General features: G+C 69.3%; 342 protein-coding genes, 5 tRNA genes, 1 other RNA gene, 3 pseudogenes and 1 riboswitch. Of the genes and pseudogenes, 117 read left to right on the forward strand and 234 right to left on the reverse strand.

What is annotated here, in order from left to right; genetic code table 11:
• Positions 1 to 218: 218 nt before the first annotated feature.
• A complete protein-coding gene (locus Afe05nite_RS07835; RefSeq protein ID WP_239117638.1) occupies positions 219 to 1226 on the forward strand; it encodes an LCP family protein in 1008 nt (335 codons plus the stop codon).
• A 10-nt stretch (positions 1227 to 1236) separates the two neighbouring features.
• Here Afe05nite_RS07835 and Afe05nite_RS07840 read toward each other — a convergent pair whose 3' ends face one another.
• Entirely contained in the window at positions 1237 to 1761 is a 525-nt protein-coding gene (locus Afe05nite_RS07840; RefSeq protein ID WP_203816321.1) for a hypothetical protein, read from the reverse strand.
• 44 nt (positions 1762 to 1805) lie between these two features.
• Complete coding sequence (locus tag Afe05nite_RS07845) at positions 1806 to 2195, reverse strand: helix-turn-helix domain-containing protein (RefSeq protein WP_203816322.1); 390 nt, start codon at positions 2193 to 2195, stop codon at positions 1806 to 1808.
• A gap of 978 nt (positions 2196 to 3173) precedes the next feature.
• Between Afe05nite_RS07845 and Afe05nite_RS07850 the strand changes: the two genes are divergently transcribed.
• Positions 3174 to 3827, forward strand: coding sequence for an aggregation-promoting factor C-terminal-like domain-containing protein (locus Afe05nite_RS07850; protein ID WP_438867771.1), 654 nt, complete (start codon positions 3174 to 3176; stop codon positions 3825 to 3827).
• A 9-nt stretch (positions 3828 to 3836) separates the two neighbouring features.
• On the opposite strand, the gene Afe05nite_RS07855 is transcribed toward Afe05nite_RS07850, so the two are convergent.
• From Afe05nite_RS07855 to Afe05nite_RS07870, 4 genes are all read right to left on the reverse strand, one after another.
• Positions 3837 to 4427: a LytR C-terminal domain-containing protein gene (locus Afe05nite_RS07855; protein WP_203816324.1), complete on the reverse strand. Its 591-nt coding sequence runs from the start codon at positions 4425 to 4427 to the stop codon at positions 3837 to 3839.
• Positions 4408 to 4926, reverse strand: coding sequence for a SigE family RNA polymerase sigma factor (locus tag Afe05nite_RS07860; protein WP_203816325.1), 519 nt, complete (start codon positions 4924 to 4926; stop codon positions 4408 to 4410). Before Afe05nite_RS07860 ends, Afe05nite_RS07855 begins: the two co-directional genes overlap by 20 nt.
• An 85-nt stretch (positions 4927 to 5011) precedes the next feature.
• Positions 5012 to 5950, reverse strand: a complete 939-nt coding sequence (locus Afe05nite_RS07865; protein WP_203816326.1) for a hypothetical protein — start codon at positions 5948 to 5950, stop codon at positions 5012 to 5014.
• Positions 5951 to 6024: 74 nt separating this feature from the next.
• On the reverse strand, positions 6025 to 6873 hold the full coding sequence (locus Afe05nite_RS07870; RefSeq protein WP_239117639.1) for a zinc-binding dehydrogenase: 849 nt from the start codon (positions 6871 to 6873) through the stop codon (positions 6025 to 6027).
• A gap of 289 nt (positions 6874 to 7162) precedes the next feature.
• Here Afe05nite_RS07870 and Afe05nite_RS07875 point away from each other — a divergent pair, with 289 nt between their 5' ends.
• Entirely contained in the window at positions 7163 to 7930 is a 768-nt protein-coding gene (locus Afe05nite_RS07875) for a helix-turn-helix transcriptional regulator (protein ID WP_203816328.1), read from the forward strand.
• Between the two features lie 4 nt (positions 7931 to 7934).
• Here Afe05nite_RS07875 and Afe05nite_RS07880 read toward each other — a convergent pair whose 3' ends face one another.
• The 3 genes from Afe05nite_RS07880 to Afe05nite_RS07890 form a co-directional block, all read right to left on the reverse strand.
• Complete coding sequence (locus Afe05nite_RS07880) at positions 7935 to 8330, reverse strand: VOC family protein (protein ID WP_203816329.1); 396 nt, start codon at positions 8328 to 8330, stop codon at positions 7935 to 7937.
• A 58-nt stretch (positions 8331 to 8388) separates the two neighbouring features.
• Positions 8389 to 8706 (reverse strand): ArsR/SmtB family transcription factor, encoded by a 318-nt coding sequence (locus tag Afe05nite_RS07885; protein ID WP_203816330.1) that lies wholly within the window; start codon positions 8704 to 8706, stop codon positions 8389 to 8391.
• Between the two features lie 103 nt (positions 8707 to 8809).
• Complete coding sequence (locus Afe05nite_RS07890; protein WP_203816331.1) at positions 8810 to 9487, reverse strand: NADPH-dependent F420 reductase; 678 nt, start codon at positions 9485 to 9487, stop codon at positions 8810 to 8812.
• An 89-nt stretch (positions 9488 to 9576) separates the two neighbouring features.
• Here Afe05nite_RS07890 and Afe05nite_RS07895 point away from each other — a divergent pair, with 89 nt between their 5' ends.
• Entirely contained in the window at positions 9577 to 9888 is a 312-nt protein-coding gene (locus Afe05nite_RS07895; protein ID WP_203816332.1) for a type II toxin-antitoxin system VapC family toxin, read from the forward strand.
• Between the two features lie 128 nt (positions 9889 to 10016).
• Here Afe05nite_RS07895 and Afe05nite_RS07900 read toward each other — a convergent pair whose 3' ends face one another.
• The 4 genes from Afe05nite_RS07900 to Afe05nite_RS44900 all read right to left on the reverse strand — a co-directional run bounded on the left by Afe05nite_RS07900 (position 10017) and on the right by Afe05nite_RS44900 (position 16316).
• Positions 10017 to 10955 (reverse strand): helix-turn-helix domain-containing protein, encoded by a 939-nt coding sequence (locus Afe05nite_RS07900; protein WP_239117640.1) that lies wholly within the window; start codon positions 10953 to 10955, stop codon positions 10017 to 10019.
• A 710-nt stretch (positions 10956 to 11665) separates the two neighbouring features.
• On the reverse strand, positions 11666 to 13039 hold the full coding sequence (locus Afe05nite_RS07905) for a hypothetical protein (protein WP_203816333.1): 1374 nt from the start codon (positions 13037 to 13039) through the stop codon (positions 11666 to 11668).
• An 82-nt stretch (positions 13040 to 13121) separates the two neighbouring features.
• On the reverse strand, positions 13122 to 15233 hold the full coding sequence (locus Afe05nite_RS07910; RefSeq protein WP_203816334.1) for a helicase HerA domain-containing protein: 2112 nt from the start codon (positions 15231 to 15233) through the stop codon (positions 13122 to 13124).
• A 63-nt stretch (positions 15234 to 15296) separates the two neighbouring features.
• Positions 15297 to 16316 (reverse strand): DNA adenine methylase, encoded by a 1020-nt coding sequence (locus tag Afe05nite_RS44900; protein ID WP_369077022.1) that lies wholly within the window; start codon positions 16314 to 16316, stop codon positions 15297 to 15299.
• Between the two features lie 27 nt (positions 16317 to 16343).
• Between Afe05nite_RS44900 and Afe05nite_RS07920 the strand changes: the two genes are divergently transcribed.
• The 3 genes from Afe05nite_RS07920 to Afe05nite_RS07930 all read left to right on the forward strand — a co-directional run bounded on the left by Afe05nite_RS07920 (position 16344) and on the right by Afe05nite_RS07930 (position 19069).
• Positions 16344 to 16490: a hypothetical protein gene (locus Afe05nite_RS07920; protein WP_203816336.1), complete on the forward strand. Its 147-nt coding sequence runs from the start codon at positions 16344 to 16346 to the stop codon at positions 16488 to 16490.
• Positions 16491 to 16692: 202 nt separating this feature from the next.
• The gene (locus Afe05nite_RS07925; RefSeq protein ID WP_203816337.1) at positions 16693 to 18234 is read left to right on the forward strand and encodes an AAA family ATPase; all 1542 of its coding nucleotides are present in this window, start codon (positions 16693 to 16695) and stop codon (positions 18232 to 18234) included.
• Position 18235: 1 nt separating this feature from the next.
• Complete coding sequence (locus Afe05nite_RS07930) at positions 18236 to 19069, forward strand: HNH endonuclease (protein ID WP_203816338.1); 834 nt, start codon at positions 18236 to 18238, stop codon at positions 19067 to 19069.
• A 629-nt stretch (positions 19070 to 19698) separates the two neighbouring features.
• Here the strand turns inward: Afe05nite_RS07930 and Afe05nite_RS07935 are convergent.
• Positions 19699 to 20442: an XRE family transcriptional regulator gene (locus tag Afe05nite_RS07935; RefSeq protein WP_203816608.1), complete on the reverse strand. Its 744-nt coding sequence runs from the start codon at positions 20440 to 20442 to the stop codon at positions 19699 to 19701.
• A gap of 138 nt (positions 20443 to 20580) precedes the next feature.
• Here Afe05nite_RS07935 and Afe05nite_RS07940 point away from each other — a divergent pair, with 138 nt between their 5' ends.
• Both Afe05nite_RS07940 and Afe05nite_RS07945 read left to right on the forward strand, forming a co-directional pair.
• Positions 20581 to 20790, forward strand: a complete 210-nt coding sequence (locus Afe05nite_RS07940) for a hypothetical protein (protein ID WP_203816339.1) — start codon at positions 20581 to 20583, stop codon at positions 20788 to 20790.
• Positions 20791 to 20814: 24 nt separating this feature from the next.
• Positions 20815 to 21363, forward strand: a complete 549-nt coding sequence (locus tag Afe05nite_RS07945) for an HD domain-containing protein (protein ID WP_203816340.1) — start codon at positions 20815 to 20817, stop codon at positions 21361 to 21363.
• 2 nt (positions 21364 to 21365) lie between these two features.
• Here Afe05nite_RS07945 and Afe05nite_RS07950 read toward each other — a convergent pair whose 3' ends face one another.
• From Afe05nite_RS07950 to Afe05nite_RS07960, 3 genes are read right to left on the reverse strand one after another with little or no spacing between them, the layout of a single operon-like run.
• Positions 21366 to 21818, reverse strand: coding sequence for a hypothetical protein (locus tag Afe05nite_RS07950; protein ID WP_203816341.1), 453 nt, complete (start codon positions 21816 to 21818; stop codon positions 21366 to 21368).
• Positions 21811 to 22287 carry an NUDIX hydrolase gene (locus Afe05nite_RS07955; RefSeq protein ID WP_203816342.1) on the reverse strand — a complete coding sequence of 159 codons (477 nt, stop codon included), beginning with the start codon at positions 22285 to 22287 and terminating at the stop codon, positions 21811 to 21813. The genes Afe05nite_RS07950 and Afe05nite_RS07955 overlap by 8 nt, the downstream gene beginning before the upstream one ends.
• Positions 22288 to 22294: 7 nt before the next feature.
• The gene (locus Afe05nite_RS07960) at positions 22295 to 23026 is read right to left on the reverse strand and encodes a helix-turn-helix domain-containing protein (RefSeq protein WP_203816343.1); all 732 of its coding nucleotides are present in this window, start codon (positions 23024 to 23026) and stop codon (positions 22295 to 22297) included.
• Between the two features lie 152 nt (positions 23027 to 23178).
• Between Afe05nite_RS07960 and Afe05nite_RS07965 the strand changes: the two genes are divergently transcribed.
• The 5 genes and pseudogenes from Afe05nite_RS07965 to Afe05nite_RS44905 form a co-directional block, all read left to right on the forward strand.
• Positions 23179 to 23373 carry a hypothetical protein gene (locus Afe05nite_RS07965; protein WP_203816344.1) on the forward strand — a complete coding sequence of 65 codons (195 nt, stop codon included), beginning with the start codon at positions 23179 to 23181 and terminating at the stop codon, positions 23371 to 23373.
• Entirely contained in the window at positions 23370 to 23564 is a 195-nt protein-coding gene (locus Afe05nite_RS07970; protein ID WP_203816345.1) for a hypothetical protein, read from the forward strand. Before Afe05nite_RS07965 ends, Afe05nite_RS07970 begins: the two co-directional genes overlap by 4 nt.
• A 20-nt stretch (positions 23565 to 23584) precedes the next feature.
• On the forward strand, positions 23585 to 23905 hold the full coding sequence (locus Afe05nite_RS07975) for a hypothetical protein (protein ID WP_203816346.1): 321 nt from the start codon (positions 23585 to 23587) through the stop codon (positions 23903 to 23905).
• Positions 23906 to 24279: 374 nt separating this feature from the next.
• Positions 24280 to 25629: an FtsK/SpoIIIE domain-containing protein gene (locus tag Afe05nite_RS07980; RefSeq protein ID WP_239117641.1), complete on the forward strand. Its 1350-nt coding sequence runs from the start codon at positions 24280 to 24282 to the stop codon at positions 25627 to 25629.
• 387 nt (positions 25630 to 26016) lie between these two features.
• A pseudogene (locus Afe05nite_RS44905) lies at positions 26017 to 27054 on the forward strand (recombinase family protein); the annotation flags it as partial.
• 544 nt (positions 27055 to 27598) lie between these two features.
• Here the strand turns inward: Afe05nite_RS44905 and ssrA are convergent.
• From ssrA to Afe05nite_RS08030, 8 genes are all read right to left on the reverse strand, one after another.
• Positions 27599 to 27973, reverse strand: a transfer-messenger RNA (tmRNA) gene (gene ssrA, locus Afe05nite_RS07995).
• Positions 27974 to 27995: 22 nt separating this feature from the next.
• On the reverse strand, positions 27996 to 28652 hold the full coding sequence (locus Afe05nite_RS08000; RefSeq protein WP_203816348.1) for a cellulose binding domain-containing protein: 657 nt from the start codon (positions 28650 to 28652) through the stop codon (positions 27996 to 27998).
• A 46-nt stretch (positions 28653 to 28698) separates the two neighbouring features.
• A complete protein-coding gene (gene smpB / locus Afe05nite_RS08005; RefSeq protein WP_203816349.1) occupies positions 28699 to 29175 on the reverse strand; it encodes an SsrA-binding protein SmpB in 477 nt (158 codons plus the stop codon).
• A gap of 34 nt (positions 29176 to 29209) precedes the next feature.
• Positions 29210 to 30388 carry a peptidoglycan DD-metalloendopeptidase family protein gene (locus tag Afe05nite_RS08010; protein ID WP_203816350.1) on the reverse strand — a complete coding sequence of 393 codons (1179 nt, stop codon included), beginning with the start codon at positions 30386 to 30388 and terminating at the stop codon, positions 29210 to 29212.
• Between the two features lie 173 nt (positions 30389 to 30561).
• Positions 30562 to 31437: a permease-like cell division protein FtsX gene (gene ftsX / locus Afe05nite_RS08015; RefSeq protein WP_203816351.1), complete on the reverse strand. Its 876-nt coding sequence runs from the start codon at positions 31435 to 31437 to the stop codon at positions 30562 to 30564.
• 65 nt (positions 31438 to 31502) lie between these two features.
• Positions 31503 to 32183, reverse strand: a complete 681-nt coding sequence (gene ftsE / locus Afe05nite_RS08020; protein WP_203816352.1) for a cell division ATP-binding protein FtsE — start codon at positions 32181 to 32183, stop codon at positions 31503 to 31505.
• A 143-nt stretch (positions 32184 to 32326) separates the two neighbouring features.
• Positions 32327 to 33439, reverse strand: a complete 1113-nt coding sequence (gene prfB / locus Afe05nite_RS08025) for a peptide chain release factor 2 (RefSeq protein WP_203816353.1) — start codon at positions 33437 to 33439, stop codon at positions 32327 to 32329.
• Positions 33440 to 33496: 57 nt separating this feature from the next.
• Complete coding sequence (locus Afe05nite_RS08030; protein ID WP_203816354.1) at positions 33497 to 34012, reverse strand: PadR family transcriptional regulator; 516 nt, start codon at positions 34010 to 34012, stop codon at positions 33497 to 33499.
• A 365-nt stretch (positions 34013 to 34377) separates the two neighbouring features.
• Between Afe05nite_RS08030 and Afe05nite_RS08035 the strand changes: the two genes are divergently transcribed.
• Positions 34378 to 35301 carry a hypothetical protein gene (locus Afe05nite_RS08035; protein ID WP_203816355.1) on the forward strand — a complete coding sequence of 308 codons (924 nt, stop codon included), beginning with the start codon at positions 34378 to 34380 and terminating at the stop codon, positions 35299 to 35301.
• Here Afe05nite_RS08035 and Afe05nite_RS08040 read toward each other — a convergent pair.
• Positions 35298 to 35759, reverse strand: coding sequence for a DUF6912 family protein (locus Afe05nite_RS08040; protein ID WP_203816609.1), 462 nt, complete (start codon positions 35757 to 35759; stop codon positions 35298 to 35300). The genes Afe05nite_RS08035 and Afe05nite_RS08040 overlap by 4 nt on opposite strands.
• Before the next feature lie 159 nt (positions 35760 to 35918).
• Positions 35919 to 36350 (reverse strand): rhodanese-like domain-containing protein, encoded by a 432-nt coding sequence (locus tag Afe05nite_RS08045; RefSeq protein WP_203816356.1) that lies wholly within the window; start codon positions 36348 to 36350, stop codon positions 35919 to 35921.
• Between the two features lie 93 nt (positions 36351 to 36443).
• On the opposite strand from Afe05nite_RS08045, the gene Afe05nite_RS08050 reads away from it, so the two are divergent.
• The gene (locus tag Afe05nite_RS08050; protein ID WP_239117643.1) at positions 36444 to 36944 is read left to right on the forward strand and encodes an Lrp/AsnC family transcriptional regulator; all 501 of its coding nucleotides are present in this window, start codon (positions 36444 to 36446) and stop codon (positions 36942 to 36944) included.
• Here the strand turns inward: Afe05nite_RS08050 and Afe05nite_RS08055 are convergent.
• The 3 genes from Afe05nite_RS08055 to secA all read right to left on the reverse strand — a co-directional run bounded on the left by Afe05nite_RS08055 (position 36941) and on the right by secA (position 40895).
• Positions 36941 to 37471: an Rv3235 family protein gene (locus Afe05nite_RS08055; protein ID WP_203816357.1), complete on the reverse strand. Its 531-nt coding sequence runs from the start codon at positions 37469 to 37471 to the stop codon at positions 36941 to 36943. The genes Afe05nite_RS08050 and Afe05nite_RS08055 overlap by 4 nt on opposite strands.
• A gap of 193 nt (positions 37472 to 37664) precedes the next feature.
• On the reverse strand, positions 37665 to 37892 hold the full coding sequence (locus tag Afe05nite_RS08060; RefSeq protein WP_203816358.1) for a helix-turn-helix transcriptional regulator: 228 nt from the start codon (positions 37890 to 37892) through the stop codon (positions 37665 to 37667).
• Positions 37893 to 37994: 102 nt separating this feature from the next.
• Positions 37995 to 40895, reverse strand: a complete 2901-nt coding sequence (secA, locus tag Afe05nite_RS08065) for a preprotein translocase subunit SecA (RefSeq protein ID WP_203816359.1) — start codon at positions 40893 to 40895, stop codon at positions 37995 to 37997.
• A 173-nt stretch (positions 40896 to 41068) separates the two neighbouring features.
• Between secA and Afe05nite_RS08070 the strand changes: the two genes are divergently transcribed.
• The gene (locus tag Afe05nite_RS08070; protein ID WP_239117644.1) at positions 41069 to 42205 is read left to right on the forward strand and encodes a GNAT family N-acetyltransferase; all 1137 of its coding nucleotides are present in this window, start codon (positions 41069 to 41071) and stop codon (positions 42203 to 42205) included.
• A gap of 31 nt (positions 42206 to 42236) precedes the next feature.
• Here Afe05nite_RS08070 and hpf read toward each other — a convergent pair whose 3' ends face one another.
• The 15 genes from hpf to Afe05nite_RS08145 form a co-directional block, all read right to left on the reverse strand.
• Entirely contained in the window at positions 42237 to 42857 is a 621-nt protein-coding gene (hpf, locus tag Afe05nite_RS08075; RefSeq protein ID WP_203816360.1) for a ribosome hibernation-promoting factor, HPF/YfiA family, read from the reverse strand.
• A 245-nt stretch (positions 42858 to 43102) separates the two neighbouring features.
• Positions 43103 to 43885, reverse strand: coding sequence for a ComF family protein (locus tag Afe05nite_RS08080; RefSeq protein WP_438867781.1), 783 nt, complete (start codon positions 43883 to 43885; stop codon positions 43103 to 43105).
• A gap of 5 nt (positions 43886 to 43890) precedes the next feature.
• Entirely contained in the window at positions 43891 to 45696 is a 1806-nt protein-coding gene (locus Afe05nite_RS08085) for an LpqB family beta-propeller domain-containing protein (RefSeq protein ID WP_203816361.1), read from the reverse strand.
• The gene (gene mtrB, locus Afe05nite_RS08090) at positions 45693 to 47279 is read right to left on the reverse strand and encodes an MtrAB system histidine kinase MtrB (protein WP_438867782.1); all 1587 of its coding nucleotides are present in this window, start codon (positions 47277 to 47279) and stop codon (positions 45693 to 45695) included. Before mtrB ends, Afe05nite_RS08085 begins: the two co-directional genes overlap by 4 nt.
• Before the next feature lie 104 nt (positions 47280 to 47383).
• Positions 47384 to 48073 carry an MtrAB system response regulator MtrA gene (gene mtrA / locus Afe05nite_RS08095; RefSeq protein ID WP_203816362.1) on the reverse strand — a complete coding sequence of 230 codons (690 nt, stop codon included), beginning with the start codon at positions 48071 to 48073 and terminating at the stop codon, positions 47384 to 47386.
• 66 nt (positions 48074 to 48139) lie between these two features.
• Positions 48140 to 49396 carry an iron uptake transporter deferrochelatase/peroxidase subunit gene (efeB, locus tag Afe05nite_RS08100; RefSeq protein WP_203816363.1) on the reverse strand — a complete coding sequence of 419 codons (1257 nt, stop codon included), beginning with the start codon at positions 49394 to 49396 and terminating at the stop codon, positions 48140 to 48142.
• A 6-nt stretch (positions 49397 to 49402) separates the two neighbouring features.
• The gene (gene efeO, locus Afe05nite_RS08105) at positions 49403 to 50527 is read right to left on the reverse strand and encodes an iron uptake system protein EfeO (RefSeq protein ID WP_203816364.1); all 1125 of its coding nucleotides are present in this window, start codon (positions 50525 to 50527) and stop codon (positions 49403 to 49405) included.
• A 10-nt stretch (positions 50528 to 50537) separates the two neighbouring features.
• Positions 50538 to 51371, reverse strand: coding sequence for an iron uptake transporter permease EfeU (gene efeU, locus Afe05nite_RS08110; protein ID WP_203816365.1), 834 nt, complete (start codon positions 51369 to 51371; stop codon positions 50538 to 50540).
• A gap of 156 nt (positions 51372 to 51527) precedes the next feature.
• Positions 51528 to 51725, reverse strand: coding sequence for a DUF397 domain-containing protein (locus Afe05nite_RS08115; RefSeq protein WP_203816366.1), 198 nt, complete (start codon positions 51723 to 51725; stop codon positions 51528 to 51530).
• Between the two features lie 40 nt (positions 51726 to 51765).
• Complete coding sequence (locus Afe05nite_RS08120) at positions 51766 to 52626, reverse strand: helix-turn-helix domain-containing protein (RefSeq protein WP_203816367.1); 861 nt, start codon at positions 52624 to 52626, stop codon at positions 51766 to 51768.
• A 1174-nt stretch (positions 52627 to 53800) separates the two neighbouring features.
• Positions 53801 to 54940 carry a mannose-6-phosphate isomerase, class I gene (manA, locus tag Afe05nite_RS08125; protein ID WP_438867784.1) on the reverse strand — a complete coding sequence of 380 codons (1140 nt, stop codon included), beginning with the start codon at positions 54938 to 54940 and terminating at the stop codon, positions 53801 to 53803.
• Positions 54937 to 55902 carry a cation diffusion facilitator family transporter gene (locus Afe05nite_RS08130; protein ID WP_203816368.1) on the reverse strand — a complete coding sequence of 322 codons (966 nt, stop codon included), beginning with the start codon at positions 55900 to 55902 and terminating at the stop codon, positions 54937 to 54939. The genes manA and Afe05nite_RS08130 overlap by 4 nt, the downstream gene beginning before the upstream one ends.
• The gene (locus Afe05nite_RS08135) at positions 55899 to 57125 is read right to left on the reverse strand and encodes an SIS domain-containing protein (RefSeq protein ID WP_203816369.1); all 1227 of its coding nucleotides are present in this window, start codon (positions 57123 to 57125) and stop codon (positions 55899 to 55901) included. The genes Afe05nite_RS08130 and Afe05nite_RS08135 overlap by 4 nt, the downstream gene beginning before the upstream one ends.
• A complete protein-coding gene (locus Afe05nite_RS08140; protein ID WP_203816370.1) occupies positions 57125 to 57307 on the reverse strand; it encodes a Trm112 family protein in 183 nt (60 codons plus the stop codon). The genes Afe05nite_RS08135 and Afe05nite_RS08140 overlap by 1 nt, the downstream gene beginning before the upstream one ends.
• Before the next feature lie 44 nt (positions 57308 to 57351).
• A complete protein-coding gene (locus tag Afe05nite_RS08145) occupies positions 57352 to 58731 on the reverse strand; it encodes a phosphomannomutase/phosphoglucomutase (RefSeq protein ID WP_203816371.1) in 1380 nt (459 codons plus the stop codon).
• A gap of 142 nt (positions 58732 to 58873) precedes the next feature.
• On the opposite strand from Afe05nite_RS08145, the gene Afe05nite_RS08150 reads away from it, so the two are divergent.
• From Afe05nite_RS08150 to Afe05nite_RS08160, 3 genes are read left to right on the forward strand one after another with little or no spacing between them, the layout of a single operon-like run.
• Positions 58874 to 60154 carry a GAF domain-containing protein gene (locus tag Afe05nite_RS08150; RefSeq protein ID WP_203816372.1) on the forward strand — a complete coding sequence of 427 codons (1281 nt, stop codon included), beginning with the start codon at positions 58874 to 58876 and terminating at the stop codon, positions 60152 to 60154.
• Positions 60155 to 60195: 41 nt separating this feature from the next.
• Complete coding sequence (gene adh, locus Afe05nite_RS08155; protein ID WP_203816373.1) at positions 60196 to 61719, forward strand: aldehyde dehydrogenase; 1524 nt, start codon at positions 60196 to 60198, stop codon at positions 61717 to 61719.
• Positions 61720 to 61722: 3 nt separating this feature from the next.
• Entirely contained in the window at positions 61723 to 62094 is a 372-nt protein-coding gene (locus tag Afe05nite_RS08160; RefSeq protein ID WP_203816374.1) for a DUF779 domain-containing protein, read from the forward strand.
• Here the strand turns inward: Afe05nite_RS08160 and Afe05nite_RS08165 are convergent.
• Positions 62091 to 62612, reverse strand: coding sequence for a GNAT family N-acetyltransferase (locus Afe05nite_RS08165; RefSeq protein WP_203816375.1), 522 nt, complete (start codon positions 62610 to 62612; stop codon positions 62091 to 62093). The genes Afe05nite_RS08160 and Afe05nite_RS08165 overlap by 4 nt on opposite strands.
• Before the next feature lie 213 nt (positions 62613 to 62825).
• Between Afe05nite_RS08165 and Afe05nite_RS08170 the strand changes: the two genes are divergently transcribed.
• Entirely contained in the window at positions 62826 to 63689 is an 864-nt protein-coding gene (locus Afe05nite_RS08170; RefSeq protein ID WP_203816376.1) for a polysaccharide deacetylase family protein, read from the forward strand.
• Between the two features lie 7 nt (positions 63690 to 63696).
• Here Afe05nite_RS08170 and Afe05nite_RS08175 read toward each other — a convergent pair whose 3' ends face one another.
• Positions 63697 to 64062, reverse strand: a complete 366-nt coding sequence (locus Afe05nite_RS08175; protein ID WP_203816377.1) for a DUF3499 domain-containing protein — start codon at positions 64060 to 64062, stop codon at positions 63697 to 63699.
• Positions 64063 to 64271: 209 nt separating this feature from the next.
• On the opposite strand from Afe05nite_RS08175, the gene Afe05nite_RS08180 reads away from it, so the two are divergent.
• Complete coding sequence (locus Afe05nite_RS08180; RefSeq protein ID WP_438867789.1) at positions 64272 to 64739, forward strand: metallopeptidase family protein; 468 nt, start codon at positions 64272 to 64274, stop codon at positions 64737 to 64739.
• Here the strand turns inward: Afe05nite_RS08180 and Afe05nite_RS08185 are convergent.
• The 3 genes from Afe05nite_RS08185 to Afe05nite_RS08195 all read right to left on the reverse strand — a co-directional run bounded on the left by Afe05nite_RS08185 (position 64736) and on the right by Afe05nite_RS08195 (position 68973).
• A complete protein-coding gene (locus tag Afe05nite_RS08185) occupies positions 64736 to 64993 on the reverse strand; it encodes a WhiB family transcriptional regulator (RefSeq protein WP_014688021.1) in 258 nt (85 codons plus the stop codon). The two genes, Afe05nite_RS08180 and Afe05nite_RS08185, sit on opposite strands and share 4 nt — an antisense overlap.
• Positions 64994 to 65337: 344 nt before the next feature.
• Positions 65338 to 67848 carry a bifunctional FO biosynthesis protein CofGH gene (locus Afe05nite_RS08190; protein ID WP_203816378.1) on the reverse strand — a complete coding sequence of 837 codons (2511 nt, stop codon included), beginning with the start codon at positions 67846 to 67848 and terminating at the stop codon, positions 65338 to 65340.
• Positions 67849 to 67941: 93 nt separating this feature from the next.
• The gene (locus Afe05nite_RS08195; RefSeq protein WP_203816379.1) at positions 67942 to 68973 is read right to left on the reverse strand and encodes a hypothetical protein; all 1032 of its coding nucleotides are present in this window, start codon (positions 68971 to 68973) and stop codon (positions 67942 to 67944) included.
• Positions 68974 to 69068: 95 nt separating this feature from the next.
• Between Afe05nite_RS08195 and cofD the strand changes: the two genes are divergently transcribed.
• The 3 genes from cofD to Afe05nite_RS08210 all read left to right on the forward strand — a co-directional run bounded on the left by cofD (position 69069) and on the right by Afe05nite_RS08210 (position 71739).
• On the forward strand, positions 69069 to 70025 hold the full coding sequence (cofD, locus tag Afe05nite_RS08200) for a 2-phospho-L-lactate transferase (RefSeq protein ID WP_203816380.1): 957 nt from the start codon (positions 69069 to 69071) through the stop codon (positions 70023 to 70025).
• Entirely contained in the window at positions 70022 to 71083 is a 1062-nt protein-coding gene (locus Afe05nite_RS08205) for a coenzyme F420-0:L-glutamate ligase (RefSeq protein ID WP_203816381.1), read from the forward strand. The genes cofD and Afe05nite_RS08205 overlap by 4 nt, the downstream gene beginning before the upstream one ends.
• A 107-nt stretch (positions 71084 to 71190) precedes the next feature.
• Positions 71191 to 71739 carry an NUDIX hydrolase gene (locus tag Afe05nite_RS08210; protein WP_203816616.1) on the forward strand — a complete coding sequence of 183 codons (549 nt, stop codon included), beginning with the start codon at positions 71191 to 71193 and terminating at the stop codon, positions 71737 to 71739.
• Positions 71740 to 71742: 3 nt separating this feature from the next.
• Here Afe05nite_RS08210 and Afe05nite_RS08215 read toward each other — a convergent pair whose 3' ends face one another.
• The gene (locus Afe05nite_RS08215) at positions 71743 to 74190 is read right to left on the reverse strand and encodes a hypothetical protein (RefSeq protein ID WP_203816382.1); all 2448 of its coding nucleotides are present in this window, start codon (positions 74188 to 74190) and stop codon (positions 71743 to 71745) included.
• Positions 74191 to 74427: 237 nt separating this feature from the next.
• Here Afe05nite_RS08215 and Afe05nite_RS08220 point away from each other — a divergent pair, with 237 nt between their 5' ends.
• Positions 74428 to 76368, forward strand: coding sequence for an acetoacetate--CoA ligase (locus tag Afe05nite_RS08220; RefSeq protein ID WP_203816383.1), 1941 nt, complete (start codon positions 74428 to 74430; stop codon positions 76366 to 76368).
• A 23-nt stretch (positions 76369 to 76391) separates the two neighbouring features.
• Here the strand turns inward: Afe05nite_RS08220 and Afe05nite_RS08225 are convergent, their stop codons facing one another.
• Positions 76392 to 77117, reverse strand: a complete 726-nt coding sequence (locus Afe05nite_RS08225; protein WP_203816384.1) for a TIGR03089 family protein — start codon at positions 77115 to 77117, stop codon at positions 76392 to 76394.
• Between the two features lie 160 nt (positions 77118 to 77277).
• Here Afe05nite_RS08225 and Afe05nite_RS08230 point away from each other — a divergent pair, with 160 nt between their 5' ends.
• From Afe05nite_RS08230 to lexA, 3 genes are all read left to right on the forward strand, one after another.
• Complete coding sequence (locus Afe05nite_RS08230; protein WP_203816385.1) at positions 77278 to 78426, forward strand: glycosyltransferase family 4 protein; 1149 nt, start codon at positions 77278 to 77280, stop codon at positions 78424 to 78426.
• A gap of 17 nt (positions 78427 to 78443) precedes the next feature.
• On the forward strand, positions 78444 to 79559 hold the full coding sequence (locus Afe05nite_RS08235) for a mannose-1-phosphate guanylyltransferase (RefSeq protein WP_203816386.1): 1116 nt from the start codon (positions 78444 to 78446) through the stop codon (positions 79557 to 79559).
• 68 nt (positions 79560 to 79627) lie between these two features.
• Entirely contained in the window at positions 79628 to 80284 is a 657-nt protein-coding gene (gene lexA / locus Afe05nite_RS08240) for a transcriptional repressor LexA (RefSeq protein ID WP_203816387.1), read from the forward strand.
• 54 nt (positions 80285 to 80338) lie between these two features.
• Here lexA and Afe05nite_RS08245 read toward each other — a convergent pair whose 3' ends face one another.
• The 7 genes from Afe05nite_RS08245 to Afe05nite_RS08275 form a co-directional block, all read right to left on the reverse strand.
• Positions 80339 to 80788, reverse strand: a complete 450-nt coding sequence (locus Afe05nite_RS08245) for a SitI3 family protein (RefSeq protein ID WP_203816388.1) — start codon at positions 80786 to 80788, stop codon at positions 80339 to 80341.
• Entirely contained in the window at positions 80778 to 81194 is a 417-nt protein-coding gene (locus Afe05nite_RS08250; RefSeq protein WP_239117645.1) for a CdiA C-terminal domain-containing protein, read from the reverse strand. The genes Afe05nite_RS08245 and Afe05nite_RS08250 overlap by 11 nt, the downstream gene beginning before the upstream one ends.
• Before the next feature lie 250 nt (positions 81195 to 81444).
• Entirely contained in the window at positions 81445 to 82140 is a 696-nt protein-coding gene (locus Afe05nite_RS08255; RefSeq protein WP_203816390.1) for a WXG100 family type VII secretion target, read from the reverse strand.
• On the reverse strand, positions 82140 to 82451 hold the full coding sequence (locus tag Afe05nite_RS08260) for a hypothetical protein (RefSeq protein WP_203816391.1): 312 nt from the start codon (positions 82449 to 82451) through the stop codon (positions 82140 to 82142). The genes Afe05nite_RS08255 and Afe05nite_RS08260 overlap by 1 nt, the downstream gene beginning before the upstream one ends.
• Positions 82444 to 82833: a YbaB/EbfC family nucleoid-associated protein gene (locus Afe05nite_RS08265; protein WP_239117646.1), complete on the reverse strand. Its 390-nt coding sequence runs from the start codon at positions 82831 to 82833 to the stop codon at positions 82444 to 82446. Before Afe05nite_RS08265 ends, Afe05nite_RS08260 begins: the two co-directional genes overlap by 8 nt.
• A 9-nt stretch (positions 82834 to 82842) precedes the next feature.
• Positions 82843 to 84504, reverse strand: a complete 1662-nt coding sequence (locus tag Afe05nite_RS08270; RefSeq protein WP_203816392.1) for a putative bifunctional diguanylate cyclase/phosphodiesterase — start codon at positions 84502 to 84504, stop codon at positions 82843 to 82845.
• Between the two features lie 192 nt (positions 84505 to 84696).
• Positions 84697 to 85512, reverse strand: coding sequence for an SAM-dependent methyltransferase (locus tag Afe05nite_RS08275; protein WP_203816393.1), 816 nt, complete (start codon positions 85510 to 85512; stop codon positions 84697 to 84699).
• Between the two features lie 73 nt (positions 85513 to 85585).
• On the opposite strand from Afe05nite_RS08275, the gene Afe05nite_RS08280 reads away from it, so the two are divergent.
• Both Afe05nite_RS08280 and Afe05nite_RS08285 read left to right on the forward strand, forming a co-directional pair.
• A complete protein-coding gene (locus tag Afe05nite_RS08280; RefSeq protein ID WP_203816394.1) occupies positions 85586 to 86776 on the forward strand; it encodes an oxygenase MpaB family protein in 1191 nt (396 codons plus the stop codon).
• Between the two features lie 31 nt (positions 86777 to 86807).
• Positions 86808 to 88361 (forward strand): histidine kinase N-terminal 7TM domain-containing diguanylate cyclase, encoded by a 1554-nt coding sequence (locus tag Afe05nite_RS08285; RefSeq protein WP_203816395.1) that lies wholly within the window; start codon positions 86808 to 86810, stop codon positions 88359 to 88361.
• A 26-nt stretch (positions 88362 to 88387) separates the two neighbouring features.
• Here the strand turns inward: Afe05nite_RS08285 and Afe05nite_RS08290 are convergent, their stop codons facing one another.
• Positions 88388 to 88768, reverse strand: a complete 381-nt coding sequence (locus Afe05nite_RS08290; RefSeq protein ID WP_203816396.1) for a hypothetical protein — start codon at positions 88766 to 88768, stop codon at positions 88388 to 88390.
• Positions 88769 to 88904: 136 nt separating this feature from the next.
• On the opposite strand from Afe05nite_RS08290, the gene Afe05nite_RS08295 reads away from it, so the two are divergent.
• Entirely contained in the window at positions 88905 to 89228 is a 324-nt protein-coding gene (locus Afe05nite_RS08295) for a hypothetical protein (RefSeq protein ID WP_203816397.1), read from the forward strand.
• Positions 89229 to 89282: 54 nt separating this feature from the next.
• Here the strand turns inward: Afe05nite_RS08295 and Afe05nite_RS08300 are convergent, their stop codons facing one another.
• From Afe05nite_RS08300 to Afe05nite_RS08310, 3 genes are read right to left on the reverse strand one after another with little or no spacing between them, the layout of a single operon-like run.
• The gene (locus tag Afe05nite_RS08300) at positions 89283 to 91589 is read right to left on the reverse strand and encodes a hypothetical protein (RefSeq protein ID WP_203816398.1); all 2307 of its coding nucleotides are present in this window, start codon (positions 91587 to 91589) and stop codon (positions 89283 to 89285) included.
• The gene (locus tag Afe05nite_RS08305) at positions 91586 to 92566 is read right to left on the reverse strand and encodes a glycosyltransferase family 2 protein (protein ID WP_239117647.1); all 981 of its coding nucleotides are present in this window, start codon (positions 92564 to 92566) and stop codon (positions 91586 to 91588) included. Before Afe05nite_RS08305 ends, Afe05nite_RS08300 begins: the two co-directional genes overlap by 4 nt.
• A gap of 52 nt (positions 92567 to 92618) precedes the next feature.
• Complete coding sequence (locus tag Afe05nite_RS08310) at positions 92619 to 93791, reverse strand: acyltransferase family protein (RefSeq protein ID WP_203816399.1); 1173 nt, start codon at positions 93789 to 93791, stop codon at positions 92619 to 92621.
• A 372-nt stretch (positions 93792 to 94163) separates the two neighbouring features.
• Here Afe05nite_RS08310 and Afe05nite_RS08315 point away from each other — a divergent pair, with 372 nt between their 5' ends.
• The gene (locus tag Afe05nite_RS08315) at positions 94164 to 94388 is read left to right on the forward strand and encodes a hypothetical protein (protein WP_203816400.1); all 225 of its coding nucleotides are present in this window, start codon (positions 94164 to 94166) and stop codon (positions 94386 to 94388) included.
• Positions 94385 to 94513 (forward strand): hypothetical protein, encoded by a 129-nt coding sequence (locus Afe05nite_RS44910; RefSeq protein WP_203816401.1) that lies wholly within the window; start codon positions 94385 to 94387, stop codon positions 94511 to 94513. Before Afe05nite_RS08315 ends, Afe05nite_RS44910 begins: the two co-directional genes overlap by 4 nt.
• Before the next feature lie 78 nt (positions 94514 to 94591).
• Here Afe05nite_RS44910 and Afe05nite_RS08325 read toward each other — a convergent pair whose 3' ends face one another.
• Positions 94592 to 95746, reverse strand: a complete 1155-nt coding sequence (locus Afe05nite_RS08325) for an acyl-CoA dehydrogenase family protein (RefSeq protein ID WP_203816402.1) — start codon at positions 95744 to 95746, stop codon at positions 94592 to 94594.
• Positions 95747 to 95835: 89 nt separating this feature from the next.
• On the opposite strand from Afe05nite_RS08325, the gene Afe05nite_RS08330 reads away from it, so the two are divergent.
• From Afe05nite_RS08330 to Afe05nite_RS08340, 3 genes and pseudogenes are all read left to right on the forward strand, one after another.
• Positions 95836 to 97203: a UDP-glucose dehydrogenase family protein gene (locus tag Afe05nite_RS08330; protein WP_239117648.1), complete on the forward strand. Its 1368-nt coding sequence runs from the start codon at positions 95836 to 95838 to the stop codon at positions 97201 to 97203.
• 161 nt (positions 97204 to 97364) lie between these two features.
• A complete protein-coding gene (locus Afe05nite_RS08335; RefSeq protein WP_203816403.1) occupies positions 97365 to 102695 on the forward strand; it encodes an SCO7613 C-terminal domain-containing membrane protein in 5331 nt (1776 codons plus the stop codon).
• A gap of 69 nt (positions 102696 to 102764) precedes the next feature.
• Positions 102765 to 102968 (forward strand): annotated as a pseudogene (locus tag Afe05nite_RS08340) (DUF1963 domain-containing protein); the annotation flags it as partial.
• Here Afe05nite_RS08340 and Afe05nite_RS08345 read toward each other — a convergent pair.
• Genes Afe05nite_RS08345 through Afe05nite_RS08360 form a run of 4 tightly spaced genes read right to left on the reverse strand, consistent with a single transcriptional unit; the run spans position 102949 to position 107029 of the window.
• Entirely contained in the window at positions 102949 to 103341 is a 393-nt protein-coding gene (locus Afe05nite_RS08345) for a glutaredoxin domain-containing protein (RefSeq protein WP_239117649.1), read from the reverse strand. The pseudogene Afe05nite_RS08340 and the gene Afe05nite_RS08345 overlap by 20 nt on opposite strands.
• Positions 103342 to 103368: 27 nt before the next feature.
• Positions 103369 to 103866 (reverse strand): 5-(carboxyamino)imidazole ribonucleotide mutase, encoded by a 498-nt coding sequence (purE, locus tag Afe05nite_RS08350; RefSeq protein ID WP_203816405.1) that lies wholly within the window; start codon positions 103864 to 103866, stop codon positions 103369 to 103371.
• On the reverse strand, positions 103867 to 105009 hold the full coding sequence (locus Afe05nite_RS08355) for a 5-(carboxyamino)imidazole ribonucleotide synthase (RefSeq protein ID WP_203816406.1): 1143 nt from the start codon (positions 105007 to 105009) through the stop codon (positions 103867 to 103869).
• A gap of 28 nt (positions 105010 to 105037) precedes the next feature.
• On the reverse strand, positions 105038 to 107029 hold the full coding sequence (locus Afe05nite_RS08360) for a thioredoxin domain-containing protein (protein WP_203816407.1): 1992 nt from the start codon (positions 107027 to 107029) through the stop codon (positions 105038 to 105040).
• A gap of 129 nt (positions 107030 to 107158) precedes the next feature.
• Between Afe05nite_RS08360 and Afe05nite_RS08365 the strand changes: the two genes are divergently transcribed.
• Positions 107159 to 107584: a restriction system modified-DNA reader domain-containing protein gene (locus Afe05nite_RS08365; RefSeq protein ID WP_203816408.1), complete on the forward strand. Its 426-nt coding sequence runs from the start codon at positions 107159 to 107161 to the stop codon at positions 107582 to 107584.
• Positions 107585 to 107742: 158 nt separating this feature from the next.
• Here the strand turns inward: Afe05nite_RS08365 and Afe05nite_RS08370 are convergent, their stop codons facing one another.
• The 5 genes from Afe05nite_RS08370 to mca form a co-directional block, all read right to left on the reverse strand.
• Positions 107743 to 108927, reverse strand: a complete 1185-nt coding sequence (locus Afe05nite_RS08370) for an MFS transporter (protein ID WP_203816409.1) — start codon at positions 108925 to 108927, stop codon at positions 107743 to 107745.
• Entirely contained in the window at positions 108924 to 109499 is a 576-nt protein-coding gene (locus tag Afe05nite_RS08375) for a winged helix-turn-helix domain-containing protein (protein ID WP_203816410.1), read from the reverse strand. The genes Afe05nite_RS08370 and Afe05nite_RS08375 overlap by 4 nt, the downstream gene beginning before the upstream one ends.
• Before the next feature lie 69 nt (positions 109500 to 109568).
• The gene (locus Afe05nite_RS08380) at positions 109569 to 112112 is read right to left on the reverse strand and encodes a putative bifunctional diguanylate cyclase/phosphodiesterase (RefSeq protein WP_438867803.1); all 2544 of its coding nucleotides are present in this window, start codon (positions 112110 to 112112) and stop codon (positions 109569 to 109571) included.
• 249 nt (positions 112113 to 112361) lie between these two features.
• Complete coding sequence (locus Afe05nite_RS08385; RefSeq protein ID WP_239117677.1) at positions 112362 to 112655, reverse strand: hypothetical protein; 294 nt, start codon at positions 112653 to 112655, stop codon at positions 112362 to 112364.
• 56 nt (positions 112656 to 112711) lie between these two features.
• On the reverse strand, positions 112712 to 113599 hold the full coding sequence (mca, locus tag Afe05nite_RS08390; RefSeq protein WP_203816412.1) for a mycothiol conjugate amidase Mca: 888 nt from the start codon (positions 113597 to 113599) through the stop codon (positions 112712 to 112714).
• A 109-nt stretch (positions 113600 to 113708) separates the two neighbouring features.
• Here mca and Afe05nite_RS08395 point away from each other — a divergent pair, with 109 nt between their 5' ends.
• Positions 113709 to 114128: a DUF4307 domain-containing protein gene (locus Afe05nite_RS08395; protein ID WP_239117651.1), complete on the forward strand. Its 420-nt coding sequence runs from the start codon at positions 113709 to 113711 to the stop codon at positions 114126 to 114128.
• 187 nt (positions 114129 to 114315) lie between these two features.
• A complete protein-coding gene (gene greA, locus Afe05nite_RS08400; protein ID WP_203816414.1) occupies positions 114316 to 114810 on the forward strand; it encodes a transcription elongation factor GreA in 495 nt (164 codons plus the stop codon).
• A gap of 19 nt (positions 114811 to 114829) precedes the next feature.
• On the opposite strand, the gene ilvA is transcribed toward greA, so the two are convergent.
• Genes ilvA through Afe05nite_RS08415 form a run of 3 tightly spaced genes read right to left on the reverse strand, consistent with a single transcriptional unit; the run spans position 114830 to position 118601 of the window.
• Positions 114830 to 116050 carry a threonine ammonia-lyase gene (gene ilvA / locus Afe05nite_RS08405; RefSeq protein WP_203816415.1) on the reverse strand — a complete coding sequence of 407 codons (1221 nt, stop codon included), beginning with the start codon at positions 116048 to 116050 and terminating at the stop codon, positions 114830 to 114832.
• Between the two features lie 21 nt (positions 116051 to 116071).
• A complete protein-coding gene (locus Afe05nite_RS08410) occupies positions 116072 to 117430 on the reverse strand; it encodes an amidase (protein WP_203816416.1) in 1359 nt (452 codons plus the stop codon).
• A 19-nt stretch (positions 117431 to 117449) separates the two neighbouring features.
• Positions 117450 to 118601 carry a cystathionine gamma-synthase gene (locus Afe05nite_RS08415; protein WP_203816417.1) on the reverse strand — a complete coding sequence of 384 codons (1152 nt, stop codon included), beginning with the start codon at positions 118599 to 118601 and terminating at the stop codon, positions 117450 to 117452.
• A gap of 24 nt (positions 118602 to 118625) precedes the next feature.
• Between Afe05nite_RS08415 and Afe05nite_RS08420 the strand changes: the two genes are divergently transcribed.
• From Afe05nite_RS08420 to Afe05nite_RS08460, 9 genes are all read left to right on the forward strand, one after another.
• The gene (locus tag Afe05nite_RS08420; protein WP_203816418.1) at positions 118626 to 119039 is read left to right on the forward strand and encodes an HIT family protein; all 414 of its coding nucleotides are present in this window, start codon (positions 118626 to 118628) and stop codon (positions 119037 to 119039) included.
• 48 nt (positions 119040 to 119087) lie between these two features.
• Positions 119088 to 119747 (forward strand): peptide-methionine (S)-S-oxide reductase MsrA, encoded by a 660-nt coding sequence (gene msrA, locus Afe05nite_RS08425; protein WP_203816621.1) that lies wholly within the window; start codon positions 119088 to 119090, stop codon positions 119745 to 119747.
• A gap of 73 nt (positions 119748 to 119820) precedes the next feature.
• On the forward strand, positions 119821 to 120144 hold the full coding sequence (locus Afe05nite_RS08430) for a hypothetical protein (RefSeq protein WP_239117652.1): 324 nt from the start codon (positions 119821 to 119823) through the stop codon (positions 120142 to 120144).
• A gap of 10 nt (positions 120145 to 120154) precedes the next feature.
• Positions 120155 to 120808, forward strand: coding sequence for a nucleotidyl transferase AbiEii/AbiGii toxin family protein (locus Afe05nite_RS08435; RefSeq protein WP_203816419.1), 654 nt, complete (start codon positions 120155 to 120157; stop codon positions 120806 to 120808).
• A 732-nt stretch (positions 120809 to 121540) separates the two neighbouring features.
• Entirely contained in the window at positions 121541 to 121858 is a 318-nt protein-coding gene (locus tag Afe05nite_RS08440; RefSeq protein WP_203816420.1) for a hypothetical protein, read from the forward strand.
• A 313-nt stretch (positions 121859 to 122171) separates the two neighbouring features.
• Positions 122172 to 123608 carry a CYTH and CHAD domain-containing protein gene (locus tag Afe05nite_RS08445; RefSeq protein WP_203816421.1) on the forward strand — a complete coding sequence of 479 codons (1437 nt, stop codon included), beginning with the start codon at positions 122172 to 122174 and terminating at the stop codon, positions 123606 to 123608.
• Between the two features lie 31 nt (positions 123609 to 123639).
• A complete protein-coding gene (gene ppk2 / locus Afe05nite_RS08450; protein WP_203816422.1) occupies positions 123640 to 124590 on the forward strand; it encodes a polyphosphate kinase 2 in 951 nt (316 codons plus the stop codon).
• A gap of 282 nt (positions 124591 to 124872) precedes the next feature.
• The gene (locus Afe05nite_RS08455; RefSeq protein ID WP_203816423.1) at positions 124873 to 125769 is read left to right on the forward strand and encodes a ribonuclease Z; all 897 of its coding nucleotides are present in this window, start codon (positions 124873 to 124875) and stop codon (positions 125767 to 125769) included.
• A 9-nt stretch (positions 125770 to 125778) separates the two neighbouring features.
• A complete protein-coding gene (locus tag Afe05nite_RS08460; protein WP_203816424.1) occupies positions 125779 to 126321 on the forward strand; it encodes a GNAT family N-acetyltransferase in 543 nt (180 codons plus the stop codon).
• Between the two features lie 99 nt (positions 126322 to 126420).
• On the opposite strand, the gene Afe05nite_RS08465 is transcribed toward Afe05nite_RS08460, so the two are convergent.
• Positions 126421 to 128607 (reverse strand): tetratricopeptide repeat protein, encoded by a 2187-nt coding sequence (locus Afe05nite_RS08465; protein WP_203816425.1) that lies wholly within the window; start codon positions 128605 to 128607, stop codon positions 126421 to 126423.
• Between the two features lie 353 nt (positions 128608 to 128960).
• The gene (locus Afe05nite_RS08470; RefSeq protein ID WP_203816426.1) at positions 128961 to 129260 is read right to left on the reverse strand and encodes a hypothetical protein; all 300 of its coding nucleotides are present in this window, start codon (positions 129258 to 129260) and stop codon (positions 128961 to 128963) included.
• A 162-nt stretch (positions 129261 to 129422) separates the two neighbouring features.
• On the opposite strand from Afe05nite_RS08470, the gene Afe05nite_RS08475 reads away from it, so the two are divergent.
• Entirely contained in the window at positions 129423 to 130367 is a 945-nt protein-coding gene (locus tag Afe05nite_RS08475) for a S1C family serine protease (RefSeq protein WP_203816427.1), read from the forward strand.
• A gap of 276 nt (positions 130368 to 130643) precedes the next feature.
• Here Afe05nite_RS08475 and Afe05nite_RS08480 read toward each other — a convergent pair whose 3' ends face one another.
• Both Afe05nite_RS08480 and Afe05nite_RS08485 read right to left on the reverse strand, forming a co-directional pair.
• On the reverse strand, positions 130644 to 132002 hold the full coding sequence (locus tag Afe05nite_RS08480; RefSeq protein WP_203816428.1) for a cystathionine beta-synthase: 1359 nt from the start codon (positions 132000 to 132002) through the stop codon (positions 130644 to 130646).
• A 3-nt stretch (positions 132003 to 132005) separates the two neighbouring features.
• On the reverse strand, positions 132006 to 132350 hold the full coding sequence (locus tag Afe05nite_RS08485) for a YkvA family protein (protein ID WP_203816429.1): 345 nt from the start codon (positions 132348 to 132350) through the stop codon (positions 132006 to 132008).
• Positions 132351 to 132454: 104 nt separating this feature from the next.
• Here Afe05nite_RS08485 and Afe05nite_RS08490 point away from each other — a divergent pair, with 104 nt between their 5' ends.
• The 3 genes from Afe05nite_RS08490 (at position 132455) to Afe05nite_RS08500 (ending at position 135643) form a co-directional block, all read left to right on the forward strand.
• Positions 132455 to 133519, forward strand: coding sequence for an SGNH/GDSL hydrolase family protein (locus Afe05nite_RS08490; protein ID WP_239117654.1), 1065 nt, complete (start codon positions 132455 to 132457; stop codon positions 133517 to 133519).
• Between the two features lie 19 nt (positions 133520 to 133538).
• Entirely contained in the window at positions 133539 to 134327 is a 789-nt protein-coding gene (locus tag Afe05nite_RS08495) for an SGNH/GDSL hydrolase family protein (protein ID WP_203816431.1), read from the forward strand.
• 71 nt (positions 134328 to 134398) lie between these two features.
• Positions 134399 to 135643 carry an acetyl-CoA C-acetyltransferase gene (locus tag Afe05nite_RS08500; RefSeq protein ID WP_203816432.1) on the forward strand — a complete coding sequence of 415 codons (1245 nt, stop codon included), beginning with the start codon at positions 134399 to 134401 and terminating at the stop codon, positions 135641 to 135643.
• Between the two features lie 50 nt (positions 135644 to 135693).
• On the opposite strand, the gene Afe05nite_RS08505 is transcribed toward Afe05nite_RS08500, so the two are convergent.
• The 3 genes from Afe05nite_RS08505 to Afe05nite_RS08515 all read right to left on the reverse strand — a co-directional run bounded on the left by Afe05nite_RS08505 (position 135694) and on the right by Afe05nite_RS08515 (position 138294).
• Positions 135694 to 135981, reverse strand: coding sequence for a hypothetical protein (locus Afe05nite_RS08505; RefSeq protein WP_203816433.1), 288 nt, complete (start codon positions 135979 to 135981; stop codon positions 135694 to 135696).
• A gap of 73 nt (positions 135982 to 136054) precedes the next feature.
• Positions 136055 to 136846 carry a Bax inhibitor-1/YccA family protein gene (locus Afe05nite_RS08510; protein WP_203816434.1) on the reverse strand — a complete coding sequence of 264 codons (792 nt, stop codon included), beginning with the start codon at positions 136844 to 136846 and terminating at the stop codon, positions 136055 to 136057.
• 56 nt (positions 136847 to 136902) lie between these two features.
• Entirely contained in the window at positions 136903 to 138294 is a 1392-nt protein-coding gene (locus Afe05nite_RS08515; protein WP_203816435.1) for an Hsp70 family protein, read from the reverse strand.
• 119 nt (positions 138295 to 138413) lie between these two features.
• On the opposite strand from Afe05nite_RS08515, the gene Afe05nite_RS08520 reads away from it, so the two are divergent.
• From Afe05nite_RS08520 to Afe05nite_RS08535, 4 genes are read left to right on the forward strand one after another with little or no spacing between them, the layout of a single operon-like run.
• Positions 138414 to 139004, forward strand: coding sequence for a histidine kinase (locus Afe05nite_RS08520; protein ID WP_203816436.1), 591 nt, complete (start codon positions 138414 to 138416; stop codon positions 139002 to 139004).
• The gene (locus tag Afe05nite_RS08525; RefSeq protein WP_203816437.1) at positions 138995 to 139660 is read left to right on the forward strand and encodes a response regulator transcription factor; all 666 of its coding nucleotides are present in this window, start codon (positions 138995 to 138997) and stop codon (positions 139658 to 139660) included. The genes Afe05nite_RS08520 and Afe05nite_RS08525 overlap by 10 nt, the downstream gene beginning before the upstream one ends.
• The gene (locus tag Afe05nite_RS08530) at positions 139653 to 140939 is read left to right on the forward strand and encodes a sensor histidine kinase (RefSeq protein ID WP_203816438.1); all 1287 of its coding nucleotides are present in this window, start codon (positions 139653 to 139655) and stop codon (positions 140937 to 140939) included. Before Afe05nite_RS08525 ends, Afe05nite_RS08530 begins: the two co-directional genes overlap by 8 nt.
• Positions 140936 to 142861: a sensor histidine kinase gene (locus tag Afe05nite_RS08535; protein ID WP_203816439.1), complete on the forward strand. Its 1926-nt coding sequence runs from the start codon at positions 140936 to 140938 to the stop codon at positions 142859 to 142861. The genes Afe05nite_RS08530 and Afe05nite_RS08535 overlap by 4 nt, the downstream gene beginning before the upstream one ends.
• On the opposite strand, the gene Afe05nite_RS08540 is transcribed toward Afe05nite_RS08535, so the two are convergent.
• From Afe05nite_RS08540 to eno, 17 genes are all read right to left on the reverse strand, one after another.
• Positions 142848 to 143966, reverse strand: coding sequence for a hypothetical protein (locus Afe05nite_RS08540; RefSeq protein ID WP_203816440.1), 1119 nt, complete (start codon positions 143964 to 143966; stop codon positions 142848 to 142850). The two genes, Afe05nite_RS08535 and Afe05nite_RS08540, sit on opposite strands and share 14 nt — an antisense overlap.
• A gap of 73 nt (positions 143967 to 144039) precedes the next feature.
• Positions 144040 to 144360, reverse strand: coding sequence for a hypothetical protein (locus Afe05nite_RS08545; protein ID WP_203816441.1), 321 nt, complete (start codon positions 144358 to 144360; stop codon positions 144040 to 144042).
• Between the two features lie 181 nt (positions 144361 to 144541).
• Positions 144542 to 144624 (reverse strand) — tRNA-Leu (locus Afe05nite_RS08550).
• A 59-nt stretch (positions 144625 to 144683) separates the two neighbouring features.
• Positions 144684 to 146033: an NAD(P)/FAD-dependent oxidoreductase gene (locus tag Afe05nite_RS08555; RefSeq protein WP_203816442.1), complete on the reverse strand. Its 1350-nt coding sequence runs from the start codon at positions 146031 to 146033 to the stop codon at positions 144684 to 144686.
• Positions 146034 to 146131: 98 nt separating this feature from the next.
• Positions 146132 to 146683, reverse strand: coding sequence for a hypothetical protein (locus tag Afe05nite_RS08560; protein ID WP_239117655.1), 552 nt, complete (start codon positions 146681 to 146683; stop codon positions 146132 to 146134).
• Positions 146684 to 146694: 11 nt separating this feature from the next.
• The gene (locus Afe05nite_RS08565) at positions 146695 to 148056 is read right to left on the reverse strand and encodes a DUF58 domain-containing protein (RefSeq protein ID WP_203816444.1); all 1362 of its coding nucleotides are present in this window, start codon (positions 148054 to 148056) and stop codon (positions 146695 to 146697) included.
• Entirely contained in the window at positions 148049 to 149041 is a 993-nt protein-coding gene (locus tag Afe05nite_RS08570; protein ID WP_203816445.1) for an AAA family ATPase, read from the reverse strand. The genes Afe05nite_RS08565 and Afe05nite_RS08570 overlap by 8 nt, the downstream gene beginning before the upstream one ends.
• A complete protein-coding gene (locus Afe05nite_RS08575) occupies positions 149038 to 149613 on the reverse strand; it encodes a hypothetical protein (protein WP_203816446.1) in 576 nt (191 codons plus the stop codon). Before Afe05nite_RS08575 ends, Afe05nite_RS08570 begins: the two co-directional genes overlap by 4 nt.
• The gene (locus Afe05nite_RS08580) at positions 149610 to 150305 is read right to left on the reverse strand and encodes a DUF4129 domain-containing protein (RefSeq protein ID WP_203816447.1); all 696 of its coding nucleotides are present in this window, start codon (positions 150303 to 150305) and stop codon (positions 149610 to 149612) included. The genes Afe05nite_RS08575 and Afe05nite_RS08580 overlap by 4 nt, the downstream gene beginning before the upstream one ends.
• Before the next feature lie 43 nt (positions 150306 to 150348).
• A complete protein-coding gene (locus Afe05nite_RS08585; protein WP_203816448.1) occupies positions 150349 to 151086 on the reverse strand; it encodes a uracil-DNA glycosylase in 738 nt (245 codons plus the stop codon).
• Positions 151087 to 151136: 50 nt separating this feature from the next.
• Positions 151137 to 152111 carry an HAAS signaling domain-containing protein gene (locus Afe05nite_RS08590; protein ID WP_203816449.1) on the reverse strand — a complete coding sequence of 325 codons (975 nt, stop codon included), beginning with the start codon at positions 152109 to 152111 and terminating at the stop codon, positions 151137 to 151139.
• On the reverse strand, positions 152108 to 152437 hold the full coding sequence (locus tag Afe05nite_RS08595) for a PadR family transcriptional regulator (RefSeq protein ID WP_203816450.1): 330 nt from the start codon (positions 152435 to 152437) through the stop codon (positions 152108 to 152110). Before Afe05nite_RS08595 ends, Afe05nite_RS08590 begins: the two co-directional genes overlap by 4 nt.
• A 59-nt stretch (positions 152438 to 152496) precedes the next feature.
• Positions 152497 to 153402, reverse strand: coding sequence for a Ppx/GppA phosphatase family protein (locus Afe05nite_RS08600; RefSeq protein ID WP_203816451.1), 906 nt, complete (start codon positions 153400 to 153402; stop codon positions 152497 to 152499).
• Positions 153399 to 153893: an amino-acid N-acetyltransferase gene (locus tag Afe05nite_RS08605; RefSeq protein WP_203816452.1), complete on the reverse strand. Its 495-nt coding sequence runs from the start codon at positions 153891 to 153893 to the stop codon at positions 153399 to 153401. The genes Afe05nite_RS08600 and Afe05nite_RS08605 overlap by 4 nt, the downstream gene beginning before the upstream one ends.
• On the reverse strand, positions 153894 to 154397 hold the full coding sequence (locus Afe05nite_RS08610) for a DUF501 domain-containing protein (RefSeq protein ID WP_203816453.1): 504 nt from the start codon (positions 154395 to 154397) through the stop codon (positions 153894 to 153896).
• 1 nt (position 154398) lies between these two features.
• The gene (locus Afe05nite_RS08615) at positions 154399 to 154956 is read right to left on the reverse strand and encodes an FtsB family cell division protein (RefSeq protein ID WP_203816454.1); all 558 of its coding nucleotides are present in this window, start codon (positions 154954 to 154956) and stop codon (positions 154399 to 154401) included.
• A gap of 80 nt (positions 154957 to 155036) precedes the next feature.
• Positions 155037 to 156320: a phosphopyruvate hydratase gene (gene eno / locus Afe05nite_RS08620; RefSeq protein WP_203816455.1), complete on the reverse strand. Its 1284-nt coding sequence runs from the start codon at positions 156318 to 156320 to the stop codon at positions 155037 to 155039.
• A gap of 164 nt (positions 156321 to 156484) precedes the next feature.
• Between eno and Afe05nite_RS08625 the strand changes: the two genes are divergently transcribed.
• Together Afe05nite_RS08625 and Afe05nite_RS08630 are read left to right on the forward strand one after the other, a co-directional pair.
• Complete coding sequence (locus tag Afe05nite_RS08625; protein ID WP_203816456.1) at positions 156485 to 157114, forward strand: hypothetical protein; 630 nt, start codon at positions 156485 to 156487, stop codon at positions 157112 to 157114.
• A gap of 55 nt (positions 157115 to 157169) precedes the next feature.
• Positions 157170 to 157817 carry a hypothetical protein gene (locus Afe05nite_RS08630; protein WP_203816457.1) on the forward strand — a complete coding sequence of 216 codons (648 nt, stop codon included), beginning with the start codon at positions 157170 to 157172 and terminating at the stop codon, positions 157815 to 157817.
• Here the strand turns inward: Afe05nite_RS08630 and Afe05nite_RS08635 are convergent.
• Genes Afe05nite_RS08635 through mfd form a run of 5 tightly spaced genes read right to left on the reverse strand, consistent with a single transcriptional unit; the run spans position 157802 to position 165663 of the window.
• Positions 157802 to 158614, reverse strand: a complete 813-nt coding sequence (locus Afe05nite_RS08635) for a DUF1206 domain-containing protein (RefSeq protein ID WP_203816458.1) — start codon at positions 158612 to 158614, stop codon at positions 157802 to 157804. The two genes, Afe05nite_RS08630 and Afe05nite_RS08635, sit on opposite strands and share 16 nt — an antisense overlap.
• A gap of 41 nt (positions 158615 to 158655) precedes the next feature.
• Positions 158656 to 160272 carry a DUF885 domain-containing protein gene (locus Afe05nite_RS08640; protein ID WP_203816459.1) on the reverse strand — a complete coding sequence of 539 codons (1617 nt, stop codon included), beginning with the start codon at positions 160270 to 160272 and terminating at the stop codon, positions 158656 to 158658.
• Between the two features lie 9 nt (positions 160273 to 160281).
• On the reverse strand, positions 160282 to 161247 hold the full coding sequence (locus Afe05nite_RS08645) for a nucleoside triphosphate pyrophosphohydrolase (RefSeq protein WP_203816460.1): 966 nt from the start codon (positions 161245 to 161247) through the stop codon (positions 160282 to 160284).
• 1 nt (position 161248) lies between these two features.
• On the reverse strand, positions 161249 to 161977 hold the full coding sequence (locus Afe05nite_RS08650) for a hypothetical protein (RefSeq protein ID WP_203816461.1): 729 nt from the start codon (positions 161975 to 161977) through the stop codon (positions 161249 to 161251).
• 56 nt (positions 161978 to 162033) lie between these two features.
• Positions 162034 to 165663 carry a transcription-repair coupling factor gene (gene mfd, locus Afe05nite_RS08655; RefSeq protein WP_203816462.1) on the reverse strand — a complete coding sequence of 1210 codons (3630 nt, stop codon included), beginning with the start codon at positions 165661 to 165663 and terminating at the stop codon, positions 162034 to 162036.
• 184 nt (positions 165664 to 165847) lie between these two features.
• Between mfd and Afe05nite_RS08660 the strand changes: the two genes are divergently transcribed.
• From Afe05nite_RS08660 to Afe05nite_RS08685, 6 genes are all read left to right on the forward strand, one after another.
• Positions 165848 to 167647 carry an enoyl-CoA hydratase-related protein gene (locus tag Afe05nite_RS08660; protein WP_203816463.1) on the forward strand — a complete coding sequence of 600 codons (1800 nt, stop codon included), beginning with the start codon at positions 165848 to 165850 and terminating at the stop codon, positions 167645 to 167647.
• 130 nt (positions 167648 to 167777) lie between these two features.
• A complete protein-coding gene (ppc, locus tag Afe05nite_RS08665; protein WP_203816464.1) occupies positions 167778 to 170579 on the forward strand; it encodes a phosphoenolpyruvate carboxylase in 2802 nt (933 codons plus the stop codon).
• A gap of 256 nt (positions 170580 to 170835) precedes the next feature.
• The gene (locus Afe05nite_RS08670) at positions 170836 to 171750 is read left to right on the forward strand and encodes an ABC transporter ATP-binding protein (RefSeq protein WP_203816465.1); all 915 of its coding nucleotides are present in this window, start codon (positions 170836 to 170838) and stop codon (positions 171748 to 171750) included.
• Positions 171743 to 172606, forward strand: coding sequence for an ABC transporter permease (locus Afe05nite_RS08675; RefSeq protein ID WP_203816466.1), 864 nt, complete (start codon positions 171743 to 171745; stop codon positions 172604 to 172606). Before Afe05nite_RS08670 ends, Afe05nite_RS08675 begins: the two co-directional genes overlap by 8 nt.
• A gap of 55 nt (positions 172607 to 172661) precedes the next feature.
• The gene (locus tag Afe05nite_RS08680) at positions 172662 to 173573 is read left to right on the forward strand and encodes an ABC transporter ATP-binding protein (RefSeq protein WP_203816467.1); all 912 of its coding nucleotides are present in this window, start codon (positions 172662 to 172664) and stop codon (positions 173571 to 173573) included.
• Positions 173573 to 174283: an ABC transporter permease gene (locus Afe05nite_RS08685; protein ID WP_203816468.1), complete on the forward strand. Its 711-nt coding sequence runs from the start codon at positions 173573 to 173575 to the stop codon at positions 174281 to 174283. The genes Afe05nite_RS08680 and Afe05nite_RS08685 overlap by 1 nt, the downstream gene beginning before the upstream one ends.
• 307 nt (positions 174284 to 174590) lie before the next feature.
• Here Afe05nite_RS08685 and Afe05nite_RS08690 read toward each other — a convergent pair whose 3' ends face one another.
• Positions 174591 to 175058: an NUDIX domain-containing protein gene (locus tag Afe05nite_RS08690; protein WP_239117656.1), complete on the reverse strand. Its 468-nt coding sequence runs from the start codon at positions 175056 to 175058 to the stop codon at positions 174591 to 174593.
• Positions 175059 to 175068: 10 nt separating this feature from the next.
• On the reverse strand, positions 175069 to 176400 hold the full coding sequence (locus Afe05nite_RS08695; protein WP_203816469.1) for a glycosyl hydrolase: 1332 nt from the start codon (positions 176398 to 176400) through the stop codon (positions 175069 to 175071).
• A gap of 156 nt (positions 176401 to 176556) precedes the next feature.
• Here Afe05nite_RS08695 and cysC point away from each other — a divergent pair, with 156 nt between their 5' ends.
• The 8 genes from cysC to Afe05nite_RS08735 all read left to right on the forward strand — a co-directional run bounded on the left by cysC (position 176557) and on the right by Afe05nite_RS08735 (position 186775).
• The gene (gene cysC, locus Afe05nite_RS08700) at positions 176557 to 178065 is read left to right on the forward strand and encodes an adenylyl-sulfate kinase (protein WP_239117657.1); all 1509 of its coding nucleotides are present in this window, start codon (positions 176557 to 176559) and stop codon (positions 178063 to 178065) included.
• A gap of 93 nt (positions 178066 to 178158) precedes the next feature.
• Positions 178159 to 179997, forward strand: a complete 1839-nt coding sequence (locus tag Afe05nite_RS08705; protein WP_203816471.1) for a Wzz/FepE/Etk N-terminal domain-containing protein — start codon at positions 178159 to 178161, stop codon at positions 179995 to 179997.
• Entirely contained in the window at positions 179994 to 181397 is a 1404-nt protein-coding gene (locus tag Afe05nite_RS08710) for a hypothetical protein (protein ID WP_239117658.1), read from the forward strand. Before Afe05nite_RS08705 ends, Afe05nite_RS08710 begins: the two co-directional genes overlap by 4 nt.
• Complete coding sequence (locus tag Afe05nite_RS08715) at positions 181394 to 182623, forward strand: hypothetical protein (RefSeq protein WP_203816472.1); 1230 nt, start codon at positions 181394 to 181396, stop codon at positions 182621 to 182623. Before Afe05nite_RS08710 ends, Afe05nite_RS08715 begins: the two co-directional genes overlap by 4 nt.
• Positions 182624 to 182628: 5 nt before the next feature.
• A complete protein-coding gene (locus tag Afe05nite_RS08720) occupies positions 182629 to 183507 on the forward strand; it encodes a sulfotransferase family protein (protein WP_203816473.1) in 879 nt (292 codons plus the stop codon).
• Positions 183504 to 185045, forward strand: coding sequence for a lipopolysaccharide biosynthesis protein (locus Afe05nite_RS08725; protein ID WP_239117659.1), 1542 nt, complete (start codon positions 183504 to 183506; stop codon positions 185043 to 185045). Before Afe05nite_RS08720 ends, Afe05nite_RS08725 begins: the two co-directional genes overlap by 4 nt.
• Before the next feature lie 10 nt (positions 185046 to 185055).
• The gene (locus tag Afe05nite_RS08730) at positions 185056 to 185790 is read left to right on the forward strand and encodes a methyltransferase domain-containing protein (protein ID WP_203816474.1); all 735 of its coding nucleotides are present in this window, start codon (positions 185056 to 185058) and stop codon (positions 185788 to 185790) included.
• Positions 185783 to 186775 carry a glycoside hydrolase family 26 protein gene (locus Afe05nite_RS08735; protein WP_203816475.1) on the forward strand — a complete coding sequence of 331 codons (993 nt, stop codon included), beginning with the start codon at positions 185783 to 185785 and terminating at the stop codon, positions 186773 to 186775. The genes Afe05nite_RS08730 and Afe05nite_RS08735 overlap by 8 nt, the downstream gene beginning before the upstream one ends.
• On the opposite strand, the gene Afe05nite_RS08740 is transcribed toward Afe05nite_RS08735, so the two are convergent.
• Entirely contained in the window at positions 186765 to 187136 is a 372-nt protein-coding gene (locus Afe05nite_RS08740; RefSeq protein ID WP_203816476.1) for a VOC family protein, read from the reverse strand. The genes Afe05nite_RS08735 and Afe05nite_RS08740 overlap by 11 nt on opposite strands.
• A gap of 19 nt (positions 187137 to 187155) precedes the next feature.
• On the reverse strand, positions 187156 to 187938 hold the full coding sequence (locus Afe05nite_RS08745) for a WecB/TagA/CpsF family glycosyltransferase (protein WP_203816477.1): 783 nt from the start codon (positions 187936 to 187938) through the stop codon (positions 187156 to 187158).
• 62 nt (positions 187939 to 188000) lie between these two features.
• Between Afe05nite_RS08745 and Afe05nite_RS08750 the strand changes: the two genes are divergently transcribed.
• The 5 genes from Afe05nite_RS08750 to Afe05nite_RS08770 all read left to right on the forward strand — a co-directional run bounded on the left by Afe05nite_RS08750 (position 188001) and on the right by Afe05nite_RS08770 (position 192436).
• Positions 188001 to 188933, forward strand: coding sequence for a sulfotransferase family protein (locus Afe05nite_RS08750; RefSeq protein WP_203816478.1), 933 nt, complete (start codon positions 188001 to 188003; stop codon positions 188931 to 188933).
• On the forward strand, positions 188930 to 189844 hold the full coding sequence (locus Afe05nite_RS08755) for a glycosyltransferase family A protein (RefSeq protein ID WP_203816479.1): 915 nt from the start codon (positions 188930 to 188932) through the stop codon (positions 189842 to 189844). Before Afe05nite_RS08750 ends, Afe05nite_RS08755 begins: the two co-directional genes overlap by 4 nt.
• 142 nt (positions 189845 to 189986) lie before the next feature.
• Positions 189987 to 190763 carry a DeoR/GlpR family DNA-binding transcription regulator gene (locus Afe05nite_RS08760; protein ID WP_203816626.1) on the forward strand — a complete coding sequence of 259 codons (777 nt, stop codon included), beginning with the start codon at positions 189987 to 189989 and terminating at the stop codon, positions 190761 to 190763.
• Entirely contained in the window at positions 190760 to 191848 is a 1089-nt protein-coding gene (galT, locus tag Afe05nite_RS08765) for a galactose-1-phosphate uridylyltransferase (RefSeq protein ID WP_203816480.1), read from the forward strand. Before Afe05nite_RS08760 ends, galT begins: the two co-directional genes overlap by 4 nt.
• A 54-nt stretch (positions 191849 to 191902) precedes the next feature.
• On the forward strand, positions 191903 to 192436 hold the full coding sequence (locus Afe05nite_RS08770) for a DinB family protein (protein ID WP_203816481.1): 534 nt from the start codon (positions 191903 to 191905) through the stop codon (positions 192434 to 192436).
• A gap of 351 nt (positions 192437 to 192787) precedes the next feature.
• On the opposite strand, the gene Afe05nite_RS08775 is transcribed toward Afe05nite_RS08770, so the two are convergent.
• Positions 192788 to 194002, reverse strand: coding sequence for an NADP-dependent isocitrate dehydrogenase (locus Afe05nite_RS08775; protein ID WP_203816482.1), 1215 nt, complete (start codon positions 194000 to 194002; stop codon positions 192788 to 192790).
• Positions 194003 to 194195: 193 nt separating this feature from the next.
• On the opposite strand from Afe05nite_RS08775, the gene Afe05nite_RS08780 reads away from it, so the two are divergent.
• On the forward strand, positions 194196 to 194996 hold the full coding sequence (locus Afe05nite_RS08780; RefSeq protein WP_239117660.1) for an MBL fold metallo-hydrolase: 801 nt from the start codon (positions 194196 to 194198) through the stop codon (positions 194994 to 194996).
• A 46-nt stretch (positions 194997 to 195042) separates the two neighbouring features.
• On the opposite strand, the gene mdh is transcribed toward Afe05nite_RS08780, so the two are convergent.
• From mdh to icmB, 9 genes are all read right to left on the reverse strand, one after another.
• Positions 195043 to 195993 (reverse strand): malate dehydrogenase, encoded by a 951-nt coding sequence (gene mdh, locus Afe05nite_RS08785; protein WP_203816484.1) that lies wholly within the window; start codon positions 195991 to 195993, stop codon positions 195043 to 195045.
• A gap of 78 nt (positions 195994 to 196071) precedes the next feature.
• A complete protein-coding gene (locus Afe05nite_RS08790; protein ID WP_203816485.1) occupies positions 196072 to 196941 on the reverse strand; it encodes a bifunctional methylenetetrahydrofolate dehydrogenase/methenyltetrahydrofolate cyclohydrolase in 870 nt (289 codons plus the stop codon).
• 9 nt (positions 196942 to 196950) lie between these two features.
• Positions 196951 to 197550 (reverse strand): pentapeptide repeat-containing protein, encoded by a 600-nt coding sequence (locus Afe05nite_RS44495; RefSeq protein WP_203816486.1) that lies wholly within the window; start codon positions 197548 to 197550, stop codon positions 196951 to 196953.
• Positions 197551 to 197589: 39 nt separating this feature from the next.
• Complete coding sequence (purH, locus tag Afe05nite_RS08800) at positions 197590 to 199149, reverse strand: bifunctional phosphoribosylaminoimidazolecarboxamide formyltransferase/IMP cyclohydrolase (RefSeq protein ID WP_203816487.1); 1560 nt, start codon at positions 199147 to 199149, stop codon at positions 197590 to 197592.
• Positions 199146 to 199763 (reverse strand): phosphoribosylglycinamide formyltransferase, encoded by a 618-nt coding sequence (purN, locus tag Afe05nite_RS08805; protein WP_203816488.1) that lies wholly within the window; start codon positions 199761 to 199763, stop codon positions 199146 to 199148. The genes purH and purN overlap by 4 nt, the downstream gene beginning before the upstream one ends.
• A 78-nt stretch (positions 199764 to 199841) precedes the next feature.
• Positions 199842 to 201287 (reverse strand): cell division protein PerM, encoded by a 1446-nt coding sequence (locus Afe05nite_RS08810; RefSeq protein ID WP_203816489.1) that lies wholly within the window; start codon positions 201285 to 201287, stop codon positions 199842 to 199844.
• 113 nt (positions 201288 to 201400) lie between these two features.
• On the reverse strand, positions 201401 to 202282 hold the full coding sequence (gene sucD, locus Afe05nite_RS08815; protein ID WP_203816490.1) for a succinate--CoA ligase subunit alpha: 882 nt from the start codon (positions 202280 to 202282) through the stop codon (positions 201401 to 201403).
• Between the two features lie 5 nt (positions 202283 to 202287).
• Positions 202288 to 203466 (reverse strand): ADP-forming succinate--CoA ligase subunit beta, encoded by a 1179-nt coding sequence (sucC, locus tag Afe05nite_RS08820; RefSeq protein ID WP_203816491.1) that lies wholly within the window; start codon positions 203464 to 203466, stop codon positions 202288 to 202290.
• A gap of 468 nt (positions 203467 to 203934) precedes the next feature.
• Positions 203935 to 204339: a coenzyme B12-dependent isobutyryl CoA mutase small subunit gene (icmB, locus tag Afe05nite_RS08825; protein ID WP_203816492.1), complete on the reverse strand. Its 405-nt coding sequence runs from the start codon at positions 204337 to 204339 to the stop codon at positions 203935 to 203937.
• A gap of 392 nt (positions 204340 to 204731) precedes the next feature.
• Here icmB and Afe05nite_RS08830 point away from each other — a divergent pair, with 392 nt between their 5' ends.
• Complete coding sequence (locus tag Afe05nite_RS08830; RefSeq protein ID WP_203816493.1) at positions 204732 to 205469, forward strand: M23 family metallopeptidase; 738 nt, start codon at positions 204732 to 204734, stop codon at positions 205467 to 205469.
• Between the two features lie 90 nt (positions 205470 to 205559).
• Complete coding sequence (locus Afe05nite_RS08835; RefSeq protein WP_239117661.1) at positions 205560 to 206423, forward strand: M23 family metallopeptidase; 864 nt, start codon at positions 205560 to 205562, stop codon at positions 206421 to 206423.
• 1 nt (position 206424) lies between these two features.
• Here the strand turns inward: Afe05nite_RS08835 and pcrA are convergent, their stop codons facing one another.
• Positions 206425 to 208806, reverse strand: coding sequence for a DNA helicase PcrA (gene pcrA, locus Afe05nite_RS08840; protein ID WP_438867828.1), 2382 nt, complete (start codon positions 208804 to 208806; stop codon positions 206425 to 206427).
• Between the two features lie 198 nt (positions 208807 to 209004).
• Here pcrA and Afe05nite_RS08845 point away from each other — a divergent pair, with 198 nt between their 5' ends.
• From Afe05nite_RS08845 to Afe05nite_RS08855, 3 genes are all read left to right on the forward strand, one after another.
• A complete protein-coding gene (locus Afe05nite_RS08845; protein ID WP_203816494.1) occupies positions 209005 to 210198 on the forward strand; it encodes a gluzincin family metallopeptidase in 1194 nt (397 codons plus the stop codon).
• Positions 210199 to 210306: 108 nt separating this feature from the next.
• Positions 210307 to 212139 carry a bifunctional metallophosphatase/5'-nucleotidase gene (locus Afe05nite_RS08850; RefSeq protein WP_203816495.1) on the forward strand — a complete coding sequence of 611 codons (1833 nt, stop codon included), beginning with the start codon at positions 210307 to 210309 and terminating at the stop codon, positions 212137 to 212139.
• A gap of 240 nt (positions 212140 to 212379) precedes the next feature.
• Positions 212380 to 212670 carry a chorismate mutase gene (locus tag Afe05nite_RS08855; protein WP_203816496.1) on the forward strand — a complete coding sequence of 97 codons (291 nt, stop codon included), beginning with the start codon at positions 212380 to 212382 and terminating at the stop codon, positions 212668 to 212670.
• A gap of 515 nt (positions 212671 to 213185) precedes the next feature.
• On the opposite strand, the gene Afe05nite_RS08860 is transcribed toward Afe05nite_RS08855, so the two are convergent.
• From Afe05nite_RS08860 to Afe05nite_RS08890, 7 genes are all read right to left on the reverse strand, one after another.
• The gene (locus tag Afe05nite_RS08860) at positions 213186 to 214193 is read right to left on the reverse strand and encodes an ABC transporter ATP-binding protein (protein WP_203816497.1); all 1008 of its coding nucleotides are present in this window, start codon (positions 214191 to 214193) and stop codon (positions 213186 to 213188) included.
• Positions 214186 to 215205, reverse strand: a complete 1020-nt coding sequence (locus Afe05nite_RS08865; protein ID WP_203816498.1) for an ABC transporter ATP-binding protein — start codon at positions 215203 to 215205, stop codon at positions 214186 to 214188. The genes Afe05nite_RS08860 and Afe05nite_RS08865 overlap by 8 nt, the downstream gene beginning before the upstream one ends.
• On the reverse strand, positions 215202 to 216110 hold the full coding sequence (locus Afe05nite_RS08870; protein ID WP_203816499.1) for an ABC transporter permease: 909 nt from the start codon (positions 216108 to 216110) through the stop codon (positions 215202 to 215204). Before Afe05nite_RS08870 ends, Afe05nite_RS08865 begins: the two co-directional genes overlap by 4 nt.
• Entirely contained in the window at positions 216103 to 217029 is a 927-nt protein-coding gene (locus Afe05nite_RS08875; protein ID WP_203816500.1) for an ABC transporter permease, read from the reverse strand. Before Afe05nite_RS08875 ends, Afe05nite_RS08870 begins: the two co-directional genes overlap by 8 nt.
• 87 nt (positions 217030 to 217116) lie before the next feature.
• A complete protein-coding gene (locus Afe05nite_RS08880; RefSeq protein ID WP_239117663.1) occupies positions 217117 to 218751 on the reverse strand; it encodes a peptide ABC transporter substrate-binding protein in 1635 nt (544 codons plus the stop codon).
• 213 nt (positions 218752 to 218964) lie between these two features.
• A complete protein-coding gene (locus tag Afe05nite_RS08885; protein WP_203816501.1) occupies positions 218965 to 219627 on the reverse strand; it encodes a response regulator in 663 nt (220 codons plus the stop codon).
• 2 nt (positions 219628 to 219629) lie between these two features.
• Positions 219630 to 220898: an ATP-binding protein gene (locus Afe05nite_RS08890; RefSeq protein WP_203816630.1), complete on the reverse strand. Its 1269-nt coding sequence runs from the start codon at positions 220896 to 220898 to the stop codon at positions 219630 to 219632.
• Between the two features lie 153 nt (positions 220899 to 221051).
• On the opposite strand from Afe05nite_RS08890, the gene Afe05nite_RS08895 reads away from it, so the two are divergent.
• The 3 genes from Afe05nite_RS08895 to Afe05nite_RS08905 all read left to right on the forward strand — a co-directional run bounded on the left by Afe05nite_RS08895 (position 221052) and on the right by Afe05nite_RS08905 (position 224064).
• A complete protein-coding gene (locus Afe05nite_RS08895; RefSeq protein WP_203816502.1) occupies positions 221052 to 222422 on the forward strand; it encodes a PspC domain-containing protein in 1371 nt (456 codons plus the stop codon).
• A complete protein-coding gene (locus tag Afe05nite_RS08900; RefSeq protein ID WP_203816503.1) occupies positions 222419 to 222757 on the forward strand; it encodes a hypothetical protein in 339 nt (112 codons plus the stop codon). Before Afe05nite_RS08895 ends, Afe05nite_RS08900 begins: the two co-directional genes overlap by 4 nt.
• A 62-nt stretch (positions 222758 to 222819) precedes the next feature.
• The gene (locus Afe05nite_RS08905) at positions 222820 to 224064 is read left to right on the forward strand and encodes a phosphatidylserine decarboxylase (protein ID WP_203816504.1); all 1245 of its coding nucleotides are present in this window, start codon (positions 222820 to 222822) and stop codon (positions 224062 to 224064) included.
• A 95-nt stretch (positions 224065 to 224159) separates the two neighbouring features.
• Here the strand turns inward: Afe05nite_RS08905 and Afe05nite_RS08910 are convergent, their stop codons facing one another.
• The 3 genes from Afe05nite_RS08910 to Afe05nite_RS08920 form a co-directional block, all read right to left on the reverse strand.
• Positions 224160 to 224933 carry a CDP-alcohol phosphatidyltransferase family protein gene (locus Afe05nite_RS08910; RefSeq protein ID WP_438867866.1) on the reverse strand — a complete coding sequence of 258 codons (774 nt, stop codon included), beginning with the start codon at positions 224931 to 224933 and terminating at the stop codon, positions 224160 to 224162.
• A 367-nt stretch (positions 224934 to 225300) separates the two neighbouring features.
• Complete coding sequence (locus tag Afe05nite_RS08915; protein WP_203816506.1) at positions 225301 to 226194, reverse strand: NUDIX domain-containing protein; 894 nt, start codon at positions 226192 to 226194, stop codon at positions 225301 to 225303.
• A gap of 4 nt (positions 226195 to 226198) precedes the next feature.
• A complete protein-coding gene (locus tag Afe05nite_RS08920) occupies positions 226199 to 227149 on the reverse strand; it encodes an NUDIX hydrolase (protein ID WP_203816507.1) in 951 nt (316 codons plus the stop codon).
• A gap of 228 nt (positions 227150 to 227377) precedes the next feature.
• Here Afe05nite_RS08920 and Afe05nite_RS08925 point away from each other — a divergent pair, with 228 nt between their 5' ends.
• A complete protein-coding gene (locus Afe05nite_RS08925; RefSeq protein WP_203816508.1) occupies positions 227378 to 227635 on the forward strand; it encodes a PspC domain-containing protein in 258 nt (85 codons plus the stop codon).
• 120 nt (positions 227636 to 227755) lie between these two features.
• Here the strand turns inward: Afe05nite_RS08925 and guaA are convergent, their stop codons facing one another.
• The 3 genes from guaA to Afe05nite_RS08940 all read right to left on the reverse strand — a co-directional run bounded on the left by guaA (position 227756) and on the right by Afe05nite_RS08940 (position 232606).
• On the reverse strand, positions 227756 to 229303 hold the full coding sequence (gene guaA, locus Afe05nite_RS08930; RefSeq protein ID WP_203816509.1) for a glutamine-hydrolyzing GMP synthase: 1548 nt from the start codon (positions 229301 to 229303) through the stop codon (positions 227756 to 227758).
• 47 nt (positions 229304 to 229350) lie between these two features.
• Positions 229351 to 230730, reverse strand: a complete 1380-nt coding sequence (locus Afe05nite_RS08935; RefSeq protein WP_203816510.1) for a S8 family serine peptidase — start codon at positions 230728 to 230730, stop codon at positions 229351 to 229353.
• A gap of 103 nt (positions 230731 to 230833) precedes the next feature.
• Positions 230834 to 232606 carry a S8 family serine peptidase gene (locus Afe05nite_RS08940; RefSeq protein WP_203816511.1) on the reverse strand — a complete coding sequence of 591 codons (1773 nt, stop codon included), beginning with the start codon at positions 232604 to 232606 and terminating at the stop codon, positions 230834 to 230836.
• A 130-nt stretch (positions 232607 to 232736) separates the two neighbouring features.
• Between Afe05nite_RS08940 and Afe05nite_RS08945 the strand changes: the two genes are divergently transcribed.
• Positions 232737 to 233837 (forward strand): LCP family protein, encoded by a 1101-nt coding sequence (locus tag Afe05nite_RS08945; RefSeq protein WP_239117664.1) that lies wholly within the window; start codon positions 232737 to 232739, stop codon positions 233835 to 233837.
• Here Afe05nite_RS08945 and Afe05nite_RS08950 read toward each other — a convergent pair.
• From Afe05nite_RS08950 to guaB, 3 genes are read right to left on the reverse strand one after another with little or no spacing between them, the layout of a single operon-like run.
• Positions 233827 to 235224 carry a M1 family metallopeptidase gene (locus Afe05nite_RS08950; RefSeq protein WP_203816512.1) on the reverse strand — a complete coding sequence of 466 codons (1398 nt, stop codon included), beginning with the start codon at positions 235222 to 235224 and terminating at the stop codon, positions 233827 to 233829. The genes Afe05nite_RS08945 and Afe05nite_RS08950 overlap by 11 nt on opposite strands.
• Complete coding sequence (locus tag Afe05nite_RS08955) at positions 235221 to 236339, reverse strand: GuaB3 family IMP dehydrogenase-related protein (RefSeq protein WP_203816513.1); 1119 nt, start codon at positions 236337 to 236339, stop codon at positions 235221 to 235223. The genes Afe05nite_RS08950 and Afe05nite_RS08955 overlap by 4 nt, the downstream gene beginning before the upstream one ends.
• 13 nt (positions 236340 to 236352) lie before the next feature.
• Positions 236353 to 237840 carry an IMP dehydrogenase gene (gene guaB / locus Afe05nite_RS08960; RefSeq protein WP_203816514.1) on the reverse strand — a complete coding sequence of 496 codons (1488 nt, stop codon included), beginning with the start codon at positions 237838 to 237840 and terminating at the stop codon, positions 236353 to 236355.
• 123 nt (positions 237841 to 237963) lie between these two features.
• Between guaB and Afe05nite_RS08965 the strand changes: the two genes are divergently transcribed.
• Positions 237964 to 238383, forward strand: coding sequence for a DUF5319 domain-containing protein (locus Afe05nite_RS08965; protein WP_438867837.1), 420 nt, complete (start codon positions 237964 to 237966; stop codon positions 238381 to 238383).
• A gap of 72 nt (positions 238384 to 238455) precedes the next feature.
• On the opposite strand, the gene Afe05nite_RS08970 is transcribed toward Afe05nite_RS08965, so the two are convergent.
• A complete protein-coding gene (locus tag Afe05nite_RS08970) occupies positions 238456 to 239304 on the reverse strand; it encodes a response regulator transcription factor (protein ID WP_203816516.1) in 849 nt (282 codons plus the stop codon).
• A 235-nt stretch (positions 239305 to 239539) separates the two neighbouring features.
• Here Afe05nite_RS08970 and Afe05nite_RS08975 point away from each other — a divergent pair, with 235 nt between their 5' ends.
• Positions 239540 to 239929 (forward strand): WhiB family transcriptional regulator, encoded by a 390-nt coding sequence (locus Afe05nite_RS08975; RefSeq protein ID WP_203816517.1) that lies wholly within the window; start codon positions 239540 to 239542, stop codon positions 239927 to 239929.
• A 159-nt stretch (positions 239930 to 240088) separates the two neighbouring features.
• On the opposite strand, the gene Afe05nite_RS08980 is transcribed toward Afe05nite_RS08975, so the two are convergent.
• From Afe05nite_RS08980 to groES, 5 genes are all read right to left on the reverse strand, one after another.
• Positions 240089 to 241699, reverse strand: coding sequence for a molybdopterin-dependent oxidoreductase (locus Afe05nite_RS08980; RefSeq protein ID WP_203816518.1), 1611 nt, complete (start codon positions 241697 to 241699; stop codon positions 240089 to 240091).
• 56 nt (positions 241700 to 241755) lie between these two features.
• Positions 241756 to 243441 carry an insulinase family protein gene (locus Afe05nite_RS08985; RefSeq protein WP_203816519.1) on the reverse strand — a complete coding sequence of 562 codons (1686 nt, stop codon included), beginning with the start codon at positions 243439 to 243441 and terminating at the stop codon, positions 241756 to 241758.
• A complete protein-coding gene (locus Afe05nite_RS08990; RefSeq protein ID WP_203816520.1) occupies positions 243438 to 244385 on the reverse strand; it encodes a hypothetical protein in 948 nt (315 codons plus the stop codon). The genes Afe05nite_RS08985 and Afe05nite_RS08990 overlap by 4 nt, the downstream gene beginning before the upstream one ends.
• A gap of 125 nt (positions 244386 to 244510) precedes the next feature.
• Complete coding sequence (gene groL, locus Afe05nite_RS08995) at positions 244511 to 246157, reverse strand: chaperonin GroEL (RefSeq protein WP_203816521.1); 1647 nt, start codon at positions 246155 to 246157, stop codon at positions 244511 to 244513.
• Between the two features lie 71 nt (positions 246158 to 246228).
• The gene (groES, locus tag Afe05nite_RS09000; RefSeq protein ID WP_034215116.1) at positions 246229 to 246537 is read right to left on the reverse strand and encodes a co-chaperone GroES; all 309 of its coding nucleotides are present in this window, start codon (positions 246535 to 246537) and stop codon (positions 246229 to 246231) included.
• A gap of 226 nt (positions 246538 to 246763) precedes the next feature.
• Here groES and Afe05nite_RS09005 point away from each other — a divergent pair, with 226 nt between their 5' ends.
• The 6 genes from Afe05nite_RS09005 (at position 246764) to Afe05nite_RS09030 (ending at position 253422) form a co-directional block, all read left to right on the forward strand.
• Entirely contained in the window at positions 246764 to 247933 is a 1170-nt protein-coding gene (locus Afe05nite_RS09005; RefSeq protein ID WP_239117680.1) for a THUMP-like domain-containing protein, read from the forward strand.
• A gap of 93 nt (positions 247934 to 248026) precedes the next feature.
• Positions 248027 to 248512 (forward strand): Cys-tRNA(Pro) deacylase, encoded by a 486-nt coding sequence (gene ybaK, locus Afe05nite_RS09010; RefSeq protein ID WP_203816522.1) that lies wholly within the window; start codon positions 248027 to 248029, stop codon positions 248510 to 248512.
• Positions 248513 to 248885: 373 nt separating this feature from the next.
• Positions 248886 to 249986, forward strand: coding sequence for a sugar ABC transporter substrate-binding protein (locus tag Afe05nite_RS09015; RefSeq protein WP_203816523.1), 1101 nt, complete (start codon positions 248886 to 248888; stop codon positions 249984 to 249986).
• 157 nt (positions 249987 to 250143) lie between these two features.
• Positions 250144 to 250959 carry an ATP-binding cassette domain-containing protein gene (locus Afe05nite_RS09020; RefSeq protein WP_203816524.1) on the forward strand — a complete coding sequence of 272 codons (816 nt, stop codon included), beginning with the start codon at positions 250144 to 250146 and terminating at the stop codon, positions 250957 to 250959.
• Positions 250956 to 252212, forward strand: coding sequence for a sugar ABC transporter permease (locus Afe05nite_RS09025; RefSeq protein ID WP_203816525.1), 1257 nt, complete (start codon positions 250956 to 250958; stop codon positions 252210 to 252212). Before Afe05nite_RS09020 ends, Afe05nite_RS09025 begins: the two co-directional genes overlap by 4 nt.
• 31 nt (positions 252213 to 252243) lie before the next feature.
• A complete protein-coding gene (locus Afe05nite_RS09030) occupies positions 252244 to 253422 on the forward strand; it encodes an ROK family transcriptional regulator (protein WP_203816526.1) in 1179 nt (392 codons plus the stop codon).
• Here the strand turns inward: Afe05nite_RS09030 and Afe05nite_RS09035 are convergent.
• The 14 genes from Afe05nite_RS09035 to Afe05nite_RS09100 all read right to left on the reverse strand — a co-directional run bounded on the left by Afe05nite_RS09035 (position 253415) and on the right by Afe05nite_RS09100 (position 265855).
• A complete protein-coding gene (locus Afe05nite_RS09035) occupies positions 253415 to 254089 on the reverse strand; it encodes a HEAT repeat domain-containing protein (protein ID WP_203816527.1) in 675 nt (224 codons plus the stop codon). The genes Afe05nite_RS09030 and Afe05nite_RS09035 overlap by 8 nt on opposite strands.
• A 9-nt stretch (positions 254090 to 254098) precedes the next feature.
• Positions 254099 to 254644, reverse strand: coding sequence for an NUDIX domain-containing protein (locus Afe05nite_RS09040; RefSeq protein ID WP_275407454.1), 546 nt, complete (start codon positions 254642 to 254644; stop codon positions 254099 to 254101).
• 9 nt (positions 254645 to 254653) lie between these two features.
• Complete coding sequence (locus tag Afe05nite_RS09045; RefSeq protein ID WP_203816528.1) at positions 254654 to 256417, reverse strand: ABC transporter ATP-binding protein; 1764 nt, start codon at positions 256415 to 256417, stop codon at positions 254654 to 254656.
• Positions 256414 to 258093 (reverse strand): ABC transporter ATP-binding protein, encoded by a 1680-nt coding sequence (locus Afe05nite_RS09050; RefSeq protein WP_203816529.1) that lies wholly within the window; start codon positions 258091 to 258093, stop codon positions 256414 to 256416. The genes Afe05nite_RS09045 and Afe05nite_RS09050 overlap by 4 nt, the downstream gene beginning before the upstream one ends.
• A gap of 48 nt (positions 258094 to 258141) precedes the next feature.
• Positions 258142 to 258396, reverse strand: coding sequence for a hypothetical protein (locus Afe05nite_RS09055; RefSeq protein ID WP_203816634.1), 255 nt, complete (start codon positions 258394 to 258396; stop codon positions 258142 to 258144).
• A 9-nt stretch (positions 258397 to 258405) separates the two neighbouring features.
• Positions 258406 to 259458, reverse strand: a complete 1053-nt coding sequence (gene tsaD / locus Afe05nite_RS09060; protein ID WP_203816530.1) for a tRNA (adenosine(37)-N6)-threonylcarbamoyltransferase complex transferase subunit TsaD — start codon at positions 259456 to 259458, stop codon at positions 258406 to 258408.
• A complete protein-coding gene (gene rimI, locus Afe05nite_RS09065; RefSeq protein ID WP_239117665.1) occupies positions 259451 to 259882 on the reverse strand; it encodes a ribosomal protein S18-alanine N-acetyltransferase in 432 nt (143 codons plus the stop codon). The genes tsaD and rimI overlap by 8 nt, the downstream gene beginning before the upstream one ends.
• The gene (tsaB, locus tag Afe05nite_RS09070) at positions 259882 to 260538 is read right to left on the reverse strand and encodes a tRNA (adenosine(37)-N6)-threonylcarbamoyltransferase complex dimerization subunit type 1 TsaB (RefSeq protein WP_203816531.1); all 657 of its coding nucleotides are present in this window, start codon (positions 260536 to 260538) and stop codon (positions 259882 to 259884) included. The genes rimI and tsaB overlap by 1 nt, the downstream gene beginning before the upstream one ends.
• A gap of 1 nt (position 260539) precedes the next feature.
• Positions 260540 to 261223 (reverse strand): uracil-DNA glycosylase, encoded by a 684-nt coding sequence (locus Afe05nite_RS09075; protein ID WP_203816532.1) that lies wholly within the window; start codon positions 261221 to 261223, stop codon positions 260540 to 260542.
• Positions 261220 to 261678: a tRNA (adenosine(37)-N6)-threonylcarbamoyltransferase complex ATPase subunit type 1 TsaE gene (tsaE, locus tag Afe05nite_RS09080; RefSeq protein ID WP_203816533.1), complete on the reverse strand. Its 459-nt coding sequence runs from the start codon at positions 261676 to 261678 to the stop codon at positions 261220 to 261222. Before tsaE ends, Afe05nite_RS09075 begins: the two co-directional genes overlap by 4 nt.
• Positions 261675 to 262736, reverse strand: a complete 1062-nt coding sequence (locus Afe05nite_RS09085) for an alpha/beta fold hydrolase (RefSeq protein WP_203816534.1) — start codon at positions 262734 to 262736, stop codon at positions 261675 to 261677. The genes tsaE and Afe05nite_RS09085 overlap by 4 nt, the downstream gene beginning before the upstream one ends.
• On the reverse strand, positions 262733 to 263860 hold the full coding sequence (alr, locus tag Afe05nite_RS09090) for an alanine racemase (protein ID WP_203816535.1): 1128 nt from the start codon (positions 263858 to 263860) through the stop codon (positions 262733 to 262735). The genes Afe05nite_RS09085 and alr overlap by 4 nt, the downstream gene beginning before the upstream one ends.
• Before the next feature lie 96 nt (positions 263861 to 263956).
• Positions 263957 to 265405, reverse strand: coding sequence for an NAD(P)H-hydrate dehydratase (locus tag Afe05nite_RS09095; protein WP_203816536.1), 1449 nt, complete (start codon positions 265403 to 265405; stop codon positions 263957 to 263959).
• A gap of 81 nt (positions 265406 to 265486) precedes the next feature.
• Entirely contained in the window at positions 265487 to 265855 is a 369-nt protein-coding gene (locus Afe05nite_RS09100; protein ID WP_203816537.1) for a holo-ACP synthase, read from the reverse strand.
• Between the two features lie 204 nt (positions 265856 to 266059).
• Between Afe05nite_RS09100 and Afe05nite_RS09105 the strand changes: the two genes are divergently transcribed.
• Positions 266060 to 266347 (forward strand): hypothetical protein, encoded by a 288-nt coding sequence (locus tag Afe05nite_RS09105; RefSeq protein WP_203816538.1) that lies wholly within the window; start codon positions 266060 to 266062, stop codon positions 266345 to 266347.
• Positions 266344 to 267930 (forward strand): alpha/beta hydrolase, encoded by a 1587-nt coding sequence (locus Afe05nite_RS09110; RefSeq protein WP_203816539.1) that lies wholly within the window; start codon positions 266344 to 266346, stop codon positions 267928 to 267930. Before Afe05nite_RS09105 ends, Afe05nite_RS09110 begins: the two co-directional genes overlap by 4 nt.
• A 311-nt stretch (positions 267931 to 268241) precedes the next feature.
• On the opposite strand, the gene glmS is transcribed toward Afe05nite_RS09110, so the two are convergent.
• Positions 268242 to 270125 (reverse strand): glutamine--fructose-6-phosphate transaminase (isomerizing), encoded by a 1884-nt coding sequence (gene glmS / locus Afe05nite_RS09115; protein WP_203816540.1) that lies wholly within the window; start codon positions 270123 to 270125, stop codon positions 268242 to 268244.
• Positions 270126 to 270274: 149 nt separating this feature from the next.
• On the opposite strand from glmS, the gene Afe05nite_RS09120 reads away from it, so the two are divergent.
• Both Afe05nite_RS09120 and Afe05nite_RS09125 read left to right on the forward strand, forming a co-directional pair.
• Entirely contained in the window at positions 270275 to 271183 is a 909-nt protein-coding gene (locus tag Afe05nite_RS09120; protein ID WP_203816541.1) for an MmpS family transport accessory protein, read from the forward strand.
• 1 nt (position 271184) lies between these two features.
• Positions 271185 to 272357: a pyridoxal phosphate-dependent aminotransferase gene (locus tag Afe05nite_RS09125; RefSeq protein WP_203816542.1), complete on the forward strand. Its 1173-nt coding sequence runs from the start codon at positions 271185 to 271187 to the stop codon at positions 272355 to 272357.
• Here Afe05nite_RS09125 and glmM read toward each other — a convergent pair.
• The 3 genes from glmM to rplM form a co-directional block, all read right to left on the reverse strand.
• Complete coding sequence (gene glmM, locus Afe05nite_RS09130) at positions 272354 to 273694, reverse strand: phosphoglucosamine mutase (protein ID WP_203816543.1); 1341 nt, start codon at positions 273692 to 273694, stop codon at positions 272354 to 272356. The genes Afe05nite_RS09125 and glmM overlap by 4 nt on opposite strands.
• Positions 273695 to 273784: 90 nt before the next feature.
• Positions 273785 to 274282: a 30S ribosomal protein S9 gene (gene rpsI / locus Afe05nite_RS09135; RefSeq protein ID WP_239117666.1), complete on the reverse strand. Its 498-nt coding sequence runs from the start codon at positions 274280 to 274282 to the stop codon at positions 273785 to 273787.
• A gap of 20 nt (positions 274283 to 274302) precedes the next feature.
• Complete coding sequence (rplM, locus tag Afe05nite_RS09140; protein WP_203816544.1) at positions 274303 to 274746, reverse strand: 50S ribosomal protein L13; 444 nt, start codon at positions 274744 to 274746, stop codon at positions 274303 to 274305.
• 571 nt (positions 274747 to 275317) lie between these two features.
• On the opposite strand from rplM, the gene Afe05nite_RS09145 reads away from it, so the two are divergent.
• Complete coding sequence (locus tag Afe05nite_RS09145; RefSeq protein WP_203816545.1) at positions 275318 to 276463, forward strand: uroporphyrinogen-III synthase; 1146 nt, start codon at positions 275318 to 275320, stop codon at positions 276461 to 276463.
• Here the strand turns inward: Afe05nite_RS09145 and Afe05nite_RS09150 are convergent.
• From Afe05nite_RS09150 to Afe05nite_RS09165, 4 genes are read right to left on the reverse strand one after another with little or no spacing between them, the layout of a single operon-like run.
• Complete coding sequence (locus Afe05nite_RS09150; protein WP_203816546.1) at positions 276460 to 277080, reverse strand: GTP-binding protein; 621 nt, start codon at positions 277078 to 277080, stop codon at positions 276460 to 276462. The two genes, Afe05nite_RS09145 and Afe05nite_RS09150, sit on opposite strands and share 4 nt — an antisense overlap.
• Positions 277061 to 277423 carry a DUF742 domain-containing protein gene (locus tag Afe05nite_RS09155; protein ID WP_203816547.1) on the reverse strand — a complete coding sequence of 121 codons (363 nt, stop codon included), beginning with the start codon at positions 277421 to 277423 and terminating at the stop codon, positions 277061 to 277063. Before Afe05nite_RS09155 ends, Afe05nite_RS09150 begins: the two co-directional genes overlap by 20 nt.
• Positions 277424 to 277455: 32 nt before the next feature.
• Positions 277456 to 277863 (reverse strand): roadblock/LC7 domain-containing protein, encoded by a 408-nt coding sequence (locus tag Afe05nite_RS09160; protein ID WP_203816548.1) that lies wholly within the window; start codon positions 277861 to 277863, stop codon positions 277456 to 277458.
• Positions 277860 to 280895 (reverse strand): sensor histidine kinase, encoded by a 3036-nt coding sequence (locus Afe05nite_RS09165; RefSeq protein WP_203816549.1) that lies wholly within the window; start codon positions 280893 to 280895, stop codon positions 277860 to 277862. The genes Afe05nite_RS09160 and Afe05nite_RS09165 overlap by 4 nt, the downstream gene beginning before the upstream one ends.
• Positions 280896 to 281307: 412 nt before the next feature.
• Between Afe05nite_RS09165 and Afe05nite_RS09170 the strand changes: the two genes are divergently transcribed.
• Together Afe05nite_RS09170 and Afe05nite_RS09175 are read left to right on the forward strand one after the other, a co-directional pair.
• Entirely contained in the window at positions 281308 to 282471 is a 1164-nt protein-coding gene (locus Afe05nite_RS09170) for an ABC transporter substrate-binding protein (RefSeq protein WP_438867848.1), read from the forward strand.
• Positions 282472 to 282579: 108 nt separating this feature from the next.
• Positions 282580 to 283740, forward strand: a complete 1161-nt coding sequence (locus tag Afe05nite_RS09175) for a hypothetical protein (protein ID WP_203816551.1) — start codon at positions 282580 to 282582, stop codon at positions 283738 to 283740.
• Here Afe05nite_RS09175 and thiC read toward each other — a convergent pair.
• The 9 genes and pseudogenes from thiC to Afe05nite_RS09220 form a co-directional block, all read right to left on the reverse strand.
• A complete protein-coding gene (gene thiC / locus Afe05nite_RS09180; RefSeq protein ID WP_203816552.1) occupies positions 283718 to 285265 on the reverse strand; it encodes a phosphomethylpyrimidine synthase ThiC in 1548 nt (515 codons plus the stop codon). The two genes, Afe05nite_RS09175 and thiC, sit on opposite strands and share 23 nt — an antisense overlap.
• A gap of 72 nt (positions 285266 to 285337) precedes the next feature.
• Positions 285338 to 286135 (reverse strand): bifunctional hydroxymethylpyrimidine kinase/phosphomethylpyrimidine kinase, encoded by a 798-nt coding sequence (gene thiD / locus Afe05nite_RS09185; RefSeq protein ID WP_239117668.1) that lies wholly within the window; start codon positions 286133 to 286135, stop codon positions 285338 to 285340.
• On the reverse strand, positions 286132 to 286728 hold the full coding sequence (locus tag Afe05nite_RS09190) for a thiamine phosphate synthase (RefSeq protein WP_203816553.1): 597 nt from the start codon (positions 286726 to 286728) through the stop codon (positions 286132 to 286134). Before Afe05nite_RS09190 ends, thiD begins: the two co-directional genes overlap by 4 nt.
• Positions 286722 to 287465, reverse strand: coding sequence for a thiazole synthase (locus Afe05nite_RS09195; RefSeq protein ID WP_203816554.1), 744 nt, complete (start codon positions 287463 to 287465; stop codon positions 286722 to 286724). Before Afe05nite_RS09195 ends, Afe05nite_RS09190 begins: the two co-directional genes overlap by 7 nt.
• A 2-nt stretch (positions 287466 to 287467) precedes the next feature.
• The gene (thiS, locus tag Afe05nite_RS09200; protein ID WP_203816555.1) at positions 287468 to 287671 is read right to left on the reverse strand and encodes a sulfur carrier protein ThiS; all 204 of its coding nucleotides are present in this window, start codon (positions 287669 to 287671) and stop codon (positions 287468 to 287470) included.
• Entirely contained in the window at positions 287671 to 288675 is a 1005-nt protein-coding gene (gene thiO / locus Afe05nite_RS09205) for a glycine oxidase ThiO (RefSeq protein ID WP_203816556.1), read from the reverse strand. Before thiO ends, thiS begins: the two co-directional genes overlap by 1 nt.
• Positions 288676 to 288803: 128 nt before the next feature.
• Positions 288804 to 289406 (reverse strand): annotated as a pseudogene (locus tag Afe05nite_RS09210) (thiamine phosphate synthase); the annotation flags it as partial.
• Positions 289375 to 289486, reverse strand: a riboswitch (TPP riboswitch). It overlaps the preceding pseudogene by 32 nt.
• 35 nt (positions 289487 to 289521) lie before the next feature.
• Positions 289522 to 291168 carry an ABC-F family ATP-binding cassette domain-containing protein gene (locus Afe05nite_RS09215; RefSeq protein WP_203816558.1) on the reverse strand — a complete coding sequence of 549 codons (1647 nt, stop codon included), beginning with the start codon at positions 291166 to 291168 and terminating at the stop codon, positions 289522 to 289524.
• A 33-nt stretch (positions 291169 to 291201) separates the two neighbouring features.
• The gene (locus Afe05nite_RS09220) at positions 291202 to 291816 is read right to left on the reverse strand and encodes a class I SAM-dependent methyltransferase (RefSeq protein ID WP_203816559.1); all 615 of its coding nucleotides are present in this window, start codon (positions 291814 to 291816) and stop codon (positions 291202 to 291204) included.
• A gap of 96 nt (positions 291817 to 291912) precedes the next feature.
• Here Afe05nite_RS09220 and Afe05nite_RS09225 point away from each other — a divergent pair, with 96 nt between their 5' ends.
• Complete coding sequence (locus Afe05nite_RS09225) at positions 291913 to 292734, forward strand: hypothetical protein (protein ID WP_203816560.1); 822 nt, start codon at positions 291913 to 291915, stop codon at positions 292732 to 292734.
• Between the two features lie 9 nt (positions 292735 to 292743).
• Here Afe05nite_RS09225 and truA read toward each other — a convergent pair whose 3' ends face one another.
• The 56 genes from truA to Afe05nite_RS09505 all read right to left on the reverse strand — a co-directional run bounded on the left by truA (position 292744) and on the right by Afe05nite_RS09505 (position 334958).
• Positions 292744 to 293559 carry a tRNA pseudouridine(38-40) synthase TruA gene (gene truA / locus Afe05nite_RS09230; RefSeq protein ID WP_203816561.1) on the reverse strand — a complete coding sequence of 272 codons (816 nt, stop codon included), beginning with the start codon at positions 293557 to 293559 and terminating at the stop codon, positions 292744 to 292746.
• Between the two features lie 127 nt (positions 293560 to 293686).
• A complete protein-coding gene (gene rplQ, locus Afe05nite_RS09235) occupies positions 293687 to 294268 on the reverse strand; it encodes a 50S ribosomal protein L17 (protein ID WP_203816562.1) in 582 nt (193 codons plus the stop codon).
• A 76-nt stretch (positions 294269 to 294344) separates the two neighbouring features.
• Positions 294345 to 295367 (reverse strand): DNA-directed RNA polymerase subunit alpha, encoded by a 1023-nt coding sequence (locus tag Afe05nite_RS09240; RefSeq protein ID WP_203816563.1) that lies wholly within the window; start codon positions 295365 to 295367, stop codon positions 294345 to 294347.
• 96 nt (positions 295368 to 295463) lie between these two features.
• A complete protein-coding gene (gene rpsD / locus Afe05nite_RS09245; protein WP_203816564.1) occupies positions 295464 to 296090 on the reverse strand; it encodes a 30S ribosomal protein S4 in 627 nt (208 codons plus the stop codon).
• A gap of 16 nt (positions 296091 to 296106) precedes the next feature.
• Positions 296107 to 296514, reverse strand: coding sequence for a 30S ribosomal protein S11 (gene rpsK / locus Afe05nite_RS09250; protein ID WP_014440747.1), 408 nt, complete (start codon positions 296512 to 296514; stop codon positions 296107 to 296109).
• A 17-nt stretch (positions 296515 to 296531) separates the two neighbouring features.
• Positions 296532 to 296912, reverse strand: coding sequence for a 30S ribosomal protein S13 (gene rpsM, locus Afe05nite_RS09255; protein WP_203816565.1), 381 nt, complete (start codon positions 296910 to 296912; stop codon positions 296532 to 296534).
• Between the two features lie 154 nt (positions 296913 to 297066).
• On the reverse strand, positions 297067 to 297183 hold the full coding sequence (gene rpmJ, locus Afe05nite_RS09260) for a 50S ribosomal protein L36 (protein ID WP_015619018.1): 117 nt from the start codon (positions 297181 to 297183) through the stop codon (positions 297067 to 297069).
• 45 nt (positions 297184 to 297228) lie between these two features.
• Positions 297229 to 297450 (reverse strand): translation initiation factor IF-1, encoded by a 222-nt coding sequence (gene infA, locus Afe05nite_RS09265; RefSeq protein ID WP_007073013.1) that lies wholly within the window; start codon positions 297448 to 297450, stop codon positions 297229 to 297231.
• A gap of 234 nt (positions 297451 to 297684) precedes the next feature.
• The gene (locus Afe05nite_RS09270) at positions 297685 to 298326 is read right to left on the reverse strand and encodes a DUF1707 SHOCT-like domain-containing protein (protein ID WP_239117669.1); all 642 of its coding nucleotides are present in this window, start codon (positions 298324 to 298326) and stop codon (positions 297685 to 297687) included.
• Positions 298327 to 298340: 14 nt separating this feature from the next.
• Entirely contained in the window at positions 298341 to 298811 is a 471-nt protein-coding gene (locus tag Afe05nite_RS09275) for a DUF1707 SHOCT-like domain-containing protein (protein WP_239117670.1), read from the reverse strand.
• A gap of 43 nt (positions 298812 to 298854) precedes the next feature.
• Positions 298855 to 299688 carry a type I methionyl aminopeptidase gene (gene map / locus Afe05nite_RS09280; RefSeq protein ID WP_203816566.1) on the reverse strand — a complete coding sequence of 278 codons (834 nt, stop codon included), beginning with the start codon at positions 299686 to 299688 and terminating at the stop codon, positions 298855 to 298857.
• Between the two features lies 1 nt (position 299689).
• Complete coding sequence (locus Afe05nite_RS09285) at positions 299690 to 300343, reverse strand: adenylate kinase (protein WP_020513606.1); 654 nt, start codon at positions 300341 to 300343, stop codon at positions 299690 to 299692.
• 68 nt (positions 300344 to 300411) lie between these two features.
• Complete coding sequence (gene secY, locus Afe05nite_RS09290) at positions 300412 to 301758, reverse strand: preprotein translocase subunit SecY (RefSeq protein ID WP_203816567.1); 1347 nt, start codon at positions 301756 to 301758, stop codon at positions 300412 to 300414.
• 243 nt (positions 301759 to 302001) lie between these two features.
• Positions 302002 to 302445, reverse strand: coding sequence for a 50S ribosomal protein L15 (gene rplO / locus Afe05nite_RS09295; protein WP_203816568.1), 444 nt, complete (start codon positions 302443 to 302445; stop codon positions 302002 to 302004).
• The gene (gene rpmD, locus Afe05nite_RS09300) at positions 302445 to 302627 is read right to left on the reverse strand and encodes a 50S ribosomal protein L30 (RefSeq protein ID WP_023358201.1); all 183 of its coding nucleotides are present in this window, start codon (positions 302625 to 302627) and stop codon (positions 302445 to 302447) included. The genes rplO and rpmD overlap by 1 nt, the downstream gene beginning before the upstream one ends.
• The gene (gene rpsE, locus Afe05nite_RS09305) at positions 302627 to 303250 is read right to left on the reverse strand and encodes a 30S ribosomal protein S5 (RefSeq protein ID WP_203816569.1); all 624 of its coding nucleotides are present in this window, start codon (positions 303248 to 303250) and stop codon (positions 302627 to 302629) included. The genes rpmD and rpsE overlap by 1 nt, the downstream gene beginning before the upstream one ends.
• 13 nt (positions 303251 to 303263) lie before the next feature.
• Entirely contained in the window at positions 303264 to 303659 is a 396-nt protein-coding gene (gene rplR / locus Afe05nite_RS09310; RefSeq protein WP_275407455.1) for a 50S ribosomal protein L18, read from the reverse strand.
• The gene (gene rplF, locus Afe05nite_RS09315) at positions 303656 to 304195 is read right to left on the reverse strand and encodes a 50S ribosomal protein L6 (protein WP_203816570.1); all 540 of its coding nucleotides are present in this window, start codon (positions 304193 to 304195) and stop codon (positions 303656 to 303658) included. The genes rplR and rplF overlap by 4 nt, the downstream gene beginning before the upstream one ends.
• Positions 304196 to 304209: 14 nt before the next feature.
• Positions 304210 to 304617 carry a 30S ribosomal protein S8 gene (rpsH, locus tag Afe05nite_RS09320; protein ID WP_203816571.1) on the reverse strand — a complete coding sequence of 136 codons (408 nt, stop codon included), beginning with the start codon at positions 304615 to 304617 and terminating at the stop codon, positions 304210 to 304212.
• A gap of 73 nt (positions 304618 to 304690) precedes the next feature.
• A complete protein-coding gene (locus Afe05nite_RS09325; protein WP_020513598.1) occupies positions 304691 to 304876 on the reverse strand; it encodes a type Z 30S ribosomal protein S14 in 186 nt (61 codons plus the stop codon).
• A gap of 2 nt (positions 304877 to 304878) precedes the next feature.
• Positions 304879 to 305448 (reverse strand): 50S ribosomal protein L5, encoded by a 570-nt coding sequence (gene rplE / locus Afe05nite_RS09330; RefSeq protein ID WP_203816572.1) that lies wholly within the window; start codon positions 305446 to 305448, stop codon positions 304879 to 304881.
• The gene (gene rplX, locus Afe05nite_RS09335) at positions 305448 to 305768 is read right to left on the reverse strand and encodes a 50S ribosomal protein L24 (RefSeq protein WP_203730306.1); all 321 of its coding nucleotides are present in this window, start codon (positions 305766 to 305768) and stop codon (positions 305448 to 305450) included. Before rplX ends, rplE begins: the two co-directional genes overlap by 1 nt.
• Complete coding sequence (gene rplN, locus Afe05nite_RS09340; RefSeq protein WP_023358185.1) at positions 305765 to 306133, reverse strand: 50S ribosomal protein L14; 369 nt, start codon at positions 306131 to 306133, stop codon at positions 305765 to 305767. Before rplN ends, rplX begins: the two co-directional genes overlap by 4 nt.
• A 92-nt stretch (positions 306134 to 306225) precedes the next feature.
• Positions 306226 to 306501: a 30S ribosomal protein S17 gene (rpsQ, locus tag Afe05nite_RS09345; RefSeq protein ID WP_203816573.1), complete on the reverse strand. Its 276-nt coding sequence runs from the start codon at positions 306499 to 306501 to the stop codon at positions 306226 to 306228.
• Positions 306498 to 306731 (reverse strand): 50S ribosomal protein L29, encoded by a 234-nt coding sequence (gene rpmC, locus Afe05nite_RS09350; RefSeq protein ID WP_203730178.1) that lies wholly within the window; start codon positions 306729 to 306731, stop codon positions 306498 to 306500. The genes rpsQ and rpmC overlap by 4 nt, the downstream gene beginning before the upstream one ends.
• On the reverse strand, positions 306731 to 307156 hold the full coding sequence (gene rplP / locus Afe05nite_RS09355; RefSeq protein WP_203816574.1) for a 50S ribosomal protein L16: 426 nt from the start codon (positions 307154 to 307156) through the stop codon (positions 306731 to 306733). Before rplP ends, rpmC begins: the two co-directional genes overlap by 1 nt.
• Before the next feature lie 3 nt (positions 307157 to 307159).
• Positions 307160 to 308017: a 30S ribosomal protein S3 gene (rpsC, locus tag Afe05nite_RS09360; RefSeq protein ID WP_203816575.1), complete on the reverse strand. Its 858-nt coding sequence runs from the start codon at positions 308015 to 308017 to the stop codon at positions 307160 to 307162.
• Positions 308017 to 308484 (reverse strand): 50S ribosomal protein L22, encoded by a 468-nt coding sequence (rplV, locus tag Afe05nite_RS09365; protein WP_203816576.1) that lies wholly within the window; start codon positions 308482 to 308484, stop codon positions 308017 to 308019. The genes rpsC and rplV overlap by 1 nt, the downstream gene beginning before the upstream one ends.
• Before the next feature lie 32 nt (positions 308485 to 308516).
• On the reverse strand, positions 308517 to 308798 hold the full coding sequence (gene rpsS / locus Afe05nite_RS09370; RefSeq protein ID WP_014687760.1) for a 30S ribosomal protein S19: 282 nt from the start codon (positions 308796 to 308798) through the stop codon (positions 308517 to 308519).
• 15 nt (positions 308799 to 308813) lie between these two features.
• On the reverse strand, positions 308814 to 309653 hold the full coding sequence (gene rplB, locus Afe05nite_RS09375) for a 50S ribosomal protein L2 (protein ID WP_203816577.1): 840 nt from the start codon (positions 309651 to 309653) through the stop codon (positions 308814 to 308816).
• Positions 309654 to 309667: 14 nt separating this feature from the next.
• Positions 309668 to 309970, reverse strand: a complete 303-nt coding sequence (rplW, locus tag Afe05nite_RS09380; protein WP_203816578.1) for a 50S ribosomal protein L23 — start codon at positions 309968 to 309970, stop codon at positions 309668 to 309670.
• Positions 309967 to 310617: a 50S ribosomal protein L4 gene (gene rplD, locus Afe05nite_RS09385; protein ID WP_203816579.1), complete on the reverse strand. Its 651-nt coding sequence runs from the start codon at positions 310615 to 310617 to the stop codon at positions 309967 to 309969. The genes rplW and rplD overlap by 4 nt, the downstream gene beginning before the upstream one ends.
• Positions 310614 to 311264 (reverse strand): 50S ribosomal protein L3, encoded by a 651-nt coding sequence (gene rplC, locus Afe05nite_RS09390; protein ID WP_203816580.1) that lies wholly within the window; start codon positions 311262 to 311264, stop codon positions 310614 to 310616. Before rplC ends, rplD begins: the two co-directional genes overlap by 4 nt.
• Positions 311265 to 311276: 12 nt before the next feature.
• A complete protein-coding gene (rpsJ, locus tag Afe05nite_RS09395; RefSeq protein WP_007073037.1) occupies positions 311277 to 311585 on the reverse strand; it encodes a 30S ribosomal protein S10 in 309 nt (102 codons plus the stop codon).
• Positions 311586 to 311909: 324 nt separating this feature from the next.
• A complete protein-coding gene (tuf, locus tag Afe05nite_RS09400; protein WP_203816581.1) occupies positions 311910 to 313103 on the reverse strand; it encodes an elongation factor Tu in 1194 nt (397 codons plus the stop codon).
• 291 nt (positions 313104 to 313394) lie between these two features.
• Positions 313395 to 315491: an elongation factor G gene (fusA, locus tag Afe05nite_RS09405; RefSeq protein ID WP_203816582.1), complete on the reverse strand. Its 2097-nt coding sequence runs from the start codon at positions 315489 to 315491 to the stop codon at positions 313395 to 313397.
• Between the two features lie 87 nt (positions 315492 to 315578).
• Positions 315579 to 316049 carry a 30S ribosomal protein S7 gene (gene rpsG / locus Afe05nite_RS09410; protein ID WP_127499794.1) on the reverse strand — a complete coding sequence of 157 codons (471 nt, stop codon included), beginning with the start codon at positions 316047 to 316049 and terminating at the stop codon, positions 315579 to 315581.
• A gap of 1 nt (position 316050) precedes the next feature.
• Entirely contained in the window at positions 316051 to 316425 is a 375-nt protein-coding gene (rpsL, locus tag Afe05nite_RS09415) for a 30S ribosomal protein S12 (protein WP_014440718.1), read from the reverse strand.
• Positions 316426 to 316908: 483 nt separating this feature from the next.
• The gene (locus Afe05nite_RS09420) at positions 316909 to 317358 is read right to left on the reverse strand and encodes a DUF4190 domain-containing protein (protein ID WP_203816583.1); all 450 of its coding nucleotides are present in this window, start codon (positions 317356 to 317358) and stop codon (positions 316909 to 316911) included.
• 28 nt (positions 317359 to 317386) lie between these two features.
• Positions 317387 to 317701, reverse strand: a complete 315-nt coding sequence (locus Afe05nite_RS09425) for a hypothetical protein (protein ID WP_203816641.1) — start codon at positions 317699 to 317701, stop codon at positions 317387 to 317389.
• A 101-nt stretch (positions 317702 to 317802) separates the two neighbouring features.
• Positions 317803 to 321693 carry a DNA-directed RNA polymerase subunit beta' gene (locus tag Afe05nite_RS09430; RefSeq protein ID WP_203816584.1) on the reverse strand — a complete coding sequence of 1297 codons (3891 nt, stop codon included), beginning with the start codon at positions 321691 to 321693 and terminating at the stop codon, positions 317803 to 317805.
• A 91-nt stretch (positions 321694 to 321784) separates the two neighbouring features.
• Positions 321785 to 325225, reverse strand: a complete 3441-nt coding sequence (rpoB, locus tag Afe05nite_RS09435; protein ID WP_203816585.1) for a DNA-directed RNA polymerase subunit beta — start codon at positions 325223 to 325225, stop codon at positions 321785 to 321787.
• 580 nt (positions 325226 to 325805) lie between these two features.
• Positions 325806 to 326189 (reverse strand): 50S ribosomal protein L7/L12, encoded by a 384-nt coding sequence (rplL, locus tag Afe05nite_RS09440; RefSeq protein WP_203816586.1) that lies wholly within the window; start codon positions 326187 to 326189, stop codon positions 325806 to 325808.
• Positions 326190 to 326246: 57 nt separating this feature from the next.
• On the reverse strand, positions 326247 to 326795 hold the full coding sequence (rplJ, locus tag Afe05nite_RS09445; protein WP_203816587.1) for a 50S ribosomal protein L10: 549 nt from the start codon (positions 326793 to 326795) through the stop codon (positions 326247 to 326249).
• A gap of 404 nt (positions 326796 to 327199) precedes the next feature.
• Positions 327200 to 327898: a hypothetical protein gene (locus Afe05nite_RS09450; protein WP_203816588.1), complete on the reverse strand. Its 699-nt coding sequence runs from the start codon at positions 327896 to 327898 to the stop codon at positions 327200 to 327202.
• Complete coding sequence (locus Afe05nite_RS09455) at positions 327895 to 328695, reverse strand: ATP-binding cassette domain-containing protein (protein WP_203816589.1); 801 nt, start codon at positions 328693 to 328695, stop codon at positions 327895 to 327897. The genes Afe05nite_RS09450 and Afe05nite_RS09455 overlap by 4 nt, the downstream gene beginning before the upstream one ends.
• 67 nt (positions 328696 to 328762) lie before the next feature.
• A complete protein-coding gene (gene rplA / locus Afe05nite_RS09460) occupies positions 328763 to 329473 on the reverse strand; it encodes a 50S ribosomal protein L1 (protein WP_203816590.1) in 711 nt (236 codons plus the stop codon).
• A gap of 67 nt (positions 329474 to 329540) precedes the next feature.
• A complete protein-coding gene (gene nusG / locus Afe05nite_RS09465) occupies positions 329541 to 330254 on the reverse strand; it encodes a transcription termination/antitermination protein NusG (protein ID WP_203816591.1) in 714 nt (237 codons plus the stop codon).
• 24 nt (positions 330255 to 330278) lie between these two features.
• Positions 330279 to 330659, reverse strand: coding sequence for a preprotein translocase subunit SecE (secE, locus tag Afe05nite_RS09470; protein WP_203816592.1), 381 nt, complete (start codon positions 330657 to 330659; stop codon positions 330279 to 330281).
• A gap of 104 nt (positions 330660 to 330763) precedes the next feature.
• Positions 330764 to 330836: transfer RNA gene (locus tag Afe05nite_RS09475), tRNA-Trp, on the reverse strand.
• A gap of 111 nt (positions 330837 to 330947) precedes the next feature.
• Positions 330948 to 331337, reverse strand: a complete 390-nt coding sequence (locus tag Afe05nite_RS09480) for a MaoC/PaaZ C-terminal domain-containing protein (protein ID WP_203816593.1) — start codon at positions 331335 to 331337, stop codon at positions 330948 to 330950.
• The gene (locus Afe05nite_RS09485; RefSeq protein WP_203816594.1) at positions 331334 to 331792 is read right to left on the reverse strand and encodes a MaoC family dehydratase N-terminal domain-containing protein; all 459 of its coding nucleotides are present in this window, start codon (positions 331790 to 331792) and stop codon (positions 331334 to 331336) included. Before Afe05nite_RS09485 ends, Afe05nite_RS09480 begins: the two co-directional genes overlap by 4 nt.
• An 83-nt stretch (positions 331793 to 331875) precedes the next feature.
• Complete coding sequence (rpmG, locus tag Afe05nite_RS09490) at positions 331876 to 332043, reverse strand: 50S ribosomal protein L33 (RefSeq protein WP_184953737.1); 168 nt, start codon at positions 332041 to 332043, stop codon at positions 331876 to 331878.
• A 104-nt stretch (positions 332044 to 332147) separates the two neighbouring features.
• Positions 332148 to 332220: transfer RNA gene (locus tag Afe05nite_RS09495), tRNA-Met, on the reverse strand.
• Between the two features lie 47 nt (positions 332221 to 332267).
• Positions 332268 to 332340 (reverse strand) — tRNA-Thr (locus tag Afe05nite_RS09500).
• Between the two features lie 89 nt (positions 332341 to 332429).
• Positions 332430 to 334958 carry a putative bifunctional diguanylate cyclase/phosphodiesterase gene (locus Afe05nite_RS09505; protein WP_203816595.1) on the reverse strand — a complete coding sequence of 843 codons (2529 nt, stop codon included), beginning with the start codon at positions 334956 to 334958 and terminating at the stop codon, positions 332430 to 332432.
• 462 nt (positions 334959 to 335420) lie between these two features.
• Here Afe05nite_RS09505 and Afe05nite_RS09510 point away from each other — a divergent pair, with 462 nt between their 5' ends.
• Positions 335421 to 335753: a hypothetical protein gene (locus tag Afe05nite_RS09510; protein WP_203816596.1), complete on the forward strand. Its 333-nt coding sequence runs from the start codon at positions 335421 to 335423 to the stop codon at positions 335751 to 335753.
• Between the two features lie 7 nt (positions 335754 to 335760).
• On the opposite strand, the gene Afe05nite_RS09515 is transcribed toward Afe05nite_RS09510, so the two are convergent.
• From Afe05nite_RS09515 to Afe05nite_RS09530, 4 genes are read right to left on the reverse strand one after another with little or no spacing between them, the layout of a single operon-like run.
• Positions 335761 to 336564, reverse strand: a complete 804-nt coding sequence (locus tag Afe05nite_RS09515; RefSeq protein WP_239117671.1) for a sulfurtransferase — start codon at positions 336562 to 336564, stop codon at positions 335761 to 335763.
• A 9-nt stretch (positions 336565 to 336573) separates the two neighbouring features.
• The gene (locus Afe05nite_RS09520) at positions 336574 to 337206 is read right to left on the reverse strand and encodes a LysE family translocator (RefSeq protein ID WP_239117672.1); all 633 of its coding nucleotides are present in this window, start codon (positions 337204 to 337206) and stop codon (positions 336574 to 336576) included.
• Between the two features lie 23 nt (positions 337207 to 337229).
• Positions 337230 to 337538: a hypothetical protein gene (locus tag Afe05nite_RS09525; protein ID WP_203816597.1), complete on the reverse strand. Its 309-nt coding sequence runs from the start codon at positions 337536 to 337538 to the stop codon at positions 337230 to 337232.
• A 30-nt stretch (positions 337539 to 337568) separates the two neighbouring features.
• Complete coding sequence (locus Afe05nite_RS09530) at positions 337569 to 338063, reverse strand: YajQ family cyclic di-GMP-binding protein (RefSeq protein ID WP_203816598.1); 495 nt, start codon at positions 338061 to 338063, stop codon at positions 337569 to 337571.
• 147 nt (positions 338064 to 338210) lie between these two features.
• Between Afe05nite_RS09530 and Afe05nite_RS09535 the strand changes: the two genes are divergently transcribed.
• The 6 genes from Afe05nite_RS09535 (at position 338211) to Afe05nite_RS09560 (ending at position 342610) form a co-directional block, all read left to right on the forward strand.
• Positions 338211 to 338291: transfer RNA gene (locus Afe05nite_RS09535), tRNA-Tyr, on the forward strand.
• Between the two features lie 241 nt (positions 338292 to 338532).
• On the forward strand, positions 338533 to 339018 hold the full coding sequence (locus Afe05nite_RS09540; protein ID WP_203816599.1) for a DUF4265 domain-containing protein: 486 nt from the start codon (positions 338533 to 338535) through the stop codon (positions 339016 to 339018).
• Positions 339019 to 339134: 116 nt separating this feature from the next.
• On the forward strand, positions 339135 to 339692 hold the full coding sequence (locus Afe05nite_RS09545) for a Uma2 family endonuclease (protein WP_203816644.1): 558 nt from the start codon (positions 339135 to 339137) through the stop codon (positions 339690 to 339692).
• Between the two features lie 500 nt (positions 339693 to 340192).
• Positions 340193 to 340624, forward strand: a complete 432-nt coding sequence (locus Afe05nite_RS09550; protein ID WP_203816600.1) for a DUF4365 domain-containing protein — start codon at positions 340193 to 340195, stop codon at positions 340622 to 340624.
• 93 nt (positions 340625 to 340717) lie between these two features.
• Positions 340718 to 341866, forward strand: a complete 1149-nt coding sequence (locus tag Afe05nite_RS09555; protein ID WP_203816601.1) for a hypothetical protein — start codon at positions 340718 to 340720, stop codon at positions 341864 to 341866.
• Between the two features lie 192 nt (positions 341867 to 342058).
• Positions 342059 to 342610 carry a DUF6414 family protein gene (locus tag Afe05nite_RS09560; RefSeq protein ID WP_203816602.1) on the forward strand — a complete coding sequence of 184 codons (552 nt, stop codon included), beginning with the start codon at positions 342059 to 342061 and terminating at the stop codon, positions 342608 to 342610.
• Positions 342611 to 342950: 340 nt separating this feature from the next.
• Here Afe05nite_RS09560 and Afe05nite_RS09565 read toward each other — a convergent pair whose 3' ends face one another.
• The gene (locus Afe05nite_RS09565; protein ID WP_203816645.1) at positions 342951 to 343970 is read right to left on the reverse strand and encodes an aminoglycoside phosphotransferase family protein; all 1020 of its coding nucleotides are present in this window, start codon (positions 343968 to 343970) and stop codon (positions 342951 to 342953) included.
• Here Afe05nite_RS09565 and Afe05nite_RS09570 point away from each other — a divergent pair.
• The 5 genes from Afe05nite_RS09570 to Afe05nite_RS09590 form a co-directional block, all read left to right on the forward strand.
• Positions 343917 to 344498, forward strand: coding sequence for a tyrosine-type recombinase/integrase (locus Afe05nite_RS09570; protein WP_275407457.1), 582 nt, complete (start codon positions 343917 to 343919; stop codon positions 344496 to 344498). The two genes, Afe05nite_RS09565 and Afe05nite_RS09570, sit on opposite strands and share 54 nt — an antisense overlap.
• Before the next feature lie 816 nt (positions 344499 to 345314).
• Positions 345315 to 345974 (forward strand): hypothetical protein, encoded by a 660-nt coding sequence (locus tag Afe05nite_RS09575; RefSeq protein ID WP_203816603.1) that lies wholly within the window; start codon positions 345315 to 345317, stop codon positions 345972 to 345974.
• Complete coding sequence (locus tag Afe05nite_RS09580) at positions 345971 to 346282, forward strand: hypothetical protein (protein ID WP_203816604.1); 312 nt, start codon at positions 345971 to 345973, stop codon at positions 346280 to 346282. The genes Afe05nite_RS09575 and Afe05nite_RS09580 overlap by 4 nt, the downstream gene beginning before the upstream one ends.
• Positions 346283 to 346828: 546 nt before the next feature.
• Positions 346829 to 347311 (forward strand): chromosome partitioning protein, encoded by a 483-nt coding sequence (locus Afe05nite_RS09585; RefSeq protein WP_203816605.1) that lies wholly within the window; start codon positions 346829 to 346831, stop codon positions 347309 to 347311.
• Positions 347312 to 347343: 32 nt separating this feature from the next.
• Positions 347344 to 349235 (forward strand): P-loop domain-containing protein (locus tag Afe05nite_RS09590; RefSeq protein ID WP_438867862.1); only part of this gene is annotated, 1892 nt, incomplete at its 3' end.

Genomic DNA, 349235 nt, shown 5'->3' on the forward strand with positions numbered 1-349235 from the left:
GGAAACCCCACGTTGCGAGGGCTGGGCTGGGGGCTCGCTTGCGGGCGAGAGGGCGAGCCTCTGAACTCCTGGGCATCGCGTACGGCGGGCGGCGGCTGGGTAACTGGGCGGCAACCGGGGATGGGCTCACGGGACGACTAAGTCGGCCGATAGGTCTGGGGAGAAGTTCTCCCTGGGCAGAGGCGGTGTGAGTGGTTCGCTGGGTGAAAGCGTCGCTGGTGACCCTCACTGTCCTTGCCGCCCTCGCGGGTGCCGGTTTGGGCGCCTCCGTGCTCTATGCGGAGCATGTCGGCGGTCAGGTCGGGCGCGACGACGTGCTCGGGCAGGCGTCGGCGCTTCCGCGGATCACCAAGGGCTCCGAGTACGTGGTGATCACCGGGCCGTCCACGCAACCTGTCCCGGGCGTGCGCGCCGCGGAGAACTACCTGGTCCTCGGGGTCGACACGCGTGCCGGCTGGACGCAGGGCCAGTCCCGCAGCGACACGATCATGTTGGTGCACGTGGACGGCGATCGCCGGCACGCCGGCGTCGTGTCGTTCCCGCGTGACTCGTACGTCTACATACCGCCGGTCCCCGGCCATTGGGCCGGCGGCAAAACAAAGATCAACGCGGCCTACGCGTGGGGTGGTGCACCCCTGATGACCCAGGTGGTGAGCCACCTGACGGGGGTGAACATCGACCACGTCGTACGCGTCGACTTCGCCGCCATCCGCAAGATCACCGACATTGTCGGCGGGGTGGACGTGACCGTTCGCAAGACCGTGCGGGACGGCCGGACCGGCTACACGTTCAGGGCCGGCGTCAACCACCTCGACGGCAAGAAGGCCGAGATCTACGTACGCCAGCGGTACGGCCTCGCCGACGGCGACTTCGACCGGGTCCGCCGGCAGCAGCAGTACCTGCACGCGCTCACCGGCAAGGTGCTGTCGATGGGTGTGCTCACCAACCCCATCCGCCTCAACGAGTTGCTGTCCGAGGTGGCCAAGTCACTTGTCGTGGACGAGAACCTCGACCTCACCAGCACCGTCCGCCGACTGTCTCATCTCCGACAGGACGACCTGAGCTTCACCACGATCCCGAACACCGGCTTCGTGCACACGCCGGCCGGTACCGCCAACCGCCTGGACGTCGAAGGCTGCCGCGCCCTGTTCCTGGCTCTGCGCACCGACAAGATGACCGAATACTTCCGCACCCACAAGGGTTATCGGGCCATCACCGGCGCCTGACCCGCGGGGATCAACGCGGGGGTGGGTTGCGGCGTAGCGCGCGCACCTTGGCCTCGGGTGGCTCGGCGGCGGCCGTACGCATGCCGTTGAGATAGCCGTCGGTTTCCCGGCGTTCGCCGAACTCGGTTGTCAGGTCGGCCAGGCGGTCGGTCAGTGCGCTCAGGTCGCGCTCGCGGTCGGCGGCGATCTCCGTGCGCAGGCCGGCCAGCAGGTCACCGAGCTCGCCGGGCGGCGTGGGTGGCTGGGTGGCCCGGATCTGGCGCAGCACCTGATCGCGGGCGAACACCACGAGCACCGCGAGCCACGAGAGCACGAACAGTCCGGTCACGACCGAGATGACGGCGAGCGGCCGCAGGTCGGGCGGCGGGGGCGGCATCCCGTTCGGGCCGGGCCCCGGGGCCTGCCCCGACGGCATCGAGGCGAACAGGGTCACGACCAGCGCGCCGGTGGCCGCCGTGGCGATGATGATCGCGACCACGAGCAGCTTGCTGGTCTGTAAATTGAACACGCCTGCCACATGCGACCGTTCGGCCATGGTTGGAGGCTAGTGACCGAAGGCCGTTAACGCGAATGCGGTTGTCACCCGGACTTGCGACGGCGGAGCAGCCTCCGATATGGATCAAGCATCCGGTCGAGGACCGTTTCCAGCGCCTCCCGGTCGGCCCGCGGGATGGGCGAGTCGTCGGCGAGGAGCCGACCAAGCTCGTGGACCAGCGGATGGGCGGCGGGCGCGGCCGGGGCCGGACCGCTGAGCCGGTCGGGATAGGCGGCCAGCACCAGCTCGTTGATGCTGCGGCCGAGCACCGGGGCGATCCGCTCGATCGACTTGATGGTGGGCCGCTGCTCCTCGCTCAGCCAGCGCAGCACCACCGACGGGTCGGTGCCGACGGCGCGCGCGAAGTGGGTCGGCGTCGGGAAGCGGGCGGCGAGGATCGCTTCCTTCAGGTAGACGCCGAATCCGGTGGGCATCGGCAAAGCATAGGTGCGGATCGGGTACGCGACCCTCGCCGTTTCGAAGGATTGGCTCCGGCACCAAGCGCTGCTACCTTCATTGTCTCGATAACCAATGACCCGGGTGAGAGGTCGTGGGCAACGTGATTCGCGCGATGGTCCTGGTGGGCATCGCCGCGTGCGTGGCAGCGGCGGCGCTGATGCTCCTGCGCGTCCGATCCCGACAGCGACACCCGGCACCGGCTGCGTCGGGTGCTTCCGTGGCGGCGGAAGCACCCGACGCGGCATTCCCGCCGCCCCGGCCCCGCTACGACAACAGCGGCCGGCAGAACTACCGGCGAATCCGGGCTCAGTCCTTCTTGACCGACCGCTTGTGACCCTTCGCTTACCGGGCGAACACCGCTGGGCCGATTCGATCGGCCAACACCGCGCTTGCCGCCTACCGGCGAGGTCACCGCGACCCGGAACGACTTGATCTCCCGGCCCGGATGACCGACCAGGATCGTCGGGTTGTCGCGTCCGGCCTTCAGCAGCTCCGTGTCTCCCGGGTCCTCGCGAGGCCCGCAGGTCGGCGGCCAACTGCGCGACCGATGCCTGTGTCCGCGTCGCGGGATTCGGCGCGGTCTCGGGCGCGGCAGCATCCGTGGCCCGCAGCGTGCCCAGCTGCTCGGCCCGCGATTCGTTGTCGCCGGTCTTCACCTCGACGAGAGCGGTCCATTGACGCCGCCCGCGGCTCACCCGGATCAGGCCGTCGGGGAAGAACTTGCCGTCACCGAGATGGCACAGCGCGGTGACCTTCCGTGTGAAAGACCACCGTGGACAGTCGTTTCGGGGTCGTCTGGGTAACGGTCGGGCGGCTGTCGGTAACGGGTCCGGCGGGCCGTCGCGAATCGGGGCGGTGGCGTTTACCATTAGCGGCCGCATCATCTCCGACCCCCGACGAAGGGTTGCTTTGTGAATCGGGCTTTGAGCCGCATCGGCGTACGCTCCGTTTCCGTGGCATTGCTCGTCGCGGGCGTGGCCGGTGGCGCTTACCTGGGCAAGGATCACGAGGCGCAGCGCTTCTCCAACCGGGCGACGCTGGACGTGGCGCAGGTCGACGCGGACGACATGAATCTGTTGAAGCAGCGCCAGCGGGAGCATGTGGCGGCGCGGGCGTGGCAGCGGCAGGCCGAGGGTGACGCGGCGGTCAAGGCGGCGTCGGAGGCCCGGACCGCGGCGACCAAGGCCCACGACCTCGAGACGAAGATAGCCGCGGTGAAGAAGGCGGCCGCGGACCGGAAGAAGGCCGAGCAGAACGGCGGGCCGGTCCCCTATTCCGGGCCGATCCCGTCGAGCTGCAACGAGTACAGCGGGAGCCGCAAGATCGGGTGCGCCCTGACGCTCGAAGCCGGCTTCGGGCTCGACCAGTTCCCCTGCCTGGACAAGCTGTTCAAGAAGGAAAGCGGCTGGAACTACCGGGCCGAGAATCGCGGTTCCGGAGCGTACGGGATTCCGCAGGCCCTGCCCGGCAAGAAGATGGCCTCGAAGGGCGCCGACTGGAAGACCAATCCGGCGACGCAGATCAAGTGGGGCCTCAGCTACATCAAGGGCAAGTACGACACCCCGTGCAAGGCCTGGGCCTATTCGGAACGAGAGAACTCGTACTGACGGCCGGGTTCAGCATCCCGGCGGAGCGGACGGTCGGCCGACGGTCGCCAGGTTCTGGTTGATCTCCGTGGGGCTGGCCAGGCGGGTGAAGGCAGGCCCGAGCACCAGGTCGACGGTCGCGTCGGGGCGGCCCGGTTCGAACTGCATGCCGGCTTCGCCGACCACTTCGGCGCGTACGAGAGCGGCCGCACCGATCGCCGCGGGACCGTAACGCAGGACGGCTACGCCGACCGGCTGGGCGCTGGTCGCGCCGCGCAGCACCTTGAACTCGCGCGTCCGCAACCCGGAGACGGTGGCATCCACCAGTCCCGCCGGCGCCCCGCCGTCGAGCACCCGGATCTGAACCGCACCCGGCGACCCCGGCAGGGCGAGTACGCAGGACAGGGCCGGAAGGTCGGCGGTCGGTGCCACGGTCGGGTGCGGCCAGGCGAACGCGACACCTGTCGTCGCTACCACGGCGGCGCCGGCGGCGGTCATGGCCGCCAGCTGCCGGTTCCGGCGGCTGCGACCACGGGCCCGGACGGCGGCCGCCGGCAGCACCCGTAGGTCGCGTACGTCGTTCTCCAGGTCACGCAGCCGGTTACGTACGGAATGGGGCATTGCTTTCCTCCTGAAGGTCTTCCTCGAGCAGACGGGCGAGGGCGGTTCGCGCTCGGGACAGCCGGGCCTTGACCGTCCCCTCCGGGGCGCCGACCGTGCGGGCGATGTCATGGACACTCATGTCGAGCAGGTAGTGCAGTGCGACGACCTGCCGCTGGGCCGCCGGCAGTCGTTGCAACGCGTGGACCACCGCGACCCGGTCCGGCGACGGACCGCCGGTCATCGCCTCCGGTGGCCCCAGCCGGGCCCGAGCCGCGAGCCACCGCCGCAGCCCACGCCACCGGTTGACCATCAGCCGCCACGCCACCGACCGGACCCACGCCTCGGGATCGTCGTAGCCGGACACCTTGGGCCAGTGCTGCCAGGCCCGCGCGAACGCCTCCTGCGCCAGGTCCTGGGCCTCGGCCCGGTCGCCGCAGGCGGCGTAGAGGTAGAGCACGACACGCCGGACCGCGCCGACGTAGAAGCCGTCGAAGTCGGCACTGTCGTCGCCCGCCATGTTCCCGCTCTCTCTCGGTGCCCGCACACCTGAAGACACACCGCACCGGCCCGTCCGGTTACCCAGTGGCGAGAACTTTCGCCGATCAGGCCTTGCCCACGCGGCGCCGCAGCCAGACGAGCCCGGCCGCGGTGAGCAGAGCGCCGACGCTGAGGTCGTAACGACCGCCGAGCCCGACGAGCAGGTCCAGCAGGACGAAGAAGCCGACCACTCCCGTCACGACCGCCAGGCCGTCGGCGCCGAGCGCATCTGTGGTCGCCCATCGGCGCACCGCCAGGAACCCGCCGAGGAGCGGGACCAGCGTGCCGGCGACGCCGATCGCCCAGGCGAGACCGGTGACCGGAAGCGTGTAGACGAGCACGAAGTGGGCGGCGGTGCAGACGAACGCCAGCGAGCCCAGCAACCGCGGCCGGGGGCGGCCCGACCGGGGGCGGCCCGACCGCCGGACGACGTGCGGCCGGCCCGACAGCCACGCACCCAGAACGAACAACACCCCGACGGCCACCGCGGCGAGGATCGGGCCGGGCGGCGGATGCACATACTGGTCGTACGTCACGAACAGGACTGTCAACATCGCCGCACCGGCAACGGGCAGAGTCCACGGGCGGGTCCAGGGTCGCTCCCGATCGCCCGGGAACAGCCACGTGACGATCAGGACCGACGCGCACACGCTCACAGCCGCGTGGAAGGCGGTCAGGTGAGTGGCCAGGAGCACGCTGACGTCCCACACCCGCGAGTAGTCGCCGACCCCGGCCGTCCGGGCGTAACTGCGGTCGAACCAGAACCGGTCGACGAGCGCCTCTTCGAACACCCCGTAGGCGGCGCCGAGCAGGATCAGTCCGGGCAAGCCGAGCCGCCACCGGTAGGCGACCTCGCGACACAGCAGCGCCCCGCAGCCGTACAGCGCGACGAAAAGCAGCAGATTCCACGGCACCAGCAGTTCGAGCGGCGAGGTCGCGGTCGACAGCACCTCACCCATGAACGGCGACACGACGAGCAGCGCTACCACCGGACGCCATGCCATGACTAACCAAACCACGGCGGCGCAATCACCGGACCACCGAGTCGGGCTGCCCGCGGCCGAGCAGGGAACTTCGATCAGGGAACGAGGGCCACGAAGTCGAGGCCGGTGGTGCGTTCCGCCAGGTCGAGGGCGGCCGCGGGGTCGTCCAGGCCGACCGTCAGCGGCTCGAGCACGGACAGGTCCAGCAGGCCGGCGCGGATCAGGTTCCACACGGTGGTCACCGTCGCGTCGTCGGCCATCCAGGAGCCGCGCAGGGTGAGCCGGCGGTGCATCAGGTCGCCGTACGGAATGGCGAGTTCCTGCCGGACGCCGCCGATGAGCACCAGCGTGCCGCGCCCCCGCAGGCTGTCGTAGGCGGCCATGGTCGCGTCCGCCGTCAGGGTGGCACCGAGTGCGTCCAGCGCCACATCGACCGGGCCGATCCCCGCCGCGTCCCGGGTGCGGTCGCCGGTCAGCCGGTGGGTGCGCACGCGCGGGCCGAGCGCGGCCAGCCGGTCGAGCGCCGCGGCGTTGCGGCCCACCGCGGTGACCGTCGCGGCGCCCTCGGCGAGTGCCGTCAACACCGCCGCGCCACCCAGTTGGCCGGTCGCACCGAGCACCGCGACGTCACGGCCGGCCAGCGGGCCCGCCGCGTGCAGGCCGGCGGCGGCGAGGCACAGCCACGGCAGGAACGACAGGCGGGCGAGGTCCGGATAGTTCTCCGCCCCGGCCAGCTTGACGACCGTCTCCTTGGCGCAGAGAGCCTTCTCCGCGAAGACGCCGTCGCGCCACACGGTGCGCATCCGAGCCGTACGCTCGCTGCCCGCGCCGGAGCCGCCCAGGCCCACCCAGCCCACCAGGATCTCGTCGCCGTCACCCGCGTCGAGCAGCGCGGTGTCCACCACGACGTCGCCCGGCGCCACATGGAACACATCAGGCGCCACCGCGATCACCCGGGCGACGCAGGCCGGACCGAGAGTGAGCGGAACCGGAAGACTGCCCCGGTTACCCCTGACAACCACCTTCGTGTACGCCGGTAGATGGGCGGCGAGCACCTCCACAAGTACGCCACCGCCGGTCAACGTCGGTGACGGAACCTCACTGAGGCGTACGTCATCGCTCTCTGAAGCAACAGTCCAAGCTCGCATGAGGCAAGCCTTGCCGGGTTTTAAGCTGGTATCCAGAGCCGCTTTATTCTGGTACCAGTCCTTCTAGTACTGGCGGGAGTTCTCCGTGAGCAACGAGCTGGGCACCTTCCTCCGCAGCCGCCGAGAGCGGGTGAACCCGACCGACGTGGGCCTGCCGGCCACCGGGCGCCGGCGCACCCCTGGCCTGCGCCGCGAGGAACTGGCCCTGCTGGCCGGCATCAGCGCGACCTGGCTCACCTACCTCGAACAGGGCCGTGACGTGCGCCCCTCGGACCAGGTGCTCGACGCCCTGGCCCGCACGTTGCGGCTGACCGCCGCCGAACAGGAACACCTGCGTCGCCTGGCCACCGGCGACCCGACACGCGAGCCGGACGCCCCGGAAACAGCCGCCCCCGAGGTCGCCGGCATCCCGGCCCTCCTCGGCGACAACCCGGCTTACGTCACCGGCATCTGTTACGACGTTCTCGCCGTCAACGAGGCCGCAGCCGAGCTGTTCCGCGGCATGACCCCCGGCGGTAACGTCGTACGCTGGATCTTCACCGACCCGGCCGCCCGGGAGATCCTGATCGACTGGGAGCCGGAGGCCCGCCACATCCTGGCCCGCCTGCGCGCCATCGCGGGCCGGCATGCCGGCCACCCCCGCGTGACCCGCCTGGTGGCCGAACTGTCCGAGGCCAGCCCTGAGGTCCGCACGTGGTGGCCGCAGTACGACATCCAGTTCAGCCATGCGGGCCGCAAGCGCCTACGGCATCCCCGGCTGGGCGCCGTCACCGTGCCCCACGCCGCCTTCCACGTCGCCGAACACCCCGAGCAGACGCTGGTGATCTACCACCTGCCGCCCGGCACGCCCTAGCTGCTCAGTCGTCCCCCGGCTCGCCGGCGATCTTGGCAAGATCCCAGGTGGACAGGCAGAACGGGTGGCCGGCCGGATCGGCGTAGACGAAGCAGTGGTCGGAGTTCGGCTGGAAGTCGAAGCGGGTGGCGCCGGCGGCGAGGACCCGCGCCTCGGCGGCTACCAGGTCGTCGACGAAGAAGTCGAGGTGCATCTGCATCGGTACGGCGCCGTCCGGCCACACCGGGGGGCGGAAGTCGTCGACCTGCTGAAAGCCGATGGCCGTGCCGGGTCCGGTGACGGACGCCCAGCGCGAGTCTCCGCGCACCACGCCGCCGGTGATGACGGCGTAGAACCTGGCCAACGCGACAGCGTCCGGCGCGTTGACCGTGACACCGCTGAACCTGATCGTGTCGGACATCAGTGGAGCCCACCCTGCTTGTCACGCGTCTCGTCCAACGGCCGCATACTCCCGATCTTCACTTCCGCTCCTTCTTTCCGCGGGCGATCTCCGTGTGCAGGGCGTCCAGTCGATTCCGCCAGAGCGCGCGGTACGGCTCCAACCACTGATCCACCTCGACCAACGCCTCCGGCCGGAGGGAGTAGACGCGACGCTGGGCGTCCTGACGCACGTCGACCAGACCGACCTCCCGCAGCACCCGCAGGTGCCGGGACACCCCCGGCCGGGCGATGGGAAGGGCCTCCGCGAGCTGGCCGGCCGTCGCCGGTCGATGGCGGAGGAGCTCGAGCATCGTGCGCCGGCTCGGGTCGGCCAGTGCTTGCAGAACGGCATCCATGATGCCGATGAGCGTAACCAGATGGGTACGTAACAGCAAGGGTACATAGCCCGGGGCCTCCGGGGGGCACTGAGCCCCGAAGGCGAAGGCCCCGGTCCGGACGTCAGGCCGCGGTGGGCTTCGCCGCGGCGAGTGCTTCGCGTACGACCTGCGCGTTTGCCGGCGTACCGGGGGCTACCCCGTAGGTGCCGTAGGGCGTCACGTAGACCGGGGTGTCGCGCTGAGTACGCCAGTTCTCAGCGAGCGGGCCCGCGTCCACCGTGTCGAAGCCGAGACTGTCGAACAGCTCGGTGACCGCCTGCTTGGCGGCCGCGTCGTCACCGGCGATCGGCAGCGCCGACCGGTCCGCGCTGCCCGCCGGCCGCGCCTGGGACTGCAGGTGGCCGTACCAGATGTTGTTGAAGCCCTTCACCACGCGGGCGCTCGGCAGGTGCTTCTGCAGCAGCTCCCCGGTGGTGCTGGAACCGTTCTCCAGTTCGTCGATGACACCGTCGCGGTCCGGGTAGTAGTTGTTGGTGTCGATGACCACCTTGCCGGCCAGCGGCTCCACCGGAACCTCCCGGTACGCCCGCAGCGGCACAGTCACCACCACGATGTCACCGGCCGCGGCCGCCTCCGCGGGGGTCGCGGCACGTGCCTTCTCCCCCAGCTCGGACACCAGGTCCTGCAGGGTCTGCGGGCCGCGGGAGTTGCTCAGCACCACGTCGTGACCGGCGGCAACCGCCAGCCGCGCCACGGTGCTGCCGATGTTGCCACTGCCGATAAGTCCAATAGTCGTCATATCTGGCGAAACCTCGGCACTCCCCCCACCGATTCCGGCCGACCGCCCACCGTGACAGGCGGCACAGGCCCTCGGCGATCTTGCAGCGGGTGCGAGTTGGTCATTCGAGCCGACAGACGGAGTACGCGCTCGACGTCTACGTCAGCGCCGCACCGAGATGGGAGGTTGCGATCAAGCAGGCAATCGGCAAACTCGAACCTGAGGACCTCCCCGAGCGCGTCCGCGACAGCGGCTTCCGCCACCTGGACATCACGTCCGCCCACGGCATCGCAGCGGCCCGCCTCCCGCAGATTGGCTTCGTTCGCGAGTTTGGGCGCCAGATGTTCGCGACTTTCGGCGCCACTTTGCCGGCGCCGATCGCCGCAATGTTCGCGAGAACCGGCACCACTCGCGGATCGTGACCACCCGTTGGCGGCAGCGATCCCTCAGAATCCCGCTCACGCTGCGTACAAGCGATCATGAAACCACCCTGAGCGTGGATGCGCGGATCAATCGACGAGCGCGCATCCGTTGCACAGGTCAGCGTCGATCACGGCTCGGAGTGGTGTTGGAGAGCCTCGGTGAACCAGGTGAAGATCGGGGCGAGCGAGGTCGTGGTGGGCGAGCCGTTGATAGTGGTGATCAGGTGCCAGTACCGCTCCACCCGTGGATCATTGGCAATGGCCAGTCGGGTCGAGAGTTTGGTGCGGTACGCGCCGCTGTCGGTGGCCCCGAACGTATCCGCGTACCGAGCGACCAGCTCGGCAACCACCGGCGCAGCCTGTGCTGACGCCGGCTGAACCCCGTCGGCGATCGCCGCCGCAACACGCTCGGCGACGTGGACGGTCAGCTCGTGATGCAGCCCTGTCTGGTCACCGTCGGCGCGTTCGGCCGCCTGGTATTCGGCCATCCGCCGGACACTGGCTCTGAAGTCGTTGTCCTGTACCAGCTCCGCCAGCTCGATCCAGCACTCGACCTGCTCGGCGGTCGGGTCGTCCGGCAGGTCCGGCACCGCCGAACGCAGCAGCTCCACCAGTTGCGGGTTGGCGTCGATGCCGCCGTATGTGCTGTCGACGAAGTCATGAATGAGTCGGTGACGTTCGGCCTCGGACAGTTGCACGATGCGGTGCATAAGTTCCATCTCCTCAGGGCTGGAGTTCCTTTTTGCCACCACACGAAGGACCGCTCGGCGCAGTCGAAGTAGCCGGATCTGCAGGTCAAGAGCCTCGGCGTGGGCGGCTGCGGCCTGCGACACGGTGATCTCGTCGGCGAGTATCCGCAGGATGCTGGCCAGATCGACACCGAGTTCGCGCAATGTGCGGATGAGTTCAAGACGAGCAACGGCGGCCACGTCATAACGGCGATGGTTGGCGGAACTACGGTGTGTGGGTGGCAGAACGCCGGCATCGGAGTAGAACCTGATCGTGCGTACCGACAGACCGGTCCGCCGAGCCAGGTCCCCGATCGAGTACAGCGTCCCGTGATCCACGCCGACAAGCCTCCAGCCTCCACCAGGTGGAGATACAACTCCGCCGATCATCTTGATCCGGCAGCGAAGACAGAAACGGCCTCGCCGACGCAGCCGCGACGTGGATTTCACCGATGCGCGCGAGCGGGTCTCGCTGAGGGTGGAGCCCAAACTCGCGAACAAAACCACGCAGATCCACCGCGACCCGTTCGACCGAATGCTGATCGCCCAGGCAAAAGCGGAACACCTGGCGCTGGTCACCCGCAACACCCAGATCGCAAAGTACGACCTCGAAATCCTGCCGGGCCGACACGGCATTTCGGGGCACACAGCGCCAGCGCAGCCTGGCCAACGTCGGCGGCGCGGACCTCCACGCGCTGGGCTGGTCATCCTGGCCTGGACCGGTTCGCGCCAGCAGGTGAGTCCGGCGGTGCCCCGTTCACATCAACTACTGCACGTCAGCTTGCTGATCGGTCAGGGTTGTGGCTCTCACCGCTGCGGGCGGACCGAACACAAGCACCGACCGCAACGGTCGCGCCGTGGGGTTTCAGGGGGCTCGGCCCCCGGAGCAGACATGACGAGGGGCCGCGGTCCGCGCTTTCCGCGGACACACGGCCCCTGTACCTCGTGGACCTACTGTCGGCTTACTCGAACTCGACGATGCTTCCCGAGCAGGCGCAAACCATCAGAAACTGCCTTCAACGCTCGCCGGCGCGGTGAGGCGCCAAAGCCTAGACCTTGGGGCGCGAGAACTGAAAACGACTCACGCTCACACTATCTTGCGGCATGCCTAGGTTCTGTTGAGCTAGGAGCGTGAGCACACTCTTCCCCGTACCCAATGGAAGCGAAGACGCCGAGTGTGCCAAAGCTACCGGAATCACAGCATCCGGGTACAGTCGCGTTTGCAAGCTATCCAACGACTCAAGCGTTGCCCGAAGAGTTGGGTACGACTCCCACGACTCCGAAGCTTGACGAGCAAATCCGCTGGCCCCATCGAACGATGGTTTCTCATACGGCGGGCCACCTGGGACTCTTGGGACAGTCACGACGAGCACTTCACCCGTCGTCGTTCTGTACAGGAAGCGACGACCATAAAACTCATCTTTGCCGTAGAAGTGATCCTCAGGCTGGTTAACTATGTGTCGGTTAACGTAGGGAGTATCAAGCATCATCACATGCCCGGGCAATATTGCCTCACGTATAGCGTGGGCATGGTCGACGAATCGGCCCGTCTTTTCTATGCCAACAAGTAGAGGCGGCGCAAGATCCTCGCGCTCCAGGCCAGCACAGAGCTGCTCCCAGTAGGAAGAGAACTGAGATTTCATCGGGGCGATCGGGCCATAGACGGCCAATGGGCCATCGGTTATGAATAGCCCATTTGACAAGCTCTTGCGACTTGTGCGATAAAAACCATCAAGATAAGAAACGAGCAGTAACCGTTCTGAAATATTCATCGCCCGGGTCAGGGTTAGGACATTCGACGAATCCTCAGCGAACTCCTCGTATATGCGTAACACGTCCGTAACATAAAGAGGCGAGCCGCAAAGCGGCTCATTGCAGTGCGAGCCTTCAATATCTACGAAGTTCCCGACGCCGATCCCTGCTGAACCACAAACTGGACACTTGCTCAGCTTGATTGAGCTCGCAGGCGATCCGGGTGCTCCATGAATGGTGAGCAGCGCGTCCGTAAGGGAAAAAGGCGGCCCGAAATCAGTAATGCGCGAGGAGGCAAAAGCACGTTCAAGCTCAATTCTCAGGCTTCCGCTACCGCTCGCTCCGCCTACGAACACATTTGATCCGGGGAGCACACTGTTTACGGTCTGCGTGACTTGCGCCCTTTCCAACTCTCTTACGTCGAGCAACCCATCGTTCGCAGCACCAAGAAACCTCAATATATCGACGTAAACGCCTGCAATTTGAAAAAACCCAACACGAATGGAGGGATAGCCCGCCTTCGCTTCGACCTCTTGGCTCGAACCATCGAACGCCAGCGCAAACGCCGGAGCGGGTCGCCGTTCAAGCGGTAGGTCTGAAACGGCAACACACCGAGCCGTGATTTCGCTTTCGTCCGGATCAGCCAAGGAAGGGATATCCCAGTTCTTCAACGCATCAGCGACAGCGGGGCTCAAAACAATCGGCACATGGCCAAGGCGAGACGCCCGTTCTTGTGAGTATGACATTCTGACCTCACGCGTTCAGTTCTATTGGCTGAAGGCCGGCAGCCACCCGAGCACGATTGATCATGCCATGATCAAATTTCGCGATCTGGACGGGAACGATATATTTGCCCGAGAACGTCTTCACTCTGGCGTAACCGCGATCCTCTGAACGACGAAGGTCGTCAGCAAAGACGGCGAAGTCGTAGTAGTGCGAAAGCTCACGGGTTTCAACGTCCGAGTTCAGGTGTGCAACTATCCAATTCGAGGTATTCGAAAGAATCCGCTTGTCCACGCTTGTGACCTCCTGCGTGGCGTAGACAAGGCCGATTTCATACTTAGCAGCCTCCTTCGCGAGCCGAACCCAAGGATCATTTTGGACAGAAGACTTCCCAGCTTTTTCACGATCGAAGAGGTTGTGAGCTTCCTCGACAACAATTTGGATCGGAACGTTCAACTCGTTTGCCCGAAAGCGGCGGTTTGCGTTCTCGATTAGCCTAAAAACGAGTCGCTCCGAAATGATTTTCACGACTTGATCGGACCCAACGGACAAGTCTGCGATGACCAGTCTGCCCTCGACCAGGTCATCCCACACGCGGTCGGCAAGATCGCCCTCACTATTCGGGTCGTGGAAGTCAACAAGAGTGCGAATCCTGTTTAGTACCGCGGTGCCTACAGTAGCGTCATAAACAGCCAAAATAGCCATGAAAGGATCGCAGTTCTGCCATGATCCAAGATCAAGGCCGACATAGCGTTCCGGGATACGGCCGCTTACAATCTCCCCGATACGTAATGAAAGCCAGGCAACGACTTGACGAGCAGCTGCTGGCGAATCGACCGCATACAACCCCTGCCGCTGGTTAACCGGTCGCAGGAGGTCCGGCAAATCCGCGGTTAATAATCCTCGGATATTGGAATTCATCTTGAATATCGTGGAGAAACCGGTGCGAGGCGCCTGGAAGCCAGCTTTGGACAACAACGCATAAAATGCAAGCTTTCCGCGCTGAGCGTCTGAAACTGCGTTCCAGTACTCCCCCTCGCCCGCCGGCCCGTTAGCGTAATCTGCACGCTCAGGATCCAATACCGCCGCAGTCTTAAAAGCGTTAGCGTAAGAGCTCCCCATATCTGCTAGGGAATCTTGAATCAAACCCCAGACCGTAGGGAACTCATTGGTGTCGTAAAAACTCACGCCAAGCGGAAATTCTTGCGGCTCTGCTGGGTCGGGGCTCATTTTGTAGATTCGTACAAGGTCTGCGCCTTGCCCGAGCAGCCTCAGGCCGGTCTTGTCTTGATCATTGACGTTCGCATACTCGCCCTGAGGGTCAAAAACGAGCTGACCAATCTTTGTGTGCGTTCGAGCAGCGTACTCGAACACTGCGGTGCATATGGTCTTGTTGGTATTCGATTTACCGACACGCGTCATGCCCAAGACTGCTGTCTTCTTCGAAATGAAGTCAGTGACCCTGACTTGTACCGGGACGCTGTCCATCACTGCCGCAGTCGCGCGTCGCCGCGTGGACGAGAAACGCACCACTCCGAGATTTATCAGCCTCGGATTAACGTCTCGGAGAATCTCATCTTCAGTCTGCCGTGGATATGACGCGATGAATGACAACGCTTCAGGCGAAGGGGCATATACGAAGTAGCGCGCTCCCGCATAGACATTGTCGAGATCAGCGCCCCACTGAACAAACGGACGTCGCCCGACCATGTCACTGTAAAATGTTCCTAGTACTTCACAATCGAACGCCGACAGCTGAATCTGGCTCGACGTAAGGTTGTCGACAACGTCGTCTGGTCGCTTGTCCCTGACGTCCGCATCACGGATAGCGGCCAGTCGAGTGGCTACCAATTCTGCCTCGTTGGGCAACCGCGCGGTACCCCGCACCCTCAAGAGGATAATTTCATCCTCATCGAGCGGCGCATTTGTCTCTCGAGTGGGAACGGTCGCCGCTGCCAACAGAAAGCTGTTCTTAGCAACCCCACCTACGGAGTGCTTCACAAAGTCGTCAGTGATGACCGTAGCGCTCTTGTAGTCAAGCTGATAGATACCTCCCAGCCGTCTAGGCCCACTCAGTAACTGCGTGAGTGGATCAGCGCCGGCAGTCGCGGCGCCAGCAATTCCAGAAAGCTGGCTCGTCATGGGACGTCTCCTCGGGAGGGCACCAAGTGGAGTGTGAAGAGATTTGGTGGCACTGGTCGCGTGTCAACTGGAGCGAGAAAGCTCTCGGTAGGTATCAGACTCTGGGATGGTTTCCAAGTTCGTCACGAGAAGCTCGTCTTTTGTGCTGCGTCGCTCGGATCCCGCGGCCGTGTACCGCTGCGAGACATGAAGCACCGAGAACTTCTCTTCGGGTAGGTACAGGTCGCGGATATCCTGATGATCGTCGTAGGAAAGTAGCCACGCAAATTTGGCCTCTGTACGAAGGTAGGTCGCTAGCTTCCGATGATCACGAGCTGCGAAGGCCCACGGATATAGCCACTCGGCCTTGTCAACGTATGGGGGGTCAACATATACCAGCGTTTCTCGGCTCGACAGCATTGGGAAGCGCGATTTAGTTCTCTCTAGGCTCGTTTTCCAATCAGCTTCCCAGACGTCGATCAAGCGCCCTGACGCGGCAAGGTCAGCTACGCCTCTGATCCGACGCACTAAGCCATCCAGTCCAAACCGACAGTCGATCTTGTACGCTGAAAGTTGGCTTCTGCCGCCAATCGGTCCTGCACGCCCATGGAGAATTCCAGAAAACGTAGTCCGATTTAGAAATATGCATTTTAGCGCTTTGTCACGACGATGAGTTGGAGTTAGCTCACGCCACCAGTCCCACCGGTCGACTGTAACAGACTCTTGACCAAGTGCCTCAATCAGCCATTCGGAGTCAAAGGCGGCCGTTTTCCAAAATGCAGCTACAAGCGGATCGAAGTCTGCCAGGATCCCGTGCGGTACCTGCCCGGTCCCCAAAAGGCGTAAGGTCATGCTAGCCCCTCCGCAGAAAGGCTCTACTATCAACTTTGGCCGGGGGACATTCGCTCGGACGATCAACTCCATGATCGGGACGAGTTGCCGCTTGGCGCCCGGATACCTGAGCGGGCTCACCACGGAGTGTTGAAACAGGCGTTCGTCCGAGACTGCCGCAGGAGTGCCTAGCACGGTTGCGGCTGGCCACGAACGACGCCTCGGTCGATTCACCCGGTGTGGCGGTTCCTGTCGACCCACGTACTCAACCACCTCGAAGCTCCCGCGTAGTCTGACCGCATGAGCATAGTGGACATCGGGAAGCCGATCGCTAAAGAGTTGGTCGCGTTCCTCACCGATAGTCGGGGGCTTGCATCAACTGATGCGCCGGCGCCTTCGGTGACGACCACTCATGATGCTTCGATGTCGCCTCCGCTGGACGGTTGAGGACGATTTGCCCGGATTAGCAACGAACTAGGCAGTAATCTTGGAAGCGTCACTCGGGCCGAGATCGCGGTATAAGGTGAGATAAATAGACTTGCCCGCTCGGTCGGGCGACGGTCACAACTAGAAGTAGAGGTCGGCAAGGCCAGCTGACTGCCAGATTGAAAGGGCCTGTGGCATACCTTTCTAGTGATTGGAGGTCGCCGTGGAATTTATCTTGATGGAGCGGGGAAAGGTGAAACCCGCGGCGAGGCGTTACCCTTTCGCGAATCTAGTTAGGGACAACTGGGACGATCAGGGCTATCAGACATCATTTTTTCTTGAGGTCCATACCGAAGACAGGCGTACGATCCAAGTCGGAGTGGTGAAAATTCTTCGGCTTGATCAGCGTGAGGGGCCAACCGAGGTCCCACGTTACTTCGAGGGTTCACTTAGCGACCAATATTGTTCTTTAGGTCAGAACCTAGCTTACTATGAGACACTGCGTGCGCTCGGGCCGAACATATATCAACCCGTTCTGCGCGGGCTTCGAGATGTTGTATATCAGCCTGAAGTTAGGACAGCATTTTCACAGCATCCAGGGTTTTCTGCTTCGCTAGTATTGAGAGGAAGTTCGGCTAGGGCGCTGGAAGATGCCGTTGATCTTTTCCAACGGACTGGCGAACCATCACCCGAGGGTGCAGGCCGGATCCTTTCCCTGAGTTTCAGATCGAATGTAGGGGGCTCCGAATTTGATATTCCCCTACGCTTCAACGATACAGATCTTCTTCCATCCAGGATTAATGCCGTAATCGGCTACAACGGTACTGGAAAGACACAGCTGCTAGCCAATCTGGCCATGGTTGCTCACGCCGACTTCGCGCTGAGAGCAGATCCGATTTTTTCTCGGAGATTTGGAACATTCGTCGAAAACACCGATGTCCCATTTGGCTCGGTCATTTCCGTGTCTTACAGTGCATTCGACACTTTTGAAGTGCCCGGGAGGACGGCGCAGGACCGCGAGTACATCCGACGCTCTGGCGACGTACGCGGATACTCCTACTGCGGGCTTCGTAGCTTCGATCACGATGAGCCTGAACCTCATCGGCTCAAGGGAATTGCAGAAATTTCTCGTGAATTCGCAGAGACCTTGTCACGCGTCAGCACGGGACCTAGTAGGGAAATTGTCGACGACGCCCTCGAGTGCGTTGCTCAAGACGCGTCCTTCCAGCGGCTTGGTTTCACTCCTGAGCAAGTTCATCAGTCAGACTTCGTACTTGACATATTTCCCAGCCTAAGCACAGGCCATAAAATCGTTCTTAATATTATTGTTCAGCTTTCGGCGCATCTTCAACGCCGTTCGTTAGTTTTGATCGATGAGCCCGAGAGCCACCTTCATCCTCCGCTGCTTGCAGCGCTGCTCCGCAGCATAAGCATCCTTCTCGAACGCCGAGATTCGTTTGCTGTTGTCGCCACTCATGCACCCGTCGTGATTCAAGAGATACCGAAGAAGTATGTTCGGGTTTTGCGCCGCTTCGAATCTGTCACCCTGGTAGAAGATCCTGAGATTGAGACATTCGGCGAGAATGTTGGAATCTTGACCCGTCAAGTGTTCAACCTCGATAGCTCAGCGACAGATTACCAAGGCGTTTTAAGAAGTTTGGCGGAGAACTTCACACTGGCCGAAATCGAAAGCCTATTCGATGCGGGTCTCAGCGTGCAGGCTCGGAGCTATGTCGTGAGCATCCAGAAGGCGCGCAGAGGTTAGGATGTATCGCCTGCCCATGCCGCCGAGAGACGACGAGAAGACTTTCTCTGAAATTTGCCTGTCCCGCCGAAATCCGACTCGTTCTCTTCTTGCCGGCGTTACTGCCTCGATCTTTACGCAATACCGTCAATATACGCTCGCTAAAGGCATCGCGTCTCTATTAACTGCGCAGAAGTACAGTACCGAGGTTCGGGAAGCACTGCTTTCTAACTATGACCAGCTTTCCTCAGGGCGTTCTTACGCTATCCTGAGGGCTGAGTTGTTAAGTCTCGCACACGCTGGACGGTGCCCCATGTGTGATGGCGCACCAGTTGCAACCCTGGACCATTACCTCCCGAAGTCGGTATTTCCGGAATTCAGCGTTCTGCCGAAGAACCTTGTCCCGGTGTGCTATCGGTGCAACCATCTAAAGCAAGACACGATCGACGAAAGCGGGCGAAGATTTCTCCACTCCTACTTTGAAGACCCACCATCGGAGACACTTCTCACGGCTGAGGTTTCGGTTGAGGAGTCCGTGGCTATCACCTTCCACGCTTCCTACTTCGGGCATGCGCCCTCGGCAGCCGCCAATTATTGCTTTCAATTCGAGAGACTCCGACTTGCTGAATACTTTCAGTTGGAGTCGGTCGCCGAGCTCTGCGACCGAAGTTTGGCAATGAGCGACTACTACGGCGATGAGCGAGACGGCAACGCAGTCCGCGAATATCTTGAACGCGAGGCTGGCAGCAATCGCTCGCGTCACGGTGCCAACCATTGGAAGGCCGCGTTGTTCTTGGCAGCCAGTAGGTCGGCTGCCTTCTGTAACGGCGGCTTCCTGCACCTCCTGCAGGAATAGCCAATTGGTCCGAGGACCTCTACGCGCTGTTCTAATGGCACACTAAGTCAGAAGTCTCCTGGTCGATGCCGGCCCAACCGCTGCATGGCCCGAAACAGGATTTTGGGCATCTGGTGACGGCTAGAAGTACTGGGACGTCCGCGTAGACGCGGTCCATCGCTGACGTTCAGTTCGGCAGTCTTCCACCTAGCCGGTTTCTAGAGATCTACGCCTTGGGACACCGGCGACGTAACTCCCGGCCGTCCGAGATCCGCTCCGGGCGGCTGGGATGTTACCGACTCTACCGAGGACTTCAGACGCAAGAGAGAGCCGCCGAAAGACGGAGACGAACGGAGCGAACGCATGGCCAGTCATGATGTCCAGACAAGAACTGCCGCTCTGCCTAATGCGGCAAGCGAGAGTTCCGATGGCGGGCTTCGGGTGCTGGTCAAGGTGCGCCACACCCCGGAAAGCTGCCGGGACGTCTTAGCGCAAGCCGAGGAGTCGCTATATGACCATCTCGTCGTCACGCCCGGAGGGCTTTGCGTCGGATGTTCAGAGCCTGAGCCGTGCCGTGCTCGGTATACGGCACTTGCCGTGTTCAGCAGTTACGGCATTCTGCCACGTCGGCGAGCGGGCGTAGCAGGCGTCTACGTGGCTGGCGGCACTGGCAGCTTTGACGGCTTCGCTGCGGCCCAGACACGCTCAAACGAGGCCATGTGAGTCGAGACCATGCCCTCGTCACCAACACGCTTGAGGAAGAGCACAGGCGCCTGGGCGGCCGGCCGACCGTAGATGTGAGAGTTGAGGAGCATCTCGTCGTCGGCGCGATAAGTCGAGTTGTAGAGCACGGTGTCGTGGAGCCGTAGCGCGATGCCGGGCTCTTCGTCGAGCGGTTGAAGGCTGACGAGCGCTGTACGGATGCGCGCGCTCATGCCGGCGCCGATGCGCTCCTCGATGCCGCGGCTGGCGATGTGCTCGCCGTCCGGATCGCCGAGAGCGATGCGCACACGTACGCCGGCCTCGGCCTTCTGCCGCAGCAAGGTCAGCGCTGAGACGTCCTCGGCCAGGAAGTTCGCGCTGTAGACCAGGATGTCGATCTCGTGCTCGGCCCGGCCGAGCAACCGTGACCAAGAGTCGGATGGCACGGCCGATCGGTGCGGGTAGATGATCCGAATCTCGTCGGCTGCGGCCAAGGGCTCGACCGGGCGCGGCAGGCTCGGCCACAGGTCGTGAGCCGTCCATCCCGTCAGGCTGACCAGAGCGTCGCGGTGACGCGGGTACGGGATGCGACCACTGCTAATCCAACGCTGCACGGTCTTCGGGTCGACGGATAGCTGGGCGGCGACGTCAACGATGTCGAGGCTGGCGCCGCTTAACGCTCGGGCGAGCATGTGGTTCACGCGTCCGCTCCCATCGCCGGGTGAACACCCCATTCTAGCCAAGAAGTCCCTAGACGTCCCGACCCGTAGTTCAGCGTCCGTCACTTGCAGTGAACACTTAGCGGAACCAAAGGGAATGGACGGAACACGATGGAGAGCGACGCAGAAGCGGCAAGATCGTCGGCCGACCGGCTGGCGCTGGCCCTGGAGCACGCAGGGTTTGACGTCGGCCAGGAGTTCCCGGCCTTGAGCGACGCCATCGGTCACCGCGGAACCGCGGTCGTGCGAATTGGGGACGTCCTACCAGCGGTCGCCGACCGGCTCGCTGCGGCCTTGCGGGGTGACTACGGCGACAGGTGACAACCCCGCCATTAGGCTCGCTATGTGGATCAAGTCGAGGATGCCCGCGGCCTTGCGCATCAGTTGCTGGCTGATTCGATCCCTCGCCGCTGGTCCCACAGCCAGGGCGTCGGGCACAAGGCCGAGTCAGTCGCGGCCCTGGTCGGTGGCGACGGGCCAGCCCTGGTCGCCGCCTCTTGGCTTCACGACGTGGGGTACTCACCGGACCTTGTCGTGACCGGCATGCACCAACTTGATGGGGCTCGCTACCTGCGCGATGTCGCCCGCGTCGATGATCTGATTTGCCGACTGGTCGCTCACCATTCGTGCGCATTCATCGAGGCCAGGAACCGCGGGCTCGGCGACCGACTCGCGGACGAGTTCGCACCGGTCGAGGGCATGCTCTCCGACGCCATCACGTACGCGGACATGACCACCACACCCGACGGCGTGCCGGTTGAAGTAGAGCAGCGTCTCGCCGAGATCCTGGATCGCTACGGGCCTGATCATCTGGTGGCCAGGTCGATCAGCGAGGCAGGGCCGCTGATCATTGGATCGGTGCAGAGGATTAAGGCAGCGCTGGCCGAGGACTGACCTCACTCCGCGCGGGAAAGTGCGCCCTGCTCGTCACGGCTCCACCGGCGGCCGGCGCTGTCCAGGAATTCGATCTGTACGGGCTCAGGCTCGACGTACGACCGAACCCACTCCCCCGGTGCCGCTCGCTGGACAGTCCGGCCCGGCGGAACGAGGCCGACGAACTCTGACCGAGGTTCTTCGCCGTCGCGAGCGGGAAGCGGCAGCTCCACCTCGTAGATGGGCATCGCGCTCGCGTTATGGATGTGAAACAACAGCTCGCGACCGCCTTCGAGCTTGTGGGTCATCTCGACCCACGCGCTGATCTGCTCGGCCTGCGAACGCCGCTCATCCTCAGCGCGGTCGGCTTCGCGCCTGTGTTCACGACGCAGGAGCAGGAATCCGAGAGCGAAAGCACCGACCGTACCGACCGCGGAGAAGACGTCCGCGAAGGCGCTGAGCCAGTTGCTATCCAAGGTGAATGTCGAGCGGCGAGGTGAGGTACTGGTCGATCCGCATGCGCATCGATCGATCCATCGGCAGCGCGCTGATCTCGGCCGGCGGAACCCACCTAACTTCGGTCGACTCGTCGCTCGTCGTCGGTGCTCCGCCGACGGGCCGCGCGGTGAACACGACCGAGAACTCCTGCCGAGCCTCGTTATTGCTGGTGTAGAGGATGACGTGGTTCGGGTCGGTGTAGATGCCGACCAACCCGGTCACCTCCACGTCGATGCCGGTTTCCTCGACTGTTTCCCGTACGGCCGTTTCCGGTAGCGACTCGCCGAGGTCCATGCCGCCGCCTGGGAGGGCCCAGTTGTCGTTGTCGGAGCGGCGTATCAGCAGGATCGCGCCCTCGTCGTTGACCACGACGACGTTCGCCGAGGGGACGACGCTGTTGGCTTTGGGTGCCTCAGGGTCGTTGTAGTAGTCGATGCGTCGTCCCACGTCGTCCTCACTCCAGCGGTGTCGCGGCGTCCCACACGTGCTCGAAGCTGTCCACGTACGTCGAGACCATCGTCGCCCCGGCGACGCGCCGCAGGTGGAAGACCGGCGCCTCGGACGCGGGGAAGCTGTAGATGTGCGTGTTGACCAGTAGCTGCTCATCAGCCCGGTAGATCGAGTTGTAGAGCACGGTGCTGTGCAGCCGACACTCGACGCCTTCGAGACTGAGCAGGGGTCGGTACATGACGATGGCGTTCTTGATTTTCGCGGCAAGGCTCTCGATGCCCTCGTCCGCATTGCGTTGCGCCACGACCTCGGATTCCGGGTCGCCGAGCAGGATGCGGACTCGCGCGCCATCTTCGGCCTTATTGCGGAAGATCCGTCGTACGCCAGCATCTTCGGACAAGAAGAGCCCGCTGTAGACCAGGACCCCGATCTCCGACTCGGCATTGTCGAAGAAGTTGCGCCACAGCTCGGACGGCACGGTCCAGCGGTGCGGATAAATGTTGATGATCTCGCTCTCGCTGGCGCTAGCGACCTGGCCGGCGTCGAGGGCTTCGGGCCAGAGGTACACCTCGTCGACGCCGAGATGAGCAGCAGCCGCGTACCGATGACGCCGGTACGGCATCCGTCCGCTGATCCAGCGCTCGATGCTCTTCGGATCAACTTTGATCGCTTCCGCGAGCCCAGCGGGGGTGATTCCCCGTTGCAACATCGCGGAGCGTAGCCGCTCGTTCGGCATCGTCTCCCCATATAGGACGTCCATCAGCTTGCCCACCCTAGGGTAGACATCCCGAACACGTCCAGCCATGACCTGATCACGTCCCGTCGCCTGGTCGCACTCTCATTGGCGTCGATGCGGAACACGCATCGCCGAACGAGAGGAGATCAGCAATGGAGATCCAACACTTCACGAACGAGGCCCCGATCTGCCCGTGCGGCGCCCAGCTCGGGACTAACAACTCGACGCTCTGCCGCAAGTGCGCGGCCCGGAACCGCTGGATCCGCCGGCACCGGGCGCGCGGCAGCCACAACGGCGCCGACAAGGGCATCCGTACGCGCCGCAACCGCAAGGATCGTGGCGCATGACGATCGCCGTCTCCGCCGTAATCCTGCTCGGCGTGATCGTCTTCCTGCTCTGGCGTTACGCCCGTCTGCCGCTCTGGCAGGCAGCGATCTGCGCGGCCTTCGGCTACTACCTGGCCTCGTCATCGATCGGACCCACGATCGGCAACGCACTCCGCGCCCTGGCCCGATTCATCGCCGGATTGACCCTCTGAAAGGAGGCATCACCACACCCATGACCACCGAATCGCGCACACCGCGCCCGACCATCGACCAGGAGGCCGTCACTGCCCACCTCCGCGCCGCTCGACGCCGAGGGACGTATTCGGACCTATGGACCGTCGTCGGCGACGTCCCTGTCCTACTCGCCGAGGTCGACCGCCTCGCCCGACTCCTCAGCCGCACCCGATGGGACTTCGCCAACCTGCTCGCCGGCGCCCAAGCGACCCTCACCGCCGACCAAGACGGCGATCCCGACCCGCTTGCGTACCTCCGCGACGAGGTTGCCCAGCACCGCGCCTGGGTGCCGCCCGACGATGGCGAACTCGTCGAATGAGGGCGTACGGACGCCGGCACCGCCGCTGGAGCCGCCGAAATCCGCAACCGCTTCTGCTCGTCCCCGACGAATCGCTATTAGCCGCTGGCCTCGCCGCGATCGGTCGGGCTCTGTTCCGGTACCGCTCAGGACTAGCACCGTTCGCCGCCGGACTCGCCCTCGCGATGGTCGGGCTCTTCCTCCATCACACACATCGCGAGCTGTGGCCGGCAGTCGCGGTCGTGGCGGCAACCGCGGCGCTGGTCGCCGGCCTTCGCATCCGACGCACGGCTGAACGCGCTTACGCAGCAAGCACAACGGCCGTTGCGGGAAGCTGGCTCGCCACGGCAACCGCGGTTGGGCCCGGCGCCAAGCCTCTACCGACCATTCTTTGGGTGGCCGTCGAGGTGCTCGGCATTCCGTGGTGGGCACACCGCCGCCGTCGAGCACGTGTCCGCGTCGATCGGGTCATTCATGCATGGCCCGATCTGGCGGAAACAATCGGGCTCGACGGATCGCGCATCATGTCGGCCGTCGTTGATACCTGGGGCTGGCGCGGACGTGTGAAGCTCCGGCCGGGCCAGAGCGTCGCTGACGTTGTCGCTCGCGTCCCGGCCATCGAGTCAGCCCTAGGAACGCGGCCGGGCGCCGTCCGAGTCGAGCAGGATCCGGCGCACGCTGGCCGCTGCACGATGCGCGTCCTGGCTGTCGACCCACACGCCGGCGCGATCCCATGGCCGGGACCCACCGCACGTTCACTGGCCGACCCGATCGACATCGGCGTCTTCGAGGATGCGACAACCGTCCAGGTACCTCTGCTCCGCCGACATGCCCTGATCGGCGGCACGACCGACTCGGGCAAGAGCGGCGTCCTGAACGTCATCCTCGGCAACCTCGTTGCCTGCCCCGATGTCGTCCTGTGGGGCATCGACCTCAAGGGCGGCATGGAACTCCGCCCCTGGGTATCGTGCCTCGCCCGTCTGGCCACCACACCCGACGAAGCAAACCGAATGCTCTCGGACGCCGTCGCCATCCTCGAAACTCGGGCGCACGCGGCCAGCCAGGACAACACTCGGGTTTGGGAGCCCACCTCGCAATCACCAGCGCTGGTCATCGTCATCGACGAGTACGCCGAACTCGCCGACACTGCACCAGATGCCGTCGGGCATGCCGAATCCGTCGCCCGACGAGGGCGCGCGGTCGCCGTCGACCTACTGACCGCCACGCAACGCCCAACCCAGAGAGCCATGGGAGGCGGAGCGATCCGCTCCCAGATGAGCGTTCGCGTCTGCCTACGAGTGCGGGAACGCCGAGACGTGGAACTCATCCTTGACAAAGGGATGCTCTCGGCCGGCTGGCACGCCCACACGCTCGATGCCCCGGGCAAGTTCTACCTGTTGGCCGACGGACACAACCAGCCTCGCCGCGCCCGCGCGTATCTCGTTACCGATGAACACGTACGCGAGACCGCCGCCCAGTACGCCAGCACACGGCCCGATCTCGATGCGCTGTCTCAGGCCGCGGCCGACCAACCGTCGAGAGCCCTTGAACCGCCGCCGAATCAGGCGAGCGACCCGGAACAGGCCCTCCGCACTGCACTCGACCAAGCACCCGATGAAGGGCTCTCCATTGCCGAACTCATCGACACCACCGGTATGAGACGCACCTGGGTCTATGACCGGCTACAAGCACTCGCCGCCGCCGGCACCGCCCGGCAAGTGTCACGCGGGCGCTGGCACGCCTAACCCTGATCGTCCGCGCGGACGTCCGTCCGCTCGCGCGCGTCTGCGCCTATCAACGCGCGGACGGACGACGGACGGACGATCGCGCGGACAGAGCCGGAAGGAGGCGAACCATCAGCACCGACGAGAGGAGAAATCGCAGCATACGAACGTGCGAGCAGCCGAAAACCGGAAAAGCGCAGCTCAAGACGTCCCAAGACGTCCCCGCCGACGGAAGGCGCAAACAGCCAACGGTGGCGGGACATCAGCCACGATCGAAAGAATCGGCCAGCGAAGCGCGAGCGGCCCGGAGACGCGAGGTCGCCATCAACGAAGAACTTCTCGCCCGCGCCCTGGCCATGATCGCGGACGATCTCGCCCGGGAGGCGAGCGCTCGGGAAGGGGTACCCGATGACTGAGACCCGGAAGCGTGCCTTCATCTATCTGCGCGTCTCGTCGGTCGGTCAGGTCAACACCGACTACGACCCGGAAGGCATCTCGCTCCCGGCACAGCGTTCCGCGATTCAGCGTCGCGCCCGGGAACTCGACGCGGACATCGTGGCCGAGTTCGTGGAGCCCGGCCGTTCCGCGACCACGGTCGACGGCCGACCGGTCTTCCAAGAGATGATGGCCCGGCTCAAGGCCAAGCCTGACATCGACTACGTGATCGTCTACGCCCGCTCGCGGCTACACCGCAACAGCATCGACGCCGCCATCACGAAACGCGATCTCCGCAGCGCGGGCGTCATCCTGATCTCGATCATGGATTACACCGAGGACAGCGCCATCAGTGATCTGGTCGCGACCGTGCTCGACGGCGTGAACGAGTACCAGTCGCGCGCTTCCGGCGCCGACATCGCCTACAAGATGGGCCAGAAGATCGTCCGAGGCGGCTCGGTCGGCCGGGCACCAATCGGCTACCTCAACGTCCGTAAGACATTCGAGGGTCGGGAGGTCCGCACGGTCGCCGTCGACCCGGTACGCGGCCCACTCGTCCGAACGGCATTCGAGCTGTACGCGAGTGGCACCCACGGCTTCCACTCGCTTATCCAGACTCTCACCGACGCTGGCCTCCGCACCAAGCGCTTCCCCGCCGGCACTCCGATCTCTATCAACTCTCTGGGGAACCTTCTCCGCGACCGCTACTACCTCGGCCTCGTCGAGTACCGAGGCCAGGAGTACCAAGGGCGGCACGAGCCACTGGTCACCCCGGAGACGTTCGACCTCGTGCAACAGATGTTGGAGTCACGGCGCGCGGGTGGCGTCCGCGAGCGCACGCACAACCACTACCTGAAGGGCGCTGTCTGGTGCGCCCGCTGCCACCGTCGTCTCATGGTCATGCGCGGCAAGAGCAAGACCGGCGACCTGCATTTCTACTACTTCTGCCGAGGCCGACAACTGCACTCCTGCGATCTCCCTTACCTTCCGATCGCCAAGACCGAGGAAGCCGTGCTCGACAACTACGGAACGGTCGCGCTGCCCGCCGATCTCCGGAAGCGGATCACGGACCTAATCGAAGAGGCGATGATCGGGTCGGCCGAGGCGCAGGCGGAGGTCAAAGCACGAGTCACGACGCGCCTCCGAGAGCTGAACAAGAAGGAAGACCAGCTCCTCGACCTGATCGGCGATCCCGATTGGCCTCAAGACAAGATCGCCGCCCGGCTCAGGGACATCCGAGACGAGCGGAACAGGCTCTCCCGCCAGCTCGACGACGACCAGGCCGACAGGCTCGACGCGGCCCGCGAAACCCTGATGTACCTACTCGGCCTACTGGAAGACCCGCGAGAGCTATACCGGCAAGCGGGCAAGCGCGCCCGCCGCGTACTGAATGAGGCGTTCTTCGCGAAGCAGTACCTCGACACCGACGACAGCGGCCCGTACGTCGCCTCCGACGACCTCGCCGAGCTAATCGAACCGCTGGTCAACCACGCCAGGAACGAAAGCGGCGCCGCCCATCTGGGCGGCGCCGCTGCGGGTTCAAGTAAGAACCCTCTCGTGGAGGTGCCGGGAATCGAACCCGGGTCCTTCGCTGTTTTGTCAGGGCTTCTCCGAGCGCAGCTCACTATGCCTCTACTCGCCCCTACCGATCATGTGAGCAAGTCGGTATGACGGGGCCAGTCGTGTTTGATCTCGTCGCGCGGTCCTCACGACTGGAACCGGTTGACCAACCTCCTAGCTGATGCCGGTGATCTGGGACGGAGGTACTCCCAGTCCGACAGACTTGCTACTCGCCTCAGGCGGCGAGAGCGAAGTCAGCGCGATTGGTATCGGCGCTTATAAGTTTCCGACGACCGATTCTCGAGACGACGTCGGCTTCCTCGGCTCGCTTCCCCTGTCTCCACGTACGAAGTCGAAACCAGTCACCCCCCAGTCAATGCAACTCACGAATCTTAGCTCATCCCGCACGTTCCGCCCACGACGGAGCACCCGCTGGGCCGGGCACTTCCGCCGCCGTTCTTGCTGACCTGGAAACCGAAGGTGACGGTCGCGCCGGGCTGGAGTGGGCCGCCGACGAACTTCATGGTGGTCCCGGACTGGGTGCCGCCCGCGTTCCACGTGCCGGTCAGGCGGGCGCCGGTCATGCCGTTGTTGCTGACTGTCACGGTGAAGGACTGGGCGGTGCGGCCGTTGTTCCGCACTCGAACGGCCGCCACGTAGCCCTGTTCCCAGCTGGCCGGAACGTTCAGCGTCGCGGCAAGGTCGGCGCCGGCGGGCGGCGGCGGGGCCTTCCTGGTGGCCGGGCGGGTGGTCTTCGTCTCGGTCGGCCGGGCCGAGTTCTCAGTCGGCCGGGGCGAGACCGAGCGTGCCGGGGAGGCGGAGGTGCGGCGGGGCGTCGGGGCCGTGGAGGGCGTCCAGGACGGTGCGGCCGAGGACGGTGCCGGCACCGCCGAGGGCACCGGCAGCGCGACCGCGGGCTGACGCGACGCCTCGGCCGGTCCGACGGCTCGGACGGCGACCCAGACGACGAGCATGACCAGGACGGCGGCGGCCGCGCTCAGGACCAACTGGGCGGGGCCGAGGGGGCGCGCGGAGTGCTTCGGCGGCACGGGGCATCACTCCGGGAGATCGAGGGGCGCCCGGGAGCGTACCTGGTCAGGCCATTCCTTTGATACGTCGGCCCATGGCCCGGTTGATTTCCTTCTGGGCGTCCCGGGTGGCGAGGTCCTGCCGCTTGTCGAAGCTCTTCTTACCGCGGGCCAACGCGATCTCGACCTTCGCGTACCCGTTGTGGAAGTAGACCTGGAGCGGGACCAGCGTGGTGCCGTCGTCGCGCAGCTTGCCCTGGATCTTGCGGATCTCGTCCCGGTGCAGCAGCAGTTTGCGGATGCGCCGGGGCTCGTGGTTGGTCCACGTGCCCTGGGTGTATTCCGGGATGTGCAGGGCGTGCAGGAAGATCTCGCCGTTGCTTTCGTGCCCGAACGCGTCGACGAGCGAGGCCCGGCCCGCCCGCAGCGACTTGACCTCGGTGCCGGTCAACGCCAAGCCGGCCTCGTAGGTGTCGAGGATCGCGTAGTCGTGACGGGCTTTGCGGTTGGAGGCGACGACCTTCCGCCCCTGTTCGCGTGGCATGAGCTCCCCAAAAAGACAAATTCTACTAGGGGGATCAGCAGAGGCAGGACGGCAGGTAGCGGAGCGGATTTTTCGGTACGCCGTCGAAGCGCGTCTCGAAGTGCAGGTGGTAGCCGGTGGACGCGCCGGTGCTGCCGACCCGCCCGATCACCTGGCCGCGTCGGACGTACTCGCCGACGTGCACGAGGATCCGCGACTGGTGGCCGTAGCAGGTCTGGAACCCGACCCCGGCGAGCTTGCCGTGGCTGATGCAGGTGTAGTTGCCGTACCCGTTGCTCCAGCCGGCCCGGATGACGTTCCCGGCCGCGGCGGCGTGGATGGGGGTACCGCCGGGTGCCGCGAGGTCGGTGCCGGCGTGGAGCTGCCAGACCCGGTAGTACGGGTCGTAACGGTTGCCGAAGTCGCTGGTCTTCCACCCGCGTACGGGCATGAACAGTCGCCCGCCCGCGTAGCGCCCGGGGTTGCCGGACTTCGCCGAGAAGCCGCGCAGTGCCGTGCGGATGCGCTGTTCCTCGGCGAGCGCGGCCCGGTAGCGGGCCAGCACGGTGATCCGCTCGGCGTTGGCGGCCCGGACGGCGGCCAGCCGGACGGCGGTGAGCTGCCCGAGCGCCCGCTGCGCCTGGGAGGCCGCGACCTGGGCGTCCTTGGCCGCGGTGAGTTTGCCCCGGGCGACCGCTTCGGCCGCTTCGGCCTCGCGTTTGGCCAGCCCGGCCCGGTCCTGCGCGGTGCGCGCGCGGGCCCGGGTGTGGATGAGCCGGTCGACGTCCTGCTGCTGGGTGCGCATGAGCTGGTCGACCATGCTGAGCCGGTCCATGATGTCGGCCGGTCCGGTGCCGTCGACGAGCACGTTGATCCGCGAGAACTGGCTGCCCATGTAGCTGGCCTGGGCGATCTGGTCGACGCGCGCGCGGGCCTCGGTGAAGTCGCCCTGCGCCTTGTCGAAGGCGCCGGCCACCTTGGCGTAGGCGAGGCGGGCGGCCTCGGCCCGGCGACCGGCGGTGTTGGCGGCGGCGATGGCCGCGGCCACGGCGCCGCGGGAGAGGGCTACGCGCTGGCGCGCGGTGGGCATCGCCCGGGTGGCGACTTCGAGGCGGAGGGCGGCGGTTCGGGCTCGCTCGGTGGCGTTTTCCAGTACGGCCTCGGCCCGGGCCACCTCACGGGAGGCGGTTCCGGAGTTGCCGGTGTCCGCTTGCGCGCCGGCCGGGGCTGCCACCAGGCTGACAAGGCACGCACACACAGCCAGAAGGGGCGATAGGCGACTATGTCGGCATTTGGACCACACAGCGACCCACCGTACCCGCAGGAACCGCCACCCAAGGTCCAAATCGCCCAACGGCCGCGTTCCCAGCGGGAACGCGGCCGTTGTCGTGAGTCAGCGAACGAGCGTCAGACCTTGAGGTAGAAGCGCAGCGTGACCCATGCGGTGACGGCACTGACCACCGCACCGACGCCGGCGAGCAGCGGCAGCATCAGGAAGACGTTGCTGTTGTGCACCGGGGTCAGGATCGTCGTCAACGCCTGCAGCTTGTGGTCGAGCAGCACGACCTTGCCGAGGAAGAGCACGCCGAAGCCGATGACCGAGCCGACCACGCCGGCGACCACCGCCTCCAGCACGAACGGTGCCTGGATGAACCAGTTGGAGGCACCCACCAGCTTCATCACCGCGACTTCTCGGCGCTTGCTGTAGGCCGCCACCTGGATCGTGTTACCGACCAGCAGCAGCGCCGCGACCGCCATGAAGGCCGCCACCCCCAGCGAGCCGACCTGGAAGCCGTTGAAGATGTTGAACACCTTGTCGAGCAGCGTGCGCTGGTCGATGACGTCCTGGATGCCCGCCATGCCCTGCATCTGGTCGGCGAAGGTCTTGTACTTCTCCGGGTCCTTCAGCTTGACCCGGAACGACTCGGGGAGGCTGTCCGGGCCGACCGACTTCACGAAGTCGGGCGAGTCGGCCCACAGCTCCTGGAAGCGCTTGAACGCCTCCTCGCGGGTCTCGTACGTCTTGTTCGACACGAGCGGGTTGGAGGAGATCGCCGTGTCGATGGCGGTCCGCTGCGCGTCGGTCACGTCCGTGCGCAGGAAGATCGAGACCTCGATCTCACCGTAGTAGTAGCTCTTCATCTGGTCGACCTGCATGTAAAGCAACACGCTGGCGCCGAGCATGAACAGTGAGACCGACATGGTGATGACCATGGCGATCGTCATGGTGACGTTTCGCCACAGGCCCACCAGGACCTCGTTGAGGACGTACTTAAACCGCATCGGGGGGTTCCTTCCGGGACTCCGCGTCGTGCCAGTTCAGGGTTGGGGACAGGACGGAGCCGGGCTCAGCCGTAGACGCCGCGGGCCTGGTCACGAACGATGCGGCCGCTCTCGATCTCGATGACCCGGCGGCGCATCTGGTTGACGATGTTGGAGTCGTGCGTGACCATCACGACCGTCGTGCCGGTCCGGTTGATCCGGTCCAGCAACCGCATGATCTCGATCGAGGTGTCCGGGTCGAGGTTGCCCGTGGGCTCGTCGGCCAGCAGGATCAGCGGCCGGTTGACGAACGCCCGAGCCACCGCGACTCGCTGCTGCTCACCACCGGACAGCTCGTGCGGGTAGCGGTGCTCCTTGCCGCCCAGGCCGACCAGCTCCAGCACCTCGGGCACGACCCGGCGGGCCACCGCCTTGGTCTTGCCGATCACCTCGAGGGCGAACGCGACATTCTCGTACGCGGTGCGGTTGGGCAGGAGGCGGAAGTCCTGGAAGACGCAACCGATCGAGCGGCGGAAGTGGGGAACCTTCCAGGACCGCAGGGTGGTCACGTCCTTGGCGTTCACCACCACCTTGCCGCGGGTCGGAGCAACCTCGTGCAGGAGGAGCTTGATGATCGTCGACTTGCCGGAACCGGAGGGGCCGATGAAGAAGACGAACTCACCCTTCTCAATGCCCACGCTCACGTCGTCCAGCGACGGGCGAGACGCCTTGGGGTACGTCTTCGTCACGTTCTCGAGCTGAATCACGGGATCGGAGTCTACGCGGTGTAACGAAATCGCCAACCCCGGCGGGTGCGTCAATCTGCATCCGCCCCGCCGGAACAGGCATTCCGGCCCCGGACGCCTGACCGAACGTTCAGACGCCGTCGCCCTGCGTGGTGGATCTTACCTCAGCTTTCCGTCTTGCCGGTCTTGCGCCAACGGATCCCGGCCTCGATGAACTGGTCCAACTCGCCGTCGAACACCGAGGACGGGTTTCCGGTCTCGAACTCGGTGCGCAGATCCTTCACCATTTGATAAGGGTGCAGAACGTACGACCGCATCTGGTCGCCCCACGAGCCGGTGGTGTCCTGCTTGAGGCCGGCCATCTTGGCCTCCTCCTCCTGGCGCTTGCGCTCGAGGAGGCGGGCCTGCAGAACGCGCATCGCCGACGCCTTGTTCTGCAACTGCGACTTCTCGTTCTGACACGTCACCACGATGCCGGTCGGGATGTGGGTGAGCCGCACCGCCGAGTCGGTGGTGTTGACGCTCTGCCCGCCGGGCCCGGAGGAGCGGTAGACGTCGACGCGGATCTCGTTCTCCGGGATGTCGATGTGGTCGGTCTGCGCCACCACCGGCATCACCTCGACGCCCGCGAAGCTGGTCTGCCGCCGGCCCTGGTTGTCGAACGGGCTGATCCGCACCAGACGGTGGGTGCCCGACTCGACACTGAGCGTGCCGTACGCGTAGGGCACCTTGACCGCGAACGTGGCCGACTTGAGGCCGGCCTCCTCCGCATAGGAGGTGTCGTAGACCTCGGTCGGGTAGCCGTGCCGCTCGGCCCAGCGCAGGTACATCCGCATCAGCATCTCGGCGAAGTCGGCCGCGTCCACCCCGCCGGCGCCGGCCCGGATGGCCACCAGCGCCTCGCGGGAGTCGTACTCACCGGAGAGGAGGGTGCGGACCTCCATCTCCTCGATGGCCTTGGCGAGCGAGGTGAGCTCGTCACCGACCTCGGCGACCGAGCCGGCATCCCCCTCGGCCTCGGCCATCTCGAGGAGCAGGGTCGCGTCGTCGAGCCGGCCGCGCAGCTTCTCCATCCGGGCGATCTCCCCGGAAATGTATGACAGCCGGCTGTTGACCTCCTGCGCCCGCGCCTGGTCGTCCCACAGGTCGGGGGCGGAGGCCTGCTCTTCGAGCTCGGCCTTGTCACGCCGCAGCTTGTCGACGTCCAGGACGTTCTCGATGTTGCGCAGGGTCGCGTCTAACGCCTTGAGTTGCTCGGGAAAGTCGGCAGCGGTCACGACACCCAAGACTACGCCGCCCGGCCAGTGATCGGCCGGGCGGTCCGAACGGGCGCATCAATTCGACGGTGCGGTCTTCAACCAGGTCAGCGCGGCCTTGTGGTAGGCGACGGCGAATTCGAGGGCGGCTGAGCCGTACGCGTCACCGTTCTTCTTCGCCTCCTTCGCCTGCTCCTTGGCCATGGCCATGGCCTCCGAGTGGTACTCGGAGGCACCGGTGTACAGCTCCTTGAGCTGTCCGCCACTGTGCTGTTCGCCGAAGGCGACGCGCAGGGCGACCGGGTTGCGCAGAGCGTCCCGGCCGGGGGCCTCGGCGAGCCAGCGGCTGAAGGCGCGCTTGCCGGCGGCGGTGATGGCATAGGGCTGGCTGGAACGGGGGCCGGGCTTGCCGAGCCGTACGAATCCCATGTCGGCGAGGACCGGCAGTTCGCGGTAAACCTGGCTCCGCGTCATCGACCAGTAGGGCCCGAGGCGGCGTTCGGCAGCCGCCATGAGCTGTCCGCCGGTCATCGGCCCCTCGTGTAGCAGGCCGAGCAGCGCGGCAGCCGTGGGATTGATTTGAGTGTCGGGCATGCCTTCTAAGCTGCCACTTTGTCGCCGCCACGTCCAGGATTTCGCCCGATCCGTCCATTTTGCGTCTCCACAAACGACTGTCCCGCACAGACAGTCCGACCACGAGGGTCGAGACGGCGCGTTTAACCGGCGAGGAGCGGTCTGACCAGCTAAAATGGTCCTAGCAAACCGGTCAGACGGCGATGCCGGGCAGCAACCGGGCGAAAACGCATGGATCGGGCTCCCGAAACGCGCAAAGCGGATGCTTGACCCATTTGGGGATGGTGCCCCGGCGTCGGTCCGGCCGGCCGGCCCGGGAATGTCCTCGAACGACTCGCCCCGAGCGCCCGACCGCCACCCGGGGCCCGCCGCGTACCCTGAGCCCCATGAGTGCCCAGGACACGACACCGGACGCCGAGCGCCCGTCGTCGAACAGCCTCCTGCTCGCGCTCGCCGCGCTGATCTGGATGGCCGCCATGCTCTGGTCGGCCCGCGCCTCGATCACCGGCCGGGCCGACGCCGAGATGGAGGTCACCTCGACGGCCTACGCCCTGCCGGGTGCGGTCTCGGCCGCGCTCGTCGCCGGTGCGGCGGCCGCCCTCGCGGTGACCACCCGCTGGCGCACGCTCGGCACCACCATGCGCTTCGCGGTCGCCACCGGGGTCGGGCTCGTTCTCGGCCTGGCCGGCGCGGTCCCGATCGTCACGATCAACACCGAGGGCTGGATCTACGCGGTCGTCGGCGGCACCGTCGCGGCGGCGGCCACCATCGGCGGGGCGCTCGCCGGCTTCCGCCGCTCCCGGGTGCTCGGCGCCGTCTGCTGGGCGGCGATCGGCGTGTTCCTCGTCGGCTTCGTGCTCAACGTCTTCCAGGACGAGGTGCTCGGCGTCCTCGGATCCGGCAACACCCAGGCGTCCCGGGCCGGCGCGGCCCAGTGGTTCACCTTCTGCCAGTCGCTTCTTTCCGGCCTGGCGGCCGGCTTCATCGCGTACGGGGTGCTGCGACGGTCCCGGCGCCACGCCGACGGTCCCGAGCTCCCCTGGCCGTTCTACGCGCTCGCCGGGGCCGGCCCCGGTCTGCTGCTGGTCGTCGGCGAGGGGCTCACCCGCACCGCCGGATCGCGGGTGCTCGACCTGGCCGGCAAGGTGAGCGAGCTGGAACTGGCCGTGCAGCAGATGCTGAGCGGCGCCCGCTTCAACAGCGCGCTGATCGTGCTGTTCGTCGGGGCGATCAGCGCGACGATCGCGATCGGCCGGACGATCCGCCCGGTCCCGGCCGACGAGGAGCCGGCCCCCGCGACCGTCGACTAGGCCAGATCGTCCAGCTCGGAGACCGCGTACCACTCGAGCTCGTGGTCCTCGGCGCCATCCACGATGAACTGGGCGTCCGGGTCACCGGCCAGCGCCTCCTCGACCACTTCGGCGGCCGCACCCACCTGCTCGGCCGCGTCCGGGCCGTCGAGGTGGACCGACGCCACCTCCTTGAGCGACACCGACTGCGGCAGCCGGACCGTGCTGGAGCCCAGCTCGACGTCCTCGCGCACCAGCGCGTCGGCGGCCACGTCGGCCGAGACGACCACCCGTCGCCGCGGTGCCGCCGGGTCGTGCCTCAGCAGCCGCAGCGCGGCCTGGGCGGCCCGGGTGAACGCGACGTACTCCAGCTCCTCCTCGTCCCCCTCCGCGTACCACTCGCGGAGCGCCGGGGTGACCGCGTGCGCCTCCGTCGGCCCGGCGCCGAGCTGCCCGGAGGAGCGCATGGCCGCGAGCATCGGCACGGTGGCCGGCACGTAGACCCGGACCAGATCGGTGATCGGCACTTCTCCTCCTGCGGTATGGACCGTCCCCGTAGTACACCGCCGTGACGGCCCGGGGAAGGCCCATTCCACCAGTCGTGTCCGGATCGTGGCGCAGGGGGTCCGCGCCGCCGCTCAGCAACCGCACACGGGCCCGCCAGGCATGCCGGTGGGCGCGGTGAGCGGGTCGGCGGCCGCCGAGATCTCACCCTGCGGGGTACGCACGGGGAAGCCCTCCCGGATCCAGTACTCGACGCCTCCGATCATCTCCTTCACCTCGAACCCGGCAAGCGCGAAGGCCAGCGCCGCCCGGGTCGCCCCGTCGCAGCCCGGACCCCAGCAGTAGGTCACCACCGGCACGGCCGGGTCGAACAGCTCGCCGGCCCGCGCGGCGATCTCGGCGGTGGGCAGGTGCCGAGCGCCCGGGATGTGGCCCTGGTCCCAGGCGGCCCTGCTGCGCGAGTCGACAAGCACGAAGCCGGGCTCGTCGGAGGCGAGGGCCTTGGCCACGTCGGACACGTCGGTCTGGAACTCGAGCTTGGCCGTGAAGAACGCGATGGCAGTCATGCCGAGAACGCTAAGACCTAAGGCGGACGCCAGACAGAGCACTTCGACGGCACCGAGGTTAGATCGCCGGGGAAATCCCGGTAGATTGTCCTCATGGCCATGGAGTTCACGCCCGATGCCACCGACTGGCGCCTGCTCGCCGAGTTGCAGCGCGACGGCCGAGCCTCCTATGCCGAGCTGGCGCGGGCGGTGTCGATGTCGGCCAGCGCCGTCACCGAACGGGTCCGCCGCCTGGAGGAGGCCGGGGTGATCGCCGGTTACCGGGCCGTGGTCGATCCCGAACGGGTGGGCCTGGGCGTGCTGGCCTTCGTCCGCCTTCGCTATCCCACCGGCAACTACCGGCCGTTCCATGCGCTGCTCGACTCGACCCCCGAGATCATCGAGGCCCACCACGTCACCGGGGAGGACTGCTTCGTCCTGAAGGTGCTGGCCCGCTCGATGCGTCACCTGGAAGAGGTGACCGGCCGCATCTCGGGTCTGGGGTCGGTGACGACAAGCGTCGTCTATTCGAGCCCGCTCTCCGGCCGGGCCGTGCCGGAGCCGAGGCCCGGAACGCCCACCGCCTCCATTGCCATGGGCGCCCCGGGGGTCTAGATCAGCCGCAGGATCGTCGCCGACCACGCCTGCTGGTGAAGCTCGAGACGCAGGGCCAGCGCCCAGGTGCGATCGCCGGCCACCAGGGCCACCGCGGCCTCGACCGCCCCGGGGCGGGGCTCGCACAGCCGCAGCCGGATGACCGCCACCGGAGACACCCGCCGGGTCGGCCGCCGACCGGGCTTGACCGCGGCCTTGCGCACGTCACTCACCCGCCGTGCCGCGGCCAGGCCCTGCGCCACCACGCCGGCCGCCTCCTCGGGGCGGGACAGGTGACGCAGATGAGCGGGTGGCCGGTGACCGTTGAGCACCTCGACGCACATGCGCACGAAGCGGTTGACCGCCAGCTTGGCCTCGGGCGAGGCACCGGACACGACCGCGGGCGGGCCCGGTGACCGGGGCGCCGACGGGGGTGCCGACGGCCGTGCGGGCGACGACGGAGCCGGCCAGTCGAAGGCCAGTTGATGAGCGGTGGCCCAGACGGCGGGCTCGATCTCGTCGTCGAACGGAGGCTCGCAAAGTGGCACCCGGCGGAGGCTGATCGAAGGGCGCGGGCCCCGTGGCGCGATCTCGACCGTTCGTCTCATCGGAACACCGCCAATCGCTGCGTTTGCTTACGTTTGCCTGTGACAGCGATTGTTGCTGGTGCAGCGACGGAGGGTCAACGGCGCGATGTGAGTGCTCGACCGATGCGAGAAGAGGCGCAAACCGGGCGGCGGTTCAGTCGGCCTCCCGCTCGACAAGCGGATTGCCGCGGACCCACTCGGCCGTCTCCGCATACTTCTGCTCGATGTATTGCTCGAGCTTGGCGCGCTCGACCCGCCACTGGCCCCGGCCGCCGACCTTGATCGCGGGCAGCTCGCCGCTGCGGACCATGTGATAGACCTGCGAGTCCGAGACGTTGAGCTCGGCGGCCACGTCGGACAGCAGCAGAAACCGGGGCTCCACCCTGATCCCCCTCCTTGCTTGCGATCGGGTCAGTTTGCCACCGCTCACCGAAACACAAAACGGCCCGCCGGCAGATGCCGACGGGCCGTTCCGGAAAAACGATCAGGCAGTTGCGCTCGGCGCGCCGTGGCAGCGCTTGTACTTCTTGCCCGAACCGCAGTAGCAGGGCGCGTTGCGCGACGGACCGTTCGATTCGGTCTGGCCGCCCGACCGCGCGGACCGGGACGCGGTGGTGTGCGCGGGCGACGGCGGCACCGGCGAGTCGCCGACCCCGATGCCCAGCGCGGGTGCCTGCTGCTGCTGGATGACCGGAGCACCGGCGCCGGCCTCACCGTCGATCGCGGGCGCGGTGTATTGCAGGTTCCGCGGACGGCCGGGGCCACCCAGACCCTTCGCGCGCACCTCGACCCGGTCGGCGTCGGTGGTGTTGTCGTCGTCGCCGGTCGGCATCAGCATCGCCTTGCTCGGGTCGACGACGACCGACGGCGCCTCCTCGACCTGGACCTCGAGGTTGAAGACGAAGCCGACCGCCTCCTCCTTGATGCCCTCCATCATCTGGTTGAACATGTCGAAGCCCTCGCGCTGGTATTCCACGACTGGGTCGCGCTGCGCGTAGGCCCGGAGGCTGATGCCCTCCTGGAGGTAGTCCATCTCGTAGAGGTGCTCGCGCCACTTGCGGTCGATCACCGCGAGCAGCACCTGGCGCTCGAGCTCCCGGACCGCCTCGGCGCCCAGCTCCTCCTCGCGGGAGGCGTACGCCTCGGCGGCGTCGTCCTGCAGCTGCTGGGTCAGGAACTCCTGGTCGATGGAGGTGCGCTCGCCGCCGGACTCCTCGACGATGTCCTCGATCGTGAGCTTGACCGGGTAGAGGCGACGCAGGTTGGTCCAGAGCTGATCGAGGTCCCAGTCCTCGGCGTAGCCGTCGGACGTGGCCGCCACGACGTAGTCACTGACCACGTCGGCGATCATGTGCTGGACCTGCTCGTGCATGTCCTCGCCGTCGAGCACGCGCTTGCGCTCGGCGTAGATGACCTGGCGCTGCTTGTTGAGCACCTCGTCGTACTTGAGGACGTTCTTGCGGATCTCGGCGTTCTGGCCCTCGATCTGGGTCTGCGCGCTGCGGATCTGCCGGGTCACCATCTTGGACTCGATCGGCACGTCCTCGGGGATGTTGAAGCGCTCCATGACCGCTTCGACCGCACCCGCCCGGAACCGCTTCATCAGGTCGTCCTGCAGCGACAGGTAGAACCGGGACTCGCCCGGGTCGCCCTGCCGGCCGGAGCGGCCGCGCAGCTGGTTGTCGATGCGGCGGCTGTCGTGCCGCTCGGTGCCGAGCACGTAGAGACCACCGGCGGCGGTGACCTCGGCCGCCTCCGTCTCGCAGGCTTCCTTCCACGTGGGCAGGACCTCTTCGAGGGCCTTCGCGTATTCCTCCGGGCTCTCGGCCGGGTCGAGCCCGCGCTGGGCCAGCTCGGTCGCCGCCAGGAACTCGGGGTTGCCGCCGAGCAGGATGTCGGTGCCACGGCCGGCCATGTTGGTCGCCACCGTGACGCCGCCCTTGCGGCCGGCCTGCGCGATGATCGTGGCTTCCTGGGCGTGGAACTTCGCGTTGAGCACCGCGTGCGGGATGCCGCGGCGACGCAGCAACGTCGAGAGGATCTCGGAGTTCTCCACCGAGACCGTGCCGACGAGGACCGGCTGGCCGGTGGCGTGCCGCTCGGCGATGTCCTCGATGACCGCGTCGAACTTGGCCTTCTCGGTCTTGTAGATGACGTCCGGGTGGTCGATGCGGATCATCGGCCGGTGCGTCGGGATCGACACGACGCCGACGTTGTAGACCTTGTTGAACTCGCCGGCCTCGGTCTGCGCCGTACCGGTCATGCCGCCCAGCTTGCCGTACAGCCGGAAGTAGTTCTGCAGGGTGATCGTCGCCAGGGTCTGGTTCTCCTGCTTGACCTCGACGCCCTCCTTGGCCTCGATGGCCTGGTGCATGCCCTCGTTGTAGCGGCGGCCGTGCAGGATGCGACCGGTGAACTCGTCGACGATGAGGACTTCGCCACCCTCGTTGACGATGTAGTCCTTGTCGCGCTTGTACAGCTCCTTGGCCTTGATGGCGTTGTTCAGGTAGCCGACGAGCGGGGTGTTCACCGACTCGTAGAGGTTGTCGATGCCGAGGCGGTCCTCGACCCGCGACACGCCGCGCTCGGTCACCGCGATGGTGCGCTTGGCCTCGTCGACCTCGTAGTCGCCCTCGCCGTCCTTGCCGCGCTCGAGGCGCTTGACGATGGCGGCGAACTCGCCGTACCACCGGGCGGAGTGCTCGGCCGGGCCGGAGATGATCAGCGGGGTGCGGGCCTCGTCGATCAGGATCGAGTCGACCTCGTCGACGATCGCGAAGTTGTGGCCGCGCTGCACCAGCTCGTCCTTCGACCACGCCATGTTGTCGCGCAGGTAGTCGAAGCCGAACTCGTTGTTGGTGCCGTACGTGATGTCGCACAGGTAGGCGGCACGGTGCTCGACCGAGGGCCGGTTGGGCAGGATCACCCCGACCGTGAGACCGAGGAAGACGTGCACCCGGCCGACCCACTCGGCGTCCCGCTGAGCCAGGTAGTCGTTGACCGTGATGATGTGCACGCCCTTGCCGCTCAACGCGTTGAGGTAGGCCGGGAACACACCGGTCAGGGTCTTGCCCTCACCGGTCTTCATCTCCGGGATGTTCCCGAAGTGCAGCGCCGCACCGCCCATCAGCTGCACGTCGTAGGCGCGCTGGCCGAGCACCCGCTTCGCGCCCTCGCGGGCCACGGCGAACGCCTCGGGCAGCAGCGAGTCGAGCGACTCGCCGTCCTCGACCCGCTCTTTGAACTGCTGGGTGCACTCACGCAGTTCATCGTCGGTGAGGTCGACGTAATCTTCCTCGATCGAGTTGACCGCGTCCGCGATCGCCTTGAGCCGGCGCACCATGCGGCCTTCGCCGGCACGTAGGACCTTTTCCAATATCGACACGGGTCAGCGCTCCCCTAGACAGTTTGCTCGACCATCGTAGGCACCCTCTGGCGGAACCTGTGACCCGAGCCTCCGGTTAACCGCACAAGAGGTGCGAAACGGGGCATCAAGTTCGCTCAGAGCGAAGTGATTCCGGCAGGATCACTCCCAGAACAGCACCCTCAGGAGGCAATTTGAGCATCATCGCAGGCATCGACGGCAAGGGCGTGCGCCTACGGTCATTTCGCTCGGATGATGTCGAAGCGGTCGCGGCGGGCTACGACGATCCGCTGTGCTTCCGATTCCTGCCACCACTGCCCGCACCGTTCACCCTCGCGCATGCCGAAAGGTTTCTCGCCGAGGGCGTGAGCTCCATCTTCGCCGAGGGCGGAGCGGTCTTCGCGATCGCCGACCCGCAGACCGACGAGCTGCTCGGCGGCATCGGTTTCGACAAGGTGGTGCCGAGCCGCGGCCAGGCGGAGATCGGTTACTGGGTCGGTCCCTGGGCGCGCGGACGCGGCGTGGCGACCGCCGCCGTGCGGGCGCTGAGCACCCATGCCCTCGACACCGGTCTCGCCCGCCTCGAACTGCTCACCCATTGGGACAACACGATGAGCCAGCGTGTCGCGCTGGCGGCGGGGTTCCGACGGGAGGGAGCACGCCGTGCGGTACTGCCCGACCGCGACGGCGGACGCGCCGATCTGATCGCGTTCGCCCGGCTCGCGAGCGACTCCGGGCAGGCCCTCCCGCGCCTGCTGCCCGACCTGCCCGGCGGCGAGCTGACCGACGGCGTCGTGCGGCTGCGTCCGCTCGGCCCCGGCGACGCCGACTTCACGCTGCACCTGCGCGGCCTGCCCGAGGTCTGGCAGACGAGCGTGCCGCCGCAGGAGCCGAGCGCCCACGAGATCAGGCAGCGCTGCGAGCGGGCCGAAGCGCAGTGGCTGGCCGGCACCCGGGCCGAGCTGGTCATCACCGACGCCGCCAGCGGGGCGCCGGCCGGTGAGATCGCGCTGTTCTACCAGGAGCCGGTGACCGGCCAGGCCATGATCGGCTACAGCATGCTGCCCAGCTTCCGCGGACGCGGCTTCGCCACCCGGGCAGCCCAGCTGATCGCGCTGTGGGCGTTCGCGGAGACCGACGTCCACCGGCTCGTCGCCGGGACCCTGCCGGAGAATGTCGGCTCGCAGCGAGTGCTCGAGAAGGCCGGCTTCCGCCGCGAGGCGTACCTCAGATCGCGTCTGCCCGGTCCGGGCGGGACCCGCGTGGACGACGTCGAGTTCGTTCTCCTCGCCGAGGACCTCCTGGCCGAAGGTCCCCGGCTTGATGGCTGAGGCGGAGTCAGCGGAAGCCCGTGAGCGGAGGCTAGACGCTGGTCTCCAGCGACAAGATGCCGTAGTCATAGCCGCGGCGCCGGTAGACGACGCTCGGGCGACCGCTGTCCTTGTCGAGGAAGAGGTAGAAGTCGTGGCCGACGAGCTCCATCTGGAAGAGGGCGTCGTCGACGGTCATCGGCTCGGCGGGGTGTTCCTTCTCCCGCACGATGCGCCACGGCTGATCTTCCGGATGCTCGGCGAGCGCGGTGGCGACCGATGACGACTCCCCGGCCGGCTGGGCGGCGGTGAGATCGGTGGGCAGGCCGGCGGTGGCGGCCGCGACCGAGACGGGCGTGTGCCGTCCGCGGTGGACCCGGCGCCGGTCGGCCGAGCGGCGCAACCGTCCGTCGAGTTTGGCGATGGCGAGGTCCAGGGCCGCGTAGAAGTCCTTTGCGCAGGCCTCGGCCCGGACGACCGGGCCCCTGGTCATGACGGTGATCTCGACACGCTGGCAGTTGTCGGACTGGCGTGGATTGCGTTCGTGGAACAGTTCCACGTCAGCTCGGATCAGCTTCTGGTCGTACCGTTCGACCTTGCTCAGCTTGTCGGCGACGTGTTCCCGATAGTGTTCGGGAACCTCTACGTTGCGGCCCTTGACGACAATGTCCACTCGTGACCTCCCCCAACGTTTGTTCTGCGGGCGCCCCTTGTTCGACGGGAGCCGGGGGCGCCGAAATGCGCGCTGCTGTGGTGGTTGCGGAAACGCCGGATCTCAGCTTTTCAGCTCACGCGGCGTGACCGATCGCGAATGTGACGACTCCTTTCCGGTGGCGCTGATGCGGGCTCTCCCGGCGGCTGGATAAGCGGTCTCGCTTACCCTCGTCACCAAGACGCTAACGTGCAGATGCTCCCGCGTCACCCCTCGTTTCGGATACCTGATCCCTGACCTTTGGCCCTTTCGGTACCGCCTGGCAGGAATGCGGGGAAACTCCCTCGGGATGCTCTGCGCAGTCGCGTGGCGGCGAGCACCGCAGCGCCCGTGACCTGCATGTCTGCCTCCCTGAGGCGACGCGTCACCGCAGCCAGCGTGGCCCCGGTCGTGACGATGTCGTCCACCACCACAAGGGTGCCTCCCGGCGGCGTCGCGCGTCGGCGAAACCCGATCAGAGCGGTCCGGATTCGCAGCGAACTCTCAGCGGCAATCCGCCGTTCGGCGGCGGAAAGTGACGCAGAGTCAGGTCTTGGCAACGCTCGTAGTGGGCGGACCGCGGAAGCGTCCCAACCGGCCCCGCGCAGCCGGCGCACCGCCTGTCCGGCGAGGCGTGCCATGTGGTCGCCGCCCCGCTCGCGCATCGCGACCGCGGTCGACGGCACGGTCAGCAGAGTGACCGGCCGGCCGCGTGGCGCCAGCTCGGCCACCGCCGCGGCGAGCAGCATTCCCAGGGGCCGGGCGAGCCGGTGCCGGCCACGTTCCTTGTACGCGAGCAGAGCACCCCGCAACGGCCCCTGATATGCCCCGACAGCCACGCAACGGGGCAGGCCGGGCGGCGGTGGGGTCGGGGCCGTACGGAACGGGCGCAGCGCCTCCAGGAGCGTCACGCAGCCACCACACATGCCGTAACGCATCGGCACCCGCTCGACGGCACACCCGGCACAGGGCGCGGGCAGCACGAGATCGGCCAGGTCGGCGAGCAGCACGCGGCTCAGTCCAGGAAGAACGGGGCCTTCGGCACCAGGCCGGGCTGCGCGGTGACCGGCGGCCCGGCCAGGTTGGCCGTGGTGATCTTGACCGGGTCACCGAGCACGTCCCAGGCGTCCCCGGCCGTCTCGTACGACTCGAAAACCGTGTTCTCCTTGCCCGAGAGCGGGTTCGACGGGTACGCCACGAGGGAGGTGATCGCCTCCTTGCCGATGTCGGCGAGCCGGGAGTAGGTCAGCGCCCCGTCCACCGTCACGTCCAGCACCGCGGACCGCCCGTCGGCCCGGGTGCCGGCCACCGCCAGATAGGCCTCGCTGCTCCACGCGACCGCGGCGATGGTGCTGAAGTTGGGTGGCAGCAGTTGCTCCGGCGTGCTCATGGTCAGCGAGTCGCCGCCGGTGTCCAGCACCGTGCGATAGAGCTTCCCGCCGGCCACGAACGCGACCCGATGGCCGTCCGGCGCCACCGAGATCGACGAGATCGGCCCCGGCTCGCTCTGCAGCTCGACCGGCTTGGCCTTGCCGTTGATGCCGAAGCTGTAGAGCTTCCCGCCGCCGGTGATCAGGCCGACCGCGCCACCGGGATCGTTGTCCGGGGTCACCGCCCAGGTCGGCCGGCCGAACTCGCCGGTGATGCCGTCGACGTTGTTCAGGTCGGTCTGCTGGCCGGTGCGGGCCGCTGCCACCTGCAGTTTGCGGGTCCCGCCGGCGCCGGCGACCACCGCCACGTACTCGTGGGTGGCCGACTCCCCCAGCGCGGCCGTCGAGAAGCCCTTGTTGTCGGCGGGTTTGAGCACCGGCACCGCGTCGCTCGACTGCGCCGAGCCGGTGAGCCGGCGGATCGTCCCGTTGTAGATCACGAAGCGCTCGGGCCGGTCGGCGAGCCGGGAGGCGACGTTGCTGTCCTGGTAGTCGAGGTCGGAGTAGCGGACCGGGTCGGAGTTGCCGACCTTGAGCTCGAGGGTCTGCGGGATCAACCCGCGCAGCGACCACTGCAACTGCCGCCGCAGCCGCTCGAGCGCCTTGCCGTCGCCCGACGGCAGGGCCTGCGCGCTCAGCGTGACCTGCAGCGTCTCGTTGGCGGCGGCCGGCACGTTGGCCGGGGCCGTGGTGTCGGCGGGCAGGCCGCGCACGGTGTCGCCGAGCCAGCCCGCCGGACCGTTGACCAGCCAGCTCAGGATCGTGGTGGGCTGCTGCACGGTGGGCAGGGACTGCGGCATGTAACGCACGTCGGGGATCAGGCCGGTGCCGTCGTCGTTCCAGAAGTAGATCGTGCGGCGCTGGTAGTACTTCTCGAGCGCGGTGTCGGTCATGAGCAGGACCCGCGGCGCCGAGGTCGCGGTGATGAAGTAACCGCTCTGCCCGGCGACCGGGCTGACCTTCATCGAGTATTCGAAGGCCTTCGGGTCGGACGACGGCTCCAGCACCCCGTTGCCCTTGAGGATGCCGACCGTCTGCGCGCTGAACGAGACGTCGGGGTAGCCCGGGGTGTAGAGCAGCTTGTCGGTCAGCCGGATCACCCGGATGTCGGGCCCGGCCTCGAACCCGGCCCTGAGGTTGTCGGCGAGGAACGCCTTGACCCGGGCGTTGTCCGAGTCGCCCGCGGCGGCCTGGAGGTAGTTGGTGATCAACGTCGCCGGGTCGCTGGCCGCCGCCCGGTCGGGCGGCTCGGCCGGCTCGTTGCCGGCGTCGGCGTCGAACCCGGCGGACGGGCCGGCGCCGATCACCCGGACGTCGGTGTCGTCGGGGATGCCGCAGCCGCCGGCGAACAGCGTCGCGAGGACGACGGTCAGCGCGAGGTAGCGCCTCACCGGCCCGCCTCCTCGGAGTCGAGCGCACGATCGCGCGGGATGAGCGGCAACGGCGCGGCCACCAGACGGTCGCCGGAGCGCACCGGCAGGGTCAGCCGGAACTGGGCGCCCTCGCCCGGGGCGCCCCAAGCTTCCAGCCAGCCACCGTGCAGCCGGGCGTCCTCGGCGCTGATCGACAGCCCGAGGCCGGTGCCGCCGGTCTGCCGGGCGCGGGACGGGTCGGCCCGCCAGAACCGGTTGAACACCAGCCGCTCCTCGCCGGCCTTGAGGCCGATGCCGTGGTCGCGCACGGTCACCGCGACCGCCGCCTCGTCACAGGCCAGGGTGATCCGCACCGGGCGGCCCTCGCCGTGCTCGACGGCGTTGCCGACCAGGTTGCGCAGCACCCGCTCGATGCGCCGCGGGTCGACCTCGGCGATCACCGGCTCGTCCGGCACCCGCAGCTCGATGGTGACGCCGACCCGGTCGGCGAGGCCGGTCAGCCGGTCGGCCACCCGCTTGACGATCGGCACCAGGTCGGCGTGCTCGGCGTCCAGGGCGGCGAACCCGGCGTCGAAGCGGCTGATCTCCAGCAGGTCGGTGAGCAGGCTCTCGAACCGGTCCAGCTCGGCCTGCAACAGTTCGGCGCTGCGGGCCACCGCCGGGTCGAAATCCTCGCGCTCGGAGAAGATCAGGTCGGCCGCCATCCGCACGGTGGTCAGCGGGGTGCGCAGCTCGTGCGACACGTCCGAGGTGAAGCGGCGCTGCAGACGGGACATCTCCTCGAGACGCACGATCTGCCGCTGGAGGTTGGCCGCCATCTGGTTGAACGAGGCCGCGAGCAGGGCCAGGTCATCCTCGCCGGTCACCTTCATGCGCTGGTCGAGCAGGCCGGCCGAGAGTCGCTGGGCGGTGCGCGCGGCGTCGCGCACCGGGAGCACGACCAGGCGGGTGACCAGGCCGGCCACCACGCCGAGCAGGATGACCAGGGCCAGGCCGGTGACCAGCACGGTGGTGCGGATCTGGTTGGCGGCACTGTCCTCGGTGGTCAGCGGCACCATGTAGTAGAGCTCGAGGTGCCCGAAGTTGGTGGGCACGGGTGACCCGTACACCAGGAATTTGATCTTTTTGCCGTTGACCTCGGCGGTGCGCACCTGCTCGGCCACCTTGCCGTCGCCGGAGACGGCCTTGATCAGGTCGCGGGTGATCAGGCCACTCGTGTCGAGCTTCTTCACCGAGGTGACGGCCTGGATGCCGGGGATCTGGTCGGCGCGGATCGACACCACCGACCCGCCCGACTCGGCCGGGTCGTCGTCGGCCAGCGCGTTGACCGTGATGTCGACGGTGTTCTGCAGGCGCGGCTCGAGCGCGGTCAGGTGCACGCTGAGCTGCGACGCCGCGTATCTCAGCTTGCTCTGCATGGACGACTCGACCTCGTCCTGCGCCCGGTTGAGCAGGATGTTGGCGCTGCGCTGGGCCACGAAGAAGCCGAACGCGCCGACAAGCACGCTGGAGGCGATCAGGGTGAGCGCCACCACCCGCAGTTGCAGGGAGCGGCGCCACTCACGACGGGCCGGGGCGACGAATCGGTCGAAACGCCGCATGCCCATCCGAAAATATCGCCGGAGCACCCGCAGGGTGCGCCGGACGGGCATCGGAAGCCAGGCAGGGGCGCGCATCTCGCGGCAAGATTAGCCCCTGCCGTCGATCACCCGGTGCCGGCCTTGTAGCCGACCCCACGAACGGTGAGGATGATCTCCGGGCGCTCCGGATCCGGCTCGATCTTCGCCCGCAGCCGCTGGACGTGCACATTTACCAGCCGGGTGTCGGCCGCGTGCCGGTAGCCCCAGACCTGCTCGAGGAGCACCTCGCGGGTGAACACCTGTCGCGGCTTGCGGGCGAGCGCGACGAGCAGGTCGAACTCGAGCGGGGTCAGCTTGACCTCCTCGTCGTCGCGGGACACGGTGTGCGCCGGGACGTCGATGGTGATCTGGTTGCCGGGCGGCCCGATGGTCAGCATCTCGGGCGCCGCGTCCTCGCCCCGGCGCAGGCGGGCCCGCATGCGCGCCACCAGTTCCTTGGGCTTGAACGGCTTGACCACGTAGTCGTCGGCGCCGGACTCGAGGCCGAGCACGACGTCGACGGTGTCGCTCTTGGCGGTGAGCATGACGATCGGGATGCCGGACTCGGTGCGGATCGCCCGCGCCACGTCGATGCCGCTCATGCCCGGGAGCATCAGATCGAGCAGGACGATGTCCGGCCGGCTCTCCCGGAAAGCGGCCAGGGCGCGTTCTCCGTCGGCCACGAAGGAGGGCAGGAATCCCTCGCTGCGCAGAACGATGCCGAGCATCTCGGCCAACGCTGGGTCGTCATCGACGACGAGTACCCGGGCTCTCATGCGGTCCAATATTGCACTGTCCTCCCCGACCCCGCGTAACCCGGTGCCGATCTTGCCAGCGGAAGCCTACGCGAACAGCGCCCGGCCCCAGTAGTCGTCGGGTCCCGAGACCCCCGGCGGACACGCGAACAGACCGCTGGAGACGTGCCGCAGATACTCGTTCATGGCGTCGTGCCGGGCCAGATTCAGCTGGATCGGGACGAAGTGCGTACGCGGGTCACGCTGGTAGGCGATGAAGAACAGGCCCGCGTTGAGCCGCCCGAGGCCGTCCGAGCCGTCCACGAAGTTGTAGCCGCGCCGCAGCAGGCGAGCGCCGTTGTTGACGGTCGGGTGGGCCAGCCGCACGTGCGCGTCGGTCGGGATCGAGGTCGACGTCAGGTCCGGCTCGTCGAACTCCCGGCTCTGCCCGATCGGGGCGCCCTCGCCCTTGGTGCGCCCGACGATGTTCTCCTGGTCGCCCAGCGGGCTGCGGTCCCAGGTCTCGATCAGCATCCGGATCTTGCGGGTGACCATGTACGAGCCGCCGGTCATCCACTCCGGCCCGTCCCCGGCCCGCACCCACAGGTGCTGGTCCAGCAGGTCGGTCTCCTCGGCCTTGAGGTTGGCGGTGCCGTCCTTGAAGCCGAACAGGTTGCGCGGGGTGGCCTGGGCGGTCGAGGTCGACGAGGTGCGCCCGAAGCCCAGCTGCGACCAGCGCACGCTGACCACGCCCATCCCGATCCGGGCCAGGTTGCGGATCGCGTGTACCGCCACCTGCGGGTCGTTGGCGCAGGCCTGCACGCAGATGTCGCCGCCGGAGATGGCCGGGTCGATGGTGTCACCGGGGAAGCGCGGCAGGTCGGCGAGCGCGGCCGGCTTGCGGGCGGCCAGCCCGAACCGGTCCTTGCCGGTGGCGTCCCGGAACAGGGTGGGCCCGAAGCCGACGGTGATGGTGAGCCCGGACGCGGGCAGCCCGATCGCCTCGCCGGTGTCGTCCGGCGGCGCCTCGAGGATGCCGGCGGTCGCGCCGATCTCGCCGGCGTCCTTGCCGGCCGTCATCCGCGCGGCCGCCGCCGACCAGTCCTTGAGGAGCTGCACGAGACGGGCGCGGTCGGACGTCAGGACGTCGAACGCGACGAAGTGCAGCCGGTCCTGGGCCGGCGTGACGATGCCGGCCTGGGTCCGGCCGAAGAACGTGACCGCGTCCGAGGTGACCGCGGCCGGTTCCGAGGTGGAGGAGGAGCGCAGCAGGGCGCCGCCGACGCCGGCCGCACCCGCGATCCCGGCCACGCCGGCGCCGGCGAGCGCGATGACTCGCCGACGCGGAAGGGACTTCTCTGACATGAAAACCTACTTCTTGGCGATGACTCCGGCGATCTTGCTGATCGGCTCGGCAAGCGCGTTGATCACATCCGACAGCCCCTTGAGCTGGGCCTGGCTGAGCTCGTTCTGGTACTTCCAGCCGTCTCCGACGCGGTACTTGGCCAACTCGTCGTCGACCGCGGTGAACGCGGTGTCGATCTGCTTGACCAGGTCGGGGTTGCGCTGCTCGAGGGCCGGGCGCAGGGCCGCGACGGCGGCCTGCGAGCCGTCCACGTTCGCCGCGAAGTCCCACAGGTCGGTGTGCGAGTAGCGGTCCTCCTCGCCAGTGATCTTGCTACTGGCGACCTCGTCAAGCAGTTCCTTGGCCCCGTTGGCCAGCTGCAGCGGCGACAGCTTCTCGTCCTTGGCCTTGGTGACGACCTCCTTGACGTCGGTCAGCAGCTGGTCGGCGACCGGGCCGTCCTTGCTGATGTCCTTGGTCACCCAGAGGTCCTTCTCCAGCTTGTGGAAGCCGGAGAAGGGCAGCTCGGCGGTGGCGTCGTCCTCGCGGCCGTCGATCTTCGGGTCGAGGTCACCGAAGATCTCGGCGACCGGCTCGATCCGCTCGTAGTAGGTGCGGGCGATCGGGAACAGCTGCTTCGACTTCTCGATGTCGCCACCCTTGACCGCGGTCACGAAGTCGGTGGTCTTCTCGACCAGTGCCTCGCTCTGCGTGGTGATGTAGCGGCTGTAGCTCTCGGTGGCCTGCTGGAGCGCGACGTCCTCGGTGAGCGGCGCGGCCGAGCCGGAGACGGTCAGGTCGGCCCGGATGCCGTTGCCGATCATGCCGGGCTTGCAGGCGGTCTGGTACGTACCCGCCGGAAGCTCGACCCGCAGCTCGCGGGACAGACCCGGGGTGATGTTCTCGATCTCGCCCATCACCCGGTCGCCGGCGGCGTAGACGTAGAACTCGGTCACCTTGGAGCCGGAGTTGGACACCTGGAAGACGTGGGTGCCGGCGTCGAGGGCGTTCTTCGCGACGTCGCAGGCGGAGTCGTTGGCCTTGACGGCGATCGGGCCACCGGTGGCGCCGGCCGACGAGTCGGACTTGTCCGAGCAGGCGGCGACCGAGCCGACCGCCAGCAGAGCGACCAGAAGAGGGGCGTGACGCAACGTAGATCTCCTATGCGGCGGGGGTGGGTGCCGGCGCGGTGCGTCGGGCCGGCACGAGGAAGAGAACGAGGACGGGAACGAGATAGCCGGCCCAGGCCACGAGTTCGAGCACGCTCGGCTGCGCGGTGATGTTGAACATCCCGGCGAGCAGGGTCGCGTACCAGGTGGACGGGTCAAGGATGCTCGCCGCGTCGTAGGCGATGTGGGTGATCCCGGGCAGGAACTCGGCCTCCTGCAGGGAGTGCACGCCGTACTTGAAGATGCCGGCCGCGACCAGGATGAGCAGGACACCGGTCCACCGGAAGAACACCGTCAGGTTGATCCGGACGGCGGTCGCGAACATCAGGTAGCCGATCGCGATCGAGGTCGCGACACCGCCGAGGAGCGCGAGCAGCGGCCCGCCGTTGACGTCGGCGCCCTGCACCGCGGCGTAGAAGATGAGCGACGTCTCCAGGCCTTCGCGGACCACCGCGAGGAACGCCATGAAGCCGACCGCGAACGAACCGACCTCGAGCGCGTCCTGGAGCTTGCTGCGCAGCTCACCGGCGATGCCGCGGGCGGCCCGGCGCATCCAGAAGATCATCCAGGTGACGAAGCAGACCGCCGCGACCGAGGTGACCGCCTCGAACGCCTCCTGCTGCTTGAAATCCTTGAGCAGGGTGGTCTCGGTGTAGTTGAGCAGCCAGCCGAAGAGGACGGAGAGCGCGATGGCGGCGGCGACGCCGGCCCACACCAGCTTCAGCTTCTCCCTGCGGTCCGACTTGACCAGGAACGCGATGAGGATGCTGACCACCAGGGTGGCCTCGAGCCCTTCGCGTAGGCCGATGAGGTAGGTGGCGAACATGTCACTCCGGCGGATTTAGGCAAGGCGATCCTAAGTTAGGATGGGCATACCTTAGCCAGACAGCCGGATGGCAAGTCAAGGGGGGTCCTACGATTCGTAGGTCACATAAAAGGGCGACCCCTCGGATCGGAGGAGCCGCCCACGGGGCAAAAAGTGTCAGAGACGGTCGAACTCGCCCGCCCGGACCCCCGCGATGAAACCGTTCCACTGTGTCGCGGCAAACGTGAGCACCGGACCCTCGACGTCCTTCGAGTCGCGCACCAGCACGGCCGCCGGAACGTTCGCGACCTCGACACAGTGCCCCGCGGCACCGCTCCGAGTGCTCTTACGCCAGGTGAGATTGGCGTCCTGCATGGCAGTCCCCTTCCAGGATGTGATGCGCACCCATTTCAGCTCAAGAACGAGCCATCAAGCGGAGCGCGTCCTCCCTTTCAGCGATGACCGTTCGGCTGTCTTCTGCCGACAATGCGCGTTTGCGCAGGTCATCGAGCGCGTCCCGGTAGACGTCGAGTTCGTCGGGTGTCACCCGGAAGAGACCACCGGTGAGCCCCTCGATGTGCACGACCGAGGCCCGCGTCCCGGGCGCGAAGTCGAGAACCATGAACGACTCGGTCTGCCCGGCATGCGCGCCCGCCGAGAACGGCAGAACCAGAAGCTCGATGCCGGGCCGCCGGCTGTCCTCGACCAGCCGGGCCAGCTGCCGCAGCAGGACGTCCCGGCCACCCACCTCGCGATGGAGCACCGCCTCGTCCAGCACCATCCGCAACGCCGGCGGCGGAGTCCTGGTCAGCACCGCCTGCCGAGCCATCCGCAGGGCGAGCCGGCGCTGGATCACACCCGGGTCCCCCACGTCGGCGCCGCGCTCGATGATCGCTCTCGCATATTCGTCCGTCTGCAGCAGACCCGGGACGACCTGGGCCTCCCACTCGCCGATCAGGCTGGCCTCGCCCTCCAGCGCCACATATTCGTCGTAGGGGTCCGGCACCGACGACCGGTAAGGCGACCACCAGGCCTGGGCGCGGCCGCGACGGGCCAGGTCGAGGAGGCGGTCGCGGTCCTCCACCCGTACCCCGTAGGCGGTGAGCAGGCGATCGAGATCGCCCTCGCTGATCGACGTGTGCGCCGTCTCGATCCGGCTCAGCTTCGACTCGGACCAGCCCAGCGCGACAGCGACCGTCGCACCACGACGGTCGCCACGGAGCCGGCGTAGCTCACTGCCGAGCTCACGCCGCGCTGTCGAGGTAGGCCGACCCATGCCGTCACCATAGACACGCCTGGTTGCCTCTCTGCAACTTGCAACTCACACTATGCACTTGCATGCAGGTCAGGCGGCATGGAGTAATGAACACGAACGACGGGATCTCGGTAGCGGCAACTGCCGCAGACCCCGGAGAGATCGGGCCCCTGTCCGGCGGGCGGACGGGGGCTCGGTCCTGTCATTCATCGAGTACGCCGGACGCGGCCCCAAGCGCATTACCGCGCTCCCGCCGCGCACCGCGACCACCTGCCACCCCGGCGCGCGAGGCGCCTTTCGCGTGCGCCGGTGGCCGGGCTCCGAACACACGCTCACCGCAGCGCCGTCTCCGATCCGCGCGTGTCCCGCCCGAATAGCGAACGAGGCGACAGGCCGAAACCCGCCGCCCCGTTCATCCCCCCGGTTTGGTACCGCGCGCGTCCGTGGGACCCCCCGATCACCAATGACGCTGCGTGGTTATAGATTCACACTCCGCAGTCTCCACGTCAAGCAAATCCGGAAATTTCATAGTTTCCCGGGCGGGTCGTCCTCACCGAGCGCAGTTTCGAACCGAGCTCTTGGTACCTCCGTCGCGGCTCTTTCCGTGAATCTCACAGCGGCGAACCCGGCACCGCGGCCGACCTGGCGCCTGCCCGCCGCCCTGCGGACCTGCCGCCCCGCGGACCTGCCGGCCCCGCCGACCTGCCGCCCCGCGGACCTGCCGCCCCGCGAACCTGCTCCCCCGCGGACCTGCCGCCGCCGCGACCGCACACCGGTGGCACCGGCCGGCCGAGACGGCCGCCTGCGACCCCTCCGGCCTTCCGGCCAGCTCGGCTAACGCGTCAGCGGCCGCCTCACGCACATCGGAATTCGCGTGCCCGGCATATGCCTCGACGAGTAGCCGAGCCGCAAGATCATGAGTGGCTCCCAGGAGCCCTAGGACATACACCGTCGAATCAGCCGTTAGATCGGGCATCACCGGCACCAGCGGCAGGAACAGTTCCAGCGACAACTCGTGATCGTCGACCGCGTCCGTACACGCGTGGCGGACGGCCTCCCGGACGACTTCCCGCGCGTTCAGCGACGGCAACCTGAACAAGGCGAGCTACGGCCGCGGCGACCCCGTCGTCGCCGGCTCCACCGCGGACCGTCGGCCCGCTGCGACGACGCACCGGGCCGATGGGGTGGCCGGCCGTTACGGGACGGTGGCGATGAAGGCCTGGCCGGTGCCGGCGATCTTCAGCTTTCCGGCGTCGGCGGGGGCGTAGGCGGCGTTTCCGCTCGTCAGTTCGATCGGGGTGCCGTCGATCGACTGGCCGAGGAAAAGGTCGCCGGCGGTGGCCAGGATGATGCGGGGGCCCTCGGCGGGGATCTCCGTGGGTGGGCGGGTGCCGTCGACGTCGATTCGGTAGAGCGCGAAATCGGGAACCGGCACCGGCCACGTCAGAACGCCGGGGGCGACCTCGGTCGCGTGCAGGATCGGGTCGTCCAGGACCTCGAAACGCAGGACCTGGAGGAGTTCGGGGACGTCCACCCGTTTCGGGGTCAGGCCGCCGCGCAGGACGTTGTCGCTGGCCGCCATCAGTTCGACGCCGGCGCCCTTGAGGTAGGCGTGCAGGTTGCCGGCCGGCATCCAGATGGCCTCGCCGGGCTGCAGGCGCACGTGGTTGAGCAGCAGTGCCACCAGCACGCCCGGGTCGCCCGGGTAGAAGCCGGCCAGATCGGTGGCCAGCTCGCTGGTGCCCGCCGCTACCACGGCGTCCACCAGGGGCTCACGGTCGTCCTCGGGCCAGCTCAGCAGGGTCTTGACGGCGGTGGCCAGGTCGCCGGCGCGCAGGGCGGCGATGACCGGGGCCAGCGACTCGATGGTGAACGCCTCGAGGTCGGCGGCGGCCGCTGTCGGGTCACGGAAGCCGCAGAGGGCCTCGAACGGGGTGATCGCCACCAGCATCTCGGGCTTGTGGTTGGCGTCCGTGTAGTTCTTCGGCAGAGACGCGTCGGCCTCCTGTCGCGCCCACGCCTCGCGGGCGTAGTCGAGCGAGGGGTGCGCCTGCAACGACAGCGGGGCGGCCGCGGCCAGCAGTTTGAGCAGGAACGGCAGGCGGGGGCCGAATTCGGCCACCACCTGCTCGCCCAGGTGTGCTTTCGGGTTGTCGGCGATCAGCGACGGAAGGCTGACGCCGTCGACCGTGGACGGGTCGCCGGGGTGGGCGCCCAGCCACAGCTCGGCCTCGGGGGCCTCGGTGGGGCTGGGACGGCCCTGCAGGTCGGCGAGCACGCTGTGCGAGCCCCACGCGTAGGGACGGATCACACCGGTCAACGGGCGCACGCTCATGGGCGCAAACTATCAGCCGGCGCCTCCTCGGCGACCGCCTTCGCCCGTCGCTCGCTGAAGATGTCCGGCTCGATGTAGATGACCCGGGCGATCGGCACCGCCTCGCGGATGCGCACCTCGGTCTGGTCGATGTGCTTGGCGAGGTCGTCGGCCCGTTCGGCGCGCGGCACCGCGATCTTCACGGCGACGAGCAGTTCCTCGGGGCCGAGGTAGAGCGTCTTCATGTGGATGATCCGCTCGATGCCGTCGCCGGCCAGGATGGCCCGCTCGATCTTGCGGGTGTCCTCCGGGGTGGCGCCCTCGCCGATCAGCAGGCTCTTCGTCTCGACCGCGAGGATGGCCGCGATCGCGACGAGCAGGATGCCGATGGCGCCGGTGCCGATGCCGTCCCAGATGCCGTTGCCGGTGATCAGGGTGAGCGTCACGCCGAACAGGGCGAACACCAGGCCGACCAGGGCGCCGCTGTCCTCGAGGAGCACCACCGGCAGCTCGGGGGCCTTGGCGCGGCGAACGAAGTTGACCCAGGTGGTCTTGCCGCGGGTGTGGTTGGACTCCCGGATCGCGGTCATGAACGAATAGCCCTCGAGGGCGATCGCGATGACCAGGACCACTAACGGAACCCATTTCCAGCTCTCGATCGGCTCCGGGTGCTGGATCTTGTGCCACGCCTCGTAGAGCGCGAACAGGCCGCCGACGCTGAACAGCACGATCGACACGATGAACGCGTAGATGAAGCGCTCGCGGCCGTAGCCGAACGGGTGCTCGGCCGTCGCCTTGCGCCTCGACTGCTTGCCGCCGATCAGCAGGAGCAGCTGGTTGCCGGAGTCGGCGACCGAGTGGATCGCCTCGGCGAGCATCGACGAGGAGCCGGTGAGCAGCCAGGCGATGAACTTGGTGACCGCGATGCCGAGGTTCGCTGTGAGCGCCGCGATGATCGCCCGGGTGCCGCCCTCAGCGCTCACTGGATTCCCTCGGGCATCGGGTTGGACAGCTCCTTCATCTCGCTGATCGCGGGCACCGCCATCGGGTCGAGTCCGTGCGCCAGGGCGAGGTAGAGCGAGGCGAAGTCGGGCACGGCGGTGAGCGACGCCAGCCGCTCGATCGCCGAGCCGCCCTCGGCGGTCAGCACGTCGCAGCGCACCCCGCGCCGCTCGGCCAGGGTCTGCACGGCGTCGGCGCGGCGTTCCTCGACGGCAACCGGCTCGTCGGCGTCTTCCTCGGGGTTGAGGCCGCCGTCGCGGAACACCACGAGGCGCAGCCGGGTCGCCGAGGAGTCGTCGTCCTCGTCGGCGTCGGCGAAGATGTCGCGCGACGACTCGGCGAGACCGCCGAACGGGCCGTCGAGCAGGCCGACCCGGCCCCGGCCGGCCTCGCCGAGGGCACCGGCCATCACCGGGTAACGCGCGTTGGCGGCCAGGGTGTCGGCGAAGCGGCGGGCGGCCACGGTGGCCAGCGGGGACGAACCCCAGACGATCGGGATGGAACCGGCCAGCCCGAGCGCGAGCGACTTGGCCGGGTTGACGAACGAGTCGGCAGCGGCGCGGCAGCGCTCGGCGTCGGCGTCGAGCCGGGTGGCGGTCTCGGCCAGGTCGGCCTCGTTGACCTTGACGAGGCCGATGGCGCGGGCCGCGAGCAGCACCGGCACGGTCAGGCCCCAGAGGCTGGCGCGGGCCGGGGCCCGGCGCGGCACCGGGATGAACGGCGAGCGGGCCCGCTCGGCCATCGCCTGCAGCTCGGTGTCGGGGTTGCCGATCGCGATCAGCCGGGCCCCCCGGCGCAGCGCGGCCTCGGCCGCGGCGAGCGCCTCGGGGCTGCGACCGGAGGCGGAGACGGCGATGACGACGTCGGCGGCACCGACCCAGCCGGGGATGCCGGCGCTGCGGTGGCCGATGATCGGCACCGGGCAGCGGTGGCCGGCCACGGTGGCCAGGATGTTGCCGGTCAGACCGGCGGTGCCGATGCCGGCCACGACGACCGCCCGGGGGCGGCCCTCATCGGCCAGTGCGGACAGGTCGGCCTCGGCGGCCAGGGCCGCCGACTCGCGGACCTGGGCGCCGGCCGACGCGGTGGCCCGGAGCATGCCGCCCGGGTCGTTGGCCAGCATCGACTTCTCGTCGTCGAGCAGGGACTCGTCGGCGACGCGGTGTCCGTTGACGCCGGACGCGCCGTCCAGTGGCGTGGCCATCAGGCCTCCTCAGCGGGCTTGCGCGCCTCGTCGAGGAGCAGGATCGGGATGTCGTCGCGGATCTCGAAGATCCGCCCGCACTCCGTGCAGGTGAGCGTCTGCGCCTCCGCATCGTGGGTCAGCGGTGCGTGATGCGTGTCCGGGCAGGCCAAAATGTCCAGCAACTGCGGATCGAGGGCCACCGCTCGAACTCCTTTACGACTTGCGGATCGTGAGCCTCCTGATCCTAGCCGCGGACGATGGCCAGCACCTCGTCACGTAGCGATGCCATCCGGTCCGGCTTGGGAGCCTCGACGTTGAGCCGCAGCAACGGCTCGGTGTTGGAGGCGCGCAGGTTGAACCAGGCACCGTCGGCGAGCGTCACGGTCAGGCCGTCCAGCTCGTCGAACGTGGCGTCGGGATAGGTCGCCCGGACCTCGGCGACCTTGGCCGGCGCGTCGGCCACGGTGGAGTTGATCTCACCGGAGGCGTTGTAGCGCTCGTACTCGGCGGCGAAGTCGGACAGCGGGCGGTCCTGCCCGCCGAGCGCGGCCAGCACGTGCATGGCGGCCAGCATGCCGGTGTCGGCGAACCAGAAGTCGCGGAAGTAGTAGTGCGCCGAGTGCTCGCCGCCGAAGACCGCGTTGGTGCGGGCCATCTCGGCCTTGATGAACGAGTGGCCGACCCGGCTGCGCACCGGCTTGCCACCGCCCTCGGTGATGATCTCGGGGACCGCCGACGAGGTGATCAGGTTGTGGATGATCGTGCTGCCCGGGAACTTGGCCAGCTCACGCTTGGCGACCAGGGCGGTGACCGCCGACGGCGAGACCGGATCGCCCTTCTCGTCGATGATGAAGCACCGGTCGGCGTCGCCGTCGAACGCGACCCCGATGTCGGCGCCCTGCTCGCGGATGGCGTTCTGCAGGTCGACGAGGTTCTTCGGGTCGAGCGGGTTGGCCTCGTGGTTGGGGAACGAGCCGTCCAGCTCGAAGTACAGCGGGACGATCTCCAGCGGCAGGGCCGGGAGCAGCTGGTCGCCGAGCACCGCCGGAACGGTGAAGCCGCCCATGCCGTTGCCGGCGTCCACGATGACCTTGAGCGGCCGGATGCCGGACAGGTCGACCAGGGAGCGCAGGTGAGCCGCGTAGTCGCCCAGCAGGTTCCGGGTCTCGACCCGGGCGGGCACGTCGGCCTCCGCGTTCAGGTCGTCGAGCAGCATCTCGGCGCGCCGGCGGACGATCGCGAGGCCGCTGTCCTGGCCGACCGGCTTGGCGCCGCCGCGGCAGAGCTTGATCCCGTTGTACTGCGCCGGGTTGTGCGAGGCGGTGAACATGGCGCCGGGCAGGTTGAGCGCCCCGGACGCGTAGTAGAGCTGGTCGGTGGAGCCGAGACCGATGTTGACCACGGCCGCGCCGGCGGCGTTGGCACCCCGGGCGAACGCGGCGGCCAGCCCGGGTCCGGACTCACGCATGTCGTGGGCGATCACGATCTGGTCCGCGTTGTCGCCCGACTCGCGCAGCATTTCGACAAAAGCGGTGCCGAGTGCCCGGGCAACTGACTCGTTGAACTGATCGGGCACGGTTCCACGGACGTCGTACGCCTTTACGATCTTGGACAGGTCAGACAATTCTCCCCCTCAGACCGGATTCCCGCCGAGAGTAGCGGAGCAACCCTGACGACAAGGCGGCAACGGGGTGGCGCCACTGTTACGGGTTCATCTTGTCGTACGGCGTGATGCGGGTCACGATGGTCGGGACTGGAGGTGGCCCGTGCCCAACCCGTGGCTCGCCCTCGACCTCGGCACCGATCCCGCCGAGCGCATCCGGCAGGTCGGGAACGCCCACGAACAGTTCCTGTCGGGTGACGACCACCCGCAGAAGATCCGATCGGTGGTCGCGGAGTCGTGGCGGCGCTCGGCCGACGCGCTGGCGAGCCCGGACAGCACCGCGCCGATCGAGCTCTCCGACGGCGAGCTCGAGACCTACCGCGCGGCCCATCCGCTGGCCCGGGTGCTGCCGATCTTCCGCGACCTGCTGGGCGGCCTGGCCGAGGACGGTGACCATCTGATGGCGGTCTGCGACGCGGACGGCCGGCTGCTCTGGGTCGAGGGGGCCGGCTCCGTGCTGCGCGCCGCGGACCGGATGAACTTCGTGCCCGGGGCCCGCTGGGACGAGGCGCACGCCGGCACCAACGCGCCCGGCACCGCACTCGCCATCGACCACTCCCTGCAGATCTTCGCGACCGAGCACTTCAGCCGCTCGGCGCAGCGGTGGACGTGCGCGGCCGCCCCGATCCACGATCCGTCGACCGGGCGGCTGCTCGGCGCGATCGACGTGACCGGCGGCGATCACCTGGCCAACCCGCACAGCCTGGCCCTGGTGCGAGCCACCGCCCTCGCCGCCGAGGCCTACCTGGGCCGCCAGCTCACGCCACGGGCCAGTTCGGGCCGGGTCGCCGCGCTCGGCCGCAACGAGGCCACCCTGACGTTCGGCGGCAGCCGCCGGCGCCTCGGTCGCCGGCATTCGGAATTGGCCGTCCTGCTCCTGGCGCACCCACAAGGGCGTACCGGGGAAGAGCTCGGTTTCGATCTTTACGGCGATGAAGTGAGCCCGGTGACCGTGCGGGCCGAGTTGTCCCGGCTGCGCCGCATGCTCGGTCCCGAGCTGCTGGAGTCACGGCCCTACCGGCTTCGCGCCGAGCTCGACTCCGACTTCGGCACGGTGACGCGCCTGCTGGAACACGGGCGGGTGGCCGAGGCCCTGGCGGAATACGCCGGACCGCTGCTGCCCGGCTCCGACGCGCCCGGCATCACGCGGCTGCGCAACATCGTCGACGGGCAGTTGCGCGCCGCCCTCCTCAACAGCCGCGACCGGGCGCTGATGCGCACCTGGCTGCACAGTCCCTGGGGCACCGACGATCTGCAGATCTGGGAGGCGTACGCCCGGCTGCTCCCGGCCGGCGCGCCGGCCCGGCCGCTGGCGCTGACCCGGATCCGTCAACTGGCCGCCGAATACGGTCTTGCAACGTCGTTGCAACGTGGCCGTAACTAGTTTCGCCCCTACCTAGCCCCAGCAGGTACGGAGGCAGTGCCATGACCACATACTCCCCGCCCGGTTCCGACGGCTCGATCGTCAGCTACCAGTCCCGCTACGACCATTTCATCGGCGGCGAGTACGTCGCACCGGCCAAAGGTCAGTACTTCACCAACCCGTCGCCGGTGACCGGGGAGGACTTCACCGAGATCGCCCGGGGCACCTCGGACGACGTGGAGCGGGCGCTCGACGCCGCGCACGGTGCCGCGGACGCGTGGGGCCGCACCTCGGTCGCCGAACGGGCCAACATCCTCAACCGGATCGCCGACCGGTTGGAGGCGAACCTCGAGAAGCTCGCCGTCGCCGAGGCCTGGGAGAACGGCAAGCCGGTACGCGAGACCCTGGCCGCCGACATCCCGCTCGCGATCGACCACTTCCGCTACTTCGCGGGCGCGATCCGGGCGCAGGAGGGCACGGCCGGCGAGATCGACGACGACACCATCGCCTACCACTTCCACGAGCCGCTCGGCGTCGTCGGCCAGATCATCCCGTGGAACTTCCCGATCCTGATGGCGGTCTGGAAGCTGGCCCCGGCCCTGGCGGCGGGCAACTGTGTCGTCCTGAAGCCGGCCGAGCAGACCCCCGCCTCGATCCACTACCTGATCTCGCTGATCGCCGACCTGTTGCCGGCGGGCGTCCTGAACATCGTGAACGGTTTCGGCGTCGAGGCCGGCAAGCCCTTGGCCAGCTCGAACCGGATCGCCAAGATCGCGTTCACCGGCGAGACCACCACCGGCCGCCTGATCATGCAGTACGCCTCGGAGAACCTGATCCCGGTGACCCTCGAGCTGGGCGGCAAGAGCCCGAACATCTTCTTCGAGGACGTCGCCTCGCTGGACGACGACTTCTTCGACAAGTCGCTCGAGGGCTTCTCGATGTTCGCGCTCAACCAGGGTGAGGTCTGCACCTGCCCGTCCCGCGCGCTCATCCAGCAGTCGATCTACCAGGACTTCCTGGCCGCCGGCGTGAAGCGGGTGGACAACCTCAAGCAGGGCAACCCGCTCGACACCGACACCCAGGTCGGCGCGCAGGCGTCCAACGACCAGCTCGAGAAGATCCTGTCCTACCTGGACATCGGCCGGCAGGAAGGCGCGAAGGTGCTCACCGGTGGCGGCCGGGCCGACCTCGGCGGCGCGCTGTCGGGCGGCTACTACGTACAGCCGACGATCTTCGAGGGCAACAACGCCATGCGGATCTTCCAGGAGGAGATCTTCGGGCCGGTCGTCTCGGTGACGTCGTTCAACGACTACGCCGACGCCATCAAGATCGCCAACGACACCCTCTACGGTCTCGGCGCCGGCGTGTGGACCCGGGACATCAACACGGCGTACCGGGCCGGCCGGGCGATCAAGGCCGGGCGGGTGTGGACCAACTCGTACCACCTGTACCCGGCGCACGCCGCGTTCGGTGGCTACAAGCAGTCCGGCATCGGCCGGGAGAACCACAAGATGATGCTGGACCACTACCAGCAGACCAAGAACCTGCTGGTGTCGTACAGCCCGAAGGCGATGGGTTTCTTCTAGGCCATGGCAACCCGAGTAGACGTGACTCCCGCGGCCGCCGACATGATGCGGCAGCTGCGGGAGCAGCACGGTCCGTTGATGTTCCACCAGTCCGGTGGATGCTGCGACGGCAGCTCACCGATGTGCTACCTGGAGGGCGAGTTCCGCACCGGCCAGTCCGACGTGCTGCTCGAGTCACTGCGGATCGACGGTGTGGCCGAGCCGATCACGTTCTGGATGTCGTCCTCGCAGTTCGAGCTGTGGAAGCACACCCACCTGACGGTGGACGTGGTCCCGGGACGCGGCGCCGGCTTCTCGCTGGAGGCTCCCGAGGGCGTACGTTTCCTGATCCGCTCCCGTCTTCTCACCCCGGCCGAGCTGGCTGAATTGTCCTAGTCGCCAAGTTCCGGGTACGGGTCGTCGCGCAACCGGCTGAACAGCACGCAGTCGCGCCACTGCCCGGCCCGGAACTCGGCCGCCCGCACTACGCCTTCCTCCTGGAATCCGGCCTTCAGCAGGGCTCTGCGTTCGGCCGTGTTCTCCACCTGGGTGCCGGCCTGCACTCGCTGCACCGGGAAGTGCGCGAAGACGTACGCGGTGAGCAGCGCCTGCGCGCGCCAGCCGATCCCCCGGCCCCGATGCTCCGGCCGCAGCACGATGCCGATCTCGTAGTGGTCGCCGCGTGCGCCGTAGCCGCCGCTCCGGTAGGACACGAAGCCGACCGCCGCACCGCCCTCGTCCACCACCAGCCGGGCCAGGTCGTCGCTGACCAGCCCGCTTTCGCCGTGTTCTCGGATCACCTTCGCGTAGTTGCGGAATCCGGCCCAGGTGAGGGGCGCGAAGTCGGGGTCTTCGGCGATCTCTCGCAGGATGTCGAGCTCGTCGGCTCGGAACGGACGCAACTTGATGTTCATCCGTCCAGGGTGGCCGGTTTGATCCTTGCGCGTTGTCCCTACGTTCCCTGGAGTAGAGCCGAGCGGCCGATCCCGGCGGCGCCCGATAAAGGGCAGATTGTCGGGGATCGACGAGTGAACTAGGTCCCGGAAGTGTGCCGTACGGGGGTCGCGAGTGGCGACGGGCCGGTTTCAACAGGCAGTGTCGTCGTTCGAGATACCTGGGGAGGTTTGATGCGGTTGTCGCGATCGAAGAGGCTGGCGCTCTTCGGCACGGTCCTGGTGCTGGCCGGGCTGGCCGGGCAAGCCTCGGCGGGAACGACTTCCTCCGCCGGGCCCGCCGCGTCCACACCGGTGGCGTCGTCGGAGACGCCCGCGCCGGTCGCGGCGGCACCCAACCCGGCCGGGAAGCCCGCGGTGAAGCCGGCCGGGACAGCAGCCGGGAAACCGGGCGGCAAGCCGGCCGGGAAACCCGGCGCCGGGCACAAGGCGGTCGGCCCGGCCGGTAGCCGGATGACCACCGGCGGTAAGGGCGTGGCGCTGACCTTCGACGACGGACCCGACCCGGCCCAGACGCCGAAGATCCTCAAGCTGCTCGCCCAGAACCACGTGCACGCCACGTTCTGCCTGGTCGGCGAGAACGTGCAGCGGCACCCCGAGATGGTCCGGCAGATCGTGGCCGGCGGTCACACGCTGTGCAACCACACCTGGAACCACGACCTGAAACTCGGCAAGAAGACGGCCGAGCAGATCAAGGCCGACCTGGCCCGCACCAACGCGGCGATCCGCAAGGCCGTCCCGACGGCGCAGATCAAATACTTCCGGGCCCCCGGCGGCAACTTCACCCCGGGCGTCGTCGCGGTCGCCAAGCAGCTCGGCATGACCTCGCTCTACTGGAAGGTCGACCCACGCGACTGGGACCACCCGGTGGGCGAGACCGACGCGCAGCACCGGTCCCGGATCATCGCGCGCGTCAAGAGGAACACCCGTCCCGGCTCGATCGTGCTGTCCCACGACTACGCCCAGCCGGACACCATCGACGCGTACCGCACGCTGCTGCCGTGGCTGCGCAAGCGGTACCAGCTCGTCGGCCTGTAGGGCCGGGCTAGTGGGTGGGTGGGATCACCCGTAGATGTCCCCGGCGGCCGGTCTGGTGGCCGGGGAGATCCTGCTCGTCGGTGCGCGGCGGGGGCGCCGGCGGCCGGGCGGCCTCGCGCACGGCGTCGGCCAGGGCGACGAGGTCGTCGGTCGTGGGCGGCGGCGGCGCGAAATCGCCGTCGTGCCGGACGAGCTCCCAGCCCCGGGGGGCGGTGAGGCTGCGGGCGTGCGGCTCGCACAAGTCGTAGGTGTGCGGCTCGGCGAACGCCGCCAGCGGACCGACGACAGCCGTCGAGTCGTTATAGACGTAGGTCAGCGTGGCGACCGCCTGTCGGGGACAGCCGTTCCGGGAGCAGCGCCGTGGGGACCTCACGGCGGGCACGTTATCGCTCCGGCGGCTTCCGCGCCGCCCTCTACCCCGCGACACGCCGACTCGTCCTGCATCACGATTCGGATGACACGCCGCCTCGATGGGACGAATTACCCGTCCGGCCCTCGGAGTGGATCAACGACTCTCCCGGGGGACACGCGGCCGAACTCCACTGCCACCGTCTTCCACCGGTGGAGTACTAGAGTTGCGAGGTGACTACCAGTCCCGAGCGCCGACGCAACACGGCCCGCAAGGAGGGCCGCGGCCACCCGGCGCGGCGCGACCGGCACGGCCGTGGCCTCCGCGGCAGGCTGGTGCCGGCCACGGTGCCGTTGGCCCGTACCAAGGCGGAGATCTTCGACGACCTGGTGCTGGACACGGTCGAGGGCCTCGAGCGGCGCTACGCGAAGGAACTGGCCGGCGTCGAGTTCGCGGTCGAGGACGTGCCCCCCGACCTCAACGTCTACGACTCCGACGTGCTCGAGGACGGCGAGGTGCCGCTGGCCCGTCTGCTGCCCGGACGCCCCGGCCGGCAGGAGCTTCCCCCTCGGATCGTGCTCTACCGGCGGCCGCTGGAGTTCCGGGCGATGGACCGCGAAGACCTCGCCGACCTCGTCCACGATGTGATCATCGAGCAGGTGGCCAACCTGCTCGGGATGGATCCCGACGAGTTGACTTAGGCGACTCGCCGCTTGAGCTTGCGGCGTTCGCGCTCGGAGAGCCCACCCCAGATGCCGAAGCGCTCGTCATGACCCAGTGCGTATTCCAGGCACTCGGCCTTGACTTCGCACCGGCCGCAGATCCGCTTCGCCTCGCGGGTCGATCCGCCTTTCTCCGGAAAGAACGCCTCCGGATCGGTCTGCGAACACAGCGCCCGCTCCTGCCACTCGGGCGCGTCCCCGAGCAGGTCTACCCCTTCAACCTGCGCTTCCATCGGCGTGCCTCCCAATTCCCGCGCCGGCATCAATGCCGGCACTGACCCCCCACGCACGCGGCGTGTTATTTGTGGGCGAACGACCGGTCTCCGACCGCGAATCCGCAACGTCCAGCCCACAACCCCACCGAAATTACACGCGTGTAAGACGTGCGTCGTCAAGCCGAACCTGATAAATAGGCCATTTCCCGGGCGCGCCCTCGGCGCGCCGCGAGCCCGTTCCTGCCCTATCTCTCAGGAGCCGCACAGAGTTACGCCACCCTGGCGCGTCACGTCCAATTTAACCCGATTTGTGACTTTGTGGCCAAGGTCCAACTGGTTGGGTGATCAACCCGACACGACGACTACCTGCGGCCATACACAGTCGTTCTCTCCACCGCCGGCCGTCCGGCCGCCGCCGCGAGCTCCTTCAGCTCGGCGACCGTTCGCGCCGATCCGTGCTCGGAACCCGCCATTCGAGAGATCGTCTCCTCCATCAGGGTGCCGCCGAGATCATTGCAGCCACCGTCGAGCATCACTCGCGTTCCCTCGTCGCCGAGCTTCACCCAGGAGCACTGAATGTTGTCGATCCGGCCGTGCAGCAGGACCCGGGCCATCGCGTGCACGACCCGGTTCTCCCGCCAGGTCGGGCCGGGACGGGCGATACCGGCGAGGTAGATCGGTGCGTTGGTGTGGATGAACGGCAGCGCCACGAACTCGGTGAACCCACCGGTGACGTCCTGGATGCCGGCCAGCACCCGGAAATGGCCCAGCCACTGGCGCGGGTGGTCGACGTGGCCGTACATCATTGTCGAGCTCGACCGGACGCCGACCTGGTGGGCCGTGGTCACGACGTCGATCCACGTGCTCGCCGGCAGCTTGCCTTTGGTCAGCACCCAGCGCACGTCGTCGTCCAGAATCTCGGCGGCCGTGCCCGGGATCGTGTCCAGCCCCGCCTCGCGCAGCTCGGTCAGCCACTCGCGGACCGGCACACCGGCCTTCGACGCGGCCGTGACGATCTCCATCGGGGAGTACGCGTGGACGTGCATCCCCGGCACCCGCTGCTTTACCGCGCGCACCAGGTCGGCGTAGGCCGTGACCGGCATCTTGGGGTCGATGCCGCCCTGCATGCAGACCTCGGAGGCGCCGTCCTGCCAGGCCTGCTCGGCCCGGTCGGCGACCTGCTCGACGGAGAGGCGGTAGGCGTCGGCGTCCTTCTCCCGCTGGGCGAACGCGCAGAACCGGCAGCCCACGTAGCAGACGTTGGAGAAGTTGATGTTGCGGTTCACCACGTACGTGATGTCGTCGCCGTTGACCTCCTTGCGCAGGTCGTCGGCGATGCGGGCGAGCTCGTCGAGGGCGCTGCCGTCGGCGTTGAACAGGGCCATGGCCTTGTCCTCGTGTTCCGGCAGCAGCAGCGCCGCCGGGTTCTCCGCGGCCAGCTTCAGCCCCGCCAGCACATCGGTCGGCTGGGTCCGGCCGGACTTGTCGGTGGTGATGTGTGCGGCGACCTCGGTCCAATCGCCGTAGACGTCATCGAAGTCGGAGCGGCGATCCGCCGTGCGACCGGTGGTGTCGATCGTGCTGAACAGGTCGGTGCGGCCCGTGCCGAACGCCTCGTCGGGCTCCTGCCACGGCGTACCCGTCGGATTGGTGTCCGGTTTCGCCAAGCCGTCCTTGTCGGCCAGAGCCGCCACGTGCGCGGCCAGCCGCGGGTCCAGCCAACCCTCGCCGGCGCGCTTCACATATTCCGGGTAGATGGTCAGCCGCTCCCGCAGGACGAAGCCGGCTTCGGCCGACTTCTCGCGCAGCAGGTCGATCTGCGGCCAGGGCCGCTCCGGGTTCACGTGGTCCGGCGTCACCGGGGAGACGCCACCCCAGTCGTCGATGCCGGCCCGGAGCAGGAGCGAGAACTCCGCGTCGATCAGGTTGGGCGGGGCCTGGATCCGCGCCCGCGGGCCCAGGATGATCCGCGCCACCGCCACCGTCGCGGCCAGTTCGCGCAGCTCCGCGTCCGGCATCCCCTGCATCGCCGTGTCCGGCTTCGCGCGGAAGTTCTGGATGATCACCTCTTGGATGTGGCCGAACTCCCGGCCGGTGCGGCGGATCGCGAACAGCGAGTCGGCCCGCTCGGCCCGGGTCTCGCCGATCCCGATCAGGATGCCGGTGGTGAACGGGACACCCACCCGGCCCGCGTCGTCGAGCACCCGCAGGCGCACCGCCGGCTCCTTGTCGGGCGAGCCGTAATGCGGGCCACCCGGCTCCGACCAGAGGCGGGTCGCGGTGGTCTCCAGCATCATGCCCATGCTCGGCGCCACCGGCTTGAGCCGCTGCAGCTCGGCCCAGCTCATCACCCCGGGGTTGAGGTGCGGCAGCAGGCCGGTCTCCTCGAGCACGGCGATCGCGCACGCGCGCACATAGTCGAGGGTGGAGTCGTAGCCGCGCTCGTCCAGCCACTGCCGGGCCGCCGGCCAGCGCTCCTCCGGCCGATCCCCCAGCGTGAACAGCGCTTCCTTGCAACCCTGCGCGGCGCCCTGCCGGGCGATCTCGAGAACCTCGTCGCGCTCCAGGAACGCGGCCGGCAGGCGGTGCGGCACGGTCGCGAACGTGCAGTAATGACAACGGTCCTGGCAGAGCCTCGTCAAAGGGATGAAAACCTTGCGAGAGTACGTGACCACGCCCTCGCGGCCGACCAGACGAAGGCCCGCGTCCCGCACGCCCGCGGCGATCGCGAGCAGATCGTCGAGCGGGTCACCGGTCGCCGCCAGCAGAGCGGCGGCCTCCTCGGCGTCGATGGCCTTGCCGTCGGCGGCGCGGCGCAGAGCGCGGCGGATGCTTGCCTCGGTCGGAACCGGTTCCTCGTTGACCTTTACCACGCAGTGCAGCCTAGGCCGGAAAATGACCGGCTGCCCCGGCCGTGCCGGGGCGCGCGCAGTGGAATAGGACACGGCGCGCGCCCGGCGCGTGGCTTACTGCCGAGGTCGGTCCTGCTCAGCCGGGCCGAAGCCGGGGCGGTCATCGCCGATCTTCTCGGTCCGGTCCGCGTCCGTCCTGTCCTTTTCCGCATAGGGCTGATGCGCGTCCGGCGCCTTCGGTTCGGCCCGCGGGACGACCTGGGTCGGCTCGCTGAACGCGGCCGGCGGGACCGGCGCGGGCGGAGCCGACGCAGGCGGAGCCGACGCGGGCGCGGGTGGCGCCGACGCGGGCGCGGGTGGCGCCGACGCGGGCGCGGGGACCGGCTGCGTCGCCTGGTTCGGCTGGCCCACCGGCATCGTCACCTGCGGTTGGTTCCAGGACGGGGCGGGCTGGCCGTACATCCCCGGAGCCGAATGACCGGGCTGGCCGGGAGCCGGCGGATATCCGCCCTGCGGCGGCGGGCCGTACTGCATCGGCGGACCGGGCTGGCCCGGAGGCGGACCGGGCTGGCCCGGAGGCGGGCCGTAACCCGGCTGGCCCGGGTAGGCGCCCGGCTGGTGGTACTGCGGCGCGCCGTAGACACCCGGCTGGGGCTTCGGCTTCGCGGTGTAGAACATGTTGCGCCAGATCGAGTAGACCGCGTAGGCGGCCACCCCGAACACGGCCAGCCATGCGACCCGCTCGATCAGACCCTCGAACGCGCTCCGGGCACCGGCGTCGGCGGCCTCGTTGACCAGGCCGATCAGCACCCCGAAGAGCAGTCCGAAGACGGCCATCACCGCGTACTCCACCACGGCGATGACGACGATCAGCTGGGCCTTGGGGTGGCGCGGCTCGACGAGCAGCGACAACAGCACGGCCACGAGCGGGAAGGCGATCGTGGCCAGGTTGATGAAGTTGCCGAAACTGCTCGGAGTGCGGTTGCTGAACCCGAGGCCGGAGTCGGGAATGAGCCGGATGATGGCCACGAACAGCAGCAGCGCTGTCGCTCCGACCAGGGCGTAGGCCGCCAGGTCACGGAGCGGGCGAAGGTACTGGCCGGCCGATCTGCCCTCACCCGGCGCGGGCTGCGGTTGGCTGGTCACGGATTCTCCCTGGCAAGACGATGGTTGGGTCGCCCAGCGTAGACCGGGATACCCAGCGACCCGTTCTGTCATACCCGTGCGGGAGGATGGACGACATGCGGATCGTGGTCCTCACCGGCGGTATCGGCGGTGCGAAGTTCCTTGTCGGCGTGCGTGCTCACGCTCGGGCCATCGGCGCCGACGTCACCGCCGTGGTCAATGTCGGTGACGACGTGCGGATGCACGGTCTACAGATCTGCCCCGACCTGGACAGCGTGATGTACACGCTCGGCGGCGCGCACGACCCCGAGCGGGGCTGGGGCCGGGTCGGCGAGACCTGGGTGGTCAAGGAGGAGCTCGCCGCCTACGGCGTCGAGCCGTCGTGGTTCGGCCTTGGCGACAAGGACACCGCGACCCATTTGGTACGCACCCAGATGCTCGACGCCGGCTATCCCCTGTCCCAGGTGACGACCGCCCTGTGTGAACGCTGGAAACCCGGTGTCACCCTGACTCCGGCCACCGACGACCGCGTCGAGACGCACGTGGTGGTCGACGTCGACGGTGAGCGCAAGGCCATCCACTTCCAGGAGTGGTGGGTCCGCTACCGCGGTGACCTGCCCACCCACCGCTTCGTCTTCGTCGGTGCCGAGGCCGCCAAGCCGGCGCCCGGCGTGCTCGACGCGATCGCGGCCGCCGACGTGGTCCTGCTCGCCCCCAGCAACCCGGTGGTGAGCATCGCCCCGATCCTCGCCGTCGACCCGATCCGCGACGCCCTCGTCAACGGCCCGGCCCCGGTCGTCGGCGTCTCCCCGATCATCGGCGAGTCCCCGGTCCGCGGCATGGCCGACAAGTGCCTGGCCACCCTGGGCGTGGCGGTGAGCGCGGCCGGGGTGGGCGCCCTCTACGGCAGCCGCGCCGACAACGGCCTGCTCGACGGCTGGCTGGTCGACAGCTCCGACAGTGACACCGAGGTCCCCGGCATCCCGACCCGGGCGGTGCCGCTGTGGATGACGTCCGAGGAGGCCACCGCCCAGATGGTGCGCGACGCCCTGACCCTGGCCGGTGTGCGGTGACGCTCGAGATCCGGCCGGTGCGCGGCATCGGCGCCATCGCCGTCGGCGACGACCTCGTCGACCAGATCTGCGCGGCCGCCCCCTGGCTGGCCGACGGCGACGTCCTGATCGTCACCAGCAAGATCGTGTCGAAATCCGAGGGCAACCTGGTCGAGGTCCCGGCCGACGGCCCCGAGCGGGAGGCCGCCCGCGCCGACGCGCTGGCCACCGAGACCGCACGCGTGGTCGCCCGCCGCGGCCCCACCACCATCGTGCAGACCCACCACGGTTTCGTGATGGCCGCGGCCGGCATCGACGCGTCGAACGTCGACAAGACCCACCTGGTCCTGCTGCCCGCCGACTCCGACGCCTCGGCCCGCCGCCTGCGCGCCGGTTTCCAGGCCCGCGGCTTGAACGTGGCCGTGGTCATCTCCGACACGATGGGCCGCACCTGGCGCAACGGGCTGACCGACGTGGCCCTGGGCGCCGCCGGCATCGCCCCGTTCCGCGACCACCGAGGCGAAACCGACCCCTACGGCAACGAGCTCGCCATCACCCAGATGGCCGTCATCGACGAGCTCTCCGCGGCCGGCGAACTGGTCAAGGGCAAAATCGACAACGTTCCCGTCGCGGTCGTCCGCGGTTACCTCGGCAGTGGCCCCGACGACGACGGCCCCGGCGCGGTGCCCCTGCTGCGGGACGCCGCGAGCGACATGTTCAGCCTGGGCACAGCCGAGGCTCGCGCGGCCGGCCTGCGCGACGCCGCTCAACTCCCCGAGGGCACCCACGCCGATCTGCCCGGCCTGCCCACCGACCCCGACGCGGTCCGCCGGGCCCTGCGGACGGTGGCCGACCACCTGGCCCGAGGCACCACCGTCACCGAGGCCCACCCGTTCAGCCCCAACGGCGCCACCGCCGCCCTGCACCTGCAGACCACCGCCACCAACCCCGCCGCCCTGATGCGCCTGGGTGCCGACACCCACCGCCTCCGGGTAGCGCTGGCCGCCGAGTCGGTAGCCAGCGTCGCCCTCCCCCACGACGACGGCATCCGCCTCGACCTCTCCGGAGCCCCGGCGTGACCGCCACCCCCGCCGGCCCCGACCCCGCCGGCCCCGACCCCGCCGGCGCCGACCCCGCCGGTTCGGTCGCGGCGGCCGACCCCGCCGGTTCGGTCGCGGCGGGCGGTCTGCATGGTGATGCTGTTCGAGTGCTGAGCGCCTGGCGGGCGACCACCGAGGAGGGCGACCTGGCTCGCAAACGCGCCCTCGACCTGTTGGCCGACGGTCCGGTAGCCATGACGCGCGCCCACCGCGCCGGCCACGTGACGGCGAGCGCCCTGGTGGTCGACCCGCACGGCAAGGTTCTGCTCTGCCTGCACGGCCGTCTGAACAAGTGGATGCAGTTGGGCGGCCACTGCGAACAGTCCGACCGGACGCTGGCCGAGGCAGCCCTGCGCGAGGCAACCGAGGAGTCCGGCATCTCGGGGTTGCGGATCGACCCCGACCCGATCGACGTCGACGTCCACGAGGTCCGCTGCGGCGCCGCCGAGGGCACGCCGGCCACGGAGTCGGTGCACTACGACGTACGGTTCCTGGTCCGAAGCCCGCAAGGCGCAACCGAGCAGATCAGCGACGAATCCGCCGACCTGGCCTGGTTCGCCCCGGACGCCTTGCCGTCCCCGCTGGCCTCAGCCACCGCCCGTCAGATCCCGCCGGCCCTGACCCGCTTGCCGTAACCGCTATTCCCCCGCGCCGGGTTTCCGCTGCCTCGGAATGGGCCCGCTCTTCTCGTCGGCGGGCCTCTCCATGTCCAGCACAGTCTTGGGCCGAGCCTCCTCGGCGTCCGCCAGCAGCGCGGAAAGCGGGACGATCCGCCCGGTCGGGTCCTCCGCGAAGTCCGGCGCCTCCACGTCCGCAATAGATCCCAGATGCGGTCGAATAATCTGCGTACGCTCGTCGTCCACGGTCTTGCCCGCGAAGCGGATCACCTGCGTCTCGTCCCCACCGACGTCCCCGGTCATGCGGTCGCTGAGGTCCCGGGTCCGGCTGCCGATCCCCCGGACGTCCCGGGTGGGCCACTCCCCGATCGGCCGAGCCGGAAACCGAAGCACCTGCGTCTGCTCAGCGTTGTCCGGTTGCGGGTTGATGACCTGCGTACGCTCGCCGGGATCACTCACCGGGAACGGCAGAAGCTTCCGAGGCACAGCCTGCGTATCCTCCGCCGACTCACCAAGCGGAAGGCGCACGACCTGGGTCCGCTCCGAGTCGTCCTCCACCGGAAGCCGGACGACCTGGGTGCTCTCCCCATCATCCCCAACCGCACGGTGTACGACCTGAGTCCGCTCCGCGTCGTCAGCATCCGCCAGCTTGATCGCTCGCGTCCACTCCCCGACCTCCCCGGTGCCGACCCCCACCTCGCCGCGCGGAGCCTCGACCCCCGCCGACTCAGCGTCGTCCTCAGCGGTCTCTGCCTCAGCGGTCTCCACCTCAGCCGCCTCGGACGCGGCGTCGTCTTCAGCGGCGACCAACCTGGCAGCGACCGTCGCTTCGTCACCTTCGCGGGATTCGTCGCTTTCGCCGGCATCGCGGGCGGCCGCAGTCATCGCGGCCGGCCCGTCCCCATCCGGCTCGACGGTCGTGGTCGGCTCTTCGTCGGCGGGTGACGCCGAGACGGCCTCGGCCGGCTTCTCGATGCCGGCCTCAGCCGGAGTCGACTCGTCGGTGCCCTCGCCGGCTTCGGCTACCTCAACCAGCTGGCCGCCGTCCTCGGCCGCAATCTGGCCGCCAGCGGTCCGGGCATCCACCGCCGCCTCGGCCAAGGCCTGAGAGGCCGTTTCTTCAGCGGCTTCTCGCTCCATGACGTCGGCCGGAGCGGCTGATGCTTCCCCACCATCCGCCACCTCGGCCGTGGCAGCTGCCGATTCATCGTCGACAGCCTCCATGTCGTCCTTACCGGTCAGCTCGGCACTCGCAGTCGGCTCGACCACAGCCTGTGGAGCAGCCTCCAGTTCGCCGAGCGCCGCCGTCACGTCGTCATCCACCGGCGCCAGGGCGGCCACCGGTTCACCCTCGGCACCTGTCGCCGCCGGTTCCAGCACCGTCGTCGGCTCGCTCGCCGCGTCCGTCGCCAGCTCATCGGCCGGCGTCAGCAGGGTCGTCGACTCGCCCTCCGCCGACTCGTCGGCCAGCTCGCCACCGGACTCCGACACAGGTGCCAGCTCGGCGGCGGGGCCCAACAAGGTCGTCGACTCACCGTAGGGCGCCAGCAGGGTCGTCGACTCGCCCTCCGCCGACTCGTCGGCCGACTTGCCATCGGATTCCGACCCAGATGCCGACTCGGCGGCGGGGCCCAACAAGGTCGTCGACTCACCGGTCGGCGTCAGTAGGGTCGTCGACTCGTCGGCGAGCTCCGGCGCGGCGAGCGGGTTGCCCGCCGGCGCCGGCGTGTCGGCCGAGCCCAGCACGGTCGTCAGCTCGCCGTCGGCAGGGTCCGGCTCCTGGCCGGGGGCTGGCGCGGCCTGTGCACTATTTTCGACGTTTTCGAGGGGTGTCGGCTCGGACTCGGGCAAGGAGGCCAGGTCGGTTGACAGTTCGTCGGCCGCCGGCCGGCCGATGGCGGGCAGGAGCAAAGCCGTCGTCGAATCGGAGGCGGCAGCGGAGGGGGCAGAAGCGGAGAGGGCGGCCGCGGTGGGGATCACGGTCGTCTGCACGGCGGCCAGCGGGGTGGTGGGGGCGGCCGCGCGGCCCCAGAAGCGGCCCAGGTCGCCGATCAGCGGGAGGACCGGGGGCTCGTACTTCTGCCAGCGGCGCGCGCTCAACGCCGTACTCAATAAAGGCACCGCGAGCAGCGCCGCCAAGCCGAAGCCCGGCCGGGAGAGGTCGAAGCCCTCCTTGGACACCGCAGGTGGCCAGGCGTCGGCGTAGGCCGACGGGGCGAGCAGCGCCCACACGGTGATGGCCAGGTAGAACGCACCGGCCGCGACCGGGCCGGCGGGGGAGATGGGGCCCAGGACCAGGATGCCGTAGGCGGCCCCGGCCAGCAGCAGGAGCAGCAGGCCCAGGAAATTCTCGACGGCGAAACCGTCGCGTCCGCGGGCGGTGAGGTCGCTGGTGAGGCCGACGCCGGTGAGCACCCAGGCGGCCGGGGCCAGGACGAGTGCATAGAAGATCGACCTGATGTGGCGCACGGTTCTCTCCCCGGGTGGCTCTCTGGCTGGCACGTTACCCACGTTGAGCAAGAGTGGCCTGGTTTTGCTCGGCCGCGTGGACATAGTTCGTGGCCGATCAGACAGCGCGGAAATGTGGTCGGCAGACGCGGCGTCGCGCCGGGTGTGTCGGCCGGATACATGGACGTACGGCTGCGGGGCGCGCGAGGCTCAAATCTTGATCCAGATCGCCGCCCAAACGGAAGTTAAGGTGTGTGCATGACGGGCACAGTGCTGTGGGAACCGCCGGCCGACGTTCGCGAGAAGACCCGAATCGGCGCTTATCTGCGCTGGCTGGAGCGGGATCGCGGGCTGAGTTTCGCCGACTACGCGGCGCTGTGGCAGTGGTCCGTCGACGATCTGCCGGCGTTCTGGCAGTCGATCTGGGACTACTTCGAGGTGCTCGGCCACTCGCCCGCGACGGCGGTGCTGGCCGAGGAGGTCATGCCGGGGGCGCGGTGGTTCCCGGGGGCGACGCTCAACTATGCCGAGCACGTGCTGCGCATGCCGGGGATCGGGGACGACGAGCCGGTCGTCATCGCGTACTCGCAAAGCCGGGAAAAGATCGAGCTGACCGCGCGGCAGCTGCGTGCGCAGGTGCGGCGCGTGCGGGCCGGGCTCAAGGCCCGCGGGGTCGGCAAGGGTGACCGGGTCGCGGCCTATGCGCCGAACATCCCGGAGACGTACGTGGTGATGCTGGCCGCGACGAGTCTCGGCGCGGTCTTCTCGTCGTGCGCGCCCGAGTTCGGCACCCGCAGCGTGGTGGACCGGTGGAGCCAGATCGAGCCGAAGGTCCTGGTCGCGGTGGACGGCTACCGCTACGGCGACAAATCGGTTTCCCGGGTCGCGGAGGTGGATGCGATCACCGAGGCCATCCCGTCGATCAAGCACGTCGTGACCATCGGTTACCTGGATTCCGCGAAGGGCGACTGGGAGTCACTGGACGGCGATGACCCGATGGAGTTCGAGGCGGTGCCGTTCGATCACCCGCTGTACGTGCTCTACAGCTCCGGGACGACCGGCCTGCCCAAGCCGATCGTCCACGGCCACGGCGGCATCCTGCTCGAACACCTCAAGATCCTCGCGCTGCATCACGACCTGGGTCCGTCCGACCGGTTCTTCTGGTTCACCACCACCGGCTGGATGATGTGGAACTTCCTGGTCAGCGGGCCGGCGGTGGGCGCCTCGATCGTCTTCTTCGACGGCAATCCCGGCTTTCCCGACATGTCGGCCCTGTGGGATCTGATCGACGACGCCGATATCACCTACTTCGGGACCTCCGCGCCTTTCCTCATGGCGTGCCGGAAGGCTGAGCTACGACCGGCCAAGCCGGGCCTCAAGGCCATCGGCTCGACCGGCGCGCCGCTGCCGGCCGAGGGCTTCGACTGGGTCTATCAGGCGGTGGGTACGCAGCTGCAGTTGCAGTCGCTTTCCGGAGGTACGGACGTGTGCACCGGATTTGTCGGCGCGTCGCCGTTGCACCCGGTGATCGAGGGCGTGATCGCCTGTCGATGCCTGGGCGCGCGGGTCGAGGCGTACGACCCGACCGGCCAACCGGTGGTCGACGAGCTGGGCGAACTGGTGATCACCGCCCCGATGCCCAGCATGCCTGTCGGCTTCTGGAACGACCCGGACGGCAAGCGGTACCGCGAGGCCTACTTCGACGTGTTCCCGGGCGTGTGGCGGCACGGCGACTGGATCACCATCGGCCACGACGGCACCTGCGTCATCACGGGCCGTTCCGACGCGACCCTCAACCGGGGCGGTGTACGGCTGGGCACCGCCGAGTTCTACTCGGTGGTCGAGAGCCTGCCGGAGATCGCCGACTCGGTGGTCGTCCACCTGGAACAGCCCGGCCACCCGAACGGCGAACTCCTGCTGTTCGTGGTGCTGGCCGACGGCCTCGAACTGGACGACGCCCTGACCCGGAAGATCCGCAACGAGCTGCGCTCGGCCCTGTCGCCACGCCACATCCCGGACGAGATCCATCAGGTACGGGCGGTGCCCCGCACCCTGTCGGCCAAGAAACTGGAAGTCCCGGTCAAGCGGATCCTGACCGGGACACCCGTGGAATCGGCCGCCGCCAAGGGAGCGCTGGCCAACCCCGAGTCGCTGGTGGCATTCGAGAAGCTGGCCCAGGAGCGCTCAGTCCAGCGCTAGCAAGCGGTACGTCGTCCGCACTCTCAGCTCAATCGGACATTCGCCTTCTCCGACTCGGCGCGCGAGGTGATCTTGGCGGCATCGAGGTTCGCACAGAGAACCATCGAAGCCCCCGCCACCAGCGGGGCGAAAAGCCAGTCCGTCGCGTCCGGGTAGGCCCCGGTGTCGATCAGGACGCGGTCACCGGCGGTCAGCCCCCATTCGGCCGCCCGCTCCGCGGCCTCGCCCAGGACCGTCGCGTGGCTCAGCTCCACCGGGCCGGCCAGTGCCTGGTCGTCCGGGGAGATCGGGGCGCCGCTGAAGTGGTCGCCGAAGTTGCGCACCTCTGTCACATAGTCGACAAAACCCGGGGGGAGTTCACGCAGCGGCATCGCGAACGGCAGCAGGCCGGTGAGGTAGCGGTCGCCGGTCGGCCACTCGGCCGCGGCCGCGATCGTCGGCGGGGCCGTGAACAGGGCGTCCACCGGCTGAGGCTCGACACCCAGGTCGACCGCCACGCCAGCCGCGGCCGCTCCGAGGACGATCGCCGCGGTCTGCCAGTGGGGCGGCAGAAGAACCGCGACGCGGTCTCCCACGCCCAGGCCGAGGCCATCGATGAGCATGTTGGCGGTCTTGGAAACCCAGTTGTCGAGGGTTGCCCCGGACAGTTCGGTCCGGTCGCCGGTGGCATCGTCGTACCAGGTCAGCAACGGCGCGGCCGGATCGCGACGGACGGCATCGGACAGGAGCTGCGAGATCGTGGTCTGCACGACGCCAACGATAGGAGAGTCACTCTGAGTAATTGATCCTGAACTTGCGATGAGTTCCTGGAAACGCTTCGAATCAGGCGGTGTCGCGGTCACATGCGCGATGCATTCCCGGCGTACGCTTGCCAGTGGTCTGAATTACAACCTCTTTGGGAGTTGCCTCGTGACCGCCGGTCGCCCCCCGCGAGTGCTCGTCGACGCCACCAGCGTTCCCGCTGACCGAGGAGGCGTCGGCCGATATGTCGACGGCTTGCTCGGCGCCCTCGGCCGCCTTGATCCGGAGAAGGTGGACCTGGCCGTCGTGGCCCAGCGTTCGGATGCGGAGCGTTACAGCCGCATGCTCGGCGACGCCGAGGTGATCGCCGGCCCGGCCGCGGTCGCCCACCGGCCCGCCCGGCTCGCCTGGGAGCAGACCGGCCTGCCGCTGCTGGCCCAGCAGGTCGGCGCCAAGGTGCTGCACTCGCCGTTCTACACATGCCCGCTGCGAGCGGGTTGCCCGGTGACCGTGACGGTGCACGACGCCACCTTCTTCACCGAGCCGGAGCACTACGACAACACCAAGCGCACCTTCTTCCGCAGCGCGATCAAGACGTCGCTGCGCCGGGCCGCGCGGGTGATCGTGCCCTCCAAAGCCACCCGGGACGAGCTGATCCGTCTGCTCGACGCCGACCCGACCCGCATCGACGTGGCCTATCACGGCGTCGACCACACGGCGTTCCACGCCCCGACCGACGAGGAGAAGGCTCGGGTACGCGCTCGGCTGGGCCTCGGCGACTCGGGTTACGTCGCGTTCCTGGGCGCCAAGGAGCCCCGGAAGAACGTGCCCAACCTGATCCGCGGCTGGGCCCGCGCGGTGGCCGACTGGCCGCACCCGCCGGCGCTGGTGCTGGCCGGCGGCCAGGGTCACGACGACGAGATCGACCGCGCGGTGACCGAGGTGCCCTCACACCTGCGCCTGCTTCGCCCGGGTTACCTCCGTTACGCCGACCTGCCCGGCTTCCTGGGGGGCGCCCTGGTGGCCTGTTACCCGTCCTTCGGCGAGGGCTTCGGCCTGCCGATCCTCGAGGCGATGGCCTGTGCCACGCCGGTGCTGACGACGCCGCGCCTGTCCCTGCCCGAGGTGGGTGGCGACGCGGTGGCCTACACCACCGAGGACCCCGACCGCATCGCCACCGACCTGGCCGACCTTCTGCACGATGAGCAGCGTCGATTGACTCTGGCGAAGGCCGGCTTCGACCGCGCCAAGGAGTTCGCCTGGGAGTCCAGCGCGGACGTGCATGTCACCACCTGGAAACGTGTGGCGGCAGCGTGAGCCACTACTCTGTCGGCATGATTGCGCACCAGGGTGACTTGTACGGCGTCGTGCTGGCCGGGGGCACCGGCACTCGCCTCTGGCCCCTCTCCCGGGCCGGCCACCCCAAGTTCCTGCACCCGCTGACCGGGACGGACGCGTCACTGCTGCAGGCCACGGTCGTCCGCCTCGAGCAGCTGTCGCCGCCCGACCACGTCTTCGTGGTGACCGGCGTGGCGCACGCCGCCGAGGTGTCGCGCCAGCTCACCGACGTGCCGGCGGACAACGTACTGATCGAGCCGTCGCCGCGGGATTCCTGCGCGGCCATCGCCCTGGCCGCCGCGGTGATCGCCCGGCGCGAGCCGGAAGCGGTGATGGGCTCGTTCGCCTCCGACCACCTGATCGCCGACCGGGAGAAATTCACCGAGGTCATCCAGCAGGCGATGAGCGGCGCCCGGCAGGGGCTCCTGATGACCATCGGGATCACCCCCACCCGCCCGGAAACCGGCTACGGCTACCTCGAGTGCGGCAGCGTCGTCGGTGACGGCCCGGTGATGGCCGTGCAGGAATTCAAGGAGAAGCCGACGTACGACGTGGCCGAGAGCTACGTGAAGTCGGGCAACTACCTGTGGAACGCCGGCATGTTCGTGTGGCGTGTCGACGTGTTCCTGGCCGAGCTGGCCCGCCAGCAACCGCAGCTCGCGGCCGGCATCTCGCGCATCGCCCAGGCCTGGGACTCGCCGGCACGCGAGGAGGTGCTCGGCGAGGTGTGGCCGACGCTGCCGCGCATCTCGGTCGACTACGCCGTGATGGAGGGCGCCGCCACCGTCGGCCGGGTCGGCACGGTCCCCGGCGACTTCGGCTGGAACGACGTCGGCGACTTCCACACGCTCGGTGAGGTGCTGGCCTCCGACCACGCCGGCAACGTGGTGGTCGGCCGCAACATCGAGAACAAGTCCGGCGTGCTGCTGCGCGAGACCGAGAACCTGGTGGTCGTCCCCACGCAGGGCCGCCTCGTCGCCGCCATGGGCGTGCGCGACCTGGTCATCGTGGACACCCCGGACGCGGTGCTGGTGTGCCCTCGCGACCGGGCCCAAGAGATCAAGCAGCTCGTGGACGCTCTGAAGGAGTCCGACGACCACGGCTACATCTGATGGCACGGCCCCTCCCGAGGGGCCACTTCATTAGTACAGATGATCGATAAATGTAGTATCGTCACCGCATGGCCTCCCCCACGCCGGAGCTCACCACCCGCCAGCAGCAGATCCTCACGATGCTCCGCGAGTGGGTCGACCGCCACGGTTATCCACCCACCATGCGCGAGATCGCGGCCGCCGTCGGCCTGGCCTCCCCCTCCTCCGTGGCCCACCAGCTGCACGTTCTCGAGGAGCGCGGCTACCTCCGACGCGACGCCCGAGGCTCTCGCGCGGTGGACATCCGCCCCGACTCGGCCCCGTCCTCGCCACCGCCCACTTCGTCGGCCTCCGCGCCGGCCTTGTCGTCGGCGGACGTCCGCGTTCCGCTTGTCGGCGCGATCGCGGCCGGCACGCCGATCCTCGCCGACGAGCAGGTCGAGGAGGAGCTGACGCTCCCGCAGAGCCTGGTCGGCCACGGCACCCTGTTCGCCCTGCGGGTCAAGGGCGACTCGATGGTCGACGCAGCCATCTGCGACGGCGACCTCGTAGTGGTCCGCCAGCAGCAGACCGCCGACAGCGGCGACATCGTGGCCGCAATGATCGACGGCGAGGCAACAGTCAAAGTGCTCCGCACCGACGGCCACCACGTCGAGCTGGTCCCCCGCAACCCGGCTTACGACGTGCTCCCCGGCAACCACGCAGTCATCCTCGGCAAGGTAGTAAGCGTCCTACGCCGAGTCTGACCAAACACGCGCGCAATCCGGCGCGGTCGGCCCGTGCAGCGAGGTGGCCGGACGTCACCCCGGGATCAGTTGGTTTGCGGCAGGGCTGCTCGTCCACCAAGTCTCGCGACGGTGCTTGACCAGCACTCCGCCCATGCGAGCAAGTATCAGCACGTCGCCGTTGAGCACCAAGGCGGCGTCCTGGTCATCGGCCGCGAGGATGCGCCGGACCGCGGCAAGCATGTTGTCGATAGCCCATGGCCGATCGGCGTCATTGCCGAGGCTGAAGCCGACCAGAACGAAGGCTTGCGGTTCCCACTCCCATGCCGCGCCGTCGGCCGCAACGTCGATGTAGGCGTTCTGACCGGCTGTGACCACCACGCTGTATCCATATTTGTCGTAATGGTCAGCGGCGAGATATGGCAGGGTGCCGGTCGGTCGATCGGCCAGATCCGGAAACGCCCACTCCGCCACCAGTTCGACGGGCGTGTTCCCGGCGAGGTACAGGTCGTATTCAGTCGCCACGGCGCACGCTCTCTGTGGGGCTGGAGGGAAGGTCGATCTGGACGAGATCGCCGGCCGGGGTAATCGCTTTGAGCTCCTTCAGGCCTTCGATCGGCCAGTCGGCGAACTGCTTTCGGAGGGCCACCATGTCCCCCGCCCAGTCTGCCAGGTTCACGACCACGCGCTGGGTCTGACGCTTCGTGACCACCTTGTTCTTAACTTCCCAATGGATACCGCGCACGTTTTTCGCAGGCTCGGTGGGTGCGTAGCAATCAAAGACCCGCCCCTCGATGAGGTAGTCGGGGTTTTTCAGGGGATTGCCGCTGTCACCGGTGGCCAACCGGGCCTCGGCAACCTCCGATTTGGAGGGATTCAGGTGCACCCGATAGCCACGGTCGGCCAGAAGGATCGCGGTCTCGCTCTCCAACTCGAGGGAGCGGCGGACGCTCCCGTCGTCGCCCGGCTGAGGGGTCGTCGGAGTTCCGATAGGCCGACCGCCGGATTCCGCGGTGGGCATCGTCAGCGAGCGTTCGTTCCCGACTCGACCTCCCTGCACCTCCACCCCAAGATCGTCGTGTCCACTGCGGATGCTCCGGGCAGAGGGGCGGGGGCGGGGTGTCTGCGGTGAGTCAGCGCCTTCGCCGCCGCTGTGGGGGCGGGGCTTTGCGGGCACGCGGTCAGCCCTCGACCAGCTGGGTGAGGTTTCGGAGGCTGCTTATCAGTGCGGTGGTGTAGCCCAGGATGGGGCCGGCCCACTTGACCACGGCGGCGGCTATCTGGGCGGCCACGACGGGGATGGTCACCACGAGCAGGGATTCGGCGGCCCAGACGATCACTCTGGCGATCAGGTCGCTGACCAGGTCACGGACCAGGTCGCGGGTGAACTGCACCAGGTTGCCGGCGGCCTGGGTGGCGGCTGACATGGTGGCGGCCAGGACGCTCAGGCCGTCTAGGGCCGAGACGTTGTGGGACATCAGATTTTGGTAGGTGTCGGCGGCTGGGCCCTGCCAGTCCGGCACGTCGGAGTGGAGGGCGGATTTCAGGTCGGCGGCCATCGACTGGAGTTCGGCGGCCATGTTCTGCCAGGTCTCGGCGTGGGCCATGACGCGGTCGGGGATGCCTGCCAGGTTGTCGAGCATCTCGCGGAGCGGCTCGAAGTATTCCATCGCCCAGCCGAGGCCGTTGGCCAGCAGGGCGCTGAACGGGTCGAGGATGGTGGCGGCGGCCTCGGTGGCGAACGCGCCGCCGGCGAGTGCGCCCTCGACCCAGCCGCCGCCGGTCACCGCCTGGTGCACGCCCTGGAAACTGTCGGCCAGGGAGGCGCCGGTCCACGCCGTACGCGAGGAGTGGACCTCGGCGATCAGGTCGCCCATCAGAGGCCGCCGGCCCGCCGCAGGCGATCGGCGGCGCCGTCGTCGGAGCGGTCGTAGTCGTTGCCGGTCTCGATCAGGGCTTCGGCGGCCAGGCGGAGGTTCTCCCGCACGTACGCGATCAGTTCGTCCTGTCGTTCGTGGCGGCGCTCGAGGACAGCCGACATCCAGCCGCAGAGCCGGCCGTACGCCTCGTCGTCCTGGCTGATGGCGCGGCTGGCGCCGAGGATCGCGGTGAAGCGTTCCTGGATCTCGTCGATCTTCGCGGCGTGGGCCCGGATCTGCCGCGAGTCGGCGGCGAAGCCGTCAGGCATGGTCGTCGCTTCCGGTCAACTGTTGCTCCATGCGCTCGGCGACCGCGCGGCCGGCCGGCGAATCGTCGCCGACCGTCTCGGTCACGATCTCGCGCGACCGGGCGGCGGCCGCACGGCGGGCGGTGTGCAGCGCGGCCAGCACCGCACGGGAGACGGCGCCGGGTGCCACTCGCTGGATGCGTTCCTCGAAGTGGATCTCGTGCAGCACGCCTGTCGTGTCGATCGTGACGGTGACCAGGTTGTTGTCGTCGGTGGCGGTGACACGCAGGTCAGCCAGTCGATCGCTCATCGCCTTGGTGTCGGCCGCCGCCCGGTCGACGCGGTCCTGCCAATTCCGCAGGTAGGAGTCGGCACTATCGGGGTCGAGCAGGCTACCGGTCACCGCCCGACCTTACCAATCGCGGTCGATGCCTAGACGCTGCGTGATCGCGGCGGCGGGGACCGGGCGTCCGAAGTGGAAGCCTTGGCCGCTGTCGCAGCCGAGGTCGCGCAGCAGGCGTTCCTGGTCGGCGGTCTCGATGCCTTCGGCGGTGACGCGCACGTCGAGGGCGTGGCACAGGCCGATGGTGTGGCGCAGCACCTCGGTCACTGCCGGGGCGCCGGCGTCGGTGATGAACTCGGCGGCCAGTTTGGCGCTCGCGACCGGCAGCCACGACAGGACGGCGAGACTCGAGTAGCCCGTACCGAAATCGTCGAGCGCGAGCCGGACGCCCAGGTCCGCGAGTTTCTGCAGCGCCTCGTAGCCCTGGTCGAGGGCAGCGCTCTCGGTGATCTCCAACTGCAGGGCGGCGGCCGGCAGGCCGACGCGATGCAGGATGTCCGCGATGTCGGCGACGAGGGTCGGCTCGCCGAGTTGCAGCGGCGAGAGGTTGACGCTGATCAGCAGGTCATGGCCGGCCTGCCGCCATCGGACGCCCTGGCGGCAGGCCTGTTCGAGCAGGTAACGGCCGAGCGGGCGGATCATGCCGGTGTGTTCGGCGAGGGTGATGAACTCGGGGGGGCCGAGCAGACCGTCCGGCCGTTGCCACCGGGCCAGCGCCTCGACGCCGATGATCGCGCGGTCGGCGAGGCGATAGAGCGGCTGGTAGTGGGCCAGGAATTCGCCGTTCGCCAGGGCGGCCGGCAGGGATGCGGCGAGACGGTGCCGGCGGCGGTCGACTTCGGCCCGGCCGGGCTCGAAGACGGCGTGGTCGCGGTGGTCGTGGCGGGCCCAGCCGAGGGCGAGGCGGGCGTCGCGCAGCCAGTGGTCGGCGTTGGCGTCGGCGCGTTCCTCGACGATGCCGGCCGTGATGTCGATGTGCAGCGCGTGCCCGTCAAGCGGGAAGGCCGGGCCGAGGACGCGCCGGCACCGATCGGCCAGCTTGACCACGTCGTCGATCCCGGTGGACTCGACGACCAGGGCGAACTCGTTGAACCCGACGTGCGCTAGATAGTGGTCGCCATCGAGGCGGTGGGCCACGGCGATCAACAGCTTGGCAACGTTGTCGTGACCCAGGGTGTCGGCCAGCTCGGCATAGCGGTCGATGCCCAGCAGACAGAAGCCGACCCGGCCGGTCAGGCCGGCCAGGTGCCGGCGCAGGTGCTGTTCGTTCGGCAGACCGGTGGCCGGGTCGTGCAGCAGCGCGTCCTGCAACTGCCGCTGGAGGTCGTTCTGCACGCGACGCCAGTGGATCTTCTCGGAGCGGTTCATCTGCTCGGCGGCGCCCACGACCGCGTCCCGCTGAGCCGTCACGAAGCCGGTGACAAGCGTTTCCAGCAGGGCCGGGACCCGCGCCGGCTCGGTTTCGATGAGGGCCGGCAGGCGCTCGGCGAGCAGCCGCACGGTCATGCCGAGCACCGGCGGGGACGACATCCGCAGGTCGACCAGCTCGGCGCCGACACGGCGGCCGACGACCGGGTCGAACGGCTCCGCCCGCAACGCCGCCACGACTTCTTCGAGCAGGTCCTGAAGGGACGCGCGGGCACGGGCGCGAACGCCCGGGACGAACCCGAAGCGGATCACCCCGCGCAGCCACTCGTCGGCGAGCGCGGTCAGGTCCGGCGGATGCCCCATACCGCCTCCATTTTCGATTGGCCGCCGAATTATGCCCATTCACGTGCGCCGCAGGCCATTCTTGTCCCGGCCGCGCAGTTGCGCTAAGCCCCATGATCGTTACCGTGGGTCGGTGTTTAACGTTCACATAGCCGACCGAGGGTTACGATCACGGGTCGAGTTACGCAAGCAGCGGGAGATGGGGCATAACGCTCAAAGCTTGCGAGCGACGGCCACGAGCGCGGTGGGCTGCGCCGGATCGTCCGCCTCGTCGGGATCCGGGCGCCAGGCCGTCGCGGGCACCACCCCGGGCTCGAGGATCTCGAAGTCCGGTCCGATCAGCGCGACGATCTCCGCGGGCTCTCGGATGATCACCGGAGTGGGCGTCTTCTCATACAGCTTGCGAGCTCGTTCCTGCAGTTCACGACCTTCCGGGGTGAGGTCCGGGCCGAGATGGGAAACAACCAGATGACTGCCCGAGACCATGGCGTCGCCGAGCCGTTTCAGGATGCCCGCCGGGTCGGCGGAAGCAGGCACGAAATGCAGTACGGCGACGGTCAGCACGGCCACCGGCTCGGAGAAATCGAGCAACCGCAGCACATCCGGGTGGTAGAGAATGCCCTCCGGATCGCGCAGATCCCCCTCGATCGCCCGCGCGTAGGGATTGCCGCTGAGAAGGCTGCGACTCTGCTGGACCGCTATCGGATCGACATCGACATAGATCACCCGGGCCGCCGGATTGGCCTCCTGGGCGACCTCGTGCACATTGCCGAGGGTCGGGATCCCCGAACCGATGTCGAGGAACTGCCGCACACCGGCCGCCACGAGCCACCGCACGGCCCGCCCGAGAAACGCCCGATTGGCCCGCGCGACGAGCGCCGCCCCCGGGTTCGCCGCCGTGGCCCGATGCCAGAACTCTCGGTCCACCGCGAAGTTGTGCACCCCGCCAAGCGCGTAGTCGTAGACCCGCGACGCGTCCGGGACGGTGATGTCGACGCCCTCCGGCACCCACCCGTAAGACTCCCTCATACCCCCATTCAACCGTCCATTTTGGAATAGATCCAGTCGGCGGGGTCGCCGGCCGCTCGCCTATCGTCGGAACATGACACCGACCCGGTTCGCTGCCGACAAGCGGTGGAGTGAGAAGGCCGCCCGACCCCTCCGGCTCGTCGCGGGGCGGGGCGCCCGGCCGACCGCCGACGAGGTCGAGGCACTGCGGGCCGGGCTGCTCCGGCGGGACGAGCCGGCTGCGGCGCTCGTCCGGGCCGTACGCGAAACGCCTGGTCTTTCCGTTCGAGACCTGCATCGCGCACTCGCCGCCGGACCGGCCGCGGCGGCCGCGGAGCCGTTCCGGAGCTTCTTCGAAGTCGTCACCAACCGGCCCGACTGGGTGGACGACCGCCTGCTCGCTCGTGGGGCGCAGGCGTGCCGCACGTTCGGGATGGATGCCGGTCTGGTGCTGACCTATGGATCGCTGCTGGGCGGCTATCGGACCGCGGCCGCGCTGGAGCCGCTCGTGCGCACCGGGCGACTGACCGGGGGCGAGACGCTTCGTCGACTCAGAGAGACGACGATCTGGTGGCGGGCGGTGACCGCCCCGGGAGGTCTGGCCACCGAGGGTGAGGGCTGGCGCATGGCGGTGCATGTGCGAGTGATGCACGCGCTCGTCAACGCGCAGCTGGAGGCCGACCCGGAGTGGGACTGGGCGGGCCGGGGTGTGCCGATCAACCAGTACGACCAGGCCAGCACCCTGGGCGTGTTCAGCACCAGCTTCCTGCTTCACCTGCGGCTGCTGGGCGTACGCCTGACCAGGGCCGACGCCGCGGCCGTGATGCACCTGTGGTCCTACGTCGGTTGGTTGATGGGGGTCGACGACGCCTGGCTGCCGCACACCGAGCGGCAGGGCCGGCGGCTGCTCTACCACTTCCTGTCGAACGACCCGCCGCCCGACGCCAACACGCTCGCCCTGGCCGGCGCCCTGATCCAGATGACCGATGAGATGACGGACGGGCGGTGGCGCCGCCGGTACGAGCGCGAGCGGGCGCTGTCGGTGAGCACCTGGCTGCTGGGCCGGCCGGCCATGCGCGACCTGGGCCTGCCCTGGCGGCCACCGTGGTACGGCCTGGCCCGGGTCGGGGCGAACCTGCTGATCAGTCAGGGTCGGGGTCGCCTGCCGGGCGGGCGGCGGTTTCTGCTGCGCCGCAGCGAACGGCAGGCGCGGGCCCAGCTCGCGCGCCTGGGTGCGGAGCCACCCCAGCCGGTGACAGCGGCACCCGAAACTTCGAACATCTAAAGATCCGCCGAGGCGGGCCGATGGGGCCCGCATGGCACGAGTCGCACTGTCGGCACTGTTCGCCGTGGCGATCATCATCGCCGCCACCCTGACGGTGATGGCTTGGCAGCGGCGGCGCGAATCCGCGGGCTTCACCGCGATCGCCGCGCTCGCGGGCGGCGCCACCTGGTGGTCGCTGTGCACCACGGTGCCGCTGTTCAGCCATGACCGCACCCTGGTCATGGTCGCCAACTCGCTGCTCTATCCGGGCGTCTTCCTGGTCGTGGCCGGTTGGTGGGCCACCGCCCGCGCGCTGACCAACCGCTTCTGGCGCCTCGACCGGCGCTCCCTGCTGCTGCTGAGCATCGAGCCGGCGCTGTGCACGATCGCGATCCTCACGAACCCCTGGCATCACCTGTTCATCGACCATCTGCGGCCGACCGTCATCGACGGCGCCTGGGCGGCGGTGTTCGGTCCGCTGTTCTGGCTGCACACCATCTACAGCTACGTGCTGGTGCTCTACTCGGCGGTGTCCATCTTCCGCACGTACGTCCGGCAGACCGGGCGGTACCGCGGTTACCTCGTCGCGGTGCTCGCCATCCTGCCGGCGGTGCTGATCAACGTGGGCGGCATCCTGGCCGGCGGGCACATCATCGACGTCACCGCGTGCGGCTTCGCGCTCAGCGCCCCGACGATGTACTGGGTGACGCACCGGTCCACGCCGTCCCTCGCGCCCGTCGTGCACCGCGAGGTGTTCCAGAACATGATGGACCCGGTCGTCGTGCTCGGCCCGAACGGCAACCTGGTCGAGGCCAATCCCGCGGCCACCGCGCTGCTCGCCCGGCTGGGCGTGCCGGCCGCCGATCTCGGTCGCCTGCTGGCGGACGTGCCGACCCGGTTCGGCGGTGACCATGTGCTGCGTGACGTTCGCGGCTCCGGCCTCGATTTCAGCGTACGGGTGAGCCTGCTGCTCGGCCCGCGCGGCGAGTACGCCGGGGCGATCCTGGTCGCCCACGACATCACCGAGCAGCTCCGGGTCAACGAGCAGCTACGCGCTCAGCTCACCACCATCGAGGCGCTGCGGGCCAGCTTGGCCGAGCAGGCCGCCCGTGACTACCTGACCGGTCTCTACAACCGCCGGCACCTCATGGACGAGCTGAGCAAGGCTCTCGACCGGGGCACCGGGTTCACCTTCGTGCTGTTGGACATCGACTTCTTCAAGCAGATCAACGACCGCCACGGCCACAACGCCGGCGACGACGTGCTCGTGCACCTGGCCACCCGGCTGGCCGGCTCGTTGCGCCCCGGTGACGTGGCCGCCCGTTACGGCGGCGAGGAGTTCGCCCTGCTCCTGCACGGTGTCGCCGGCGCCGAAGCGGCAGCCTGGATGGATGGCGTGCGCGCCGCGGTCGCGGCCGAGCCGATCGACGTCGACGGCGTACCGATCGCTGTGAGCTTCAGCGCCGGTGTCGCCGACAGCGCCGGTCACCAGTGCCCCATCGCCCTGATCGCCGACGCCGACCAGGCGCTCTACAGCGCGAAGGCGAACGGTCGCAACCGCGTCGAGCCGGCCTCGGGGCGGGGCCGTCTCGCGCCCGCCGGGTGACCGACCCACCTGAGAAGTGGCCGGGATCAGTCGGTGGCGAGGCCGCTCAACACGATCACCGCGGTCACCAGCAGGGCGGCCGCGGACCACCAGGGAATCGGGGCCAGCGCGGGGTCCTTGGTGATCCAGGCGGCGATCGTCGAACCCAGCGCGACGAGCGGAATGACAGGCAACAGCCAGGCCAGGTAGACCCGGCGCGGCAGCGGCTGGGGCACCTGGTCGGTGAGCATCGCGACCACGCCCAGGGCCAGCGCCGCGAACAGCACCACGACCGTGGCCGTCGTGCTCAGCGCGAGCCACCCGTCGGCGCCCACCCAGTGCAGCACCAGCCACCCCAGACCGAGCGGGACGACCATCAACCCGAGCACGGCGAAACCGCACCCGCTCCCCTGCCGATTCCCCGCCACACCATGATTCTTCCGGTGCTCGGCCGGCAAGTCTGTCGCCAATCGGTCCACCGAGGACACCGGTCCGACGGGGCTGCGGCGATAAGGCGCTCCCTGTACCGTATGTCGGTCCTGCAAGATCGACACGGGGGAATACATGCGTAACCTGTTCAAGCGCACACTTCTGGTGGCCCTGCTGGCCGGTGCCGGCGTCGCGGTAGCGGCCAGCCCGGCCTCGGCGAGCGCCCAGGGCTGCGGCCGGCTCTCGGTCACCTGGGGCCTCGGCGGCGGCGGAGCCTACTGGTGCCAGAAGGGCGACGGCTATTACCGCACCATGGTCTATTGCGCCACCAACGTGCAGGGCACCTCGGGCGGCTCCTTCTACTACGGCCCGTGGATCCACACCGGTGACAGCAAGATCATCGGCAAGGTCTGCCCGAGCAAGAAGTACCTGATCGACATCGGCTACGACCTGGCCTGACGACTCGACGGGCGGGGCCGGGCCGATTCGCCCGGCCGCCGCCCGTTCGATCGGTCAGCGCAGCTCGTACACGGCCATCCGGCCGTTGTCGAACCGCAGGTCGGCCAGGCCCACCAGGAGCGGGCTCTCGGCCTTGCGGCGCCGATCGACGACCAGATAGCGGACGTGGTCGCGGTCCCGGAGGCGGTGCAGGCCGTCGGCGGTCGGGGCGTAGATGGCATCGTCGTTGCGCTTCAACTTCCTGGCGTCCCAGAACTGCCAGAGCCCGCTCGGGCTGGCCGCCAGCCGCGGCGCGAAGGCCCAGCCCTCGACGAGAACCGACCGCTCGGCATATCCGCTGAGCCAGAACGAGCGAGCATCCCGGCACCTGGGTGGCGGCTCGTCGGCCCAGCAGTGGACGTTGGTGGCCAGGACGTCGTCGGGATCGCTGTTCGCCCGCACCCACCGCGCGGCTTCGACCCGGGAGGCGGGCACCGGCACCGAACCGTAGCTGCCCCCGTTGGGGTGTTCCCAGTTGCGGCGGGCCTCCATGATCAGGCCGGGCGCACCGGCCAGCAGCACCGCGGTCAGCACGACCAGCGGGCCGCGCCCGGCCACTCCCGGGCGCCGCCGAACGGCCCACCAGCCGAGAGCACCGATCAGCCCGGCTCCGGCCAGGACGCCGGCCCACCCGAGAACCGGCAGGACCGGAGAGTACGACCGGCCGCTCGGTTCCGGTCCGGCCAGGAGCAGCGTGGCGGTCAACAGCACGATGACGAAGGCCGCGGCCCCGACCCCGAGGACCGTGGTGGCCCGGCGCGTCAGCCGGGCGCGGTCGGCCACCATGACGTAGCCCCACGCCGACAGAAGCAGTCCGAACGGCAGCGAGGCACGGTAGAACCAGGTCGCGTTGAAGGTCCCCAACAGCAGGTACAGCGCCGGACCCGACAGGGCACCGCCGAGCAGGAACCAGTGCACCGGTTCCAGCCGGAAGCGGCGCATCACCAGCAGCGGCACGATGCCGGCCAGGCGCAACTGCAGCGAGAGCAGCCAAGCCAGGAAGACCCCGGCCACGATCGTCGCCTGCTTGCCGCCGGACCGGCCCGCCTCCGGAACGGCCCAGAACCGGGAGAGTTCCTGCAGGGGATGCACGCCCAGCCCGTAGGTCTGACCACGGAAGATCACCACGGTGACGAAGCCCAGGGCGGCCGTGACCACGACGCCGAGCGCCACCACCACCCACGGCACGCGACGCTTGCGCACCAAGGTCGCCACCCCGGCCAGGGCCAGGCCGGCCAGGGTCACCGGCAGGGAGCTGGCCTTGGCCGCGCTCGAGGCGAACGCGAAGAACACGGCCAGGACATACGCTCCCCGGCCCAGCGGCGGCACGAGCGAATCGTCGGCCGGCCGGCGCAGCGCGTCGCCGATCACCACGATCAGGGCGAGCAGCAACGCCCAGCTGTACGTCATCGACAGGCTCGGCCAGGTGATCCAGGCCACCTGCACACCGATGCTGATGCTGAACGGATGACTGAACTGGAACTCGCCGACCACCAGGAAGAGCATCGCCGCGACGACACCCGCGTACGGCCGGCCGGCCAGACGCCAACCGGCGACCGCGGTGAGCACGGCGGTCAACGCGATGATGGCCGGCACCATCAACCGCATCGTGACGACGGGCAGGTCGATGTGCCCGACCAGACTGACCATGGCGGCATGCACGAAGGCGAACCAGTGGTAGTTCAGCGGTTCCCCGGCCACCTGCGGCAGGTCGAGCGGGAAATGGTGCTTCGCCTCACCGGCCAGGGAGAGCTGGTAGGGCAGGTCGATGAACTGCCGGGTGTTCTCGGCATCGGGCAGGATCGGGTTCTCGCGGAAGAACGCGCCGTACAGACAGCTGGTGAAGAAGACGATGACGGCCCCGACCGACCAGGACCACCCGAGCGGGACGGGCTGGTAGCCGCGCGGACGCCAGTGCGCGCGGAGCCGCGGCACGATCAGGAAGGGGACAACCACCAGCAACGGCCAGGTCCAAACCACGGAACGCAGATCCAGTACGGAGTACGCCGCCCACGCGGGAAGTTCCAGCACCAGGCCTAGCGCCGTACCCATCGCGAGGTCTTCCACGAGGGTGTGCGGCCGGCGGCGCAGCGCCCGGAACACCAGCGTGCCCGGCAGCATGACGGCCAGCGTCGCGTAGGCGGTATAGCGGGCGATGTCCAGCAGGTCCGTGTGCGCCACCGCAAGAATCGCCGTGACCAGCAGGAATGTCACCGCGGCGGGCAGCCAGCGGAGCGGGTGGGCCGGCCGGTGGCCGGTCTCGCTGTCCGTTCGGCCACCGGCGCTTTCGGCCTGCGTGGCGTGGATCAGGTCACTGCTCATCGGCCGGCGTTCCTGACCAGCCCGTCGTCTTCCGCCGCCAGAGCGGCGGAGTCCGAGGCGATGAAGTAGGGCGGCCGGTTCTGCACCGCGGTGTAGACCCGGCCCACGTACTCCCCGAGCAGACCGAGGCAGAGCAACTGGACCGCGCCGATGAACAGCGTCGCGACGAACAGCGACGACCAGCCCGGCACGGTGTGCCCGCTCAGGTAGACGACCATGGTCATCACGAGCAGCAGGGCGCACAGCCCGACCCCGCCCACCCCCAGCCAGGTGGCCAGGCGCAGTGGCGCGGCCGAGAAGCTGGTCACGCTGTCGACCGCGAGCAGCAGCATCTTGCGCAACGGGTATTTGGTCTGTCCGGCGGCTCGTTCGGCGCGGGTATAGGTGACCTGGCCGCTGGGAAAACCGATCCACGGCACCATCAGCCGCAGCACCGGCGCTCGCTCCGGCAGTTCGCGAAGAGCCTCCACAGTGGAACGGCTCAGGAGCCGGAAGTCGCCGGCGTGCCGGGGGACGTTCTTCCCGACCAGGCGGCGGATCAGGTCGTAATAGGCCCCGGCCGTCCAGCGTTTGAACCGGTTGTCGGTGCTCCGGTCGGTGCGAACGCCGTACACGATGTCGAGGTTCTCGGTCCGGGCCAGCCGGAGCATCTCCGGAATCTTCTCCGGCGGATCTTGCAGGTCGGCGTCGATGCTCGCCACGTACTCACCACGGGACCGGAACAGGCCCGCGCTCAGGGCCGCCTGATGCCCGCTGTTGCGCCGCAGTCGCACGATCCGCAGTTCCGGCCACAGCCGGGCGAGACCGATCAGGACCGCCGCGGAGCCGTCACTGCTGCCGTCGTCGACGGCGACCACCTCGTACGGCTCCCGCAGCTCGTCGAGAACCGGCCGCAGGCGCTCGACCAGCAGCGGTAACACTGCCTCTTCGTTGTAGATCGGCACGACGACGGACAGCGTCAGCGACAAGGGGCCCACGAGAACTCCTGATCTCCTTGCAGAAAAGCGGGGAAGCGGAAAAACGGAATCGTCACCGCCGCACCAGAAGCCTCCGAGCGGGCTTCTCGATGCCGGCGTGGAGCAGCCAGGCCGCCGCCACCGAGATGCTGAACGTCATGAGGGTCAGCGCCGCCGCGGGCACGGCGTGCAGCTTCGGATGCGAGCCGATGAACGGGTCCAGTTCCAGGACCCGGATGACGAGTAGATGAATCAGGTAGAAGGCGAACGAGAGCTCGCCGAGCTTGACCAGGGTCGGCCGGGACCAGATCAGGCGCCGGCCGCGGATGTCGCAAACCGCCGCGGCCACCAGGATCAGACCGAAGCCGGCCGCCGTGTACGAGGCCGAGTGGATGACATCGGCTTCTTCCGGGATGTTGTAGTAGCCGATGAAGGTCACCACTACCGCGCCGAGGCCGAGCAGCCGGGTGTGCCGCCGCAGCTGATCGTGCGTCAACCACACGAACCGGGCCAGCGCCACACCGAGCAGGAACTCGGGGAACCGGCCCAGCGGGTTCCAGTGCCAAAACCACAGGACGTCCTGCTCGGCGGCGAACCGCAGGGACAGCACCGGACCCACCATGACGACGATCAGCGAGACGCCCGCCAGCAGCAGCGCGCCGCCCGCCCGCAGCCTGCTCACCAGGCCGGCGAACAGCGGGAACAGCAGATAGAAGAACGCCTCACAGGCAAGCGTCCAGCTGACCGTGTTCAAGCTCTGGAAGAAGGTCACGTCCTGGACCCAGGTGTGGGTGAGCGTCAGGTTCGACAGGATCACCGACGCGGTGGGGAACTCCTTGGGCTTGCAAGTCGCCACGAACAGCAGCGCGAGCACGGCCGTGGCCAGATGCAGCGGGTAGACCCGGGCGAAACGCCTGTACCAGAACCGGCCCGGCCGGGTCCGCGGTGACGACCACATCAGCACGAAGCCGGACAGGATGAAGAAGAACGACACCCCCACGATCCCCGGCTCGAACGCCCTGTCGATGAGGTCCCGCGCGTCGCCCTTACCGAAGTACTCGATGACGTGCAGGTGGAACGCGAAGACAAGCAGCGCGGCCAGCCACCGCAGCCCGGTCAGCGACGGCAGGTTCGTCCGCGAGTCCACCACCGGCCCCACGATCGGAATCGGCTGAGTGACGAGCTCGTCGGACGAAAGTGCCACTGTGGACGGATCACGCTGGCTGGTGAGGGCCGAGTCGCTCATGGACGGTTGCCCCGGGAACGATGAAGTGAATGCGGCAAGCGTCCGAATGTCGGCGGCAGAGCGGCACCGTCTTCGACATCGATAATCGCGAGCACGGTGCAACTTACCGCATCGATGCCGAGTGCCGCCGCCCCGAACCCCCGGTCGTCAGCCCTTGAGGAGCCGGCGCGCCAGCACTGGCGACATGGTGCTCTTGAGCGGTCGCGGCGGTGATGCCCCACCGAAGGACTTGCTCATGTCACGAGAACCGGCTACACCCACTACTGGATCGAACCCGACCGGAAACTCCAGCCTTCGGCAGTACCGCAGCAGGCGGCTGAAGATGCACACCAAGCACCACGCCGCCGAAGCCTGGCCGCACGGACCCAGCCTTTGCACGACCGGGAAGTCGTCGACGGGACGACCGTTCAGGATCTGGATGACGAGGCGCCGCGCCGCACCCTACGCAGAATCCGCAACAGTGCTTTCCACACGCGCCGCTGGATCGCGGGACTCGCGGCGCACCTGCCCACCCCAGCACATCAGATCGCCGTGCCGATGCTGCGTGAGCATTACCTGACCAACGAAATGCTCAGGCAAGCGAACTGGCCGAGATGACGGGACTGTCCCGACGAGCAGTCCTGAACCACCTGCGCAGGATGCTGGCATCCGGAACCATCGACGCCATCGGGCCCACCAGGAGCCCGAAGCGCCGGTATCGGTGGATCGGGGAAGTCGACTGATCTTGATTGCGAGCGACCCCACGACAACTCTGCACCGAGACAATGCCGTACCACTTGACCTGCGGTTACTTGCTTATCTCAGCCTTTCAGAAGCTGGCGCGCCATCACGATGCGCTGCACCTGGTTCGTACCCTCGTAGATCTGGGTGATCTTGGCGTCCCGCATCATTCGCTCGACCGGATAGTCGCGGGTGTAGCCGTACCCGCCGAGAATCTGGACCGCGTCGGTGGTGATCTCCATGGCGGCGTCGGAGGCGAAGCACTTCGCCGCCGCGCCGAAGTAGGTCAGGTCGGCGTCGCCGCGCTCGCTCTTGCCGGCGGCCGCGTAGGTGAGCTGGCGGGCCGCCTCGAGCTTCATGCCCATGTCGGCCAGCATGAACTGCAGGCCCTGGAAGTCGGCGATCGGCTTGCCGAACTGCTTGCGCTCCTTGGCGTAGGAGAGGGCGAAGTCGAGAGCGCCCTGGGCGATGCCGATGGCCTGGGCGGCGATGGTGACCCGGGTGTGGTCGAGGGTCTGCATGGCGGTGGCGAACCCGGTGCCCTCATCGCCGATCATCCGGTCGGCCGGGATGCGTACGTTGTCGAAGTAGACCTCGCGGGTCGGCGAGCCCTTGATGCCGAGCTTCTTCTCGGGTGCGCCGAACGAGACGCCCTCGTCGGACTTCTCGACGACGAAGGCGGAGATCCCGCGGGAGCGGGCGCTCGGGTCGGTCACCGCGAAGACGGTGTAGAACTCGGAGACGCCGGCGTTGGTGATCCATCGCTTGACGCCGTTGAGCACCCAGAAGTCGCCGTCGCGGACCGCGCGGGTGGTCATCGAGGCGGCGTCGGAGCCGGCCTCGGGCTCGGACAGGCAGTAGGAGAACATCGCCTCGCCGGAGGCGACCTTCGGCAGGTAGCGCTCCTTCAGCGAGGCGGAGCCCGACAGGATGAGCGGCATCGTGCCGAGCTTGTTGACCGCCGGGATCAGTGACGACGACGCACACGCGCGCGCCACTTCCTCGATCACGATCGCGGTGGCCAGCGCGTCGGCACCGGCGCCGCCGTATTCGACCGGGATGTGCGGGGCGTGGAAATCCGACGAACGCAGGGCGTCGTAGGACGCCTTGGGGAACTCGCCGGTCTCGTCGGCCTCGGCCGCGTGGGGTGCCACTCGGGCGTCGCAGATCTCACGCACGGCGGCACGGATGGTCTCGTGGTCCTCCGGCAGCCGGTAGACATCGAACTCAGACATGACGTGGCCCTTTCGCCTCGGCGGTTCCCCGCCGCAATGTTACTGGCGCGTAGCGCTCGCTCACCAGGGGCTCGATCGTTGAACGCGATGTGACACTTCCCCGCCTGGCGTTCCTCGGCACCGGCTATCTCGGCGCCACTTACGCGATCTGCTTCGCCGAGCTCGGTTACGAGGTGCTCGGCGTCGACGTGGACGAGGTCAAGATCGCGACGCTCGGTTCCGGCCGGGTGCCGTTCCACGAGCCGGGACTCGACGATCTGCTGCGCCGCAACCTGGCCGCCGGGCGGTTGCGCTTCACCACCTCCTTCGAGGACGCCGCCGGCTTCGCCGACGTGCATTTCATCTGCGTGGGGACGCCCCAGCGCTCGGACGGCATGAGCGCTGATCTGACGTACGTGGAAAGCGCCGTCACCGAACTCGCCCCGCTGTTGCGCCGCCGGGCCTTGATCGTCGGGAAGTCGACCGTGCCGGTGGGCACGGCGACGTGGGTGGAACAGCTGGTGGCCAAGCACGCCGACCCCCGGCTGGGGGTCGAGGTGGCCTGGTCACCGGAGTTCCTCCAGGAGGGGTACGCGGTGGAGGACGTGCTGCGCCCCGACCGGATCGTCGCCGGCATCCGCTCGGCCTGGGCGAACGAGGTGTTCCGCGCCGCCCACAAGGGTGTCTTCGACCTGGCCGCCACCGAGGATCGCGACGTTCCGCTGGTGGTCACCGATTTCGCGACGGCCGAGCTGGTGAAGGTGGCCGCGAACGCGTTCCTGGCCACCAAGATCAGCTTCATCAACGCGATGGCCGAGGTCTGCGAGGTGGCCGGCGCCGACGTCACCCAGCTGGCCCGGGCGATCGGCTACGACCCCCGGATCGGCAACCGGTTCCTGCAGGCCGGGCTCGGCTTCGGCGGCGGCTGCCTGCCCAAGGACATCCGGGCCTTCCAGGCGCGGGCCCAGGAGCTGGGCGCGGGCGAGGCGCTGCGCTTCCTGCACGAGGTCGACCTGATCAACACCCGGCGTCGGGGCCGGGTCCTGCAAATGGCGGCTGACCTGCTGGAACGGCCGGTCGGCCCGGCCGGTCCGGACCTTTCCGGCACGCGGATCGCGGTGCTGGGCGCGGCCTTCAAACCGAATTCCGATGACGTCCGCGACGCGCCCGCTCTCGCCGCCGCCGCCGCACTGGCCGCGGCCGGCGCGGACGTCCACGTCTACGACCCGCAGGCCATGGCGAACGCCCGCCGCGCGCAGCCGGGGCTCGAGTTCGCCGCGACGATGTCAGCGGCGGTGAGTGGCGTCGAGCTTGTGGTCATCGCCACCGAGTGGGCCGAGTTCCGCAACGCCGACCCGCTCGCGCTCGGCGAGCTGGTGGCCGCCCGGCGCGTCATCGACGGGCGGAACTGCCTGGACCCGGCCCAGTGGGCGCGCGCCGGATGGACCTATCGGGGGATGGGCCGCCCACCCGCCTGAGAAAGGTCGGCGGCGTTTCGCGCCCGTTTCCATAGATCTCCGCCCTACTGAGCCTGTTCTAATGAGGTGTCGTACCGGCATGCTCTAGTTGTCCCCGGTTGAGTCGTCTGGGTGGGCCGGAGCCGCCGGCCGGGGGGCAAGCCGGGGGTCGAGGGGGTGCCGTGGCGCAGGCTGGACAGTCCGACAGCTACGACGAGGAGCTGGCGCGGATCGAGGCCTCGATCGCGGAACTGAAAATCCGCGACATGGCCGCGGCGAAGCAACGCTCCGACATCGCCTCCAAGATTCAGGCCGCCCAGTTCCAGCGCGACATCCTCGCCCACGCCAACCAGCAGAAGAAGGCGAAGTCGGTCAAGACCCGCCGGGTGCGTCGGCGCTCGGAGGACTTCTCGCCGCCACCGCCGCCCGGTGACGCCACCCGGGAAGCCCCGCCACCGCCGCCCGGCGGCGCCACCCAGGAAACTCCGCCACCGCCGCCCGGCGGCGCCACCCAGGAAACTCCGCCGCCCCCACCCGGCAGCGCCACCTGGGAAACCCCGCCGCCCCCACCCGGCAGTGCCCCCGCCGGCGACATGCCGCCACGTTCCGGCGGCGCTCGGCCGGCCGGCTCGGCCGCGCGGGCAAGTGGGTCGCGCACGAGCGGGCCACGCACGAGTGGGCCGCGCCCGACCGGGCCGCGCCCAGAGTGGTCGCCGCCCGGCAGCGCCCACTCCGGCCCGCCCGGAGTCGCCTCCGACGGTGCGACCCTGCTGGTCGACGACCCACCGCCGACCGAGCGCATCGGCCCGACGCCGCGCCGGGCCGGCTTCACCGGCGGCGAGCAGCACCCGCCCGAGGCCTCCACCCAGTCGGTGCAGAACATCACGCTCGCGCTCGGCGCCCTGCTCATCGGCGTGGCCGCGGTCGTGTTCGCCGGGGTGGCGGTGAGCAACCCGCTCGCCCGCGCGACCATCCTGGCCCTGTTCACCGCGGTGGCACTGGCCGCCGCACCCGGCATCGCCAAACGCGACCTGAGTTCGACCGCCGAGACGATCGCCGGCGTCGGCCTGGTGCTGCTGCCGATGACGCTGTGGGCGCTGCACGGCAGTGCCCTGGCCGGCGGTCCCGGCACGCCCGCGCCGCTCTTCCTCGGCATCACGTTCGCGGTCACGTCGGTGGCGAGTTTCGTCTACGCGACGACCACCAAGCTGAGCGCGCCCCGATACGCGACGGTGATCGCCCTGCAGCCGGTTCCGCCGCTGCTGGCCTACCCGTCGATCCAGAGCCCGGCCGGCTGGGGTCTCGCCCTGACCGTGGTGGCGGTGCTCGACCTGCTCCTGCTGACCACCGTGATCAACAGCGGTCGCCTGGTGCCGCGCTGGCCGATGAACCGCCCGGTCCCGGCCGACCGCGAGGGCATGGCGCCCGGTGACGAGGCGTACGCCGCGGGTGCCGCCGACTTCGCGGCCGAGACCCCGCCACGCCCCGAGTCGCAGCCCGAGGAACCCGACCTGATCATCGAGGGGATGACCGGCCGGCGCCGCTGGAAATGGGCGCCGACCCGGATCTTCCCCGGCCCCCGCCCGGCCGGCGCGCCCGCGGCCGCCACTGTGCCGGTGGCCCCGGCCGCCCGCCCGCCGTCCGCCGACTGGCTGCGTGAGCTCACGTTCGCGCTGCTCTGTGTGGCCAGCGCCGGCGCCCTGCTCTATTCGGCGGTGGCGCTGCTGCAGGCCCGGCTGGTGTCCGACGCGCTGCGCTCCGGTCTGATCCTGGTGCTGGCCGCGCTGGCCGCCGTGGCCGCCGCCCACCTGCTCGACAACGCGTTGGCCCGCAACATCACCGGGGGCGTGCTGACCCTTGCCGTGATCGGCTCGGCGGCCCGCATCGCCGACGTGGTGTCACCGCGCTGGACCCTGGTCGTGGCGGCGGCCGCGGTGGCGGTGGTCGGCGCCCTGGTCGGACTGCTGCGCGACGAGGTCCGGCGCGGCCCGGAGATCGCCTCGGCGATCGCGCTGGTGATCATCGGGGTCTTCCTGACCCTGGACGGCATCCGCGCCGCCCTGGCCCCGCTGCAGGCGGCCCGCCCGGTCTGGGACGCCGACACCGCGAACTACGCGCAGCGCATCTCCGAGGCGGCCGGCGACTCGGGCTGGCTGCTGGCGTTCAGCGCCCTGCTCGTCACCTTCGCCGCGGCCCTGGCGCTGCCGCGCAGCGTGCGCCACGAGGGCGCGGTGATCGGGGTGGCGCTGACCGCGCTGAGCGTGCCCTCGTCGCTGGGGCTGCGCTGGTCGGAGGCCCCGTGGCCGCTGGTGCTGGCGGCGATCGCGATCGGCGCGGCCGGGGTGGTCTCGGCCGGCACCCGCCGGGTGGCCATCACCCACGTCGCCGCGGCCGGCACGGTCGGCCTGTTCGGCGCGGGCGCCGCCCTGAGCGCGTCCTGGCTGACCGCGGCCGTGCTCACGGCCCTGGCCGGCGCCGGGGTGATGCTGACGGTGGCGGCCCGCCTGATCCCGTTCAAGCTCTACGCCTGGGTGATCGGCGACTGGGCGGCCGGCGGGGCGGCTCTGGCCCTGCCCGGCGCCGTGGTGACGGCCGCGCTGGCCGTCTCCGACAGGGGCGACGGACCACCGCCCACCGAGGCCGTGACCGTACCCGCCCTGGCCGTCGGGTTCCTCGCGGTGGCGGCCACGCTCAGCTACGCGGCGGTGTTCCAGGTGGCCCGCCGCGAGGTGAGCGTCCCGCTGACCGCCGGCGCCGGCCTGGGCGCGGTGGCGCTGGCCCTGGCCGCGCTGATGGCCCCCGGCGCCACCCCGCCCGACGTGTGGGTGGGCGCGCTGCTGCTGGTCGCGGCGGCCCTGCTGTTCTTCGCCAAGTCGATCGACAACGGCCGCCGCAGCGACCGGGTGCTCGACGGTCCCGACATCGCGGCGGCCGCCGCCACGGTGGCCATCTGCGGCGCGCTGGCCCGGGTCTTCGCCCTGGCCTTCCCGGCGGCCCCGCTCGCCGTGGCCGGCGTGGTGGTGCTGATCGTCGCGCTCGGCGTGGCCACGCTGCCCGACGACTGGCGGCGCGGGCCGGTGCGAGGTCTGGCCGCGGGCGGCATCGTGGTCGGTGCGATCGCGGGTTACCAGGCCCTGGCCGGCGGCCTGAAGGTGCTGGCCTTGCATGGCAACGTGTGGGCGGCCGATCTGAGCCGATACCCCGACGCCGCCCAACCGGGCGCCTGGCAGGCTCCGTTCACGCTCGTGGTGATCGCGTTGGCGGCTGCCTTCGCGGCGCCCCGCCCCTGGTCGTACGCGATCTCGGCGACCTGCGGCGCGCTCGCCGCCATCGGCACCCCGGCCGCGCTCGGCCTGCCCTGGTGGTCCCCGCTGCTGGTGGGTGGCGCGGTGGCGATCGCCTACGCGATGGCCGCGATCGCCGCCACCGACCCACGCTCGGCGATCTGCCGGGCCGCGGCCGCGGCCGCCGTGCTCCTGCACACCGCCGGCGCCGGCCTGGCCCGGCCCTGGTCGACCGGCCTGGCCCTGCTGCTGATCGTGCTGACCGGCGTGCTGACCGCGGTCATGGCCCGCACCCCGGTGGCCCCGGCGGCGAACGCCGACGAAGCGCCCCCGCCGTCGCGCTGGCGCAGTCCGGCCGTGACCGAGGCCGACCTGGCCCGCGACGACACCGGGATGCCCCGGCACCGTGCCCAGATCGGCGGCGCCGCGACCGGTGGCGCCCTGCTGGCCGTGCCGGGCGTACTGGCCGCGCTGGCCGCCGACCAGGGCCACGGCGCCCAGGTGGTGCTGACCGCCGCACTGGCCGCGTCGGCGCTGAGCCTGGCCGCCCTCGCACTGGCCGGCCGGTGGATCCCGCAATACCTCCCCTGGGCCACGGTCGGCCTGGTGCTGGGCGCGACCGGGACGGCGTTCGCCTCGATCCCCACGCCCTACTCGACAGCCCTCTACGCCGCCGCGGCCGCCCTGATGGGCGTCATGGCGGAGCTGCTGCGCGGCGCGACCCCCGCCCCAGGACTGACCGTGGCGCGGAACCGTTACTGGTCCGGCTCCAGCTACGAGACCACCCGGTGGACGAGCCTGCGCCCGAGCGGCCTGAGCGGCCGCTGGATGGTCGACCCGGCCACCAGTGCCGTGGTGCTGGCCCTGCTGCCGACGGTGCTGGCGATCTTCTCGATCGCACCGGCCCTGAAAGCGGCGCTCATCGACCCGCTCGGGCAGGTCGGGCACATCTGGGACGGTCCGATCACCGCCCTGTCCCAACCCTCCTCGGGTTCCGTCGACGCGACCAGTGTGCTGGCCATCGTCCTGCTCACCGGGGCGTCCGCGCTGGCCGCGATCGGCTTCGGGGGCAAGACCTCCGAGGCTGTCCCGGTGATCCTCCCCGGCATCGCGATCACCCTGCTGATCGCGCCGATCGCCCTGCATCTCGCGTTCCCCGCGGCGACCAGCGCGGCCCTGGTGGTCTTCACCGTCTCGATGCTGGGCCTGGCCCTGACCCCGCCGCCGGCCACCACCCGGGGTTCGCTGCTGCGAACCGTCCGCAACATCGTCTTCGTGATCGGCCTGCTGGCCGGCAACGCGGGCCTGGCCGGCGCCCTGGCCCAGCAGCCACTGACCCTGTTCACGCTGGGCAGCGCGGTCGGCGTCGGCCTGGTCGCGGCCCTGGCCGGCCGGTCCCAGCCGGCTCGGGTCCTGGGCTGGCTGTTCGCCGCGGTGATGGCCCAGTTCTTCGTCCTGACCGCCGCGATCGCCGCCGGGGTGGACCGTTCCTGGGCCGCCTTCGGCGTCCTCGGGGTGGGTGCCGCCCTGCTCGTCATCGAGGCCGCCGTCCCGCGGATGGGCCTGCCCCACTACCGCCGCGAGGCCACCACCGTCGAGTGGGCCGGCTACACGTCCGCGGTCCTGGCCGGGGCCCTGGCCTACGACTCCCCGGCCCACCTGGCGGCCCTGTTCGCCGCGTGGGGTGCCGTGCTGGGCCTGGCGGCCTCCCGCACCGGCCGCTCGTCCAACCAGCGGCGCCTGCTGTTCTGGCTGGCGATCGGCTTCGAGATCGTCGGCTGGTGGCTGTTCATCTCGCTGGCCGACGTGGCGCTGCCGGAGGCGTACACCCTGCCGTTCGCCGCCCTGGCCCTGGCCGTCGGCGCGGTGGAGTCCCGCACCCGGGCCGACCTGAGCAGCTGGGCGGCGTACGGTCCGGCACTGCTCGCCGCGTTCGTCCCCACCATCGGCATCGTCCTGGCCGGCGACGGCGGTGAGCTGCGCGAGGTCCTGCTGCTTCTCGGCGCCGTGGCCACCCTGATCGTCGGCTCGACCTACCGCCAGCAGGCCCCGGTGGTGGTGGGCGCGGTGGCCACCGGCTTCACCGCGATCCACTTCGTGACCACCCTGGTCGGCCCGTGGCCGGTCCTGCTCCCGGTGGGCCTGATCCTGCTGATCTTCGGCGCCACCAACGAGAACCGCCGCCGAACCCGCGAGGGCCTGCGGGACGCCCTGGTCCGCATGCGCTGACACCCGAGCGTTCGGTTCGGCGGCTACGCCGACCCTGTTCAGGAATCGGTCGAGGTCGCCGCGGCGAGGCAGCGCCTGGACGCGAGCCTTCCCTACTCGGATCCGGCGTTGTGGAACGAGGCGCTGCTGTGGACGTCCCTGGTGCAGATCGACTCCGACAATGACACGGAGATGGTGTGGGGCGATTGCGGCAGTTTGTACTGGGTGAGGCGGCGCGACGACCTCGCCGCGGGCCGCTTCGACGCCGCGGCCTTCATCTTCCAGTGCTACTGATCATCTCGACGACGCGGGCCGGGGCGGGGTTGACGAAGCCCTCGCCTCGGAAGACCACGGTCGGGACTGTCTCGTCGCCGCCGGTGATCGCTCGGACGCCGGCCGCGCCCTGCGGGTCGGCCCAGATGTCGACCCAGTGGGCTCGGCGCGACAACCGGCCGACACGGGCCCGCAACCGGATGCAGAACGGGCAGCCGGGCCGCCAGTAGATGATGGGACGGCCGTCCTGGCTGCTCCGCTCGCGCGCCTCGGCGTCGCTCACCGATCGCGGGAACGCGCGCGGTGACACCAGGGCCGCGAGCACGAGGAACACGATCGGGGAGGCGACGTTGCGTTCCACGACTCCCAGCACCACGCCGAGAACCGCCAGCACAACCGCCGGACCCCACCGCCGCGGCATCTAGCCCAGCAACCGTTCCCGCAGGGCCGCGTCCTTCTCGGCGACCAACTTCTCGAGGCTCGCCTGGAACGCGGCCATCTTCGCCCGCAGCCCGGCGTCGGCGGCGCCGAGAATCCGGACGGCGAGCAGGCCGGCGTTGCGCGCGCCGCCGATGGAGACGGTCGCCACCGGCACGCCGGCCGGCATCTGCACGATCGAGAGCAGCGAGTCCATGCCGTCGAGGTGCTTCAACGGCACCGGCACGCCGATGACCGGCAGCGGCGTCAGCGCGGCCACCATGCCGGGCAGGTGGGCGGCCCCGCCGGCACCCGCGACGATCACCTTGATGCCACGGTCGGCGGCGGACTCGGCGTAGTCGACCATCTTGCGGACGGTGCGATGAGCCGAGACGACGCCGACCTCGAACGGCACCCCGAACTCGGCGAGGGCGACCGCGGCGGCCTCCATCGTCGGCCAGTCGGAGTCGCTGCCCATGATGATGCCGACCTGCGGACTCATCTATTCGCCTTCCTGAAGCCACTTGGCGGCCCGGCCGGCCCGCGAGCGTACCGAAGCCATGTCGTCACCGAGAACGGTGACGTGCCCGATCTTGCGGCCGGGCCGGACCTGCTTGCCGTAGAGGTGCACGCGCGCCCCGGGGTCGGCCGCGAACAGGTGGTGCAACCGCTCGTCGATCGACATCCCGCCGGGAGGGCCGCCGAGCACGTTGGCCATGACGACCGCCGGCGCGGTGAGCGAGGTGGCGCCCATCGGATAGTCGAGGACGGCGCGCAGGTGCTGCTCGAACTGCGACGTGCGAGCGCCCTCGATGGTCCAGTGCCCGGAGTTGTGCGGCCGCATGGCGAGCTCGTTGACGACGATGCCGTCGGCGGTCTCGAACAACTCGACGGCGAGCAGGCCGACCACGCCGAGCGCGTTGGCCAGGTCGATGGCGAGCTGCTGGGCCTCGATCGCCCGCGTCTCGGACAACCCGGGGGCGGGGGCGAGCACCTCGACGCAGATGCCGTCCCGCTGCACCGTCTCGACCACCGGGTAGGCCGCGACCTGCCCGAACGGCGACCGCGCGACCAGGGCGGCGAGTTCCCGGCGAAGCGGCACCCGCTCCTCGACGATCAACGGGGTGCCGGTGGCGACGAGTTCGGCCGCTTCCGGGGCCGACGACAGCATCCAGACGCCCTTACCGTCGTACCCGCCGCGGGTCGCCTTGGCCACGACCGGCCAGGAGCCGCCCGCGAAGCTCTCGATGTCGCCCGCCGTCGAGATCCGCCGCCAGCGCGGCACCGGCGCGCCGAGCGCGGCCAGACGCTCCCGCATCAGGCCCTTGTCCTGCGCGAACACCAGCGCCGCCGCGCCGGGGAAGACCTTGACGCCCTCGGCCTCGAGGGCGGCGATGTACTCGTTGGGGACGTGCTCGTGGTCGAAGGTGACCGCTTCGCAGCCTTTGGCGAACTCGCGCAGGGCGGCGAGATCGGTGTGCGTGCCGATCCGCACGTCAGCCGCCACGAGGGCGGCACTGTCGTCAGCGGTCACGCTGAGCACGCGCAGTGACTGGCCGAGGGAGATCGCAGCCTGGTGGGTCATCCGGGCCAGCTGGCCGCCGCCCACCATGCCGACTACGGGCAGACCGGTTCGGGTATCCATCGCTCGCCAAGCTTAGTGACGCCCCAGCTCAGCCGCGCAGGCGGGCGATCAGTTCGGCGGGGTCGGTCACCGGGCGGTCGCAGACGAAACCCCGGCAGACGTACGCGGTGGGCTTCCCGTCGCGCAGCGGGCGATCGGCCAGCAGCGGCACCCCCGGGCGGTCCGGCTCGCCGACCACGATCACGGTGCCGGGCGGGGCGTACCGGTAGGCGGCGGCGACCAGCGGGTCGTCCGGGTCGGTGGTGGCCACGGCGATCTCGTACGGGCCGGTCAGCGCCGCCTCCGCGACCGTCGCCGAATAGCCGGCGAAGCGTGCGTGCTTGACGAACAGCGGCGTGACCTTTTCCAGGGCGGCGTCGGCGGCTTCGCGGTAAGACGTCCCGCCGGCCAGCGCCGCATAGGAGACCAGGGCCGCGACCAGCGCCGACAGGCCCGACGGCGTGGCGTTGTCGGTCGGGTCGGCGGGGCGGGTGACCAGGCGTTCCGCGTCGTCGGCGGTGTCGTAGAAGCCGCCCTCGCCGGTGCCGAAGTGGGCCAGCGCCACGTCCAGCAACTGCTTGGCAAGGCCGAGCCAGCGGCCGTCGGCGGTGATCTGGTGCACCGCCAGGAAGCCCTCGGCGACACAGCCGTAATCCTCCAGCACGCCGGCCGGCTCCCCCACCGTGCCGTCGCGCGACACGCGGCGCAGCCGTCCGTCGACGAGGTGCCGGGCGGCGAGCACCTCGGCCAGCTCGATCGCGGCCGTGCGGGACGCCGGCGATCCGGTGAGCACGCCGTGCTCCGCGAGGGCGGTCACGGCGAGGCCGTTCCAGGAGGCGACGACCTTGTCGTCACGGGCGGGCTGGGGTCGCGCCGCGCGGGCTTCCAGCAACCTTTCGCGTACCGACGTCCAGCGCGCCACCAGCGAAGGGTCGGCGGCGTCGATGTCGCGAGCCAGCACCAGCACACTGCTGCCGTGCTCGAACGTGCCCTTGTCGGTCACCCGGAAGAGGTCGGCCGCCCAGTTGCCGTCCTCTTCCCCCAGCACCTCGACGAGTTGGGCGGGCGTCCACGCGTAGGTGAGTCCCTCGACCCCGTCGGCGTCGGCGTCGAGCGCGGACGCCAGCCCACCGGCCGGGGTGCCGAGGTCCCGCAGCAGGAACGCGGCGGTCTCGTCGGCGATCCGTTTGACGAACGGGTCACCGTCGATGCGCCACAGCTGGGTGTACGCCCGCAGCAGCAACGCGTTGTCGTAGAGCATCTTCTCGAAGTGCGGAACGGTCCACGTCGCGTCGACCGCGTAGCGCGCGAACCCACCGGCCAGCTGGTCGTAGATGCCGCCCCGGCCCATCCGCTCGGCCGCGTGCCGCACCACGTCGAGAGCCTCGGCGGAACCGGTGCGCTGGTGGTGGCGGAGCAGGAACAGCATGCTCATGTGCGGCGGGAACTTCGGGGCGCCGCCGAATCCCCCGTTCGTCCGGTCGTGGTTCTTGAACAGGTCCTGAGCCGCGTGGTCGAGCAGTTCCGCCGAGACGGGCGCCGTCGGCCCGCCGACGAGCTGGGCACCACCGATCGCCTTGACGACCTCGGCCCCCTGCTTGAGAACCTCGTCGCGCTGCTCCCGCCACGCCGTGCCGACCGACTCCAGAAGCTGCGTGAAATGCTGTTTCGGGTAGTACGTCCCGCAGAAGAACGGCTCCCCGTCCGGGGTGGCGAAGACCGTCATCGGCCAGCCGCCCTGCCCGGTCATGGCCTGGGTGGCGGTCATGTAGACGGCGTCGACGTCCGGCCGTTCCTCCCGATCCACCTTGATCGCCACGAAACCGTCGTTCATGACCTTGGCAACCTGGTCGTCCTCGAAGGACTCGTGCGCCATCACATGACACCAGTGACAGGCCGCGTAGCCGACCGAGATGATCACCGGCACATCCCGCCGGCGGGCTTCGGCGAATGCTTCTTCCGACCATTGCCACCAGTCCACCGGGTTGTCCCGGTGCTGCAGCAGGTAGGGCGAGGTCGCGTCAGCGAGGCGATTGGCCATGCCTCCACCCTCTCACGCGATCGTGCGCATGCCGTGGCCGCCGCCTCGCGGCACCGAGCGATAGTCCTCGTCTCTCAATCTTTTTATAGTCTGAGCAGGTCAGAGATTGGGAGACATTAAGGGTGCCCGATGACCCACCGGACCATCGAGGTCGATGAGGAAGTGTTCGCCTTCTTGCAGCAGCACTGCGAACCTCTGATCGACACTCCGAACGATGTGTTGCGTCGACTTCTCCTCAGCGGAGAGTCGATCGAGCCGCAGGACGGGGCCACCCGTCCCAGGAGGCAGCGGCCCGGCGCACTCCGGCCTCTGCTCGATGCCGGCCTCATTACCGCGGGCGACTCCCTGCGACACGAACAACCGAGACGACGAATGGTTCACGAGGTGACCGTCACCAGCGGCGGCTGGTTGAAGCTGCCGGACGGCTGCCAATTCGCAACTCCCTCGCGGGCGCTCGCCGAGCAGACCGGCACCACGATCAACGGCTGGATCTACGTCCATGTAGCCAGCGGCCGACCACTCCACGAACTTCGGGATCAGCTCGAGCGCGACTGATTTCGCGCTCCCAATCTTCAATCCCTACGATTAGGAGTGCAGCACTTGCGTCAGCCTAGTGCCGTTCCGGGCCTGCTGCGCCGTTCCGTTCCCGCCGTGCTCGCTGTCCGACCACCCAGTGGTCCGCTCCCCCGCTGATCTCGTACAGCGGGCACAGGTCAACTCTGGGGCAGGCGGGCGTTTCGAAGGTCGGCGACGGCCAGGCAGAGCGCGGCGGCGGCCAGTTCGAGGGCGGCGCTCCCGGCGAAGGCGGGGGTCGTGCCGAATCGGTCGGCGGCCACGCCCATCACCGCCATCGCGATCGGGGTGATGCCGAGGTTGGCGAACGAGCTCACGCTGCCGACCCGTCCGCGGAACGCGTCGTCGGTGCGGGCCTGGGTGAGGGCACTGGTCAGCACCGCGACGAGGCCGCTGGTCAGGCCCACGACGACGGTTGCCGAGACCGCGGCCCACTGCTGGCCGGCAACCGCGACGGCGGACACGGCCGCACCCTGCACGGCGATGCCGGCCGCCATCGCGACTCCGACCCGGCCGCGCCATCGCACCCGGACCATGGCGAGCGACGCCACCACCGCACCACCGCCGAAGCCGGCCAGCAGCACGCCGATTCCCGCCGATCCCCACCCTCGCTCGTCGCTGACCAGGGCCAACCCGATGTTCATCGGCCCCACGAAGCCGAGGTTCGTCAACAGCGAGACCATCAGGATCGTACGCAGGAGACGGTGTCGGCGCAGGTAGCGCAACCCGGACCGGAGTGCTCCGGTGACCGGTTCGCGCACCGGCCGGGCGGTGCGCATCGGCGGCAGGCCGCGCAGGGCCAGCACCGACAGGAGGAAGGTGGCCGCGTTGACCACGCAGGCGACCGGCAGGCCGCCCACCGCGACCAGCACCCCGCCGAGCGGCGCGCCGAGGGTGAGGGCCAGCCGGGCGGCCAGCGAGTTGATCGCGGCGCCCCGGCTGAGCTGTGCGGGCGGCAGGAGGCGCGGTGGCACGGTCGCCGCGGCGGGCAGGAAGATCGCGTCGGCCGCGCCGAAGACGAGCGCCACCGCGACGAGCAGCGCGATGCTCGGTCCCCAGCCGGCGACGGCCGCCGCCGCCAGTGCCACGACACATCGCAGCAGGTCGCTGCCGATCATCAGGCGCCGGCTGTCGTGCCGGTCCACGATCGCACCGCCGAACAGCAGGAACGCGAGTCGCGGCACCGCCGAGACGGCCAAGATCGCGCCCGCCGCCGAGGGGGAGGCTATCCGCACGGCCGACCAGGAGAGCGCCACGTACCAGACCTGGTCGCCGAGGATGGACACCGCCTGCCCGGCGACGTACCGCCGGTAGAGCGCGCTCATCGCTCCGGAAACGCGTGGAAGAACACGGTCACCGACTGCCGATCGCCCTCGATCGGCCGTCCTCGGGCGGCGTCCGACCAGCGGCTGACCACTTCGAGCAGTTCGCCGGCCAGCTCGGCCAGCTCGGCCGGGGTGAGCCGCAGGAACGTGTCGCTGCTCATCACCGCCCGCTGCCAGTCCTCGCTCCACGAGTCCCGACCCTGCTCGAAGCGACGGAGCCGTTCGAACTCGTCGATCACCATCTGCGCCTTGGCGTGTTCGGCGACCGCTCGCGCCTCGGGTTCGGTGAAGTCGAGGAACGACCAGCTGGTCGACGTGGGGACCGCTTGCCACCAGCGTTCCCGCCGGTCGCGGGCCAGTTCGGGGACGTCCTCGACGAAGCCGTGCCGGGCCAGTTCACGCAGGTGGTAGCTGACCTGGCCGGGGTCGGCGTCGAGTTGTCTCGCCAGAGTTCCGCCGGTGGCCGGGCCGAACTGGAGCAGCAGCCGGTAGAGCCGCTGCCGGATCGGCTGGGCCAGGCCACCGAGCACGCGGGGGTCGGTGATCCGCCGCTGGGGCGTGGATTCGGTCATGCCTTCGACCGTAGGAGTCACCCCGCGAATTCCGGAAGACCGCTACTGGATCTTACGAACGTCGATGCCTCAGGAGGCGTCGTCGGCGCGCAGCGGGCGAATGTTGTTCGGCGCCGCCTCGGCCAGCTGGGTCAGGGCCTGGACGATGCGGTCGGCCGGCATCGGCTTGCAGAAGTGGTAACCCTGGGCCGACGGGCAACCCAGCTCGATCAGGGCCGCTCGCTGCTCGGTCGTCTCGACACCCTCGGCCACCACTCGCACGCCGAGACGGGCGCCCAGCTCCACGGCCCCACGCACGACGGCCTCGGCGGCGGCCGAATCGATCATGTCGTCCACGAAAGACCGGTCGATCTTGATCTCGTGGACCGGCGCCCTCGTAACTATCGACAGGGAGGAGTAACCAGTGCCGAAGTCGTCGAGGGACAGTTGCACGCCGGCGTTGCGCAGCTCGGCCAGGACGTCGTCGACGATGGCCTGCTCACTCACCGCCACCGACTCGGTGATCTCGAGGACCAGACGGGCGGCGGGCGCGCGGTGACGGCGCAGGGCGTCCGCGACCTGGGCCGGGAAACCGGGGTCGAGCAGGCTGCGGGCCGACACGTTCACCGAGACCGGGACGTCCACCCCGGCCGAGTTCCACGAGCCGGCCGCGGACAGCGCCAGGTCGAGCACCCGGTGGGTGAACGGGGTCAGCAGCTCGGTGTGCTCGACGGTGCGGATGAACTCGTTCGGGGACAACTGGCCGCGACGCGGATGCCGCCAGCGGACCAAGGCCTCCACCCCGGTCGGAGCGGCCGTCTCGAGGTCGACCGCGGGCTGCAGGTGCAGCACGATCTGGTCGTCGGCGGCGAGCGCGTCCTGCAGCTCGGCCAGCAGAGCCAGCTCGTCGGTGGTCAGGACGTCCTGGCTGGTGTCGTAGGTGGCAACCGCCATCTCCTGCCGCTTGGCCTGGTCGAGGGCGAGCGACGCGCGGCGTACCAGCTCGGTGAACTCGACCCGGCCGGCCCGCGCGACGGCCACCCCCACGGCGATCTCCACCGCGAGGCGTACGCCGGCGACCTCCATCGGCTGACCGATCAAGTCGACGAGCTCGCGGGCACGCCGAACCGCCATCGGCAGTGGTGTCGGCGTCTCGCGCAGCGGGGTGGCCGAGTCGGTGAGCGCGGTGATGGCCGGGATGACGAGCGCGAACTCGTCGTCCCCGGTGCGCGCGACCAGCTCCGACTCGCGGCACAACTCGCCGAGCCGCTCGGCGATCAGGGCCAGCACCTCGTCGCCGCACCGGTGGCCGAGCGTGCCGTTGACCTCGCGGAACCCGTTCACGTCGAGCAGCAGCAGGGCGACGTGCCGATCGCGCTCGAGCGAGCGCATCACCTGGTCGCCGTCGGCGAGCAGGCTGGCCCGGTTGCGTACGCCGGTGAGCTGGTCGTGGGCGAAGTTGTAGGTGGCCTGTTCGCGCAGCTCAGCGACCTGCACCTGGCCCGACGCATCATGCAGCGCGGCCGCGAGTGCGTCGCCGTAGGCGGAGATGGCGGCCTCGTCCCGGGGCGCCGGCAGGGTCGGGGCGGCCAGCCAGACGGTCAACTCGCCGACGATCTCGCTGCCGACCGACATCGAGCGGGTGATCGCCGGTCCGGGCAGGCCGGCGAGCACGTTGTCCTGGCCGGGACCGTCCTGGGCGTAGCGGTGCTCGCCCTCGGGGTTGCGCACCTCGATCTCCACCCGGCGGGCGCCGAAGACGTCGAGGGCGCCCCGCAATCCGGCCGTCGCCACCTCCCGCTCGGTGCCGCCGGGCAGGGTCGAGGTGGCCGCCGCGAAGGCCTCCCACATCCGGCGCTCCTCCTCGGCGCGCAGGTGGAAGCGGTAGGTGCGCTGGAGCAGCCAGAGTCCGGGGCCGAACGCCAGCAGCCAGGCCGGCCCGCGCATGAGCGCGAACACCGCACCGAGACCGACGAGCACGTTGCCGACGAACATCGGGATCTTGGCGTACGGGATGCGGGCGAGGATCTGGCCGGTCGCCGCGTCCCGGTGCAACGTCAGGGTGAGGGCCGCGAGGCCGAACGTGATCAGCAGATAGACGAGGGCGCCGGTGACCAGGGCGCCTTGCGTGCGCACGCTGAGCACCGGCGAGTCACCGGCGATCAGCCGAGCCACCGTGGCGGCGCCGGCCGCGCCCAGCGACAGCGAGGCGGCGAGGTGCGCGACCTCGGCGATGTTGCGGTGTTCGTCCAGCCACGACAGCAGCGCCCAGGCCCCGACGGCGCCGGCCAGGGTGGCCAGCGGCAACCAGCCGGGCGGAGCCACCACGAAGCCGATGATGAACGCGGCCTCGCCCCAGGAGACCGAGACGACGCCACGGCCGAGCCGGAACCGGAGCCGGGCGAGTTGACCGGCCAGCACGAGAATCGCGGCCAGAGCAACCCCGGCCGTTACCGAGAGTGGACCTTCGTTGGGACGTGACACGGGCAACAGAACACCCGCGAAGGCCACCAGAAGGGCCAGCAGAACGACCGCGGCGGTGAGCGATCGGACCCCTCGGGAACGGCCCGCGAGACCCGCGGCGTCGATCCACGATCGACGACCGCCGGTCCGGGCGACCGGTGGGGCCGTCACGAGTTGTCCCAGTTCACGAGCGGCACGAGCGGATGCACGTGCATCTGCAGGGGCGAAAGCGAAGGGCGGGGAATGGTCATTTCGAGCGCCCCCTTCCGCGCCGGGTCAGGGGTCGTTGGGACCCCCGGCGGAAGGCTAAATCAATCCCGATGAACACAACAAGGGTTGACGCACGACCCGTGGTCGCCTTTGGTCAGACCAATACGGAGCGTGGTTTTCACTCACGCCGATAAATACGCTGCGACGTGGTTAAACGCGACCCTGATCGCCTTCGGGGTCAAGGGCATCACTATCCGTAGTAATGCCCTTGACCTCGTGTTCCGTAGCGGCGGCAGTAGCCCGCGATCGATCCTGGTCGACCTTCGGCGCGGGCTTTCCCTCGTCGGAGTGCTCGAGGTCGGCATTCAGGCGCGCGATCTCAGCTTCACGCTGCGTCTGCTGAGCGTCGGGGAAACTGTCGGGAAGCCGACGCAAGCGCTTGTTCATATTGCGGATCAGCAGCACAGTTGCTATGACCAGCAGCACGATCACGAACAGGCCCATCGGCCCGGCCAGACCGCCGGACCGGGTGTCGCCGAAGTTGTTGACCGCGAAGTCGTTCACACCTCGGATCGTACTGCCGACTCGTGGATGCCCGCGAAGAGGTCGGACTCCGGGATCGGGCTGTCGACCAGCGAACGGGCCAGCTCGAAGTCCTCGGTCGGCCACACCTTCCGCTGGAGCTCCAGCGGAATGCGGAACCAGAAGCCGTCGGGGTCGACCTGGGTGGCGTGGGCGCGCAGCGCGTCGTCCCGAACGCTGAAGTAATCCCCGCACTCGATCCGCGTGGTGATCTTGTCACCCCGGTCGTCGCGGTCGGACCACTTCTCCAGCCACTCCGTGTAGGGCGACTCGAGGCCGGCCGCCAGCATGCCCTCGTGCAGGGCAAGCATCCGCGCGCGGGTCCAGCCGGAGTTGTAGTAGAGCTTCAGCGGCTGCCACGGCTCGCCGAGCTCCGGGTATTTCTCCGGGTCGCCGGCGGCGTCGAAGGCCACCACCGACACCTTGTGGCACATGATGTGGTCGGGGTGCGGGTAGCCGCCGTTCTCGTCGTACGTCGTCATGACATGCGGGCGGAACTCGCGGATCAGCTTGATCAGCGGCTTGGCCGCCTCTTCCGGGTCCTGCAGGCCGAAGCAGCCCTCGGGCAGCGGCGGCAGCGGGTCACCCTCGGGCAGCCCGGAGTCGACGAAGCCGAGCCAGGCCTGGTCGACACCGAGGATCTCGCGCGCCTGGTCCATCTCGGCGCGCCTGATGTTGGTGATGTCCGCCAGCACCTCGGGACGGTCCATCTGCGGGTTGAGCACGGAGCCGCGCTCCCCACCCGTACACGTTGCGACCAGCACTTTCACGCCGTCGGCCACATATTTGGCCATGGTGGCGGCGCCCTTGCTCGACTCGTCGTCGGGGTGGGCGTGCACCGCCATGAGACGCATCTGCTCGGTCACCTGAGATCTCCCTGCCGCACCTGAACTTCCGCCGACGGAGCCGGCTGCGAAGATGGACTCTGCCATTCTGGCCGATCGCACCGACAAGAAACGCACGAGAGGTCGTCAGGTGAGCGAGACGCACACCACAAACCCGGTCTTCCCGCCGGGACGATACGGACGCAGGCGCGCGGGCCGTCGCCAACTGGTGCTGCCGATCTTCGTGCTGATTCTGGTCGTCGCCGCGTCGCTGCTGGTTTCCGTCAAGCTCTACCAGCGCTACGGGCAGACCGATTACGAGGCCCAGATCGTCGGCTGGCAGGAGCCGACCGCGACGACGATGGTCGTCAAGTTCCGGGTCCGCGTGCCGGCCGGGGGTGCCGCCAAGTGTGTCCTGCGCGCCCGTGACTATCAGGGCAACCAGGTGGGGCTCGAGACGGTCGTGGTGCGCGCCGCGGCGGGACGGAGCGAGATCGAGACGGAGACGCCGGTGACCACCTCCGAAAAGGCCTCCGTCGGTGATGTGCTGCGTTGCCAACCGGCCGGATGAGCGACGACTCTGCGATCCCGTGGAAATAGTGCGAGATCGAGAGTCCCGTTGAAATAGTGCAAGATTGAGCAATTAAGGCACCTGGCCTACCGCTGGTAAGCTTGGTGATTCGCTCCGTTCAGCATGCACCGGTGTAGGTGAGCGTTGGTGATGTTGAGCGTTTCCCGTTTCAGCAAGGAGATCGACCGTGTCCAGTTCAGAGGCGCCCAAGACTTGGCTATCTCAGGACGCTCACGACCGGCTGCAGGCCGAGCTTGACGAGCTGATCGCCGCGCGGCCCGCGGTCGCCGCGGAGATCAACGCGCGCCGCGAGGAGGGTGACTTGCGGGAGAACGGTGGCTACCACGCCGCCCGCGAGGAGCAGGGAAAGCAGGAAGGCCGCATTCAATACCTCAAGGAGTTCCTGCGCAACGCCGAGGTCGGCGAGGTGCAGGCGGCCGATTCGGTGCAGCCCGGCTCGGTCGTGACGATCTACTTCGACAACGACAAGAGCGACACCGAGACCTTCCTGCTCGGCTCCCGGGAGATCGCCTCCACGACCGACCTGACGGTCTACAGCCCGGAGTCGGCGCTCGGCAAGGCGATCCTCGGCAGCAGCACCGGTCAGACCGTGACCTACACGGCCCCCAGCGGCGCCGACATCAAGGTCACCGTGGTCAAGTTCGGCGCTTTCGAAGGCTGAGAAGTGGGGCCGGACCCGCTCAGTAGCTGAGCGGGTCCACCCGATAGCCGGCGCCGCGCAATGCGCTGATCAGCGCCGCGGAATGGTCCGGCCCCCGGGTCTCCACCGAGAGGGCCACCTCCGCCTCGCCGAAGCTGAGCCGCGGACTGTGCCGCGAGTGCGACACGTCCACCACGTTCGCCCGCTGGTCGGCGATCTCGCCGAGCAACCGGGCCAACGCCCCCGGCCGGTCGTCGCAATGCACCGCCAGTCGCAGGAACCGCCCCGCCGCCGCCAGGCCGTGCTCGATCACCCGCAGCAGCAGCATCGGATCGATGTTGCCGCCGGACAGGATCGCCACCACCGGAGCCCCCGGCTCGACCATGCAGGCGCCGGTGAGCAGCGCCGCCACCGCTGCCCCGCCGGCCGGCTCCACCACCATCTTGTGCCGTTCGAGAAGCACCAGCAGCGCCGCCGACAGGTCCTCGTCGGTGACCGTGACGATCTCGTCGACCAGCTTGCTGACGTGCGCGAAGGTGAGATCACCCGGTCGTAGGACGGCGATGCCGTCGGCGATCGTGACACCCCTGTCGAGTTTCACCGGCGCTCCCGCGGCCAGCGACGGCGGATAGGCGGCGGCCCCGCTGGCCTGCACCCCGACGATCCGGATGTCGGGCCGCAGCGCCTTGGTCGCGACCGCCAGACCGGAGACCAGGCCACCGCCACCGGTCGCGGTGACGATCGTGGCCGCCGCCGGCAGCTGCTCGAGGATCTCCAGGCCGACCGTGCCCTGCCCGGCGATGACGTCGGGGTGGTCGAACGGATGGATCAGCACCGCCCCGGTCGCCAGCGCGAAGTTCTTCGCCGCCTCGAGCGCGTCGTCGACCGTCGTGCCCGCGTACTCGATGGCCGCGCCGTACCCCCGGGTGGCAGTGACCTTCGGCAGCGGCGCGCCCTCCGGCATGAAGACGGTGGAGCTGGCGCCGAGCAACCCGGCCGCGAGCGCCACCCCCTGCGCGTGGTTGCCGGCGCTCGCGGCGACGACGCCGCGCTTGCGCTCGGCCTCGGAGAGCCGGGCGATCCGGGTGTACGCCCCCCGCACCTTGTACGACCCGGCGCGTTGCTGGTTCTCGCATTTGAGCCAGACCGGAGCTCCGGTGATCTCGGAGATCGGGCGGGATTCGATGAGCGGGGTCTTCGTCGCGATCCCGGCGAGCAGTTCGCGCGCTGCCTCAACATCAGCGAGTGACAGCAGGTCCATGAGAGGAATCCTGCCACCCGGTCAGCCGAAGGCGTGACGCTGCCAGGGGTTGCGGACCTCGAACTGGCCGGCGATGGCGAGGAGCAGCAGTTCCGAGTCGGGCGGGCCGATGATCTGCACGGCCAGCGGAAGACCATCGGGGCGCATGCCCACCGGGACCACGATAGCCGGGAGACCGGCCACGTTCCACGGCGCGGCGTACGGGGCGTACCGCATGCTGACCTGCATGTTCTGCCGCCAGGAGCCGTTCGCGTATTGCTCGGCGAGCGGCGGCGCGGCGGCCAGGGCCGGGGTGACCAGCACGTCGACGTCGTGGTCGGCGAAGAACTTGATCGACGCCGCCCGCCACGCGTCCCGGTGTGCCTGCTTGACCAGTCCGGCCTTCCACGCCAGCTTGCCGAGCCGGATGTGCCGGCGGGTGCGCGGCTGCAGTTTGGACACGTCGAGCTGCTGCGACTCGCGGTAGGCCGAGGCGAACCAGGTGGCCAGCACCCGCAGGCCCAGCGAGGTCGGGTAGCGCGGATCGGCGGTGACGGTGTCGTGCCCGGCCTCCACCAGCAGTTTCGACGCGGTGACGACGGCCTGCCGGTTCGGCTCGTCGGGCTGGATGCCGACCACCGGCGAGCGCGTCGAGATGCCCACCCGCAGCCTGGGCGGCTCGACGAGCTTCGCCGGCTCACGACCGGCAAGCACCGAGAAGCCGAGCACCGCGTCGGCCACCGTGGTGGTCAGCACGCCGTTCTCCACCAGGCCGAACCAGCCGTCGATGCCCAGCTCGGCGGGAACCACACCGCTGCCCGGCTTCAGCCCGACCAGCCCGCAGCAGGCCGCCGGGATGCGGATCGAGCCGAGCCCGTCGTTGCCGTGCGCGATCGGCACCAGACCGGCCGCCACGGCCGCGGCCGAACCACCCGACGAGCCACCCGGCGTGCGGTCGCGATCCCACGGGTTGCGGGTCGGCACGTCGGTGTCGTCGGTGACCGCCCACAACCCCATCTCGGGCATCCGGGTCACGCCGACCACGACCGCGCCCGCGCCCCGCAGCCGGCGCACCACCTCGTGGTCGACCTCGGCGACCGGGCCGCGCGCCGCCGCCGACCCGCCCCAGGTGGGCAGGCCGGCCACGGCGGTGTTCTCCTTGACCGCGACCGGCACGCCGGCCAGCGGAAGGTTCGCCAGATCTTCCTGGTCGTCGACCTTTTCCGCCTCGGCGAGCGCCTCGCCGGCCCGAACCACCCGGAACGCGTCAAGCGTCGGGTCGGAGATCGCTATCTGCTCCAGCGTGTCGGCGACAACCTGGGCGGCGGACACGTCTCCGCGTCGCACCCCCCGGGAGATCTGCTTCGCCGTGGCGCCCGCCCAGCTCGTGCCGTCCGACATACCAGCTCCATAAAAAAGGTCAGCCGAGTGCCTGCTCCAGGTCAGCGAGCAGATCGTCAACGCTCTCGATGCCGACAGACAGTCGCACGAGATCGGCGGGGACTTCAAGCGGTGAGCCCGCAGCGGACAGGTGTGTCATCTGACCCGGGTGCTCGATGAGCGATTCGACTCCACCGAGCGACTCGGCCAACACGAACAGTCGCGTCCGATTGCAGATCTCGATCGCCGCCTCCGGGCCGCCCGCGGCCCGGAACGACACCATGCCGCCGAAGCGCTGCATCTGCTTCGCCGCCGTCTCGTGCCCCGGGTGCGTCTCGAGACCCGGGTAGAGCACGCTCGCCACGGCCGAGTGCTCGCTCAGGTATCCGACGATCCGCTCCGCGTTGTCACAGTGCCGCTCCATCCGTACGCCCAGGGTCTTGATGCCCCGCAGGGTGAGCCAGGCGTCGAAGGGCCCGTTGACCGCACCCATCGCGTTCTGATGGAAGGCGAGCTGGTCGCCGAGGTCGTCGCTCGCGACGACGAGCGCGCCGCCGACCACGTCGGAATGTCCACCCAGGTATTTGGTGGTGGAGTGCACGACCACGTCGGCGCCGAGCGCGAGCGGCTGCTGAAGGTACGGCGAGGCGAACGTGTTGTCCACGGTCAGCATCGCGTCGTACTCGTGCGCCAGCTCGGCCAGCGCCGGGATGTCGGCGATGTTGAGCAGCGGATTGGTCGGGGTCTCCGCCCAGATCATCCGGGTGTGACCGGGACGGAACGCGGCCCGCACCCCGTCCAGATCGTCGAGCGGGACCGCGGTCCAGTCCAGCCCCCAGTTCTCGGCGACCTTGGAGAATAGGCGGAAGGTGCCGCCGTACGCGTCCCCGGGGATCACCACGTGGTCACCGGGCCGGCAGACGGCGCGCAGCAGGGTGTCCTCGGCGGCCAGACCGCTCGCGAAGGCGAGGCCCCGCCGGCCGCCCTCGATCGCCGCCAGGCACTCCTGGAGGGCGTCGCGTGTCGGGTTGCTGGAGCGGGAGTACTCGTAGCCGAGCCGGGGTGCGCCGACGGCGTCCTGGGCGTAGGTGCTCGTCTGGTAGATCGGAGGCACCACCGAGCCCGTACGCGGATCCGGCTCCTGGCCGGCATGGATGGCAAGGGTGTCGAAGCCATAGCTGTTAGCCGTCATGTTGCGCAAGGCTAGTCTCGCTGGGTGGCGGACTGCGTGTTCTGTGCGATCGTGGCGGGTTCGGTGCCCGCCTTCAAGGTCATCGACTCCCCCGCAGGTGTCGGCTTCCTCGACACCCGCCCCGTCTTCAAGGGCCATGTGCTGGTCGTGCCCCGCGAGCACGTGGTGACGCTGCCCGAGCTGCCCGCCTCGGTGCTGCCCGACTATTTCGCCCTCGTGCAGCGGGTCAGCGCCGCGGTGCCGGCCGCGCTCGGAGCCACCGGAACCTTTGTCGCCATAAACAACATCGTGTCGCAATCAGTTCCCCACCTGCACACCCACGTGGTGCCGCGGACGAAGGGCGACGGCCTGCGCGGGTTCTTCTGGCCCCGCACCAGATACGCCGACGACGCCGAGGCCACCGACTACGCCGCCAAGATCGCGGATCGGCTCCGGTAAGGATGCCCTGACCTCCGGTGTTACACCCGGTGGATGAAGGGAGTGACCGTGTTCCTGCGGCACAAGAAGCTCGAACTGCCCACCCCCGAGAAGGCCCTCCCGGGCCGCCCGCTGTCGATGCCGGTCGCCGACCGGCACACCGTGCTCGGCACCCCGCTGACCGGCCCGTGGCCCGCCGGCCTCGAGGTCGCGGTCTTCGGAATGGGCTGTTTCTGGGGCGCCGAGCGGATCTTCTGGCGCCTGCCCGGGGTCTACTCGACCTCGGTCGGCTATTCCGGCGGCTTCACGAAGAACCCGACCTACGAGGAGACCTGCTCCGGCTCCACCGGCCACACCGAGGTCGTCCAGGTCGTCTACGATCCCGCCAAGATCGCCTTCGAGGACCTGCTCAAGGCCTTCTGGGAGAATCACGACCCGACCCAGGGCATGCGCCAGGGCAACGACGTGGGCACCCAATACCGCTCGGCGATCTACACCACCACCGACGCCCAGCTGGCCACGGCGAAGTCGTCGCTGGAAGCCTTCCAGCCGGTCGTGACCAAGGCCGGCCGCGGCCCGATAACCACCGAGATCCGCCCGCTGGCGACGTACTACTACGCCGAGGACTACCACCAGCAGTACCTGAGCGACAGCAAGAACCCGTACGGCTACTGCAACCACGGCCCGAACGGCATGACCTGCCCGGTCGGGGTGGCTCGCACCAACTGACTCGGTACCCCACGGGACGGGTACCTCCGCGGACCCGTCCCGTGTGACGATGGATGGGAGGAGGTGGCCTGAGATGCGCCGATACGCCAAACCGATCGTCGTTGCGGACGATCTCAGCCTGCTGCGCGGGCAGACGACGGGCTTAGTGACCTTGCCGCGGCACCTCGACTGGTCCGGCGCCGCCAACTATGACCTCGACAGCCCTGGCCGTGTCGTCGATCTCTACCGCACGGTCCTGATCGAGGGCACCAAACCCGACGATCTCCACAGGTTTCTCGATCAGACGGTTCTGACAAGGCTGTGGCCGTCGATCTGGCTCCCGCCGGAACTACGCCATGCGTGGGAACAGCGCTTCCCGGAGCTTCGGCCGACCGGGCCGGAGATCTCTGCCGCGTAAGGTCGCCGACATGGATCCCCGTCACCGCGAGCTGGCCGAGATCGCCCTTCGCGTGGCCGGAGGCGACTACGGACTCGCGCTCGCCGGTGGCTACGCCGTTCGGGAGCACGGGATGGGTGATCGGCCGAGCGGTGACGTCGATCTGTTCACCGACTGGGAGCGCCGGGCAGACTTCCCCGCCGCCGCCGATCTCGTCATCCAGGCTCTGGCTGACAACGGATACACGGTCCACGTCGACGCCCGAGCGGACACCTTCGCCCGCCTATTGGTCTCCCGGCCCGACGAACCAGACACGGATCCGCAGAAGGTGGAACTGGCCGCCGACTGGCGTGCCCACCCACCGGTAACGCTGAGCGTCGGGCCCGTTCTGCACCCGGACGACGCCGTCGGTAACAAGATGGCGGCACTCTACGGCCGGGCACTCGCCCGCGACTTTCTGGACATCGATGCCGTGCTCACCAGTGGCCGCTACACCGGCGACCAACTCCTTCGACTGATCGAAGCCGCCGATCCCGGCTTCGATCGCGCAACCTTCGCCGACGTGCTGGGAGCGGCTGATCAAATCAGTGACGCCGCATTCACTCCTTACCGCATCGACCCGGAATACCTTCAGGGCCTGCGCCGACGATTCGCTGACTGGCAGAAGCAACTGCGCCGGACATGAAACGCCCGTCAGAATGATGCGGCCGGTCCATCGGTAGTGCTTACAACGGAGTCGAATTCCTCGACCAACTCGTGGCGTACACGGGCTTTAGCCCAGGACGAAGCCGAGGGAAGCCGTGCTCTAAATCCGACAGCCGGGGACTGATAACGCTATCCACCTGGTAAAACGCGCCTTGCGAGAGCTGTTTTACCTCGCCCTCCAAACGGTTTGGAGCCGGGGTACGCCCGCCAACCGGTCGATGCGGCACTCGCAGCCGTCGGCAGGCTACCGACGCACAGTCGGCAACCTGCCGAGGGGCGCGGTATGGCCTTCCGACCGTGCTGAACTGCCTGCTTCACCTATTTTTTGACATTTATCATTACAGGGGCCGGGCAACGCGCGCAGCCGATGGCAGAGGGACGACTGGGCCGGGACTGTCGCCTCGTTCACCCACCCGGACGACAAGAACAGCGGGCGAATCCTGGCCGGAGAGAGCTATCTCGATCCCGTGCGATGGGCGCTGACCGGGATTCTCACGGCATTCCTGCTGCTGTCCGGGCCGATCCACCGAGTTCGTGGCGCGCATGTCGTCGCCTTCGCGGTCGTCACCACGGGATTCCATCCCTGTGGATGACCGGCCGGGGTCTGCTCTCGGACTCCGACCCGGCTGACGCGGACTGACGAACAAGGGGCTTTTCATGCCCCAGGCTGAAAAAGATCGACATATGCCTACATCATTCGCACACTGGGACTATGCCCACCTTCAACAACGAGGAGGAGCGTGCCGCCTGGACGCTGGCGGAGTCCCTCCAAGAGCTGGCGAACAAGATGATGCATCAGGCCGAAGCCGCCCTGGAGACGTGGAAGCTCGGCAAGGAGATGAACCGGCTGCGCTGTGAGCGGCGCGGCATCAGCGCCTCGGATGCGGAGATCCGGTGGGCGGGGTCGGCCAACTCGAAGAACGCGCTCACCGACAACAGCTTTCACGTCGGCCTGGCGACGATGTATTTCAGCGCCGCTCAGGCCAGTTATTCACGGGCGCTCTACCTGCGGTCCCGGAGCGCTGGGTGACGCGGGTGGCTTGGGGTCGGACGTCGGCGCGGCCGACGCGGGGGTCGCGAGGGCCAGGCCGAGCACGGCTCCCGCACTGATCAGGCCGAGACCTGCCAGCGAAAGCGGGCGACGGTCGGGCTTCTCCATGAGGTGCCTCCTGCCGAAGTGCCGAGTGGTGAGTGCCGAGAGGTGAGTGCCAACACGTGAGTGCCGACAGGTGAATGCCAACAGGTGAGCTAGAAGAGTGCCACCGCCGGCTGAGATGAACCTGTGCGGAAGCTGCCAATTGATTGCTCTGTGTATGAGCGCGCCGGTCGGGCACCATGAACGCATGGAGATCGCCAACGAGACAGAGCGTAAGTACGACGTCCCCGATGGCTTTGAATTGCCCTCGTTGGTGGGTACCGGCGGCATTCGCGACGTCAGTGGCGCCCAGACGCACGACCTCGACGCCACCTACTTCGACACCGACGATCTCTCCTTGATGCGCAAGAAGCTGACCTTGCGACGGCGCACCGGTGGCGACGACGCCGGGTGGCATCTGAAGACGCCGGGCAGCGGTAACAGCCGGACCGAGCACCGGATGCCGCTGGAAAGCAGCGAGAACGGCGACCAGGACACGGTCCCGGCCGAGCTGCACGGCCTGGTGCGGGCGGTCAGCCGGCGGGCGAGCCTGAAGCCGATCGCCCGCCTGCGCACGCGTCGCGTCGAGACGCCGTTGCGGGACGCCAGGGGCCGCACGCTCGCGTTGATCGCGCAGGACCAGGTGACGGCGGAGTCCGACGGCAAGAAGCAGCGGTGGCAGGAGCTCGAGGTCGAGTTGGTCGACGGCGACCCGGCCATCCTGAAGACCATCGAGAAGCGCCTGCTCAAGGTGGGCGCCCGACCGGCCGAGGGCCCGTCCAAGGTCGCCCGCGCGGTCAAGGAGCGCCTCGCCGGGGCGGTCGGACAACCAAAGGTCCGGGGCCCGGTCTTCACGTACGCCCGGGAGCAGCGCGACGCTCTCGCCGAGTACGACCCGGGTGTGCGCCAGGGCGACCCGGAGTCCGTACACAAGATGCGTGTCGCGACCCGGCGCCTGCGCAGCACCCTGAAGACCTTCAAGCGCTCGTTCCCCGGCTTCGAAGAAGTCGGCGACGAGCTGAAATGGCTCGCCGACCGGCTCGGTGAGGTGCGCGACGGCCAGGTGCAGAAGGGCAAGCTGCTGGCCGGCGTCGACGGGTCGGGTCCGCAGTTCGCCGAGGCTGGTGAACGCATCCGGCAGCATCTCGACAGCCAGGTCGAACGGGGCCGGGCGGCGCTGGTCGAGGCCTTGGACAGCGAGCGATACCTGGCCCTGCTCGACCGGGTCGACCAGCTCAGCAGCCTCCCCGGCACCGGTGAGCGGCAGCCGATCAAGCGGGCCGCGAAGAGTCTCAGCAAGGCCGACGCCCTGCTCGACCAGGCGCTTGCCGACGGCGAAGATCACGAGCTGCACGACGCCCGGAAGGCCTACAAGCGCGCCCGCTATGCCGTCGAGGTGTTCGCCCCGGGCGCCGGTAAGCCCGGAAAACAGTTGGTCAACGAGCTGACCGAGCTCCAGGACGTGCTCGGTGCGCACCAGGACTCGGTGGTCGCCCGGGAACTGCTGCACGAGCTCGGGCCGGACAGCTTCTGGTTCGGCGTGCTGTGGGCCCGGCAGGAGCAGGTCGGCAAGAACACCTACGCCGAGTTGCCGGTGGTGGTGGAGGCTTCGCGAAAGACGAACCTTCGCAAGTGGATGGGCTGAAGTTCATCTTCCGCGGGTATGAAATCGAGTTATGCAGGCGGAGGCGGAGTTCCAGGACGAGATGACCACCGAACCCTACGACGGCCCGGTCACGGCGCTCGGCGGTTATCGGGTCGCGGACGACGATGACGACGACCCGGTGCTGCTCAACGCCGACGGAACCCCGGTGGACACCTGGCGCGAGGACTATCCGTACGACGAGCGGATGGAGCGCCAGGAGTACGACCGGCACAAGCGGCTCCTGCAGATCGAACTGTTGAAGCTGCAGAACCACTGCAAGACCACCGGCGAGCGGATGGTGGTGCTGTTCGAGGGCCGGGACGCGGCCGGCAAGGGCGGCACGATCAAGCGGTTCATGGAGCACCTGAACCCGCGCGGCGCGTCGGTGGTGGCGCTGGAGAAGCCGAACGAGCGCGAGAGCACGCAGTGGTATTACCAGCGCTACATCAAGCACCTGCCGGCCGCCGGGGAGATCGTGCTGTTCGACCGGTCCTGGTACAACCGGGCCGGCGTCGAGCGGGTCATGGGCTTCTGCACCCGTGCCGAGTACCTCGAGTTCATGCGGCAGACCCCGGAACTCGAGCGGATGCTGGTGCGCTCCGGCATCCACCTGATCAAGTTCTGGTTCTCGGTCACCCAGGGCGAGCAGCGCACCCGCTTCGCGATCCGGCAGGTCGATCCCGTACGCCAATGGAAGCTCTCGCCGATGGACCTCGCCTCGCTCGACAAGTGGGAGGACTACACCGAGGCCAAGGAGGCGATGTTCTTCTACACCGACACCGCGGACGCCCCGTGGACGGTGGTGCGGAGCAACGACAAGAAGCGCGCCCGCCTGGAGGCGATCCGGCACGTCCTGAACCGCTTCCACTACGAGGACAAGGACGAGGACGTCGTCGGCAAGCCGGATCCGCTGATCGTCGGGCCGGCCTCGCTGGCGGTGGAAGGAGCCGATATGTCCCCTCGGCTATTCCCTCGGCTGTAGTGATTCAAAAAGCATTGGCACCGAGCCGCCGACCTGGATAACGTGGCCGTACACGTGAAGGGAGGTGGTCCAAAGTTGGATAGCAACGGGACTCGTGAGGTGGCTGTCCGCTAGCCGCTGTCCTCGACAGCTTGTTTGAGCGTCGAGACCGTGTGGCAGCGGTTGCGGCGAATACCAGACAGCCATCCGACCCCCGGGGATCCGGCCTTGTCCGACCGGACCACGTCTCGCTCCGCGAGCGTGGAAGACCCCCGGGGGTCGCTTTATATCCAGGAGTCGGTGATGCGTGAGCTGGTGGTGCTCGGCACGGCGAGCCAAGTCCCCACCCGGCACCGCAACCACAACGGTTACGTGCTGCGCTGGGACGAGGAAGCGATCCTCTTCGACCCGGGTGAGGGCACCCAGCGGCAGATGCTGATGGCCGGCCTGGCGGTGACCCCGCTGAAGCGCATCTGCATCACCCACTTCCACGGCGACCACAGCCTCGGCCTGCCCGGCGTGCTCCAGCGGATCTCCCTCGACAAGGTCCAGCATCCGGTCACGGTGCATTACCCGGCCGAGGGCCAGGAGTTCTACGACCGGCTGCGGCACGCCACCAGCTACTGGGACAACGCCGACATCAGGGCGGCCCCGGCCGGCGGCGCGATCTTCGAGACCGAGACCCCCGCCGGGCGACTCACGGCGCTGCCGCTGTCGCATTCCCTGCCGACGTACGGCTATCGCCTCGCCGAACCGGACACCCGCCGCATGGTCGCCGCGAAACTGGCCGACCACGGCATCGCCGGACCGGCCGTCGGCGAGTTGCAGCGCACCGGCCGCCTCGGTGACGTGACGCTGGAACAGGTGAGCGAGCCCCGCCCGGGCCAGACGTTCGCCTTCGTGATGGACACCGGTCTGTGCGACAACGTCTATGCCCTGGCCGACGGCGCCGACCTGCTGGTGATCGAGTCGACCTTCCTGGACGAGGACGCGGAACTGGCCGCGATGGTCGGGCACCTGACCGCCGCCCAGGCCGGCAAGGTCGCCGCCGAGTCGGGCGTGCGCACCCTGGTGCTGACCCACTTCTCGCAGCGCTACCCGGATGCCGACCTCTTCCGGGAGCAGGCCGGCCGGCACTTCGACGGCGACCTCGTGCTGGCCGAGGACCTCATGCGTGTCCCGGTTCCGCCCCGGCGTTAGCGTGAGGCGGTGACTGTCTCCCTCCGTACCGCCGAAGACGTTGACCTTTTGCTCGTGGGGGATCTGCACTTCCGATCCCGGGCCGCGGCCTATGCGGAGATCATCTCTCCCGAGGCGCTGGCCTCGCTGTCGCCGGAAGCGCTGGGCGCGTGGTGGACCGAGCGCTGGAAGTGGGAGGGTGACACGCATCGGCTGACCGTCGCGGAGAGCGACGGGCGCCTCGTCGGCTTCAGCTACGCCGGGCCGAGCGAGGTCGAGGGCGCCGCCGAGCTGTACGCCATCCACGTCGACCCGGACCTGGTCGGCAGCGGCATCGGCCGGCAGCTCATGCGCAATGCTCTCGGTCAGCTCGCCGAACTGGCGCCGGAACTCGCCCTGCTGTGGGTGCTCGAGGCGAACGAGCGGGCGCGCCGCTTCTACGACGGCGGCGGCTGGCGTCCCGACGGCACCACCCGCGTCGAGCCGATCGGCGGCGAACCGGTGCCCCAACTGCGCTACCGCCTCGATCACCCGCGGCCGGCCGGCTCTCGAAGCCGCCCGGGCGGTGAATGAGGCCGCCCGGGCGCTCCCCCGAGATGCGTAACGCTTCGGATTGATGATCAGCCGTGGTGGGCCGGCCGCCCAGGCAACGAACCGGCAAGCGACCGGCAATCAGCGGGACAGGGCCTCGTGGAAATCGTCGCGCTCCGCGCCGACCAGGCCGAACGCGTCGGCCAGCAGGCGCGCCGTCTCCGGCCGGGGCCGACCGGCCTTGCCCGATTCGAGGTAGCGGATCGTGCGCACGCTCAGCCCGGTGCGGTCGGCCAGGTCCTCCTGCGACAGGCCACGACGCAGGCGGTGGGCGCGGAGGTCGGAACCTCCCGGCCGGACCGTCGAGCCGAGCTTTCGGCGCAGGTCGGCGGCCTGCGGGTGGCCCAGGTCGGCGAGGATTTCGTACGCCTGACGCCAGCGCTCGCCGGCCGCGCCGGGGTCGCGCACCACCTCGTACAGGTCGCCGAGATGGGCGATGATCTGCGCCTCCAGCACCGGGTTGCCGGTCTTGCGGGCCAGCCGCAGGCCCTCCTCGAAGTGCCGGGCGGCGTGGTCGTGCTCGCCGTTCACCAGGTGCAGCAGGCCGAGGCCGTCCCGGGTGATCGCCTCGCCCGCCCAGTCCCCCACCCGTTGCTGGCTCGCCAACGCCCGGGTGAAGTACGGCAACGCGGTGGCCGGCGAGCCCCGCTGCGCGTGGTACCACCCCACCGCCAGCGCCGCCTTGCCCTCCCAGATCGGGTCGCCGACCGCACCGAACAGCTCCAGCGCCGTCCCCGCCTCGGCGAGCGCCCGTTCCTGATCACCCTGGAGCCACCACAGGTAGGACAGGATGAACCGGCATTCCGCGGTGCCGGCCCGATCGCCGGCCGCTTCGACCAGGGCCAGGGCGCGGCTCAGATTGGCTTGCGCTTCCTCGAAGCGCTGCCGGCGCCCGTCGGCCACGGCGAGGAAGGAGTACGCGTACGCCAAAGCGGGCCCGTCGGCGAGGGTGGCCGCCGAATCCAGCGCCACCACCCACGCCGCGCCCTCGTCGTCCCAGCGCCGCTCCTCGTTCAGGAACGAGTCGAGCGCCCAGCTCAACTGCCACGCCTGGGTGTCGAGTCCTTCGTCGCGGGCCTGCCGGACCGCCGCCAGCAGCGTCTCGTGCTCGCCCCGCAGCCAGGAGATCGCGGCCTTCATGTCGACGAGCGGGCGCGGTTGGGCGTCGTCGGCGGGCGCCCCCAAACTCATCGGGATCGGCGCGCGGGTCGGGTTGAGCACCAGATCGGCCTGGTATGCCGTGTGCGTGTAATGGTCGAGCAGCCGGGTGAGCGCCGCCCGCCGCTCGGCCGGTTCCTCCTGCTCGCGGGCCAGCTCACCGGCGTAGGCCCGGATCAGGTCGTGCATCGCGTACCGCCCCGGCACCGGCTCGTCCACCAGGCCCGTATCGATCAGGTCGGCAAGCACGCGCCTGGTCTCGGCGGGGGTCGCACCACCGAGCGCGGCCACCGCGGCGAGCGCGATGTCCGGCCCGGCCGCCAGTCCGAGCAGCCGGAACAGCCGGGCCGCGGGCCGATCGAGGCCGTGATAGGACCAGGAGAAGACGGCTCGGGCGTTCTCCAGGGCCGCCAGCCGGTCGGCCGGGCGGCGCAGCTCGGCCGCCAGCGCGGTGAGCGCGGCCAGCGGACAGCCGGCGATGCGGATGCGGGCCGCGGCCAGGGTCAACGCCAGTGGCAGGCCACCGCACGCGCGGACGATCTCGGCCTCGGCCGCCGGTTCGGTCCGCTCCGGGCCGAGCCGCCGGCGGAACAGCGCGGTCGCGTCGGCCGGCGGGAGCACCTCGACGGCCAGCGGGCGGGCACCGACCCCGGCGATCAGGCCGGTCAGCTTGGCGCGGCTGGTCACCAGCGTGCGGGTGGCGTCGCCGGTCGGCAGAAAGGGCCGCACCTGCTCGTCGTCGCGGGCGTTGTCCAGCACCAGCAGCAGGCGCCGGGTCGCGGTCAACTCGTGGTAGACGTTCCGCCGACCATCCAGATCGTCGGGCATCGCGGCCGCTTCCACGCCGAGCGCGGCCAGCAGCAGTCGCAGGCCGTCGGCCGGGTCACGGGGCGTCGACGTGCTGAAACCCCGCAGATCAAGATAGAGATGCCCGCCCTCGTAGCGATGGGCGTTTTTCCGCGCCCAGCGCACGGCGAGAGCGCTCTTGCCGGTGCCGGGCGGTCCGTTGAGCACGGTCACGCCGGTCGGGTCGGCATCGAGCGCGGTGAGCTCGGCGTCGCGGCCGGTGAACTCGGCGATGTCAGGCGGGAGCAAGGCCGGAACGGACATGGCGGTCGGCGCACCTCCACTATGGACCACTTCCACTCTAGGCCCTTGGCCGGGCCTGATCGGTGGGACTTTGGTTGGGCGGGAGCGCGCGACCGAGTTGTTACGGGGGAACCTGTGGTCACGCGCTCCCGCCAACCGTCCCGCCCCGAACCGGGGGCGCGCCTGGCCGGAGGCGCTGGACCAGCGGAGGCGTGCTGGTCCTACCAATTCAAGGGCGGGTCTTGTGACGGTGTCGCGGCGCTGGCGGGGCGCAGCGAGACACCGCCGGAGACGTCAGCCGGGCTTTTGAGCCGTGGCCTGCCGGGGGAGGTCAAGCTGTCGGCGACGTCGGGTCCTGGGAAGCGATGCAGTTGTCAGTCGAAATAGCCGCGGTTACGGGCCCGGGCGTGCCGGTCCGGGGTGTCCCCGAAACCGGGCATGGCCCGGATGCTGTTCAGGTCGTGCCGCAGCGTCCACGCCTCCCGCCAGGGGCGTCGGGACGCGGCGTCAGCGCGTTCAGCCAGACGGCGCGGCGCGCACGGCCACCGCCATCCACACCAGACGCAGTCGCCTTCGCGGTTCGCCTCGGCATGGCGGCCCAGCATCTGCTGAGCGTCACGCCAGAGAAGACGGTCCACGATGTCGGCCGGCACTGGCTGGTCGGCGATGACCATTCGTCACACTCCGTAAGGACGTGTTGCAACCTCCGTATGTCAGATACAACCGCAGCAACCTCACCCACGGTCGGACAACGGGTGCGATCCGTGATGTTCCCTGTTCGCCGTGGGCGGACGGCGGCCAGGCATGGACCGGTCCGCCGAGCTGTTGTGGCCGTCATGGATACCGAACACACCGGTGCCGAACCTGAGGCACTCGATGCCTACAGCCGCATCGTGACCGGTGTCGCCACCAGCCTGCTGCCCTCGGTCGCCGCCCTGTCGGTGCGCACCGCCCGCGGTGCCGGGGCCGGCTCGGCAGTCACCTTCACCGATGACGGATTCCTGCTCACCAACGCCCACGTGGTAGTCGGCGCGAACGGCGGCACCGCCGATTTCGCCGACGGCACCGAGACGAAGTTCGACGTGGTCGGCTCGGACGCGCTCTCCGACCTGGCGGTGGTCCGGGTGCACCACCCGGGCGCCCCGGCGGCCCCGCTCGGCGACGCCGACAAGCTGCGCATCGGCCAACTGGTGGTCGCGGTCGGCAACCCGATGGGTCTGGCCGGCTCGGTGACCGCCGGCGTGGTCTCCGGCCTGGGCCGCTCACTACCCGCCCGCGACGGCCGCCGGGTGCGAATAATCGACAGCGTCATCCAGACCGACGCGGCCCTGAACCCCGGCAACTCCGGCGGCGCGCTGGCCGACTCCACCGGCACCGTGGTCGGCGTCAACACCGCGGTGGCCGGCTACGGCCTGGGCCTGGCCGTCCCGATCAACGCCACCACCCGAACCATCATCAGCGAGCTGCTGACCACCGGCAAAGTCCGCCGGGCCTGGCTGGGCGTAGCCGGCGTGCCGGTCCCGTTGCCCCCGGCCCTGGCCACCCGCTTGGGCCAGAAGCTGGGCCTACGGGTGGTCGAGGTGGTCCCCGACAGCCCGGCCGGCCAGGCCGGCATCTATCTGGGCGACATCCTGATCTCGGCCGGCTCGCAGCCCTTGGAGACCGTCCAGTCCCTGCAGCGCCTGATGCTCAGCCCCGCCATCGGCACCCCGCTCCCCATCACCTTGCTACGCAAAAACGCCCTGGTAGACGCAATAACAGTCCCCACCGAGCTCCCCTAAAACCCCACTCCCACTCCCACGCCCCCAGCCCCAGCCCGTCGCCCAGCCCGCGCCATAACCCCCTATTTCCAGCAAGGTCGTTACCACGGAACTGCCCGCGATCGCCCGCTGATGAGGAGGTCGCCGTTTTCGCGTCGCCGCGGGGTTTGCGGTGCCGCGGAAACGGTGACCTCCTCATCAGCTCCCAGGGGCGATCGCCCGCTGAGCGAAGCGAAGCCAGCCGGCTCAGCAGCGTGTAAAACCAAGCCCAGCCAAGTCCCGCCTTAACTACCCACCTCAACTCAAATGGGTCAACAAATCCTGTCGGGTGAGCACCCCAGCCGGCTTCCCGTCGATCAGGACCATCGCGGCGTCGGCCTTCTCCAGGAGGGCGACGGCCTCGGCCACCGGCTGTCCGCCGCCGATCATCGGCAACGGTTCGCCCATGTGCCGCTCGATCGTGTCGTGGAGATGCGCCTGCCCGGTGAACAGGGCATCCAGCAGCGCCTTCTCCGCGATCGAACCGGCCACCTCGCCGGTCACCACCGGCGGTTCGGCTTTGAGGACCGGGAGCTGGCTCACGCCGTACTCCCGCATGTAGTCGATGGCGTCGCGCACCGTCTCGGTCGGGTGCACGTGAATCAGTGGCGGCATCCCGCCGTCCTTGCCTTCGAGCGCGTCGGCGACCGTAGGTGCGTCGCCGGCGCCGGTGCGCAGGAAGCCGTAGCGGGCCATCCAGTCGTCGTTGAAGATCTTCGACAGGTAGCCGCGACCGCCGTCGGGCAGGAGCACCACGATCACGTCGTCGGGGCCGGCTTTGCGGGCGACCTCGAGGGCGGCCACCACCGCCATTCCGCAGGAGCCGCCGACCAGCAGGCCTTCCTCGCGGGCGAGGCGGCGGGTCATCTCGAACGAGTCGGAGTCGGAGACCTCGATGACCTCGTCGCAGATGTTCCGGTCGTAGGCGGTGGGCCAGAAGTCCTCACCGACACCTTCGACGAGGTAGGGCCGGCCGGTGCCGCCGGAGTAGACGGAGCCTTCCGGGTCGGCGCCGATCACCCGGACCTGGCCCTGTTCTTTCAGGTAGCGCCCGACGCCGCTGATCGTGCCACCGGTGCCGACCCCCGCGACGAAGTGGGTGAGCTGGCCGCCTGTCTGTTTCCACAGTTCGGGGCCGGTGTCTTCGTAGTGGGAGCGGGGGTTGGCCGGGTTGGAGTACTGGTCCGGCTTCCACGCGCCGGGTTCGGCGGCGAGCCGGTCGGAGACGTTGTAGTAGGACCGCGGGTCTTCGGGTGCGACCGCGGTCGGGCAGACGACGACGTCAGCGCCGTACGCCCGGAGGACGTTCTGCTTGTCTTCGCTGACCTTGTCGGGGCACACGAAGATGCACTTGTAGCCGCGCTGTTGCGCGACGAGAGCCAGGCCGACACCGGTGTTTCCGCTGGTCGGCTCGACGATGGTGCCACCCGGGCGGAGCAGGCCGGCCTTCTCGGCGTCGAGCACCATCCGCATCGCGATCCGGTCTTTCACCGATCCGCCGGGATTGAAGTATTCGACCTTCGCCAGCACCGTGGCAGAGATGCCCTCGGTGACACGGTTCAGCTTGACCAGGGGTGTATCACCGATTATCTCGACGACGTTGTCGTAGTAACGCACGCCTTAGATTACGACGACGCGGTCCCGCTCCTTCTCCCACTCCAGGAAGCGCTCGGTTTCGGCGAGCACCGAGCCGGCCAGCCAGGTGATCATGACGGCGTCGTCGGCGAGCCCGGCGACCAACAGGAACGCCTCGGGAATGAAGTCGATCGGGGACACGACGTAGGCCGTGGCGGCCGCCATCATCGCGACGCGCAGACCGCCGTCGTACTGTCCTTTGGCGGTTGCTTTGAGCATGCGGGGCAGGGCGGCGAGTCGCTTGCTGATCGGCGTGCCACCTCGCGCACCGGACATGAGTGCCTTGGCCAGCGCCGTGAAGGCCGCGGTCCGTTGCAACGTCTTAGCCATTGCTTCCCTCCTTCGTCACTCCAGCATGACTTGGGCGCGCCATGATTACCCTTCGCGGGAGCGAGTTAGCCTCGAAATCCGAGCCGGATCCGGAGGGGGGACCCGTGAGTGGCATCGCGTTCACCGCACAGGACTGGCGCCGGATCAAGCTGGCGGGCCAGATCGTCGGCGGCGTGACCGGCACTTTGGCCGGTCTGACCGCGCTCTCGGCAGGGGTGTTGCTGCGACAGGCGGCCGATGCCCGCCGGATCATCCCGATGGCCGAGGCGCCCCCGCCGCGCGGCGACGGACTTTACGGGGCGAAGCTCGGCGGCAAGCCGATCACGATGGTCGTGCTGGGGGATTCGTCCGCGGCGGGGTACGGCGTGCACCGTCCCCGGGAGACACCGGGCGCGCTGCTCGCCATCAGCGTCTCGCGCCGTCTGCACCGCCCGGTGCGGCTCTACCGGGTGGCCGTGGTCGGTGCCATGTCGTCGGGCCTGCCCTATCAGGTCGACGCCGCGCTGGAGTACGAGCCGGACGTCGCGGTGATCCTGATCGGCGGCAACGACATCACGCACGCGTCGGCGCGGGCCATGGCGGTGCGCTACCTCGGTGACTCGGTGCGCCGGCTGCGCGCGGCCGGCTGCAAGGTCGTGGTCGGCACGTGTCCCGACATCGGGGCGATCCAGCCGATCAAGCCGCCGCTGCGCTGGCTCGCCCACAAGTGGAGCCGGGACCTGGCCGCCGCCCAGACCGTCGCCGTGGTCGAGGCGGGCGGCCGCACGGTTTCGCTTGTCAACCTGCTGGGCCCGATCTTCGAGGCGGACCCGGGGCGGATGTTCAGCTCGGATCATTTCCACCCGTCGGCGGAGGGCTACGCCCGGGCCGCCTCGGTGCTGCTGCCGACGCTGCTGGCGGCGCTCGGCGAGGACGACCGGCCGGCCCTGGCCGCGGGGGAGGGCGTGTGCAGCCTGCCGGAGGCGGCGCAGGAGGCCGTTTCCGCACCGGGCACCGAGGTCAGTCCGGCTCGGGTGGGCGGCCGTGAGCGCGGTCCGGCGGGCCGCTGGGCGGTGCTGCGCCGGCACCCGTGGTTCGGCGAGCCGCGGGCCTGGTTCGGACATAAGGCACCCGTTCCCAGCGGCCGTACGGCGGCCGGAGCCGTAGTCTGGACACCAGGGGATCAATAAGTCACAGAGGAGGCGAGAGATGTCGGGGCTCAACGCACGGATAGCTAAAGCGGCAGCCACGGGTCTGCTCGCCGGGGCGGTGAGCGGCACGGCTCTGCTCGTCGGTGAGGTGCTCGCCGCGAAGGCCCGGCGCTATGCCAAGCCCACGATGGGGCTGGCCCTGCGCACCTCGATGGGCAAGATGTCGGCGCCCACGCTGCGCCTGGTGCTGCTCGGCGACTCGGCGGCGATCGGGGTCGGCGTGGAGTGGCTGTCCGAGACGGTCGGCGGCCAGTTGGCCCGGTTGCTCGCCGAGGGTGGCACCGACAGCGGCGAGCGGCACGTGCTGCTCTCCAGCGTGGGAGTGGCCGGTTCCCGCTCGTCCGATCTGAGCACGCAGGTGGCGCGGGCGCTGCTGGGTGACCGCCCGGATGTGGCGGTGGTGCTGGTCGGGGCGCACGACGCGACGAGCCTGCGCAACCCCGAGGAGTCGGCGGAGTTGCTCGGTCAGGCGGTGCACCGGTTGCGTGAGGCGGGTGTGCGCGTGGTCGTCGGCACGTGTCCTGACCTGGGCGCCCTGCGGGCGATCGCGCCGCCGTTGCGCCAGGTGGCCGGCGTGCTGGGCCGGCGCATGGCGAAGGCTCAGGCGAAGGCGGTCACGGCAGCCGGCGGCGCGGTGGTCGATCTGGCCGAGGAGACGGGCGCGGTGTTCCGGGCCGACGCCGGCACGTTCTGCTACGACGGCTTCCACCCATCGGCTGACGGCTATCGGGTCTGGGCCCACGCCCTTTACCCGGCGGTGGCGAAAGCGGCGATGTCCGGGGTGTGACCGGAATTCCCGGGTGATCTGTGAGGAAGTTGCACTCGCACGTGTTGTTACTCCCCAGTTAACATCGACGCATGCCCGAAGCCGTCATCGTCGCCACCGCTCGCTCCCCCATCGGCCGTGCCGTCAAGGGATCGCTGAAGGATCTCCGCCCGGACGACCTTGCCGCCACCATCGTGGACGCGGTCCTGAACAAGGTTCCCCAGCTCGACCGCGCCCTCATCGAGGACCTCTACCTCGGCTGCGGGCTCCCCGGCGGTGAGCAGGGCTTCAACATGGCCCGCGTGGTCGCCACCAAGCTCGGCCTCGACGGCCTGCCCGGCGCCACCGTCACGCGGTACTGCTCGTCCTCGCTGCAGACCACCCGGATGGCCTTCCACGCGATCAAGGCCGGGGAGGGCGACATCTTCCTGTCCGCCGGCGTCGAGACCGTGTCCCGGTTCGTCCGCGGTTCCTCCGACGGCCTGCCGTCCGCGGCGGCCGAACTGGTCGGCGGCGGCTGGGAAAACCCCTACTTCGCCGGTGCGCAGGCGCGCACCGCCTCGTTCGCCGAGGGCGGCCAGGTCTGGCACGACCCGCGGGCGGACGACCAGGTGCCCGACGTCTACATCGCGATGGGGCAGACCGCGGAGAACCTCGCCCAGCTCAAGGGCATTTCCCGCGAAGAGATGGACGAGTTCGGCGTACGCAGCCAGAACCTCGCGGAGAAGGCGATCGCCGACGGCTTCTGGGAGCGGGAGATCACCCCGGTGACGCTGCCCGACGGCACCGTGGTGTCGAAGGACGACGGCCCCCGGGCGGGCGTGACGCTCGAGGGCGTGTCCGGTCTCAAGCCCGTCTTCCGCCCCGACGGCCGGGTCACGGCCGGCAACTGCTGCCCGCTCAACGACGGCGCCGCCGCGGTGGTCATCATGAGCGACACGAAGGCGCGCGAGCTGGGCATCACCCCGCTGGCCCGGATCGTCTCGACCGGGGTCACCGCGCTCTCCCCCGAGATCATGGGGCTCGGCCCGGTGGAGGCGTCCAAGCAGGCGCTGAAGCGGGCCGGCATGAGCATCGGCGACGTCGACCTGGTCGAGATCAACGAGGCGTTCGCGGCCCAGGTCATCCCGTCGTACCAGGATCTCGGCATCCCGATCGAGAAGCTGAACGTCAACGGTGGCGCGATCGCGGTCGGGCACCCGTTCGGCATGACCGGCGCCCGGCTCACCGGCACCCTGCTCAACTCGCTCGACTGGCACGACAAGTCGATCGGCCTGGAGACGATGTGCGTCGGCGGCGGTCAGGGCATGGCGCTGATCATCGAGCGCCTGAGCTGATCCGGCTACCGCCGGGCCCGGCCTGCTGAGGGCGGCCGAGCTCGGCGGTTTTACATGCCCCGACGGGTGCGGTCGACGGCCTCGGTCGCCTCGGCGAGAGCTTCCGGCGCCGGCGCGGCGGCCAGCAGGTCGTCGGCGACCACCCGCAACTGATCGGGCAGGATCATGTCGTGCTCACGCGGGACGACCCGGCGCGGCTGCCCCTCGGCGTCGGCGCCCAGGTCGGCGAGGTGCTGGACCAGCGCGTACATCTGCTCCGCCTTGCCCTTCCACCGCGGCTGTTCCCAATGCCGCACCTGATTGTGCAGGCGCTCGACGGACGTGGCGAAATCGGTCACCGGGCGAGCCTAGCCCGGACATGACTCGGCGCCCGGACCGTGGGAGGACGATCCGGGCGCCGAGGGTGAGACGTCAGTCTCTGCTGCTGCCCTGCAGGTAGCTGAGCAGCCGCAGGATCTCGAGGTAGAGCCAGATCAGGCCGACCAGGATGCCGAACGCGCAGGTCCACGAGTAACGCTGCGGCAGGCCCATCCGGACGCCCTGCTCGATCTGGTCGAAGTCGAGGATGAAGCTCAGGGCCGCGACCACGATGCACACGACGCTGAAGATGATGCCGAGCGCGCCGTTGTCCCGGATGCCGGTGTGCACGCCGAACAACGACAGCACCAGGTTGATCAGCATGATCATGAACAGGCCGCCCATGACGGCGATCAGTCCCTTGGTGAACTTCGGCGTCGCCCGGATCACCCGGAACTTGTAGAGCACCGCCATCAGCAGGAACACACCGAACGTAGCGGTGACCGCCTGCAGCACGATGCCGTTGTAGAACGACTCGAAAACCTTGCTGATCAGGCCGACGAAGACACCCTCGATGACCGCGTAGGCCACCACGAGAGCCGGGTTGGCCATCCGCATGAAGGCGATGACGAAGCCGAGGATCATGCCGACGATCGCGGCACCGAACAGGGCACCGCCGGCCACGCTGTCGGGAAGAAAGTTCCACGCGACGATGGCCGAGATGCCGGTGAGACCGAGCAGGATCACGGTCTTCACGACCACGTCGTCGATCGACATGGCCTGAGCAACTGGCGGCGCGGCCGGGTAACCCTGAGTCGGGTACGGCTCGCTGTATCCGTACCCGGCGGTGCGCTCCCGCTCGGCCGCCTGGCCGAGGCGGCTCAGCACCGGGTTCGACGATTTCACTGTGTCCAGCCTCCCTGAGTTGTACTGCGCTCCCAAGCGTACGGGCCAGTGGCTCGTCATGCGGGTGCCAGAAGCTGTGAGCAGGCTGAAAAAACAACCGTCGAAGCAGCCAGACCCCTCTTCGCCGGGGCCGGACCGCGGCCGAATCCGATGAGCAGGAGGGTCAGAACGCCGAGCAGGGCCAGAACGGCCAGGACGATCACCGCGAGCCGCCGGCGGCGGGTCCGGCTCGGCGGTGGGGTCCGCCCGGGAGCCCGGCCGGGGGGTGCCGGCCGGGAGACGCCACGCGGGGACGGCGAGTGCGGCCGGACGTGTCCCGCCGACATCCCCGCGTTCGCCGGGACACCACCCCCGACCAGGACCCGAGTGCCGGCCACGGCCGGTCGAACCCCCGCCGCCGCCACCGTCGCGGCGCCGAGCGCCACCGCGTGTTTCGGGTGGGCGTCGGTCCGGATCGGGCATCCGAGCTCTTCGGTGATCATCTGCCCGATCAGCGGGATGCGGGCCGACCCGCCGACCAGCAGCACGGCGGCGAGGTCGTCCACCCCGATCCGGGCCGAGTGCACCGCCCGGACCAGGGCGCCGATCGTCGACTCGATCCGCGGCCGGATCATCGACTCGAGGTCCTGGCGGGTGAGCTGGGCGAAGAAGCGCCGGTTGGACAGCAGGACGGAGATACTGGCCTCGGTGTCGACCGACAGCGCCTCCTTGGCCCGTACGCACTCCTGGCGCAGCAGTGCCAGGGCCACCACCGAGGCGGGCTCGAACGGGTCGAGCTCGGCCGGCCGGCCGCCGTGCCGATAGTTGATCCACTCGACGATCGCCTCGTCGAAGTCGGCCCCGCCGAGCCGTTCGATCCCCTCCGGCTCGCCCACCACCTCGATCGCCCCGGCGCGCTTGCGCAGCACGGTGGCGTCGAAGGTGCCACCGCCCAGGTCGTACACCGCGATGGTGGCGCCGTCGCCGAGGGTGCGGTTCACGCCGTAGTAGGCGGCGGCCGCCTCCGGCTCGGTCAGGACCAGGTGGTCACGCAGTCCGGCGAGCCGTGGGACCTCGTCGAAGAGCTCCCGCCGGTACGGGCCCCAGCCGGCCGGGTGGGTCAGCGCGACCCGGTCCGGTGGGCCGCCCTGCGCCCGGCTGACGATGTCGAGCACGTCGCGCAGCTGCTCCGCCATCAGCGCGGTCACCTCGTGCGGCGTCCCGCCGAGGAGCACCGGGGTCGGATCGCCGAGCCGCCGCTTGAACCAGCGCTCGACCCGGCCCGGATCGCTCAGCGCGTGCCGCTCGGCCGCCTCGCCGAAGATCAGCCTCGAGTCCTCCGCGCGATACACGGCCGCCGGAGCGACCGTCGAGTGGTCACCGAGAGCGCACATCTCGACTTGGCCGTCGCGCGCGACGGCGGCGGCCACGAAGGTGGTCCCAAGATCGACACCGAGGTCGTAGCCCACCGCATCCCTCCCCAAGGAAACCAACGAGCGGGGACCACCCGCCGCGGGGACCGAATCCCCCCGGTGCAAGTAGGGCTGGCCCCACTGACGACAACGGTCCACCACGGGAGAATGACGTCATGACGCTCGACACGTACGACGCCACCCGTTCGGCCCGGCGGTCGGCGGACGAGCAATGGAGCCAGCGCCGCGACATCGAGCGTCAGTTGCACGACGGCCCGGCCCTGCGGATCGCGGCGCTGACCCTGCGCCTCGGACTGCTCGCCCAGAAGGCCCGCTCCGACGCCGGCGACCTGCCGCGCGACATCGCGGAACTGCAGGACCAACTGCACCTCATCCAGCAGGAACTGCGTGCGGTCGCCGACCGCATCTATCCGCCGCTGCTGCAGGAAGCCGGTCTCGGGGCGGCCCTGCGCGAGCTGGCGGGCAGCGCCTCGATGCGCGTCGACGCCGACGGCGGCCGCTTCGACACGGCGGTGGAGGGGGTGGCCTACTTCGCCGTCCTCGGGGTTCTGGCCGCACTGCCGCCCACCACTCGAACGGTGGACGTGGTCATCCGACGGGATGCCGAGGGCTTGGCGCTCGACCTGGGCAATGTCGATACTTGCCAGATCGACGCCGTCCGCGACCGCGTCCAGTGGGTCGGCGGGGTGGCCGCGGTGTTCGGCGGCCTGATCGGAACAATCAAAGTGAGGATTCCGTGCGAGTAGCGGTGGCCGACGACGGGGCGTTGTTCCGCGACGGCTTGGTGATGTTGCTCGACGCGGCCGGGCACGAGGTGGTCGGTTGCGCCGCGGACGGAGACGCCCTGGTCGAACTGCTCGCCACCGAACCCGCCGACGTGGCGGTGCTCGACATCCGGATGCCGCCCGAGCCGGACGGCGGTCTGGTCACGGCCGAGCGGCTGCGGGCCGATCACCCGGGCCTCGGCCTGCTGTTCCTGTCGCACTACGCCGAGGCCCACTACCTCATCCGCGTGCTGCACATCGGCACCGACTCGATCGGTTACCGCCTCAAGGAGAAGGTCGGCAGCGTCGAGGTCCTCAGCGACACGCTCACCCGCATCCGCGACGGCGAGATCGTCATCGAGCCGGTGCTGGCCCAGCGGCTGGTCGAACAGCCGAGCAGCAGCCGGCGCGACGCGCTGGTGGCGCTGTCGGAGCGCGAGACCGAGGTGCTGCGACTGATGTCCGAGGGCCGGTCCAACGCGGGCATCGCCAGTGTGCTGTTCGTGGCGGCCAAGAGCGTCGAGAAGCACATCGCCAGCATCTTCACCAAACTCGGTCTGCCGTCGGACACCGCCGAGCACCACCGGCGGGTGCTCGCCGTGCTGACCTTCCTGCGATCGCAGGAGGGCAGTGGCTGACCCGGTCACCAGGCTGGTGCGGACGATTCTGCCGGCCGGCGTGACGTTCCTTCTGCTGATGGTCGTCGCCCCGGTCGCCGGTCGGGCCGGAGCGGACCGCCCGGTCGCTCTCTGGCTGCCGTTCGCCGTGATCGCGGGCGCGACTGTCCTGCTGGCCCGGTCGCGTGGCACCGTCGTCCGGATCGCGGCGCGGATCACCCGGCGCGGCGAGGTCACGCCGTACTCGGCGCTGGCGGAGGCGGCCCGTCATCTGCGGTCACCGTCGCTGCGCGACGCCCTGCCCGGGTTGGCCCGGGCCCTCGCCGGTGGCACCGGGGCCCGGCGGGCGACGATCTGGCTGGTCGTCGGCGATCGGCTGACCCTCGTCGCATCCAGCCCGGCGGTGCGGGCCGGCGGGCCGGAGAGCGTGGCCGGACTGGACGCGCTGCTGTCCCGGCCGGGCATCGCGTACGCCGTACCGCGGCTGAACACCGGCGGACCGCGGGCCGTGCTGGCGATCGAGAAGCCCGGATCGCCGGTCACCAAGCAGGACCGGCGGCTGCTGGACGACATCGCCCACGGAACCGCTCTGCTGCTGCGCCGGACCACCCTCAACAACGAACTGACCGAACACGCGCTCCGCGCCGATCAGCTGGTCCGGGAGTCCCACGACTTCCAGCGCCGGCTCGCCCAGGCCCGCGAGGTGGAGCGGCGCCGGCTGCGGACCCAGCTGTCCCGCGCGACCGCCGGGCGCCTGGCCGCCCTGCGAGCCCACCTGAGCGCCGCCCGGACCACCCTCGGCGGGCACAGCGCCGGGCGCGCGCTGCGGCTGGCCCGCACCGAGCTGGACGAGCTGATCGACCGGTTCCGGGTCATCGCCCGCGGCGTCTACCCCGCGGTGCTGCGCGGGCAGGGACCGGCGGCGGCCCTGGAGGAACTGGTGGCCGATCTGGGCCGGCCGGTCCGGCTCAGCGGCGACCTCGACGTACGGGCCGGGTGGGCGGTCGAGTCGGCCGCCTACCAGGTGACGGCGGCCGCCCTCGAGGTGCTGGCCACGCACCCGGCCGCCGAGGAGATCCGGGTGCGGGTGGTCCACGGCGAGGCCCGGATGCGGATCCTCGTGGAGGACCCGGCGCCGCCGGTGACCGCGGAACAGATGCGCGCCGTCCTGGTCGACGACGTCGAACGGCTGGCGGCTCTGGGCGGTGCCATCGAGTTCGCCGACGGCGAGGCGGGCGAGCTGTGCCTGGATGCCTGGCTGCCGGACGGGCTCGACGCGCGGACGGAGCCGACGTCGTGACTTCGCGCGTGGCCCGGCTGGCAACCGCGAGCATCGGGCTGATCTGTGGGGTGCTGGCACTTGGCCGGCTCCTGATCGAGCTCTTCCTGCTCACCTCCGGCCACGACCATCCCGGCGTGCAGATCGTCACGCAGCTCGGCTGCGGGCTGATCACGCTCGGCCTCGGCACCGCGCTCCTCGTCTCCGGGCACCGGGACCGGGCCATGCGGCCGTTCGCCCTGGCCCTACTGGCCGGCGCCGGATCCGATCTCGGCCCGGTGATCACCGGTGACTTCATCCTCCCGGCGGTGTCCCTGGGCGCCTTCGCCTGCGCGCTGCTGTCCTACCCGCCGGCCGGTGGACCGCGCAGCCCCGACCGGGACGAGATCGTGGTGGCGGCCGGCTCGACCGCCGCGCTGGGCGCGGCCGTCGCGGCCGCCTTCCCGCCGGCGCTGAGCCAGATCGCGCTCTTCGGCGCCATGCTGCCGGCACTCGCCTTCATGCTTCTGCGGCATCGGGGGCGCGCCGACCTGACCGCGATCGAGCGGGCCCGGATCCGGCTGCTCTTCGGCATCCTGGTCAGCGCGGCCCTGATCATGCTGGTGCTGATGCTGGTCTTCCTGCCCATCCCGGCGGTACGCGATCCGGCGCCGCTGGTCTGGTTCAGTCATCTCGTGCCGGTCACCGTCGCGATCGCCGCGAGCCGGCGCGCGTCCCTGCGAGCGGTTCAGCGCCGGCTCGGCACCGTACTCGTCGTCGCCCTGGTCACCGTTCTGATCGGCGGCCTGTTCGTGGTCCTGCACACCGTCGTGCCGGCTCCGGTCGCGGCGGTGCCGGCGGCCGTGCTCCTGCGTCCCGTTCACGTTCGCGTCGAGCGTTACCTCAACCGCCTGCTCTACGGGCGGCGCCCGACGCCCTACAGCGTGCTGGCGCGGATCGGCGCGCTGGCGCGGGCGAGCACGCCGCACACCACCGATCTGGCCCGGGTCACCGAAGCGGTCGGACGCGATCTGGGCGCGCACGTGTGCCGGCTCAGCGTGGTGCGACCGGGGCTGCCCGAGCGTACGTACGCGTGGACCCGCCCCGGGGCGAGCGAGACCGAAGCCCTGGTCACGCTGCCCATCACCCGCGGCGGCGTACGGCTCGGCTCGATCACGGTGGACCGCTCGGCCACGCTGGTGCCGGACACCCGGCACGCCCCGCTGGTGGCCGACGTGGCCGACAGCCTCAGCGCGGTGCTCGAGGCGTACCGCCTGCAGATCGAACTGGAACGCCAGATGCGGACCGTCCAGGCGCACACGGCGGAGATCGGCCGCTCCCGGCAGCGGCTGGTGGCCGAGATGGACGCCGAACGCCGGCGGATCGAGCGGGACCTGCACGACGGCGCCCAGCACCACCTGGTCTCGTTGCGGCTGGCGATCGGGCTGGCCGAGCACCGGGTCCGCACCGACGGCACCGAGGCGGCCAAGGCCCACCTCGACCGGATCACCGTCCAGATCGACGAGGCGGAGTCCATCCTGGCGCGTACGGCCACGGGCGGGACCTCACCGCGGCTCACCGAACTCGGACTGGTCGCGGCGCTGGAGACGGAACTGGGCCTGCGCGTCACGACCACCGGCATGCCGGCCGAGCGGCGGTTCCCGGCCGCGATCGAGAAGGCTGTCTGGTTCTGCTGTCTCGAAGCGGTGCACAACGCTCGCAAACACGCGCCCGGCGCAGCCGTCCGGCTCTCCCTCGACCTCGGCGGGGACCGCCTGGAGTTCGGTGTCCACGACGACGGCCCGGGCTGGGACATGACCGCGGGAACCGACGGCCTGGGCCGCGGTCTGCGGAACATGACGGCTCGGGTCACGGCGCTGGGCGGCATGGTCGAGGTGCGTTCGCACCCCGCCACCGGCACGCGAATAGCCGGCTGGGTGCCGTTGCCGGTCACGCCCAGCTGAACCGCTGAGCGCGCTGCCGCAGCTCACCGATCGAGGCGAGGTCCAACTCGATCTCGGCGAGGGCCTCCGGCAGTCGCTCGCTCTCCGCGGCCGCGCGGCGTGCCGCATCGGCCATCGCCGACAGCCGGCGCGACTCGTTCGTCACCGCCTCACTCAGACCGGCATGCATCTGCTGTTCGATGGCGCGTACCTCGTCGCGCACCCGCTTGCTGACCGCCAGCCGGAACGCGTCGATCAACGACCGCAGCTCACCGGCGCTCTCCGCGTCGCGCCGGCTCCGTTGCCGCTGCCGCTCGCCGGCCAGGGCGGCCCCGCCCAGGCCGGCCGCGCCGGTCACGGCCGCGACCACGGTCAGCCACAACGACATCCCGATGCCGAAGAGCCGGGGAAGGACGAGGGCGACCATGATGCCGCTGTAGGTCGGCATGACGACACCGACCAGCCGGGTGGCCAGCGCCTGCCGTTCGGACAGGGCTCGCGGACCGCGGTGGATGTAGTCCACCAGGTCGGCCGGCGGCTCGAGATCGAGAACGACGGGCGGCACCGGCTCGCTCAGTCCGATCGAGGAGGCGACCCGCTCGCCGATCTCACCCGCCGCCAGACGCACCGCCCGGTGCACCGCCTCGACCTCGGCCACCAGGCGTTTGCGCACCCAGCGGTCGAGCTCGTCGCCGGTCAGTCCCTGCTCCTCGATGGCTCCGGTGCCCTCGTCGAGCAGCGCGCGCAACCAGTTGTGCACGGCGAACTCGATGTCCGAATCGGTCGCCGCCAGGGCATCGCCGAGAACTCGCGGCCAGCGGCCGGCCCGGTCCTGGAACTGGCGCAGGCGGGACTCCGCGTGCCGCGCCTCGGCGGCCAGCCGCGCCCCGCGGCCGGGATCGGCCAGGGTGGCCTGTCGGCTGCGAAGGTCGACCTCCAGCGAGCGCAGCGCACCCACCACCGTGTCGGCGACGGCCGCGGCCGGGCGAGCGGCCGCCAGGTCGGCGGCGGCCAACCGCATCCGGCGTACGAGATCGGGCCGGACGTTGGCCTCGGCCCCGCGCAGCACCAGGTCGACAATTTCCCCCAGGTCGTCCTGGACGACCGGGTCGTTCGTCACGGTCATCGTGGCCTCCACCAGGTGCCGGTCGGAGGGCGGACGGCCGCCGGCCGAAGCCGGCGGCTACCCACGCCAGTCGTCAGTGGCAGGAGAGGAACGAGTTGTGGTCGAAGCTGATCAGACCGCGCGGGCCGTCGTGGCACTCCTGGCCACCGCCCCAGCGCGGGCCGTCGTTGCAGTCCTGGATGCCGCTCCAGCGCGGGCCGTCGTCGCAGCCCTGGATGCCGCTCCAGCCGCCACCGCCGCCCCAGCCACCGCCCCAGCCACCGCCGTCGTGGCAGCCGTTGTCGCCCCAGCCGAACTGATGCGATCCCTGGCCCCGGCCGAAGCTGATGAAGCGCTGGCCCGGGTCGAAGCATTCTTCCTTGCCGCCTTGGTGGGCGCTGTGCCACTTCGTCATGTCACTGTCCTTCAAATCGGGGGGTCGTTCTGACTGGGACGATGCTGCCGCGTCATCGCCTACGCCATCGACCGAGCAAACCCCCGAAGTCCAAGGAGCCAACCCCCGAGGCCGGAGTGGGGTTCTCCCTACCTCAAAGGTGCGCGTCAACCACGGAGAGTGACATCAGAATTCCTTTGGGTGCCCGGGGCGGGTCTCGAACCCGCACGCCTCGAAAGGCAGCCGCTTTTAAGGCGGCCGTGTCTGCCATTCCACCACCCGGGCGGGCAAGGAACACCGTATCGGTTGCCGGTGGGGTGGTGGAATCGGACAGGCGGGTGGGTCTAGCGAGCTCCGGCGCCCACTGTTTCGCGCTCCGCCGGGACCGAGGGGGTCACGTGGGTGAATTCCTCGCGCGGGGTGTGCAGTTGACCGAGTGCCACGGTCTCGCGGCGCAGCACGAAGGCGAGCGTCCAGTCGGCGACGACCCGGACTTTGCGGTTGAACGACGGGATACGGCTCATGTGGTACGTCCGGTGCATGAACCACGCGGGCATGCCCTTGACCTTGATGCCGTAGACGTGCGCGACACCCTTGTAGAGGCCGAGGCCGGCGACGCTGCCGACGTACTTGTGCCGGTATTCCTCGGGCTCACCGCCGAGGACCACCTCGCGGATGTTGTCGGCGAGCACCTTCGCCTGCCGGACCGCGTGCTGGGCGCTCGGCGAGCACCAGCCGCCCGGGTTGGTCAGGTCGGGGACCTGGGCGCAGTCACCGGCCGACCAGGCGCCCTCGAGCACCGTGTCGCCGTCGACGACCTGCAGGGTGGGCCGGCAGGTGACGTGGCCACGGGGGCCGCGCGGCAGGTCGGTGCGGTCCAGCATCGGCGACGGCTTGACGCCGGCCGTCCAGACCAGGGTCTCGGCCTGGAAACGTTCACCGTCACTGAGCACGATCTCGCCGTCGACGCACGACTCGAGCCGGGTGTCCAGACGCAGGTCGATGCCGCGTTTGTCGAGCTCGCGGGCGGCGTACGCGCCCATCTTCGGGCCGACCTCGGGCAGGATGCGGTTGGTCGCCTCGACGAGCACGAAGCGCACCTCGGCCTGGTCGAGGTCGGGGTAGTAGCGCAGGGCGTCGCGGACGACGTCCTCCATCTCCGCGAGCGCCTCGATGCCGGCGAAGCCGCCGCCGACGAACACGAAGGTCAGCGATGCCTTGCGCACCGCCGGGTCGGGGGTGACCGCCGCGACGTCGAGCCGGTTCAGGATGTGGTTACGCAGGTAGATGGCCTCACCGATGGTCTTGAACCCGATGCCCCGCTCGCGCAGGCCGGGGATCGGCAGGGTCCGGGAGACCGAGCCGGGCGCCACGATGATGTGGTCGTACGTCATCTCGGTGGACGGGCCGTCGATCGGCTGGACGGTGACCGTCTTGCGCGCGTGCTCGATCTTCGTCACTTCGCCGGACACGATGCGGCACTTGGACAGCTCCCGACGGAGCGGAACGACCGAGTGCCGCGGGCTGATGTTGCCGGCCGCCGCCTCGGGCAGGAACGGCTGGTAGGTCATGTGCGGCTGAGGGTCGATGACGACCACCTCGGCGCGGCGCCGGTTGAGCTTCTTGGACAGGCGCAGGGCGGCGTACAGACCGACGTGACCTGCTCCTACGACAACGATGCGCTGCGGATTCACATATTGATTGTCTCGCCTGGAAGCGCTCGACGCCCCGTTCTGTGACGTACGACAAGCCCGTTTGTCAAGTGCCGTGAAGCACATATTTCAGGGAGATTTCACGCTCGGCGCAGAAGCCGTGCGATCAGGACGGTGGCGCCGACCGCCCCGAGAATGCCGAGCAGGGTGGCCACCAGAAACGCACCACCGGCCAGATCGGCGGAAAGCGCCAGAGTGACCACGGTGAGTACGGCCGAGACCAGTAGGACCGCCGCGGCGCGCAACAGCCAGCCCCCGACCACCTCCAGGTTGACCACCGCGTCGTAGGGCAGAACCGCGGCCAGGGCCGTCAAGGTGTGTCCGAGGTAGAGCAACGACGCGATCGACAGCACCCGCCACAACTCGACCGAGGCCCCGTACCCGGCGGTGTCGACGAGCCAACCGGTCACCACCACCATCGCGGCCAGGGTGGCCCCCCGGCCGCGCGGCACCACCGCCGGATAGACGGCGAGCAACGTGAGGGGGATGAAATATTGCGTCCCGGTGAGCGAGACCGGCCACGCCACAAGCATCGCGAGCAGGCCCGATATGCCTATCCCGCACCGAACCAGGAACGGGGTGCCGGTGGCTCGGGCGGTGACCGCCCGGGCGGCCGCCACGGCGTTCGTCACTGAACCGGCCATCATCGCCCCCGCGGAGCCGAGGCGAGCCGGGCCACGTCGCGCAGCACCAGGTCGAGGCTGCCGGACCCGGCCCAGGCCACCACCGGGACGCCGTGCTCGCGCAACCGGCCCAGCACGTTCTCCCGTTCCATCCGCCACAGCCGAGTGGCCAGCGGCGTCCACTGGCCCCGGTTGCCGGGGGCGGCGTCCGGCGGCAGCGTGTCGACCGCCACCACGTAACGCCCGGACCGGGTGAGCTGGGCCAGCATGTCGGCCGAGCGGGGATCGACAAGCGGGGTCAACACCATCACCAGAGCATCCGACGAGACGTGGTGGAAACCGAAGACGTTCGCGTAGTCGTCGTCGCCCTCGACCGGATCGGGGCGGACGTCGAGCAGCCACTCCAGGACCGTCAGGTATTGCCGGCGGCCGGTGGCGGCCCGCAGCCGGCGGGCCGTCGCACCGTACTCCAGCAGCGAGACCCGGTCGCCGCGCTGGAGGTAGTGCTCGGCGATCGCGGCCGCGGCCCGGACCGTGGTGTCGAGCACCGACGCACCCCCGGCCACGCCACCGGACCGGCCCACCTCACCCAGCACGTCGAGCAGCAGCAGCACCTCGGCGTCCCGGTCGGACAGGGTCGAGGCGACATGCAGGTCGCGGGTGCGCAGGGAGACCCGCCAGTCGATGCGCCGGAGCCGGTCGCCGGGCGCGAACGGGCGTACCCCCGCGAGCTCGCCGCCCTCCCCCGGTCGCCGCGACCGGTGGTTTCCCACCAGGCCGGCCGCCGCCGGCATGGCCTCGGTCGCCTTGAACGGATCGGTGACCGGATAGACCCGCACGCCCCGGGCCGGCACCACCACCGGCCGGCAGGCCAGCAGACCGCCACAGGCCGCCACGCGGGCCGCGGCCGGGCCGACGTCCTGCCGCCCCCACCGGTTGGCGTCGCCGGGCAGATCGACCGCGTGCCAGCCGTCCGGCGGCACCGAGATCGCGAACGGGCGATCGGCGTGTTCCAGCTTGAGCCACGGCGACGTGCGGGTGCGCACCACGACCAGGTCGTAGGCGATGACGTCGGGGTTGGTCACGGTGAGCGAGGCGTCCACGTGGCCGCCCTCGACGATGTGTTCGTCGCCGGTCGCGATGGTCAGCTCGGGGGCCGAGCGCGGCATCCGGCGCAGGCTCGCCGCGGCACCGATCGCGAACGGCGCGGCCAGCAGCACCAGGTCGACCCGGCCCAGGGCCACCCCGAGCAGCAGGAGCAGACCGGTCAGCAGCACCGCCCGGCCCAGCGCCCGGGTCGGCACCCACGCCGGACCGGCGAACTGCTCCGGCTCGGGCGGGAGCGGCGGCACCATGTGCCGCAGCGGGGGACGGTCAGTCATGCCGCGCGTAGGTGGGCAGCGCGCCGCTGGCCGGCGCCGGCACGTTTGTCAGCACCTCCTGCACCACGAAGGCGGGGTCGACACGACGCAGCCACATCTCCGGCCGCAGCGTGATCCGGTGGGCCAGGGCCGGGATCGCCACGTCCTTGACGTCCTCCGGCACCACGTAGTCGCGGCCGGCCATCGCGGCCCGCGCCCGGGCCAGCAGCAGCAGCGCCAGCGAGCCGCGCGGCGACGAACCGACAAGCACCGACGCGTGCTCCCGGGTGGCCGCGGCGAGCGACACGATGTAGCGGCCGATCGAGTCCTCGACCGTGACGCTCTCCAGCGCGGCCTGCATCGCCTGCAGCACCTGGGCATTGACCACCGGCTGCAGGAAAGCCTCCTCCTGGCGGCGGTTCATCCGGCGCTGCAGGACCTCCCACTCCTCCTCGGCGCTCGGATAGCCGAACGACACCCGGATCAGGAACCGGTCGAGCTGCGCCTCGGGCAGCGGATAGGTGCCCTCGTACTCGATCGGGTTGGCCGTGGCCAGCACGTGGAACGGCGGATCGAGGCGGTAGGTCACCCCCTCGACCGAGACCTGCTTCTCCTGCATCGCCTCGAGCAGCGCCGCCTGCGTCTTCGGCGGCGTGCGGTTGATCTCGTCGGCGAGCAGCATGTTGGTGAAGACCGGACCGGCCCGGAACGCGAAGTCACCCTTGCGCTGGTCGTAGAGGAACGAGCCGGTGACGTCGGCCGGCAGCAGGTCGGGAGTGAACTGCAAGCGGCGGAAGTCGAGGCCGAGCGACTGCGCGAACGAGCGGGCGGTCAGCGTCTTACCCAGGCCGGGCAGGTCCTCCAGGAGCACGTGACCACCGGCCAGGATGCCGGCCAGGACGAGCTCCAGGGAGTCGCGCTTGCCCACCAGGACGCTGCCGACCGAGTCGAGAACGGCACCGGCCAGCCTGCCCACCTCGTACGGGGGAAGGGCATTTTCCGTCACAGTCGCTCCAACGCTTCCACGTAGGTCTCCAGTTCACGGGTTTTCGCCGAGCGGCGCCCGTGATCGTGCATAGCCGCCCAGAGAGGGTCACCGAGCAGTTCGCGCGCGCGCCGCGGATCGGACGCGCGGGTGATGCCGTGACGCAGGCGCAGCCGCTCGTCCGCGAGCTCGGTCAGCACCGGCAGAACGTTACGCGTATAGAGATCGGGGTCGGTGTTCGCCCGGTCCAGACTTTTCTCCCAGCGCCGCACCGCGGCCCGCAGCGAGTCGAACGCCCGCCCGTCGTCGGCGCGCGCGGCCCGGCGCCGTTTCGGCAGGGGCGGCGGCGCGACCTCGGACACCGCCCACAGGACCGCCCGCAGTCCGATGAAGAACGCCACCACGAGCAGCACCGAGATGTGCAGGCCGCCGGCTCGCAGCGCGGCGATCGTCACCACCGTCGCACCCGCGATCAGCAGGGCGTTGCGCACCACCCACCAGAGCCGGGACTTGCGCTTGACGACCGGTTCGGCCACCTCCTCGACCGACTCGTCGCGGAAGCTGAACAGCTCGTCAAGTCCGCCGTCACTCATCCGGGCACCCCCGCCCCGAGGTCGGCGCGCAGCCGCTCGAGGGCGCTGATCGCCTGCTGGCGCATCGTGTTGTCGACGGCGTGCGTGGCATATCGCGCCTCGCGGTAGACCTCCAGCAGCGCGGCCAGCACCTGAGCGTCGACCCGCTGCTCGCGCAGCAGCCGGCCGACCAGGTCGGTCGGACTGTCGCCGGGATTTCGGGGGGTGCCGGCGGCCGCCGCCGCCTGCTCCAGTCGCACCCAGCAGGCGATCACCGCGCGCCGCGGGTCCCGGTCGGTGTCGGACAGCTCCTCCAGGCCGGCGTCGAGCGCGGCGACGAGTTCCTCGGCCGTGCGCACGCCCTCCTGGCCGGTGCGCCGGCCGCGTTTGCCCTTGCGGGCCCGCCGCTTGGCGGCGTCGCGCAGCACCGCCCAGGCCACCAGCACGAGCACGACCACCAGGATGATGCCGAGAATCACCAGGGCCACGGTGCCGACCCATTCGGGCAGGCCCCGAGCCGCTTCCGGCGGCGCTTCCGGCGGCCGCGAACCGCCGGACCGGGTCGGCGGCAGCAGCGGCGGCGGCGTCGGGGTGGCGTCGGGCTGGATCTGGTCGAGCTGCGGCGACGACCGGGTGGCGGCCAGCGCGGTGACAAAGAGCAGCACGAAGACGGCGGCCATCGGCCACCAACGGCGCACAGCGGCGAGATCCATCAGCGCAGGCTCAGTTCCACTATCGGGATCGGATGTGCCCGAATCATGCCAGGCCGGCGAGCCTCTTCGCACGGTCGAACACCTCGTCGAGCATCGCCGGGGTAAGCCGTCCGGTGAAGGTGTTCTGCTGGCTGACGTGAAAACACCCGAGCAGCTCGGGTACGCCGGGCAGGCTGACCTGCGCTCCGTGGCCGAATCGGGGTCGCGGGACGGGCGCTTCGACCCGGTAGACGGCGCGCATCGCGGGCCACCACGCACCCCAGGCAAATGCCCCGAGGGCCACCACGACCTTGAGTGTCGGGCGGATCAGCTCCAGCTCCCGGTGGAACCAGGGGGCGCAGTTGTCGCGTTCCCCGGGCGTCGGTTTGTTGTCGGGCGGCGCGCAGCGGACAGCCGGGAAGATCCTCGTGTTTCGCAGTTCGAGGCCGTCCTCCCGCGACACGCTCGATGCCTGGTTGGCCAACCCGGCCCGGTGCAGCGCCGCGAACAGCACGTCACCCGAACGATCCCCGGTGAACAGCCGCCCGGTGCGATTGCCCCCGTGCGCGGCCGGCGCCAGCCCGAGAATCCCGATCTCCGCGTCCGCCACCCCGAAACCCGGAATCGGCCGCCCCCAGTAGACCTGGTCGCGGAACGCGGCCCGCTTGACCCGGGCCACCTCCTCGCGCCAGGCGACCAGGCGCGGGCAGGCGAAACAATCCACGATCCGGGCGTCGAGCACGCCGAGGTCAGCGGCCTCGGCGGCGAGGCGCGCCACGTCTTGCGGGGTACGGGATTCCACCTGACCCAATTTCACACACCGCCCCCGCGGCGGCACCTCCGGGTGGGCCGCTAGCGCGACGGACTCGGCGACACCGCGGGACTCGACGGCGCAGTCGGCGTCGGGGTGGCGGTCGGGGTGGCGGATGCGGAGGTGGAGGCGGACGGCTGCGGGGTTCGTGTGTTCGGGTCGGTGAACGGGGCGTTGACCGGGCAGTACGGATAACCCAGGTGGACCGAGCGGCCGGATTCGCCGGTGATCGGGTCGTCGCAGTGGTTGTCGCCGAGCCTGATCGGGTTGCCCTCCTGGTCGAAGAGGCGGGCGTCGTTCACCAGCCGGCCCTGGCCGTCGTAGACGAAGACGTCACTGATGTTGCTGTACGGGTTGCTGCCGCTGTAGTCGACGTAGTTCGCACCGCCGTTCTCGTTGCGGGCGTGGCTGTCGGCGGTCTGGAACCCGGCAAGCGCGAAGATGATCAGGAAGGCGGTGCCGGCGCGCAACGCGTAGCGGGGGGTGCGGGTCAGGTCGGGACTGCGCCTGGCCAGGATTATCGAGAGGGTCACGCAGCCGGCCAGCAGCACCAGGGCGACCAGGTCGCTGTCGCCGATCCGGGGCAGCAGACCCATGTTGCCGCGGTTGGCCTGCAGCAGGAACGCGATGGCCATGGCGGCCAGGTAGCCGCGGGCCACCCACCAGGCCGGGCGGAGCAGGCGCAGGAAGTCACCGGCCTTCTCGTAACCGATCACCGGGCCGACCCGGACATCCACCTTGCGCAGGATCTCCAGGATGTTGTCGCGCGCCTCGATCAGCTCGGGGTAGCGGGGCTTCGGCGGCTCCGGGAAGTCACCGACGAGGCCGGCGGTGGCGCGCAGCTCCGCGGCGTACGCCTCCGGTGTGCCCAGTCGCTCGACGAGCGTGCCCGAGCCCTCGGCCCGCACCTCCGCCAGGTGTTCCGGGAGATCCTCCAGCAGTTCGTCCCGCACCTCGGCGGACAGGCCCGACAGGGCCTGCCGTACGCCGTCGACGTATGCGTCTATCTCGGTCACGCCGCCCCCCGCTCGCGCAGCAGATCGTCCATGGTGGATGCAAACCCGTGCCACACCTTGCCGGACCGCTGCAACTCGGCCCGGCCGGCGGCGTTGAGGCCGTAGTACTTGCGGTGCGGGCCCTCGTCGCTGGGCACCACGTAGGTGTTGAGGAGGCCGCCGCTGAAGAGGCGGCGCAGCGTGCCGTAGACGGACGCGTCGCCGACTTCCTCGATGCCCGCCGCGCGCAATCGGCGCAGGATGTCGTAGCCGTAGCCGTCCTCGTCGCGCAGGACGGCGAGGACGGCCAAGTCCAGCACGCCTTTGAGGAGCTGGGTCGTGTCCACGCACGGCACAGTAGTGTGGATTGCGAAGTACCGTCAAGCGCGAACTAGCACCGACCTTCTCAGGAAAGCGAGAAGGCGATTCCGTCGAGGATGTCGTGTTCGGACGCGACCAGTTCGGTCCGGCCCACCCGGTCCATGATGATCTTCAGGATGAGGGCGCCGCCGGCGATCACGTCGGCTCGGCCGGGATGCATGACCGGCAGCGCCAGCCGCTCGGCAGTGGTCATCGCGAGCAGTTCGTCGGCCACCTTGGCGACCGCCGCGCGGCTGACGCGGGCGTGGTGGATGCGGGCCGAGTCGTACGACGGCAGCCCCAGGGCCAGCGCCGTCACTGTGGTGACCGTGCCGGCCAGCCCGACGAGGGTGCCCGCCGACCGCCCCGGAACGGCCGCCAGCGCGGTCTCGACCGCCTCGGTGATGTCCCGGGTGGCGGCGGCGACCTCGGCCGCCGCGGGCGGGTCGGAGTGCAGATGGCGCTCGGTCATCCGGACACAACCGATGTCCATCGAGATCGCGTGCTCGACCCGGGCGGAGCCGGTCACGAACTCGGTCGAGCCGCCGCCGATGTCGAAGATCAGGAAGGGTGGCGCGGCGTCCAGGCCGGCCACCGCCCCCGCGAACGAGAGCCGGGCCTCCTCGTCGCCGGTGATCACCTCGGGGTCGACGCCGAGCACCCCGCGGACCATGTCACGGAAGTCGGCGGCGTTGGCGGCGTCCCGCGAGGCCGACGTCGCGCACATCCGGACCCGGTCGATGCCCAGCTCGGCGATCTCCGCCGCGTACACCTGCAAGGCCTTTCGGGTGCGCGCCAGCGCGGCGTCGGACAGCCGGCCGGTGCGATCGACGCCCTCGCCGAGCCGCACGATCTCCATCCGCCGGGCGATGTCGGTGCTCCGCCCGTCCGTGACGTCGGCGATGAGCAGGCGGATCGAGTTGGTTCCGCAGTCGATGGCCGCGACTCTCACAGGTGCAGCAGCATTCTCGTGTTCCCCAGGGTGTTGGGTTTGACCCGCTCGAGGTCGAGGAATTCGGCGACACCCTCGTCGTAGGAGCGCAGCAGCTGCTCGTAGACCGGGTGCGGGACGGGCGCGCCGTCGATCTCGGTGAAGCCGAACGAGCCGAAGAAGCGGGTCTCGAACGTGAGGCAGAAAACCCGGGCCACGCCCAGCTCACGGGCGACATCGAGAAGCCGGGACACGATCTGGTGGCCGATCTTGCGGCCGCGGCAGGCCGGATCCACCGCAACGGTACGGATCTCGGCGAGGTCCTCCCACATGACGTGCAGGGCCCCGCAACCGAGCACGCGACCCGGCTCGTCGACCGCGACCCAGAACTCCTGGACCGCCTCGTAGAGCGTGACCGTGGCCTTCGACAGCAGGCGCCGATCGGTGGTGTAGGTGTCCACGAGGGCCCTGATCGCCCGTACGTCACTGGTGCGCGCCCGCCGGATCTCCACCTATTCGTCCTTCTTCGCGGTTACGCAGGGCCCGCCCGCCCACCACGGTTCGACCGCGTCCCGCACCTCGTCGCCGAACGGGTTGACGCCCCGGCCGGCGGCGAGCGCGTGGCCCAGGTGGACATGCAGGCACTTGACCCGGTCGGGCATCCCGCCGGCGGCGACCTCGGCGATCTCGGGTACGTCCTCGATCGCCTTGCGGCGCGCCAGATAGTCCTCGGCCGCCTGCTCGTAACGCTCGGCCAGCACGGGATCGGTCGACAGGCGCTCCTGCATGTCGCGCATGACTCCGGCGGACTCCAGCCGGCTGCACGCGGCCGTCGCATGCGGGCAGGTCAGGTAGAAGAGCGTGGGGAACGGGGTGCCGTCGGGCAGGCGCGGCGCCGTCTCGACGACGTCCGGGTTGCCGCACGGGCAACGGTGCGCGACGGCGCGGGTGCCGCGAGGTGCGCGGCCGAGCTGGGCCGCCACGATGTCGAGATCGGCTTCGGAGGGACTTGCCATGTCAGTTTCGAGGCTCCGCGTCTGCTGATTGCACGCTGCTCCACAGCGTGTCGTACCACCGGTCGGGGGTGGCCGGCGCGGCCTTGTTGCCGGACTCGCGGGCGGCCCCGGCCGGATCGTTGATCACCAACAGCGGGGTCTCCCCGGGCAGCACGTAGGAGAGCCGCTTGCGAGCCTGCGCCCGGAGGTATTCCGGGTCCTTCCACTTCGCCAGTTCCTGCTGGTCGAGAGCGATCTGCTGGCGCTGGGCGGCCTGATCGGCCTCCATCTGGGCGATTTCCGACTTCTGCGCCAGATAGACCCGGAGCGGATATGTGTACGCCAAGGCCAGCGCCACGAACACCACGATCAGGACGGTCGCGCGGCCGGTCAGCGCGCGGGGCCGGGGGGCGGCCGTCCGCTTCGCCGGGCCGGTGCCCACACCCACCGTGCGGCGGGTCGGGGCGGGCCGCGCCCGGGTGCGGGTCTGCACGCGGGTGGTGCCGGTCGTGCGCACCCGCGACGAACCGGTGCGGCGGGTCGGGCCCTGTCCGCTCGGCGCGCGTCGCTGTGTGGTCACCCTGCTCCCCCGCTCGACCGGTCACGGATTGTGGCACTCCCCTTGAGAGTGCCACAACTCCATGATCTTCGGTCCGGCTGTTACGCGGCCCGGTAACGCGGGAAAGCGCCCGCCCCGGCGTACCGGGCCGCGCTCTCCAGCTGCTCCTCGATGCGCAGGAGCTGGTTGTACTTGGCGACCCGGTCCGAGCGGGCGGGGGCGCCGGTCTTGATCTGGCCACTGCCGACCGCGACCGCGAGGTCGGCGATCGTGGTGTCCTCCGTCTCACCGGAGCGGTGCGACATCATCGTCTTGAAACCGGCCCGGTGCGCCAGGTCGACGGCGTCGAGCGTCTCGGTCAGCGAGCCGATCTGGTTGACCTTGACGAGAACCGAGTTGGCGGCGCTCTCCGCGATGCCCCGGCCGATGCGCGTCGGGTTGGTCACGAACAGGTCGTCGCCGACGATCTGGATCTTGTTGCCCAGCTGCGCGGTCATCGCGCTCCAGCCGGCCCAGTCCTCCTCGGACAGCGGGTCCTCGATCGAGACGATCGGGTACTCGTCGGCGAGCTTCGCGTAGTAGGCGATCATCTCGTCCGTCGACTTCGGGGAGCCCTCGAAGACGTACGCCCCGTCCTTGTAGAACTCGGTGGCCGCGACGTCCATGGCCAGCACGATGTCGGTGCCCAGGGTGAAGCCGGCCGCCTTGACCGCCTCACCGATCAGGTCGAGCGCGGCGGCGTTGGCCGCGAGGCTCGGCGCGAAGCCGCCCTCGTCGCCCAGGCCGGTCGACAGGCCCTTCTTCTTCAGCACCGACTTCAGCGCGTGGTAGACCTCCGCGCCGGTGCGCAGCGCCTCGCGGAACGTCGGCGCGCCGATCGGGGCGATCATGAACTCCTGCACGTCGACGTTCGAGTCGGCGTGCGCACCACCGTTCAGGATGTTCATCATCGGCACCGGCAGCAGGGCCGCGTTGGGCCCGCCGAGGTAGCGGAACAGCGGCAGCTCGGCGGAGGTCGCGGCGGCCTTGGCGACGGCCAGGGACACGCCCAGGATCGCGTTGGCGCCCAGCTCCGACTTGTCCGCGGTGCCGTCCAGGTCGAGCATCTTCTGGTCGATCAGGCGCTGCTCCGACGCCTCGTAGCCGACCAGCTCGTCGGCGATCTTGTCTTCGATGTTGGCGACGGCCTTCTCGACGCCCTTGCCCAGGTAACGGCCCTTGTCGCCGTCGCGCAGCTCGAGCGCTTCGAATGCACCGGTCGAGGCGCCCGAGGGCACCGCGGCGCGGCCGACCGTTCCGTCGTCAAGCCCGACCTCGACCTCAACGGTGGGGTTGCCCCGGGAGTCGAGAATTTCGCGGGCGACGATCGCCTCAATGGTGGCCATGTGTGGTCTCGCTCCTCTTCACATAGGTTGCAGTCACCGACCGCGACCCTGCGGCCGACCACGGCACTGAGCGTATCCGGGCGCGGTAGCGGACGTACGCGCGGCCGGTGAACTTACGACCGATGGCTCAAGGTCGGGACTTTGGTGCCGATCTCTCGGGCACTATGAGCGCTTCGAGTCTCCCGCCGGACGGGTCGTTCATCGAGATGACCTCCTACGGCGAAACGCATCCCGAGGTGAGGGTCGTGCACGCCTCCGGGACGGTGGTCACCCTCTCCCTGGCGAAGGCCCACCTGCCACCCACGAATTCGACCGTGCAACTGCGCTGGGCAGCGGCTCCGCGCGGGCGCTACGCCCAGGACGGCTATGTCGTCTCGGTCGACGGCAACCGGGTGGAGGTCCACTTCACCGGCCAGCCGGCGATCATGCAGAGCCGCTCCTTCGTGCGGGGCGGAGGCGGCGAACCGGTCGTGCTGAGCCGTCCCGGGGAGGCGGACGCGATCGGGGTGGTGCACGACATGAGCGAGCGGGCGGTGCGCGCCCACTTCACCGACGTCCAGTTGCGCCCCGGCGACGAGATGACGCTCAGTATTCATGTCGGCGACGAGTTGGTCGCCTTCCCGGCCACCGCCTTCAAGGTCAACTCACTGCGCCAGCAGGTGCCGTTCCCCGGCCCGCTCTCCGTCGAGATGGTCGCCGTCTTCGATGACGAGCAGGAGGAGTCCCAGGCCCGGGTCATCCGGCGGTACATCATGCGGCACCAGATGTCGCACCGGAACCGCTCCCACGACTGAGGTGAGACTGATACTCGTTTGCGCCGGGTTGCGGGCGTAGGCAAGGGTGTCAGTCGTGCCTTCGCGTCTACGCCTCACCGCCGCCGGTCTCACCACCGGGGCGGTGCTGCTCGGCCTGACCGGGTGCACCGGCCTCGACCAGGCCAGCGCGGCCGGCATCAGCCGGGACGACATGGTGTCGGAGATGGCCGTCCAGCTCGCCCGGGTGACCGGGCTCACCTACACCGCGACCTATCAGCTCGCCGGGGGCGACACCGCGACCGTGACGCAGGCCCAGAAACCCACCCGCACGGCCTACGACTTTCCGGGCGGCCGCCTCGTCGAGGAGACCGCCGGCACCGTCCGCTGCTCGGCCAAGCGGGAGTGCACGCGAACCGCTCCGCAGCCGGCCACCGCCCTGCCCCTGCCCGGCAGCACGCTGGTCACCCCGGAGGCCGCGCTCGCCCTGCTCAACGCGGCCACGCTCGACCAGGACGTCGAGGTCACCCCGCACGACACCACCATCGCCGGCCGGCACGCCACCTGTCTCGACCTGACCCGGGTCGACGGCACCCCGACGTCCGAGTTCGGCATCTGCGTGACCAACGAGGGCGCGCTCGGCAGCTTCGCCGCCACCATCGCCGGCACCCGCTACGAGCAGGCCATGACGGCGTACAAGGAGAAGGCCGCGCCGGAAGCGTTCGAAGCTCAGACCTTGCGATAACGCATCTGCACCACCGAGAACAAGCCGTAGGCCGCGATCCCGAGGGCGGTCGCCACCAGCATCCACGTGCCGTACGCCTGCGCGGCCATCGCCCGCAGCGCCGCGTCGAGCCCGCGCGCCTTGTCCGGGTCGTAGTTGACGGCCGCCACCACCAGCAGCACCCCGCCCGTCCCGTAGGCGACGCCCTTGGCGGTGTAACCGATCTCACCCAGCCGCTGGATCGTCCGCCGGACACCGGCGGTCATCTGCGACGTCTTCAGGTGCTTCTCGAACTTCCTGGTGAGGCCGTAGACAGCCAGGCCGGCCCCGATCACCGCCACCGTGACCCCGATCGCCGCCACCGCGAACCGGCCGCCCGCCGACACCATGAGGTCCTGGCTGGTCTGTTCCTGCAGGTCGGCGCTCGACTTGTTCTTGCCCTTGAGGACCTTGATGCCGGTCCACGCGAGGTAGGTGTAGAAGGCGGCCCGGCCGGCCGACGCCACCCGCTCGTAGACACGGTGCCGTCCGCGCTGGTCACGGTGCCCGATGGCGGCCTCGAAGATCTGCCAGATGGTCATCGCGAGCAGGCCGGCCACGAGCGCGACGATGAGTGCGGCGCCGTACGGCTTGGCGGCAAGCGTGTGCAGCGCCCCGGACTGGTCGCCGTCGGCCGGGGCGGTGCCGAACGCGATGCGCAGGATCAGCCAGGCGAACAGCAGGTGCAGGGCGCCGTAGCCGGCCAGCCCGGCGCGGGTCAGGCGCTCGAGCCACAGGTTGTCTTTCGCCTTGTTGGCGTGCGAGGTCAAGGAGGCCACGGTGTCCTCCTTGACCTGTAGATCTCTCCGCGAAACCCGCTTCACACCCCGAGCAGCGTGCGCAGGTGGCGCGGCGGCGGGGAGCCGTGCGCCAGCATCGCGTCGTGCCAGGCTTTCGGGGTGGCGCCGAACGGGCGGGCCGCGGCGATCCCGGCCATCTCGGTGTAGCCCACGAAATAGGTGCTGAGCTGGGTCGACGTGAGCAGGGCCCGGCGCCACTTGCCGGCCGCCTCGCCCTCCTCCTGGAAGCCGCGGCCGGTCATCAGCGCCATCGCCTCGGCCTCGGGCAGGTCCTCGCAGTGGGCCAGCTGGTCGATCATCGCGTTGATGCTTATCCGCAGCTGCATCTTGAGCTGCTGGAGACGCACCGGCAGGCCGCCGAAGCCGACCGAGGCCATCAGCTCCTCGGCATAGACCGCCCAGCCCTCGATGAACGGGCCCGACGAACCGAGCGAGCGCACCCGGGTCTCGGCCCGGAACCGGCGCGCGTGGGCCAGCTGCAGGAAGTGGCCGGGCATCGCCTCGTGGACGGTCAGGTCGCGGATCATGTGGTCGTTGTATTCGCGGTAGAACGACTCGACTCGCTCCGGCGACCACCCCGCCGGGGTCGGCGAGATGCAGTAGAACGTCGGCACGTCGGCCGTCTCGAACGGGCCGGGCGGGTCGCAATAGGCCACCGCGACGCCGCGGGCGAACTCGGGCATCTCCTCGATCACGAGCGGGTCGTCGATGAGCGTGAGGAGGTCGTGCGCCCGGACGAACGCGGTCGCCTCGGCCATCGTGACCTTGGCGAGGTCGACGATGGTGGCGTCGTCGGGATGGTCGGCGGACAGCGTGCCGAGGGCGCGGCGGACCGTCTCGTCGGTCTCCGGACCGCCCACCAACTCGGCCGCGGCCGCGCGCAGCTGCTCGCCGAGCTGATCGAGCCGGCCGCGGGCGCGGGACAGCACCTCGGCGGCGGGCAGCTCGGTGTCGAGGGTGTGCCAGAGCCGCGCCTCCCACAGCGGGCGGCCCAGACGCGGGTCACGGCCCGGCTCACCGGTCTCGAGCCGCTCGCGCAGCCAGCCGTCGAACTCGGCGAGCGCGGCCAGCGCGGTGGCGGCGGCCGGCTCGACCGCGGCACGCATGCCGGGCTCCTGCTCGAGGAGCGCCGGCAACTCGTCCCGGATCAGCGCGGCCGTGCCGGCGAACTGGCCCACCGCCGTCTCGGCGTGGATGCGTGGCACGTCACGCAGCACCGCGCGGGCCGTGGCCAGCGCGTCGGGAATCGCGGCGAGCCGGCCGCCGAGGCTGGTCAGGCGCTCCTCGACGGGCGCGAACTGGCGGGCGAGCAGTGCGTGCAGCAGCGGCCCGGGATTGTGGCCCAGCGGGTTCCACTCGTGCTCGCGCACGTCGGTCAGCTCGAACAGCCCGCGCTCCACCACCGCCGCGAGAATCGCGTGGTCGGCCTGGTCCTCCGGGCCGAAGGTGTCGGGATCGATGCCGGAGAGCGCGTCGGCGGCGTCGCGCAGCATGGCCACCCGGTCGGCGACGGCGCCCGGCGACAGGTCGGGTATGCGGTCGTCGTAGCGGTGGTCACCGACCTCCGCGGCCAGACCGGGGTCGGCCTGCAGGATGGCGTCGACGATGTCTTCGGCGAGTTGTACGAACTCCGGCATGCGAGAAAACTACTCGGCGGGTCCGACATTCTTCTGCTCGGCGCTCCGCACCGACGTCGCGTACGTCAATGTGGTGCGCCGCAGTTCCGCCTCGGCGTCCACCCCGGCCGCCCGCGCCTGGGCGACCACCCGCAGCAGCGCCGGGCCGAGCTCGTCGCCGGCCGGCAACGGCACCTCGAGGCCGGCCCGCTCGGCCCGCTGGAGGATCTTCGCGGCCAGCGCCAGCGCCGGCTGACTCAGCGCGACGCCGTCCAGGATCGACTCCCGCGACTTCTCGGCCTTCTTGATCCGCTCCCAGTTGGCGGTGATCTCCTCGATGTCGGTGATGTCGGCATCGGCGAAGACGTGCGGATTGCGGCGCACCATCTTCTCGACCAGGCCGCCGGCCACGTCGTCGATGCCCCAGGCCGAGCCGTCCGGGAGCTCCTCGGCCATCCGGGCGTGCAGGATCACCTGCAGGAGCACGTCACCCAGCTCCTCGCGGAGGGTTTCCAGGTCGTCGGCCTCGATCGCGTCGAACGCCTCGTAGGCCTCCTCCAGCATGTACTGGGCGAGGCTGCGATGGGTCTGCACGCGCTTCCACGGGTCGCCGCCCGGGGAGGCCAGCCGGTCCAGCACCGCCACCGCGTCGAGCAGGCGGGCGCCGGGCGGGTCCCACGAGCCGTACATCAGCTCGAGTTCGGCCAGCTCGGGTTCGCGGGTCAGGCGCAGGCCCAGCTGACGGGCGAAATCCTGGTCGCCGGCCGGACCGGCGAGCCAGACAACCGCCGCCTTGCCCGACAATTCCGACACAACGCGCTCGGGGTCCGGAATGATCACTTCGACCGGAACTCCCGCGTGCCGCAACGCGTCGGCCTGCTCCGACTCGGCCGCGGTGAGGACCGGGAACTGCCGGACGGCGTCCCAGGCCGCAGCCGTGAGCAGGCCGGCCGGCAGGCGCGGCGAGGTGACCAGCAGGATGATGCGGGCGGGCACCTTAAGAGGCGCTGACCGGCGCGGACTCGTCGTCGCCCAGCGGCACGCTGACCAGCGGGCGGACCTCGCCGTTGGCCGTCTGGAACTGCAGGACCGGGATGCCGAGCGGCTGGTAACGCGGGTTGACCTTGATGTCGAGCGGCTTGGCCACCTCGGCGATCTCGGTGCGCACCGCCGTCGCGGTCTGCACCAGCTGCTTGTTCGAGTCGGGCAGGCTCGTCTTGAACTGCTCGAACGAGCTGCCCTCCTGGATCTGCCCGTTCGCCGCGAGGACCTCGAAGATCTCCCGGAGGTCGGCATCGGACAGCGCCGCCGGGCTGGTGATGCCCTGACGCAGCACGCGCACATAGGTGTCGGCCTCGGCGTAGAGCCGGACGAACTCGGTGGTCGCCGGCACGTGCAACGACGAGGCGTATTCCTCGAGGTTCATCTCGGCCGGCAGCGACACGCTCTTCGCCTTGGCCACCTTGGCCAGCACATCGGCGCTGATCAGGGTGCGCACCACGTCGGTGCGGGTGACCGCCATGGTGGCCGGCGTGCCGGGGGTGGACCGGGCGGCCTTGACGACGGCGTCGTGGGCCTCGTCCCACACGTCCTGCACGCGGGCCTCGGTGAGGCGGGAATCGCCCAGATAGGCGGCCACGGACGGCTCGGAGCGGCAGGCGGAAAGGCCGGCCACGGCGAGGGACGCGACGACAACGACGGATGCGAGTCGGCGAACACGCTGCATGGTCCTGACTCTCTCACGCCCGCTGGGACACACGTCGCCGACCCCCGGAAAACGGATCATCCGGCCACCGGCGCCTTGACCGGCACCTCACCCAGGACGTCTTTGAGCAGCTGCGCGCACCACTGCAGGAGGGCCTGGTCGCGCAGCGGTTCGCCACCCATCCGGCGGGTGGCCGGCCGGGGCACGCTCACCTGGTCGGTGGCCTGCTTGTAGACCGAGTCGGGGTGGTAGCGCTTGAGCCGCAGCTGCTTGGAGTCGGGCAGCGGCAGCGGGGCGAGCCGGATGTGCTTGCCCTGCATCGACACGTCGGTCAGGCCGTAGGCACGGGCCGTCTGCCGGAAGCGGGCCACCGCGATCAGGTTGGCGACCTGGGCCGGCGGCTCGCCGTAGCGGTCGGTCATCTCGGCGATGACCTCCTCGAGCTTCCTGTCGTCCCGGGCCTCGGCCAGTTTCCGGTACATCTCGAGGCGCAGCCGCTCGACCGAGATGTACTCGACAGGCAGGTGGGCGTCGACCGGGAGGTCGATCTTGACCTCCGGCTCCTCCTCGGGGCGCTCGCCCTTGAACGCTTGCACGGCCTCGCCGACCATCCGGACGTAGAGGTCGAAGCCGACGCCCTCGATGTGGCCGGACTGCTCGCCGCCGAGCAGGTTGCCGGCGCCGCGGATCTCGAGGTCCTTCATCGCCACGTACATGCCGGCGCCGAGCTCGGTGTGCTGGGCGATGGTGGCGAGACGCTCGTGGGCGTGCTCGGTCAGCGGCTTCTCGCGGGGGTAGAGGAAGTAGGCGTACGCCCGCTCGCGGCCCCGGCCGACCCGGCCCCGGATCTGGTGCAGCTGGGCCAGGCCGAGCAGGTCGGCACGCTCGACGATCAGGGTGTTGGCGTTGGGGATGTCGATGCCGGACTCGACGATCGTGGTGCAGACCAGGACGTCGAACTCCTTCTCCCAGAAGCCGACCATCACCTTCTCCAGCTGTTCCTCGCTCATCTGGCCGTGCGCCACCGCGACCCGGGCCTCGGGGACCAGCTCGCGCAGCTTGCGGGCGGCGCGGTCGATCGACTCGACCCGGTTGTGCAGGTAGAACACCTGACCGTCGCGGAGCAGCTCACGGTGGATGGAGGCGGCGATCTGCTTCTCGTCGTGGGCGCCGACGAAGGTCAGCACCGGGTGCCGCTCCTCGGGCGGGGTGGCGATGGTGGACATCTCCCGGATGCCGGTGATCGCCATCTCGAGGGTGCGCGGGATCGGGGTGGCCGACATGGTCAGCACGTCGACCGAGGCGCGCAGAGCCTTGAGCTGCTCCTTGTGCTCGACGCCGAACCGCTGCTCCTCGTCCACGATGATCAGGCCGAGGTTCTTGAACTTCGTCGAGTTGGCCAGCAGGCGGTGGGTGCCGATGACGATGTCGGCGGTGCCGTCGGCGGCCTGTTCCAGGGCCAGTTTCGCCTCGGTCGGCGTCTGGAACCGGGACAGCTGCTTGATCTGCACCGGGAACTGGCCCATCCGGTCGGTGAACGTGTTGAAGTGCTGCTGGACGAGCAGCGTGGTGGGCACCAGCACGGCCACCTGCTTGCCGTCCTGCACGGCCTTGAAGGCGGCCCGCACCGCGATCTCGGTCTTGCCGTAGCCGACGTCGCCACAGATCAGCCGGTCCATCGGGACGGCCAGCTCCATGTCGTGCTTGACCTCGTGGATCGCGGCCAGCTGGTCCGGGGTCTCGGTGTAGGGGAAGGCGTCCTCCAGCTCGCGCTGCCAGGGCGAGTCGGGACCGAACGCGTGCCCCTTGGACGCCTGCCGGGCCGCGTAGAGCTGGATCAGCTGGGCGGCGATCTCGCGCACCGCCTTGCGGGCGCGGGCCTTGCTCTTCTGCCAGTCGGAGCCGCCCATCTTGTGCAGCGTGGGCTGCTCGCCGCCGACGTAACGGGACAGCTGGTCGAGCTGGTCGGTCGGCACGTAGAGGCGGTCGCCCGGTTGGCCACGCTTGGACGCGGCGTACTCGATCACCAGGTATTCGCGGTCGGCGCCGTTGACCGTGCGCTGCACCAGCTCGACGTAGCGACCGATGCCGTGCTGCTCGTGCACCACGTGGTCGCCGGGCTTGAGCTCGAGCGGGTCGATCGTGTTGCGCCGCCGCGACGGCATCTTCCGCATGTCCTTTGTCGAGGCTCCGCGGCCCCCGCTGATGTCGTTGCCGGTGATGACGGCCAGCTGCGAGGCCTCGTCGACGAAGCCGTGGTTGAGACCGCCGCAGGTGATCAGCACCTGGCCGGGCTCGATCGCCTTCTCGATGTGGTCGACCGGGGTCACCCCGACGCCGGCGTCGCGCAGCACCTCGGTCGCCCGCTGGGCCGTGCCGTGCCCCTCGAAGACCAGGGCGACGGTCCAGCCGGCGGCGACCCAGGCGGTCAGATCGGAGGTGAGCCGAGCGGTGTCGCCGTGGTAGAGCGGCACGGGCTGGGCGGCGAGGGCGATGGCGTCACCCTGGTCGGGCGACACCTGAACGGCCGAGGGGGCGTCGAGCCACGGCTGGTCGGCCGCGGCGGTCTCGTCGGAGTCGGCCGACGCCAGGCCGAACGGCGAGAGGGTCCACCACGGCTGGGACAGCGTCGCGGCGTGGGCGCGCACGTCGGCGAGAGTCTTGAAAGCGGCGGCGCCGACGTCGATCGGCGCCTGGCCGCCGACGGCGGCCGCGGCCCAGGAGGCCTCGAGGAACTCGTCCGAGGTACGGGTGAGGTCGTGCGCGCGGGTGCGGATCCGCTCCGGGTCGCAGAGCAGCACGTGGGTGCCGGCCGGCATGCAGTCGAGGAGCAGCTCCATGCTGCCGGTGCCGTCGAGCAGGGCCGGCGCCAGCGACTCCATGCCCTCGACCGGGATGCCTTCGGCCAGCTTGTCGAGGATCTCGGCGAGCTCCGGGTGGGCGGCGGACAGCTCGGCAGCCCGTTCCCGGACCGCGGGCGTCAGCAGCAGCTCCCGGCAGGGCGGCGCCCAGAGCCGGGTGACGGCGTCGATGGTGCGCTGGTCGGCGACCGCGAAGGTGCGGATCTCCTCGACCTCGTCGCCCCAGAACTCGACCCGGGACGGGTGCTCGTCGGTGGGCGGGAAGACGTCGAGGATGCCGCCGCGCACCGCGAACTCGCCCCGCTTGGTGACGAGGTCGACGCGGGCGTAGGCCATGTCGGCCAGCCGCCGCGCCACCCCCTCGAGGTCGGCCGCGCCGCCGTTGACCAGCTCGACCGGTTCGAGGTCGCCGAGGCCCTTGAGCTGTGGCTGGAGCAGGCTGCGCACCGGCGCCACGACCACCTGCAGCGGCTGCTCGCCGGGGTGGGCGAGCCGGCGCAGCACGGCCAGCCGCCGGCCGACGGTGTCGGAGCGGGGTGACAGGCGCTCGTGCGGCAGCGTCTCCCACGAGGGGAAGACCGCGATGCGGTCGGAGTCGATCAGGCAGCCCAGCGCGTCGGCCAGGTCGTCGGCCTCGCGGCTGGTGGCGGTGACGGCGAGCACCGGCCGCCCGGCGCCGCCCAGCTCGGTGCGGCCGGCGACGGTCGAGACCACGAACGGCCGCAGCGAGGCGGGGGCGGTCAGGTCGAGCGAGTCGGAATCCACGAAACCCTTGCGCGCCAGATCACGAGCGCGGGCGAGCCCTCGGTCACGCAGGGCCGCCGGGATCAGGCCGGAGAGTTGCATGCTGACTGCTCCCACGTCGAATAACCCAGACGAATAACCCCAGACGTCCGATGGGACGGGGGTAGGCGTTCGAGTCTAGTCCGGCCCACCGACGTTGCCGGGTCGGACAACATGTCCGACATAACGGTCGATATCCGGAGAATAGTCGATAGCTGTTAGTCAGTACGGCTCCCTGGGAGGCAACGTGCGGATCCTGCTGCTCGTAACGGCATTCAACGGACTGAGCCAGCGAGCCTGGTGTGCCCTGCGCGAGGCCGGGCACGAGGTCGGTGTCCAGTTCGCGACCAGCGGCCCCGACATGATCGCGGCCGTCCGGAAGGCCGATCCGGAGCTGATCATCTGCCCGTTCCTCAAGGAGCGGGTGCCGGCCGAGATCTGGCGGCGCCGGCGCACCGTGATCATCCACCCCGGCCCGGTCGGCGATCGCGGGCCGTCCGCACTGGACTGGGCGATCACCGAGAGCGCGCGGCTCTGGGGCGTCACGGCCCTGCAGGCGGTGCAGGAGATGGACGCGGGTCCGATCTGGGCCACCCGGACATTCCCCATGTCCGCCGCGCCGCCTCGCAAGTCGTCGCTCTACCACGGGCCGGTCGCCGACGCCGCCCTGGAGTGCATCTTCGAGGTCGTCGCCAAGGCCCAGGACCCGAAGTTCAAACCGACTCCGGCCGACCAGGCCCCCGCCGAGGTGCCCGGCGCCCGGCCGCGCGAGCTGATGCGCCAGTCCGACCGCGCCTTCGACTTCGCCGACCCGACCGAGCAGATCGTCCGGAAGATCCGCGCGGCCGACGGCGCCCCGGGCGTACGCACCGAACTGGGCGGACTCGCCGTCTTCGCCTACGACGCGCTGCCCGGCCTCGCCCGCGGCGCCCGCCCCGGCGAGATCATCAGCCGCCGGCAGGGCGCCGTGCTCGTCGGCACCGGCGACGGCAGCGTCTGGCTCGGCCACCTGCGGGCCGCCGAGCCGGCCGCCGGCGGGAAAGAACGGCCCAAGAACTCGGCGAAGCCCGGCCGAGCCGGTGTCAAGCTCCCGGCGACCACCCTGCTCGGCGCCCGCCTGCGCGGCGTACCCCACTCGCCGTTGCCGCCCGGCAGCGAACCCGAGCACCCGGCCACCTACCGGCAGGTCCGCTACCGGCGCAGCGGCGCCGTCGGGTGGCTCGCCTTCGACTTCTACAACGGCGCGATGGCGCCCGGGCACTCCCGCCGGCTGCTCGCCGGGCTGCGGCACGCGGTCGCGCAGGACACCGAGGTCCTAGTGCTGCGCGGGGGCACGGACGCCTTCAGCAACGGCATCCACCTCAACGTCATCGAGGCCTCCCCGGACCCCGCAAACGCCGCCTGGGCGAGCATCCGGGCGATCAACGAGGTCTGCCGGGAGATCATCACGTGCACCCGGCAGGTGGTCATCGCCGGGTACGCGGGCAACGCCGGTGCCGGGGGCGTGATGCTCGGGCTCGGCGCCGACATCGTGGCCGCCCGCGACGGGATCGTGCTCAACCCGTACTACGAGATCGGGTTGTACGGCTCCGAGCTGCACACCTTCACGCTCCCCCGGCGGGTCGGGGCCGATCCGGCGCAACGGCTCATCGACGACAAACTGCCGGTGAGCGCCGTCCGGGCCCGATCGATCGGGCTGGTGGACGAGGTCGGGCCGCGCCATCCCGACGCGTACACCGAATGGCTCACCGCCCTCGCCGAACGGGAGAGTGAGGTGCGCTCGGCCCGCACCAAGCGCCAGGCGAAGGCCCGGCGGCTGGCCGCCGAGAGGGTCCCGCTCGAGGTGTACGAGGCCCGCGAGCTCGCCGAGATGAGCCGCGACATGTACGGCGACCGGTCCGGTTTCGCCGAGGCCCGGCACAACTTCGTGCACAAGGTGAAAGCCACCGAGACGCCGGCCCGACTGCGCCCGGCCGGCCCGGCCAACGCCGCCCCCAAGGCCCGCCGACCCGCTATTCTTCGCCCGGCGGTGCCCCTTTCCGCCTGACGAACTCGTGAGTCTTGCCTCAATTCACCCCTCCCAGGGGTCCCGCCGATACCATCGGCGGAGTCGGGACAGCGCCGTCCTGGAGCACTGACCGAGCTCCCTTTTCTTGGGGGGCAGAAGGAGCGCCCCGATGAGCGACCCGCACGGCCACCCCGACACGGACGGCCCCGACTCCGACGCCGCGCTGCGCGCCGACATCCGGCGGATCAGCGCCCTGCTCGGCCAGACCCTGGCCCGGCAGGAAGGACGTCCGCTGCTCGACCTGGTCGAGGAGGTCCGGGCCCTGGTCCGGCAGGACGCCAACGCCGCCGCCGACCGGCTGGCCGCCATGGATGTCACCACCGGCACCAAACTGGCCCGCGCGTTCTCCACCTATTTCCAACTCGCCAACATCACCGAGCAGGTGCACCGGTCCCGCTACCTCCGGCGGCGCCGGGCCCAGGACGGCGGATGGCTCGACCAGGCCGCCAAGCGCATCGCCGAGCACGGCGTGCCGGCCGACGAGATCGCCGCGGCCGCCCGCCGGCTCGCGGTCCGCCCCGTCTTCACCGCGCACCCGACCGAGGCGTCCCGCCGCTCGATCCTGTCCAAGCTGCGCCAGGTCGCCGACGAGCTCGACAACGAAGCCTCGGCCCAGGTCCTCTTCGGCGCCTCCGACACCACCGCCTCGACCCGCCGGTTCGCCGAGCTGATCGACCTGCTGTGGCAGACCGACGAGCTGCGGCTCGACCGGCCCGATCCGACCGACGAGGCCCGCAACGCCGTCTACTACCTGCGCGACCTCTATGCGGACGCGGCCCCGCAGGTGCTCACCGACCTCGCCGAGACGCTGCGCAACCTGGGCGTGGAGACCGCGCCGACGGCGCGCCCGTTGACCTTCGGCACGTGGATCGGCGGCGACCGCGACGGCAACCCGTTCGTCACCCCGGCCGTCACCCGCGACGTCCTGATGATCCAGCACGAGCACGGCATCCAGGCCACCGAGAAGGCGATGGACCGGCTGATCGACGAACTGTCGGTCTCCCGCCGGCTGCGCGGGGTGTCCCTCGACCTGTCCGCCTCGATCGCCAAGGACCTGGACAACCTGCCCGAGGTCGCGCCCCGCTTCCGCAAGACCAACGCCGAGGAGCCCTACCGCCTCAAGGTACGGGCGATCAAGGCGAAGCTGGCCAACACCCGGGAACGGCTGCGGCGCAACACCCCGCACGTCTCCGGCCGCGACTACCTCGGCAACGACGAGCTGATCGGTGACCTCGAGCTGATGCGCGCCTCGCTGGCCCGCAACTCCGGCCAGCTCACCGCGGTCGGCGTGGTCGCGTCGGCGATCCGCACGCTCTCCGCGTTCGGTCTCCAGCTGGCCACGCTCGACGTGCGTGAGCACGCCGAGAAGCACCACGAGGTGCTCCAGCAGATGTACACCCAGGTCGGCGAGGTCGACGACTACGCCGCCCTCGACCGGCCCGACCGCACCAAGCTGCTCGCCGCCGAGCTGGCCGGGCGGCGGCCGCTGTCCAGCGCGGACACCCCGCTCACCGATTCCGCCCGCAAGACCTTCGACGTGTTCAACACGATCCGCGAGGTGCAGGAGCGCTTCGGCGCGGACGTCATCGAGACGTACATCATCTCGATGACCCTGGGTGTCGACGACGTCCTCGCCGCGGCCGTGCTGGCCCGCGAGGCCGGCCTGGTCGACATCCACACCGGCCGGGCCCGGGTCAACATCGTGCCGCTGCTGGAGACGCCGGCCGAGCTCGCCGCCGGCGGTGAGCTGCTCGACGAGATGCTGTCGCTGCCGGCCTACCGGGAGATCGTGCGGGCCCGGGGTGACGTGCAGGAGGTCATGCTCGGCTACTCCGACTCCAACAAGGAGGGCGGCATCACCACCAGCCAGTGGGGCATCCACAAAGCCCAGCGTTCGCTGCGTGACGTGGCCGCCCGGCACGGCGTGCGCCTGCGCCTCTTCCACGGTCGTGGTGGCACCGTCGGCCGTGGTGGTGGCCCCACCCACGAGGCGATCCTGGCCCAGCCGTACGGCACGCTCGACGGCGCGATCAAGGTCACCGAGCAGGGCGAGGTCATCTCCGACAAGTACACGCTGCCCGCCCTGGCCCGGGAAAACCTGGAGCTCACCGTCGCGGCGGTGCTGCAGGCGACGCTGCTGCACACCACCCCGTCGGTCGACGCCGAGCGCCTGGCGCAGTGGGACGCGACCATGGACGCGGCCTCCGACGCGGCGTTCGCGGCCTACCGCTCGCTGGTGGAAGACCCGGACCTGGCGGCCTACTTCTGGGCGTCCACCCCGACCGAACTGCTCGGTCAGCTCAACATCGGCTCCCGCCCGTCGAAGCGGCCCAACACCGACGCCGGCCTCGGCGGTCTGCGGGCCATCCCGTGGGTCTTCGGCTGGACCCAGACCCGGCAGATCGTGCCCGGCTGGTACGGCGTCGGCACCGGCCTCAAGGCGGCGCGCGAGGCCGGCCACGGCGAGTCGATCAAGCAGATGCACGCGGACTGGCAGTTCTTCAAGACGTTCCTGTCGAACGTCGAGATGATGCTGAACAAGACCGACCTCGACATCGCACGCCGTTACGTCGAGACCCTGGTCCCCGAACACCTCCAGCCGATCTTCGAAAAGATCAAGCAGGAGTACGAGCTGACCGTACGCGAGGTACTGGCGATCACCGGCAGCGGCGGCCTGCTGGCCTCCCAGCCCGAGCTCCGGCGCACCCTCGATGTCCGCGACACCTACCTCCTGCCGCTGCACCACCTCCAGGTGGCCCTGCTCCGGCAGTACCGCGACCTCAGCGAGGCCGACCGTCAACTGGTCACGACACCCGGCGCCCGGCGCGCCCCGTCCGAGTCGACCGCCCTCGAGCGGGCGTTGCTCACCTCGGTGAACGGCATCGCCGCCGGCATGCGCAACACCGGCTGACCATCGACGCGTACGCGGCCCGGCACGCCCGTAGGCGCAGCCGGGCCGTTCCGCGTTCCGGGGCCGACCCGCCCGGGGCAGATCCGCGCGTTTTTCTTGAGAAAGGGGTCTCGGAGTGCCGCGGAGGCCCGTTGGCGTGGCAGAGGTCACCCGTACGATTCAAGTGAGTTTTCTGAGAGTGGCCTGAGAGACCCCGAGAGGGTCCTCAGGGATTCTCCGGATCCGCCGGGGTGCGGAGGCTTCCTAGGCTAGGCCCGTGACCATCATCGCGACCAAGGCGCTGACGAAGACTTACGGCGGCGGGGTGACGGCGCTTGCCGACCTCACCGTCGAGGTCGATGCGGGCGTCATCGGGCTCGTCGGCGCCAACGGTGCCGGCAAGAGCACCTTCATCAAGATCATGCTGGGGCTTCTCGCGCCCAGCGCCGGCGACGTCCGGGTGTTCGGGATCGACCCGGTCACCGAGACCGACAAGGTGCGGGCGCGGGTCGGCTACATGCCGGAGAACGATGCCCTGCCGCCGGACGTGTCGGCCTCCGAGTTCGTCACCCACATGGGGCGGCTCAGCGGACTTCCCAAGACCGCGGCGCGGGAGCGAGCCTCCGAAGCGCTGCGCCACGTCGGGCTCTACGAGGAGCGCTATCGCCAGATCGGCGGCTACTCGACCGGCATGAAGCAGCGGGTCAAGCTGGCTCAGGCCCTCGTGCACGACCCTGACCTGCTGCTTCTCGACGAACCCACGAACGGCCTCGACCCGGCCGGGCGCGACGCCATGCTCACGCTGATCCATCGGATCGGCAACGAGTTCGGCATCTCCGTGGTGGTCTGCTCGCACCTGCTGGGCGAGGTCGAGCGCATCTGCGACTCGCTGATCGCCATCGAGGGCGGGCGCCTGCTGCGCGCCGACCGCATCGACCGGATGACCGCGGCCTCCGACGTCCTCGCCGTGGAGGTCAGCGAGGGCACCGACGAACTGGCCGCGGCCCTGCGTGCCGCCGGCTTCGCCGTCACACCCGAGGGCCGGTTGCTCTTGGTGCCACTCGACTCCGACAGCGCGTACGACCGGATCCTGCAGGCCGTGGCCGAGCTCGACCTCCCGCTGCACCGCCTCGACCAGCGACGTCACCGCGTCGCCGAGCTCTTCACCACGAAGGAGACGGCCGATGTCTGACGCCGGCGTCATCCACGACATCGGATACCAGCGTTACCAGGGTCCGCGCCTGGGCCGCCGGGCCGTGTTCAGCTCCCTCTACCAGCACGGGCTGCGAGCCGCGTTCGGGTTCGGCCGGTCCGCCAAGTCCAAGATCTTCCCGTGGGGCGTGGCCGCCATCGCGCTGCTCGTCGCGGTGATCAACGCGGCGGTCCGGTCACAGACCGGCACCTGGCTCTTCGACTACTACAGCTTCGCCGACTCGATGAGCTGGCTGGTGATCTTCTTCGTCGCCATCGTCGCCCCCGAGCTGGTCTCCCGCGACCTGCGCTCCGGGGTCCTGCCGCTGTATTTCAGCCGGCCGCTGCGCGCCTTCGACTACGTCTCCGCGAAGGTCGCGGCCCTGGTCACGGCCGCCTGGCTGCTGCTGGGCGTGCCGCAGTTCATCATGTTCCTCGGCGGCGCGTTCACCACCAAGACCGGCATGAAGGGCGTCTGGCACGAGCTGGGGCTGCTCCTGCCGGGCTGGGCCTACAGCCTGCTGTGGGCGCTCGTCTTCGCCAGCATCAGCCTGCTCATCGCCTCGCTGACCGGCAAGCGCGCGTTCGCGGCCGGCGGCATCGTCGCGGTCTTCCTGATGACCACCCCGGTCGTCGGCGTGCTCAGCGTGCTGCCCTCCGACACCTCCCGGCACCTGGCCGGCCTGGCCAGCCCGATGAGCCTGATCGCGGGGGTCGAGGCATGGCTGCGCGGCCGCGGCGATCTCGGCATCGACGTCGGGGACTTCGGCGTGATCTACGGCATCGAGGCGTTCTGCCTCATCTTCGCGTGCCTGTTGCTGTTGCTGGCTCGCTACCGGAAGGTGGCCGCGCTGTGAGCGCGAGGAGAGAGCCGGTTTTGCGAGCCCCGCAGCGCGAAGGAAAGGTGGCACGGTGAGCGTCGTCGAACTTCAGAACGTCTCCCGCTGGTACGGCAACGTCGTCGCCGTCAACGACATCAGCATGAGCCTGCAGCCCGGCGTGACCGGCCTGCTCGGACCGAACGGCGCCGGCAAGACCACGGTGCTGCACATGATGGCGGGCTTCCTGGCGCCGTCGCGCGGCTCGGTGTCCGTCGACGGCGCGCCCACCTGGCGCAACCCCGCCATCTACCGCCAGCTCGGCCTGGTCGCCGAGAAGGAGGCGGTGCACGGCTTCCTGACCGCAAGGCAGTTCGTGGTGGCCTGCGCCAAGATGCAGAAGCTGCCCGACGCCGCGGCGGCCGCCGACCGCGCCCTGCGGCTGGTCGAGATGACCGACGCCCAGGACCGCCGCATCGAGACGTTCTCCAAGGGCATGCGCCAGCGCACCCGGGTGGCCGCGGCGCTCGTGCACAACCCGCAGGTGCTGCTGCTCGACGAGCCGTTCAACGGCATGGACCCGCGCCAGCGCATGCACATGATGGAACTGCTGCACAAGCTCGGCGACGAGGGCCACACCATCCTGTTCAGCTCGCACATCCTGGAGGAGGTCGAGCAGCTCTCCGGCCTCGTCCAGGTGATCGTGGCCGGGCGCCTCGCCGCCTCCGGCGACTTCCGCCGCATCCGCCGGCTGATGACCAACCGGCCGCACGTGTTCGCCGTGCAGAGCTCCGACGACCGGCGGCTGGCGGTGGCGCTGATCGGCGAGAAGTCGGTGAGCGGCGTCGAGATCGAGGCGGGCGGCCTCACGGTCCGCGCCTCCGACTACGGCAGCTTCACCCGCGCGCTGCCGCGCATCGCCCTCGGCGAGGGCATCCGCCTGCGGCGCCTGCTGCCGTCCGACGAGTCGCTGGAGAGCGTCTTCTCCTACCTGCTGGAGGCATGATGTCCACGGTCGCCTACATCACCGTCCGCGGCCTGTTCGGCCGCCGCCGGGCCCTGCTGCTGCTGCCCCTGCCCCTGCTGGTGATCGGCCTCGCGCTCATCTGCCGGTCCGTCGGCGTCGACGCCGACCAGTGGGGCCAGGCCGTCGTGCAGGGCCTCGGCCTCGCCGTCGCGCTCCCGGTGATCAGCCTGATCGTCGGCACCGGGGTGCTCGGCTCCGAGGTGGACGACGGCACGATCGTCCACATCCTCACCAAGCCGCTCCCCCGCCGCGACATCATCATCGCCAAGCTGCTGGTCGCCGCGGGCGTCTCGGCGGTCACCTCGGCGGTCCCGCTGTTCATCGCCGGCGTGCTGGCCGACAGCGTCAAGTTCGGCCTGGCGCTGTCCGCCGCGGCAGCGGTCGGGGCGCTGGCCTACTCCGCGCTGTTCCTGCTGCTGAGCCTGGTGACCCGGCGCCCGGTGCTGCTGGGCCTGGTCTACATCCTGATCTGGGAGGGCCTGCTGGGACGCTGGGTGAGCGGCACCCGGGTCCTGTCCATCGAGCAGTACGTGATCACCATCGCCGACAAGCTCGCCCCGACCAGCATGCTCGCCGGAAAGGTCTCCGTGCCGGTGGCCGTGGTGATGGCGCTGATCTTCGCGATCGGCGGAACCCTGTTCGCGATCAACCGGCTGGGATCGTTCAGCGTGGCCGGCGAGACCAGCTGACCGCGGGCCGGGGCTTCACGCGGGAGCGCAGCTTCCTTGAAACGGACGCTTACCGGCACGCGAAGCCCGACATCCCTGGAGAAGGGACCTCGAAGTGCACGGAGGCCCCTTCTTCAGGGAAGTTGCGCTCGCACCTTCCGGTTTCCCCGGGCGATGTCATGTGACTGGTCACTCGACGTGATGTTCGTGGGTGACGTCTCGCCGGCCGCGCGGTTGCCCTCCGAGTCGGCGATGTATCTGCGGGCCCGGGACCGGCGGATCCGGGACCATGTCGCCCGGGTCCGCGACCTGCTCGGCGTTCTCGCGATCACGGCGTCGTTCCGGGTGATCGGGGGCGCGGATCGGCCTCGGGCGGGCGGCCGTTCTCCAGGTAACGGGTCCGGCCGGGGATGACGGCCTGGAGGCGGTGGGCCAGGCGGTCCAGGGTGTAGTCGGTCAGGCGGGCCGGCTCGACGTAGGCGTACTCCAGGATTTCGCCGTCAAGGAATTCGATCTGGCTGTGCTGGGCCTCGGTAAGGGTGCCGCCGTCAAAGACGAACAGCAGTTTGTCGCCCTGGGTGGGGTGCGGGGCCCAGTCGACGATCAGCGCCTGGCCGACCGAGATCTCCAGGCCCAGCTCTTCACGCACTTCGCGTTCGCAGGCAGCGGACGGCGTCTCGCCGTCCTCGACCATGCCGCCGGGGATCTCCCAGGCGTCCTTGTAGCTCGTCCGCACCATCATGATGCGGCCGCCGGCGTCCCGGAACACGGCGCCGGCGGCGACCAGAAGGTTCACCAGGAGAACTCTAGGGCGCGACGGCTACCTGGAAAATGGGCAACTTGCCGAGGTTGCGGTAGGCCTGCAGCGCCGCCGGCGTGCTGTCGACGGAGGAGTCCTGGCCCTTCTGGTTGTGCGGGGTCTCGAACTGGACCATCGCGCGGACCTTCGGGAACCGGCGGATCTCCTGGCCGAGCTGGCGGTAGAAGTCGACCTTGTAGCCGGTGTTGCGTTTGGACGACCAGACGCCCCACTCGGCGATCATGAGAGGCTTGCCGGGGTGCCGGGTCAGGGCCCAGTTGTAGAAGCCGGGCCAGTCGCCGATGCGGCGGTTGAAGATCTGGGCGAAGTCACCGTGGCCGTAGCCGGGGTCGCTGTAGGCGTACGTGTCGAAGCCGATCCAGTCGACCACGTCGTCGCCGGGGTACATGTGGTTGAACCAGCTCTGGGTCGCGTGCTTCACGTACGCCATGTGCACCAGCACGCTGACGATGTTGTCGACCCCGTGGGCGCGCAGTCGTTTGATCACGTGCCGGTACATGGCCGCGTAGTCGCGCGCGGTGTAGCCGGACCCGGCCTTCTCCCGTACGTCGTTCTCGCCCTCGTGATGCACGGCGAAGAAGAACTTCTCGGGATAGGTCTTCTTGATGTGTACGGCGAGCCGGTCGAGGAACGCGTCGGTGCCCTTGTCGCCGCGGGCGATGGCGGCCCAGGAGGCGGACTCGGGTTTCCAGTTGAGGAACAGGATGCGGTTGCGCCCCGGCTGCCGGGAGATCGCGATCTCCTGCTCGGTCGGGAACAGCTGCCGGATCCCGCCGTGATAGGCGTGGTAGATCGCCTGGGTGCGCCCGGTCTTGCGCTCGAACGCGGCCAGTGCCTGGACGCCGCGACTCTGGGTGTGCGCTCCGGGCGCGACGCCCCACAGCACGTTGCAGGTGGGGATCAGCAGGCGTCCGGTGCGACAGCGGCCGCCCTTGGCGTCCGCGTCGGGGACCAGGCCGGGGGCGGCGGCGCGCGGCGAGGCCGTGTCGGGCTGCGCTGAGGTGTCCGGGCTGACCGGCACCGACCCGACGACTGCCGGTTCGCTGGGGGTCGTCGGGCTCGGTGACGCGGGCCGGCGGAGGGACTCCACACCTCGCCGGGGGGCGTCGGGCACCGGGAACGCACGGGCGGCGATCACCGGCCGGGCGACGGTGGGGTCGGCGGCCGTGCTGAGCGACGGCTCGACCTGGTCGACCGGCCCGGCCTGGTCGACCGGCCCGCCGCCGCCGGTCCAGGCCAGTGTGGTCACGACGGAGAGCACGAAAGCCCCGGGCACGGCAGCGAAGTTGAGGAGCCGGAAGCGGCGCGGACGGTTCACGAGGTGCCAGTATTATGACAAAGGTACGTTTTGTCCAATCCTCGGTGCCGGAAATGTAGACCGGAATACCGCTCCACCCCGCCTCGACCACGACCGGCCGGGCTGCAAAACTGTCTCCCTAGTCGGCCGCAGGGGGATGCAAAGGTGAATGGTTCGGTGCTTCCCGAAGACGTGCTGCGCGACGCGCCGTCATACACGCCCAACCCGCACGAGCTCGCTGATCTGGAACTGCTGCTCAGCGGCGCCTACGCACCGCTGACCGGGTTCCTGGGCCGGGCCGATCTCGACGCCCTGCGCCGCCGCGGACGGCTCGCCGACGGCACCCAGTGGCCGGCCGCGGTGACGCTCGCCGTGCCCGCCGAGCTGGCGAGCGAATTGGTGCTGGCCGATCCGCTGCGCCGCACGATAATCCTGACCGACCCGGAGGGCGCGCCGGTCGCCGCCCTGGAGGTCACCGACGCCTGGCCGAGCGGCGAGCGCAGCTACGGCGTGGGCGGCACGGTGCGCGCGATGGGCGACGGCGGCCGGCACACCTTCCAGCGGCTGCGACGCACGCCGGCCGAGGTCCGGGCGCTGCTGCCCCCGGGCCGGGTGCTCGGCGTGATCGCCGACCGGCCGCTGCACCGCCCGCAGCTGGCGCAGATCGCCCACGCGGCCCGCACACTCGCCGCCCACCTGCTGATCCTGATCCCGGTGAGCGGCCCCGGGCCGGACGGCCTGCCGACCGAGGCGCTGGTGCGAGCGATCTTCGCGGCCCGCGACCGGCTGCCACCGGCGACGATCGTGGCGCTGCCGCTGCTCAACCGGGGCGACGAGTTGCGCGACGCGATGCTGCGGTCCAAAGTCGCCGCTTCCTACGGCGTGACCCACGTGCTCTCCACCGGCGGCACGCTCTCCGGCGGCGGCCTGCGTGTGCTGGTGCCACGCGAGCTGGCCTACGACAACCGGGACGGTCAATGGCGCTGGCGCGACGACATCCCGCCGCGCAACCGTCGCCTGGCGATGGCCCCGGCCGAGATCGACGACCTGCTCGACCGCGGTTTCCCGCTGCCCGAGTGGCACACGCCCCCGGCGGTGGCCAAGGAACTGGTGCGGGCCCGGCCGCCGCGCCGGCACCGCGGCCTGGTCGTGTTCTTCACCGGCCTCTCCGGCTCCGGTAAATCGACCATCGCCCGCGGCCTGGCCGACTCGCTGCGCGAGTCCGGCGACCGCACGGTCACCCTGCTCGACGGTGACGTGGTGCGGCGCGAGCTCTCCGCGGGGCTGGGCTTCAGCAAGGCCGACCGGGACCGCAACGTACGCCGGATCGGCTGGGTCGCCGCCGAGATCGGCAGGCATCGCGGCATGGCGGTGGCGTGCCCGATCGCGCCGTACGAGGCGGCCCGCGCGGCCGTCCGGGCGATGGCCAGCGAGGCCGGCGCCGGTTTCGTGCTGGTGCACGTGGCCACCCCGCTGGAGGTGTGCGAGCAGCGTGACCGCAAGGGCCTCTACGCCCGGGCCCGCGCCGGCCAGCTGCGTGGGATGACCGGCATCGACGACCCGTACGAGACGCCGGCCGACGCCGAATTGACGGTCGACACCACCACGATGACCGTCTCCGAGGCGATCGGGGTCGTGCTCGCCGACCTCGTGGAGAACGGCTGGGTGGAGCCGAAACTGGCGTAAACCCATCACGAAGGCGGAGTTGAGACGTTTACCTCCCTGGGGGCAAATCGCCCATGACCAGCGTCTCACTCACCCCGGAAGGTCCGCCGACAGATGGAAGCGTCCCGCCCAGCGGATGTCTCGCAATACCTCGGCGTGTTCCGCCGTCACTGGTGGATCGCGCTGATCGCGACAGGCGCGGGACTGGGTGCGGGGGCAGCGCTGACCCGCGCCATGCCCAAGGTCTACCAGTCGTCGGCCGCCGTCCTCGTGCAGGCCATCGACCAGGACACCAACGCGCAGGGCGGCCGGACCAAGGGTGCCGTCAACCTGGACACCGAGGCCCAGCTGGTCGGCTCGGGCGCGGTCGCGGCCAAGGCCCAGGCCCTGCTGCGCACCCCCCGTTCGCCGCTCGAGCTGGCCAAGGACGTGTCGGTCGAGGTCCCGGCGAACACCACCGTCCTGGTGATCACGTTCAAGGCCGGCTCGCCGCAGGAGGCCCAGGCCGGGGCGCACTCGTTCGCCGAGGCCTACCTGCGGAACCGCGAGGAGACCGCGCAGAACGGCCTCGATCAGCAGATCAAGACGCTCACCGCGAAGATCAAGCAGCTCACCACGACGCTTACCGGGATCAACGCCCGGCTGTCGCGGGCGCTCCGGGGCAGCCCGGACGAGAGCAACCTGCAGAGCCTGCGCAACAACTCGCAGAACCAGCTCAACGGACTCACCGGCCGGCTCAACGAGCTGACCACGACCACTGTCGGGGCCGGCAGCATCATCAGCGACGCCCGCCTGCCGGACACTCCGGTCAGCCCGAACGGCATGATCAACGTGGCCACCGGCGGCATGATCGGCCTGCTGCTCGGCATCGCTCTCGCGTTCGTGCGGGAACGGTTCGACCGGCGCCTGCGTTCGGCCGCCGACGTGCGCGACCGGGGCCGCGTCAACGTCCTCGCCACCCTGGACGAGCGCACCACCCCGCACTTCGACGACGTCCTGCAGCCGTACGGGGCGGGTGGCCGGATCTTCAACCGGCTGCGCAACGAGATCCTCGCGACGCTTCGCCCCAGTGATCAGGTGATCGTGGTGACCGGCGCGAGCCGCGGGTCGGCCGCCACCCTGGTCGCCGCCAACCTGGCCGCCGCGCTCGCCCGCACCGGCAGTGACGTGGTGCTGATCGGCGCCCACCTGCCGGACAGCGTGGTGGACGCGGCCCCGCTGGCCCGGATGCTCGGCGTCTCGGCCACCCCGGGCCTGTCCGATCTGCTCGCCGGCCGGGTCGGCCTGGCCCGGGCGATCCAGCGCACCCCGCGCATCCCGTCGCTGCGGGTGATCACGACGGGTGGTGCCGCCACCGCGGCCGGCCTGATGCAGTCCCAGCGACTCAAGGACACGCTGGAGACGCTGCGCCGGCAGGGCGGCTACATCATCATCGAGGCGCCGTCGACAAGCACCGGCGCCGACGCGCAGGGGCTGGCGAGCCTGTCCGACGCCGCGTTGCTCGCGGTCGAGCTGCGCAAGTCGCGCCGGCCCGCCCTGCTGGACGCGACCGAGCAGCTCCAGCGGGTGGGCACGCCGCTGCTGGGGGCCGTGGTGATGCCGCGGCTGTCCGGTCTGCGGACCGCCGAGGCGAGCGGGCCGGCGGTGACGCTCGCGCCCTCGCCGGCCGGGGCCAAGGACAAGCCGATCGAGCTCGGCGGCCCGGTGCTGGACAGCGAGCTGACCGAGCCGGTGCGCTTCCCGACGAACACGATGTCGGCGGCCGAGAAGGCGGACCGCACGGCGAGGGCCGCCGCGCTCGCCGCCGCGAACGCGAAGACCACCGAGAAACCGCAGGTACGGCCACGCACGGCCGCATCGGCCGACGAGATCACTGCGGTGATCGACATGTCGGGCCTGGTCAAGGAGGGTACGCGTAAGGACGGTACGGCCACGGACGGCGACCAGACGTGACCCTGGCAGCCCCGGCCACCGTACGGACCGGCGGCCCGGCCCACAGCCCGCCCAAGATCACCACTCTTCCGGCCTGGCCGGTGGCGAGCATCCTGACGCTCTATCCGCTGTGGTGGGCGCTCGGACTGGGCGTACTGATCTTCGCCGGGATGGCCGTACCCATGCTGTTCCTGCTCCTGCGGCGGCGGGTCGCCGGCCGGCCGCTGCTGCTGCCACCGGGTTTCGGGTGGTGGGCGCTCTTCCTCATGGCGGTCGTGGTGAGCATCGGCGCGCTCGGCGTCGACCCGGTCGGCACGCTCCCCGAGCACGGCAGCGGGCGACTGCCCGCGGTCGCCTACAAGCTGGCCATGTACCTGTCGATCACGGTGCTGCTGATCTACGCGGGCAACCTGACCGAACGCGAGCTGCCCAAGGCCAAGCTGGTCCGATATCTCGGCTGGCTGTTCGTGGTGACGGTGGCCGGTGGCTTCCTCGGCATGATGGCGGGGCACTTCCAGTTCACCTCGCCGGTCGAGATGCTGCTGCCGCCGGGCATCCGCGGCAAGGGTTTCGTGCAGTCCCTGGTGCACCCCTACGCCGCGCAGATCATGGACATCGTCGGCGGGGCGAAACCCCGCCCGGCCGCGCCCTGGGGCTACACCAACACCTGGGGCAACAACTTCTGCCTGCTTGTCGGCTTCCTGGTGGTGGCCGCCTGGCGGAGCGGCCGGGGCCGGCACCGGACCCTCGCGATCATCTGCCTGCTCGCGTCGATCGTGCCGGCCGTGGTGAGTCTCAACCGCGGACTGTGGATCGGCATCGGCGTCCTGGTGCTCTACGTCGCCGTCCGGTACGTGCTGGCCGGCAAGCTGTGGATCATCGGGGTGGTGGCGGTGGCCGGCGCGATGCTCACCTTCGCCGTCGTCGCCACCCCACTGGGCGGGGTGGTCAGCGCCCGCCTCGACAACGGCAAGTCCAACGGCGTCCGCTCGTTCCTGATCGACCGCGCGATCGACGGCTTCACCAGCTCGCCGGTGATCGGTTACGGCGGTACCCGGAACACCCGTGGCGGCCGCCAGTCGATCACGGTGGGTGAGAGCGCCGGCTGCGAACGCTGCGGCAACTTCACCGTCGGCGGCAACGGCCAGCTGTGGCAGCTCCTCTATGCGCACGGGGCGGCCGGCACGGTCGGCTATCTCGGCTTCTTCCTGTACGGGCTGTGGCGGTTCCGGCGCGACCGAAGCGCGATCGGGGTGGCGGCGAGCGCCGCCTTGGTCACCTCGTTCTCGGCAATGCTCTGGTACAACGCGCTGGTCACCCCGCTGGCCTTCATGGTTCTGGCATTCGCGCTGCTGTGGCGGAATTCACTGGAGCGAACTCCGACGGAGCGCACTTCCACCGAGGGGGATGAAACTCGATGAGTCCGGTCAAGACCGCGCCCGCCGAACTGAGGGCGGACGACGCGGCGCTGCGCACGCAGTACCTGACCGAGGTGCTCGACCTCCTGTACCCCTGGCCGTGCCGCACCGACGGTTCACCCGGCACCCCGATCGCGGAGTACCTGGTGGTGCCCGACGCCCGCCGGCCCCGGCTGCTGGTGCCGGCCGGGTCACGCCGGGTCGCCGCCGCCGCGGTCCGCCGCTACGCCGAGCCGCAGTCGCGGACCGCGAAGCTGAAACGGGACGCGGTGGTCGCGGCCGTGCGCACCGGGGCGTCGGCGGTGCTGCTGCGCGACCGGGTGCGGGTGACGGGTCCGTATTCGTCGAGCATCGACGGCTACCTGAGCGAGAAACTCGGCCGCGAACTGTCGGTGAGCGTCCACATCGGCCCGGCCCGCGCCAACCGCAAACCGGTGCTGCAGCTGATCGGTCCGGAGGGTGACACCTTCGGCTTCGGCAAGCTCAGCACCGGTCCGCTCACCCAGCAACTGGTCCGGGCCGAGACGGCCGCGCTGGACCGACTCGGCAGCTGCGGCCTGACCAAGCTGACCGTGCCGCGGGTGCTGCTCGCCGGTGACTGGCGCGGACTGCCGGTGCTGATCCAGTCGGCGCTGCCGGTGTGGCTGCCCCGGGCGCCGCTCGGCCGGCACCGCCTCGTCACCGCGATGCTCGACATCGCCAACTGCTGCGGTGTGACGTCCGGGCCGGTTCAGGGCAGCTCGTACTGGCAGGAGACGCGGGCCCGGCTCGCCGCGGTCGCCGATCGCGCCGAGGCGGCCGGGCTCGCCTCGGCGGCGGAACTGCTCGTCAAGCACGCCGGGGACATCCCGTTCCGGTTCGGCGCCTGGCACGGCGACTGGGCCCCCTGGAACATGGCGAACCTCGCCGACGCGCTGCTGGTGTGGGACTGGGAACGGTTCGCGACCGGGGTGCCGATGGGCTTCGACGCCATCCACCACGAGCTGCAGCGGCGGATCCAGGCGACCGACGACGCCGCGGACGCGGTCGAGCAGACCGTCAAGCGGGCCGGCGAACTGCTGGCGCCGTTCGGCGTGGCCCCGCACGCCCGCGAGGTGACCGCCCTGCTCTATCTGGTGGACCTGGCCGTCCGCTACCTGACCGACCGCCAGGCGGAGGCCGGCGCCCGCCTGGGCGTGCTCGGCACCTGGCTGCTCCCGGTGCTGATCCGCCGGGTCGAGGAGCTCTGAACCAGATGGACGTACGCAAGATGCCCGCCGGCGTGAAACGGGTGGTGCACCTGGGCTCCCGCTCCTACGGGCGGCTGACCGCGCCCGGCCGGATGACGCCCTCGTTCCTGATCTGCGGCGGGCAGCGCTGCGGCACCACCTCGATGTACCGCGCGCTGGCCGCCCACCCGACCGTGCTGAAGGCCGTGCTGCACAAGGGCGTGCACTACTTCGACACGTCCTACGAGCGGGGCATGAGCTGGTACAAGGCGCACTTCCCGCTGGTGCGCAGCGGCGACCGGATCGCCGAACGGTACGGGGTGCAGGCGCAGACCTTCGAGTCGAGCCCGTACTACATGTACCACCCGCAGGCCGCGGCCCGGATCGCCCAGGATCTGCCGAAGGCGAAGCTGATCGTCCTGGTCCGCGACCCGGTCGAGCGGGCCTACTCGCAGCACCACCACGAGGTGGCCCGCGAGTACGAGGCGGAGCGGGACTTCGGGGCGGCCCTCGCCCTGGAGCCGGCCCGGCTGCACCGGCAGGAGGAGCGGCTGGCCGAGGACCCGTCGTACTACAGCTTCGCGCACCAGCACCACGCCTACCGGGCGCGCGGCGAGTACGCCCGCTACCTCGGGGTGATGGCTCAGCACGTGGGCCGGGAGCGGATCCACGTGGTGGAGAGCGAGCGGTTCTTCGTCGAGCCGGAGGAAGTCTACGACGAGGTCTGCGAGTTCCTCGGCCTGCCGAGCTACCTGGAGCGGCCGCCGTTCGAACGGCACAACGCCCGCCCCCGGCAGGCCGACATGGACCCGCGCCTGCGTACCGAGTTGACCAACTACTACCTGCCCCACGACGACGCGCTGGCCGCCTGGCTGGGGCGGATGCCGATCTGGCGCCGTTCGTGACCGATCTGCTGGAGCGGGCCGGCGGCGAGACCAAGCGGGTCGCGCGCGGCGGGCTGGCCAACATGCTCGGCTCGGCGCTGGCCGGCGGCACCGGGGTCGCGGTCACCTGGATCGTGGCCCGGTCCCTCGGGGCCGAGCAGGCCGGCGCGTTCTTCGCCGCCACGGCCGCGTTCGTGCTCGTCGGCGGGCTGGCCAAGCTCGGCACCCAGACCGGGCTGGTCTACTGGCCGGCCCGGTTGCGCGCGACCGGGCGGGACGACCTGCTCGGCACCTGCCTGCGTACCGGCCTGACCCCGGTTCTGGTGGCTTCGGTGCTGCTCGGTGCCGCGATGTGGGTGGCCGCTCCGGCGATCGCCCGGATCACCGCGCACGAGGCCGCCCACGTGGTCGGCGCGCACACGACCGGCCTCCGCGTGCTGGCCGTCTTCCTGCCGCTGCAGGCGATGACCGACGCCCTGCTCACCGCCACCCGCGGGTACCGGGCGATGCGCCCGACCGTGCTGCTCGACCGGATCCTGCGCAGTGGGCTGCAGCTGCTTCTGCTGGCGACCGCGGCCGTGGTTTTCCAGCAACTGGAACTGCCCTGGGTCGCGCTCGCGTGGGTCGCGCCCTACCTCCCGGTGACGGTGCTGGCGGCGTACGCCCTCAAGAAGGTCTATCGGGCGGGTGAGTCGCCCCGCAAAGCCGAACAGCGCGCTCTGCGCCGCGATTTCTGGAAGTTCACCGGCCCGCGCGCCCTGGCCAGCGTGGCCCAGCTCGCGCTGCAGCGGGTGGACGTGCTGCTGGTGGCGGCGCTCGGCGGGCTGGCGGCGGCCGCCGTCTACGCCGTCGCGGGCCGGTTCGTGGTCCTCGTGCAGTTCGCCAACCAGGGGATCTCGCAGTCGGTGCAGCCCCGGCTCGCCGAGGCGCTCGCCACCGGTGACCGCCGCGCCGCCAACCACCTCTATCAGACCGCGACCGGCTGGCTGGTGCTCGTGGCCTGGCCGATCTGCCTGCTGGTGATCCACCTCGCGCCGTTCTACCTGCGGCTGTTCGGCGCCGGCTACGCCGCCGGCGCGACCGTGGTGCGGGTGCTGGCGGCGGCCATGCTGGTGGCCACCGGCTGCGGCATGGTCGACATGGTGCTCGCGATGGCCGGGCGCACCTCGTGGAACCTGGCCAACGTGCTGGTCGCGCTGGTCGTCACGATCGGCCTCGACCTGCTGCTGATCCCCCGGTACGGGGCGCTCGGCGCGGCCGTCGGCCTGGCCTGCGCGATGATCGCCAACAACCTGCTGCCGCTGATCCAGGTCGGCCGGGCGCTCGGGTTGCACCCCTTCGGGCCGGGCACCCGGGCGGCCGCGTCGCTGTCGCTCGGCTGCTTCGGCGTACTCCCCCTGATCGGCCTCGCCGGCCTCGCGCTTTCGATTCCGGCTTTCCTTACCGGGGTTTGGCTGTTTCGCCGGCACCTCGCGCTCGACGCCTTCCGACCCTCGTCGCGCCGAACCCCGGCACGCCAACCCTCGTCGCGCCAACCCTCGTCGCGTTCAAATCCATGAGGAGGACCCGTTGACCACGGACTACACCAAGGTGTTCCAGGACGCCGCGGCGGTCGAGAAGTACGAGACCATCACCTACGCGCCGGACAGTTACGCCTCGCAGATCAACCAACGGCAGCGCGACTACCTGCGCACGCTGGTGCGGCGCGAGTTCGGGCCGCGCGCACCGGTGCAGCACGACTTCGCCTGCGGCACCGGCCGGGCCATCCGCACCCTGCACGGACTGGTGCGGGAGGCGCACGGCTACGACACGTCGGCCGAGATGATGGCCAAGGCCGAGGAGGTCGGCTCGCACGCGCAGTGGCACCAGGTGCCCGCGGACGGGCCGGTGCCGGAGCCGGTCGAGGCCGGCGACCCGGCGATCGTGACGATGTTCCGGCTGCTGCTCAATGTGGACGAAGCCATCCGTGACCGGGCGCTCGCGTTCGCCGCGAAGGTGCTGCCGAACCCGGCGGCCGGAATCCTCGTGGTGGAGAACCACGGCAACGCCGAGTCGCTGCGGCATCTGCGGGCGCGCCGGCACCGCGACGACCGGTGGTTCGCCGAGCTCTCCCATGAGCAGATCGACAAGCTGCTGGCCAAGCACGGTTTCGAGGTGGTCGAGCGGCGGGGCTTCTCGATGATCACGCAGTCGCTGCACGGAAACCCGCTGGCCCGGGTCGCGGACGCGGCGATGCGCAAGCTGCCCGGTACGGACGGATATGCGGTCAACGTGCTCTACACGGCGCGGCGGATCCATGCGTAAGGCGTTAATCCTCGCCTTGGTGCTGCTGCTCGCGGGATGTTCGGGCGGGGACACCGACAAGACGCCGCCGCCCACCCCGTCGCCCGACCTGTCCGGCCGGCCCGCCGCCGTGGCGACCAACGCCGGCCCCTTCGAGAGCGGTCCGGTCGTCGCCCCGGCGAGGGGCGCGCTCGTCGGCGCCTGGATCAAACCGGACGAGCTGACCCACGTCGGCCGGCTCGCCGCGGTCGGCAGCCTGGAGAGCGACCTCGGCCGCAAGCTCAGCATCGTCAACACCTACCGCCGCTTCGAGCAGATGGTCGGCACCCCGTCGGACCGGGAGTTCCTGGCCCAGGGCGCCACCCTGATGGTCAGCTGGGCCACCGGCGACAACCGCTCCATCCTGGACGGTGAGCACGACGATCTGATCCGCAAGCAGGCCAAGGCGATCCGGAAGATCCACAAACCGGTGCTGCTGCGGATGCGCTGGGAGATGGACCGGCCCAACCTGCGGGCCACCATGTGGTCCGCCGGCGACTACATCGCCGCCTGGAAATATGTGCGGAACATCTTCAAGCAGGAGCACGCCGACAACGCCTCCTGGGTGTGGTGCCCGACCGCCGAGGGCTTCATCCGCGGCGACGCACCCGGTTTCTATCCGGGCGACGATCAGGTCGACTGGACCTGTGTGGACGTCTACGCCGGCGAGCTGTTCCAACCGATCGGGCAACTCATGGGCCCGTTCCTGGAGTTCGCCGCGAAGCACCCCAAGCCGATCGTGATCGGCGAGTTCGGGGTGGCCAAGGCCTGGGGCTCGGCCGGGCGGGCGGCGTGGCTGCGCGACGCCGAACGGACCTTCAAGGCCAATCCGCAGATCAAGGCGATCGCCTATTTCGAGTCCGACCCGGAGGGCAACCCGATCACCAAGCAGTTCCAGCTCACCGGCGACCGGCAGGCCTTCAAAGCCTTTCACGCGCTGGCGACGGACCCGTACTTCAATCCGTAGGTTCCAGGAACTCCAGCCTGTTGCCATGGGCGTCGAAGGCATAGAGCCGCCGGTGTCCGGGGAAGTGGGGATCCCACTCGACCGGATGGCCGGCGGCTTCCAATTTCTCCGCCAGAAGATCAAGGCCATCCACGAGTACGCCCGGATGAGCGCGCCGGGCCGGCTCGAAACTCGGCACCGGGGCCAGGTGGATCTCCCAGCCGCCACCTCGGAACCAGCAGCCGCCCCGGGCTTTGAGCACCGTCGGCTTCTCGAGTTCGGTCATCCCGAGGACGCCGGCGTAGAACCGCCGGGCGTCATCTTCCCCGCCCGACGGGATCAGCAACTGCACGTGATGAAGGCCCACGAACTTCACCGGCATGACAGTACACGCGTACGGTTTAACGCGCCCGCACCCGCTGGCCCGGCGCCTGAGCCAGCAGCCGCAGCGCGTACGGGGCGTCGTGCCGCAGGTACCGACGGGCCAGCCGACGCGGTTCCGTGCCGAGCCGGTGCGCCCACTCCAGACCGGTTCGCTGCATCCAGCGCGGGGCCCGCTCCAGGTCGCCGGCCACGAAGTTGACCGCCGCCCCGCAACCGATGAACCAACTGCTCGGCAGCATCGGCCGCAGCTTGGCGATCATCCGTTCCTGCTTGGGGAACCCGAGACCGACGAAGACGAGGTCGGGCTTGGCGTCGGCCACCTGGGCGCAGACCTGGTCGTACGTCGCCCGACTCTGCTCGAAGCCGAATTCCGGACAGATCGCCCCGGCGACCCGCAGCCCGGGACACCGCGCCGCGAGCCGGTCGGCGGCTCGCGCGGCCCCGTCGTGGGCCGGTGAACCACCGATCACGAAGATCGAACGCCGGTCGCGCCCCACACCCGCGGAGAGCGACCAGATCAGGCTGCTGCCGGCCACCCGTTCCGGCAGCGGCGTGCCGCCCAGCCGGCTGGCCCAGATCAGCGGCATGCCGTCGGCCACGATCAGGTCGGCGTCGTCGAGATGTGCGCGCGCCTCCGCCTCCCGTTGCGCGCGCCGCAAGATGTCGATGTTCGGGGTGATGATGCGTCCGCCGCGGCCGCGCGCGAGCGCCTCACGCACCACCGCGACCACCTCGGCCTCGGTGATCCGGTCGATGCCGGTGCCGTCCAGTTCGACCCGGTCGAAAGCCTCGATGGACACGTTCGCCTCCTTCAGACTTGTTCGCTCGTTATAGGGAGCGAAACGAGCGAAGGTGGGCCAAAGTGGCACGGGTGTTATTTCTGGGTGGATTAGGGCGAAGCGGAACGACGCTCGTCGAACGTCTGCTCGGCGAACTTCCCGGCGTGTGCGCGCTCGGCGAGGTCGTCCATCTCTGGCAGCGCGACATCCGCGACGACGAACGGTGCGGCTGCGGCGCCAAGTTCTCGGTGTGCGGCTTCTGGCGGCGGGTCGGGGCGCTGGCCTTTGGCGGCTGGCACAACGTCGACGTCGACCGGGTCCATTACCTGCGGGACGCGGTCGAGCGCACCCGGCACATCCCCCGGCTCGCCACCGCCGTCGAGGCGCCCGAGGAGGTGCACGAGTACGCCGACTTCTACACCCGGGTCTACGCCGCGGCGGCCGAGGTCTCCGGCGCCCGGGTCGTCGTCGACTCGTCCAAGCACTCGGCGCTCGCCCACGTGCTGCGCTGGTCCGGCGGTCTCGACCTGCGGGTCGTGCACGTGGTGCGGGACGCGCGCGGGGTCGCCTATTCGTGGACCAAGACGGTGCAGCGACCCGAGACCGACGGCACCGGCGAGATGACCCGCTACTCCCCCGGCCGGTCGGCGCTGCTGTGGAACGCGCACAACGCCGCGTTCGGCCTGCTGTCCCGGCGCGGGGTGCCGGTGCACCGGATCCGCTACGAGGAGTTCGTGGCCGAACCACGGGCGGCGCTCGAGAACATCGCCGCGTTCGCCGGCGTCGACCTCGGACCGGGCGACCTCGACTTCCTGCAGCCCGGCCAGGCGGATCTGAAAGCCGGGCACAGCGCGGCCGGCAACCCCATGCGCTTCACCGTCGGCCGGCTGCCGCTGCGCCGCGACGACGCCTGGGTGAGCTCGCTGCCGCCACGGCAGCGGCGGCTGGTCGGCGCCGTCTGCGGACCGATGCTGCACGCGTACGGATATCCGGTCTTCAAAGAGGGTGCCCAATGAACTGGCCGTCGGTAGGCGTCGTCATCCCCACCCGCAACCGCCCGGAACTGGTTCGCAAGGCCATCGCCGCGGTACGCGAGCAGGACTACCCGGGCTCACTGAAGGTCCTGGTGGTCTACGACCAGACCGAGCCCGACTACCTGCTCGCCTCGACCGAGGGCGTGCCGGTGCTGGTGCTGACCAACTGGCGGACGTCCGGGCTGGCCGGCGCCCGCAACACCGGCATCCTGGCGCTCGACACCGATTACGTGGCGTTCTGCGACGACGACGACAGCTGGCTGCCGGACAAGCTGCGCCGCCAGGTGGCGGCCCTGACGGCCGAGCCCGACGCCGAGATGGCCACGTGTGCGATCGAGGTCGAGTTCGAGGGAAAGTGCACGCCCCGGCTGGCCGGTCGGGCCCGGGTCACGGTCGACGAGCTGGCCCGCTCCCGGATGTCGATGCTGCACTCGTCGTCGTTCCTGCTCCGCCGGGACGCGTTCGCGGCCGATGCCGTCGGCCTGGTCGCCGAGGACGCGCCGGGCAGTCAGAACGAGGACTGGGACCTGCTGCTGCGGGCCGCGCGCCGGGCGCCGATCGTGCACCTCGACGAACCGCTCGTACGCGTGCTGTGGGGGCGGAGCTCGCATTACGCGTACGAGTACGCCACCAAGATCTCCTCGCTGCGCTGGATGATGCAACGCCACCCGGAGATCAGCGGTTGCCGGCCCGGGGCGGCCCGCGTCTACGGTCAGCTGGCCTGCTGGTCGGCCGCGACCGGCAACCGCAGCCAGGCGTGGAAGTTCAGCAAGGAGGCGGTGCGGGCCAACTGGCGAGAGCCGCGCACGGCGATCGCGCTGGCCGCCATGACCGGCGCGGTGAAGGTCGAGAACGTGCTCTCGGCCCTGCACAAACGTGGCCGGGGTATCTAGAGTCACCCTTTCGCTCACGCCCGATCACGCGGTAGTGTTCGGGCGTGTTCGAAATAGTGCGACTGGCTTGTTTAGCACGACCGGCCTGGTCAGTGCGACCGGTCTGGTCAGTGCGACCGGTCTCGTCGGAGAAACCGGTCTGATGCTGGCCCAACAACGCCAGGCCGCCATCCTCGACCGGGTCCGGGCCGCCGGTGGCGTCCGGGTCAGCGAGCTGGCCGCAGAATATGGCGTCTCCGACATGACGATCCGCCGTGACCTCGAAGCGCTGGCCGACCGTGGCCTCCTCGCGAAGGTACACGGCGGCGCCACCACGGTGAGCCCCGGATCCGCGCATGAACCGGGATTCGCCGCCAAGTCGGTCCGGCAGCGCGCGGAGAAGGCCGCCATGGCCGCCCGAGCCGCCGCGCTGGTCTCGCCCGGCGACGCGATCGCGCTGTCCGCCGGCACCACCACCGCCGGGCTCGCCCAGCGCCTGGTCGACGTGCCCGACCTGACCGTGGTCACCAACTCGATCCCGGTCGCCGACGTCTTCTACCGGGCCGGACGCCCCGACCAGACGGTGATCCTGACCGGCGGCACCCGCACCCCGTCCGACGCCCTGGTCGGCTCCGTCGCGGTCGCCGCGATCCGCTCGCTGCACCTCGACGTGCTGTTCCTGGGCGTGCACGGAATGAGCGAGCGAGCCGGTTACACCACACCCAATCTGATGGAGGCGGACGTCAACCGCTCCCTGGTCGAGGCGGCCGAACGCCTCGTCGTGCTGGCCGACCACACCAAGTGGGGCACGGTCGGCATCTCCTCGATCGTTCCGCTCGATCGCGCCGACGTACTCATCACCGACGAGGGCCTCGAACAACAGGCCCGTGCACTGCTGGAGGAAACCGTGCCCGAACTCGTGGTGGTGACCGCGCAGTGACGTTCAAGAGCCGCGACGCGATCCGTCTCTCCGACGGCCGTGAGCTGATCTATTTCAACGAGTCCGACGATTCGCACCGGTCGTCCTATCCGGACACGCGGGAGCTGCCCCCGCCGCCGCCGGCGTCGCAGCTGCGCTACGACCCGCTGGTCGACGAGTGGGTCGCGGTCGCGGCACACCGCCAGACGCGGACGTTCCTGCCGCCCACCGACGCGTGCCCGCTCTGCCCGTCGACCCCGGCGTTCGCCAGCGAGATCCCGGCCCCCGACTACGACGTGGTGGTCTTCGAGAACCAGTTCCCGTCGTTCAGCGACCGGATCAAGCCCGACGAGATCACCTCGCTGACCGACCTCGTGCCGGTCCGCCCGGGGGTGGGCCGTTGCGAGGTGGTCTGCTTCACCAGTGACCACAACAGCGCGTTCGGCTCGCTGTCGCCGGCCCGGGTGCGTACGGTGCTGGACGCGCTCGCCGACCGCACCTCGGCGATGTCCGACATCCCCGGGGTGGCGCAGGTCTTCCCGTTCGAGAACCGCGGCGTCGAGATCGGCGTGACCCTGCACCACCCGCACGGCCAGATCTACGCCTACCCGACCGTTCCGCCGCGCACCCGGCAGATGATGGACGCCGCGCTGCGGTACCGCGCCCGCACCGGCGGAGACCTCTACACGGACGTTCTCGCGGCCGAGCGCAAGGCGGCCGTGCGGATCGTGGCCGAGAACGAGCACTGGACCGCCTACGTGCCGGCCGCCGCCCGATGGCCGTACGAGGTGCAGATCGCCCCGCACCGCAAGGTCGCCGACATCCCGGCCCTGTCGGACGCGGAGCGGGACGCGTTCGGTCCGATCTACCTCGACATCCTGCGCCGCTTCGACGCGCTGTTCGGCAAGCCGATGCCCTACATCTCCGCGTGGCACCAGGCGGTCGTCGGCGAGGGCCGCGATCTCGGCTACCTCCACCTGCAGCTGTTCAGCATCCGCCGGGCCGCCGACAAGCTGAAGTACCTGGCCGGATCCGAATCCGCGATGGGTGCTTTCGTCAACGACGTGGTCCCCGAGAAGGCCGCCGAGACGCTGCGGGCGTTGTAGTTCGTCCGAGATGGCAGTTGCGCTCAGCGCATCCCTTGTTACAAGGTCGGAGTTATGGGATTCGCCTGGTCCAACATGTTCGTCCACCCCGACGACGACCCGCGCACCGACGGTGGCTTCACCGGCGAACGCGAGACGCTCGTCGGTTACCTGCGTGACCAGCGCCTGACGCTGGAGCTCAAGTGCGCCGGCCTGACCGCGGACCAGATGGCGGCCCGGGCGGTGGAGCCGTCGAAGATGTCGCTGCTGGGTCTGGTGCGGCACATGGCCGGCGTGGAGCAGGGCTGGTTCCGGATCCACCTGGCCGGCTTCGACGTCCCCCGGCACTATCGCGAGGACGGAAACCGGGACGGCGACTTCGACGGTGCCGTCCCGGACGACGCGGTGGTGCGGGAGGCGTTCGAGCGCTGGCGCTCCGAGACCGCCTTCGCCGAGGACTACGTGGACACCATCGACGACCTGGGCTACGTGGGCGAGGGCGGGCTGGCCCTGCGGGAGGTCCTGGTCCACATGATCGAGGAGTACGCCCGGCACAACGGCCATGCCGACTTCCTGCGGGAACGCATCGACGGCCGGACGGGCCAGTAGGAGTTGGGGGGCGGGGGGCCCGGGACAAGGCCCCCCGCAGGGGAAGGGAACGAACGGTCCGGCTGATCCGCCAGGAACCGATCGGCGCCCGGGACAAGGCAGCTATCGGTGCTCGATACCAGGCAGCGCCGCGACCGTCATCCGTTTCGCTGGGAAAAACGAGTGCCATAACCGGCGGTTACGGACATAACCATGCGACCAATTGCATAGTTTTGCAGCTTGACAATGCCGTCCTCGCGGTTCCGGCCCACCCGATCCAACGCCTGATGAGCGCCATGGAGACGGATCACGGCGCCGCGTTCGCACAAAGATGGCCGCCGGCCGAAGCCGGCGGCCATCTGGCAAGCGTGCCTAGGCGAGCTTACGAGCCAGGTTCTCGTCGAGAGCCGTCATGAACTCGTCGGTGGTCAGCCAGGGGGCGTCACGGCCGATGAGCAGCGCGAGGTCCTTGGTCATCTGACCGCCCTCGACGGTCTCGACGCAGACCTTCTCGAGGGTCTCGGCGAACTCGGTGACCGCCGGGGTCCCGTCGAGGACACCGCGGTGCTTGAGGCCACCGGTCCAGGCGAAGATCGAGGCGATCGGGTTGGTCGAGGTCTTCTCGCCCTTCTGCCACTGGCGGTAGTGCCGGGTGACAGTGCCGTGCGCCGCCTCGGCCTCGACGGTCTTGCCGTCCGGGGTCATCAGGACCGACGTCATCAGGCCGAGCGAGCCGAAGCCCTGCGCCACGGTGTCGGACTGCACGTCACCGTCGTAGTTCTTGCATGCCCAGACGTAGCCGCCCTCCCACTTCATCGCGGCGGCGACCATGTCGTCGATCAGGCGGTGCTCGTAGGTGAGGCCGGCCGCCTTGAACTCCTCGGCGAACTCGGTCTCGAAGATCTCGGCGAACAGGTCCTTGAAGCGGCCGTCGTACGCCTTGAGAATCGTGTTCTTGGTCGACAGGTAGACCGGGTAGTTGCGGGCCAGGCCGTAACGGAACGAGGCCCGCGCGAAGTCACGGATCGACTCGTCGAAGTTGTACATCGCCATCGCGACACCGCCGGCCGGGTAGTCGGCGACGTGGAACTCCATCGGCGCCGAGCCGTCCTCGGGGGTGAAGGTGACGGTCAGCTTGCCGGCACCGGGGGCGACGAAGTCGGTCGCCTTGTACTGGTCGCCGTGGGCGTGCCGGCCGATGATGATCGGCTTGGTCCAGCCCGGCACCAGGCGGGGCACGTTCGACATGATGATCGGCTCGCGGAAGACGACGCCGCCGAGGATGTTGCGGATGGTCCCGTTGGGCGACCGCCACATCTTCTTGAGGCCGAACTCCTCCACCCGCGCCTCGTCGGGCGTGATGGTGGCGCACTTGACGCCGACGCCGTGCTGCTTGATGGCGTTGGCCGCGTCGATCGTGACCTGGTCGTCGGTTTCGTCACGGTACTGGATCGACAGGTCGTAGTACTCGAGGGGGACATCGAGGTAGGGCAGGATCAGCTGCTCCCGGATCTGCTTCCAGATGATCCGGGTCATCTCGTCGCCGTCGAGCTCCACGACCGGGTTGGTGACCTTGATTTTCGCCATCGGCCGGCGCTCCTCTCCCGAAACACATGCTTAGCAGTACGAGCGTACTGCCCGCCGGTTGCAGCGCGTCGACCGGCCCCGACCTGGAGTTATCCGAATCGCCTCGGCGGTAGGCCCCGCCCGGAGTTATCCACAGCCCCGGAAACGGGCACGCACCGAAGGCCGCCGGCCCGGCAGAATTTCGGGTATGCCAATGACGCGCACGGTCGGACAGCTCACTGTCACCGCTCTGCAGGACGCCGAGGGCCCGTTCCCGAGCCCGCGGCAGGAGTGCTTCCCCGACGCCACCGAGGCGCAATGGTCGGCCGCCGACGCCCATGATCCGGCCGCGCGCGGGGCCGGTGGCGAGTGGTGGCTGCGCTACCGGAGCTATGCCATCCGAGTCGGCGACAGCGGCCCGGTCACGCTCGTCGACGCGGGCATCGGGCCGGCGGGCTCGCTGGCGGCCGACTGGGCGCCGGTGCCCGGCCACCTGCCCGACGAGCTCGCCGCGGCCGGCATCCAGGCGGCCGACGTGTCCGCGATCGTGCTCACCCACCTGCACAACGACCACATGGGCTGGGCCGTGCCGGGCGACTCGCCGTTCACCCGGGCCCGGGTGATCGTGCAGCAGGCCGACGTCGACGTCTACCGCGGCAACCGCGACTTCACCGGGCAATACGACCGGCTGATCGAGCCGCTGATGGCACAGGGGCGGTTGCAGGTGCTCGACGGTGACGCGCCGTTGGGTCCGGGCGTGCGCCTGGTCGCGACCCCGGGACACACCCCCGGGCATCAGACGGTGCTTGTCGAGGACGCCGGCGAGAGTCTGCTCGTGGCCGGCGACCTGCTGGTGCACGCGATCCAGCTCCTGCACCCCGAGTTGGCCTACGTCTCCGAGGCCGATCCCGAGCAGGCCCGAGCAAGCCGGGCCAAGGCTCTGGCCCAGGCGGCCGCCCGCGGCACCGTGCTGGCCGTCTCCCATCTGGGCACCGCGTTCCATGACCCCACGTGACGCGGAAGAGGCCAGGCGACCCCGGCCTCTTCCACCAGGTGCGGGATCAGAGGCTGGCGACGTCCGCCTGCTTGGCGCGCACCGCCTCGGCGGCCTCCTTGAGACCGGCGAGCTCGGTGTCGGTCAGCTTCTCCTCGACGACCTTCTTGATGCCGTCCCGGCCGACCTGCGCCTCGACGCCGAGGTAGACGCCGGAGATGCCATATTCGCCCTCCACCCACGCGCAGACCGGCAGCACCTCGCCGGAGTCCTCGATGACGGCCTTGGCCATCCGGGCCGCGGCGGCCGACGGGGCGTAATACGCCGAACCGGTCTTCAGCAGCGCGACGACCTCGGCGCCACCGTTGCGGGTGCGCACGACGAGCTCCTCGATCTTGTCGGCCGGGAGCAGGTCGGCGAGCGGCTTGCCGTCGACGGTGCAGCGCGAGGGAACCGGCACCATGGTGTCGCCGTGCGAGCCCAGGGTCAGCGCCTTGACGCTCTTGACCGGCACCGCGAGGGTCTCGGCGATCGAGTTGGTGAACCGGGCCGTGTCGAGCACACCGGCCTGGCCGAAGACCCGGTTCTTCGGGAACTGGGTGGCGAGCTGCGCGAGCGCGGTCATCTCGTCGACCGGGTTGGAGACCACGATGACGACCGCGTTCGGGGCATACTTCGCGATGTTCTCGGCGACCTGGCGCACGATCTTCGCGTTGACCTCGAGCAGGTCCATCCGGCTCATGCCCGGCTTGCGCGGGAGACCGGCGGTGACCACGACGACGTCGGAGCCCTCGATCGCCTCGTAACCCTCACCGTTCGGACCGGTGGAGGCGCCGACGACCTTGGTCTCGAAGCCCTCGATCGGCCGGGACTGGTTCAGGTCGAGCGCGAGGCCGGCCGGCTTGCCCTCGAGGATGTCGGTGAGCACCACGGTGTCGAAGATGTCGTACTCGGCCAGGCGCTGCGCAGTCGTGGAGCCGTAGAAACCGGCACCTACGACGGTTACCTTCTTGCCCATAGCTCTGCCACTTCCAGTCTTCGGACGATTTTTCGCGACCGTATCAGTCGGTTAACGGCGTATTACCGGCCGGTCTCCTCAGCGCGAGCTGAGCCACTCGGCCCGCTCGACGACGTTCGTCAGCAGCATCGCCCGGGTCATCGGGCCCACCCCGCCGGGCACCGGGACGAGGCTGCCGGCGACCTCGAGGACCGACGGGTCGACGTCACCGGTGTAACGGCCGCTGCCGTCCGCGCCGACCACCCGGGTGATGCCGACGTCGACCACGGTCGCTCCCGGCTTCACCAGGTCGGCGGTGATCAGGCCGGACACCCCGACCGCGGCGACGACGATGTCCGCCCGCCGGGTGTGCGCGGCCAGGTCACGGGTGCCGGTGTGGCAGAGGGTGACGGTCGCGTTCTCCGAGCGGCGGGTGAGCAGCAGGCCGAGCGGGCGGCCCACGGTGGTGCCGCGACCCACGACGGTGACCTCGGCGCCCTTGAGCACGATGTCGTTGAGACGCAACAGGTGCACGATGCCGCGCGGCGTGCACGGCAGCGGACCGTCGAAGCCGAGCACGAGCCGCCCCAGGTTCACCGGGTGCAGGCCGTCGGCGTCCTTGTCGGGGTCGATCAGCTCGAGGATCCGGCCGGTGTCCAGGTGTCTCGGCAGCGGCAGCTGAACGATGAAGCCGTGGCAGTCGGCGTCGGCGTCGAGTTCCCGGACGAAGGCCTCGACGTGCTCCTGAGTGGCGTCGGCCGGCAGGTCACGGCGGATCGAGGTGATCCCGACCTCGGCGCAGTCCCGGTGCTTGCCGTCCACATAGGCCTGCGAGCCGGGATCGTCCCCGACCAGCACGGTCCCGAGCCCCGGCCGCACACCCCGCTCGCGCAACGCCTTGACCCGAGCCCGCAGGTCCTCCTTGACCGCCGCCGCGGCGGCCTTCCCGTCCAGGATCCGTGCCGTCACAAGCGCTCCCTATCCGGAAACGACCGCCCCGTAAGCGGACGCGAAAAGTGCCGCCTGAGCCAGATCGATCTTGGCGCCGGTCAGGTCGACGCCCTTCAGCTCGACCCCGCCCAGGTCCGCTCCACGCAGGTCACAGCCCTTGAGCACGGCGTCCTTGAGGCGTGCCGCGGACAGGTCGGCGCCGCGCAGGTCGACCCGGGTGAGGTCGGCGCCCATCAGGTCGGCCTCCCGCATCCGCAGGGCGCCGAGCTTCGCACCGGTCAGGTTCTGCCCGCGCAACGACACGAAACCCCAGTCGCCGCCCTCGACGGTGAGCGGCCGCAGTCCACAGTCGACGAACTGGGTGCCGGTCAGCTTGCACCCGACCAGCCGGGCGTCGAAGAACGAACACCGTTGCAGAGTCGACTGCATGATCGCCGTGCGGTCCAGGGTGGCGGCGTTGAACCGGACGTTCCCGAACGTGCAGTGGGTGAAGACGCAGCCGGTCAGCCGCGCCTCCGACCAGTCGACGTCGTGGAAGGCACAGTCCTCGTAACGAACACCGGAGACCTCCTCGAGCGCCCAGTCGGTGCCCGAGAAGGTCTGATCCTGAACGAGGTGCTCGGTCATCAGTGGTAGAGCTTCGTCATCAGTGGTAGAGCTTCGTCATCAGTGGTAGAAGTGCCGCGTGCCGGTGAGGTAGACGGTCAGGCCGGCCTTCTCGGCGGCCTCGATCACCAGGTTGTCGCGGATCGAACCGCCCGGCTGCACCACCGCGCTGATCCCGGCCGCGATCAGCACCTCGAGACCGTCGGGGAACGGGAAGAACGCGTCGGACGCGGCCACGCTGCCCTTGGCCCGCTCGGCGCCGGCCCGGTCGACCGCCAGCTTCGCGGAGTCGACCCGGTTGACCTGGCCCATGCCGACACCGACCGTGGCGCCGTCGTCCGCGAGCAGGATGGCGTTGCTCTTCACGCTGCGGATCGCCCGCCACGCGAAGGCGAGGTCGGCGAGCACCTCGGGCGAGGCCGCCGCGCCGGTGGCGAGCTCCCAGTTGGCCGGGTCGTCACCGGGGGCGTCCACCCGGTCCGCGGTCTGCACCAGCACACCGCCACCGACCTGCTTGATCTCGGCGGGCGGCGGGGCCCACTCCGGCGCGACCAGCACACGCAGCTTCTTCTTGGCCCGGAAGATCTCGAGCGCACCGGCCTCGTAGGACGGCGCCACGATCACCTCGGTGAAGATGCCGTCGAGCTGCTTGGCCATCGCCTCGGTGACCTCCCGGTTGGCCGCGATCACCCCACCGAACGCGGACACCGGGTCGCAGTCGTTGGCCTTGCGGTGCGCGTCGGCCACGTCGGCGCCGACCGCGATGCCGCACGGGTTGGCGTGCTTGATGATCGCCACGCACGGCTCGGCGAAGTCGTTGGCGCTGCGCCAGGCGGCGTCCGCGTCGACGTAGTTGTTGTAGGACAGCTCCCCGCCGTGCACGAGCTCGGCCTGGGCGAGGCCGGCCGGCGCGTTCGGGTCGAGGTAGAGGGCGGCTCGCTGGTGCGGGTTCTCCCCGTAACGCAGGGCGCCGCCCCGCTTCAGCGCCAGCCCGGTGAACTCCGGCCACTCGCTGGGCGCGAGCGTCGTCGCACACCAGTTGGCGACGGCCACGTCGTACTCCGCGATGTCCGCGAACGCGCGAGCCGCGAGCAGCTTGCGCTGCGTCAGCGAGAAACCGCCCTCGTCGAGGGCGGTCAGGATCAGCGGGTACGCGTCGACCGACGTGACCACCGCGACCGACGGGTGGTTCTTCGCGGCCGCGCGGACCATCGCCGGGCCGCCGATGTCGATCTGCTCGACGCACTCGTCGACACTCGCCCCCGACGCCACCGTCCGGGTGAACGGGTAGAGGTTGCTCACCAGCAGGTCGAACGGCTCCACCTCGAGCTCGGTCAGCTGCTCCTGGTGGGCGGGCAGCCGCAGGTCGGCGAGCAGGCCCGCGTGCACCCGCGGGTGCAGCGTCTTGACCCGGCCGTCGAGGCACTCGGGGAAACCGGTCAGCTCCTCGACCTTGGTCACCGGCACGCCGGACTTCTCGATCGTCGCCGCTGTCGAACCGGTCGAGACGAGCTGCACCCCGGCCGCGTGCAGCGCCTGGGCGAGCTCGACGAGGCCGGTCTTGTCGTAAACGCTCAGCAGCGCCCGCTTCAGTGGGCGGCGGCCCTCGTCGGAGCTCATGGAATGCGTACCTTCCTGTTCTCGATAGTCCAGCCCTCGCGGACGAGCCGGCCGACGAAGTCGACGAGCTGGGCCCGTTCGGCCACCTTGATGCGCTCGGTGAGCGTCTCCTCCGTGTCGTCGTCGAGCACGGGAACGCTGACCTGGGCGACGATCGGGCCGGTGTCGACGCCCGCGTCCACGAAGAAGAGGGTCGCGCCGGCGATCTTCACGCCGTAGGCGAGGGCGTCCCGCGGGCCGTGAATGCCCGGGAAAGACGGCAGCAGCGCGTTGTGCGTGTTGATGTAGCGGTCGCCGAACGCGGCCAGGAAGCGCTGTCCGACAAGCTTGAGGAAGCCGGCCGAGATGACCAGATCAGGCTTGTGCTCGGCAACGTGGGCGGTGAGAGCCGCATCCCAGTCGTCACGCGTCTCGAAGGCTTTCACCGAGTCGACGAAGGTGGGCACACCGGCGGCGGCGGCCCGGTCGAGTCCGGCGATGCCGTCACGGTCGGCCCCGACCGCGACGACCTGCGCACCATAGGCGGGGTCGGCGGCGGCGTCGAGGAGGGCCTGCAGGTTACTGCCCGATCCGGAGACGAGGACGACCAGGCGGGCGGGCGCGGGGTCGGTCACCCGAGAACCCTATCTCGCGGGCGTCCAGCCCCTTTCGGGGCGGGTGCGAACGCCCGACCAGCCCACCGCCGCGGCCGGTCAGCCTTTGGCGGCGGGAGCGAACGTGCGGGCGGCGGCGGCGCCGATCGCGACGGCGGCGGCGACGACGGCGGTGGCCACCAGGGCCACCTGCCAGGGGTCAGGGCCGATGGTGGACAGGCGCCCGTCGCCGACCGGACCGCCGGAGGCCGCGCAACTGACGCCGAGCAGGAGGCCGGCGACGGGACCGGCGAGGGCACTGCTTCCCAGCACCCGGCTCCAGGACAGCTCGGCCTTCTCGCCGGGCGCGCGGCCGGGCGCGCGGCGCAGTCGCAGGATGAGCAGCCAGCCGGCGGCGACGCCGGCCGCGACCGGGACCGCCAGCAGGGCCGCGCCGGCCGCACCCATCGGGCCGTCCGGCACCCCGGCCAGCAGGGGCAGCGCGGGAAGCTTGCCCACCAGTACGTCGGTGAGGCCGACCTCCGAGCCGGTGCCGAGCGCGAAGCCGGGTCCGAGCAGATAGGCCGCCGCCCACACCGACACGTTGGCGCCGTAGGCCAGGCTGAGCAGGGTGATGCCGGCCTGACCGGCCACCCCGGTGTGATAGACCGAGATCGTCTCCGCGGCCTGGCCGCCGCCGATCGCCACCGACAGCCCGGTGGCCCCGGCGCCCGCGGCGAGGATGAACAGTGCCGCCATCACGCCGGTGCGCAGACCGTCGCGCATCACCAGCGGGGTGCGGTGGGCCAGCATGCCCAGCGCGTCGGTGCCGCGGAGGGCACCGACGAACGCGCCGAACAACCCCAGCACGAAGAAGTTGATCGCCGCTCGGGCCGGGGTGACGTCGGTGCCCTTGCCGTCGACGGCGAGCGCGGCGACCGAGCCGAGCAGCGAATAGGTGAGTGCGACGCCGAACGCCACCAGCAGCGCGTGGCCCATCCGGCCGGAACGGCGGGCGCCGATCGCGCGGGTTACGTGCAGGCCGGCCTGGTTGAGCCGCCAGACGATGAGGACGGTCAGCAGCAGCGGGGCGAGGCCCAGCGGTCCGATCGAGGTGCCGATCGGCACGCCGTGCCCGAGCAGCCAGCCGGCCAGGCCGGCGTGCGCGGCGCCGCCGAGACCACCCTGCCCCTCGAGGGTGCGGGCGAGGCCGATGACCGCGGCCACCGGGAAATAGCTGATCGCCGCGGCCCACAGCGTGGCGAACGCGACCGCCACCGGCACCGGGGCCCGGCGTGCGCGGGGCGGCGGTTTGCGCTGGCCGGGAACCTTGACCGTGGTCTGCTCACCGAGTCGTCGCTCGTCGACGAGAACCGTCGGCCGATCGCCGGGGTCGAGCGCACCGGTCGGCCGGTCACCGGGATCGAGCGCTCCGGTCGGCCGGTCCCGAGGATCGAGGGCACCGGTCGGGCGGTCCACCGGGATCGTCTCCCGCACGTCCAGGGTCGCCTCGGCGACCGCGAACGGGTCGTCCGAGTCCTCGGGACGGTCGGTTGTGCTGGGCATCGTCGCCTACTTTTCCACGACCGGGGCGTCGCGGCGACGCAGATGCAACGGCGCGCCGCCAAACGGGTCGATTGAACCCGGACGGCGGCGCGCCACTGGTAGCCGTACCAAAATCAGCTCATGACCTCGCGCATGAGCCGCGCGGTCTCGCTCGGGGTCTTGCCGACCTTGACGCCGACGGCCTCGAGGGCCGCCTTCTTGGCGTCGGCGGTCCCGGCCGAGCCGGAGATGATCGCGCCCGCGTGTCCCATGGTCTTACCGGCCGGGGCGGTGAAGCCGGCGATGTAGCCGACCACCGGCTTGGTCACGTTCGCCTTGATGAACTCGGCGGCGCGCTCCTCGGCGTCGCCACCGATCTCACCGATCATGACGATCGCGTCGGTCTCCGGGTCGTCCTGGAACGCCTTCAGCGCGTCGATGTGGGTGGTGCCGATGACCGGGTCGCCGCCGATGCCGACGCACGTGGAAAAGCCGATGTCGCGCAGCTCGTACATCATCTGGTAGGTCAGCGTGCCGCTCTTGCTGACCAGGCCGATGCGACCGGCCGGGGTGATGTCGGCCGGGATGATCCCGGCGTTAGACGCACCCGGCGAGGCGATGCCCGGACAGTTCGGGCCGATGATCCGGGTCCGCTTCCCGCGCGAGACATTGAGCGACCAGAAGGCCGCCGAGTCCTGCACCGGCACGCCCTCGGTGATCACCACAGCGAGCGGGATCTCGGCCTCGATGGCCTCGACGACCGCGCCCTTGGTGAACGCCGGCGGGACGAAGATGACCGACACGTCCGCGCCGGTCTCCTTGATGGCCTCGGCGACGGTCGCGAAGACCGGCAGCGACGTGCCGTCGAAGTCCACCGTGGTGCCGGCCTTGCGCGGGTTGACACCGCCGACGACGTTGGTGCCCGCGGCGAGCATCCGCTTGGTGTGCTTGGAACCCTCCGAGCCGGTGATGCCCTGGACGATTACCTTCGAGTCCTTGGTGAGCCAGATCGCCATTTAGGTCACTTCCCCGCAGCCGCGAGCTCGGCGGCGCGCTCGGCCGCTCCGTCCATCGTGTCCACCCGCTGCACCAGCGGATTGTTCGCGCCGTCGAGGATGGCGCGGCCTTCCTCGGCGTTGTTGCCGTCGAGGCGCACCACGAGCGGCTTGGCGACGGTCTCGCCACGCTCGCTGAGCAGGGCGAGGGCCTGGATGATGCCGTTGGCCACGGCGTCGCAGGCGGTGATGCCGCCGAAGACGTTCACGAATACCGACTTGACCGCCGGGTCGCCGAGCACGATCTCGAGGCCGTCCGCCATCACCTGGGCGCTCGCGCCACCACCGATGTCGAGGAAGTTGGCCGGCTTGACGCCGCCGTGGTTCTCGCCCGCGTAGGCGACCACGTCGAGGGTCGACATGACCAGACCGGCACCGTTACCGATGATGCCGACCTCGCCGTCGAGCTTGACGTAGTTGAGGTTCTTGGCCTTGGCCGCCTGCTCCAGCGGGTCCACCGCGGACTGGTCGACGAGCGCCTCGTGGTCGGGGTGCCGGAACGACGCGTTCTCGTCCAGCGTGATCTTGGCGTCCAGCAGGAGCACCCGACCGTCGCCCACCTTGGCCAGCGGGTTGACCTCGACCAGGGTGGCGTCCTCGGCCACGAAGGCCTGCCACAGCTTCACCGCGATGTCGACGATCTGCTCGGCGACCTCGGCCGGGTACTGCGCGGCGGCGACGATCTCGCGGGCCTTGGCCTCGTCGACACCCTTGCTGGCGTCGATCGCGATCTTGGCGACCCGCTCGGGCTGTTCCTCGGCCACCGTCTCGATCTCCATGCCGCCGGCGACGCTGGCGATGCAGAGGAAGGTGCGGTTGGCCCGGTCGAGCAGGTAGGAGAAGTAGTACTCCTCCTTGATGTCGGCCGTCTCGGCAAGCATCACCTTGTGGACCGTGTGGCCCTTGATGTCCATGCCCAGGATGTCGGTGGCGCGGGCCGCCGCCTCGTCGGCACCGTCAGCCAGCTTGACGCCGCCGGCCTTGCCCCGGCCGCCGACCTTCACCTGGGCCTTGACGACAACTTTGCCGCCGAGGCGCTCCGCGATCGCGCGGGCCTCCTGCGGGGTCTCGGCGACGCCGCCGCCCAGCACGGGCAGGCCGTGCCGTTCGAACAGGTCACGCCCCTGATACTCGAACAGGTCCACGTGTCTCCTTCTCTCGCGACGCCAAGCGCCGGTAAGCCGCTCCGTTGCGTCCCGACCTGTGTGCCGCGGCGGCCTGTTTGAAGGCGTCGCCGGCGTGAAGATTGTCCCGGGCCGAAGGCCCTTCACCCGCAGACTAGCGAGGTGAGGATGCGTCCCGTAGTCGCGGGTGCGCGGTGTGCAAGACCACACACCTCACCTCTCCGCCAGGTCACTCGAAAAACTCCGGCACCACCGCGTAACCGCCCCGGAAGGGCGTCGTTGAGTGTGGTGTCGGAGCGCTCAGGCACACCGATTGCGGAACGGCCGATGCCCTGTCGGTCGAGGGGTGGCGGCGGGGCATCGTGCATAGAGAGGCCGGACGTGTGAGGGGTGCGTCCGGCCTCTCCCCCGGCCCGGCTCCGTTCCGACTTTGCCGAAACACAACCGGCCGTAGCCATTTGGCTACGGCCGACGGGTTGTTCCTGCTCACTACGCCACGGGCGTAGTCACATTGGCGCGTACCCATTCGATGATGGATGCCGTGGTCGCGCCCGGGGTGAAAATTTTCGCCACCCCGGCGGTCTCCAATTCGGCAATGTCGTCGGCCGGAATGATGCCCCCGCCGAATACCACGATGTCGCTTGCGTCACGTTCCGCCAATAGCTCGATCACCCTGCGGAACAGCGTCATGTGCGCGCCGGACAGAACGGACAAACCGATCGCGTCGGCGTCCTCCTGAATTGCCGTTCCGACGATCTGCTCCGGCGTCTGGTGCAGGCCGGTGTAGACCACCTCCATACCCGCGTCACGCAGCGCGCGGGCCACCACCTTGGCACCACGGTCGTGCCCGTCCAGCCCGGGTTTGGCCACGACCACCCTGATGCGAGCCTGCATACCGACCCTCCGTGTGAAGCGGAACACCGTTGTCCTGAACGAACGGTAACGTGCCGGACGCGCTCCGGGTAGTCGGCTCCGGCCAATTGAGATCACTTTGGGTGACCGAAACTGTATTCAGAGTGACTTCGCTATCTGTTCCTGCACCAATCACGGAGAGTGCGCAACGAGATCGCCGGTGAAAGGTAACGAATTCGGACATTAGCTGCGCAATACGGACCAGGAACTGTCAGGGAATTGCCGCTTCGACTTGTGGCTCGGCTGCCGTTTAGTTACCGTGGCTCCCGGCTGGCGAGCGGATTACACCGAACCGACAGCCCGGAAGGCCACCGATAACCCAGCGTTTCGGGTCCGGGAACCACCGACGAATTGCCACTGACGGAGGGTTGTTCGTGCGCCAGCGCTTGTCGTCTGAGCCCGATCGGTATCGCGGTCGCCGCCGTGTACCCACCCCTCCCCGGAGCCGCTACGCGGTCGTCGTCACCTCCGCCTTCATCGGCGCCGGGGTCGTGGCGATCGGAGCCGCCTCCAACCTTCCCAACGCGAAGGACGTAAACCCCGAGGTTCTCCAGGGCCTCAAGAGCGCGCAGGTCGCCAACCAGGCCATCTCCGACCGCTCGACCGAGGAGAAGGCCTCCCGCAGCGAGGACCGCGGCGTCGCCAAGACCAACGTCAGCGCGGACGAAGCGACCGCCGACGTCTGGCTGCTGCCGCTCGACTCCTACACGTACAGCTCGCCGTTCGGCATCCGCTGGGGCCAGCTGCACGCCGGCATCGACCTGGCCGCCCCGGAGGGCCTGCCCTACAAGGCGGTCCACTCGGGCAAGGTGATCCAGGCCGGCTACTACGGCGGTTACGGCTACGCGGTCACGGTGCAGAACGACGACGGCACCCAGGTCATCTACGCCCACTCCCGCCGCGTGCTGGTCAAGGTGGGCGAGCAGGTCAAGGCCGGTCAGGTCATCGGACAGGTCGGCAACACCGGCAACTCGTACGGCACGCACCTGCACCTCGAGATCCACGTCGACGGCCAGCCGGTCGACCCCATCCCGTTCCTGCGGGAGCGCGGCGTCGACATCAAGCTGCAGGTCGAGTCGATCTACGCGGGCATGGCCGCCGCCGCTTCCTGATCCACCACTTCCGCCTTCCCGCTCAGGCACCTCCGAACCGGGCCGATCGGTCTCGTGTAGGGGTTTCTCGCCTGCCGGGAGGTCACGCGCGTGCCGAAGTCAGCCGTCGGACGCCACCGCAAGGACAACCAGCATGCCCTGCCGCCGACCGACACGGCCGGCTCTTTCCCCCTGCCCGACCTAGCCCGGCACCGGCGAGCCGGTGGCTTGCGGCAGCCGGGCGACCCACGGCGTAGGCGGACTGCCGCGCTGGCCGCCGCCCTCGGGACGGCGCTGATCACCGGGATCGTGGGCGGCACGGCCGCGGCGGCCGACGCCCGGCACCACCGCCTCCAGCCGGCTCCGCCGGACCCGGCACCCGTGGCCGTCCAGAACGATCCGGCCGACGTCGACGCGGTGCCCCCCGAAGTGCTCCGCGAACTGGGCGCCGGGGCCTTCGCGGGGCGCGGCCAGGGACCCGTCGCCCGCGGTTCGGTGCTCGCCGGGGGGATCGGTGCTGAGGGCGTACGCCGCAAATCGCGACCGCCGGCCCCCGTCCCCGCCGCCGCCGGCACCGCCTGGGTGAGCCCCAACCCGACCGCGCGGGTGACCTCGTGCTTCGGGCCACGCTGGGGACGGATCCACGAGGGTGTCGACATGGCCGCCCCGGACGGCACACCGATCGTCGCGGCCGGGACCGGGGTGGTCGTGCGCGCCGGCGTCGAACAGGGCTACGGCAACGCGGTGCTGATCGACCACGGCGACGGCTGGCTCACCCATTACGGGCACATGTCGGTGCTCGTCGTGGTGCCCGGCCAGCGCGTCGTCGCCGGTCAGCAGATCGGCAACGAGGGCTCGACCGGCCACTCCACCGGGCCGCACCTGCATTTCGAGGTGCACCAGGGCTTCTACCAGAACCCGGTGGAGCCGACCCGGTGGATGCGTGCGCACGGGGTGGACATCCCCGGCTGCTGACCTAGATCTTCTCGATCGGGGCGTGCCGCAGGATCAGCCACATCACCTGGTCGCCGAAGTCGATCTGGGCCCGGGCGCCCGGACCCTGGCCCTCGACGGCGACGACCCGGCCCAGGCCGTACCTCTGATGGTTGACCCGTTCGCCGACCGCGACCTTCGGCGCCTGCGGCAGCTCGCTCGCCGTGGCGAGCTTGCTGGCGTCGATGCCGAGCCGGCTCGCCAGCTGCTGTGCCTTGGGCGTACCCCCGGCGAAGCCACCGCCGCGGCCGCGATCGCCGCCGGCCCGGCCCCCCACCCCGCCGCCGGTGCCCGACCAGGACGTGTAGTTGCCGGCGGTGCGCTCCCAGCGGATCAGCTCGGGCGGCAACTCGTCGGTGAAGCGGGACGGCGGGTTGTACTGCGGCTGACCCCACGCGCCGCGCGTCACCGCCCGGGAGAGGTAGAGGCGCTGCCGGGCGCGGGTGATCCCGACGTACGCCAGCCTTCGCTCCTCCTCGAGCTCGGAGTTGTCCCCGAGCGCACGCATGTGCGGGAAGACGCCGTCCTCCAGCCCGGTCAGGAACACCACCGGGAACTCCAGGCCCTTGGCCGTGTGCAGGGTCATCAGCGTGACCACGCCCTGGTTGTCGGGGTCGTCGTCGGGCAGTTGATCGGCGTCGGCGACCAGTGCCACCTGCTCGAGGAAACCGGCGAGGGTGGCCGACTCGTCCTGCCCCTCCACGCGTTCGGTGTATTCGCGGGCGACGCTGACCAGCTCCTGAAGGTTCTCCACCCGGCCCTGGTCCTGCGGGTCGATGCTCTCCTCAAGCTCGCTGAGCAGGCCCGACCGCTGCAGAACGGCCTCGAGGACCTCCTCCGGCGGACTCGTCAGGGACATCACCCGCAGCTCGTCGAGGAGCCGCACGAAGTCGTTTATCGAGTTGACCGCGCGGGTCGCGATGCCCGGCGCGTCCTTGGCGTGCCGCAGCGCCTGGCCGAACGAGATGCGCTCGCGCGAGGCCAACGCCTCGACGCACGCCTCGGCCCGGTCGCCGATGCCGCGCTTGGGGGTGTTCAGCACCCGCCGGATGCTCACCGTGTCGTCGTCGTTGACCACCGCGCGCAGGTAGCCCAGCGCGTCACGGACCTCCTTGCGCTCGTAGAAGCGCACCCCGCCGACCACCTTGTAGGGCAGGCCGACCCGGATGAACACCTCCTCGAACACCCGGGACTGCGCATTCGTGCGGTAGAAGACGGCGACGTCACCGGGGCGCACGTCCTCCCGGTCGTGCAGCCGGTCGATCTCGCGGGCCACCCAGTCGGCCTCGGCGTGCTCGGTGTCGGCCACGTAACCGACGATCTGCTCGCCGGCGCCCTGGTCACTCCACAACCGCTTGGGCTTGCGCGACGTGTTGCGGTCGATCACCGCGTTGGCCGCCGACAGGATCGTCTGGGTCGACCGGTAGTTCTGCTCGAGCAGAATCGTGCGCGCGTCGGGATAGTCCCGCTCGAACTCCAGGATGTTGCGGATCGTCGCGCCCCGGAATGCGTAGATCGACTGGTCGGCGTCACCCACCACGCACAGCTCACCCGGCTCGACCTCGCCGCCCGGCTCCCCCACCAGCTCCTTGACCAGCGTGTATTGCGCGTGGTTGGTGTCCTGGTATTCGTCGACCATCACGTGCCGGAACCGTCGCCGATAAGCCTCGGCCACATGTGGGTGCGACTGGAAGAGGTGCACCGTGGTCATGATGATGTCGTCGAAGTCGAGGGCGTGCGCCTCTTTCAAACGACGCTGATACAACTCGTACGCCTCGCCGAGCGCCCGCTCGTTGGGCCCCTTGGCGCCGGCCTTGAACTCCTCGGGCTCGACCAGCTCGTTCTTCAGGTTGGACACCTGCGCCGCCAGACCGCGCGCGGTGTAACGCTTCGGGTCGAGGTCGAGCTCGCGGATCACCAACTGCATGAGTCGCCGCGAGTCGTCCGCGTCGTAGATCGAGAACGTCGACTTGAGCCCGGCATGGTCGTGCTCCGCCCGCAGGATGCGCACGCAGGCCGAGTGGAAGGTCGACACCCACATGAGCCGTGCCCGGGGGCCGACGAGCTGGGCGACCCGCTCCTTCATCTCCCCGGCGGCCTTGTTGGTGAACGTGATCGCGATGATCTCGCCCGGGTGCACGTCGCGCTCGGCCAGCAGGTAGGCGATGCGATGCGTCAGCACCCTGGTCTTGCCCGAGCCGGCCCCGGCCACGATCAGCAGCGGCGACCCGGAATGGGTGACCGCGTCGCGCTGCGGCCCGTTGAGCCCGACGAGCAGCGCCTCGGGGTCGAGACGGCGAGCGGGGGCCCGCTTCGGCGCCTCGTGCTCGCGCACCGGGGGCATGGCCGCCCGCACCGGGGGCATGGCAAAGAGGCCTTCGGAAGTCGGAGGCACCGGCGGGGTTTTGGGTGAAGGTCGCATCGCGCTGGCAAGTCTAGGCCCACCCACCGACAAGAATGCCGAGCCACCGACGCGCGTATGCCAATCCTCTCGTCGCGGGGGTGCGACCGAAACGAGCGTCTGTTTCACTCACTGCACAGGCGGTCGGCCGAGGAGGCGCGGGTGCGGGATGTCACTACGACGCACGACCGGGTCCGGCACATCGGCGGTTTCGTCCTGGCCGTGGTCGTGGCCATCACCGTCGCCTCACTAGTCACCGATCCGGACGACCCCGCGCAAGTGATCCCGGCCGGCGCCGCCGTCGCCGGTCCGCCGGACCCGATCGAGCAACTCCTGACCGCCCAGGCCACCGCGCTTACCCGGGGGGATCAGACCGGCTGGCTGAAACCGGTCGCCCCGTCTCTGCGGAAGCGCTACCTCGATCTGTTCCGCTCGCTGCGAGCTCTGCACGTGACCACGGTGGACTATCGGATCACCACCCGGCGGCAGCCGACCGTGCAGGTCGAGCTGTCGTACTGCTTCGTCGGGGCGCGCTGCCCGAAGGACGGACCGAAGATCGCCCAGAAATTGACGATCAAGTCCAATGTGATCGTGGTGGAGGCGGCGGCCGACCGCCCCACCGATCTCCAGCCGACCCCGTGGGAGTCCGGCGATCTCGTCTTCGCCCAGGGCAAGCGGGTCACGGTCGGCGCCCCGCCGGCACTGAGGTCACGGCTCAAGGAGATCACCAAGATCGCCGACAGCGCGGCCGTCGTCGACGATCGGTTCGCCGCCTACGCCGGCAACCGCCAGCCGCGATACCGCCTGTTCCTCGCCACCGAGAAGCTCTGGCGCAGCTGGTACGGCGGCAAGGCGACCAACTGGGCGGTCGGCTACATGCAGCCGCTGGGTGCGGCGGGCGCCGACGTGGTGATCAATCCCGGCCGGCTGACGACGACCGCCGCCCTCCGCGAGGTGATCCAACACGAACTCGGCCACGTCGCCACGATCGCCGGGGTAACTTCGCGGCACGAAGACATGTGGCTGGTCGAAGGGGTCGCCGAATACATCGGTTCGCAGCCGCGGCGGGCCTACGACACCTACAACCGGGAGGCGCTGACCAAGCCGAAGGCGCTCGCCGCCCGCCCGCTTCGCGACGGTGCCGACGACGACGAGGTGGCCGCCTTCTACGCGCAGGGTCACTTCGCGGTGGACTGCCTGGTCACGGCTTTCGGCGAGCCACGTGCGATGGAGTTCGTACGCCAGCGGCTGCGCCTGTCGCTGTCGCTGGACGACGCCTCGCGCAGCGCGTTCGGTACCGATTTCCGGCATGTCACCACAACGTGTGTCGATTGGATGTCCCACCAGGTCGGGTAGCCGACCAGCAACAGAGTTGTCACCTGAACGTTGTGGCGCTCACCAGCTTCTATACGCGAAGCTGACGGACATTGATCGACCGTTAACCCTGATCGGGAGCCTGCATACATGAACCGGTTGCTGCGCCACCTGGCCGCACCCGCCCTCGCCCTGGCCGTCGTGGCCGCCCTGCCGATCGCCCGGAAGGCGGAAACGGCAGGCCCACCGGCCGAGTTCCAACCGGTGAGCGTTTCCTACGGCACGCCGCTCGGCGCCAAGGTCGTCAAGGGCCAGTTCCTGAGCTACAACGACTTCCACGGCGCGATCGACCCGCCCAGTGGCAGCGGTGCGGTGGTCAACGCGTCCGGCACCAGCACCCCGGCCGGTGGCGTCGAATATCTCGCGACGTACCTCAAGAAGCTGCGCGCCGAGGCGAAGGCCGACGGCCGCTCCACCCTGACCGTCGGCGCCGGGGACCTCGTCGGCGCGACCCCGCTGGTCAGCGCCGCGTTCCACGACGAACCCACGATCGAGCTGATGAACCAGGTCGGCCTGCAGGTCAGCTCGGTGGGCAACCACGAGTTCGACGAGGGTGTGGCCGAGTTGATCCGCCTCCAGCGCGGCGGCTGCCACCCGACCGACGGCTGCCAGGACGGCGACCCGTTCCGCGGCGCCAAGTTCACCTACCTGGCGGCCAACACGATCGACAACAAGACCGGGCTGCCGATCCTCCCGCCGATCGACATCAAGTTCGTCAACGGTGAGCCGGTCGGCTTCATCGGCATGACGCTCGAGGGCACGGCCGGCATCGTCAACCCGGCGGGCATCAAGAACGTCCACTTCACCGGCGAGGTCGCAACCGCCAACAAGTGGAGCAACCTGCTCAAGCTGTTCGGCGTCAAGGCGCAGGTGCTGCTGCTGCACCAGGGCGGCGCGCAGGGCACGGCGACCCCGACCCCCGGCGTCTCCGACTGCCTCAACTTCACCGGGCCGGTCGTCGACATCGTCAAGGGCCTCAACCCGGAGATCGGCCTGGTCGTCTCCGGCCACACCCACCGGTTCTACACCTGCTCACTGCCCAACAAGAGCGGCACGAGCGTCGTCACCAGCGCCGGCACCAACGGCCAGCTGATCACCGACATCGACTACTCGATCGACCGGCGCAGCGGCCGGTTCGCCGAGATCACCGCGCGCAACGTGATCGTGGAGAACGGCGTCTCCGACGGTGCCGGCGGTTGGAAGAAGGACGCGGCCGGCGTCTACCTGAAGAACCCGGACACGGTCGACAAGGACGCCAAGAAGATCGCTGACAAATACCGTACGGCGGTCGCACCGATCGCCAACAAGGTCGTCGGCAAGATCACGGCGGACATCACCCGCACCCCCACCCCGGCCGGCGAGACCCCGCTCGGGGACGTGATCGCCGACGCCCAGCTGGCGTACACCAAGTCGGCCGGCGCCCAGATCGCCCTGATGAACCCGGGCGGCATCCGGGCCGACTTCGACGCCGAGGCAGCGGCCGGTGGCGAAGCGGTCGGCGAGATCACGTACGGCGAGGCGTTCACCGTCCAGCCGTTCAACAACCTGGTCGTCACCCAGACGTTCACCGGCGCCCAGCTCAAGGACGTGCTCGAGCAGCAGTTCGCCGGCTACAAGGGCCAGACCACCGGGAAGACGCTGCAGGTCTCCGCCGGTCTGACCTACACGTGGAGCGCCTCGGCCCCGCTGGGCTCGAAGATCAGCGAGCTGAAACTGAACGGTACGGCCATCGACCCGGCCACCAACTACCTCGTCACGACGAACGACTTCCTGGCCAACGGCGGCGACGGGTTCTCCGTCCTGAACACCGGCACAGGTCGCGTCACGGCACCGGGCTTCGACATCGATGCCCTGGTCGCCTACCTGGGTGCCGGCGCCCCGGTCGCCCCGGGTGACACGAAGCGGATCAGCACCATCGCCTGAGCAAACGGACAAAAACCCCGTCCCACGGATCGGACTGTTTCCTTGCGGTCCGGTTCGGGACGGGGGCATACTCGCATCGTGATTCAGCGGGCACGATTTTTTTACTACGGCACCGGAAGTCCGGCAGCCGTAGGCCTCGTCTGAACGACAGACCTACTTCAAGCCCCGGGCTTCCCAGCCCGGGGCTTGATGCTTGTCCGGGCCGGGTCGACCGGGACGCGAGCACCCGAGGAGCAGAGGATGACCGCCGACGTGGTGGACCAGACGACCGGTGCGGGCGAGCCCTTGGCCGCCGACGAGATCCGTGCCATGCGTGAACGCATCGACGAGATCGACCAGACCATCATCGACCTGTGGCTCGAACGAGCCCGCATCTCCCAGTCCGTCGGCCGCACCCGCATCGCCAGCGGCGGCACCCGCCTCGTCCTGTCCCGCGAACGCGAGATCGTGGAACGCTTCCGCGAAGCCCTGGGCCCCGACGGCACCCAGATCGCCCTGATGATCCTCCGCGCCGGCCGCGGCCCCTTGTAACCCCCGGCCCCTCGCCGCCACCCCCACCCGCCACCGGTCGCACTGCCAGCGGCTCGCACTGCCAGCGGCTCGCACTGCCAGCGGCTCGCCCTGCCAGCGGCTCGCCCTGCCAGCGGCTCGCCCTGCCGCCGGTCCACCCACCCACTGCCGGCCCGCACGCCGGCGACCACGCCCAAGCCGCGGCAGTCGACTTGCCCTATTTGTCGCGGACAGCGGTCGCTCATCCGCGGCGGGGGCCCCTTTTCCACGGAAGATGGGCCCTCCCCCGCCCGGGAGGCACCTCTTTCCAAGAAGTTGCGTTGATCTTGACGGCGAGGGCAGCGTCAGATGTCGGCAGCGACAGTCACGCGGATGATCGGCGCCCAAGAGACAGACTCAGCCCCGCTCGACGCTCCGCCTGCCCCATTTGTCGCGGATGCGGAGGGACCGTACCCCGACAACGGAGACCCCACTTTCACGGAAGATGCGTCGACAAAGCGGGCACAGTCGGACGGTTATGCGTACCTATCTGGGTCTTAGTAGCGGTGCAAAACGTCTCGAACCTCGGCGTAGTGGCAGGCGCTTGGGTGGGGGGCGCGCTGGCGGATCTGGAGCAGCGGCTCGTGGTCGGCGCAGTAGGGCTGCGCCTTCCAGCAACGGGTGCGGAAGCGGCAGCCGGAGGGTGGGTTCGCGGGGGACGGCACGTCACCCTCCAGGATGATGTGGTCGCGGTGGCCGCGCAGGCGGGGGTCCGGGACGGGTACGGCGGAGAGCAAGGCTTGGGTGTACGGGTGGGTGGGCTGCTCGTAAATGGCCTTGTGGTAGCCGGTTTCTACGACTTTGCCCAGGTACATGACGGCCACCCGGTCGGAGATGTGCCGGACCACAGACAGGTCGTGGGCGATGAAGATGTAGGAAAGTCCCAGGTCGCGCTGAAGATTCGCGAGCAGGTTGATCACCTGGGCCTGGATGGAGACGTCCAGGGCCGACACCGGCTCGTCGCAGACGATGATTTCCGGGCGTAGCGCCAGGGCGCGGGCGATGCCGATGCGCTGGCGTTGGCCGCCGGAGAACTGGTGGGGGTAGCGGTTGAGGTGGTCGGGGTTGAGGCCGACCAGGTCGAGCAGTTCGCGGACGGCGCGGTTGCGGCCGGCTCGGGGGACCGCGTCGGGGTGGATCACGTACGGCTCGCCGATGATGTCGCCGACCGTCATGCGCGGGTTGAGCGAGGTGTACGGATCCTGCAGCACCATCTGGATGTTGCGCCGGGCGCGACGCAGCGCCGGCCCGGACAGCCCGATCATGTTCTCGCCGCGCACCATGATCTCGCCGGCTGTCGGTCTCTCGAGTCCGACCAGGAGCTTCGCGAGGGTCGACTTGCCGCAGCCGGATTCGCCGACGATGCCGAGCGTCTCGCCGCGGCGCAGTTGGAGATCGACGCCGTCGACCGCGCGCACCGCGCCGATCTTCGACTTGATGACGATGCCCTGCGTGATCGGGAAGTGTTTTACCAGGCCGCGAGCGTCCAGTACGAGGTCAGACACCGAGCACCTCCCGGATGAAGTGGCAGCGCGAGATGCGGTGCGCAGCGATCTGGTAGGCCGGCGGCTGGTCCGTCCGGCAGATGTCGCGGGCGTAACCGCAGCGCGGGTGGAACGCGCACCCCGGCGGGAGGTCGGTGAGTGACGGCGGCAGTCCGCGGATCACGTTGAGCTGCCGGCCCTTGTGGTCGAGGCGCGGAATGGATTCGAGGAGCGCTTTTGTGTACGGGTGGGCCGGGTGCGCGTAGATGTCGTAGACCGGCGCTTCCTCCACGATCCGGCCGGCGTACATGACCGAGATGCGATCGGCGACGTCCGCCACCACGCCCATGTCGTGCGTGATCAGGATCAGGCCCATGTTGCGCTGGCGCTGCAACTCGGCGAGCAGGCCCATGATCTGCGCCTGGACGGTGACGTCGAGGGCCGTGGTCGGCTCGTCGGCGATCAGCACCTCGGGGTCGAGCGCGAGGGCCATGGCGATCATGACGCGCTGCCGCATGCCCCCGGAGAACTGGTGCGGGTAGTCGTTGATCCGTTCCTGCGCGGCCGGGATGCGCACCTGGTCGAGCAGTTCCACCGAACGACGCTTGGCGTCCGCGCGGGACATGCCGCGGTGCTTGCGGAACATTTCGGCCAGCTGGAAGCCGACCGTGTAGACCGGATTGAGGGCGCTCAGCGCGTCCTGGAAGATCATCGCGATGCGGTTGGCCCGGAACTCGCGACGCGACTTCTCGGGGAGCTGGAGCAGGTCGGCACCGCGAAACAGGACCCGGCCGCCGGTGACGTGCGCGGGCGGCGAGTCCAGAATGCCCATGACCGCCTGGGCGGTGACCGACTTGCCGCAACCTGATTCGCCGAGGATCGCGAGGGTCTCCCCCGGGTTCAGCCAGAAGCTGGCGCCGTTCACGGCGTTGGCCACGCCGTCCCGGGTGCGGAACTCGACGTGCAGGTCGTCGACGTGCAGCAGGGGTGCGCGGGGGTCGAGGTCGACGCTGATGTCTGTCACTCCGGTCACCGCAGCTTCGGGTCGAAGGCGTCTCGGACGGCGTCGCCGAGCATGATGAAGGCCAGCACCGTGGCGGCCAGGAACAGTGCCGGCCAGATCAGCGGACCGGCCGCCACCCGTACGTAACCGGTGGCCTCGGAAATCGCGATGCCCCAGCTGATCGCGTTGCCCTTGAGTCCGATCCCGAGGAACGACAGGGTGGCCTCGCTGGCGATGTTGATGCCGAGCAGGATCGTCAGCACCACGATGTACGACGCCATCGAGTTGGGCAGGATGTGCCGGAACAGCAGGCGGTTGTTGCCGGCCCCGAGCATCCGGGCGGCCGCCACGTAGTCCTGGTTCTTGGCCGCGACCACCGACGAGCGCAGCACTCGGGCCGCGGTCGTCCAGCCGAGCAGGCCGAGCGTGACGGTGACCGCGAGGACGCCGTTGCTCTGCGGGTCCGCCGAGAGCCGTTTGGCCAGCACGATCGCGCCGAGCAGCAGCGGAATGCCGAGCATGACGTCGATGAAGCGGGACAGGATCGCGTCGAGCCAGCCGCCGAAGAAACCGGCCGCCAGCCCGAACACCGCCCCGATCAGGCCGGCGATCAGCGTGGCGAAGACCCCGACCACGATCGAGTAGCGAGCACCGTAGACGGTCTTGGCGTAGACGTCGCAGCCCTGGAAGTCGTAGCCGAAGATCGCGGCGCCGCTCGGGCCGCGGTGCTGGCGGGCCAGTACGCAGTCGCGCGGGTCGGCCGAGGTGAACAGCGACGGCCAGGCCGCCATCAGCAGGATCACCGCGATCAGCACCGCCGCGAGCCAGAAGATCTTGCTGCGCCGCAGGTCGTGCCAGGCGTCCCCGGCCAGGCTGCGGGGTTTCCCCGGGGCTTGTTCGGTCGGCCCCGGTTTCGGCATCACGGACTCACTCATAGCGGATCCTGGGGTCGAGAACGGCGTAGAGCAGGTCGACGATCAGGTTGACGACCAGAAAGACGATCACCAGCACGCTCACGAACCCGACCACGAGCGGCCCGTCCTCGGTGCGGATGCCGCGGAACAGGTTGAAGCCGACGCCCGGGATGTTGAAGACCTTCTCGGTCACGATCGCCCCGGACATCAGCGCACCCAGGTCCACGCCGATCAAGGTGATCACCGGGATGAGCGAGTTGCGCAATACGTGCACACCGATCACGCGCGCCCGGGTGAGGCCTTTGGCTTTTGCCGTACGCACGTAGTCAGCTCGCAGGTTCTCCGCAACCGAGGCCCGGGTCACCCGCAGTTCGGTGGCCACCACCAGGCTGGCCAGTACGGTCGCCGGCAACAGCAGTTGCCACAGTCCCGCGTCCTGGCCGGCGGTGACCGGGAACCAGCCGAGCTTGATGCCGAACACCAGCTGGGCCAGCGGGGCGAGCACGACGATCGGCATGGCCAGCACGACAAGCGTGATGGCCAGGGTGGCGTTGTCGAAGATGCTGCCGCGCCGGATGCCGGAGACGACGCCGGCCAGGATCGCGATGGTGGCCGCGATGACGATCGCCAGCAGCGACAGCCGCAGGGTGACGGGCCACGCGTCGGCCAGCATGTCGGCGATCTTCCGGTTCGTCAGAGACGTCCCAAAATCACCGGTGAGCAGGCCTTTCATGTAGTACCAGTACTGCGCGAAGAAGTTGTCGTCGAGGTGGAACCGCTCGGTCAGAGCGGTGCGCTGGCTCGGCGTGATGGGCCGTTCGCCGACGAGCGCCTGGATGGGGTCGTCCTGCGCGGCGAACATCAGGGCGTACACGACGAACGTGGCCCCGAAGAAGGTGAGGACCATCTGCAGCAGACGCCGCACGATGTAGCGGAACATGGGTGGGCCTTAGGTGCTTCGTGCCGAAGAAAGGTGGCGCCACGGTCTTCGGTCGACCGTGACGCCACCACCGTTCGAGCGGCTGAACTAGTTGGCCACTTCGATCTTGTAGATGTCGACCTTCTGGAACAGGTCCATGCTCACGTTGGTGACCTTCGCCGAGAAGCCGTAGACGTTCTGCCCGAAGCGGAGCGGCAGCACCGGCATCTCGTCGGCCAGGATGTCCTCGGCCTGCTGCCACTTCTTGATGGCCGCCTGCGGAGTGGCCGCCTCGCTGCCCTCCCGCACCAGGCTGTCGAACGCCGTGTTGGTGTAGCCGTAGAAGTTCGACGAGCCGTCGGTCGTGTAGAGCGGACCGAGGTAGTTCTCCATCAGCGGGTAGTCCATCGTCCACGCCAGCCGGATCATGCCGACCGACTTGTGGTCGCGCACCTTCTTGAGCAGGTCGGCCAGCTTGGGCTCGGGCGAACCGGTGCAGTTCACGCCGAGCGACGCCTTGATCTGGTTGCACATCGCGTCGACCCAGGCCTTGTGGCCGCCGTCCGAGTTGTACGAGATCTTGATGTCTGTGGGCCCGTTCGCCGCCGTGTAGATCTGCTTGGCAAGCGTCGGGTTGTACTCGCAGTTCTGGCCGCAGCTGTTCTTGCGGTAACCGGCGACGACCGGGGAGACGAAGGAGGTCGCGGGAGTCTCCGAGCCCAGGAAGATCTGGTCGGTCATCTCCTCCCGGTTGATCGCCATGGAGAGCGCCCGGCGCACGTCCTTGTTCGCGTATTCCTTCTCGTAGATCGGGAAACCGACGAACGAGAACGCCGAGCTGGGGCTCTTCTGCAGGCGCTGACCAAGGTCACCCGAGGCGGACGCCAGACTCTCGATCGGGATCTTCGTCTCGACGTCGAGGTTGCCCGCGACCAGGTCGGCGTACTGCGCGCCGAGATCCTGGTAGATCTTCCAGGTGATGCCGTCGACCTTGGGAACCGTGCCCTTGAAGTCGGCGACCTTCTCCACCACGATCTTCGAATCGTGCTGCCACGTGCCCTTGAGCTTGAAGGGGCCGTTGCCGATCGGGGCATCGCCGAAGTTGTCGGCGAGCACGCCTTCGGACTTGAACGCGGCCTTGGGCAACGGGTAGAACGCGTCGTAGCCCATCACCGACTCCCAGCCGGCGAACCCGGTCGACAGGGTCACCGTGAAGGTCAGGTTGTTGAGCTTGCGCAACCCGGTGAGCGTGGTGGCCTTCGGCTCCGGAGCCTTCTCCGGGCCGGTGCCGTCGGGGTCCACGGACTGCATCTGCGCGTAGCCGTCGATCCGGCTGAAGAAGTACGACGCGACCTGGGCGTTCGGCCCGAAGGCGCCATAGTTCCAGGCGTTGATGTAGTTGTCCACGGTGACCGGCTCGCCGTTGCTGAACGTGAAGCCGGAACGGAGCCGGATCGTCCAGACCTTGTTGGCCTTGTCGTGCGTGATCGCTTCAGCCGCGACCGTGTAGGGGTTGCTCTGCTCGTCGAAGCGGACGAGCGGATAGAACAGCGACGCCAGTACGGATGAGCCGTTGGCCTCCGTCGAATTGGACGGGATCAAGCTTTCCGGCTCGACGATACCGATGCTGATGGTGTTCGGCAGGGTCTCGTCGTCGTCCGAGGAGCCGCCGGAGCAGCCGGCCGCCAACAAGGCGATGGCGGCCACGCCGGCCGCCATCTTCCATGGGCCATTCCCACGCATGTGGAGGATGCCTCCTTCGTCGGCTCACGGGGGTCTGTGAGCCCGAGCAACTGTGACACAGCGATACGTAAGGTCGGTGTCCTGTTACCAAGCCGATACTAGCGACGGCCAGGATACGGGTTACCCCACGACAGCGTCCACAGCGCTAGGACCTGCAAATATGCCCCTCGGTGTGCGATCTACGACGCACCGCAGCGACGAAGGCGACGAAAGTCAGACAAGCCGCCGGTCGGCTGCCCATCGTGACAATTCGTAACGGTTGCTCATTTGGAGCTTGCGCAGGACGTTGGACACGTGGGTTTCCACCGTCTTGATCGAGATGAACAGCTCCTTGGCGATCTCCTTGTACGCGTAACCCCGCGCGAGCAGCCGCAACACTTCCCGCTCGCGGTTGGTGAGCTGGTCGAGCTCGGGATCGGCGACCGGCACGTCGGGCCGGGAGGCGAACGCGTCGAGCACGAAGCCGGCCAGCCGCGGGCTGAACACCGCGTCGCCGTCGGCCACCCGCTTGATCGCGGCGGCCAGTTCGTCGGGCGAGATGGTCTTGGTCACGTAGCCGCGGGCACCCGCCCGGATCAGCCCGATCACGTCTTCCGCGGCGTCGGAGACACTGAGCGCCAGGAAACGGACCTGCGGGTGCGAGCGGCGCATCGCGTCGAGCACCGCCCGGCCACCGCCGTCGGGCATGTGCACGTCGAGCAGCACCACGTCGGGTTGACTCGCGGCGATCTTGCTCACCGCCTCGGCCACCGTGCTGGCCTCGCCCACCACGTCGACGTGCACGCCCAACTCGGCGCGCACCCCGGCGCGGAACATCGCGTGGTCGTCGACCAGGAAGACCCGCAGACGGCCGGTCTCGGCCTCGGTCTCGGTCATAGTCATGACTCCTTCCCGGTCGGAATGCTCTCTCGGGTGCTGTGCTCCCGGGACATGGGCAGTTTGAGGCGGACCTCGGTGCCCTCGCCGGGGGTGCTGCGGATCTCGGCACGCCCGCCGTGCCGCTTCATGCGCCCGATGATCGACCCTCGGACTCCGTGGCGCGACTCCGCCACGCTGTCGATGTCGAACCCGGCCCCGCGGTCGCGGACGAACACGCTCAACTCGTCGGCCTCGACCTCGGCGTAGAGCGAGATCGTCTGCACGCCGGCGTGCCGGGCCGCGTTTACCAGCGCCTCCCGGCCCGCGGCGACAAGCGCGCCGACCCGCTCGTCGCACTCGGTGTCGCCGACCACGACCGTCTCCACGCTTATCGCATAGGTGTCCTCGACCTCGGCGGCGGCCTGCTCGAGGGCGGCGGCGAAGCGCTCGGTCGGTGACGCGGTCGGCTTGTAGAGCCAGTTGCGCAGGCTGCGCTCCTGGCCGCGGGCCAGCCGCTGGACCTCTTTGATGTCGGCCGAGTTGCGCTGGATCAGGGCCAGCGTGTGCAGCACCTGGTCGTGGATCATGGCCGCCAGCTCGGCGCGCTCCTGCTCACGGATGCGGCCCTCGCGCTCGGTGCGCAGCTGGTTGAACATGCGGTAGATCAGCGGCGCGGCGACCACGCCCACGCCGAGCAACCCGACCAGCGCGAAGATCACGCCGTTGAACACCGAGGAGAGCGAGCCGGCCGGGGCGTAGACCGCGACCACCCCGATGATCCCGGTAGCCACCAGGACCCCGCCGCCGATGAAGCGGAGCAGGAAGAATCGACGGTCGCTCTCCGCCACCACGGCGGCCAGCCAGGGCGTCTGCGGCATGGCGCCGGCGAGATTGCCACGCCGGGACGGGTCGGACTGATGCCAGATGATACCGGCGCCGACCGCGACCACCGCGATCAGCCAGCCGACCGTGCCGGCCACGCTGTTCTTGAAGACCAGTGCCTGGAGCAGCACGACGCCGAGGCCGATCGCCGCGAACGGCAGCAACATGGCGAGGTCACGACGCGGCGGCGCGTCGGTGGTGGGAATCTGTTGCGGCAGGACCGCCCAGAAGGCCGCGTAGAGCAACAGGCCGAGACCGCTGAACCCGAGGAGCACGACGAGTGCGATGCGAACCGCCAGCAGCGGGACACCCAGATGCTCGGCCAGACCGGCCGCGACCCCGGCGATGATCCGGTGGTCGCGAGGCCGGTACAGCCGGCGAGTGGGTGGGTTGACGGCGGCGCTGATGGCCCCTCCTCGGTTGGGTCCTTCGATCGTCACACGTTCGGCGGCCGCCAGCCACGGGGAAAGACCCCCGGACTCGGGCCGGTCGGATCTCAGGGTGGCCTCAGGGTCGGAGCCGGAAGCGACTAGGGCGCCCTCGACGACAGGATCGATGGCATGACCGACCAAGCTCCCACCAACGAACCACCCACCGCGCCGTCGGCGGAGCCGTCGGTGCCGGGTCCGTCATTCTCCCGTGAGCATCTCGTCCGCCCCCGGCAGGGCCGTTATGTCGCCGGGGTGTGCGCGGCGCTGGCCCGGGCCACCAACACCGACCCGGTGCTGTGGCGGGTGCTGGTCGCGGTGCTGGGCATCCTGAGTGGTGTCGGAGTGCTGCTCTACCTCATCGGCTGGCTCGTCATCCCGGCCGACGGCGACACCGCCTCGCCGATCGAGTCGCTGCTCGGCAAGGGCCGCAGCGGCATGGCCCCGCTCGCGGTGGTGCTGCTCGGCACGGCCGCGGTCATCTCGTTCGGCTTCATCGTGAACGACGGCATGCGGGCCAGCCTGCTCGCCGCCGCGGTCATCCTCGGCGCGTTCCTGCTGATCAAACGCAACGCGAGCACCACCGCCCCGTTTCCGGGTCCGCCGCCGGCCGGCGAGCCACCGGTTCCGCCGCCCGGGGCGCAAACCGCTGAGCAGCCCGTTGCGGCGTACGCTCCAGCCGGTTTCCCGGCGTCGGCGGCCGCGAGCGCACCGGCCTCGGAACAGGTGACCGATCCGGCACTTCCGCCCCGCGCGCCGTACTCGGCTCCTTTCACTCCGCCGGCACCGCCGAGCGGATACCGCCCGCCGTTCGCCCCGCACGGCCCGTGGGCCGGGTCGGCACCGCAACCGGCGTACCCCCCGCAGCCCCCGCGCCCGCCGAAACCGCCGAAGCCGCCCAGGGAGCGCTCCAAGCTCGGCCGCCTGACGTTCTTCGCGGTGATCGTGGTGATCGGGACGATGGCCGCGATCGACACGGCCGGCGCCGGCATCGCGATCTCCGCCTACTTCGCCGCCGCCCTGGTCACGATCGCGCTCGGGCTGCTGGTCGGCGCCTGGTTCGGTCGCGCCCGCGGCCTGATCGCGCTGGCCGTCCTCACCTCGATCGGCCTGTTCGTCTCGAACGGTGTCGAGCGCTGGGGCGGCGACGTCGGCAAGAGCGTCTACCGCCCGGCGACCCTCGCCGCCGTCGCCGACCGCTACGACTTCACCGCCGGCAGCGCGACACTCGACCTGCGTGCCGTCGACTTCACCGGCCAGACCCAGACGGTGACGATGACCATGAAAGTGGGCCAGATGCGGGTCCTGCTCCCGGCGAACGTCGACACCACCGCCGACGTCAAGATCGACGGGGGCCGGGCGGTGCTGTTCGGCAAGGAGTTCACCGGCGACCGCAGCGACACCACCCGGTCGAGCACCGACCTGGGCCGGGACGGCAACGGTGGCGGCACCCTCAAGCTCGACCTGCAGATGGACACGGGCAACGTGGAGGTGCTCCGATGAAGCCGCATCGCACCGATGGGGTCTCGCTCAGCTTCGGCCTGATCTTCCTGCTGATCGCGCTCTGGTGGGCGCTGTCCCGGATGATGACGATCCACCTGCCGGCCCTCGGCTGGCTGGTGGCCGGCGGACTGATCATGTTCGGTGTGCTCGGCCTGCTCGGCGCGCTGCGCTCCAGCCGCACCCCCGCGCCGGTGCAGGCGGCCGCCACGGTCGAGCAGCCGGCCCCGGCGCCGGAGGTCCTCGGCGACCTGCCGCCCGAGATGCACGCCGAGATCGTGCAGGAACTGCTCGACGACCCGGCCGACCGCTTCCGCAAACAACACCCCGCCGGCTGAGCCGGAGCACATCCGCCGCCCGTGAGCAGTCCGCTCGCGGGCGGCGCAATATGCTCGGGCGCATGACCCCGTACCCCGCCGTGTCCAAGGCACCCATCGTCGGCATCGGCAGCACGGCCGCCCGTGCGCTCACCGCGGAGTTCGCCCGCCACAACGCGGCCACGTCCGCGCTGGTCGTGGGCGCCGACCACGCCTCGCCCGTGGTGTCCGCCGCCATCGAGGCGCTGCTCCCCGGCGACAGTCTCACCCTGGTGGCCGGCGAGCGCAGCACCGCCGAGCTGCTCCGTGAGCACATCACCGTGCTGGGCGGCTGGATCGCCGATCGGGTGAAGGTGGTGGACGCGCTCGACGAGGCTCAGCCCGCCGACGTGGTGATCGTCGCCGAGCCGGTCACCGGCACCGCCCAGGACGTCCGGGCGCAGCTCGACCGCCTCGGCAAATACCTGGCCGACGGCGCCGTGGTCACGCTCGCCACCCCGGCCGTGCCCGGCCGCACCGGCGGGGCCGCCGCCGAACTCTTCCGGCAGGGCGCGCTCTTCGGGGTCGGCTCCGACCTGGTGGTGCGCAATTCGCCGCCGTTGCGGGTGCACAAGCTCCGGTTCACCCAGGCCGACACCAGGGTGGCCGCCACCCTCGCCCCGGCCTACCGCCCGTCCAGCGTGCCGGTCACCCGCGGCATGCACATCGACTCCAACGGCGTGGCCGCCGCCGGCATCGCCCTCGGACTCGCCGCGCTGGCCCGCACCGCCCGGCCCAAGTCGAAGCTGTGGCTGCTTCCGGCCCTGGCCGCGGGCCCGGTCGCGGCCTTCTTCCGGGACCCCGAGCGCGACGTGCCGACCGATCCGGCAGCGGTGGTGGCCTCGGCCGACGGCCGGGTGCTGTCGGTCGAGCGGATGACCGACGAGCGGTTCGGGCCGGGTGAGTTCCTGCGCATCGCGGTGTTCCTGTCGGTGCTGGATGTGCACGTCAACCGGGCGCCGGTGGCCGGCCGGGTGACCGACTACTTCGTCGAGGACGGCGGCTACGCCAACGCCATGACCGCGGCGGCGGAGCACAACGTGGCGGCTTACACGGTGCTCGACACCGACCACGGCACGGTGGTGGTGGCTCAGCGCACCGGGCTGATCGCCCGCCGGATCGTGCAGCGCGCGCCGATCGGCACCCTGGTGGCCCGGGGCGAGCGGATGGGCCTGATCCGATTCGGCTCCCGCACCGACGTCTACCTGCCCGCCGACCGGGCCGACGCGCTGGTCGCGGTCAACGAGAAGGTGATCGGCGGTTCTTCGGTGATCGCCCGCTGGCGCTGAGCTCCGCCGCAGACGAAAAGGGCCGCCCCGAGGGCGGCCCTTCTGCTGGATTCTCAGGACCTTTGCCGGCGGCTCAGGTCCGTTTCGCCCGAAGCTCAGACCCGGCGCATGCGGGCCCACAGGACCGGGCCGCTCACCAGGTAAGCCATTACGATCACGGCGAAGGTCAGGCGGATGTCGACCAGGGCGCCGACCACCGGCAGCGCCCACAGCCACGGCGGGAGCCGCAGCAGGCGAGCCAGCTTCGCGTAGGGGAAGCTCGACACCATCGCGAAGGCGAGCAGTGCCACGCCGCCCAGCAGGGCGAGGCCGGGCACCGGCACGTCGATCAGCACGGTCACGGCCAGCACGGCGGCCGCCATCGTGGTAGGCACGCCGCAGAAGAACTTGCCGTCCTTGGGCGAGACGTTGAACCGGGCCAGCCGGATCGCGGCGCAACCGGCCACGAGCACACAGGCGATCGCCGCGGCCGGCGTCGGCACGGTGTGCGCCAGAGCGGCATAGACCACCACAGGGGCGGCCAGGCCGAACGAGCACATGTCGGCGAGCGAGTCCATCTGCGCGCCGAACGGGCTGGACACGCCCAGCTTGCGAGCCAGCGCACCGTCCAGGCCGTCGAACGCCACGCAGGCGACGAGGCAGGCGGCGGCCGGGCGGATGTCACCCTGCATCGCCAGGAAGATCGCCAGCAGGCCGAGCGCCAGGCTGGCCAGCGTGCACGAGTTGACCAGGGCGAACCGGAGCTTACGGGCCGTGGTCTGGGCACCTGGGAGCAGCGACGTGACCTCCTCGGCCACCGGGGCCGGGGCAGCGGTCACGTGGGTGACGATCGGTCGGAGCGCCGGCGCGAGCTCGTGCCCCGTGTAAATCACCTCAGCACGGGTGGCAGTGGCTGCCCGCCCGACATCGGACGAACGGCGGCCCACCCGCACCAGCAATGCCTGCCGGGCGATGGTGCCACTGCGGCGCAAACGGCCTGCCCAACGGCGGCCGGCGGGACGGGGGCTATCCGTCGAACGTCGCCGGCGCCAAGGGGTTCTCGGCACGTGTCTCCTCCATGGGATCGAGATGCCCACCTGCGCGGTTGCGGTGGGTAGTGGCCCCGTAGCCCGCCGCTCACGCGTCCGTGGAATGCGGGGGTTACACGATTGCACAGCCGCGCGGCCTTGGCGAGAGGCCGAACGGCGACCCTTGTTACGAGCGGTCCAGCGGAACTGGATGTCCCGTGTGTCGATTTTAACTCGCTTGTTCACTGTCGATTTGCTCAACGGCTTCCCGGGCCAACTCGGTCAACGGGAGCCGCTCGGTCTCGGCCCGCGTGAACCAGCCTGCCTCGGCGGTGGATCCGCCGGCCGCTTCGGTCACTACCGGTTCTGTCGGCAGATCCACCTGAACCCTGAACATCGCCCGGATGACGTGCCAGTCGATCGGCACTCCCTCCGGTCCGACGGCCGCCGGATCATGCCGGGACGAGACGGCCAGCAGTCCGGTCACCCGGCCGTGTTGCGAGGTCTCCTCGTAAAGCTCCCGGGCCAGGGCTTTTTCCGGGGTCTCGCCGTGGTCGGTGCCGCCACCGGCCAGGTGCCAGTGGCCGGCGCCGGGGTAGCCGGGGGCGATCCGGGCGAGCAGGATCCGGCCCGCCGGATCGGTGGCGGCCGCGTAGGCCCCGAACCGCTGGACACGCCGGGGCCGGGCCACCTCGTCGTCCGACTTCGGGATCTCCGGGTAGGCGGCGGGAAGCCCGAGCTGATCCGCGGTGAACGCCATCAGCGGCACCGAGGCCGGCTCGACCCACCGGACCAGGTCGGTCGTGCCGCTCGTCTCCGGGGTCAGCGAACCGCCCAGCACGGAGATGTCGTAGATGATCCGATCGGTGTGCTCGAGGTTGCCGCTGGGCAGCCGGAACACGTCGGCGGTGACCGCGCGGAGGCCGGTCCGCCGAACAGACAGACCGGTCTCCTCGAAAAACTCGCGAACGACCGCATCGTCCGGGTGTTCGCCCTGTTCGACGCCACCGCCGGGAAGGGTCCACAGGCCGGGGAACTCGCTCGCGCCCGAGTTCCGGGCAAGGAGCACGCGCCCGGAATCGTCGCGGCACACGCCGTACGCCCCGACCCGTCTGATCTTCACCCGACTAGGTTAGCCGCGCCTTTTGCAGTGCTTCGGCGGTCACCTCGGTGAGTTCCGACTCAGCCAGCCGGCGCACGTCGGGCAGCGGCATCCACAGCGCCTCCGACGTCGAGCCGCCGACATCCTTGACGATCACGTCGGTCGGGTCGTCGACGATCACCCGGTAGAAGGCACGCACGCCGTGCCAGTCGATCGGGTAGCCCTCCGGGCCGAGCGAGGCCGCGTCGCGGTGGCTCGCCACCCCGAGCAGCTCGATCAGCCGCCCCTCCTGGCCGGTCTCCTCGACCAGCTCCCGGAGCAGCGCGGTGCCGGGCTGCTCGCCGTAGTCGGTGCCGCCGCCCGGCAGGTGCCAGCAGCCCGCACCCGGGTAGCCGGGAGCGATCCGGGTCAGCAGCACGTGCGTCTGGTCGGCGTCGGTGGCGATCGCATAGGCCGCGAAGCGCTGGGCGCGGTGCAGGCCGTCGGGGCCCTCGTAGGCGTAGAAGGACGGGAACGTGGGAGCCACGTCCGGGCGCAGGTCGGGCGAGGCGGCGCCGAGGCCGAGCGCGGCCGCCGCGAACGGCCGGATCTTGAGCTTTTCCGCCTCGTCGAGGGTGTGCCATCGGGCCAGGTCGGTGGGGTGGCCGACACGGTCGATGAGATGGCCGCCACGGATCGACACCGTGTAGATGAGGCGGTCGGTGTGGATCGTGACGCCACGGTGCGGCAGCGAGCGCATGTCGGCGAGCACGTCCTGCAGACCGGTCACGGTGACGCTGAGGCCGGTCTCGGCCGCGGTTTCCCGGACGACCGTGTGGTTGGGGTCCTCCCCGTGATCGACTGCGCCGCCGGGGAGCGACCAGACGCCGGGGGTGCCGGAGCGGCTCGAGGCTCGGACGAGCAGCACACGGCCATCGTCGTCGGTGGCGACGGCGTACGCGGCGATTCGCCGAAGAGGTTCCAGTGCGGGGGTCACGGGCGGCAATTCTGCCCGGTTTTGGTTTCCTACAGAAAACGTCTGTCGTATTGCTGACAGTATGGTGGCGCTGCGTAACCGCAGATCAGAGCGTTGTCGCCCACTCGGAGCACTCGGTCGGTTACCCGTAGTGTCGGGAATTTCCGATCATGGGAGGGGCCGGATTAGGGGTTGGAATAGGGGCTGTCACCGAGGTTGCCGACCCGGGCCGGGGCGCAGCATGGTGACATGACTGACGCACCCTACCGCCGCCTTCTCCGCCCTCAGGACGACCGCGTCGTCGCCGGGGTGTGCAGTGGGATCGGCCGCTATTTCGGTGTCGACCCGGTGCTGGTCCGGGTCGCCTTCGCGCTGTTCGCCGCGGTCACCTGGGGCGTGGCACTGATCGCCTACCCGGTGTGCTGGTTCCTGATCCCCGAGGAGCCCGCCGGCACCCCGCCGCCATGGCGCGACCCGACCGACCCGAGCTGGGGCCGGCCGGTCTGACGGTTGCGCTTTCCATGGATACGGGCTGCCCGAGTCCCCTGTTTCCCAGCGCGAGCCAGGCGTTCCCGCACGCATGCGCCGCGACCGGCGGCGCGAGGCGGCCCCGCACGCGTCGGGGCGTTACTCCCACTCGATGGTGCCCGGGGGCTTGCTCGTCACGTCGAGGACCACTCGGTTGATCTCGCGTACCTCGTTGGTGATGCGAGTGGAGATCTTGGCGATCAGGTCGTAGGGCAGGCGCGACCAGTCGGCGGTCATCGCGTCCTCGCTGGAGACCGGGCGCAGCACGACCGGGTGGCCGTAGGTGCGCCCGTCGCCCTGCACGCCGACGCTGCGGACGTCGGCCAGCAGCACCACCGGGAACTGCCAGACGTCGCGGTCGAGGCCCGACGCGGTCAGCTCCTCGCGGGCGATCAGGTCGGCGGCACGCAGGATGTCGAGGCGGTCGCGGTCGACCGCGCCGATGATGCGGATCGCCAGGCCCGGACCCGGGAAGGGGTGGCGGTGCACCATCTCGTCGGGCAGACCCAGCTCGGCCCCGAGGGCGCGCACCTCGTCCTTGAACAGCGTGCGCAGCGGCTCGATCAGCGCGAACTGGAGATCGTCGGGCAGACCGCCGACGTTGTGGTGGGACTTGATGTTGGCGGTGCCGGTGCCACCACCCGACTCGACCACGTCCGGGTAGAGCGTGCCCTGCACCAGGAACTCGATGTGGCGCTCGGCGTCGAGCTCGCGGGCCGCGGCCTCGAAGGTACGGATGAACTCCCGACCGATGATCTTGCGCTTCTGCTCGGGGTCGGTGACGCCGGCCAGATGACCGAGGAACACGTCGGCCGCGTCGACCACCTTGAGGCGGATGCCGGTGGCCGCCACGTAGTCCTTCTCGACCTGCTCGGCCTCACCCGCGCGCAGCAGGCCATGATCGACGAAGACACAGGTCAACTGGTCGCCGATGGCCTTGTGCACGAGCGCCGCGGCCACCGCCGAGTCGACACCCCCGGACAGGCCGCAGATGACCTGCTTGTCGCCGACCTGCTCGCGGATCAGGGCGACCTGGTCCTCGATGATGTTGTCGGGCGTCCAGGTCGGCTCGAGGCCGGCGATGTCGTAGAGGAAACGCTCCAGCATGCGCTGGCCCTGCTCGGTGTGCGCCACCTCGGGGTGGAACTGCACACCCGCGCGCCGGGCCGTGAGGTCTTCGAACGCGGCGACCGGCGCGCCCGGGGTCGACGCGGTGACCGCGAAGCCCTGCGGGGCGACCGCGACGCTGTCCCCGTGGCTCATCCACACCGGCAGGTCGGCCGGCAGCTCGCGCAGCAGGGTGCCGCCCTGGGCGCTGAGCAGGGTGCGGCCGTACTCCCGGGAGCCGGTGTGCGCCACCGTGCCGCCGAGGGCCTGGGCCATCGCCTGGAAGCCGTAACAGATGCCGAAGACCGGCACCTCGTTGTCGAACAGCGTCGGGTCGAGCGAGGGCGCGCCGGGCTCGTAGACGCTGGACGGGCCGCCGGACAGGATGATCGCGGCGGGGTCCTTCGCGAGCATCTCGGCGACCGGCATCGAGTGCGGCACGATCTCCGAATAGACGCGTGCCTCACGGACGCGGCGGGCGATCAGCTGGGCGTACTGGGCGCCGAAGTCGACGACGAGCACGGGGCGCGGGGTACTCACCCGGCGAGTTTACCGGCGGTCACCCCGGTGCCCCGGGGGCGGGTGTGTCAGCGGCGAACCGTTGCCACGCGCATGTTTCCGGCCTTGTCGAAGGCCCGGAGTTGCACCGAACCCCGCGCCGGCACCTGGAACCGGTGCAGGTAACCGGCGAATCGGGCGGACACCTTGCCGTCGACCACGAGCTCGAGGCGGGCCACCCCGGACGGGTCGGTGGCGCGGGCCGTCACGGTGCTGCCGTTGCGGTAGAGCGTGACCGCCGGCGCGGTGTTGTCGGCGCGCACCGAACGACTGACGACCGTCATGTTGCCGGCCCGGTCGTAGGCGCGGAGCTCGAGCTGGACCAGGCCGGTGGCCGGGGCCGACGGCCACGCGAACGAGTAGGGGGCGGTGCGGTCCTCGGCGATCAGGCGGCCCGCCGCGTACAGCGCAAGCTTGGCGACCCCGTGCTGGTCGGCAGCCGCCGCACCGACCGTGACCACGCCCCGGGCCAGCGCCGGAACGGCGCCGAAGACGACCGCCGGAGGCGTCGTGTCGCCCTGCGCGGGCAGCGCCGAAAGCGCACCCAGCGCGTCGACCTGACCGCCGCGCGCACCGGCGAGCAGCGACGAGCGGATCGTGGCCGCGGTCGGGGCCGGGTCGGTCGCCGCGAGCAGGCCGGCGACTCCGGAGACGAACGGCGTCGCCGAGGAGGTGCCGCAGTACTGGTCGATGGCGCCGTTGCGGCCCTGCGCCGGGTTGCATCCGGGGGCCGTGATGTCGACCCAGCTCGGGCCGTAGTTGGACCAGGAGTAACGCGCACCCTTCTCGTCGACCGCACCCACCGCCAGCGCGGCCGGGATCGCCGCCGGGTAGTGCGGCGTCGACGTGCCCTTGTTGCCGGCGGCGGCGATGACCAGCGAGCCCTTGGCGGTCGCGTAGTTGACGGCGTCGCGCAACGGGGCGAAGTCGGCGTCCCCACCGAACGAGGCGCTGATGATCGTGGCGCCCCGGTCGGCGGCGTACCGGATGCCGTCGGCCCACTTGTCGTAACCGCCGGAGCCGGACGCGCCGAGCACCTTCACCGGCAGGATGCGGCAGAACCAGCAGACGCCGGCCACCCCGAGCCGGTTGTTGCCGGAGGCGGCGGCGACCCCGGCGGCCATCGTGCCGTGACCGTTGTCGTCCGAGGCGTCGGCGTCGTCGTTGACGAAGTCGTAGCCGGGCAGCAGCCGGTCACCGAAGTCGGGCAGCTTGCTGACGCCGGTGTCGAGGATCGCGATGGTGACCCGCGGGTTGCCCTTCACGGCCGACCAGGCCTCGTTGACCCGGGTCTGCTGGACGCCCCACTGGGCGGCATATCCGGGGTCGGTCGCGCGGATGGCGGCCTGGGCCGGTGCCTGGACCGCGGCTACCACAGCCAGACCCGCGAGGATTCCCCGGAAGAGCATGTACGCCCCTTACGTGAAAGGAGCCGGCCACGTTGGCCGGCTCCCTCACCTTCGGTTCGCTGTCTGACCGTTCCGGTCGATCCTGGTTGCGGTCGGGTAGTGACTACCGGTGGTAGGTCAGCACCGACGTGATCCGCGAGTTCCCGGCCACGTCGTACGCCCGGACCTGCACCCGGATGCTGCTCTTCGGGTACTTCGAGGCGACGAAGCTGAACGCCGGCGTGCCCGCGTGCGTCGAGACGACCTTGCCGTTGATGATCAGCTGATAGTTCTTGATCCCGTACGTGTCCGAACCGGTGTAGTAGATCTTGACGGTGCCCTTGATCTTCGACTTGTTCTTGGGCGCCTTGGTGATCCGGACGTTCGGTGCGGTGTTGTCGGCGATCACCACCCGGTCGTAGACCCGCGTGTTACCGGCCTTGTCGTACAGCCGGAACTGGATCTTCGCGGTGCCGTTGCGACCGGCCGAGTTCCACGCGACCGCCCACGGCGCCTTGGTCGCCCCGCCCTTGGCCACCCCGTCGACGCTCAGCGCGACCAGGCGGATGCCGGAGCCGACGTCGGACGGCTGGTACGGGGTGAACGTGACGGTTCCGCGCACCTTCTGGTTCTGTTGCGGGGACAGGCCCAGGATCGTCGGCGCCGAGGTCTCGGTGTCCCAGGTCAGCGCCTTGGCCGCGTCGACCTTGCCGTAGGTGGTCCAGCTGCCGATCGGGGTCGCGGTGTTCATGATCGACCACATCAGCGACCACCCGGTGTAGCTGGGCTTCTGCGACTTGATCAGGGCGGCGATGCCGGCCACGATCGGCGCCGAGAACGACGTGCCTTTGCTCTGTTCGGGACCGTATCTGCCGTTCCGGTCCATGGCGAGGACGGTGCCCGGCGCCGCCACATCGACCCACTTGTCGGTGCTCGAGTTGAAGTTCGAGAAGTTGGCCCTGTCGGTCGTGCCGGTGGTGCAGGCCGGATCGGCGCTGTAATTCGGGCACGGCGCGGTGGCGCCGACGGAGAGCACGTCGCCGTAGGCCGCCGGGTATTCCCGCTTCGAGGTGCTCTCGTTGCCGGCCGCGGCCACCACCAGCACCCCGCTGGCGTTGGCATAGGCGACCGCGTCGGCCAGCGTCTGGCTGTAGGAGTCGCCGCCGAGCGACATGTTGATGACCTTGGCGCCGTGCTGCACGGCCCAGGTGATGCCCCGGGCGATGTCGCTGTCGTAGCCGGAGCCCTGATAGTCGAGGACCTTGACCGGCAGGATCCGGCATTCCCAGCAGACCCCAGCGATTCCGGCACCGTTGTTGCCACGGGCGGCGATCAGCGAGGACACCTTGCTGCCGTGGCCCTGGTCGTCGGCCGGGTCACCGTCGTTGTTGACGAAGTCGTAGCCGTCCAGAACGGCGCCGGACAGGTCGCCGTTGGCGTTCACGCCGGTGTCCAGGACCGCGACCGTCACGTCCGAGCCGGTGGTCGACTCCCAGGCGGCCGGGAGGTTCACCTCTCTGCTCTCCGGCTGGTGACCGGCGACGTACTCGGTGTCGTTCGGGGTCACGTCATCGATCTTGCGAACGTGGTCGACCTCGACGTACGAGACGTTCGGGTCATTGCGCAGGGCGGCGATCAGCGCGGCACTGCGGGTGGCCGGCACCCGGACCGTGCTCGCCCGCAACTGGTTGAGCGCGGCGGCCCGGACGCCCGCCACCGAGAACTTCTGGCTGGCACTGTCCGGGAGCGATTCGGCCTTGTAGCCGACGATGAGGCGGACCGGCTGAGCCGTGGTGTCGCTCTCGGCAGCGCTGGCCATGGTGGTGACAGCGGTAAAAGATGCGGCAACGGCCGTGGTGATCAGACCGACGACGAACCGCCGCTTGGTGAGCTGCATATAGCTCGGCCTTTCCCCGTAGATATGGCTGGGGAAGCGTAAAGGTCCATCGGTGGAGTGCAATGAGCTGTTTCACACTGCGGGATCTTGCGTCATTGAGCTGCGTGATGTTGTCCTCTACTGTTCCGCTGTGCGGAACCGGAAGTTGATGTGGTGGATAGCGGGCGCGATCGTCGTCGTGTTGCTGGGCGGCGGTGGGATCGCACTTGCCGTCACCCGCGGCGGCTCCGGCAAGTCCGGGAAACCGGCGGCCGCGCCGTCATCCGCCGCGCCGACGACGGTCGCCCCGAGCCCGACCACCCCGCCACCGTCGCCGGGCGCCGACATCAAGGGCCCGCTCGACCTGCTCCTGCTCGGCGTCGACACCCGGGTGACGATTCCCGGCTGGGAGCCGCACTCCGACGCGATCATGCTGCTGCACGTCGACGCCGGCTTGAAGTCGGGCTATCTCTACTCCCTGCCCCGCGACCTGCGGGTCAAGATGCCGGCGTTCCCGAAGGCCGGGTTCGGCGGCGGCACCTACAAGCTGACCGAGGCGATGAGCCGTGGGTCGCGGGTGCCGGGCTCGAAGAAGACGAACGTCCAGCAGGGTTACGAGCTGCTCGCCAAGTCCATTTCGGCGTACACCGGGATCAAGACCTTCCAGGCCGGGGCGATTCTCAACTTCGGCGGCCTCGACAAGCTCGTCGACCAGCTCGGCGGCATCGACATGACGATCGACCAGAAGGTGTCGTCGCATCACCGCAAGCCGGACGGCTCGCTGCGGCCCCTGGTCGGCGGCGACTACCAGGGACCGGCGGCGGTCTATCTGCCCGGCCGACGGCACCTCGTCGGCTGGCAGGCGATCGACTACGCACGCCAGCGCTACGGCCTGCCGAACGGGGACTACGACCGGCAACGTCACCAGCGGCAGCTGGTCAAGGCGATGCTGGACAAGGCGCTCGCCCAGGGGCTCGCCTCCGACCCGGCCAAGCTTCAGGGGATCGTCACGGCCCTCGGCGCGACTCTGGTGTACGTCGGCGGAAGATCGACCCTGGAGTACGCCTACGCCCTGCGCGACCTCTCCCCCGCCGGCATCACCCTGGTCGGCCTGCCCGGCAGTGGCGTGGGCGGCGGCAGCGGTTACCTCGGCGAGCAGCTGAAGGAGGAGGGCCGGGGCTTCCTCAAGGCCGTCGCGAGTGGCCAGATCGCGCCCTACCTGGCGAAGCACCCCAAGCTGGTCAATAAGTAGGCTTGCTCGTCCCGTAGAGCCAGTCCTGGAAGAACTTGCCGAGATCCTGGCCGGACAACCGCTCGGCCAGCTTGATCATGTCGGCCGTGTCGGCGTTGCCGTCGCGGTGCTCGCTCGTCCACGTGGTCAGCAGCTTCCCGAACGCCTCATCACCGATCTTGCGCCGGAGCGCGTAGACGGTCATCCCGCCCCGGTCGTAGACCGCGCCGCCGAACAGCTTGGCCACCCCCGGGTCGCCCGGCGCCTGCGCGAAGTCGAACGAGTTGTAGGTGCGCTCGAAGCTCTCCCGCACCGGCAGGTTCTCGTCGTGCTCCTGCCACAACCATTCCGCGTACGTCGCGAAGCCCTCGTTGAGCCAGATGTCCTGCCACTTCTCGAGCGCCACACTGTCGCCGAACCACTGATGCGCGAGCTCGTGCGCCACCACCGTGTCGTTCTCGCCGTTCTGGAAGAACGCCCGCCCGTAGGCCGGCCGCGACTGCGTCTCCAGGGCGTACCGGATCCGGGTGTCGTCGACGACGATCCCGCCGTACGCGTCGAACGGGTACGGCCCGAACTTGGTGGCCAGGAAGTCGGCGATCTCGCCGGTGCGCCCGATCGACTTGGCCGCGTCGCTGTCGGCGGCCATCGACGCCGGCACCGCGGTGACCATCGGCTTGCCGTCGTGCGTGCTCGTGGTGACCCGGTACTGCCCGATGACCACCGTCGACAGGTAGCTGGCCAGCGGCGAGTTCTCGGTCCACCGCCAGGTGGTCCAACCGTCGGCGGTGGACGTGGGACCGGGCACGCCGATGCTGAGCGCCTCCACCCCGTCCGGCACCGTCATCGCGAGTTTGAAGGTGGCCTTGTCGGCCGGGTGGTCGTTGACCGGGAACCAGGAGCTGGCCGACTCGGGCTGCCCGAGGGCAACCGCCCCGGTGTCGCTGCGCAACCAACCGCCGTCACCGAGCGTCTTGTTGGCGATCTGCGCCGGGGTGCCCGCATAGTCGATCACGACGGTGAACGGCTTGCCGTTGACGATGCCGGCGGCCGGGGTGATGACCAGCTCGTTCCCGTCCTGCTTCGCGGTCGCGGCCCGCCCGTCGACCGTGACCTCGGCGGTGGTCAGATGCGCGAGATCGAAGTCGAATCTGGACAGATCCTGCGTGGCGGTGGCAGTGATCGTCGCCGTACCCGACAAATGGCCCTTTGCCGGGTCGTAGCGAAGGTTGAGGTCATAGCCGGCGACGTCGTAGCCGCCGTTGCCATATTTCGGGAAATAGGGGTCGCCGATCCCGTCCGCGCCGGGCGAGAAGTTCTTCGCCGGTTCCGGCCCATCCTTACCGGACGCGGTGCACCCGGCCAGGGCCAGCGTCAACGACGCCAGCCCGGCCAGCGCCGCTCTCATTTGTCGAGGACCAGGGCGACTTTCTGGAACTCCTTGACGTCGCGGTAGCCGCACTTGGCCATCGCGCGCCGCAGACCGCCGAACAGGTTGAGCTGCCCATTGGCGCTGTTGGCCGGTCCGAACAGCAACTCCTCGAGGGTGCCGTCGGGCTCACCGGCGATGCAGAAGCCGCCCCGCGGCAGGGACGGGTGACTGGCCGACGAGTGCCACCAGGCACCCCCGGCGGGCGCGCCCTCGGCCAGCGACAGCGGCTCGCCGAGCATCACCGCGTCGGCCCCGCAGCCGATCGCCTTGGCGATGTCACCGCTGGTGGAGACGCCACCGTCGGCGATCAGGTGGACGTAGCGCCCACCGGTCTCGTCGAGGTAGTCCCGGCGGGCGGCGGCCGCGTCGGCGATCGCCGTCGCCATCGGCACCCGGATGCCCAGCACGGTGTCGGTGGTGGACCATTCGTCGGCACCCACGCCCACGATCACGCCGGCCGCACCGGTGCGCATCAGGTGCAGGGCCGTCTTGTAGTCGGTGCAGCCGCCGACGATGACCGGCAGGTCGAGGTCGGCGATGAACTCCTTGAGGTTGAGCGGCTCGTCCGTCGTGGACACGTGCTCGGCGCTGACCAGGGTGCCCTGGATGACGAGCAGATCGACGCCCGCGTCGAGCACCACCGGAGCGAGCGCGAGGGTGTGCTGCGGCGACACCCGGACGGCAACGGTGACGCCGCCGTCCCGGATCGTGCGCACCCGCTCGGCGATCAGTTCCGGCTTGATCGGCTCGGAGTAGACCTCCTGGAGCCGCTTGGTCGCGTCGGCGTCCTCACCGAGCGACGCCAACTCCTCGAGGATCTTCGACGGATCCTCGTAACGCGTCCACAGGCCCTCGGCGTTGAGCACGCCCAGACCGCCGAGGCGGCCCAGGGCGACTGCCGACTCCGGGCTCATGGTCGCGTCGGACGGGTGCGCGACACAGGGAATCTTGAACGGGTACGCGTCGACGCGCCACTCGGTGGACACGTCGTCCACGTCGCGGGTCCGCCGGCTCGGAACGATGGCGATGTCGTCCAGGTGGAAGCCGCGCTGGGCGGTCTTACCGAGGCCGATCTCCACAACGTCACGCATTGCTTGTTTCCCCTCAGCGGGAGTGGTAGTTGGGAGCCTCGACCGTCATCTGGATGTCGTGCGGGTGCGATTCCTTGAGGCCCGCAGCGGTAATCCTGATGAGCTGACCACGCTCCTGCAAGTCCGGGATCGTCTCGGCACCGGCGTAACCCATCGCCAGCCGCACCCCGCCGACCAGTTGGGCGACGACCCGCGACAGCGGGCCACGGTAGGGCACCTGTCCCTCGACACCCTCCGGCACCAGCTTCTCCTCCGGCACATCATGCTGGAAGTAACGGTCCTTCGAGTAGGACTTCGCCTGACCCCGCGACTGCATGGCGCCGAGCGAGCCCATGCCACGGTAGGACTTGTACTGCTTGCCGTTGACGAAGATCAGGTCGCCGGGGCTCTCCTCGGAGCCGGCCAGCAGGCCACCCAGCATCACGGTCTCGGCCCCGGCGACGATCGCCTTGGCGATGTCACCGGAGTATTGGATGCCGCCGTCGGCGATCACCGGGACACCGGCCGCGCGGCAGGCGCGGGAAGCCTCCATCACGGCGGTGATCTGCGGGACGCCGACCCCGGCCACGATGCGCGTGGTGCAGATCGCACCGGGACCCACGCCGACCTTCACCGCGTCGGCGCCGGCCTCGACCATCGCCTTGGCGCCCGCGAAGGTGGCCACGTTGCCGCCGACGATGTCGGTGGTGGTGTCCCGCTTGAGGCGGGCGATCATGTCGAGCACCTGACGCTGGTGGCCGTGCGAGGTGTCCACGATGATCACGTCGACACCGGCGTCGATCAGGCCGCGGGCTCGCTTGTAGGACTCGTCGCCGACCCCGATGGCGGCCGCGACCCGCAACCGGCCCTGCGGGTCCTTGGTGGCGTTGGGGAACTGCTCGGACTTGGTGAAGTCCTTCACCGTGATCAGGCCACGGAGCCGGCCGTTGTCGTCGACCAGCGGAAGCTTCTCGACCTTGTGCCGCTGAAGCAGGGCGAGCGCCTCGTCCTTGCTGCAGCCGACCGGCGCGGTGATCAGCGGCGCCTTGGTCATCACGTCGCGCACCTTGGCGCTGTGGTCGGTGACGAAACGCATGTCGCGGTTGGTCACGATGCCGACGAGCACGCCCTCGGCGTCCACCACCGGCAGGCCGGAGATGCGGTAACGGCCGCACAGCGCGTCGACCTCGCGCAGCGTGTCGTCGGGGCTGCAGGTGACCGGGTTGGTGATCATGCCGGACTCGGAACGCTTCACCAGGTCGACCTGGGCCGCCTGGTCCTCGGCCGAGAGGTTGCGGTGCAGCACGCCGATGCCGCCCTCACGGGCCATCGCGATGGCCATGCGCCCTTCGGTCACCGTGTCCATCGCCGCCGACAGCACCGGGATGGTCAGGCTGATGTTGCGCGTCAGCCGCGTGTTGGTGTTCACCCGGCTCGGCACGATGTCCGATTCGCCGGGCTGGAGAAGCACGTCGTCGAAGGTCAGACCGAGTGGAACCGTACGGGCCGAGTCGCTTTCCACGGAGCAATCCCTAACTGCTGGAAGACGGATGGTTTATCGTACCCATCCGTCGTGAGCGCTCTCGTGCGACGGACAGGACGTGCGGGCCAGCACACATCCGCCCGAGGTGAGTACGGTATGGGGGTGCAGGATGAGCCCATTGACCCCTTCGACGGCTTGGACCCGTTCAACGGAGATCCGAGTGACCCCGCCGCCGACCTCGACGACCTCAGTGACGGTGACGAGACCGAGCCGCTGACCGAGGCCGAGCGGCAGGACGTGCTGGAGGACCTGAGCGACCTGGAGATCTACCAGGCCCTGCTGAGTCCGACGGGCATTCGTGGGTTGGTCATCGAGTGCGAGGACTGCCACGAGCCGCACTACTTCGACTGGGATCTGCTCCGGGGCAACCTGCGCCACCTGCTGTCGAGCGGGCGCCCGCGGGTGCACGAGCCGGCCTACGACCCCGATCCCGATCACTACGTGACATGGGAATACGCGCGTGGTTATGCCGACGGCGTGCACGACACACTGACCGAGGGAACCGACGACGACAACAACTGATCGGTGAGACGACAGGGGTTTTGCCGCCTGTCATCTCACCGACAGCTGTTGCTCAGTGGTCCAGTGGCCGGGTCAGGCGACCAGACCGGCCCGGAAACCGGCCGCCACCGCGTGCGCGCGGTCGCGAGCACCCAGCTTGCGGAACAACCGGCGGGCGTGGGTCTTGACGGTGTCCTCCGAGACGAAGAGCTCACGGCCGATCTCCGCGTTGCTCTTGCCGTCGGCCATCCCGCGCAGCACCTGAAGCTCCCGCTCGGTGAGGGTGAGCCGCCGGCCGGCCGGAGCCGGATCGGCCACCCCGACCTGGGTCTCGTTGCCCGGCCACGCCACCATCGGCCGGCCGGTGACCGGGTCGATCGGGGCGTCGCCACGCTGGGCGGGCACCATCGGCGAGTTCGGCAGCATGGCCGGCACGGACGCCGAGTTCGGCGACCCCATCGGCATACCGTTCTGATAGGCGGCCCGCGCCGCCGGTGAGTTGTTGTTGCGCGCGCCGCCGGCGACCCCCGCCGGCTGCGCGTTGGTTCCGTTGATCGGCATGCCCTGCGGCCGCACCGGGAGCAGCAGCAGGAGCAGGGCCTTGGCGACGACGCTTACCAGGTCGTGCTCGACGCCACGGATGACGCCGCGGGCGCCGGCCGCGACGGCCGCCGCGGCCACCCGCGGGTCTTCGGCACCGAAGAGCACTACCTGCGCCTGCGGGGCGCGGGCGAGGACGCGCCGGGTGAAGCCGACGCTGTCGGGACGGGTCACGGCGGTGTCGGCGAGGACCACTTCGGCGGGCCGTTCAGCCAGCCGGATCATGGCCTCGGTCTCGCTGACGGCGGTCCTGACGACGCCGGTCATGCCGAGCCGGGCCGCGGTGGACGCGACGGTCTGGGCCGCCAGCGGGGTACGGACGCACACGAGGACGGTACGCACAGTGATCCTCCTTCTCTCTCAGAGGAGATCACGCGAGGGCCGCAGCATTACGCGCTTTAGATGGAAAAAATGGGAAAGATCGGTATGAGTTGCTGTACCGGTGCCATGCGGCTGAAGAACACATCGACGAGTCGCGTGTGAGCCGGGTGCCACCGGGGTATGACCGGCCCAGGCCTGAGCATGAAGGCCCCTTCGGGACGACACACCGCGGTGCCGCGCGGGAGGAGGGTGTTTGATGTCGAACGTTCGCAGACTGCCCGGGCCCATCGCTGACCTGTGGGATTGGCAACGACTCGGCTTGTGCCGAGGCCGGGACACTGCGCAGTTCTTCCACCCTGACGGCGAACGCGGCTCCTCGCGCAACCGCCGCGAGGCCAAGGCAAAATCCATGTGCGGCGCCTGCCCGGTTCGGGCCGAGTGCGCCGCCCACGCTCTTGCTGTCCGGGAACCTTATGGGGTCTGGGGAGGCTTCAGCGAAGCGGAGCGGCTGCGGCTGCTCGCGATCGGCTGGGAGGACCTCGCCGACCGTCATCACGGACGTGTCGACCTTGCTCGTCTCGAGGCTCGCCTCGGCCGGCCCCACAAGTCGGCAGTGCCGGCACAGCGGCAGGCGCCGGCCGCCTGATCGGCGCCCGACATCACCCGGACAACCCGGTCCCCGTACGGGGGCCGGGCTTCGTTGTCTGACGGTTCTTCAACAACCGCATCGGTGGACATGCAAACCACCGTATGAGCGACTTGCACTTCCGCGTCGGACCGTTAGTGCGTTCTTCAACTGATGGCACTACCCGACGTTGACCTGCACGGAGTGCCATCCGCTGGCCCCATCGGGGGCGGGCGACGCCGGAGTGGACGTCTGGGTCTGACCGAAGGTGTCCGTTGCGCGGACCCGCAAAGTGTGCTCTCCTTCGGACGCCTGCCAGGGGTAACTCCACTGCCGCCAGGTGTCCGCCGACGCGACCGCCGCGAGGGTCGCCTCCGCCCACGGCCCGTCGTCGACCTGCACCTCGACCTTGGCTATGCCCTTGTGCTGAGCCCACGCCACCCCGGCCACGGTCACCAGCCCGGCCGACCGGGAGGCCCCGTCCCGCGGGGTGTCGATCCGCGACTCGGTCTTGATCGGCCCCTGCTGCGCCCACCCGCGCGGCACCCAGTACGCGTCGAAGTCCGCGAACCGGGACAGCTCGATCTCGGTGATCCATTTGCAGGCACTGACGTACCCGTAGAGCCCGGGCACCACCATGCGCACCGGGAAACCGTGGTCGACCGGCAGCGCCTCCCCGTTCATCCCGACCGCGAGCAGCGCATCCCGGCCGTCCCGCAGGATCGACGTCGGTGTGCCGCACGTCCACCCGTCCACCGAGCGCTGCACCACCTGATCGGCGCCGGGCAGCGGATCAGCCTCGTCCAGCAGTTCCTTGATCGGCGTGCCCAACCACAGAGCGTTACCGATGAGGTCGCCACCGACCTCGTTGGACACACAGGTGAGAGTCACGTAGCGCTCGATCATCGGCCGCTGCAGCAGCTGCTCCCAGGTGATCGTGATCGGGTTGCGCACCATGCCGTGGATCTTCAACTGCCACGTCGCCGGGTCGACCTGCGGCGGGTACAGCGCGGTGTCGATCCGATAGAAATTCCGGTTGGGCGAGATGAACGGCGTCGCGCCCGGCGCCTGCACACCGGCCGAGAGCGGCGGCGCACTCTGCCGCGCCGCCGGCAACACCACCTCGCTGCGTGCCTTGGTGACCGCCCGACGCCCGGTGAGCAGGCGGCCGGCCACGCCGGAGACAACGGCCACCCCACCCGCGATGCCGAGCGCCTTGAGAAATCGGCGCCGGCTTTCCATGCGGTACGCGCTGGTCGACGCCCCCGCCCGCGGAGTCGGCGGGTCGTCGGCCGATCCGGTTGCCGTCCGTGCCCCGGCGGAGGCCCCGACCAGCACCCGCTCCGCCGGTGGGCCCGCCCCGCGCACCTCGGCCAGCTCGACCAGATAGCGCAACACCACCACCGCCAGCCCGGCCCCGACAAGCGTCGGCAGGGCCGCGACCAGTCCGGCGTCGTGCCGGGTCAGGGCGGACGCCACCCCGACGACCGCGAACAGGCCGATCCCGGCGAGCGCGATCCGCCAGTGCCGGACGGCGAGCACGCCCACCGCGTACGCGTAAACGGCGAGCAGAATCGCCGTGCCGGTGATCAACGCGGTTTTGTCGTGCACCCCGAAGACGGCGACACCGAAGTCCTTGACCGGCGGCGGCACATGATCGACGACCACCCCGCCGACCGCGAGCAGCGGAGCCGAGAGCGGCCCGGTCAGCACAGCCACCAGCTCGGCAACGCCCACGGCGACCGCGGCGGCCGCAACACCGGACAACCCGGCGCGCACGGAATCTCTCACCAGACCATCGTGCTCCGTCGCGAGCCGCCCGGCGACACAGCTTCCTTACCGATTCATTACCGCTCGATCGGCCGTGAGCCGTAGCGCATCCGATAGCGCGCACGCCGGACACCATGACCCCCGCCGGCCGCGGCCAGCGCGCAGAGCGACGCGATCGCCAACAGCGGGCCGCGATCCTCGGTCCCGGTCAGGAACGCGACGAGCAGCAGCGCCGCGAACCCGCCGAAGACCAGCGTGAGCACCCCGAACAGAACCATGCCCTGGATGCCGGCGACCCGGTCGGAACGGTCGGCCGCGGTGGCCCGCGGCTGCGGGATCTGCTCGGGCGCGCGCGCCGCCTCGGCCACCACCAACTCCCCCGGGACAGCGGCGTCGATCTTTGCGATCGCCGCCCGGCCGGCCCGGTGCAGGGTCGGCTCGGCCCAGATCACTGTCCCGTCCGCGCCGATGAGCTGCCGGCCACCGTCCGGCCAGGCCCGCATCAGCACACACTCGTCGAACCGGACGGTCAGCAGGTTCTCCTCGACCAGGCTGATCCCCTCGGCGCCGACCACCAGCAGCGCCGTCGCCCCGGGCAACGCCGGGAAGGCGGTGCCGTCGACCTTCGCCACGGACTCCTGCGGCGCGATCGTGAAACCGGCGTGGTCGGCTCGGGAGGGCGACATGACCAGGCCGTTGGCCCAGGCGTCGGCGGCGACCGCGGCCACGTCGGCGGCGGTCACCGCGGTCAGCCCGGCGATCTGCTCCTCGACGTCGCACACCTCGCGGCCGGCGAGCAGGCCGAGCGCCTGGATCGGCAGCCGGGCGGCGACTTCGTCGGAGTGTCGCAGCCCCGCGACCCGCTTGCCGATCATGGCGGTCACATCGGCCGGGTCGACCCGCCCGGCCCGCAGGGCGGCCAGCACGTCGACCATCCCGCCGAGGACCGCGCCGGAGTTCTCCGGCAACGAGTCCGCCACCGCCGTGATGACCACGCTGTCCCGCCCCAGCGGCCGGTGGTCGGTCTGCGCCGCGTACGACAAACCCGACTCCTGGCGCAGTTCGCGGAAGAGCATGCGTTCCAGCACGTCCGCGAATACCGAGGTGGCCGGCGACCGGGGCACCACCGTGTCCCACGCCACCAGGCCGGCCGAGCCGCCGAAACACGCGGGGGTGGACGGGAGCGCCGACGACGGCGGGGGCAGCGGTTGACGCGTACCGGATGGAAGATCGAGCTCCAACCCGGCCGGCACCTTCTCGCCGGCCACCCACAGCACCGCGTTCTCCTTCGTGAAGAAGCGATCCACCCAGGCGCGCAGGTCGTCCTCGGTGATGCCGGGCAGCCCCCACTCGGGATAGGCGCCGGCGCCGTAGTCGCGGGCGCCGTGCCGCCACAGCCACATCGGCTCGGACACCGGCGCGTTGCGGCCGTGCGCCTCGGCGTGCAGCACCTCTTTCTCCACCGCGAGCCGGCTCATCGGCAGGTCACGAAGCGCCGCGCAGACGCCGTTGAGGAAGGCGACCACGTCCTTCTCGACGCCCTGCATGTGGAAGCGGGTGAACTCGACGCCGGTCGCCCCGTTGTAGTGGTAGTCGGCGACCCCCACCGAGTGCAGCGCCAGATGCTCGATCAGGTGGGTGATGCCGCGCCGGGCCAGTGGCTCGTCGACGAACCCGACCCGGAACCCGAGCCCCGCCTGCATCGATCCGGTGGTCGGCACGATCAGCCCGGGAATCCCCCCGACCTCGAACTTCGAGATCATCCGACCACTCTCCCGCGCCGCCGAGCCCGCTGCCGATAGGCCCGGATCTGCTGGGCCGCGTTGCCGTCGCCGACATAGCACCACGGGACCTCGGTGCCGAGATCGCCGAGCATGTCGAACATCGCCCCGGCCGCGGCCCGGTCGCCGAGCACGCTGTAGATCATCGCGAAACTGCTCGCCACCTGCACCCAGCCGTAGTCGCGGCCGAAGTCCGGGTGCCGCACCGACCGCTGCGCCGCCTCGTCGATCTCGTCCCGCACCGGCTTGCTCCGCAGGTAACCGAGGTTGGCACTCTCGCCGAGCTCGGCCCAATGCTCGATGTGCCCGTCCACGACGAGCACCGCCTGCACCGCGCCGGGCGGGGCGGCCAGCATCTCGGCCCGGCACCAGGCGTGCAGCATCGGCCAGTCGCCGCTCCACTTGGGGCAAAGACGCTGCAGGTACGCGTTCTGACCGGGCAGGTGGTGCGGGTCGATCGCGGCCAGTTTGCGATAGCGGCGGCGCGTCTCGTCCAGCCCGAGCTCCAGGCCACGCGCCGAGGTCAGCCGGGCCACCCACAACGCCGGGTCGGCGGGCCCGCGGGCGACCCCCTCGAGCAGCACCATCTCGGCCCGGCGCAGCCAGTCGTGGAACGCCTCGAACTGGCCACCGGACACATGTTGAGCGCGCGCGTCCGACCGGATCCGCCAGCCGATGTCGATCAGGTGCATGCCGAGCATCGCGGCGGCCGCGGTGTCGTCCGGGTCCTCCGCGAGGACGTGCCGCAGGAACTCCTCCTGCCCGTACTCCTCCGAGGCCGCCCGGATCAGCGTCGATCGCCCCACCGGCCCGGCCGCGTCGAGCACCGCCCGCACCGCGGCCCAGTCCCGCCCACGCATAGCCGCGAGAACGACCTTCACCTCGGGATAGGCAAACCCCGCATCGAGCAGCACGGTGTCGGACATGGCCCGGGAGCATAGACGAACTGGATCTTCGATGGCGCCCCGGAACCGACCGGGACCGACCCGACCGGAACAGCCAGGAGGGGCACGCCGGCGAACCGGCGTGCCCCTCCTGGTGGTAACTCCGGTCAGAAGCCCGGGCCGTGCTGGTGGCCGTGGCCACCGTGGCTGTGGCCGTGACCGGCGGCAGCGGGCTCGGCCTCGGCCGGCTTCTCGACCACGAGGCTCTCCGTGGTCAGCAGCAGGCCGGCGATCGACACCGCGTTGGTGACCGCGTTGCGGGTCACCTTCACCGGGTCGATGATGCCGGACGCGGCCAGGTCGACGTATTCGTCGGTGGCGGCGTTGAGGCCGTGGCCCCAGCCCAGCTCGGCGACCTTGCCCACCACGACGTAGCCGTCGTGGCCGGCGTTCTGCGCGATCCAGCGCAGCGGCTCGACGAGCGCCTTGCGGACGATCGAGACGCCGATCGCTTCCTCGCCGGACAGGCCGAGGCCGCCGTCGAGGTCCTTGGCCACCTGCGCGAGGGCGGCGCCGCCACCGGGGACGGTTCCTTCCTCGACGGCCGCCTTGGTCGCCGCGATGGCGTCCTCGATGCGGTGCTTGCGCTCCTTCATCTCGACCTCGGTGACGGCACCGACCTTGATCACCGCGATGCCGCCGGAGAGCTTGGCCAGCCGCTCCGAGAGCTTCTCGCGGTCCCAGTCGGAGTCCGACGCCTCGATCTCCTTGCGGATCTGCGCGACGCGGTCGGCGACCTCGGGAGCCTTGCCCCCGCCGTCGACGATCGTGGTGTTCTCCTTGTCGACCACGACGCGCCGGGCGGTGCCCAGCATGTCGAGGGTGACCTGGTCGAGCTTGTAGCCGAGTTCCGGCGCGATCAGCTCGGCGCCGGTGGCGATCGAGAAGTCCTGAAGCATCGCCTTGCGGCGGTCGCCGAAGCCGGGAGCCTTCACCGCGGCGATCTTCAGGGTCTTCCGGATCGAGTTGACCACCAGGGTGGACAGGGCCTGGCCCTCGACGTCCTCCGCGATGATCAGCAGCGGCTTGCCGGTCTGGAGAACCTTCTCCAGCAGCGGCAGCAGCTCCTCGATGCTCGAGATCTTCTGCGTGGTCAGCAGGATGAACGCGTCCTCGAGGACGGCCTCCTGCGACTCGGCGTCGGTCACAAAGTTCGGCGAGATGAAGCCCTTGTCGAACTGCAGACCCTCGGTGACCTCGAGCTCGGTCGCCATGGCCGAGCCCTCTTCGACGGTGATGACGCCGTCGCGGCCGACCCGGTCCATCGCCTCGGCGATCAGCTCGCCGATGGTGGCGTCCTGGGCCGAGATGGTGGCGACGTTGGCGATCGACTTGTGGTCGTCGACGTCGACGGCCTTGGCCAGCAGCGCCTTGGAGACGGCCTCGGCGGCCTGATCCATGCCGCGCTTGAGACCGAGCGGGTTGGCACCCGCGGTCACGTTGCGCAGACCCTCTTTGACAAGCGCCTGCGCGAGCACGGTCGCCGTGGTGGTGCCGTCGCCGGCGACGTCGTTGGTCTTCGTCGCCACCTCCTTGACCAGCTGGGCCCCGAGGTTCTGGTAGGGGTCCGAGAGCTCGATCTCCTTGGCGATGGTGACACCGTCGTTGGTGATCGTCGGCGCGCCGAACTTCTTGTCGAGGACGACGTTGCGGCCGCGCGGGCCGAGAGTGACCTTGACCGTGTCGGCGAGCGTGTTGACGCCGTGCTCCAGCAGGTGCCGGGCGTCGTCAGAGAAGCTGAGAATCTTCGCCATGTATAGGTCCTTTCAAGCACCACCGCCCTGACCCGAATGCATGGGCCAGGGCGGTGAGCACTGTCAGTAGGTCACTTCTCGATGACCGCGAGGACGTCGCGGGCGGAGAGCACCAGGTACTCCTCGCCGGCGTACTTGACCTCGGTGCCGCCGTACTTCGAGTAGAGAACCGTGTCGCCGACCTGGACGTCAACCGGGACGCGGTTGCCCTTGTCGTCGATGCGGCCCGGGCCCACAGCGAGGACGGTGCCCTCCTGCGGCTTCTCCTTGGCGGTGTCGGGGATCACGATGCCCGACGCAGTGGTGGTCTCAGCCTCATTCGCCTGGACCACGATGCGGTCCTCGAGCGGCTTGATCGCAACCTTGGTCGCGGTAGTCACGGGCATACCCTCCTGGGTATTGATCTGTGCATGCCTCATGCCACCGGGCGGGGCCGTCGTCGCGGGTGCCGGTCCGCCTGGTGCCTAACCACCGGCCCGACGGGCCCATGGCTGGCACCCTCATGTTGAGAGTGCTAATCGCGAGGTTATGCCGGAACTAGCACTCCGTCAACCAGAGTGCCAATGTCGTCATGCCGGGGAGAATGCCTGCGTGACCGGAGAACTGATGCATCGCCTGCAGACCCCCGAAGGGATGAACGCCCTGGCCGTGGCCGCTGCGGCGGACCACGGAAACCCGCTGGCGGCGGCCTCGGCGGTGCGCTCGCACGGTATCGCGGCGGATCTCGCGTCGGCCGCGCTCACCCAGGTCGAGCTGCGCCGCCGGGCGGTCGCGAAGTTCGGCGCGGCGGCCGGGCGGATGTTCTTCACCCGGGCCGGCCTGGAGCAGGCGACGCGCGCGGTCGTCGCGGACCGGCGAGCGGCGCGCCTCGCCGCCGCCGGGGTGCGGACCATGGCGGATCTCGGCTGCGGCTTGGGCTCGGACGCGCTGGCGGCGGCCCGCGCCGGCATTTCCGTGTACGCGGTGGAAGCCGACCCGGACACCGCCGCGGTCGCGTCGGCAAACGTGACGGCCCTCGGACTGGACCACCTGATCAAGGTCGACTGCGCGGACGCGACGACCGTGTCGGTGGCCGATTTCGACGCGGTCTTCGCCGATCCCGCCCGTCGCAAAGCCGGCCGGGGCCGTGTCTTCGACCCGAAGTCCTTCTCGCCGCCGTGGGATTTCGTCGCCGCGCTCGCCACCCGGGTCCCCCGCACCGTCCTCAAGCTGGCGCCCGGCATCGATCACGCCCTGCTCCCGCCGGGCGCCGAGGGCGAGTGGGTGAGTGTCGACGGCGACCTCGTCGAGGCGGCCTTCTGGTGCGGTCCACTGGCCGCCGCCGCCCGCCGCGCGACGCTGCTGTCCGGCACCGCCCGCCCGCCCGCCGAACTGACCGGCAGCGGCGTCGCGAAGGCCCCGGTCGGGGCGGTGGGCCGCTATGTCTACGACCCGGATCCGGCGGTGGTGCGGTCGCACCTGGTCGCCGAGTTCGCCGAGCTGATCGACGGACGCCTGGGCGACCCCGAGATCGCGTACGTCTATTCCGACACCCCCGCCGACACGCCCTTCGCCCGCCGCCTGGAGATCACCGACGTCCTCCCGTTCTCGCTCAAGCGGCTCCGCACCCTGCTCCGCGACCGCGGGGTGGGTCGCCTGGAGATCCGCAAGCGGGGTTCCGCCCTGGAGCCCGAGCAGCTCCGCCGAGACCTGCGCCTGTCCGGCCCGTCCGCCGCGTCCCTGATCCTGACCCGGGTGGCCGGCGCGCCCACCACCCTGCTCTGCCGCCCCCTCTGATCGGTCCTTGACCGGATCTTGAGGCACATCGGGCGGGACTAACGGGCAATACCTCGCAGGTCGGTGGACCTTGGCCGGGAGTACCTTTCGGACATGGCCAAGAAGCCCGCGGCCGGCACCCCGGCGACCGCCGTGCTCGCCGAGCAGAAGGTCGAGCACACGCTGCATCCCTATGACGTCTCCCCGGACGCCCCCAACTACGGGGCGGTGGTGGCGCAGGCGCTGGGGATCGAGGCCGCGCGCGTCTTCAAGACCCTGGTCGCCGAGGTCGACGGCAGGCTGGTGGTGGCGGTCGTCCCGGTCACCGGTGAGCTCGACCTCAAGGCTCTGGCCACCGCGGTCGGCGGCAAGCGAGCGGCCCTGGCCGACCGGGCCGCGGCCGAGCGGAGCAGCGGTTACGTTCGCGGCGGAATAAGTCCGCTCGGACAACGAAAGCGGCTGCCCACGGTGGTGGACTCGGCGGCGCTCGATCTTGATCGAATGTTCATCTCGGCCGGTCGGCGTGGACTCCAGATGGCCCTCGCTCCGGCCGATCTGATCCGGTTGACCGACGCGGTTACCGCCAGCATTCGGACATAAAGCCCGATATTTCCGACCACCCCTCGGCCGTTACGACAACGTTACGCGTCGAGAGGATCTTTCTCCCTAGAACGGTAGAGATCGGGCAACCAAGTGACTTAGCGTCACGATGTGATCTGTCTGCGTTACCGGCACGGGCTGACCCCCGGTCGGCGGAAGGGCCGAAATCCCTGTATCACCGCCGTGTTGCCGGATTGTTATGCCGGGTTACAGATCACCGAGCCGGAACCGCTTGTGTTCCAGGCCGTAACGGGAATACGTTGCCGGGCACAACAAACTAGCTCCTGATCAATCGGCGTCTCGCGGAGCGACACTCCCGCAGCGCACACCATCGATCTTTCGAAGGCCCGTTTTACCCGAAAGGACACAAGGAATGCGTAAGGGACTGTTCGCCCTTGCTGCGGTTGGCCTCCTGGCCACCAGCAGTGTGGCTGCCTGCGGCGACGACAAGAGCGACTCCGGCAGCGGCAGCAAGGCCTCGTCCACCGGCAAGGTGGGAGTGATCCTCCCCGACACCAAGAGCTCCGCTCGGTGGGCCACGGCCGACGTCAAGTACCTCACGGCGGCGTTCAACGCGGCCGGCGTCCAGGCCGACATCCAGAACGCGCAGGGTGACAAGACCCAGTTCCAGACCATCGCCGACGGCATGATCTCGAGCGGCGTCAAGGTCCTCGTGATCGTCAACCTGGACTCCGGCACCGGCAAGGCCGTGCTCGACAAGGCCCGCGCCGCCGGTATCGCGACGATCGACTACGACCGCCTCACCCTCAACGGTGGCGCTGACTACTACGTGTCGTTCGACAACGTCAAGGTCGGCGAGCTGCAGGGTCAGGGCCTGGTCGACTGCCTGACCGCCAAGAAGTACACCAAGCCGATCGTCGCCGAGCTCAACGGCTCCCCGACGGACAACAACGCCACCCTGTTCGCCCAGGGCTACAACTCGGTTCTCGACCCGAAGTACGCCGACGGCACCTTCCAGAAGGGCCCGAACCAGGACGTGCCGGACTGGGACAACACCCAGGCGGGCACCATCTTCGAGCAGATGCTGACCTCCAACAAGGAGATCAAGGGCGTCCTCGCGGCGAACGACGGCCTCGGCAACGCGGCCATCACGATCCTGAAGAAGAACAAGCTCAACGGCCAGGTCCCGGTCACCGGCCAGGACGCGACCGTTCAGGGTCTGCAGAACATCCTCGCCGGCGACCAGTGCATGACGGTCTACAAGGCGATCAAGAAGGAAGCGGACGCCGCCTCGGAGCTGGCCATCGCCATCGCCAAGGGCCAGAAGCCGACCTCGGCCACCGGCAAGGTCACCGACCCGGAGTCGAAGAAGGACGTCGCCTCGGTGCTGCTGACCCCGCAGGCCATCACCAAGGACAACGTCAAGGACGTCGTCACCGACGGCTTCGTCACCAAGGACGAGCTGTGCACCGCCCAGTTCGCCACGGCTTGCACCAGCGCAGGCATCAGCTGATCACCGCTGATGACGGGCTAGTCCCGAACGGCTGACTTCGGCGCCGCTCACTCCCGGTCGGGTGTGGGCGGCGCCGGAGTTGGGTCACCCCCCTCACGATCGCCTGTGGCGGAGCCACGACGAACGAACCCCGGTCACCAAGCGAAGGAGAACCACCGTGGCCGCGACACCCCTCCTTGAACTCAGCGGGATCGACAAAAGCTTCGGTCCCGTCCAGGTTCTGCACGACGTCGGGCTGAGCGTCTATCCCGGCGAGGTCACCGCCCTCGTCGGCGACAACGGCGCCGGTAAGTCGACGCTTGTCAAGTGCGTCAGCGGCATCTACACCATCGACTCCGGAACGGTTACGTTCGATGGCAACCCGGTGGCGGTCCACAGCCCCCGTGACGCGTCCGCGCTGGGCATCGAGGTCGTTTATCAGGACCTCGCCCTCTGCGACAACCTGGACATCGTCCAGAACATGTTCCTCGGCCGGGAGAAGAAGCGCGGCATCGTGCTTGACGAACCCACCATGGAGCAGATGGCCGGCGACACCCTCGCCAGCCTGTCGGTACGCACCGTCAAGTCGCTCCGTCAGCTCGTGGCCAGCCTCTCCGGTGGTCAGCGGCAGACGGTGGCGATCGCCAAGGCCGTGCTGTGGAACTCGCGGGTCGTGATCCTCGACGAGCCGACCGCCGCCCTCGGTGTCGCGCAGACCGCCCAGGTCCTGGAGCTGGTGCGCCGCCTCGCGGACAACGGCCTCGGGGTCGTCCTGATCTCGCACAACATGAACGACGTGTTCGCGGTGTCGGACCGGATCGCCGCGCTCTACCTGGGCCGGATGGCGGCCCAGGTCAAGACCACCGATGTGACCCACTCCCAGGTGGTCGAGCTGATCACCGCCGGTCGCAGCGGCAACATCGGACTGCCCCCGGAGAAACCCTCCGACTTCGGCGGGGAGATCGTCGACATCACGCCGGGAGGCGAGCAGTGACCACCACTACGACCACCACGGCCGGCGGCGTCAAGGTCGTCAAGCCGACCGTCGGCAGCCACCTCAACGACTACTGGGGCCGGGTTCGCGGTGGTGACCTCGGCACCCTGCCCGCCGTACTCGGCCTGGTCGTCCTGGCCCTGATCTTCGGCATCGCCCGGGATACGTTCTTCAGCTCGCTGAACTTCGCGAACCTGTTCTCGCAGGGCGCGCAGTACATCTTCATCGCGATGGGCCTGGTCTTCGTCCTGCTGCTGGGCGAGATCGACCTGTCCGCGGGCTTCGCCTCCGGCGTGTGTGGCGCCATCATGGCGATCCTGCTGACCAACCACGGCTGGGACTGGTACACCGCCATCCCCGCCGCCATGGCCACCGGCATCGTGATCGGCTTCGTGCTCGGATTCCTGGTCGCGAAGTTCGGCATCCCGTCGTTCGTCGTGACGCTTGCCGCGTTCCTCGCGTTCCAGGGCATCCTGCTCAAGCTGCTCAGCGGTGGCAAGAACATCTCGATCACCGACTCGTTCACCCTGAAGCTCGCCAACAGCAACCTGTCGGTGTCGCTGAGCTGGATCTTCGCGATCGCCGCCGTGGTCATCTACGCCGGGGTGCAGCTCAACCGGGTCCGCACCCGGCTGGCCCGGGGCCTGGTCACCGACCCGATCGGCATCGTGGCGATGCGCATCGGCGTCCTCGCGCTCATCGTGCTGGTGACGACCGCGCTGCTGACCCAGGAGCGCAGCATCAACCCGGTGCTCAACTCGGTCAAGGGCGTGCCCATCGTCGCCCCGATCATCGTGGTCTTCCTGGTGATCTGGACCTTCGTCCTGGGCAGCACCACCTACGGCCGGCACGTCTACGCGGTCGGCGGCAACACCGAGGCGGCCCGCCGGGCCGGTATCCCGGTCGACCGCATCCGCATCTCGGTGTTCGTGATCGGCTCGTTCATGGCCTCGATCGGCGGCATCCTCGCCGTCAGCCGGGCCAACTCGGTCGACCCGAACACCGGCGGCAGCAACATCCTGCTGTACTCGGTCGGCGCGGCCGTCATCGGCGGCACCAGCCTCTTCGGCGGCAAGGGCAAGGCGATCAACGCCGTCATCGGTGGTGCCGTGATCACGGTCATCGACAACGGCATGGGCCTGATGGGCTACACGGCCGGCACGAAGTACATCGTCACCGGTCTGATCCTGCTGGTCGCCGCGAGCGTCGACGCACTGGCCCGGCGCAGAGCCGCCTCAACCGGAAACCGATGAACAAGACCCTGGGAACGGGGGCGGCACGCTGATGCGGGCCGGCCCCAGCCAGGAAGACATTCGCCGGCACAACCTAGGGACCCTGCTGCGGTACGTGCACGTGCACGGGGCCACCTCCCGGGCGGAACTCACGAACCGGCTCGGCCTCAACCGGAGCACCATTGGGGCCCTCACCGCCGAGCTGACCACCGCAGGGCTGGTCAGCGAGGCGGCACCGCGTGAGACAGGCCGGGCCGGACGACCTTCGCTGGTTGTCCGGCCCGAGTCGTCAACGGTCTACGCGTACGCGCTGAGCATCGAGGTGGACCGGATCCGCGCGGCCCGGGTCGGCCTCGGCGGGCGCATCCTCGACCGGCGCGAGACCGACCGGCCGCGCGGCATGCAGGTTCTCGACGCGGTCGAGCCGCTCGTCGAGTTCGTCCGCGAGCTGCGCCGAGAGGTACCCGAGGACGCCCGCTACGTCGGCACCGGCGTCGCGGTGGCCGGCATGGTGCGCCGCGCCGACGGCATGGTGCGGCTCGCCCCCACGATCGGCTGGACCGAGGAACCGGTCGGCGCGGCGTTGCGCGACGAACTGGGCGACGGCCTGCTGACGGTCGGCAACCACGCCGACGTCTCCGCCCTGGTCGAGCACGCGCGGGGGGCCGCCGTCGGCAGCGACAACGTCATCTACCTCTACGGCGACGTCGGGGTCGGGGCCGGCATCATCGCCGACGGCCGGCGGGTCTCCGGCCACGGCGGGTACGGCGGGGAGGTCGGCCACATGGTCGTCAACCCGTACGGCCGGGAGTGCAGCTGCGGCTCCCGTGGCTGCTGGGAGACCGAGATCGGCGAGTACGCGCTGCTCAAGCACGCCGGCCGGGTCGACGAAACAGGTCGCGAGGCGGTGCTCGGCGTGGTCGACGCGGCCATGCGCGGCGACAGTCAGGCCCAGTTCGCGGTGCGCCAGGTCGGCGAGTGGATCGGCTTCGGCGTCGGCAACCTGGTGAACATCTTCAACCCCGAGGCCGTCATCTTCGGCGGCACCCTACGCGACGTCTATCTGGTCGCGGCCGCGCAGATCCGCAGCCGCCTGAACGCGATCGCCCTCCCGGCCTGCCGCGAGCACATCCGCCTGCGCACCCCGGAGCTCGGCTACGACGCGGCCCTGATCGGCGCCGCCGAACTCGCCTTCGAACACCTCCTCGAAGACCCGCTGCTGCTCAGCTGAGCAGCTTGGCCAGGCGCACCTTGCGAGTGTTCTCCCGGACGATCCACCGCACGTCGGCATCGGCCGACCCGGTAAGCGCGCGGAACCGAGGCAGGCCCGCCCCCGGATCGGCGGCCACCGCCACGCTCCAGCAATAGCCGAGCGCCTGTCGCAGCTCCCGCCCCCGCACCCGAGCCGTCGCGGCGGTGCAGGCGTCGACCGCGGCGGCGGCCATCTCCGGCCTCTTCAACAGTCGCGGCTCGCAGATCCCGGCGACGGCGGCCCGCACCACCAGCGGGTCGTCGTCCCGGACCCACTCGGCGACCAGGGCGCGCAACCGGGCCGGATCGGCGTCACCGAGCCGCTGCAGCGCCATCGCCACCGCCTCGCGAACCCGCCAACGCTCGTCGGCCGCATGCGCGCGCAGCCGCTCGGCAAGCCGCGCCGCGCCCTCGTCTTCTTCCGCCAGCAGTCGGCCCAGGCCGAGCACGCCGCAGAAGACGAGGTATTCGTCGCCGGTGGCGATCAACCGGTCGAACCCGAGCCGGTCGCCGGCGTCGGCGACCGCCTGGGCCAACTCGATGTTGCCGCGCGGGCCGGGCAACCCGGAACGCTCGGTCAGATAGTCCGGCCAACGGGCCGCGTCGAGCGCGGCCAACTCGTTCCGATATTCCGCACGTCGCCCCATGTCCGAAGGCTATGCGCTGGTCAGAGCGACGGACAGGACCAACTGGGCCGACGGGGCGCAGCCGATGGTCCCGTCCAGCGCGGCCGCCACCGCCCGGGACAGCGGAACCGCGAACGCGACCAGGTCGGCCTCGGACTCGTCCAACTCGGTCTCGTCCCCGACCCGCAGATCACCGGCGACGAACAGGTGGGTGCGGGACGCGGTGAGGCCCGGCATCGGCCACACCGAGCCGACCAGCTTCAGCGTCCCGGTGGCACCGACCTCCTCGTGAAGCTCACGGGCCGCCGCGGCCTCCGGTGTCTCACCGTCGCCGACGCCCCCGCCGGGCAGCTGCCACATGCCGGGGCGGTCGGGCAGATAGTGGTGCTGGCGCACCACGTAGATCTCGCCGGCGGCGGTCCGGGCGGCGACCCGGACCAGGTCGGGTGCCTCCACCCACGAATAGTCGCTCTCGGCACCCCCGGGCGTGGTCACCCGGTCGGAGCGCACCTGGAAGAACGGACCCCGCCAGACCTCCTCGGTGGCGTACCGCATCCACGGCCCTCGCTGCTCCATGGCCGCACATTACCGCTGGATGATCTGCTCGGTGGCGCGCTCGCCGTGCCACGAGCGCCACAGCGCCGCGTACGGACCGTTCGCCGCCACCAGCTCGTCGTGCGACCCCAGCTCGGTGATGCGGCCGTCCTCCACCACCGCGACCCGGTCGGCGTCGTGGGCCGAGAACAACCGGTGCGCGATCGCCACCACCGTACGACCGTGCAGCACCGCCGCGAGCGAACGCTCCAGATCGCGGGCCGCCCGCGGATCCAGCAGCGACGTCGCCTCGTCGAGAACCAGCGTGTGCGGGTCGGCAAGCACCAGCCGGGCCAGCGCGATCTGCTGCGCCTGGGCCGCCGACAGCGGGTGGCCACCCACGCCGACCTCGGTGGCCAGGCCGTCGGGCAGGGCGAGCGCCCAGTCGAGGGCGTGCACCGCGGCGAGCGCGGCGTGCACCTGCGGCTCGGCCGCCCCGGGCCGCACCATCGCCACGTTGTCCCGGACCGAACCGATGAACACGTGATGCTCCTGGCTGACCAGCGCCACCTCGGTGCGCAACCGGTCGAGCGGCAGGTCGCCCAGCGACACCCCGCCGACCGTGATCGTGCCGCCGGTCGGCGGGTGCACCCCGGCCAGCAACCGGCCGAGCGTCGACTTGCCGGCGCCGGACGGCCCGACCACGGCGAGCCGCTCCCCCGGGGTCAGCGTCAGGTCGATGCCGTGCAGCACCTCCCGACCCGGGACGTACTCGAAGCGCACCCCGCGCACCTCGATCCCGGTGCCGGCCGGTGTCTTCGCGGTGGACCGCTCCGGCTCGCTCTCCGCCACTCCCAGCAGGCGGGCCAGCGAGGCCGCGCCGACCTGCAGCTCGTCGAGCCAGCTCAGCAGCCGATCGACCGGGTCGATCAGCATCTGCGCGTAGACCACCGCGGCGGTGAGCTGGCCCAGCGTGACCGTCCCGCGCAGGAGCAGCAGCCCACCGACGAGCATCGTCGCCACCACCGGCAGGACGTAGCCGACCTCGACGATCGGGAACCACACCGTCCGCAGGAACAGCGTGTATTTCTCGGCCAGGAACGTGCGGCGCAGGTCGGCGTCGGTGCGGGCGAGGCGCTGCCTCTGCCGGCGGAGCGCGTCGACCGTACGGGCGCCCTCGACCGTCTCGGCAAGACCGTCGGTGACCGTCGAATAGGTCGCGTTCTGTTTCAGGTAGGCCGCGGGGGCTCGCCGTAGGTACCACCTCGTGCCGGCCACCAGGATCGGCACCGCCACCAGCAGCGGCAGGGCCAGCACCGGGGAGACCGCGACCATCGCGGCCACCACCAGAGTGCCGAGGACCACCGCGATCAACGTCTCCGGCACCGCCAGCCGCACGCACCGGGAGAGCGCGTCGACATCTCGCGTCGTCCGCGTCAGCAGGTCACCGCTTCCCGCCCGCTCCACCGTGGACAACGGCAGGGCCAGCACCCGCTCGACGAACTCCTCGCGCAGCTCGGCCAGCACCCGCTCGCCGAGCCGAGCCGACGCGAGGAACGCGAAGCGCGTCAATATGGCCTGGAGCAGCACGAACCCGGCGATCCACGCGGCCAGCCGGTCGATCGTGCCGGCGCGGGCACCGTGCTGGATGGACTCGACAAGCTCGCCGAGCAGCCGCGGCCCGACCAGCCCGGCGACGGCCGCCAGCGCGTGCAACCCGATCACGACGGCGAGCGCACGCGGATTGCGCCGGAACAGCCCACCGGCATATCTGCGCACCTGGGTGGTGTCGGCAACCGGCAGCAGCGTGGTCATGGTTGGTCGTCCCGCAGCACCGTGCGGGCGTAACGGGGCTCGGTGTCCAGCAGCTCCCGATGGGTTCCGACAGCGACCGCTCGCCCCTGATCGACATAGACCACCCGGTCGGTGCGGTCGAGTACCAGCGGGCTGGAGGTGCAGATCACGGTGGTACGACCGGCCCGCGCACCGATCAGCCGGGCGGCGATGCGGGCCTCGGTGTGCGCGTCGACCGCGCTGGTCGGCTCGACCAGGATCAGCGTCTCGGGATCGGCGACGAGCGCCCGGACCAGGCGCAGCCGCTGCTGCTGGCCGCCGGAGAAGGAGCGGCCGCGCTCGGCCACCTCGCTGTCGAGCCCGTCGGGCAGCGCCTCGACGATGTCGGTGGCCGCCGCGGCCCGCAGGGCCTGCGGGACCCGGCCGGTGCCGTGCGGGTCGAGGTCGTCGCGCAACGGCCCGGTGAACAGCCGGGCGTCGTTGTCGGCCAGCAGGATGCGTTCACGAACATCGGCCAGGGCGAACTCGTTCAGGCCCCGCCCACCCTCGGCATATCGGCCGAGCCGGTCGGCGATCCGCTGGGCGTCGGCCGGCGCGGACGCCACGATCGCGGTGATCTCACCGGGACGGATCACCACGCCGGACTCCGGATCAGCCAGCTCGCCGGTGAGCTCGTCGGCCGGCCTCGGATCGACCGGATCGGGCAGGTCGGTGGTCGCCCCCATCAGCGCCACCACCCGGCGACTCGCCACATGACCCCGGGTGAGCTTGTCGAGGGCCTCGGTGAGCTGCCGTAACGGGGCGACGAGGAAGGCGGCATAGGCGTAGAAGGACACCAACTGCCCCACCGTGAGGCGGCCGTCGAGCGCGAACCGCGCGCCCAGCCACGTCACCAGCACCAGGAAGATCCCGGGCAACAGCACCTGGGCCGCCTCGAGCAGCGACTCCACCCCGGCGGTGCGTACGCCCGCCGCCCGCAATTCCTGCGACTGGCTGCGGTAGCGCTCGGCCATCACCGCCTCGCCACCCACCCCGCGCAGCACCCGCAGGCCACCCACCAGATCGGCGGCCCGGCCGGTGAGCAGACCCTGCTGCTCCCGCGTGAACTGCTGGCGGTGGTGCAGCGGCTTGATCAGCAGGCCCACGACGCCCATCAGGATCGGCACCCCGAGCACGACCACGAGCCCGAGCGGCACCGAGGTGGCGAGCAGGATGACGGTCACCGTGACGACGGCGACCGCCGAACCGGTGCCGCGGGCGAGGATGTCGATGGCCGCGCCGACCGCCCGGATGTCGGCCGTGCCGATCGCCACCACCTCGCCGGTGTCGATCCGCCGGGGCAGCGCCGAACCGAGCCGGGCGGCCTGCCGCACGGTGATCTGCACGGTGGCGAACAGCGCGGCCAGGAAGTTGACCACCGAGAACCGGTGCCGGGCCACCCCGAAGAAGGCCTGCCCGCCACCGGCCACGAGCAGCACCAGCGACCAGTTCAGCAAGCCTCGCCCGTCGTGCCGGGCGGTCGCGTCGATCGCCTTGCCGACGATCGCCGGCACCACCGCCTGGCAGAGCATCCAGAGGATCGCCATCGCGACCGCCGGGTAGACGGTGCTCGCGAACCGCCGGACCTGCCAGGCCAGGTAACGGGTGGCGGACCGGCCGTCGGGTGCGCCGAGGTCGGCGACGGGTAGCTGTTTCATCAGAGCCCCGACGTTACGGCGGGGGTGTGCCGGTCGCGACGCCTTTTCTCAGCGGTCGACGGGGCTGAAATCCCACACGTGCGGCGCCCTGGCCACCAGTTTCGCCGGCGGCACGAGCATGCCCTCCGGGCTGTTGCGCCACCTGGTGATCACCACGATGCGGTTGTCGGTGGACGAGTAGACCTCACTCGACACGTGCTGCGGCAGCACCTCCAGACGAGGCACCGCGACGTCGCAGACCCAGGTCAGCAGCTCGTCGAAGCCGCTCGCCTGGGCCCGCACCTCCCACATCCGTGCGATCATGCTCATTGCCTACTCCGTGACGCTGACCGTGGTCAATGACATAGCAGAATCCGCAGGCAGATCGAGACGACTCGGGGCCACCCCGGCGGCGACCAGTCTGGACCCGAGAGCCGCGACCATCGCACCGTTGTCGGTGCACAGCGCGGGGCGCGGAACGCGTACCCGAATGCCGTGTTTCTCCGCCCGCTGCTCGGCCAGCACCCGCAGCCGCGAGTTGGCGGCGACGCCGCCACCGATCACCAGGGTCGCCACGCCGTTGGTGCGGCAGGCGTCGATCGCCTTGGCGGTGAGCACATCGCACACCGCCTCCTGGAAACTGGCCGACACGTCCGCGACCGGCACCGGCTCACCGGCCCGCTCCCGGGCCTCCACCCAGCGGGCCACCGCTGTCTTGAGGCCCGAGAAGGAGAAGTCGAAACGATGCGCGGCCTGGTCCTTCGCCGCGGTCAGACCGCGCGGGAAGGCGATCGCGCCGGGGTCGCCCTCGCGGGCCCGCCGGTCGATCACCGGGCCGCCCGGGAAGCCCAGCCCGAGCAGCCGCGCCACCTTGTCGAACGCCTCGCCGGCCGCGTCGTCGATGGTGGCCCCGAGCGGGGTCACCCCGGTTGCCAGGTCGTCGACCAGCAGCAGCGACGAGTGTCCACCGGAGACCAGCATCGCGATGGCCGGTTCCGGCAGCGGGCCGTGCTCGAGGGTGTCCACGGCCACGTGCGCGGCCAGATGGTTGACGCCGTAGATCGGCTTCTCCGCTGCCAGCGCGTATCCCTTGGCCGCCGCCACCCCGACCAGCAGCGCGCCGGCCAGCCCCGGCCCGCTGGTCACCGCGATCGCGTCGATGTCGGCGAGCGTCACGCCCGCCTCGTCGAGCGCGCGTTGCATGGTCGGCACCATCGCCTCGAGATGCGCTCGGCTCGCCACCTCGGGTACGACGCCGCCGAAGCGCGCATGCTGCTCCACACTGGACGCCAGCGCGTCGGCCAGCAGCGTGTGACCGCGCACGATGCCGACACCGGTCTCGTCGCAGGAGGTCTCGATCCCGAGGACCAGGGGCTCGTCACGCATCGCGCATCATCACCAGGGCGTCCGTGTTGCTTGGTTGGTAGTAGCCGCGCCGGATCCCGACCGGCTCGAACCCGTACGTCGCATAGAGGTGCTGGGCCGGCGCGTTGTCGACAGCGACCTCCAGCAGGGTCTGTTTGATGCCGCGCCGCCCGGCCTCGCCGAGCAGCGTCTCCAGCAGCCGGCGGCCGACGCCCCGGCGCTGCGCGGTGCGGCGCACCGCGATGTTCTGCACCCAGGCCTCGCCGTCGTTCGCGGCCAGCCCGGCATAGCCGAGAAGTTCCTCGTCGACGGCCACCACATAGAAGTTGTGCTGGGCGAGCTCGTTCCAGAACATCGCCGGCGACCACTTCTCCGCGCCGAACAGGTCGTCCTCGATGGGCAGCACCTCGGCGATGTGCCACCAGCGGAAACGTTCGATCCTCATCAGGTCAGCACGGTCTTGCGGCCGGTTGGTTCGACGGCGTCGGGCCGCCGCAGGTAGAGCGGGGTGAGCGGCTCGCTCGGCGCGCCGTCCCGAATCCGGTCGGCCGCCAGCGCGACGAGCGCCGCCCCGGGCGGATAAAGCAAATGCTCCTCCACCGGTACGCCGAAGATGTCCGCGTATTTCAGGCCGCCCTCGCCCGCCACACGATCGAACACACCGGTCACCTCGGCCGGCTTGGCCACCTCGGGGCCGCTCTCCCGCACACCGTCCACATAGGTGGCGAAATAGACCTCCTTGCGGCGTGCGTCCGTGGCGATCAGCACCCGGCCCGGCCCGGCCGCCCGGCCGAGCCCGTCGAGCGAGCACACGCCGTAGGCCGCAATGCCGAGCACCTGCGCCATGCTGGCCGCCGTGACCAGCCCCACCCGCAGCCCGGTGAACGGCCCCGGTCCGGTGCCGGCGACGATCGCGCCCAGGTCGGCCGGGCGCACGCCGGCGTCGGCCAGCACCGCCGCGATCTCCGGCGCCAGCTTCTCGCCGTGCGCGCGGGGGTCGACGGTACGCCGCTCGGCGATCCCGGTGAGACCGTCGGCGGTGACCTCCGCCAACGCCGCCGTGGACGCCGGGGTGGCCGTGTCAAGAGCTAGAACGAGCACGTCACGACCCCTGACGCGGGTCCCAGTCGACCACCGGGCGACCACCGTCGGCGAGCGCCTTGTTGGCCGCGCTGAACGGTCGGGAGCCGCGGAAGCCCTTGGGATTGAGCGGGCTCGGGTGGCCGGCCTCCAGCACGACGTGCGCCGGGTTGGTGACCAGCGCCGCCTTCTTCCGCGCGTATCCACCCCAGAGCAGGAAGACGACCCGCTCGTCGCGCGCGTTCAATGCCCGGATGGTGGCGTCGGTGAACGCCTCCCAACCCTTGCCGCCGTGCGACGCCGCCGCCCCGGCCCGCACCGTCAGCACCGCGTTGAGCAGCAGTACCCCCTGCTCGGCCCAGTTCGTGAGGTCACCCGAGGTGGGCGGGGCGACGTCGACGTCCTCGGCCAGTTCCTTGAAGACGTTGCGCAACGACGGCGGGATCCGCACGCCCTCGCGCACGCTGAAGCTGAGCCCGTGCGCCTGCCCCGGTCCGTGGTACGGATCCTGGCCCAGGATCAGCACCCGGGTCTGCTCCGGTGCACACAACCGATAGGCCGCGAACAGGTCCTCGATCGGCGGAAAGACGGTGTGCGACGCGTACTCGCTCGCCACGAACTCGCCGAGCGCGGCGGTCGCCCCGGCGTCGAGGAACGGCTCCAACTCGGCCCGCCACTGGGCCGGGAGCAGTTCTGGCAGGTTCACGGGTTCTCCAGTCCGGGAAGCCGGGTGGCCCAGTCGCCGCCGTGCGGCACCAGTTCCACCACCCGGGTGTCGTCGTCCAGCCGGTCGATGCGGACCTGCAGGTATTCGTCATTGAGCTGCTCGACCAGGCCGGCCCCCCACTCGACGACGGTGACCGCGTCGTCGGCCGAGGCATCCAGGTCGAGATCGTCGATCTCGGCCCGCGGGTCGGGCTTGTCACCGAGACGATAGGCGTCGGCGTGCACCAGCGGCGTACGGCCCCGGTGCACCCGGGCGATCACGAAGGTCGGCGACGTGATCGCCCCCTGCACCCCGAGACCGGCGCCGATGCCCTGCACCAGCGCGGTCTTGCCGGCTCCGAGCGGCCCGGTGAGCAGCACCAGATCGCCGGCGCGCAGGATGCCGGCCAGCCGCGCCCCGAAAGCCCGGGTGTCCTCCACGGTCGCGAGCTTCACGAGATCTTCTCCACGAACGGCCCGAGAGCGGCGTTCACCTCGTCGGCACGCTCGAGCATCACCACGTGCCCGCTGTTCTCCACCACCACCAGCCTGGCGTCGGGCAGGTATTTCACGATCTCCTCGGAATGCACCATCGGGGTCAGATAGTCCCGGTCGCCCACGATGACCAGCACCGGAACACCCCGCAGCGCGGCCAGCGCCGGGAACCGGTTGTGGTTGTAGATCGTGTTCAGGTATTTCGTGAGCGTCTCGACCGACGTCCTGGAATTCATCCCCTCCACGAAGGAGACCAGTGACGGGCTCGGCTTGGCATCGCCGAAGCCGTAGCGCCGGGTCAGCAGCCACGCCAGATCGCTGGAGGCGAACCGGGCCCGCTCGATGGCGCTGCCGCCGAGCGTCGCGGCCTTGTCCCAGAGCGGGAAGAAGGGTGCGCTCGCCCGGGCCACCAGCGACGGCACGGCCAGCTTGGCCCGGTCGATCACCCGCGCCGAGGTCGAGATCAGCGCCACGCCGGTGACCCGGGCCCCGAACCACTCCGGATATTGCTCCGCGAACGCCATGATCGCCATGCCGCCCATCGAGTGCCCGACCAGGATGATGTGCCCGTCCGGTACGGTCGCGTCGAGCACCGCGGACAGCGACTGGCCCAACCCGGCGATGTCGTATCGGCCGGACCTCAGCCGGCTCGACCGGCCGTGCCCGGGCTGGTCGTAGAAGACGAGCCGGTGATCGCCACGCTCGGTGAACAGCTTGCGCTGGAAGTAGAACGTGCCCATGTCGAGCGCGAACCCGTGCACGAAGACGATGGCCGGCTTGCCGGTGTCGACCCTCGGCTCGACGACCTCGACGTGCAGGTCGGTGCCGTCGGCCGCGGTGACGGTCAGCTCCTGGTCGAACGGCAGGTCGGCGAAGTCCTCGTCGACGTAGCGGTCGCCGGGCGCGTTCACCGAGCGCCGCACCAGCGTGCGCTCGATCGCGAACGCGGTGGCCAGGCCGGCCGCGACCACACCGAGCGCGGCACCGGCGAGGCCGACCTTTCGGGCCCGCCGCTTCACGGGGTCACTCCGGCAGTGCCGTCGAAGACCCTCGGCACCCGGGGGCTGCCGAACCGGGTCACGATCTCGTAGTTGATCGTGCCGACCACACCGGCCCAGTCGTCGGCGGTCGGCCCACCGTCGTCGCCCGGCCCGAACAGCGTCGCCACGTCGCCCGGCTCCACCGGGTCGTCGCCGACATCGAGCACGATCTGATCCATGCAGACCCGGCCGGCCACCGTACGCCTCTTGCCGCCCAGTTGCACCGGCCCCGCGTTGGACCCCGCACGCGGCACCCCGTCGGCATAACCGAGCGGCACCAGGGCCAGCGTCGTCTCCTGCGGCGTGACGTAGGTGAGCCCGTACGAAACGCCCTGGCCCGCCGGAACCCGCTTGGTCTGCGCCACCCGGGCGCGCGCGGTCATAGCCGGCCGCAGCCCGAAGGTCTCCCCCTCGATCGGCGACAACCCGTAGACCGCGAGGCCCGGACGAACCAGGTCGAAATGAGCGTCCGGCCTGGTCAAGGTGGCCGCTGAGTTGGCGATGTGCCGGTAACGCGGGGTGATCCCGAAGCGCTCCGCCGTGGCCAGCCCATCGGCGAACGCGGCCAACTGCCGGTCGATCGACTCGTGGCCGGGCAGGTCGGCGCAGGCGAAGTGGCTCCACACCCCGACCACGTCGAAATCCCCGTCGGCCTGCGCCTTGGCCGCGGCCTCCAGCACCGCCGGCCACTCGGCCGGCGGAACGCCCCCGCGCGCAAGACCGGTGTCGAGCTTGAGGTGTACGCACGCGGTGCGGCCCACCCGCCGCGCCGCCGTCACCAACTCCTCGACGATCGGCAGGCTGCTCGCACTCAGGTCCAGGCCCGCCTCGACGCCCTCGTGCAGGGCCAGACCCGGCGAGTGCAGCCAGGCCAGCACCGGTGCCTCGATGCCGCCCCGGCGCAGGGCCAGTCCCTCGTCGAGGGTGGCCACACCGAGCCAGCTCGCCCCGCCGGCCAGCGCCGCCCGGGCGGACGGCAGCATGCCGTGCCCGTAACCGTCACCCTTCACCACCGCCATCACCTCGGCGGTGGTGCCGGCGCGGATCAGCGCCACGTTGTCCCGGATGGCGTCCAGATCAACCCGGACCTCGGCCTGCCACATGATTCCCAGCCTACTTATCGTCTGTCACAGCAGCTCGGCGAGAACCGGCTTGTCTTCTGTCACAGCGCGACTCGACGAGAACCGGCCTGTCGTCGGTCACCGCAGCTCGGCGAGAACCGGCCGGAGGGCGGCGGCCACGTCCGGCGCGGTCACCGGCCCCTGCTGCGCTGCTCGCCGACCGGCCAGCCCATGCACATAGGCCGCCGTGACCGCCGCCCGCTCCGGTGCCAGGCCCCCGGCCAGCAGCGAGCCGAGCAGCCCCGCGAGCACGTCGCCACTGCCGGCGGTGGCCAGCGCCGACGTGCCGGTCGGATTGACCCACACCGCTCCGGCCGGGGTAGCCACGATCGTCCGGTCACCCTTGAGCAGCACCACCGCGTTGATCCAGGAGGCCAGCTTGCAGGCGGCGGCAACCCGGTCGGAACCCGGCGCCTCCCCGGCCAGCCGCTTGAACTCACCGTCGTGCGGCGTGATCACCAGCGGTGCGTCGCGGCGCAGATCCTCCGCGTGTGAGCCGTCCACCAGCAGAGTCAGCGCGTCGGCGTCGAGCACCACCGGAAGCGAGGAGGCCAGCACCGTACGCAAGGTGCGGCGGGCCCCGTCGTCGGTGCCCAGCCCCGACCCGCACAGCCAGGCCTGCACCCGCCCCGCGTCGCCGGGCCGGGCCACCGCCACCACCGACGGGTGCGCACGCACCACCTCCTGGTGGGCACTGCCGACATAGCGCACCATGCCGGTCGGCCCGGCCAGCGCTCCGCTCACCGAGAGCAATGCGGCCCCCGGATATTTCGCCGAGCCGGTCGCGATGCCGACCACGCCCCGGGTGTATTTGTCGGAGGACGGACCCGGCTGCGGCCACCACCCGGCGATGTCGGCCGCGTCGGGCACCCGCACCGCCGGGTCGGCGCGCAGCACCGGCCCGAGCCCGATGTCGACCAGCTCGACCTGCCCGCAGCGCACCGCGGCCGGCCCGAGCATGTGAGCCGGCTTGAGACAGCCGAAGGTCACCGTGACATCGGCCGTGACCGCCTCGCCCGGCACGTCACCCGTGTCGACCGCGACGCCGCTCGGCACGTCGACCGCCACCACCAGGGCCCGCCCGCCGGAACGCCCGCGCAGGTCACTCAGCCGGGCGACATGGTCGGTGGCGGGTGCTCGCAGACCGCCGCTCGCGCCGATGCCGACGATGCCGTCGAGGACCAGGTCGGCCCGGCTGGGAACCGCTCCGACCGTGAACCCTCCGGCCGCCCGCAGCGCCGCCAGGCCGGCCAGGTGGACCCGCTCGGGCCGCAGCAGCAGGGCACGCACCTGCGCGCCTCGCCGGGCCAGGGCCGCACCGGCATAGAGCGCGTCGCCGCCGTTGTCCCCGCTGCCCACCAGGAGCAGCACCCGGGCGCCGTAGACGCCGCCACCCTCCTCGAGCAGCAGCGCGCAGCGCCGGGCCAGGCCGACCGCGGCCCGCTGCATCAGCGTGCCCTCCGGCAGCTTCGCCATCAGCGTCTTCTCGGCCGCTCGCACATCCGCGACCCGCCATGCCTGCCGCATCGGACCTCCATGCCCTAGGTGGTGCCGCAGTTCTAGACCCCGGGTCTGACAGTCTCGCGTTTCCGCCGGCCAGGAGCCTGATCAGGTCTCCGCGACCACCATCGCCGAGGCGATCCCGCCGTCGTGCGAGAGCGAGAGATGCCACCGGTTGACGCCCCGCTCGACAGCGGCGGCGGCGACCGTACCGGAAACGGTCAACCACGGTCGGCCATCGGGGTCGGCGACGATCTCGCAGTCGTGCCAGCGCAGACCGGCCGGGGCGCCCAGAGCCTTGGCGACGGCCTCCTTCGCCGCGAATCGGGCGGCCAGTGACTCGGCCGAGCGCGGATTGCCGGAGCCGGAGAGCCGCTCGCCCTCGGTGAAGAGTCGGTCGGCGAGCAGCGGGGTGCGGTCGAGCGCCTTGGCGAAACGGTCCACCAGGACGACATCGATACCCACAGCCACGATCACGGCCCAACCCTATCGGTAGCCGCAGTGCCGCGCTGCGGCCTAACGCACCCCCGGATGGTTGTGCAAGACCTGTGGACAACGCCGGAGCCGACCCCTCGCCCGCCGTCCACAACCGGGCCCACGGCCCGAGCCCGGCCCTTAACGTCGGCGCATCCCCCGAGGCTGCAACTCCGGCCTCGCCGTTGCCCCGCATGGAGGTTGCCGATGAATCCCGACTTCGAGGTCGACACCGACGAGCTGCGTCAAGCCGCCTCCGCTCTGTCCGGCACGGCGGACCGGGTGACCGCCGGGGCATCGGCGGCACCGGCCGTCCCGCACGTCCCCCGCTGGCGCACGGTCGACGCCGCGACCTTGGCGGCGGTCGCCGCCCGCCGGCAGCTGGCGGCGCTCGGCCACGACTTCGAAACGACAGCCCGGCGGATGGCCGAGGTCGCCGAGGCATACGCGGCGGCCGACGCCCGGGCCGTCAGCCGGCTGCGGTCGAGTCGATGACCTCCGCCGTCTACGCCCGCCTGCGGGTCACCGAGCCTTCCCGATGGCACGCCGTGGCGCTGGCCTGGCGCCGCTGGGCCGAGCTGGCCGGTCGGCTCGCCGCCGACCTGACCGCCGACCTCGCCCGGATAGCGGCCGTCTGGTCCGGCGCGGCGGCCTCGGCCGCGCTGGCCCGGGCGGCCGCACTGCGCCGCCACGTGGTGCTGTTCCGCGTCCTGTGCTGGCAGGCCGACCAGGCCACGAGCGAGTTCGCGACCTCCATGGCGCGAGCGAGGCAGCTCCTGAGCCGCGCCGTCGCGCACGGCGTCACCATCGACGACGAGGGCAATGTCCACCCGCCCACGTCGGCCTCGGGCACTCCGAGGGCCCCGAGCACGTCGGAGATCTCAGCCGCTTCGGAGATCTCGGCCGCACTCACCGTCGCCGCCCGGGCCGACGAGCGGGCGGCCGAGCGGCTCGAGCGCATCGAGGCCGCGACCCAGGGGAGCGCGGCACCGCCGGGCGACCGGCCGGCATGCACGGCGTCGCCGGCCGAAGTGCACCGGTGGTGGACCGGGTTGACCACGGCCGAGCAGCAGTGGTTGCTCGCCACCGAGCCGTCCTGGCTGGCCTCGCTCGACGGCGTTCCGGCCGCCGACCGCGACGCCGCCAACCGGCTGCTGCTGGAGGAGCGGCGAGCCGACGTCGACCGGGCCCTGGCCACCGCCACCGGCGCTGAGCGAGACCGGCTGCGCGGCCTCCGGCGCGGGCTCGACGCGCTCGCCGACCGGCTGGCCGCGGCCGAGGGCGACAGTGCCGGTGACGACGGGGGCGCACGGGCCTACCTGCTGCGGCTCGACCTGCGCGAGGAGGGCCGCACGGTGGTGGCGCTGGGTGATCCTGACCGGGCCGACAACGTGGTCACCCACGTGCCCGGCATGACCGCCGACCTGGCCTCGCTCACCGGTGAGCTGTCTCGGGCCGCCCGAGTGGCCGCGCGAGCCACCGAGCTGTCCCCGGCCGCGTCGACGAGCGCGATGCTGTGGCTCGACTACGACGCGCCCGATTTCGTCGACGAGGCCGCGAGTCCGCGCCGGGCGGAGGCGGGCGCACCGGCCCTACGCCGGTTCATGGAAGGGCTGCGCACCACCCAGGAGAGCCCGGCCGCCCATCACACGCTGATCGGTCACAGCTACGGCTCGCTGGTGGTGGGCCGGGCCGCGACGGGGGCCGGCGTGGCCGCCGACGAGGTGGTGTTCGTCGGTTCGCCGGGGGTGGGCGTCGACTCGGCCCGCGACCTGTCGACGCCGGCCGGTCACGTCTGGTCGGCGACGGCACACGACGACGTGATCCAATACGCCGCATCGTCGGCCGGCACCATGTTCCGGAGACTGGAACTGGCCGCCGCGATACCGATCTCCATCCCGTTCCTGGGCTTCGAACGGCCAAGCGACGACCTGTGGTTCGGGCGCAATCCGAGCGACCCGTCCTTCGGCGCCCGTGGCTTCCCGACCAGCCCGGACGGCGGCCACCTGGGCTATTGGGACCGGAACAGCCCGTCCTTGGACGCGCTGGCCTCGATCACGTTGGGCACCGCCCGATGACCCGGCCCGGCCTCCCCCGCCCGGAAGTCGCGAAACCTCCGCCGTCACCCCACCCGGCCCCGCCAACGGGAGCCGGAGCGAGGTCGCCCCCACCCAGCGGAGCCGAAGCGAGGTCGCCCCCGCCCACGGGGAGCCGGAGCGAGGTCGCCCCCGCCCACGGGGAGCCGGAGCGAGGTCGCCCCCGCCGGCGCCGCCGCGAAGCCCCCGGCCGCTATCCCGTTCCGGGACCGGCCGGGGTGCAGGGGGCCGCCAGCGCGGCGGGGCGATCAGCACGGCGGGGCGGGGCGGCCAGCGCGGCGGGGCTCGATGGGTTACTCGACGGTGACCGACTTCGCCAGGTTCCGGGGCTGGTCGACGTCGAGGCCGCGGGCCGCGGCGATCTCGCAGGCGAGGATCTGCAGCGGGACCGTGGTCATCAGCGGGGCCAGCAGGGTGGGCGTGCTCGGCACCGTGATCAGGTGGTCGGCGTAAGCCTTGACGTTCTCGTCGCCCTCCTCGGCGATCACGATTGTGCGGGCGCCGCGGGCGCGCACCTCCTGGATGTTGGAGACGACCTTGTCGCGGAGCACGCCACGGCCCGCCGGGGACGGCACCACGCAGACCACCGGGGTGCCCTCGTCGATAAGCGAGATCGGGCCGTGCTTGAGCTCACCGGCGGCGAAACCCTCGGCGTGCATGTAGGCGAGCTCCTTGAGCTTGAGCGCGCCTTCCAGAGCTACCGGGTAACCGACGTGCCGGCCGATGAACAGCACGGTCGAGGCGGTCTTGAGGTCGCGGGCGAGGGCACGCACGTCCTCCATCCGGTCGAGCAGCAGGCGCAGGCTGTCCGGCGTCGACTGGAGCTTCTCGACGACGGCGGCGACCTCGTCGGCGTACATGACGCCGCGGATCTGGGCCAGGTGCAGGCCGATCAGATAGCAGGCGACGAGCTGGGTGAGGAAGGCCTTGGTGGACGCCACCGCGATCTCCGGGCCGCCGTGCGTGTAGAGCACCGCGTCGGACTCGCGCGGGATGGTCGAGCCGTTGGTGTTGCAGATGGCGAGCACCCGGGCCTTCTGCTCCTTGGCGTGCCGGAGCGCCATCAGGGTGTCCATCGTCTCGCCGGACTGGCTGATCGTGATGACCAGCGTCGACCGGTCCAGGATGGGGTCGCGGTAGCGGAACTCGCTGGCCAGCTCGACCTCGCAGGGGATGCGGGTCCAATGCTCGATCGCATATTTCGCGACCATGCCGGCGTGGTAGGAGGTGCCGCAGGCGACGATGAAGACCTTGTCGATGTCGCGCAGGTCCTGGTCGGTCAGGCGCACCTCGTCGAGGACGATCTCGCCCCGTTCGGAGAGCCGGCCCAGCAGGGTGTCGGCGATCGCCTGCGGCTGCTCGGCGATCTCCTTGAGCATGAAGTAGTCGTAGCCGCCCTTCTCGGCGGCCTTGGAGTCCCAGTCGATGTGGAACTCTTTGCCCTCGGCGACCTCGCCGTCGAAACCGGTGATCTCGATGCCGGCCGGGGTGATCAGCACGACCTGGTCCTGGCCGAGCTCGATGGCCTCCCGGGTGTGCTCGATGAACGCCGACACGTCACTGGCCAAGAAGTTCTCGCCCTGACCACGACCGACCACGAGCGGCGAGTTGCGCCGGGCGGCGACCACCGCGTCCGGCACGTCGACATCGATCGCCAGCAGGGTGAACGCACCCTCGAGCCGGCGGACCGTGCGGCGCATCGCCTCGGCCAGCAGCTGCGGGCCGGAAAGACCGCCGGAGTCGCGAAGCGCGCGCATCTCGGCGGCGAGCAGGTGGGCCGCGCACTCGGTGTCGGTGTCGCTGGCGAACTCGATGCCGGTCGACTCGAGCTCGGCGCGCAGGCGGGAGAAGTTCTCGATGATGCCGTTGTGGATGACGGCGACCCGACCGTCGGCGGAGAGATGCGGATGGGCGTTGCGGTCGGTGGGTCCGCCGTGGGTGGCCCACCGGGTGTGCCCGATCGCCGTGCTGCCGGAGGCGATGTTGTCGCCGGTCCGCTCGGCCAGGGCCTTCTCCAGGTTGGCCAGCTTGCCGGCCTTCTTCTCGGTCAGGACGGTGCTGTTGTCGACGACGGCCACTCCGGCGGAGTCGTAACCGCGGTATTCGAGCCGGCGAAGCCCGTCGAGAACGATGCTGAGCGCCGGACGACCGCCGACGTAACCCACGATGCCACACATGCGGGGCAGCGTAACCGACGAACGCTCACGATGCATGCTCGGGAGGCACCCTTTCGAGCATGCACGGTGCTCAAAAGGGTGCCTCAGGACTGACCGATCGGCCGGTACCAAGCGTTTTCCAGGTGGCGCTGTTGGCGTACCGTCGGCTTGTGCGTCGAGCCTGGCGCCCGAACCGGGAGAGCAGCGTGACCGACCAGGACCCGTCAGCCCCGCCGCCGCCCACCCCGGACGGCACGAGCGGCAACAGCGCACCGATCTCCGGGCAGCCCTGGTCGACGATGTCCGGCGACTCGCTGGCGCCCCAGCCGCCCGGCTACTCCCCCGGCTACGCGGCGATCCCCCCGCCGGCCGACCCGCCGACCGCCCAGTTCCCGCCGGTCAACTACGCGCCGCCGGGCTACGCGTCGGACTACGGCCCCCAGGCGTACGCGCCCCCGGCGGGCTACCCGGCCCACCAGGCGGGCCACCCGGCCCCCCAGACGGGCTATCCGCCGTACGGTCCGGGCCAGCCGCCGTACAGTCCGCCCCAACCGCCGTACAGTCCGCCCCAGCCGCCCCCGCGCCGCAGCAACGCCCCGATCATCGCGGTGATCCTCGCCGTGACTCTGCTGCTCTGTGGCGGCATAGCCACGGCCGGTCTGCTGATCGGGCGCAGCGTCAAGGACAAGGCCGACGAGGCGGTGGGCGGCTTCCCGACGAGCGTGCCCGAGGTGCCGGCCCTACCCACCGCCCTACCCACGGGCCTGCCGACCACCGGCGTGGGCGAGGGCCGCCCGGTCACGATCACCTATGAGGTGACCGGCGACGGCCCGGTCTCGATCGTCTACATCGAGAAGATCGGGGAGAGCCCCAAACGCCTGGACAACCAGAAGCTGCCGTGGAAGCTCACCACCAAGGCCGAGATCCCGGCACTGGCCTCGGTGATCGTCGTGCGGATCGGCACGAGCGAGGGTGCGGTCAGCTGCCGCGCGCTGGTCGACGGGAAAGAGGTCAAGTCGAACAAGTCGGGGACCGGCAATTTCGCCTCGACCCAGTGCGTCCAAGTGGTCCTGGAGTGAGATGACAGCCGACCCGCTGGTCGAACGCATGCGTGCGTTCGGCACCACGATCTTCACCGAGATGTCCGCGCTGGCGGTCCGCTCCGGCTCGATAAACCTGGGACAGGGCTTCCCGGACACCGACGGCCCGCCGGAGATGTTGGCGGCCGCGGCGGCGGCGCTGCGGGACGGCGCGAACCAGTACCCGCCGCTGCCCGGCATCCCGGCGCTGCGCAACCTGATCGCCGCGCACGAGCAGCGGTTCTGGGGCCTGACCCGCGACCCGGACACCGAGGTGGTGGTCACCGCGGGGGCGACCGAGGCGATCGCGGCGGCGATCCTCGGGCTCTGCGAGACGGGTGACGAGGTCGTCACGTTCGAGCCCTACTACGACTCGTACGCGGCCTCGATCACCCTGGCCGGCGCCCGCCGACGGCCCGTCACCCTGCGGCCGGGCCCGCACGGCCGGTACGGCTTCGACGAGGCCGAGCTGCGCGCCGCGTTCGGCCCGCGCACCCGCCTGGTGCTGCTCAACTCGCCGCACAACCCGACCGGCAAGGTCTTCACCCGCGCCGAGCTCACGCTCATCGCGGAGCTCTGCCAGGAATACGACGCATACGCCGTGACCGACGAGGTCTACGAGCACCTGGTGTTCACCGACGCCGCCGAACCGCACACCCCGCTGGCGTCGCTGCCCGGCATGCACGACCGCACGCTGCGCATCTCCTCGGCGGGCAAGACCTTTTCGTGTACGGGCTGGAAGGTCGGCTGGGCCACCGGCCCGGCCACGCTCGTCTCCACGGTGCTGCGCGTGAAACAGTTTCTGACGTTCGTGAACGCCGGCCCGCTTCAGCCCGCCGTGGCGGTGGCCCTGGGCCTGCCCGACACCTACTTCAGCGGGTTCCGGGCAGCCCTGCAGGCCCGGCGTGACCGGCTGGTGGCGGGTCTGACCGAGGCCGGCTTCGCGGTGCAGCCGTCCGAGGGCACCTATTTCGTCACCGCCGACATCACCCCGCTGGGCGGCACGGACGGCGTCGACTTCTGCCGGGACCTGCCCGCACGCAGCGGCGTCGTGGCCGTCCCCACCCAGGTCTTCTACGACAACAAGGAAGCGGGCCGCCACCTGATCCGCTTCGCCTTCTGCAAGCGCGAAGAGGTCATCGACGAGGCGGCCCGCCGCTTGGCGAAGATCTAGGCGGCGCTCACCACAGCGGCGATCCGCTCGGCGACCGTGCGGGCCTGCTCCTCGGTGGCGGCCTCGACCATCACCCGAACGAGCGGCTCGGTGCCGGAGGGGCGCAGCAGCACCCGGCCGGTCTCACCCAGTTCCTGCCCGGCTGCGGCCACCGCGGAGAGCACGGCGGGGGCCGATCCGGCCGCTTCCCGGTCGCTGACCCGCACGTTGATCAGCACCTGGGGCAGCTTGTGCACCACGGCGGCGAGGTCGGCGAGCGACTTGCCGCTCGACGCGAGCTGGGCCATCAGGTGCAGGCCGGTGAGGACGCCGTCGCCGGTGGTCGCGTAGGCCGGCATCACGATGTGGCCGCTCTGCTCGCCGCCGAGCGCGAAACCGCCCGCGTTCAGCTCCTCCAGCACGTACCGGTCGCCGACCTTGGCCTCGATGAGCCGCACGCCGGACTGCTTCATCGCGATGCGCAGGCCCAGGTTGCTCATCACGGTTGCGACGAGGGTGTCGTCGGTGAGCGTGCCGGCGTCACGCATGGCCAGCGCGAGGATCGCCATGATCTGGTCGCCGTCGACGATGTCACCCGAAGCGGTGACGGCCAGGCAGCGGTCGGCGTCACCGTCGTGCGCGATGCCGAGGTCGGCGCCTTCGGCGAGGACCGCGTCGCGGACCTTGTCCAGGTGGTTGGAGCCGCAGTCCTCGTTGATGTTGAGGCCGTCGGGGTCGGCGTGGATCGCGATGACCTCGGCGCCGGCTTCTTCGTACGCGACCGGCCCGACCTCGCTCGCGGCCCCGTTGGCGCAGTCCACCACGACCTTGATGCCGTCGAGGCGGTGCGGCGTCGACGCGACCAGGTGCCGGATGTAGTGCTCGGCCCCGTCCAGCAGGTCGTTGACCCGCCCGATCCCGCCGCCGGTGGGCCGTCCGATCAGTCCGTGCCCGTCCTCGACGGCCTGCTCGATCCGCGCCTCGAGCTCGTCCGGCAGTTTGCTGCCGCCGGACGCGAACAGCTTGATGCCGTTGTCGGGCATCGGGTTGTGCGAGGCGGAGAGCATCACGCCGAGGTCCGCGTTGGTCTGCGCGACCAGGAAGGCAACGGCCGGGGTGGGCAGCACACCGACCCGTACGACGTTGGCTCCGGCGCTGGTCAGCCCGGCCACGACGGCCGCTTCGAGCATTTCGCCGCTGGCCCGCGGGTCGCGCCCGACGATCGCCATCGGGGTGTGGGTGGCGTCGTTCTCGACAAGCACCCGCGCCGCCGCCACCGCGACGGAGAGAGCGAGTTCCGGGGTCAGATCACCGTTGGCGAGCCCGCGCACGCCGTCGGTACCGAAGAGTCGCCCCATTGGCGGCTTCCTTTCAGGGGAACGAATACAAAACGGCCGGGCCGCCCTCCACAGAACGAGGAGGGCGAAACCCGGCCGCCTGGAAAGCGATCAGCGCTTCGAGTACTGCGGAGCCTTGCGGGCCTTCTTGAGGCCGTACTTCTTGCTTTCCTTGACCCGGGCGTCCCGGGTGAGGAAACCGGCCTTCTTGAGGGCCGGGCGGTCGTCCGGGTCGTTCGTGATGAGCGCCCGGGCGATGCCGAGACGCAGCGCACCGGCCTGGCCGGTGATGCCGCCGCCGCGGAGGTTCGCGATCACGTCGAACTGCTCGGCCTTCTCGGCGGTGCCGAGCGGCTCACGGATGAGCTGCTGGTGCACCTTGCTCGGGAAGTAGGCCTCGAGGTCGCGACCGTTACAGGTGATCTTGCCGCTGCCGGGGATGAGTCGCACCCGGACGATGGCCTCCTTGCGGCGGCCGACGGTCTGGATCGGACGGTCACCGGGACGCGGGGCGCGGACCGGGGCCGGCGCGGGCGTCTCGACGACGACGACCGTCTCAGCGGGCTCCTCGACGGTCTCAACGACCTCGGGCTCGATGATGTCGGACATGCTGCTGCCTTCTCCCGCGCTCACTGCGCGATCTGGGTGATTTCGAACGGCTTCGGCTGCTGAGCGGCGTGCGGGTGCTCAGCGCCCGGGTAGACCTTCAGCTTCTTGATGATCTGCCGCGCGAGCTTGTTGTGCGGGAGCATGCCCTTGACGGCCATCTCGACCGCCTTCTCGGGGCGCTTGCTGAGCAGCTCCTCGTAGCCGACCTGCTTGAGGCCACCCGGGTAACCCGAGTGCCGGTAGGCGACCTTGGTCTGCCGCTTGTTGCCGGTCAGGGCAACCTTGCCCGCGTTGATGATCACCACAAAGTCGCCGGTGTCGACGTGCGGGGCGAAGGTCGGCTTGTGCTTACCCCGCAGAAGAGTCGCGGTGTGGGTAGCCAGGCGGCCCAGAACGACGTCGGAAGCGTCGATAATGTGCCACTGACGCTCGATCTCACCCGGCTTCGGGCTGTACGTACGCACAGAATTACCTTGTCTTGTCGTCGGTCTGGGGTCGCGCGCTGGTCGCGTCGGGAACAGAATTTCCGATCGCTCACACAACAGCAGGCAACAATACCCGGCCGCGCGACACGTGGTCAAAACGAGGCGCCCGTACCGGGACCCCGCACTATATTCCCCGCAAGCATACTCGGCCCCTCCGACGCTCCCGACCCCGGCATCCAAGGTCAGGAAGGTCACAGATCCGCACCTCTTAGCAGGCTCGAAACAAACGGGACGCGAGGCCGAAATTCCCCACCGGCACGCTTCGAGGCATGGCCAATGGTGCGCAGCCCTCGACGAAGTGGGATGGGCGTAGCCCGCACGGGCGTCGACGGCGCACTATGGAAAAGCCACCGCCAGGGTTGAGGACGGACCTGGCGGTGACCGCCGTACCGGTTCACCGGTGTGGCGAGGAGAAGTCGCGGTGTGCGCCGGACGGAGGTACGGCGGAGATCGCAAGCGTGACATGGGAGCGGGTCGACGCTGAGGACGGCGGACTCCGAGCGTGCCCTTCGGTGGACCGGCCGGCCACGCCGCGACTTCTCGAAAAGACATGACCGATCGCGCGGGGGGAACGCGTCGGACGGTGATCACGGCGGCCGCCCTGGCCGAACCGACCGCGTCTCTGTCCGGCTACACCGTCGGCGTCACCGCCGACCGGCGCCGCGATGAGCTCGCCGGCCTGCTGGAGAGCCGGGGCGCCCGGGTGGTGCTGGCCCCGGCCCTGCGCATCGTCCCGATCGCCGACGACGCCGAGCTCAAGGCCGCCACCCGCACCTGCCTCGACCACCCGCCCGACATCGTGCTGGTCAGCACCGGCATCGGCATGCGCGGCTGGCTCGAGGCGGCCGAGGGCTGGGGCCTGGCCGAGCCGTTGCGGGCCACGCTGGCCCGCGCCTACCTGGTGGCCCGTGGCCCCAAGGCCCGGGCCGCGATCCGCTCGGCCGGGCTGCACGACCAGTGGTCCCCCGAGGGGGAGAGCTACGAAGAGGTGGTCGACCACCTCAAGGCCCGGGGCATCGCCGGTCTGACGGTCGCGATCCAACTGCACGGCGAGAGCCAGCCGGAATACACCGAGGCACTTCAGGAGGCCGGCGCCCGGGTGATCGAGGTGCCGGTCTACCGCTGGGCCGCACCGACCGACCCGGCGCCGCTGCACCGCCTCGTCGATCTCATCAGCGGCCGGCTCGTGGACGCTGTGACGTTCACCTCGGCCGCGGCCGTCACGGCTCTCCTGCGGGCCGCCGGGCCCGCCGCCGACCCCCTGCTGGAGGCGTTGCGCACGAGCGTTCTGGTGGCCTGTGTGGGCCCGGTGACGGCGGCTCCGCTGAAACGGCACGACATCCCGATCGTCGCGCCGGCGCGAGCCCGGATGAGCGCTCTGGTCCGCACGATCGTGGAGGAACTGCCGAAGCGGGCGGTCTCGCTCGAGGTGGCCGGCCACTCGCTGACCCTGCGCGGTCACGCCGCGGTCGTCGACGGTGACCTGCGGCCCCTCGCCCCGGCACCGATGGCGGTGCTGCGGGCGCTGGCCGCCACGCCCGGCCGGGTGCTGTCGCGGGCGGCCCTGCTGCATGCCTTGCCCCGGGGCGCCGACGAGCACGCGGTCGAGATGGCCGTGGCCCGCCTGCGGGCGGGCCTGGGCGCTCCCGGGGTCGTTCAGACGGTGGTCAAACGGGGTTACCGGCTGCCGAACTAGCCGACGACGGCCGGGTAACCCCCGGACTGCTCGGCCACCAGGGTCGCCATGGCGTGCTCGACCACGTGTACCAGCACCTGCTTGACCGACTCCCGGTGGCGGGCGTCGCACAGCACCATCGGCACGTGCGACGGGATCGCCAGCGCCTCGCGCACCTCGTCCGGCTCGTAGCGGGGCGCGCCGTCGAAGCAGTTGAGGGCGACGATGTACGGCAGGTGGCGGTTCTCGAAGTAGTCGAGCGGCGCGAACGCGTCCGCGATGCGGCGGGTGTCGACCAGGACCGCGGCGCCCACGGCTCCCCGGATGAGCTCGTCCCACATGAACCAGAAGCGGGTCTGCCCGGGGGTGCCGAAGAGGTAGAGGATCAGGTCATCGGCCATGGTGATGCGGCCGAAGTCCATCGCCACCGTGGTGGTCTCCTTGCCGGGCACCTTGGACGCGTCGTCGACGCCCTGCCCGGCCGAGGTCATCAGCGCCTCGGTGGTCAGCGGCTCGATCTCGGAGACCGCGCCGACGAGGGTCGTCTTGCCGACGCCGAAGCCGCCCGCAATCACGATCTTCGCGGAGGTGATCTCCCTGGGTTGCGCCCCCGCCCGCTCAGAGCTTGCGAAGTCCACTCAACACCCTTTCCAGCAGATCCATCCGCTCCGTGAAGCCCTTCTTGGGAGCGGCGCTGTGCAACGACAGCAGTCCGTCGGCGACCATGTCCGCGACCAGCACCCGCGCCACTCCCAGCGGGAGTCGGGTGTGCGCGGACAGCTCGGCCAGGGACTGCGCTTTCGCCTCGCAGAGGATCGCGATGCGGTACTTGTCATGCCCGGCGAACCGGGCCTCCTGCACGGCGGCCTGGCTGGCTACCAGGACCGCTTCGATAGGTATGTCTCGCCGCGGCTCGGTCCGTCCGCGAGTGACCGCATACGGGCGCACCAGGTTGCCCCGTGGGTCCTGTGGCTGCCCCATGACGCGATCACCCCCTTCCCACCGGCCGGCGGCTAATGACTCACGGTCTCACGGGGAGCGGGGGTCAGTGCGGCACCGACCCGCTCGACCAGCAGCGCCATCTCGTAGCCGACCTGGCCGACGTCGCAGCTGCGCGCGGCGAGGACGGCCATCGACGAACCGTCGCTGACCGACATGAGGAAGAGGTATCCGCTGTCCATCTCGATGATGGTCTGCTGGACGTCGCCGGCGTTGAACATGCGCGACGCGCCCTCGGTCAGGCTGACCACGCCGGAGGTGATGGCGGCGAGCTGGTCGGCCCGGTCGGCCGGCAGGTCACGCGAGCATGCCAGCAGCAAACCGTCCGCCGACACCGCCACGACGTGCGCGATGCCGGCCACGCTGTTGGCGAAGTTGTTGAGCAGCCAGCCCATGTCATGCATGGTGGGGGGCCTGGTCACTGGTCCGTCTCCTTAGCCTGGATGGCGGTTTCGGCGGTGCCGTCCGTCCGCCCACGTTGCACTCCACGGTGGTACGCGGACAGGAGTCCACGAACCTCGTCGGGGCTGCGCCGGTTCTGGTTGCGCGGCCCGGTCTGCACGCCGCCGGGCACGAGCTGAGCCTGCGGTACGCGCTTGGGCAGTCCGGAGCGAGTGGTGCCGGCATCGACCGGCTCGGCCGCTGCCATCGCTCGTTGCCACCCCTCGTCGGCCGCAGTCCTCCACCGGTCCTCGGCCGCCTCGCGCGGCCGCGGAACCGACGATCCATTGTGTCCGGCCGCCCCGTTGCTTCCGGCCGCCCCGTTGCTTCCGGCCGCCCCGTTGTGTCCGGTCCCGCCGTTGTGTCCGGTCGCGACCGGAGCCGGTGCCGCCGAGATGGGTGCGGACCGGGTGGGTGCGGACCGGGTGGGTGCGGAAACGACCGGGGCGGGGGCCGGTGACACCGCTTCCTCGGGCGCCCGCGAAGGTGGCGCCACCACCGGCGGGGCCACCACCGGCGGGGCCGGCTTCTTGTCGCCGGCACCGGAGTTCGGCGGCGGGGCATACCCGGCGGTCGGCATCCCCCACTCCTCGGTGGCCGCCGTGTCCTGGTTCCGGAACCAGCTCTGCTGCATCTGCACGAAGATCGGCGAGTCGGTCCGCTCCTCGGCCGGTGCGGGCATCTCGTGGACCGGCACCGGCGGCATCGCCGCCAGCGCGGCCCCCCAGCTGCTCTCCGGCTGGGCCGGCTCGGGAGTCGGCGCCATCGGCGTCGGCGTGGGCACGAAGCCGTTCATCCCGCCCTGCTCGGCGACCGGCTGGGCGACCCGGGTGGGCAGCGGCGGCCGGTTCGGGGTGGGGCCGGGCTCCGGTGCCGCCGGCCGCTGGGACGGGAACATCGGCAGCTGCGGGTGGGTCGGGGTGGGCGGAGCCGACACCTGCGGCTCGCGCCACGGATCGGGCGCGATGGCGGGCAGCGTCGCGGTGGCGGCCCGGGCCGCCTCGGCGCCCCAGCCCCCGCTCGGCGCGGCCCCCAGCTCGGGTACGGGTGCGCCCCCGCCGAGCCCGTCCCGGCGGTTCGGCACCACCACGATGGTGTTCGGCAGGATCACCTGGGCGACCGTGCCGCCCTCCAGGTTGGCGCGCAGCTCGACCCGGATGGCGTAGCGGCTGGCGAGCCGGCTGACCACGGCCAGACCCATCAGCCGGAACGCGGCCACGTCGACGTTCGGCGTCTCGGCGAGCCGCCGGTTGAGCTGGTCCATCTGCTCCTCGGACATGCCGAGGCCGCGGTCCTCCACCTGGATCACCACGTAGTCGCGGATGCGCCGGGCGTCGGCGACCACGGTGGTGGTCGGCGGGGAGAACCGGGTGGCGTTGTCGAGCAGTTCGGCGACCAGGCGGACGACGTCGTTGACGGCGAGCGCGGCGATGGCCACGTCGGTGTCGACGGTGCCGAACTCGATGCGGTTGTAGAGCTCGACCTCGGACTGGCTGGCCCGCAGCGCGTCGACCAGCAGCGCGTCCTCGCGGCGCGGCGGGCTGGAGTCGGCACCCGCCAGGACCAGCAGGTTCTCGTCGTTGCGGCGCATCCGGGTGGCGAGGTGGTCGAGCTCGAAGAGGCGGGCCAGCCGCTTCGGGTCCTCCTCGGTGCGCTCGATGCTGTCCAGCTCGCCGATCATCCGGTCGACCAGCGACTGGGAGCGGCGGGCCAGGTTGAGGAACATCGCTGAGACGGTGGTGCGCAGGGCGGCCTGCTCGGCCGCGATGCGTACGGCTTCCCGGTGGACCACGTTGAACGCCTGACCGACCTGGCCGATCTCGTCCTTGCTGGTGAGCCGGATCGGGTCGCGCAGCTGCCGGATGATGTCCTCGGCACCGTTCTCGCCGAGGGTGCGCGCGTCCCGCAGCCGGGCCACCGCGTCGGGCAGGTCGCGGTTGGCCACCGCGAGCGCACCCTCCCGCAGGCGACGCAGCGAGAGGTTGAGCGAGCGGGCCAGGATGACCGCGAGCGCGATGGCGACGATGAGCACGAGCAGGACCAGTGCCGCTTCGAGCGCGGCCTGCCGGACCACCGCGTCGGCCTCGTCGCCGGCCAGCTTGACGTTCGCCGACTCGAGCTCCTGCTCGGCCCAGCGCATCAGGTCGACGACCGAGCCGAAGGTCTGGGTCACCTCGTCGGGGGTGACGGCCACACCTCGGGCGAGTTGGATGGAGACCTGATCGGCCAGGTTGACGGCGTCACCGGTGACCACGTTGTCCACCAGGGACTGCTGCGCCTGACTGGCGAACGCGGCGAAGGTGAGCAGGCCCTCCTGCTGGCTGGTCTGCGCGGCGATGAACGCGCTGCGCTGCTCGACCGACACGTCCTGGGAGACCAGCGCGGAGTAGGCGATCGCCTCGAAGTCCGCGGCACCGGCCTTGGCCTTGGCGAAGGCGCTGGTGGCGCGCAGGCTGTCGCCGACCTCGTCGTCGCCGGCGTACTGACTCACCGCGTCGCCGTAGCCGAGCAGGTCGGTGAGCACCACGCCGTAGCGCGACATCGCCTCGGCGACGCCCAGGCCCTCGCGCTTGGTGACCTGGTCGCGGGTGGCGTTGAGGGTGTCCAGGTTGTCGTCGATCTGCACCAGGCGGCCCTCGACGGCCTCGGGCGGGTCGTCGAGCGCGCGCCGGTGGTCGCGGTAGACCTTGATCTCGGCGTCGGTGGCCCGGACGGTCGCGGTGTAGGTGTCCACCTTGGCGGCCGGGCTCGCGAGGAACTCCGCGGCCGCCATCCGCTCACCGTGCAGAAGCTGGGTGAGTGTCGAGACGTCGGTGCCGACCTCGGTGAGCTTCTCGACCTGACCGGCCGCGGTGGCGCGCTGGCTGACGTCGACCAGGCGGGCGGTGGCGAGCACGATCACCGCGGCGAGCGGTACGACCAGGATGAGACCCAGCTTGGCTCGGATCCGGGCGTCGCGCAGGCGGGGGAAGACACCACGGCCCGCCACCTGGGTCGAAGATCCGGTGCTCACGACTTCTCCTCCGTGGTCTTCCCGTGTCTCTTCGCCCGCACTGGAGCCTGCGGCCCGGCGATTTCATCAGACGGCATCGCGGTTTGGGAAGTCTGAGAGCGCCCGGAAACAAACTTGTTGTCCGATGAGTAACTTGCTGCTCGACTCCACAATCGACACCGGAGCGGCTTTGACGTGCGCGAATATCCGTACGGCAACAGAAAGTGATAATCCGACTACCGGCAACCGTCAAGATTCCAACCAATATGTGGGACGGCCATCCCGCGAACAGGTCCGGCACCGGCTTGACCAGCCGCCTTCACGTTGGCAAGGTTTGGCGCGATCAGACGGACAAGCTGTCCGTATCGGCGCACATTCCGGCGGACATCGTTGGCAGCCGGTTCGCGTTTCCGCCCTCCGAGGAGGCACCGCAGTGAGGCTCCCCCGCCTCGTCACGGCATCGTTCGTGGCTTCGACGCTTCTTGTCGCCGGATTGGCCGGTTGCACATCGGACAAAGCGAAAACAGGCAGTGGTGACACCGTCGTGATCGCCGCCGACCTGAACAGCTCGTCGTCGGTGGACGCCGCCTTCGGCCGCGCTCTGCAGCTGCGGGTCGACCAGGTGAATTCGTCCGGCCGGCTCGGCGACCGCAAGCTCGAGCTGCGTACCCAGGACAACCGGGCGGACATCACCACCTCGCTGCGCAACATCAGTGCGTTCGCCGACGACCCGGCGGTCGCCGCGATCATCGGTGGCGGGTGCGACACGTGCATCGTCGGTGCCGCCAAGACGATCAACGACAAGAAGGTCCCGACGATCGCGCTCGCGACCTCCGACCAGGTCGCCGCGCCGGTCGCGGACCACCCGTACCTCTTCAAGCTCGGCCCCAACTCGGCCGACAGCGCCGCCGCGACGGTCGCCGAGCTGCGCCGGCTGAAGTTCGCGAACGCCGCCATCCTCTACACCGACGACCTCTACGGCCGGGGCGCCAAGGAAGCGCTGACCGCCGAGCTGGGCAAGGCCGGCATCGCGATCACCGGCGACCGTTCGGTCAAGCCGTCGGCCACCGACATCTCCCAGGCGGTCGGCGCGCTGACCGAGCCCAAGCCGGCCGCGCTGCTGGTGCTGGCCGGTCCGGAGCAGGCGGCACTGGCGGCCAAGAGCGCGAAGAGCGCCGTCTTCAAGGGGCAGATGTTCTTCGACGCGGCCGCCGCGAGCGACATGTTCATCCCGAACGACGCGGCCGCCGCCACCAACAACACCACCATGGTGTTCACCCAGATCCTGGCCATCGACGACGTGATCGCGACGACTCCGGCGAAGGCCGCCCGCAAGCAGTGGTTCCGCGACTACGTCTCGCGCTACGGCAGCTACTCCGGTGTCGCCTCGTTCGCCGCCGACGCGATCGACCTGATCGCCTCGGCCGTGGCGCGGGTCGGCGGCAACCGCGACCAGATCCGGGCCATCCTGGAGACCTCGCAGACCGACGGGATCTCCGGTCCGATCCGGTTCACCCCGGCCAACCACTCCGGGCTGATGCCGCAGGCGCTCACCCTCCTGGTGGCTCGCGCCGGCCGCTGGCGGCTGGCATCCTGAGCGAGACCGGAAGATCGATCGCTCACTCAGAGTCACTCATCTAACCCAGTCTTAAGAATCCGGATCCGGAGTGGCGACATAGTCGGAGGAGTCCGTAACGTGCCCGTCATGGCATTCCGGACCTCGGCCAAACTGTTGGGAGTCACGCTCGGCATCGCCGCGCTGGCCGGTGCGAGTCAGCTCGGGTTGGCATACGGCTTGGGCATCGTGCGCCTGACCCGCGTGCTTGAGCTAACTGCGCGTGACCAGTGGACCGCCCAACTGGCCTGGGTCGCCTGGTTCGCGATGAGCGCCGCCGTGCTCGGTGGCATCGCCGGCCGCTCGTACCTGCCCAAGCACTCGGGTGCCGGCACCCGGCTCGGCACCGCTGTCACGGCGGGCCTCGGCGCCGCCGTCGTGGTGCCGCTGACCATGCAGCCGGCCCGCACCGCGGAGGTCGCTGGGGTCGAGCCGGTCTTCGTGATCGGGGCCTGCGCCACCCTCGGCGCGGTGGCCGGCCTGTTCGCCGCGTACGCCGCACTGAGCCGGCAGGTCGCCCGCTGGAGCTTCCTCGTGATCGGCACCGCCGTCTGGGTGATCGCGATCATCTCGGTGGCGCCGTCGATGGCGCCCGGCAAGGAGCTGCCCACCGTCCGCCTCGGAGTGATCGACGCGGCGTTCCTGGACGATTCGCTCACCCGGCGGACCGCGCTGTTCACCATGCCCGTCCTCGCCCTGATCAGCGGGATCGCGCTGGGCTGGACGGCACGCCGGCGCGACTTCTCGACGCTCACCATCGCGCTCTCCGGCCTGGCCGGCCCGGCCCTGCTCACGGCGGCCTACCTGGTCGCCGGCCCGGGCTCGGGCGACGACGGCTACCAGTCGGTGCCCTACTGGGCGGCGATGACCGCGGCCGGGGCCGGGGTGCTCGGCTCGGTGCTGGCCGCCGTGCTGCGCCGGGCGCCGGAGACCGACCGGGTCAAGCCCACCCCCGACCGCCCGCCGCTGCCCAGGCGCGACCCCGATCCGGTGTCCGCGATCGCGAAGGCCTCCACCCCGTTGCCCTCCCCGCTGCCGCCGCAGTCTCAGCCGACCCCGTTCGACGGCTTCACCCCGTCCAGGGCACGACCGTCGAAGGCGAGCCCGGCCAAGGAACCGCAACCGATCAGCCCGCCGCTGCCCCACCCGACCCCGGTCGCCCCGCCCCCGCAGGTGAAGGAGCGCCGGCAACCGGAGGACCGGGACAAGGACGGCGTGGCCGAGTGGGTCAGTGGTCTAGGGAACGGCTGACCGTCTCGCGGGGTTCCAGCTCGACGTAGACCTTCCCGCCGCCGGCCAGGAACTCGTCTGATTTGTCGCGCATGCCGCGGGCGCGAATCTCGTGCGAGATCTTCATCGAGCAGAACTTCGGCCCGCACATCGAGCAGAAGTGGGCCGTCTTGGCGGGCGCGGCCGGCAGCGTCTCGTCGTGATAGGCGCGGGCCGTCTCCGGGTCGAGGGCGAGTTCGAACTGATCTTCCCAGCGGAAGTCGAAGCGCGCCGCCGACAGCGCGTCGTCCCAGGTCTGCGCGCCCGGATGGCCCTTCGCGAGGTCGGCCGCGTGCGCCGCGATCTTGTAGGCGATCATCCCGGCCTTGACGTCGTCCCGGTTGGGCAGCCCGAGGTGCTCCTTGGGGGTGACGTAGCAGAGCATCGCGGTGCCGAACATCCCGATCATCGCGGCCCCGATCGCCGACGTGATGTGGTCGTAGGCGGGCGCGATGTCGGTGGTGAGCGGCCCGAGCGTGTAGAACGGCGCCCCGCCGCACAGCTCGACCTGCAGGTCAACGTTCTCCTTGATCTTGTGCATCGGCACGTGGCCCGGCCCCTCGACCATCACCTGCACGTCGTGCCGCCAGGCGAGATGGGTGAGCTCCCCGAGGGTCCGCAACTCGGCGAACTGCGCCTCGTCGTTGGCATCCGCGATGGATCCCGGTCGTAGCCCGTCGCCGAGCGAGAACGTGATGTCGTAGTCGGCGAAGATCTGGCAGAGCTCGTCGAAGTGGGTGTAGAGAAAGCTCTCCTCATGGTGGGCCAGGCACCAGGCCGCCATGATCGACCCGCCCCGCGACACGATCCCGGTGACCCGCTCCGCGGCCAGCGGCACGTAATTGAGCAGCACGCCGGCGTGGATGGTCATGTAGTCGACGCCCTGCTCGGCCTGTTCGAGGATCGTCTCGCGGAACAGCTCCCAGGTCAGTTTCACCGGATCGCCGTCGACCTTCTCCAACGCCTGATAGATCGGCACGGTCCCGATCGGCACCGGCGAATTCCGGATGATGGACTCGCGCGTCTCGTGAATTCGCGGCCCGGTCGACAGGTCCATCACGGTGTCCGCACCCCACCGCGTCGCCCAGGTCAGCTTGTCGACCTCCTCGGCAACCGACGAGGTCACCGCCGAGGTGCCGATGTTCGCGTTCACCTTCACCAGGAACTTCGATCCGATCACCATCGGCTCGGACTCCGGATGGTTCCGGTTGGCCGGGAGCACGGCCCGCCCGGCGGCGATCTCGGCGCGGACGAATTCCGCGGAGACGCCTTCCCGGATGGCGGCGAACTCCATTTCCGGGGTCACGATCCCGGACCGGGCAAAACCCATCTGGGTACGGCCGGAGCTCCATCCCGACCGCAGCGGCGGCAGTCCCGCCTCGGGGTCACTGCCCGGACCCGACGTGTCGTAGAGCCGCACCGGGTCGTGCCCGCCGCTCAGCTCGACCTCGGTGAACGGCACGCGCATCTCGGGTCGCGGGCCTTCGACGTACACCTTGCGCCTCATTTTTGCTCCTAAAATAGTACTAATAGGACAGACGACGGCAGCATGGATACCACTACCGGCGCTCAAGGCCTGTCAGACGAAGTGATTCAGCGGCCCGGGCCCGGCGCCCAGCCGCCACGAACGACCGCCGTGCAACGCGCCGGCGACGTATTTCTTGGCGGCGGCCACGGCCGAGGGAATGTCATCCCCGAATGCCAGCCGAACCGCCACCGCCGAGGAGAAGGTGCACCCCGACCCGTGATTGTTCGCCGTTTCCACGGGCGAACCCCGCAACAGCGACGTCTCTCCGTCGCAGTGCAGAACGTCCACCGCGAGTTCACTGCCGGTCACGACCACCGCGCGAGGACCACCCGAAGCGAGCCGTTCGGCCGCCGAAATCATTTCCTCCGCCGTCTCGCACCGGCTTTCCGTCAGGGCGGCGGCTTCCTGCCGATTGGGCGTGACCACGCAGCCGTACGCGAGAAGTGGCGCCACCGAGGCGGCGGCCGCGAGTCGGGCCCCGGAGGTGGCGACAAGCACCGGATCGACAACCAGATTGGGCAGCCGGGGAGCGAGTTCGACCAGGAGCTCGGCAACCGCCCGATCCCCGATCATCCCCACTTTGACCGCCGCCACCTCGAAGTCGGCGAGCACCGCCTCGAGCTGAGCCGCGACGATGTCCACCGGCACCGGATGAATGGCGGTCACCCCGAGCGTGTTCTGCGCGGTGATGGCGGTGACCACCGACGTCCCATAGGCCCCGAGCGCCGCGAAGGTCTTCAGATCCGCCTGAATCCCCGCGCCCCCACCGGAGTCGGATCCGGCGATGGTCAACACAACCGGCGGTGTCGGATCCACCGCGCCGGGCCACCCCGACTTCCAGAACGTCACGCCGAACCCCCCAACCGCTTCCCGCCCGCGCCCGCGAAGGCGGAGGCCAGCATCCGGGTGGTCCGCTCGGGATCGGCGGCGCGCATGATCGCGCCCAGGACGGCGATCCCGTGCGCGCCGGCCTCGGCGCAGGCGGCCGCCCGCTCCGGGGAGTCGATTCCGCCGAGGGCCAGCCACGGGACCTCGCCCGCGAGCGCCGCCGCCCGCGACGGCCCGAGCGGGGGACCGTAACCCGGCTTGGTCGACGTCGAATAGATCGGCGACAACGTCACGTAATCCTCGATGGACAGCTCCGGCGCACCGTGCCGGGAGCGGCCCACCAGCGAGACCTCGGCGGTCGGCAGCGGATCCGCCTCGGCCAGGTGGACCGCGTCGGCGCCCAACGGGTCCGGGCCCGCGACTATCAGCCGGCCCGGGGGCAGCAGGTCCTGGATGGCGATCGCGAGTGCTCGGCGTTGCTCGTACGGCAGATCCCGCTCCCGGAGAATGACCCACGCCGCGCCGCCGCGGACCGCCCGCGCGACCACGCTGATCAGCGAGCCGGCGGCGAGCTTCCGGTCGGTGAGCAGCACCGGACCGCTCGGCGTCACCATCGCGGCAGTCCCTCGTCCGAGGTCGAGGCCAGCGCGTGGAAACGGCGCGGGATCCGGCCCGAGGTGAAGGCGAGCCGGCCGCCGAGAACCGCGTGCCGCATCGCGGTCGCCATGCCGGCCGGATCGTCGGCCCGGGTGATCGCGCTCGCGATCAGCACCGCGTCGCAGCCCAGCTCCATGGCCAGCGCGGCGTCCGAGGCGGTGCCGAGGCCGGCGTCCAGCACCACCGGCACGTCGACGGCCTGGCGGATCAGCTCGATGTGGTGCGGGTTGGAGATGCCGAGGCCGGACCCGATCGGCGAACCGGCGGGCATCACCGCGGCGCAACCGACATCGGCGAGGCGGCGGGCCAGGATCGGGTCGTCGGTCGTGTACGGCAGGACCGTGAACCCGTCCGTGACCAGCTTCTCGGCCGCGGCCAGCAGCTCGACGCCGTCGGGCAGCAGGGTCCGCTCGTCGCCGATCACCTCGAGCTTGAGCAGGTCGGTCTCGAACGCGTCCCGAGCCAGGTGCGCCGTCTTGATCGCGTCGCCGGCGGTGTAGCAGCCGGCCGTGTTGGGCAGGATCCGCACGCCCAGCCGATCGAGCATCGGCAGCAGTCCCGGCCCGGCCGCGTCCACCCGGCGCAGCGCGACCGTGACCAGCTCGGTCCCGGAAGCGCGGATGGCCTCCTCGAGGGCGCTGAGACTGTTCGCCCCGCCGGTCCCGAGGATGAGCCGTGAGTCTCCGAAGAACATCGTCACCCTCCCTGCGCGGCGGTGAGCACCTCGACGGCGTCGCCGTCCGCGAGTCGCGCCTGGTCCCAGGTGCTGCGGGGAACGACAGTCCCGTTCACCGCGACCGCCACCCCGCGCCGCGCCTCGGTGAGCCGCTCGACGAGGGTCGCCACCGACAGGCCGTCCCCGGCTTCGAGCAGTTCCCGCCCGTTGACCGTCAACCGCATCAGAACCTCCCCGGCGCGAAGTGATCGAGCAGCGGATCCGCGTCCCCGCCCAGCACCAGCCCGGTGATGAGCTCGGCGGTGATCGGCGCGAGCAGGACCCCGTTCCGGAAGTGCCCGGCGGCCACGACGGTGCGGTCGTCGATCCGGCCGAGCAGCGGGGCGTTGTCCGGGGTGCCCGGCCGGTGCCCCACAGTCGTTTCGACGAGCTCGCATTCGGCGAGGTCCGGCACCAGTTCGAGGGCCGCGCGCAGCAGTTCGTGGACACCACCGGCGGTGACCGTGCGGTCGGTACGCTCCTCCTGGCTCGCGCCGACGACGATCTCGCCGTCCGCTCGCGGCACCACATAGACGTGCCGCCCGTCGACCACCGCCTCGAGCACGTGCCGCACCAGCCCCGGCTCCCCGCGCAGCCGCAGCACCTGGCCCTTGACCGGCCGGACCGGCAGGCCGGTGAGGGCCGCCGTCCCGCAGCCGGCCGCGACGACCACGGTCTCGGCGTCCACCTCGGACAGGTCGTCGACCCGCTTGGTCACGATCCGCCCGGCCAGCCGCTCGCGCAGCGCCGCCACCACCCGGCGCGGATCGACCTGGCCCTCCCCCGGCGCATAGACCCCGGCCCGCACTCGGGTGGACAGCACCGGCTCCCGTTCCCGCAGCTCGGAGGGGCGCAGGAGGGGAAGCTGCTGCCGGGTCCAGACCCGGGCGGCCTCGGCGAGGTCGTCCGCGGTCATCGCCACGCTCAGCGTCCCGGTGTCGTCGTAGCCGACCAGGCCGAGTTCCGCGGCGAAGGCCGGCCAGCGCTCGTTCGACCTCGCCAGGAGTTCGGCCAGGTGCGGTTCCTCGTGCGCGGCCTCCGCACCGGGCGCGAGCATCCCGGCCGCGACGTGCCAAGCTCCCGGCTCACCGTCGTCGAGCACGACGACATCGGCCCCGCCCTGCTGAAGCCGCCAGGCGACGGCAAGCCCGATGATCCCGCCCCCGACCACCGCGACGGTCCCGCTCACGCGGCACCCCCGCGAAAGCCGCCACGCGATCCGGTCACCACGCGCGAGCCGGTCACCAAGCGCGAGCCGTTGGCCAAACGCGAAGCGGAGGCGCCGCCCGGCGAAGCGGAATCGGTGTCGCCCCGGGTCGAGAGCGCTCGCTGGAAATCAGCGGTCGCCCCGGCCGGATCCGCGATCACCGCCGAGATCGCCGCCACGCCGTAGCCGGGGAGATCAGCCACGCGGGCCGGCGTGATCCCGGCGATCGCGAGCACCGGAGTTCCCGGAACCGCGTCGACCACGGCCGCCAACCCCGCCGGGCCGATCGGGGGCGGCAATCCGTCCTTGGTGGTCGTGGCGAACACCGGCCCGACCCCCAGATAGTCGGCGCCGTCGGCGACGGCCTGCCGGGCCGAGACCGGATTGCGGCAGGTGGCGCCCAAGATCGCGGCCGGCCCCAGCACCCCCCGGGCGGCCGCCACCGGAAGATCATCAGCCCCGACGTGCACGCCGTCGGCCCCGGCCGCGAGGGCGACCCCGACCCGGTCGTCGACCAGGCACAACGCGTCTCCGGCCGACCGGCACAGCGCGAGCGCCGCCACGGTCAGCTGGTATGCCTCCCGGTCGCAGCTCTTGACCCGCACCTGGATCGCCACCGGCCCGTGCCCGACCGCCCCACGCACGACGTCGAGCGAATCGGTGACGATGTGAAGACGAGGAAACAACACAAACGCTCCTCCCTGCGCCGGCATGATCCGGATCAGGTTCGACGGTCGGGGGCTGCGTCAGCCCCCCTCTCAGCCCGGTGCACCGGACTCCCGTGGGGTTGTCTTGTCTCGGACCATAACCGCCCGAAGCCGCTCCGCGCTAGCGCACGTCCCAGACCGGCTCGGGCGTCTCCACCACCTCGCCGTCGCTCTGGAACAGCACGAACCGGTCGAAGGAGCGGGTGAACCAGCGGTCGTGGGTGACCGCCATCACCGTGCCCTCGAACATCCGCAGCCCCTCTTCCAGGGCTTCCGCCGAGGCCATGTCCAGGTTGTCGGTCGGTTCGTCGAGCAACAGAAGTGTCGCCCCGGACAACTCGAGCATCAGCACCAGGAAGCGCGCCTGCTGCCCACCGGAGAGGGTGCCGAACCGCTGGTCGCCCTGCCCGGCCAGCTCGTACCGGTTGAGCGCCTTCATCGCCCCCGCCCGGTCCATTCCGGACCGATGGTCGTCGCCCCGCCAGAGAATCTCGACGAGGGTACGTTCGACCAGCTCAGGCCGATCGTGGGTCTGCGAGAAGTGGCCCGGTCGCACGCGCGCGCCGAGGCGGGCCACGCCGCCGTGCGCGACATAGGCGAGCGGCGCCCCGTCGACCGGTTTGTTCTCCGCGTCGGGGTCCGAGCCGCCGGCCGCGAGCAGGCGCAGGAAGTGCGATTTCCCGGTGCCGTTGGCGCCGAGCACAGCGACCCGATCGCCGTACCAAATCTCCAGATCAAAGGGGAATGTGAGATTTTCCAATTCGAGCTGCTCGCAGATCACCGAGCGCTTCCCGGTGCGCCCGCCCCGCAGATTCATCCGCAGTGACTGCTCCTTGGGCGGCAGCGGCGGCGGACCGGCCTCCTCGAACCTGCGGAGCCGGGTCTGCGCGGATTGATACCGCGACGCCATGTCGGAGTTGTAGGCGGCCTTCTGCTTGTACATCAGCATCAGCTCGCGCAGCTTCTGATGCTCCTCGTCCCAGCGCCGGCGGTTCTCCTCGAGCTTCTCGTGCCGGTTGACGCGCGCCTCGTGCCAGGAGGCGAAGCCGCCCGGATGGGTCCACGCGCCGCCGCCCTCGACCGCCACCACCCGATCGGCGGTCTGCGCCAGCAGCTCCCGATCGTGGGAGACGAAGAGCACCGACTTCGCCGACTCCTTGAGCCGTTGCTCGAGCCAGCGCTTGCCGGGCACGTCGAGGAAGTTGTCCGGCTCGTCGAGCAGCAGCACCTCGTCCCGGCCGCGTAGCAACAGATCGAGGGCGAACCGTTTCTGCTGGCCACCGGAGAGTGTCCGCACCGGACGGTGCCGCACCTGATCCCAGGTCTTGTCGAGGATCGCGACCGCCACCGTGTCGAAGAGGACCTCGGCCTCATAGCCACCCACCTCACCCCAGTGCGCGAGGGCATTGGCGTAACCGAGCTGGGTGCGCTCGGTCTCGTCGAGGGCCGCCGCGGCCGCGGCGAGCTTCGCACCGGCGGCGCGCAGGGGCGGTTCGACAAGCGAAAGAGCCAGATCCGCAAGCGTACGGTCGTCGCCGATCATGCCGATGAACTGCCGCATCACGCCCAGTCCACCGGACCGCGCGATGCTTCCGGACTGGGTCGGCAGATCGCCGGCGACCAGACGCAGCAGCGTGGTCTTACCGGCGCCGTTCGGCCCGACCAGCGCGACCTTGGCGCCCTCACCGACCCGGAACGACACGTCGGCGAACAGCTCCCGGCCGTCGGGCAGCACGAACCCGGCTCCGGCGACATCCACGTAACCCATGGGCAGCCATTCTTCCGGGCGCGGGACGAAAGGTCAGCCGGTTTTCCGGCTCACCTTCAGCACCCGGAACCCCTTCTGGCTGGCGACGCGCACGACGTCCCAGCCGAGCCCGACGAGCCAGGCGTGCAGCGAGTCGCCGCCGAGATTGCGGTTGATCACCAGCCAGGCCGTTCCCCCCGGGGCGAGCCGGGGAAGCCAGCGTTCCATGATCGCGTGCAACTCGGCCTTGCCGACGTGGGTGGGCGGGTTGCTCCAGATCTGCTCGAACACCACGTCATCGGGCACCTCGTCGGGTCCGGCCACGAACAGCCGGCCGGTCAGGCCCAGCCGTCCCGCGTTCTCCGCGGTGAGCTCGCGGGCCCGCGAGTTGACGTCGACCGCCCACACGGTGGCCTGCGGCGACTCGGTGGCCAGCACACTCGCGATCGGCCCGTAGCCGCAGCCGAGGTCGAGGAAGACACCGGTGGTCGCGGCGTCGGGCAGGCCACCCTTACGCAGCAGCACGGCCGTGCCCGGGTCGAGCCGGCCGGCCGAGAAGACACCGGACGCCACGACCAGCGTGTAGTCGCGGCCGGCGACGCTGAACTCGATCTCCCCCCGCTGGGCCGGCGCGGACGGTTCGGCGCTGAAGTAATGCTCGGCGGTCACCCCGCCAGTCTGCCGCCGGGAAAACGGGCGACGCCCGGCGGGGTGCCGCACATGTTGTGCGTCCGTCGAGGCCCGTTCGCTTTTAACTTTCGATGCATGCTGTACGGGACCCCGCTCCACTCCGAACACCGCATGACCGCGCACGGCGGCCTCGCGCTGTTCGTCCGTGGCGTGGACGGCACCACCGGCCAGCATCGGCCCGCGCCGCGTACCCCGAACCGGCGGCAACGCCGGCGGGCGCCGCGCGAGCCGGAACGCACCGCGCAGTTGCTGGTCCGCGGGCTGGCCGCGCTGATCCTGCTCGGCCTGGTGGTGATGACCGCGTTCTTCGCGCTGGGCGGCGATCGCCGGCCGGACGCCGAGGCCGCCACCGGGCCGAGGACCGATCCGCTCGCCTCCCGCTCGGTCGACACCGCGCCGCTCACGATCGAGGAAGTCTTCCCCGATCGGCGGGAGGTGCGGCCGCCCGCGGCCCGGCCCTACCGCATCACGACGACCCACACCGACACCGACTGCCGGACGGCCACCACCGGGGCGCTGGGCGCGCTGCTGGTCGCGCACGGCTGCAGCCAGGTGGTCCGGGGCGGGACCACGGCGCCGTACGACGGTTACGAGGTGACGACCGGACTGTTCAACCTGGCCGACGAGGCGGGCGCGAACCAGGTCGACGACCAGTTGCGGCACCTGGTGGAGACCGGGGACGGCGGTTTCGCGACGCTGCCGGCCACCCGGGGCACGCTGCCGACATCCCAGGTCGGTTGGAACGCCACCGGTCACTACCTGCTCTACTGCGTGATCACTCGGACCGACGGGAAGCTGGTGACCAGCGACGACCCGGTAGGTGAGCGGATCACCGCCGAGCTGGTCGACTCCTACCTGGTCACGATGCTGGCCCGGCGGAGCGGCAACACGGCTTAGGGGTGCGGTCTAGGCACGCATCCGGCGGGTGGTGTCGGCGCGAGTCGCGTACTCGGCCTCGGCGGGATAACCGACCGCGATCAGGGTGAGGCCGTGCGCGGGTGCGACGGTCACCTCGCTGGATCGTTCCCTGAGCTCGAGCAGGTTGCCGGGCCATTCGACCGGGCGCCGGCCGTCCCCCACCGCGAGCATGCCACCGACCAGGCTGCGCACCATCGACTGGCAGAAGGCGTCGGCCTGCACGGTCGCCACACAGATCCCGTCCGGATCGCGGCGCCAGTCGAGCCGGGTGATCGCCCGCACCGTGGTCGCGTGTTCCTTGCGCTTGCAGTAGGCCGCGTAGTCGTGCTCCCCCACCAGGGCGTACGCGGCGGCGTTGAGCCGGTCCACATCGAGCGGGCGGACCCAGCCGAGCGTGTCGTACCGACGCAACGGCTCGGGTCCCCACGGTGTGTCGGCGACCCGGTATTCGTACCGCCGGAAGGTCGCGGAGAACCGGGCGTCGAAAGTGTCCGGCACCGGGGTGACCGCGCGCACCCGGGCGTCCGGCGGCATCAGGGCCGCGAGTCGACGCAGCAGCGAGGCCTCGAGCTCCGTCCACTGCTCCGACCGGATGTCCACGTGGCACACCTGCCCGGTCGCGTGCACGCCGGCGTCGGTTCGGCCGGCCACGGTCAGTCCGAGCGGCGTCTCCGCACCCAGGAGCCGGCCCAGTGCCTCGGTCAGTGCCCCGGCGACCGTCCGCCGGCCCGGCTGCACCGCCCACCCCGAGAACTCGGCCCCGTCGTAGGAGACGTCGAGTCTCAACCGGATGGATTCCCTCACGCGAAACGCCCCTCTTCGGCGGTGGCCCACGACGGCGCTGGGGCGGTCGTGGCGGCACTCGTCCCGATTCCGTACTCAAAAAAAGAGCGCCCGGCACCACAGGGGTGCCGGGCGCTCCTCGCGTTACTTACGCCTTGGCGTCTTTCTCGTCCAGGTCTTCGCCTTCGGCCTTGTCGCCGGGGCCTTCGGCACCCTTGTCGCCGGACGCGTTCACCGGCGGCTCGGAGTCCTGGTCGTCGGACTTGGCCACGGGGGCCTCGTCCTCGCGAGCAAGCGCCTCGACCTTGTCCTGCTGCGCGGCGGCCTTGCGGGCGGTCGTCGACTTGGCGGGCGCGGTGGTGGCCGCGACCTGCAGCTCCTCGACCAGCTCGATGACCGCCATCGGAGCGGCGTCGCCCTTGCGCGGGCCGGTCTTGGTGATCCGGGTGTAGCCACCCGGCCGGTTGCCGTACCGCGGAGCGATCTGCTCGAACAGGGCGTACACGACGTCCTTGTCCTTCACGGTGGCCAGGACCCGGCGACGGGAGTGCAGGTCGCCGCGCTTGGCCTTCGTGATGAGCTGCTCAGCCAGCGGGCGCAGCCGCTTGGCCTTCGTCTCGGTGGTCTTGATCTTCCCGTGCCGGAAGAGCTCGGTGGCCAGGTTGGCCAGGATGAGCTTCTCGTGCGACGGGCTACCGCCGAGGCGGGGACCCTTGGTGGGCGTGGGCATTTTCGGATGCTCCTTGGTTATTTTTCGACCGTGCAGTGCGGCGAAGCCGCCTCGGCAACTCAGCCGGCAGCGGGGGTTACAGCTGCTCGGTCTCGCGGTAGTCGTCGGTGTCGTAATCCACGTCGCCGAACGAGTCCACGACGTGCGCGGGGTCGAAGGACGGCGCGCTGTCCTTGAGGCCCAGGCCCATGCCGGCGAGCTTCATCTTGACCTCGTCGATGGACTTCTGGCCGAAGTTCCGGATGTCCAGAAGGTCGGCCTCCGTACGCCCTATCAACTCGCCCACGCTGTTGATGCCCTCGCGCTTGAGGCAGTTGTACGACCGGACCGTGAGGTCCAGCTCCTCGATCGGCAGGGCCAGGTCGGCAGCGAGCTGCGCGTCCTGCGGCGACGGGCCGATGTCGATGCCCTCGGCGGTCTCGTCCAGCTCGCGGCAGAGACCGAACAGCTCGACCAGGGTCGAACCGGCGGACGCCAGCGCGGTGCGGGGCGAGATGGACGCCTTCGACTCGACGTCGATGATCAGGCGGTCGAAGTCGGTGCGCTGCTCGACACGGGTCGCCTCGACGCGGTAGGTCACCTTCATGACCGGCGAGTAGATCGAGTCGACCGGGATGCGGCCGATCTCGGCGCCGGAGTTCTTGTTCTGCGCCGCCGTGACATAGCCACGGCCCCGCTCGACGGTGAGCTCCATGTCGAGCCGGCCCTTGCTGTTGAGCGTGGCCAGCTTCAGATCGGGGTTGTGCACGGAGACACCGGCCGGGGGCTGGATGTCACCGGCGGTGACGTCGCCCGGGCCCTGCTTGCGCAGGTACATGCTGACCGGCTCGTCGTGCTCGGAGCTGACGGTGAGCTCCTTGACGTTCATGACCAGCTCGACCACGTCCTCCTTGACACCGGGGATCGTGGTGAACTCGTGCAGCACGCCGTCGATCTTGATGCTGGTGACCGCCGCGCCCGGGATGGACGACAGCAGGGTCCGCCGCAGCGAGTTGCCGAGGGTGTAGCCGAAACCCGGCTCCAGAGGCTCGATGGTGAACCGGGAGCGGGTCTCCGAGATCGACTCCTCCGAGAGGGTCGGTCGCTGGCTGATGAGCACGCGCTTCTTCTTTCTGTCAGGCCACCCACTATTTGACGGCCATCGGTTTTGCTGCTTCGGGAGGCCGACGCGGACGCCGGCCTCCCGAAAAAAGCCTTACTTGGAGTAAAGCTCGACGATCAGCTGCTCCTGGACCTGCGTGTCGATGACAGCGCGGGCCGGGAGCGAGTGAACCAGGATCTTCATCTCGGTCGGGATCGGCTCGAGCCACGCCGGAACCGGACGCTGGCCGGCCTGAGCCTGGGCGACGACGAAGGGGGTCATCTCCTTCGACTTCTCCCGGGTCGTGACGATGTCGTGCTCCTTGACGCGGTACGACGGGATGTCGACCTTCACGCCGTTGACCAGGAAGTGGCCGTGCTTGACCAGCTGCCGGGCCATGTCCCGGGACTGCGCGAGGCCGGCCCGGTAGACGACGTTGTCGAGACGCGACTCGAGGATCTGCAGCAGCACCTCACCGGTCTTGCCGGGCTTGGTGACAGCCTCCTCGTAGTAACCGCGGAACTGCTTCTCGAGCACGCCGTAGACGCGGCGGGCCTTCTGCTTCTCGCGGTGCTGGAGCAGGTACTCGGTCTCCTTCGTGCGACCGCGGCCGTGCTGGCCGGGCGGGAAGGGACGCGACTCGAACGGGCACTTCGGCCCATCGCACTTGCTGCCCTTGAGGAACAGCTTCATCTTCTCGCGGCGGCAGCGCTTGCAGTCCGCACCTGTGTAACGAGCCATTGCTTCTGTCTCTCCCCTAGACCCGACGACGCTTAGGCGGACGGCATCCGTTGTGCGGCTGCGGCGTGACGTCGGAGATCTGTCCGACCTCGAGGCCGGCGGCCTGCAGCGAACGGATCGCGGTCTCCCGGCCGGAACCGGGGCCCTTGACGAACACGTCGACCTTGCGCATGCCGTGCTCCATCGCCCGACGAGCGGCGGCCTCGGCGGCCAGCTGCGCGGCGAACGGGGTCGACTTGCGGGAGCCCTTGAAGCCCACCTGGCCGGACGAGGCCCAGGAGATGACCGCACCGGTCGGGTCGGTGATCGACACGATGGTGTTGTTGAAGGTGCTCTTGATGTGCGCCTGCCCGTGGGCGACGTTCTTGCGTTCCTTGCGCCGGACCTTCTTTACTGCGGCCCCTGCGCGTGCCTTCGGTGGCATAAGTCAGTGCGCTCCTATTACTTCCGACCGGGCTTCTTCTTACCGGCGACCGTGCGCTTCGGGCCCTTACGCGTACGCGCGTTGGTCCGGGTGCGCTGACCCCGCACGGGGAGACCCCGGCGGTGGCGGATGCCGGCATAGCAGCCGATCTCAACCTTGCGGCGGATGTCCGCGGCGACCTCGCGGCGAAGGTCACCTTCAACCTTGAAATTGCCCTCGATGTACTCGCGGAGCTGGACCAGCTCCTCGTCCGTGAGGTCCTTGGCCCGCTTGTTCAGGTCAATCGCGGTTGCGGTCAGCGCCTCGACCGAACGAGTGCGACCGATCCCGTAGATGTAGGTGAGCGCGATCTCCATCCGCTTCTCGCGGGGCAGATCGACGCCGACGAGTCTTGCCATAAGTGGGCGTACTCCTCGAAATCACTCGGAGGTCTGTGCCCGTCCCACCCCGCCTGCCCAGGCGGGCCCTGGCCTCCGACCAGGGGTACGACCATCTTGACGACGGCTGGGACGAGCTTGTGTACGTTGCCGGATCTGGCAGCGCGGCCGGGACTCAGCCCTGGCGCTGCTTGTGGCGCGCGTCGGTCTTGCAGATGACCATGACGCGACCGTGCCGCCGGATGACCCGGCAGTTGTTGCAGATCCGCTTGACGCTCGGCTTGACCTTCACGGTTTGCCTTAACTCTCTAAACGGACGGGACGACCCCCGCCCTAGCTACTTGTAGCGGTAGACGATGCGTCCCCGGGTCAGGTCGTACGGCGAGAGCTCGACGACGACTCGGTCCTCGGGAAGGATGCGAATGTAGTGCTGACGCATCTTGCCTGAGATGTGTGCGAGTACTTTGTGACCATTCGCGAGCTCCACGCGGAACATTGCGTTCGGCAGGGGCTCGATCACTCGGCCCTCGATCTCGATGGCTCCGTCTTTCTTGGGCATGTCCTCCGCTACCTGACACTGGGGTTCGGGGCTAGCATGCAACGCCATACCCGAGCTGTTTACGGCTCGGACCAGCCGCGGCACCCGCTCATCCTCGAAGCGCTGAAGACATGCGGGAGTGGACGCTGCGCGCCAGCTAGCCAGTGTACGCGCGCCTCATCGGCACACCAAACTGAGGTGTCCCTGACCCGAACTCGGGTGTGTCGACGCCGCCAGAATGCGACAAAGGGACACTTACTGCCCTGGACGACGCGGCTTCGGCGCCAGATCGCCCCGCGCCGTCGCCTCGGCGATGAACGCCTTGCGTTCTTCCTTGCTCGGATTCACCGGCAACTCGCCGGCCGCGATCGCCCGCCGGTAGAGCTCCTTGCGCTCCAGCTTGTGCTCCCGCAACTGCCGGCGATGCTCGGCCTCGGCCGCATAGTTCCGCGGCTCCCCCTTGGCCAGGCCCGACACGGTGCGGAACAGCAGCACGATCCCCCAGGGGCCGATCACCCAGGCCGGCCAGAAATAGGTGTCGTCGCTCCCGGTGCCGTAACTGATCCCCCAGATCAGCGTCAGGATCGCCGCGACCCTCACCCAGCCCGCCCAGACGTGCACCAGCCAGGCCCGGGCGTCGCCGCCGCCCGCCGCCGTCGCTGCCGTCGCCACCGGCGACACCGGCGACGCGAGCGGCACGACCGGTGCGGCGTTCGGGAGATCGTTCAACAAGCGGTCGAGATCGGCATAGGTCTTGGCCGCGTACGCGTCCCGCAGGCGCTCGTCGTACTCGGCGAGATCCAGTCGTCCCTCGTCGAGCGCGCTCTTCAACTGGTCCGCGACCTGCTGGCGGTCGGCGTCAGCGGCCCGCAACTGCTCCCGGCTCATGTCTGCCATGGTGCCGTCCCCGGTCAACGGTTGCGATCGCGGCGGCGGTCCCGGCTGCGGTCCCGACCCCGATCACCGAGCGCCTGGCCGGAGACCAGGAAAATCAACGGAATCAACGTCCAGATCGGCCAGAAGTACGTCAGGTGGCCGGCGCTCGCACTCGTGATCGCCCAGATCACCACACAGACCAGGACCACACTGCCGTACGGACCGGTCCAGTGCAGGATCTGACGCCCCAGGGAGCGCTCGGGCTGCCCCGCACCCGCCGGGGCCGGTGTGGCGGCAGGCTGGATCTGAGAGTGCTCAACGGGGCGGGTGCCCGGCAGGTCGACAAGCAACCCGTCGAGGTCGGCAAAAGTCTTGGCGGCATAGGCACGCTGGAGCCGCTCGTCATATTCACCCAGGTCGAGACGACCCTCGTCGAGCGCCGACTTCAACTGCTCCGCGACCGCCTTGCGGTCACCGTCGCCGGCCCGCATGTCCTCCCGACCCATGAGTCCCAGCATGCCCGATGGCCACTCGAACCGGTAGGCCAGGTCAGGGCTGACGGGACGTGACCAGCTCTCCCAGCCGCGCCCGGCCGCCGTCGACCGCGGTGGTCACCCAGACCCCGTCCTCGAGCAGGCACATGGTGTGCTCGACGTGAGCTGCGATCGAAGCGTCCCGGGTGACGACGGTCCAGCCGTCGGACAGCTCCTGGGTGCGCGGCGAGCCCAGCGTGATCATCGGCTCGATGGCCAGGCACAACCCCGGGACCAGGCGCGGGCCCTTGCCCGGCTTGCCATGGTTGAGCACGTGCGGGTCCTGGTGCATCTCGGTGCCGATGCCGTGCCCGCCGTAGCCGTCGACGATGCCGTACCGACCCGCCTTGCGGACCGCCTTCTCCACGTTGAACGAGACGTCGGTGAGCCGGCCCCGGCCGTTCGCGGCGCCGCGGGCCGCGGCGGCGATGCCCGCCCACATGGCGTCCTCGGCGACCTCGGCCATCTTCAGCAGCGCCGGATCGGTCTCGCCGACCCCGACGGTGATCGCCGAGTCGCCGTGCCAGCCGTCCAGGATCGCGCCACAGTCGAGTGAGATCAGGTCGCCCTCGGCGAGTACCTGCTCGGCGCTCGGGATGCCGTGCACCACCTGCTCGTTCACCGAGGCGCAGATCGAAGCCGGGAAGCCGTGGTAGCCCTTGAACGACGGGATGGCGCCGGCGTCACGGATCACCTTCTCCGCGATCGCGTCCAGGTCGGCGGTCGACACTCCGGGTGCCACCGCGTCCCGCATCGCGTCCAGCGCGGCGGCGACGACCAAGCCGGCGCCGCGCATCTTCTCGATCTGTTCGGGAGTCTTCAGCTGAATGTCCAGCTGCGGGCGACGCATGTCAGCCCCCGTACGACCGGAGGGCGTCGATGGCGCGCACCGTGACGTCCTCGACCGGCCCGGTCGCGTCGATTCCCACGAGCTTGCCCTGCGCGCCGAAGAAGTCGACGAGCGGAGCGGTCTTCTCGGCGTACTCCACCAGCCGGTTGGCGATGGTCTCGGCCTTGTCGTCGTCCCGCTGGAACAGCTCCGACCCACAGCGGTCGCAGATGTTCTCCTTGCTCGTCGGATCGAACTCGACGTGCCAGATCTTGCCGCAGCCACGGCAGGTCCGGCGGCCCGACAGCCGCCGGATGACCTCGTCGTCGTCGACCACGAGTTCCATCACGAGGTCGAGGGCGGTGCCGAGGTCGGCCAGCAGCTTGTCCAGCGCCGATGCCTGCGGGACGGTGCGGGGGAAACCGTCGAGCAGGAAGCCGTCACCGGCATCCGGCTCGGCCAGCCGGTCCCGGACCATGTTGATCGTTACTTCGTCCGGAACCAGCTGGCCCGCGTCCATGTAGCGCTTGGCCTCGACGCCGAGCGGCGTGCCCTGAGACACGTTCGCCCGGAAGATGTCACCCGTCGAGATCTTCGGTACGGCCAGGTGCGCGGCGATGAACTCAGCCTGGGTCCCCTTGCCGGCCCCCGGAGGGCCCACCAGTACCAGCCGCACCTACATCGCCTCGCTTCGGTGAGAACGAGAAACTCCAGACGCACGAGCCCCCCGGCTCCGCGTCCCCACTACCGGAGGAACCCTTCGTAGTTGCGCTGCATCAGCTGGCTCTCGATCTGCTTCACCGTCTCCAGGCCCACGCCGACCATGATCAGCACTGCCGTACCACCGAACGGGAAGTTCTGGTACTGCTGCTGATTGAGCCAGATGAAGAAGAAGTTCGGCAGAACCGAGATCACGGCGAGGTAGAGCGCGCCCGCGAGGGTGATCCGACTGAGGATGAAGTCCAGGTAGTCGGCGGTCGGCTTGCCCGGACGGATGCCCGGCACGAACCCACCGTACTTCTTCATGTTGTCCGCGACCTCGGTCGGGTTGAACGTGATCGAGACGTAGAAGTACGTGAAGAAGATGATCAGGAAGAAGTAGACCCCGATGTACAGCATGCTCGTGGGGTCGGCCAGCCACTTCTGGATCCAGAGCTGGTAGCCCGACAGGTTGTTCTTGTCGAAGAACTGCAGGTAGAGCTGCGGCAGGTAGAGCAGCGAGGAACCGAAGATCACCGGGACGACACCGGCTTGGTTGACTTTCAGGGGGATGTAGGTCGAGGTGCCGCCGTACATCCGACGGCCGATCATGCGCTTTGCGTACTGCACGGGGATGCGACGCTGGGCCTGCTCGATGAAGACCACCAGGCAGATGATGACCAGAACCAGACCGATGACCAGGAGGAACTTGGCGACGCCGCTCGTCTCCTTGATCGTCCAGCCCTCGCCGGGAAGGCGGGCTGCGATCGAGGTGAAGATCAGAACGGACATGCCGTTGCCGACGCCGCGGTCGGTGATGAGCTCGCCGAGCCACATCACGACACCGGTGCCGGCGGTCATGGTCAATACGAGGATGCTGAGGGTCAGCCACATCGGCAGCCCGGTGTTCTCCGGGATGATCTGCATCGACGGCTGGCTCTGGTCACAGACGTTGCCGAACAGCTGACCGGTACGCGCGAGCGCCACGAACGCCGACGACTGCAGGATCGCAAGGCCGAGCGTGAGGTACCGGGTGTACTGGGTGATCTTCGCCTGGCCGGACTGGCCCTCCTTGCGGAGCTGCTCGAGGCGAGGGATCACGACGGTGAGCAGCTGCAAGATGATCGACGCGGTGATGTACGGCATGATGCCGAGCGCGAAGACCGACAGGTGCAGCAGAGCACCACCGGAGAAGAGATTCAGCAAGTTCAGCACGCCACCGGCTGCGTCGGCGTCGTTCACAGCCTTCAGACACGTCTGCACGTTGGTGTAGGACACACCAGGGCTGGGCAAGGTGGCACCCAGCCGGTACAGCGCGATGATCGCTACTGTGAACAGCAGTTTCTTGCGCAGGTCAGGCGTCCGGAACGCACTGGTAAAGGCGGAGAGCAACTTCTTCCTCCTGCGCGAGGTAACCGCCGTGTCCGGCGGGTGGGGGACAGGCATCGGTCCGGACGACCGATATCCCTAGCTGGGAACGGACTCTAACAGTCTTAAAGCGCCGCGGGTGAGTGCGGTAGCGCTCACTGCGGGTAGGCATCTTCGCAGCCGGCGAAATGGCTGGTCAGACGCCACAAAGGGGATGCTTGCCCGGACAACGCTTTCTCGGTGTCCGGGCGAGCACCCCCACAAGCCTCACAGCTCGGTGGCGGAACCACCGGCTGCTGCGATCTTCTCCTTGGCCGACTCGCTGAACGCGTGCGCCGAAATGGTCAGCGACACGCCGCCCAGCTCACCCGAGCCCAGAACCTTCACCGGCTGGCCCTTACGGACCGCGCCGGCGTCGACGAGCTCGGACGGGCCGACCTCGCCACCGTTCGGGAACAGCTCGGCGAGCCGGTCCAGGTTCACGACCTGGAAGACGACCTTGTTCTTGTTCTTGAAGCCCTTCAGCTTCGGCAGTCGCATGTGAATGGGCATCTGCCCACCCTCGAAGCGAGCCGGAACCTGGTAACGGGCCTTCGTACCCTTGGTACCGCGACCGGCGGTCTTGCCCTTGGAGCCCTCACCGCGACCCACGCGGGTCTTCGGCGTCTTGGCTCCGGGTGCCGGGCGGAGGTGGTGGACCTTGATCGCCATTACTCGACCTCCTCAACACTTACGAGGTGGTTCACGGCGAAGATCATGCCCCGAATCTCGGGACGGTCCTCCTTGACCACCACATCATTGATCCGCTTCAGCCCGAGCGACCGCAGGGAGTCCCGCTGGTTCTGCTTACGGCCGATTCCGGACCGGAGCTGGGTGACCTTCAAGCGAGCCATCAGCGCACCGCCGCTTCCGCGCGCGCCGCGAGCATGGCCGCGGGGGCCACGTCCTCGACCGGAAGGCCACGGCGAGCCGCGACGGCCTCCGGCGACTCGAGGCCCTTGAGAGCGGCCACGGTCGCGTGCACGATGTTGATCGGGTTCGACGAGCCGAGGCTCTTCGACAGGATGTCGTGGATGCCCGCGCACTCGAGCACGGCACGCACCGGGCCACCGGCGATGACACCGGTACCAGCGGACGCCGGCTTGAGCAGGACGACACCCGCGGCAGCCTCACCGATGATCGGGTGCGGAATGGTCGCACCGATCCGCGGAACCTTGAAGAAGTGCTTCTTGGCCTCCTCGACGCCCTTGGCGATCGCCGCGGGCACCTCCTTGGCCTTTCCGTAGCCGATGCCGACGGTGCCGTCGCCGTCGCCCACGATCACCAGGGCGGTGAAGCTGAAGCGACGACCACCCTTGACGACCTTGGCGACACGGTTGATCGCGACGACCCGCTCGAGATGCGGGGTCTTGTCGACGGGCGCGTTGCCGCGGCCGCCCTCACGGCGGTTGTCCCTGCGGTTGCCACCCTCGGTGTTACCGCCGGACCCGCCGCCTCGGCGCTGCTGACCAGGCATTGGTCAAATCCTCCTAGAACTCGAGTCCGGCTTCGCGGGCAGCAGCCGCAAGCGCGGCGATCCGGCCCGCGTACTTGTTGCCACCACGGTCGAAGACGACCTGGGAAATACCCGCGGCCTTGGCGCGCTCCGCGAGCAGGGCGCCGACCTTGCCGGCCAGGGCGCTCTTGTCACCCTCGTTGCCCCGGATGGAGGCGTCGAGAGAGGAGGCCGAAGCCAGCGTGTGGCCCTTGAGGTCGTCGATGATCTGCGCGGTGATGTGCCGCGAAGAACGGGTGACGACCAGGCGCGGACGCTCGGCAGAACCGCGAACGTTCTTGCGGACCCGGAAGTGCCGACGCGCCTTTCCCACGGCACGCGCAGCGGCGACGCCGCCGCCATTGCGGCGCTTGAGCAGCGTGGCGGTCACTTCTTACCTGCCTTTCCAGCCTTGCGGCGGATGACCTCGCCCTGGTACTTGACGCCCTTGCCCTTGTAGGGCTCCGGCGGGCGGATCTTCCGGATGTTAGCGGCAACCTCACCGACGAGCTGCTTGTCGATGCCCGTGACGGTGAACTGCGTCGGCCGCTCCACCGAGAAGGTGATGCCGGCCGGCGGGACCACGTTCACCGGGTGCGAGAAGCCCAGGGCGAACTCGAGGTCCTTGCCCTTGGCGGTCACGCGGTAACCGGTGCCGTTGATCTCCAGCGTCTTCTTGTAGCCCTCGGTCACGCCCACGATCATGTTGGCGACCAGGGTACGAGAAAGGCCGTGCAGCTCCTTGGCCTTCCGCTCGTCGTTCGGGCGGTTGACGTGCAGCTCGCCACCTTCCTGCGAGACCGTGATCGGCTCGGAGACGGTGTGCGAGAGCTCGCCCTTGGGGCCCTTGACCTTGACGGTCTGCCCCGTGATGGTGACATCGACGCCGGATGGGACCGGGATCGACTTACGTCCGATTCGCGACATGTCAGTAGCTCCCGTTACCAGACGAAGGCGAGGACTTCCCCGCCAACGCTCCGCTTGCGGGCCTGCTTGTCGGTCAGCAGCCCCTGGGACGTCGAAATGATCGCGACGCCCAGGCCGCCGAGCACCCGAGGGAGGTCGTCGGACTTGGCGTACACCCGGAGACCGGGCTTGGAAACGCGCTTGATGCCGGCGAGGCTGCGCTCGCGATTCTGGCCGTACTTGAGCTCTACGACCAGGCTCTTGCCGACAACGCCTTCCTCGGGCTCCTCAGCCGTCCAGGAGGCGATGTAACCCTCGGCCTTGAGGACCTCGGCGATGTTCGCCTTGATCTTCGAGAAGGGCATGGTCACCTTGTCGTGATACGCCTGGTTGGCGTTGCGCAGACGCGTGAGCATGTCTGCGATCGGGTCCGTCATCGTCATGGGTATTCGTCAACCTTTCTCGCCGGGGTTCCCGGATGGGTCCAGGCCTACGGCGAAGCGGTGTTTCTCTCGGTTACCAGGAAGCCTTGGACACGCCGGGCAGCTCACCACGGTGGGCCATGTCCCGCACGCAGACCCGGCAGAGGCCGAACTTGCGGTAAACCGAGTGCGGGCGACCGCACTTCTGGCAGCGGGTGTAGGCACGCACGGCGAACTTCGGCTTCGCGGCCGCCTTGAGGATCAGCGCCTTCTTAGCCATGCTCAGTTCTCCTTGAACGGGAAGCCCAGGAGCTTGAGCAGCGCCCGGCCCTCGTCGTCGGTCGCGGCGGTGGTGACCACCGTGATGTCCATGCCCCGGGTGCGATCGATCCGGTCCTGGTCGATCTCGTGGAACACCGACTGCTCGGTCAGACCGAACGTGTAGTTGCCGTGACCGTCGAGCTTGCGACCGTCGAGCCCGCGGAAGTCACGGATACGCGGCAGCGCGATCGACAGCAGCCGGTCCAGGAACTCCCACATCCGGTCGCCGCGCAGGGTGACCTTCGCGCCGATCGGCATGCCCTCGCGCAGCTTGAACTGGGCGATGGACTTGGTGGCCCGGCGGACCAGCGGCTTCTGGCCGGTGATCGTGGTCAAGTCACGGACCGCGCCGTCGATGAGCTTGGCGTCACGAGCGGCCTCGCCGACACCCATGTTCACGACGACCTTGACCAGGCCGGGGATCTGCATGGGGTTGGCGTAGTTGTACTGCTCCTTGAGCCCGTTCACGACCTCGGCACGGTACTTCTGCTTGAGGCGCGGCAGAGTCTTGGTCTCGGTAGCGGCAGTCATCAGAGTTCCTTACCGGTCGTACGCGCGATACGGACCTTGTTGCCGTTCTCGTCGACCTTGTAGCCGATCCGGGTCGGCTTGCCCTGGTCGTCCACGATCTGCACATTAGAGATGTGGATCGCGGCTTCCTGGGTCACGATGCCGCCGGTCTTCGACCCACGCTGCGTCGTACGGATGCGCTCGTGCTTCTTGACGCGGTTGACGCCCTCGACCAGGACCTTGTCCCGCGTCGGGTAGGCCGCGATGACCTTGCCCTTGGCGCCCTTGTCCTTACCGGCGATGACGACGACCGTGTCGCCCTTCTTGATCTTCACGGTCAGAGCACCTCCGGCGCCAGGCTGATGATCTTCATGAACCGCTTGTCACGCAGCTCGCGGCCGACCGGGCCGAAGATGCGGGTACCGCGGGGGTCCCCGCCGTCCTTGATGATGACGGCGGCGTTCTCGTCGAAGCGGATGTACGAGCCGTCGGGACGCCGACGCTCCTTGGCGGTGCGGACGATGACCGCCTTGACGACGTCACCCTTCTTCACACCGGCGCCGGGGATGGCGTCCTTGACCGTGGCCACGATGACGTCGCCGATGCTCGCGTAGCGGCGGCCGGAGCCACCGAGCACGCGGATGCACAGGATCTCACGTGCACCCGTGTTGTCGGCGACACGCAGTCGCGACTCCTGCTGGATCACTGGGGTCTCCTATGTCTGCCAGTTCTTCGCCTCGTCGGCGAAGCTTGGCGGAACGATGGTGGGCCGGGCCGGCCGTAGCCGGCCCGGCGCACTCACTTGGCCTTTTCGAGGATCTCCACGACCCGCCACCGCTTGGTGGCGGAAAGCGGACGGGTCTCCATCAGGAGAACCCGGTCACCGATGCCGCAAGCGTTCTGCTCGTCGTGCACCTTGAGCTTGCGGGTGCGCCGCAGAACCTTGCCGTAGAGGGCGTGCTTGACACGGTCCTCAACCTCGACGACGACCGTCTTGTCCATCTTGTCGCTGACCACGAGGCCCTCGCGAACCTTACGGTTCGCCCGGGTCGCGGTTGTGCTCTCGTCACTCATGCGGTCACCTCATCCGGCGCGACCGAGAGCCCCAGCTCGCGCTCACGCATGATCGTGTAGATCTTCGCGATGTCCTTACGGACGACCTGCAGCCGACGATGATTGTCGAGCTGGCCGGTCGCGCCCTGTACGCGAAGGTTGAACAGCTCCGCCTTGGCCTCACGGAGACGCGAGACCAGCTCTTCGCCGGTCAGCTCGCGCAGCTCGCCGGCCTTAACGCCCGCTGCCATCAGCTTTCACCCACTTCGCGCGTTACGATGCGGCACTTCATCGGGAGCTTGTGGATCGCACGGCGCATCGCCTCGCGCGCGATCGTCTCGTTCGGGAACGACATCTCGAAGAGAATGCGGCCCGGCTTGACGTTCGCCACCCACCACTCGGGCGAACCCTTACCGGAACCCATCCGGGTCTCGGCAGGCTTCTTGGTCAGGGCCTGGTCCGGGAAGACCGAGATCCAGACCTTGCCGCCACGCTTGATGTGCCGGGTCATCGCGATACGAGCCGACTCGATCTGCCGGTTCGTCACGTACGCGGGCTCCAGCGCCTGGATACCGAACTCGCCGAAGACGACCCGGTTGCCGCCCTTGGACGCGCCGTGGCGGTCCGGGTGGTGCGGCTTGCGGAAGCCATTCGGGGGCTTACGCGGCATCAGCATCTGTCAGCCCTCCTGCTGCGTTTCGGCCGGAGCCGGAGCCGCGGCGACCGCGGCGTCGTTGACGTTCTCGCCGGCCGGAGTGTCACCACTGCGAGCCTGCGCGGCGGCGCGGCCGGCCTCGGTGCCCCCGGCAGTCGTGCCGGACGAACCGGAACGACCACGACGCGGACGCTCGGGACGGTCGGCGCGGTCACGGCGCGGACGCGCGGGCGCCTCCTGCACGGCCTCACGGCCGGGCACGGCGTCGCCCTTGTAGATCCAGACCTTCACGCCGATCCGGCCGAACGTCGTACGGGCCTCGAAGAAGCCGTACTCGATGTTCGCCCGCAGCGTGTGCAGCGGAACGCGACCCTCACGGTAGAACTCCGTGCGGCTCATCTCCGCGCCACCGAGGCGGCCGGAGACCTGCACGCGGATGCCCTTGCAGATCGGGTTCTTCATGGCCGACTGCATGGCCTTGCGCATCGCCCGGCGGAAGCTGACCCGGGAGGACAGCTGCTCGGCGACGCCCTGCGCCACCAGCTGGGCGTCCGACTCGGGGTTCTTGACCTCGAGGATGTTCAGCTGAACCTGCTTGCCGGTCAGCTTCTCGAGCTCGCCACGGATGCGGTCGGCCTCAGCGCCCTTACGGCCGATGACGATGCCCGGCCGGGCGGTGTGGATGTCGACGCGGACCCGGTCCCGGGTGCGCTCGATGTCCACCTTGGAGATGCCGGCCCGCTCGAGGCCCTTGGACATCATCCGACGGATCTTGACGTCCTCGCCGATGTAGTCCTTGTAGAGCTTGTCGGCGAACCAACGGGACTTCCAGTCGGTGGAGATGCCGAGCCGGAATCCGGTGGGGTGAACTTTCTGGCCCATTACTCGGACTCCTCCGTCGTCTGGGTCTCGGCGGCGGCCGGCTCGGTCTTCTTGGCCGGCGTGGCCTTCTTCGCCGCGGCGGCCTTCTTGGCCGGACGCGCGACCTGGACCGCCTCGACGGCGATCGTGATGTGGCAGGTGCGCTTGCGGATCCGGTACGCCCGGCCCTGCGCCCGCGGACGGAACCGCTTGAGCGTCGGACCCTCGTCGACGAACGCCTCACTCACGAGGAGGGCGTCGGGATCGAGCCGCTCGTTGTTCTCCGCATTGGCGATCGCACTCGCGAGCACCTTGTAGACCTGCTCGCTGGCGGCCTGCGGCGCGAACTGCAGGACGGTCAGAGCCTCCTTCGCGGGCAGACCGCGGACGAGGTTGACCACACGGCGTGCCTTGCTCGGCGAGATGCGGACGTGCTTGGCAACCGCACGACTACCCGGAAGCGCCGGAGCATCGTTCTTTACTGGCATCGCTTGTGACCCCTTTCTTATCCGTGGACTGACTAGCGACGACGGCTCTTGCGGTCGTCCTTCTCGTGACCCTTGAACGTACGGGTCAGAGCGAACTCGCCGAGCTTGTGGCCGACCATGGCCTCGGTGACGAACACCGGGACGTGCTTGCGCCCGTCGTGCACGGCGATCGTGTGCCCGAGCATGTCGGGGATGATCGTCGAGCGCCGCGACCAGGTCTTGATGACGTTCTTGGAGTTCTTCTCGTTCTGGACTTCCACCTTCTTGAGCAGGTGGTCGTCGACGAACGGGCCCTTCTTCAGGCTACGAGGCATTTTCTTCTACTCCCGTTACCCGCGCTTGCGGGTGGCGTAGCGGCGGCGAACGATCAGCTTGTCGCTCTCCTGGCCCTTGCGGCGGGTACGGCCCTCCGGCTTACCAGCCGGGTTGACCGGGTGGCGACCACCAGAGGTCTTACCCTCACCACCACCGTGCGGGTGGTCGATCGGGTTCATGGCGACACCACGGACGGTCGGGCGCTTGCCCTTCCAGCGCATGCGGCCGGCCTTGCCCCAGTTGATGTTCGACTGCTCGGCATTGCCGATCTCGCCGACCGTCGCGCGGCAACGGATGTCGACCCGGCGGATCTCACCGGAGGGCATACGCAGCGTGGCGTACGCGCCCTCACGGCCGAGCAGCTGGATACCGACACCGGCCGAGCGGGCCAGCTTGGCGCCACCGCCGGGACGAAGCTCCACACCGTGGATCGTCGTACCGACCGGGATGTTGCGCAGGGGCAGGTTGTTCCCCGGCTTGATGTCCGCGCCCGGGCCCGACTCCACCCGGTCGCCCTGGCTCAGGTCCTTCGGCGCGAGGATGTAGCGCTTCTCGCCGTCGGCGTAGTGCAGCAGAGCGATGCGGGAGGTGCGGTTCGGGTCGTACTCGATGTGCGCGACCTTGGCCGGCACGCCGTCCTTGTCGACCCGCTTGAAGTCGATCAGCCGGTACTGCCGCTTGTGACCGCCGCCCTGGTGCCGGGTGGTGATCCGGCCGTGAACGTTGCGGCCGCCCTTCTTGGGCAGCGGGACCAGCAGAGACTTCTCCGGCGTCGACCGGGTGATCTCGGCGAAGTCGGCGACGCTCGAGCCGCGACGGCCCGGCGTGGTCGGCTTGTACTTACGGATAGCCATTGTTTTACAACCCCTTAGCTGACCGGGCCGCCGAAGGCCTCGATACGGTCACCGTCAGCCAGCTTGACCATCGCGCGCTTGGTAGCTTTGCGCTGACCGAAGCCCGTCCGGGTGCGCTTGCGCTTGCCCTGACGGTTCGCGGTGTTCACCGTCAGCACGTGCACGTTGAAGATCTGCTGGATCGCGATTTTGATCTGGGTCTTGTTCGCGTCCGGGTGGACGAGGAACGTGTACCAGTTCTGGTCGAGAACGCTGTAGCTCTTCTCGGAGACGACGGGCGCGAAGATGATGTCGCGCGGGTCGGCGATGGTGGTCACTTGTTCCCCTCCTCGGAGGCCTCGGCCGGCACGCCCAGGAACTCGTCGAGAGCGTCCTTGGTGAAGACCACCTCGTCGGCGACCAGCACGTCGTACGTGTTCAGCTGACCCGGCTCGATCAGGTGCACGGTCGGCTCGTTGCGCAGCGAGACCCAGTTCAGCTCGTCGGTGCTGCTGAGCACGACCAGGACCTTCGTCGACTCGGTCGCCTTGCGCAGGATCGCGACCGCGGCCTTGGTCGACGGCGTCTCGCCGGTGACGAACGCCTCGACCACGTGCACCCGGCCGTCACGGGCCCGGTCCGAGAGGGCGCCACGCAGAGCGGCAGCCTTCATCTTCTTGGGGGTCCGCTGGCTGTAGTCGCGCGGCACGGGACCGTGCACGACGCCACCGCCGGTGAACTGCGGCGCGCGGATCGAGCCCTGGCGGGCACGACCGGTGCCCTTCTGCTTGTAGGGCTTCTTGCCGCCGCCGGCGACCTCGCCGCGGTTCTTGGCTTTGTGCGTGCCCTGCCGGGCCGCGGCCAGCTGCGCCACGACGACCTGGTGCATCAGCGGGATGTTCGCCTGCACGTCGAAGATGTCGCCAGGCAGGTCGACCGAACCGGCCTTCGCGCCCTCAGCGTTGATCACGTCAACCGAGCTCACTTGGCACCGCCCTTCTTAGCCGCGCTGCGGACCAGAACAAGCGCACCCTTGGGGCCGGGAACAGCGCCCTTGACCAGGATGATGTTGTTCTCGGTGTCCACCGCCTGCACGGTCAGGTTCTGCACGGTGAAACGCGCGGAACCCATCCGGCCGGCCATCCGGACGCCCTTAAAGACGCGACCCGGGGTCGCGCAGGCGCCGATCGAACCGGGCGAGCGGTGCTTGCGCTCGACACCGTGGCTCGCCTTGAGGCCGTGGAAGCCGTGCCGCTTCATGACACCGGCGTAGCCCTTGCCCTTGGTCTTGCCGGTGACGTCGACCGGGCTGCCCGGCGCGAACGACTCGACGGTGATCTCCTGGCCGAGCTCGTACTCGCCGGCGTCGATGGTGCGCAGCTCCACAACGTGGCGCCGCGGCGACACACCGGCCTTGGCGAAGTGACCGCCCTCGGGCTTGTTGACCTTACGCGGGTCGACAGCACCGTATGCCAGCTGGACGGCGGTGTAGCCGTCCTTCTCATTCGTGCGGACCTGAGTCACGACGCACGGGCCGGCCTGCACCACGGTCACGGGGACAACTTTGTTGTTGTCCCAGACCTGGGTCATGCCGAGCTTGGCGCCCAGGATCCCCTTAACTTGCCTGTCCATTAGTCGCGATCCCTACAGCTTGATCTCGATGTCGACGCCAGCCGGCAGGTCGAGGCGCATGAGCGAGTCGACCGTCTTCGGAGTCGGGTCGATGATGTCGATCAGCCGCTTGTGCGTGCGCATCTCGAAGTGCTCGCGCGAGTCCTTGTACTTGTGCGGCGAACGGATCACGCAGAAACGGTTGATCTCCGTGGGCAGCGGCACCGGGCCCGCAACCTGCGCACCGGTCCGAGTCACCGTCTCGACAATCTTCCGTGCCGAAGAGTCGACGACCTCGTGGTCATAGGCCTTGAGCCGGATGCGGATCTTCTGTCCCGCCATGGTGGCTTCTGTTTCCTTTTCTCGATGCCGCTACGTGCGAAAGCGGTGGCTTTCGCATGCCCGCAGGACCTTCGATCCTGCGTTTGTCCGACCCCCGCAGTCGGGCGTGTCGCGTCTGCTGTCGCTATGCAGCCATATCAAACAACTCGATCACGGGGATCTTCAAAGTGCCGGGGCGGGCTGAAAACACCCCCCGGACACCCGGCGAGGGTGGCTGGCACCAAATTCCCCTAGGAGAATCGTAAGGCGCCAACCACCCCGCGCGGACGCAACCTGACTAGTATGCCGGATCGAAGCCAGCAATGCTAATCGGGGTCACCCTACTCAGACGTTGATCTTCGTGACCGTTCCGGCGCCGACGGTGCGGCCACCCTCCCGGATCGCGAACTTCAGGCCCTGCTCCATGGCGATCGGCTGGATCAGCTTGACCGACATGCTGGTGGAGTCGCCCGGCATGACCATCTCGGTGCCCTCGGGCAGCGTGACGACGCCGGTGACGTCCGTGGTGCGGAAGTAGAACTGCGGGCGGTAGTTCTGGAAGAACGGGGTGTGCCGGCCGCCCTCTTCCTTCGAGAGGATGTAGACCTGGCCCTCGAACTCCGTGTGCGGGGTGCTCGTGCCGGGCTTGACCACGACCATGCCGCGCTCGACGTCCTCGCGCTTGATGCCGCGGAGCAGCAGACCGACGTTCTCACCCGCGCGGGCCTCGTCGAGCAGCTTGCGGAACATCTCGATGCCGGTGCAGACGGTCTTGGTCGACTTCTCGCGGATACCGACGATCTCGACCTCCTCGTTCGGCTTGAGGATGCCACGCTCGGCCCGGCCGGTGACGACGGTTCCACGACCGGTGATCGTGAAGACGTCCTCGATCGGCATGAGGAACGGCTTGTCGGTGTCACGCTCGGGCTGCGGGATCGCGGTGTCGACCGCGTTCATCAGCTCCAGGAGCTTGGCGGTCCACTCCTTGTCGCCCTCGAGCGCCTTGAGTGCCGAGACACGCACGACCGGCAGGTCGTCGCCCGGGAACTCGTAGGTGCTGAGCAGCTCGCGGACCTCGAGCTCGACGAGCTCCAGGAGCTCCTCGTCGTCGACCATGTCCGACTTGTTCAGCGCCACGACGATGTACGGAACGCCGACCTGGCGGGCCAGGAGCACGTGCTCCTTGGTCTGCGGCATCGGGCCGTCGGTCGCGGCGACCACCAGGATCGCGCCGTCCATCTGCGCGGCACCGGTGATCATGTTCTTGATGTAGTCGGCGTGGCCGGGGCAGTCCACGTGCGCGTAGTGGCGCGCCGCGGTCTGGTACTCGACGTGCGCGATCGAGATCGTGATACCACGGGCCTTCTCTTCAGGCGCCTTGTCGATCTCGTCGAACGGGGTGTACGGGTTGAGGTCCGGGAACTCGTCGTGCAGGACCTTCGTGATGGCCGCAGTCAGCGTCGTCTTACCGTGGTCGATGTGACCAATGGTGCCGATGTTGACGTGCGGCTTAGTCCGCTCGAACTTCGCCTTCGCCACTGGTGTCCTCCTGTGGACTGATCATTACTTTGCCCGGCACGCCCGGTTAAGGCGACTGGGACTCTGTCGACTGCTCGCGCGCGTGCGGTCCTCGACGAACCGCACGCGCCTCATTGCTAGGGCTGAGGAAAGCACCGTCGCCTTCACAGGCTGACTTGGCTCGCCTCCGGGTGCCCTCCGCTCCGAAGCTCGTACCTCGCTCCGATGCTCAGGCGCCCGTCGCTTTCGCAAGCCTCATTCGGCTCACCTCCGGGTGCCCTCCGCTCCGAAGCTCGTACCTCGCTCCGATGCTCAGGCGCCCGTCGCTTTCGCGATGATCTCCTTGGCCACGTTCTGCGGAACCTCGGCGTAGGAGTCGAACTGCATGCTGTAGCTAGCCCGGCCGGCCGTCTTCGACCGCAGGTCGCCGACGTAGCCGAACATCTCCGAAAGCGGGACCAGAGCCTTGACGACGCGGGCGCCGTGGCGCTCCTCCATCGACTGGATCAGGCCACGCCGGGAGTTGAGGTCGCCGATGACGTCACCCATGTTGTCCTCAGGGGTGGTGACCTCGACGGACATCATCGGCTCCAGCAGTGCGGGGTCAGCCTTGCGGGCTACTTCCTTCATTGCCATGGAGCCGGCGATCTTGAACGCCATCTCGGACGAGTCGACCTCGTGGTACTGACCGTCGACCAGCGTGAACTTCACGCCGACCAGCGGGTAGCCGGCGAGGACGCCGTACTGCAGCGAGTCCTGCGCGCCCGCGTCCACCGAGGGGATGAACTCCTTGGGGATGCGACCACCGGTCACCGCGTTCACGAACTCGTACGTGGGGCCGTCCGCCTCGAGCGACAACGGCTCGACGTTGACGACGACCTTCGCGTACTGGCCCGAGCCACCGGTCTGCTTCTTGTGGACGTACGTGTGCTTCTCCACCGTGCCGCGGATCGTCTCGCGGTACGCCACCTGCGGCTTGCCGATGTTGGCCTCGACGTTGAACTCGCGGCGCATGCGGTCCACCAGGATGTCCAGGTGGAGCTCGCCCATGCCGGCGATGATCGTCTGGCCGGTCTCCTCGTCGTTGAAGACCCGGAAAGTCGGGTCCTCCTCGGCGAGGCGCTGGATCGCGGTGCCCAGCTTCTCCTGGTCCGACTTGGTCTTCGGCTCGATGGCGACCTGGATGACCGGCTCCGGGAAAGTCATCGACTCCAGGATGACCGGGTTGGCCGGGTCGCTGAGCGTGTCACCGGTGGTGGTCTGCTTGAGACCCTGGACGGCGATGATGTCGCCGGCCTGCGCGGTGGCGCGCTCCTCACGCTTGTTGGCGTGCATCTGGTAGATCTTGCCGATCCGCTCCTTGCGGTCCTTGGTGGAGTTGACCACCTGAGAACCGGACTCGAGCGTGCCGGAGTAGACCCGCACGTACGTGAGCTTGCCGAGGTGCTTGTCGGTCTGGATCTTGAAGGCCAGCGCCGAGAACGGCTCGGTGTTCGACGGCTTGCGCTGGACCGGCGTCTCGCCGTCCGTCGCGGTGCCCTCGATGGCCGGGATGTCCAGCGGCGACGGCAGGAAGTCGATGACGGCGTCGAGCATGGGCTGAACGCCCTTGTTCTTGAACGCCGACCCACAGAGAACCGGGTTGGCCTTGCTGGCGATCGTGGCGCGCCGGATGGCGGCCTTGATCTCCTCCTGCGAGACCTCTTCGCCCTCGAGGTACTTCTCCATCACCGCGTCGTCGACGTCGGCCAGCGTCTCGATCAGCTTCTCGCGCCACTCGTTCGCGGAGTCGACCAGGTCGGCCGGGATCTCCTCGACCGCGTAGTCGTCACCCTTCTGGGTCTCCCCACGCCAGGTGAGCGCGCGCATACCGATCAGGTCGACGACACCGATGTGGTCGCCCTCGAGCCCGATCGGGATCTGCAGGACCAGCGGGGTCGCGTGGAGCCGGTCGATCATCATCTGCACACAGCGGAAGAAGTCGGCACCGGTCCGGTCGAGCTTGTTGACGAAGCACATCCGGGGGACGTTGTACTTGTCCGCCTGACGCCAGACGTTCTCGGTCTGGGGCTCCACGCCGGCAACGCCGTCGTAGACCGCTACCGCACCGTCCAGAACACGCAGCGACCGTTCCACCTCGACCGTGAAGTCGACGTGGCCGGGCGTGTCGATGATCTGGATCGTGTGGCCCTTCCACTCGCACTTCGTGGCGGCGGAAGTGATCGTGATACCCCGCTCCTGCTCCTGCTCCATCCAGTCCATGACGGCAGCGCCTTCGTGGACCTCACCGATCTTGTACGTGATACCGGTGTAGAACAGGATTCGCTCGGTGGTAGTGGTCTTACCAGCATCGATGTGCGCCATGATGCCGATGTTGCGTACGTTGGCGAGCGCGTCTGCGGCGGCCACTTCAGTCCCTACTTTTCTTCGTCGTCGTCTCGTGGACCGGTACGACTTGCCGTGTGGTCCGGCAAACGCCGGGCCGTCGGCGGGGTCTTACCAGCGGTAGTGCGCGAAGGCCTTGTTGGACTCCGCCATCTTGTGGGTGTCCTCGCGCCGCTTGACGGCGGCACCGAGGCCGTTGCTGGCATCGAGCAGCTCGTTCTGGAGACGCTCGATCATGGTCTTCTCACGGCGGGCCTTGGAGTACTGGACCAGCCAGCGCAGACCGAGAGTGGTCTGCCGCGGGGTACGGACCTCGACCGGAACCTGGTAGGTCGCGCCACCGACACGGCGGCTGCGGACCTCGAGGGTCGGCTTGACGTTGTCCATGGCGCGCTTGAGCGTCACCACGGGGTCGGTGCCGCTCTTCTCCCGAGCGCCCTCGAGCGCGCCGTACACGATGCGCTCGGCCAACTGACGCTTGCCGCCGATCAGAATCTTGTTGATCAGCTGCGTGACCAGCGGAGAGTTGTAAACCGGGTCCGCGACCACCGGGTGGCGCGGAGCGGGGCCCTTACGCGGCATGTCAGCTCTTCTCCTTCTTCGCGCCATAACGGCTGCGGGCCTGCTTGCGGTTGCGGACACCCTGGGTGTCCAGCGAACCGCGGACGATCTTGTAGCGAACGCCGGGGAGGTCCTTCACCCGGCCGCCGCGCACGAGCACGATCGAGTGCTCCTGCAGGTTGTGGCCGACGCCCGGGATGTACGCCGTCACCTCGATCTGGCTGCTGAGCTTCACACGAGCGACCTTGCGCAGCGCAGAGTTCGGCTTCTTGGGGGTGGTGGTGTACACGCGCGTGCACACGCCGCGCCGCTGAGGGCTACCTTTCAGCGCCGGCGTCTTGGTCTTGCTCGTCTTCGCCTGGCGGCCCTTGCGGACCAGCTGCTGGATCGTGGGCACCGGGTTTCTCCGCTCCCTTCGGCCGCTCCGCACGGCCGCACCGTCTGATTGCTTCTGTTTACCGGCGGGTTCCCCACGTCAGTGAGGGCTCCTCCGGCCCCCGCGGTCGGGCGTGTCGCCCGGCCACGGTCCCGCCACGCGTCTGCGACGCGCATCGGGTCTTGTCTGTGTCACCGCACCGACTTGGATCAGCGCGATGAGCTCGGCGTGCTTGTTACCCCGTCTTCAACTTCCGACTCGGGCGCACGCACGAGTTGCCCGGGCAAGCCGGGCACGAGGGGAAAGAGTACCTACCACAAGCACCCAGGTCAAAATCGACCCCATCTACCTAGATCACAAGCGCACCGGACGCACAAACAAATCGCTGAATTCACGAGCCGGCTTCACTAGATCGATGGGTCAGGTCCTCACGACAAATATCTCCGATGCAAGTGTACCGGGTGTCCGGAGGAAGCAACGCGGCGGTGCCAGGATCCCGCTGGACTACAACTGCAACACCAGTGCCAACGTCAGTGACAGCAGGGCAATTCCCGCCCCGGCGGCGCCGCAGGAGATCCCCGCCATGGCCATCCCGCCACCGGTGAAGCGGACCTGCCCGGTGTGCCCCGACCGGCGGATCTGCCGGCGGGCGACCAGTCCGACGACGATCGCGCCCACTCCCCCGATCACCGAGGGCAACGTGAACGCGCCGGCGACCAGTGCGCCCCAGCCGGCCCCCGAGCCGGTGAGCCCGAAGCAGAGAACCAGTGTCGAGACCAGGATGGCGCCGATGCCGGCGATCAGCGAGCCGATGGCCAGCCCGGAGGTGATCGGCGCGACCTTGAACTGGACGAGGCCGAACTCGGTGCCGGGAACCGCCTCGACCTTCTCCGGCTGCCAGCGACCGGACGGCGGAGGCGGCTGCACCGGTGGCGCGTAGGGCGGCTGCGTCATGAATACGAGGATGTCACTCGTACGAGACTCAGTCTGTACCGGGTGCGAAGTCCGGGCCGGCCGGGGCCGACGCCAGGTGGAGCAGGCCCGCGATGGTGGCCACCACGAGTGCCGTGATCGCCAGCACGATGCCCGCCCAGGCGAGCCGGCGTCCACGCCGGATCCAGGCCGAGCCGGTCAGGTAACCGCCGGCGGCGTACGCGTCCCGCGCCGCTTGGCGCGCCATCAGCAGCGCGATGGTGGCCGGGATGAGACCGCCGACGAACACCCCGGTCAGGAAGCCCACCAGGCCGAGGGCGAAGACCGCTCGCGCCTTTGTCGCGGGCGCCGGGTCCGGATCCATCGGATGGCGGGTGGGCGCGGCCACGGGAAGAGTCACCACCCCATAGTAAGAACGCCGAAGGGCGGCCGCGCAGTGCGCGACCGCCCTTCAGCAGACATTCGTCAGCGGTAGGAACCGAAGTCGAAGTCGTCCAGCGGCACAGCCTGCCCGCTGGCCGGCCCGAAGCCGTAATCGGTCTCGGGGTAGCCAGTCATCGAGTAGACCTTGGCCTTGGCCTCCTCGGTCGGCTCGACCCGGATGTTGCGGTACTTGGAGATACCGGTACCGGCCGGGATGAGCTTACCGATGATCACGTTCTCCTTGAGGCCGACGAGCGAGTCGCTGCGCGAGTTGATCGCCGCGTCGGTCAGCACCCGGGTCGTCTCCTGGAAGGAGGCGGCCGAGAGCCAGGAGTCGGTGGCCAGCGAGGCCTTGGTGATACCCATCAGGACGGGACGACCGGCGGCGGGCTCGCCACCCTCGCCGACGAGCCGGCGGTTCTCCGACTCGAAGAGCGCCCGGTCGACCAGGATGCCCGGCAGGAACTCCGCGGCACCCGAGTCGATGACCGTCACCCGCTTGAGCATCTGGCGGATGATGATCTCGATGTGCTTGTCGTGGATGAGCACACCCTGCGAGCGGTAGACCTGCTGGACCTCGGCGGTCAGGTGAACCTGAACCGCGCGCGGGCCCATGATGCGCAGGAGCTCGTGCGGGTCGATGGTGCCCTCGGTCAGCTTCTCGCCGACGCCGACGTGGTCGCCGTCGTGGGCCCGGAGCTTGACGCGCTTGGAGATCTTGTCGTACACGATCTCCTCGCTGCCGTCGTCCGGCACCACGATGATCTTGCGCGAGCGCTCGCCGTCCTCGATGCGGATGCGTCCCGGGGTGTCGGCGATGGGCGCCTTGCCCTTGGGCACACGGGCCTCGAAGATCTCCTGCACACGCGGCAGACCCTGGGTGATGTCCTCACCCGCGACACCACCGGTGTGGAAGGTACGCATCGTCAGCTGCGTGCCCGGCTCACCGATGGACTGGGCCGCGATGATGCCGACCGCTTCGCCGATGTCGACGCCCTTGCCGGTCGGCAGCGAACGGCCGTAGCAGGCCGCGCACACGCCGAGCTTCGACTCACAGGTCAGCACCGAGCGCACCCGGACGTTCTCGACGCCGTTGGCGATGAGCACGTCGACCAGGATCGAGTTGAGGTCCGAGCCGCGCGGGACGACCACGTTGCCGTTGGCGTCCTTGATGTCGTCGGCCAGCGTACGGGCGTGGACACCGGTCTCGGCGTGCTGGTGCACGATGAGGGTGCCGTCGGCCTCACGCTCGCCGACCGCCATCGGGATAGCGCGGTCGGTGCCGCAGTCCTCCTCGCGGATGATGACGTCCTGCGAGACGTCCACCAGACGACGGGTCAGGTAACCCGAGTCGGCGGTACGCAGCGCGGTGTCGGCCAGACCCTTACGGGCACCGTGGGTGGAGATGAAGTACTCCAGCACGGTCAGACCCTCGCGGTAGGACGAGGTGATCGGCCGCGGGATGATCTCACCCTTGGGGTTGGCCACCAGACCACGGATCGCGGCGATCTGCCGGAGCTGCAGCAGGTTACCGCGGGCACCCGAGTTGATCATGACCCAGAGCGGGTTCTCCTGCGGGAGAGCCGTCGACATCTCGGCCGCGATCTCGTTGGTCGCCTTGGTCCAGATCTCGATGAGCTCGCCGCGACGCTCCTCGGCGGTCATCAGACCACGCTGGTACTGCTTGTCGATGGTGTCGGCCTCGGCCTGGTAGCGGGCCAGGATCTCCGGCTTGCGCGGAGGGCCGATGACGTCGCCCATGCCGATCGTCACACCGGACCAGGTGGCCCAGTGGAAGCCGGCCTCCTTGAGCGCGTCCAGGGTCGCCGCCAGGGCCACCTTGGGGAAGCGCTCGGCGAGGTCGTTGACGATCGCCGACAGCTGACCCTTGCGGATCTCGTAGTTCACGAAGCGGTAGCCCGGCGGGAGGGTCTCGTTGAACAGGACCCGGCCCAGCGTGGTCTCGACGAGCAGGTTCTCGCCCTCGGTCCACTCCTCCGGAGCTTCCCACTTCGGGCCCTTGACGCCGTTGTCGACGCCGATGACCTCGCGAAGACGGATCTTCACCGACGCCTGCAGGTGCAGTTCGCCGTTGTCGAACGCCATCCGCGCCTCGGCGTCCGAGGAGAACACCCGGCCCTCACCCTTGGCCCCAGCGGTCTGGTGCGTCAGGTAGTAGAGCCCGATGATCATGTCCTGGGTGGGCATGGTCACCGGCTTGCCGTCGGCCGGCTTGAGGATGTTGTTCGACGAGAGCATCAGGATCCGGGCCTCGGCCTGCGCCTCGGCCGACAGCGGCACGTGCACCGCCATCTGGTCACCGTCGAAGTCCGCGTTGAACGCGGTGCAGACGAGCGGGTGGATCTGGATGGCCTTGCCCTCGACCAACTGCGGCTCGAAGGCCTGGATGCCCAGACGGTGCAGGGTCGGCGCGCGGTTCAGCAGCACCGGGTGCTCGCTGATGACCTCTTCGAGGACGTCCCACACGACCGGGCGCTGACGCTCGACCATCCGCTTGGCCGACTTGATGTTCTGCGCGTGGTTCAGGTCGACCAGGCGCTTCATCACGAACGGCTTGAACAGCTCCAGCGCCATCTGCTTCGGCAGGCCGCACTGGTGCAGCTTGAGCCGGGGGCCGACGACGATGACGGAACGACCGGAGTAGTCGACCCGCTTGCCCAGCAGGTTCTGCCGGAACCGGCCCTGCTTGCCCTTGAGCATGTCGGACAGCGACTTCAGCGGGCGGTTACCCGGGCCGGTGACCGGCCGGCCGCGGCGGCCGTTGTCGAACAGCGCGTCGACGGCCTCCTGCAGCATCCGCTTCTCGTTGTTCACGATGATCTCGGGCGCGCCCAGGTCGATGAGCCGCTTGAGACGGTTGTTGCGGTTGATGACCCGGCGGTACAGGTCGTTCAGGTCGGAGGTGGCGAAGCGGCCACCGTCGAGCTGCACCATCGGGCGCAGGTCCGGCGGGATGACCGGGACGCAGTCGAGAACCATGCCGAGCGGCGAGTTCCGGGTGTTCAGGAACGCGGCGACAACCTTGAGGCGCTTGAGCGCACGGATCTTCCGCTGACCCTTACCGCTGCGGATGATCTCCCGCAGGTTCTCGGCCTCGGCGTCCAGGTCCATGTTCTCGAGCAGTGCCTTGATCGCCTCGGCACCCATGCCACCGGTGAAGTACTCACCGAAGCGGTCCCGCAGCTCGCGGTAGAGCAGCTCGTCCGTGACCAGCTGCTTGGAGTCGAGCTTGCGGAAGGTGTCGAGCACCTCGTCGAGGCGGTCGATCTCGCGCTGCGCCTTGTCCCGGATCTGGCGCATCTCGCGCTCGCCAGCTTCCTTGACCTTGCGGCGCACGTCCGCCTTGGCGCCCTCGGCCTCGAGCTCGGCGAGGTCCTGCTCCAGCTTGGCGGCACGCTTCTCGATCTCCGAGTCGCGGCTGTTCTCCGACTGGCGCTTCTCGGCGAAGATCTCGTTCTCGATCGTGGACATGTCACGGTGACGCGACTCGGCGTCCACGCTCGTGATCACGTACGAGGCGAAGTAGATGATCTTCTCGAGGTCCTTGGGAGCCAGGTCGAGCAGGTAACCCAGTCGGCTCGGCACACCCTTGAAGTACCAGATGTGCGTGACCGACGCGGCCAGCTCGATGTGGCCCATCCGCTCACGGCGAACCTTGGACCGGGTCACCTCGACGCCGCAGCGCTCACAGATGATGCCCTTGAACCGGACACGCTTGTACTTGCCGCAGTAGCACTCCCAGTCCCGCTGCGGACCGAAGATCTTCTCGCAGAAGAGTCCGTCCTTCTCGGGCTTGAGCGTGCGGTAGTTGATCGTCTCGGGCTTCTTGACCTCGCCGTGCGACCACTGCCGGATGTCGTCGGCGGTCGCCAGGCCGATGCGCAACTCGTCGAAGAAGTTGACGTCGAGCACTTGGACTATCCCTCGTGTTTCGTTGCTCGGAATGAATTCAAGGCCGGCGGGGGGCGCCTCCCCCTCCTGGTGAAGGAGGAGGCGCCGACCGTCAGATCTCCTCGACGCTGCTGACGCCCTCGTTCGGGCGCCGGGACAGGTCGATACCCAGTTCCTCCGCGGCCCGGAAGACCTCGTCGTCCGTCTCGCGCATCTCGAGAGCCACACCGTCGCTGGACAGCACCTCGACGTTCAGGCACAGCGACTGCAGCTCCTTGAGGAGCACCTTGAAGGACTCCGGGATACCCGGCTCCGGAATGTTCTCGCCCTTGACGATGGCCTCGTAGACCTTCACGCGACCGAGCACGTCGTCGGACTTGATGGTGAGCAGCTCCTGCAGCGCGTAGGCGGCGCCGTAGGCCTGCATGGCCCAGCACTCCATCTCGCCGAACCGCTGGCCGCCGAACTGCGCCTTACCACCGAGCGGCTGCTGCGTGATCATCGAGTACGGGCCGGTCGAGCGAGCGTGGATCTTGTCGTCGACCAGGTGGTTCAGCTTCAGGATGTAGACGTAGCCGACCGAGATCGGGTCCGGCAGCGGCTCACCGGAGCGACCGTCGAACAGCTGCGCCTTGCCGTCGCCGTTGACCAGCCGCTTCCCGTCGCGGTTGAGGAGCGTCGACTCGAGGAGGCCCTTGATCTCCTCCTCCTGGGCGCCGTCGAAGACCGGGGTCGCGACGTTCGAGTCCTTGGGGGACTCGTGCGCCTCGATCGACCGCAGCTGACGCTTCCACTCTGCGTCGTCGCCCTCGACCTCCCAGCCCGTCTTGGCAATCCACCCGAGGTGGGTCTCCAGGACCTGGCCGATGTTCATGCGCGAGGGCACACCGAGCGGGTTCAACACGATGTCGACAGGCGTGCCGTCCTCGAGGAACGGCATGTCCTCCACCGGGAGGATCTTCGAGATGACGCCCTTGTTGCCGTGCCGGCCGGCGAGCTTGTCGCCGTCCTGGATCTTCCGCTTCTGCGCTACGTAGACGCGGACCAGCTCGTTGACACCCGGGGGAAGCTCGTCGCCGTCCTCGCGGGAGAAGGTACGCACACCGATGACCGTGCCGGTCTCGCCGTGCGGAACCTTCAGCGAGGTGTCCCGGACCTCACGCGCCTTCTCACCGAAGATCGCGCGGAGCAGCCGCTCCTCGGGGGTCAACTCGGTCTCGCCCTTGGGCGTGACCTTGCCGACCAGGATGTCGCCGGGGACGACCTCGGCACCGATCCGGATGATGCCCCGCTCGTCCAGGTCCGCCAGCATTTCCTCGCTGACGTTGGGGATGTCGCGGGTGATCTCCTCCGGGCCGAGCTTGGTGTCCCGAGCGTCGACCTCGTGCTCCTCGATGTGGATCGAGGTGAGCACGTCCTGCTGCACGAGGCGCTGCGACAGGATGATCGCGTCCTCGTAGTTGTGGCCTTCCCAGCACATGAACGCGACGAGCAGGTTGCGGCCGAGGGCCATCTCCCCCTCGTCGGTGCACGGACCGTCGGCGATGACCTGGCCGGCTTCGACCCGGTCACCCTCGAACACGACGGGCTTCTGGTTGACGCAGGAGCCGGCGTTCGAGCGGCGGAACTTGTGCAGCAGGTACGTACGGCGGTGACCGTCGTCCTGGTGCACCGTCACGTAGTCGGCACACAGGTCCTCGACCAGGCCACCGACCTCGGCGACGACCACGTCACCGGCGTCGACCGCGGCCCGGTACTCCATGCCCGTACCGACCAGCGGCGACTCGGCCTTCACCAGGGGCACGGCCTGACGCTGCATGTTCGCGCCCATGAGGGCACGGTTGGCGTCGTCGTGCTCGAGGAACGGGATCATCGCGGTCGCGACCGAGGTCATCTGCCGCGGCGAGACGTCCATGTAGTCGACCTGCGTGCCAGGCACGTAGTCGACCTCACCGCCCTTTCGGCGGACCAGGACCCGGTCCTCGGCGAACGTGCCGTCACTGCTCAGCACGGCGTTCGCCTGGGCCTTGATGTACCTGTCCTCCTCATCGGCGGTCAGGTAGTGGACCTCGTCGGTGACGACGCCCTCCTGGACCTTGCGATAAGGCGTCTCGATGAATCCGAACGGGTTGACCCGCGCGAACGTCGAGAGGGCGCCGATCAGGCCGATGTTCGGGCCTTCCGGCGTCTCGATCGGGCACATCCGGCCGTAGTGGGACGGGTGCACGTCGCGGACCTCGAAGCCGGCCCGCTCACGCGACAGACCACCGGGGCCGAGCGCGCTCAGCCGGCGCCGGTGGGTCAGGCCCGCCAGCGGGTTGGTCTGGTCCATGAACTGGGACAGCTGCGACGTACCGAAGAACTCCTTGATCGCCGCCACGACCGGACGGATGTTGATCAGGGTCTGCGGCGTGATCGCCTCGACGTCCTGCGTCGTCATGCGCTCGCGGACGACGCGCTCCATCCGGGACAGGCCCACGCGGACCTGGTTCTGGATGAGCTCGCCGACGGTGCGCAGGCGACGGTTACCGAAGTGGTCGATGTCGTCGGCCTCGTAGCCCTCCTCACCGGCGTGCAGCCGGCAGAGGTAGTCCACGGTCTTGACGACGTCTTCCTCGGTGAGGACACCCCGGGTGATCGGGACGTCGATCTCGAGCTTCTTGTTGAACTTGTAGCGACCGACCTTGGCGACGTCGTACCTCTTCGGGTTGAAGAAGAGGTTGTCGAGCAGGGTCTGCGCGTTCTCCCGGGTCGGGGGCTCGCCAGGGCGGAGCTTGCGGTAGATGTCGAGAAGGGCCTCGTCCTGGCCGGCGATGTGGTCCTTCTCGAGCGTGGTCATGAGCAGCTCGGACCAACCGAAGCGCTCGCGGATCTGATCCGCCGACCAACCGATCGCCTTGAGCAGGACGGTGACTGCCTGCCGGCGCTTGCGGTCGATCCGGACACCGACGGTGTCGCGCTTGTCGATGTCGAACTCCAGCCAGGCACCCCGGCTCGGGATGACCTTGACGCTGGACAGGTCACGGTCGGAGGTCTTGTCCGGCTCCTTCGTGAAGTACACGCCCGGCGACCGGACGAGCTGGCTCACCACGACGCGCTCAGTGCCGTTGATGACGAACGTCCCCTTGGGGGTCATCATCGGGAAGTCGCCCATGAACACGGTCTGGCTCTTGATCTCGCCAGTCGTGTTGTTGGTGAACTCCGCGGTCACGAACAGCGGCGCGCAGTAAGTCAGATCCTTCTCCTTGCACTCCTCGATCGAGGCCTTGACCTCGTCGAAGCGTGGAGACGAGAAGGACAGCGACATAGTGCCAGAGAAGTCCTCAATGGGACTGATCTCTTCGAGGATCTCTGCGAGGCCCGAGTGGGCGTCCTGGTCGTCCGTCGACCGGGCCTGCCAAGCCTCGTTGCCAACCAGCCAGTCGAAGGACTCGGTCTGGAGGGCAAGAAGGTTGGGGACCTCAAGTTGCTCGGTGATCCTGCCGAAAGAGACACGGCGGGGTGCGTAAGCGCTCGACGTACGGCTGGTCTTCGCAGGGCGGGAAGCTGCCAAGATGCGTCCTTCCGAGGACCGGTGCTGCTGATGCGGCTGCAGCTGCGGTATGCAACTGTTTGCGTGCACTCCAACAAGCCCCCAAGAATTCATCCATACGGATGTCTTGGCAGGGTTCAAGGCAGAAGGCAGCGCAAACTAGCAGTGTAGCCGCTCGGCTAACCGCTGTCCAGCCCACACCTCAGGTTGCCTGCGGAGCCTGTCCCCACAGCCTCTGACCTGCGCCTTCATGGCCAGGGCCTAGGTGGGGCCGCTCAGAACGCGGCACTTCTCCCTCGGTGCCACCGACGGTTACCCATCGGGTGGCTGTCGCAAGCGCGGAGAACTTGCTGATGTCAGCGTGCCTGTCAGCGGACACTCAGTCAAGGGCTGCGCTGCGGGTCGGTCTCGCGCCGCCTGGTGGCGGACGCGTCACAGGGACATTACTCCACGGATTGCCGGATTAAGCGGTCTTTGCCGGTCGGGAGACCGACAGCTGACCCTAAGCCATTCACCAGGGACAACGGGCGGAAAAACACGGACGGCGAGGACCTGAACACAGGTTCTCGCCGTCCGCAAGGTAAAGCAGCGGAGCGTTAGATCACTTGAGGGTGACCTTGGCGCCTTCGCCCTCGAGCTTGGCCTTGGCGGCCTCGGCCTTCTCCTTGTTGACACCCTCGAGGATCGCCTTGGGGGCGCTCTCGACGGCGTCCTTGGCCTCCTTGAGGCCCAGGCCGGTCAGCTCACGCACGACCTTGATGACCTGGATCTTCTTGCCACCGTCGCCCTCGAGGACAACGTCGAACGAGTCCTTCTCGGCCTCGGCCTCGACGGCCGGGCCGGCCTGCGCCGGGCCGGCCATCGCGACGGGCGCGGCGGCCTTGACGTCGAAGACGTCCTCGAACGTCTTCACGAACTCGGAGAGCTCGATGAGGGTCATTTCCTTGAACGCGTCGAGCAGCTCGTCGGTGCTGAGCTTCGCCATGTCTGGCAACCTTTCCTAGCTTCTGATGTAAAAGAACTGCGCGGTTCGCGAGGGCCGTCAGGCGGCCTCGGCGGAACCGTCCTTCTCGCGCTCGGCACGCAGGGCGTCCACCAGGCGTACGGCCTGGGAAAGCGGAGCCTGGAACGTCGCCGCGGCCTTGCTCAGGTTGCCCTTCATGGCGCCGGCCAGCTTGGCCAGCAGCACCTCACGGGACTCGAGGTCGGCAAGCTTGTTGACCTCTTCAGCGGTGAGGGACTTGCCCTCGAAGACGCCGCCCTTGATGACCAGGACGGGGTGGGCCTTGGCGAAAGCCCGCAGGCTCTTGGCCGCCTCGACCGGGTCCCCGCTGACGAAGGCGAGCGCGGTAGGACCGGTGAACAGCGTGTCGAGGCCCTCGATGCCCGCGTCGGTCGCCGCACGCTTGGCCAGCGTGTTCTTCGACACGGAGTACTTGGTCTCCTTGCCGAGCGAGCGCCGCAGCTCGGTGATCTGCTTGACCGTGAGGCCGCGGTACTCGGTCAACACGGTGGCCGCCGAGTTACGGAAGTGCTCCGTCAGCTCAGCCACGGCATTGGCCTTGTCGGCCCGGACCGGCTTGTCCGCCATGTCCCTCCTCTCTCAGTGCTCAGAACCACTGGCCTGGAGAAGGAACCAAGAATGAGAAACGCCCCGGCGCAGGGCGCACGGGGCGGAACAGGCTCAAAACATGAGCCAGATTCACGAACCGTTCTCCCCTGCGCGGGTCGCCCGCATCCGGCGGGACCTTCGACCGCGACCTCCGTCATTGCTGACGGCGATTGCGGCGACCAGCGGTCTATGGGTGAAACTTCAATAACGGAGAATACGCGGTCTCGACCTCACCGCCAAATCGGGCCCGTTCCTGCCACGCGCGCAAAGCAGCCACACCCGTGGAGCACGCCCGGCCCCCTGGCAGAGGTCGTGACTCAGGACCCGCCGACGACGCGGCATTCCGCCCCTCCAGGAGCGCCGGCGACGCAGCCCGCCGCCCTTCAGGAGCGCCGGCGACGCAGCCAGCCGTAGCCGGCGAAGGCGACCGCGCACCAGGCCGTGGCCCAGGCGACGAGCAGGACGATCGTGCCCGCCGGTGGGACGCCACTGCCGGTCGGCGGTAACGCGTCGGCAAGCTCCCGGGCGGTCGCCATCACCGGCGGGACCAGCCAGGGGGCCCAGGAGCTGGACAGCCCGAGGACCACTACCAGGACCGCGGCGGTGATCAGCACCGTCACGCCCAGCCGGACGCTGCCCGTCACCGCCCGGCTGGCGAGCGCGCCCACCGCCACCGCCGGCGGCACGGCCAACAGGTGCGCCAGGACGCCCAGCAGCATGCCGCTGGCCAGTTCCTTGTTCGGGTCGATGCCGTGGAACAGCCAGGGGGCGGCCATCGCCGCCGCGCCGACCACCAGGGCGACCACGAGAGCGGCCAGGAGGCCGCCGGTCGCCTCGCGAGCCGGGCCGACCGACAGCCGGGCCAGTCGGCGCTGCACATCGGGCTCGGTGTCGAGCAGCAGCTTGGTGAGCCACGCCAGGACCGGGAACAGGGCGGCGGCCGAATAGCCGTAGGCGACCGCAGCCGGGGATGCTCCCCCGCCGTAGATCACGCCCAGCTCGACGAGCACGGCGATCAGCGGGGCCAGCGCCCGGCCGCCCCGGACGAAGCCCGCTATCCGCATCCACACCAGGGCGCTCAACGGGGCTTCCGATCCGCTCGCGCCCTCGGGTCGCGGCCTGGCTCGGCGATGACGGGCGCACCCCGTACATCAGCATCTGGATCTTTCACCCGCAGCACCCGGTGGCCGGCGGCACGCAGCTCGGCCACCGCCTGGGTCGCCTCCGACCGGCGGACCGCCAGTTCGACGATGACCTCGCCCTCCGGTGTTTTCTCGGGCGACGGTTGCAAACCGTGCTCGGAGACCGTCCAGTGGATCGCGCCCGGAAGCGCGGTGATCTCGCCTCGATGGTCGCTGACCAGCACGATGCCGCCGGCGTGGGTCACCTCGGCGACGATTTCCGGGATCAGCGTGCGCGCGACCGCGTCGAGGCCTTCCCACGGTTCGTCGAGAACCAGCAGACCCGGCGGGAGCAGCAGGGCCTGGGCCAGACCGACCTTCTGCGCGGTGCCCTTGGAGAGGTCGCCGAGGCGGGTCGCGGCGTGCTCGGTGAGCAGGAGGCGCTCGATCCAGCGGTCGGCCGCGTGCGGGTCGGTGACGCCGCGGACCAGGGCCATGCGACGCAGGTAGTCGCCGGCGGTGAAAGGCTGATCGGCGGGGAAACGCTCGGGGACCCAGCCGACGATCGCCGGACGGTCGCTGACCCGGCCGCGGACCGGGCGCAGGACCCCGGCGGCGAGCTGAAGGAGAGTCGACTTGCCGGCGCCGTTGCGGCCCAGGACCACGACCGTCGCGCCGGGCTCGACCGCCGCGCCGATGTCGCGCAGCGTCCAGGCGGCCCGCCTCGCATATCGGAACCAGACACCCTCGAAGCGCACGGCGGAAGCCTGCCACAAAGAAGGCCCCCGGGTTGTCCCCCGGGGGCCTGCTTGAACAGCTTTCGAATCAGGCCTCGGCGCCCGTGAAGCCCTTCACGATGTTCGGGTCGACCGGAACGCCCGGGCCCATCGTGGTCGTGAAGGTGACCTTACGGAGGTACTTGCCCTTGGCCGCGGACGGCTTGGCCCGCAGGACCTCGTCGAGCACGGCGCCGTAGTTGTCGGCCAGCTGAGCCTCGGAGAACGAGGCCTTGCCGATGATCAGGTGCAGGTTGGAGTGCTTGTCCACCCGGAAGGTGATCTTGCCGCCCTTGATCTCGTTGACCGCCTTGGTGACGTCCATCGTGACCGTGCCGGTCTTGGGGTTCGGCATGAGACCACGCGGGCCGAGGATGCGGGCGATCCGACCGATCTTGGCCATCTGGTCCGGGGTCGCGATCGCGGCGTCGAAATCGAGCCAGCCACCCTGGATGCGGGCCACCAGCTCGTCGGTGCCGACCTCGTCGGCGCCGGCCGCCACGGCCTCTTCCGCCTTGGGGCCCTGGGCGAAGACGATCACGCGGGCCGTCTTGCCGGTGCCGTGCGGCAGGTTGACCGTGCCGCGGACCATCTGGTCGGCCTTACGCGGGTCGACACCCAGCCGCATCGCAACCTCGACGGTCGCGTCGAACTTGGTGGCGCTGCTTTCCTTGGTGAGCTTGATCGCCTCAGCCGGCTCGTAGAGCTTGTCGGCGTCGATCTTCTCCATCGCGGCGCGGTACGCCTTGCTGCGCTTCACTTCGCATTACTCCTGTGGTTGATGGCGGGGCTCCGCGTTTCGGAAGCCCCTCCCACTGACTTGCTTGTCAGATCTTGGTGACCTGGTTGAAGTTGAGCTCCACCGGCGTCTCACGACCGAAGATGGAGACCAGAACCTTCAACTTCTGCTGGTCCGCATTGATTTCGCTGATCGAGGCCGGCAGCGACGCGAACGCGCCGTCGGTGACCGTGACCGAGTCGCCCACCTCGAAGTCGAGGACCTTGATCTCGGGCTTGGCCTTCTTCTCCTCGGTCTCGACCGCCGGGGCCAGCCACTTCAGCACCTCGTCGAGGGAGAGCGGGGCGGGCCGGTCGACCCGGTCGGTGGCGCCCACGAAGCCGGTCACACCGGGCGTGTTGCGCACACACGAGTAGGACTCGGGAGACAGATCCATCCGGACCAGGATGTAGCCCGGGAAGACCTTGTTGTTGACCTGCTGGCGCTTGCCGTTCTTGACCTCGACCTCTTCGCGGGTCGGCACCTCGACCTGGAAGATGAAGTCCTCCATGTCGAGGGACGTGATCCGGGTCTCGAGGTTGGTCTTGACCTTGTTCTCGTAACCGGCGTACGAGTGCACGACGTACCAGTCGCCGGGCGCGTAGCGCAGCTTCTGCCGCAGCTCCTGCACCGGGTCGAAGTCTTCGTCGTCCTCGGCGGCCGGAACGGCGGGGGCGGCCTCAACCGACTCCTCAGCGTCCGCCGTGGCCACCGACGACTGCTCGTCGACGGACTGCGCGGTCTCGTCGTCGTACTCAGGCACGCTCGCTCACTTCCAGGTAAAGGTTTACTTGCCGCCGAACGCCCAGAGGATGCCCTTACCGAACCCGTAGTCCAGGACAGCCACGATGGCGGTCATGATCGTCACGAACACGACCACGATCGTCGTGTAGGTCAGCAGTTCCTTGCGGGTCGGCCAGATGACCTTACGCAGTTCGCTGACGACCTCACGGAAGAACCCACCGATGCGACCGAAGAAGCCCGACTTGCGGGTCTCCCTCTTGGCCTTGGGCGCGTCACCCTTGGTCCGCTCCTTGACGGCGGCACCGCCACGGCCTACCGGCTCGTCAGCGTCGTCGTCGTCAGCCACGTCCTCGGCGACGGCATCGTCGAAGACCTCGTCGTCGGCCGGGTCGCCGGCGTCACCGGGTCGGTTCCTCTCGGCCATGCCGCCCTACTTCCGTGTCGGTGGTGGTGGACCCCCGTCGGCGCTCGATCCGGCGCGGGGGTCGTGCGGACCGCGCACCGGGCGGGCACGTCAGGAGAGTTACGCAGGGGTGACAGGACTTGAACCTGCAGCCTGCGGTTTTGGAGACCGCTGCTCTGCCAATTGAGCTACACCCCTGTGCGAGGCGGTTTGTCCTGATCGAAATCTGCTCCGCGCAGGATCGCTCAGGGGGTCACTGCCCCACGGCTGACGAGTGTACGGGTTCACACCCCGTTCGCCCAACCCGCCCTACCGCTTACGCACCACGGCTTGCGCCAGGGACAGAACTTTCTCGCCCCGGCAGGTCGCCGTCAGTGCCAATTTCGTGTGCCCCTCATCGGTCTGACCTCGCTCGGAGACCGTCACGACGACTTCGGTGCCCTCATCGGTGTCCGGGACCGGAACCGGGCGCGCGAAGCGCACGCTGAGCTCCACGACCGCGTCCGGGGCGCCGGCCCACGCCGTCACGGTCCGGCTGACCAGAGCCATGGTGAACATGCCGTGGGCGATCACGCCGGGCAGGCCGACACCGGTCGCGAAACGCTCGCTCCAGTGGATCGGGTTGAAGTCACCGGAGGCGCCGGCATAGCGGACCAGATCGGCCCGGGTGACCCGATAGGTGGTCTCCGACGTGGTCACGCTACGTCCTCCTTGCCGCGCTGGACGAGCTTGGCCCAGACCGTCACTACCGTTTCGCCGGCCTCGGTACGCACGTCGCTGCGGGTGGTCATGAAGTCGTGGCCGCCCCGGGAGGTGATGTCCTCGACCGTGTTCACACACACCAGCGCGTCGCCGGCCACGATCGGGCGGGCGTAGGCGAACTTCTGGTCGCCGTGCACCACCCGGGTGTAGTCGATGCCCAACTCCGGGTCCTCGACGATCTGCTGGTGGCTGGAGGCCATCGTGAGCACGATCGGGAAGGTCGCCGGGGCGATGACGTCGGGGTAGCCGATCGCGCGGGCCGCCTCCGGGTCGTGGAACTCCCGGTCGGTGGCGCCGATGGCGCGGGCGAACTCGCGGATCTTCTCCCGCCCGACCACATAGGGCTCGGTGGGCGGATAGCTTCGTCCGACGAAAGATTGGTCCAGGGGCATGCGCACAAACTACTCCGCAGGCCCCGCAGACAACTCTGCGCCGCCCATCGGTTCGACGGACGGCGCAGGTGGAACGCTTCGGGTCAGCGAGTCTCGCGGTGCAGGGTGTGCTTCCCGTCCCGGGGGCAGAACTTCTTCAGCTCAACGCGGTCCGGGTCGTTACGGCGGTTCTTACGGGTGATGTAGTTCCGCTCCTTGCACTCCGTACACGCCAGGGTGATCTTCGGACGGACGTCGGTCGCCTTGGCCACGGCAAGGTGCCTTCCTGCTCACAGGGTTACTTAACGACCTAACAGAGTACGTCCTCGGTCGGCCGATCTGCAAAATGGGACCCTTGAAGGGGTCCCGTCGCAAGTAGCGGTGGCCGGACTTGAACCGGCGACACAACGATTATGAGCCGTTTGCTCTACCAACTGAGCTACACCGCCGTGCCAGGCTCTAGTTCTGCGCCTGCGGCGGGGAACCAACCCGGTAGAGCCCCCTTACGGAATCGAACCGTAGACCTTCTCCTTACCATGGAGACGCTCTGCCGACTGAGCTAAGGGGGCCTGCGCGCGATCTCTCGCTCGCTTGAGAAAGCTTACACAACCCGTGCCCGGGGGAGAAATCGACTCCCCCACTTACCGAAAACCGCTGGTCAGATGACCGCTCGAAGGCGGCGGACCTCGCCCGTCGGGGTCGTCTCGGGCTCGGTGCGAGCGTTGAACCAGGCCTCGAGCCGCTCATAGGGCAGCGGACGGGAGAACAGGTAGCCCTGACCGATCTCACAGCCCATCTCCTCGAGCAGGTCGAGGGTCAGCTCGCTCTCCACCCCCTCGGCCACCACCGTCAGGCCGAACTCGCGGGACAGGCTCACGACCGCCCGTACGATCGCCAGGTCGCCCGAGTCGGTGGCCATGCCCTGTACGAAGCTGTCGTCGATCTTCACCTCGTGCACCGGCCACTGCCGCAGATAGGACAGCGACGAGGCACCCGTGCCGAAGTCGTCCACACTGAGCCGGACGCCCAGATCGCGCAGGCGATAGAGGGTGGGCAGCACCCGTTCGACGTCGCCGAGCATGCCCGGCTCGGAGATCTCGAAGGTGACCTGGGCGGCCGCCACCCCGTTCGCCGTCAGCAGCGCCTCGACCTGATCGGGGAAGCGCGAGTCGAGCAGGGTGCGGACCGAGAGGTTGACCGCGATCGACAGTGGGCGGTCGGCGTCGGACCACTCCCGGCAGCGCCGCAGGCCCTCGCTCAGCACCCGCTCGGTGAGCTTGGCGAGCTGGCCGGTGTGCTCGGCGACGGCCACGAAATCCTCCGGGGCCACCTCGCCGTGCGTCGGGTGCTGCCAGCGGGCCAGACACTCCACCCCGACCAGATGACGGTCGGCCAGCGTGACCTTGGGCTGGAAGTAGACGTCGAGCTCGTCGTTGTCGAGGGCCTTGCGCAGATCGGCCGCGATCCCCAGCCGGCGGACGGCTCGGGACTCCAGGGCCGGGTGGAACAGCTGCACCCCGTACGGCAGCACCTTGGCCGCGTTGGCGGCCAGTTCGGCCCGCTGCAGCAACGTCTCCGGGTCCGCGCCGTGGTCGGGGTAGACCGCGACACCCACCGCCGTGTCGACGTCGAGGGTGAGCTTTCCGACCGTCATCGGCCCGCGCATCTGCTCGCGCATCTCGGTGGCCAGCTCGACGGTCGCGTCGGTGCTCTCGGCCCGCAGCGTGACCACGAACTCGTCGCCGCCGATCCGGCCGACCAGGGCGCCCGGCCCGGCGATGCCCCGAAGCCGCTCGGCCACCTCGGCGAGCAGCTCGTCGCCGGCACCGTGGCCCATCGACTCGTTGACGTCGCGCTGGCCGTCCACATCGAAGAGCAGCACCACGACGACCTCGTCCTCGGCGCGCACCTTCACCGACTCGGCGAGCGCGTCGATGACCCGGCGGCGGTTGGGCAGGCCGGTCAGCCGGTCGTGGTAGGCGTCGTAGCGCAGTCGCTCGACCAGCCGGGAATTCTCCACCGCGACCGCGGCGTGCGCCGCGACGGTTTCGAGCACCTGCACGTCGGCGTCGCGGAACGTCCGGGTGTCGCCGATCCGGTTGATCACCTCGAGGCTGCCGATCGTCGTGCGACCCGACCGCAGCGGCACCACCACCACGTCCTTGACCTTGGCCGCCTGCAGGTTGGGCAGCAGGTCGGCGGCGGAGCGCAGCCGGGGGCCGACGGCGACCGTCTGCCCGTCGGTGATCGATCGCTCGCGCACCGCCGACGGTGTGATCGACAGGTCGAGCAGGCCCTTGTTCTCCACCCGGGCGGTGAGCAGCAGCTCCGGGTAACGGCCCTGGGGGGCAAGCCACAGCGTCGCGTATTCCGCGCGCATCAGGGCCCGGACCCGGCCGAGCAGCACGTCGGGCAGGCTCGCGTCGGTGCCGGCCTCCCGGATCGCCTGCGTCAGCTCGTAGACCTCGGCGAGCGTGCGGTGCTGGCGGAAGAACTCGGCGAGCGAACGCAGCACCAGAACCATCGCCGAGGCGAGGACCAGCAGCAGGAGCGTGGCCCACCAGGTGCTGGCGAGGGCGACGATGAAGACGAGGCCGACGATGACGTTGATGCTGGCGATCAGCGCCGGCGCCCAGAGCGCGCTGAGAACGTCCTGACCGGCTCGGATGCCCTGCACCAGGCTCATCACCGCGGCCAGGCAGAAGACCTCGAAGAACCACTCGACGGCCACGGCCGTGAACAGGATCGCCCAGGTGCCGGGCCCGGCCCCGCGAATGTCGGGGAGCGCGGCGACCACGAGCACGGCCACCGAGGCGCCGGCCGCGGCCTTGGCGACGTTGAACCACATCTTCGTGGTCGGCGTCGCGGCGCGGAGCTGGCACACGACCATGGCCAGCGTGACGACGCTGATCATCATGGGTGGCGACAGGAAATACAGCGCCAGAACGAACGGGACCTCGGTCAGCGCCACCTTGAAGACGCTGCGCCCGACCACGAAATTGAGCACGCCGATGTCGGCGGCGATATAGAGCACGAACGCGAGCAGGCCGGCCAGCCAGGCCTCATACCAATCCGGATGAGCCACCCAGAACGATGCCAGGCAGATCAGCGCGAAGATCGCTAGAGGATTGGTGACCAGCCACGCGTATTGCGCAGAGCGACGCCGCGCCGTAGAACGCCCAGCCATAGTGCTCCCTTGCAGGTCAAGGCGGTGCTACAGCGTTGCTGCGAGTCGTCTGCAGTTACTCCCAGGTGATGAGGCTTGAACTTTCCACCGCGGCGGGAGCTGCGCTTCCTTGGTGCGCCCCAGCCGCATTGCCGACCCCACCGACGACAGCGGCGAGGACGAAAACCAAGCCGACGAAGTGGCCCAGTTTCCTTGTGAACATCTTCGGCTCCTGCGTTTCTAGAGATGTACCCGTGGGGGGTCACATGATGGTGCCACACCAGGTGTGCGATGGGCAGTGTGCACGAGAGACTCGGCGACCCACATACCTAAATCCTGACCGAACGGCTGAGGTACCGGGCCGGTTTCACCCACCAAAATTGACGGCTTTCTGCCGGATTTAGGGCCTTAAGTGAGGGCATTTCACCTCTGCTTCGTCAAGATCACTTGACGTCAAGGGCGCCTGACGGACAGAGTGGGGCCATGGCGGCGTCACCGGACGAACTGGAGCGACAGCACACCCTCTCGACCGCTACAACGCGGTACGACGAGCTGAGGATGCGGGACGCATTGGCCGCGATGGCCGGTGAGAACGACGGCAACTCCCCGCCCCTGAGCCAGGAGGAAGCGCTCGAGATGCTGGCCCTCAGCGAGGTGGTCATCCGCAAGGCCGGTTATGGCCGGCAGTCGATGGTGCGCTCGGCCCGCAACGCCGGTGCCTCGTGGACGCTCATCGGGTCGGCGCTGGGCAGCAGCAAGCAGGCCGCCTGGGAGTCCCACTCCCGATGGCTGGAGGAGCAGGGACTCTCCTCCTAGGACCGGACTAGGAGCCGACGGCCGCGGGCCGGTCGGTGGCGCTGTACTGCGACCACGAACCCGGGTAGAGCCGGCCGGGCGCGAAGCCGGCCCGCTCCAGCGCCAACAGGTTGTGGCACGCGGTCACCCCGGAACCGCAATAGGACACGACCTCCGTGTCACCGGTGACCCCGGCCGCCTCGAACCGCTCACGCAGCCGATCGGCCGCCAGCCACCGGCCGGCCGCGTCCACGTTTTCCCGGCAGGGCACGCTGCGGGCGCCCGGGATGTGCCCCGGCCGCGGGTCGATCGGCTCGGACTCACCGCGGAACCGCTCGGGCTGGCGCGCGTCGATCACCACAAAGGAGCCCGACCCGGCGTCATCGATGTCGGCCAGGCGGCCCGCCGGCCAATCACCTGCGGTGAAAGTCGCCCGGGGACGCTCCGGCACGGTGGTCTCGAGCTTTCCGGTGTACGCGGTGAGGCCGCCGTCCAGCAGAGCGGCGTCGTGCCCGAGAGCGCGAAGCATCCACACCAGCCGGGCCGCCATCACGCCACCCGCGTCGTCGTACGCAATGATCGTGTCGTCGTCGCCGATGCCCAGCTCGGCCATCCGTTCGGCGAAGGCCGCGGCCGCCGGCAGCGGATGCCGGCCGTCAGCCGGCCCGCCGTGCGCCGCCAGATCGTGATCCATGTCCACGAAGACGGCGCCGGGCAGATGGCCCCGCTCGTAGGCCGCCCGGCCGGAGCGGCCGTCCAGGTAGTACCTGACGTCGGCGAGCACCATGTGCTCGTCGACCTGGGCCAGCTCGACCACCGGTTCGATCACCACGGCACCACGTTATCGGCTCACCAGACCGAGTTTGAGTCCGAACCCCAGCAGGACGGCGCCGGTGCTGCCGTCCACCGCCGTGCGCACCCGCCGCCGGGCGAGACGGCCGCGCAGCGCCCCGGCGCCGAGGATGATCGCGGTGAACCAGAGAATGCCCTCCAGATCGTGCACGAGGGCGAGCAGGACGCCGACCAGCAACGGGGATTCGCCGGCCGGGATGAACTGGGGCAGCACCGCCACATAGAAGGCGCCGACCTTGGGGTTGAGCAGATTGGTGAGAAGCCCTCGCCCGAACGTCGACCAGAACGTCGCCGTCTGCACCTCGCCGCCCACGCTGACATCTGATTTGTCACGGAATGCGGCCCAGATCAGCTTTACGCCCAGATAGACCATGTAGCCGGCACCGACCACCCGCAAGATCGTGTACGCCACCTGCGAGGCCGTGAGCAGCGCCGACACCCCGACAGCGGCGGCCGCACCCCAGGTGAGGGCACCCGCGCCCACCCCGAGGGCGGTCGCGAAAGCCGGCCCGCGCCCCATCGTCACGGCGGCGCGCAGCACCAACGCCGTGTCCAGCCCCGGCGTGATCGTCAACAAGGCGCCCAGTACGGCGAACGACAGAACGGCGTGTGTCAGCTCCACACGCCGTTTCTAGTCGCTACTGCTCAATGCTTGCCACTGCTTATCTGCCGGCGACCCCGCGGCCGGAACCGGACCAGGGCGAAACCGACAAGCACGAGCGCCAGGATCGTCGTCACCACGGTGATGACGCCGCCCCGGACGGCCGTGCCGACCACCACCAGGCTCAGGCCGGCACCGAAAAGCAGGTGATAGAAGCCGGCGTCACGGGCCGTGCGGAACGTCCGCAGGGTCGGCTCCGGTGCGCGCCCGGTGAACAGGACCCCGGCCCCGAACGCCACCAGCGCCAGCCCGGCGACCCCGCCGACCAGCATGGTCCACGTACTGGTGCTCATCGTCCCAGTCTGCCGCCGGGCGGCTCGCGATCAGCGGTAATTCGTGAACTGGAGGGCCACGCCGAAGTCCTCCGCCTTGAGCAGCGCGATCACGGCCTGCAGATCGTCCCGCTTCTTGCCGGTGACCCGCAGCTGGTCGCCCTGGATCTGGGCCTGCACGCCCTTGGGCCCCTCGTCGCGGATCTTCTTGCTGATCACCTTGGCCTTGTCGGTCTCGATCCCCTCGATCACCTTGCAGTCGATCTTGTAGGTCTTGCCCGACTGCCGCGGCTCACCGGCATCCAGCGACTTCAGCGAGATGTTCCGCTTGACCAGCTTCTCCTTGAACACGTCGAGCGCCGCCGTAGCCCGCTCCTCGGTCTCCGACGTGATCGTCATGCCGTTCTCGCCCGACTTGGCGATGCTGGTGCCCGTGCCCCGGAAGTCGAACCGGGTGCCAAGCTCCTTCTCCGCCTGATTGAACGCGTTGTCGACCTCCTGACTGTCGACCTTGCTGACGATGTCGAAGGACGGGCTTGCTGCCATGATCAGACTCCTGCGGCTGTCGTACGTCGATGGATTCGGAGGCAACGGTCCCGCGCCCCGACATGCCGACCGTACCCGGTTGCGTACCGGCCCCGCGGTACGGCTATTCTGTTGTCCGCTGCGGCGAGAGATCCTGCAGCAAGCCCAGGCGGGTTGCCCGAGCGGCCAATGGGAGCGGACTGTAAATCCGTCGCGAAAGCTACAGAGGTTCGAATCCTCTACCCGCCACAGACATTGAGAACGGCCCCGGTACCAGCGGAAACGCTGACCGGGGCCGTTCTCGTTGTGATCTAGCAAGTCCGGCAAGATCCGGCCGCCTACGACCCTCTACGGGAACATGGCGGGAACACGCTGGGGCCAAGATCCGGCTTTCGGCGCCGCCTGCATCGGGACTCCCCGTGGCGTCCGCCGGCGTCTCGCCGAGCTGCGCGAGCCGACTCGGCCGCGGGCTCCGCGGAGAGGAATTGCGATGCATCAGCAAGCCAAGTCCGATCTCGTGCGGGTGCTCTTCTCCTTGGACGTGGACGAAGACGGGTGGCCGCCGGTAAGTGCGGAGACGATGTGGGCAAGGGTCCTTTCACCCGACCGAGTTGAGATCGACAACGTGCCGTTCTTCGTCCGCGGCCTCTCCTCCGGCGATGAAGTCCGCGTCGTGCGTGACGATGACGGCATGCTCGTGGGCACCGAAGTGATCGAGTGGGCGGGTCACTGCACCGTGCGAGTGGTCCCGTTCCCAGGCGGCCCGCTCGCAGGTAACCTTCAACGGGTCCTGGACGCCTTCGCCCCACTGGGCATCACCGGTGAGGGAATCGAGCACTTCGGTCTCATCGCGCTGGACATCCCACCCGACGCCGACCTCCAGGCCGTCATCGGGCTTCTGCGCTACGGGTTCGAAGAGGGCTGGTGGGACTACGAGGAAGGCAACGTCAGCGAGGACTGGCGCTCGGCTGGATAGCTTCTCTGTACTACTCACGCCAGCGTGCCGCTTTCCAGGGACGCCATGCCGCCTGAGGTGCCGTACCGTGAGCGGAAGCATCTTCTTATAAACCGTTGCTGGAGGTGACGTCGTCGATGAGCGTGGGAGTGGTTGACCACGTCGGTCCATGGACTGAGGACGAGTATTTTGCGCTCGGCGAGACGACGGACCGGATCGAGCTCATCGATGGGAGCCTGGTGGTGAGCCCCGCGCCGAGCATGAGCCATCAGCGCCTCTCCCGCCGCCTGGCGAACGCCCTGGAGGACGGCGCCGAGCCGGCCGGGCTCTTCGTCTACGAGGCGATCAACGTCCGGTTGAACACCGGCCGCATCGTCATTCCCGACCTGGCTGTGGTGGATCAGGACGAGGAGGCCGTCACGGCAGACGTTTCCCGGGTGCTCCTGATCGGTGAGATCGTTTCGCCGAGCAACGCCGCCATGGACCGTGTGCTCAAGATGCAGCTCTACGCTGCTGCCGGCATCGGGTCGTACCTCCTGGTCGAGCACGAGGCACCAGACTCGCTGACGCTGCGACTCAACCGTCTCGATGGCCAGCACTACGTCGAAGAAACCGTTGTGAAGACCGGCGCGAGCCTGACCTCCGAGTATCCGTTTCGGTTCGAACTCGACACGCGGTCTCTCGTTCGTCGCTGACAGCTACAGCCACCGTCAGCGCCGATCATCCTCGGCCGGCACCACCTATTCGAGGGCAAGCCGCGAAGCGGCGCGGCAGCAACTTAGGCCTCGCCCCGGGACCGCCGACACCCAAAAATTTCGCCTCAGCGGACGATGTAAAGCAGCAAGGTCCCGCCTGGCAGGCTGGCGACTCGGCTCTAGCGGTGGAGCGATGCCTTCTCTTACATGAGGGCTCCTGGGCTTCGTCCTCGACCTCAGTTCCCTGCGTAGTGGCTTGACCCTGTTTCAGCCCATCGGCCGGTGCGCCGGCCGATGCCGGGCGAAGCCCGCCAGCAGGCCGAGCGCATCCGGCCAGCGCCGCGCTTGCGCGGCGCCTTGATCCGGAAGAGGGCGATTCGGCAATACCAGCGCGTTGAAGATCCCCCGAAGCGGTGGTTTCGGTTGGAAACTTAGCCCGATCTCGCACCGCGCGACTGAGCACCTACCCTCAGTTGTCAATATCGACGATGATGTGCGGCATGGCGATCCCAAGTCAGCCGAGTCAACCAGATATCGCTACATTGGGTGCAAATGGTTCTAAAGCCCGCTTCGGCGTAGCCTACCTTCGCTCCATATGCAGTCAGGCTGGCGTGGGTTTTACGGAGACGTCCATCGATGAGGATGTCCTCGCGATCGACGGCAAGGTGGAGTTCGGCGTGGCTGATGCACGCGTACAGGTGAAGTGCACTGGTCGTTTCCGGATCAATGGCGGCGGGACCGCAACTTGGCCTGCAGACGACAGCTGGTGGAAGAAGTGGCATGCGTGCAAGGTGCCCGTCTACTTCGTGCTTCTCGTTCTGGATCCTGATGAACAAGAGCAATGGCTAAACACCTGCCAGACGGAACGTTGCATCGCGCGGCCGGTTTCTGGGTTCGAGTTGACCAGATGCCGCAGGCCTCAGGAATTGTAGTGCCGAAACATCAGCGCCTAACTGCGGACACGCTACGCGACTGGGCCGCCGACGTTGATGCTTGCTTCGGTTTAGAACCGCAAGGCGGCCTCAATGTCCGATGAGCAGACGATTCCCACAGCCAACCAACTCCGGTCTTATCTTCGTTTTAATGGCTGGGCTGAGCAAGCGCCTGGCCCTTCTGGTTCCATATGGACTCGAGAAAATTCCCGTATTGGCGTTCCTGTGGATTCCGACGAAGAATTGCTTTCGGGAGCGCTCAAGAGACTCGCTTTTGCTGAGCGCCGAGATCCTGCCGACGTCGCCTCCAACGTCAAGTACCTCTTATTCGACATTACCCAACTTCGCGCCGACAGCGACTCACGCTATGCTGACACCATTCCGCTTGAAACCGGCGCAAAGATCGTTTCGTCCGCGCGAAAGATGTTCAGAGCATCAGCCACAACCGCAAGGTGGGAACGCGCCCATATAGGCTCCAACTACTCGCGGTATGGCGATGAAATTGTTCGTCGAGCTCTGATGGGACATACCAAGCGAGGATCATACATTATCCCGGTCTTGATGCCATTGCCAGAACCGGACGAGCCTGACAGGCATCAGCCATACCTGAGACAGGACGAAAACGACCATGTCGAATTCCACCGGGCTCCTTCTGAACCCTTCGAACGCCGTGTTGTGCGAACGTTCGCCCAATCTATGCAGGCTCTTCGGGAGATAATTGTCAAACCTGCCCAAGAGCCGCGTTCAGCGCAGGTGCATGAACTTGTCTATCGCGGGGTGAGCCGAGAATTCTGCATGGCGCTTGCCGGTATTCTCGGCCAGCGTTCCGTTGCCGATTTTGAGGCGGCAGTCGACTGGGCCCCGGCCGTCCCCTCCCCTACAACCATGCCACGTAGTGTTTCCATTGAGGCGGAGGCTGAAGACTTAGTCGCCAAGGTTGCAGAAAAACTCAGACAGCAGAAAGTCGATCCGAGCCAAGTATTTTCCGGAACCATTGTTCAGTTGCGCCACGAAAGCCAGGATGATCCTTTCGGCGAAATCGCGGTATCTACAGTCCGCCAAGGGAAGTCGTCGGAGATACTCATTCGATTGCCAATAGAGCTTTACCGTGACGCCTGGCGGTGGCACGACGAAGGGCGGGCCATCTTAGTTGAGGGGACTGTGAGGCGTGCACCAGGCAAGCCGCTCCGTGTCGATAATGCGTTGCGCTTCCACCCGGTGGATGCAATGTTCCTAACTTAAAAATAGTCGGCGAATTGCCAGCAAGTGCATCTCCAGCTAGTCCGTCGTTCTGCCCTCGGGGCCCGTAGGACTCACCCGAACGATGCAGGACGCGCCTTTAGGCCACAAAAATCCTCACAGTTCATCAACGAGCGAAAAGTTACTCGGAAATTTTCTAATAGATTTGTCACGGGACGTGCGCAGTGTGGCGGAATGAGCAACATCACTCTCAGATTAGGGGCGAATGCGCTTCGTGAATTAATATATGTAGACACCGATAAGGTGCGATCGCTTCTTTCCCAGCGAGAGGGAGGCGTCACAGAGGATCAACGTGTCACGGAAAAGAGGCAAGGAGCATTTGCGGGTGGAATTCCCAAAGTAGCCAGTCGTGAGCAGATGTGGGGCACGGAGGAAAGCACGCAGCGCTCCCTCGCCGATGCCGTGTTCCCGCAACTCGAAGAGTCTCTAACGGCGGAGGGTTACCTCTCTGACATCTCGCAGGAGGTCAGTGGGATCACTCCCGATTCCTTTGATGTATTTAAAGACCACTATCCGCCTGGATCTTTTGTCCGCATCACCGCGGCCGCCAGGCTTTTCGATGCGCGATATGCAGCAAACGCTTTTGCCGGATTCGCAACTGCGGCGGATGGCGTATCAGGGATTGATTCTGGCCCCCCAGACGGCAGGAACTGGTTCGCAAAGGAATGGGCCCAGGGTAAAATCTCAAAAAGCCTCACAGGCGACGGCCCCAGACGGTTCTCTTGAATCGTTAATTCCTGATTTTGATCACACCAAAATTGCTGGCCTTCCCGCGAGTCAGCTACGGGCCTTTGTTAAGATTGCACGCGGTGTGTTCCATCCAGGCTTTCACCTTGCGATGGCTCCCGCGGGGGAGGGTGGCGTGAGTATCACTGCGCGACTGCAAGAGGATCGCAGATTCCTTGATAGTGAACCGGAAATTCTTTTCTCGCGATACGGCGTCGGCGAGCAGAAGTGGACGATCGTCGGAACAATTGGCGCCTACTCACCTGGCGCTGACTACGCCCACCAAACGGTTGATATCACGCGTAGCACGGGAGCCGTTGATAGGGGAAGAGTTGCTCAGTTACTCAACGAATTCATAACGCTCTTGGGCACGCTTGGATTCGCTGACCAGCCGCAGCATCCCGGATTTTCGGTAGTTCCCTTCGCGGTATATCGGCCTATCTTGCCGACCGGTGGCATGCAGATCGACGTACGTGACTAATGCTAAGCGATTTTTTATTGCACCGCCGCCTGCCGGGGCCGCTCCTACTGATCCGAAATTGGACCGCCAACTAAACGCGTGGGCCTGCGCGACTGCTGTCCAGGCATGAAGTCGCTCCGCCGCGACTTGCGCTAGATCGGCGATTCGGGCTACGAGCCTCGGCGAACTGCGGACCCGAATGGCGAGCACCGCGACATCGTAAGTGTGTTCGCCGGCCATGCCGCGTGGGTCGATGTACATCCAGTGGTGTGGGCCGTTGGCGATGATGTTGCCGCTGGAGGCGTCTCCGTGGCAGAGGCCGGGAAGGTGATCGCTAGCTAGGTCGGTCAGGAGACCGAGTGCGGCTTTGCGCTCACCGACTGGCGCGACGGTGGTGCCGGGGCGTAGTTCGGTGAGGTTGTCGTCTTCAAGGCGGCCTCGGAGCCAGTCCAGCACTGAGGGCATGCCCGGGAGCGGGGCCGGCTGGCCCCGCATCATCGCCAGCGGTGCGAAGAGCGCACGCGGGTTGACGGTCGCCGGGTCGGTCTGGCTGAGCGGGGTTCCCGGCAGGACCCGGTCGGCGACGGTCCAGGTTCCGTGTTCGGCGACGACAGTTTCGTGAACTCGGGGAGCGGCGCCCAGGTCGGCGAGTGCGACGGCAACGGCTGCCTGGTCGCGGCCGCGTGGGTCTGGACTGCTGCGGAGTACGAGTGGGCCGTCCGGGGTGTCGACCGCGGCGAAGAATCCGTAGCGGGCCTTCAGGATGCCGCGCGGGGTGGGCCCGGTATCGCTCGCAGAGAGTTCGGAACTCTTCTTGGACCTTGGCCGCCCATACGTCCGCCACGTCTGGCCAGCGGCGCTGAACGTTGGCCAGCACGTCGGCCGGCAGGGTGTGCGGATCGGTCATCGGTGCGACTTCACGGAGACACGGTGCAGCGCATCAGCGATGTCCTCCATCGACCCGATCACTATGTCGACTCCGGCTGCGGTGAGCCGCTCGTGCTTGCCGGGTTTGTTGGCGTACGTGGTCTCAAGCACCGGGCTCGCCAGGACACTCGCGTGGTTGCGATTCCGCCCCAGCAGGTCGCCCTGCTGCATCACCACATCACGGAGTACGGCACGGCTCCCGATGGCCGGCTCTTCCGCGGCCTGCACGGTGGTCCCCTCTCCGAGTCGGTCTACGCCCGGTGGTGGAAGCTGGCCCGGAAAGTGGCGTTCACTTCGCACCAGGTCGCCTCGCCTCTGGCGAAGCGTCCATACGACCTTCGTCACGCCGCAGCCTCGCTCTGGCTGAACGCAGGCGTCCCGGCAACCGAGGTCGCCCGGCGACTCGGGCACCGCGTCGCGGTGTTGCTCCGGGTCTACGCCAACTGCATCGACGGCGGCGAGGATGGCGTCAACGATCGCATCCATAACGCACTCAGGTAGCGTGCAGTTCCGGTAACTTCTGGACCTTGTCGGTCGCGATCTTCCATTGATCGGGACGACTCCTCGTTCGAGCCTCAACTCGCCAAGTCCTGGACGGTACAAATTGGCCCGTAACCAACAGAGCGAAACCCGATGTTCTCGCGTCCCCCTTAGTGACCACACGAAGCGTCGCCTATGGTCCGAATCGGGAGGCTACTGCGCCAATCCGGCCTGCGAGATCGCCCTCTTCGACACCGACAATAGTGTCGATTTTGCGGAAATGGCGCATATTATCGCAGCATCTGAAGGCGGGCCACGCGACGACGAAGGTGCGACCCTGACTGCGGATGAGCGAGCGAACTCAGATAATGTGGTTGTACTCTGCGCAAATTGCCACACTAAAGTAGACAAGGTTCCAGGGAGCTACCCCGCCACGCTACTTCACTCTTGGAAAAGTAGACATCAAGATGAACTACGCCGCGCTTTTGGAACTTCCGAATTCGCTGACAGGAAATCCGCGCGTGCATTCATCGAGCCCTTGCTGGAAGAAAACCGTGCGATATTCCTAAGATACGGCCCTGCGGACGGTGTTTTCTCTGAGGCTCGCGCTAGTCAGTGGATCCGACACGCCAAGGGGACGATCATACCCAACAACGCCAGGATAAAGCGCGCGCTACAAAGAAACAACGCACTACTCGGCCCGAGCGAGCGTCGTGTCGCCGAGGAATTCTCAATTCACGCCCTGGAATTCGAGGAGCGCCACTTGTTCGATGATTGGACCGCCGGCTCTAGCCGTTTTCCGACCGGAATGGATGACGTCCTCCGAGGAGACGTGCGGTGACTATGCGGGATTGGGCGGCCGGAAAGCTCCGAGAGGACGGGTATCCCACCGTCATGCCAGTGGGCGAGCACGGTTTACAGGTCGACCGCAAGACGCTACCGCCAGCCTTCGTCTACTGCGTGGAGAGAAAGGGTAATCTCTCTTTCACTGCCAGAGATTTGGATGACGCGATCCGCGAAATGCCAACGGCCCAGGCATTCCTTCTGATAAAGCGTTCCGCCGATGGCAGCGCCTACGAGATGGCAGAGGCTCGTGGCGTCCTCCTTACTCGCATGGGTGACTTGAAGGGAGCCCTCCTCCGGAGTCCGAGGATCTCCGAATACGTCAGCTCCGAACAGCAGTACGTTCGCAATAGGCTCAACTCAAGTTGGCACGTCGCAAATACACGGCGTTGCGGCGAGTTCACCTATGAGGTCAGCCGTAAGGGTGGCCTTAGACCGCTCGTCGCAATATTTTACGCTGACTACGAGCTAACCTCAGACAGCGTCTACTCACTCTTGGCAGCAGAGCCTCGTGTATCAATTAATGCAATCGTAAACACCAATCCTAGTTGCCGCGGGTTCGCGTCCGAGGTCTACGAGGCCGGAAAAGTATCCAATACAAGGATCCTGCTCCTACCAGATTTCCTAAAGAGCTTGGGTCAAGAATGGACATGATCGATCGCTGGCCACACCTTCGGGCACTCCACAGGCAGTTGAGTAAATATCCATCCGTCGAGGCTTGGATATTCGGCTCAGCCCTAGTATCGCCCATTCCGAAAGACATCGACGTATTACTCATGTACAGCAACCGGGACGACATCAAGGCACTTCGCGAAGCCGACTACTGGGGTGACTACGTTCCACCAATCCACATCATTGCTATGACCCACAGCGAGGAGATGCACTACCGCTTCAAGACCGTAACTAGGGCCGTGCGGTTGCTACCGGCAACGGGACTGCAAGCAGGCAGGACGGGAACATGACGGGGACATACCCGCGACGGCTACCCATCGCCGACTAGATGCGCAGGTCGGGTCGTTGTTGATCTTGGTTTCAGGTGTTCACTGCGAATCCGTCGCGAAAGCTACAGAGGTTCGAATCCTCTACCCGCCACCAGGTGCGAAAAGAGGCCCTTGACCAGTGCGAATGCTGGTCGAGGGCCTCTTTTGCGAGTCTCACTTGATCTCGCTCAGAACCGTGTGATCTCACTCGTTACGGCGAATACGCGGCAAAGTTTGGTCAAGATCTTTTCGGCTCGGTCCGGCGGACGGTTTATCTCCGGCAGCTGACTGCCCTGGGTGGTTGCGGGCGTAGGCGCTGAGGCCCGGGGTCACCGAAGTGCGGATCGCCCGGTGGAATCCCACGACGCTGCTGCAGGGCTCCACCGGGATGGGTCCGCGGGTGGCGGCGGGGCGTGTTGATTATCGACGTCGCGGTCGGGCTGTTCGGGGGACGGCGGGTGGCGGCCAGCTCGGTACGGTGGTGCGGGTCTGGTCCACAGTGGGACGAACTGTTCGGGGAGGCGCTGGATGCCGGTGGTGGAGGCTTCGGTGGTCGCTGGGATGGTGATCGCGTGGGCGGTACGCAAGGCGCGCCGGGCTGCGGGCCGGGTGGACGAGACGGTCGACGCGGCGATCGACGTGGGCGCGGACCGGTTGCATGACGTTGTGCTGGCCAGGCTGGGAGAGCCGGTGCGCGAGGATCTCGCGCAGGAGGCAGCGGGTGAGTCGGGGCAGGTCAGCGAGTTGACGCGCCAGCAGGTCGAGTTGGCGGTGGCGGCAGCGGCGCGCCGAGACGAGGCGTTCGCCGCGACGGTTACTGATCTGCTGGCGCAGTTGCGGGCGGCGGGCACTCAGGTGCTGGCCGCGCCGGGGTCGACGGTGTTCACCGGCGAGGTGACCGCGACCGCGTACGACGATGCGACGGCGATCGGGCAGGCCGGCACCGTCAATATCGGCGACCGGCGCCGGGAGGATCCGGACCCTCACCGGCCGGGTCGGCCCGGCCACTGACCGGACCCGGCGACGACGGCGCTCCTGATGGGGTGCCGGGGTGGCAGGCCCCCTCGGGGCCGGGCGGTCTCGGGCACGGTGTGCAGGGCGGCGTCGGGATCGGTGCGGCTCGGACGGTGAACGTGTTCCTGTCCGGAACAGGGCCGCTGGTGCCGCCACGGTCGGCGTACCTGGCGCAGGTCCGCCGGATCGCCCCGCCCCGGTTGGCGGAGAGGGACGCGGAGCTCGCGGAGTTGGCCGGGTTCTGCCTGCAGGAGCAGCGGGGACCGTATGTGTGGTGGCAGGCGGGCCCGTGGGCTGGCAAGTCGGCGTTGTTGTCGACGTTCGTGCTCGACCCGCCGGCGGAGGTCCGCTCAAGGGTGCAGGTGGTGGCGTTCTTCATCACCGCCCGGCTGGCCGGCTCGGACACCCGGGCGGCGTTCGTCGCCGCGGTGAGTGAGCAGTTGACCGCGTTGACCGGGCAGCAGCCGCCCGCAGTGCTCGATGAGGGGTTGCGTGAGGCGTGGCTGCTGAACCTGCTCGCCGAGGCGGCGATGGCGTGCCGGGAGCGCGGGGTGCGGCTGGTGTTGCTGGTCGACGGCCTGGATGAGGACCGCAGCACGGCCGGCGGCGAGCACGCGCACAGTATCGCCGGGCTGCTCCCAGCCGATCCGCCGGCCCGTATGCGGGTGATCGTGGCGGGGCGGCCGAACCCGCCGGTCCCCGACGACGTGCCGCACTGGCATCCGCTGCGTGATCCGGGAATCGTGCGGCGACTGTCCGCGTCGACGTACGCGCGAGATCTGCAGCGCCTGGGCCAGTCCGAACTCAGACGCCTGTTGACGGGTAGCCCGGTCGAGCAGGATCTGCTGGGCCTGCTGGCCGCGGCTCGTGGTGGTCTCTCCGGGCCCGATCTGCGGGAGTTGACCGGCGCCGGGCTGGTAGTCATCGAGGGCGTGCTGCACACCGTGGCCGGGCGGACCTTCACCCGCCGCACCGCCGAGTGGGATCCGGACACCGGGCCGGAGGTGTATCTCCTCGGTCACGAGGAACTGCAACAGGCCGCCACCAGCTATGTCGGCGAGGCCCGGCTGACCGACTACCGTCTGCGCCTGCACGCCTGGGCCGACACCTACCGCGCCGCCACCGATGGTCGACCGCCGTGGCCGCCCGGCACCCCGGAATACCTGTTACGCGGCTACCCCCGCATGCTCAGCGCCGTCGGTGCGGTGTCCCGTCTGGTCGACCTGGTCACCGACCCGGACCGGCACAACCGGATGCTCGACCTGACCGGCGGCGACGCCGCCGCCCTCGTCGAGATCACCACCTGTCAGGACCTCGTCCTGGCAGGACCGAACCCGGACCTTGAGGCGATGCTGCGGCTGTGTGTTCGCCGCGATAACCTCACCGGCCGCAACAGCAACATCCCCACCGATCTGCCGGCCGTCTGGGCCACCTTGCACCAGCCTTCCCGAGCTGAAGCCCTCGCCCGCTCGATCACCGCACCGCGCCAGCAGACCTGGGCGCTGGCCGCGGTGGCGCGGGCGGCCGCCGCGGCCGGGGATGTCGTGCGGGCCGAGAGCGTGGCCCGCTCGCTCACCGACCCGGCGCAACAGGCACTGGTGCTGACCGCGGTGGCCCGGGCGGCCGCGACCGCCGGCGACGCCGACCGGGCCGGCGCGCTCGCTGACCGGGCCGTGAGCGTGGCGCGCTCGCTCACCGACCCGGCCCAGCAGGCACTGGTGCTGATGGTGGTGGTCGGTGCGGTCGTGGCCGGTGGCGATGTCGTGCGGGCCGAAAACGTGGCCCGCTCGCTCACCGACCCGGCCCAACAGGCACTGGTGCTGACCGCGGTGGCCCGGGCGGCCGCGACCGCCGGCGACGCCAACCGGGCCGGCGCGCTCGCCGACCGGGCCGAAAGCGTGGCCCGCGCCATCACCGATCC

The sequence above is a fragment of the Paractinoplanes ferrugineus genome (assembly GCF_016862195.1).
Taxonomy (GTDB): Bacteria; Actinomycetota; Actinomycetes; order Mycobacteriales; family Micromonosporaceae; genus Actinoplanes; species Actinoplanes ferrugineus.

Excerpts from the sequence above, each read along its gene's own strand:
- Afe05nite_RS09110 (WP_203816539.1), top strand. The coding sequence starts at position 266,344 with ATGACCTCCGCCGTCTACGCCCGCCTGCGGGTCACCGAGCCTTCCCGA.
- mfd (WP_203816462.1), bottom strand. The coding sequence starts at position 165,663 with ATGCAACTCTCCGGCCTGATCCCGGCGGCCCTGCGTGACCGAGGGCTC.
- rpmD (WP_023358201.1), bottom strand. The coding sequence starts at position 302,627 with ATGGCTCGCTTGAAGGTCACCCAGCTCCGGTCCGGAATCGGCCGTAAG.
- Afe05nite_RS09045 (WP_203816528.1), bottom strand. The coding sequence starts at position 256,417 with ATGACCACGCTGCTGCCGGTTGCCGACACCACCCAGGTGCGCAGATAT.
- Afe05nite_RS09095 (WP_203816536.1), bottom strand. The coding sequence starts at position 265,405 with ATGCGGCAGGCATGGCGGGTCGCGGATGTGCGAGCGGCCGAGAAGACG.
- rplV (WP_203816576.1), bottom strand. The coding sequence starts at position 308,484 with ATGCCAGTAAAGAACGATGCTCCGGCGCTTCCGGGTAGTCGTGCGGTT.
- Afe05nite_RS08880 (WP_239117663.1), bottom strand. The coding sequence starts at position 218,751 with ATGCGTGGGAATGGCCCATGGAAGATGGCGGCCGGCGTGGCCGCCATC.
- rpsQ (WP_203816573.1), bottom strand. The coding sequence starts at position 306,501 with ATGAGTGACGAGAGCACAACCGCGACCCGGGCGAACCGTAAGGTTCGC.
- smpB (WP_203816349.1), bottom strand. The coding sequence starts at position 29,175 with ATGCCACGCGAACAGGGGCGGAAGGTCGTCGCCTCCAACCGCAAAGCC.
- Afe05nite_RS08755 (WP_203816479.1), top strand. The coding sequence starts at position 188,930 with ATGAACTGGCCGTCGGTAGGCGTCGTCATCCCCACCCGCAACCGCCCG.
- ppc (WP_203816464.1), top strand. The coding sequence starts at position 167,778 with ATGAGCGACCCGCACGGCCACCCCGACACGGACGGCCCCGACTCCGAC.
- Afe05nite_RS08900 (WP_203816503.1), top strand. The coding sequence starts at position 222,419 with ATGAAGCCGCATCGCACCGATGGGGTCTCGCTCAGCTTCGGCCTGATC.
- Afe05nite_RS08385 (WP_239117677.1), bottom strand. The coding sequence starts at position 112,655 with ATGGGCCTGTTCGTGATCGTGCTGCTGGTCATAGCAACTGTGCTGCTG.
- adh (WP_203816373.1), top strand. The coding sequence starts at position 60,196 with ATGACCACATACTCCCCGCCCGGTTCCGACGGCTCGATCGTCAGCTAC.
- Afe05nite_RS08475 (WP_203816427.1), top strand. The coding sequence starts at position 129,423 with ATGGATACCGAACACACCGGTGCCGAACCTGAGGCACTCGATGCCTAC.
- Afe05nite_RS08235 (WP_203816386.1), top strand. The coding sequence starts at position 78,444 with ATGATTGCGCACCAGGGTGACTTGTACGGCGTCGTGCTGGCCGGGGGC.
- Afe05nite_RS09225 (WP_203816560.1), top strand. The coding sequence starts at position 291,913 with ATGCTGTACGGGACCCCGCTCCACTCCGAACACCGCATGACCGCGCAC.
- Afe05nite_RS07840 (WP_203816321.1), bottom strand. The coding sequence starts at position 1,761 with ATGGCCGAACGGTCGCATGTGGCAGGCGTGTTCAATTTACAGACCAGC.
- Afe05nite_RS08275 (WP_203816393.1), bottom strand. The coding sequence starts at position 85,512 with ATGAGGGAGTCTTACGGGTGGGTGCCGGAGGGCGTCGACATCACCGTC.
- rpmC (WP_203730178.1), bottom strand. The coding sequence starts at position 306,731 with ATGGCAGCGGGCGTTAAGGCCGGCGAGCTGCGCGAGCTGACCGGCGAA.
- Afe05nite_RS08185 (WP_014688021.1), bottom strand. The coding sequence starts at position 64,993 with ATGGAAGCGCAGGTTGAAGGGGTAGACCTGCTCGGGGACGCGCCCGAG.
- Afe05nite_RS08160 (WP_203816374.1), top strand. The coding sequence starts at position 61,723 with ATGGCAACCCGAGTAGACGTGACTCCCGCGGCCGCCGACATGATGCGG.
- Afe05nite_RS08650 (WP_203816461.1), bottom strand. The coding sequence starts at position 161,977 with ATGCAGCGTGTTCGCCGACTCGCATCCGTCGTTGTCGTCGCGTCCCTC.
- Afe05nite_RS08300 (WP_203816398.1), bottom strand. The coding sequence starts at position 91,589 with ATGAGCAGTGACCTGATCCACGCCACGCAGGCCGAAAGCGCCGGTGGC.
- rpsI (WP_239117666.1), bottom strand. The coding sequence starts at position 274,282 with ATGTCCGACATCATCGAGCCCGAGGTCGTTGAGACCGTCGAGGAGCCC.
- Afe05nite_RS08905 (WP_203816504.1), top strand. The coding sequence starts at position 222,820 with ATGACCCCGTACCCCGCCGTGTCCAAGGCACCCATCGTCGGCATCGGC.
- Afe05nite_RS07880 (WP_203816329.1), bottom strand. The coding sequence starts at position 8,330 with ATGTCCGACACGATCAGGTTCAGCGGTGTCACGGTCAACGCGCCGGAC.
- Afe05nite_RS07935 (WP_203816608.1), bottom strand. The coding sequence starts at position 20,442 with ATGCTCGCCCGAGCGTTAAGCGGCGCCAGCCTCGACATCGTTGACGTC.
- Afe05nite_RS08115 (WP_203816366.1), bottom strand. The coding sequence starts at position 51,725 with ATGCAGGACGCCAATCTCACCTGGCGTAAGAGCACTCGGAGCGGTGCC.
- rplC (WP_203816580.1), bottom strand. The coding sequence starts at position 311,264 with ATGGACAGGCAAGTTAAGGGGATCCTGGGCGCCAAGCTCGGCATGACC.
- mtrB (WP_438867782.1), bottom strand. The coding sequence starts at position 47,279 with ATGCGGCGTTTCGACCGATTCGTCGCCCCGGCCCGTCGTGAGTGGCGC.
- rpsE (WP_203816569.1), bottom strand. The coding sequence starts at position 303,250 with ATGCCTGGTCAGCAGCGCCGAGGCGGCGGGTCCGGCGGTAACACCGAG.
- manA (WP_438867784.1), bottom strand. The coding sequence starts at position 54,940 with ATGAGCGTGCGCCCGTTGACCGGTGTGATCCGTCCCTACGCGTGGGGC.
- Afe05nite_RS08950 (WP_203816512.1), bottom strand. The coding sequence starts at position 235,224 with ATGAGAGCGGCGCTGGCCGGGCTGGCGTCGTTGACGCTGGCCCTGGCC.
- Afe05nite_RS09530 (WP_203816598.1), bottom strand. The coding sequence starts at position 338,063 with ATGGCAGCAAGCCCGTCCTTCGACATCGTCAGCAAGGTCGACAGTCAG.
- Afe05nite_RS08500 (WP_203816432.1), top strand. The coding sequence starts at position 134,399 with ATGCCCGAAGCCGTCATCGTCGCCACCGCTCGCTCCCCCATCGGCCGT.
- rimI (WP_239117665.1), bottom strand. The coding sequence starts at position 259,882 with ATGAGGATCGAACGTTTCCGCTGGTGGCACATCGCCGAGGTGCTGCCC.
- groL (WP_203816521.1), bottom strand. The coding sequence starts at position 246,157 with ATGGCGAAGATTCTCAGCTTCTCTGACGACGCCCGGCACCTGCTGGAG.
- Afe05nite_RS08780 (WP_239117660.1), top strand. The coding sequence starts at position 194,196 with ATGACGCGCACGGTCGGACAGCTCACTGTCACCGCTCTGCAGGACGCC.
- Afe05nite_RS09105 (WP_203816538.1), top strand. The coding sequence starts at position 266,060 with ATGAATCCCGACTTCGAGGTCGACACCGACGAGCTGCGTCAAGCCGCC.
- Afe05nite_RS09040 (WP_275407454.1), bottom strand. The coding sequence starts at position 254,644 with ATGGAGCAGCGAGGGCCGTGGATGCGGTACGCCACCGAGGAGGTCTGG.
- Afe05nite_RS09270 (WP_239117669.1), bottom strand. The coding sequence starts at position 298,326 with ATGGCAGACATGAGCCGGGAGCAGTTGCGGGCCGCTGACGCCGACCGC.
- eno (WP_203816455.1), bottom strand. The coding sequence starts at position 156,320 with ATGGCCACCATTGAGGCGATCGTCGCCCGCGAAATTCTCGACTCCCGG.
- Afe05nite_RS08295 (WP_203816397.1), top strand. The coding sequence starts at position 88,905 with ATGCGTAACCTGTTCAAGCGCACACTTCTGGTGGCCCTGCTGGCCGGT.
- secE (WP_203816592.1), bottom strand. The coding sequence starts at position 330,659 with ATGGCCGAGAGGAACCGACCCGGTGACGCCGGCGACCCGGCCGACGAC.
- Afe05nite_RS08640 (WP_203816459.1), bottom strand. The coding sequence starts at position 160,272 with ATGCCGGAGTTCGTACAACTCGCCGAAGACATCGTCGACGCCATCCTG.
- Afe05nite_RS08985 (WP_203816519.1), bottom strand. The coding sequence starts at position 243,441 with ATGATCTCGAAGTTCGAGGTCGGGGGGATTCCCGGGCTGATCGTGCCG.
- Afe05nite_RS08255 (WP_203816390.1), bottom strand. The coding sequence starts at position 82,140 with ATGGGCGACCTGATCGCCGAGGTCCACTCCTCGCGTACGGCGTGGACC.
- Afe05nite_RS07975 (WP_203816346.1), top strand. The coding sequence starts at position 23,585 with ATGACCACCGAATCGCGCACACCGCGCCCGACCATCGACCAGGAGGCC.
- Afe05nite_RS09580 (WP_203816604.1), top strand. The coding sequence starts at position 345,971 with ATGATCGATCGCTGGCCACACCTTCGGGCACTCCACAGGCAGTTGAGT.
- ybaK (WP_203816522.1), top strand. The coding sequence starts at position 248,027 with ATGGCCAAGAAGCCCGCGGCCGGCACCCCGGCGACCGCCGTGCTCGCC.
- rpsG (WP_127499794.1), bottom strand. The coding sequence starts at position 316,049 with ATGCCGCGTAAGGGCCCCGCTCCGCGCCACCCGGTGGTCGCGGACCCG.
- thiS (WP_203816555.1), bottom strand. The coding sequence starts at position 287,671 with ATGCGGTTGACGGTCAACGGGCGGGAACTGCTCGAAGCCGGGGACGGC.
- purH (WP_203816487.1), bottom strand. The coding sequence starts at position 199,149 with ATGAGCTCCGACGAGGGCCGCCGCCCACTGAAGCGGGCGCTGCTGAGC.
- Afe05nite_RS44910 (WP_203816401.1), top strand. The coding sequence starts at position 94,385 with ATGACGGGACTGTCCCGACGAGCAGTCCTGAACCACCTGCGCAGGATG.
- rpsJ (WP_007073037.1), bottom strand. The coding sequence starts at position 311,585 with ATGGCGGGACAGAAGATCCGCATCCGGCTCAAGGCCTATGACCACGAG.
- Afe05nite_RS08355 (WP_203816406.1), bottom strand. The coding sequence starts at position 105,009 with ATGGATACCCGAACCGGTCTGCCCGTAGTCGGCATGGTGGGCGGCGGC.
- Afe05nite_RS08035 (WP_203816355.1), top strand. The coding sequence starts at position 34,378 with ATGAGTGCCCAGGACACGACACCGGACGCCGAGCGCCCGTCGTCGAAC.
- Afe05nite_RS08760 (WP_203816626.1), top strand. The coding sequence starts at position 189,987 with ATGCTGGCCCAACAACGCCAGGCCGCCATCCTCGACCGGGTCCGGGCC.
- Afe05nite_RS09425 (WP_203816641.1), bottom strand. The coding sequence starts at position 317,701 with ATGGATCCGGACCCGGCGCCCGCGACAAAGGCGCGAGCGGTCTTCGCC.
- Afe05nite_RS09555 (WP_203816601.1), top strand. The coding sequence starts at position 340,718 with ATGTCCGATGAGCAGACGATTCCCACAGCCAACCAACTCCGGTCTTAT.
- Afe05nite_RS08855 (WP_203816496.1), top strand. The coding sequence starts at position 212,380 with ATGACCGCCGACGTGGTGGACCAGACGACCGGTGCGGGCGAGCCCTTG.
- Afe05nite_RS08415 (WP_203816417.1), bottom strand. The coding sequence starts at position 118,601 with ATGACGGCTAACAGCTATGGCTTCGACACCCTTGCCATCCATGCCGGC.
- rplJ (WP_203816587.1), bottom strand. The coding sequence starts at position 326,795 with ATGGCGGACAAGCCGGTCCGGGCCGACAAGGCCAATGCCGTGGCTGAG.
- Afe05nite_RS07865 (WP_203816326.1), bottom strand. The coding sequence starts at position 5,950 with ATGGCATGGCGTCCGGTGGTAGCGCTGCTCGTCGTGTCGCCGTTCATG.
- Afe05nite_RS08775 (WP_203816482.1), bottom strand. The coding sequence starts at position 194,002 with ATGGCGAAAATCAAGGTCACCAACCCGGTCGTGGAGCTCGACGGCGAC.
- Afe05nite_RS09015 (WP_203816523.1), top strand. The coding sequence starts at position 248,886 with ATGCGTAAGGGACTGTTCGCCCTTGCTGCGGTTGGCCTCCTGGCCACC.
- Afe05nite_RS08445 (WP_203816421.1), top strand. The coding sequence starts at position 122,172 with ATGGAGATCGCCAACGAGACAGAGCGTAAGTACGACGTCCCCGATGGC.
- Afe05nite_RS08940 (WP_203816511.1), bottom strand. The coding sequence starts at position 232,606 with ATGCAGCTCACCAAGCGGCGGTTCGTCGTCGGTCTGATCACCACGGCC.
- Afe05nite_RS07940 (WP_203816339.1), top strand. The coding sequence starts at position 20,581 with ATGGAGAGCGACGCAGAAGCGGCAAGATCGTCGGCCGACCGGCTGGCG.
- Afe05nite_RS08485 (WP_203816429.1), bottom strand. The coding sequence starts at position 132,350 with ATGGCTAAGACGTTGCAACGGACCGCGGCCTTCACGGCGCTGGCCAAG.
- Afe05nite_RS08975 (WP_203816517.1), top strand. The coding sequence starts at position 239,540 with ATGTCGAACGTTCGCAGACTGCCCGGGCCCATCGCTGACCTGTGGGAT.
- Afe05nite_RS08465 (WP_203816425.1), bottom strand. The coding sequence starts at position 128,607 with ATGTCCGTTCCGGCCTTGCTCCCGCCTGACATCGCCGAGTTCACCGGC.
- Afe05nite_RS07845 (WP_203816322.1), bottom strand. The coding sequence starts at position 2,195 with ATGCCCACCGGATTCGGCGTCTACCTGAAGGAAGCGATCCTCGCCGCC.
- Afe05nite_RS09155 (WP_203816547.1), bottom strand. The coding sequence starts at position 277,423 with ATGGGGCAGCCACAGGACCCACGGGGCAACCTGGTGCGCCCGTATGCG.
- icmB (WP_203816492.1), bottom strand. The coding sequence starts at position 204,339 with ATGCAGGCTCGCATCAGGGTGGTCGTGGCCAAACCCGGGCTGGACGGG.
- Afe05nite_RS09275 (WP_239117670.1), bottom strand. The coding sequence starts at position 298,811 with ATGGGTCGGGAGGACATGCGGGCCGGCGACGGTGACCGCAAGGCGGTC.
- Afe05nite_RS08685 (WP_203816468.1), top strand. The coding sequence starts at position 173,573 with ATGTCCACGGTCGCCTACATCACCGTCCGCGGCCTGTTCGGCCGCCGC.
- pcrA (WP_438867828.1), bottom strand. The coding sequence starts at position 208,806 with ATGCCCCCGGTGCGGGCGGCCATGCCCCCGGTGCGCGAGCACGAGGCG.
- Afe05nite_RS08810 (WP_203816489.1), bottom strand. The coding sequence starts at position 201,287 with ATGCCCAGCACAACCGACCGTCCCGAGGACTCGGACGACCCGTTCGCG.
- ftsX (WP_203816351.1), bottom strand. The coding sequence starts at position 31,437 with ATGCGGTTTAAGTACGTCCTCAACGAGGTCCTGGTGGGCCTGTGGCGA.
- Afe05nite_RS08675 (WP_203816466.1), top strand. The coding sequence starts at position 171,743 with ATGTCTGACGCCGGCGTCATCCACGACATCGGATACCAGCGTTACCAG.
- lexA (WP_203816387.1), top strand. The coding sequence starts at position 79,628 with ATGGCCTCCCCCACGCCGGAGCTCACCACCCGCCAGCAGCAGATCCTC.
- Afe05nite_RS08885 (WP_203816501.1), bottom strand. The coding sequence starts at position 219,627 with ATGACCGAGACCGAGGCCGAGACCGGCCGTCTGCGGGTCTTCCTGGTC.
- Afe05nite_RS08165 (WP_203816375.1), bottom strand. The coding sequence starts at position 62,612 with ATGAACATCAAGTTGCGTCCGTTCCGAGCCGACGAGCTCGACATCCTG.
- Afe05nite_RS07860 (WP_203816325.1), bottom strand. The coding sequence starts at position 4,926 with ATGGCGGGCGACGACAGTGCCGACTTCGACGGCTTCTACGTCGGCGCG.
- efeB (WP_203816363.1), bottom strand. The coding sequence starts at position 49,396 with ATGTCAGAGAAGTCCCTTCCGCGTCGGCGAGTCATCGCGCTCGCCGGC.
- Afe05nite_RS08120 (WP_203816367.1), bottom strand. The coding sequence starts at position 52,626 with ATGGGTCGGCCTACCTCGACAGCGCGGCGTGAGCTCGGCAGTGAGCTA.
- Afe05nite_RS09525 (WP_203816597.1), bottom strand. The coding sequence starts at position 337,538 with ATGAGCACCAGTACGTGGACCATGCTGGTCGGCGGGGTCGCCGGGCTG.
- Afe05nite_RS08285 (WP_203816395.1), top strand. The coding sequence starts at position 86,808 with ATGGCACGAGTCGCACTGTCGGCACTGTTCGCCGTGGCGATCATCATC.
- Afe05nite_RS08310 (WP_203816399.1), bottom strand. The coding sequence starts at position 93,791 with ATGAGCGACTCGGCCCTCACCAGCCAGCGTGATCCGTCCACAGTGGCA.
- Afe05nite_RS07890 (WP_203816331.1), bottom strand. The coding sequence starts at position 9,487 with ATGACGACTATTGGACTTATCGGCAGTGGCAACATCGGCAGCACCGTG.
- Afe05nite_RS09560 (WP_203816602.1), top strand. The coding sequence starts at position 342,059 with ATGAGCAACATCACTCTCAGATTAGGGGCGAATGCGCTTCGTGAATTA.
- Afe05nite_RS08580 (WP_203816447.1), bottom strand. The coding sequence starts at position 150,305 with ATGGATCTCGCCGCTGTGCGCCGTTGGTGGCCGATGGCCGCCGTCTTC.
- Afe05nite_RS08170 (WP_203816376.1), top strand. The coding sequence starts at position 62,826 with ATGCGGTTGTCGCGATCGAAGAGGCTGGCGCTCTTCGGCACGGTCCTG.
- Afe05nite_RS07855 (WP_203816324.1), bottom strand. The coding sequence starts at position 4,427 with ATGCCCCATTCCGTACGTAACCGGCTGCGTGACCTGGAGAACGACGTA.
- Afe05nite_RS09510 (WP_203816596.1), top strand. The coding sequence starts at position 335,421 with ATGGCGGCGTCACCGGACGAACTGGAGCGACAGCACACCCTCTCGACC.
- Afe05nite_RS09540 (WP_203816599.1), top strand. The coding sequence starts at position 338,533 with ATGCATCAGCAAGCCAAGTCCGATCTCGTGCGGGTGCTCTTCTCCTTG.
- Afe05nite_RS08370 (WP_203816409.1), bottom strand. The coding sequence starts at position 108,927 with ATGAGCGCGCTCTACCGGCGGTACGTCGCCGGGCAGGCGGTGTCCATC.
- Afe05nite_RS08770 (WP_203816481.1), top strand. The coding sequence starts at position 191,903 with ATGGGATTCGCCTGGTCCAACATGTTCGTCCACCCCGACGACGACCCG.
- Afe05nite_RS08045 (WP_203816356.1), bottom strand. The coding sequence starts at position 36,350 with ATGACTGCCATCGCGTTCTTCACGGCCAAGCTCGAGTTCCAGACCGAC.
- thiC (WP_203816552.1), bottom strand. The coding sequence starts at position 285,265 with ATGAGGCGCAAGGTGTACGTCGAAGGCCCGCGACCCGAGATGCGCGTG.
- ilvA (WP_203816415.1), bottom strand. The coding sequence starts at position 116,050 with ATGGACCTGCTGTCACTCGCTGATGTTGAGGCAGCGCGCGAACTGCTC.
- Afe05nite_RS08565 (WP_203816444.1), bottom strand. The coding sequence starts at position 148,056 with ATGACTGACCGTCCCCCGCTGCGGCACATGGTGCCGCCGCTCCCGCCC.
- Afe05nite_RS08050 (WP_239117643.1), top strand. The coding sequence starts at position 36,444 with ATGGCCATGGAGTTCACGCCCGATGCCACCGACTGGCGCCTGCTCGCC.
- Afe05nite_RS08735 (WP_203816475.1), top strand. The coding sequence starts at position 185,783 with ATGCGTAAGGCGTTAATCCTCGCCTTGGTGCTGCTGCTCGCGGGATGT.
- Afe05nite_RS09030 (WP_203816526.1), top strand. The coding sequence starts at position 252,244 with ATGCGGGCCGGCCCCAGCCAGGAAGACATTCGCCGGCACAACCTAGGG.
- Afe05nite_RS08410 (WP_203816416.1), bottom strand. The coding sequence starts at position 117,430 with ATGTCGGACGGCACGAGCTGGGCGGGCGCCACGGCGAAGCAGATCTCC.
- Afe05nite_RS09055 (WP_203816634.1), bottom strand. The coding sequence starts at position 258,396 with ATGATCGCACGGATGTGGGAGGTGCGGGCCCAGGCGAGCGGCTTCGAC.
- Afe05nite_RS08325 (WP_203816402.1), bottom strand. The coding sequence starts at position 95,746 with ATGTCTGAGTTCGATGTCTACCGGCTGCCGGAGGACCACGAGACCATC.
- efeU (WP_203816365.1), bottom strand. The coding sequence starts at position 51,371 with ATGTTCGCCACCTACCTCATCGGCCTACGCGAAGGGCTCGAGGCCACC.
- rplL (WP_203816586.1), bottom strand. The coding sequence starts at position 326,189 with ATGGCGAAGCTCAGCACCGACGAGCTGCTCGACGCGTTCAAGGAAATG.
- Afe05nite_RS07920 (WP_203816336.1), top strand. The coding sequence starts at position 16,344 with ATGAGCATAGTGGACATCGGGAAGCCGATCGCTAAAGAGTTGGTCGCG.
- Afe05nite_RS08270 (WP_203816392.1), bottom strand. The coding sequence starts at position 84,504 with ATGGGGCATCCGCCGGACCTGACCGCGCTCGCCGACGAGTGGCTGCGC.
- rplP (WP_203816574.1), bottom strand. The coding sequence starts at position 307,156 with ATGCTGATGCCGCGTAAGCCCCCGAATGGCTTCCGCAAGCCGCACCAC.
- Afe05nite_RS08610 (WP_203816453.1), bottom strand. The coding sequence starts at position 154,397 with ATGGCAAGTCCCTCCGAAGCCGATCTCGACATCGTGGCGGCCCAGCTC.
- sucD (WP_203816490.1), bottom strand. The coding sequence starts at position 202,282 with ATGGCGATCTGGCTCACCAAGGACTCGAAGGTAATCGTCCAGGGCATC.
- rpsS (WP_014687760.1), bottom strand. The coding sequence starts at position 308,798 with ATGCCTCGTAGCCTGAAGAAGGGCCCGTTCGTCGACGACCACCTGCTC.
- Afe05nite_RS09545 (WP_203816644.1), top strand. The coding sequence starts at position 339,135 with ATGAGCGTGGGAGTGGTTGACCACGTCGGTCCATGGACTGAGGACGAG.
- Afe05nite_RS09175 (WP_203816551.1), top strand. The coding sequence starts at position 282,580 with ATGGCATTCCGGACCTCGGCCAAACTGTTGGGAGTCACGCTCGGCATC.
- Afe05nite_RS08030 (WP_203816354.1), bottom strand. The coding sequence starts at position 34,012 with ATGCCCGACACTCAAATCAATCCCACGGCTGCCGCGCTGCTCGGCCTG.
- Afe05nite_RS09125 (WP_203816542.1), top strand. The coding sequence starts at position 271,185 with ATGACAGCCGACCCGCTGGTCGAACGCATGCGTGCGTTCGGCACCACG.
- Afe05nite_RS08280 (WP_203816394.1), top strand. The coding sequence starts at position 85,586 with ATGACACCGACCCGGTTCGCTGCCGACAAGCGGTGGAGTGAGAAGGCC.
- Afe05nite_RS08435 (WP_203816419.1), top strand. The coding sequence starts at position 120,155 with ATGGATCCCCGTCACCGCGAGCTGGCCGAGATCGCCCTTCGCGTGGCC.
- Afe05nite_RS08715 (WP_203816472.1), top strand. The coding sequence starts at position 181,394 with ATGAGTCCGGTCAAGACCGCGCCCGCCGAACTGAGGGCGGACGACGCG.
- tsaD (WP_203816530.1), bottom strand. The coding sequence starts at position 259,458 with ATGCGTGACGAGCCCCTGGTCCTCGGGATCGAGACCTCCTGCGACGAG.
- ppk2 (WP_203816422.1), top strand. The coding sequence starts at position 123,640 with ATGCAGGCGGAGGCGGAGTTCCAGGACGAGATGACCACCGAACCCTAC.
- Afe05nite_RS08740 (WP_203816476.1), bottom strand. The coding sequence starts at position 187,136 with ATGCCGGTGAAGTTCGTGGGCCTTCATCACGTGCAGTTGCTGATCCCG.
- Afe05nite_RS09195 (WP_203816554.1), bottom strand. The coding sequence starts at position 287,465 with ATGTTCTTCGGAGACTCACGGCTCATCCTCGGGACCGGCGGGGCGAAC.
- Afe05nite_RS08365 (WP_203816408.1), top strand. The coding sequence starts at position 107,159 with ATGACCCACCGGACCATCGAGGTCGATGAGGAAGTGTTCGCCTTCTTG.
- Afe05nite_RS08040 (WP_203816609.1), bottom strand. The coding sequence starts at position 35,759 with ATGCTCGCGGCCATGCGCTCCTCCGGGCAGCTCGGCGCCGGGCCGACG.
- Afe05nite_RS08955 (WP_203816513.1), bottom strand. The coding sequence starts at position 236,339 with ATGCGTGACGTTGTGGAGATCGGCCTCGGTAAGACCGCCCAGCGCGGC.
- Afe05nite_RS09550 (WP_203816600.1), top strand. The coding sequence starts at position 340,193 with ATGGCGATCCCAAGTCAGCCGAGTCAACCAGATATCGCTACATTGGGT.
- rpsK (WP_014440747.1), bottom strand. The coding sequence starts at position 296,514 with ATGCCACCGAAGGCACGCGCAGGGGCCGCAGTAAAGAAGGTCCGGCGC.
- Afe05nite_RS07885 (WP_203816330.1), bottom strand. The coding sequence starts at position 8,706 with ATGGATGCCGTTCTGCAAGCACTGGCCGACCCGAGCCGGCGCACGATG.
- rplE (WP_203816572.1), bottom strand. The coding sequence starts at position 305,448 with ATGACTGCCGCTACCGAGACCAAGACTCTGCCGCGCCTCAAGCAGAAG.
- Afe05nite_RS08720 (WP_203816473.1), top strand. The coding sequence starts at position 182,629 with ATGGACGTACGCAAGATGCCCGCCGGCGTGAAACGGGTGGTGCACCTG.
- Afe05nite_RS07965 (WP_203816344.1), top strand. The coding sequence starts at position 23,179 with ATGGAGATCCAACACTTCACGAACGAGGCCCCGATCTGCCCGTGCGGC.
- Afe05nite_RS09325 (WP_020513598.1), bottom strand. The coding sequence starts at position 304,876 with ATGGCTAAGAAGGCGCTGATCCTCAAGGCGGCCGCGAAGCCGAAGTTC.
- Afe05nite_RS08220 (WP_203816383.1), top strand. The coding sequence starts at position 74,428 with ATGACGGGCACAGTGCTGTGGGAACCGCCGGCCGACGTTCGCGAGAAG.
- Afe05nite_RS09005 (WP_239117680.1), top strand. The coding sequence starts at position 246,764 with ATGCATCGCCTGCAGACCCCCGAAGGGATGAACGCCCTGGCCGTGGCC.
- rplB (WP_203816577.1), bottom strand. The coding sequence starts at position 309,653 with ATGGCTATCCGTAAGTACAAGCCGACCACGCCGGGCCGTCGCGGCTCG.
- rplQ (WP_203816562.1), bottom strand. The coding sequence starts at position 294,268 with ATGCCCACGCCCACCAAGGGTCCCCGCCTCGGCGGTAGCCCGTCGCAC.
- Afe05nite_RS07960 (WP_203816343.1), bottom strand. The coding sequence starts at position 23,026 with ATGCCGAACGAGCGGCTACGCTCCGCGATGTTGCAACGGGGAATCACC.
- Afe05nite_RS07930 (WP_203816338.1), top strand. The coding sequence starts at position 18,236 with ATGTATCGCCTGCCCATGCCGCCGAGAGACGACGAGAAGACTTTCTCT.
- Afe05nite_RS08360 (WP_203816407.1), bottom strand. The coding sequence starts at position 107,029 with ATGGCCAATCGCCTCGCTGACGCGACCTCGCCCTACCTGCTGCAGCAC.
- cofD (WP_203816380.1), top strand. The coding sequence starts at position 69,069 with ATGCGGATCGTGGTCCTCACCGGCGGTATCGGCGGTGCGAAGTTCCTT.
- Afe05nite_RS07910 (WP_203816334.1), bottom strand. The coding sequence starts at position 15,233 with ATGACGAGCCAGCTTTCTGGAATTGCTGGCGCCGCGACTGCCGGCGCT.
- Afe05nite_RS08895 (WP_203816502.1), top strand. The coding sequence starts at position 221,052 with ATGACCGACCAAGCTCCCACCAACGAACCACCCACCGCGCCGTCGGCG.
- Afe05nite_RS08520 (WP_203816436.1), top strand. The coding sequence starts at position 138,414 with ATGACGCTCGACACGTACGACGCCACCCGTTCGGCCCGGCGGTCGGCG.
- Afe05nite_RS08540 (WP_203816440.1), bottom strand. The coding sequence starts at position 143,966 with ATGACCGTGACGAACGACCCGGTCGTCCAGGACGACCTGGGGGAAATT.
- rpsC (WP_203816575.1), bottom strand. The coding sequence starts at position 308,017 with ATGGGCCAGAAAGTTCACCCCACCGGATTCCGGCTCGGCATCTCCACC.
- Afe05nite_RS09215 (WP_203816558.1), bottom strand. The coding sequence starts at position 291,168 with ATGGGTTACGTGGATGTCGCCGGAGCCGGGTTCGTGCTGCCCGACGGC.
- Afe05nite_RS09145 (WP_203816545.1), top strand. The coding sequence starts at position 275,318 with ATGACCGATCGCGCGGGGGGAACGCGTCGGACGGTGATCACGGCGGCC.
- Afe05nite_RS08625 (WP_203816456.1), top strand. The coding sequence starts at position 156,485 with ATGAGCGCTTCGAGTCTCCCGCCGGACGGGTCGTTCATCGAGATGACC.
- Afe05nite_RS08430 (WP_239117652.1), top strand. The coding sequence starts at position 119,821 with ATGCGCCGATACGCCAAACCGATCGTCGTTGCGGACGATCTCAGCCTG.
- rplO (WP_203816568.1), bottom strand. The coding sequence starts at position 302,445 with ATGGCGATCAAGGTCCACCACCTCCGCCCGGCACCCGGAGCCAAGACG.
- Afe05nite_RS08440 (WP_203816420.1), top strand. The coding sequence starts at position 121,541 with ATGCCCACCTTCAACAACGAGGAGGAGCGTGCCGCCTGGACGCTGGCG.
- Afe05nite_RS09035 (WP_203816527.1), bottom strand. The coding sequence starts at position 254,089 with ATGGGGCGACGTGCGGAATATCGGAACGAGTTGGCCGCGCTCGACGCG.
- Afe05nite_RS08455 (WP_203816423.1), top strand. The coding sequence starts at position 124,873 with ATGCGTGAGCTGGTGGTGCTCGGCACGGCGAGCCAAGTCCCCACCCGG.
- Afe05nite_RS08925 (WP_203816508.1), top strand. The coding sequence starts at position 227,378 with ATGACTGACGCACCCTACCGCCGCCTTCTCCGCCCTCAGGACGACCGC.
- Afe05nite_RS08875 (WP_203816500.1), bottom strand. The coding sequence starts at position 217,029 with ATGTTCCGCTACATCGTGCGGCGTCTGCTGCAGATGGTCCTCACCTTC.
- Afe05nite_RS08375 (WP_203816410.1), bottom strand. The coding sequence starts at position 109,499 with ATGACCGAATCCACGCCCCAGCGGCGGATCACCGACCCCCGCGTGCTC.
- purE (WP_203816405.1), bottom strand. The coding sequence starts at position 103,866 with ATGAGTCCGCAGGTCGGCATCATCATGGGCAGCGACTCCGACTGGCCG.
- Afe05nite_RS08990 (WP_203816520.1), bottom strand. The coding sequence starts at position 244,385 with ATGTCCGACACCGTGCTGCTCGATGCGGGGTTTGCCTATCCCGAGGTG.
- Afe05nite_RS09050 (WP_203816529.1), bottom strand. The coding sequence starts at position 258,093 with ATGAAACAGCTACCCGTCGCCGACCTCGGCGCACCCGACGGCCGGTCC.
- mtrA (WP_203816362.1), bottom strand. The coding sequence starts at position 48,073 with ATGAGAGCCCGGGTACTCGTCGTCGATGACGACCCAGCGTTGGCCGAG.
- Afe05nite_RS09190 (WP_203816553.1), bottom strand. The coding sequence starts at position 286,728 with ATGGTGACGCCGAGCGGTCCGGTGCTGCTCACCGACCGGAAGCTCGCC.
- Afe05nite_RS08935 (WP_203816510.1), bottom strand. The coding sequence starts at position 230,730 with ATGCTCTTCCGGGGAATCCTCGCGGGTCTGGCTGTGGTAGCCGCGGTC.
- Afe05nite_RS09420 (WP_203816583.1), bottom strand. The coding sequence starts at position 317,358 with ATGACGCAGCCGCCCTACGCGCCACCGGTGCAGCCGCCTCCGCCGTCC.
- rplF (WP_203816570.1), bottom strand. The coding sequence starts at position 304,195 with ATGTCGCGAATCGGACGTAAGTCGATCCCGGTCCCATCCGGCGTCGAT.
- Afe05nite_RS08260 (WP_203816391.1), bottom strand. The coding sequence starts at position 82,451 with ATGCCTGACGGCTTCGCCGCCGACTCGCGGCAGATCCGGGCCCACGCC.
- Afe05nite_RS08850 (WP_203816495.1), top strand. The coding sequence starts at position 210,307 with ATGAACCGGTTGCTGCGCCACCTGGCCGCACCCGCCCTCGCCCTGGCC.
- Afe05nite_RS09485 (WP_203816594.1), bottom strand. The coding sequence starts at position 331,792 with ATGCCCCTGGACCAATCTTTCGTCGGACGAAGCTATCCGCCCACCGAG.
- Afe05nite_RS08135 (WP_203816369.1), bottom strand. The coding sequence starts at position 57,125 with ATGGCCACGCCACTGGACGGCGCGTCCGGCGTCAACGGACACCGCGTC.
- Afe05nite_RS08470 (WP_203816426.1), bottom strand. The coding sequence starts at position 129,260 with ATGGTCATCGCCGACCAGCCAGTGCCGGCCGACATCGTGGACCGTCTT.
- alr (WP_203816535.1), bottom strand. The coding sequence starts at position 263,860 with ATGTGGCAGGCCGAGGTCCGGGTTGATCTGGACGCCATCCGGGACAAC.
- Afe05nite_RS09585 (WP_203816605.1), top strand. The coding sequence starts at position 346,829 with ATGCCGGTGGTGGAGGCTTCGGTGGTCGCTGGGATGGTGATCGCGTGG.
- Afe05nite_RS44495 (WP_203816486.1), bottom strand. The coding sequence starts at position 197,550 with ATGACCGAGCACCTCGTTCAGGATCAGACCTTCTCGGGCACCGACTGG.
- rpsM (WP_203816565.1), bottom strand. The coding sequence starts at position 296,912 with ATGGCAAGACTCGTCGGCGTCGATCTGCCCCGCGAGAAGCGGATGGAG.
- Afe05nite_RS08705 (WP_203816471.1), top strand. The coding sequence starts at position 178,159 with ATGGAAGCGTCCCGCCCAGCGGATGTCTCGCAATACCTCGGCGTGTTC.
- Afe05nite_RS08870 (WP_203816499.1), bottom strand. The coding sequence starts at position 216,110 with ATGAGTGAGTCCGTGATGCCGAAACCGGGGCCGACCGAACAAGCCCCG.
- glmS (WP_203816540.1), bottom strand. The coding sequence starts at position 270,125 with ATGTGTGGCATCGTGGGTTACGTCGGCGGTCGTCCGGCGCTCAGCATC.
- mdh (WP_203816484.1), bottom strand. The coding sequence starts at position 195,993 with ATGGGCAAGAAGGTAACCGTCGTAGGTGCCGGTTTCTACGGCTCCACG.
- map (WP_203816566.1), bottom strand. The coding sequence starts at position 299,688 with ATGCGTCGCCCGCAGCTGGACATTCAGCTGAAGACTCCCGAACAGATC.
- rpsD (WP_203816564.1), bottom strand. The coding sequence starts at position 296,090 with ATGGCTCGTTACACAGGTGCGGACTGCAAGCGCTGCCGCCGCGAGAAG.
- Afe05nite_RS09505 (WP_203816595.1), bottom strand. The coding sequence starts at position 334,958 with ATGGCTGGGCGTTCTACGGCGCGGCGTCGCTCTGCGCAATACGCGTGG.
- rpsH (WP_203816571.1), bottom strand. The coding sequence starts at position 304,617 with ATGACGATGACGGACCCGATCGCAGACATGCTCACGCGTCTGCGCAAC.
- Afe05nite_RS07970 (WP_203816345.1), top strand. The coding sequence starts at position 23,370 with ATGACGATCGCCGTCTCCGCCGTAATCCTGCTCGGCGTGATCGTCTTC.
- glmM (WP_203816543.1), bottom strand. The coding sequence starts at position 273,694 with ATGGGGCGACTCTTCGGTACCGACGGCGTGCGCGGGCTCGCCAACGGT.
- Afe05nite_RS08545 (WP_203816441.1), bottom strand. The coding sequence starts at position 144,360 with ATGACGAAGTGGCACAGCGCCCACCAAGGCGGCAAGGAAGAATGCTTC.
- Afe05nite_RS08575 (WP_203816446.1), bottom strand. The coding sequence starts at position 149,613 with ATGAGTGACGGCGGACTTGACGAGCTGTTCAGCTTCCGCGACGAGTCG.
- Afe05nite_RS08495 (WP_203816431.1), top strand. The coding sequence starts at position 133,539 with ATGTCGGGGCTCAACGCACGGATAGCTAAAGCGGCAGCCACGGGTCTG.
- infA (WP_007073013.1), bottom strand. The coding sequence starts at position 297,450 with ATGCCCAAGAAAGACGGAGCCATCGAGATCGAGGGCCGAGTGATCGAG.